The organism is Burkholderia sp. BCC1993, assembly GCF_905339865.1.
Taxonomy (GTDB): domain Bacteria; phylum Pseudomonadota; class Gammaproteobacteria; order Burkholderiales; family Burkholderiaceae; genus Burkholderia.
Genome location: NZ_CAJPGZ010000001.1, coordinates 113,140 through 565,360 on the forward strand (window position 1 = coordinate 113,140; position 452,221 = coordinate 565,360).

Below are 452,221 nucleotides of genomic sequence, written 5' to 3' on the forward strand. Positions count from 1 at the left end.
AGCAGCGCGGGCACGGCGGACAGCAGGCTGCGCTCTCGCGCGCCGAGCACGCGCTCCATGATCGCGTCGAGCGTCGCGAGCCGCGCCATCCCGGACGCGCGCGCGGCCAGCGCGACCCGCAGGCGGCCGCGCAACTGGCCGATCGCCGTTTCCATTTCCTGCTGCAGGGACAGACAGCTCTGGCGGAAGTCCGCGAAGTCGGCCGTGTCGGCGGGCGGCGGCGGCATCTCGCCGGGGCGCCGCCGCGTACGCGGACGGTGGGCGGCCGTGATCGCCTGCGCGAGGTCGTGACGCACGCGCGCGCAGTCGCGCTCGGCGTCGTAACCGCGCACGCCGGCCGCGACGCCGGGCGGGCTCGCATTCAGCGCGGACGACAGCGTGATCGCGTCGGTCCAGCCGATCCATTGGCTCAGGCGGTCCGACAGCGTCTGCCGGGATTCCGCGACGTCGGCATCGGTCAGGCGCGCGAGCAGCCGGACGAGCGTCGGGCCGCTCAGTGCCGGGCGCGAGGGTGCTTGCACCATGCTGCAAACCGTCAAAAAAGGCAGCAGTTTACACGTCGTCGGGAGGTCGGCCGCCAGAATCGGGGAAGCGGCCCGGCACGGCACGCCGCGCAACCGGCGCGAACGCCCGCCGCACAAGGCTCGCGGGGCGGTCGTCGGGGTTTTCGCCAGCGCCGGCGTGGGTCAGGCGACGAGTCGGGCCGCGTTCCAGAGCCGGCGCGGGCGGGCGCGGGCCGGTTCGGGGTTCGGCGTTCGGCGTTCGGCGTTCGGCGTTCGGCGTTCGGCGTTCGGTGCTCGGTGCTCGGTGCTCGGTGCTCGGTGCTCGGTGCTCGGTGCTCGGTGCTCGGTGCTCGGGGCTCGGGGCTCGGGGCTCGGGGCTCGGTGCTCGGGGCTCGGTGCTCGGGGCTCGGTGCTCGGGGCTCGTGCGCAGCTCGTGCGCGGGGCTCGGGGCTCGCGCCTGTGCATCAACAAACGTTCACCCACATGCGTTTCCGTCACGGACGTGCGGTACCATCGCGACACCCGCCACGCGAATCGCGTCCGACGCGGGCCCGCGCCGCCATGCACCCGGCGCGCGGGCCACCTCCGGACGCATTCCGGATATCCGGCCGATATCGGCGAGTCGCAGCGCGCGCCCCCGGGAGACGGGTGGCGCCGCCCATGACAACGAGAGATCAATAACAGACGGGCCTGCCCGACCGCACACGATGATTTCCGACTTCATCGCGCGCCTGCGCGAGCGCTTCAGCAAACCGCCCACCCGGCAGGACTTCGCCGATCGCCTGATCGCCGCGCTGCGCGCGACCGGCGACACGCGCGAGTGGCTTCACGAGGGCGACAAGGGCCGTCTAGTGCAAGCGGACGTCCCGTCGAACGTGATCAACCTGCACAACCTGTTCCGAGACTACGCGGAAGCGAAGCCGGCCGAGCGCGAGGCGACGCTCAAGCGCCAGGCGAACGCGATGATGCAGCACGAAATTCCGGCGAACTTCGCCGACGTGCGCGCGCGGCTGCGCCCGGTGATCCGCAGCGCGACCGAGCGCGGCACGGTCGCGCTGCAGCTCGCCGGACAGCCCGGCGCGTCGGAGGTGGCATTCCGGCCGCTGTGCGAGAACCTCGAGATCGGCATCGCGTACGACGGCGAATTCAGCGTCGCGCGGCTGACGACCGCGCGGCTCGCCGAATGGGGTGTCAGCTTCGACGCCGCCTGCGACATCGCGATCGACAACCTGCGCGGCGTGTCGTCGGCGCCGTGGGCCGCGATGGGCGACGGCGTGTTCCTGTCGCAGTTCGGCGACTACTACGACGCGGCGCGGCTGCTGCTGACCGACCTGCTGCATCGCCAGTCGATCTCCGGCGCGCCGGTGGTGATGGTGCCGAACCGGGCCGTGCTGCTGCTCACCGGCGACCGCAACGCGGCCGGGCTCGCGACGATGGTCGAACTTGCCGAACAGGCGCGCGCGCAGCCGCGCCCGCTGCCGCCGCTGATGCTGCGCTGGGACGGCGCCGCGTGGCGAAATTTCGTCCCGGCGGCGCTGGAAGCGAAGCTGCACGCGCTGCGCGTGGACGAACTCGCCGGCGACTACCAGGATCAGCGGACGCAGCTGGACGATCTGCACAAGCGGGACGGCACCGACATCTTCGTGGCGACCTACACCGTGTATCGGCGGCAGAACGGCGAGCTGTTCAGTGTCAGCGTGTGGAGCGACGGCGTGCCGACGCTGCTGCCCGAGACGGACATCGTCGTGCTCTACCGGGAAGCGACGCGGCAGTCGGCGCACGTGCCGATGGCCGCGCTGCGGGACGCGTGCGGCGACCTGATGACGGCCACCGCGCACCGGCCGGTGCGGTACGAAGTGAAGGCGTTTCCGGACGAGGCGCGGTTCGCGGCGCTGCTGGAGCGGTTTCCGGCGGTGTGATGCGCGCTCGCGCGGGCGGATTGGGCGGATTGGGCGGATTGGGCGGATTGGGCGGATTGGGCGGATTGGGCGGATTGGGCGGATTGGGCGGATTGGGCGGATGGGCGGACGGGCGGACGGGCGGACGGGCGGATCGGGCGGATGGGCCGAACGGGCCGAAAGGGATCTCCCAGCTCGGACCGTCCCGCCACCGCCCGGAATGACCGGCCGCGCCGGCATGCCCGTCGGGAATGAAACGGCGGTGCGCGCGAGCGGCACTGCCTGCCGTCAGATCCCCGCTTTCGGCGCGTTCAGGATCAGCCGCAGGCCGAGCAGCGTGATCGCGCCGGCCGCGACGCGGTCGACCCACTTCTTCGCGCGCAGGTACAGTTCGCGCGGCCGGCGGGTCGAGAAGCACAGCGCGACGATCGTGTACCAGCCGAATTCGACGCCGAACACGAGCGGCGGCAGCGCCAGGTAGCACCAGAGCGGCGGATGCTGCGGCAACAGCGCCGCGAAGATGCTGCCGTACCAGATCGCCGTCTTAGGGTTGCTGAGCTGAGTCGTGAGGCCGGTCCAGAACGACTTGCGCGCGCTGCCGGCGACGACGGCCTGCGGGTCGTCCATCGCGATCGGCCGGTCGGCGCCGCGCCAGATCTTCGACGCCATGTAGATCAGGTATGCGCCGCCGGCCACCTTGAGCCCGACGTACAGCCATTCGACCGCCTGCAGCAGCGTGTAGAGCCCGGCCAGCGCGACGCCGCCGAACGCGATCCCGCCGATGCCCATGCCGAGCGCGGTCGCGAGCCCGTCGCGGCGCGACAGCCCGATCGAATTGCGGGCGACCAGCACGAAACTCGGGCCCGGAATCATTGCGCCAAGCCACAGCGCGGCCAGAATGGCGAGTACGGCAGCCGATGCAGTCATCGAAGTCTCCTTGGTCGGCGCCGAAACGCCGGCGCCTGCGTGTCGCGTCGAGAATCGAGTCGCATTGCATCGATCGCCGACGCTGAAGCCGACGATTCTGGCACGCTTCGCCGCCCGCCGAAAGCGCCCGCGCGCTGCTATGCTGGCTGCCGTTCCCGCCCTCGCGCCCCGCCCCATGATCGAGATCCGCGCCGCCCGCTATCCCGACGATGCCGCCGTCGTCGAAGCGATCTTCCGCGAATACATCGCAAGCCCCACCGTCAGCCTCGCGTTCCAGGACTACGAGCCGGAGCTCGCCGCACTGCCGGGCAAATACGCGGCGCCGCGCGGGCAACTGCTGCTCGCGTGGCACGGCGAGCGCGCGGTCGGCTGCGCGGCGTTTCGCGAAATCGACGCGACGACGTGCGAGATGAAGCGCGTATACGTGCGTCCCGACGCGCGCGGGCTGAACGTCGGCCGCCAACTCGTCAAACGGCTGCTGCGCGACGCGAAGGCGGCCGGCTATGCGCGGATGTGCCTCGACGTGCTGCCCGAGTTCGTCGCCGCAAGGCAACTGTATGGTTCACTCGGCTTCACGCCCGCGCCGCCGGTCGCGTTTAATCCGGTGCCGGGCACCGAGTTCCTCGGGCGGGATCTGTGATGAGCGCCACCGCACGCTGCGCCCTGGTTGCGCTGCTGGCCGCGCTGTCGTCCGGCGCACGCGCCGGCGGCCTGCCGCCATCGGTCGCGACGCAACTGCCGTCCGGCTACCAGCCGTTCGTCGCGCAGGAAGGGCCGGACCTCGGCAGCGGACGGCGCAGCTTTCTCGTCGTCGTGCATCGCGAAGCCGATACGCGCACACAGCCGTCGCCGCGCCCGCTGCTGATCTTCGAGGAGCAGCCCGATCGCGCGTACCGGCTCGCCGCGCGCAACGACCACGTCGTCCTGCGCGCGAACGAAGGCGGCCAGTGCGATCCGTTCGATCCCGAAGACGCCGCCGACAGCGGCCTCGCGGTGACAGGCCGCTATTTCACCGTGCAGAACTTCGTCGCCTGCGGGCAACACTGGAGCGACTACGTGACGTTCCGCTACGACCCGCGCACCCGCGGCTGGCTGTTCTCCAGCGAGGTCTACACCGAATCGTTTCCGCTCGACGACAAGCCCGACGAAGTCACCGTCACGCGCGCCGATGCGCACCGGCCGGTGTCGTTCGGCCAATGGCGGCGCAAGGACTGAACCACCGTGCAGGGCAAGCCTGCACGGGCGCGGGGCCGCACCGCTGCCGGGCATGAGGCCGCTCCGCCCGCCATCCTGAACCAGGTTGCGCCGCGCGCGCATCCGTACGACTCGCCTCCCCCCGCCAACCGGTCTACCATAAACGCTCGTCGCCGTTCGGGCGCGCGCCGGCGCAGCATGCGGCTTGCGCGTGGTCCCTTCCCACGTTGAACCAGCGCAGGAGGACGTCATGACGCAACACTTCGATGCGATCGTCATCGGCACAGGCCAGGCCGGGCCGCCGCTCGCCGCGCGGCTCGCCGGCGCCGGCATGAAAGTCGCGATCGTCGAACGCGGCCGTTTCGGCGGCACCTGCGTGAACACCGGCTGCATCCCGACCAAAACGCTGATCGCGAGCGCGTATGCCGCGCAACTCGCGCGGCGCGCGCAAGAATACGGCGTGTCGGTCGGGCCCGTCAGCGTCGACATGAAGGCCGTGAAGGCGCGCAAGGACCGGATCTCCGGCCGCTCGAACCACGGCGTCGAGCAATGGGTGCGCGGGCTCGACCACACGACGGTGTTTCAGGGTCACGCCCGATTCGAGCAGCCCGATGCGGTGCGCGTGGGCGACGACGTGCTCGAGGCCGAACGCATCTTCATCAACGTCGGCGGACGCGCGCAGATCCCGCCGATGCCGGGCCTCGACTCGGTGCCGTACCTGACCAACTCGACGATGATGGACGTCGACTTCCTGCCCGGGCATCTCGTGATCATCGGCGGCAGCTACGTCGGGCTCGAATTCGGCCAGATGTACCGCCGCTTCGGCTCGAAGGTCACGATCGTCGAGAAAGGCGCGCGCCTGATCCATCGCGAGGACGAGGACGTGTCGCAGGCCGTGCGCGAGATTCTCGAGAACGAAGGCATCGACGTGCAGCTCGACGCGAACTGCCTGAGCGCACGGCGCGACGGCGACGGCGTCGTGGTCGGCCTCGACTGCACCGGCGGCCGCCGCGAGGTCGCGGGCTCGCACCTGCTGCTCGCGGTCGGCCGCGTGCCGAACACCGACGATCTCGGGCTCGAACGGGCCGGCGTCGCGACCGACGCGCGCGGCTACATCACGGTCGACGACCAGCTGCGCACCAGCGTGCCCGGCATCTGGGCGCTCGGCGACTGCAACGGGCGCGGCGCGTTCACGCACACCGCGTACAACGACTACGAGATCGTCGCGGCCAACCTGCTAGACAACGACCCGCGCAAGGTGTCCGACCGCATCACCGCGTACGCGATGTACGTCGATCCGCCGCTCGCCCGCATCGGCATGACGCTCGCGGAAGCGAAGCAGACCGGCCGCCGGCTGCTGGTCGGCACGCGGCCGATGACGCGCGTCGGCCGTGCGGTGGAAAAAGGCGAGAGCCAGGGCTTCATGAAGGTGATCGTCGACGCGGACAGCCATGCGATTCTCGGCGCGTCGATCCTCGGCGTGACCGGCGACGAGGTCGTGCACGGCATGCTCGACGTGATGGCCGCCGGCGCGCCGTACACGACGATCAGCCGCGCGATGCACATCCACCCGACCGTGTCGGAGCTCGTGCCGACCTTGCTGCAGGATCTGCATCCGGTCGAATGAAGGATCGCGGAAACGGGCGTGCATCCTGCGCGCCCGTTATGCACGCGCGCTGCACATTGCCCATCCGGCCCCGTCACGCGGCGCCGCGCCATCGCAAACCGCACTGATAGCCAGTCGAATATTTAATTTTCACCTGGGCAAGCGCGCCTTTACCCTTTCGGCATCGCATCACAGGGCCACCGGCCCCCTCTGGAGCATTCCGATGACCGACCCCGGCACCGCGCAAGCCGTTTCCCGCCCGCACGCGACTTCCGTGTCCTATGGCGCGCTCGCGCTGCTCGTGCTGGCCGGACTCAACCTGCGTCCGTTCCTGACCGCGTTCGGCCCCGTGCTCGACCTCGTGCGTGCCGACACGGGCCTCGGTTTCCGCGCGGCGGCGCTGCTGACCACGCTGCCCTTCGTGCTGATGGGTGTCGTCGCCGGCCTCGGCGTCGGGCTCGCGCGGCGCGTCGGCGAGCAGCGCGCGCTGCTCGCCGCGCTGGCGTTGATCGCCGCGGGTTGTACCGCGCGCTTGTGGAGCGACGGCAGCACTGGACTGGCCGTCACGGCAATCGTCGCGGGGGCGGGCGTCGCCGTGGTGCAGTCGCTCGCGCCGGGCCTCGCCAAGCGCTGGTTCGTCGACCGGCTGCCGCTCGCGATGGGCCTCTATTCGGCCGCGCTGGTCGGCGGCGGTGCGTTCGGCGCGGTCGCGAGTCCGTGGCTCGCCGCGCACGGCGGCTGGCACCTGTCGCTCGCCGTGTGGGCCGTGCCCGCGCTCGTCACGCTCGCGCTGTGGCGCGCGAAGGCGCCGCGCGACGCGCTGCATGCCGCGGCGGTATCCGCGCCCGTCACCGCGTTCGTACGCATTCCGCGCGCATGGCAACTCGCGCTGTTCTTCGGCCTCAGCAACAGCGGCTATGCGAGCCTCGTCGCGTGGCTGCCCGCGTTTTATCGCAGCGTCGGCATGAACCCGCAGGCGAGCGGCAACCTGCTCGCGTGGATGGCGCTGTTCCAGGCGGCCGGCGCGCTCGCGATGCCGATGCTCGCGAAACGTTCGCACGATCGCCGCCCGGTGCTGTGGCTCACGCTCGCGCTGCAGGCGGCCGGCTTCGCCGGCTTCGCGACGATGCCCGCGCTCGCGCCGTGGGTGTGGGTCGCGAGCGTCGGCATCGGGCTCGGCGGCTTCTTCTCGATGAGCCTGATCGTCACGCTCGATCACCTGCCCGATGCGCGGCTCGCGGGTGCGCTCGCCGCGTTCGTGCAAGGCGTCGGCTTCCTGACCGTCGCCGCGAGCCCGTGGTTGATCGGCTGGCTGCGCGACGCCGGCGGCGGCTTCGCGATCGCGTGGTGGATGCATCTCGGCGTGATCGCGTCGATGGCCGCGCTGAACGCCACGTTCTCGCCCGCCGGCTACCGGCGCAGCATGGCGCGCCTCACCGGCGCCGCGCGCTGACACCGCACCACCGGATTCCCTGATCCGGACGGCCGCCGGCATCTTCCGGCGCTCGTCCAGCCGCCCGCGCATGGCCGGGCGCGGGCCGTCACGCCCATCGGCCGCGTATCGCTTCACCTCGAACAACATCAATCGGTATTGGAGACAGTCATGAAAAAGCTCGTCATCGCCGTCGCGCTCGCGCTGACGGCCGGCGCCGCCGCCGCGAAAGACCCGGCCGTCCTGCGCCTCGGCGTCGATCCCAGCTACGCGCCGTTCGAATCGCTCGCACCCGACGGCACGCTCGTCGGCTTCGACATCGATCTCGGCAACGCGATCTGCGAACGCATGAAGGTGCGCTGCGTGTGGGTCGAAAACGCCTTCGACGGGATGATCCCGGCGCTGAAGGCGCGCAAGTTCGACGGCGTGCTGTCGTCGATGAGCGTGACCGAGAAGCGCCTCGCGCAGATCGCATTCACCGACAAGATCAACAACGTGCCGCCGCGCCTCGTCGCGCGACGCGGCGCGAACCTGCAGCCGACGGCCGAGTCGCTGGCCGGCAAGAGCGTCGGCGTCGAACAGGGGTCGACGCAGGAGACCTATGCGCGCACGTACTGGGAACCGAAGGGCGTGATCGTGCGCACGTACCAGACGCAGGACCTCGTCTATCAGGATTTGATTTCCGGTCGTCTCGACGCGTCGCTGCAGTCGTCGGTGCAGGCCGATCTCGGCTTCCTGAAGACCGCGAAGGGCGCGAACTTCGCGTTCGCGGGGCCGTCGCTGCATGATCCGAAGACGCTCGGCGTCGGCTCCGCGATCGGCGTGCGCAAGGACGACGACGCGCTGCGCATGCAGATCAACCAGGCGCTCGCAAGCCTGATTCAGGACGGCACGTATCAACGGATCGCGAAGAAGTATTTCTCGTTCGATATCTACAACTGACGGACACGGCCGGTTGCGGCCGGCGGCTGAAAGGGGCGTCGCATGCGAGTGCGACGCCCCTTTCTTCTTTTCCGGAACCGGTTCGTCGATCCCTTTTTGACCCACGCTCGGTGCAATGGCATCGACCCATCCATCGTCTGACGACGGCCTCGCTGTCCGGCCCCCCGCGGCGTGCCGCCCGTTCCGCGACAGGCACGAAGCTTGCGCCTTGCGCCCGCTCGCCTGTTCGAACGGCGAGCGCGCGTCGCTTCGCGGCTGCTGCGATGCGTGATCGGCTGGCCAGCGCCGCATCCAATAACGAAGGAGACGTTGTCATGGACGAGACGAATGCATATCGCCGCTACAATCGCCGCCGCTTTCTCGCCGGCGTTGCCGCGGTGGCCGGCAGTGTCGCACTGCCGGGTTGCGGCGGCGGAGGGGACAGCATATCGGCCGTGGACGGCAATGCGCCCGCCCCATCGATCGGCGACACGCCGTCGCCGAACGGCGGCAATCGTTACAGCCTGCCGCGGCCGGCGTTGCCCGACCCGGCGAGTTCCGGCATCGATCACATCGTGCTGGTCACGATGGAAAATCGATCGTTCGACCATTTCATGAGCTGGGTGCCGGGTGCCGAGGGGATGCCCGCCAATCGGCAGTTCAGGGACGCGTTCGGCGGGACCAATGCACCGTTTCCGCTGTCGGCCAATCCCGCCTACGGCTATCAGGCATGCGCGTACCACGACCCGAACCACACCTACCAGGGCGCGCGCACGCAACTGGCTTCGGGCGAGATGAACGGCTGGCTCCTGACGCCTGGAACGAGCCTGACCCAGGGCGACCTGCTGCCGATCGGCTATTACACGTCGGCCGACCTGCCGTTCTTCAGCGCGGCGGCAAGCAGCTACACCATCGGCGACTTCTACTTCACCGGCGTGCTGACCAATACGTTTCCGAATCGCCTCTACCTGCACAGCGGCGCCACCGACCGCCTCACCGACACCCCCGACAATTCGTCGCTGCGCACGATCTGGGACAACCTGAGCGACGCCAGCATCGGTTGCAGTTACTACTACCACGACGTGCCGTTCACCGCGCTGTATGGCACGCGCTATCTCGGCATCTCGCATGCGTTCGCGGAGTTCCTGTCGAATGCGGCGGCGGGAACGCTGCCGCCATTCTGCATGGTCGACCCGGTTTTCGCGGGCGAGCTGCAAGGTGCGTCCGCGGACGACCATCCGCATGCGGACATCCGCGACGGGCAGGCGTTTCTCAACCAGGTGTATGACGCGCTGCGCACGAGTCCCACCTGGAACCGCACGCTGATGATCGTCGTATATGACGAGTGGGGCGGTTTTCTCGAGCATGCGGTGCCGCCGATCCGGCCGATCAGCAACAACGAGCTCGCGCTCGGCAACGACGGCAAGCTCGGCTTTCGCGTGCCGCTCGCCATGCTCGGCCCGCGCGTTCGGGCAGGCTCGGTGACGCGCTACCCGTTCGACCCGAGCTCGATTCACGCGCTGCTGCAATGGCGTTTCGGGTTGAAGCCGCTCGGCGTGCGCGGCAGCGATCCGGCGACCTTCAATCTCGCATACGCGCTCGATTTCAACGACGCGCCGCGCACGGACGCGCCGGCGTTCACGGTCCCGCAAGGTCCGTTCGGCGGAACGTGTCCCGGGGCGGCCGCGCCCTCGTCGCCCGGTTCGGTTACCGGCGTGGATCCGTCGCAAATGGCGGCCAATCCGGCGGCCAATCCGGCGGTCGACCGCTTCGCCGAGTTGCGCGAGAAGGCCGCGGCACTGGGGTTCAGGACCGGAGGCTGACGGCCACGCGGAGGCGGCGGCCGACACACCATACGGCGACAGGCGAGCGATGGTCGGGGATCCGTGGGGCAACACCCGGCTGATCGCCACGCATCAGCGCGATCGGTCGATCGCCGAGATCCGGTCGCGACTGGCAGATGGCCGGGGCCACGGACGATTCGGGTGAATCCCGAGCGGCGCATGCGACGTGGCCTCGACGATCGGCACGGCTTGCTTCACGCGCGCGCATCCGCCCTCCGTCCTCCGCTGTCGCAATCATTCAGATTCGCGTCGCGTGCAGATAAAACCTCCGCCCCCGGCCCGCCGTTAACCCGTTCGCAGTCCCGGCGCCCCGCCTTGCAACGCGGCGCCCGTCGTCGTTCGTGATCCGGAATCCACATCCACCGTCGGCCGCCCGTCGGGCCGCCGGCAAGGGAACGTCATGCGAAAACTCACCATCCGCGGCGGCCTCGTCGCGACCGTCGCCGGCTATACGGCGCTGCTCGTACTGGTCGTCGGCGCGTGCATCGCCGCGCTCTACGCCGGCAACGGCTCGCTCGAAGCGATGTACCGCGACGACACCGCGTCGCTGCTGCACCTGAAAACCAGCTCGGAGCGCATGCTCGTGCTGCGCGAACGCGTCAGCGACGTCGCGCAGATCATCAGCGCCGGCCAGCCCGCGAAGGCGGAAATCGCGCAGCTCCACACGCTCCTGAAGCAGAGCGACGACGAACTGGACGCGTACTCGCGGCTGCATGCGCGCGACGCCGACGAGCAGGCATTGTTCGATACGCTGCAGCAGCGCCGTCGCATGTTGCTCGATCAGGTTTTCCTGAAAGCGATGTCGCAACTCGACCACGACAACGCCTTCGACTTCCTCGACACGCACCGCACCGCGCCGCCGGCCCTCTTCACCGCTTACCAGGAAGCGATCGATGCGCTCGAATCGTTCCAGGTCGCGCGCCAGAAGGCGCGCTACGACGCGGCAGGCGAACGCTTCCACCGGATCGTGTGGGCCATGGCGGCGGTCGCCGCCTTCGCGCTGGTCGTCGGCTTCCTGGCGCAGCGCGTGCTCGCGAAGGCGATCATCGCGCCGATCCATCTCGCCGTCGCGCATTTCGACAGGATCTCGAAAGGCGACCTGACCGGCACGGTCGTCATTCCGGGCGAAAACGAAATGGCGTATCTGTTGAATGCGTTGAAGCGCATGCAGGACGGCCTCGTCGAAACCGTGAGCCAGGTGCGCACGAGCACCGAGACGATCGTCGGCGACGTGCGCACGATCGCGAGCGGCAACGTCGACCTGTCCGCGCGCACCGAGCAGCAGTCCGTCTCGCTGCAGCAAGCCGCGGCGAGCGTGGAGCAACTGACGGCAACCGTGCGCCAGAACGCGGACAACGCACGCGATGCGCGCACTTACGCCGAGGGTGCGGCCGGCATCGCGACAAAAGGCGGAGACGCGATGCTGCGCGTCGTCGAGACGATGTCGGCGATCTCGCACAGCTCCGCGCGGATTTCCGGCATCGTCGGCGTGATCGAAAGCATCGCATTCCAGACCAACATCCTCGCGTTGAACGCCGCCGTCGAAGCGGCACGCGCGGGCGAACAGGGGCGCGGTTTCGCCGTCGTCGCGACCGAGGTGCGGGGGCTCGCGCAGCGCTGCGCATCGGCGGCGAAGGAGATTCGCGAACTCATCGGCAATTCCGCGCAGCGCGTCGAAGACGGCAGCGGTCTCGTCGCACTCGCCGGTTCGGCGATGACCGAGCTCGTCGTCGCGGTCGAGCGCGTGAACGCGATCATGGGCGAAACGAGCATCGCCTTCGACGAGCAGTCCGCCGGCATCGAGCAGGTGAATGCCGCGGTCATCCAGATGGAGCAGACGATGCAGCGCAATGCCGCGCTGGTCGAGGAAGCGGCCGCCGCGGCGCTGTCGCTCGAGGATCAGGGCGCGCGGCTCAGCGATGCCGTCGCGCAATTCCGTCTGCGAGAAGCGGCGGCGGCGTGATGTAACGGCCCGGCCCGTGGCGGGCTGGCCGGCACGTCACGACACCCGGGCCGCAGCCCGGTGTCGTGACGGGAAACAGGTGGATCGCCGGTGTACGGTGTGCCGTGTGTGACTAGACCGCCCGCTCCAGCAGGTCGGTTGCGAATGACTTCGCATGCTCGACGGCCTCCTGCGCATCGGGGAATACACCGAGCTGCTCCCAGTGCTCTTCGGCCGCGTAGGTTCCCCTCACCGCCAGCGCCCGCTGAACGCGCAACTGCGCCGCGTATTTGCCGTCGTCCAGTGGCCGGGCCGTCGCGACGACCTTGTGCGGCGGGCTCGCTCGCTCCGGCTGAACCAGTTCGACGGAGCCACCGGCCGTGCCGATCGCCATCAACTCGTTCCTGGTCTTGCAGTCCGGGCAGTAGAAGCACCATCCCGCATCATCCTGGCGAGACTTGACCTGCCCGCGCGCCAGCACGGCACGACATTCAACGTTTTCGCAGATGAACGGCATAGCTGTCTCCGAAGTTGTTTGAGAGAAATCCTAGCATGTCCGTCGGCGGCGAAACCAGAAAAAAAGCCGGCCCCGAAAGGACCGGCCTCGCCGACATCGCACCGCGCAAATGCCGGCCCGCGCGGCGTCGTTCAGTAGCGGCTGCGCCCCCACAGCGTCTTCGGTTCGTCGAGCAGGCGACGCAACCCGCTGCGCTCGATCATCGTCGCCGCGACCGCCATCACGCGCTCGAGAATCGCGTTCTCGTCGACCGACAGCACGCGACGATCCTCCATCAGCACACGGCCGCCGACCATCGTCATGCACACGTCGGCCGCGTTTGCGAAACACGTCACTCGATACACCGGCATGTTCATCGGCATCATGTGCGGGCGGAACAGGTCGACAAGAATGATGTCGGCGAGCTTGCCGGCTTCGAGCGAACCGATCTCGTGATCGAGCGACAGCGCCTTCGCCGCGTCGATCGTCACCATCTCCAGCACCTTGCCGTGCGGCAGCACGTCCGGATCGCGGAAGTGGCGACGATGGTAGTGCATGCACTGCCACATGTGGCGGAACATGTCGTAGCCGCGATCGGGCGCCGCGCCGTCCGACGCGATCGCGACCGTCACGCCCGCGTCGATCAGCTCGGGCACCGGGCAGCGGCCGATGATCGACATGATCGCGCTCGGGTTGTGGACGATCGCGGTGCCGGTTTCCACGCACGCGGCGATGTCGGCGTCGGTCAGGTCGATGCTGTGCGACATGAAAGACGTCGGGCCGAGCAGTCCGAGCTCGCGATGCGCGAACGCGAGCGTGCCGGCGCGGTGCCCGTCCTGCGTGAACGTCAGGCCGCGCTCGCGCGCAAGCGCGCCGTAGCGTGCCGCCTGGTCGCGGAAATCCCGCTCGTACTGCGCGAGTTCCGGGTCATGCTCGGGCCCGTACACCGGCAGCGTGATCGCAATCCGGATTCGACCGTCGGCGTCGCCGTGGCATTCGTCGACGATGCGTTCGCACACGTCGTACATCGTGTCGAAATCGATGTCGCGCGTGTCGTTGCCATCCGGCGTGTGGCGTGTGTACGCGCGCGGCGTGGGCGGGCGCGACGGGCCGACGGCGACGATCGAGCGCGTGCCGGTTCGCACCACGGCATCGCAATGACGCCGCGCGTAGACGGGATCGTCGACGCGCATGATCGAGTTGCCGCCGCCGAGCAGCGACACGCCCGTCGTCACGCCGGCCTTCAACCGTTCGAGCGCGGCGAGGTGCGATTCGGTTTCCCAGAACGCCTCGTCCGAGGCGCGCGTGTAGATCGTCTCGGCCGCGGCCGACCACGCATCGCCGTCCGCGCCGCCGATCGTGCGCAGCATCGCGTGGCCCGCGTGCGCATGCGCATCGATCAGGCCCGGCAGCACGGCCTTGCGGCGTGCGTCGATCGTGCGTGCGGCACGGAAGCGCGCCTGCAATTCGGCGGTGTCGCCGACGGCGACGATGCGATCGCCCCTCACGGCAACCGCGCCGTTCTCGATCACGCGCCGCTGCGGGTCCATCGTGATCACGCAGCCATTCGCGATCAGGGTGTCGATCGCTTCGCGCCGGTCGTCGGCCTTGTCCTCGGTCGTCATCGTTTCGGTGTCCTGTTGTAGTTCGAAGGGGCCGGGCGCCGCCGCACGGAAAAACCGCCGGGCAGTCGTCCGGCGGTTCGGCGGCGGCACGCCGATCGGGTCGTCACGCGGAGCGGGCCGGCGCGGCCACGCGCGCCTTCAGCTTGCGCTGCGCCGCGCTGATCGCGATGAACACCACCGCGTTCACGGCGAGCGCGACGAGCCCGGGGTTGATCGACGTCAGCGTGTTCGACGCGCCGGGGAACAGCGAGACGAGCGTCACGCCGTAGTAGTTCGTCAGCGCGATCACGATCGCACCGGCGACGATCCCCGCGAACGCGCCTTCCCGCGTGCCGAACGGCCGCTTCAGGAAGCTCGACGCGAGCATCGGCACGAGCTGCGTGAGCAGGCTCGACGAGAAGATCGCGAGCGTGACGAAGGTCGCGCCGCCGCGCAGCACGAAGTAGACGACCACCAGCGTGAAGATCGGCAGCGCGATCCGCGCGACGCGCGTCACCTCGCGGTCGGTCGCATTCGGCGCGAAGCCTTCGCGGTAGATGTTGCGCGCGATCGTCGTCGAGGCGTTCAGCATGATCAGCGAGCCCGGTACCAGCGCGGTCAGCAGGCCCGTGCCGCCGACGATGCCGACGAACCACGCGGGGAACGTCTGCTTCACGAGACGCAGCAGCGCGAGGTCGGTCTGCGCGCCTTCGAGCCCGTGCACCGTCATCACGGCCGCGAAGCCGACGAGGAACAGGAACGCGATCAGCACCTGGTACAGCGGCATCAGGATCACGTTGCGGCGCAGCGCGCGTTCGTCCTTCGCGACGTAGATCGCGGTGAAGCCGTGCGGATACAGGTAATAGCCGAGCGACGTGAGCAGGATCGTCGAGTTGTACCAGCTCAGGTTGAAGCCGTGCTCGGGCATGCGCAGCAGTTCGGGATGCGCGGCGTCGATCTTCGCGAACATCTCGCCGAGGCCGCCGTAGTAGTGGATCGGCAGGTACAGGCCGAGGAAGATCGCGATCGCGAGGATCAGCACATCCTTGAAGATCGCGATGCTCGCCGAACCGTGGATGCCCGACACGACCATGTACACGGCCATCAGCGTCGCGGCGATCCAGATCGCGGCCGCTTGCGGAATCAGCCCGTACGACATCTCGGACACGATCACGCCGAGGCCGCGCAGCTGGATCATCAGCAGCGACACCATCGCGAACACGGCCACCACCGACACCAGCACGCCGATCGCGCGGCTGTCGTACTTCGACGCGAAGTAGTCGGCGAACGACACGAGCCCGCGCGCCTTCGCGTAGCGCCACACCGCGGGCAGCATCCAGTAGCCGATCACGAACGCGAGGCAGCCGTACGACAGGATGTAGAACGCGGGCACGCCCTTGCTGTAGGTCCAGCCGCTCGCGCCGAGGAACGAGAACGTCGAGAACGCCTCGCCGGCCATCAGCAGGAACGTGAGCAGCGAGCCGAAGCCGCGCCCGCCGACCGCCCACTGCTCGAGCGTGAGCTTGCGGCCGCGCCGCGCCATCACGCCGATCGCGAGTGCGAACACGGCGAACGCCGCGATGATGATGATCGAGGCGTTCATCGCGCGTCCCCCGTGCGGCCGTCGCGGGCCGCGTCGCGCTCGTCGAGATGGAACAGGATCGCGAGGATCGCGGCGGTCGCCGCCATCCAGATCAGGTTCCACACGAGCAGGAACGGCAGGCCGAACAGCAGCGGCCGCACCTCGGCGATCGAGCCGCCGGTGTACATCCCGACGAACGGCAACGCCGCGAGCAACAGTCTGAATTTCATCTATGTCTCCTCCGGAAGACGCGCGAACGCGTCAGGACATCAGAACTTCTGGCGGATGCCGACCACCACCGCCACCTGCGACGTCGTCGACGACGGCCCGTCGGTCCCGTCGATCCACGCGTGGCCGACACCCGACGACGCCTTCTGGTAGAAGCCGTTCACGTACACGTCGGTGCGCTTCGACAGCAGGTACTGCAGGCCGGCCGACACCTGCTGGTAGTGACCGTCGTCGGCGCCGCGCGCGACCTTCGTATAGGTGTAGCCGGCCGCGGCCATCAGCGCGGGCGTGATCAGGTAGCGCACGCTGCCTTCGTAGTTGTTGAAGCGCAGCGCGCCGCCCGTCGCCTGGCTGAAGTTCGAGCCCGTGTACAGCAGCCCGAGCGTCGCCGCGCCGATCGTGTAATTGCCGCCCGCGCCCCAGATCTGCTGGCGCACCGCGTTCGACAGGCCGGCGCCGAACACCGACGCCGAGCCCGGGTAGTAGTTGTCCGTCGCGACGGCGCCCGTCGCGCTGGCCGCCGGATGGTTCACGCGCGCATAGGCGGCGCCTGCATTGAGCGGCCCGTGCGTATAGGTGACGCCGGCGCTCCACGTGTTGTCGTTCGAGAAGCCCGTCGAGTTCGAGAACCCATACATCAGGTTCGCCTGCAGGCCCGCGATCGTCGGCGACACGTACTTGACCGCGTTGTTGGTGCGGAACGTGTTGTTGATGTCGTCGTTGTCGAACGGATGCGTCGAGTACTGCGCGAGGAAGCTGCTCATCTGCAGCGAGCCGAGAATGTCCTGCGTCGAGTTGTACTGGCGGCCGAGCGTCACCGCACCCCAGTTCGCGCCGCTCAGGCCGACCCATGCGGAGCGGCCGAACATCCGGCCGCCCTGCCCGAGCGCGCCGTTCGCGACGTTGAAGCCGTTCTCGAGCCGGAAGTTCGCCTTCAGGCCGCCGCCGAGATCCTCGCTGCCGATCAAGCCCCAGCGCGGGCCCGATTCGTTGCCGCCCGTGAACTGCCACAGCGCATGGCCCTTCGCGTTGTTCGTGTAGGTCACGCCGGCGTCGACGATCCCGTACAGCGTCACTGTCGACTGCGCGTGCGCGGCGCCGGCGAACAGCATCGCCATGGCCGCGCTCATGCACGCGACGCCCGTCTTCCTGCCCATCGTTCGCACCATCTCCGTCATCTCCTCTCCAAACCGTCTTGTCGATGTTGTGTTGTGTTTTGTTGATGCTGGCCATACGCGCCGGTCGGCTTGTATAGACAGTGACTGGATGGTATCCAGCCGCAATCGCATCAAGAAATGAAATGTTCAACTGGCCGGCAGTTGAAAATCGAATGGAGACGAACGAAGGGGAAACGGGCGGCGAATGCGCGTGTCTGAAAGCCGATAGAAAGCGTGGAAGCCCGCCGGACGCGGCGCATTCTGCTCAGACATGAATGGCTCGCGTAAGCAAGCTGACGAAACGGTAACGCACGAGGCGCCTATGCGGTTTTCCCGGATAGACCGTGCATCGGCCGCCGCAGCGCGGCGTCGAACGGATTCGTGCGCGGGCCGATCGCGTCGGCCTGGCGCCGCAGCAGCTCGACGACCATCGGCATCCGGTCGTCGCCGAGCCGCGACGCCAGCGTGCCGACGCTCAGCGCGCCGACCGGATAACCGGTGCGATCGAGGATCGGCACCGCGACGCCGGCCATCCCGTCGAGCACGCCGCTGTTGCGGCCCGCGTAGCCGAGCTCGCGCACGCGCTCGATCTCGGTGCGCAGGTAGACCTCGTCCAGCACGCCGTAACCGCGAATGCGCGGCACGTTGAAGCGGATCACCTCCTCGCGCTCGGCTTCCGGCAGGAACGCGAGGATCGCGAGGCTGCCCTGCCCGACCCCAAGCGCGATGCGCCCGCCGATGTCGCCGGTGAACGAGCGGATCGGGAACGGGCCTTCGCACAGATCGAGACACACCGCGTCGAAGCCGCTCTTCACGAGCAGGAAGATCGTCTCGCCGAGGCTCGCGCACAGCCGCAGCAGCGCAGGCCGGCACAGCGTGCGCATGCTGCTCGGGTTGCCGGCCAGCGCGGCGAGCGCAAAGAAGTCGACGCTCAGCCGGTACAGCTTCGACTGTTCGTCCTGCTCGACCATCCCTTCGGCGATCAGCGATTGCAGAATCCGGTGCGCGGTGCCCTGCGTGAGGCCGACGGCCTTCGCGAGGTGCGTGACGCGCACGCCGTCCTGCTGCATGCCGGCCAGCGCGCGCAGGATCGCGAACGCACGCTGCAGCATGCCGGTGCCCGGCGCGCCGGCCGCATCGACGGCGGCGTCCTCGTCCGCGGCCGGCATGCGTACGGCACGCGACGTTCCGCGCGAATGCGGTTCCTGCATGCGAATTCTCCTCGATGATTTCATTGAACGGAATACATCAACCGCCATTGTCGTGCCGCCAAAATGCGCGGGGCATCCGGGTGTGCACGGGATTGACGCGCGTGTTTCACCACCTGGCCGCCCTTCACTCAACGGAACGATTTTCCGGCGACGCAGCAAAGCATTCCGTTCACTGGAATTTTTCCGAAATTCATCTCGTTGAGCAGAATTCCAAATTGACGCTCCGAAATATGGCTGGCTAGAGTCCGCGTCAATGACGCACCGGCCATGCGGTGTGCGAACCCGGAGTGCTCCATGTCGTTTCTCACGCTTACGGATCTGACGAAATCGTTCGGCGAGCTCACCGCCGTCGCCGACGTCAACCTGTCGGTCGAACAAGGCGAATTCGTGTCGCTGCTCGGGCCGTCGGGCTGCGGCAAGACCACGACGCTGCAGATGATCGCCGGCTTCGTCGACGTCACCCGCGGCCGCATCGCGCTCGACGGGCAGGACATCACGCACATGAAGCCGAACCGCCGCGGGCTCGGCATCGTGTTCCAGAGCTATGCGCTGTTTCCGCACATGAGCGTCGCGGAGAACGTCGGCTTCGGGCTCGACATGCGCGGCGTCGACAAGGCGGAGCGCGCCGAGCGCATCCGCGCGGCGCTCGCGCTCGTGCGCCTCGATGCGCTCGCGCACCGTTTTCCGCGTGAATTGTCCGGCGGGCAGCGGCAGCGCGTCGCGATCGCGCGCGCGGTCGTGATCGAGCCGCCGGTGCTGCTGCTCGACGAGCCGATGTCGAACCTCGACGCGAAGCTGCGCGAGGAGATGCAGTTCGAGCTGCGCGCAATCCAGCGCAAGATCGGCACGACGACGATCATGGTCACGCACGATCAATCGGAAGCGCTGTCGATCAGCGATCGCGTGGTCGTGATGGAAGCCGGCCGCATCACGCAGACGGACACGCCGTACCGCGCGTACGAACGCCCGGAGAACCATTTCGTGTCGCAGTTCATCGGCAAGGCGAACCTGCTGCCCGGCACGATCGTCGCGCACGACGGCGACGCGATCCGCATCGATCTCGGCCACGATCTCGCGGAGACCGGCCGCACCGCGCACCTGCCGGCGCGGGAGCGCGACGTGCGCATCGGCGACGCCGTGTCGGTGTGCATCCGTCCCGAGAAGCTGCGACTGTGCGCACCCGGCGCGGGCCGCTTCGCCGCGACCGTCACGAGCCGCTTCTTCCTCGGCAGCCAGTGGCTGTACCGCGTCGACAGCGCGCTCGGCGAAGTGCTCGTGTGCTGCCAGAACGAAGGCGCGGAGCCGCTCGCGGAAGGCGCGCCGGTCGGCGTCGACTGGCACAGCGACGCGGTGCGCGTGATGCGCCGGGAGGCCTGAATGGGACAGCCTACCCGTCCGCTTTCGACCGACGGCGCGCCGGCCGGGCTCGCGCAGTCGGCCATGGCTACCGCGGACGCCGTGTCGCCCCGCGCCGCCGGCAGCCGCACGTGGCGCGCGACGTGGCGCGCCCATGCGCCGCTGTGGCTGATGTGCGCGCCCGCGTTCGCGCTGTTCGCCGCGCTCGTGCTCGTGCCGCTCGCGATGACCTTCGCGCTCACGTTCTCCCGTTACGACCCGGCCACCGGCCCGATCGCCGCCTTCCAGCTCGGCAACTACGCGGAGGTGCTCGGCTCGTCGTACTTCCATACGATTTTCGCGCGCACGTTCGGCATCGCCGCGCTGACCACCGCGATCTGCGTCGCGATCGGCACGCCCGAAGCGTACGTGCTGTCGAAAATGCGCGATCCGTGGCGCTCGCTGTTCCTGCTCGTCATCCTTGCTCCGCTGCTCGTGTCGGTCGTCGTGCGCGCGTTCGGCTGGAGCATGCTGCTCAACACGAGCGGGCTCGTAAACCAGGCGCTCGGGCTCGTCGGCCTCGGGCCGTACAAGCTCGAATACACGACGTTCGCGATCGTGATCGCGCTCGTCCACGTGATGCTGCCGTTCATGGTGATTCCCGTCTGGACGGCGCTGCAGCGGCTCGATCCGCAGACCGAGCACGCGGCGCTGTCGCTCGGCGCGTCGCCGTTCACGACGCTGCGCCGCATCGTCGTGCCGCAGCTGATGGCGGACGTGCTGTCGGGCAGCCTGATGGTGTTCGGGCTGTCGGCGAGCGCGTTCGCGATTCCCGGCCTGCTCGGCGGACGCCGCCTGAAGGTCGCGGCAACCGCCGTCTACGACGAATTCCTCGGCTCGCTGAACTGGCCGCTCGGCGCGACGATCGCGGTGCTGCTGCTGGTCGCGAACCTCGTCGTGATGCTCACCTACTACCGCGTGCTCGAACGCCGCTATGCGCGCAGCCTCGGAGGCGCTTCCCGATGAGAAAGAACGGTCCCATTGCGCTCGCGTTCCATACGCTCGTGATCCTGTTCGTGCTCGCGCCGCTCGCGATCGTCGTGCTGGTCGCGTTCACGCCCGACGAAACGCTGACGCTGCCGACGCATGGCCTGTCGCTGCGCTGGTTCCGCGCGATCCTCGACTATCCGGACTTCGTCACCGCGTTCGTCAACAGCGTGAAGCTCGCGTTCGCGTCGGCGACGCTGTCGCTCGCGATCGCATTGCCCGCCGGGCTCGCGATCGGCCGCGCGACCTTTCCCGGCCGCGCGTTCCTGAACGGCCTGCTGCTGTCGCCGCTCGTGATTCCCGGCCTCGTGCTCGGCATCGCGCTGCTGCGCTTCTTCGCGCTGATCGGCGCGACCGGCTCGTTCGCATGGCTGGTGCTCGCGCACATGATCGTCATCACGCCGTTCGTGATGCGGCTCGTGCTGGCGTCCGTCGCCGGCCTCGACCGCAGCGTCGAACAGGCCGCATGCTCGCTCGGCGCCGATCCGTGGACGACGTTCCGCCGCATCACGCTGCCGATGATCCTGCCTGGCATCACCGGCGGCTGGCTGCTCGCGTTCATCAACAGCTTCGACGAGCTGACGATGTCGATCTTCGTCACGTCGCCGCAGACGGTCACGCTGCCGGTGCGCATGTACATGTATGCGACCGAATCGATCGATCCGATGATGGCGTCGGTATCGGCGCTGGTCATCTTCATCACCGCCGGCGCGATGCTGCTGCTCGATCGCGTGTACGGCCTGAACCGCATCCTGATCGGCCAACACTGATGACGACTTTCGTTTCCCGTTCCACCGACAGCGCGGACGACGGCGCGCAATTCGTGCGCGTCGCCGAACGCGAGCGCGCCGCCGTCGCGTTCACGCTCGACGGCCGGCCCGCGCACGCGCTCGCCGGCGACACCGTGCTCACCGCGATCCTCGTCGGGCAGCGCCGCGTGCGCGTGAGTGAATTCAGCGGCAAGCCGCGCGCGGGCTTCTGCCTGATCGGCGCGTGCCAGGACTGCTGGGTCCGCACCGAGGCCGGCGCCCGCGTGCGCGCATGCTCGACGCCGATCGCCGATGGCATGCGGATTCTCACCGGCGCGCAGCCCGCCACGGCCGGAGACGCATCATGAGCGACGCACTGCGACCGGTGATCGTCGGCGCGGGGCCGGCCGGCGTGCGCGCGGCCGAGGCGCTGGTCGACGCGGGGCTGCGCCCCGTCGTGATCGACGAGAACGCGCGCTGGGGCGGGCAGATCTATCGCCAGCCGCCGGCCGACGGCGCGTTCGCGCGCGGCAAGCGCGTGCTGTACGGCTTCGAGGCCGCGAAGGCCGATGCCGTGCACCGCACCATGGCCGCGTTGCTGCCGCACATCGACTATCGGCCGGACACGCTCGCCTGGGCGTGCGGCGCGGGCCGCGTCGACACGCTGCAGGACGGCCGCGAAACAACCGTGCCGTTCTCGCATCTGATCATCGCGAGCGGTGCGACCGATCGCATGCTGCCGGTACCGGGGTGGACGCTCGCGGGCGTCTATACGCTCGGCGGCGCGCAGGTCGCGCTGAAGGCGCAGGGCTGCGCGATCGGCAGCCGCATCGTGTTCGCGGGCACGGGGCCGCTGCTGTATCTCGTCGCCTATCAGTACGCGAAGGCCGGCGCGCAGGTCGCGGCCGTGCTCGACACGAGCCCGCTGCGCCGGCAGGCTGCCGCGACGCCCGCCCTGCTGCGCATGCCGTCCACATTCGCGAAGGGGCTGTACTACATCGGCTGGCTGCGCGCGCACGGCGTCGCGATCGAAACCGGCGTCACGCTCGAGCGCGTGCTCGGCAAGCGGCACGTAACGGGCCTCGCATGGCGCATGGCCGGCGGCGACGCGCCGCCGCGGATGCTCGACTGCGATGCGCTCGGCCTCGGCTTCGGGCTGCGTTCCGAAACCCAGCTCGCGGATCTCGCCGGCTGCCGCTTCCGTTTCGATCCGCTCGACCGCGCATGGCTGCCCGAACGCGATGCGGCCGGCCGCACGTCGGTGCGCGGCATCTACGTGGCGGGCGACGGTGCCGGCATCGCAGGCGCCGACGCGGCCGAGGCGTCCGGGCGACGCGCGGCGCTCGCGCTGCTCGAGGATGCGGGTATCGCGATGCCGTCGTCGTCGCCGTCGCTGGCCGGCAAGCCCGATGTGGCGACGCTCGATCGCACGCTCGCCCGGCTCGGCGCGTTCCGTGCCGGCCTCGAAGCGGCGTTCGCGCCGCCCGCCGCACTCGCCGCGCGCTGCCCGGACGACACGATCGTGTGCCGCTGCGAGGAAATCGACGCGGGTACGCTGCGACGCTGCATCCGCGGTGGCGAAGCGACCGAGCTGAACCGGCTGAAGGCGCTGACACGCGCCGGGATGGGCCGCTGCCAGGGTCGCATGTGCGGCGACGCGATCGCACTCGTGCTCGCCGAGGAAACCGGCCGCGCGCTCGCGGACGTCGGCCGGTTGCGCGCGCAACCGCCGGTGAAGCCGTTCCCGATCTCCGCCGCACTCGCGGGCGACGATGTCACGGCGATTCCCGACGAGGCACGCGATGAGTGAACGCCGTCACTACGACGTCGCGATCGTCGGCGGCGGGCTCGTCGGCGCTTCGGCTGCGCTGGCGCTCACGCGGCACGGCTTGCGCGTCGCGCTGTTCGAGCGCCGCGACTGCGGCGCGCAGGCAAGCGGCGTGAACTACGGCGGCGTGCGCTGCCAGGGCCGCCCCGCCGAACAACTGCCGCTCGCGCTGCGCGCGCGGCGCATCTGGGATCGCCTGCCCGAGCTGATCGGCATCGACGGCGAATTCGTCGTGTCGGGTCATTTGCGGCTCGCGCGCAGCGACGCCGATCTCGATGCGCTCGATGCCTACGCGACGCTTGCCGGCGAGCACGGCTTGCCGTTGCAGGTGATGTGCGGCGACGCGTTCCGCCGCCGCTACCCGTGGCTCGGCCGCGCGGCGGTCGGCGGCTCGCTGTGCGCGACCGACGGGCACGCGAACCCGCGCGTCGTGTCGCCCGCGTTCGCGCGCGCGGCCCGCGCGGCGGGCGCCGACGTGTTCGAGCACACGCCGGTCGACGACGTCCGGCACGACGGCACGCGTTTTCATGTCGCTGCGGGCGGCCGCGCGTGCACGGCGACGTGGCTGATCAATTCGGCCGGCGCATGGGCGAACACGATCGCCGAACGCTTCGGCGAAGCGGTGCCGATGGAGCCGATCTACCCGAACATGTGGGTAACCGAACCATTGCCGCCGTTCATCACGCACAACCTCGGCGTGTACGGCGGCGGCGTATATGCGCGGCAGGTCGCGCGCGGCAACTGCGTGATCGGCGGCGGGCGCGGCCGTGGCGACGGCGAGTTCGGCCAGCCGTCGGTCGACACGACGCGCGCCGTGATGCGCGACGCGTGCGCGCTGCTGCCCGCATTGCGCGACGCGCTGCTGATCCGCACGTGGAGCGGCGTCGAAGGCTGCACGCCCGACCACAACCCGATCATCGGCGCGAGCCGCACGACGCCGAACCTGCTGCATGCGTTCGGCTTTTCCGGCGGAGGCTTCCTGCTCGCGCCGGGCGTCGGCGAGGTACTCGCCGAGCTCGTCACGACCGGCGAAACCGCCACGCCACTCGATGCATTCTCGATCGGCCGCTTCTTCCCCCAAACCGCGCCGACCGCCCCTTTCCGTCAAGAGGAGACCCAACGATGAAACTGCTCGGAACGATCGCGGCGGCTGCCGCCCTCTGCCTCGCAGGCGCCGGCGCGCCGGCGTTCGCGCAAACCAAGACGATCTACGTCGGCATGAACGGCGGACCGATGGAGAAGGCCTATACGAGCCAGGTGCTGCCCGACTTCGAGAAGGCGAACAACGTGAAGATCGTCGTCGTGCCCGGCACGTCGTCCGACGTGCTCGCGAAGCTGCTCGCGAACCGCAACAAGCCGCAGATCCACGTCGCGTTCCTCGACGACGGCGTGATGGCACGCGCGGTCAGCCTCGGCGTATGCCAGAAGCTCGACGATGCGCCGGTGCTGAAGGAGCTGTATCCGTTCGCGCGGATGAAGGACGACGTCGGCGCGGGCGTGCAGCTCGGGATGACCGGCATTGCGTACAACAAGAAGCTGTTCGCCGAGAAAGGCTGGGCGCCGCCGACGTCGTGGATGGATTTCGCCGACCCGAAATACAAGGGCAAGGTCGTGTTCCAGTCCGCGTCGAGCAGCACGTTCGGGCTGCACGGATTTCTCGCGATCAACCGGCTGCTCGGCGGCAGCGAACAGAACGTCGAGCCCGGCTTCAGCAAGTGGGCGAGCACGGTCGGGCCGAACGTCGTCGAGTACATCCCGAACTCGGCGAAGATCTCCGAGATGGTGCAGACGGGCGAGGCCGGCCTGTTCCCGCTGACGCCGACCGGCGTCGGCGACCTGCAGGACAAGGGCATTCCGGTCGCGTATGCGAACCCGAAGGAAGGCCCGGTGCTGCTGCTCGTCGACCTGTGCGTGGTCGCGAACAACCCGGATCCGCAACTGGCCCAGAAGCTCGCGCAGTTCCTGCTGTCGGCACCCGCGCAGACGAAGGCGGCCGAGGCCGGCAAGCAGATCCCGACCAATCGCCTCGCGAAGATGCCCGCCGCGATGCAGCAAAGCCTCGGCAACGTCGACGATCTGGTGCGCAAGGTGACGGTGGTCGACTGGACGGCGATCAACGCGCGCCGCGCGCAATGGGACACGCGCTGGAACCGGCAGATCGAGCGGTAACGGGCACCGGCGCGCGCGGGCACGGCCGTGCGCGCCGCGACCATCATTTGCGGGAGTGATGACACTCCCCTTTTTCTGCGGATTTGACCGGGGCGGCGGTGCCGACAACACTAGCCCGCAGTGCCGCATGCGTTGCAGAGACGGCACGCGCCCGCCCCCTTCAGAGCCCGCCATGTACCCGACCGACACCGTGCAATCCCCGAGCGCCGCCCGGCCGCTCGCCGACCGGCAGCTTCGCCGGATCGTCATCGCCTCCGTCGCCGGCAACGCGATGGAGTGGTACGACTTCTTCGTCTACGGCACGGCCGCCGCGCTCGTGTTCGGCCACGTGTTCTTTCCGCCCGGCGCGTCGCCGCTCGCGGGCAGCCTCGCGGCGTTCGCCGCGTTCGCGCTCGGCTTCGTCGCGCGGCCGCTCGGCGGGATCGTGTTCGGGCATGTCGGCGACCGCTACGGCCGCAAGGCGTCGCTCGTGTGGACGCTGCTGATCATGGGTGCGTCGACGTTCGCGATCGGCTTGCTGCCGACCTACGCGCAGGTCGGCCTGTGGGCGCCGGCGGCGCTCGTCGTGCTGCGGCTGCTGCAGGGCATCGCGTCCGGCGGCGAATGGGGCGGCGGCGTGCTGATGATCAGCGAGAACGCGCCGCCCGAGCAGCGCGGCTACTACGCGGCGTGGAGCCAGCTCGGCGTCGGCGGCGGCTTCGTGCTGTCGTCGGCCGCGTTTCTCGCCGCCCAGGCGCTGCCCGACGACGCGTTCCGCACCTGGGGCTGGCGGCTGCCGTTCCTCGCGAGCATCGCGATCTTCGCGATCGGCATCTATATCCGCCGTCACCTGCCGGAAAGCCGCGACTACGAGCAGGCCGGCAAGCGCGGCGCGCACACGCATTTGCCGATCGTCGAGTGCATCCGCCGCCATCCGAAGGAAATCCTGCTCGCGATGGGGCTGCGCGTCGCCGAAAACGGCGGTGCGTACATCTTCCTCGCGTTCTCGCTCGTCTACGGCAAATACGTCGGCATCCCGAACGGCGTGATGCTGACCGGCGTGATGATCGCGATGATCGTCGAAATGGGCGCGATGCTCGCGTGGGGCCGGCTGTCCGACCGGATCGGCCGCAAGCCCGTGTACCTGATCGGCGCGCTGAGCCTCGTCGCGAGCGCGTTTCCGTTCTTCTGGCTGCTCGACACGCGCGCGACGCCGCTCGTGTGGCTCGCGCTGACGGTCGGCACCGCGGTGAGCCACGGCGCGATGATCGGCACGCTGCCCGCGCTGGTCGGCGAGCTGTTCAGCACCGAGGTGCGCTATTCGGGCGTCGCGCTCGGTCACGAAGTCGCGTCGATCTTCGCGGGCGGCATGTCGCCGCTGATCGCGACCGCGCTGCTCGCGCGCTATCACGCGTCGTGGCCCGTGTCGCTGTTCCTCGTGGCGCTCGGCCTCGTGACCGTCGCGACGCTGTGCGTGATGCGCGAGACGCGCGGCGCGCGATCCGCCGACACGCGCGGCGACACGGCATGAGCGCGCCCGCCGCGCACGCGACCCTGCCGGCAGGCGAACAACACAGCAGTTTGCGGTACCGCATGCACGCGTGCGCGACACGACGATCGCACCCGGCCGCGACGACCGTGCTATGCGTCCGTGCTGCGCCGCGCGCCGTCGAACTCGGGCGCCAGTCCCAGGTGGTCGAGCAGCCGCGCGAATTCGCCGAGCCGCTGCCGCATGTAGGCCGGCACGTCGACCTGCGCATAGTCATGGAACCCGGCGCCGCTACGCACGCCGTCGCGCCCGGCCGCCATGTTGCGCACGACGCTGTCGGCCGGCGCGAAGCGCGGGCCGATCTCGCCGGCGAGATACGTCGACGCGTAGTACAGGATGTCGCAGCCGCCCCAGTCGATGAACTCGAGCAGCCCGAGCACCGCGAAGCGCGGGCCGAAGCCGGTGCGGATCGCCATGTCGATGTCTTCGGCGCTCGCGACGCCCTCTTCCACCATGCGTGCCGCCTCGTTCATCGCGAGCGCCTGGATGCGCGGCACGATGTAGCCGGGCGCCGGCCCGCAGATCACCGGCTTCTTGCCGACGCGTTCGAGCAGCGCGGCCAGTGCGTCGACGACCCGCTGATCGGTCGCGTCGCTGCGGCTGATCTCGACGAGCGGCATCAGCAGCGCCGGGTTCAGCCAGTGCGCATTCAGCATCCGTTCCGGGTGCGCGACATGGCGCTGCAACTCGGTGACGACGAACGTCGACGTCGTCGACGCGATCGTTGCGCGCGCATCGACATGTGCGCCGAGCCAGCGCAGCGCGTCGGCCTTCGCGTCGAGCACCTCGGGCAGCGCTTCGAACACGATGCCGGCGTCGCGCAGCGCGGGCGCCGCACCGTCACGCGCGACCAGCGCGATGCGGGCGACGACGGCCGCCGCCTGGTCGGCATCGATCCTGCCGAGTGCCACCTGCGCATGCAGCGGCCGCGCGATCTCGCCGCGCGTGCGATCCTCGAATACGCGCCAGCCTTGCGCGTCGCGCGGCTTGAAGTCGATCAGCGTCACGTCGAGGCCCGCGAACGCAAAGACGAGCGCGATCCCCTGCCCCATGCGTCCCGCGCCGAGCACGTGCACGCGCGTCACGTCGGCGGCGGGCGTCATGCGGCGTACCCCGCATCGAGCAGCGCGCGCTTCGCGTCGCGCGACAGCGCGGCGAGGCCGAGCGCCTCCAGCGTGCGCCCTTGCGCATACAGGTCGCGGCCGGTCACCGCCGACGCGACGCTCAACAGTCCCTGCGCAACGGGCGTCGGCACGTCGGCCCGGCGCCCGCACGACACGATGAAGGACAGCCCGAGCCGGGTGTCCTCGAGCATGTAGCGATGCGTGCGCAAATCGATCTTCTCGCGCCAGTCGCCGCTGTCGGTCAGCTTGCCGTGCGCGCCGCGCCCGTACATCCATTCGTCGCCGTCGGTCGCGTAGTGGTCCGCCAGCGGGAAATGCGGCGCGCGGTAGCCGAGTGCCTCGCGCACGGCGATGCGTTCGGCGTCGAGCGCATTCGTCACGCGGCGGATCGACGGTTGCGTGCCTTCGTTGTGGATGTCCCACGCGTCGAAGTGTTCGAGCGGCCCGGCGTTCATCAGGATCAGCGGCGGATGAATCACCGGGCCCGCGTTCATCAGCGCGCCGGACAGCGCATCCTCGACCGGCTCGACCGACGGGTAGCCCGCGCGCAGCACGTCGAACGCCCAGCCGGACGTGTTCGCGGGAAACACGCCGGTCGGCAGGCGCGTCGCATACGCGCTGATCACGACCGCGTCGTCGCCATGCTTGCGTACCAGGTACGGCAGCGTGCCGGTCTCGGCAAAAGCGACGCGCGCGCGGTTGCCGGCATCGGCCGCCGCACGCGCGAACACGACGCTGCCGAACGTGCCGGGCGGCAGGAACACGACCTGATCGTCCTCGAGCAGGGGCGCGACCTGCGCGGCGAGCGCATCGTGCGAGACGGCCGGCAGCGGCACCACGACGAGCCGCGCGCCGTGCAGCGCGGCCGCGAGATCGTCGCTCAGGCGGATCGCGCCGGGCGCGTCGCCGAGCGGCACGGCACGCTTGCCGCGATAGTCGGTCACGTGCAACGCGCCGAGCTCGCGCAGCCGCGCATGCGGTTCGCGGTCGCGCCGCCACCACGTCACGTCATGACCCTTCTCGAACAGGTCGATCGCGGCCGCATGGCAGCCGTGGCCGCCGCCCAGTACACATACCTTCATCGTCGTCTCCCGGTGAGTGAGTGTTGCCGAGACTACGCGGCGGCGCACGTCGCGTCGCTTCAAAACGCGCAACGGCGCGCCCGTTCGCGCAACGCAATCGCGGCGACGCGCACGACGTCGTACCCATCCATCCGACACGAGGCCACCGCATGGATATCGCCCTTTCCCGACATGCGCCGAACCGGCTCGGCACGCTGCATGCGCCCGACGAAGTCGAACGCGCGGTCGCGCACCGGCTCGGGCCGCACCGGATGGCCGCGCACGGCCGCGATCCGTTTCATGCGGAGCTGTACGAGGTGCCGCTGCATCACGGCGCACTGCTCGAGCTCTGCTACGGCCGCGAGACGCGCATCGAGTTCGGCGACGATGCCGGGCATTTCCTGTTCCGGCTGACGCTGTCGGGCGCATGTGAGCTGCAGGCCGGCGACGTGGTCGCACGCGCCGGGCCGGGCCAGCTGACCGTGTCGTCGCCGGCGCTCGCGAGCCGCCTGAGCACGAGCCCCGATTGCCGCAACCTGGTGCTGCGGCTCGAACGCGGCGCACTCGAGCGCAAGCTGCAGGACATGCTGCACACGACGCTCACGCGGCCGCTGCAGTTCGATCTCGCGGCCGGCGGCAACGGCGCGGGCGCCGCGCTCGTGCTGCCGACCTTCGAATACCTGTGCCGGCTCGGCGCGCAGCCGGGGATCGGCACGTCGATCACGACGTTCGGCGCCGATCTCACTGCGTGGCTGATGGCGCTGCTGCTCACGCACCTGCCGCATTCGTACAGCGCCGCGCTCGCGCGCGGCACGCCGCCGCTGCCGGCGCACGTGCGCCGCGCGTGCGACCACGTCGACACGCACCTGGGCGACCCGCTCGCGCTCGCCGCGCTCGCGGCCGTCGCGGGCGTCGCGCCGCGCACGCTCCAGCATGCGTTCCGCGCGTTCCTGAACACCACGCCGGCCGCCTACGTGCGCGAGCGCCGGCTGGCCGCGGTGCACGCCGCGCTGCAGCGCGGCGACGCGCGCAGCGTGACCGACGTGCTGATCGCGCACGGCATTCACGGCTTCGGCCATTTCGCGAAGGCGTATGCGCGGCGTTACGGCCACCTGCCTTCCGTCACCGCGAGGCAAGCACCATGACGCACTCCGCCACCGGCCGGCCGCCGGCCCGCCCCGAACCCGCGGCGCACGACGCAGACGCGCCCGACGGCCTGCGCGTGCAGGACCTCGACCTGAATCTGCTGAAGACGTTTCGCGCGGTGTACGAAGAACGGCACGTCGGCCGCGCAGGGTTGCGGCTGGGCGTCACGCAGCCGTCGGTGAGCTACGCGCTCGGCCGGCTGCGCCTGATGTTTCGCGACGCGCTGTTCGTGCGCACCGGCACCGGCGTCGAGCCGACGCCGCGCGCGCAACGGCTCGCACTATCGGTCGACAAGGCGCTCGCGATCCTGCAGGACGTGCTCGACGAAGGCTCGCGCTTCGCGCCGGACAGCACCCAGCGCGTGTTCCGGCTGCACATGAGCGACTTCGCGGCAAGCGCGTTCCTGCCGACGCTGCTCGCGGCATTCGACCGGCGCGCGCCGGGCGCGGTGATCGAGACGCTGCATGTCGACGAATGCCAGCTCAACGTCGCGCTCGAATCGGGCCGCATCGACTTCGCGCTCGGGCATTTCGCGGATGCATCGAGCCATTTCCAGCGTACCGCGCTGCTGCACGAACGCTGCGTGCTGCTGATGCCGCGCCGCACCGCGCAGCGCCTCGCGCTACCCGGCGGCTTCGTGCTCGACGGCGACGCGCCGGACGCGCTGCGCTTCGTCGCGGTGACCGCGCATCCGCAATCGATGCAGCTGCTGGAGCGGCACGGCCTGATGCCGCGCGTGCGGGCGGCGCTGCCCGACTTCATGGTGGTGCCGACGCTGCTCGAACACGGCGATTACGCGCTGATCCTGCCGGAGACCGTCGCGCTCACGTTCGCGGCGCGCCAGCCGTGCACGCTCTACGAGATCGCGGGCGCCGGCGAATGGGCCGTCAACGCGTACTGGCACCGGCGCTTCGACGCGGACCCGGGCCATCGCTGGCTGCGCGCGCTGCTGCTGGAGCTGTTCGACATCGGCCGGCAGGCGCCGTTCGACGCATGGCTCGCGCCGCAGCCGCCCGCCTGCGCATAGCGGCGCGGGCGGGCGCAGGCCGACCTCGGCGGTCAGAACGCCGTGAGGATGCCCGCGACGATCGAGCTGGCGGTCGCGCCGGGTTTCGCGACCGCGACGCCGCCGCCCGCCGCGCCATTGACGACGAAGCGCGCGTGCGCGCCGTTGCGCACCATCGCAGCGCCCGTGTACAGCACCGTGCGCTTCGACAGCGGATAGTCGAAGCGGATGCCGTACGAATCGGCGTTGCCGTCGCTGTCGGCGACCTTCCGGTAGTGGCCGATGCTCAGCAGCAGCGACGCGCGCCCGATCGGCACCGTCGCGCTGAGTTCCATCGTGTCGCTGTGCGGATACGCGCTCTGGCTGTCGATCGCGGCCGCGACGTCGGGGCCGCCGCGATGCCGCATGTACAGCGCGGCGACCTTCACGACGTTGAAGTCGTACGAGATCGCGCCGACCGTGTAGCTGCCGTTCGCGGCCGAACTGGTGACGCCGAGCGCGGGTGCCGCCACCGGGCTGAACTTCTGCTGCATGTAGTCGACGTCGACCGACAACCCGCCGCGCACGTAGTTGAGGCCCGCGCCGTACGTGTCGCCGAGCGTCGCCGGCTGGCCGGCCGCGCCGTTGGTGCCGCGCGCGGCCATCGCGCGCAGCATGAAGCCCGCGTAACGCGGCGACGTGTAGCGCATCGAGTTGCGCACGCGCAGGAACGCGGGGCCGACGAAGTTGTTCGTCGCGTTGCCCCATGCGAGGCCCGCGCCGAGCCCGGGCAGGCTGTACGTGACGAGCGTCGTGTGCACGATCGTGTAGAGCTCGCCGAACTGCACGCCGCCGAACGGCCCGGTGATGCCGACCCACGCCTCGCGGCCGAACAGCGCGCTGCTGTTCGACAGTGCGCCGCTCGCCGCATTGAAGCCGTCCTCGAGCTTGAAGATCGTCGCGTAGCCGCCGCCGAGATCCTCGACACCCTTCAGCCCCCACTGCGACGCCCACAGATTGCCGCTGCCCATGCGCGTCACGTGGTTCGGCCCGGCGTTCGCATATTCGATCGCGGTGTCGATGCGACCGTAGAGCGTCACGCTCGATTGCGCGACAGCCGGCAGCGATGCGCACGCAAGGAGCGCGGCCGCCAGCGTGGCAAGCGGTACGGCAAGCCGGTCGGCCCGCCCGTTCGAATGGTTCATCTTCGTCGTCCCGTGGAAATGCCGGCGCTTGTCGGCAACGCGCCGTTTGACATGAAGCGCGTTCGCTTTCGGATGCGAACGCTGCCGATCAAAAACGGGCCGAGTCTAGGAACGACAATTTCGGACGTCGACGCAATGCGCTCTATAACGCTTATAGACGCACCGCATGATGCGCGCATGCACCGCCGCACGTGCGCCGCGCGGCGGCCCGCGCGCACGACCTCGGTGTTTTCTTTATCCGCGTCCGTAAATGTCCCTGTGGCGCGGCTGTCACTCCGGCTATGGCGGCCGAATTTGGCCGACTACGCTGCGTCTCTGATCGTGTCACCCGCACGCTTTCGCGCCGCGACGGCGCCCGGCCCGCGAGGCCCGCGCCGCGCTTTTCCACCGCCCGCTCCTGGAGAATCCGCATGTCCGCACCCACGGCCCGCGCTGCCGACGGCAAGCGCTATACGTACGAATGGTATGTCGTCGTCATCTGCATGCTCGCGTATGTCTTTTCGTTCGTCGATCGCCAGGTGCTCGTCCTGATGATCGAACCGATCAAGCGCGACCTGCACCTGACCGATACGCAGTTCAGCCTGCTCAACGGCTTCGCGTTCTCGCTGTTCTACGCGGTGATGGGCCTGCCCGTCGCGTATCTCGCCGACCGCTACGCGCGCCCGCGCATCATCGCGCTCGGCATCGCGCTGTGGAGCGTCGCGACCGCCGCGTGCGGGCTCAGCCAGCAGTTCGTGCAGATGTTCATCGCGCGGATGGGGGTCGGCGTCGGCGAGGCCGCGCTGTCGCCCGGCGCGTACTCGATGCTCGCCGACTACTTCCCGAAGGAGAAGCTCGGCCGCGCGATCGCCGTGTATTCGCTCGGCTCGTTCATCGGCGGCGGCGTCGCGTTCCTGATCGGCGGCTACGTGATCGCGCTGCTCAAGCATGCGAGCGCGTTCACGCTGCCGGTCGTCGGGCAGGTGCATGCGTGGCAGGTCACGTTCCTGATCGTCGGGCTGCCGGGGATTCTCGTCGCGCTGCTGTTCGCCGCGACCGTGCGCGACCCGCAGCGCAAGGGGCTCGCGCAGGACCGCTCGGGCGCCGTGCGGCGCGTGTCGATGCGCGATTCGCTGCGCTTCGTCGGCACGCATCGCGCGACCTTCGCGTGCCACTACCTCGGCTTCTCGTTCTATGCGATGACGCTGTACTGCCTGCTGAGCTGGACGCCCGCGTTCTATATCCGCCGCTTCGGGATGACCGCCGTCGAAGCCGGCTACACGCTCGGCGTCGTGCTGCTCGTCGCGAATACCGCCGGCGTGTTCTGCGGCGGCTGGCTCAACGACTGGCTGCTGCGCCGCGGCCGCACCGATGCGCCGATGCGCGCAGGCGCGATCGGCGCCGCATGCATGGTGATCCCCGCGACGCTGTTCACGCAGCTCGACAGCCTGCCGGCGTCGCTCGCGATGCTGGTCGTCGCGATGTTCTTCGCGTCGTTCCCGATGCCGACGTCGACCGCCGCGATGCAGACGCTCGCACCGAACCAGATGCGCGCGCAGATCTCCGCGCTGTTCCTGCTCGTGTCGAACCTGATCGCGCTCGGGATCGGCACGACCGTCGTCGCGCTGTTCACCGATCGCGTGTTCGGCGCGCCGGCGGCGGTCGGCCATTCGATGTCGATCGTGAACGTCGCGGCGGCCACGCTCGCCGCATTGCTGCTGGCCGTCGGCTGCCGGCAGTATCGACGCAGCCTTGAGCGCGAACGCGGCCATACGTCGGCGTCGGCTTCGGCTGATGCGGCCGTCGACGGCGGCAGCGCCGTCGCCGCACGCTGAAGTCGCGCTGGTCGGCGTCGGCTTCCGCTGATGCGGCCGTCGACGGCGGCAACGCCGTTGCCGCACGCTGAAGTCGCGCGGTTCAGCGATCGCGTGTTCGGCGCACCGCCTGCGCGATCGTCGACGCCGCGGCCGCCACGCTGACCGCCGACCATCATCCATGTCACTGATTCTGGAATCGCTTTTTTATCGATTTGATTTATGCGATGCCCGTCCTTATCCTCGGTTGCATGACGGCGCTGCACTAGCCGCGCCGGTTTCTCCCTCCCCCACGGAACACCCCATGCAAGCGAACCGCCACCAGGTCCGGATCGACGCGCTGATCGACGCGGCGCAGGACATCCGCTGTTTCCGGGTCTCGCGCGTCGACGGCCAGCCGTTCGACGCGTACGAGCCGGGCGCCCATATCGACGTCACCGCGCCGTCCGGCGTCACGCGGCAATACTCGCTGTGCGGCCGTCCCGACGAGCGCGGCAGCTATCTGTTCGCGGTGAAGAAGGAAGCGCAGTCGCGCGGCGGCTCGCGCTCGCTGCACGACGACGTGCGCGTCGGCGCAGAGCTGTCGATCGGCGCGCCGCGCAACCTGTTTCGTCTGGCGGACGACGCGAGCGAGCATGTGCTGGTCGCAGCCGGGATCGGCATCACGCCGCTGCTGTCGATGGCATACGCGCTCGAGCAGCGCGGCGCGCGTTACCGGTTGCACTACTTCGCGCGCAGCCGTGAACACGCGGCCTTCGTCGACGAACTGTCGGCCGAACCGTTCGCGTCTCGCGTGACCTTCCATTACGGGATCGGGCCCGATGCGCTCGCGGCCGAACTGGGCCGCTGCGTCGAGTCGATCGACGCGAAAGCGCACGTCTATACGTGCGGGCCCGGGCCATTCATGGATGCCGTCGTCGCGGCGGCGGCCACGCGGCTTCCGGAAGACGCGATTCATCTCGAACGCTTCGCGGCGGAACCCGTCGCGGCCGACGCCGCTGTCGATGCCGCCCAGGCGGAAGGCTTCGAAGTGCGGCTGCAGCGCAGCGGTCAAGCAGTGCGCGTCGCGCCCGGCACGTCGATCGTCGACGCGCTCGCGCGCATCGGCATCGAGGTCGATACGTCATGCGGCGAAGGCGTGTGCGGCACCTGCTTGGTGCCGGTGCTCGACGGCGAGCCCGATCATCGCGACCACTGCCTCAGCAAGGCCGAGCGCGCGAGCAACACGGTGATCTGCTGCTGCGTGTCGCGGGCGCGCTCGGCGGTGCTCGTCCTCGATCTGTGATGCGCGGCGGACGCTGACGTGCTGCGGCGCTGATCGACTGATCGACCGATGCGTCGATGCGCCGACGCGCCGGTGCGCCGTTGCGCCGTTGCGCTGGCGGCACGCAGAGCCGCCCCGGCGCGCCGCCCGATCGTCACGCGTCGAACCGCTCGACGATCTCAGCGAGCAGCGCGCGCATCCACGCGATCCCCTCGTCCTCGTGAAAATGCTCGTGCCAGTGCATCGTGACCGGCGCGGGCGGCAGCGTGACCGGCAGTTCGTACAACCGGAACGCGTTGTCGCGGTTCAGGATCCGCGCGAGCCGCTTCGGCAGCGTCGCATAGAGATCGGTGACCGACAGCACGCTCGGCAGCGCGACGAAGTGCGGCACTTCGAGCGCGATGTTGCGGCCCACGCCCTGCGCGCGCAACGCGTCGTCGAGCGCGTGGTGGCTGTGCTCGACCGATTTCACGTTGACGTGCGCGGCGCGCACGAACTGCTCGAGGCTCAGCGCCGCGCCGGCCGGCAGCCCGCGCCGGCGCCCCGTCATGCACACGTAGGTTTCCTCGAACAGCAGCTGGTGGCGCGTGCGCGGCATCAGCTCCGGCAGGTTGCCGATCGCGAAGTCCAGCCGGCTCGCGCGCAGCGCCTCCTCGATCTCCTCCACCGGCAGCGGCTGCACGCTCAGCGTCACGCGCGGCGCGCGTTCGCGCAGCGCCTGGCAGATCGCCGGCAGGTACGCCATCTCGCCCGCATCCGACAGCGACAGCCGGAACGTGCGCGTGCTCGACGCCGGATCGAAACGCTCCGCATAGCGCAGCGCGACGCGCACCATGTCGAGCGCCTTGCCGACGATCCCCGCGAGTTCGAGCGCGACCGGCGTCGGCTGCATCCCCGCGCGCGTGCGCACGAACAGCGGATCGTCGAACAGTGTGCGCAGCCGCCCGAGCGAATAGCTGACGGCCGGCTGCGACAGCGCGAGCCGCTCGCCGGCCTTGGTCAGGCTGCGCTCCTCGACGATCGCCTGGAACACCCGCAACAGGTTCAGATCGAGATGATCGACCGATGTCATCGTGACCTCCATCATTTGCCGCATTTATTTGATTGACAATTTTAGATCAATTTGACGGATATGTAGCGGAAGACGAGACTGGGTACCCGATGCCGCGCGCGACGCGGCCCGATTTCGCGACTCTTTCCCCACGACGACGATGAGCGACATTCCCACCCAGACGATCGACACCCGCGCGTTGCACGGCTTCGCGCAGCCCGACCGCATCGCGCCCGCGATGTATCACGACCCCGCGCTGTTCGAGGCCGAGCTCGACCGCATCTTCTACCGCACCTGGATCTGGGTCGCGCACGAGAGCGAGCTGCCGAACCCGGGCGACTTCGTCACGACGACGATCGGCCGCCAGCCGGTGATCGTCGTGCGCGACAGGACCGGCGAGATCAACGTGCTGCAGAACCGCTGCCGCCACCGCGGCGCGACCGTGTGCGAATCGCACAAGGGCAACGCGAAGGGCTTCACGTGCCCGTATCACAGCTGGTCGTACGCGCTCGACGGCACGCTGCGCGCGCTGCCGTACGGCGACGGCTACGAAGGCGTGTGCGAGAAAGGCGACCTGCCGCTCGTGAAGCTGCGCGTGGGCGTGTACCAGGGGCTGATCTTCGCGAGCTTCAACGACGCCATCGAACCGCTCGAGGATTTCCTCGGCGGCGCGAAGCCGTGGATCGACCTGTTCATGAAGCAGGGTGCCGGCTACCCGATCAAGGCGAACGGCGAGCACAAGTTCAAGTTCAAGGGCAACTGGAAGATCCAGCTCGAGAACACGACCGACCTCTATCACTTCCCCGTCGTGCACAAGTCGTGGATGAAGTCGATCGACGACGAAACGGCGGCCGCGATCACGAGCTTCATGACGAGCGAGGACGCCTTCTGCCGCGGGCTCGGCAACGGTCACAGCCTCGCGGTGCTGATGCCCGAGCTGATCGATCTCGACCAGGACGACGGCGCGCCGCTGCCCGAGCGCTTCGCGCCGCTCGCGGCGAAGCTCGCCGAGCGCCACACGCCGGACGAAGTGCGTCGCATCGTGCGCTCGCTGATGGGGGTCGGCTTCAACCTGAACCTGTTCCCGAACCTCGCGCTGTCGATGGCGTTCTTCCGCGTGCTGCGGCCGATCTCCGCGAACGAAACCGAGATCCGTCACGTCGCGCTCGCGATGGACGGCGGCCCGGACGAAGCGAATCGCGAGCGGCTGCGGATTCACGAGCATTTCCAGGGCCCGTTCGGCTTCGGCAGCCCCGACGACGCGGAAGCGTGGGAGCGCGTGCAGCGCGGCGCGCATGCGGGGCCGGACGTGCCGATCCTCGTGAACCGCGGGCTGAACCGCGAGACGACCGCCGCGAACGGCGAAAAGACCGCGCATGCGACCGACGAGACGGGCATGCGCGAGGCCTACCAGCAATGGCGCAAGATGATGGAGCAACAGTAATGGACGACCGCAACGCCCTCTTTTCCGAGCAGACCTTCGCCCGCGCGGTCGAATTCGTGTGGCGCGAAGCCGAGTTGCTCGACCGCCGCGACTATCGTGCGTGGCTCGACCTGTGGGACCCGGCCGGTCACTACGTGGTGCCGATCGATCCCGACGCGACCGACTTCGCGGCGACGCTCAACTACGTGTTCGACGACCAGGACATGCGCGAGAAGCGCGTGCAGCGGATGCTGTCCGGTTACTCGGCGTCGGCGACAGACGCGGCGCGCACGGTGCGCACCGTGTCGCGCTTCACGCTGGAGAGCAGCAGCGCCGGCATGGTCGAGCTGAAATCCGCGCAGGTCGTCGTCGCGTACAAGCGCGGCGTCGCGACGCTGTTCGCGGCCGACGTCACGCACAAGCTGCACATCGACGCCGGCGGCGAATTGCGGATCGCCGGGAAGATTGTGCGCCTGATCGACTCGACCGAAGCGCTCAGCGCGATCGGCTTCCTGCTGTAAGCGGCCGCCGCTTCGCTGTCGCCAGCGCAACGGTGAGGCGGCCACCTTCACCTTTCGGGACGCTCATGCTCACACTCGAATGCGGAAACGGTCGTCCGTCCGATCGGTTCGGCCGAATCACTCGGCGCGATCGGAACGGTGATGCGGCCACCTTCACCTTTCCGGACGACCATGCCCACACTCGAAGTTTTCCTGCCGGCCGGCCACGACGACGCGCGCAAGGCCGAGCTGATCGCGCGGCTCAGCGGCGCGACCGTCGACGCGATCGGCGCACCGCTCGAATCGGTGCGCGTACTGCTCACCGAATTGCCCGCCACGCACATCGGCCTTGGCGGCCGCACGGCCGCCGATGGCGCACCGCCGTCGCTGCCGGTGATCGTCGCGATCCTGATCGCCGGCCGCACCGACGCGCAGAAACGCGCGCTGATCGCCGCGCTGTCCGACGCCGGCGCGAACGTGCTCGATGCGCCATTGCAGGCGACGCGCGTGATCATCAAGGACATCCCGAGCACCGACTTCGGGATCGGCGGCCAGACCGCGCGGGCGCTGGGGCGCTGATCGTGTGCCGCGCGTCGCTGTCTGGCTGCGATGTGCGTGATGTGCGTGATGTGCGTGATGTGCGTGATGTGCGTGATGTGCGTGATGTGCGTGATGTGCGTGATGTGCGTGATGTGCGCGACGTGCGTGGCGCACGTCACGCTTGCGCCCCGACGCACCGGTTACGCCTGCGTACCGACAAGCGGCAGCGTCACGCGGCAGTCGAGCCCGCCGCCTTCGGCCGGGCTCGCGCCGATGCGCCCGCCATGGCGCGTGACGATGCTCTTGCACAGCGACAGCCCGATCCCGTTGCCGCCGGCCTTCGACGACGAGAAACCGTCGAACAGCCGGTCGTGCGCCCCTTCTGCGATACCGGGCCCGTTGTCGATCGCACGCAGCTCCGCCTGGCCGCCGACGTCAGCGGTACCGAGCGTCAGCGTGCACGGCGCGCGCGCGCAGCCGGCGAACGCCTCGATCGCGTTGAAGGCGAGATTCAGGATCACCTGCCCGATCAGCACACGCTCGCAGCGAATCGGCAGCGGCCTGTCGGCCTGCACGATCGCGACCGTCACGCCCGCTTCCTTCGCACGCAGCTCGATGAAATACGCGACGTCGGCGAGGATCTCGCGCAGATCGGCGAGCGCGACGACCGGCTCGCGCTTCACGATGAACTCGCGCACGCTCTTGATGATCAGCGCCGCATGCTCGGCCTGCCGGTCCGCGCTGCGCAGCCCCCAGATCGCATCGTCGACGGCGCCGCGCGTGTTCAGCCGCTGCACCGCACCCTCGATGAAGTTGCGCACGGCCGCGAGCGGCTGGCTCAGCTCGTGCGCGATCACGGTCGCCATTTCGCCCATCGCGTTGTAGCGGCCCGCGTATTCGAGCATGCGCGCTTCGGCGCGGCGCGCCTCCTCGATCGCGACTTCGTCGCTGACGTCGCGGAAATGCACGAGCAAACCGTCGAGGTCGCCTTCGATCTCGACTTGCCGGCACACGATGCGCAGCCAGCACGCCGAGCCGTCGCGCCGCACGAAGCGGTAGCGCTGCGGCTCGGACGGGCACGTCGACGGCGCATCGCGCAGCTGCGCGACGAGCCGGTCGCGATCGGCCGCGGTGCAGTAGTCGAGCACGCCGCCGAGCGCTTCGTCGGGCGCGAGCCCGAGCACGCGGCGCCCCGACTCGCTGATGAACTGCGCGCCGCCGTTCGGCGTCACGACCGCGATGCCTTCGTCGAGATCCTGCATGAATTCGCGCAGCCGCGCCTCGTAGCGGCGCAACTGCTGACGGATCGCCTCCTCCGCGCTGATGTCGCGGAACTGCACCATCACGACGTCGCGCCCGCGCAGCGGCACGTGCGTCGCGATCGCCTCCGACAGCATGTCGACGCCGGTGCGCGACCGATAGCACCACTCGTACACCTGCGGCCGCCCTTCGGCGATCGCGCGATCCATCGCGCCCACGCCGATCTCGCGCCGGTATTTCGGTTCGGGACGCGTCATGTCCGGTGCCTTCAGCGGCAGCAGCTCCTCGACGGAAAAGCCGAGCGCGATGCACGCGGCGCGGTTCGCCCACACGATCGCCTTGGTCTGCGCGTCGTGCAGCAGCACGCAGGTCGTCAATGCGTCGAGCAGCCGGTGGAAATCGTCTTCGTCGGGGAAGCTCATGATCGGATTCGGTGGAAGGCGCGCGGCGTCGCGCGGCCGGATGTCCAACATAGCACCGGCGTGCACGGCCCGCATCTGAAGATTTCTTTAGTCCGGCACGGAGCCACACCAGTCGCGCGGCCCTACGCACCAATTGCTGCGTGTTTTCGGCGTTTCTAGACTGATTGCATCGTCTTTCGAACCCCATCCCCAGGAGCCACTCATGCCCAACGCCGCCCTCGCCATCGACGCCGCGTCCCCTTCGCCGCATGCAGTCCGCGAAGCGGCCGCACGGGTGTCGCCGCTCGACGCGGTGATCGAGACCGTCGCCGCGCGCCGCGACGAATTCGATCGCCTGTCGCACGTGCCGCGCGACGTGATCGCGCTGTTCAAGGAGGCCGGCATCTATCGCGCGGGCACGCCGCGCCGCTTCGGCGGCGATGCGCTCGCGCCGACCGCGTTCCTCGACATGATCGAGCGGATCGCGACCGCCGACGGGTCGGCCGCGTGGGTCGCGAGCTTCGGCTCGGCCAACGTCTATCTCGCCGCGTTGCCGCTCGCCACGCAGGCCGAGCTGTACGCGAGCGGCCCCGACCAGGTATTCGCGGGCGGGCTGTTCCCGGTCCAGCCCGCGCAGGCGGCACCCGGCGGCTGGCGCGTGAACGGCACGTGGAAATTCGCGAGCGGCTGCAAGGGCGCCGACTGGCTCGGCGTCGGCATCGCGGTGCCCGGCGCGCAGGACGCCGCGCCGAACAAGCCGCGCACGGCCGTGTTCCGTGCCGCCGACGTCGAGATCGTCGAGAACTGGAGCGTGGTCGGCATGCAGGGCACCGGCAGCCACGACCTGCGCATCGACGACCGCTTCGTGCCCGACGCGTGGACCTTCGTGCGCGGCGGCGAGCCGACCGTCGACGAGCCGCTGTACCGCTATCCGACCGTCGCATATGCGGCGCAGGTGCTCGCCGTGGTCAACCTCGGGCTGGCCCGCGCGGCGCTCGACGTCGCGAACCGGATGTCGGGCGGCCGCCAGACGACCACCGGCGCCCCGCGCCTCGCCGATCGCGCGTATTTCCGCATCGAGCTCGCGAAGGCCGAAGCGCAGCTGCGCTCGGCGCGCGCGTTTTTCTACGACGCGACCGACTCGGTCTGGCAATCGATCCTGGCCGGCAACCCGGTCACGCCCGAGCAGGTCAGCCTGCTGCGGCTCGCGGCCACGCATATCGCCCGCGAAGGCGCGAGCGTCGTCGAGCGCGCGTACCGCCTCGGCGGCACGGCCGCGATCTATCGCACGCATCCGCTGCAGCGCCTGCTGCGCGACGCGATGGTCGTCACGCAGCATGCGTTTCTCGGCGAAGGCAACTTCGACGGCGCGGGCGCGGTGTTCACCGGCGTCACGCCGTTTCCCGGCTATCTGTAATCCGCGTCGATTCGCTTCGACGCCGCACAACGCATTCTTCAGGAGAACCTGTCATGTCCGATTCGAATCCGCTGCCGCTGCGCGTGCTGTTCTGCTGCGGCGTGTCGCAAAACTTCTTCGACCTGCCGCGCGAGAAGATCGGCGAAGTGTGGCAAGCGTACGGCGCGATGCTCGCCGCCGTCGAGGCGATGCCCGGCGTGCGCGTACTCGGCGTGATGGATGACGACCGTCTCGTCGTCGGCCAGGCCGACGGCGCGCCGTGGACGTTCTACATCATGGCCGACGTCGCCGACTTCGACACGACGGTCGCGGTATGCAACCTGTATCGCACGACGCCCGTCGGTGAATACAACCTGTGGCGCTACGGCAAGATCGAGGCGCGGGTCGGCCGTGCGCTGACCGTGCCGCCCGCCGCGAAATCCGCGGCGTGAGGCGCGCGATGACCGGCCCCGATTCGACGCGCACGCTCGAAGCGCGCGACGCGCCCGACGCACGCGAAGCCGTCAAAGCGCTCGACGCGCTCGCGCGGCGCGTGGCCACGCTCGACGCCGAACGCGCGGTGCGCGCGACGATCACGCGCTACATGGCGCTGTGCGACGTGCCGGAGGATGCCGGCGACGGGCCGGCGCTCGCCGCGCTGTTCACGGCCGACGCGGTGTGGGAAGGCATCGGCCCGCAGTACGCGCGCAAGTTCGGCCGCCTCGAAGGCACGGACGCGATCGTCGCGATGCTGCGCCGCTACCTGCCGCCCGAACCGCATTTCTCGGCGAACCTGCACTTCCTGACGTCGGAGTCGATCGACGTCGGCGCCGATCATGCGAGCGCGCGCGGCCGCTGGATCATGCTGCAGGCGTCGCGCTACGCGGACGGCACGGCCGAGCTGATCGCCGCGCGGCTGACCATCGATTTCGCGCCGGCCGCCGACGGCGCGACCTGGCTGATCCGCCATTTCCGCACCGAGCGCGTGCTCGACGGCCCGTGGCCGCTCGCCGCCGCGCCACATGCCTGAACCCTTTCACCGCACTCGCACGCCATCGACCATGACAGGCTTCATCGACACCTTCACGCTGGGCGGCCCGGGCCCGACGATCGCGATCAAGGACACGATCGACATCGCCGGCCATCCGACCCGCGCGGGCAGCCGCGCGCTCGCCGACGCAGCGCCCGCCGCGCAGCACGCGGACGTGGTCCGCCTGCTGCTCGACGCCGGCTGGCAGATCGCCGGCAAGGCGAACATGCACGAGCTCGCGTTCGGCATGACCGGCATCAACGACTACACGGGCACGCCGGTCAATCCGCAGGACCCGACGCGCATCCCGGGCGGCTCGTCGAGCGGGTCGGCATCGCTCGTCGGGCTCGGCGCCGTCGACGCCGCGCTCGGCACCGATACCGGCGGCTCGATCCGCGGGCCGGCCGCCTGCTGCGGCGTGGCCGGGTTCAAGCCGACGTTCGGCCGCGTGTCGCGGCGCGGCGTCGCACCGGCTGTCACCACGCTCGACTGCGCCGGGCCGTTCGCGCGCGACATCCGTACGCTCGCGGCCGTGATGGCCGCCATCGCGCCGGGCTTCGACCGGGCGCGCGCGGCGGCACCCGTTGCCGGCTGCACGATCGCACGCGTGATCGTCGAGGCCGAGCCGGCCATCGCGGCCGCGCTCGACGCGGCGATCCGCGGGTCGGGCCTGCGTACGCACGACGTCGTGCTCGATGCGATGCAGGATGCGTTCACCGCGGGGCTTGCCGTCATCAACGCGGAAACGTCGCGTGCATTCGGTCATCTCGTCGAAACCGGCAAGCTCGGCGCGGATCTCGATGCGCGGCTGCGCTCGGCCGCGACGACGCCCCCCGCCGCGCTCGCGCAAGCCGAAGCCGTGCGCGTGCGCTTCACGGCGCAGGTCGATGCCGCGCTCGAGCGCGCGGAGGTGCTGGTGCTGCCGACCTTGCCCGCGCTCCCGATCACGCTTCGGCAGGCACGCGACGGCGTATCGGTCATCGCGATGTCGTCGCTGATCCGGCCGTTCAACCTGAGCGGCCATCCGGCGCTCAGCCTGCCGCTGCCGCTCGCGGGAACGCCGCTGAAGGCCGGGCTGCAGATCGTCGGACGCAAGGGCGCGGACGAACAGGTGTGCGCGGTTGCCGCGCACTTCGAAGCGGCGCTCGCCGCATGAACCACGATGCGGGCGCGGCTGTGGCCACGATCCGCGAACCACGGAATCACGCACCATGTCAGACCGAGTCGTCCTCGTCACCGGCGCCGCGCGCGGGCTTGGCGCCGTCATCGCCGAACGCTTTCACGCGGCCGGCTATCGCGTCGCGCTGGCCGACATCGCCGTCGACGCCATTCACGCGCATGCGCGCGACCTCGACCCGAGCGGCGCGCGCGCGATCGCGCTGCCGCTCGACGTCACGTCGAAACGCGATTTCGAAGCCGCGCGCGATGCGCTCGTCACGCGCTGGGGCGCGATCGACGTGCTCGTCAACAATGCCGGCGCATCGAAGGTCGTGCCCGCGATGGAGATCACGGCCGAGCAGTTCGACCAGGTGATCGACGTGAACCTGCGCAGCGTGCTGTTCGGCTGCCAGGTGTTCGGCCAGTACTTCGCGACGCGCGGCGCGGGCCGCATCGTCAACATCGCGTCGCTCGCCGGGCAGAACGGCGGCTCGGCGACGGGCGCACACTACGCGGCCGCGAAAGGCGGCACGCTGACGCTGACCAAGGTGTTCGCGCGCGACCTCGCCGCGCAGGGCGTGACCGTCAACGCGATCTCGCCGGGGCCGCTCGATCTGCCGATCGTGTACGAGAGCGTCGCGCCGGACAAGCTGCGGCAGGTGCTCGCGAGCCTGCCGGGCGGCAAGCTCGGGTCGGCCGGCTTCGTCGCCGATGCGGCCGTGCTACTCGCGTCGGGCGACGCGCATTTCGCGAACGGTGCGTGCTGGGACATCAACGGCGGGTTGTACATGCGTTGAACGGCGGCATGCGTCGAGCGTGCGGTGCAGACTGATGCCGGCCGGTGCTGGCCTGTACCGCGCGCGGTGTGTGCAGTGTGTGCGGTGTATGCGGTGTGTGCGGTGTGTGCGGTGTGTGCAGTTCGTGCAGTTCGTGCAGTTCGTGCAGTTCGTGCGGTTCGTGCGGTTCGTGCAGTTCGTGCGGTTCGTGCGGTTCGTGCGGTTCGTGCGGTTCGTGCGGTTCGTGCGGTTCGTGCGGTTCGTGCGGTTCGTGCGATTCGTGCGGTTCGTGCAGTGTGCGCGGTTCGTGCGGTGCGTGGGTGCGTGCACTGCGCTTACGCGCACGGCCCGATTCGCGTGCGCCCCCCCTTGCGCTAGCGCGACGACTCCCCGTCGTCGCCCCACACGACCATCACGTCGCGCACCAGCGCGGCGATCGACGTCGCGCCGAGCTTCTCCTTGATGCTCGCGCGGTGCACGTCGACGGTCTTCACGCTGATCGACAGGTCCGACGCGATCTGCTTGCTGCCCTTGCCGTCGACGACACCGCGCAGCACCTCCTTCTCGCGCGCGGTCAGCGCATCGAGCCGCTGGCGCAGCCCGCGGTGACGCTGGTCGACCGCGTGCCGCTGCTGCGCGAGCCGCAGCGCGCGTTGCACGCGCTCGAGCATCTGCTGCGAGTTGTACGGCTTCTCGACGAAGTCGATCGCGCCGTTCTGCAGCGCGCGCACCGACATCGGAATGTCGCCGTGTCCGCTGACGAAGATCACCGGCAGCGTCGCGCCGCGCGCGTTCAGTTCCGCCTGCACGTCGAACCCGCTTTTCTCCGGCATGCGCACGTCGAGCACCAGGCACGCGGGCAGGTTCACGTCGAAGCGCGCGAGAAAATCGGCGGCATTCGCGAATCCCTCGGACGCGATGCCGACCGATTCGAGCAACCAGGCGAGCGACGTCCGCATGCCGCTGTCGTCGTCGACGATGTATACGATCGGAGCGGGTGACGTCATCGGGTGTCTCGCAAGATATCGGTATCGGTATCGCACGCGCCGCGGGTGAGGCAAGCGTCGTTCGTCGGGGGTGTGCGGCACATCATAACGAGCCGAAAATGCGCTGAATACCCCTTTACGTACCGCTCGAACGCCCGATCGCACTTTTTTTCGCGCATCGTGCCGCGCATCTAGGTAGAACCTTTAGATGCGTTGGCGGGAACGCCATCTTCATCGTCAATCGTGCGAATGTTCGCCGGCTTTTTCGCGACGTACGCTTGGTTCATCGTCGACGATCCGCTGCCGCATCGACAACGCGCGCGATCGCCGCCCTCATTCACCCAGGAGCGCCCATGTCCGCAACGACCGATACCCCGCAACCGGCGCGCGCCGCCCCCACCGACGCGCAACAGGCCTTCCGGCAAGCGATGGCCCACCTCGGCGCGGCCGTCAACGTGATCACCACCGCCGGGCCGCACGGCCGCTGCGGCATCACCGCAAGCGCCGTCTGCTCAGTCACCGACGCGCCGCCGACACTGCTCGTGTGCCTGAACCGGTCGAGCGCGATGCATGCGATCTTCGAGCGCAATCGTCAGGTGTGCATCAACGTGCTGCCAGCCGAGCACGAACTGCTCGCGCGCCATTTCGCGGGGATGACCGAGCTGCCGATGGAACGCCGCTTCGAATTGCCGGTGTGGGATCGCGGCGAGCAGGACGTCCCCGTGCTGCGCGATGCGCTCGCGAGCCTGCAGGGCAGGATCGCCGAGATGAAGGAAGTCGGCTCGCATTCGGTGATGTTCATCGAGGCGACGTCGATTCGCGTGCGCAACGACGGCGACAGCCTCATCTACTTCAGCCGCGCGTTTCATCGCGTGTCGCGCACGGCCTGCGTGCGGTAACGTAACGATCGCGGTCACGTTGTCGGGCTCGCCTGACGTTGCGGGGCCAGTCGGCTACGCCGACGCCCTCAATGCACGCTGTCCGGCCGCGAGGACCGCGCCCGCGAACAGCGTCAGCGCCGAATAGACGAGCCCGCGCGCCAGCCCCGCGCTGTCGGACACCCAGCCGATCGCGACCGGCCCGGCGATCTGCCCGAACGCGAAGATCGTCGTGAATGCGCTGATGCCCTTCGCCCAGCCTTCCGGTGGCAGGTTGTGGCGCACGAACGCGGTCGTCGACGCGACCGCCGACAGGAACGTCGCGCCGAACAGCACGCCCGACGCGAACGCGGCCGCCGGATGCACGAACAGCGCCGGCATCAGCGTCGCCACGCCGAGCAATGCGTTGAGCACGGCCAGCGCCTGGCCGCCGCGCATCCGGTCGAGCAGCCCCGACCACAGCCGCGCCGACACGACGGTCGCGACGCCGAGCATCACGTAGAACGCGGACACGACCGTTCCGCTCATCCCCGCGCCGCGCAGCAGCGCGACGATGAACGTCATGTAGCCGATGTAGCCGACGCCGAACAGGCCGTAGCCCGCGAGCGCGAGTGCGAAGCGCGCGGGGCTCGTGCTCGCCACCGGCGCGGCAGCGTCACGCCGCGCGGCCGGTGCCGCATGCGCATGCTCGATGCGACGCGCCGCCGACACGGCGATCGCCGAGCACAGCGCGCATGCGAACGCGAGCGCGAACCATGCCGGTTGCCAGCCGTGCGCGCGCTGCGCGAGCGTCGCGGGCACGAGCAGCGACGACGCGACGATGCCCCACCCGGTGCCGCCGTAATAGAGCCCGAGCAGCAGCCCCGCGTCGCGCGGCGCTGCGGACGCGAGCCGCGCGGCCAGCACGCCGCCGCTGATGAAGATCAGCGCGCTGCCGACGCCCGTCGCGAGCCGCTCGACGAGCAGCGCGTTCATGCCGGACGTGAGCCCGCATGCGGCCATCAGCACCGCGGTCAGTGCGCAGCCGGCCGCCAGCAGCGTGCCGGTGCGCCAGCGGCGGGACAGCAACGGGAAGACGAGCGCGCCGATCAGGTAGCCGGCCGCGTTGGCCGTGTTCAAGGCGCCGGCCTGCGCGAAGGTCCAGCCGAGATCGGCCTTCATCGGCGGCAGCAGCAGTGCATACGAGAAACGCGCGAGACCGAGCGCGATCGCGCTGCCGAGCGACAGGCAGATCGCGAGCCGCCACGCGGTCATGCGGTCGGGTTCGGTGGCGCCGGCGTCCTGTCGTGCCGGGCCGGCGTGCTCCGGTTGCGGCGCTGCGCGCATCGCGGTGTCTCCATCGTGGTTCGAGGCCGGTACGGGTACGGGGCCGGCCACGGGGCCCGCAACGTCAACGCGGCTTGACGGCCGCGGGCCGTGGCGTCGTCGACGCGGAACCCGTGTCGTGGCCGGGCGCCGATCCCGATGCCGAAACCGGTGCGCCGATCGGCCGATGATACTTGACCGGTCATGCGCCCGGCGTGCGCCGGTGGCGGGAATGCCGTGCGCACCGCCCGGAAACCGCGGCGCGCCGACACCCGGCCGCCGCTACGCCCCCAGTCCAGCGCTAAAGGCGGTGAAAAGCGCGCGCCCCTCGTCCCACTCCGCCAACCCGGAAGCCGCGTTCAAATGGCCGCGCGCACCGAGCACCAGCGGTTTCGCGCCGCGTTGCGCCGCCCATGCGACCGCTCGCCGGGACGGGTCGTACGGATCGTCCGAACTGGCGATCGCCACCGCCGGCCGGGCGCCGAAATCCGCGTCCGGCACATGCGCGAACGCCTGCGCGGCAACCGGAAAACGCGGACCGTCCGGATCCGGCACCGCCACGAGAAACGCCCCGTGCACCGGGCGCGTTGCAACGGCACGCCAATGCGCGAACAACAGGCACCCGAGGGAATGGCAAACCACGACCGGCGGCGTCCGGGCCTGCGCGACGGCCGCATCGAGCGCCTCGATCCAGTCGGCCAGGTCGGGCGTATCCCACGACGCCGGCGCAATGCGTGTGGCGCCCGCAAGCGCCGTCTCCCAGTGAGTCTGCCAGTGATCCGCGCCCGAGTTGCCGATCCCCGGCACGATGACGATGCTTCGCTCCATTCCCGTCTCCATGAACATGTGAGCGCCCAGTCTGCTCCGCGGGACTGCCGCACGGAATGGCAAGTCATCGGATATTGAGACAAAATCCCGATGAATTGACGGAACAGGAAAACGGAGATGCCCGACGGAGAACTGGATCGCCTGGATATTGCGATCATCGAAGCGCTGCAGGAGAATGCGCGCACGCCGTTGTCCGAAGTCGGCCGGCGCATTGGCCTGTCGCAGCCGGCGACGTCGGAGCGCGTCAAGCGCTTGGAGGAGCGCGGCATCATCGCCGGCTACACCGCGCGGATCGATCCGGCCGCGCTCGGCCTGGGGATGACGGCCATTATCCGGCTGAGAACGACGCACGAGCACATCAAGCCCGCGTTGAGTGCGTTTGCCGAGATGCCGCACGTCATCGAGGTTCACCGGATGACCGGGGAGGACTGTTTCCTGCTGAAGGTGCTCGTGCCGACGCCTGGCCAGCTCGAAACCCTCATCGACACGATTGCCCGCTTCGGCGCGGTCACGACTTCACTGGTACTCCGGTCCGAGCCGGTCAAGCCGCTCGGCAAGGCGCTGCTGGGCTGAAGCCGGCAATGGTGCGGCGTCGCGCCGGAATCGATCGCGAACGATGCAAATCGAAATGATCCGCGCAATTGGCTTAATGATTTAAAAAATCCATAATCCGACTAATCTGCCACGGCCCCGATATTCGATAAAAAATCCGGGCCTTCGCGATTCGATTCATTCGCCTGCATTGCGCGATGTGCCGCTGATTGGCGCGCATGTTTAGCACGCCGCGGCTAAAAATCTTGCGACGCATTGCATTCACCAAATCATCAGACTAATATCGACGCCACTCGTCCGGTATTCAAAAAACATCGGATGAGCCGCGGTAATCCCGTTACCGCGCTTTCATGTTGAATCGCTCATGTTCACCACAGGAGAATTGACATGCAGGAAACCCGGCAGATCGAATTGCTTGACTGGATGCAGGAAGACACGCACCCCGAGGCCGTCGACATGATGGTCGAGGATGCCGTGGTGCCGTTCGGCACCGCGCTCTGGCCGGTCTGAGCGGCCAGCCCGTTCCCGCGGAAGGGCCGCGGCCCTTCCGCCGCTTCCGGAGACACGCATGCTGAACCTGCACCGCGCGCTGGGGTATCACCCGGCGCTGCGCGACAAGCTCGCACGCGGCGAGACGGGCAAACTGCTGGTCGGCTACGACAGCCGCAACCGCGACACCGCGTTGCGCGCGTTTTCCGCCCTGCCCGACTCGTTCGACGCGACGATCCTCTGCCTCGACACCACCCCGCCCGCCGATATCGCCGCCGCGCTCACGCACGCGGACCTGTTCGTGCTGCTGTACGACTCGTCGTGCCTGCCGACGCCGTCGCCGAGCGGCCCGCCGTTCCTGGCCGCGATCCGTCCCGCGATCGTCAGGCACTGGAGCAAGTCGGTGCTGTTCAAGGATTACGGCCCGCATCTCGACGAGGCGTTCGCCGAATCGCTCGACGACATCGCCGCGCGCAACGGCCGGCTGATCGAAGCGGCCGCGCGCGCATCGCAGATCCATTTCATCGACGAAGCCGGCAACACGCTGACCGGCTCGCTTGCGCCGGACCAGAAATGGACGAGCGTGGACGGGATGGGCAATCTCGACGTCGTGCCCGGCGAGATCGCGACACACATCACCGACCTGCACGGCTCGATCGTGTTCAGCGGCACGTTTCTCGGCACCGTGCCGTTCGCGATCAAGTACCGCGTGACGGAGCGGCTCGCGACGCTGCATGTCGAAGACAGCCTGATCGTCGATTTCGACAGCGACGACGCGGGCTTCCGGCGCGACTTCGCGTCGTATCTCGACCGGCACGACAATCACCGGCGCATCGAGGAATTCGGCATCGGCACGAACCTGGGCATCCGCGGGCTATACGGCCGCAACGCCGGCTTCGAGGAACGCCATCCGGGCCTGCATCTCGGCCTCGGCGGCGGCGCGAACGGCAGCCACCACCTCGACCTGATCTTCGCGCGCGGCACGCTGGCGTTCGACGAGCAGATCGTGTTCGACGGCACGTTCGCCCTCTGACCGCGGCATCAGGCGTCGGCGGCCGCCGCGTCGCCAAGCCACTTGAACATCACGAAGCAGTCGACGAAGCCGAGCCGCGCGTGACGATACGCGCGCGGCAGGCGGCCGACGATCTCGAAGCCGAGCTTCTGCCACAGCGCGACCGCCACCTCGTTCGTCGCGACCACCGAATTGAACTGCATCGCGAGGAAGCCGCGTTCGCGCGCCACCTGCTGCGAGTGCTCGCACATCAGGCGCGCGACGCCCTTGCCGCGCGCGGCCTCGCTGACCATGTACCCGCAGTTGCACACGTGATTGCCGGGCCCGGCCGCGTTCGCCTTCAGGTAGTACGAGCCGAGCAGCACGCCATCCTCTTCGGCGACCCACGTGCAAAGCGGCGCAGCGAGCCACAGCGCGCGGGCGGCTTCACGTGTGGGCGCCGGATCGAATGCGTAGGTCTCCTGCGCGGCGACGATCGCGTGGTACGTGGGCCAGAAGCGGGGGAAGTCGTCTTCGGTCATCGGGCGAAGCGTGATCATGCGGATCCTTTCGTGAAGGAGTTGGGGAATGCGCGCGTGGCGCGACACTGCGTCAGGGCGAGCCGCCGTCGCGCAGCAGGCCGCTGCGATACGTGCCGGGCGGCACACCATACCAGCGCTTGAACGCCTGCGAGAAACTCGACAGGTCGCTGAAGCCGAGCCGCTCGGCCACTTCGGTCAGCGACAGGTGCGCATCGCCGAGCAGCGTCTCGGCCATCGCGCCGCGCGCCTGCGCGAGCAACACCCGGAACGTCGTGCCTTCTTCCTGCAGCCGGCGCTTCAGCGTGCGCGGGCTCGTGTTCATCAGCCGCGCCATGTCCTCGAGCGAGAACGGCACGTTGCCGGGCGTCGCCGTCAGATATTGCCGCACCATCTCCGACGTGCCGAGCCGCGCGCGCCGCGCTTCGACCAGCTGGCTGCACATCTGCTCGCACATCGAGACCGTCAGCGGGTTCGCATGCGGCAGCGGCCGGTCGAGAAACGCACGGTCGAATGCGAGGCTGTTCGCGCGCGCGCCGAACGCAGGTTCGACGCCCGCGATGCGCGCTGCGGGTGCGAACGCGGCTGCGCTCGCCGCGCTCGCGGCCTGCATCGTGAAGCGCGACAACGCGAAATCGCCGCCGCCGATTTCCTGCAGCAGCACGGCCGCAGCCGCCATGTCGCGTTCGACGAGGAACCGGCTCAGGTCGGCATCGAGCTCCGGCGCGCCGAAATTGAGCACGCCCGTCTGCGGTTCCTCGCGGTACGTGATCACCGTGAACGCATACGTGAGCGGCAGGATGCGCATCGCGAGCGCCAGCGCGTCGCGCGCGGTCGCGCTCGCGATCAGCCCGTAGCCCCACACGCCGTACGCGGAGAAGTGATAGCGCTGCCCGACTTCGAACCCGAGGCCCGGCGCGCGCCCGAGCGCGCGCAGCAGGTTGCCGGTCAGCCGCAGTTCCTGCGCGGCCGTCACCTCGACGTTCGGATCGTCGAGCTGCGCGTCCGCGAGCCCCGTACCGGCCAGCAACTTCGCGCGCGGCACGCCGCGTTCGTCGCCGAAATCGACCAGCAGCCGCGCGCTGGCCGGACTCCGGGTGAAGTCCCAGAAGCTCATGCGGAGAAACCCTCGAAGCGCCGATTTGGCCCAAATACTAAAACAATTGTCCCGAAGCAGCATTGGTGTTTTCCCATGCGGCCCGCACCATCGGCGTCATCAGTCGTCGCCCGAACGACGTCAACGCCCCCGGAGGAGACACCATGCGACCGAGTCGCCCACCCGACCTCACAGCCCGCTGCGCGCATCGCGGGCCACGTCCGCCCGCGCCGTGCGAGTTCGGCAACGACGTCGTGCGCCGTTCCGGCACCGCGCCGCGCCGCCCGCCGCTCGGCAAGCCCCTCGATCCGCCGGCGCGCATCGCTTGACCCATCGACCATCGGGAGACGATTTCATGAGCAAGACTTTCGACTACATCGTCGTCGGCGGCGGATCGGGCGGCTGCGTCGTCGCGGGGCGCCTCACCGAGGACCCGGCCGTCACCGTCTGCGTGCTCGAGGCCGGCGGCCGCGGCGACAACGCGCTCGTCAACGTGCCGACCGGCGCGGTCGCGATGCTGCCGACCCGCATGAACAACTGGGCATTCGACACGGTGCCGCAGCCGGGGCTCGGCGGGCGCATCGGCTATCAGCCTCGCGGCAAGGCGCTCGGTGGCTCGTCCGCGATCAACGCGATGGTCTACGTGCGCGGCCATCGCGTCGATTACGACGGCTGGGCCGCGCTCGGCAACGAAGGCTGGTCCTACGACGACGTGCTGCCGTACTTCCGCCTGAGCGAGCACAACGAGCGCTTCGACGACGCCTTTCACGGCCGCGACGGCCCGCTGTGGGTCAGCGACCTGCGCACCGGCAACCCGTTCCATGCGCGCTACCTGGAAGCGGCGCGACAGGCCGGCCTGCCGCTCACCGACGATTTCAACGGCGCGCGGCAGGAAGGCGTCGGCCTCTATCAGGTCACGCAGAAGCACGGCGAGCGGTGGAGCGCGGCGCGCGCGTACCTGCTGCCGCACGTCGGCCACCGCGACAACCTGACGGTCGAGACGCACGCGCAAGTGCTGCGCATCCTGTTCGACCGCACGCGCGCGACGGGGGTCGAGGTGCGGCAGCACGGCGAGGTTCGCACGCTGCGCGCACGGCGCGAAGTCGTGCTCGCGGCCGGCGCGTTGCAGACGCCTCAACTGCTGATGCTGTCCGGCATCGGCCCGGCCGCCGAACTCGGGCGGCTCGGCATCCCGGTTCGGGCCGACCTGCCCGGCGTCGGCCGCAACCTGCAGGATCATCCGGACTTCATCCTCGGCTACCGCGCGCGCAGCGTCGACACGATGGGCGTGTCCGCGCGCGGCGGGCTGCGCATGCTGCGCGAGTTCGCGCGCTTTCGCCGCGAGCGGCGCGGGATGCTGACGTCGAATTTCGCGGAAGGCGGCGGCTTCCTCAAGACGCGAGCCGACCTCGATGCACCCGACATCCAGCTGCACTTCGTCGTCGCGCTCGTCGACGATCATGCGCGCCGGCTGCACGCCGGCCACGGACTGTCGTGCCACGTGTGCCTGCTGCGGCCGCGCAGCCGCGGTTCGGTCACACTGCACAGCGCCGATCCGCTCGCCGCGCCGCGCATCGACCCCGCGTTCTTCGACGATCCGCGCGATCTCGACGACATGGTCGCCGGCTTCCGCATCACGCGCCGGCTGATGGAGGCGCCGGCACTCGCCGAATGGATCACGCGCGACCTGTTCACCGCGAACGTGACGACCGACGACGAGATCCGCGACGTGCTGCGCCGGCGCACCGACACCGTGTATCACCCGGTCGGCACGTGCCGGATGGGGCGCGACGCGCTCGCGGTCGTCGATCCGCAATTGCGCGTGCATGGCGTATCGGGGCTGCGCATCGTCGATGCGTCGATCATGCCGACGCTGATCGGCGGCAACACCAACGCGCCGACGATCATGATCGCAGAGAAGGCCGTCGACCTGATCCGCGGCGAGCGGCGTGTGCCGGTACACGCCGCTGCCGACACCGAACGCGAACCGGCCGCCGTGCCGGTACATCGCGACACCGTTCCCGCGTCGTGCGCGCCGCACGATGCGATCCTGCCCGAGGAAAACCGCCATGTCGTCGCCTGAAGCTTCCCGTCCCGCCGCACCGGCCGCGCCGCTGTCGGCGATCATCATCGGCGCCGGCTTCGCCGGCATCGGCATGGCCGTCGCGCTGCAGCGCGCCGGCATTCACGACTTCGTGATCGTCGAGCGCTCGCACGACGTCGGCGGCGTGTGGCGCGACAACCGCTACCCGGGCGCCGCGTGCGACGTGCCGTCGCATCTGTACTCGTTCTCGTTCGAGCCCAACCCGGACTGGTCGCGCGTGTTCGCGCCGCAGCCTGAAATCCATGCGTACCTGCAGCATTGCGCGCGCAAGTACGGCCTCGCACGCTACCTGCGCTTCGGCGCGAACGTCGAACGCGCGCAGTATGACGAGGCCCGTGCGCTGTGGCATGTCACGCTCGCCGACGGCACGACGCTCAGCGCTGCCGTGCTCGTCAGCGGCACCGGCCAGTTGAGCCGCCCCGCGATGCCGGACCTGCCCGGCATCGCCACGTTTCGCGGCCGCGCCTTCCACTCCGCGCACTGGGATCACGACTATCCGCTCGCGGGCAAGCGCGTGGCGGTGGTCGGCACCGGCGCGTCGGCGATCCAGTTCGTGCCCGCGATCGCCGGCGACGTCGGGCGCCTCGTCGTGTTCCAGCGCTCGCCGGCCTACGTGATGCCGCGTCCCGACCGCGCCTATCGCCCGTGGGAGCGGGCGCTGTTCCGCCGGCTGCCGTGGGCGATGAAGCTGCATCGCGCGTCGATCTACGTGCGCTACGAGTCGCGTGCGATCGCGTTCACGCGGCTGCACGGGCTGATGGACATCGCGGTCGGCCGGCCGTTCCGCAAGCTGCTCGCGCGCGACGTGCGCGACCCGGCGTTGCGCGAACGGCTCACGCCCGACTATCCGATCGGCTGCAAGCGGATCCTGCTGTCGAGCGACTACCTCGCCGCGATCGGCCGCGACAACGTCGCGCTCGTCACGCAGCGCATCCGGCGCGTGACCGAGACCGGCATCGAGACCGACGACGGCGTGCACCATCCGGTCGACGCGATCGTCTACGGCACCGGTTTCGCGGCGACCGCGTTCCTGTCGCCGATGCGCATCACCGGCCGCGACGGGCTCGACCTGAACGACGCCTGGCGGCGCGGCGCGCAGGCGTATCTCGGGCTCACCGTGCCGGGCTTCCCCAACTTCTTCATGCTGTATGGCCCGAACACCAACCTCGGCCACAACTCGATCGTCTACATGCTCGAAAGCCAGATCGCGCACGTGATGCGCTGCGTGCGCGCGATGCGGCGCGACGGCGCGTGCGCGATCGACGTCGATCCGCGCCGCTACCGGCGCTACAACACGCATGTGCAGCAGCGGCTCGAAGGCTCGGTGTGGAGCGGCTGCAAGAGCTGGTACGTCGACGCGTCGGGCCACAACAGTACGAACTGGCCCGGCTTCACGCTGACCTATCGATGGATCACGCGCTTCACGGGGCTGTCCGCGTATCGCTTCACGCAGCCGTTGCCCGGCACGGCGACACCCACATCACCCCCGACGACGACGCACGGTGCCGTCGTCGCGCCGCCCGCCGGCCGCGTGGAAGCACTCGCCGCGGCGTCGCTGCGCGGCTTTCTGCGCGTCGCGTTCCGGCCGCTGATCGGGCCGCCGTTCGGCGCGCGCATGCAGCGCCGCGTCGTCGCGCTGCTGTCGCCGCTGATGCCGGGCGCAGGCGGCACGCTGCGCTACCGGACGTCCGCCGCCGGCGTGCCGGTCGAAGTGATCGCGCCGAAGCGCGGCGACGCGGGCGGCGCGATCCTCTATCTGCACGGCGGCGCGTTCTGTCTCGGCGGCCCGCATACGCATCGCGGCGTGACGACGCGGCTCGCGACCGAAGCCGGCCTGCCGGTGTGGGTGCCCGACTACCGGCTCGCGCCCGAACACCCGAGCCCGGCGGCGCTCGACGACACGCTGGCCGCATACGATGCACTGCGCACGCAAGGCTACGCGCCGCACCGGATCGTGATTGCCGGCGATTCGGCCGGCGGCGCGCTCGCGCTGGCGCTCGCCATCGCGCTGCGCGAGCGCGGCGAACCCGCCGCGGCCGCGCTGCTGCTGATCTCGCCCGTGACCGACCCGACGCTCGGCGGCGACACGCTCGCATCGCGCCGCCGCGACGATCCGATGATCCGTCGCGGCTGGCTCCAACAGGGGCTGCGCTGGTATCACGGCGCGGGCTCGACGGCGGCGCCCAGCCCGCTCGACACCGACCTGCGTGGACTGCCGCCGATGCTGGTGCAGGCCGGCGACCAGGAAGTGCTGCTGTCGGACGCGCAGCGACTCGCGACGCATGCGCTCGCCTGTGGCGTGCCGTGCCGGCTGGAGATTCATGCCGCGCGCTGGCATGTGTTTCATCTGCAGGCGTTCTATCTGCGCTCGGCGCGGAACGCGTTGCGCACGCTGGCGGGATTTGCTGCGCGGCGGGTGGCGGCGACGGCGGTGGCGACGTGACGATCCGGTGATGCCGGCGATCGAGGCTGCGGAGCGCGGCTGCCTCGATCGGCCCGCTTGCAACAATGCGACACCCTCTTGCCAAAACCGGCCGTTTATTTTTTTCCGGCATGCGCGGCCGGCATGATCTCCGCAAGCCTCGGCGTCGTGCCGCGGCGACGACCACCCCACCTTGGCGGAGACACCAATGAAAAAAGACCACATCCTCAAGACGCTTGCGCTGCTCTGTTGCCTGGGCGTCCAGTGCGCGACGTCGGCATTCGCGGAGGAACCGAAGAAGGTCGCGTTCGTCGATACGGGCAATACCGGACGCAGCGTGATGGCCGAAGCGATCGCCGGACAACTGATCGCGCAACGGCACGCGCATATCGCCGTGATCTCGCGCGCGGTCGACGAGGATCCGTATGACGAGAAGCCCGAGGAAAACGGTGTGATCCTGATGAAGCGGCGCGGAATCGACACGTCCGCGCATCGTTCGGTGCAACTGAATGCGAACGACGTCAAGCACTCCGACGTGATCCTGACGATGACCGACAAGCACAAGGAGAAGGTGCTCACGCTCTATCCGTCGGCCGCCGGCAAGGTCTTCACGCTTGCCGAATACGCGACCGGCGTGCACAAGGACGTGCCCGACGCGTGGGGCAAGCCGATCGACTTCTACGAATCGGTAACCGCGCAGCTCGACACGTTCATCCCGGCCGCGCTCGACAAGGTCGCGACGGCCGCGCCGGCGAAGCAGTAACGCAGGCCGGACTCGCCGGGTCGACCGTCGCGTCACGCGGCGGCACCGGCGGTCCGATCGTTTGAGCAGTCCCTCCCCCGCACGGCGCGTTTCCCGTACGCGCCGACGAGATCGGCCGTTCTGCCGAATCGTCATCCCACGCCCCGAATGAAAGAATGATTTTCGTTCGGGTAACCGGTCTCACCGCCCGACACCCCGAGCCACGAAGGCACTGCAGGCATTCCCGCGCAGCGCCTTCGCGTCGTGCTTCGTCTCGATTCGGCAGTCGGCCCGCGTGCGTTTCACGTCATCCGCCGCACCGGGCCAACAACGCAATCACGTCGATATCCATACCCTTCATGTAACTTATAAGCTACAATTCTCTCCAAGTTCGAACGGCTTCGCTATCAGCGCGCCGACGGTCGCGAGCCTTTCACCGAATGGTTGAACGCCGTGCGCGACAAAGTCGCCCAGGCGCGGATTCGCGAGCGGCTGCGCCGCGTGCAGACCGGAAATTTCGGCGATTGCGAGCCCGTCGGTGCAGGTGTGATCGAACTGCGCATCCACGTCGGTGCCGGCTATCGCGTGTGCTTCGGCCGGTACGGCAGTGCGCTGGTGCTGCTGTTGTACGGCGGCGACAAGCACAGCCAGCCCGACGACATCAGGCATGCGAAGGAACACTGGTTGGACTGGAAACGGAGGCAAGCATGAACAAGCTCAAAGGCGCGGTATCGCACCACGACGCGGAAGTCGCCGAACTTGGTGCCGACCGCGAGCTCGCGGTGGCCTATCTGCGCGTCGCGATGGAATCGCTCGACGATCCCGACAACCGCGCGGCCGCGCTGCTCGCGCTGCGCACGGTCGCGGAAGCGTATGGCGGGCTCGGCGCGGTCGCGGCCGAAGCCGGCATCAGCCGCGAATCGCTGTATCGCACGCTGTCGCCCAACGGCAATCCGACGCTGAAAACCCTGCTCGCGGTGCTCAAGACGGTCGGCCTGCGCCTGTCCGTCGTCCCCGCGCAAGCGTCGCACGCATAACGCAGCGCACGCGCTTCAAGGCTGCACCATCCACACGAGCAGCACCGCGGCCGGCGCCCCGCTCATCCCCGCCGGCGGCCGCGCGAGCGTCGGCTCGACCTGCAGCGCCTGCGCGATCGTCGCCGCATCGTCAACCGTCGTCGTGCGCACGACCGTCATCAGCCGTGCAGGCCGATGCAGCGTCTCGCGATACAGCGCGCCGTACCACAGCGGCCGCGTGCCGAGCGCATCCTGCAGCGCATACGGATAACGCCACAGCCGCAGCACGAGGCGGCTGTCCGGACGGGCCGGATCGACGCGCACGAACACGCGGCGCGTACTTTCGCCGTGCGTGTAGCGCGGCAGCACGGGCAGCGCATCGGCCGGCGCCTGCGGCAGCAGCCACCGCAGCGCGGTGGCGGCCGACCACGGCGTCGCGCGCTGCCAGCCGGCCAGCGAAAGATGGCGGTCGAGCGTGTCCGACGTCGCGCACCATTGCAACGGCAGATATTCCTCGCGATCGCCGCCGATCTCGGTGCGCCGCGTCGGCACGCGCTGCCACCCGCTGCGCATCCATTGATCGACGGTCATCGCGACGACGTCGCCCACGTGCGGACGCGCCGCGCGATCGAGCTGCCATTGCGCGGGTACGGTCCAGACGCCGGCCGTCGCGAGCACGACGAGCACCGCGACGAGCGCGCCCCGCGGCTGCACATGCTCGCGCACCTGCCAGTACGCATAGGCGCCCGCCAGCACCGCGAACCACGCGAGCCCGAGGCTCCAGCCGCCGAGCAGACCCGACAGCCACGTATCGCCGACGTACAGCCGCGCGAAGCCGCCGAGCACGATCCACAACACGACCGCGGTCACGACCGGAATGCGCCACAGCGCCGGCCGGTCGCGCGTGATCACCCAGCCGATGCCGCTGCTCGCGAGCATCGCGAACGCTGCGTCGGCGTCGGGCAGCGGCACGTGCAGCGCGCCGGGCGGCAGGCTCGCGGGCGTCGTGCCGGGCACGCCGGTGCCGAACGCCGGCACGAGCACGACCGCGATGCCGACCGTCGCGAGCCACCACGCGGACGTCACCCAGCAGCGATGGATCATCAGCCAGACCAGGAACGCGGCCGCGACGATCAGCCCCGTATCGTGTCCGTGCAGCACCGCGAGCGCGCGCATCGCGGCATCCACGGGCGGCGTGCGCAGGTCCTGCAGGAACGCATACACCGTGATGTCGGCGTGCATCAGCGGATCGTTCGCGACGACGTCCTGCACGATGCCGGCAAACAGCCACACGCAGCCGACGAACAGCAGCGCGAACACGGGCACCGCGCCTGGCAGGCGGCGCCCCTTCTCGATCGCGTCGTGCAGCCAGCCGCCGACGCGCGGCCAGCGGCGCGCGCATGCATGCACGGCCGCGCCGGCCACGCGGCGCAGCAACGGCCAGCCGCGCCGCAGCGCGACGCGCACGCCGATCCACACGAGCGCGACCAGCGCGGCGATCACCAGCAGGATCGCGGCGACCCGCACGCTGATCGCGGCGGCCAGCACCGCCGACGCGCCGAACAGGATGCCCGGCACGACGTGCACGGGCGCCCAGATCAGCGCCGACACGACATTGACCGGGTAGAACGACCGACGCGGCAGCGTCGCGCAGCCGACCACCACCGGCACGACCGCGCGCACCGGCGCCAGGAAGCGCGCGAGCACGATGCTCTTCGTCCCGTGGCGCAGCACGAACTGCTCGCCGCGCGCATAGGCATCCGCGTAGCCCAACCGGACCCACCCGTTTCGAATCGCGCCGCGGTAGTGGCGTCCGAGCTCGTAGCTGATCCCGTCGCCGAGGATCGCGCCGGCGGCCGCGACGCCGATCGTCGTCCAGCCGTCGAGCGCGCCCGCGCCGATCAGCGTGCCGGCCGCGAACAGCACGGCACCGGCCGGCACGACTGTGCCGATCAGCGCGATCGCCTCGGCACAGGCGGCGGCGAACACGACCGCCAGCACGAGCGCCGGATGCGCGCCGATCGCGCCGAGCCATGCGTGGATCGTGTCGCTCATCGCAGGCCGCGCGGCGTGGCGGCGCGGCGTGCCTGCACCGGGCCGGCGGTGGCGTGGGGAAGGTTCATCGGCGTGTGTGCGCGGTCGCGCCGGCGGGCGGCGTCAGTCGAACTCGTGCTGGCGCGCGTCGGCCTCGAGCGGCGCGTCGTGGTAGCCGACGGTCGCGATCTCGTGCAGATAGCGCGCGAGAAACGCGCCGATCGACCCGGCTTCCTCGTACTGATGCACATGGCGGAATTCGTGCGTGAGCAGGCGTCGCGTGTCGTGGCCGCGCAGCACGAACACCGCATGGCCGAGCGTGAGGCCGATCGTCCCCGGCGACAACAGGCCGGTGTCGCGCGCGATCGCGCCCAGCGCCGGCGTGTCCGGGAACGGCAGCCGGTCGGCGACCACGACGCGGATCCGCTCCGGCCGGGCGACGCCGACGGTACGCGCGTCGTCGGCCTGCGCGGACGTCAGCGGCACGCCCTGCGCGAGCCCGTGGGCCGCCTGCGCGTCAGCCCACGCGACGGCGTCGGGCAACGCGGACGGCAGGATGTCGGCGAGATCGATCATCGTGGCGGCTCCTCGGGTCGGGACGGTGCAATCGGGCACCAGTTTATCTCTGAATCAGGGCGGTCCGCGACGCATGCCGCCCGCCCGACGGCGACCATTCTTCGGGAATACCCGCCCTATCTGGCCCTATCGCCTGTACCATTTCACGCCGATTATTTCGCTTCAAGACAGATTCGACACCCTCGTGTCTCAAAAATTTCGCGCAGGTGCACCATTTTTGGTTTCGGCGGAATATATTGGTCAGAAGAACGGCCGCGGCGTCTACCGGCGGAGCAGCCCGCGGCATCATCCCGAAGAGGACCGCTAGATGATCAGGGTAATGCTGGCTGACGATCACGCAGTCATGCGGGACGGACTGCGTCACATCCTGGAAACGGCCGGCGGTTTCGACATCGTCGGCGAGGCGAGCGACGGCGCGGCCACGCTCGCGCTGGCCGAGCGTCGCGCCGCCGACGTGCTGCTGCTCGACCTGTCGATGCCCGCGCCGACCGGTATCGAGCTGATCCGGCTGGTCAGGACGCATGCGCCGTCGCTGCGCATGCTGGTGCTGACGATGCATGCGGAGACGCAGTACGCGGCGCGCACGTTCAAGGCCGGCGCAACCGGCTACCTGACGAAGGACAGCGCGACCGCCGAACTCGTCGAGGCCGTCACCAAGGTCGCGGCGGGCGGCGTGTACGTGAGCCGGTCGGCGGCCGAAAGCCTCGCGCGCACGCTGCGCGCGCCGGCCGACATGCTGCCGCACGAGCGGCTGTCCGCGCGCGAACTCGACGTGATGCGCCGCATCATCGCAGGCCAGACGGTCACGCGGATCGCGGCGGAACTCACGCTGAGCGCGAAGACGGTCAGCACCTACAAGACCCGCATCCTCGAGAAGATGGAGCTGCCGCACGAAGCCGCGCTGGTGCGCTACGCGATGCGCCACGATCTCGACCTCGGCGTCGACGACGCATGATGCCCGCGTTCCGCGTCCGCTCCGCCGCCCCCGACGACGACGACGACGCGCCGGATCCGTCGCGCCTGTTCATGTCGTCGCTGCCGCCCGACCGGCGCGAGCGGCGGCTCGCGATCGCGACGGTGATCGTGTCGGCCGTGATCTTCGCCGCCCTCGCACCGTTCGCGGGCGTGCCGCTCGCGCGCGTGTGGGGCTTCATTCCCGTGTACCAGTCGGCGATCGTGATCAACGACATGGTGACGGCCGGCCTGCTGCTCGGCCAGTACGCGATCCTGCGCGAGAAATCGCTGCTCGCGCTCGCGGGCGGCTACCTGTTCACGGGCTTCATGGCCGGCACGCACATGCTGACCTTTCCGGGGCTGTTCTCGCCGACGGGCCTGCTCGGCGCGGGCGAACAGACCACGGCGTGGCTCTATCTGTTCTGGCACGGCGGCTTTCCGCTGACGGTCAGCGCGTACGTGCTGCTGCGCGCGGCGGCGCGCGCGCGTCCGCCGTCGCTCGAGCAGCGCCGCGCGGCGATCCCGATCCTGCTTTGCATCGCGTCGGCCGCGGGCGCGACCGTCGCGCTCGCGCTGCTCGCGACCGCCGGCCACGACCTGCTGCCGCGCATCATGCAGGGCAACCGGATGGCGTCGACGATGACGCACGCGATCACGACCGTCTGGGCACTGAACCTCGCGGCGCTCGTGTTGATGTGGCGGCTGCGGCGCCGTCATTCGGTGCTCGATCTGTGGGTGATGATCGTGCTCGTCGCCTGGCTGTTCGACATCGCGCTGTCGGCGATGCTGAACCACGGTCGCTTCGACCTGGGCTTCTACGCCGGGCGGACCTACGGCCTCGTCGCATCGTGCGTCGTGCTGTTCGCGCTGCTGTTCGAGAACGGCCGACTGCATGCGCAGACGGTGCGCGCGCTGGCCGGCGCGCGCTATCAGCACCTGCTCGTCGTACAGAAGAGCGCGCAGCTCAACGAGGCGAACGAACGGCTCGAGCAGCGCGTCGCGGCGCGCACCGCGCAGTTGAGCGCGTCGAACCGCGACCTGCGGCGCGAAGTCGAGGAGCGCGTGCGCGCGGAGCGGGCGCTGCAGGCGTCGCGCGAGGAGTTGCGCGAGATCGCGGCGATCAGCGCGACCGCACGCGAGGCCGAACAGCGCCGCATCGCGCGCGAACTGCACGACGAACTCGCGCAGACGCTCGCCGCGCTGAAGAACGATCTCGAATGGCTGCTCGACCGCGTGCCGCAGGACGATGCGCCGCTGGCGCGCAAGATCGCGGCGATGCATGCGCTCGCGCGCGGCGCGGTGACGGCCACGCGGCGCATCGCGTCCGACCTGCGTCCGCTGATGCTCGACGACCTCGGATTCGCAGCCGCGATGCAATGGCTCGTGGAGGACTTCCAGCGCCGTCACGGCATCGCGTGCGCGCTGCACGTCGAGCCAGGCGAATTGCTGCTCGACGAACCGTATGCGACGGCCGTGTTCCGTATCGCGCAGGAAGCGCTCGCGAACGTCGCGCGGCACGCGGCCGCGTCGAGCGCGACCGTGGCGCTCGTCTACCGTGACGAGACGATCGCGCTGACGATTCGCGACGACGGTGCGGGCTTCGATCCCGGTGCGCCGCGCAAGTCGGCATCGTTCGGGCTGGTCGGCCTGCGCGAGCGCGCGTATCTCGTCGGCGGCACGCTGCGGATCGATACGACGCTCGGCGAAGGAACGACGGTGGAGGTGGATATTCCGGTGGCGTCGGCGCATGTGGCGATTGCGCATGACGGACGGGGGACGTCGCGGGCGGAAGAGGTAAGGGCGAAGCAGTAGCGGCGGTGTGCCGCTGCGGGGGTCAGTGGTAGTCCTCTTCCCGCCGAAGCACGGACATCGCCGTCGTTTTCATTACGCTCTCCATGCATCCGGAACGCATGCACGGTAGCACATCGGCGCGATCGCCAGCAGGGACTGCGCGACACCGCAGCCCCCGGACGCCGCCGTCCATCACGCCCGCGCCGCCACCATCCCCCGCTCCGAGCGCGTCCACGCGACGAGCGCGCCGATCCCGAGCAGCGCGAGGCACACGATCGGCACGATCATCGGCCCGAACGCCGTGCCCGTCACCTTGCCCGCGAACGGCATCAGGTTCTGGCTGAAGAAGCCACCGAGGTTGCCGATCGAGTTGATCGCCGCGACGCTCGCCGCCGCCCGCGCGCCGGTGAAGTAACGCGGCGGCATCGACCAGAAGCACGGATACAGCAGCGGGATGCACGCCCCGCCCAGCACGAGCGCGACGAAGCGCAGCGGCGTCGACGGCAGCACGAGGCTCAGCAGGAAGCCGAGCGCGCCGAGCGCCGCGACGATCGCGATCGTGCGCAGGATGCTCTTCGCGCGGCGCAGCTTCGACGGCAGCCACACCAGCAGCACCACCGCGAGCGCCCACGGCAGCATGCTCAGCAATCCGTTCGTACTGCTCGACACACCGAACGATTTCACGAGCGTCGGCAGCCAGTACGTGACGCCGTACAGCGACGTCGACATCAGCATGTAGGTCGCCGCGAACAGCATCACGCGCGGATCGAGCAGCGCCTTCCACGGCTGCGCATGCTCGGCCTGCGCCGGCTTCTCGCGCTCCAGCGCGGCCGCGACGATCTGCTTCTCGCGTTCGTCGAGGAACGGCGCCTCGCGGAACGACGCCGGCAGCACGCGGAACACGACGATCGCGACGAGCACGGCCGGGATGCCCGTCGCCACGAACACCCACTGCCAGCCCGCGAGCCCCCACACGCCGTTCAGGCTCAGCAGCACGCCGCCGACCAGCGAGCCGAGCATGTTCGCGAGCGCGCTGCCGAGCGTGAAGATGCCGAGCACCTTCGCGCGATAGCTCTGCGGGAACCACAGCGTCAGGTAATAGATCACGCCCGGATAGAAGCCGGCCTCCGCGATCCCGAGCAGGAAGCGCAGCGAACAGAACGCGGGCATCGACGTCGTGAAGCCCATCAGCACGGTGATGAGGCCCCACGTCAGCATGATCCGCGCGAGCCACACGCGTGCGCCGTAGCGATGCAGCGCGAGCGTGCTCGGCACCTCGAACAGCAGGTAGCCAATGAAGAACAGCGACGACGCGAGACCGAACGCGGCCTCGGTCATCCCGAGGCTGTGCACCATCTGCAGTTTCGCGAAGCCGACGTTCTGCCGGTCGATGAACGCGATCAGGAACATCACGACGAGGATGGGCATCAGGCGCCGCGCCATCTTCGACATGATGCGCTGCTCTTCGGCGGACGCGGGGTCCAGGGTTTCGGTGGCATTCACTGCGGGCTCCTCCGTGAAGCGGTTGCTTGTCGGTTGAATCGGCGCCGCGCGCGATGAATGCGCGGGCGCGGTGGGGTTCGATGAAATCGGGATCCGGAAACGGATGGCCGCCGTCGTCAGCCTGTCCGGTAGTCGTCGAGCATCGGCGCGAACATCTCGTGCCACGCGCGCGGCTTCGCCTTGATCGTGCCGGCGAGATACAGGAATTCGACGTAGTCCATCAGCTGGTTCGGCCGCACCGAGAAACGCGTGTCCGGCGCGGCGAGCATCTGCATCACGTCGTCGTGCGACACGGCGACACCCGACGAGGCCGCATACAGCGCGGCCGCCGCGCGCGGGTCCTGCGCGATCAGGCGGTTCGCTTCGTCGAGCGCGCCGAGAAACGCTGCGGCCAGCGCGGGCTCCGTATCGACGAGCCGCTTCGGCGCGAACACGACGTCGAGCGTCAGCGGGCCGAGCACGTCGACCGAATTCACGACCCGATGAATGCCCGGCTGCCGCAATTCGAGGGTCGAGAACGGTGGCGACGTGAAGTGCGCGGTGACGCCGTTCTCGCGGTGGATCAGCGCCTGCATCGCCTGCGGATGCGGCAGGTTCACGGCGATCGAGTCGAGCTGCGCGAAATGCCGCGCGCCGAGCTGCCGGCTCGCGACCATCTGCAGCACGACCGCCGACAGCGACGTACGGATGCCCGGCACCGCGATCCGGTCGGACGGCATGAAGTCGCGCAGCGACGTCAGGCCCGGACGGTTCGCATTGAGCGACAGCGATGTCGTGGACAATCCGCTGATGCCGATCACCTCGACGTTCGGAATCCCGCGCGCCCGCGCCCACAGCTCGATGAAGCCCGGTGCGCCGGCACCCGCGAAATCGAGCGTGCCGGCCATCATCGCGTCGTTGACGGAATTGCCGCCGTCGAGCAGCACCCAGTCGACCGCGACATCGCGCAGGCCGTGCCGCGCCGCATGCCGCTCGAACAGGCGCTGCTTCTCCATCACGAGCAGCGGCAGGTACAACACGCCATAGCCTTTCGAGATCCGCACCGTGCGCGGCTTCGCACGCACCAGCGACGGCGCCCCGAGCGCGCCCAGCATGCCGAGGCCGGCGGCGAGCAACGCGCGGCGGCGGGGCGACGTCTTCATGCGCATGCCTCCGTGCGGCGCACGACCAGCGGCAACGCGGCAGCCGGCGTCAGGCTTCGCCGTGCATCCGGCCGCGCCTTCGTCGTGTCCGTGACATGCTGCATGTTGCCGTCTCCTCTGGTATTAATGCCGTCGTCGCTTGCTCCGGCTGAACACAGGTTATCGAGCGAGTCTGAGAAAATACTGACATCCCGCCCTCGGGAAAACCCCTAACCCCTCATCCTGCAAACGGCACCATGCGCATTCTCGTCGTGGAGGACGATGCCGAAATCGGCGCGGCGATCCGCAGCCGCCTCGCGCGGCTCGGCCATGCCGTCGATCTCGAAACCGACGGCTCGACCGCGAACGGCCTGCTGCGCGTCGAGCGCTTCGACCTCGTCGTGCTCGATGCGAACCTGCCCGGCCTCGACGGCTTCGCGGTGCTGCGCAACCTGCGCGCGTCGGGCAGCACGACGCCGGTGCTGCTCGTCACCGCGCGCTCGGCGATCGACGACCGCGTGAGCGGCCTCGGCCTCGGCGCCGACGACTATCTCGTGAAGCCGTTCGACTACCGCGAGCTCGATGCGCGTGTACAGGCGCTGCTGCGCCGCAACAGCGGTCATGCGAACGACGTGCTGACGCTCGGCGGCCTCGTGATCGACCGCAGCAGCCGGCTGGCCGAACTCGACGGCCGGCCGCTGTCGCTGTCGCGCCAGGAATTCGCGCTGCTCGAGATCCTCGCAAGCCGTCCGCAGCGGATCTTCTCGAAGGACGAACTGCTGAACCAGCTGTTCAGCTTCGGCAACGAGCCGACCGCGAACGCGGTCGAGCAATACGTGACGCGCGTGCGCAGGAAACTGCAGGGCAGCTCGGTCGAGATTCGCACCGCACGCGGGATGGGGTATCAGATTGCCGCGCACTGACTGGTTCCCGAAGACGCTGTTCGGGCGCACGCTGCTGTTCATCGCGCTCGTGGTCGCGACCGGCGCGCTCGCGCTGGCCGCGATCGCGCGCTATTACGCGGGCGTCGCGGCCGAGCGTGCGTACGACCAACTGCTCGCCGGCGCGTCGATCCAGGTCGCGGAGAACCTGTACGTGCAAGGTGGCGTGCTCGCGCTGAACCCGCCGGTCGCCGCGCTGTCGACGCTGTCGCGCTACGACCTCGTCTACTACAAGGTGGTCGATTCGCGCGGCGTCGTCGTGGCCGGCTACAACGATCTCGCGAGCACCGCGACGCTCGCCGCCGCGAAACAGGGCCCGTCGTTCGCGAACGCCGTCTATCAGGGGCACCGGATCCGCACCGCGACCATCGCGCGCTACATGCCGGAGGAAAGCACGCCGGGCTGGGCGCTCGTGACCGTTGCGCAGACAACCAATGCGCGACAGCAGCTGACGAACGACATGAGCATCAAGGTGTGGACGCTGATCCTGCTGATGAGCGTGCTCGCGATCGGCGCGAGCGGCCTCGCGATCCGGCGCGGGCTGCGCCCGCTCGCGCAGATCGGCACGATCATCGCCGCGCGCGATCCGGCCGACCTGCGGCCGGTGGCCGTCGACACGCCGAGCGAGATCGACGCGATCATCGGGTCGATCAACGGGCTGATGCGGCGGCTCGCCGAGCGGATCAACGCGATGCAGCGCTTCATCGCCGACGCCGCGCACCAGATGCGCACGCCGCTCGCGCGGCTCGACGCGCAGATCGAACTGCTCGACGGAGAAGCCGATCCCGCGCGTCATGCGGCGCGGCTCGATGCGTTGCGCGCGACCTGCTCGGATGTCGGGCGCCTCACCGGGCAGTTGCTCAATCATGCGATGGTGATTCATCGCACCGAGGCCGTGCCGCTGCAGCCCGTCGAACTCGTCGCGCTCGCGAAGGACGTGCTCGGCCGCACGATTCCGCTCGCGGACGCGCGCGACGTGGCCGTCGCGTTCGCGAGCGACGCGCCGCATGCGTGGATCGACGGCGATGCGATCAGTCTGCAGGAGGCATTGTCGAACGTGCTGCACAACGCGCTGCTGCACGGGCATGCGGACGATATCGTCGTGTCGGTCGCCAGCGCGGGCACCGCGGATCGGGCGGTGACGCTGACCGTCACCGACAACGGGCGCGGCATTCCGCGCGAGCATTGGGACGCGGCATTGCAGCCGTTCGTGCGGATCGCGCCGGACGGCAGCGAACGCCGCACCGGGTCGGGGCTCGGGCTCGCGATCGTGCAGGAAGTGATGAAGGCGCACGGCGGGCGCGTCGGGTTCGCGTTTCCCGATGCGGGCGGGTTCGCGGTGGTGCTGACGTTTCCAAGGCCGGCGACGGCGCATGCCGATCACGCATGAATCGGCGGGACGCGGCGCCCCTTCCGTCGACTACGCCGCCACCGCCTCCCCGCCGAGATACGCATCGCGCACGCGTTCGTCGTCGAGCAGCGTTTTCGCGGGCCCTTCGAGCACGACGCGCCCCGTCTGCAGCACGTATCCGTAATGCGCGATCTCCAGCGCGAGGCTCGCGTTCTGCTCGACCATGAACACCGTCACGCCCTGCCGGTTGATCGTGTCGATCAGCTCCAGCACCTTGTCGACGTAGAGCGGGGACAACCCCATCGTCGGCTCGTCCATGCAGATCAGCTTCGGCCGCGCGATCAGCGCGCGCGCCATCGCGAGCATCTGCTGCTCGCCGCCCGACAGCGTGCCCGCGCGCTGCGCGAGCCGCTCGCGCACGCGCGGAAACAGTTCGAGCACGCGCGCGTAGTCGTCGGCCACCGCCGTACGATCGCCGCGCGTATAGGCGCCCATCAGCAGGTTCTCGCGCACGCTCATGTCGCCGAACAGCCGCCGCGCCTCGGGCACGGCCGCGATCCCGCGCCGCACGCGCTGCGGCGTCGCGAGCGCGGTCACGTCGTCGCCGTCGAAACGCACGACGCCGCGACGCGGCCGCATCAGCCCGAGAATCAGCTTCATCGTCGTGGACTTGCCGCTCGCGTTGCCGCCGAGCAGGCTGACGATCTGCCCGCGGCCGACTTCGACATTCACGTCGAAATGCACCTGCACCGGGCCGTAGAACGTGTCGAGGTGTTCGAGTTTCAGCAGCGCGTCGGTCATGGTCGTGTCGGGTCCGGAAGAAGGTGCGCTCATGCGGCCGCCTGCACGGTGCGCTCGGCGGCCGTGCCGCCCGCATGGCGGCGGCCGAGATAGGCCTCGATCACGCGCGGGTCGTGCCGCACGTCGCGTGGCGCGCCTTCGGCGATCTTCACGCCGTTGTCGAGCACCATCACGCGGTCGGACACGCGCATCACGAGTTCGAGCTTGTGCTCGATCAGCAGGATCGTCAGGCCACGCGTCTTCAGCGACTGGATCAGTTGCAGCATCTCGGCGGTCTCGGTCTCGTTCATCCCGGCGGTCGGCTCGTCGAGCAGCAGCAGGCGCGGATGCAGCGCGAGCGCGCGGCCGATCTCCACGCGCCGCCGGTTCGCATACGACAGGCTGTGCGCCGGATGATCGATACGCGGCGCGAGCCGCTCGCCGAACCCGGCGATGATGTCGCGCGCCTCGTCGCGCAGCGCCGCTTCCTCGCGCCGCACCGACGCGGGCCGCACGAGCGCGCGCCACACCTCGGCCGCCGCGCCGAGCGCCGGCCAGCCCGGCCGCGCCGCGCGCAACCGCGCGTGCGCGCCGATCAGCACGTTGTCGAGCACGCTCAGGTTGCCGAACACGCGGCCGTGCTGGAACGTGCGCGCGATGCCGAGCGCCGCGAGCCGTTCCGGCGGCGTGCCGGTGATGTCGCGGCCGTCGAACGTCACGCGGCCGGCATCGGGGCGGTCCGCGCCCGCGATCAGGTTGAACAGCGTCGACTTGCCCGCGCCGTTCGGGCCGATCACGCTCAGCAGCTCGCCGTCGGCGAGCGTCAGGCTTGCCGCGTCGAGCGCGGTCACGCCGTCGAAGCGACGCGTCAGGCCGCGCACGTCGAGCAAGGGTCGAGTGGTGGTCATCGCATTCCTCCTCATACCGTGCCGAGCAGGCCCTGCGGCCGGAACCGGACGAGCAGCAGCAGCACGAGGCCGTAGATCAGCATCCGGTAGTCGGCCGCCCAGCGGAACAGCTCGGGCAGCCCGATCAGCGCGATCGCGCCGACGACGCCGCCGAGCACGTTGCCGAGCCCGCCGAGGATCACCATCGTCAGCGCGAGGATCGACACCTGCGAATCGAAGGTCTGGTGATTGATGTAGCTGTACAGGTGCGCGGCGATGCCGCCGCTCACGCCGGCCGCGACGCCGCCGACCGCGAACGCGATCGCCTTGTAGCGGTTCGGCGCGATGCCGTGCGCGCGCGCGGCGACGTCGTCCTCGCGCACCGCGCGCAGCGTGCGGCCGAGATGCGAGCGCAGCAGCCGCACCTGCACGAGCGCGAACGCGACGAGCACCGCGAGCGTGAACCAGTACGCGGCGCGCGCGGTCGTCGCCCACGGCAGCGGCGCGATGCCGGTGATGCCGAGCGGGCCGCGCGTGAGGCCGTCCCAGTTCAGGATCACGAGGCTCACCACTTCGCCGATCCCGAGTGTCGCGATCGATACATAGTGCCCGCGCAGCCGGAACGCCGGATAGACGAGCAGCGTGCCGAGCACTGCGGTGATCGCGCCCGCGCACGGAATCGTCACGGCCGGCGACCAGCCGAGATCCGACGACAGCAGCGCCGACGCATACGCACCGATCACGAGCAGCGCGGCGTGGCCGAGCGAGATCTGCCCGACCGTGCCCGCGACGAGCGTGAGGCTCAGCGCGAGCAGCCCGTACAGCCACGCGTTGGTCAGCGTCTGCAGCACATAAGGCGATGCACCGAGCCACGGCAGCACGGCCGCCGCCACGATCAGCACGACGAGCACCGGGCGCGGCACGCGCACGGCTTTCGCGGCCGCGAGGAAGGTGCCCGTCATCGGCTCCGGCGGCAGCGCGCGCTTCCCGCTGAACAGGCCGTTCGGCCGCCACACGAGGAACACGATCAGCAGTCCGAACGCGAACAGGTCGCGATAGCTGGTGCCGAACAGCGCGACGCCGTAGCTTTCGACGAGACCGAGCAGCAGGCTGCCCGCGATCGCGCCCGGCACGTTGCCGAGCCCGCCGATCAGCAGCGCGACCACGCCCTTCAGCGTCGCCTGGAAGCCCATCGCCGGATCGATACTGTTGTAGTACATGCCGACCAGCAGCCCGCTGACACCGCCGAGCGCGCACGCGATCGCGAACACCGTCTGGTTCACGCGATCGACGTCGACGCCCATCTGCAGCGCCGCGTCGCGGTCCTGCGCGGTCGCTCGCACGGCCCAGCCGAGCCGCGTGAAGCGCAGGAAGCCGTACAGCAGCGCGGCCGCCGCGAGGCCGATGCCGGCGATCAGCAGGTCGAGCGCGCCGAGCGTCGCGCCGGCGATCCGCAGGTGCCAGTCGGGCAGCGGCGTCGGCACCGCACGCGGGTCCGCGCCGAACGCGAGTTGCGCGAGCTGGTCGAGGATGAAGCTGATGCCGATCGTCGCGAGCAGCGGCGCGACGCGCGCGGCATGGCGCAACGGCCGCAGCCCGATCCGCTCGATCGCGATGCCGAGCGCGCCGCAGCCGACGACGACCGCCGCGAGCGCGGCCGGCAGCGGCAACCCGAAGCGCGTCAGGCACAGCCAGCCGATGAAGGCACCGACCATGTAGACCGAGCCGTGCGCGAAGTTGATCAGGTGCGACACGCCGAAGATCAGCGCGAGCCCCACCGCGAGCAGCGCGTAGATGTTGCCGACGATGAGGCCGTTGAGCGTGTAGTCGAGCCAGGAAGCCATCACGATGCGTCCGTCGTATGCATGCGGGTCAGAGTCGGGGCCGGATTCAGCGCGCCGCGAGCTGCGGCTTCGCGCCGTCCCACAGCGCCCACTGCCCCTGCTTCACGACGAGATACACGGTGCGTGCGCCCGCGACGCGGCGCGTCTGCGGATCGAAACGCACCTTGCCGAAGATCACGCTCGGCACGTCGCTCACTTTCTCGAAGCCGTCGTGCGCGGCCTGGCGCGTCACGCCGTAGCGGCGCAGCACCTCGGCCGACAGGATCAGCGCATCGTATGCGCGCGCCACGAACGAATCGGGATCGGCATGGAATTTCGCGCGATAGCGCTGCACGAACGCCTGCACCTCGGGGCGCGGCTCGGCCGGGAAGAAGTTCGATTCCGTATAGACGCCTTCGACGGCCGTGCCGCCGAGTTCGAGGAACTTCGGCGAATACACGGAGCCCACCGCCGCGATCGGCAGCGTGAGCCCCGACGTGCGCGCCTGCCGCACGATCTGCGCGCCGTCCGCGTAGTAGGAAATCAGCACGATCGAATCCGGCTTCGACGCGCCGATCCGCACGAGCGTCGAGCGGAAATCCTTCTCCGCCGGCTGGTAGCCTTCGGCCGCGACGACCTGCGCGCCAAGCCCCGTCACCGCCTTCGCGAAGATGTCCTTGCTGGTGCGGCCCCAGTCGGTGTTCAGGTACAGCACCGCGATCCGCTTGAAGCCGAGTTCCTTCACCGCGTAGCGCGCGAGCAGCGGCTGCTCCTCGGCCTGGCTCAGCGCGGTGCTCCACAGGTAGTCGCCGCCCTTCGTGAAATCCGGATGGGAGTTCGTGAAGCCGAACTGGATCAGCTGCCCGCGCTGGTAGATCGGCGAGGCGGCCATCGACGTCGCGCTGGAAAAGTCGCCGAGCTCGATCACGATGCGCGGGTCCGCGACGAATTTCTGCGCGATCGCCACTGCCTGACGCGGATCGCTGCGGCTGTCCTGGAAGTCGACCGCGAGCGGCCGGCCGTGGATGCCGCCGCCGCCGTTGATCTCGTCGAGCGCGAGATCGAAGCCGCGCTTCCATTGTTCGCCGTATTGCGCGTCCTGCCCGGTGAGCGGCCCGCTCACGCCGATCACCACCGGCTCGCCGGACACGCCCGCCGCGAGCGCGCCGCCCGTCGACAAGCCCCATGCGGCAGCCAGTGCCGCCACCGTGCCCAGCACGCGCCGCCATGCGCCGCGTGCGTCGTTCCCCGAAACGTTCATGCGTCCCCCCAGCTTCAGTCAGTCGAAAAGAGTGAGGGCATGTAACCATCCGGTTCAGGGCGTTCCAACGAAGTTTTGCGCATATCGATATCGTGCGCGGCGCGAAGCGCAACATCACTGCTACGGTCTCCCGCACAGCGCTTCTCGCGCGACGCATCGGCATGCGTTGCAGCGCATTGATTCGATTGACGTTTGCCGTCGAGCGTCGCTGCCGACGAGCCGCGCATGCATGCACGGCTCGTCGGCCCGGCGCGCGTGCGCTTCGCAGGTTTGGCGCTGTCGATAGCAAAAATCATTATATGAATCGCGCATGCTCGCACTCCTACAATGCGCAAATCGCATCATCGGAACGCGTCATGGAGTTGCATCAACTCGAAGCCTTTTCCGCGGTCATGTCGGCCGGCAGCGTGACCGGCGCGGGCGAGCTGCTCGGCCGCTCGCAGCCGGCCGTCACGCGGCAGATCCAGGAGCTCGAAGCCGATCTCGGCTATGCGCTGTTCGACCGGCACGGCCCGCGTGTCACGCCGACGCGCCGCGCATTCCTGCTCTACGAGGAAGTCGAACGCTCGCTCGTCGGCCTGCGCGCGATCGAAGCGCGTGCGCGCGCACTCGGCGACGAAACCGCCGAACCCGTGCGCATCGCGGCCACGCCCTCGCTCGCGGCCACGCTCGTGCCGGCCGCGCTCGCCGCACTGCCCGACGGCGCACATGCGCCGCACTACCAGTTGCGCAGCGAGTCGGCCGAACACGTCGTGCACGAAGTGCTCGCCGGCACGGCCGATATCGGCGTCGTCACGCTGCCGATGGCGCATGCGGGGCTCGACGTGCACTGGATCGCGCAAACGCCATGCGTCGCCGTGCTGCCGGCCGACGATCCGCTCGCGGGCAAGCCGCGCATCGCGCTGCGCGATCTCGCGGGCCGCCGCATCGTGACGGTCGCGAACCGGCACCGGCTGCGCCAGCGGATCGATGCGGCGTTCGCGGCCGCGCGCGTCGACGCGCACGTGTTCGTCGAGACCAATGCGTCGCTGAACGCGGTGATGGCCGCGCGCGCGGGCGTCGGGATCGGCATCGTCGACCCGGCGACCGGCGTGGCGCTACCGGTGGACGGCGTCGTCGCACGACCGCTCGATGTCGACATCCCGTTCGCGTTCGGCGTCGCGACGCCCGCCGGCAAGACGCGCACGGCCGCCGTCGAGGCACTGCTCGACGCACTGCAGCACACGACGCGCGCGCTGCTCGACGACGTGACCTTTCACGATGCATCCGTGCATGACGCGTTGTTGCGAGGCGACCGGTTGCGCATCGATCGCCCGCCTCGCGTGACACGCGCCACACGAACCGCACGCACACGCGGTACCCGCCCGGAGGCCGCATGACGGCGACGCCCGACACACCCGACGCACTCGACGCACTCGACGCACTCGAAGCCCGCCTCGCCCAGGACCTGCGCTGGCTCGACCTGCCCGCGCCGTCGTGGGTGCCGCCGCGCGACGTCGACGGCGCGCGCGTGCTCGACGTCGCGATCGTCGGCGGCGGGATGGCGGGGCTCGCGGCATCCGCCGAACTGCGCCTGCTCGGCATCGAAAACCAGTGCGTGATCGACCGCGCGCCGGCCGGCTACGAAGGCCCGTGGATCACGTTCGCGCGGATGGAGACGCTGCGCTCGCCGAAGCAGCTCACCGGCCCCGCGCTCGGCCTCCCCGCGCTGACGTTCCGCGCGTGGTTCGAAGCACGATACGGCCGCGACGCGTGGGACGCGCTCTACAAGATTCCGCGCACGCAATGGATGGAATACCTGCGCTGGTATCGCCGCGTGCTCGACCTGCCGGTGCGCAACGACACCGCACTCGTGGCACTGCGTCCGCGCGACGACGGCCTGCTCGCGCTCGACCTGCGCGCAACCGGCCAGGCGCAGACCGTGCTCGCGCGACACGTCGTGCTGGCGACCGGCCGTGACGGACTCGGCGGCCCGTACGTGCCGCCCGTCGCGCAACGCGCGCCGCGCACGCGTTGGGCCCATTCGTCCGAGCCGATCGATTTCGCTTCGCTCGCCGGCAAGCGCGTCGGCGTGGTCGGCGCGGGCGCGTCCGCGTTCGACAATGCGGGCACCGCGCTAGAAGCGGGCGCCGCGCGCGTCGACCTGTTCTTCCGTCGCGCGGACATTCCGCGCATCAACAAGCTGACGGGCATCGGCAGCCCGGGCCTCGTGCACGGTTATGCCGATCTCGACGATGCGACGAAGTGGCGCTTCATGCACTACGCGCTGACGTCGCAGACACCGCCGCCGCGCGACAGCGTGCTGCGCGTGTCGCGACATGCTCACGCACACTTCCATGCAGCCAGCCCGATCGAAACGCTGGTCGAACACGCGGACGGCCTCGACGTCGTCACGCCGCGCGGCCGCAACACGGTCGACTTCCTGATCTTCGCGACGGGCTTTCATTCCGACTGGACGACACGCGCGGAATTCGCGTCGTTCGGGCCGCATGTGCGGCGCTGGAAGGATCGCTATCAACCGGAACCGGGCGCATGGCTCGACGAGCTCGCCGAGTCGCCCGATCTCGGCCCCGCGTTCGCGTTCCAGGAGCGCGAGCGCGGCGCCTGCCCGGCCGTCACGCGCATCCATTGCTTCAACCATGCGGCGAGCCTGAGCCACGGCAAGCTGTCGGGCGACATCCCCGCGATCAGCGCGGGCGCCGAGCGGCTCGCCCGCGGCATCGCGAGCCGGCTGTTCGACGCCGATCGCGACCGCCACTACGATGCGCTCGTCGCATTCGCGACCGCGGAGCTGCAGGGCGACGAATGGCGCGACGCCGACGCATGAGCGCCGCCGCGATCCACGATACTCACGACGACTGGAATCCATCACGATGACCGAACCCATCCCGCCGGCCGCCGCGCCGGATACGATCGACGCCGTCGCCGGCCTGCGCGAAGGCGATGCCGTGGCCGCGCTGCGTCGCGCACGCGACAAGGTGCTGCTCCATACGCGGCTCAGCGAAGCCGCGCTGTTCGACAGCGCGCTGCCCGATCTTTCGTTAATCGAACGATTGCATGCGGCACGGTATGTCGCGCAGCGCTCGAATGCGCACGCACTGGCCGCGGTCTACCAAACACGACTGATCGATGCAGGCGGCACGCCCGACGACATCGCCCGCGCGGACGCCGATGCGTTCGACGCACTGCCCACGCGCCTCGGCGCGCTGCTTGCGCATGCGCGGCGCCTGACGCGCTCGCCCGCCGACGCACGCCCGTCCGATCTCGACGCACTGAAGTCGGCCGGGTTCACGACACCCGCGATCGTCGCGCTGTCGCAGCTCGTCGCCTTCGTCTCGTATCAGCTGCGTGTCGCGGCAGCGGCGCAAGCGTTGCAGGCGCGTGCCGCCCGGGAGGCCGCATGACCACGGCCACTCACGGTTTCACGTCCGCCACGCTCGGCTGGCGTGCATGGCTCGACACGATGCCGCTCGAGCGCGCCACGGCCGACCAGCTCGCGGTGCTCGAAGCGAGCCATCCGCAAGCGAAAACGTCGGACTACTACCTGCTGCTCGTCCACCTGCCCGACATCCTGCGGCAGCGTTCCGGCGTGTTCAACGCGATCATGTACGGTCCCGGCGGACTGTCGCGCGCGGAACGCGAGCTGGCAAGCACGGCCGTGTCGCGCGTGAACGGCTGCGTGTATTGCGCATCGGTGCATGCGCAGCGCTTCGCGCAGCTCGCGAAACGCACCGATGCGATCGACCAGGTGTTCGACGATCCGTCGACAGCCGGCACGACCGCGCGCGAACGCGCGATCATCCGCTATGCGGTCGCGCTGACCGAGCGACCCGACACGTTGGACGAACGCGACATCGCCGCGCTCGAAGCCGAAGGGCTCACCCACGAAGAAATTCTCGACCTGTCGCACGCCGTCGCGATCTTCGCGTGGGCGAACCGGCTGATGCTGACGATGGGCGAACCGGTGTTTCCCGAACCCGCAGCGGGCGACTGACACGCCGCCGCGCCGGCGCAGGCGAGCACATCGGCCGACGCGCGCTGCCGCGCGTCACGCCTTGTGCGTCGACAACAGAATGCTCGTCTCCGTATTCGCGATCCCGTCGATCAACCGGATCGCGCCGAGCACGCGATCGAAATGCTCGAGCGAATCGGCGTGCAGCTCGGCGACCAGATCCCAGCGCCCGTTGGTACTGTGGATCGACGCGACGTTCGGATGCCCGCGCAGCACCTTCACCACTTCCGCGCCGCGATTGCCCTGCACCGCGATCGACATCAGCGCGCGGATCCGGTGCCGCTCGGCGGCCGGCTTGAGCCGCACCGTATAGCCGACGATCACGCCGTTCTTCTCCAGCCGCGTCAGCCGGTTCTGCACGGTCGCGCGCGCGACGCGCAACGCCTTCGCCAGGGCGACGACGGGCATCCGCGCGTTGTCGCGCAGCAGCGCGATGAGCTGCCGGTCGACGTCGTCGAGCGTAATCATGAACGGACCTTCCTGTTGAACGTGACACGGCCGCCAGCGTGCCGGACGGCACGCAGTTCGACCAGCATGATTTGAACAAACTGCCATATCCGGCCAGCAATCTGCCAAGTCTATCGAGAAATCTGCCATTTTTGCCGTCTTTTTGTTGGCTCGACTCACGGAAATAATGACTCCATCGACCGGCCGCATAGGCCGCGACGCCGCTTTTGATGGAGCCGGGGCCCGGGCCGACGCGCCCGCCCCGGTCGACCAGAACGCCTGGACACTCGTCCGGGCAACAAAATGGAGACAGACCGATGACCCGCTTCCTCGACGTTCCCGCCACCGCCCGACTGATCGCCCAAACCGGCGTCACGCCGTTCCTGCGCGCGCTCGTCGACACGCTGCGCGCCGATTACCTGCACTGGGCCGACTTCGACAAGTCGCCGCGCGTCGCCTGCCACTCGCGCGACGGCGTGATCGAGCTGATGCCCGTCGCGAACGCATCGCTGTTCGCGTTCAAGTACGTGAACGGCCACCCTGTCAACGCCGCACGCGGGATGCACACCGTGATGGCGTTCGGCGCGCTCGCCGAAGTCGACACCGGCTACCCGCTGCTGCTCGCCGAACTCACGCTGACCACCGCGTTGCGCACCGCCGCGACGTCGGTGCTGGCCGCGCAGGCGCTCGCCCGCCCCGACGCGCGCACGATGGCGCTGATCGGCAACGGCGCGCAGAGCGAATTCCAGGCGATCGCGTTCCACACGCTGCTCAGCATCGAGGAAATCCGCGTGTTCGACGTCGATCCGCTCGCGACCGACAAGCTCGTGAAGAACCTCGCCGCTTACCCTGAATTGCGCGTCGTGCGCGCCGCGTCGACCGCCGACGCCGTGCGCGGCGCCGACATCGTGACGACCGTCACCGCCGACAAGGCATACGCGACCATCATCACGGCCGACATGATCGAGCCCGGCATGCACCTGAACGCGGTCGGCGGCGATTGCCCGGGCAAGACCGAGCTCGCGGCGGGCGTGCTGCAGGCGGGCCGCGTGTTCGTCGAATTCGAGCCGCAGTCGCGCATCGAGGGCGAGATCCAGCAGATGCCGGCCGACTTCCCGGTAACCGAACTGTGGCGCGTGCTGCAGGGCGAGACGACCGGCCGCGAACGCGCGGACGAAGTCACGGTGTTCGACTCGGTCGGCTTCGCGCTCGAAGACTACTCGGCGCTGCGCTACCTGTTTGCGCTCGCGCAGCAGCACAACGCGGGCGTCGAGATCGCACTGATTCCGCCGGCCGTCGATCCGAAGAACCTGTTCGCGCTGATCGACGATCCGGCCGCGATCGCGCAGGGTCACGCGGCGTTCGTGACCGAAGCCGTCGCCGCGTTCGCACGCTGATCGTCATCCCGGGCGGCGTGCGCGCCGCCCGGTTCCCCGCCTGTCTCTTCAAACGTTCATGAATCTCGTATCGATCCAGGCGCCGGCCGCCGTCGTGATGATCCGGCCGCACCGCTTCCTGCCGAATCCGCAGACCGCGGCCGACAACGCCTTCCAGCGCACGGCCGTCGGCGGCGCGAACGACACGCTGTCGGTGTCGGCCGCCGCGCGCGACGAAGTGACGGCAGCCGCGCGGACACTCGCCGATGCAGGCGTGCGCGTGCACGTGTTCGACGACCACGGCGAGCGCGACACGCCCGATTCCGTATTCCCGAACAACTGGTTCTCGACTCATCCGGGCGGGCATATCGCGCTGTTTCCGATGCATAGCCCGAACCGCCGCCGCGAGCGGCGCGCGGACATCGTGGAGATGCTGAAAGCGGAATACCGCGTGCAGGACGTGATCGACTACTCGGGGCTCGAATACGACGACGTGTTCCTGGAAGGCACCGGCGCGATGGTGCTCGATCATGTCGCGCGGGTCGCGTATGCCGCGCGTTCGCGCCGTGCCGATCCGGTCGCGCTCGAACGCTTCTGCACGCACTTCAACTTCGAGCCGATCTGCTTCGACACGGCCGATGCGAACGGGAACCCGATCTATCACACGAACGTGATGATGAGCGTCGCCACCGAGTTCGCGATGATCGGCCTCGACCTGATCGCGGACCGCCGGCGCCGCGACGAAATCGCGCAACGCCTGACCGAAACGGGCCGCACCGTGATCGCGCTCGATCATGCGCAGATCGCGAACTTCGCGGGCAATACGCTGGAGTTGTCGGGAAGAAACGGGCGTGTGCTTGCGCTGTCGCGGCGTGCGTTCGATTGCCTCACACCTGACCAGCGCGCGACGATCGAGCGCTCCGCGCGGCTGCTGCCGCTCGACGTGCCGACGATCGAACTGGCCGGCGGCTCGGTGCGCTGCATGCTCGCGGGGATTCATCTCGCGCGGCGCGCCGCAGCACATGACGTGAAGGAAATGGAATCGGCGGCACGGCAACGCGAACCGGTGCCGCACGCCTGAGCGGACATCCTGCGGCAGATAGCCCGATGGCGCCGCCGGACGACGCTTCGGCCTGAACGGACATCCTGCGCGGATTGCGCAATGGCGCCGCCGGACGATGCTTCGGCCTGAGCGGACATCCTGCGCGGATAGTCCGATAGCGCCGCCGGACGATACTTTGGCCTGAGCGGACATCCTGCGCGGATAGCCCAATGGCGCCGCCGGACGATGCTTCGATCTACGAACCAGATCGAAGCATCGTCCCGCCCGTTCATCAACCGCCCAGCAGCTTCAACCCGGCCGGCAGCGTTTCGCCGAACACACGTGCGGTGTCGGCTTCGTCGAACGCAAGCGCCTCGCGCACCATGTCGATCCACGCGGCCGACACATTCGCGGAAGACAGACGCTTGATCACCGCCTCGCGCGTTTCGTCCGGCAAATCGCGTTCGCGGTCGCCCGTCATCCGCGCGATTTGCGCGACCGCGAATGCCGCGGGTTCGACCTGCTTCCAGTCCAGCGCGAACAGCGCATCGAGCCAGCGGTTCGCAACGTCGGCCGGCACGACACTGTGCGCGCTGCCGTAGAACGGCCGGCGCGCACCGATCCGCCCGAGCGCCCACGCGCACAGCGTGCGCTCGGCCGGCTTCTGCAATTGCACGATCAACCGCTCGGCCAGTTCCACCTTGCGCTCGACCGGCAATCGTTCGAGCGACGCGGACAGGCGCGTCATGTCGGCCGGGCCGACCTTGGCCGGGTCGAACGGCAGCTTGCGGCGCTTGTCGTCGGACGGCTCGAGGAACGCGATCGCATCGCGTACCTGCGTCTGCGCATCGTCGTCGAGGCCGCCGGCCACGCGCCGCCACAACGTCCACCACTCGGACCACACCTGCGCGTCGTTCACGTACTGGATCCCGTCGTCGAACAGCGGCCACAGCTGCTCGATGCGCCACGCATCGAGCGGATGGCCGAAGCCCGGGCGCAGGCAATAGCCGGCGAGGTTCAGCCACGCGCGTTCGTGATCGGCCGAGCGCCGCCGGCGACGCGCGCGCGCAAGCAACGCGTCGAACAGCTCGCGCGCGAGCGCGACGTCCCACTCGTCGCGCGGGCCGAGCACCTGTTCAAGTTGCGCGCGCAACCGTCGCGTGTCCTTCGGCGTGACGTCCGCGGCCTTGCTGCCGAACGAGCGGTCGATCAGCTCGATCGCGTGATCGACGCGCGGATGGCGCGCGAACGCGGCATCGTCGCCCTGCACGGGCGCATCGCCGCGCAACTGGAATTCGAGCCGCCAGCGGCGCGCTGCATCGTCGGTCGCGATGCAGTGCATTTCGAGCGTGCCGACCTCGGTCAGCGACGCGGTGAGTTTCACCGGCGTTTCGCGCGCATCGCTACCCGCCTTCGCGTCGACGACCGTCGCGATCGGCGGCAGCCGCACGAAGTCGCCGCCGTCCAGCTCGACCAGATCGCCCGGCTGGTACGCGGTGTCGGCGACCGTCGACACGAGGTGGAAACGCACCGGCTGCCCGAGCTGCAGCGCGAACGTGCGTTCCTCGAGCCGGATCTCGCGGCCTTCCTCGGCCCCGCGCGGCAGCAGGCAGACACCGCGCGCCGCCGTGGCGCCCTCGCCATCGTCGAGCACGAGGAAATAACTGCGCGCGGAACCGCCGCCGATGCGCGGCGCATGCCCCGCCCGCGCCAGGCCATAGGCGACCGCGCCGCGCGCGACCGCCACGTCCGGATGCGCGTTGTGCAGCACGCCGAGCGGCGCGCCGCGCCACGCGCCGAGCGTCTGCGCGAGACGGCCGGCCAGCGCCCCCGCGCGGAACACGCCGCCGTTGAGCAGCAGCGTGTCGGGCAGCGGGCCTTCCGCATGACGATTCAGGAACGCGGCGACGTGGCGCGTGACGGCCGGGTCGCTCGCATACGGCAAGCCGAATTCGACGATCGCGGCCCGCGCGCGGCGCGGCAGCTCGCCGGCCTCGACCTGCGGAAAGAAGCCGTCGACGACGATCTGCTCGACTTCCTGCCGCGTCAGCTCGGCCGAGCGCGCGCCGCCGACGAGCTTGCTGCCCGCGCCGAGCAGCGTCACGGTGACGGAGGCCGGCGCGTCGTCGCCGAGCAGCCGCTCCTTCGCCGCGCGGCAGCGTTCGACGAGCTGCGACAGGCTCGCGGCCGACAGCCGCGTGCCGGGCTCGGTCAGCCGCGTCTCGACCAGGCGCGCGAGCGCGAGGTCCATGTTGTCGCCGCCGAGCATCAGGTGATTGCCGACGCCGACGCGCGTGAAGGCCGGTTCGCCGTCGTCGCCCGGCGCGACGTCGACCAGCGTGAGGTCGGTCGTGCCGCCGCCGACGTCGCAGATCAGCACGCGCCGTGCCGCGGCGAAGGTGTCGCGCAACGTCGCGCGCTGGCCGTACAACCAGTCGTAGAACGCGGCCTGCGGTTCTTCCAGCAAGCGCAGCGCCGGCAGTTTCGCGCGTTTCGCCGCCTCGACCGTCAACGCGCGGGCGCCGTCGTCGAACGACGCCGGCACCGTCAGAATGACGTCCTGCTTCGCGAGCGGCGCATCGGGAAAGCGCGCATCCCACGCGGCCCGCACGTGCGCGAGGTAGCTCGCGCTCGCGTCGACCGGCGACACCTTGTCGACGCCGTCGGCCGCGCCCCACGGCAGGATCGCCGCGAGCCGGTCGACCGATGCGTGCGACAGCCAGCTCTTCGCGCTGGTGACGAGCCGCCCCGGCACCTGCGCGCCGAGCGTGCGCGCGTAGCGGCCGATCACGGCCGGTAGTGCACCGGCCGCATTCGCGTTGGCCTTCGGATCAGCCTTCGCACCCGCCTTCGAATCGGCCGCCCACGGCAGGCGCAGCGCGTCCGGCGGCAGTTCGCCCGCCGCCGGGTGATAACGCACCGACGGCAGCAGCGGCTGGGCCGCCACCGCGCCAGGGCCGACCAGCTGCTCGACGTCGAACACGCGGATCGCGTCGGAGCCGGCCTCGACGAATGCGACGACCGTGTTGCTCGTGCCGAGGTCGATGCCGACCGTATAGCGCTTCATCGCGCTCAGGCGGCGCCGCGCACGTCGAACTCGACCTTCCAGCGCTCGTTCGTGCCGCTCGGGATCGCCTCGAGCTCGAGCGTGCCGGCTTCGGTCACGCGCGCATGCAGCTTCACCGGCACGACCTCGCCGACCGTGCGCCCTTCGGCGGGCAGCGTGGCCTGGATTTCCTCGAGTTCCTGCAGCTCTTCAGGCGACCAGTAGTCGAGCAGCGTGCCGACCTGGTCCTGGCGCCGCACCGACGACCCGAAGAAGCGGAACTGCACCGGTTCGCCGACGACGAGGCCGAACTCCTGCGGCGGCAACGCCGCATCCGAGCCTTCCTCCATCCCGAACGGCGCGACGCACAGCGCCTGCACCGGCGGCTCCAGCCCCGGCACCGCGGGCATTGCCGACTCGATCGCGACGTAGTACGCACGCGCCGTGCCGCCGCGAATGCGCACGCCGCGGCCGCGCTTCACGTAGCCGTAGTAAGCCGCGCCACGCGCGACCGCGAGGTCCAGATCCGCGCCTTCGAGCAAACGGGCCGGCGGCGCGCCTTCGGCGGCGAGCCAGCCGTTGAGCGTATCGAGCACGCGCTGCGTGAGCAGCGTCGACTTGAACACGCCGCCGTTGAACAGCACGGCGGTCGGATGCAGGAACGTCGCACCTTGCGGCAGCGTGCGCTGCACGCCTTCGAGCGCGTCGAGCGCCGCGACCTGGCGGCCGAGGAACGCCGCGAGGTGGCGCGTGATGCCCGCGTCCTGCGCATACGGCAGGCCGAGCTGCGTCAGGCCGACGCGCGCGCGGCTCACCGGACGCGCCGCCGCATCGACTTGCGGGAAGAAACCTTCGAGGATCGTCTGCGTGAGTTCCGCGCGCGTCAGCTCCGTGCGGATCGAGCCACCGATCAGCTTCGAGCCGCGGCTCGGCACGACGAGCGGCACCGCGTCGGTCGTCGGGTCGGACAGCAGCGTTTCCTTCGCCGAGCGGCACGCGTAGGTCAGCGCGCGCAATTGCCACGGATCGGCCTGCGTGCCCTGCTGCGCGAGCTTGCGCGCGACCACGTGCGCGAGCGCGAGGTCCATGTTGTCGCCGCCGAGCAGGATGTGCTCGCCGACCGCCACGCGATGCAGTTCGAGATTGCCGTCGCGCTCGACCACCGCGATCAGCGACAGGTCGGTGGTGCCGCCGCCGACGTCCACGCACAGGATCAGGTCGCCGACCTGCACCTGCTTGCGCCAGCCGCCTTCGCTCTTCTGGATCCAGCTGTAGAGCGCCGCTTGCGGCTCCTCGAGCAGCGTCATGCGCGAATAGCCGGCGGCACGCGCGGCTTCCGCCGTCAGCTCGCGCGCGGCCGGGTCGAACGACGCGGGGATCGTGACCGTCACGTCCTGGTCGGCGAACGGCGCGTCGGGATGCGCGTGGTCCCACGCTTCGCGCAGGTGCGTCAGGTAGCGGATCGAACTTTCCAGCGGCGACACGCGCGTCACTTCGGGCGGCGCATCGCTCGGCAGGATCGCCGCGCGGCGATCGACGCCCGGGTGGCACAGCCAGCTCTTCGCGCTCGACACGAGGCGGATCGGCGTGCCCGCGCCGCGGGTGCGCGCCATTTCGCCGACCGCGAAGCCGCGCGAGGCCGTCCACGGCAGCGTCAGGTCGCCCTGCGTCAGTTCGCTTTCATGCGGGAGATAGAGGAACGACGGCAGCAGGTCGCGCGACTCCAGCGCGCCGGGCGCGGTCAGCTGCGCGATCGGCAGCACCTGCTGCGTGATTTTTTCACCGTCGCTCGCGGCGCTGTCGACGTACGACAGCGCGCAGTGGGTCGTACCGAGGTCGATACCGATCGAATAGCGCGGATCGTTCACAGTTCCACCTCCGCCGGTGCGACCACCGAGGCGTCGTGGCTGCCGGTCAGCTTCGGCAGGCGCACGTCGGCCACGCGCCAGCCGCGATGGCTGACCGTGCCCGTGAACGGCGCGGCGCCGACCACGTTACCCGTCACGCGCACGGCCGTCGCGTCGAAGCCGGCCGGCAGCGTCACGCGGCTGCCTTCGGCTTCGTCGCGCACCGGCACGATCGTGAAATGCTCGCGCAGCGCGGCGCGGCAGCCGTCGTGCACGAGGCGTGCGGCGGCGCCGATGTCGGCGTCCGCGTAGCCGGCGATGTCTTCCTCGACGAAGTCGATGAAGCGCGCATCGCGCTGCAGCAGGCCGAGCAGTTGCAGCGCGGCTTGCGGGCTCGCTTCGCGCAGCTCGGGGGCCGGCGCCTTCACGGGCGCGGGCGCCGGGGCTGCCGCGGGGGCCGGTGCAACCGGCGCCGGCGCGACCGGTGCCGGGGCGCCATCGCGCACGCGCAGCACGCCGGCCGCGAACTCGCGGTTGCCGATCACGGAAAAGAACGTGCCGACGGCCAGCGACAGCCGGCCGAAGAAGGACAGGTTGGATTCGGGCATGGGGTCTGGACTCCTGTGGGCTCGCGACACGGCGAGCAGCTTGCCTGGGCGCCCGGCGACGGCGTGCGATGGCGCACTGCCGCCGCCCGGCGCGTGATTCGGGCGCGCCCTCTCGGGTGCGGAAAACCCGTATTTTGCCCTGTGGCGGGCAAACCGGGCAGAAGTTGGGGGACAGAACACAACGGCGCGCGGGTTTTGCACGGCGCCGGATTGCATCGGACTGCCGGCTATCGGGTGTCGGCCGCGATGTTGCGGCGCGTCAGCGCGGCTTGCGGCGGCGTGCCGCCTTCGCCCGAAATTGCGCGAATTCGGGCGCGCGGCGTGAAACGCATGAACCCGCATGGGGACCGCGGCGGCGTAACGCTACATGCTTCATGCAATGTGATGTTTAATGCCCGGCAACGCCAGCATTAAAGGACACGCAATGCTCGACCTCGACGACCTTCGACTCGTGCGCGCGATCGGCGCGTCGCGTTCATTGGCATCCGCCGCGCGCCTGCTCGACCTCACCCCGCCCGCGGTCACGATCCGCCTGCAGCGGATGGAGGCGCGGCTGGACGTCCGGCTCGCCGTGCGGCAGCCGAAAGGGATCGAGCTGACCGACGAAGGTCAGCGGCTTTATCAGGAAGCCGTGGAGATTCTCGAGCGCGTGGACGCGCTGCCGGGCAACATCGCGGGCGATCACGGCGACGTGCAGGGCACGCTGCGCGTCGTCGCGCCGTTCGGCTTCGGACGCAAGTACGTCGCGCGGATCGTGCGCGACGTGCAACGCGCGCATCCGAAGCTCGAAATCTCGCTGCACCTGTCGGAGAGTCCGCTGACCAGCGCGTCGGGGGCCGACGTGGTCATCCATGTCGGCAGCCTGAAGTCGTCGTCGTGGGTCGGCTATCCGCTCGCGCCCAACGAGCGCTTCCTGTGCGCGAGCCCCGGTTACGCGCGGCGCATCAAGCAACTGGACCATCCGTCCGACCTCGCCCGCTACGACTGCCTGTGCCTGCGCGAGAACGACGAGGACGTGCCGCGCTGGCGCTTCTCGCAAGCCGGCGACGGCAAGGGCGAATCCAGACGATCGGCGATGATTCGCGTCACGGGCGCGCTGTCGTCGAACGACGGCACCGTCATCACCGACTGGGCACTGGCCGGGCTCGGCATCGTCGAGCGCTCCGAGTGGGACGTCGCGCCGTTGCTCGCGAGCGGCAAACTGGTCAGGTTGCTGCCCGACTGGCATCTGCCGCCCGCGCCCGTGACCGCGCTGCTGCCGTCGCGCACGGGCCGCTCCGCACGGCAACGCGTTTTCCTCGAAGCCGCGGCGCAATTTCTCGATCCGCCGCCGTGGCGCGGCAAGGCATGAGCGCGGTCCCGGGATTAAATGCTGCTTAATGCTCGATTTGGCAAACGTTAAACACGCTGCGCGCCAAACGCTCTACTGTGTTCGCTGTCGGCAACCCACCGAGGCAACGCATCATGGGCATTCCCCTCCTTCTCAACACCCCCGCCGCATTGATCGACATCGGTCGCATGCGTGACAACATCGCGCGCATGCAGGCGCATCTGGACGCGCTCGGCGTCCGGTTCCGGCCGCACGTGAAGACTACCAAGTGCCAGCACGTCGTCGACGCGCAGGTTGCGGCCGGCGCGCAAGGCATCACGGTGTCGACGCTGAAGGAAGCCGAACGGTTCTTCGCGGGCGGCGTGCGCGACATCGTCTACGCGGTCGGCATGATTCCCGCGAAGCTCGGCCAGGCGCTCGCGCTGCGCCGGCAGGGCTGCGACCTGAAGATCGTCGCCGACAGCCTGCAGGCCGCGCACGCGATCGCCGAATTCGGGCGCGCGCACGGCGAGCGCTTCGACGTCTGGATCGAGGTCGATGTCGACGGCCATCGCTCGGGGATCGCCCCCGACGACGACCTGCTGATCGACGTCGGCCGCGCGCTGGTCGACGGCGGCATGACGCTCGGCGGCGTGCTCGCGCATGCCGGCTCCAGCTACGACTGCGACACCCGCGACGCGCTGGTCGCGATCGCCGAACAGGAGCGCAGCCGGACCGTGCACGCCGCGGAGCGCCTCAGGGCCGCCGGGCTGCCCTGCCCGGTCGTCAGCATCGGTTCGACGCCGACCGCGCTGTCCGCGGCGCGCCTCGACGGCGTGACCGAAGTCCGCGCGGGCGTGTACGTGCTGTTCGACCTCGTGATGCACAACGTCGGCGTGTGCGCGCTGTCCGACATCGCGCTGTCGGTGCTGACCACCGTCATCGGGCACCAGGAAGAAAAAGGCTGGGCCATCGTCGACGCGGGCTGGATGGCGATGAGCCGCGATCGCGGCACGCAGCGGCAGGCGCGGGATTTCGGCTACGGGCAGGTGTGTAGCGAAGACGGTGACGTGCTCGGCGAGTACCTGATGAGCGCGGCCAATCAGGAGCACGGCATCGTGTCCCGCATCGGGACGCCGGACACGGATATCGCGAAGCGGTTTCCGATCGGGACCCGTTTGCGGATCCTGCCGAACCACGCGTGCGCGACCGGCGCGCAACATCCGGAATACCACGCGCTGGGCGACGACGGCACCGTGCAGAACTGGCCGCGCTTCTACGGGTGGTAAGCACCTAGCATCGCGGCGCGGTGGCCGGTGCGGCGACGTGATACGCCGATATCCGGCGACGCAACCGGCCGCCGCCCGACCGCCCGACATTGACTATTTGTCCAAATCTATACAAACTATAAAACCGCGATTCACATTGCATCCGACAGGCTCGCCCACCATGCCGACAGACGCCCACCTCCTTCTTCTCGACCGGGATGTCGTCGAACCGGCCCTTCAAACCGATCACGTGATGGCGGCGGTCCGCGAAGCCTTCGTGCTGCACAGCCAACGCGCAGGACGCGTGTTCCCGGTCGTGCGCGAGAAGCTGCATACCGGCGGCGTGTTCGGCATCAAGTCGGGCGACGTCGCGAGCCAGGATCTGCTCGGCTTCAAGGCGGCCGGATTCTGGCCCGGCAATCGAAGCCGGGGCGGCGAGCCGCACCAGGCGACGATCGCGCTGTTCGATCCGGCCACCGGCCGGCCGATCTGCATCATGGACGGCAACGCGATCACCACCGCCCGGACCGGCGCGGCCGGCGGCCTGGGCCTGCAGGCGCTGGCCCGCCGCGACAGTACGCGCATCTGCGTGTTCGGCACCGGCGTGCAGGCGCGCGTCCAGCTCGACCATGCGCTCACGCTGCTGCCGCAACGGTGCACGGTGCAGTACGTGAACGCGCGCGGCGAAGCGGACGCGGTGTTCGAATCGGCATTCCGCGAACGCTGCGACATCCGCGTCGCACGAGACCGAAACGATGCGGTGGCCGACAGCGACGTGGTCATCACGGCAACGCCGGGCGGCGGCCCGCTGTTCGATGCGGACGCGGTTCAGCCCGGCACCCACCTGACCTGCGTCGGCGCGGACACCGCGGGCAAGCGCGAGCTTCCCGAAGGCGTGCTGCAGCGCGCGCGAATTTTCGTGGACGATCACGAGCAGGCGCGCGGCATCGGCGAGTGCCAATGGGCGCCCGATCTGCCGCGCACCGAAATCGGCGACGTGCTCGCCGGGACCGTGTCGGTCGATCGCTCGCCGGGCGAGATCACCGTATTCGACATGACGGGGCTCGCGCTGCAGGACCTGACCGTGGCGCGCTTCCTGTATCGGCAGGCCGTCGACAGCGGCACGGGACGCTCGATCCCGTGGCCGTGGTGAACGGCAACGGCGTGATATCTTCCATCGCCATGCGTCTATCCAAAGTTTCCGCCATCTCGTTCGATCTCGACGACACGCTATGGCCGTTCGGCCCTTCCGTCGCACGGGCCGAGGCGTCGCTGCATGCGTGGCTGATCGCGCACGCACCCAATACCGCGAGCGTGCTGCCTGCGTCGCAGACCCTGGCTCAACTGCGTGATGAATACGAACGCTCGCGGCCGGATCTCGTCAGCGACTATCGCGCGTTGCGCATCGGATCGATCCGGCTGGCGCTGGAGCGCGCGAACGAAGACGTCTCACTGACCGACCGCGCCTACGACGTGTTCTATTCGGCGCGAAACCAGGTCGAGTTCTTCGACGATGCATTGCCGGCGCTCGCGTGGTTGAGCGCGCGGTTTCCGCTGATCGCGGTGACGAACGGCAATGCGGATCTTCAACTGACCGGCGGCGGCGAGTTCTTCCGTGAAACGCTCAGCGCGCGTGCGTTCGGGTTCGCGAAGCCCGAGCCGGAAATCTTCCATGCGGCCGCCGCGACGCTCGGCGTGCCTGCGGCGGAACTGCTGCACGTCGGCGACGACTTTCACCTCGATATCGTCGGCGCGTTGAATGCGGGGCTTCAGGCAGCGTGGGTCGTACGTCACGCAGGGTCGCAAACGGAGCACGCTGCGCATCGTGCGCCGTCGCCGCATCTGACCGTTCGCGACTTGTCGGTGCTGTGTCGCGCGCTGGGTGCGCCTGACACGGTGTCGTAACCGCAAGCCCGCAAGCCCGCGAGATCGCGCGGCCGGGGTCGATCACGCCCGTCGACATGACCGACCGCCGCTTCACGCCGCCTTGCGTGCGTCCGCGATCCGTTGCGGCGCCTTCGGCCGCGCGTAAAGCCGCTCGAGATACGCACGCAATTGCGGGAACGGTTCGATCAGGTGGCATTCGCTCGCCCAGTCGATCAGGTAGACCGTCACGCAATCGGCCACCGTCAGCGTGTCGCCGACGATGAATTCGCGCCCTTCGAGATGCTTGTCGAGGATCGCGGCCATCGTCGCGAAATCCTCACGTGCCAGCTCGATATCGGCCGGCGAGCGCTTTTCCGGCGGATAGATGAACGAATGGCGCGTAATCCGCCACAGCGGCTGTTCAAGCTCCGTCACCGCGAACATGACCCATCGATAGGCCTGCGCGCGCAAATCGAGATCGACGGGCAGCAGCGCCTTCTCCGGGTACTTGTCCGCGAGATACAGCACGATCGCGGCCGACTCGGGAATCACGAGGTCGCCGTCCACCAGCACGGGCACCTTGCCGGCCGGATTGAGGCGCAGGAATTCGGGCCGCTTGTGCTCGCCTTTTAGCAGGTTGACCGACACGAACTCGAAATCCGCGTCCAGTTCCTTGAGCCCCCAGAGCGCGCGTTGCGTGCGCGTGCCGGCGAATCCGTAAAGCTTCATCGCAATGTCTCCATCGATAATGTCGGGAAAAATCGCCGCACGCAGGCGACGGCCAATCGGCCGCTTCGAATGCTTCGAACGCTTCGATCACTTCGGCCGCTTCGCCCACGCATGCAGCGCCTGTCGTCGTTCACATGCCGGGCACCGCGAGCACCGGCATCACGTCGATCGCATCGCCCGGGAACAGCGTGAAATGCGGATGGCCCTCGAACAGCGCGGCGGCCGCATCGTGCGATGCGGCGCGCACGACGGTGAAGCCGCTCATCGCATTGGCGGTGTCCGTCACGCCGCCCTTGCCGATCGTCTTGGTCTTGCCGAGCGGCCCGCCGAGCTCGACGATCGCGTCGCGATGCCGCTCGACCCACGCATGCCACGCGGCGATCCCTTCGCGCTCCCGCGTGCGCCGCTCGTCCTCCGGCAACACCATCCACGCCTTCATGCCCGGGCTATCCTTGCTGCCGAGGAATACCGCGAGATACAACTGCTGTTGAGCACTCATGCTTCCTCCGTCCGATGGCGGGCACGGCGGGCTGCCGCGCCTCGTCCTTGACACGATAGGTTGATATCAACACAATTGCAACATGGCACGCATAGAAAAGCTCCCTTTCGAAACGACGCTGATGGTGCGCGATTGCTGCCTGTGCCTGCACATGCAGCGCGCGGCGCGCAATCTCGCGCGCATCTTCGACGATGTGCTGCGTCCGCTGGATCTCACCAATGGCCAGTTCTCGCTGTTGATGTCGCTGAACCGGCCACAGCCGGCCGCGATGAAATCGGTCGCGTCATTGCTCGCGATGGATCGCACCACGCTGACCGCCGCACTCAAGCCGCTCGAGCGGCGCGGGCTGCTCACGATCACGCCGGATCCGGACGACAAGCGCAGCCGCCTGCTCGAACTCACGCCGGCCGGTCATCAATTGCTGGCCGAAGCGTTCCCGCTCTGGCAGCAGACCCATACCGAGATCGAACGGCCGTTCGCGCCGGAAGCGGTCGATGTGTTGCGCAGCCAGTTGCGCGCGCTATCGGAGGATCCGGCTACGCGCGGCTGAAGCGGCGCGTCACGTCATTCACTTCCGGCCCTTCTTCGGCATCAGCAGTTGCGCGAATTCCTGCAGGAAGCGCACGGGCCCGTGCGCACGCAGTGCCTGCCCGCTGCTGAGCGCGCCGTCGATGACGGTCGCGAGCCGCAGCGCGTAGGTTTCCGGTTCGTCGATCCGCATCGCGCCGGCCAGTTCCGCCAGCCGGCGCCGCAGTTCCTGCTTGTGCGCGACGGCGACCTTGCGGGCCGGATGATTGCCGTCCGCGTACTCGGCGGCGATGTTGATCTGCGGACAGCCGCGATAGCCGGGGCGCTCGATGCGCTCGCCGATCCATTGCAGTTGCGCATCGAGTTCCTCGCGCGGCGTGCGCCGGCACTGCGCGGCCACCGCGTCCCAGTGCGCCCAGAAATCCGCATCCTCGCGCAGCAGAAACGCCTCGATCAGGTCGTCCTTCGTCGCGAAGTGCCGGTACAGGCTCGTTTTGGCGACGCCCGCCTGTGCGACGATCAGGTCCACGCCGACCGCGCGCGTCCCTTCCCGATAGAACAGCGCGCTGGCCGTTTGCAGAATGCGCTCGCGTGTATCGGGCGCGCTCCCGTTCGTGTCTGTTCCCTTTTTCATCCAAGTCCGGCCGCCAAGGGCCGCCTGTCCCGCAAAAGTGCAGCCGATGATAGCACCCGAAGATTGACGGCGCTACAGGTCTGTACTATAAAACAAACCGGTCTGTATCGGAGTCGATCATGGACGGTCAAATGACGGTTGCGGTGTATGGCGCCACGGGTCACACCGGGCGGTTTGTCCTGGCCGAGCTGGAACGGCGCGGCTGCGATGCGATCCGTATCGGGCGCGATGCCGCGCGGCTCGCGCAGGGCGGCCACGACGCGGCGCCGTGGCGCGTCGCCCCGGTCGACGATCCGGCCGCGCTCGACATCGCGTTGCGCGGCGCGCACGCGGTGATCAACTGCGCGGGTCCGTACCTCGATACTGCGCTGCCGCTCGCCGATGCGGCGTTGCGAGCGCGCATCCCGTATCTCGACCTGACGGCCGAACAGCCGTCGGTCCAGGCGCTGACCGGCCAGCGCGATGCCCGGGCGCGCGCCGCCGGCGTGACGCTCGTGCCGGCCGCCGCGTTCTACGGCGGCCTGGCCGATCTGCTCGTCACCGCAGTCGTCGACCCGCGCGAGCCGATCGAACGCGTCGATGTCGCGACCGGCCTCGACAGCTGGCATCCGACGCGCGGCACGCGCGTGACCGGCGCGCGCAATCACGCGACCCGGCTGATTCAGCGGGACGGCAAGCCGACCGCGGTGCCGTCGACCGCGTGCGAACGCCGGTGGCCGTTTCCGTCGCCGTTCGGCGACGTCGACGTGACGCTGCTGCCGTTTTCGGAAGTGATGACACTCGCACGTCATCTGCGCATCGATACGATCGAGTCCTGGCTGGCGACGCTCGCGCTGCGCGACGTGCGCGATGCCGGCACGCCACCGCCGCAACCGGTCGACGCGTTCGGCCGCTCGGCGCAGCAATTCGCGATGGATGCCGTCGTCGTGCAGAACGGCACCACGCATCGCGCGACCGCGTCGGGACGCGACATCTATGCGGTCAGCGCACCGATCATCGTCGAGGCGACGGTTCGCTTGCTGGACGGCAGGACGCTGACGTCAGGCGGCGTACGCAGCCTCGGCGAACTGTTCGACGCGCGCGATTTTCTCGCGGCGCTCGACACGGTCGACGTCTCGTTCGACACCCTCACCGATTCGAATTTCACCAGAAGGAACGAGCATGAGCCGCAATAACAAGGAAAAAGCCGCGCATTTCCGATCGCTTCACCGCGCGGGCCAGCCGCTCGCGCTGTTCAACGTGTGGGACGCCGGCAGTGCACGCACGGTGGCCGACGCGGGCGGTGTCGCGCTGGCGACCGGCAGCTGGTCGGTCGCGGTCGCGAACGGTTTCGTCGACGGCGAGCAGATGCCGAAAGCACGCGTGATGGACGTGCTCGCGCGGATCGCGCAGGCGACCGACCTGCCCGTCACCGTCGATCTCGAAAGCGGGTATGGCGAGCGGCTGGAGGAACTCGCCGACACGATCGCGCGCAGCATCGAAGCCGGCGCGATCGGCTGCAATCTCGAGGACAGCTTTCCTGCGACGGGGGAACTGCGCACCGTCGACGATGCGGTCGCGCGTCTCGCGGCGGCCCGGCAGGCGGCCGACCGTGCGGATATCGGCTATTTCATCAACGCGCGCACCGACGTGTTCTTCAAGGCCGCGGCCGACACGCACGACGAACGGCTGCTCGACGACGTGCTGACCCGCGCACGCGCGTACGCGGCGGCCGGCGCCGACGGCCTGTTCGTGCCGGGCCTGAGGTCACCGGCGCTGATTCGCGCGCTGACGGCCGCGTCGCCGCTGCCCGTCAACATCATGCGCGTGTCGGAAACGCCGACGCTGGCCGAACTCGCCGACTACGGCGTCGCGCGCATCAGTCACGGGCCGTACCCTTACCTGCAGGCGATGAACGCGCTCGCGGCGGTGGTGAAGCAACGCGCGTAGCGGAGCCGGTTACATCCAATGTGATCGGCGCGCGGCGCGGCCCTCCGCGCGCTTCTTGTGTCGCGCCGCCATGCCGGCGGCGCACATCGCCCAGGCGGCGTCCTGTCCCGCTATCCGCTTGATGCGATCGACTCGGCCACGCCACGCCGCATGACCCGAGCCGGCTGTTGCGCGACTGGCACGACCTCGCCGCACAACTTGCCGATGCGCGATCGCGCGCATCGGCGTGCCGCAATCCGTCACTCGGCCAGCGCCGGCGCCACACCGACCCGCTTCGGCACGCCGGTCACGATCGTCGCGACCGCGACGGCCAGCACCGCGGCCGCACCCAGGAACACGCCGCCCGCGCCGTTCGCGTCGAACACGACGCCGCCGGCCGCCGCGCCCGTCGCGATCGCGAGCTGGATCGCCGCGACGATCAGTCCGCCCGCGCTCTCGGCTTCGTCGGGCACGGTGCGCGTGACCCACGTCGACCAGGCGACCGGCACGCCGCCGAACGCCATCCCCCACAACGCGACGAGCACCGCGTCGATCATCGGCGCGCGGCCGAGCGCGACGAGCGCGACGCCGAGCACGACCATCAGCGCGGGCATCCCGATCAGCATCGGCCGCAGCCGGTGCTCGAGCACGCGCCCGGCGAGCGACGTGCCGACGAAGTTCGCGATCCCGTAGCCGAGCAGGATCGCCGACAGCCCGTTCACGCCGACGCCCGCGACCTGTTCGAGGAACGGCCGCAGATACGTGAAGAACGCGAAATGCCCGGTGAACACGAGGATCGTCGCGAACATCCCGAGGCCGACGGTCGGCCGGCGCAGCACGTCGACGAGCGTGCGCAGCCGCGTGGTGCCGCTCGGCGGCATCGACGGCAGCGTCGTGACCTGCGACACGAACGCGAGCGCGCCGAGCCCGGCCGCGATCAGGAACACGTTGCGCCAGCCGATCAGGTGCCCGAAATAACTGCCCATCGGCGCGGACGCGATCGTCGCGACCGCCACGCCGCTGAAGATGATCGACAGCGCACGCGGCACCATCGCGGTCGGCACGAGCCGCATCGCGGTGGCCGTCGCCATCGTCCAGAAGCCGCCGAGCGCGACGCCGAGCACGACGCGGCCGATCAGCAGCGTCGTCAGGTCGGGCGCGAACGCGACCGCGAGATTGGACGCGACGAGCAGCACCGAGAACGCGAGCAGCACGCGCCGGCGGTCGATCGTGCGCGTCAGCGCCGAGATCAGCAGGCTCGTGACGAGCGCGACCGTCGCGGTGGCCGTGACGGCCTGGCCGGCCACGCCTTCGGTCACGCCGAGGCTGTCGGCCATCGGCGTGAGCAGGCTCGCGGGCAGGAATTCGGCGGTGACGAGGCCGAACACGCCGAGCGTCATCGCGAAGACGGCGCCCCAGGCCGGCTCGCGGGGGGCCGCCGTGGTGGCGGAGGAGGAGATACCGGGATTCATGCGTCGTTCCGAGTCGTCTAGGGAAAGTACTGATGACGGCGTATCGTAAGGAACGACAGCAGGACGGTCTATGACATACAATCCGTTCTTATTGATCGATCGTCCGAATCTCGCGATGTCCGAGCCCCTGCTTCCCCCCGTTCCCGACGTACACGACCTCGTCAGCGAGTTGCTGCTGGGAATGCGCCTGAGCGGCGTGCAGTACCGCCGGATCCAGGTGCCGCGGCCGTTCGGGCTGAGCTTCGGCCATGCGCCGGGCCGCGCGCAGTTCCATTTCGTCGGGCGCGGGCCCGTGCTGCTGCGCGACGCGGACGGCACGACGGTGCGGCTCGAGGCCGGCGACGCGATCCTGCTGCCGCACGGCCGCACGCATGCGCTGGTGTCCGATCCGGACGCGCCGTGCCGCGAGATCGGCGGGTTCGCGGCCGCGAAGATCTGCGACACGGTCGCGTCGGTGGGCGCGACGACGTGCGCCGCGACGGAGCCGGCCGCCGGCGATGCGCTGATCTTCAGCGCGTGCATGGAGCTCGATCTCGGCGGCATGCAGCCGCTCGTCGGGACGATGCCGGCATTCATGCACGTCGGCACGCTGCTCGCGCGCTACCCGGAAATCCGCCCGATGCTCGATGCGATGGAGCGCGAATCGTGCGCCGAGCGCGCGGGCTTCGCGGGCATCCTCGCGCGGCTCGCGGACGTGGTCGCCGCGTTCATCGTGCGCGGCTGGGTCGAATGCGGATGCGGCGACGCGACGGGCTGGGTGCAGGCGTTGCGCGAGCCGAAGCTCGGCCGCGCGATCGTCGCGCTGCATCGCGATCCGGGGCGCAACTGGAGCGTCGCGGAACTGGCCGCCGAAGCGGGCGTGTCGCGCTCGGTATTCGCCGAGCGCTTTCTCGCGGCCACCGGGATGACGCCGGTGCGTTACCTGACCGAGCTGCGGATGCGGCTCGCCGCGCAGTGGATCGCCCGCGAGGGCGAGACGATCGAAGCGGTGGCGTACCGGCTCGGCTACGGGTCGCTCGCCGCGTTCAGCCGCGCGTTCAAGCGCGTGGTCGGCAGGCCGCCGGGCGCGGTGCGTGCCGAAGGCGAGATAACCGGCCAGCATTGAAAGTTGTCGGCAACCGTCGCATGCATCATCAACGTCATTAATACAAAGAATCAAAAAACACACTTTTACTTATCGTTTTTGGCTTCCGATAAAGGCGCATCCGCCGCGCACGCCGCGCGGCCCGTCATCTCAACGCTGACCGCCCCACCTCGGAGAACGCCATGGCCACGGTTCGTCCCGCCGCCTCATCCCCCGCGCTTCAAGCAACCCCCAACGACCTGAAACGCATCGCCATCGCGAGCGTGATCGGCACGACGGTCGAATGGTATGACCTGTTCGTGTTCGCCACTGCGTCCGCGCTCGTCTTCAACAAAGTGTTCTTTCCGAGCTTCGTGCCGCTCGTCGGCACGCTGCTCGCGTTCGGCACCTTCGCATCCGCGTATCTCGCGCGCATCGTCGGTGCCGCGCTGTTCGGCCATTTCGGCGACCGGCTCGGACGCAAGTCGATGCTGCTGGTGTCACTGATCCTGATGGGCTGCGCGACGTTCGCGATCGGCCTGTTGCCGAGCTATGGCGCGATCGGCATCTGGGCGCCCGTGTCGCTGCTCGCGTTGCGCATCGTTCAGGGGCTCGCGCTCGGCGGCGAATGGGGCGGCGCGGTACTGATGGCCGTCGAGCACGCGCCTGCCGGCAAGCGCGGCCTGTTCGGATCGTGGGTGCAGACCGGCGTGCCCGCCGGCACGCTGATCGCGAATCTCGCGTTTCTCGTCAGCAGCGCGATGCTGTCACCCGAGTCGCTGCTTGCGTGGGGCTGGCGCATTCCGTTCCTCGCCAGCGCGCTGCTCGTCGGCGTCGGCCTGTATATCCGGTTGAACACGACCGAAACGCCGACCTTCGCGAAAGTCAAGGAAGCCGCGGCGCAAGTGAAGCTGCCGATCGCCGCAGTGCTCGGCCGCTACGGCAAGCAGGTCGTGCTCGGCGGCATCGCGACCATGTCGACCGGCACCGCATTCAACCTGATGGTCGCGTTCGGGCTCACCTACGGCACCCAGACGCTCGGCTATTCGCGCGGCGCGATGCTGTCGATCGCGTTGATCGCCTGCGCGCTCTGCATCGTGATGCTTCCGCTGTTCGGCCACCTGTCGGATCGTATCGGCCGCAAGCCCGTCATCATCGGCGGCATTCTCGCCGAGGCACTGTTCGCATTCCCGATGTTCTGGCTGCTCGACAGCCGAGAATTCTCGTTCGCGCTCGCGGGCTACTTGCTGATGATGACCGCGTTCGCGGCGAACTACGGGCCGATCGCAACCTTCCTCGCCGAGTTGTTCGGCACCGAAGTGCGCTATTCGGGGCTGTCGGTCAGCTACATGCTGTCGGGCCTGCTCGGCAGCGCGGCCACGCCGATCGTGACGACCGCGCTGCTCTCCGCGACCGGGCGCGGCTCGTCGGTCGCGTGGTACATGGTTGCTTCCGCGCTGGCCTCCGCGCTCGCGCTCCTGCTGCTCACCGAAACGCTGAAACGCGATTTGTCCGCGCCCGTGCACCGCGACGAACCAGTCGGCGGACGCGTATGAATCCGGCCAATCGAACGGTAAATCCCGTGACACGCTCCCTCGATCCCCTACTCGCCCGGCAACTGCGCGACGTGAGTCTCCCGACGCTCGGCCACTTTCTCGAAACAGGCTTCACCCACCCCGCGCTGCATGCGCTCGTCTCCAACGTGAAGCTGGTGGGCCGCGCCGTCACCCTGCAACTGCGCAGCCCCGACGCGATCGCGGTCAATCGCGCGCTGGCAACGCTCACGGCCGGCGACGTGCTCGTGATCGACATGAACGGCGACCACCTGCACGCGTGCGTCGGCGCGGTCACGGCGACGGCCGCGCAATGCGCGGGCGCGGCCGGCATCGTCGTCGACGGCGTCGTAACCGATCTGCGCGAACTTCGGCAGATCGGCCTGCCCGTCTTCGCGCGTGGCACGAGCGCACTGACGACCAAGCGCCTCGACGACGGCGCGAGCGCGTTCGGCGTGCCCGTACGATGCGGCGGCGTGACGGTCGCGTCGGACTCGATCGTGTTGGCCGACGACAACGGCGTGCTGTTCGCCGATGCGGCGACACTCGCCGCCGTCGTCGACACAGCGCTCGCATCGGACCGCGCGGAGCCGGCGCTGCTGGCCCGCCTGCGAGCCGGTGAACCGGTATCCGACGTGTTGTGCGTCGCCGAGCAACGCGAGCATTCGCCACGCTAATGATGCGCATTAGCACAATGAAATTGACGGGCCGCCCCACGCCGGCGAACACTACCCCGCCATCAACGCCTGAACATGGAGAGACACCGATGCGATCCTTCGAAGACGCACGCCTGCCCGCCGGCACGCACGACTGCCCGCCCGACGAATGGGCGATCCGCACCGACCTTGCGGCGCTGTACCGCCTCGTCGCACATTTCCGCATGACGGACATGATCGACACGCACATCTCGGCGCGCCTGCCCGGCGACACGCCGACTTTCCTGATCAATCGCTATGGCGTGCTGTTCCATGAAATGCGTGCGTCCGATCTCGTGAAGATCGATGCATACGGCAACGTGATCGACGCACGCGCGGCCGGCGATCCTACAAGGTTCCGCGTCAATGCGGCCGGCTTCACGATCCACTCGGCAATCCACGCCGCGCGGGACGACCTGCACTTCGTCGTGCATACGCACACGGCAGCGGGCATCGCCGTCTCCGCGCAAGAAAGCGGCCTGCTGCCGATCAGCCAGCATGCGCTGAAGTTCTACGAAAAGCTCGGTTACCACGACTATGAAGGCATTGCCCTCGACCTCGCCGAACGCGAACGGCTGGTGCACGACCTCGGTACCCACAAGGCGATGATCCTGCGCAATCACGGCCTGCTCGCGGGCGGATCGACGGCGGCCGAGGCATTCCACGAAATCTACTTTCTCGAACGCGCGTGCCAGGCGCAGGTGCAGGCGATGGCCGGCGGTACGAAGCTGATCGTGCCGCCGATCGACGTCTGCCGACGCACGGCCGCGCAATTCGCGCGCGACGATTCGGCCGACATCGCCGACACCGCATGGCGCGCGGCGCTGCGCCTGATCGACGATCCCGCGTCCGACTACCGCTGCTGAAACTGCCTCCGCATGTGCCGGCCATCAGGGCCGGTCTTCGATACAGATCCCGATGACTACAATCGCACTCCTTAGTAAAAGCTACGACATGTCGCATCTCGTCGCATCGATCCGGCGCGCCGCGCCGGCCTTCAACGTCGTGATGCACGGCGAGCCGGGCGCCGCCGACGCGGAAATCGCCGCGTGCTGGGATCCGCCGCACGGCGCGCTCGCCGCGATGCCGAACCTGCGCCTCGTCCACAGCATCGCGGCCGGTGTCGACAACATCCTCGCCGATCCCGCGCTGCCCGCACTGCCGCTGTGCCGCGTCGTCGATCCTCAGCATGCGCGCGGCATGAGCGAGTTCGTCACGTGGGGCGTGCTGCATTTCCACCGCCGGCTCGACCTTGCCATGCGCAACCAGCAGGCGACACGCTGGTTTCGCCCGGAACAGGCGCATCCATCGCAATGTACGGTCGGCATCATGGGACTCGGCGAGATCGGCAGCCGTGTCGCCGTCGATCTCCAGCAGCGCGGATACGCGGTGCGCGGCTGGGCACGCCAGCCGCGTGCGCTGCCCGGCGTCGAACTGTTCGAACACGACGACGGCCTGCACGCGTTTCTCGCCGGCACCGACATCCTCGTGTGCCTGTTGCCGCTGACCGACGAAACACGCGGCATCCTGAATGCGTCGACGTTCAACCGGCTGAAGCCGGGTGCGAAGCTGATCCACGTCGGTCGTGGCGAACATCTCGTCGTCGCCGATCTCGTCGCGGCACTCGAAGGCGGCCAACTCGGCGGCGCACTCGTCGACGTGTTCCCGGTCGAGCCGCTGCCCGCCGACGATCCGCTCTGGCATGCGCCGAACCTGATCGTCACGCCGCACATGGCGTCGGTCGCCAGCTCCGACACGATCGGTCAGCAGGTCGCGCAAAACGTGCAGCGGCTGCTGGACGGCGAGCCGCTGCGCAACGTGGTGGATGTCGCGCGCGGCTACTGAACGCCGGCCGCCGCCGGTCGCGCCCGCATCATGGCGCGGCCGGCGCATCGAGCGCTTCCTGCCGGTCGAGGAACGCATTCAGCGCGCCGACGAATGCGGACTCGGCAACATTGAGCTTGCGGTCCTGCGACGACAGGAAGTAGATGTCGACGTCGGCCACGCCTTCGTCGGGCGGCAGGCGCCAGAAGCGTCCGTGCTCGATGTCGCCGCGGACGATGTGCTCGGGCAGGCAGCCGATCCCGAGCCCCGCGAAGATGAAGCGCTTGACCTCGGCCATGCTCGACGACGACGCGAGCACTCGGCCGGTAAAGCCCATCTCGTCGCGAAAGATCGTCAGCGGAGACATGTGGTCACCGACCTTGTCGCCGGTAAACGACACGAACGGAAGGCCGGACAGGTCTGCCGTGCGTAAGTCGTCGCGCCCGAACAGCGGATGGTGACGCCCGCAGAACAGCGCGTAGTGCTGGCGCAGGAACACGCGCGCGTCGATGCGCTTCGGCAACGCGCGACGCGGCGACAGCCCGAGCGTCAGCGCCCGCTGCTGCAGGCTGTTGACGACGTCGGCGCTGCGCATCACCTGGCTTTCGAATTCGATGCGCGGATAGGTCCGATGAAACCCGGCGAGGAAATCGTCGTACGCGGGAAAGTCGATGCCGCTGACGATCCCGATGCGCACGGTGCCCGAGATGTCGTGATCGCGATCGACGTCGGCAAGCGACAGGCGCGAGATCGTGCCGTAGATGTCCTCGGCGATCTGCTGCACCTCGATGCCCGCCTGTGTGACCTCGATGCGCGGCCCGTGGCGATCGACGAGTCGCAGGCCGAGTTGCTCCTCGAGTCGCCGCAGCGCCTGGCTCACGGCCGGTTGCGTAAGGTGCAGGCGCATCGCCGCGCGACTCACGCTCTTTTCGCGAGCGATCGCGAGGAAGGTCCGCAGCAGGTTCCAGTCGAGGCGGTCGTTCAGGTAGGTATCGGGGCGGTCTTTGCTCATCGCAGGCCTCACAGCATCATCATTCGTGAAAATTATACTCAGGATAACGATTAAAAATTGGACTAATTGTTTTTGATTTTCGATAAAGACGACACGATGAACTCCGGCCACTCGGCGGCCGACCGATCAGGAACCTGGACGATGCTGAAAATCAATGCAGAGCGGCTCTGGCAAAGCCTCATGGACATGGCGCAAGTGGGCGCGACCGCGAAGGGCGGTGTACGGCGCCTCGCGCTGACCCGGGAAGACGCGGCCGGCCGGGCGCTGTTCGCGACGTGGTGCCGGGAAGCCGGGTTGTCGCTGTCTGTCGATCGCGTCGGCAACCTGTTCGCGCGACGGGCGGGCCGGCAAGCGGCTGCCGCGCCCGTCGCAAGCGGCAGCCACCTCGACACCCAGCCGGAGGGCGGGCGCTTCGACGGCGTCTATGGCGTGCTCGCCGCGCTCGAAGTCGTACGAACGCTGAACGACGCTGGCATCGACACTGAACGGCCGATCGAGATCGTCGTCTGGACCAACGAAGAAGGCGCGCGGTTCACGCCAGCGATGCTGGGCTCCGCCGCGTTCACCGGCGTGATGCCGGTCGACGCGGCACTCGCGTCGCGCGACGCCGCAGGCGAAAGTGTCGGCGATGCGCTCCGCGCGAGCGGCTATGCAGGCGAGCGCGCAGTGCCCGGCGACGTGTTCGACGCCTACTTCGAAGCGCATATCGAACAGGGGCCGGTGCTCGAGGAGGCTGGCGTGCCGATCGGCGTCGTCACGGGCGGCCAGGCAATCCGCTGGCTCGACGTGCGCGTCGCGGGGCAGGCCGCGCATGCCGGGACAACACCGATGCAGTACCGCAAAGACGCGCTGTTTGCCGCCGCCGACATGGCGGCCGAACTCGAGGCGATCGCTGCCGATTACTTTCCGCAGGGCCTGACGACGATCGGCGAATGGCAGATCCGGAACGCGTCGCGCAACACGATCGCGGGCGAGGTCGCGTTCACCGTCGACCTGCGTCATCCCGACGACGCGGCGATCGCCGGCATGGAGGCCACCGTGCGCGCGCGTTTCGGGACGATGGCCGCGCGCCGCGGCGTGACGGTCGAGATCGGGCAGCACTGGGTCAGCCCCGCGACGCCGTTCGATCCGGCCTGCGTCGACGCCGTTCAGAGCGCGGTCGACGCGCTCGATTATCCGAACCAGCGAATCATCAGCGGAGCGGGACACGACGCGATCCATCTCGCGAAATACTGTCCGACCGCGATGGTGTTCATTCCGTGCGTCGGCGGGTTGAGCCATAACGAGGCCGAGGATGCATTGCCGGCCGACGTCGCGCGCGGCACGGACGTGCTGTTGCACGCGATGCTCGCCCGCGCAGGGCACGCATGACCTGTGCCGCCCGCTTCCGTCCCCCGCAATCGCTCCCGACCATGACACGCAACCTTCATCGATCACTCGCCGCCCTGCGACGCGTCTGGCTTTTCGTGCCCGGTGCCGACACGGCCGCGCACGCCACCGCACTCGGTACGTCCGCCGACGCGATCGTCTTCGACCTGGAAGAAATGACTCTGCCGGCCGACCGGCCGGCCGCACGCCGGCATATCGTCACGCGGCTCGCCGACGCGGCCGCCTGCGGCGCGCTCGGCGCGGTGCGGATCAACAAGCTGGAGCACGACGGCCACGACGATCTCGCCGGCGTGATGCCGGGCCGCCCCACCGCGATCTTCCTGCCACATGCGGAAACCCCGCTGCAACTCGTCAGGCTGGCCGACGCGCTGACGACACTCGAAGCGCATCACGGTATTGCGGAAGGGTCGACGGAAATCGTGCCGACGATCGAATCGGCTTACGGGCTCGTGCACCTCGGCGCGATGCTCGCCGCGAGCCCGCGCATCCGTCATGCGATGCTGGCGGTCGAGGATCTCGCCACCAGCCTTGGCGCACGCCGCTCGCGCAACGGGCTCGAACTGCTGCATGCGCGCAGCCGGTTCCTGATCGAGTGTGTCGCGGCCGGCTGTACGCCGATCGACCTGCCATGCACCTACCGCGCGCCGGACACGCTCGCACACGACCTTGGTACGACGACGCAGCTCGGCTTCCGGTCGAAATGCGCGGTGTTCGCCGAACACGTCGACGCCATCAACCACGCATTGACGCCCACCGATGCGGAGGCGGATGCCGCGCGCGCGCTGCTCGACGCCCATCGCGCGCAAACGGCGCCCGGCCACCGCGCCGCGCCCGACGGAATCGACTGGATCGACGCGCCGGACGCGAACAACGCGCGTCGCCTGCTCGAACGCCATGCGCTATGCGGGCGTATCGAGCATAAGCGCCACTAATGCTCGCGATTAAAAAACAGAATTTTACGCACGCATATCGGCGACGGATAAACCACGCAGCAGCCTTGCGACACCGCCGGCAGTGCATCGCCGTGGCCGACCGCCCCCACGACAAACGACAGGACAGCCCATGTCTCAACCCGCCCCCACCACGAATCAACCCGTGCGCGCCGCCACCGCGGCGTTCATCGGCACTGCCGTCGAGTTCTACGACTACTACACGTATGCGACCGCCGCCGCGCTCGTGCTCGGCGACGTGTTCTTTCCGAGCAGCAACCATTTCCTGAGCACGATGGCGTCGTTCGGCACCTTTTTCGTCGGCTTCGTCGCACGGCCGCTGAGCGGTGCGGTGTTCGGCCATCTCGGCGACCGCATCGGCCGCAAGAAGATGCTCGTGCTGACGATGTTCCTGATGGGTATCGCGACGACCGGCATCGGCCTGCTGCCGGGCTACGCGACGATCGGTATCTGGGCGCCGATCCTGCTGGTATTGCTGCGGGTCCTGCAGGGCATCGCGGTCGGCGGCGAATGGGGCGGTGCCGTCTTGATGGCCAGCGAACATGCGCCGGCCGGTCGCAAGACGTTCTTCGCGTCGTTCGCCCAGATGGGCAGCCCGGCCGGGTTGATTCTGTCGTTGATCTCGTTCCGGCTCGTCACGACGCTCGACCACGAGAGCTTCGTCAGCTGGGGCTGGCGCCTGCCCTTTCTCGCGAGCTTCGTGCTGCTCCTCGTCGGAATGGCCATCCGCCTCGGCGTGAAGGAATCGCCCGAATTCGAACGCGTGCGCGATACCAACGCAGTGGCGAAATATCCGGTCGCCGAGGTGCTGCGCACTGCCTGGGTGCCGATCCTGCTGGCGGCCGCGGCCACCACGATCGGCTCGGCCGGCTTCTTCTTCACGAACACGTTCATGATTTCGTACGTGACGACCTACCTCGGCATGTCCAAGTCGTTCATCCTCGATTGCCTGTTCGTCGTCACCGTCATCCAGTTGCTGTCGCAGCCCGTCTCCGCATTACTCGCGCAACGGTTCGGCGAAACCCGCTTTCTGACCTGCGCGGCGCTCCTGTCGATGGTGACGCCCTATCCGATGTTCCTGCTCGTCCAGACGCAGAACCCCGTCGCGATCGTCGCCGGCATCTCGTTCGCGGTCGTCACCCTGTCGGCGATCTATGCGGTCATCGCCGGCTTCATGACACCGGCATTTCCGACACGTGTGCGCTACTCCGGCATTTCGATCGCCTACCAGCTGTGCGCGATGATCGCAGGCGGCACGACGCCGATGATCGGCACGCTACTCGCGCAGCAGTTCCGCGGGCAATGGCTGCCGCTGGCGGGCTTCTTCACGCTGCTGTCGTTCGTCTCCCTCGTCGGCATCGTCGGGCTCGGGCGGTACTGCCGACGCCAGCGCGCCACCCTCCGCGGATCGCTGGCGACCAGCCCGTAATACCGGACTGGCGAGCAATGTCCGCACGATACGCGCAGCGCATTGAACCAGGCCGTTCAGCCGCTGCGTGCGTCGAGCTTGTCGACCAGCGCCGTCGCGCACTGCACGGCGAGCGCCGCGCACTGCTCTGCATCCACGGGCACACCGCTTGCGACGGTGCCTTGCACGATCCGGCCCAGCAAATCTTTCGAGAGATCGGCGATCTCGTAGTCTCGTTCCGTCATGATGTCCCTCCTGTACATCGGCCGATAATGGCGAACGCGCTCACTGCGCCTGCCCGTTCAATGCCCTTTCGCCCGCACGACGATCTGCGCCTGCGTGTCGCGTTCGATGCGTTCGAGCGACGCGCGCAGCGCTGTGAACTCGTCGGGCGTGCAGACCTGGCGGCCGAACTCGGCCTTCATCCTCCGCGTGACCTGCACGACGTGCGCGGCCGCATCGAATACGTAATGCGACGTGAAGTCGACGAAACGGTCGTGCACGGCCGTATCGGCCGGCAGGTCGGTCACCGCGACGTCGGCCGGCAGCGCGATCTGGCCGGTCTCGTCGAACGTGCCGCCGATGCATGCCCACGGCTGCGTGCGCACGGGCTCGGCCAGCCAGCCCTCGACCTGCGTCGCGATGCCGCCCGTGAGGCTCGACAGCGCGGGCACGGCGGTCGTGCCGTCCGGCCACACGAAGTGATCGAGCGTGCCGGCATACGTGACGTCGAACGCCCCGTCCGTCGCACGGCGATCGCTCGTCGCGATCTGCGCGCGGCCGCGCAGCCCGCTTTGCCGCAGGCGTTCGGTCGCGATCTGCCGGATGCGGTCGGGCGCCGCCCGACGAAACAGCGTGCGTTCGAGTTCCGCGGTCCAGCCGTCGTCCTCGACACGCGCATGAAACCGCGCGGCGCCCGGTTGCGCGGCATCGATCTCCACGCGCGCGGCGCGGTGCTTCGGCTGCGTGGCCGGCGTGCGCGACAGCACGCCGGTATCGACGAGCAGCGCCGGCCGGTCCATCACGATCGGCGGCAGGTAGCCGAACGCGATGCCGGCCGTCGTGGTGTCCGCGTAGACGCCGAGATCGGGCAGCCACGTGATCGCGTGATTGATCGCGCCGCCGCCGTAACCGGGCACCGACGGCAGCGTGTACACGGAGCCGAGATTGATCAGCACTGCTTCGCTGCGGATGCCGGCCGCCGCGAGCAATGCGCCGAACAGTGCGACGTGGTCCTTGCAGTCGCCGTAGCGGTTGCGCAGGATGTCGGTCACGCGGTGCGGCGCGGCGGCCGTCTCACCGAGAAAGAGCGCGACGTAACGCACGTTCGCCTGCACCCAGTCGTACAGGATGCGCGCGCGGTCGAGCGGATCGGCGGCGCCGGCGGTGAGCGCGCGCGCCAGCTGCACGACGGCCGGATCGTTTGCGCTCGGGTCGACGGCCGCGTTGCGATAGCGCGCCGCGAACGCCGCATAATCGGGCAGCGTGGACACCACGAGCCGGTCGCCGTAGGTCGGATAGCCGACCGAGCCGCTCTCGATCCGGTCGTACGTGCCGTGCCGGTATTCGAATGCGTAGCGCGTGCGGCCGTTCGCGGTCACCGGCGGCAGCGCGACGTAACCGCGCGCGTCCGCATGCAGCGGCATGTCGGCCGGCACGTCGAAGATCAGCCGCTGGTTCTCCACCGGCTCGCGCGACGGTTCGACGTAGTAGCCGAAGTAACCTGCGTTGACCGGCTTCGTGCGCGACTTGCGAAACGCGATGCGCGTGCTCGATCCGGCTTCGACGCCCGGAAATACGACGGTGCGCAGCAGCCCGTCCTGGAACGTCGGCGCGCCGGCCGAGCGCGGCTCCTGCACATCGCGGATGCCTTCCGGACCGACCGGATGCGCGACGCCGTCGCGATCGATCGTCTCGGCCGCGACCAGGTCGACCTTCTCGAGGTTCTTGTCGAACCACACGTAGCGCTGCGCGATCGCATCGATCCCGTTCGCATCGTTCGCGCGCAGTGTCGAATCGTCGTCCTCGTCGAGCGAGCCGTCGTGCTGGATCACGAATACATGGACATCGCTGACGAGCGTGACGGGCGCTGTGTCGCCCGCGTCGGCGAACGCGGGACGCACGAACGCCAGCGCGCCTGCGGTCACGGCAACCGCGAGCGTTGCGGCGCGACCCGGCAGCCTGCCGGTCGATCGGAACGAAAAACGCACCACGTCGAAGCTCTCCGCGCGTTCGTGCTCAGGTCGGGACGCAACGGGCACGCATTGGCGCGCCGCGCCCCGTCGTTCAACCCAGTGTGGGTGACGTGCCCGCGAGCGTCAAGCCACGGGGCGGCGGCCCGCGCCGCCACGCACCGGGCGCACGAGGAAGCGCGCATGCGTCACGCCGGCAGACTGTCGCACTTTCGCGCCCTGCTGGCTGCGTGATCGCCATTTATGTCATGTCGTGACACATAATTTTGGCGCGTAACGCCGCGCGTGCGAGGTCGCCGAAACGCATGACGATCCGGTGAATGCGACACGCCGACATGGGGAAGGAGACATCGTGCCGATCGACCACGATTTCGAAGTCGTTATCTCGTGATCGCGTTCGCGCTGCCGGGCGCGATGCTGATCGGTGCGCTGCATCTCGAACGGTGGCATCCTGAATGGGTCGGCGCCGCGATCAGCGCGCGGCTCGGAATCGCGCTGATCGAAGCGATGTCGATGCTGACGTGAACGCGGCCTGGCCCTCGTTCTTGCCCCCCGTTTCCGCCGCGCCGTGCGCGTTCGCGGCCCGGGGTCGGAACGACCGGCACCGGCCCCTACCTGCCGGAGGCGACATGGAAAACGCTATCGTCGCGATTGTCCTGCTGCTCGCGGTCCTCGTGTTCGCGGTGCTGTTCTTCGCGGAACGGCGCAGCCGCGACCGCACGCGCGACCGGCTGCTGCACCGCTCGTCGCAGCGCTCGGCACGCTCGCATACGCATCACCATTCGTAAGCGGAAAGCGCGCCGCGCACACCGAGCCCCTTCAAGCGTACAGCCCCGGAATAGCGGCACATATTTCTCGAGGACATCAACGGGCGCCGAAGGGCGCCCGCGGTCCGACAGCTTGCGTGTCGAGCGTCGTTGCGTTCAATGGCAATCGCCGACGCGCTTGCCGCGCCACGTCCACGCGAGCGTGTACGCGCCGGCCTGCGCATGCTGCCCGTGCAATTGCCCCTTGAGGTCGTAGCGCGTCGGCGTCACATCGCCCGTCACGGTCGCGTTGCCGCGGCCCTGTTCGTTCGCTCAGGCCAGCGCGACTTTCAGCGTCGTACCGGCGTAGTTCCAGTTCGTGACCGTGCACTTGACGTCGTCGCGCTGCATGCGCGACTCCAGCGTCTTGCGCAGGTTCTTCGCGTCCGCGTCGGTCAGGCACTGGTCCGGCGTCCGGTCGGTGCCCTGCGGCAGCGGCTTGCCGTTCAGCGTGTATGCGGTTTCGTCGTGCCAGATGCCTGGCGACGCGGTCTGCGCGAATGTCGAGACGGCAAAGCCGGCCAGTCCGGCCGCGATCAGGATCTTCATGGTGCGGATCGATTGAAGGACGCAGGCGCAGCAGCGCGTGCGCCCGGTCCGGCGTGCGTTATTGCTGCACGAGTTCGACGCGGCGGTTCTGCGCGCGGCCTGCGTCGTCGCCGTTGGACGCAACCGGCGACAGCGACGCGACGCCCTTCGCGACGAGCCGCGCCGGCGCGATCTTGTAGGTCGTCGCCAGTGCCTGCGCGACGGCCTCCGCACGCTTTTGCGACAGGTCGGCGTTGCGCGCGAACTGCCCTTGATTGTCGGTATGGCCGACGATGTATACCTTCAGCGCCTGGTTCGCCGTCAGCAGCTTCGCCATCTCGTCGAGCTGCGGCTTCGACTCGGGCTTCACCTGCGCCTTGTCGGTATCGAAGTAGATGCCGTACAGCGCGATCTTCCCCGTCGCGGCGAGGCCTTTCTGCAGCGCACCGGAATCGAGCACCTTGACTTGCCCGGTCTGCATCGGCTTCACCTCGACGACTTCCTCGTAGACGAGCGTGCGCCTGTTCGATGCCGAATTGTCCATGATGTGCAGGAACACATACGCATCGCCGGACGCTCGCGGCAGCTTCGCGAGGATCGTGCGGTGCTTGTCGCCGAAGTTCGCGTCGCCGCCGCCCGCCTGCCGCAGCCGGCCGGAATTGATCACGACGCTCTGGAAGTCGCTGCCGCCGCTCTTTCCGCACTGCTCCGCCGTGCAGCGGAACAGAATCTGGAAGCCGCCCTTCTGCAGCGCGTCGAGATAGTTGCGCTCGACTTCCAGCGTCGACCGGCCGCCGTCGATCGCGTACGAGATCCGCGTGATCTTGCCTTCGAGATTCAGGCCCTTGGCGGTCTTCTCGTCGTCGATCGGCTGGTTCGGCAGGAACGCTTCGTCGAACGGCGTCTGCGAATACGCGGTGATGGTCGCGCCTGCGAAACGCGTGAGCAACGGATGATCTTTCGCACCCGGCTTGTCGCCGCCAGCGCTCGCCAGCGACGAAAGCGACAGCAGCGCGGCGGCGAACAGCGCGTTGCGGCCACGGCGCGCGATATGGAATACGGACGATGCTGCGTTCTTCATTGAGCCCCTCGGAAAGGATTTGTCGTTCTGTTGATGGCGTCGAAGCGCGCGCATCTTATCAAATCTTTCCGGGAAAACGGGCAATAGTTTGCGAATACTGAACAATCTGACGCGTCACGTCATGTTGAATCGATTCCAAGCGGGCGCGGGCGTCTTCCGTGTGCATCGCTACCCGACGTTCATCGGCAGCAGCACCATCTGCCGCCCCTCGACGTGCAGCCGCGCCTGCAGTTCGACCGGCGTCTGGTTGTGCAGCCACGCGGTCAGGAAATTCACGCGCCTGAAGATCAGCTTGCTCGCGAAGCACACCGCGTTCGGATAGGCATCGAGCGTCGACGACGCGAGGTTCATGAATTCGACGACCGGGTTCGTGCCGAACGCGATCCGGTAGTCGGCCGCGATGCCGTGGCGGCGGCAGTGCGCGACGTAGTAGTCGAGCGCTTCGGTGATCGTGTGACGCAGCCGCTCGAGATGCTCGTGCCCGTCGTACGCCTTCGCATCGACCTCGCCCACCGCGAGAAAGATCACGTTGCGAAAGTGCCCGGGAAACAGCCGGTTGACCCACAGCAGCGCGTGCATGCTCGCGCCGCGATGCTTGCCGACCAGCAGCACGGCCGTCGGCTGCGACGGATCGGGTCGGCCCGGCGCGGCAGCCTCGTCGACTTCCGGCGGCGGCCCCGAGAACAGCGCATCCTCCTTCGCGAGCTGCGCGCGCGTGTACGCGTAGTGGCGGTTGATCATGACGCACAGCGCGATCACCGCGCTCGTCACGAGCACCGTGAGCCAGCCGCCGGCCGTGAACTTCTCGATCAGCGTGATGACGAGCACCGTCGACGTCACGCTGAACCCGAGCGCCGACAGGAAGAAGTGCTTGAACCAGCCGCGCTCGCTGCGATGGTGCCACCAGTACGTGCACAGCCCCAGCAGCGACATGCTGAACGTGAGGAACACGTTGATGCTGTACAGCACGACGAGCACGTCGACGCTGCCGTGCGTCCACAGCAGGATCAGGAGGCCCGACAGGCCGACGACGATGATGCCGTTCTGCCGCACGAGGCGCGTCGACAGGTCGCGGAAATGGCGCGGCACCCACGAGTCCGACGCCATGTTCGACAGCACCGCCGGCCCGTCGAGAAAACCCGTCTGCGCGCCGACCAGCAGCAGCCCTGCCTCGAACGCGAGCACCGCCGCGAGCAGCGCGTGGCGCGCGAACGCGGAGCCGAGCCCGAGATGATCGATCACGCTGCCGAACACGACCGCGTTGAGCGTCTCGCCTTCGACGGGCCGTGCGTGCCACAGCATGTACAGCAGGATGATGCCGCCGGCCGTGAACGCGAGCGACGTCGACATGTACCACATCGTCGCCTTGCCGTTCGGCACGCGCGGATCGGCGAGCATGTTCACGTTGTTCGACACGGCCTCGAGGCCGGTATAGGTGCCGCCGCCGAGCGAGAACGCGCGCATCAGCAATGCGAGCATCACGAACACGCCGAGCGATTGCGACATCCCGTGCGCCTCGTGCACCGCGTCGGGCACGATCGTCGCCAGGGCGCTGCCGTGCACCGCGACGCCGTATAGGATCAGCCCGAAATGCAGCACGACGAAGCCGATGAAGATCGGCAGCAGCACCATGATCGATTCGCGCATCCCGCGGAAGTTGAGCCCCGTCATCAGCAGGATCAGCACGATCTCGGTCGTGAGCTTGAACGCCTGCGCACTGACCGGCAGCAGGCTGAAGAACGCGTCGACACCGCTCGCGAGCGACGTCGCGACGGTCAGCACGTAGTCGACCAGCAGCGCCGCGCCCGACACGAGCCCCGGCTTCGATCCGAGCAGCGAGGTCGCGACGCGATAGCCGCCGCCGCCGGTCGGGAACAGCTCGATCACCTGGTTGTAGCCGAGCGCGATGATGAACACGGTCGCCGCGGTGGCGCATGCAAGGAACAGCGCAAGCGGCGTGTGGTGCGCGAGCGCGAGGAACGCCTCCTCCGGGCCGTAGCACGACGACGACAGGCCGTCCGCGCCGAGCCCGACCCAGGCCAGCAACGGCGTCACCGCGATCGCATGGCGCGTGCGCGGATCGAGCGGGTCCAGCGGCTTTCCGACGAGCAGCTGCCACATCTTCTGGAATGCGGTCACGGTCCCCTCCCGGGACGCCGGGCGCGGCGGCGTCATCTTCTAAAACTAGCCGACGCCCGGCCGCTGCACCAGTCCGCACAATCCATGAGACGCGGTCGGCGGCACGGCGCCGCTTTCAACGCGTAAGCGGCCGGCACGCCGCGCGTTGGCCGAAGCGGCGTGCCCGTACCGCCCGCCGGCCGACCGCGCGGATCGGCACGGCATCGTCATCGCGGCCGCCCTTGCCGCGTTCGCTGCCTTCACCACCTTCACCGCCTTCGCCGCCTTCGCCGCCTTCGCTGCCTTCACCGCCCCGGACGACCACCGGCCCAATTTCGCCCACCTCTCATCACGGTTCTCCCGCCGGGCGATCACATCGACCACATCGTTCGCATCACCCGCATGACCCGCACGGTTCGCGCCGGACGCGATACCCGCACGCGTCTCGGTCATGCGTTGTTCCCCGCAATTCGGCATTTGTGCGCGCGCAACAATGGCGGTGCCCCGCGGCCGGCGCCGTGCGGGGGCAGGTTTCCACGTCGCCGGCCGCGTCGGTCTCTGAAAAACCACATCTCTCGAGGACATACCATGCAACTCCAATCCCATCCGGCGTGCCGTCCGTTTTACGAAGCAGGCGAACTCACGCAGCTGACCGCGTTCTACGAAGAAGGCCGCAACGTCATGTGGATGATGCTGCGATCGGAGCCGCGGCCGTGCTTCAACCAGCAACTCGTCACCGACATCATCCATCTCGCGCGCGTCGCACGCGACTCGGGCCTGCCGTTCGACTTCTGGGTGACGGGCTCGCTCGTCCCCGAGCTGTTCAACGTCGGCGGCGACCTGAGCTTCTTCGTCGACGCGATCCGCAGCGGCCGCCGCGACCAGCTGATGGCCTACGCGCGCTCGTGCATCGACGGCGTATACGAGATCTACACGGGCTTCGGCACCGGGGCGATCTCGATCGCGATGATCGAGGGCAGCGCGCTGGGCGGCGGCTTCGAGGCCGCCCTCGCGCACCACTACATGCTCGCGCAGAAGGGCGTGAAGCTCGGCTTCCCCGAGATCGCGTTCAACCTGTTCCCGGGCATGGGCGGCTATTCGCTGGTCGCGCGCAAGGCGGACCGCGGGATCGCGGAATCGCTGATCTCGTCCGGCGAGGCGCACGCGGCCGAGTGGTACGAGGATCGCGGGCTGATCGACCAGACGTTCGACGCGGGCGACGCGTATCTCGCGACACGCACCTTCATCGACGTGATGAAGCCGAAGCTGAACGGCATCCGCGCGATGCTGCGCGCCCGCGAACGCGTGTTCCATCTCACGCGTTCCGAGCTGATGGACATCACCGAGGAGTGGGTTCACGCGGCGTTCACGATCGAGCCGAAGGATCTCGCGTACATGGAGCGCCTGGTGATGCTGCAGAACCGGCGCGTGTCGAAGCTGCGCACGGTGTGACGTGAGCGGCGCGCCGCCGCGTAACCGGCGGCGCCCGTCAAGCGGGGAGGCTCAGGCGATCAGCCTGAGCTTTCTCGTTTCCGCGAGCCAGGCCTCGAAGGCCTGGGCCGGCATCGGCCGCGCGAAGTAGAAACCCTGCGCGTGGTCGACGTTGATCTGCTTCAGGAAGTCGGCTTCCGCGTGCGTCTCGACGCCCTCGGCGACCACCGAGAAACTCAGCGCCCTCGCGAGCGACACGACCGAGCGCACCAGCGCCTGCGAGCGCGGGTTGCGGTCGATGCCCGTGATGAAGCTGCGATCGAGCTTGATCGAATCGAGCGGCAGCCGCGACAGTTGCGACAGCGACGAATAGCCGGTGCCGAAATCGTCGAGGTGAATCTCCGCGCCGAGGTGGCGGAACTGCTTCATCAGCTCGTGCGCCGCTTCTTCATCCTCGATGAAGCTGCTTTCGGTGAGCTCGATGTCGACGAGGCTCGGCTTCAACCCGGCGCTGTCGAGGATCGACGCGAACTGATCGACGATGTTCATGTCCTGCAACTGCCGCGCGGATACGTTCACCGCGATCCGCACGTCGAGCCCCTTCGCCTTCCACGCGGCGGCCTGCGCGGCCGCGGTGCGCATCACCCAGCGCCCGAGCGGCGCGATCAGCCCCGATTCCTCGGCGAAGCGGATGAACTCGATCGGCGCGACGAGCCCGCGATCCGGCGACTGCCAGCGGATCAGCGCCTCGACGGCGTGCACGTCGCCGGTCGCGATGTCGACGACCGGCTGGTAGTGCAGCACGAACTGCTCTTCCTCGAGCGCCTTGCGCAGGTTCGTGTCGAGCCACATGTACTTCGCGACCTTCTGGTTCATCTCCAGCGAGAACACGCGGTACGTATGCTTGCCCTCTTCCTTCGCGACGTACATCGCGGTGTCGGCGCTGCGGATCAGCGTTTCGAGCGAATCGCCGTGCTGCGGATACATCGCGATGCCGATCGAGCAGCTCGTGTAGACCTCCACCAGCCCGAGGTGGATCGGCGTACGCAGCCGCTCGAGGATGATCTGCGCGGTCGCCTCGAGCAGCGGCCGCGTGCCGTGCTCGAACAGCACCAGGAATTCGTCGCCGCCGAGCCGCGCGAGCGTCGCGCCGGACGGCAGGCAGCCGCCGATGACCATGGACACGTCCTGCAGCAGGCGGTCGCCGGTGATGTGCCCGTAGTGGTCGTTGACGCGCTTGAAGTTGTCGAGATCGAGGAACAGGATGCCGACCTGGCCGCGCACGTCGGTGCGGTCCGCGGCCAGCGCGACGCGGATGCGCTCGCTGATTGCATGACGGTTCGGCAAGCCGGTCAGCACGTCGGAATTCGCGAGTTCGCTGAGCCGCTGCTGTGCGTTGCGCTCCTCGGTGACGTCGACGCCCGAGCAGATCAGGAACTGCTCGTCGGCGCCGCTGCCGCTCTGCACGAACTTGTTGCGGAACTGGAACAGGCGCGGGCCGTTGACCGTATTGATGTAGCGCTCGACCTCGAACGACCGGTTGCTCGCGAAAAAGCCGGTGATGTTGCTGCGCGACTGCGCACCCTGGTCGGGGCTCATGAATAGCTCGAACGCGCTGCGGCCGATCACGTCGACCTCGCGCTTGCCGGTCACTTCCTCGCACAGGCGGTTGAAGCGCTGCACCATGCCGTTGCGGTCGAGGATCACGACGAGCGAATTCACTTCGGACACGACCTGCTCGGCGAACGCGAGCCCGTGAGCGAGATCGCCCGCGACGGACGCCGTATCGGAATAGGCGGAGGCGGTGCCGGCCCAATTGGCGGTGTCGACCTTCCTGCCGACCAGATGGAGGCTGACCGGATCGCCGAACAGCGCGAGTTCGAGCACGAGGTGCGACGTAACGCCGGTGAGCGCGCGGATCCGCGCGGCCTGTTCACCGGTCAGTGCCACCGCGACATTGGTCAGGCCGCGAACGGCGGCCAGCTCGAGCGCATTGCTGTCGCTGCCGAGCCGCCAGCATGGGCTATGCGTACCGAGATGCGCTTCGAGCACGGCGCGATCGTTTTCGTCATCCATGGACACGCCCCGATCCAGAAAAAACGCACAGTGTAGACGGAGGCGAGCCGGCCGCACCCGATCCCCGGGCGCGCAGCGCGCGTACCCGGCGGGGCAGTCGTGATGACCGTGCCTGCGGCCCTCGTTCCGTACTTGTTTCCAACTAATGCGACCCGGCGTTCGCGCATCTCGCGCGCAGGTTTTCCAAACGAATGTTGGAACCCATCTTATCAAATGACGAAGAAGATTGGCACTCACATTTGGAACGGGGTGTCAAGGAATCGGAACTCGGTTGGCAGGAGGGATTTTTCGTGATTGGCGGGATGCGCGAAGCCGGTCGCGAACGCGTAGAACCAGGCCCGCGGAATCGCCGGAGCGCCCCGCCGGGCGGCGGTTTGTGGGAAATCGCGGCAGCCCGGCAGCGATTTGTCGGCACGACGCTGCGGCGGGGTCGGATCGCATTGCGCCGCGCGCGGATTCAGGGATTTTCGTTGCCGTTCATGCGTGAATGCGTCTTTATTCCCATCGCTGTTGCAACGTCGCGTCGAGCGGTGCGAGCGAATATATCGCCGGACCGCGCCGCCGATGCGGCGGCATGCATGGAACCGGTGCGATTGCCGCCCGGAATGCGCGGAAAGCGGGTGCGGCGGGCGCCCCGCCGCACCGCTTTGTGCGTGCGTCACACCCTGTTGCTCAGCCCGCCGCGCCGTACCCGCCGCCGCCCGGCGTTTCGACGACGAACACGTCGCCCGGCGCCATCTGCGCGCGGCCGATATGCTCGAGCGTCTCGACCGTGCCGTCCGCCCGCTCGATCGTGTTGCGGCCGAGCGCGCCGGCCTCGCCGCCCGCCGCGCCGAACGGCGCGTGGATCCGGTTGTTCGACAGGATCGACGCGGTCATCGGCTCGAGGAAGCGAATCCGCCGCACCGCGCCATCGCCGCCGCGCCAGCGCCCGGCGCCGCCGGAACCCGCGCGCAGCCGATGCGAGTCGAGCCGCACCGGATAGCGCCATTCGAGCACCTCCGGATCGGTCAGCCGCGAGTTCGTCATATGCGTCTGCACCGCGCCGACGCCCGCGAAGCCGTCGCCCGCGCCGCTGCCGCCGGCGATGGTCTCGTAGTACTGGTAGCGATCGTTGCCGAACGTGAAGTTATTCATCGTTCCCTGGCTCGATGCGACGCAGCCGAGCGCGCCGTACAGCGCGTTGGTGATCGCCGACGACGTCTCGACGTTGCCCGATACCACGGCCGCCGGATACTCGGGGTTCAGCATCGAGCGCGCCGGCACGATCACCGTCAGCGGCTTCAGGCAGCCGGCGTTCAGCGGGATGTCGTCGCCGACCAGCGTACGGAACACGTACAGCACCGCGGCCATGCAAACGGCCTTCGGCGCGTTGAAGTTGTTGTCGAGCTGCGCGGACGTGCCGGTGAAGTCGATCTCCGCGCGGCGCGCCGCGCGGTCGACGCGGATCGCGACGCGAATCTCGGCACCGTTGTCGAGCGGATAGCGATACGCGCCGTCCTGCAGCGCACCGATCACGCGCCGCACCGCCTCTTCCGCGTTGTCCTGCACGTGCCCCATGAACGCGAGCACGACGTCGCGGCCGAACTGCCCGACCATCCGCCGCAGCTCGTCGACGCCCTTCTGGTTCGCCGCGATCTGCGCGCGCAGGTCGGCCATGTTCTGCTCGATGTTGCGCGCCGGATAGCGGCCCGACGCGAGCAGCGCGCGCGTGTCGGCATCGCGCAGCACGCCCGCCGACACGAGCTGCCAGTTGTCGATCAGCACGCCCTCTTCGTCGATGTGCGTCGAATCGGGCGGCATCGAGCCCGGCGTCGTGCCGCCGATGTCCGCGTGGTGGCCGCGCGAGCCGACGTAGAACAGCGGCGTGTCCGAGCCGTCCGCGAACACCGGCGTGATGACGGTGACGTCGGGCAGGTGCGTGCCGCCGTGATACGGGTCGTTCAGCATGAACACGTCGCCGTCGTGCATGCGGCCGCGGTTGCGCTCGATCACCGTGCGGATGCTCTCGCCCATCGAGCCCAGGTGCACGGGCATGTGCGGCGCGTTCGCGATCAGGTTGCCGTCGCCGTCGAAGATCGCGCACGAGAAGTCGAGCCGCTCCTTGATGTTCACCGAATACGCGGTGTTCTGCAGCCGCAGCCCCATCTGCTCGGCGATCGACATGAACAGGTTGTTGAAGATCTCGAGCCGCACCGGATCGGCATCGGTGCCGAGCGAGCGGCGCGTCGGCAGCGGCGTCGTGCGGGTCAGCACGAGGTTGCCTTGCGCGGTCATCTGCGCGCGCCAGCCGGGTTCAACGACGGTCGTGCCGTTCTTCTCCGCGACGATCGCCGGGCCGTCGATCGCGTCGCCGGCCAGCAGCGAGTCGCGCACGTAGAGCGCCGCGTCGTGCCATTGGCCGCCGGAATGGAAGCGCACGGCGCTGTGCGCGCGCGGCGCCGCGCCCGCGTCGCGCGGCACGAGCGGCGCGATCTCGACCGGCGCATCCGAGCGGCCGATCGCCTCGACCGATGCCAGTTCGGCGACCAGCGGCGTGCCGGGCATCAGGAACGCATAGCGCTGCCGGTACGCGGCCTCGAACGCCTGCTGCATCGCGGCGACGCTGCCGGCCGGCACGTCGAGCGCGGAATCGGTGCCCTGGTAGCGCAGGTGCACGCGCCGCTCGGTCGCGATGCGCTCCGGCGGCACGCCCTGTTCGAGCAGCGCGCCGACCGCGTCGTCGGCCAGCCGGTCGAGCGCGGCGTTCAGCGCCGGCAACGATTCATCGGACAGCACGGCTTCCACCGCGCGCTCGCGCATCGCGGTCTGGTCGGCGAGCCCCATCCCGTAAGCGGACAGCACGCCCGCGAGCGGATGCGCGAACACCTGCGTCATCCCGAGCGCGTCGGCCACGCCGCAGGCGTGCTGGCCGCCCGCGCCGCCGAACGTCGTCAGCACGTAGCGCGACACGTCGTGGCCGCGCTGCACCGAGATCTTCTTGATCGCGTTCGCCATGCTGCCGATCGCGATTTCCAGGAACCCTTCGGCCAGCGCCTCGGGCGTGTCGCGCCGCCCGGTCGCCGCGTGAATCTCGTCGGCGAGCGCCGCGAATTTCGCGGCCACGCCGTCGCGGTCGAGCGGTTGGTCCGCGTGCGGGCCGAACACGCGCGGGAAGTGATCGGGCTGGATCTTGCCGAGCATCACGTTGCAGTCGGTCACCGTCAGCGGGCCGCCGCGCCGGTAAGCGGCCGGCCCCGGGTTCGCGCCGGCCGATTCGGGCCCGACGCGCAGCCGCGCGCCGTCGAAGCCGAGCACCGAACCGCCGCCGGCCGCGACCGTGTGGATGCTCATCATCGGCGCGCGCATCCGCACGCCGGCCACCTGCGTCTCGAACACGCGCTCGAATTCGCCGTTGTAGTGCGACACGTCGGTCGACGTGCCGCCCATGTCGAAGCCGATCACGCGCTCGAAGCCGGCCGCGCGCGCGGCGCGCACCATCCCGACGATGCCGCCGGCCGGGCCGGACAGGATCGCGTCCTTGCCCTGGAACGCGTCGGCGCGCGTGAGGCCGCCGCTGCTCTGCATGAACTGCAGGTTCACGCCGGGCATCTCGTGCGCGACCTGCTCGACGTAGCGGCGCAGGATCGGCGACAGGTACGCGTCGACCACGGTCGTATCGCCGCGCGACACCATCTTCATCAGCGGCGACACCTCGTGCGACACCGACACCTGCGTGAAGCCGATCCGGCGCGCGAGATCCGCCAGCGCGCGCTCGTGCGCGGTGTAGCGATAGCCGTGGATCAGCACGATGGCCAACGCCTGCACACCCGAGTCGAACACGCGGCGCAACGCCGCTTCCGCGCGTTGCACGTCGAGCGGCACGACGACGTCGCCGTGCGCGCCGATCCGCTCGTCGACCTCGACGACGGTCTCGTACAGCGCATCGGGCAGCACGATGTCGAGATCGAACAGGCGCGGCCGGTTCTGGTACGCGATGCGCAGCACGTCGCGAAAGCCGCGCGTCGTCGCGAGCGCGGTGCGTTCGCCCTTGCGTTCGAGCAGCGCGTTGGTCGCGACCGTCGTGCCCATCTTCACCATGTCGACGCGCTCGGGCGTGATCGGCTCGCCGTCGGCGAGGCCGAGCAGGTGGCGGATGCCGGCCACGGCCGCATCGCGATACTGCTCGGGGTTCTCCGACAGCAGCTTGTGCGTGACGAGCGAGCCGTCGGGCCGGCGCGCGACGATGTCGGTGAAGGTGCCGCCGCGGTCGATCCAGAATTGCCAGCGCGCGGCGTCGGAGGAAACGGGGAAAGTGTGTCGGTCAGTCATGGCGATGAACTCGATGCGTCGTTGATTCGAAGGACGAGCGCCGCCGCACGGCGCGCGTCGCGCGCCGCGTGAGGGCTTCGATGAAAAGGGAACGGTAAAACGGCGGCGGGCGGGCGCCCGCTTATGCGGCTTTAAGCAGCGTCAAGCCACGTCAAGCGGCGTCGAGTTCGCGGCCGCGGGTCTCGGGCAGCGTCAGCGCGGCGACGATCACCACGCCGTACGCTGCGACCGCGAAGATGCCGATGCTCATGCCGAGCCCGTACTGCTTCGACAGCGCGCCGATCAGGAACGGGAACAGTGCGCCGATCGCGCGGCCGACGTTGTAGCAGAAGCCTTGGCCCGAGCCGCGCACGCGGGTAGGGAACAGTTCGGTGAGGAACGCGCCCATCCCGGAGAAGATGCCCGACGCGAAGAAACCGAGCGGAAAACCGAGCCACAGCATCGACGCGTTGGTCAGGTTCAGCGACGTGTACGAGAACGCGATCACCATCGAGCCGAGCGCGAACAGGATGAAGTTCGGCTTGCGTCCGAGGCGGTCGGTCAGGTATGCGCTCGCCAGGTAGCCGACCCACGAGCCGAAGATGATCATCGCGAGATAGCCGCCGGTGCCCATCACGGTCAGGTGCCGCTCGGTCTTCAGGAACGTCGGCAGCCAGGTCGTGATCGCGTAGTAGCCGCCCTGCGCGCCGGTGGTCAGCAGCGCCGCGCGCAGCGTCGTCGACAGCAGCTTCGGCGCGAAGATTTCGGTGAAGCGCGGCGCGTCGGCGCCCTTCGCCTGCGTGGCCTTCTCCTTCTCGTAGACGTCCGGCTCCTTCACGTAGCGACGGATCACGACCACCAGCAGCGCGGGCGCGAGGCCGACGAGGAACAGCGCGCGCCAGGCCTGTTCGGCCGGCAGCACCGAGAACAGCAGCGCATACAGCAGCGCCGACAGCCCCCAGCCGATCGCCCAGCCCGACTGCACGAGGCCGACCGCCTTGCCGCGATCGCGCGCGCGGATCACTTCGCCGATCAGCACCGCGCCGGCCGTCCATTCGCCGCCGAAGCCGAAGCCCATCAGCGCGCGCGCCGCGAGCAACTGGTGGTAGCTCTGCGCGAGCCCGCACAGCGCGGTGAACACGGCGAACCACAGCACCGTCAGCTGCAGCGTGCGTACGCGGCCGATCCGGTCGGACAGGATGCCCGCGATCCAGCCGCCGAGCGCCGACGCGAGCAGCGTCATCGTGCCGATGAAGCCGGCATCCGCGAGCGAGATGCCCCAGGTCGCGACGAGCGTCGGGATCACGAACGACAGCATCTGTGTATCCATCCCGTCGAGCATGTAGCCGACCTTGCAGCTCCAGAACGCGCGGCGTTCGCGCGGCTGCGTGTCCGCATACCATCCGAACAGGCCGTTGCGTGCGGGGCCCGCGGGGTCGGCGGCGGGCGCCGCGAGGATCTTGCTTTCCATGGTGAAGCTCCTGTCGAAATATGCGGTCGAAACCGTGCGTGTGGGGCGTTGGTGCGTGTCGTGTTTGTCGTGCGCTTCTTGCGTCGTGTGTTGCTTGCGTCGTGCGTTGCTTGCGTCGTGCGTTGCTTGCGTCGTGCGTTGCTTGCGTCGTGCGTCGCTTGCGCGCGTCTCGCCGCGGCTGCGCGCCGCCCTCCAGCCGGGCGGATCGTCTGCGCTCGCGGCATGCCGCCGCGTCGGGGCCGGACCGGCGCCCGTGCGGGCCGCCGGCGTCGGTCAGGTCAGAACACGGCCAGCGACGCGTTCGTGATGTCGGTCATCAGCATGTAGCCGGGCGTATGCGCGATCGCGAGCGGCAGCTTCGCGTCCATCAGCGCGGTTTGCGGCGTCACGCCGCACGCCCAGAACACCGGCAGTTCGCCGTCGCGCACCGTCACCGCGTCGCCGAAATCGGGCGCGCCGAGATCGGCGATGCCCAGTTCCCGCGGATGGCCGATATGGACCGGCGCGCCGTGCACGCCCGGGAACCGGCTCGTGATCTGCACCGCGCGGATCGCGTCGGCGCCGCGCAGCGGCCGCATCGACACGACCAGCTGGCCGCCGAAGATTCCCGCGCGCCGGTTCGGAATCGTCGTACGGTACATCGGCACGTTGCGACCCTCCTCGATGTGGCGCAGCCCGATCCCTTCGCGCGCCAGCATGTCCTCGAACGAGAACGAGCAGCCGATCGCGAACACGACGAAATCGTCGCGCCACAGCGCTTCGAGCGATTCGACCCGCTCGGTCAGGCGCCCGTCGCGGTAGACGTTGTAGCTCGGCACGTCGGTGCGGATGTCGAGATCCTCGCCGAGCACGTCGAGCCGGAACGCGCCGGGTTCGCCGACGCCCAGCAACGGGCACGCTTTCGGGTTCGCCTGGCAGAAGCGCAGAAAATCGTGCGCGTACGCGTTCGGCAGGATCGCGAGATTCGCTTGCGCGAACGGGCCGCACTGGCCGGCCGTCGGGCTGCGGAACGTGCCGTTGCGCACGGACTGGCGGAATTCGGAAGGCGTCATGATGGTCGCGGGCAGATCGAGATGTCGTCGGGATGACGGTTGCGTCAGCGGATACGGCGAAGAATAGAAAAGAAAAAATTTTGTCGCCAACGAGTTTTTTTGCGCCGCGTGTATAGAATTTCTTTACACGAAGCCGGGTTTTCCCCAGTCCCGTTCATTTTTTCAGCGAGGCAAGCTGCGCGCCCAACGCCCTGCCGACCGCCATGAACACGCGTTTCCTCGAAACCTTCGTCACGCTCGCGAAGCTGCGCAACTTCCGCACGACGGCCGCCGCGCTGCACGCGACGCCGGCCGCGATCTCGCAGCGCCTGAAGGCGCTCGAGGACGAATTGCAGACCGTGCTCGTCGATCGCGACAGCCGCGAATTCCGGCTCACGCCGAACGGCGAGTACCTGCTCGGCTATGCGAAGGCCGTCGTCGAGGCGACGCACGAGCTGCAGGCCGCCGCGGCCGGCGAAAGCGCGCTGCGCGGCAAGCTGCGGCTCGGCGTGATCGAGACGGTCGTGCACAGCTGGCTGCCGCATTACCTGCGCCGCCTCGCCGCCGACTATCCGCAACTGGAGATCGACCTGACCGTCGACGTCAGCGTCGTGCTGCAGCGCCGGCTGATGGCCGGCGAACTGGACCTGATCATTCGCGTGGAGGGTAGCGACGAGGCGTCGGTCGTCTGTGACGCGCTCGCGAACTATCCGGTGCGCTGGATCGCGCGCGCGGGGCTGCTGCCGACCACGCGCACCGGCCTCGCGCGGCAGGTGCTGCGCCAGCCGATCCTGACCTACGGGCGCGGTACCGCGCCGCACCGCGCGCTCGAGGACATCGTGCGCACGCTCGCGCACGCGCATGGCGTGCCGCTGTCGGAGACGCGCATCACCGGCTCGCCGTCGATCTCGGTGATCGTGCAGCTCGTGCGCGACGGCTTCGGCGTCGCCGCGATTCCGGTGCTGTTCGTGGATGCGCTGATCGCGAGCGGCGAGGTCGTCGAGCTGCCGCTGCAGCCGTCGCCGCCATCGATCGTCGTGTCGATGTCGCGGCGGGCCGACGCGCCGAAGTTCGTGCATGGCGCATCGATCGCGGCGCGCGCCGCGTGTCACGAGTATTGCGAGAAGAGCAACCGGCTGCTGGTCGAGGCGCTTTGATGCGGCGTGGGGATGCCGAGCGGATCACGCATGGCGCCTGAAGCGCCCGTTCGGCAATCGGCTTACGCCAGCTGCCCCGCATGCGGCTGCGCGAGCTTGCCGTCGCCGTACTCGCGCAGCACCTGCGAGATCACCACGCGATAGCCGTCCAGCCAGCGCGCCTGCTTCGCCTTCGCTTCCAGATGCGCGGGATGCTGCATCAACTGCCGCAGCGCCGCCTCCGATTCCCAGTAGTAGACGTTCTGGATCAGCCCCGCCTCGGCGTTCTCCCACGTCTCCTCGCCGAGGTAGCCGGGCGTCGCGCGCGCCATGTCGGCGATCTGCCGGTCGAGGCGGTGGAATTCGTCGTCGTATTGCCCGGCGCGGAAAATGAAGGTCGATGCGTACATGCGCGCCCCATCGGAGACGGTTGAAAGAGCGCCAAGTGTAAGGCACGCGCGGCATACCGCCGGTGTCACGCGGTCGGCGGGATGAAAGCGTGCCGATCGTCGAGCCATGCATCGATGCGCGGGGCGTCGGTGCGCGTGCTCGCCGTGGCGTCCGGCATCGCGGCGAGTGCGTGCCCCGCACGTTCGAGTGCCTGCGCAAAGCCGCGCAATTCGGCCGTCGCCGGCCGGTCGTCGAGACGACGGCGTGCGAGTGCCGCCTCGATACGTGCGTCGATCAACGCGCGCTGCGCGCCGATAAAGTCGATGCACAACGCGCGGCAATGCGCGGACACCGATGCGACGGCCAGCAGCACCGGCACGATCGACATCGTCAGGTAGCCGCCGGGCGCAAGCCGCGACAACGCTGCGCGCACCTGCGGTCCGCCGTCGATCAACGCTGCGAACACCGCGTCGCGCCATACCGCACGCTCGAACGCGAGCGCATCGCGAAACGTGTCGAGCGCCGCGCGGTCCGCGACCTGCCCTGCCGTCACGAGCGGCAGCGCCGACGCCATATCGACGCAAGCCGTGCCGCCGTCCGCGCCGACGATGCAATTCGCACCGAGCCACGCCGTCTCGTCGCGCCGCCCGGCGAGCACGCGGGATTGCAGGCGGTCAGGCCGCATCGGATCGAGCGGCACGGCGCCGCAGATCGAAGGCTTGTCCGCATGCACGCTGCAGCGGCCGTCGTCGGCCAATGCAGGACAGCGCCCGAGCGACGGATAGTCGTAGCCCTGGAGCGTCAGCGCAATCCATTCGTCGCTCGCGCCGCGCGCGCGGTGGAACAACGCGTTCGCGAGCGCATCGCAGGCGGCGATGTCGTCCGCGTCGAGCGCATGCTCGCGTCCGCCCGCGCGCGTTCGTTCACCGATGCGCCGCTTCGGCACACGATGGATCGTCAGCGCGCCGACGAAGCGGTGCCGATGCCGGAACAGTTCGCGCAACGACAGCGTCGGCGCGCTGTTGCAGCAGCGGCCGCACGCATTGCACGCAAGGCGGTAGTCGTCTACCACGGCCGCCGCACCGAGTCCTGATAGCGCGTCAGGATGAAATGCGCGACGTCGTCCGAGTGATACGCGGCGACGAGCTGCGCGACCCACGGCTTCGTGCGGTCCGCCTCGCGCACGGTCAGCACGTTCGCATACGGCGAGCGTGCATCCTCGAGATTGATGCTGTCGCGCGCCGGCTGCAGCCCCGCGCGCGCGGCGTCCTCGCTGTCGATCGCGACGAACGCGGCCGAATCGAGCGCCGCGTGCAGCCGGTCGCGGCGCAGCGCGACGAATTTCAGCGCGAGCCGGTTGCCCGTCACGTCGCGCAGCGTCGCATGCAGGCCGGCCTTGTCGCGCAGCGTCACCAGCGTATCGTTCTGCAGCAGCACGAGCGCGCGAGCCATCCCGCGCGGATCGGCCGGGATCGCGACCGTCGCGCCGGGCTGCAGTTCGTTCAGACTCCTGATCTTGCGCGAATAGAGCGCCATCGGCAGCGTGACGGTCGGTGCGACGGCGGTCAGTGCATGACCTTTCGCTGTGCGCGTCGCGGCAAGGCGCTGCGCGTCCTCGAAGCTCGCCGCGTCGATCCTGCCGTCGGCGAGCGCGGCATCGATGCGCGACGCGTCGTCGAATTCGACGACGTCGACACGCAGCCCGCGCGTGGCGGCGACACGCTTCACCTCGTCCAGGATGTCCGCATGCACGCCGCGTGTCACGCCGACGCGGATCGTCGACGTGCCGGTTTCGGCCGCAACGATCCAGCCCGAATGGGCGACACCGCATGCAACGATCAGCGACGCGGCAACGCAATGCATCACCCGCTTCATGACGCATCCCTCAGAATCGTGCGGAACCCGATATGCGATGCACCGAGATCCGCTTCCTGCTGTTCGCGCGACGACGCGCGATAGCGCACGCAGTAATCGCGCGAGCACAGGAACGAGCCGCCCTTGATCACCATCGGCGTGTCGTGCCGGTGCGTCGGCGGTGCGACGACCGCCGTGTCGCCGTTCGTGTGCGACTGATGCGGGCCCGTGTACGCGTCCTTCGTCCATTCCCATGCGTTGCCGATCATGTCGTACAGGTGGAAACCGTTCGCCGCATAGCAGCCGACCGGTGCCAGGCCCGCGTGGCCGTCCTCGGCCGTATCGAGCACCGGGAACGCGCCCTGCCAGTAGTTCGCGGCCGGCTTGCCCTGCGCGTCGCGCGGCGCCGCATCGAGCGACGCGTCGTCGCGACCGGCCTTGCCCGCGTATTCCCATTCGGCTTCGGTCGGCAGATCGCGGCCGAGCCAGCGCGCATACGCGAGCGCGTCGCGCTGCGTGACGAGCGTGACGGGCAGGTTGCCGAGCCCGTCGACGTTGCTGCCGGGGCCGCGCGGCTGCCGCCACGACGCGCCCTTCACCCAGGTCCACCACGCGAGGTCGCGCGCGTTCAGCTCGTCGCGCGCCGGCACATGAAACACGGCCGCGCCGCCCTGCTGCTCGGCCTCGGTCACATAGCCGGTCGCCTGCACGAACGCGGCGAACTGCGCGATCGTCACGTCGGTCTGGTCGATCCAGAAGCCGCCGACGCGTGTCTTGCCGTCGCCTGCCGGACGCTCGTCCGCATAGCCGCGCGTGCTGCCGAACACGAACGCGCCGCCGCTCAGGTGCACCATCCCGGCCTTCGGGTCGTCGCGCCACTTCGCGGGCAGGCCCGAGTAGCGCTCGCACTGCCGCTCCGAGCCGAGCGGCACGAGCGGGCGGCCGCGATTCGCGTCGTCGAAGGCGCCGGCGGGCGACGCCGACGGGCTCGCATAGCCGACGGCGAACGCAGCCGCGAACAGCGTGGCCGCGAGCGCCGCGCCGAGTGTCCGGAAGCGGAACCGCATCGTGCCGTCCTCAGTAGTAGCCGCGCGGACGCAGCGGTTCCACCCCGCCGACGTTGCTCATGTACGTCTTCCACTGGTCGACGAGCGTGCTGATCACCGACGGGTTCTGCGCCGACACGTCGGTCGTCTCGCCGCGGTCCGCCGCGAGGTCGTACAGCTGCCAGTGGCCATCGAGCGGCCCGAGCGGCGGCTCGGTCCACAACGCCTTCCATCGGCCGTCGGCGCTGCGCAGGTACGCGCGGCCGTACGCTTCGTCGCCGAACGGCGTGGTATGCACCTCGCCCGTCGCCGAGCCGGTGAGCACGGGCAGCAGCGACTGGCCCGTCGGCGGATAGACGTAGCGGTTGTTGTAGACGACCTTGCCCTTGTTCTGGTCGACGCCCGTCAGCGTGTTCACGAGCGGTGGCGCCGGCTGCGACGGCGGCGTGACGCCCGCGACCGCGAGGAAGGTCGCCGTGTTGTCGGTCACGTGCGTGAACGCGCGCAGCGTCGGCAACTGGCGTGCCTGCCCCGGCAGCCGCACGATCGTCGGCGTCGACACGCCGCCTTCGGCCGAATAACCCTTCGTGAGCCGGAACGGCGTCGCGCTCACTTCGGCCCAGCGCAGCCCGTACTGCAGCCGTTGCGCGTTCTGCTTGCCGTTGTCGGTGCCGAGCGTCGAATAGACCGGCTCCTGCCCGTTCGCGGTGTCGGTCGCCGTCGGGTCCGCGCCGGAGTCGATCGGCCAGCCTTCCGCGCCGTTGTCCGACTGGAACATGATGAACGTGTTGTCGTATTCGCCGATGTCCTTCAGGTGCTGGATCAAGCGGCCGATGTTGTAGTCGAGGTTCTCGACCATCCCCGCGTAGATCTCCATGTAGCGCGCCTGCGCGCGGCGCTCGGCCGGGCTCAGGCTCGCCCACAGCTTGTCGACCTTGCCGGTGCCGTAGTCGCTGTAGCCGTCGGCGGCCGAATGCACGGCGCTGATGTACTTCGCGTTCGCGGTGCCGTTGTTCGCCGTTGCCGGCGATGCCGCCGTCGTTTCGGGCAGGCCGTCGAACGGCTTGAAGTCGGCGGGGATCAGGCCGAGCGCCTTCTGCCGCGCGATCCGCGCGTTGCGGATCGCATCGTAGCCGGCGTCGTATACGCCCGCGTACTTGTGCAGCCACGGGTCCGGCACCTGCAGCGGCCAGTGCGGCGACGTGTAGGCCGCATACGCGAAGAACGGCTTGCCGTCCTGCTTGTTCGCATCGATGTACGAGATCAGCTTCTGCGTATAGAAGTCCGTCGAGTAGAACACGGCCGGATTGCCGCCCGCGCCGCCCGGCTGTCCGGGCTGGCCCGGCTGCACGTAGCTGCCGTCTTCCGTGTAGCTCGACGAGCCGGCCGGCTCGTGCGCGAAATGGTTCGTCGCCGCGCCGCCGAGCAGCACGTAGCTGCGCTCGAAGCCCCACTGGTCCGGCGTCTGTCCGCTGCCCGTCGCACTGCCGACGATCCCCGAGCCGATGTGCCACTTGCCCGCGATGTACGTGTGATAGCCGGCGTCCTTCAGTAGTTGTGCGAACGACAGCGCGCGATCGTTCAGGTAGCCCTCGTAGCCGGGCAGCCCGCGCCGCTCGTCGGTCGGCACGCCCATCGTGCCTTCGCCGACGAGGTGGTGATCGGTGCCGGAAATCAGCATCGCGCGCGTGATCGCGCAGACGGTGCCCGTGTGGTGGTTCGACAGGATGCGGCCCGACGCGACGAGCGCGTCGAGGTTCGGCGTGTTGATCTCGCCGCCGAATGCATGGATGTCGGAATAGCCGAGATCGTCGGCCATGATGTACAGGATGTTCGGGCGTTTTGCGGCCTGCGGCGGTGTCGCGGCGGACTGCGACGGCGCATCGCTGTCGACGCCCCCGCACGATGCGAGCGACAACGCGCCGGCAATCGCGGCGCAGACGACACGGAAACGGAAAGCATGCAACGGCGACGCGGACTTTTTCATTTTGTCGAACGCTCGATCTACGGATCGGCGATCTTAGCGTCGCCCGCGCGGCGCCCAAAGTCGGATTCGTCACATGCTAACGGGAAGGGGGAATATGCACGCCGCCCGTTGATCGACGGCTCGCGCCGTCATGCGCGCGTTGCGTCAGTTGCGTCCGCCGAGGCTGCCGCCGCCGTCCACCGCGAGCACCTGCCCCGTGACGAACGCCGCATCGTCGGACAGCAGGAACGCGATAGCAGCGGCCACGTCGTGCGTCGTCGCTACGTAGCGTGAACGCTGCGCTGCGGCACGCGCTCGCCGTCTGCGTCGTCCGACTCCAGCATGCGTGGAATCTCGTCGACGAACGCATCGATGACGACGCGCACCTTCGACGGCACATTGCGCGACGCCGGCCGCACCGCGAACACTTCGGCACCCGACACGCTGTCGCTGTCCATCACGAGCGCGAGACGGCCGTCGCGCACGTACGGCGCCATCAGCCAGCACGGCAGCCACGCGAGGCCCGCGCCGGCTGCAGCCGCGTCGGCGATCGCCTGCAGGTCGTCGAACCGCAGGCGGCCGGCCGGGCGATGGTCGTGCACCGCGCCGTCCGAGCCGATGATCCGCCACGGCGTCGGCTGCCCGCCGCGCGAATACGCGATGCCGACGTGCGACGCGAGCTCGCCGAGCCCCGACGGCCGGCCATGACGATCGAGATACGCGGGCGATGCGCAAATGCCCATCCTCTGTACGCCAAGCCGCCGCCCGACGAGCGTGCTCGTATCCGCAAGCTCGCCGATGCGCACCGCGATGTCGAAGCCGTCGTTGACCAGGTCGGCCAGGCGATCACTGAACGACACGTCGATTTCAAGCCGCGGATAACGCTCGACGAGGCGCCGCACGACGGGCGCCACGCATTGCCGGCCGAACAGCACGGGCACGCTGATCCGCACGCGCCCGGTCGGCTCGCGCCGGCCCGCGTCGAGCGCGGCCTCCGTCTCGCCGAGTTCGGCCAGCAACCGCCGACACTGCTCGTAATAGGCGAGCCCTTCGTCGGTCAAGCCGAGCTGGCGCGTCGTGCGCTGCAAGAGCCGCGCGCCGAGCCGGTGTTCGAGACGCGCGACGATCTTCGCCACGGCCGAGCGCGTCATGCCGAGGCGCAGCGCCGCCGCGGCGAAGCTGCCCGACTCCACGACGTCGACAAATTCGGCGATGCCTCTCAGCCGCTCGTCCATGCAATTCCACTCCGGTGGGTTGACACGTTTGTATCCATGCCGGCGACAATCATCGGCCGAATAATCGCCAATGCGTCCCGCCGCGCAACACTATGATAGTCCGGTCTATCTCGAAAAAGGAGTCGACATGCACGCATGGCAAATCGGACCGGGGGACGGCATTGCCGCGCTCCGGCGCATCGACGCGACGCGTCGCCCCGTCGGGCCGACCGATGTCGTCGTGAAAATCCACTCGGCAGGACTGAACTACCGCGACCTGATGTTCGCGCGCGGCGACTATCTCGGCATCGGCAAGGACGCGCTGATTCCTGTCGCCGACGGCGCCGGCGAAGTCGTCGAAACCGGCCGCGACGTCACGCGCTTCAAGCCGGGCGATCGCGTGATCAACACGTACTTCCCGCGCTGGATCGACGGGCCGCCCACGCCGCAGAAAGTCTCGGGTTCGCCCGGCGCGCAATTCGACGGCGTGCTGGCCGAGCACTTCGTGTCCGACGAAGCGGCGCTGGTCGCGATTCCCGCGCATCTCGACTACGACGAAGCGGCGACGCTGTCGTGCGCGGGCATCACCGCGTGGAACGCGCTGTTCGCCGACGGCGGCGCGGGGCCGGGCTCGACCGTCGTGCTGCTCGGCACGGGCGGCGTCTCGATCGTCGCACTGCAGCTCGCGCACGCGGCGGGCGTGCGCACGATCGTCACGTCGTCGAGCGACGCGAAACTCGAACGCGCCCGCGCACTCGGTGCGGACGCAACGATCAACTATCGCGCGACGCCCGAGTGCCAGCACGAAGTGCTGCGGCTCACCGGCGGTGCGGGCGCGGATCTCGTCCTGGAAGTCGGCGGACACGACACGCTGCCGCGCTCGGTCGCCGCGACGAAGCTGGGCGGCATCGTGTCGGTGATCGGCGGCGTCAGCGGGTTCGGCGGCCCCGAACTCGGGCTGCTGTCGCTGATCGGCGGCATTCGGAAACTGCACGGGATCATGGTCGGCAGCCGCGCGATGCTCGACGACGTCGTGCGGCTCGTCGATGCGAAACGGATCAAGCCGGTGGTCGATCACGTGTTCGGCTTCGACGAAGCGCCACAAGCGTATGCGTACCTGCAGTCGGGCCAGCATTTCGGCAAGGTCGTGATTCGCGTCGCTTCGTAATGGATGAAGGCGGCGGCGGCCGCCTTCTTTTCGGCACACTCGGAACCTGTGCCGGATCCCCGCACGCACCCGGATCTTCGGCTGCGCGACGTCTGTCGTAGCGTCGTAGCGTCGTTGCGTCGTTGCGTCGTTGCGTCGTCGCGCACCGTCGTGTACACGTATCGCGCGCCGACGAACGACGCAGGCGTGAACCGGACCTTGCCGTTCGGCTCGAAGTTCCGATACCTGACCGACGTTACCGTTGCGCCGTTCGTCGAACGGACGCGGCATGCGCCGCGCGTCAGATCTTCGCGGTCAGCGTGATCCCGACCGTGCGCGGATCGCCGTACAGCACCGGATACGCGCCATACGACGGCAGCAGCTCGAGCTTCTTGTAAACCTTGTTCGTCAGGTTCGTCACGTAGCCCGTCACGATGTATTTCTGGTTCGGCGTCGTGTACGACACATGCGCGTTCAGCACCGTATAGCCGCCTTGCCAGAGCTGCGGCATCGTCTGCCGCGTCGCGCTGAAGTATTCGCGGCTGCGGTAGTTCACGTCGCCACCGGCCGTCAACGTGCCGAACGACACCGGCACGCGATAGTCGAAGCCCGCGTTCAGCGTCGTATGCGGCGAACGCGCGAACGAGTTGCCGACGGCCGTCGGCACGTAGCGGAACTCCGTGAAGCGCGTGTTCAGCATCCCGAGGTTCGCGAACAGGTACAGGCTGTTGACCGGCTGCGCCTTCAGCTCGAGCTCGAAGCCGTCCGCGCGCCCCTGCCCCGCATTCGACAACGTCGACACCGGCGGCCCGCCAAACGGGTTCGGCGCGAGCGCGAATACCTGGATGTCGCGATAGTCGTAGTGGAACACGCTCGCGTTGACGATCAGCCGCTTGTCGAACCACTCGCTCTTGATGCCGACCTCGTAGTCGGTCAGGTACTCCGGCGACACGGTCGACACCGTGCTCTGCGTATACGCGTTGCCGTTGTAGCCGCCCGAGCGGAAACCGCGCGCATAGCGGAAATACACGCGCACGTTGTTGCTGAGCGCATATTCGGGCGTGAGATCCCAGGTCGGCGCACGCCATGTGTTCGTCTGGTTCTGCTGCGCGCTGACCGCGAGCGGCGACGTCACCGACGACGGCGACCACCAGCTGTTCGGATCGCTGAACGTCACGTTGCCCGCGCCCTGCAGCCCCGTCAGGTCGATGGTCTTGCGCTCGATCGTGTAACGCAGCCCGCCCGTCACGTTGAAACGGTCGGTGAAGCGGTACTTGACGCTGCCGAAGATCGCCGCGCTCTGCGTGTGCTGCGTGAGGTCGGTCAGGTGGTAGAACGCGGGCGACGGCGCGCCCGGCAGGCCGCCGCCGGCGCCCTGCTCGGCCAGTTGCTCGGTGAACAGGTGCGTGCCGACCAGCCAGCTCAGCCGGTCGTTCTGCGGCGATTCGAGCCGGAACTCCTGCGAGAACTGGCGGCTCGACAGGCGGTCATGCGAGCGCGCCGCATCGAACGGCGAATAGTCCTCGTCGTCCTGATACCAGCGGTGCAGCCCTTCGAACGCCGTGATCGACGTCAGCGACACCGCCGGGTTGATGCGCCAGTGCGCGGTGAGCGACGTACCCCATGTCGAGATGTGATCGCTCGACGGCGCATTGAGCGACACCGTGTACGGATCGGTCGACCCGACGAAGCCGAACTGGTTCGCGCCGCCGCGCCCCGCGCCTTCCGCGTGCCATGCATTGCCGCCGCCCGTGTAGTTGCGGCCGTGGATGTTGAACAGGAAATCGGTGTCGGACGTCGGCACCGCCAGCACCTGGAAGCGCACCGCGTTGTCGTGGAAGCCGCCGAAGCGCCCCTGCTGCACGGTGTTCGTATAGAAACTGTCGGCATTCTCGTGATACACCGACACGCGCGCGGCCAGCACGTCGTTCTTGCCGATCGGACCGCCGATCGCGGCTTCCGCGAGCCGGCTGTTGTACTGGCCGAGGCCGAGCTTGCCGTAGCCGCTCACGTCGAAGGTCGGCTTCTGCGACGTAATGCTCAGCGCGCCGCCGACGGTATTCTTGCCCCACAGCGTGCCCTGCGGCCCGCGCAGCACCTCGATGCGATCGAGGTCGAACAGCGGAAAGCCCTGCCCGAACACGCTGTTGATGTATACGTCGTCGAAGTACACGCCGATCGGGCTCAGCGACAGGTCCGAAGGATCGTTGCTGCCGACGCCGCGCAGGAACCAGCGCGGCCGCTCGCGGCCCTCGGTCGATTGTCCGTTGAAGTTCGGCACGTACTTCGTCACGTCGTTGATCACGCGCAACTCGTTGTTCTTGATCGCGTCGCCGCTCAGCGCACTCACCGCGACCGGCACGTCCTGGATGCGCTCCTTGCGCCGGCGCGCGGTCACGGTCACCGTGCCGAGATTCGCTTCGCGTACGGTCGACCCGCGATTCGCGCGGGTGGCCTTCGGCGCTGCCGCGGTCGCGTCGTCCGACGCCTGTTGCGCCGGCTTCGCGTCCGGCGCCGCCGCTGTCGCCGCGCCATCCTCTGCCCATGCGGGCAACGATACGGTGCCGCCCGTCAGCAGTCCCCCCAGCGCGGTGACGATTAGTTTTTTCCTGAACATCGATGAGTCATCCTGTTTGATCGGTTGAACGCACGTGCGTGCGCGACGCACGGGTTCTGTATTGCAATTCGGATGCCAGCATCGAAAAGCCCGTCGCACGGGGCTACCGGCGCGCGCACGGTGCCGGTGTTGCTGCATACGCATCTGTGGAGGAAAACAAACTGCTGGTCACGCAACACCGGCACCGAAGATCGTCAGGACAGCTTTTCAGGCAGCGGCAGCGCCGCACCGCGACGGCCCCCGGCGAACCGCAGCGCGAACGCCACCAGCACGACCACCGGCAGCCAGCACAGAAACACGGCCGGCAACCCGACGACCGGCACGAGCGCACTGCCGGCCAGCGGGCCGCAGAACGCGCCGGCCATCGACGCGAGGTTGTACAGGCTCGACACCTGGCTCTTGTCGGCCGGGTGGCGGCCCAGATGCTGCATGTTGACGAGATGCAGCAGCGATGACCCGGCGCACAGCGCGGCGAGCCCTGCGCCGACGATCCACGCGTCGCGCGCGAGGCCGAGCGCGAGCAGCCCGGCGATGCCGCCTGCGAGACTGAGCGCATGGCAACGGCGCTCAGTCATCCGCTGCGCGACATTGCCGAGCCCGAACAACGCGATCACCGCAACGGCACCCTGCAAGGTCAGCAGCGCGACGGCGCGCGTCTGCGACAGTCCGAGCGACTGAATCGCGAGCACCACCGTATATGTGCCGACGAGCGAGCGTGTCGCGCTGTTCACGGCCTCCAGCACGAGCTGCTCGCGCACGTCGTGGCTCCACGCGAGCGCGAGCAGCGCGCGCAGCCAGCCCGTTTCATGCTGTGCGCGGCGCGGCGGCGGCTCCACGTCGCCAAGCAGCATCCGGCTGAACAACGCCATGCCCGCGAAGCTCGCCGACGCCGCGCAGAACGTCGCGACCGCGCCGTGCGCGCCGATCAGCCAGCTCGCGAGCCACGGCCCCGCCATGCCGGTTCCGACCGACATGGCCGCGCGATACCAGCCCGCGCGTGCGAGGCCGATCTGCGCGAGACGCGCAAGGAATACGCCGTTGATCGACACGATCCGGAACGGGATGCACAGCCCGATCAGCCCCTGCGTGAGCGCGATCAGCGGCCACGCGCCGGTGAACGGCACGACGAGATTGAGCAGCATCGGCCCCATGCTCGCGGCGAAGTACACGCGCCGCGCGCCGTAGCGCGCGACGAGCAGCCCGGCAGGCAGGGTCATCATTGCAATGCCGAGGGGCTCCATCGCGGCGATGACGCCGAGCCGCGCGCTGTCGACGCCGAGTGCCAGCGCATACAACGTCGTCGCGAGCTGCGCCATGCTGATCGTCGTGCCGCTCACGAGCGCGAGCAGCATGAAGCCGCCGGTGAAGCGCTCGCGCCGCCATGCGTCGGCGACGCGTGCCGGGACGCTCACCGCGCGGCGTCGCGAAACGGTGTCGCGATGCCGTCGAGCGCACGCCGGTCGATCCACGCGCGCACGTCGAAGTCGGCGGGCAGGAACCGCCAGTCGACCAGGAAACGCTTGAAATCGTCGAGCGCGGCGATCGACGCTTCGTCGAGATCCGTGCGCAGCCGCCGGTGGACGTCCGCGCCATAAGCCAGCCGCAGCCAGTCGTGGCCCGACCCCGTCTCGCGGCCGAGATAGCCGAGCACTTCCTCTTCGTGCTCGCGCGCCCAGCCTTCGACATCGGTCACGCGCGCGAGGAAACGGCTGACGATGTCGGGATGGCGCTCGAGCGTCGCTGCATTGACGGTCAGCGGCCGCGGCGAACCGTTGTTGATGCGGATCTGCGGATCGGGATGAAAGCCGATGTCGACGACCGGCTGCGCGCCGATCAGGTGCGCGGTTTCGAGCCCGAGCGAGCCCTTCACGTAGATTGCATCGACGTCGCCGCGCACCAGCGCGGCCGCTTCGGCCGCATAGAGCCGCCGGCTCGACAGGCTCGCCGGATGGCTGAATGCCGCGTCGCGGGTCACGGGGGTCGACACCGGCGCGCGCAGGTTCGACGCCGGTACGTCGACCCATTCGACGTCGCCGGGGCCGAGCCCGTCGAGCGACAGCGCACTGACGAAGCCGCGCAGCGCCGCCGCGCGAAAGATGTCGATGCGCTCGCCGTCGCGGCGCGGCAGGCCGATGCGGCGCCCGCGCAGGTCTTTCGGCCGCGTCAGGCCGGCTTCCGGCAGCGCGACGATCGCCTGGGCCTCGTCGACCCAGGTCAGCGCGATCACCCGCGTGTCGGCGCCGGACGCGCGCGCCCACAGCGCGGGAATGCTGCCGCCCTGCCGGAACGCGTTGTCGAGCGAATGATCGACGTGCGCGTGATGCAGCGCCGCGTGCTGGCTTTCCTGCAACGCGCGTACGGTGATGCCGTCGCCGGCGAATTCGCTGTCGAGCCAGCCGAGATGCGCGGCAATGCCGAGCGGCGTCGGTACCGGACAGCGCGTGTACCAGATCGACTGAACGTTGTGTGAAGCCGTGGTGCTCATGGATACGTTCGCAAAAGAAGTCTTGAAAGACGCGTCAGCCGCGCGGCGCGGTGAGCACCGACAGCCGCGTGATGCCCGCGTGCTCGATCGCGGCCATCAGCTTCGCCACCGTGCCGTACGGCACGTGCTCGTCGGCCTGCAGGTCGAGCGCGACGTCGGGGCGGCCCGCCTTCAGCGCGGCCAGCTCGGCCGGCACCGTGTCGAGCGCGACCGCGCGCTTGTCGAGATACACGATGCCCTTGGCGTCGACGCTCACGGTGACGTTCGGCTTGCGGTCGGCCGGCGCGGTAGCGACGGTATTCGGTAGATTCACGTGCACCGCGTTGTTGAGCAGCGGCGCGGTGACGATGAAGGCGACGAGCAGCACGAGCATCACGTCGACGAGCGGCGTGATGTTGATTTCGCTGAGCACGTCGTCGTTGTCGGAAGAGGACGAGAAGGCCATTATGCGAACGCCTCCTGGCGGGTGTCGTCGGAACGGCGTGCCGGCGCGGCAGCAGGCGCGGCGGCCGGCACGCGGAAGCCGGCCTTCTGCGCGAGCGTGACGAAGTCGGTCGCGAACGCATCGAGATCGGCCGACGCGGCCTTCACGCGACGCACGAAGAAGTTGTACGCGAGCACGGCCGGCACGGCGACCGCGATGCCGATCCCGGTCGCGACGAGCGCCTCGCCGATCGGCCCGGCGACGACGTCGATGCTCGCCGACGCACTGTGCGTGATCGCGGTCAGCGCATGGATGATGCCGAACACGGTGCCGAACAGGCCGACGAACGGCGCGGTGCTGCCGATCGACGCGAGCACCGCGAGCCCCGCTTCCTCGCGCCGGCGCGCATTGTGGATCTGCTGGCGCAGATGGCGTTCGAGCAGGTCGTGGCGGCTCCAGCTGTGTTCCAGATCGTGCGCGCTGCTCTCGTCGGCACGCCGCAGCGCGTCGAAGCCCGTCGCGGCGAGTTCGCCGACCGGGCTGTTCGCGCCGTCGAGCGCGGCCGCGTCATGGAAGCTGTTCGCGGCCCAGAATGCGCTGACGTAACGCCGGTTGCGCGCGCTCGACCGCAGGCTCTGGATCGCCTTCACGACGATCAGCGTCCACGTGACGACGGAGAAGACGACGAGCAGCCAGAGCGCGCCCTGGACGATGAAGGTGGTCGGGATACCGGTCATGATGTGAGTTCCTTGAAAAATGTGGCGAGCCGCCCGGCGGGTCAGCCCAGCTTGAAATCGATCGGCACGTTGACCCAGCCGTCGACCGCTTCGTCGCCGCGCTTCGCGGGCACGAACGTCCAGCGCTTCACGGCGGCCACCGCCGCGTTGTCGAGCACGCGGCGGCCGCTGCTCGTGCGGACGTCGACGGAATCGGGCGTGCCGTTCGCGAGCACGTGCACGCGCAGCACGACGCGCCCTTCCCAGCCCTGGTCCTGCGCGAACGCCGGATAGTCGGGTGCCGGGTTGCGCAGATACGCCACGTCGCCGATCGGCGCGGATTCGCGCACGGGTGCGGCCGGCGCGGCGGGGACGGGCGCCGGGTTCGGGATGGCAGGCGCTGCGGCGACCTGTGTCGGTGCAGCAGTCGATGCTTCGCGCGCCACCTGTGGCACGACAGCGGGAGCGGCCGCCTGATGCGCAACGGCCGCGCGCGGCTTCGGCGGAGTCGGCGCTTGCTTCAACGGCTTCGGCGGCACGACCGGCGGCGGCGGATGTGCGGCCTGCGGCAACGGTTCGGGCGGCCGCGTCAACTCGACCGTCATCGGCAGCGGCCTCGGCGGTTGCACGGGCGGTTCGGCGGGCGCACGCGCCGCCAATAGCGCGATGCCCGCATGCAGCGCCGCGACGGCGAGCGCAATCGCGCCCGCGCCGCGCCATCCGCCCGGCTGCGCGGGCCGCACGTCCTTGCGCGCAGGCGGCACCGCAGGCGGCAGCCGTGTTGCAGGCACCGCAACCGCGGCGGCCGTGCGCGCCGCGTGCCGGCGCGCCGGCGGCACGCCGTATTCGATCGCCAGTCCTGTCATGTTCGACTCCTTGCAATGACGCGCCGCGGCGCGCTACGCGACCCACGCATGGCGATGCCGGTCGATCTGCGTGAACGGCGCCGGATCGATCCATGCGCGCGCATCGAAATCGCGTTCGAGAAAGCCCCATTCGACGAGGAAATCCTTGAATGCGATCAGCCCGTCGATCGACGTCGGCGCGAGCCCCGTTTCCAGATGCCGGTGCACGTCCGCGCCGTACGCGTAGCGCACCCACTCGTCGGACGCGCGCGTTTCGCGGCCGATATAGGCGACCGTCTCCGCCGGATGGCGCGCGGCCCAGTCGCCCGCGCCGACCACGACCGACAGGAAGCGGCTCACGAGATCGGGGCGCGCATCGATCAATGCGCGATCGACGGTCAGCGTGCGCGGCGTTCCGTTGCCGATCCGCACCAGCGGATCGGGGTGCGCGCCGAGATCGATGACGACCTGCGCGTCGATCAGGTGCACGGTTTCGAGCCCTTCGACACCTTTCACGAACACCGCGTCGACCTCGCCGCGCACGAGTGCCGCGATCTCGAGCCCGTACTCGTGCGGGCCGCGCGTGAACGACGCGGGCCCGGTGCGGCGCTCGTGCGTGTCGGGCAGGTCGACCCATTCGGCGTCGCCGTGGCCGAGCCCTTCCAGTTCGAGCGCGCTCAGGAACCCCTTCAACGCGGCCGCGCGCCAGAAGTCGATGCTGATCGGATGACGCGGCAACCCGAGCCGCCGGCCGCGCAGATCGCGCGCGGTGCGGATGCCGCGCTCGGGCAGCGTGACGATCGCCTGGAATTCGTTGGTCCACGACAGGCCGATCACGCGCGTATCGGCGCCGCGAGCCCGTGCCCACAGCGCGGGAATGTTGCCGCCCTGCCGGAACGAGTGCGGCAGGCTGTGATCGAAATGCGATTCGCGCTTGCCGGCGTCGGCCGTCTCCTGCAGCGAGTGCAGCGCGATGCCGTCCGGCCCGAACTCCTCGTCGAACCAGCCGCGATGCACGGCGATGCCGAGCGCGGTCGGCACCGGGCAGCGCGTGTACCAGAGTGCGTCGCAGGCGGTAGCCTGCGCAGCGAGTGTCGTCATGGTGAGTGTCCTTGTCGATTGAATGCGCAGGCCTGCCGCCGCGCTCAGGCGCCGGCCACGCGCAGCGTCGCCTGCGTGCCGCGTGCGTTCAGCGCGCCGTCGACGAGCGGCAGCACTTCCTCGCCCACGCGGTACGCCTCTTCGAGATGCGGGTTGCTCGCGAGGATGAACGTCGAGACGCCGATGTCGACGTATTCCGCCAGCCGCTCGGCTACCTGCTCGTGGCTGCCGACGATCACGCAACCGGGGCCGCCGCGAATCTGCGACATCCCGGCCCACAGGTTCGGGCCGACGATCAGGTCGTCGAAGTGCTGCGTGTTGCCCTGGTGCAGCGCGAACTGACGTTTCGCGCCGACCGATTCCGACTCGCCGCGCCCGCCGAAACCGTTGTGCGTCGACGCACTCACGGTCGCGAACATCTGCCGCAGCTCGGCCCACGCCTGCTCCTCGGTCTCGCGGGCCAGAATGTCGATGCGCATGCCGAAGCGCAGGTCGCGCTCGGCGTTCTGGCGGTCGAGCGCGCGGCGCGCCGCATCGATCACCTCCTTCTGCTTCGCAAGCGGCTCGCCCCAGCTCAGATGCACGTCGCCGTGCTTCGCGGCGACCGCGAGCGCGGCATCGCTCGCGCCGGCCAGATAGATCCGCGGCGGCGTCTGGCCGCTCAGCGGCGGCAGCAGCCCGCCGGCTTCGACGCGATAGAAACGACCGTCGAACGTGAACGGCGCGCCGGCCGCGACGCCCTTCACGACGTCGAGGAATTCGTCGGTGCGCGCATAGCGGCTGTCGTGATCGATGAAGTCGCCGTACGCGCGCTGGTCGGGACCGCCGCCGCCCGTGACGACGTTCCACTCGACGCGGCCGCGGCTGATCCGCTGCAGGCTCGCGGCCATCTGCGCCGCATAGACGGGATGCACGAAATGCGGCTGCAGCGCGATCAGCAGCCGCAGCCGGCGCGTCTCGCGCGCCAGCGCGGCCGCGACGACCCACGGCTCCTCGGTAAAGCGGAAGATCGGAATCAGCGCGCCGTGGAAGCCGGCGATATCGGCCGCACGCGCGACTTGCGACAGGTATTCGATGTAGCCGAAATCGTCGTCGTCGACTTTCGGCGCAACACGCGATGCGCGCTGGCGGTTCCATTCGCCGCGCGTATGCAGGTCGTGTGCGCGCCTGCCGTCGCCGTGCATCGGCAGGCGCCACAGAAATTCAACAGCCATCGGGATTCTCCTTGTCGGCCCGTTCGGATTGCGTGCGGCACCGGCGTGCCGCGCGTATGCAGCGCTGTTAAGCACGCGGTGTGCCAACGCGCTCGCTCGCCGACCTGCGAAGCGACCGACGAGCGCGCGCGACGCCTTGCGGGCCGGGCGTCGGCGGCAAACGGCAGGAACCCGCCCGAGGTTCACGGCATCACGAACACGAGCCGGCGCCGTGCTGCTGCACCGGCCGCACCGGTGCTGCATGCGCAACAGCGCTCGATGCGACTGTTGCTCACGCAACAGGCGATGCGTCGGCCGACGCGCCATGCATCGCGCGCGACGCCCGCTGCACTTGCCGCTCGGCCGTTTCCGCTCACTGGCCCGGAACTTGCAACGTGGAACGGCCCGCGCGTGCGACACCGCGCCTCGACCACGCTTACCCAGACAGGGGAATCTCACACATGACAGACAGGCCCGATTCGTCATCGGACAAGCAGCAGACGTTCTGGTACGCCCGATCGCCGGTACCGACGCCGCTCGGCATCGCCGTGCATCTCGGCTGGCTCAACGGCGAGACGTCGGCCGACGGCGTCGCGATCCGCTCGCCGCGCGGCGCCACGCGACACGACGTGTCGTCGATCAGCGACCACACGCTTGCACAGTCGTTTCGCCAGGGCGGCAGCATCCCCGCGATGTGGGCGCGCTCGAACGACGCGAATACGCGCGTGATCGGGTTGTCGTGGGTCGACGAATCGCAGCTGATCCTCGCGCGCCCCGAGTCGGGCATCCGCTCCGTGAAGGCGTTGCGCGGGCGCCGGATCGCGATTCCGAGCCGCCCCGACGATCGCATCGACATCTTTCGCGCGTCGGCGCTGCGCGGCTTCGTCAATGCGCTGAGCCTCGACGGATTGACCACGCGCGACGTCGAACTCGTCGACGTGCGCGCCCGCACGCTGCAGGCCGTCGGGCCGGCGCGCGCGGCGAACCTGTTCGCGTCGCCGCAAGGCTTCTCGAGCCGCGCACTGTATGCAGCCGAAGCCGGCGCGCTGCTGCGCGGCGAAGTCGACGCGATCTACGTGAAAGGCTCGACGGGCCTCGAGATCGCGCAACTGATCGGCGCGCACGTCGTGATCGACATCGGCTTTCATCCGGAGCGCTCGATCCGCAACAACAACGGCACGCCGCGCCCGCTGACCGTCAACGCGGACGTGCTCGCGAACCATCCGGACATCGTCGCCGGCTTCCTGAAGCTCGTGGTCGCCGCCGGCGAATGGGCGAGCGCGCATCCCGACGAAACCGCACACTACGTGGCCGGCGAAACCGCGTCGTCGATCGACTGGGTGCGCGCCGCGTACGGCAACCAGCTGCACCGCCATCTCGGCGTCAATCTGGACGACGAATCGATCGCCGCGCTCGACGAGTTCAAGACGTTCCTGCATGCCCACGGCTTTCTGGAAGCGGACTTCGATGTCGCCGACTGGATCGACCCGCGCCCGCTCGCCGACGTGCTGCGGCCGTCGCTGCAGAAGCGCGCATGAGCCCCTTTACCGTTCACTGTCCGGGACCATCATGAAACACACGCTCTCCCTCGCTTCGCTGCACCGCCCGCTACGCGCGCTGCTCGCCGCGCTGCCGCTGGCCGCGGCAGCGCTCGTGGCACCGGCCGCGCATGCCGAAGACGCCCCCAAGGTCGTGCGCATCGCCGTCGTCGCGTATTCGAGCGGCGGCAAGACGCAATACGCGGGCGCCTCCGCACTGATCGACGCCGACAAGTCGCTTGAAAAAGCGCTGGCGGCACGGCACGTGAAGCTGCAATGGGTGCCCGTGTCGACTGCGGCGGTCGGCACGCTCGTCAACGAGGCATTCACGAACGGCAGCATCGATTTCGCCGGCTACGGCGATTTGCCGTCGGTCGTCGTCAACGCATCGGGCACGCACACGCGCCTGATCGTGCCCGGCGGCGTCGGCAGCAACACGTATCTCGTCGTACCGGCCGGCTCGACTGCGAAATCGATCGTCGACCTCAAGGGCAAGCGCATCGCGCTCAACCGCGGCCGGCCGTGGGAAGTCACGTTCGGCAAGCTGCTCGCCGAGAACGGGCTGAAGCTGTCCGACTTCCGCATCTACAACCTCGATCCGCAGGCCGGCGCGGCGGCCGTCGCGGCCGGCCGCGTCGACGGCTTGTTCACGCTGTCCGACGCGTATTCGCTCGTCGACAAGCAGGTCGGCAAGATCATCTGGTCGACCAAGACCGCGCCCGATGACTGGAAGATGCGCGCCGAACTGTGGGCGTCCGACGATTTCGTGCGGCGCTACCCCGACATCACGCAGCTCGTCGCGACGGCCTACGTACGTGCCGCGCACTGGATCTCGCAGCCGCAGAACCGCGACGCGTACGTGAAGATCCTGAGCGCGTCCGGCCAGCCGGAAAGCATCGTCCGCCGCGAATACGCGGACGAATCGACGCCGTGGAAGGAGCAATGGACGCCGCTCTTCACGCCGGCGCTGACCGGCCACTACCGCGACGTGATCGCATACAGCCGCCAGGCCGGCCTGACTTCCGTGCCGGTCGACGTGAACGCACTGCTCGCGCCGACCTTCGTGTCGACCGCGCTCAAGCAGCTCGGCCTCGACGGCTACTGGCGCGCCGACGCCGCGCGCGTCGCGAGCCGCTGATGCCGATGCGCGCCCTCGCGCCGAACGGCTTGCGCGCCATCCGCCTGCCCGGCATCGCGCGGCTCGGCGAACATGCGCTGTGGTGGATCACGCCCGTCGCGTTCGCCGCGCTGTGGTGGCTCGCGAGCGCGCAGCGCTGGTTTCCGCCGCAGCTCGTCGTGCCGCCCGAGCGCCTCGCGGCGACGCTGCGCACGCTGCTCGACACCGGCGAACTGCGCGACAACCTGCTGATCACGCTGCATCGCCTCGCGCTCGGCTTCGCGATCGGCGCGACGGGCGGCGCCGCGTTCGGCATCCTGCTCGCGCGCAGCCGGCTGTTCTCCGACTATCTGCGGCCGACGTTCGACCTGCTGCGGCAGGTGCCGACGCTCACGCTGATTCCGCTGCTGATCCTGCTGATCGGCGTCGACGAACCTCTGAAGCTCGTCGTGGTCGGCAAGGCCGTGTTCTTCCCGGTTGCGCTGGCCGCATACACGGGCGTGCACGACGCGCCGCGCGATCTCGTCGAGATGGCGCGCCACTACGGGATCGGCCGCTTCGCGCTGCTGCGCGACGTGCTGCTGCCGGCCGCGCTGCCGCCGCTGCTGACCGGCGTGCGAATCGCGCTGGCGCGCGCGTGGCTCGCGCTCGTTGCGGTCGAACTGCTCAGCGCCGACAGCGGGATCGGCCAGATGATGGAACTTGCCCGGCAGATGCTGCGGCTCGACGTGGTGCTCGTCGACGTCGCAGCGATCGGGCTGATCGGCTTCGCGCTCGACCGATCGATCGCGCTCGTGCAGCGCTACGCATTGCGCTGGCAGACGCCCGCACGCTGACCCTGACTGGATACGCTTCGGCATGACCTTCGCTACCCGCGCCTTCTCGTTCGCCCCGCTGCGCCGCCGCGCGCGCGGCTTCGTCGTACCGGCCCTGCTGGTTGCCGCATGGCAATACGCGTCGTCCGGCGACGCGGCTCATCAATACGCGTTCGTGCCGTTGCAGCAGGTCGGCGCCGCGCTGGTCGAACTCGCACGCAGCGGCGAACTCGTGACCGATCTCGGCGCGAGCCTGCGCCGCACGACGCTCGGGCTCGGGGTCGGCGTCGCGTTCGGGCTCGTGTTCGGCGCGGCGATGGCGCGTTCACCGCTCGCGCGCAAGCTCGCCGAGCCGGCCTTCCAGGCGCTGCGCTACGTGCCGCTGCTCGGACTGATTCCGCTGCTGAGCCTGTGGGCCGGCACCGGCGAATTCGCGAAGGTATTCATCATCGCGCTCGCTGCGTTCTACCCGATGACCACCGCCAGCTTCGACGGGCTGCGCCGCGTCGATCCGCGCTATGTCGAACTCGCGCAGTCGTATCGCCTGACCCGGATCGGCTTGTGGCGCGACGTGCTGATTCCGGGCGCATTGCCCGACCTGTTCGCGGGCGTGCTGCAGGCCGTGCCGTTCGCGTGGATCACCGCGACCAGCAGCGAGCTGCTGTTCAACACGGGGGCCGGGATCGGCAGCCTGATGCAGAACGCGCAGGCCGGCGCGCGCGCCGACGTGCTGCTCGTGTGCGTGCTGGGCGTGACGGCGCTGGCCGTCGGCATGAGTGCGCTATGCGAGCGGATCGCGCAGCGCGCGCTGCGCTGGCGCGATCACGCCTGACGGCGCAGCCGCGCGTCGGCGTCGCCCGCGTCGCCCGCTCCACCCGCCTCGCGCGGCTTCAGGATGCCGAGTTGCGCGAGCCGTGCGCGCACGATGTTGCGCGATTGATCGAGCAGGCGCGACATGCGCAGCTGGTTGTGCTCGCTGTAGTCGAACACGCTGCGGTAGACGGTGTCCTCGATGTGCTGCCACAGCGCCGGCGTGCCGAGATCCAGCAATTCGACCACCGCGTGGCGCAGCGCGTCGGTCGCTTCCGCCACATCGCGTGCGCGGCGCGGCGGCGCGGCAGTTGCGCCGTGCGCGTCGGCGGTATCGGGCGCAAGCGACAGTGCGGAGAACTGCAGGTCGCCGACGTCGATCGCGCCGCCCGCGCAGATCAGCACCGCATGGTGGATCACGTTCTCGAGTTCGCGGATGTTGCCGGGCCACGCGTGCGCGTGCAGCCGTGCGCGCGCGGCGTCCGTCAGCGTCGGCGCGGCCACGCGCAGCCGCTTCGCATAGGTGTCGATGAAGTGTTCGATCAGCGGCGCGATGTCGCCGGGCCGCTCGCGTAGCGGCAGCAGGCTCAGCTTCACGACGTTGAGCCGGTAGTACAGGTCCTCGCGGAAATTGCCCGCGCGCACCGCGGCTTCGAGATTGACGTTGGTCGCCGCAACGAGCCGCACGTCGATCTTCACGGTCTTGCGCGAGCCGACCGGCGTCACCTCGCGCTCCTGCAGCACGCGCAGCAGCTTGACCTGCGCGGACAGCGGCAAGTCGCCCACTTCATCGAGAAACAGCGTGCCGCGATTCGCGGATTCGAACCAGCCTGGCTGGCTGTTGATCGCGCCGGTAAACGCGCCGCGCTCGTGACCGAACAGCTCGCTCTCGATCAGCGTCTCCGAGAACGCGCCGCAGTTGATCGCGACGAACGGGCCGTCGCGGCGCTCGCTCAACGCGTGCACGAGGCGCGCGATCAGCTCCTTGCCGGTGCCGCTCTCGCCGGTGACGAGCACCGTCGCATCGCTCGGCGCGACGAGCTGGATGCGTTCGAGCAGCACCCGCGATTTGGGATCGTCGAACGTCAGTGCCTTCGCACGGATCGTGATCGCATGCGAAGTCGGGTCCGGCAAGCTGAAGATGGCCATGGCACGACCGGCGTGTTGAACGGGGGAGGTTCGACGATAGCAAGGTGCGCGCCGGCCACGAACCAATTCATCGAGCTATCGGTATGACGGCGGCCGGATTGCGCCGGCCGCCGCTTGAGTTCAAACGATGTCACGCGAGGCCGGTCATCTTCCATTGCTGCTCGAGCGCGCCCGGCCCGAATTCGAGCGAGCCGCCGAGCGGTTCCGCAAGCGCCTGGAAATACGCGGCTTCCTCGAGGATCAGGATGTACTTCGACACGTCGAGGATCGACTTGCCCCAGAAGGTCGCGCCGCCGTTCGCCTCGATGATCGCCGGTACTTCGGGGTCGCGGCGGATCGTGTCGACGATGAAGCGCGGTTCGCCGGGACGGCGATCGACATAGACCGGAATCTCGCGGGCCCTCGTGTAGCGCGCGGCCGGCGCATAGCGGATCGGCAGCGGACGATGCGCGCTCGCCCACGCGCCGAGGTACGGGCCGTGCACGTGAATCACGACGTCGACTTCCGGTACCTCGCGGAATACGCCCGCGTAGCGCGGCCCGTTGGCGCCCGCGCGCGCATCGCCGTGCAGCACGTCGCCGTCGAGCGTCACGACGACCGGCTGGATTTCCTGCGACGCGGCCCACGGGCTCGGCGCCGACAGCGCGACGACGAGTTCCGTGCCCGGCACGCGTTGAAACGCCTGGAACGTGTTGGTGGCGGACAGCGTGCGCGTTTCCTTCAGCACGCGCGCGGCCTGCGCGAATTCGCGCGCGGCGCGCTCGACGAATGCCACGAGTTCGCCGCTGTCGATGGCTTGGGTGACGGACATGAGTACGGTTTCCTTGATCGGGTGGACGGATGGGCTCGCGTCGCAACGCCGCGACGCACGGCAACCGGATCAGCAGCAATCGTGCCAGCCCGGCACGCGAGCGTCGCATGCGTGCGCCACCGCGTGTGCGTGCCGTGTGCGCGCCGCGTACGAACCGCGCGGCGCGATCCGTGCGTCGGCATCTGTTGCGGGAGCAACAACAGGCGAGCCCGGATTGCTGCGCGAGACGCAGCGGCGCCCGCGCGCGCTGCACGCCGCGCGCAGGCGTTTCCCCGTCGTGCCGCACGCCGCGCGTGCCGCGCCCGCGCTGCACTCGCGCTGCGCCCGCGCTGGTTCAAAACTTGCGTCGTGGTCGGCCCGCGCCGGGCACTGCCCGGCGCGTCCGATCCGATCTCACCGACCTCCATCCGACCATGACGCTCCTCACCCTGCGCGGCTTCGCCGCGCGCACGCTGCTGGTTTCGGCGCTCGCCGTGCCGTCCCTCGTTTCGCATGCGGCTTCGTCCGGCCGCGTTCCCGCGCCCGATCCGTTGCAGGGCGACGGTCGCGTATCCTCCTTCTACACGTGGGACCGCGACGTTCCGGCGACGCCCGGCGTGCTGCTGCGCACCGAAGCGCTGCCCGCGACGCTCGGGCTCGCGAGCGCCGGACGGCAACTGCGCATCCTGTATGCGTCGACCGACGGCGTCGGCGGCCGCGCGCCGATCGCCGTATCGGGCGCGCTGTTCGTGCCGCGCGGTACGCCACCGGCCGGCGGCTGGCCGATCGTCGCGTGGGCACACGGCACGTTCGGGATGGCCGACATCTGCGCGCCGTCGTGGTTCGGCCGCTCGTATCGCGACGTGCGCTACCTGAACGCATGGCTTCAACAAGGATTCGCGGTCGTCGCGACCGACTATCAGGGGCTCGGCACGCCTGGCCCGAATCCGCAGCTCAACAACCGCTCGAACGGCTACACGCTGCTCGACAGCGTGCGCGCGGTGCTGGGCGGTGTGCCGGGCCTCGCGAACGAAGTCGTGCTCGTCGGCCAGTCGCAGGGCGGCTCGGCCGTATTCGCGGCGGCCGGCTACGCACCCGTCTATGCACCGGAACTCGCGATCCGCGCGACCGTCGCGACCGGGACGATCTACAACGCGTCTCGCGCCACGCTCGCGTCGCTCCCGAAGTTCGAAACCGCGTACCGGCGCGATCCCGAGCGCGTCGATCCTACGCTCGCGTATCAGTTCTACTCGGTGCTGTCCGCGCAGCAGATCGACTCGTCGCTGCGCGCGGACGAAGTGCTGACCGACACCGCGCTGCCGATCCTCGAACAGGCGCGCATCGGTTGCCTGGCGTCGCTCGAGGACGATGCGGCGCTCGCGCACCTCACCCACGCGAACGCCGTGAAGCCGGGCGGCGATGCGCGTCTGAAGGCGTGGTGGGACGAATACCTGAAATATCCGACGCTGAAGATCGCCACGCCCGTCTTCATCGGCGCGGGCGCGGACGACGGGCTCGCACCGCTCGAACTCGCGCTCGCGAAGGATGCGTGCGCGGCGGGCACGACGGTCGAGGCGCACCTGTATGCGGGCCGCGAACACAACGGCACCGTCAACGCATCGCTTGCCGACTCGATTCCGTTCGTGAAGCGCGTGCTCGCCGGCGCGACGATCCGCCCGGTTTGCACGCCGGCCGCGCAGCAGGCCGACGCGCAATAGCCGGCTGCACGTGCTTTGCATGACGGCGCGAATGCTTTCCCGGAATCGATGCATTTGCTGCATCGTCGCGGCAAGCGCGTCCATAGCGCATCCACGCAAATGCATTTCCGAATCCGTTATTGGATCGCGCCGTCACGCGTTTTTATACTCGTCAGCACTCTCTGCTAAAGAGTGCCAGCCAATTTCGACACAACAGAACAGGACGGACAGATGAGCCTACGCCCCTTGCACGACCGGGTCATCGTGAAGCGACTCGACCAGGAAACCACCACCGCCTCGGGCATCGTGATCCCCGACAGCGCCGCGGAAAAGCCCGACCAGGGCGAAGTGATCGCCGTCGGCCCCGGCCGCAAGGACGCGGACGGCCAGCGCATCGTGCCCGACCTGCAGGTCGGCGAACGCGTGCTGTTCGGCAAGTACGCGGGCCAGGCGGTCAAGGTGGACGGCAATGAATTCCTCGTGCTGCGCGAGGAAGACATCGTCGCGGTCGTCAATCAATAACGGAGTGCAAATCATGGCAGCGAAGGAAATCATTTTCAGCGACGTCGCACGTGCGAAGCTGACCGAAGGCGTCAACATTCTCGCGAACGCGGTGAAGGTCACGCTCGGGCCGAAGGGCCGCAACGTCGTGCTCGAACGCAGCTTCGGCGCGCCCGTCGTCACGAAGGACGGCGTGTCGGTCGCGAAGGAAATCGAACTCGCGGACAAGCTGCAGAACATCGGCGCGCAGCTCGTGAAGGAAGTCGCGTCGCGCACCAGCGACGCCGCCGGCGACGGCACGACGACGGCCACCGTGCTCGCGCAGGCGATCGTGCGTGAAGGCCAGAAATACGTCGCGGCCGGGCTCAATCCGCTCGACCTGAAGCGCGGCATCGACAAGGCGGTGGTAGCGGCCGTCGACGAGCTGAAGAAGATCAGCAAGCCGACCACCACCAGCAAGGAAATCGCGCAGGTCGCGACGATCTCCGCGAACGGCGAGGAATCGATCGGCCAGCGCATCGCCGAGGCGATCGACCGCGTCGGCAAGGAAGGCGTGATCACCGTCGAGGACGGCAAGTCGCTCGCCGACGAACTCGACGTCGTCGAAGGGCTGCAGTTCGACCGCGGCTACCTGTCGCCGTACTTCATCAACAACGCCGACAAGCAGATCGCCGAGATCGAGAACCCGTACATCCTGCTGCACGACAAGAAGATCTCGAACATCCGCGACCTGCTGCCGGTGCTGGAGCAGGTCGCGAAGTCGGGCCGGCCGCTGCTGATCATCGCGGAAGACGTCGAAGGCGAAGCGCTCGCGACGCTGGTCGTGAACAACCTCCGCGGCATCCTGAAGACGGTCGCGGTCAAGGCGCCGGGCTTCGGTGATCGACGCAAGGCGCTGCTGGAAGACATCGCGATCCTGACCGGCGGCCAGGTCGTCGCCGAGGAAACGGGCCTCACGCTCGAGAAGGCGACGCTCGCCGAACTCGGCCAGGCCAAGCGCATCGAAGTCGGCAAGGAAAACACGACGGTGATCGACGGCGCGGGCGACGCGAAGAACATCGAGGCACGCGTGAAGCAGATCCGCGTGCAGATCGAGGAAGCGACCTCCGACTACGATCGTGAGAAGCTGCAGGAACGCGTGGCGAAGCTCGCGGGCGGCGTCGCGGTGATCAAGGTCGGCGGCGCGACCGAGATCGAAGTGAAGGAGAAGAAGGACCGCGTCGACGACGCGCTGCACGCGACGCGCGCGGCCGTCGAGGAAGGCATCGTGCCGGGCGGCGGCGTCGCGCTGATCCGCGTGCGGCAGGCGATCCGTGCAGTCAAGGGCACGAACGCCGACCAGGACGCGGGCATCAAGATCGTGCTGCGCGCGCTCGAGGAACCGCTGCGCCAGATCGTCACGAACGCGGGCGAGGAAGCGAGCGTGGTCGTCGCGAAGGTCGCGGAAGGCGCGGGCAACTTCGGCTACAACGCGCAGACCGGCGAATACGGCGACCTCGTCGAGTCGGGCGTGCTCGATCCGACCAAGGTCACGCGCACGGCGCTGCAGAACGCGGCATCGGTCGCGGGGCTGCTGCTGACGACCGACGCGACCGTGTTCGAAGCACCGAAGGATGCGGCGCCGGCCGCTGTGCCGGGCGGGCCGGGTGCCGGTGGGCCGGGGTTCGATTTCTGACGCCGCTATGCGCGGCCGCCCGAACCGGGCGACCGCGCTTCGATCCACGACGCGTGGCGGCACCGGTCGCCACGCGTTTTTTCATGCGCGAACGCCGCGTGCGCCGTCGTCAGAACATCTGGCGCAGGCCGATCGCGGCCCCGACGTTGTTGGTCCTGCCGATCTGGTCGACCTTGCCGGTGAGCCGGTTGGTGGCACCCGGATAGTCGGCCGCGAACGCGCCGTTGCCGCGCGCGAAATCGACCGTGCCGTATACCTCGGTGTGCTTCGACAGCGCATATTCGGCCAGCACCGTCGCCGAGTAGTTGATCCCGGAGCCGAGCGTGCCGTCGAGCCGCTCCGCATTGCGCGCGTGGCCGTAATAGCCGGCCACCGTGATCAGCAGCGGCGCGGTGGCCTGCCAGTTCGCGCCGACGTAGAACGTATCGTCGATACGATTCGGGCTGCCGCCACCGAGCGTGGGCGCGCCGGCCTGCTGCATGTTGAAGTCCGTCGTGCCGGTCTTGTCCTGCCCGTGCAGCCAGCCGGCCAGCAGACGCACGGACGGCGTGACCTGGTACGCACCGCTCACGTGCAGGAAGTTCACCTTCGCGCCGTTGACCGCGCTGCCGTTCACGGACGACACCGAGGTCTGCTGGAAGCCGGCGTCGATCGACGCGGGCCCTTGCGCGTAGGTCAGCTCGACACCGTACGTGCTGTCGAGACCCATCGCGCCGGCATGATTGCCGAACCCGTAGATCGCATCGACGCTGAAGCCGTTGGTCGAGAACTTGTACTTCACCGAGTTCGGCACCGTCAGGTAGTTGCCGATGCCGTTGTACGCCCAGCTGTCCTGCCAGTAATCGCCGACGGTCATCGGGTCGAACACGTCGCCCATCGTGTCGTACAGCGGCGCGTACTGATTGCCGAAGGTCAGCGAGCCGTACCGGTTGCTCGACAGGCCGACGTATGCCTGCCGGCTGAACAGCGTGTTCGCGACGTGCAGCCTGCCGTCGCCGAGCTCGAAGCCGTTCTCGAGACGGAAGATCGCCGCGAGGCCGCCGCCGAGATCCTCGCTGCCGCGCAAGCCCCAGCGGCTGTGCGTTTCCGGGCCGACCGTCATGCCGATCAGGTCCCGGCCGTCGGGGCCGGCGTTCGTCTGATAGCGGATCGCCGTATCGACGAGGCCATACAACGTGACGGAACTCTGCGCAAAGGCGGGTGATGCCGCTGCTACGGCGAACACCGCGCCGACACCACCGGATACGACGATGCGGTTCATGAAAGGCCTCCCTGAGCGATTGATTTTGTAAGCAGTCCGACAGCATTTGCGGCCGGCGGACGGTACTGCGCTCGGGAGAATAATCGGTCATATTCGCGGCACCTATTGCCGATTCCGGATTGCACCTTTCCAACGCGCTCAACAATGACGGCGGCGTGCGGCGCACGCTCGCCGGCCGGTGCCGAAACGACCGCGTGGCGCCGTCGACGGCACGCCGGGGTAAGATGAACGCTCCTTCCGCCGCTTCGCCGCCCGCGCCATGTCGACCACCATCAACACCCTGCTGCCGCTCGCCGGCGTCTTGCTGCTCAGCGTGGCCAGCCCGGGCCCGAACTTCGTGATCGTCACGTCCACCGCGGTCGCGCAACGCCGCGCCGGCGTGATGACCGGGCTCGGCCTCGCCGCCGCATCGGGCACCTGGGCCGCGATCGCGATTGCCGGCCTCGGCCTGCTCGTGACCCACGTTGCCTGGGTGCACACCGCGCTGCGACTGGCAGGCGCCACGTACCTGATCTGGCTCGGCCTGAAAATGGTGCTGAGCGCACGCAAGCCGCTCGCCGTGTCCGCGCCGGCCGCGTCCTCCGACTGGCAGGCCGCGAAGAAGGGCTACGTAGTCAGCATGACGAACCCGAAATCCGTCGCGTTCTACGGCAGTATCTTCGCGTTGATGGTGCCGGCGCATACGCCGGTGTGGCTCGATCTTACGGTCGTCGCGCTGTCGATCGGGATATCGGGCGCGTGGTACTGCGCGATGGCGCTGCTCGCATCGCATCCGTCGGTGCGCCGGCTGCTGATTCGACGCAAGGCCGTGCTCGACACGACAGCCGGGCTGCTGCTGATGGGGCTCGGCGGGCGCATGCTGGCCGGGCGCTGAGCGCCGTCGCGCTCCCGCAGCGCCACGAAAAAAGGCCGCTTGCGACACCCCGTTGCCGGGAGTCGCAAGCGGCCTTCTTGCATGCCGCGCGTCTCAGCGCCGCGCCGCCAGCCTTCTCACGACACTCACGAGCGCATCGACCTCATCGCACGTGTTGTAGAACGCCAGCGACGGCCGCACCGTCGCCTCGAGCCCGAAGCGCCGCAGGATCGGCTGCGCGCAGTGATGCCCGGAGCGCACCGCGATGCCCTCTTCGTTCAGCGCCTGCCCGACTTCCTCGGTCTCATAGCCCTTCAGCACGAACGACAGCACGCTCGCCTTGTCGCGCGCGGTGCCGACGAGCCGCACGCCCGGCACCGGCGCGAGCACGCTCGTCGCATACGCGAGCAGGTCGTGCTCGTAGCGCGCGATGTTCTCGATGCCGACGCGGCTCACGTAGTCGAGCGCCGCACCGAGCCCCACCGCATCCGCGATGTTGCCGGTGCCGGCTTCGAAGCGGTTCGGCGGCGGCTGGAACACCGTGCGCTCGAACGTCACGTCCGCGATCATGTTGCCGCCGCCCTGCCAGGGCGGCATGTCGTCGAGGATCGCGCGCTTGCCGTACACGACGCCGATGCCGGTCGGCCCGTAGATCTTGTGCCCGGAGAACACGAAGAAGTCCGCATCGAGCGCCTGCACGTCGACGCGCATGTGCGAGATCGACTGCGCTCCGTCGACCAGCGCCTTCGCGCCCGCGCGATGCGCGAGTTCGACGATCTCCTTCACCGGCACGACCGTGCCGAGCGCGTTCGACACCTGCGTGACGGACACGATCCTGGTGCGGTCGTTGAGCAGCTTCCGGTATTCGTCGAGCAGCACCTGCCCCGAATCGTCGACCGGAATCACGCGCAGCTTCGCGCCTTTGAGTGCGGCAAGCTGCTGCCACGGCACGATGTTCGCGTGATGCTCGAGGTTCGACACGATGATCTCGTCGCCTTCGCCGACGTTCTGCACGCCCCACGACTTCGCGATCAGGTTGATCGCCTCGGTGGTGCCGCGCACGAACACGATCTCGTCCGGCGACGACGCGCCGATGAAGCGTTGCACCGTTTCCCGCGCATGCTCGTACGCATCCGTCGCACGGCCGGCCAATGCATGCGCCGCGCGGTGGATGTTCGAGTTCTCGTGCGCATAGAAATACGCGAGTCGGTCGATCACGGCCTGCGGCTTGTGCGTCGTCGCCGCGTTGTCGAACCAGACGAGCTGCTTGCCGTTCACGCGCTCCTGCAGGATCGGGAAATCGCGGCGGATCGCGTTCACGTCGAACGGCGGGTGTGCGCCGCGATACAACTGACCTTGCGGCTCGGCCGCGCGCGTATCGTCGATGAAATAACGCGGCACCTCGCCGCCCGATGCGCGCGACACCGGCACGTCGCGCTGCACGGCGAGCAGTTCGCGCAGCGCATCGTCCCCCGGCAGCCCGAACGCTTCCGGCGACGCGAGGCCGTTCGACGGCACGACGATGTCCTGCGGCGTCGCCTGCCAGCCCTGCCGCGAGCCGTCGGTGAAGTAATACGGCGACGCGGCCGGCGCGGCCTGCGCCGCGCCCTCCGACACCGCCGCATTCGCCTGCGGCACGCCGAGCGCCGCGCCGCCGACGCGCGGCTCGAACGCGGGCGCGATCGACACTGCGTTGTCGGGCAGCCCGTTCTGCGCGGCCGCGTGCGGCGCGAGCGCGGGCACGCGATTGCCGAGCGACAGCACGTGCGTCGGCGCGGACGGCGCGAGGTTCGTGCCCGGCGCCTTGCCTTGCGGCAGCGCGAGGCCCGGCACGCCGGTGCCCGTGCCGCCCGGCCCCGCGAGCGGCGAGCCGCCCGGCGCCGGATTGCTCACCGACGCGAGGATCGGCGCGGCAGCCGGCAACGCCGACGGCACGCCGCCGACCGCCCCGCTGCCCGCCGACAGCCCGGGCGCGGTGGCCTGCCCGGGCGGCGTCGCGAAGAACTCGGACGCGAGCCGCGCGAGCGCCGCCGGGTCGGGCAGCCCGGCCGGCAGCGGCGCGTGCGGCAACGCGAGCGCGTCGCTGCCGGCCGAGCCGGGATTAACGGTAGGTGTCGGGATAGTCATGGTACTTGGCGATTTCGACGTCATCGAGGACAGCCAGCGCATCCGGCGAATGGACCGCGAGCGAGCAGTACAGCGAGATCAGGTACGACGCGATCGCCTGGTTGTTGATCCCCATGAAGCGCACCGACAGGCCCGGACCCTGCTCGCCCGCGACGCCCGGCTGATAGAGGCCGACCACACCCTGGCGCTTGTCGCCGACGCGCAGCAGCAGGATCTTGGTCTTGCCGTCCGCGACCGGCACCTTGTCCGACGGAATCAGCGGAATGCCGCGCCACGTGAGGAACTGCGAGCCGAACAGGCTGACCGTCGGCGGCGGCACGCCGCGCCGCGTGCATTCGCGGCCGAACGCAGCGATCGCGAGCGGGTGCGTGAGGAAGAACGCCGGTTCCTTCCACACCTTGGTCAGCAGCTCGTCGAGGTCGTCCGGCGTCGGCGCGCCGGTCAGCGGGAAGATCCGCTGTTCGTCGGTCACGTTCGCGAGCAGCCCGTAGTCCGGGTTGTTGATCAGCTGGCTTTCCTGCAGCTCCTTGATCGTCTCGATCGTCAGGCGCAGCTGTTCCTTGATCTGGTCATGAGGACTGCTGTAGAGATCGGAGATCCGCGTATGCACGTCGAGCACCGTGCTCACCGCGTTCAGGAAATACTCACGCGGCTGTTCCTCGTACGGCACGAAGGTCTGCGGCAGCACGCTTTCGTCCTCGAGCTGCGTGCACGCGGCGCGCACGGCTTCCGGATTCTTCACCTGGTTCAGGCGATAGATGCCGGCCTCGACCGGCACCCACTGCAGCAGATGGGTCAGCCAGCGCGGCGTAATCGTGGAAAGCTGCGGGACGGTCTTGGTAGCGTTCGCTAGTTGGCGGGCGGCGTGATCGCTCAGCGCGGCCGTGCCGCTTGCAACGGTCGACATGTGTGGCTCCGGGTTCTTAAGATGAAAAACGGGATTGCTTATGACGCTGGGTGATTATCGGAAGCACGCACCTGCCGGCTCAACATGCTATAGCCGTCACGCGGCACCACCGAACGGGAAAGGACGCGAAATGCGTCAGGTGACGTACACGCCGGGCAGCAGCGTCGAGATCGACACCTCGAACGCGCGCGCGATCTTGTCGGCGGTGACGATCGAGGCAATCGCCTCGCCGCGCTCGATCTCGCCGACGTACGAGCGGTTCAGCCCCGCGTGTTCGGCGAGCTGCTCCTGCGACCACGTGCGCGCCTCGCGCAGCTTGCGCACGTTGGCGCCGAAGTGCTGGATCAGGTCGCTCATGTCGTCACCTGTGCGTCGGGCACCGGCTCGGCCGGCTCGCTCCGCGCGCGCGGCGCGGCATTCGCCTCGCTGCGCAGCACGGCCTGCGTGATGTTCGCGCCCGCCGGCACGTCCTGCGTGAGCCACACGTTGCCGCCGATCACCGCGCCGCGGCCGATCGTCACGCGGCCGAGGATCGTTGCGCCCGCATAGATCACCACGTCGTCCTCGACGATCGGATGGCGCGCGAGCCCCTTCTCCAGATGACCGGCCGCATCGCGCGGGAAGCGCTTCGCGCCGAGCGTGACGGCCTGGTACACGCGCACGCGCTCGCCGATGATCGCGGTCTCGCCGATCACGACGCCCGTGCCGTGGTCGATGAAGAAGCCGCCGCCGATCCGCGCGCCCGGGTGAATGTCGATGCCGGTTTCCGCATGCGCCTGCTCGGCGATGATCCGCGCGAGCAGCGGCAGCCCGAGCCGGTACAGCTCGTGCGCGAGCCGGTGGTGGATCATCGCGAGAATGCCGGGATAGCACAGCAGTACTTCGTCGACGCTGCCCGCCGCCGGATCGCCATGGAATGCGGCCAGCACGTCGCTGTCGAGCAGCCGGCGGATATCGGGCAGGCGCACGGCGAAGGCCTGCACGGCGGTCGCGGCCGCTTCGTCGATCTGCGCGTCGGCGTTGCGTTGCCGCGCCGCGTAGCGCAGCTCGAGCGTCACCTGCGCAAGCAGCGCGTTCAGCGCCGCGTCGAGCGCGTGGGCCACATAGAAGTTCTCGCTCTCCTGCCGCAGGTCGGGCGGCCCGAGCCGCATCGGGAACAGCACGCCCTTGAGCGCGCCGATGATCTGTGCGAGCGCCTCGCGCGCCGGCAGGTCGCGCCCGCCCGGTTCGAGCGAGCGCCGCTGCTTCTCGCGCCACGCGCGGCGCACGGTCTGGAGCGACTGAACGATGTCGTCGATATCGAATGCGGCCATGCTGACTTCTCCCCGTAACGGCCGTGACTCAGTCCTGCGCCCACGGCAGGCCGCGATGGCGCCAGCCGTTCCGGCCGCCGCGATGCTGCTGTTCGTCGAGGTCGCCCTCGAACCCTTCGAGCACGTTGAATACCTGCGTGAAGCCGCCTTTGGTCGCGGCCTCGGCCGCCTGCGCGGAGCGGTTGCCGCTGCGGCAGAGCAACAGCACGACCGCGTCCTTGCCGGTCTTCGCTTCCAGTTCGCGCACGAAGCGCGGGTTGCGCGTCAGGCTCGTGCCGGTCGCCCACGGCACGTGCAGCGACTCCGGAACGTGGCCGACGAATTTCCGTTCCTCCGCGGTGCGCACGTCGACCAGCAATGCGTCGCCGGCGGAAAAGAGCGCCCACGCGGCTTCCGGCGCCACGCCGCCCGCGTACGGCGTGCCCGCCGCTGCGGCCGCCGCGCGGGCGTCTTCGAGCGCCTGCTGGGCGGCGGTTCGTTCTTCCAATGCAAACGTCATCACGCTTCCTTGTTCTCGCAGATTCGTATGATCAAACATGCCGGGAATGCGGCCGGTGCAGCTTGCGTGCTGTCTATAGCCGTCAGCCCCACTATGCGAGTGCGCTCGGGGAAGCAGAACCAATAAAAATTCATTTCCTAATCAGCGGCACGTGGAATGCAATAGCAGACGCGCGCGATTGGTGCGGATTCATGCGGAGGACGTGGAGCGAGGGCCGTTCGATGTCACGCATCGAAGGTTCTTGAAAGGAGCGGCGACAGCGAAGCCGGGAACGATGCCGCACGCGACGCGCGCCGCACGTCGTGATGGAATCAGGAATGGAATCGTGCGCCGGGTCGAAGGGCGCACGCTTCAATGAATCGGTGAACGGCAAGCGGCCGGCGCGGTGCATTGCCGACGCACCACGCCCGTCACCGCATCAGCGGCCTGGATCGACCGGCGCGACCGGCTCGCCGCGAGCCTCGATGTCGCGCCCCGCGAGCAGGCACAGATCCTCGCGATGATGTGCGGCGACAACCTGCACACCGACCGGCACGTTGTCGACGCATCCCGTCGTCACCGCGAGCCCCGGCAACCCCATCGCCGGCAGCGCACGCAGCGTGAGCTGCGCTTCCCATACGCGCTCGAACCCGTCCGGCCCTTGCCGATCGAGATCGTCGGGAAACGGCAGTTCCGACGATACCGGCAGCAGCACCACCGCGTATTCGTCGAGAAAGAGCCGCCACTGCCGCGTCAGCGTCGTACGCCGCACGAGCGCGCGGCTGATCACGTCGGCCGGCAGATCGCGCACCTTGCCGCGCACGGCGGCGATCACCGCGGCCGCGCCGGGATCGCCGTCGCTCGCGACCGCGTTCGCCAACGCATCGAATCCGTCGCCCAGCCAGAGCTGCTCCTGCAACAGCGCCGCCTCGCGCATCGGCGGCGTGTCGTCGATTTCGTCGACGGTCCAGCCCGCGTCGACGAGCCGGCGCGCCGCATCGCGCAGCGCGGCCTCCACTTCGGGCACGACCTGCAGGCCGCCCGGACGCACGCACAGCGCCGCGCGTTTCGGCACCGCGCGCCCGTCGATCGGCACCGGCACGTACCACGGGTCGCGCGGGTCCGGCGCGGCGAATGCGCGCAGCGCCAGCGCGAGATCGTCGATCGTGCGTGCGATCGGCCCCGTCGTCGACATCAGTTGCGCGCCGATCGCGCGCTCCGGCGACGACGCGTTGAACGCCGGCACGCGCCCGAGCGACGGCCGGATGCCATGCACGCCGCATGCATAGGCCGGGTAACGCACCGAGCCGCCGATGTCGGTGCCGACCGCGATCGGGCCGATGCCCGCGGCCACGGCAGCCGCCGCGCCGCCGCTCGATCCGCCCGGCGTCAGCGAACGGTTGCGCGGATTGTACGTATGGCCGTGCACGAGATTCGACGTGAACCAGCGCAATGCGAACGTCGGCGAATTGGTGCGGCCGAGCAGCACCGCGCCGGCCTTTCTCAGGTTCGAGACTGACGGGCTGTCGGCACTCGCGATCAGGTTTTCCTGCAGCCGCGTGCCGTTGGTCGTCGCGAACGCCGCGACGTCGACGTTGATCTTCACCGTCATGGGCACACCGGCGAGCGGGCCCGGATCGTCGCCGCGGGCAATCGCGCGATCCACCTCGTCGGCCTGCCGCCGCACGTCGTCGGGACGATGCTCGACCACCGCGTTGATCGCCGGGTTCACCGCTTCGACGCGGGCCAGCGCGGCATCGGCCACTTCACGCGCGGACACGTCGCGTTCCCGCACCCGCTTCGCGATTTCGGTCGCCGACAGTTGCCAGAGTTGCTGCGTCATGAATTCTCCTCGTCAAGGGACTTCACAATCACCGACGGCGCCGCGCGTCACGCACGCCGCGCCGCCGCCTTCACTCACTGTGCATCCTGCTTCGCGCGTTCCGCCGCCGCGATGATCGCGTCGGCAACGGCCTTCGGCTGGCTCAGCATCGCGACGTGGCTGCCGTTCACGTGCGTGACCGTCGCGCCGATCCGCTTCGCCATCGCGTCCTGCAGCTTCGGATCGATCATCCGGTCCTGCGTTGCAACGACGTACGTCGACGGCTTCGCATGCCACGCGGCCTGCGTGACCTTCTCCGAAATGCAGCCACCGTACCACGGCCCTTGCGTCGCCGCGACGATGCGCTGCTGCACCGGCGGCAGGTCCGGCGCGAAATCCTGCGCGATCGCCTTGTCCGACAGCGTCGCGAAACCGCCTGCATCCTTGCGCAACTCGCCGGCCCACGACGGTGCCGGCAGCCCCTGCGTGACGTCGGCGATCGACTGGCCGTTGTCCGGTGCGAACGCGGCAACGTAGACGAGCGACTTCACCTTGTCGTCGTTGCCCGCGTCGCTGATCACGACACCGGCCCACGAATGGCCGACCAGCACGACGGGCCCCTTCTGCTCGTCGATCGCGCGCTTCGTCGCGGCCGTGTCGTCGGCGAGCGAGCTCAGCGGGTTCTGCACCGATACGACATGCAGGCCGCGCGCTTCGAGCAGCGGAATCACGCGGTTCCAGCTCGACCCGTCTGCGAACGCGCCGTGCACCAGCACGACGTTCGTGCCCTTCAGGTCGTCCTTGGGCGCCGCCTGCGCCGCGACCGCACCGAACAGCCCGCCGAGCACCGCCGCGGACACCAGAACCCGTTTCGTCAAACCGACCATCGTCATGCTCCTTATCGTCGTGTTGTGCATCTGAAGTGTTGCTGATCGAGCCGCGCCTGCGTGCGGCAGGCGCGGCAGCGGATCACGAATGCGCGTACAGGTCGTCGGCATCCGTGCGTGCGGCGCGCGCGTTCCGTGCGGCGTGCGTGTCGGCGACGGCGTAGCGAGCGGCCGGCGCCGCCGCTGCGGCCACGTTGTCGCCCTGCGACTTCGACGGGCCGTTCTGGTCGGAGCGCGCAACCTGCTGCGCGGCGATGACGTTCTGCGCGGCCGCGATATCGTCCGGGTAATGCGCGTCGCTGCCGGCCGGGTTGTAGCCGGCCTTCTCGAGCCGGATGAGGTCGGCGCGCACGTCGGCACGCGTGAGGCCGTGGCCGGTATCGGCGAACGACAAGGCGGGGATCGAAGCGAGTACGGCAACTGCGAGGATTCGAGCGGCTTTCATGAGGTTTCTCCTTGGCGGAAGTCGGGGTATCGATCAGTCGGTATCCGGTGTCCGGCACCGAACGTTTGCTGCATGTCGACAGTAGAACCCGCTCTCGTATCCGGCATGTTTCCGAAACTCGCCTTCAGTGCAATCCGATGTTTCCAGAGCCTCGATAGATACAGTGCGATACAAATCCGTCAGCATCGCCACGCACATACGGACGATAGCGATTCGAGCGCTGCCAAGTACGGACGAGATGCCATGCGCAGTTGCGTCATGGGGCTGATTCGCCGGAGGGTCGCCTGTCGGACGACAGCGGATCGCAAGGCCACGCTCTACGTCAACAACGAAGCCATGCGACCGATTCTGGCCTGAAACACATTCTGACAATCCGTGTCGGTTATCACGGCCTCCGCGCGGAGTTTTCGGGCGCCCGCGTCTTTCTTGCGCGCCGATTCAGTATGCTCGCCGCCTGATCACGTTTCCCTCTTGCTTCGGACACTTATCTTTTCATTCCGTGTCGGTCCGATGACGGTGGAACGCATCACGCATGCTGGAGGAGTTTTGATGACCGATTCAATTTTCGATCCTCGATCGGAAGCGAAAACACGCAATGTCGAACCCGTCACGCACGCGGCTGCGCCGGACGCGCCTGCATCTCGGCCGGCTCCGCCGCCGATCGTCGTCGGCCGCGTCGAAGGCGTGACGATGTTCGCGAAGAATACGCCGCTCATCTGTCTCAAGCAGATGCCCTTGCCCGGTATCGTGATCTTCGTGCATGGGGTGAATTCCGAAGGCGAATGGTTCGAGGCGTCGGAGGAAGGACTATGCAAAGGCCTGAATCGCAGGCTCGGGCGTCTGGACGATCAGATGATGTATCACGGTATCGATGCGGGGCAATTGACGCCCGCGAAGTACACGGAGAGTGTGACGCCGGATGGTTTTCTGAACCCGAAGCTTTGGCCCGGCAGCTACGTTAAGCCCGAGCCGTCGTTTTCGCCCGTCATACATTTCCGATGGGGCTATCGCGCGACTGCTGCGGAACTGAAGGAGTACGGCGACAAGATCTTTCTCAACGAAAAAGACTATTGGGGCGGCGGCCCGTTCACCAACGGCTGTGCCAGCCTGCCCGATCTTTGGCACGGCGGTCTGGATGATCGAACGATGGGCTGGATGACCGTGCAAGGCATCAATCCGACCAACCGGCCGCTGTATCGCGCGCCACCGCGTGCGTATGGCGTCCTCGCGGCACTGCGCCTGGCGAAGCTGATCGAGTCGATCCGAAGCATGCAGGCCGATGTCCCGATTACCGTCGTATGTCACAGCCAAGGCAACATCGTGGGCCTGACGGCCGCGTTCTTCGGCGACGCATTCCCCGATGTAGAAGATCCGTGGGGACGCACGGGCCACTGCGTGGCAGACGCCTATGTGCTGGCGAACGCACCATATAGCTTGGCGAACGCAGACGGCCCATACAAATCCGACACGTTCATGGATACCTGGTCGCAACGCGCGACGAAAGACGGCAGCGGCCGGCGTGGACGACAGACTTACGCCGCGCGCACGAAGACATTCGGCACATTCATGTCGATCATCGGTGCTCGAAAAGAGCATGAACTGCCCGCCGACAAGATCGATGAAGACATGGCGAACGAGCGGGTATCGCCGACGAGCAATCGGTCTTATGCGGCGCAAGAGGATCGCGCGAGGCACGGGCTGAATGAATCGACATATGGCCGCGTCACTGCATATTGCTGTCCGCACGATCAGGTGATTTCTGCGGTGACGGTTCAAGGGATTGGCTGGCGCGGCATCAACAAGCACGAACTCGACGATATCGGGGCGGCAGGAGTCCTGACGCAGCGGGTCTTTGCTTCCGGTTTTCCGGTTGGCGTTCAGAAGCCGTACCGATACTGGGAAGACGATTGGCGGCATGGCAAACAAGGAACGAAGCCGGGGTTCTGGTATCCGCCGTCGCCGCCGGCCAAGTTCAATCTGGTGGGCGCGATCAGAGGGAATGAGTCTGTGTTGGGCATGGCGGCGACGCTCGTGACTGCGCCACTCATGTTCGTCGTGACCGGCATAAGTTCGGCATTGAACATGCTCCGCGTGAACGCCGATCCGCCGAAAGGCTGGACGGTAGTTGCGGATGCTCCGGCGCTTGACGAGCCATTCCCGCCGAAGGCCTTGCGATTCGGCAAGTCAGTCGAGACCAAGGACGGCGACGCGATCAGCGACTTCAACGAAGGCAACGATCCGCCGGCTGCTTGGCGCGACGCGAACAAGAGCGATGCAGACAAGCGGGCTGATGATCCGTACGACCAGTACAAGGCGAAGAACGAGGACAGCGTCGCCCAAGGTACGGCCGCAACCGAAGCCGGGCAGCGTTACGAGGACCGCGCATTGATGCGAATGGAGGCACGTAGGACATTGAACACGGAGTGGCTAGACCGAGACGGCCACGTGATAGGCGAGGACGGCAAAAGCGCGATGCCCGAAGGCTATAAGGATTGGCGCGACAAACAGATTGTCGATTGGCTCGATCGCGGCGCGACCAACAGCCCGACGAATCACTCAACGACGATGACCAACCCCGAGCATGCCGAAAAGGCGCTTGCGTATGACGTTGCGGTGGGCCTGTGCTACATCACGCCCGAACAACTCTACGACTTGCGCATCGAGGCGGATTGGAGGATGGGGGATGGGATTCCCCTGGAAAATCCAAATAAAAGGTACGCCGGCTATTTCGCGTCGGGAACGCTCGATAGAACGCCTCTCCCCGAATGGGCACATGCCGAAACAAGTGAAGGCAAGATTCCCGCCGCGATCATGGACGAACGTGAAGGCGAATTTTTTCTCAAGGTCGGGGGAGTCGTATGAACACGCTGATTGGTACACGGCCGAGACGTATCGCCATTTCTATTTTGGCATGGCTGATCACAACCGTTCTGATCGCATCCCTAATGGCACACGTAGAACAACCCGACCCGGCGCATTTGGAAATAGGAGATTGGATGAAACGATTCTTTGTTGTACCCGGACTAGCTGCGCTCACGGTGTTTCTCTTCACCACGGCCGCGATGCGTTCCGCACAAGCCGCGCCTGTTAGAGAGCCGGTGGCGGATGCAGCATCGACAGCAGAAGCACAGGCGAGGCCATTCTTTGCACAAGTCGTCGGCCTACTCTGGTTGAATCCACTACAACGGATGGACTATCCGACCGAATGGCAATTGTTGTGGACGCAAGGACTTGCTGCACCGAACAACAATGACGATATGATTCGGACCGATCCGAAGTCTTTTACTACACTGCAACCGGTAGCGGGTATCGCATACGGCAACCACGGAACGGAAAGCTTCAAGGGCTTCTACGCCAAGTACGTCGACAAATTCATCCTTCTCCTGCGCGCCCGCTACTTTAGCAACGCAAAGTACTTCTACACCGTGCAGTCCAATAGCCAGAAAGATTGGCGCGAACTCGCCGGCATACGCGTCGAAGCTGCTGTTCCGCCCCGACTCGATCCGGCCTTTGCCAAGTCGCGCATGGTCGATCGGATGATGAACTTCTTCGAGATTGGGCCGCCATCACCGAAGACGCTTTGGAGCCGCGATACGCCTCCCGACGTGCAAATCACTCAAGGCGGCGCAAACGCCGGCTTCACATCGCTGAACAACGCGCTGGACTACTTGCAGGCGAACCCAGACAAGACCGTATGGGCGATGAACTGGGACGCTCCGAACTTCCCGCCCACGGATGCGCAGATCAACGAGAATCTCGTCGTGCTGTTCCTCGCCGGCCCGAACTTCAACACCGAGCGCGAACCGCTCGCTTGGATCGGCAAGGCCGCATCCGGCGACACACAAGCGTTTTCGCCGAAGGTCGGCACGACACGCGCCGTGCAGGCATGGAAAGCCACGATCGACGAAGCAGCACGCAATGCCGGTGTCGCGGTCACGGACCTGAGTTACATCGTCCACGACGCAGGTGTACCCAGCGACGCAGCGTCGTCACGCGTTGTCTCGCTCGCGCAGACCTTGACCGAAACCCTCCCTGAATACGACCACACGAATCAGACGTTCAACACGGCCGCCCTACTCGGCGACATGGGAACCGGCAGCGCGTTGACCGACGTCGCACTCGCAATCGGCCGAATCAACCACTTCGGCGGCAACGCCTTGGTCGCCGGCACGACCGACCCTGAGCACCCCGTCGCCGTCGTCGTCAGACCACCATCGACGCTCACGCCAATCGATCCGGACCAAGACTGGTTCCGCGCACGCGGCGGCAACAACGCGTACCTCCCCTGGTGGGGACGTCGACACGACACCAACTACGGCATGCAAGGCTATTCGTGGTGACGCAATCTACGCGGCGGCGCAATCGTTGGCGACCGGGTTCGCTCCGCCGCGCCACCGCGCCGCCCGCAATTCGGCACCGGCGATCAGAACGATGGTGAACGGTGAACGGCGTACCCCACACGACACGCATTCGCCGGTTCCGCCGCGCTCGCCCCCTCAAGGCGCCAGCCGCGTGAACACATAGTCGTGATTCTTCACGCGCGCCTGATGACACGCGAAGCAGGTCTGGTGCTGACCGATATCGGCCGGCACGCCGTTGATGAAGCGCCCGAAGCCCCAGCCGCCCGTCGATGCGTAACGACGCGAATCCTTCACCATCACCTGCACGGTCGTCGCCTGGCCGGGCACCGTTGCCGGCGCGAACTCGTCGGACTGCTTGCGCTTGTATGCGAGCTTCACGAGGATCGTGCCGTCCGGAAACGGCAGCGTCGCCTGTTCGAGCGCGCGGATCGCGACGGGGTTGCCGAGCACCACGCGCAATTCGTCGAGCGGTGCCGCTTCCTCGGCCGGCGCGACCATTTCCCACTTCCGGTAGCCGGGCGGGATCGTCACGCCGTAGATCGGCGACGCAGCCGGCTTCGGCTGTTCGGCAAGCGCAGCCGGGCCGCTCACTGACAACGCGCCGGCCAGCAGCACGCCCGCGACGCATGCACGGCGCGCGCCGCGATACACGACACCAGCAGTACGTGTCTGCATCACAGATGCTCCACTTGCAGGATCGCATCGGCGAACGCCTGCGGCGCTTCCTGCGGCAGGTTGTGGCCGATGCCGCCGGTAATCGTCCGGTGCTGGTACTTGCCCGTGAACTTCTTCGCATACGCGGCCGGCTGCGGATGCGGCGCGCCGTTCGCGTCGCCTTCCATCGTGATCGTCGGCACGGTGATCGCCGGGCCGGCCGCGAGCCGCCGCTCGATGTCGTCGTATTGCGCTTCGCCCTGCGCGAGCCCGAGGCGCCAGCGATAGTTGTGGATCACGACGGCTACGTGGTCGGGGTTCTGGAACGACGCGGCGCTGCGCGCGAAGGTCTCGTCGGAGAACTGCCACTTCGGCGACGCGAGCTGCCAGATCAGCTTGTTGAACGCATCGCGGTTCTCCGCGTAGCCGAGCGCGCCGCGCTCGGTCGTGAAGTAGAACTGATACCACCACTGCAATTCGGCCTGCGGCGGCAGCGGCTTGCGGTTCGCCTCCTGGCTGCCGATCAGGTAGCCGCTCACCGACACCAGCGCCTTCACGCGCTGCGGCCACAGTGCCGCGATGATGTCGGCCGTGCGCGCGCCCCAGTCGTAGCCGCCGAACACCGCGCGGTCGATCTTCAGCGCATCCATCAGCGCGACGATGTCGACGGCCGTCACCGCCTGCTGGCCGTTGCGCACGGTGTCGGCCGAGCGGAACGTCGTCGATCCGTAGCCGCGCAGGTACGGCACGATCACGCGATAGCCGGCCGCCGTGAGCAGCGGCGCGACGTCCGCGTAGCTGTAGATGTCGTACGGCCAGCCGTGCAGCAGGAACACGACCGGGCCGTTCTTCGGCCCGAGATCCGCATACCCGACATTCAGCACGCCCGCGTCGATCTGGTGGATCTTGCCGAGCGATGCCGCGCCGGCCGATCGCTTCGCGCTCGATGCATCGGGCGCCGACTGCGCATGCGCGAGCGAGCCGAAGCCGAGGTCGGCGAGGGTCAGGCTGGCGAGTGTCGTACCGAGGATCAGGCGGCGGCGGGTGTTCACGGTATCAGGCATGACTCATTCTCCATTGTCGATCGCTGGGAAAGGGGCCCGCGGCATGTGCGGGCGCTCCGGTATCGCCGTTCACGGCGGCGGCGCAACGCACCGCGCCGCCGTGTGAATCACTTCACCGGTTTTATATCCGAACCGGCCGCACGCTTTGTATCTCAACGTATCTGTGTTCGGGTACGACACACAGCGATTCAAAATCGTGACGGAAACGGGTGTTCGCGGTCGGCCGCGCGCTACGCGTGACCCGGGCCGGCATTGCCGCCGGCCCGCGCGCGCCCGGCAAGCCACGCTTACGCGCGACGCAACGGCCGGAACCCGGCACGCACTTCGCGGGCAAACAGTTCCGGCTCCTCCCAAGCCGCGAAATGCCCGCCCTTGTCGACTTCGTTGAAGTAGATCAGGTTGTGATAGCTGCGCTCGGCCCAGCTGCGCGGCGCCTGGTAGATCTCGCCGGGGAACACCGTGATCGCCGCCGGCAGCGAGATGTCCACCGCGTTGAAGTTGTTCGAGTGATCCTCCCAGTAGATCTGCGCGGCCGACGTCGCCGTGTCGGTCAGCCAGTACAGCGAGATGTCGTCGAGAATCTCGTCGCGCGGAATCGAACGTTCGGGCACGCCGCCGCTGTAGGTCCACTGCGAGATCTTGTCGTACATCCACGCGGCCTGCCCCGACGGCGAATCGGCAAGCGCGTAGCCGACCGTCTGCGGCCGCGTGACCATCATCGCCGAGTAGCCGCAGTTGTCGCGATAGAACGTCGCGAGCTTCTCGTACGCGGCCTTCTCCTTCGGCGCCAGCGACGCCGGTGCCGGCGCGTCGGTCTGCAGCAGCGTCGCGATGTCCGGCGGCACCGTCGCCGGCATGTTCACGTGAATCCCGGCCAGGCCCTGCACGCGCTGCATCGCCATCCGATGCGAGATCACCGAGCCGCAGTCGCCGCCCTGCGACACGAAGCGCGTATAGCCGAGGCGCGCCATCAGCTCGCCCCAGGCACGCGCGATGTGGTCGGAGCCCCAGCCCGTTTTCGCCGGACGCCCCGAGAAACCGAAGCCCGGCAGCGACGGCACGACGACGTGGAACGCATCGTCGGCACTCGCACCGTGCGCGGTCGGGTCGGTCAGCGGGCCGATCGCTTTCAGCAGCTCGAAGATCGAACCGGGCCAGCCGTGCGTCATGATCATCGGCATCGCGTTCGCGTGCCGCGAGCGCACGTGGATGAAGTGAATGTCGAGCCCGTCGATCTCGGTGATGAACATCGGGAAACCGTTCAGGCGCGCCTCGCCCTTGCGCCAGTCGTAGTCGGTCCCCCAGTAGTTCAGCAGCGCCTGCATGCGCGCGAGCCGCACGCCCTGCGATTCGTCGGCGACCGTCTCGCGGCCCGGCCAGCGCGTCGCGGCGATGCGGCGGCGCAGGTCGACCAGTGCTTCGTCGGGAATGTGGGCGGTGAACGGGCGTATGCCGTTGCCGCCGGTGGCCGCGTGCAGCGCGGTGGGGAGCATCGCGGATACGCCGGCGGCCACGGAAGTGGCCAGCAGGTGGCGGCGCATCGGGGAAAACGGTGTGGAAGACATCGCTCGGCATCTCCTTTCGTGAAGTGGAAAGTGAACATGCCGCGCGCCCGGGCGCGCCTTCGCTTGCATTCGGGCGCGCGTCGGTCACGCGGTGTCGCCCATTTGAAAGGTCTGATGTATCCGGGATTTGTCTGATTTGTACGCGTTTGTAGCAGCGTGCTGTTGCCGCCCGCCGTTGCCGCCGTCAGGGCGCGACCCAGCGGCCTTCGTAGCCTTCGTCGTTCAAGTCGAATACCGCGCGGCGATGGCCGCTGCGCGCGAGTTCGAGCCAGTCGATGCGCGTCACTGTGACGTGGAGCAGGCAGAAGTTCCGGTAGCCGTCGTCGGTGGTCGCTGTCTCCGTGGTTGCGCCTGCCGTGACGTGCGCCTCGTCGGGCGACTCGATCGGCGTGCCCGGGCGCAGCGGTGCGCGATACAGCAACAGCGTATGAGGACGGCTCGATTGCCAGACCGCGCGACGTTGCGCTTCGTCGTCGCAGATCGATGCCACGCCTTCCGCGCGAATCTGCACGAGTGAGTCGAGATCGTTAGCGACGATGGCGATACGCGCGTCACGGCGCAATTCCGCGACCTTCTGCGAACGTGCATCGGTATTGAACGACAGCAGGCGATCGGCGCGGCTCACTTGCCGCAACACGATCGTGCGCACCTTCGGCGCACCATCGAGGCCGAGCGTCGCGGCCTGCAGCATCGTGAACGGCGAGCGCTGCGCGCTGACGCCGGACTCGAGGCAGGACCAAAGGCGGTCGTACGTTTCCGTCAGCGATTCGGAAGGGGTGTCGGTGTCGGACATGATGGCGCGGCGATCCTGCGCGATTCGATCGAGACAGCTTAACCGTTTCGGCGGCCGGCTTTCCTGGTGAGCCCGCCGCCGCCGCGCGGTTCAGTTGTAGCCGAGGACGGCCGGTGCGGCGTCGCGCGTGTCGGTCGACTCCGCGCCGAAGCGGCCGAGTACGTCGGCCACGTACTGCGGCCCCGCGCTGATCTGCGACGACTTGTGCGCGACGGGACGGATATCGGCCATGCCCGGCGCTTCGTCCATCCATGCGGTGTGGTTGATGACCATGTTCATGTGTGTCTCCTCACGCGGCCAGCGCCGCACCATACGCGCGCACGAGGCGCGCCACGCCTTCCCGGATCGCGTCGACATCGGGCGCGGCGAACGACAGCCGCAGCGATGCCGCGTCGACGTTGTCCGCGAAGAACGCCTTGCCCGGCACGAAGACGACCTTGTTCGCGATCGCCTGTTGCAGCAGCACGTCCGACGACACCGCGCCGATGCGCGCCCACACGAACATTCCGCCTTCGGGACGATGGAACGCGATCGCGTCGCCGAAGCCGTCGCGCAGCGCGTCGCACATCGCGTCGCACTTGCGCTGGTAGGCCGCGGTGATGCGCGGCAGATGGCGTTCGAGTGCGCCGTCGGCGAGATACTCGGCGGCGGTGGCTTGCGTCCACGGCGTGCTGCACAGGTCGACCGTCTGCTTCGCGATCACGCAGCGCCGCGCGATTTCGGCCGGCGCGATCGTCCAGCCCACGCGCAGCCCCGGCGCGACGATTTTCGACAGGCTCGCGAAATGCACGATCCAGTCGCGCGCGCCTTCGACGTCGTTCGCGAGTGCAAGCATCGACGGCACCGGTTCACCCGCGAAACGCAGGTCGCCGTAGGGATCGTCCTCGACGATCAGGAAACGGTATTGCACCGCGAGACGCAGCAGCTTCAGCCGGCGTTCGCGCGTGAGCGTCGCGCCGGTCGGGTTCGCGAAGGTCGGGACCGTGTAGAGCAGCTTCGGCTGCGCAATCGCGCCGGATGCGAGTTGCGATGCGAGGCGCTCGACGTCCAGGCCTTCGCCGTCGACGGGGATCGTCACGATGCGCGCCTGTTGCAGACGCATCGCCGACAGCGTCGCCGGGTACGCCGGCTGTTCGGTCAGCACGACGTCGCCGGGGCCGACCATCACGCGCAATAGCAGATCGAGGCCCTGTTGCGAGCCGGTCGTGACGAGCAGTTCGGCGGGCGTGCACGTCACGTTGCGGCGCGCCATCAACGCGATCAGTTGCTGCTTCAGTTCGGTGAGGCCGTCGGTCGGGCCGTATTGCAGGCAGCGGACCGGTTGAGCGTATGCGCGTTCGGCGGCAGCGTTCAGGCCGTCGACGTCGAACAGGTCGCTGGCCGGATAGCCGCCCGCGAAGGAAATCATCCCCGGCTCGGAGAGGTATTTGAACAGCTCGCGGATCGGCGAACCGGCAGGATTCTGGAATGAGGGCGTGAACGCGTACATGTCGTCGTGAGCTGGATGGCAGCGACGGCCGGGATAGCCGACAGGTGCCGCCCGCCAAGGCGCTTCTGACGCCAACGGCGGGAATTCGAGCCACGATTGTCGATAGTCATTAACGCTGCGGCAAACGATATCTATGCACTAGGTCTTGCGGTTTGGTCATCAAATGGGGAGGCTCGCCGTGTTGACGGCTCGGTGGCCCAACATCAACTCCCTTTCCCGCGCTCTCCAAGCAATTCCGAGCGCCCGATCACTTCTCTCCCATTGTCGGTCTTGTCCGCATCCGAGAGGCCAGCGGCTTCAATCACCGCCCTCCGAGGCACAAATTACCACCTGCGATTTTGTATCCCCAGGGATACAAAAATTGATGAAACAGGCACCGATGTAGCCCAAGGGATACATGATTGGCTCAAAGCGGTCGATATCGACAAACGATATCCATCCATCACGGTCTTGCGGTTTGATCATCGATTGAGGGAAGAGATGCGGCCGTGCCGCAGGGATGAATCGAGTACGTTCGACGGTTTTCGACAGGTACGTGTCGGCGCCCCACGACCGTTGCGGCCGTGGCAATCGTCAAAGGTGACTACAGGTGTATCGCGGCATCCGCTGCATGCGTCGATGGCCGCATGGAGGCGACGCCGCACCGAGCCTGCGATGCGCGCGACACCGAGGCGCTCTCCCTCATCGAGCCGTCGCCACCAAACTCCCGTCACCGGCACACAATGTCGACCGCCAGGATCTCGTACCCCGGATCGGCGTTCTCGCTCGCCACCTTTTTCGCTTCTTCATACGAAAGAAAGGACATCGCTTCTTCGATCTCCGGCGCCATGCCGATGTCGCCGTCCTCGCCGGTACAGAGGAACTGAAGCCCGGTCTTCACGACATAGATGGTCGTCATGTCTCCCTCCATGGTGTGCATGGGGAACTTCCAGTCTAGCCTCCGCGCTCCCTTATTCAACTCCGGCAACGCCGGCCGGACGGCCGCCGCCCCCACCCCGCCCCCGATTACCTAGGTAATTGACACGTATGGACCTAGGTAATTGGCGTCCCTACGATGTTTTCGACGCGAACCGAATCACACCTACGAAGAGGATACGACCATGACCACCCAGGACGTCGATACCAGCACGCTACGACGCGTGATCGCCGCAGCCTCGATCGGCAATTTCGTCGAGTGGTTCGATTTCGCCGCGTACGGCTTTCTCGCCACCATCCTGACGCGCGAATTCTTTCCGAGCGGCGACCCCACGGTCGGTCTCCTGAAGACCTTCGCCGTCTTCGCGGTGGCCTTCGCATTCCGCCCGCTGGGCGGCCTGGTCTTCGGCGTCATCGGCGACCGGATCGGCCGCAAGCGCACGCTTGCACTGACGATCCTGATGATGGCCGGCTCGACCACATTGATCGGCCTGCTCCCGACCTACGCGAGCATCGGCTACTGGGCCCCGTTGCTGCTCACGATCATCCGCTGCGTCCAGGGCTTTTCGGCAGGCGGCGAATACGCCGGCGCATGCGCGTACGTGATGGAACACGCACCGCGCCGCCGCCGCGCATTCTTCGGCAGCTTCGTGCCGGTGTCGACTTTCTCGTCGTTCGCCTGCGCGGCCGTGATCGCCTATCTGCTCGAATCGTCGCTGTCGTCGCAGGCGATGGTCGAATGGGGCTGGCGCGTGCCGTTCCTGATCGCGGCACCGGTCGGCCTCATCGGCGTGTACCTGCGCGTCAACCTGAATGAAACGCCCGCGTTCCAGGCGCTCGAAGGCAAGCACGACATCGCGCATGCCCCGCTGATGGAAACGCTGCGTTCGCAGTCGCTGAATATCCTGAAGCTCGGCGCGTTCGTGTCCGTGACGGCGCTGTCGTTCTACACGTTCACGACCTATTTCGCGACCTACCTCCAAGTGGCCGGGCACCTGTCTCGCGGCACGTCGCTCCTCGTGACGGTGCTCGCCCTCTTCTTCGCCGCGGCCCTGTGCCCGGTCGCCGGCTTCTTCTCCGACCTCGTCGGCCGCCGCGCGACGATCGCCACGACCGGGCTCTTCATCATCGTGTCGGTGTATCCGGCGTTCTCGCTGGGCGGTTCGGGCGTGTTGTCGCAATCGCTGGCCGGCGTCGCGCTGCTGGCCATCGGCGCGGTGTTCTCGGGCGTCGTGACGGCACCGCTGATGTCGGAAGTGTTCGCCACGAAAACGCGCTACACGGCATCCGCGATCACGTACAACCTCGCGTACACGATCTTCGGCGGCACCGCACCGCTCGTCGCCACGTGGCTGATCTCGGCGACGGGGACCAACCTGTCGCCCGCGTACTACCTGATCGCCGTGTCGATCCTGGCGATGATCGGCGGCCTGTCCCTGCCGGAAACGTCGAAGACGGCGCTCGAAGATGCAGGTCCGGCAACCGCGAGAACCGGCCAGTCCGCCAAGCGCGGCGTCGAAGGCGCGGTTTGAGTACACGCCCCGCTTGTGCAAACGGGGCCGACTAAACCAACGCATGGAGAAACACCATGACGAGCCTTCACGACGCCAGCATCATCATCGACGGCCTGAACATTTCCCGCTTCGAGCGATCGGTGTTCGAAGACATGCGCAAGGGCGGCGTCACGGCCGTCAACTGCACGGTCTCCGTGTGGGAAGACTTCCAGAAGACGATCGACAACATCGCGGAGATGAAGCAGCAGATCCGCGAATACAGTGAAATCCTCACGCTGGTGCGCACGACCGACGACATCCTGCGCGCGAAGAAGGAGAACAAGACCGGCATCATCCTCGGCTTCCAGAACGCGTATGCGTTCGAGGACAACCTCGGCTATATCGAGGTGTTCAAGGAGCTCGGCGTGAACGTCGTGCAGCTCTGCTACAACACGCAGAACCTCGTCGGCACGGGTTCCTACGAACCGGACGGCGGGTTGTCCGGCTACGGCCGCGAAGTGATTCAGGAGATGAACCGCGTCGGCATCATGGTGGACCTGTCGCACGTCGGCGCGAAAACCTCGTCCGACGCGATCGCCTGTTCGAAGAAACCGGTCACCTACTCGCACTGCTGCCCGTCCGCGCTGAAGGAACATCCGCGCAACAAGACGGACGAGCAGCTGCGCGAGATCGCGGAAGCGAACGGCTTCGTGGGCGTCACGATGTTCATGCCGTTCCTGCGACGCGGCGCCGACGCGACCATCGACGATTATCTCGAAGCGATCGAATACGTGATCGACGTGATCGGCGAGGACAAAGTCGGTATCGGCACGGACTTCACGCAGGGCTACAGCACCGAGTTCTTCGACTGGATCACGCACGACAAGGGCCGCTATCGCCGTCTGACGGACTTCGGCAAGGTCGTCAATCCGGAAGGCATCCGCACGATCGGCGAATTCCCGAACCTGACGGCCGCGATGCAACGCGCCGGCTGGAGCGAGTCGCGCATCAGGAAGGTGATGGGCGAGAACTGGCTGCGGGTATTCGGCGAAGTCTGGAACGGTTGAATCGCACGACACGAACGCACCACGCACCCGCCATGCAGCCACAATTGCCGATCGACGTCGATCCGGACACCGGTGTCTGGACCACCGACGCGCTGCCGATGCTGTACGTGCCGCGCCATTTCTTCACGAACAATCATGTCGCCGTGGAAGAGGCGCTCGGCCGCGAAGCCTACGCGTCGATTCTCTACACGGCCGGCTACAAGTCAGCCTATCACTGGTGCGACAAGGAGGCGAAGCAGCACGGCATCGCCGGCATGGCCGTGTTCGAACATTATCTGAAGCGGCTGTCGCAGCGCGGCTGGGGCGTGTTCAGCATTGCCGAAGCCGATCCGGCGACGTCGCACGCGCGCATCCATCTGCATCACTCGTCCTTCGTGCTGGCCCAGCCCGACAAGCATGGCAAGCTCTGCTACATGTTCGCGGGCTGGTTCGCCGGCGCAATGGACTGGGTCAACGACACCGCGCCCGACACGGCGAGCAAGGGCCCGCGTGCGCATTCGGCCGAAGTCCGGTGCGCGGGCGAAAGGCACGACTGCTGCGTCTTTCACGTCGGTTGAATGTCGTGCAAGCGCTACCGCTACAATTCGACAGGAGCGAACCTGCCCGATAGCCTGGGTCCGAACACGGTTCGGCCCCGTCGACCCGATGCCGAACATGACCGACACGATGCCAAGCCTCGACTACGAAGATCTCTTCAGGCATCTGCCCGTCGCAGCGATCGTGGCGAAAGAGCGCATCATGATCGACTGCAACGAGAAGGCGCTGCAACTGTTCAGGGCGACCCGCGACGACATCATCGACCAGTCGTTCGCGAAGCTGTATCCGCAGCAGAAGGACTTCGCGACGACCGGCCGTCGCCTCGCGCCGCTGCTCGCGAAGCATGCGGGGTTCAGCGACGATCGCATCATGCGCCGCGTCGACGGCAGCCATTTCTGGGTCACCGTGTGCGGCTTCGGCTACAACACGAAGCGGCCCTTCGAGCTGGCCATCTGGACCTTCACCGACCTGTCGGGCGACGCGAAGCATCCCGACGTCGCCAGCACGCTGACGGATCGTGAGCGCGACGTGGCGGCATTCCTAGTTCACGGTTTGACCAGCAAGGAAATCGGCAAGGAGTTGAACATCAGTCCGCGCACGGTCGATATTCATCGTGCGAGTTTGTTGAGGAAGTATGAGGTGCGCACGACGCACGATCTGATCGCTTGCTTGCTGGCGTGAAGCGCGCGTGCTCGACGGCGCCTGTAGTATCCACGCGCCGGCAAACATGACGCTTCGTAGATTTGCGTGGACGTCGCTTACGGACCCGAAGTCGCCAGTGGGAATGCTCAAAAGCGGACGCTGATCACCCGGACACGGCGTCTAACGCCGGGCTGAACCACGCAATCCTCAACGTCGGCTCAGATGAGATGTTGGGCTTGCAAGGCGGTCATTGCGGCAAATCCAAGCCGAACTGCTCGACTAGCTCAGGGAAGCCAAGCGACGTTGCCACCCGGGCAAAGGCATTGCGCTCTGCTGTCGATGCGACTGCAAGTGTAGATGCGATCTCCTCAAGTGCGTTTACGTCGTCGTCCTCTGTGTGCAAGTTGCTCCGCTGATCGATGTGCCTAACGGCGAGTACAAGTGCCTTGGCTAGTCCATCCATGCCTGCCTCCAAAAGACCAAATGCGACGTGAAACACACGCACAGAAGAACGCTATTTGCGACTGATTTCCAACGACCGCTCCTAGTCGATTGCCGACCGATGTAACCAGTTGCTGCAACCTCCGTCAGTTCTCCACGAAACCTCATCGAACACGCTCGGGGCCTGCGGGGAAATTTTTCGGCCACTGGTCGCTCGGCATGGCTCAAATCAATCTGAGCTAGCTCCGATGATGAAGATGGTGGCTTCCGAAGCGGCCCGGAACAAGAAGGCAAAGTCCCAGAAGACCGGATAGAAGGGGTGCCCCTCTTCTAGCGTGAACCGCTCTACCTTTATTGCGTGCGATATTGTGAGCCGTAAGTCGGATACAAGCTTCTCGAGCATCCCCGTCAAAACGTCCGATTCGAGCGTTTCTTTCGATGGTCCAGCAGCATCGTCCCCGGCGTAAAGGAGACAGCATTTCACCATCTCGATAACTGAGTCAGAACTTATCTCCGCAAAATCGATCGCAATCGCTCCGCCTCCAAGAGCCGTTGAGACTATCTCCGTAGATTGAAGCGGTTCGGCAAGCACAACGGTATAGGCCTTGAGAAACACGCCGTAATTCAAGCTACCACCGGCCAATTCATCGGAAATATCATCGAGCAGTAACTGATCAATAGTCATTCTGTCGTATCTCGGCCGGCTTCATGAAGAGGCAGTGGGCTACCGGAATAGCCCCGGACCCGATTGTCGACGATCCAGTCTGCGATGTCGAATGACGAAAAATGGCCGGGCAGCGCCCGAGCACCGTCCGACCCAGGGGGCATCAAACGTCGATCTGCTCTGCCATCTCGAGAGCATCGTCGACCTCGATGCCAAGATATCGAATGGTACTCTCCAGCTTCGTATGACCGAGCAGCAACTGTACCGCCCTGAGGTTCTTCGTGCGCCGGTAAATCAGCGACGCTTTGGCCCGACGCATTGTATGCGTTCCGCAAGCAACGTCGTCGAAACGGATCGAGCGGATCCAACCATGGACAAGACTGGCGTACTGTCGCGTCGAGATGTGCGGCGCCCCGTGAATGCGGCTCGGGAACAGAAAGTCGCCCGACGAAAGTCCCGCCGCCCCGATCCGCGCCTCGGCACTCTCACGGGTCTGCTCGGTGATCTCGAACTGCACCGGCCGTTGGGTCTTCTGCTGCATTACCGTTGCCCGTGGCACCACACGACAGCCAACGCAAATATCGCGCACGCGCAATCGGATCAGGTCGCACGCTCGCAACTTGCTGTCGATCGCCAGATTGAACATCGCGAGCTCACGTGTTCTTGCCGCTAGCTGCAGGCGGATACGGATCGCCCAGATTTCCTTGAGTTTCAGTGGCAACTTCTGGCCCGTCAACTTGACTTTGTTCCACGGTATGCCCCGCGCGCCGTAGTTGATAGTCGCTTCCATTACGACGCTCCTTTCAAAGGAAGGGAGAATCAGTCTGCGCCGTCCGTGGCGGGCGATACCCGACCCGAAGCGGACGGTCGACTTCGTCCATAGCAGTCATTGGCGCTCGGCCGTTGTGCGCAATAATGCATCCCAGCTAGCGTCTCGAGCCGAATGGTTCCAGCTTGAAGGGCATGCTTCAGGAGTAGCCTCGGCTCTTAGGATCTCCTGTCCACCATCCCAATTTTGGCTGGAGCCGGCTCGGCAAATCTGAGTATTTTCTGGTTATATCGGGCCGGCAAGGACGAACCATTAGGAATTGCTACGGCAATTACCAGGCAGACGGCAGCAAAAAAAGATACTCAGGAGAATCGGCTCCTCTCGTATGAAAATTTGCACCGCCAAGCAGGAGTATTGCTTTTAGCCAAAACGCAACCCCTGCAAGCAACGCCATAGTCCAGAATAGACGGTCGAGGATATTGAAACTCCTCCAATGCAAAATTTCATATTTCATTGTTGAGAGACCCTCGTTTATCCGCGACGCCGTTATTGGCAGTGCTTCAGCCGTAGGCAGACGGCACGCATAGTATGAGCTCTCGTTTATCGCTTCGTCTCGCTAGTTGTCGCCAGGAGCGGATAGTTTAGATGAAAGAGGCTGGCGCCTTCCAGCGGGCAGGTTAGCCCGGCCCGGCAGACGAACCCGCTTGGAGCACTCAGTCGCAATTGGGACGAGCGCTGGCGACTTAACTCTAGAAAGCGCGACTAAAGTTTTGCGCTCATAGGCTTCAGCGACCCCTGGCTCTGGCTCGATGAAAGGCGAAGTACAGATGAGCTCCAAAGCAAATCCATGACCGACCAAAGCTAAGACCCGATTCGGTGCTTTTGGGAGAGCACGCGCAACAGCATAGTCCAGCGACAGGGATGCGCCGGCATCTGCAAATGGTCGAAGAGCGATTGCAACTTTTAGCCACGATGCGTCGCCGGACTCAACACCAGAGAGTACATGGTCAAAGTCCTCTTCGTGTTCCCACAGATCCCAGAGCACCTTGTGTCCGCCCTCATTGGCAATGCGGGTCATCAGAATCGTTGCCGATGGTTCCGAGCCACTCGCACCGAAAGCCGTCATAGGAACCAGTGCAAGGACCAGGGCGATTGTGGCGAGCTTTCTCATAGAACGGGTTTTCCATGTCCCACACAGCAAACATGCAACGCCAAATGCCAAAGCTGGGGGACAAGTAGGTGTCTGAGCAATGGTCTTCATTGTCTTGCTGCTCCCTGGGTTTTGACGTCCACTCGGCTATTCGCTTTCGATATACCCCCGTGAGCGGATCGCCATTTGCTAACGTCGCCAATCATGGGGCGTTTTGCTGGCTTGCAGCCGCTCGTGCTTTGGCTGCACGAATGTATGCGTCTGTCTGCCACTCCTCGTAACCTAGAAGGAACCCCTCCATGCGTTCAAGTGACTCGTTCCAGCCGGTCACTTGCCCCGTATGCCAAATAAGGATATAGGCATCAATCCTCCACGCTTCATTAAGTCGCGCATACAAAACGCGCCTTGTACGGTAGCCGTTCAGAATTTCTGTATCGATGTACTCTCTCTTTAGAAATCGTCCATCCGCCACATAGCAGTCGAATAGTTTCTCTGGAATCACGCTGTCGTTTGTCAACGATGGATATTCTTCGCTGAAGGCGGCAAAGGGTTTCATGCCGTCAAGCATCAGCGCAAGCTCCCGATTTGTGTGGACCTGGTAAGGAAGGTCGTCAAGCCAATGTCGGGGTCTCAGAATCGCCGGGGCCGATTCTCCAACTGAGAAACCGAAATGCGATGAGAATCTAGCCGTCTCGTGTGCGTCCAACTCATAGTCACGGCCTGCATCAAATTCCTCGTCTTCCAACAAAGAGGAAATGACAGTCGAATCCGGCACTTCGATCGGAAAGCACTTTGCAGGACACGCCGTGTTCACATCAATGGTTTCGAGGATGAATTTCATGACCATATCGAAGCCCCGAAGTTTGGTGCTGAAGATTGTCGCGCAATCTAGCGTCGTCAGTCCAATGACCGCTCCTGGCCCGTCAGCTTGCCTTTGTTCCACGGCATGCCTCGCGCGCCGTAGTTGATAGTCGCCTCCATGACGACTCTCCTTTCAAAGGAAGGGAGAGTCAGTCTGCACCGTCCGTGGCGGGCGATACTCGACCCGGTTCGGACGCTCGATCAGGCGCGACCCAATTGGCAGCTTTCAGGGGTGCAGCGGTCAAGCATTCCTTCGAGTTGTTCGGCAGATCATCGACCCAACCCGCCGGTCGCGTTCAACCGATTGCGACCGCCGCGAGCGGCTCGCTTCCGGAATTCGTGAACAGACCATTTCGACCCGCTGCGCCTTGACGATATTCACAGCGAGCTTCGCGCGTGTTCGAACCTCGCCGGCTTGCCGGGCAGCCTGGCCACCGGCTTTTTCGCTCCGGCCCGCTTTCCCGTCATCTCGCACGGCTGTCGATACGCCGCGGGTCTTTACCCATGTCTTTCGCCGGACATTCCTCCTTTTCCTCACTTACCGCCGCGGCCAGAATGCGTTCACGAGTGCGGATACTCCAGCTTCAGCAGCAGGAAAGGCCGACGTTGCGGGCACGGTGTGTCGGCGCGGCAACGCCGGTGGCCAGCGACGACCGCATGCCAGTCGCGTTTTTAACGGGAGCGATCATGATCAATCGACGCCACGCTGTGTTCTTGAGTGCGGCTGTGCTCGGCCTTGCTTCGATGCAAGTCATTGCAAGTGAGACATTGCACGTCGAGCTGACATCGACCGCCATCCATCTCGATACCGGCACGGTCAAGGCGGGACCCGTCACGTTCGAGGTGACCAGTTCGGCGGACGGCAACACGACACATGAACTGGTGGTACTGAAGACAGACTTATCCCATGATCGCCTGCCGGTGCAGAAGGATACGGTCGCGGAACACAAGTTCAAGAAAATAGGAGAAGTTGAGGACGTCGCGCCCGGGACGAGCAAGCGTCTCACGCTGAAGCTGGCGCCCGGCCGATACGTACTGATCTGCAATCGACCCGGTCATTATTCGATGGGCATGCATGCTTCGTTGCTCGTCGAGCGCTAGGAAGGATCTGCCTGGCATCGGCGCCCCCGATCCATCCGATACCGATTCAATATCAAGCGACAGCGCCTGGCATGTCGATCGCGTCAATCCGCACCTGCGCTGTGCGTGCCTTCTGCGTGCCACGCGTCGACTTCGCCAGCGCACCGCGGATATGGCCGACGACGCGGCGGACGTGATCCGCAGGCGGAAGTCCGTTGTCGCGGCGGAGCCGGCATTCGAACGTCCGTGTGAAAGGGCCGACCAACTGCCGTCGTTGGCCGAATGCCACCCGCCCTCTCCGCGGCTTCCCCAACCACGATAAACAAAAAAAAGCCCGGCAAAGCCGGGCCAATCAGATTGAGACACAAGGAGAATCCCGCCCACCCCACACCGGGCGGTCACGCCGCGCTACACGACGTTCTTTTCGACGATCGGCCGGTTTTCGAGCACACGCTCCCAGCCAAGCGACGACAGGTCGAGCGATTCATATCGCCCGCCCAGGATCAGCTCACTCACCCCACGCCCGGTCGCGGGCCCTTGCTGCAGCCCGTGCCCGCTATACCCGTTCGCGAACACGACGTTGTCGAGCTCGGGGTGATACCCGATGATCGCGTTGTGATCGAACACGTTGTACTCGTAGTACCCGGACCAGCAGTTCTCCACGCGCAGCGCTTCGAACCCCGGCACGCGATTCGCGAGCGTCGGCCAGATCACCTCGTCGAACAGGTCGTGATCGACCTCGTCGAGCGGCAGGTCGTCGGGATCGCGATCGGGGCTCGGCGACGTCCCGCAGATATACGTGCGCCCTTCCGGCCGGAAATACACGCCCGTCGGATCGATCAGCAGCGGGCAATCGGTCAGCTTCGCCGGCGACGACACGTTGAAGATGCTGCGACGCCGCGCATACACGGGAATGTCGATGCCCATCATCGACGACAGCGTGCGCGTCCACGCACCGGCCGCGTTGACGAGCGTGTCGCATGCGTAGCGCTCGCCGTCGTTCGTCACCACGTGCGTCACCTTGCGACCGTCGCGCACGACACCGGTCACATCGGCCGGCACATACCGTGCGCCGAGCGCCTGCGCCTTCTTGCGCAGCGCCTGCACGAGCCCGTAACCGTCGAACCACCCTTCGCCGCTCGCGCCATAAGCGCCCGACACGAGATCGTCGACGTTCAGCCAGGGAAACTTCGCGCGCAGCGCGTCGCGATCCATCAACCGGATATCGGCGCCGAGCTTCGTCTGCAGCGCATGGTTCTCGCGCAGCGTCGCGTCACCAGCCGGCGTCGCGAGAAACAGGTAGCCGCCTTCATGCAGATCGATCGACGGCCGCGTGCCGTCGACCTCGAGCCGCTCGCCGATCGTGCGCAGGAAGTCGATCCCGAACAGCGACATCTCGATCGACAGCGGCGTCGAGAACTGCTGGCGAATCGACGCGGCCGACAGCGCCGACGACGATTTCGCATAGGTGGGATCGCGTTCGATGACGGTGACGGACACCGTCGGATCGGTAGCACGCAGGAAATAGGCGATCGAGCTGCCGATCACACCACCGCCGACGATGACGACTTGAGAACTCACGACTGACTCCAGTTGCACGTGAAAGGCGCGGCCAGCCGGCCGCGCCCGAAGGTTGTTCGTGCCGCGTCGCGCGCGGCGCCGTGCGCGGCAGACCGTGACCACCCGGCGAATCGCCCCGACATGCGCCGCAATCGCATCCGATCGCTCTGGCTATTTCAGCACGTCCGGGCTCGCCGCGAAAGTCCGCGCGCGTTCGGGTAATTCAGGTATTCAGTCCGCCGTTTGCGTGGTGACGGGCTGCCACGCGGCGTTCTTCACTTCGTATAGCGTCGAACTCGGGTTCTTCAGGTCGCCCGTGTTCGTGAACGCGATCGTGCCGGTGATGCCGTCGTAGCGCGTACCCTTCAGCGCGCCGTTGAAATCGGCCGGCTTCGTCGAGTTCGCCTTCTGCATCGCGTTGATCGCGATCCACGTCGCGTCGTACGCGAACGGCGCATACGCGAGCATGTCGACGCCGTACTTCTGCTTGAATTTCGTTTCGAACTGCTTGCCCTTCGCGAGACGCGACAGCGGCTGTCCGTACTCCCACACCGACGCGCCTTCGGCCGCATTGCCCGCGAGCCTGATGAAGTTCGCGTTCATCACGCCGCCGCCGGCCAGGAACTGCGCGCGGATGCCGAGCTGGCGCATGCGCTTGACCAGCATCGCGGACTGCGCGTCGAGGCCGCCGAAGAACACCAGGTCGGCATTCGTGCTCTTGATCTTCGTGAGCTGCGCGCTGAAGTCGACGGCCTTGTCGTTCGTGAATTCGCGCGCGACGATCGTGCCGCCGTTCGCCTTCGCGGCCTTCTCGAATTCGTCGGCTTCGCCCTGGCCGAACGCGGTGCGGTCGTCGATGATCGCGATGCGCTTCGCCTTGGTCACGCTCGCCGCATACGCACCGGCATTGCCGGCGTTCTGCGCGTCGGTCGCGATCACGCGGTACACGGTGCCGAGCCCGGCGCGCGTGATGTCGGGATTGGTCGCCGACGGCGTGATCATCGGAATGCCGGCCTTCGCGTAGATCTTCGACGCGGGCAGCGTCGTGCCCGAGTTGAAGTGGCCGACCACGACGGCCACCTGCGCGTCGGTCAGCTGCTGCGCGGCCTGCACGCCGATGCGCGGATCGCTCTGGTCGTCCTGCGACGCAACGACGAATTTCACCGGCTTGCCGCCGATCGTCGGGTGCGCGGCGTTCGCCTCGTCGACGGCCATGCGCACGCCGTTCTCGATATCCTTGCCATACGCGGCGCCGCCGCCGGTCAGCGGTACGGCGACGCCGACCTTGACGACGGTTTCCTGCGCATGGGCCGCGCCCGTCTGGAACGCGAGGATCGCGGCGGTCAATGCAATGCCGGAAAGCGAACGAATGCGGAACGTCATCGGCCAATCCTTCTTCTGTGGGTCGGGATGCGACGCGCGACCATCGCGCGCCGGCGACCTCCCGCGTGCCGGTGAATTTTTCGGTCGCCGGAAGCGTCGTCGCGCAAGGGCGCATCGCCTGCCGGTCGATCACCGCGGTTCCGTCTCCGGGGAACCTGTCAGCGCGAAAGAGGTGAACCGATTGTGGGTAGCCAATACGCGTGCAGCAAACGAAATATCGGAACTACGTTGTGAGGAATTGTCATCAAGTGCCCGTGCCACCACGGTCCGCGGTCCGCGCGACGGCGGCCTGGAAACGGAAGCATCGAGCGGGATGCGCGCACGTGCCGTTGCCCCAAGGCCGCGCCGGGTCATGCCGATGGAGAATCATCGCCGTGTCATGCAGCGGCAACGCAGGGCGCTTTGCGCGATTCGCTCGCTGGCGCCCGGTGCCGCTCAATGCCGGTCGGTGCCCGTCTGCTTGCGCACCGCATCGGCCGCCTCGCCGGCCTGCTCCTGACGCTTGCCGGCCTGCTGCTCCGCCACGCCTTCCGCTTCCGTCTCGCGGTCGCCCGTCACCTTGCCGAGCGCTTCCTTGACCGAACCCTTCACTTGTTTGAGCTTACCTTCGATGCGATTCCTGTCCATGGTCGTCTCCTGCGATGAGTTGGGGAGAGAGACGACGGCACGGCAGCCCGCGCCGCACCGCCGAGTGGACAGGATCGCAGCCGCGCGCCGCGCGCGGCAGATGCGGATGCACCAGCCTGCATGGTGCATTCGCACCGATGGCCCGACGGCCGGCGTCAGTTCTTGCCGTTCTTGTCGGCAGCTTTCTCGCCTCGCGCACCGTTCGCGTCGGACGTGCCGACAATCCCGCGCTCGCGCGCCCACACGATCGCCTCGCCGCGGCTATGCACGTCGAGCTTCGCGTAAATCGTCGCGACGTGATTGCGGACCGTGTTCGGCGCGAGCCCGAGACGGCCGGCGATCTCCTTGTCGGCGAGACCGTGACACAGCAGGTCGAACACGTCGCGCTCGCGCGCGGTGAGGTCCGACAGCTGCGCGCCCGCGTCCGGCGCATTCGCGCGCCGCACGTTCGCCAGTTTTTCGATCAGCGTGCGGCTGAACCATGACGCATCCTGCATCGCGGTTTCGATCGCATAGACGAGTTCCATCTCGGTGCGCTTGCGATCGCTGATGTCGAGCAGCGCGATCAGCAGGCAATCCTGCCCGTGAAGCGCGACCGGGTCGGCCGACACGACGCAATCGCGCACGTCGCCGTCGCGCGTACGGATCTGCACATCTGCATTGCGCACGTTGCCGTCGCGCGCGAGTTGCGTGTCGATGCGCTGCCGTGCGCCGCGTTCGGCCCACAACCCGATCTCGTCCGCGGACTTGCCGAGCAGGTCGTCGCGCGCATGGCCGGCCATCCCGACGAACGCATCGTTCACGTCGAACAGCTCGAAGCGGCCGGCCGTGACGATCGCGGTCGCGACCGGCGCCATCCGGAACGCCTTCGCGAAGCGCTCCTCGCTCTGCCGCAGCGCGAGCTCGGCCTGCTTGCGCGGCTCGAGATCCATGAACGTGAACAGCATGCATGGCTCGCCGTTCATGTCGATCGGCTGCCCGGCGACCACCACCGCCTTCGCGCCGCCGTCCGCGCGCTTGAGCACGGCCTCCATCTGCGGGATCGTCGCGCCCTCGCTCAGCCGCTCGATCGCGAGTTCGCGCCGCTCGGCCTGTTCGAGCACGTCGAGTTCGTAGACGGAGCGGCCGAGCACGTCGTCGCGCGCATGGCCCGTCATCTCGAGGAAGCCTTGATTGACCTTCACGTAGCGCAAGTCGTCGAGCCGGCAGATCACGGCCGGCGCCGGGTTCGCGTTGAACGTGCGCTCGAAGCGGTCCTCGGCGCTCGCCCATTCGGTCGCATCGTGCAGCACGAGCGCGAGACAGTCGGGCTCGCCGGCCGCGTTCGTCAGCACGAGGCTGCGGATCCGGTGGACCCAGCTCACGTTCTCGTCGGCGGCCGATTCGACTTCGACGGTCACGTCGCTGAACTCCTCGCCCGCGATCACGCGGTCCATCGGATAGTGGCCGTCGCGCACCGGATGGTTGTTCCGGTAGCGCAGCCGGAAGCGCTCGCGATACTCGGTGACGTCCGCGCCGAGCGCGTCGAGCTCGGTGACGCCGTGCATCGCGAGCGCAGCCTCGTTCGCCCAGACGATGCGCTGGTCGGGTTCGATGAGGATCACGCCTTCGGTGAGCCCCGCGATGATCTGGTGCAGCTGGCGCCGGTCGGTATGCGACTTGAGCGCCTGTTCGTTTACTCGTGCGTCCATTGATCGGTGGTCCACGTGGTCGATATCGTTGCCGGGCTGGTCGCCGCCGCGCCGCCGCGCCGATAAGCGCCGATAAGCGCCGACATGGGCGGGCCGGCGCGCGCCGCGATGATCGCGTGCAGTCGATGCAGTCGATGCAGTCGACAGGCGCGGATGCACATCCTGCGCAATAGTACATTCGCATGCCGCGCCGCCTGCGTGCGCCATCCCGCCGAGCGGCGCGCGGCGCGCCTCCCGCGCCTGTCGTCCCGCATCGCGCGTGTCCTGACGCACTTCCCGTTCCCGCTCCCACGTTCCGTCCCCGTGCAAACGCACTAGCCGATCCGGTGAATTTGCGCGATGTCCACGTGCGCTCGCGCCGGTACGCTGGTATTACACCGGCGTTCACGCGCTGCCCTTCCATACCGCAGAGGAGGACCAACTGATGAAGCTGCATCAGACACCCGATCCGACGCGGCCCGAGCCGGCCCCGGACAATCCGCCCGAACCGTCGCCCGGCACCGATCCCCCGGTGCCGCTGCCGCCCGACGTGCCGCGCCCGGACATGCCGCCGCGCGAGCCCGGCTACGACACGCCGATCGCGCGATAACGCGCGGCGCGCCTGCACCGACTCGCCCATCCATCACGTCAATCGAAGGAGCCCATCCCATGAACAAGACCTCGAACCTGTCGGCGTTACTCGCCGTCAGCGCGGCGTTCCTGCTTTGCGCCGCCCCGCTCACGAACGCACAGGCGTCGTCGTCCGACGACGGCGTGAAGACGGAATCGAACCAGCCCGTCACCGACACGTGGATCACGACCAAGGTGAAGAGCGAACTCGCGACCACCGATGGCGTGAAAAGCGTCCATGTCGCCGTGAAGACGGTCGACGGCGTCGTCACGCTGACGGGCGTGCTGCCGTCGAGGATCGCGGTGAAGAAGGCCGTCGCCGCGACGCGCTCGGTCAAGGGCGTGAAGCACGTCGACGCATCCGGCCTGAAGGCGAAGGCCTGAGCTATCACGCGGCCGCGTGCCGCACTTTTTTCTCCCCTTATGACAGGAGCGCACCATGAACGAGGACAAGATCAAGGGCCAATGGAAGCAGCTGACCGGCAAGATGAAGGCGAAGTGGGGCAAGCTGACCGACGATGACCTGAAGGTCGCCGAAGGCACCCGCGACTACCTCTCCGGCAGGATCCAGGAGCGTTACGGGATTGCGCGCGACGAAGCCGAGAAGCAGTTGAAGGAATTCGATCGCGAGCTGTAACGCGCCGGTCGTCCCACCCCGCCGCGACGCCTCCCGCGTCGCGGCCACGAAGAGGACAACGACATGGGCAAGTATCTGATCGCCTGGCTGCTCGGCGTACCGATCGGCGTGCTGGCGCTGTTCTATCTGGTCACGCACCTGTTCTGACGATCGCGGCGCCCATTGAACGCAAACGGGCCGGTGGCTATGCTCAGCCACCGGCCCGTTTTTTCTTCGTGCGGCGTCGCGCTTACTTCGCCGCGTTCGCCGTCATCTTGAAGATGCCCTGCGCGTTGCCCGCATCGAAACGCAGGTCCGTCACCCAGCGGCGCGCCGCCTGGTCGAACGTGCGACGGCGCGTGATGAATTCGTAGAACGAGCCCGGCACGTTGCGCTTCACCGTGCCGCCGTCGCGCGTGCGGAACTCGCGCTCGACGATGTCCGCGCGATACGCGGTCTGGAACACGCGGCCCGAACGCGAGCGCTCGACCTCCGGCTTCATCGGCCGCCCCTTCGCCTTCTCGTCGTCGGACAGCTTGAACACGTCGGCCACGCGATCGGTCGCATGGTTGAACGCGTTGCCTTCGGTCGCGATCCACGCCATCTCGGCCGATTCGAGCAGCAGCGTTTCGTAGTCGAGTTCGTTCGGCAGGTCGTGCTGGCGCGCGAACGCCCCGACGATCTCCGGCAGCAGCGCATGCGCGGCGTCGAGCGACAGCCAGCCTTCGCGCTCGATCTCCCACAGGAGCGCGACGGCCGCCGGCGACAGCGGATCGCGCGACGAGCTCACGACGTTCGTCACGGCCTGCTGGAATTCCTTCGAGAAGCGCTCCGGATGCAGTTCGCTGACGAAGAACTGCGCGATCTCGTCCGGCGCGTCTTCGTGCGCATACGCGCGGCCGGTCATGCCGAGCTTGTCGAGCGGATAGCGGCCGTTCAGGCGGAAGCCGAGCGGACGCAGGATGCGCGTGAACGCGGCTTCGCCCGGCGGCAGCGCGCCCGTGTGCGGCCAGCGCACCGTGCGCAGCGCGCCGTGGTCGAAGTAGACCGAGCCGCCGTTTTCGATGGCATCGGCCGTATACGCGCGGCCGTTCGCCGAACGTTCGAGCAGCCCTTCGAACAGTGCCATGTTCATCGCCTGCGCGATTTCCGCGCGCGTGACGACGTCGGTTTCCCATTCGTCGAGGATGGCCGGCATGTTCAGGGTCGCGAACAGGGCGTCGGTCTTTGCCTGTCCCAGCAGCTTCGTCAGCAAGCTCTCGATATTCGGATTGCGCATCAGGATTCTCGTGTTCGGGGGACCGCCGGCAAACGTGCCGGCAACTCGATTGGCCGGCCGCCCAGCGGGCGCCTGGCCTTGCGTGGGATGCATTATTCAAAGGGTTGCAGCGGGGCGTAAAGCGAGATTAAATTGACACGTGATGAGTTTTTGGAATTATTTGCAGTCCCCGCACTCGTCCGCCGGTCCGCCGCGGGCCGGTCCGTTCGTCAGACAAAACGAGCATCATGCGCAAATTCAAGATCCCCAACATGGGTGCGCTCGTGGCTTTCGAAGCCGCGGCGCGCCACGAGAGCTTCACGCACGCGGCCAAGGAGCTGTTCCTGACCGAAAGCGCGGTATCGCGGCAGATCGCGACGCTCGAGGCGAGCCTCGGCGTGCGGCTGTTCGCGCGCGTGAAGCAGCGCGTCGTGCTGACGCGCGCCGGCAAGCTGTACGGCACGCAGGTGCGGCGCGCGCTGGAGGCGCTCGACCGCGACACGCTGTCGATCATCGCGCACGGCAGCGGCGGCGGCTACCTGGAACTCGCGGTGCTGCCGACCTTTGCGTCGCACTGGCTGATTCCGCGCATCAAGAGCTTCTACGACCGCACGCCGGACGTGCGCGTGAACATGGGCAGCCGCACCGACCTGTTCTCGTTCGAGGACACCCACTTCGAAGCCGCGATCCACTACGGCAAGCCGACCTGGCCCGGCACGTCGTCCGACTACCTGTTCGGCGAGGAAGTCGTGCCGATCTGCTCGCCGACGCTGCTCGACGGGCCGGTCGAACGCGTGGAGGATCTGCTCGCGTATCCGCTGCTGCACTCCACCACGCGTCCCGGCGCATGGGCGCAGTGGTTCGAGACGCATGGCGTCGAGGACATCCGCACGATGCAGGGCGTGCGCTACGAGCTGCACACGATGCTGATCAGCGCGGCCGCGGCCGGGCTCGGCGTCGCGCTGGTGCCGAAGTTCTTCGTCGAGGAACAGTTGCAGCAGCTCGGCCTCGTCGTACCGTGCGACGCGGCGACGGTCGGCGATTCGGCGTACTACCTCGTGTATCCGACGGAGTTCAGCCACAGCAAGCCGCTGGAATCGTTTCGGGCGTGGTTGCTGGAACAGGCGAGCGCGTATGCGGCACCGGGGCGGGACAGGGATGACGATGACGATGACGATGACGTGGATGCGGAGGACGACGAAGACGTCGAGTGATCGCGTCGCGTCACCGGAAGTCCGGTGCGCGCCGAGCCGGGCAACCCCGACCCGGCGCTCCGGGCAGCCGACCTCGCTTCGGCAGCGCGGCGGACCTTCTCTCTTTTCTTCACTGCGTCTGTTTTCTCTCAGGTTCCGGGCAATTTTTTCTTCGCCGCGCCGGCTCATTATCCGCTCAATGCGGCCGAAGTGAAACGTTTGCGCATGCACCAAGCGGCTTATACCCGCCATTCAGACACAGTCCTTCAAATTGTTTACGCTTTGTGCGATGGCGTTCGGCAAATCTTGCAATCGGCTCGGCGTTCCTTTTTAATGGAACTGGTTCCATTCCGCGTTTCGGCCATGCCGACGCGTGACGTCCCGTCGTCCGCGCGTCATCATGCCGATTCAGGATCGAGGATCGTTCAGCTCAGGATTCCGCATCGCCCGTCCTTACCGGACACCCCCGTCAAACGAGACCGTCATGCCCGATTCCGCTTCCCTGCAGCAGCTGTTTCCCGCCTATCAGGACATCCCCGCCGAGTTCCGGCTCGCAGCCCCCATCCACCAGCGCGTGTCGCTGGTCGACGGCGAGTTGCGTCCGTGGGACGGCACGACCAAGACCGTGCTGTCGCCGGTGTGCGTGCGCCAGCCGGACGGCAGCGTCGCGCAGATGGAGATCGGCAGCTATCCGGTGATGGGCGAGACGGAAAGCGACGCGGCGCTCGACGCCGCGGTGCGCGCGTACGACTCGGGCCGCGGCGAGTGGCCCACGATGAAGGTCGAGCAGCGCATCGCCTGCATGCAGGACTTCATCAAGCGGATGGTCGCGCAGCGCGAGCTGGTCGTGAACCTGATCATGTGGGAGATCGGCAAGAGCCTCGCCGATTCGCAGAAGGAGTTCGACCGCACCGTCACGTACATGACGCAGACGATCGACGCGCTGAAGGAGCTCGACAACGCGAACTCGCGCTTCGTGATCGCGGAAGGCACGATCGGCCAGATCCGCCGCACGCCGCTCGGCGTCGTGCTGTGCATGGGCCCGTACAACTATCCGCTGAACGAGACCTTCGCGACGCTGATCCCCGCGCTGCTGATGGGCAACACGGTGGTGTTCAAGCCGCCTCAGTACGGCACGCTGCTGTTCGAGCCGCTGCTCGAGGCGTTCCGCGACGCGTTCCCGAAGGGCGTGATCAACACGATCTACGCGCCGGGCGCGGTGGTCGTGCCGCACATGCTCGCGTCGGGCAAGATCAACGTGCTCGCGCTGATCGGTTCGAGCAAGGTCGCCGATCACCTGAAGAAGCAGCATCCGAAGTCGCACCGGCTGCGCGCGATCCTCGGCCTCGATGCGAAGAACGCGGCGATCGTGCTGCCCGACGCCGATCTCGACCTCACAGTGAAGGAGTGCCTGCTCGGCGCGCTGTCGTTCAACGGCCAGCGCTGTACCGCGCTGAAGATGCTGCTCGTGCACCGCTCGATCGTCGACGAATTCCTGAAGCGCTTCACCGCCGCGCTCGAGCAGCTGAAGATCGGCATGCCGTGGGAGAAAGGCGTCAGCATCACGCCGCTGCCGGGCATGCATCGCACCGCGTACATGACCGACGCGATCGACGACGCGAAGGCCAAGGGCGCGCAGGTCGTCAACCAGTCGGGCGGCGAGTTCAGCAAGACGCTGTTCTACCCGGCCGTCGTGTATCCGGTGTCCGAAGGGATGAAGCTGTATCGCGAGGAGCAGTTCGGGCCGATCATTCCGGTTGCGCCGTTCGATGACGTGGAAACCGCGCTCGACTACGTGACGACGTCGGAGCACGGCCAGCAGGTCAGCATCTTCGGTTCCGATCCGGCGCAGATCGGCGCGCTCGTCGATCCGCTCGTGAACCAGGTGTGCCGCGTGAACATCAACTGCCAGTGCCAGCGCGGGCCGGACGTGTTCCCGTTCGCCGGGCGCAAGGATTCGGCGGAAGGCACGCTGTCGGTGACCGATGCGCTGCGCGCGTTCTCGATCCGCTCGATGGTCGCGGCGAAGCAGACCGACGACAGCAAGCAGTTGCTCGACTCGATCGTTTCCGACCACTACTCGAAGTTCATCAATACCGGCTTCATCTTCTGAAGCGCTGAAGCCGGGACCGTGCGATCGACGATCCGCCGCGTGTGTGCGCGGCGGGTCGTCTGTTTTCGGATTCGGGGATTCGGGGATTCGGGGATTCGGGGATTCGGGGATTCGGGGATTCGGGGATTCGGGGATTCGGGATTTAGGTTCTGGTGACCGCGGCGGGTTCGCTCACACGTTGGACGCGAGCAGCCGGATCCCGGCGAGCCCGAACACCACGGCGAGACACGCGTCCATCATGCGGCGGCCGCGCACGTACAGCCGGCGCGCGCCGTCCGTCGAGAACACCAGCGCATAGCAGCCGAACACCGCGCAGCCGATCGCGAGGCAGCCCGGCACGACGGCGCCGTGCGACGCGCCCGCGCCGTTCGACGACAGCGCGACGATCGACACCCACACCAGGATGGCTTTCGGATTCGTCAGGTGCAGCATCGCGCCGCGCGCATAGAAGCGCGACAGCGGCTGATCGGGTGTCGCCTTCAGCGTGGCCGCCGCGCTGGCCGACCACGCGGTGCGACCCGACTTGAACCCGAGCCACAGCAGATACACGCCGCCGAACAGCTTGATCGCGACCAGCAGCTTCGACCATGCGAGCAGCGCCGCCGAAACACCCAGCGCGGCCACCGTCGCCCAGCACATCGAGCCGGAGATCACGCCGAGCGCGAACGCGAGCGCCGCCTTGCGGCCGTGGTTCGCGGCGACCGACATGATCGCGAGGTTGCTCGGGCCGGGGCTGGCCGTGCCGACGAAGTAAGCCGTGTAGGCCAGCAGCAGGTTGGCCGAGAAGAAGGCGTGGACGCTCATGTCGAACCTCGCGGGGATGATGCGGTGATTGTTCGCAAACCCGGCGCCGCTGCCCATGGACAGTTGTCCGGTTATTCGCTGGGCCAGTTGGAGGGCGCGCGTGACGCCGGTTGCACGTGCATCCGGCGGGCCGCGAAAAAAACGTCTCGGATATGAAACATCCGGCGCATGCGTCGCGCGCCTTCAACGCGCGGCGGGTGGCGTCGCAGTTCACCGCGCGAGACCGCCCCGAGGCCGTGGGGACGCCGCCGACGCACATGCTCCGCGACCTTGCAGCGCTTCATCGACCGACACACTCAACCGTTTTCAACCCGGCGTTACGTTACATCGCTGAAGCATTTCGTCCGTCCGGCCCCTATCGCGCTACCGACCGCGATCGCGCGCGGCGGATAGGCGCCCTGCTCGACTTTCCGTACAAGCCAGTCCCGGCGGGACGCGATGACCGCTGCCGCGACCCGCGTCAACCGTGCTCAACAATCGGATCGAGGGCTGGTATGGAACCTGCATTCGCATTGCAGTGACAGCCGCGCCGACGATCGGCGCGAACATGAACCCGGATCGGGACCATCCCCGGATACGCCCGAACGATCCACGCAAGCTGCGAGACACATCATGGATGCGCTGCCCAACTCGTCCGATACGTCGTTCCAGATCTTCCTCGCGAAACTGCTCGAACAGCCGCAGCCCGAATGGACGGAAAAGCAGCAGATGGAACTCGAGATGGCGCGCACGCTGTCGACCCGGATGGTCTGCTACGCGGAAGCCATGCGCGGCGGCAACGCGGATCTCGCGCACTGCCTCGTGCTGTTGCGCTACGCGAAGGTCCTCGACTTCATGCTGACGTCGCTCGCCGCACACCGCGACATTCATCCGCAGACGCTGCGCACGCTGTTCCGGCTCGCGAACCTGAAGGTCGACGACGCGTATCCGGTGTGAGCGCGCATCGGGCAGCCCGACGCGCCGCCTGCGCGGCGTGCGCGGCTAGCGCGCCGCCCGCCCCGCCATCCACTTGCGGTACCGCCGCGTCTGGCACTGCGCGGCGAGTTGCTGCGACACCAGCGCGCGCAGCGGCGACACGCCCGGATGCGTACGCCGCCCGACGCTCAAGCGTGCGAGCTGGAACTTCACGACGGCCATGTTCGCCAGCGCGCCCAGCGCCTTGTTCTTCCACCGGATCGGCTGCAGCGCCGGCGCGCTGTCCTTGCCGGCCTGCCAGTCGCGCGGCAGGTTCGGCTCGATCGACAGCGCGGTCGCGATGCCGACCATCGCCACGCCGCTCGCGACCACCTGCTCGGCCACCGCGCGACGCCGGATCCCGCCCGTGACCATCAGCGGCATCGCCGCGACCGCCGTGATGTCCCGTGCGAATTCGAGGAAATACGCTTCGCGGGCCAGCGTGCGGCCGTCGCGCGCCTCGCCCTGCATCGCCGGCACTTCGTAGCTGCCGCCCGACAGTTCGACGAGATCGACGCCCAGCGGATTCAGCAGTTCGACGACGCGCTTCGCATCGTCCGCGCTGAAGCCGCCGCGCTGGAAATCGGCCGAATTCAGCTTGACCGACACGACGAACGCCGGCGATACCGTCGCACGCACCGCGCGCACGATGTCGAGCAGCAGCCGCGCGCGGTGCTCGATGCTGCCGCCCCACGCGTCCTGCCGGCGGTTCGTCAGCGGCGACAGGAACTGGCTCAGCAGGTAACCGTGCGCCGCGTGGATCTGCACGCCGGTGAAGCCGCTTTGCTCGGCAAGCTGCGCGGCGCGCACGAAGCGCTGCTGCACGTCGGCGATGTCGGCTTCCGTCATCTCCTTCGGCACCGGAAACTGCTTCGACAGCGCGCCGAGCGCGAGCGGCACGGCCGACGGCGCGAGCGTCGTCTGGCCGAGCGCCGCCTGCATCTGGCGCCCCGGATGGTTGATCTGCATCCATACGTGCGCGCCGCCGGAGCGCGCGACCTGCGCCCACCGCCGGAAGCGGTCGAGATGCGCGTCGCTGTCGAGCACGACGCCGCTCGGCCCCGTCATCGCGCGGCCGTCCACCATCACGTTGCCGGTCAGGATCAGGCCCGCCCGGCCGTCGGCCCACGCCTGGTACAGGCGCAGCAACGCGTCGGACGGCGCGTGATCCGCATCGGCCATGTTCTCTTCCATCGCGGCCTTGGCGAGCCGGTTCGGGATCACCGCGCCATTGGGCAGCGTGAGGGGCGCAAACAGGTTCATGGTGGACATCCTCGATTGACGATGCCCAACCATAACTTTAAAGTCAGCTTCAAGGTCAAGCCCCTCTGGAGCACAAGCATGAAAATCGGCGAACTGGCGCGCACCAGCGGCATCGCGGCGTCGCGCATCCGGTTCTACGAAGCGAGCGGCCTGCTCGAACCGGCGCGCCGGCAGGCGAACGGCTATCGGGAATACGGGCCGGAAGCGCTGACGCGGCTCGCGATCATCGACCGCGCGCAGCGCGCGGGCTTTGCGCTCGACGAGATCCGCGCGGTGCTGCCGCCCGATCTCGGCGCGTGGCCGCGCGACGAACTGCTGGAGGCGTTGCGGCACAAGGTCGACGAAATCGCGCTGCTCGAGCAGCGGCTCGCGCAGAACCGGCGCAACCTGCAGACGCTGATCGGCGAGATCGCGAACAAGCCCGCCGGCGAGGATTGCGCGGGCGCCGCGCAACGCATGCTCGACAAGCTGTGCAAGGAAGAAGCCGAGTCGGTGCCGACGCCTGCGCCGGTGGCGCACCCTCGGCCGATGCGCAAGCGCGCGTAGGCGCGGCGGGCGCACGCGTGCGCCGGGTCTTGCGGCGTGGCTCACGCGCGGCGGCCCGCGCGCACGGCTGCGCGGATTTGCTTACGTCGCAGGTAATCGACGCGCGCCGCGTGCGCATCGATCATGGCTTCACCGATCAACGACGAACGATCGCCGATCGACGCATCGCCTCGACACCCCGGAGCCCGCCATGACCGCCTACGCCATCGCCCACCTGCACGACGTTCGAATGTGCGACGACATCGTCGAATACCTCGAACGCATCGACGGCACGCTCGCGCCGTTCGACGGCCATTTCGTCATTCACGGCGCCCAGCCCGACGTGCGCGAAGGCGTGTGGCGCGGCGACCTGATCGCGATCGCGTTTCCCGATCCCGCTACGGCGCGTGCGTGGTACGAATCGGACGCGTACCGGCAGATCCAGCCGCTGCGCGCGCGGCACGCGAGCGGCCCGTTGATCCTGATCGACGGCGTGGATGAGCGGCACAAGGCGACGGACATCCTGCGCTGACCCGCGCCGCCCGCCTCGCTTACTTCGCGTTGCGCTCCATCGGCTCGCCGACGACGAACCCGCCGCCCTGGAAGCGTTGCGCGGGATCGTCGTACTCGGCGGTCGGCGCCGTCACCGGGAACAGCCCGGCGAACTGCGCGGAACTGTCCTGCGGCCGGAAGCCGAGGAAGCCGGCCTTCGTGTTGTCCCACCACTTCACCGGGTTGTCCGACACGCCGTAGACGATCGCGTGCCCGACGCGGTTCGTCAGCAGCGAGCAGCGCACGAGCTCGATGAAGTCGCGATAGCTGAGGAACGTCACGAGCATGCGCGGGTTCTTCGGCACTTCGAACGACGAGCCGATCCGCAGGCACACCGTCTCGATCCCGAAGCGGTCGAAGTAGTAGCGCGACAGCGACTCGCCGAAGCACTTCGTCACGCCATACAGGCTGTCCGGACGCTGCGGCGAATCGGCATCGAGCACTTCCGTGACCGGATGGAACCCGATCGCATGGTTCGAGCTCGCGAACACGACGCGCTTCACGCCGTGCTTGCGCGCGGCTTCGTACAGGTTGTACGTGCCGGTGATGTTCGCATCGACGAGATCGTCGAACGGCGCGTCGACCGAAATGCCGCCCAGGTGGACGATCGCGTCGACGCCGTCGACGAGTTCCATCACCGCCGGCCGGTCGGCCAGGTCGACGACCCGGGTTTCTTCGTGCGGGGCGGCGTCGCCCAGCGCGGTGATGTCGCTCACGCGCACGACGTCGGCCCAGTTCGCCAGCGCGCCGCGCACCTGACGGCCGAGATTGCCGGCCGCGCCGGTCAGCAGCAGGCGCCCGAACGGCTTGCGTGCGCCGGTGGATGTGGCGTTCATCGAATCTCCTTGAATCTGTTCTGAGGTGTCCTGGACGTTGCCCGAAACCGGCGGCGCCGGCAAAAATCGGAAAACGTTTTCCAACTATACGCGGGACAAAAGTCGAACGTCAATGGTTGGACCTGTTCGCAGCCATCCGCACTTTCCCGATATCGGCCGGCGGCCGGACGCCGGCTTTTTCTGCCACAATCCGGTGCAATCGAACGAAAACGTTACCCTTCCGATGAAAAAAGTTTCCCCGACGATCCGCGACGTGGCCGCGGAAGCCGGCGTGTCGGTCGCGACGGTCTCCAAGTACGTGAACGGCACGCAGCGCTTTTCGCCGACCGTCGAAGCGCGGCTCAAGGAAGCGATCGAGCGGCTCGGCTACCGTTCGAACCCGCTCGCGCGCTCGATGATCACCGGGCGCACGCGCACCATCGGCCTCGTGATCCTCGACATCAGCAATCCGTACTTCACGAACGTCGTCAAGGGCGCGAATCGCGTCGCGCTCCAGCACGACTACACGCTGCTGCTCGTCGATACCGAGGAGAACCAGGCGCGCGAACGCTCGCTGATCGAGGCGCTCGCGCAGCGCGTCGACGGGCTGATCGTCAGCACGCGGATGCCCGACGACCAGGCCGGCTGGATGCTCGACCTGCACAAGCCGCTCGTGCTGCTGCGGCGCAGCCCCGGCCTGCCGATTCCGAGCGTCGGCATCGACAACCGGCTCGCCACCTACATGCTCGCGCGTCACCTGCTCAATCTCGGCCATACGCGCATCGCGTACCTCGGCTTCGGGCCCGCGCGCGTGAACGACGAACGGATCCAGGGCGCGCGCGACTGTCTCGCGGAAGCGGGGCTCACGCTCGACGTGCACGACGCGCACGCGCCGACCGCCGAAGCCGGCGAGCGCGCATGCTCGCGCGTGATGCTCGGGCCGCAGCGTCCGCAGGCCGTGATCTGCTACAACGACCTGATCGCGCTCGGCTTCATGAAGGAAGCGGCGTCGCTCGGGTTCCGGCTGCCGCAGGACGTGTCGGTTGCCGGCGTCGACAACGTGCCGTACGGCGCATACGCGGCGCCCGCGCTGACCACCATCGACATCCAGAGCGAAAACATGGGCGAGCTCGCGATGCAGAAGCTGATCGACGCGCTCGCCGGGCGTACCGACGCGAGCTATTCGACGTTCGAGCCGCGACTGATCATGCGCGCGTCGACGGCCGCGGTGGGTTGAAGCGCGCATCGCGTCCGATTTCCGCCGTATCGCCGCCTCGCCGCCTCGCCGCCTCGCCGCCTCGCCGCCTCGCCGCCTCGCCGCCTCGTCGCTTCGTCGCTTCGTCGCTTCGCAAACAAAAACGCGCCGCCTCCGGGCGGCGCGTTCGTTTACCGGCACGCGATCACGCATCGAGCTTCGCAGGCTTCATCTTCGGCGTGAGCACGTGCATGATCGCCAGCGCGAGCAGGTAGGCCAGCGCGCCGATCGCGAACAGCACCCAGTAGTGGCCCGTGCGTTGCAGCACCTGGCCGATCACTTCCGAGAACAGCACGCCGCCGATCGAGCCGGCCATCCCGCCGATGCCGACCACCGACGCGACCGCGCGGCGCGGGAACAGGTCGGACACCGTCGTGAACAGGTTCGCCGACCAGCCCTGGTGCGCGGCGGCCGCGAGACCGACGATCAGCACCGCGATCCACAGGCTCTGCACCTGCGACACGAACGCGATCGGCAGCACGCAGCACGCGCAGATCAGCATCGCCGTCTTGCGCGCGCCGTTCACGCTCCAGCCCGCGCGCAACAGCACCGACGACAGCCAGCCGCCGCCGATGCTGCCGACCGTCGTCAGCGCATAAATGCACACGAGCGGCAGGCCGATATGCTGCATGTCCATCCCGCGCGACTCGTTGAGCCACTTCGGCAGCCAGAACAGGTAGAACCACCACACCGGGTCGGTCAGGAACTTGCCGATCAGGAACGCCCACGTCTCGCGCTTGCGGATCAGTTCGCCCCAGCGCGGCGCGCCGGCATCCGCGTTCGCCGCGTCGAGCGCTTCGGCTTCGTCGCGCGGCTCGTCGTATTCCGCGGCGAGTGCGCGCGTGTCGGCCGTGCGATACATCACCAGCCATACCGCGAGCCACACGAGGCCGATCGCGCCGATGATCACGAACGCCGCGCGCCACCCGTAGGCCACCGCGATCGCCGGGATGATCGCCGGCGCGAACACCGCGCCGATGTTCGCGCCCGAGTTGAAGATGCCGGTGGCGAGCGCGCGTTCGCGGCGCGGAAACCATTCGGCCGTCGTCTTGATCGCGGCCGGGAAGTTGCCGCCCTCGCCGATCCCGAGCAGCGCGCGCACGGCCGCGAAGCCCATCACGGAGCCGACCGCCGCGTGCAGCATCGCCGCGATGCTCCACACCAGCATCGCGACCGCATACGAGATGCGCGTGCCGAGCCAGTCGACGATGCGTCCGAAGCCGAGCAGGCCGATCGCATAGAACGCGGAAAACGCCATCACGATGCGGCCGTACTGCACCTGGCTCCAGCCGATGTCGTGCTGGAGCATCGGCGCGAGCAGGCCGAGGATCTGTCGATCCATGTAGTTGATGACGGTCGCGAAGAACAGCAGCGCACAAACGGTCCAGCGGTAGCGGCTGGCCGCGGTGCGCACGGCACCGACGACGGCGGATTGCATGAATGTCTCCGATACGCGGTCGCGCCCGTCGCGCCGCTGGATTGTGCTGTCCGTGACCGGCGACGGGCGCCGGGGCGGGCGGCGGCCCGCCCCTTGCGTGGCACGGCCGCTCGTCCGTCGAGTTCTGGAAAACGTTTTTCAAAGGATAGGGCGTGGCCCGGTGCCGTGTCAGTCGGGGATTTCGATGAGTCATCTCAAAATTGGCCGCGCAAAAAGAGATGACTGTTTCGCAGAGTGGCATTAACCGTTTTTCCGGGAATTTTCCGCGTGCGAAACGGGGCTACGACGCGGGACGGCGCGTCGATACACATGTCCGATTCCAGCCAGAATCGGCGGCGCGGATGGTTTACAGTCGTCGCATGCGCCTCGATCCTGGATGCGTGGTGGGGTGTCGCGTAACGAACATTGGCAACCGCACTGCCAAAGGACAGCGCGCCGAACTGCCGCTCACCGTCGCCACGCGTTGCGCTGAGAAGCGCGCGAGATATCAACAAGCCAGGTAGGGTGGCGTGTGGTCAGGATGGGTGGAAATAGTCGATATCTGGAACGCATCGAGCAGGAGCGATCTTCCGGCTCGAGGTGGTATTTCCAAGCGGCAATCCAAAGTGGGACGCGGCAGCTCAGAGAGTCGTCTGGAACTTGAGCCCTCTGCTATCAGATGGCTCGCACAGGGTTCCTGAGAGCCTAGCGATTGAGTTGGGGAACTGAGGGCGGAAATGAAAAAACCCGCCGGGGGCGGGTTTCTTCAGTACTATCGTATGTCCACGGGGGGAGGCTTTCGCCAACAAGTCCCGTAGCTAGTGAGGCCGATAGTAGCTAAATCCCAAAGTGAGGTCAAACAACCAGGTTGTGATCGAGGCCGTGACGTCGGCCTTGTCCCGCTCCCGAATGTCGACATTCGAGGCGGGTGCAAAGCCAAAGGACGCGCAGGACATGGCGATGTGGCTCAGCCAATAGCAGATCTTAAGCACCACGATCAAGGCAAAACCTTAGAGCGGTTTTACCCGGCGCGAGTGCTGGCTATCAATGCCGCTGTCGGCAAATATGCACATCGCATCATCCGCGCCGCATGCGGCACACTGGGCGCCGTGGCGCGCGTATGCCGCGCTGCATGTGTGGCGCCTTCATGGAGAAGCTTCGCGATGACTCCCGCTCATCTGATTCCGAGCCCGCTGGGCGACATCGCCATCCGCATCGAGGACGATGCGCTCACAGGCCTGTTCTTCGTCGGCCAGAAATACTATCCGTCGCTGGCGATCGCACCGGACGCGGACGTACGCAACGCGTCGCCGCTTGTGTGCAAGGTTGCCGAACAAGTCGCCGAATATTTCGCCGGCACGCGCGCAACCTTCTCGGTGCCGATTCATCTGCGCGGCACCGCGTTTCAACGCAGCGTGTGGAAGGAACTGCTCGCGATTCCGTTCGGCGAGCTCGTTTCGTACGGCGACATCACCGAACGCGTCGGGCTGCCGACGAGCGCGGCGCGTGCCGTCGGCGGCGCGGTTGGCCGCAATCCTGTGTCGATCATGGTGCCGTGCCATCGTGTGATCGGCGCGTCGGGCAGCCTGACCGGTTATGCAGGCGGCATCGAACGCAAACGCGCGTTGTTGTCGCTCGAAGGCGCCGGGTTCGCGCGCGGGGAGCGTCATCCGATGCAGCAGTCGCTGGCGTTCTGAATGAAGATCCGCGGCGCGCGTTGCCGCGTCATGGGCTGCGCTTACGCACGCTTGCGCATCGCATGCGCGACCCGCGCGTTCGCCTCGAACTTCGCACGATGCGTCGAGAAGAACGTCCGCACGTTGCGGACGTTCGATGCGCCGGTGAACAGCCGTCGCGCGAACGCGTCGTATTCGGCGACGTCGGCCAGGTCGGCCACCACCACGAAATCCGGCCCCGGCGACACGCGGTAGCACTGCGTGACCGCCGGCTCCGCGCACACGTAGGCTTCGAACGCGTCGTAGTCTTCGGCCGTCTGCCGGTCGAGGCTGATCTCGATCAGCGCCGTGACCGCCGTGCCGATCGCGACCGGATCGAGCACCGCGACCTGGCGGCGGATCACGCCCGCCTCCGTCAGCCGCCGCACGCGACGCATGCAGGTCGGCGGCGACGACAGCGCGCGCTCGGCGAGTTGCAGGTTCGACACCGATGCGTCGTCCTGCAGGATCGCGAGAATGCGCAGGTCGAGATCGTCGAGCGTGATGCCGGCCATGGGCGGCTCCTTCCGGTCAGGGTGTGAAATTTAATTTCAACATGATAGACGATCGCCCGTCCGTTTCATTCGTTGACGTATTTTGAAATTTAATTCCATCTATGCACCTCTACCATCGCTGTCACGGGTCCAGACAGGACATTTACGGAGCGCGCTATGTGTGGAATTGTCGGGGCGGTTGCCCAGCGGGACATCCTGCCGAACCTCGTCGACGGGCTGAAGCGGCTCGAATACCGCGGCTACGACTCGTGCGGCGTCGTGGTCTATCGCGATCGCGCGCTGGCCCGCGCGCGCAGCGTCGACCGCGTCGCCAACCTGCAGCGCGAGATCGCCGCGCATGCGCTGTCGGGCTACACCGGCATTGCGCATACGCGCTGGGCGACGCATGGCGCGCCCGTCACGCTCAACGCGCATCCGCACTTCTCGCCGAGCGACGACAACGCGCGCATCGCGCTGTCGCACAACGGGATCATCGAGAACTGCGATCAGCTGCGCGCGGAACTGCAGGCGCATGGTTATGTGTTCGCGAGCCAGACCGACAGCGAGGCAATCGCGCACCTGATCGATCACCTTTACGACGGCGACCTGTTCGACGCGGTGCGCCGCGCGGTCGCGCGACTGCGCGGCAGCTACGCGATCGCGGTGATGTGCCGCGACGAGCCGCACCGGATCGTCGGCGCGCGCGACGGGATGCCGCTCGTCGTCGGTGTCGGGGATGGCGAGAATTTCCTGGCGTCGGATGCGATCGCGTTGTCGGGCATCACCGATCGGATCGCTTACCTCGAGAACGGTGACGTTGCCGATATCCAGCTGCATCGCTACTGGATCGTCGATGCGGTCGGCCAGCGCGTCGAGCGTGCGGTGCAGCGGGTGGCCGCGCATAGCGGCGCGGCCGACCTCGGATCGTATCGCTATTACATGCAGAAGGAGATCTTCGAGCAGCCGCAGGCGGTGGCCGATACGCTGCTCGATGTCGGGTCGATCATGCCGGAACTGTTCGGCGACGGCGCGTGGCGCGTGTTCAACGACGTCGATTCGGTGTTGCTGCTCGCGTGCGGCGGCAGCTATCACGCAGCGCTGACCGCGAAGTACTGGATCGAGAGCATCGCGAAGCTGCCGGCGAGTGTCGAGATCGCGAGCGAGTTCCGGTATCGCGACAGCGTGCCGAATCCACGCACGCTGGTCGTCGCGGTGTCGCAGAGCGGCGAGACGGCTGATGTGCTCGGCGCTGTGCACGTCGCGAAGCAGCGCGGGATGCTGCACACGCTCGCGATCTGCAACGTCGCGACGAGTGCGCTGATGCGCGAATGCGCGCTGCAGTTCGTCACGCGTGCGGGGATCGAGATCGGGGTGGCGTCGACGAAGGCTTTTACGACGCAGCTCGTTGCGTTGTTCTTGCTGACGTTGTCACTGGCGCAGGTGCGCGGGCGGTTGAGCGATGACGAAGAGAAAGAGCATCTGCGTGCGCTGCGGCATCTGCCCGATGCGATGTCGAAGGTGCTCGCGCTGGAGCCGCAGATCATGGGTTGGTCGGAACTGCTCGCGCGACGCGACAACATGCTGTTTCTCGGACGCGGGATGCATTATCCGATCGCGCTCGAAGGCGCGCTGAAGATGAAGGAGATTTCGTATATCCATGCGGAGGCTTATCCCGCCGGGGAGTTGAAGCATGGGCCGCTGGCGTTGGTCAGTAATGAAATGCCCGTGATTGCGGTAGCGCCGAATGACGTGCTGCTCGAAAAGCTCAGGTCGAACATGCATGAGGTCAGTGCGCGGAACGGCAGGCTTTTCGTGTTCGCGGATGTGGACTGCGGGTTGATGCCGAGTGAGGGGATCGAGGTGATTCGGCTCAACGAGTACTACGGGCCGTTGTCGCCGATCCTGCATACGGTGCCGATGCAGTTGCTCGCCTATCACGCCGCGCTCGCGCGGGGGACGGATATTGATAAGCCGAGGAATCTGGCCAAGTCGGTGACGGTGGAGTGAGGGTATATCGCGGAGGGCCGGGCTGTGGCAACTTCGAATAGTTTCACTAAACGCGACACACGAAATTTCACTTAACGCCCCTTGAAACTCCCGCAAACGACCGCCGGGCGGGGCTTAAGTGAAACTGTTCCAACGGTATTTCGGCACGGCCAAAGCGCGGGATGCCTCGGAAAAACTGTGTCCCGCCGCGCGCTACATTCAGCCCCCTTTCCATTCTTGACCAAGGAATAGCGCGTCAGCTCGAGACACGTCGGACTGATGGGGTCAGCACTTCGACCACCGACCATTCGACTGCATCAGCCGATGCAACTCTTTTGGCCATACCTTGCATGTAATTGCATTGCCCCTAGTGCGCAACGGCAGTATGGTTTCGGCCGAAGGGAAAAAGCGCAGTCGACTCATACCCTACCTTGCATCGCATGATGCGGGTTTCGCTATAGTGAGCTAAGAAACCCCTGTATTCCGGCAGGCATAGGTCTCGCACGGCCCCAGAGGGCACGAGCGCATATACTTTGACTGCCTCAGGATATACGCAACCTCTTGACGATGAACACCCCGCAGGGGGAGCACATGAAGCTTGAAGACCGAATCGCTCGTTCTATCAAACGACGGAAGAGTGTCGTCGTCCTGCGCGCGGAGGTCGCACCACTCGGCAGTGCCTCGCATGTAGGCCGAGTGCTCGCGAAAATGGTCCGTGACGGACGGCTGATACGTGTCAGCCAAGGTGTTTACTGCAAGACTCGTATCAACAAATTCACGAACGCATTGGCACCAGCAGCGCCATTCGAGATGGTTGCTGCTGAGGTCTTCAGAAAGCTGAACATTCAAGTGAGACCCGGCCAGCTCGCCCGTGAATACAATTCCGGGGCAACGACCCAAATCCCGATGGACCGCGTAGTCGGTACAGGGAGACGCCGGATATGTCGAAAAATACGGGTTGGAAGCAAAACGGTGAAATACGAAAAAAGTCTCGCCCGAGTGGATGTCTAACAGACAGTGTCGCAGGAGTCACAAGCCGACATTTGGGGAGACGCCCACTGCGACATTTATTTGCATGATGCGCTCTGATAGCTCATGCGCCGGCCTAAGCGTCACAGCGGCCAGATGGAGCAGCCCCCTCGCATGTGATGTGACTGGCGAGTCCTTCCAGTCCTTGCCATGCATGGACCGGAAAGAGCGCAAGTCAGCCCGCGCTCAAAGCATAGAGTTCGGCCCAAGAAGCGGGCCCAGAATACCAGCGCCTGAGGTTTGAACAAGCTCGGAACGCCTCCGCAGCCATGCGAGAAAGCCCTCCCGCAGAAAAGAGGAGCGAAAGATTCTTCGTTGCCTCCTCTATCACTGTAGCGCGCTTCTCGGCGTCCCGGAACGCGCCTGCTGCTATAAATAGGGCATGCATAAGCGCCATCAACCTGATGTCGCTGGTCGCAGCGCCCGCGACGCGAAAGAGAAAGTCGCGTACCACCTCCGCCAACTCTACATCCGCCTCTATGAGCGCAAGCAGAGCCACATCGGCGACACATCGAAGCTTGTTGTCCCAATCGACATCGTCCGCCGCCAACGTGAGCTCCCTAAGCCCATTCATTCCCGCTTCGTATATTTCAGACTCAACATGTATGACTTGTGAGGTTGCAACGAGTGCGCTCCATACTGGCGAGAACGGAGACTCAGCCAATCGCTCCCGGGCGTTCGATGTCTCTGCTGGGGTCAGCTTCGCCTCCTGACGATTGCGCATGTTCCCGCAAGGGCCAGCGGTGTGAAACGATGCGAAGTTCTGACTTAGACGCCTATTCACGAGCTCTTTTATTCGATTCTCCAGCTTATCGCTCAACACACCATCTGCAGCATTTCCGCCCACGGTAACGAGCAATTTGAATACGTTGTCCCATATGGCCTCTGCGGTGTTCAACGACGCCGCGTAGTAGGGGTCTACGTGGAGGTCCATAACCTCTGCGGCAACTCGCGTGGGCTGCAAATGTTCCGCGACCCATGACTCCAACGCCGGCATGATGAAATTTTGATTGCCATAGCCCTGCAAAATCACGCCAGCCTGCATCCGGGCGGCCATGCGCTTCCAATGGGGCTGTACTAGAGCTGCATCATCCAGTGTCTGTATCTCGGAAAGTGCCAACCTATTGAACAAAGCCGCTGCGGCGAATAAGTGAGCGCCGGCCATGTCTTCTTTACAGAGGCGTTCGATGCAATCCCGCGCCAACTGTACGAACCTAGGGTCGCTTGCACGGACAATCCCTATTTCCGCTAATCCAAGCAGTGTGTATGGGTCTCCAAGTTCCTTCAAGCTCTGAACGGCGAACCAGAGCTCGTCGTTCTCAACATGCTGAACTAGCCGCGACGGAGCCAAAATGATGTCGAAGAACCCCAAGCATGCGATACGCAAACCTTCAATGAGGTCACGCTCAATTAGCCGAGTTCGGTACGGAAGCAGGGTTTCGGCCGCATACTCCGGGAAGCCGAGACTCCTTTCTACGGGACCTAAAAGCGCAGCGTAGTACCTGGTGCTATCAGGCACGAGAGTGCTCAGCTCCGGGGGCCGCTCTCGCTCACCCCGTATCCTCAGCCATCTGGCTTTCACGCCGTTAATGCGCTCCTCGAGCAGTAGGTCGAAGTCCCTCTCCGCTAAGATATCGTTGCTTACGGAGGCAATGATGCGCTCGCCATCAGTAAATGTTGGACCAAGCTCGCTTACCGCTTGGCGTACTGCGGCCAGACGGGCAGCTTCATCCTTCATCAACCCAGCGAGCTCTGGGAACGGAAGTCCCATCCAAGTACCATCTTCGAGGAGCTCAGCCAGAATCGTTTCGCTTTCCAAACGCATGCGACAACCGTCGAATTCATTCAGCCCGTCCTCAGCCGTACGCCTTGCTGCTTGATATAGAGCACTGACCGTGAATGAATGCGTACCGAACTGCACCGCATGTTCGACGGTCTCGCTGACGAGGTCGCTCATCGAGGGTTCGTTCTGCAAGTAGTCGCGAATTCGGCTGGGAAGCAGCGCGACGAAGATGTGAAGTTGCTGCTTCGAGTCTGCGTCCAGTTCATCCTTCAGTGCCTTGAATGCATCCAACTGCACTTGGATAAGGGCGGTAATCCTTCCCAGAAGGTCACGATTTGCGTACACCGCAGGCTGCAGCAGCTCATCGTCTAGCAGTTCCTGGAACTTCATCCGGCGGTCACGTTGCCAAAACGTCGCCTTGAGTAACAAACCGGATATGGTTACAGCGGCCATCTCGAGGGCAGCGGCCCGAGGATTATTTTGACCGTTACCGACGGCTGTCCAGAGGGGCCTGCCAAGCCCGTCCAATGCCCACCTCGTGAGCGCAACGGCTCTGTCCGGAGCGACATCAGCTGTTTCCCACGAGCGAGCGATTGTGTCGACAAGAGCCGTGGAAATCGACTGAAGGAACTGACGGTCCTGAACGCTCCCAGTGTCAAGCGCACAGGCATGCGTTAGAGATTGACGAAGGGTCCGTACTTCATAACTCTCTCGAAGAAGACTGGAGCTGCCCACTCCACAGGCGTCAAGCATGCCAGCAAGCTCTCCGCCATCGACGTTGATATACGTCGCGCCTCTCAGGCGCAGGCGATGCCTCGCATGCGCGCCTTCCGCCGGGCTTAAAAAACCCTCCGAAATCATGGAGTCAATGACGTCAAGCGTCGAGTAAGTATGAATGAGCTTTCCGAGTTCATCCTCGAAACCGGGTATTCGGGTGAAATACCGGTCATCGATAACAAGATTCTCAACGGGATGTCCTGCCTGCAGAAAAGCTAGCAGCGTAGGCAGCGTTTCGGCCTCTCCGTCCCGAAGCGCTCTAAGCTTCTCGCTTCGTGGACGTTCCGCTATCAAACTGACTTTACCTGCCTCCAGCGCACGTCTAAGCGCCGAGCGCGCAGAATCAATTATCTCCACGAGACTTTCTCGCTCATCCGCCTCAGCCTCCAACTGCTCGTGGTCGTCTTTCAAACCAGGAGAACACCTGAGCGTAAGACCAGCCTGCGCTACCGCCTCTAAAGTGCCAGACCGATGCAAATAGCGAATGGCTACGTCGTCGACGTAGAACAGTGTGTCGTGCGATGCAGTTGGGAGTTGGGTTTTTGGCCCCGAATCCATCAAGGTAATCTTCGAGGCGGCATTCTCCGCAATCGCCTGAGCAATCTTTCCAGTTCGCAACAGCAAATCGATGTACGTCTGGCAGGAGACCACATAACCCTGATATTCCCTCAAGTTGGCCGGAGCCTCATTGAGCGAACCGACACGAAATACCGGAAACGCAGTAATGACGAAACCTTGGGTGGTTTTCGCGGACTCCAATAGCTGCGCCAATCTCGGTCCGACCTCCTGAATGAGCCAGTCTGGCGGTTGATAACCATCCTCGACGGTGCGGAGAGTCAAGCGTCGCAGCGCCGCAAGTATGCTGTGAGCAAGCTGCAACTCCGACGGCTGCCGAAATCGCATGTGGCGGCTCTCGACGAGAAGTAACTCCAGGGTGTCAGGCGCGATATGGACACGCTGAAAGAACTCCAACGCCCTATCGAACAGACCTAGTGTTGTGAGCGTCAGAATACTCGTGATATCGAAACCAATTGGGTCACAGTTAGCGAGCGTCGATTTCTCCAGTCTGGCGCCGAAGAAAGGAAGAACGACACGTTTACGTGCGTCGGTTTGCCTCTCGTTTGCTGAAGGAATAGCGCAATAGAGCCTGGCAATCGGCATTTTGAGCACCGATGCAATCAACTGTATTGGGGCCGTGCTCTTTTGCAGATGGTCCAACAAGCTTTCATTCCTCTTCTGTAGAGAGGGCAAAATCTCCTCGGTCAGTTCCCGAACTGGGATTCGCTTGATAACACCGGATGTGTCTGTCGCCGCTGCGTGATGCAGCCAAGCTGCACTGAGCTCATCCTCACGGCCCAAGGTCACCGCAGCGTTATAAGCCGCGACGAGTGCTGGCGCACTATCGGATGCCTTTTCCGCTGCAAGTCGAACAAGTTCAAATGCCTTCTCGGTGGGCACGTGCCCATCGTTGGCTAATTGGGCTAACAAGAGCAGCGTACGTGGAGAATGGTTATTCTTCCGCGGCCATTCTCGGTCGAATATTGTGGCGAAGTGCTCCCAGTCACCCGATTTGATTGCGATGTTGATATCGAGACCGACGTGACTTTCGGCATTTGGCTGCGCTACCAAAAGCTCGTCGTTCAGTGCACGCGCTTTTTTCCACTCACCGCACTGCAGGAGACTCCAGGCAAGCTGCGATTTCAACTCCAGGTCATTTCCGACCACGTCGTGCTCTGCTTCAAGGAACTCAACCATTTCTCTGGGGTCCAGATTCGTTCGGTGAGAAAGACATGCAACGACGATTCTAGCGTTTGGTAACGCACGCTCCAGTTGGTAAAGCTCCCGGGCCTTTGGCTCCAACGCGACGAAGTCTTGAACCTTCAGCAAGTGCTCAACGAGCAAATGGAGATTCACAATCGTTGGAGATTCTGTATAGATGCGCTCCAACCTGGGTCGAATATCCTCGCCCTCCGTCGCCGCGATTTCGGCCTCTAACTGAGCAGCATGGTCGGCAGAAAACACGCTTCGATTGGACTCTAATTCCTCGCGCGCACGAATCGCTTGACCATCGGATGCCAGCAACGCTTTTATTCTGACACTCGTCAGAGCACGAGGTTGTATCACACGGCTCAAGCCGCTGCGATGGCGTTCAAGGAAATCCAATAGCTTTGGGGCATCTTCTGGTCGACCTAAGATATCGAGCGCCAGAAAGAATCGAGCAACCCATTCGTCCTCAGAGAGCCCTCCGAGCGTCTCCCTGACATCAAGATAAGACATGAGAGATTCCTTGTCGGCTTGCCTGTCATATTGCCGTAGAACAGGGTACAGCTTAACCGCTTGCGACTTATCAACGGCCAGACGCGACAGTTCTTCCTCTGCTTGTAAACGCACCGCATCGTTTTTGCTTCTCAGAGCCAGCGACATTCTCGTGAAGAACGCAAATTCCGCCCTACGTTCGTTAATGGGGGCAATTTCAATCTCTGCCTTGCGGAGCAGCTCGATGCTGCCAGACCGCCAAACTTCACTGGCATCGTCTTCGTGCTGCGGCACGCTGCCAAGCATTAGACTGCCTTCGAGAGCCTGCTGACGGAGTTCAGCTGGCACGGTCATCGCTGCACGGTACATGCCCTCGATAAACAGCAAATCCGCGTACTGTCCGGCAAGAGGACGCGCCTTTTCGAGTACTTCAATTGCGGATTCCCATCTCCCAAGCTCACTGTAGGCGGTCGCAAGACTGCACCATCCGACCGGAGTAATGTCGCGAAACGTCGGTGCTGGTTCAAGGTTTTCATACCACGAGACTGCGGACTCGAACCCTTGACTCTTGGACAGCACGAAAATCATTGCGGCACGAGCATCGGGTGACAAGACATCCCGCAAAACCTGTAGCGCAGCGTCTCCTCGGCCATCGTTCGCCAGCAATATTGCCGAGACCACCGAAACGTCGCTTTTACAGTGGGTCTTGTCGACTAGGTCGAAGTAGGCAGTTGCCTCGCCGCGAGTTCCGTCTTCGCTAGACAAAATCTTCGTGGCCCAGAGGTAAACTTGTTGCTTCGCGCCATGGGATGCACCCGCCAAATCCCCACCGCGTACCCGTTCGGCCAGCGCGCGGATTCGCTGATTGGTCGCTGGTTCATACAATCGCACCTGAAGTATTTTGTCCAACTCCTGCTCGACCGCAGCGGTCGCGAGTGGCTCAACGGCCTGTCCTAGGTTACCCGCCACGTCCTGAGACAACGCGTTCAAGTGCTCGTGAACGCCGGCAATTCCCTGACTCAGCCCCTGCTGTACGCTCTCGACCTTCGCGCTGACGGTTTCGACCACGAGTTTGCTCTGGTCTTCAAACCGCGCCCGATATCCCGCAACCAGCCCATCGACCACGACATTTATCGCGCCGCCGGCCATTTCTCGCCGCTCCCCGGTCCGTGCCGAATACGACTGAGCGAGATTTTCGTGCAGCGACGCATCCTCTTGTCTTTGGAGACACTTCCCTTTCGCTACTTCGAAGAACGCCGCACGTACGTCACTTCCCGATAGCCATTCTCTTATGGCTGGCGTTTTGAGGTGGGGCGGAACGAAAAACGCTCGCTCCACAATCGCGACACGCTTGTTCAGTTCGGAGTCTTCAGTGGCCCCACCAAGCAACCGCCCGTACGTCTCAGAAAAAGACTTTTGCATCTCCGGGGTGAGGTCCGCCCCGCTCTCGTAGGCATCTCGCTCTGCCTTTAACACCGTGTAGCGCGCTAGGGCTTTAGGCTTGACGGCTTCCCACACCTTCCCGATTACCATCAACACTTTTGTGAAAAGGACTGAATGTGGCATTTTTTTGCTTCGATTATTGGGGGAGGGGGCAAAGGAGAAGTCTACGCCAGTTCGCTGCGACGCAAGTCGCCACGAAACGCAGTGTAAACCCAACCCACAACCAGTCGAACATACCGCGAGCCTAACCTAACTATACCTTACCAACTTATCAAGTCATCCTTTCCATCCAATGCCTTCGTCTTTTTGGCCGACCTGATGGCACCCGTCATTTCCAGATGCGACGAAATTGATTCAACAATATCAATCGTATAAAAAATAGGCACATCGAAAGGCGCACCTCGCATTAAGGTCCGACTTGAACGTCTTTCCAGATAAAAATCAAATGAGCCAATGTTAAAAAATGGAACTCCTTTCCGAAAATTTGGCAGAACAAAACCCCACTTGTAGTGAAATATCGACGGAATGACTCTGACGATGTACCCAGAGACATAGCCCCCCCCCAAGAGGAACCGCCCCATCGCGTCCAGAAGGCCATCCTCATACTCAACTTTCTGATGGAACCGCCAACCATCAAGGCCGCCTCTCCAGAACAAGCTGATTGCGAAATAGTATATTGACCTTGAATCAATACCCTTGCCACCCTCACCGTCGAACAATCCACTACCGAAACTAAATCGGCGATATGGTATCCTGTGTCGGAATGGATTGAGATTTACCGAGAGAACTCGAAGCAGCACTGGCGGAATCTGTCCTGGCCTTTGCATTGCGACGTCGGCAAAATAATCCTCACCATTTTTTGAGAATCGCGTCTCGCAACATGCGCAGAGCAAATATTGAGTGATTTGGCGTCCCAACTTGAAGGCGGCGCCCCCCGAATTCATCATTAGTCCGGCCGACTCTCGAGATGCCATAGCAGCAAGCCGCCGATAGACATGTTTGGGGATAAAATGACTATCTCGTAGAGGTTTCTCACGCCCACAAAGTGCGCATAGCTTAACTGTTGTCATCGATAAAAATAGCGGCCGAGGTTTCGAGCATAAGGGAGCTGACAGCGCTGCGTTCCCGTAATAGGGGTTGTCTCCTGTTACGGGAACGGTCATAGTTCCTTATGCTGCTGCAACATGCGTTGGTCTGCAAGCTATACTTCGGTAGCGCCTTGCCGCCTTGACACTCTAGCGGTTGGCCGTCATTTGCAATTGGGGCGGAGTGCTTTCCTTTGACGCGACCTGCTCCGCCAGCGAGGCGACGTCCGCCACGCTTGCTCGAGTCGAGTAGTCCGACCGACGCGGGAGTGACCTGCCCCCTGCAAACAGGGCCAGCCGGAGTCTAGTAAAGTTCGTTTTTGAACGGTCCCGGTTTTCAGTGCCAAAGGCAATGTTAGTCTTCGGCGTTCTGTTGGTCCGTCAGTTGGGCCTGCAGGCCCAACTGACGGACGTATTCGGCAGGCGGCACTTCACCGAGAGCCCTGTGAGGCCGACTCTCGTTGTATTCGACCCGCCATCGCTCAATCTGCTCCCTGGCGTCGGCCAGCGATGTGAACCAGTGCACGTTCAGGCATTCATCGCGTAGCGTGCCGTTGAATGACTCCACGAATGCGTTATCCGTTGGCTTGCCGGGCCGGCTGAAGGCAATCTCGACCTTGTGATGGTAAGCCCACAGGTCCATCACCTGACTCGTAAATTCCGAGCCGTTGTCACAAAACAGCGTGCGCGGCGCTCCGCGTTTGCTCCTCAATTCATCCAGTGCACGCACGACATCTGAAGCGCTCAGTCGCTGGCCAACATCGATGGCTAGTGCTTCGCGCGTAAAGACGTCGATGATGGTCAGCGCGCGGAACCTCTGGCCGTTCGAAAGCTGGTCGGCGACGAAGTCCAAACTCCACGCCTGATTTGCCGCCGTCGACTTTGCACGTGCCGGGCGGCTCATCTGTGCACGTCGCTTGCGATTTGGTCTGTAGCGCAGCGACAGCCCTTCCTCACGATACAAACGGTACAGCCGATTCTTGCTGATGAACGGTCCCGGAGCGATGCACCGTCTCGGGCGCATGTCGGCTCCACGGCCGCGCTACATATGAAGAATTCGGCGCGTGATTCGTTGAGCCACGTCAAGCCATCGAAGGAGCGTCAGCATAGAGTGGTTTCAGGGTTCGACCGGCTCTGAAGAACCATGCTCATGGAGAACAAGATGGCATCCCCGCACAAACTCGCAATCGCGATTGCGACGCTCGGCATGGTCAGTGCCGTTGCAATCGCCGGCACGCCGGCGGCCGCCGACAATGCAGCTCACGATGCCCATCATCCGAATAAGGCAGCCGCAAAAGCGCCGAACAAGTCAATCCGCGAGGCGGACGACCAGATGCAGGCCATGCGCGCCATGCATGAAAAGATGATGAACGCGAAGACGCCTCAAGAACGCGCCGCCCTGATGGACGAGCAAATGAAAGTCATGCAAAACGGCATGAGCATGATGGAGATGATGGGCGCTCGCTCGTCCGGTATGCCGATGTCGTCGCGGCACGAGAGTATGGAAATGCGCATGGATATGATGCAAATGATGATGCAGGCAATGATGGACCGTCAGGCTGCGCAAGAGCATCCGGCCGAGAAGTGAGACGATACGAAACGGGAGACAACCATGGATGACAGCTCGCATGGTGCCCGGCCGTTCTGGAAATCACGGTCAGCCATTGCACTCGTAGCATTCACTGCAATAGCGCTATTCCTCCTGCTTTCCGAACACCGCGCCCACTTCCTTGGCGTCTTGCCATATCTGCTGTTGCTCTCGTGCCCGCTGATGCATCTGTTCATGCACCACGGACACAGGAACGACGGGACGAAATCGACCGGCAGGCGCCCTCATTCGGGAGACGGTCATGACCAGCATCGGTGACGGTTACGGCCTGTGGAGCCTCGTAGCTATCAATTCTCTCGTCTTCATCATCTTCGCGTTCAGCTTCTTCAAGCCAGCGACAAAGCGGGACTGGCGAACGTTCGGTGGATTCTCCGCCTTCATCGTCGCGCTATTCGCAGAAATGTACGGGTTTCCGCTCACCGTCTACTTGCTATCGGGCTGGTTGCAGACGCGATTTCCGCACACGAATTTGCTATCCCACGATGCAGGGCACCTCTGGTGGACCTTGACCGGCAGGCACGGCGACCCGCATGGCGGACTTCCGCATCTTCTCAGCTTCTTCTTCATACTGGGCGGCTTCTACTTGCTGTCCACAGCGTGGCACGTACTGTATGAAGCTCAGCGTGGCAAGGAGCTGGCGACCACCGGACCCTACGCGAAAATCAGGCATCCTCAGTACGTCGGGTTCGTCGTAATCATGCTGGGTTTCCTGCTCCAATGGCCCACGCTCGTGACTTTGGCCATGTTCCCCATTCTCGTTTTCATGTACGTTCGACTAGCCATACAAGAGGAGCATGATTCGGAGGCGCGGTTCGGCACTGCGTGGCGTGAATACGCGGCACACACGCCGCGCTTCGTACCCAGCTTGTTTGGAAAACGCCCGGCTCAAGTGCATTGATTTCAGGCAGCTCACCCGTAGCTGGCACTGCCAAACTCGATCGCAATCTTCCGGGATGAGGAGGCTGCCATGAAACCCCTTCAAGACTGGCGCGACGCTTTCAGCCACGGTTGTGCTGTTCTATGTCCTATGCACACGGCCGTCACGTCAATATCGAACGCGCAGGGCGACGAGCCTCGATGGAAACGGAGCGGGTGAGCAAAGGAGCGTCAAATGAGCGGCCAACCCGGCGAAGACGAACTTCATCACCAAAGGATGTCCGGGCACTTGTCATCGGACGAACATCACGGTCGTGAGACGGACGAGCACGCCCCTTCCGCCGGGCATGGACACGACATGCATGCTCATCACCATGATGACCAGGACAAACACGTACGCTCCACGGATCCGCTTCGCGACCCCGTCTGCGGAATGACAGCGACCGATGAGTCACGCTTGCGCCGCGAACACAATGGCAAGTGGTACACGTTCTGCAGCCAGGCTTGCTTGACGAAATTCGAGGCTGCGCCGTCCAGGTACGTTGGGCCTTCGACCATCGAGCAGCCGCAAGCACTGCCCGAGGGCACCATTTACACGTGCCCGATGCACCCGGAAATTCGACAGGACCATCCCGGGCAATGCCCGAAGTGCGGCATGACGCTGGAACCGATTCTGCCCAGCGTCGACGAAGGCGAGAATCCGGAACTGGTCGATTTCCGACGCCGATTCTGGTGGACGTTGCCACTGACCGCGATCGTTTTCGTGCTGGCAATGTTTGGCCATCGCCTACGATTGATGGACGCCGGCACCGAAAGCTGGGGTGAGTTCATCCTCTCTACGCCGGTCGTCCTGTGGGCAGGCCTGCCGTTTTTCGAGCGGTGCGTGCGCTCATTCATGAACCGCAGCCCCAACATGTGGACGCTCATCGGGCTCGGGACAGGCGCGGCCTATATCTACAGTGTCATCGCCACCCTCTTCCCCGGCGTGTTTCCCGAAACGTACAGCGCGCACGGCCGGGTCGGCGTGTATTTCGAGGCGGCGGCAGTCATCATTTCGCTGACGCTTCTCGGGCAGTTGCTCGAACTGAAGGCCCGCTCGCAAACGTCCGCCGCCATCAAGGCACTCCTCGGGCTCGCACCCAAGACCGCGCGGCGCATCAACCCGGACGGTTCCGAAGCAGACATTCCGTTGTCCCATGTTCATGTGGGAGACCTGCTTCGCGTACGGCCGGGCGAGAAAGTCCCCGCGGACGGCGTGGTGACGGACGGCACGAGTTCGCTCGACGAGTCCATGATTACCGGCGAGCCCATTCCCGTCACGAAGCGCGTTGGCGACCACGTCATCGGCGCAACGATGAACGCGACAGGCAGTCTCGTCATCCGCTCGGAAAAGGTCGGCGCCCAGACCGTCCTGTCGCAAATCGTGCAGATGGTCGCGCAGGCGCAGCGCTCCCGTGCGCCCATGCAGCGCATGGCCGACAAGGTGGCCGGCGTGTTTGTCGTCGGGGTCGTCAGCGTCGCTCTCCTGACCTTCCTCGTGTGGGGCATCTTTGGGCCTGAGCCCAGTTGGGTGTTCGGTCTCATCAATGCGGTGGCGGTGCTCATCATTGCGTGCCCCTGCGCGCTGGGCCTTGCGACGCCCATGTCCATCATGGTCGCAAGCGGCAAAGGAGCCACGACCGGGATTCTCTTTCGCGATGCCGCCGCGATTGAAAATTTGCGCAAGGTCGACGTGCTCATTGTCGACAAGACGGGGACGCTGACCGAGGGGCGTCCTGCGTTCGAGCAGGCCGTAGGCACAAACGGATACACGACCGACGACGTGCTTCGCCTGGCGGCGAGTCTCGACCAAGGCAGCGAGCATCCGCTTGCCGCAGCCATCGTTGCGGCAGCCCGCGAGAAGAAGCTGACTTTGGACCGCACGGAAAATTTCGAATCCGCTACGGGTATCGGCGTGAGAGGAGTCGTCGCTGGCAGGCGACTTGCACTTGGCAACACCGCGCTGATGCAGACCGACGCCGTATCCGTCGAATCGCTGTCCAGGGAGGCGGACAGCCTGCGTGCGCAAGGCGCGAGCGTCATGTACTTGGCAGTCGATGGCAGTTTGGCCGGACTGCTGGCGGTCGCTGACCCGATAAAGGCGACCACGCCAGAGGCACTTTCGACATTGAAGGAGAACGGTATCCGAGTCGTGATGGCGACCGGTGACGGAGTGGTCACTGCCAAGGCCGTGGCCGGGAAACTCGGCGTCGACGAATTCCATGGCGAGGTGAAGCCTGCCGACAAGCTCGATCTGGTGACGCGGCTTCAGCAAGCTCGGCATGTCGTCGCGATGGCTGGCGACGGCATAAACGACGCCCCCGCGCTCGCCAAGGCCGATGTCGGCGTGGCCATGGGAACAGGCACGGATGTGGCAATGAGCAGCGCTCAGGTGACGCTCGTCAAGGGCGACTTGCGCGGTATCGCGCGTGCTCGAGCGCTGTCCGAGGCAACCGTCGCGAACATGAAACAGAATCTTGGCTTCGCGTTCGTTTACAACGCGCTCGGGGTCCCGTTGGCGGCCGGGGCACTTTACCCGTTCACGGGGCTGCTGCTGTCGCCGATGATCGCGGCATTGGCGATGAGCCTGAGCTCAGCCTCGGTCATCTCGAACGCGCTGAGATTGCGCAACGCCAAAATTTGAGCATGCGTGCGCCCCGCAAGCCGGTCACCATCCCCGCCCCGCCCACGCCCCCCCTACTTCGACAACTTCAGCTTCTTCGCCAACACAACCCCGCTCGACGGACTCACCAGCGAGATCGCATTGATATCCATATGCACCCTGGAGATCCGGGTCGTAATGTCCGTCGGCTCGTCGATACTCGGATCGGCATGCTCGACTTGCTCGGTCAGATAAGGCCGAACCAGCCGCCCGGAAAAGACGAGCGCGAAGTCGCCATGCGCTTGAGCGTACACGGCGGGCGAAATCCGCATCCGGCTGCGAACCGTGGTCTTTTTCCCATGCCCGGAATCGAGTTCGATGATGTCGATCTGCTGGATGTACCCTTTCGCCTTCGCTTCGGGGGCGATCACGAGCCCTCGCCCTCGCGGCCCCTTCGTGACCTTCCGGAGCAGGATGCCCGTCCGGTCGCCGTGCTCCGCGTCGAACAGGTCGACGTCCAGCGTCAACAGGTGCCGCTGCGACCGGTACCTCAGCCCGTACTGCACCGGCACCACGAACGTCACGTCGCGATCCAGGCCGACGGCCGCCAGGTCGGGATTCGGGGCATACCGGTCGGTTGCGTCGGAGACCAGGCCGCGAACCCGGTCGCTCAAGGAAGGCGGCGCGGGGCTGATGTGCAGCTTCTTCAGGGCATCCCGAATGGCAACCGCGTCGTCGCCGACGATCGGTCGTGCGGGCGACGCGTCGTGATCGGCAGCAGGCGCGACGTGCGTCGTGCCGTCGACGGCCTCCGCCTCTGCATGCGCCGCGACGGGCGCCAGGATCATCGTCAAAGCGACGACGCACGCGAAGCTCGAACGCCCCAACTTGGATTTCCGATGAAACACGAAGGCTCCTGATTTTCTTGCGGATCGGTCAACGACGAGCACTATAGGGTGGAATGATAGGCAACGCATCCATTGTTTGAAATTCACCGATGCCCTGAGCGCCCCTTCGCCGGTTCATTGTCAGCCCGAAAGCAGGCCAACGCCCGCTCATCCGCAACCTCACCCCTGCCGATCCTCCCGCCGATACTCCGCCGGCGCCTTCCCCACCAGCTTGCGAAAATCGCGCGTGAAATGCGCCTGGTCGAAATACCCCAACGCATGCGCCAGTTCCGCGAGATCGACCGCCTCGCCGCCGGCGAGCTTGTCCGCAGCCTCATGCAGACGATAACGACAGATCACCCACTTCGGTGTCACGCCCACATAGTCGGAAAAGAGCTGTTGCAGCGTGCGCTCGCTCACCCCCGCACGCTCGGCCAGATCGCGCACCTGCGTGAGCCCGATATCCTGCTGCAGCATCTGCAAAATGCCATGAATACGTTCGACCTGCGGGTCGGCCGGCGGCAGCACCCGCAACAGCAGCGCCTCCGCAGCCGCCACCATCCCGGCATCATCCTCGGCACCGAGCACGGCGTCCTCGGCTTGCGCGTCGCCGCAATCGAGCAGCGTCGACACCGGCAGCACCTTGTCGGTCGACAAATGCACCGGCTTGCCAAAGAACGCCCGAAACGCCCCCGGCCGGAACCGCAAGCCGATCACCCGCCCGGCCCCGGCCAACGTCGTCTCGAACGCCCCCGACACCACACCGAAAATCCCCGTCTGCCGCCGGTCGAACACCAGATTCACGCACGGATACGGCAGCGTGCGCTGCACATACGGCGGCTGGTCGCGCAGATCCCATTCGACGATCCAGTGGTGATCCAGCACCCCGGCCAGATCGGCACACGGGTAATAGCGATTCAGGCGGAAGCGCTGATTGAAGGCTTTCGGGCCGACGACGCCTTTGGGCGTCTCGGTCACGTTACGCAAGTCGGCCATGGTGACGAACCGTTGAGGTGACTGCGTGATGATGCACCGCCGCAGCGGATTTTTCCAAGACGAAGCCGCGCGGCCGTCCTATATTGGGCGGCCTGTCCCGAATGCACACCGGAGCCCACGATGCCGCAAGACCGCCACTTGACCCTGTTCCACTCCCCGCGCAGCCGCTCGGCCGGCGCGCGGATGCTGCTCGAGGAACTGGGCGCCGACTACGAACTGCACGCGTTCGATCTCTCCACCGGCAAACATCACGAAGCCGAATACCTCGCCATCAACCCGCTGGGCAAGGTGCCCGCGCTGCGCCACGGCGACGCGATCGTGACCGAGCAGGCCGCCGTCTACCTGTACGCGGCGGAACTGTATCCGGAAGCCGGCCTGTCGCCGGCACCGGGCGACGCGCTGCGCGGCCCGTATCTGCGCTGGATGACCTTCTATGGTTCGTGCTTCGAGCCGGCCATCGTCGACCGCTCGATGAATCGTCCGCCCGCGGCCTACTCCACGTCGCCCTACGGCGACTTCGATACCGTCATCAACGCGATCGACGCGCAACTGGCAAAGGGGCCCTACCTGCTGGGCGAGCGCTTCACGGCGGTCGACGTGCTGTGGGGCTCGGCACTGAACTGGACGACGATGTTCAAGCTCGTACCCGAAACGCCGCTCATTCGCGCGTACATCGATCGCGTGCTGGCGCGCCCGGCGATTCAGCGTGCGCAGGCGGCGGATGCGGCGCTGGCAGCGGAGCAGGACAAAGCCAAGGCGGCAGCCGCATCAATGAAGTAATCACGTGCAGGGCGGACCCTGGCACAGGTTCCGCCCGCCGCTTCCGGACGCTGACAAACCAGCGCACCGCACCGCTCAGAACATCGTATGCAGCCCGACCCGCGCCACGGCCTGACTCGCTGAACTCGACGCCCCGTTCGGATCGAGCACGCCGTTGATCTGCGCGTTCGCGCCGCTGTTCGCGCGTTGATAATCGGCGGACACATAGACCATCGTCCGCTTCGTGAACAGGTATTGAAGCGCGACGCTGACCTGATGCGCATGGTTGTCGTTCACGGCTTCGTTGCCCTTCATGTACATGTACTTCGCGCCGAGAAAGACGTCCGGCCTGATCCGCCACACGCCGCCGGCCTCGGCCATCCACACGCCGGCATCGTTGAACGAATTGTGCACGGTGGTCAGCAGCGCCTTCGCGCTCACCGCACCGAAGTCGTAGTGCATCCCGACGCCCCAGTTGCGTACGCTGGTCGACGGCGCGCCGGGCGCCGGGCCGTACTTCTCGTTCGTATATGCGGCACCGATGCCGAACGCGCCGACTTCGTAGTTCAAGCCCGCGCTCACGGCATTGTCCGCGCCGATGGAACCGGCCACGCCGCCGAACGCATACATCACACCGCCCGACAACCCCGCGACCGTCGGCGAACTGTATTTGACCGAATTCGCGACCGGCTTGCTGCCTGCCGTGCGGTCCCAGTCGAACGCACCGGTCGGATTACCGGGCAGCGCGAGACGCTGGAACGGGCCGTTCCGGAATCCGTACAGCCCCGTGATGTCCATCGAAATCGCGTTCCCCTTCGCAAACAGGGAATCCACCATGAAGTCGTACTGATTCCCGAGCCTGACGCTGCCGAACCGGTCGCTCTCGATGCCCACGTATGCATTACGTCCGAAGATCCCGGTCCCGATGATGCTGCCGTTCGCCATCGAGAACTGGTTCACGAGCGCGAACGTCGCGTGGTATCCGCCGCCGAGATCTTCCGTGCCGCGAAAGCCGAACAGGTTCGGCGTGAAGATGCCGTCGTCGAACTTGACGTTCTTCCCGCCGCCCTCGTTGCTGACATACGAGATGCCGCTGTCGATCAGACCGAACATGGTCACGCTGCTCTGTGCATACGCACCCTGCGCGATGGCCAGCATCGCGAATACTCCAAACCTGAGCTTCATTGCGTCTCCGTCTTTTTTGAAATTCGAGCCGGTCGCCCGCTACGTCGCGAACAATCCGCCCATGCTTCGTGAAACAACACCTTCCCCCATCCGGATCAGGCTTTCATCCGGGCCGGCATAATGAAATTCATTTAGTTTTACTTATTGGCCAGAACGAATGAAATCCCGCGCACTTCCGATTTCATCCAGCCTGATGCGATCGGCCCGTCCGCCGATTCAGGCGCTCCGGCAAATCACCCACGCCGCCGCATCCACCTCGACGGCCACGGCTTCCAGCCCGGCACCCGAACACGGCCCGTCGATACACACACCGTCGTCGAACCGGAACAGCGCACTGTGATGCGCGCACATCAGCACCTGAGATCGATAACAGGAAACGCTACCCGGCACGAAATCGAGCGGAACCGAGAAATGCGGGCAACGATTCACGTAAGCCCACACCTGCGCCCCACGCCGCACGACGATGACGGGACGTCCGATGCACGCCTCATCGACGACCCGCGCGCCACCATCCGGCACATCGGCGAAGCGACAGAGTTGCGTGGCACCCATGATTCACGCTCTCCGCTCGGGATTGCCGAGGCTCCAGTCCCACGGACGCACCTCGACCCGCGAGAACAGCCCTTCCTTCACATACGGATCGTTGCCGACGAACTGCATCACCGCATCGATGTCGTCCGCCTCGACGACGAGCAGCGTGCCGTTCATCGCGTCGCCCTGCGGATCGAGCGTCGGCCCGCCGAGCCGCACATACACGCCGTGCTGCGCGGCGGAACGCAGGTAAGTCCGATGCGTAGCCCGCACGCGGTCGCGCACCTCGCGCATGCCGGGCTGGTCCGTCGCGAACACCGCAAAGAATCGCGCCATGTCGGTCAGCTCCGGTCGAGCACGAAGTCATACGTCGCCTCGCGATACGGGCCGCTCAACCCGACCCGACGCGCGAGCTCATCACCCGCCGCACGCGGGCGATAGGCGACCATCAGCGACGGCTTCACGCCGAAGACGGCATCCGACTGCAGATACGCGTCATCCTCGTCGAACAGATGCGTGACGAGCTTGCGATAGCCCGGCGCATCGATCATGAAATGCAGATGCGCAGGCCGCCACGGATGGCGCCCGGTGGCGTCGAGCATCTTCCCGACCGGGCCGTCGGTCGGAATCGGATAGCTGACCGGCAGGATCGTCGTGATCGCGTAGCGGCCTTCGGCATCGGTCCGGTAGCGGCCGCGCAGGTTGCCGTGCGGCTGCGCCTTGTCCTGCCCGGAATACATGCCGTTTTCGGCGGTCTGCCACACGTCGAGCACGGCGTCCCGCACCGGCGCGCCGTCGGTAGTGAGCACGCGGCCATGCACGACGACCGGCGTGCCGGGCGTGAACGCCATGTTCTCGCCATACGCGCGCTCGGGCATGCCCTCGATGTAGAACGGGCCGAACACGGTCGTTTCCGTCGCACCGGTGGCGAAGCGATGGTTGATCGCATCGACCAGCATCGACACGCCGAGCGTGTCCGACAGCAGGATGAATTCCTGGCGCACGACGTCGTCGCACATCTGCCCGGTTTCGGTCAGGAAGCGAATCGCGGCCATCCACTCGGCCTCGGTCAGCTCCGTTTCGCGGACGAACGCATGCAGGTGCCGCACGAGGCTCTGCATCAGCACGCGCAAGCGCGGGTTCGGCGTACCGTCGAAGCTGGCGACGACCTGCTCGGTCAGCCGAGTGTCGCCGTCATCATGATGATCATTCGTCACGTTCGTCTCCTTTGTATGCAGCCGGCCGCTCAATGCGGCTCGCGCCCTTCCCACGCATGCTGAAGCAATTCGCGGATCGGCGCGCGTTCGATCGGCCGCGGATTCGCGTACGGATTCCGGCAGGCGAGGTCGGCGGCTTCGTCGAGGCCCGCTTCCGGCATTCCGATGTCGGCCAGCGCCGCCGACAAGCCCAGTTGCCGATTCAACCCGAACAGCAGCGGGCCGGCGTCGGCCGCGTCGGTGCCGCCCAGCGCCCGCGCGACACGGCGCAGCGCGTCGGGTGCCGCCGCATGGTTGTAGTGCGCGGTATGCGGCAGCATCGCGGCGTGCGTCTGTGCGTGCGGCAGGTTGAAGGTGCCGCCGAGCGTATGACAGAGCTTGTGATGCAGCGCCATGCCGACCGCACCCAGGCACGTGCCGGCGAGCCATGCGCCATATAACGCGCGGCTGCGCATCTCGCGGTCGTCGGGCGCGCGCACGATCGCGGGCAGCGCTTCGCCGAGCGCACGAATCGACTCCTCGGCCATCAGGCTGATCACCGGGTTCGCATCTTCCGCGTAGAGCGCCTCGACCGCATGCGCCATCGCATTGACGCCCGACGCCGCGGAAATCCCCGGCGGCAGCGACAGCGTCAGGGACGGGTCATACAGCACCGTACGCGGCAGCACGCGCGCATCGCGTCCGGTGCGCTTGAGCCGGCCTTCCGTGAGGCCGAAGATCGGCGTCATCTCCGAGCCCGCGTAAGTCGTCGGCACGGCGAGGATCGGCAGCGACGACTCGAGCGCAATCGCCTTGCCGAGCCCGATCGTCGAGCCGCCGCCGATCGCGATGCAGCAGTCCGCGCCCAGCTCGGCGGCCCTCTCGCGCGCGGCCCGCGCCACCTCGACCGGCACGTGCATCACGGCCTGCGCGCACACGCCGGCCGCACGCGCGCCGAGCACGTCCCGGACGCGTTCGGCGAGCGGCTGCTGCTCAGGCGTCGACAGAATCAGCGCCCGCTGCGCGCCGAGCGCGGACAACTCGTCCGGCAGCCGTTCGAGCGCGCCCCATTCGAACACGACGCGGGACGGCGTTCCCTGATAGACGAAGCGCTCCATCTCGGCCTCAGCGCTTGAAGTGCGGCGGCACCTTGCCGTCGACGTTGACCCACACCGAGCGCGCTTCCGTATAGTCGTGCATCGCCTCGAAACCCATCTCGCGGCCGTAGCCCGACTTGCCGATACCGCCGAACGGGCTGCCCGGATTGACGCGCTTGTAGCAGTTGATCCAGCACATGCCCGCGTCGATCCGCGACGCCATCCTGTGCGCGCGGGAGAGATCGTTGGTCCAGAGTCCGCTGCCGAGCCCGTATTCGGTCGCGTTGGCGATCGCCAGCGCTTCCTCGTCGCTGCCGAAGCGCAGCACGGTGACGAACGGGCCGAACACTTCCTCCTGCGCGACGCGATCGGCGGCGCTCTTCGCCTCGATGACGGTCGGGCGCACGTAGTAGCCGTTCGCGAGTGCCGCGTCCTGCGGCGCGCCGCCGCCGGCGAGCACGCGGCCGCCCTGCTCGCGCGCGACGTCGACGAACGACAGCACGCGGTCGAGGTGCTGCTTCGACGTCAGCGGGCCCATCTCGGTGTCCGGGTCCAGCGGGTTGCCGACGCGGATCGACGACGCCAGCGACACGAAGCGCTCGAGGAATTCGTCGGCGATGCGTTCATGCAGGACGAGACGCGAACCCGCGATGCACGCCTGCCCCTGGTTGTGGAAGATCGCCCACGCGGCGCCGTTGATGGCGGCGTCGAGGTTCGCGTCGTCGAACACGATGTTCGCGCCCTTGCCGCCGAGTTCCAGCTGCACGCGCTTCAGGTTGCCCTGCGAGGCCTCGACGATCCGGCGGCCCGTCGCCGTCGAACCGGTGAACGCGATCTTCCCGACACCGGGGTGTTCGGCGAGACGCTGACCAGCCGTATGACCGTAGCCGGGAACGATATTGACGACGCCTTCGGGAAACCCGACTTCCGCCATCAGTTCGACGATCCGCAGCGTCGACAGCGGCGTGATTTCCGACGGCTTGAGCACCACCGTATTGCCTGCCGCCAGCGCCGGACCCATCTTCCAGCTCGTGAACATCAGCGGGAAATTCCACGGCACGATCTGGCCGACGACGCCGATCGGCGCGCGCTGCACGTAGTTCAGGAAGCCGGTTTCGACCGGAATCACCGAGCCCTGCAGCTTGTCGGCCATGCCGCCGAAGTAGCGGAAGCAGCCGGCCGTGCGCGGCACGTCGAGCGCGCGCGAATCGCGGATCGGGTGGCCGGTGTCCAGCGATTCGAGCTGCGCGAGTTCCTCCGCGTTGGCTTCGATCGCGTCGGCGAGGCGCAGCAGCAGCCGGCCGCGCTCGGCCGCCGGCATCGCCGACCACTTCGGGAATGCGCGGGTGGCGGCTTCGACCGCCAGGTCCACGTCCGCCGCGGTGGCGGCGGCGATCTTCGCGATCAGCGAGCCGTCGTGCGGATTGAGCACGTCGATCGTGCCGCGCTCGACGGCGTCGACGAAACGGCCGTCGATGAAGAGTTGGGTTTGCATGAATCGTCCTCGATGGTGTGCTTGTGCGAGCCGACGCGGCTCAGAACTCGATCGGATACGGCGCCAGCTCGCCGCTCTCGTATCGCTGCGGAAGGTCCGGCGTCGCGTTTTCCCAGACCAGCAGCATCGAACGCTTCGTCGAGTAGCCCTGATGCCGGATGTCGGCGGGCATCGCGCAGATGTCGCCGGCCCGCATCGTGACGCGCGCGCGCGGTGCGCCGGTGTTCTTGTCGCCGATGTCCCACACGATTTCGTCGGACAGTTGCAGGAACCATTCGACGCGGTCGTTGCCGTGGAATACCGGCAGGATGAATTCCTCGGTGGTCGGGCAGAACAGGCTGCGCCCGCACACGGACGTGACCGACGGATTCCACGTCACGTCCGAACGCGACAGGTACTTGAACAGGTTGAACGCGTGCAGCTCGCCTTCGAAGCCCGGCTTCACGTGCACTTCCGGCTCGTCCTGGCCGACGTCGCGGAACGCGCGGTTCACCGGCAGATCGTCGCGCAGCGGCGAGTCGCCTTCGAGGCCCGGCATGCGGCGCGTCGCGATGCGCGTGCGTTCGATCGCCGAGCCGTTCTCGCCGTGCTTGCGCCCGAACGCCGTGCCGGTTTCCTCCGGCGCCGCGAACGGATCGAAGCCTTCGTTGGTCCAGTCGTGCAGCATCGCCTTGAAGGTCGCCATGATCGTCGGCGTTTCGAACGTCTCGGTGTAGTCGACGCCGGCTTCCTTCAGGATCCCGTTGAACGTGCCCGCATAGACGTCGACCTTGCCGTAGTGATTGCGCGTGCCGAACACGTGATCGAAATTCACCCAGCCGTAGAAGAAGCCCCACGCGACGTCGCGCATCATCGCGCGCAGGAATGCGTCCGCGGGGATCGCGTGCGTGCGGGTCTGGCCTTTCGCCGGCCAGCTGATTTTCACGAAATACTCGTCGCGCTGGAACGCGAATTCACCGAGGTGGAAGCGGCGGTAACCGGTGACGGCATCAGCTTGCGTGGCCTGTACCAGATCGGCGGCGAAGCCTGCGGAAAGATCGAGGGTCTCGAGGGTGGCCATAACGTGTCTCCTGGAATATTTGATCGGGGCGCCCGGATGGATCAGTGCAGGCAGATGTCGGCCCACTTCTCGACGGACAGCTCGCCGAGCACGGTCTGCACGAGCGCGACGCCCGGCTTGCTGGCGGCGAAGCGATACGCGCAGCCGGCGGGCAGCAGTGCCTGATGCCCCTTGCGCAGGACGACGTAGCCCATCTCGCGGCCCGCCGGCTGCGTGCCGGCGCTCACGGTGCCGCGGCCGGTGGCCGGCGGGTTGTCGAGCTTGATGAATTCGATGCGGACTTCGCCATCCATCTGGATCGCGAACTCGTCGTGCGCGCACGCGAACCACGGCGACTGGCCGTCGGTGCGCAGCACTTCGATCACGTATTCGAGGTTCTTGCCGGCGACGACCTTCTCGTAGGGCGCCGACTTCGATGCGATCTCGAAGACGTTCGAGAACGCGTAGTGTTTTGCGCTGCCGCTGGTGATTTCGATCTCGCCCTTGGTATGGCTGTCGAGCGCGCCAAAGACGGTGTGGAATGCCGTGTCGGTCATTGCTGTCTCCTGAGTTGAACCGCTTGTTGGATTCAACTTTAGGGGCGACGCCGCCCGTCAACAAGGCAACGGAGCGCGACTACGGCATTTGCGTTTCGCGAATAATCGCTGCGCTCAACGAACCCAGCCGCGCTCCAGCAGCGGACGATCCCACGGCGACTCGTCGCCGATGTATTCGACGAGGAATTCGACCAGCGCCTTCACCTTCAACGCCTGTCGCTGCGTTGCGGGATAAACGGCGGCGAAGCTCAGCGGCGCGATCTGGAAGTCGGTGAGGATGGGCACCAGCCGGCCCGCGACGAGCGCGTCGCTCGCGACCAGCGTGGGCAGGCACACGACGCCGCCGCCCGTCAGCGCGTACTCGCGCAGCAAGTGCACGGAGTTCGAGCGGATCATGCCCGGCAGTTCCATTTCGACGACCTCGTCGCCGCGCGTCAGCGTCCAGCGGTTACGTGATGGATAACCCGAATACAGCGCCGTGGTGTGCTGCAGCAATTCGCGCGGATGTTGTGGCGCACCATGCGCATCGAGGTAGGCCGGCGACGCGCAGAACAGGCGTCGGACCACGAACAGGCGCCGCTCGATCAGCGACTCGGATATCGGCGGAAAGATCTGGAACGCGATGTCGAACCCTTCTTCGACAGGGTCCACGACACGGTCATTGACGATGATGTCGAGCTGGATGCCCGGATAGCGGCGATTGAATTCGGCGAGCGGCACGCCGAAGTGATCGAGCGCGAAGCCGGGCAGCATCTGGATGCGCAGCCGCCCGGTCGGCGTCGCGCGCAGCTCGCGCATCTGGTCGGTCAGCTCGTTGACGCGCCCCACGACCTCCGCGCATTCGCGATAGAAGGTCTCGCCCACTTCGGACAGCCGCACGTGGCGCGTGCTGCGATGGAACAGCGGCGCGTTGACGAACTTCTCCAGCTGCTGGATGCGGTTCGTCACGACCGAACTGGTGACCCCAAGCTGCCGCGCCGCTTCCGCGAAGCTGCTCGCCTCCGCGACCCTGACGAATGCCTCGATGCTCAGAAACCGGTCCATGCCGCACCTTTCCCGAAAGCCAAACCGGCAGTCTAACCGCACCTGCCGGCCGGGTGGATCATGCGGAACGCGTCACACTGTCACCTGACGGGTGTCAATCCCGCCGGCCGCCGACCACCGGGAATAGGTACGGCCGTGCGGCACGTTACGGCTGCTTGCCCGCCGACAGCTCCGGCTGCACGCCCACGCGGCGCTGCAGCACGGCCGGGGCCGTCTCCCGCAGCAGCAGGCTGACCACGATGCCGAGCAGCACCGCCCCCATCGGCAGCCACAGAATGTTCTGGATCCCGAAGTGCGCGGCAACGTAGCCGCCCATCGCCGGCGCGATGCCGCCGCCGAAGATCTCGCCGCAACCGACCACCACGCCGATCGACGTCGACACGAGGCCGACGGGCGCGGCTTCGGTCGCGACGGGGCCCGACAGCAGCGACACCAGCCCGAGCGTGAAGAACGACGCGACGAACAGGACAACGAACAGTATGACCGGTTGCGGGCCGAGGCCACGGAAGATGTAGAGCATCACCGCCGTGCCGGCGAAGCCCGCGATGCTCGCGAGGCGGCGGCCCACCACGTCGGACAGGCCCGGCAGCCCGAACTGCCCGAGAAAGCCGCCGAAGCCGATCGCCGACACCACGAGGCCCATCTTCTGCGTGCCGAGCGCAAGGTAATCCGTCAGGTACAGCGGCAGCAGCGCGCCGAGCACGAACACGCCGGTCATCGCGCAACACAGCGCGGCCATCGCGACGAGGATGTTGCGGCTCTTGAGCACATGGCCGAGCGATGCCGGCGCGTGCTCCGACACGACCTCCTTCGTGCGCTTCGGTTCGCGGATCACGAAGAACATGATCGCGCCGAGGATCAGCCCGGGAATCGCCACGAGCGCGAACACCCAGCGCCACGACACGACGTTGAGCAGTTGGGTCGCGATGATCGGCGACAGCGCCAGCCCGAACAGCGCGAAGCCGCTTTGCTGCAGCCCGAGGTTCAGGCCGCGCCGCCGCGGGTGCGACGCGTCGGCGGTGGCCGCGAAGCTGGTCGGGCAGAACGAACCTTCGGCGACGCCCATCAGCCCGCGGATCGCGATCAGGCCGAGCAAGCCGCCCGCGAGGCCCGAGAAGCCGGACAGCAGCGAGAACACGATGATGGCGGGGATCAGGACCTTGCGGCGGCCGATCTTGTCGGAGATGCCGCCCATCAGCGCCGCGAAGATACCCCACGACAGGCCGAGCACGCCGATGCAGTTGCCGACGTCCTGCGCGCTCAGGTGCAGGTCCTTCATGATCGAAGGGAACAGCGGCGCGATCAGCCAGCGGTCGAGGCCGACCAGGCCGAAGCCGAGCGCCAGCAGCGTCACCGCCTTCCACTCATAGGAGGTATCCCACTCGTTTGCTTTCATGTCTGTCTCCGTGGATCGGTCCGCTTGCGCGCGCCGGGGCGTCCGCGCATCAGCCAGGTCCGTTGTCTTGGGTGTGCGACGCGACGTGAGTCGCGAGGAAGTGGCGGCCGCCTGTCCGGCTTCTTTCCGGTTGCAGGCGTCGAATTCAATCAGCCGACGCCCGAACGATAGGTGCGCGGATGCAGATCGGGTATGGAACAACCGGCGAACGCGCCATTCGCGAAACGCAAATAATCGGGCGCGGCAGGCGGGGAAGGTCGAAGGAGAAGCGCCGCGGAAGGGGGCGCGGCGCCGAAGCGGCGCTTGGTTGAGGGTTACGGGGGAATCCCTCATAGACATCAGCGATGCCCGCACGCGACGCCGCTTGCGCGACCGATGAACGCGGTTCGGCGCACCGCCCGGCCGCGCGCTGATCAGGAGGCGGCGAATGACAAGACCGGCAACCGGCCGATGTGCTCCGAGCGGGCACGAAGCAATCCATCCATACGTTTTTCGTCAACGCAATACGCCGCCATTTTCTTCGATATCAGACGGATCTGATCCCCAAAGACCGTTAATCGATTTTATTTAAATAAAACAGCCCACACGACAACCACACAATCTGACAGAACACCTTGCACCCGCCCTTTTCGCCGATCAATACAAGACTTTTAAAAACCATCCAAATCGCCGAAAAAGAAAAATACCGTTTCGAACCAACCATCTAGACACACAAAAACAAAAATACATTTATCAATACCGGCAAGCTTGATATTCTCGACGCGAATTTTCGAGCCGATTTCCTTAATTCAAACAGGACCACATTTCAAACAAATCCCAATCAATAACAAAGCAATGAGATTATGGCGATGTCGATAGCAAGAACATTTCGGGAATTTGCGACCAGTCTGACCGACGGGAGCACGCGCCCCGTCGATCTCCATTTCGGCCGGGCGCAGCGCGCGGTCGGCCACTTGCTTGCGCTCCATCACGCCGATATCCGCGAAGGCCTGATGTCCGGCATCGACGGCGAACTGACCTGCGTGTCGAGCCACGATCATCTGTCACCGACGCTGTTTCTCGGCCTGCCCGTATCGGTCCGGCTGACGACCGACCGCGGCAGTACGCGTGCGATCAATGCGATCGTGCGCGAAGTGCGAACCGGTCAATCCGACGGCGAACTGACCGTCTATCAATTGCACGTGTGTGACGCGCTGTCGTTGATGGACCGTCGCACCAACGCCCGCGTATTCCGATCGCGCCACGTGACGGAGATTCTCGCGACGCTGATGAACGAGTGGAAACTGCGCAGCCACGCACTCGCGCGCGCATTCGATTTCGACCTGTCCGGATTGCAGGCCGATCGCTATCCGGTGCGCGAACTCACGCGGCAGGTCAACGAGTCGGACGCTCGTTTCATCCGGCGTCTGCTGCGTCGGGAAGGCATCACGGTCTTCGCAAAGGCCGAGCCGGCCGGAAGCACGCGCGGCATGAACGACGCGTGGCCGGTTCATACGCTCGTGTTTTGCGACGACCCGCATCGCCTGAAGGAAGCGCCGGCCGGTACGCTGCGGCTTCACCCGCGCGACGCCGGAACCGAACAACGCGACACGGTGACGCTTTTTGCGCACTGCCAGAGCGTGTCTCCCGGCCAGGTCCGCCGCGCGTCCTGGGACTACAAGCCAGCTCGTGCGGACGACTCCAGCGCTGTCACGGACCTTGACCAGGGCGAGGCCGGGAACGACCTTGCGCGCCTGCTGACCGACGTCGCGATCGACATCCCGCACGTCGGCGACTCATGGCGCGATCACGATCGCATCACGCGCGACCGGATACTGGCGCATCAGTTCGAAGCCGAGCGTTACGACGGAATCAGCAGCGTACGCGACCTGCCCGTCGGCCACTGGTTCACGCTGACGGGCGACCCGGAGCTGGACATGCGGCCGGCCGACCGTCGCCAGTTTGTCGTCACGTCGGTTCGGCACGATATCTGGAACAACCTGCCGAAGCCGCTCGCGGGCCGTGCGCACACGTTGTTCGCGGCGAGCCGGAACCTCGCGCAAACGGCTGCGCCGGCACCTGTCGATCTGCCGGAGCAAACCGACACGCGCTATGAAAACCGTTTCACGTGCGTGCGACGCGGCGTGCCGCTCAAGCCCGCCTATGATCCGAAGATCGATGTACCGCCGGTTCACCTGCTGACCGGCACGATCGTCGGCGCCCAGGGCGAGGAAGTGTTTTGCGACGAGGCCGGCCGCGTGCGCGTGCTGATCCACGGGCACGATCCGGCCGATCATGCACACGCGCAAGGCGCCGGAACGAACGGCCGGGCCGGCGACAGTGCGCCGATTCGCGTCGGAACAAGCCTCGCGGGCGGCAACTTCGGCGCGCTCTTCCTGCCGCGCGTCGGTATGGAAGTGCTGCTGGGATGTCTGTCCGGTGACCCGGACCGGCTGGTCATCATCGGAGTACTGAGCAACGGCGCGAACCCGCCCGTGACGTTCACCCATACGGGCGCGCTCCCCGGCAACCGCTTCCTGTCGGGCATCAAGACCAAGGAAATCAACGGCCGGCGCTACAACCAGCTTCGTCTCGACGATACGCCGTCGCAAATCTCGGCGCAGCTGGCGAGCGAACACGCGCATACCCAACTGAATCTCGGCTATCTGACGCAGCCGCGCGAAAACGGACACGGGAAGGATCGCGGCGAAGGTGCCGAGCTGCGCACCGACGCCGCCGCGGCACTGCGCGCGGCGCAGGGCATCCTGTTGTCGACCTATGCGCGCGCACGGGCCACGGGCGGTCAGCTCGATCGAGACGAACTGATTCGGCTGCTCGACGAATGCACGGCGCTGTTCAAATCGCTCGGCGACTATGCCGGCGAGCATGGCGGACAGTCGGCCGATACCGCCGGTCAGGACAACGTCGCTGATGCGTTCCGCAACTGGACGCCTGACGGTGCACGGCCCGGTGCGACCGGCGATGCGCCCGCGTTGATCGCGTTCGGCGCGCAGTCGGGGTCGCTCAACGTCACGCCCAGGACGCACGTCATGTATGCGGGCGAGAACATCGATCAGATCGCGCAGCAACACGTTCAGGTCAGCAGCGGCGAGCGCATCAAGCTGCATGCCGGTCGTGGCGTTGCGATGTTCGCGCACGGCGACGGCGTGTCGGCGATCGCGAATCACGGGAAGGTCACGATTCAATCGCAGCACGACGATACGCAGGTCGATTCGGCGAAGAACCTTCAGTTGACGGCCAGTGGCGGAAACCTCGTCGGCACGGCGAGCGATGAAGTCGTGTTCGTCACGTCCGGTGGCGCGTATCTCAAGCTGCGCGGCGGGGATATCGAGCTGGGATGTCCGGGGACATTCACGGTGAAGTCAGCGGGGCATGTGTGGGACGGGCCTGCGAGCATGAGTGCGGACATGCCGAAGTTTGGTCAGGACACGCTTGGCCGCGTACCTAGGTTGGTCCGATCCACCGACGGCAACGCGGCTGCGGGATTCGAGGGCGAGGTCAAAAGGCCGTCCGGACCGCTATCCAACTTGTCGAGCGATGCGGCCGGCCAACTTCCGGCCGTCGATGCTGACCAGTTCGAGAGACTGGCGGTGCAGTTCATCAAAAACAATACATAGGATCGCGAAGGAATCTGCATGACTGATTCATTTCTTGACCCGCCGCTGATGGCGACTGCTCATCGCGACCAACCTGCGGTGAAAGTCGATGCTGACGACGTAGCTATGTCGCGGCCGGCACCGCCGCCGATCGTCGTCGGCCGGGGCGAAGGCGTGACGATGTTCGCGAAGAACACGCCACTCATCTGCATCAAGCAATTGCCCTTGCCCGGTATCGTGATCTTCGTGCATGGGGTGAATTCCGAAGGCGAATGGTTCGAGGCGTCGGAGGATGGGCTGTGCAAAGGCCTGAATCGCAGGCTCGGGCGTCTGGACGATCAGATGATGTATCACGGTATCGACGCCGGACAGTTGACGCCCGCGAAATACACGGAGAGTGTGACGCCGGATGGGTTCTTGAACCCTGATTTGCTGGCAGACAACTACATCAAGCCCGATCCGTCGTTCTCGCCCGTCATTCATTTCCGCTGGGGCTATCGCGCGACTGCTGCGGAACTGAAGGAGTACGGCGACAAGATCTTCCTGAACGAGAAGGACTATTGGGGCGGCGGCCCGTTCACGAATGGCTGCGCCAGTCTGCCCGATCTTTGGCACGGCGGGCTGGATGATCGAACGATGGGGTGGATGACCGTGCAAGGCATCAATCCGACCAATCGTCCGCTGTATCGCGCGCCGCCTCGTGCGTATGGCGTACTCGCCGCGTTGCGCTTGGCCAGACTGATCGAGTCGATCCGAAGCATGCAGGCCGATGTCCCGATTACCGTCGTATGCCATAGCCAGGGCAACATCGTGGGCCTCACGGCGGCGTTCTTCGGCGACGCATTCCCCGATGTCGAAGATCCGTGGGGGCGCTCGGGCCGCTGCGTGGCAGACGCCTACGTGCTGGCGAACGCACCATATAGCTTGGCGAACGCAGACGGCCCATACAAATCCGATACGTTCATGGATACCTGGTCGCAACGCGCGACGAAGGACGGCAGCGGCCGGCGTGGACGACAAACCTACGTGGCGCGCACGAAGACATTCGGCACATTCCTGTCGATCATCGGTGCTCGAAAAGCATACGAACAACCTGCCGACAAAATCGATGAGGACATGGAAAACGAGCGGGTATCGCCGACGAGCAATCGGTCTTATGCGGCGCAAGAGGATCGCGCGAGGCACGGGCTGAATGAATCGACATATGGCCGCGTCACCGCATATTGCTGCCCGCACGATCAGGTGATTTCGGCGGTGACGGTTCAAGGGATCGGCTGGCGCGGCATCAGCAAGCACGAACTCGACGATATCGGGGCAGCCGGCATCCTGACGCAACGGGTCTTTGCTTCCGGTTTTCCGGTTGGCGTGAAGAAACCGTACCGATACTGGGAAGACGATTGGCGACATGGAAAGCAAGGAACGAAGCCGGGGTTCTGGTATCCGCCGTCGCCGCCGGCCAAATTCAATCTCGTCGGCGCGATCAAGGGAAATGAATCGGTTCTGGGCATGGCGGCGACGCTCGTGACCGCGCCACTCATGTTCGTCGTGACCGGCATCAGTTCGGCATTGAACATGCTCCGCGTGAACGCCGATCCGCCGAAGGGCTGGACAGTGGTGGCGGATGCCCCGGCGCTTGACGAACCTTTCCCGCCGAAGGCCTTGCGATTCGGCAAGCCAGTCGAAACCACGGACGGCGACGCGATCAGTGATTTCAACGAAGGCAACGATCCGCCGGCCGCGTGGCGCGATGCGAACAAGACCGATGCAGAAAAGCGAGCCGACGACCCCTACGACCAGTACAAGGCGAAGAACCACGACAGTGTCGCCCGAGGTACGGCCTCAACGGAAGCCGGACAGCGTTACGAGGACCGCGCGCTGATGCGAATGGAAGCGCGCCGGACGTTGAACACCGAATGGCTCGACGGCGACGGCCACGTGATCGGCGAGGACGGCAAAAGCGCGATGCCCGAAGGCTACAAGGATTGGCGCGACAAGCAGATCGTCGATTGGCTCGATCGCGGTGCGACCAATAGCCCGACGAATCACTCCACGACGATGACCAATCCCGAGCATGCCGAAAAAGCGCTTGCTTACGACGTTGCGGTGGGCCTGTGCTACATCACGCCCGAACAACTCTACGACTTGCGCATCGAGGCGGACTGGCGGATGGGTGAAGGTATTCCGGATGACAATCCAAACAAGAAGTATTACGAATATTTTTCACGCGGAAAATTCGACGACTTGCCGCTGCATGAATGGGTACAGACCGATGGCAGCGAAGGAAATATTCCCGGCGCGATCGTGGATCAACGTGAAGGAGAACTTTATTTGAAGGTCGGGGGTGTGATTTGAAGGTGCTAATCGCTACATGGCCACGACGTGTCGCTATTGCCGTTTCGGTATGGCTGATTACCGTCGTGCTCATGGCCATGCTGATGGCTTACGTAGAGCACCCCGATCCGGCACATGTGGAAATAGGAGATTGGATGAAACGCTTCATTGTTGTACCTGGCCTGGCTGCGCTCATGGTGTTTCTGTTCACCACAGCACTAATGCGTCCCGCGCAAGCCGCGCCTGAGCCAGAAACTACAGAGAGTGCAGTGTCATTGACTGAAGAGCCCGCTAGGCCGTTCGTCGCGCAGGTCGTCGGCATGATTTGGTTGAACCCGTTGCAACGTATGGACTACCCGACCGAATGGCAATTATTGTGGACGCAAGGGCTTGTTACGCCGAACAAAAATGATGACATGGTGCGCACGAAACCCGAAAAGTTTTCGTCCCTTCGCTCGATCGGGGCACTCGTTTACGGCAACCGCGGAACAGAGACTTTCAAGGGTTTTTACCACAAGTACATGTACAAGTTTCCGCTCTTACTTAGCTCCCGCTATGCATCCAATCCAAAATATTTCTACACGGTGAGCCCGGCCAATAAAAATGACTGGCGCGAACTGGCGGGCATTCGTGTCGAACTTGCCATTCCGAATCGACTCGAAATCGACGACTCGCAAACCTACTTGCAAGACTCGATCCGAAAGACGTTCTCGATCGGCAATCGGCATTTCCCGACGATGTGGAGCCGCGACACGCCTCCCGACGTGCAAATCACTCAGGGCGGCACAAACGCCGGCTTCACATCACTGAACAACGCGTTGGACTACTTGCAGGCGAACCCCGACAAGACCGTATGGGCGATGAACTGGGACGCCCCGAACTTCCCGCCCACGGATGCGCAGATCAACGAGAACCTCGTCGTATTGTTCCTCGCCGGTCCGAACTTCAACACCGAGCGCGAACCGCTCGCTTGGATCGGCAAGGCCGCAACCGGCAACACGCAAGCGTTTTCACCGAAGGTCGGCACGACGCGCGCCGTGCAGGCATGGAAGGCGACCATCGACGAGGCGGCACGCAATGCCGGCGTCGCGGTCACGGACCTGAGTTACATCGTCCACGACGCAGGTGTACCCAGCGACGCAGCGTCGTCACGCGTTGTCTCGCTCGCGCAGACCTTGACCGAAACCCTTCCGGAATACGACCACAGGAATCAGACCTTCAACACGGCCGCCCTACTCGGCGACATGGGAACCGGCAGCGCATTGACCGACGTCGCACTCGCAATCGGCCGAATCAACCACTTTGGCGGCAACGCCCTGGTCGCCGGCACGACCGACCCCGAGCACCCCGTCGCGGTCGTCGTCAGACCACCGTCGAAGCTCACCCCGATCGATCCCGCCAAAGACTGGTTCCGCGCACGCGGCGGCAACAACGCGTACCTCCCCTGGTGGGGACGTCGACACGACACCGACTACGGAATGCAAGGCTATTCGTGGTGATGCAAACCAGCGCGGCGGCACGCGGTGCATGTCAACGTGATCGCCGCGTCGCAACAGGAGATTGAATGAAACGATTCCGTGTATTACCCGGCTTGGCCACGCTTATGGTGTTTCTGTTCACAACGGCCATGATGCGTCCAGCACATGCCACATCTACCCGGGAGCCTGTAGGAAATGCAGCGTTAGCAATTGAAGAGACGGCCAAGCCATTCGTCGCGCAGGTGGTCGGCCTGATTTGGTTGAATCCATTGCAACGTATGGACTACCCGACCGAATGGCAATTGTTGTGGACGCAAGGGCTTGCCGCACCGAACAAGAACGACGACATGGTGCGCACCGACCCGAAGTCATTTTCCACGCTTCAGTCGATTGGGGCGTTGGTTTACGGCAATCGTGGAAAGGAAACATTCAAGGGTTTCTACCACAAGTACATGTACGAATTTCCACTGCTGCTTAGCTCCCGCTATGCATCCAATCCAAAATATTTCTACACGGTGAGCCCGGCCAATAAAAATGACTGGCGCGAACTGGCGGGCATTCGTGTCGAACTTGCCATTCCGAATCGACTCGAAATCGACGACTCGCAAACCTACTTGCAAGACTCGATCCGAAAGACGTTCTCGATCGGCAACCGGCATTTCCCGACGATGTGGAGCCGCGGCACGCCTCCCGACGTGCAAATCACTCAGGGCGGCGCAAACGCCGGCTTCACGTCGCTGAACAACGCGCTGGACTACTTGCAGAAAAACCCCGACAAGACCGTATGGGCGATGAACTGGGACGCCCCGAACTTCCCGCCCACGGACGCGCAGATCAACGAGAACCTCGTCGTGCTTTTTCTCGCCGGTCCGAACTTCAACACCGAGCGCGAACCGCTCGCATGGATCGGCAAGGCCGCAACCGGCAACACGCAAGCGTTTTCACCGAAGGTCGGCACGACGCGCGCCGTGCAGGCATGGAAAGCCACGATCGACGAAGCAGCACGCAATGCCGGTGTCGCGGTCACGGACCTGAATTACATCGTCCACGACGCAGGTGTACCCAGCGACGCAGCGTCGTCACGCGTTGTCTCGCTCGCGCAGACCTTGACGGAAACCCTTCCGGAATACGACCACAGGAATCAGACGTTCAACACAGCCGCCCTACTCGGCGACATGGGAACCGGCAGCGCGTTGACCGACGTCGCACTCGCAATCGGCCGAATCAACCACTTCGGCGGCAACGCCTTGGTCGCCGGCACGACCGACCCCGAGCACCCTGTCGCGGTCGTCGTCAGACCACCATCGAAGCTCACGCCGATCGATCCCGCCAAGGACTGGTTCCGCGCACGCGGCGGCAACAACGCTTACCTCCCGTGGTGGGGACGTCGACACGACACCGACTACGGCATGCAAGGCTATTCGTGGTGATGCAAACCGGCACCGCGGCATGTGGCGAGCAAAACGCCGATGCCGAGCGAATCATCGAGAGGACGAGTCATATGCGAGGAATCATCCGGGTAGGCGACAGCCATACCCACGGCGGCCGGGTCGAGTCCGGCGCCGACATCAGCAAGGTCATGGGGCGCGCGGTCGCGCGCTTCGGCGACACGTGTTCGTGTCCGATCCACGGCGCCTGCACGATTGCCGCTGGCGACACTGCCTTCAACGTCGAAGGTCGGGCCGCCGCATTCGACGGTCACAAGACCTCATGCGGCGCGACGCTGATTTCTTCCATTCCGAGCTCCGGGCGAACCTGAATGCTGAAGACACGACGCATGAGCGCCGAACAGTTCCGACTGCTGCGGCTTCAAGATACCCGGATCAAGCCGTTGAACCAGTGGGCCCTGCACGAGATTTTCGTGAAGGGCCGCTCACAGCGCGAGCTGGCCGCGGAACTGAGCATCAACCGCTCGGCGATGTCGCAGCTCGTTCGCAAGGCGTGGCAGCGGTATCTGGAACTACCGGGCAGCGTCACGCGCCTCACCACGCTCACGATTACGATCCCGACAAAATATGAGCAAGCGCTGCATGCCTGGGTGCAGGACGCGCATCGTTTATCGAATCAGCCCGATCAAGACGAGTTGACGTGATCGACGCGCCCCCTCAGGGCGCTCAGGGACATCCGATTCGTCACGGGCAAGCCGGGCAACGCCCATCAGCGGCGCCTGGCCGCGCAGGCATCCGTATGACAAATTCCTGATCTCCCACCCAGCCCGGACGAAAACAAATTCCCTAATATCAAGACAAAATAAAACGTCATTCCACATCACGCTGAATTCCCAGCCAACTTTGGATCCTTTTTCCCCGTCCTCCCTCGTATCATTTCTCCCATTCCGACGAGAAAGAACCAGAGAAGGACATGAGCGATACCACTCCGCTGCACTACCTCGACTACGCAGCCACCACCCCCGCGGATCCCCGCGTGATCGAAGCGATGACGGCCTGCCTCGGTGCCGACGGCATCTTCGGCAATCCCGCGTCGAGCTCGCACGCCGCCGGCCGGCTCGCGAAGGAAAAGGTCGAGCACGCACGCGCGCAGGTCGCCGCGCTGATCGGCGCGGAGGCCGACGAGATCGTCTGGACGTCGGGCGCCACCGAATCGAACAACCTCGCGCTGAAGGGCTACGCGGAAGCCGCGACCGGCAAGCGCCACCTCGTCACGAGCCGCCTCGAACACAAGGCGATCCTCGACACGATGGCGAACCTGTCGAAGCGCGGCATGACCGCGACCTACCTGACATCCACCGCCGACGGCGAAATCACCGTCGACGCCGTGGCCGCGGCGATCGGCCCCGATACGGGCCTCGTGTCGCTGATGCTCGTCAACAACGAACTCGGCACGCTGACCGACATCGGCGCGATCTCGCGCATCGTGCATGCGGCCGGCGCGCTGCTGCACGTCGACGCCGCGCAGGCGCTCGGCAAGACGCCGATCGACGTGCGCGCGCTCGGCATCGACCTGCTGTCGATGTCCGCGCACAAGGTGTACGGCCCCAAGGGTATCGGCGCGCTGTTCGTCCGCCGCGAGATCGCCGAGCGCATCGCGCCGCAGATCCACGGCGGCGGGCACGAGCGCGGCCTGCGCTCGGGCACGCTCGCGACGCACCAGATCGTCGGGATGGGCGTGGCGTGCGAACTGGCCGCCGAAAAACTCGAGCGCGAAGCCGCGCGGATCGCGGCACTCAGCGCACGCCTGAAGGACGCGCTGCTCACGCTCGGCGACATCACGCACAACGCGGCAGCGGCACGCCGCATCCCGCACACGCTGAGCCTCACGGTGAACGTGCCGGGCTTCTTCCCGTTCATGCTCGGCGATGCGCTCGCGGTGTCGTCGACCTCCGCATGCAACTCGACCAGCGGCGCGCCGTCCCACGTGCTGACCGCGATCGGCCTCGACGAGCAAGCCGCGGGCCGCACGGTGCGGATCAGCTTCGGCCGCTTCACGACGGAACAGGACGTCGATTTCGCGATCGCGTGTTTCGCGCGCGCGCTCGAGCAATGCCGGGCCGCGGCAGCGACCGGGTTCACCGCGTCGCGACAGATCACGCCGGCGGACCTGAAAGCGATCCGCAGCGCCGGCTTTCGCGCGGTGATCTGCAACCGGCCGGACGGCGAAAGCGCCGATCAACCGGCATTCGAGGCAATCGCCGCCGCTGCGCGCGAACTGGGCCTCGACGCGCGCTATCTGCCGGTCGAACGCGACCGGATCGGCGATGCGGAAGTCGACGCGTTCGGCGCGCTGATCGACGCGCTGCCGAAGCCGGTGCTCGCCTATTGTCGAAGCGGAAGCCGCGCCGGGATGCTGTGGAACCGGCTGACGGCGCGGCGGACGGCGACGGTCTGAGCGCAACCCGCATGTAACGAAGCATCGCGCGCGTCCACGTTCACGCTCGAAACCGACGTTTCGACGCGTGGCCGCCCGGGCGTCGCGATCAAACGCCGAATGCAAGTCGGCGGAAAGTGCGCGCGATGTGCTGCGCGAAGGTCCGCTGGCACAGGCCGGCCTCGTCGATCGGGACATCATTCCGCTCGGGCCGTTTCCGGCGTCGGAGGCACGGTTTGCGTCGGGTAACGCGCAAGCCCGGCAGCCGCTACTTCGCATACTCCAGTTGCAGCGCCACCCAGTCCGACGTCGCGTCGCCGTAGCGCGCCGCGACGTCGCCGAGCACACCGGGCAGCACCGCTTCGCCACGCCGCCCGTCCGGAATCGTCACGCGCGCGTGGCCGGCATCGGCCGGTTGCGTCAGCAAGCGCAGCCCGTGCTTCGACTCGATCACGCGCGCGTCCGCCGTTGCGACAATGTCGCTGCGCCACGTCCGCGCCCACGCATCCGCGGTGAGCGCAACCGGGAGTTCGTCGAATCCGCTCGCGACAGGCAGATCGAAGGTCCGATGCCGCCAGAACGCGACGCGATTCGTCAGTGCGGTCGCCACGGCACGCGCGGTCAACCCGAAGCGGCTGCCGTCGTGAACGTCGCTCCATCCGTGCGCGCCGATGTTGCGTGCCGTTTCGCGCGCGGCCACCGGCCCCGCCAGCGCATTCACCAACGCAAGCGACGCGGGAATCGACGCCGACACGCCGCTCGTCGTCATCACGTTGCCGTCCATCACGTAGCGGCGATCGTCGACCCACGCCGTATCGGCAAAACGGCGACGCAGCCCGTCGCGCGAATACCAGTGCGCGGTCGCGATGCGATCGCGCAGCAGTCCGGCGTTCGCGAGCACCGCCGCGCCATCGCAGATCGCCACCATCGTGGCGCCGGCAGCGGCCTGTTTGCGCAGCCACGCGAGCACGGCCGGCCGGTCGGCACGATGCAAGGCCGGCACGATCACGACGTCCGCGCCCGAGGGCACGTCCGCGTCGAACCGGTCGAACGTCGTATCGGCCAGGATCCGCAGCGCGGGCATCAGTTCGACCGCGCCGGCGTCGGCCGACACGGCCACGACATCGGCCGCGCCCGACGTCTTCAGAATCGCGTACGGGACGATGAAATCGGTCGTCTCAGTTCCGGCATTGTCCGCGACGATCGCAACGAGCGGCCGCGTACGGCCCGCCTTCGGTGCGTTCACGCTCAGCGTTTGCGTGACCGTTCGTGCGCCGTGCGCGGCCGACGGCCCCGACTGCCCCGACATGCACGCGCCCAGCACCGCGCATACGAGCAGCGCCACCGCCACGCGCATCGCCCCGTTTCTGTTCCGTTCCCGCATCGCCCACCCGCGTCAATCGATTGCATGTGCGGAAAATTACAAGGATCATGCACGCGGTCACAAGGACAACTCCACCGCACTTTCCGCCATGCCCCAGTCAACCGGTCCGGCACGCGACATCGTCGTCGTCGGCTTCGAAGGCGTCCAGTCACTCGACATCACCGGCCCGATGGAAGTGTTCGCGGTCGCGAACCGCCATCTTCCCGGGCATGTCCCGCGCTATCGGCTCACGCTCGCGTCGCAACACGGCAACGACATCGTCACGCACGCGGGCCTGCGTCTTGCCGGCCCGACCGCGCTTGCGGCCTTGCCCGAGCACATCGACACGATCATCGTCGCAGGCGGCAGCGAAGCGGCGCTGCGGCACGCCGCGTCGAACGCCGGCGTGCTGCCCTGGCTGCGCACGCGGATCGCGGGCACGCGGCGGATCGCAAGCATCTGCACGGGCGCGTTCGTGCTCGCCGCGGGCGGATGGCTGGATGGCAAGCGCGCCACCACGCACTGGAATCAGTGTGCGACGCTGCAGGCGCTTTGCCCCGACGTGCGGGTCGAGCCGGATGCGATCTACGTGAGCGATCCGCCGTTTCATACGTCGGCCGGCGTGACGGCCGGCATCGACCTGTGTCTCGCACTCGTCGAGGCCGACTGCGGCGCGCCGACCGCGCTCGCGGTCGCGCGCGAGCTCGTGCTTTTCATGCACCGTCCCGGCGGACAGACGCAGTTCAGCGTCGGTCTCGACATCCACGCAAACGCGACGCCACCGATGCGCGCGCTGCTCACGTCGATCGCCGACGACCCGACCGGCGATCTCGGCGTCGCCGCGCTGGCCGCGCGCCTGCACATGAGCGAGCGCACGTTTGCGCGCAATTTCCTCAAGGAGACGGGGCTCCCGCCTGCGCAATTCGTGCTGGCCGCACGCGTCGAGCGTGCAAAGGCGCTGCTGGAGCGGGCAGCCTGGCCGCTCGAACGGGTCGCGGAACGCTCGGGGTTCGGCAGCGTGGATGCGCTGCAACGTGCATTCGCGAAGCGGGTCGGGATATCGCCGCGCGACTACCGTGCGCGGTTCGGACAGAAACCCGGCAAGCAGCAAGCCGAGTAGGCCGCTCCAGGTTCCCTGCCGGGCCGACTCACGGAATTGCGACACGGGGCGCGGTCGACTTCAGAAGGTGATTGCGGGCCATGTCGGACGTCAAGGGAGCGCACTTTTCCCCGGCTGTCGCCTGTCGGCAAGTACCGATCATCCCGATCCGCATGGATTCCTTACAACTATTCAGCCCGCCACGCGATGCCCCCGAACGGTGCACCCGTCCGGAGTTTCGCCGGATTGCCGAAATCCGATATCGCCGCGAGATTTGGCTTCATACCGTTCCCGTATCGGACCGGATACGCGACCGCCATCGATGCATGACAGCGCGTGCCCGCCGACGAATTCCAGGAGCGGGCCGCAGCACCGGGCCCGGGCAGCGATGACGGTCCTGCCTCGCAGGACATACGTGACGGAGCGAATATGGATGCGAAAATCCAGCCTGATGCAGGTACCGACAGCGACGTAAACCTCCTCCACAAGATGGGATATGCGCAGGAGCTGTCGAGACGCATGAACGGCTTCTCGAACTTCGCCGTGTCGTTTTCGGTGATCTGCATTCTGTCGGGCGGCATCACCGCGTTTCAACTGGCGTTTTCCGCGGCCGGCGGCGCATCGGTCGGCCTCGGCTGGCCGCTCGGCTCGCTGTTCGCGCTGATCGTCGCCGTGTCGATGTCGCAGATCGCGTCCGCGTTTCCGACCGCCGGCGGCCTTTATCACTGGGGCGCGATCCTCGGCGGGAAGAAATGGGGGTGGATGACGGCGTGGCTCAACCTGATCGGCCTGATCTTCGTGATCGCGGCGATCAACTTCGGCACCTACGATCCGTTCTTCAAGACGCTGATCGCTCCGATGTTCGGCGTCGGTCCGGACAGCCTGACGTGGTGGCATCAGACCGCGTTCATCGCGGTCATCACGATTTCGCAGGCGATCCTGAACGCACGCGGCATCCGGATCGCGAGCAAGATCACCGACCTGTCCGGCTACCTGATCTTCGTCGTGACGATCGCGCTGGTCGTGTCGCTGCTGGTCTACTCGCCGGTCGCGTTCGACCTGCATCGGCTCGTCACCTTCACCAATTACACGGGCGTCGACGGCGGCGCCTGGCCGAAACAGACCACGCCGCTCGCGTTCCTGTCCGGCCTGCTGCTGGTGACCTACACGATCACGGGCTTCGACGCGTCCGCGCATACGTCGGAAGAAACGCACGACGCGGCGAAGAACGTGCCGCGCGGCATCATCGGCTCGGTGTTCTGGTCCGCGGTGTTCGGCTACGTGATGGTGTGCACGTTCGTGCTGGTCATGCCCGACCTGACCGCCGCGATGAAACAGGGCACCGGCTTCTTCGAAGCGATCCTCGCGCCGATCCCGAAGACCTTGCGCGTCTGCCTCGAGCTCGCGATGTTCTTCATCAACTATGTGTGCGGGCTCGCCGCGATCATGTCGACGTCGCGGATGATGTACGCGTTCGCGCGCGACGGCGGGCTGCCGGCGTCGAAGCTGCTGCGCAGCGTGAATCACAATCACCGGACGCCCGGCCCGGCAATCTGGACGTGCGCGGTGCTCGCGATCGTCGTCACGCTGTACGGCGACGCGTTCTCGGTATTGAGCGCCGGCAGCGCCGTGTTCCTGTTCATCTCGTATGCGATGCCGATCGGTTCCGGGATGCTCGCCGAAGGGCGCACGTGGACCGAAAAGGGCCCGTTCCAGCTGGGCATCTGGTCGAAGCCGTGCGCGTTGCTCGCGCTGGTGGGCGCGTGCGTGCTCGCGTACGTCGGCATCCAGCCGCCGAACGAGAAGGTGCTCTACGTGCTCGTCGCGTTCGTGGGCGTGCTGATGGTCATCTGGTACGGGTTCGGCGTGCGCAAGTCCTTCGCCGGGCCGCCGGTGCTGAAGGACACGCGCAATGACGAGCGTATTCGCGAACTCGAGGCGAACGTCGATCCGACCGTGTGACGCGACACCCATTCCCACACAGCGCAAAAAATCCGGCTCGCGGTGTGCGAGCCGGATTTTTTTACATCGCTTCGGAACGAGCGAGGTTCAACCGCGTAGGCAGTCGAACCCGATTGCCGCGTCTCAGCCGTAGACCGGGAAACGCTGCGTCAACTCCGCGACCAGACCGCGTACGCGTTCGATCGTCGCGGCATCTTCCGGTGCTTCCAGCACGTCGGCGATCAGGTTGCCGACCTTCTCCGCTTCCGCCGGGCCGAAGCCGCGCGTCGTCATCGCCGGCGAACCCAGGCGGATGCCGCTCGTCACGAACGGCTTTTCCGGATCGTTCGGGATCGCGTTCTTGTTCACCGTGATGTGCGCCGCGCCGAGCGCCGCTTCCGCTGCCTTGCCCGTGATGTTCTTCGCGCGCAGGTCCACCAGCATCACGTGGCTTTCCGTACGCCCCGACACGATCCGCAGGCCGCGCTTGACCAGCGTTTCAGCCAGCACGCGTGCGTTCTCGACCACCTTCTGCTGATATTCCTTGAACTCCGGCGACAGTGCTTCCTTGAACGCCACGGCCTTCGCCGCGATCACGTGCATCAGCGGGCCGCCCTGGATGCCCGGGAAGATTGCCGAGTTGATCGGCTTCTCGTATTCCGACTTCATCAGGATCACGCCGCCGCGCGGGCCGCGCAGGCTCTTGTGCGTCGTCGTCGTCACGAAGTCCGCGTGCGGCACCGGGTTCGGATACACGCCCGCTGCGATCAGGCCCGCGTAGTGCGCCATGTCGACCATCAGGTACGCGCCGACCGACTTCGCGATCTTCGCGAGACGCTCGAAGTCGATCTTCAGCGCGAATGCCGATGCGCCCGCGACGATCAGCTTCGGCTTGTGCTCGTTAGCCAGCTTCTCGGCCGCTTCGTAGTCGATGTCTTCCTGTTCGTTCAGGCCGTAGCTGACGACATTGAACCACTTGCCCGACATGTTCACCGGCGAGCCGTGCGTCAGGTGGCCGCCGTGCGCGAGGCTCAGCCCCATGATCGTGTCGCCCGGCTTGAGCATCGCGAAGAACACGCCCTGGTTCGCCTGCGAACCCGAGTTCGGCTGCACGTTCGCGGCTTCCGCGCCGAACAGCTGCTTCACGCGGTCGATCGCCAGCTGCTCGACCACGTCGACGTACTCACAGCCGCCGTAGTAGCGCTTGCCCGGATAACCTTCCGCGTACTTGTTCGTGAGCTGCGAACCCTGTGCGGCCATCACGGCCGGGCTCGTGTAGTTTTCCGACGCGATCAGCTCGATGTGATCTTCCTGGCGGCGGTTCTCGTCCTGAATGGCAGTCCAGAGTTCCGGATCGACGTTGGCGACGGTGCTGGTAGTGCGATTGAACATGATGATTGATCAAAAGAGAGTGATGGATTGACCCTGGTAGGCCGGACTTGCCCGGACCCGCGAAGTCGAGCGCCGGACCGGCGCTCGATGACGTCGACAACCATGCCGCCCCGCGACGCCGGCTGAACGGTGATTCGGCATTGCCATTCCAACAGACGCAAATTCGTTCAGATAGAAGGATTACGACAATCCGCTAGGACACATCACGCGGCGAACCGGCAAAAAAAATCGAAGGTCCGCATCGCTGCGGAACCTTCGACAGAACCTGCCGTTCCTGGGGAGCTCGCGCCTGCCCGTCGGCTTCTTGCGAATATCGGGGCCTAAACCGCGGAGAAACAGTTGTCGACGAACAGGTGGGTGCCGTTGACGAAGCTCGATTCGTCGGACGCCAGGAACAGTGCGGCCGCCGCCACTTCCGACGGCTCGCACAGCCGGCCTTGCTGCGCTGCGATAGCCGCTTCGGTCGCGTCGACGCCCATCGCCTGCAGATCCCTCAGTTCGCGCATCCCGTGCGGCGTGCGGATGAACCCGGGCGCGAGCGCATTGCAGCGGATGCCGCGATCGCGGTATTCGACGGCGATCGCCCGCGCGAACATGTGGCATGCGCCTTTGGTCGCGTCATACAGCACTTCGCCGGGCGTCGCGCAGACGGCCGAGATCGACGACGTGCAGACGATGCTGCCGCGCCCTTTTTCCAGCATCTGCGGCAGCACGGCCTGCGTCATCAGGAACATGCTCTTCACGTTCACGCCCATCAGCCAGTCCCATTCCGACTCCTCGATGTCGAGGAACGGTTTGACGATCAGCGTGCCCGCGTGATTGAACAGGATGTCCGTGTTGCCGTACTGCTGGCGGGCCGCGTCGACCGCGTTCCGCACGTCCGACTGCTTCGACACGTCGGCGCCGAGGCCGATCGCCTGCAAGCCGGCCTCGCGCAGCCGCGCCGCGAGCGCGTCGGCCGCGGCGCCGTCGCGGTCGATGATCGCCACCTTCGCCCCCTGCGCGGCGAACAGTTCCGATGCGGCGGCGCCGCATCCGCCCGCGCCGCCGCTCACGATGGCGACCTTGCCGGCCAGGCGCCCGTCGATCTTGACATTCATGAGTCGTTCTCCAGTCTGGTTCGTTCGGACCGCTCAGCTGAACAGCGTCCGAAGATGATCGTTGAGGAAATAGCCTTCAGGGTCCACGCTGCGGCGCAGTTCGCGGAACGCCTCGGCCTTCGGGAACCAGCGGTCCACGTCGTCGCGGTTCGTGAAGTGCAGCTTGCCCCAGTGCGGACGCGAGCCGTAGTCGCGCAGGATGTCGTCGACGTCCTTCAGGAACGGCCAGTAGTCGACGCCGTTCGGACCGCCCGAGCACGAAATCGTCACGCTGTCCTGATGATTGAACGGGCTGATCCACGCCGGATCGCCCTTCGTGAAGCGGTACTCGACCGGGAAGATGCAGTCGCGATGCTTCGTGAGGATCAGCTCGCGCACGCGACGCAGCGCTTCCTTGCCGTGTTCGGCGGGCACGGCGTATTCGAGCTCGTGGAAGTTCGCGACGTAATGAATCGCGTAGACCTCGGCGCTGTACGCGATCTTCTCGTGCTCGCCTTCGTAGAACGTGCGCTCGTCGGTGATGTCCATCACCTTGATCTCGCACACGTCGTAGTCCTTCTTCGAATTCGACACCTTCGCGGTATCGGGCAGGCAGTACAGGTGACGGCTTTCGGACGTCGGGCACCAGAAGAACCCGAAATGGCGATGCTTCGCCGCGAGGTCGTCGTACTGTTCCATCAGCGCCTCGAAGTCCTCGCGCCACACGCGGTCGTGCAGCCAGAACGCGTCGGTCACCTGCAGCGTCAGCTCCGACACCACGCCGAACAGGCCGAGGTTCACCTGGGTCGCGTGCAGCAGGTCGAGGTCCTGCTGGTCGCTCACTTCCATGATCGAGCCGTCGGGGCGAACGATCCGCATCCCGACGACCTGCGACGACAGGTTGCTCAGCGTCGTCCCCGTGCCGTGCGTGCCGGTCGCGAGTGCACCGGCAATCGCCTGCGAATCGATGTCGCCCTGGTTGACGAGCGAGAAGCCGATGTCCTTCAGATGACGCGTGACCGCATTGATCCGCGTGCCGGCCTTCACCGTGACGCGCTTGCGTCGCTCGTCGACCGCGACGATGCCCTGGTAGTCCTTCAGCGACAGCAGCAGGCCGCTCGTCGCGACGACCGGCGTGAACGAATGTCCGGATCCCGAGCATCGGACGTTCTTGCCCTGGCGCGTCGCGGCCTGCACCAGTTCGGCGATTTCCGCCTCGCTGGTCGGCGACGCCATGTGCGCGGCGACGCACGACTGATTGCCGACCCAGTTCCGCCAGAACCCGCCACGTGGAAGCTCCATCGACGTCTCTCCAGAAGAGTGCCGCCGGACCCGCGCCGGCAGCCGTGTTCGGTTCGTCCGGCAACGAAGCGGGATGCTCCCGGCGCCGGCGCGATGCGTTGTGTTCCGTTCGTACCAAAGGTATTGCGCCGGCCGGCTTTTCACTATCGGATTTCGGCAAGCGAGGGTTTTCTCCGGGAATCGGGCCGCCGGGGTTTTTGACCGGCGCGCGCAGCGGCTACAATGCGTCGATCCGGCCCGCCCCTTCCCGACTCCGATGACGCCGTCCGCCGATCCGAGCGATTTTTCCGGCGCCCCGCCGTTCGCACGCGCGGTGGCGTTCTGCGCGTTCACCGACGTGGAGGAACAGGCGCGGATCTTCGACGGCTGGCATCTCAACTACACGCAGATCTCGGGCGGCCGGTTTCATGGTTCGTCGTCCATCGTGTCGCTCGGCGGCATCCGGCTCCTGGTCGAAGACCTCGACAAGGTGATCCTGCAGCAGGGCGCGGTGCCGTCGGACCGCATCGCGGTGGCCGTCCCGCTGGAACTCGAAGGCCATGCGCGCATGTGCGGCGAGAAGAGCGGGCGCGACAGCCTCCACGTGTTCTCCAGCCAGCCGGTGTTCGAGTTCTATTCGCCCGACCGGCACGTGCTCGTGAACGTCGAGATCGAACCCGACAAGCTATCGACGGAGGCGATGCGCACGCTCGCCGCGTCGCTGCGCGCGCGCACCTTCGCGCCGCTGATCCCGATGACGCCCCAGGTCGCGGACCGCCTGCGCGACCTGCTGCGCCACACGATGGCCGCGGCCGCGAAGAGCACGCCGATCGAGGACGTGACGACGCAGGCGCGGATCGAACTGCTCGAACGGACCGTGCTGTATGCGATTTCAGAAGCGATGACGATGCCCGCGCCGGACGCGAACGCCCTCGCGCCGCGGCCGACCAAGTACTGGTCGCTCGTCAACGCGGTGCAGGCGCGGCTGCAGGATGCGTCGACGTGCCCGCTGTCGATCGCCGAACTGTGCGTGCAGCTCGGCATCAGCCGGCGTACCGCGCAGTACGCGTTCAACGACACGCTCAACCTGAATCCGATCGCGTACCTGCGCGCGGTCCGGCTGAATCACGTTCGCCGCGAGCTGCGGCTCGGCGGGTCCGTGACGTCGGCCGCGACGAAGTGGGGCTTCTGGCACCTGAGCAGTTTTGCGCAGGACTACCGTGCGATGTTCGGCGAGTTGCCATCGGCGACGGCGAGGCGCTACGCGCATCGGGAAGGCTGAGCGTCGATCGTGTGAAGCATGACGCGGCTTCGCATTGCCCGCGCATGAACCGAACTTCGATGAAGAAAGCCGCGGCCGAACGTGCGCCGCGGCAGGTTGAAAGCAGGCCGCCGCCGCAGTCGAGCGGCCGGCCCCCACGGCACCGGCCGACACCGGCCGCCCTCCTGCGCGCGACCTCGCTACACCGTCACTCCTGCTGTTCCTGCTGCGCCTGCACCTGCCGCTGCTGGATGAACTGCCGCACGTCGCTCATCGTCACGCGACCGGTGTGTTTCGCATCGATCTCGTCGAAGTGCTTCGCGACGAACCCGAGCCCGCCGCTCTGCGCCTGCGCTTTCGTCACCGCCGCGCCGTTGCTCAGCACCGTGTTGCCGCCGAGCCGGGCGTCGACGCGCTTCTGCGCCTGCTGCTGCAGCGTCGCGCCGGTCGACGGCAATACCGGCGCCACGCGGGTCGAAGGAAAGAACGGACCGTCGACGCCGTGCCCGCCGCGCGGCAGCTTCACCGGTGCCACCGCCTGCGGCGGCAATGCGTGGGCGCTGCTCATCACCGCACCGAGGACGATCAACGGGGACATACGCCGCATCAAGTTGATTAGGGACATGATCACTCGCATTCAATGGATGAATAGAGGGTTCCTTTTCGCAAGGAGTCCGTCGTTTACGGTGCGGCTGCCAGCGTCGTCGCGGTGGTCACGCCCGGCGAGGCGCCGGTCGGCGTGCCGGCCGGGTTCTCGTCCGGCCACGGCGGCGGCAGCGTGTGCAGCGTCAGCGCGGTCGGAATCCGCCGGCCCTGATAGAAGAGCTTCAGGTCGCGCTTCATCTGGGGACGGGCCACGTCATCCAGATACGTCATGTGCCCGCCCTGGAAGAAGTTCACCTGCAGCTTCGGGTTCAGCCCCTTCACCGTCTGCAGCCGCGCGAGTTGCTTCTCGGTGTTGAAGAACGGCGTCGCCAGATCGTGGAGGCCGTTCTCCGCGAGCACCCGGAGCTTCGGATTGAGCTGCAGCGCGCCGAGCAGATCGGGGATCGTGTCGGGCATCGGCTGGCCGTCATGCGAGAAGTCCCACACCTGGATGATGTTGTCGTTCAGCGGCAGGTAGGTCGCGTTCGGCGCGGAGTAGCCGAGGTAGTCGGGCATCTGCGTCGCGAGCGCGTTGGTGAACGGCTGCGAGATCAGGATGTCCGACGGATCGCCGTCCGTTTGCAGCCGCGGGTCGGCGTTCGGCAACGACACGCGTCCGTCGTAGCGGCCGATCGTCGTGCCGGGCACCAGGTTCGTGCCGAACGGATTCGCGTTGAAGTAGTCGCGCAGCGCCTGCTGCGTGAGGCTCGACGGCAACGACCACAGCTTCAGCGTCGCATCGCTCGGGAACACCGGCGTGCCGAGCGCGTCCGGAATGCCGAGCTGGCTCAGCACCCACGACTGCGAGTACTGCTGCAGCTGGTTGTAGATCAGCGTCGTGAACAACTCGGTCTGCAGTGCGTACAGATAGGGATTGACCGGCGCCGGCGACACCTGGTTGAAGTACGCCGCGACCGCCGCATAGCCGGGCAGGTAGCCGGCCACGGTATCGGTCTCGAGCAGCAGCCCCTCGGTCGACTGCGTGATCGCGACCGCTTCCACCGCATCGGCGAAGTAGTTCAGGATCGCCGACTGCAGCACGATCCCCGTCAGGTGCACGCCGGCCGATTCGAGCGCCAGCGCGAGCATGTCGGTACGCGGCGTGCCGTACGATTCGCCGTACAGGTAGATCGGCGACGTGCCGCGGTTGTTGACGTTCAGGTAGCGCTGGATGAAGTCGCGCATGATGTTGACGTCCGCATCCGAACCCCAGTACTTCTGGTTGGTGTTCGGCAGCACGGCTTCCGACAGCCCGGTACCCGGCGGGTCGATGAACACGAGGTCGGTCGTGTCGATCAGGCTTTCCGCGTTGTCGACGAGCGGATAGTTCGGCCAGTTGCTGCCGAACAGCGGGTCGGGCGTCGCGACGCGCGTCGGCGCGAACGAGCCGAGCCGCAGCCAGATCGACGACGAGCCCGGGCCGCCGTTGTAGACGAACGTGACGGGGCGCGGCTTGCCGTTCGTGCTCGGCACCGTGTACGCGACGTACGACATCGACGCTTCCGCGTTGCCGTTCGCGTCTTGCGCGGTCAGGTGGCCGGTGGTCGTCGTGTAGCTGACCGTCGTGCCGCCGGATTGCCACTGGTAATGCATCACCGCCGCCTTCTCCGAGACCTGCGCGGCCGCGAGGCCGTCGGTCGCGTTCATCGAATAGGCGACGGGGTCGACGTAAGGCTGGTTCGCCGCCGGCGTCTGGCTGCCGGCCGCCTGTTGCGCGCCGGCCTGCTGGCTGGCGGTGGCCTGCGCGAGGCTCGATGCGCCGACCGACGACGAATCGTCGCCGCCGCAGCCCGCAAGCACCATGGTCACGACGGTCAATGCGCCTAGCCCGGCCAGCCGGCCGCGACGTGCGCGGCGGCTGCCGGTACTGCTCCTGTCTGGTTTCATGCCTCGATCCTTGTGTTGGGTCGGATACCGCTTCACACAGGCCGCCATCGCCGGCGAAAAACGCGCAGGCATACCCGCCACTCGCGTTGCACGGTCGGCAGACGGCGGTTGGGGAATCGACTTCTTCGAGAGACTGAACTTGATACAGACACAGCGAACTGCTGGCGGAGAATGATGCGGGAACGCCGCCCCCTGGCAGTTTCGACGACTTTCGTATTACCAAAATTTACGACATGACAAAAATAGGCGGTGCTGCGCCGCGTTGTCAAAGATCATTCCGATATTAAAAAATCTCTTATGATGCGAACGGCAGTCAGTGTCTGGAATTTGAAAGAAAACACGATTACCCGTATCCGGCTTCATTTTGGCCGAAATATCGCAGCTTTCTCGTATGCTGCACAACCCTTTGCAGACATTGGCATTTCAAGTGACCACCCTTCAAATCGACAGGATTTTTCTTTCATTTTAATTATCAAAATTCGATTAGAGCAAATCGTTGAATAAAGCCCAACAGCATCCACAAAATACCGATTCCGACTATTTACATGATTCACGGAGGAATTATTTACCCGATATCGGAATGAAACCATCGGATGCGCTGAACGGCATTGATGCGTAATACGCGGGTATTCGCAACGAAGAAGCGATCATTCGCGCCGTGCATTCCGGATCGCCTTGCAGCGATCGCGAATCGGGCACGTGATGCATGGGGAAACGGAGACTTCGCGTGAGCGGGCGGCTGCGCATGATTTGCGCGCCGCCGCCCCGACTCACGCGACGACGTGCGGCAGCGCCGCGCGCCGTACTTCAGATACTCGATTCAGCGATCAGCGCCCGCCGCCCGGCAGCGCGATATCGATCAGCACCGGATCGTGGTCCGACGAACGATACGCATCCGGCGCGTAGAAGGTCTTCTGCTGCTCGGCCGACTTGTACGCGAGCGTGTACTGCAGCGCGAGCGGCTCGTCCGCGTTGATGTGCCATTCGTGCACGGCCTTCACGTGCGACGCGAGCGGCAGCGACGCGAGCGCGTGATCGAGGTAGCCGGCTTCGCCGTTGTACACGTAGCTGTATGCGTTCGCGCCGATCCAGCGCGACACGAGGTTGCGATAGCCGCGCGATTCGAGCAGGCGGATCGGGTCTTCGTACGTGTAGCTGTTGAAGTCGCCGATCAGCAGCGTGCCCTGCCCCGCAACGCCCGTGGGCGTGCCGGCCAGCCAGTCGGCCAGCTTCGCAGCCGCGCGCGTGCGCGTCGGGTTCCAGCAGCCCTGGCCGTCGCCCTGGTCGAGATCGTCGTTCGCCGCGTCCGGGCAGTTCTTCGACTTCAGGTGGTTGACCGCGATCGTCAGCGCCTGCTTGCCGCCGATCCGGCGGAACGACTGCGCGAGCGGCTGGCGGTTCTTGTCGTCGATCGCGAGCGTCGACGCGCGGCCGACGGGTTCGACCGCGCGGCTGTCGTAGAGCATCGCGACCGTGATCGCGTCGCCGCCGAGGCGCGACGTGCCCGGGTCGACCACGCGCCAGTGGCTGCCGAGCTTCGCCGCGAGCTGGCGCACCGCGCTCAGTTCGCCGTAGCCGTTGTTCTGGATTTCCATCAGGCCGATCACGTCGGCGTCGAGCGCCTTCAGCGCGCTGACGATCTTCGCTTCCTGGCGCTGGAATTCCGGGTAGCTCTTCGCGCCGCGGTTGTTCGGATCGTCGAAGCCGCCGCCGAGACCGTTGCCGTTGAAGTAGTTGAGGACGTTGAACGACGCGACGCGCAGGTTCGATTTCGGATCGCGCGCCGGCGCGTTGGCGCGCGGGTTCGAACGCGTGTCGAACGTCGGCGCGGCCGCGCCGGGCAGCGGCTGCACGCGCCATGCGCCGTAACGCACCTCGAGCACGCCTTCGACATCGCGCACGGTGTAGCCCGAGCGCAGCGTGTTGGCGGCCGACAGTTCGGGCGCCGGATACGGCACGGTCGCCGGGTTCTGCTTGTTCGAGCCGTCGTCGAGGATCAGCCGGTTGCGTGCGTTCGCATCGATCTGCGTCTGTGCCTGCGACGGCGGCACCACGCTCGTCGGCGTGCGCAGGCGGCCGTTGCTCAGCATCACGCTGCCGTAGCGGCCGAGTTCGTAGTTGTCGGTGACGGTGAGCGCCTGCGGCAGGCGCACGCGCATCCCTTCGTACGCGGCGAACGCGTTCGGGTTGTCGACCGGCAGCGTGAGCGTCGCGGGCGTGACCGTCTGGCTGTTCGCGCACACCGCGATCGCGCCCGACAGCGTCAGCTGCGTCTGCCCGTATTTTTCCTCGACCTTGCCGCTCACGTGCACGAGATCGCCGGCCTTCGCGCGCGCTTTCGGCGCATAGACGAACAGGCCTTCGGACACGCCCGGCTGGTTGCGGCGCTGCGCGTCGGCCTGCTGGACGAAGAAGCCGCCGAAGCCGTCCGTGCCGCCGAAATCGGCGGTGACGACCGCTTCGATCGACACGTTCTGCCCGGCGAGCGGCGACGGCGCGCCCGGCCCCTGGATGTCGGCGATCGGCGTCGTGCTGCCGCCGCAGTTCGGGCTGACGGGGGCGGCAGTGGCGGCGAAGACCGGTGCGGCAAGCGTGGGAAGCAGCAATAGCGGGGCAAACAGGCGGATTGGCGAGCGCATGAAGGGGAATCCCGGTTGTGAGGGTGGCGAAAGCTTAGCGGCGCTCGGTGACAGTTTTTAGTAACCTGAAGACAGACGAACGTAATTTTCCGCACCGCTCCGCGATGGCGATCGACCGCGCGCCCGCGGTCGCAAAGCGGGAAATCGCCCGACGAATCCCGTCCCCTGTTCCGACGATTTCCCGATGCCGGCCTCGCCCGCCGGCCGCGCTGCTAAACCGTCCCCGGCAACGCACTCGACACGAGCACGGCAGCCACCATCAGCACGCCGGCCAGCACGACCGCCTCGATCCGCAGCACCGCGCCGAACCGGCGCAACAGGCCGGCCGGCGTCGCGGCGTCCGGGTCCTTCAGCGCGGCCAGCAGCTTCGGCATCTCGAAGAACCGGTTGTGTCCGCCGAGCGCCGCCGCGATCAGCACGAGCGCGAGCTTCAACAGCAGGATCTGTCCGTACGTCGACGCGAGCAGATTCGCGGGCGTATCGACACCGCGCCAGCCGTTGTAAGCGCCGGTCGCGAACAGCACGATCAACGCATACGTCGACGCATCGGACAGCGACTGCACGAACGATGCGCCGGTCGTGCGTTCGCTCGCCGGCATGCCGGCAAGACGCGGCATCACGGCGAACGCCGTCACGAACACGAGCCCGACCCACGCGCTGATCGCCAGCAGATGCAGCCAGTCGACCCACACCGGCACGCTGAACAGCCCCGCGTCGACCGGATGCCCGCCGTTGCTGCGCGCGAGTGCGACGCCCGCGAGCGCGGCCCACATCGCGAACGGAAAGCGCATGTCGTTCGCATGCCGAAGCAATGACAGCAGCACGACGACCGCCGTGAACACCGCACCGGCCAGCCACGCGTGGCCGAAGCCGGTGCCGGTGAGCATCGAGCGGACGGCCGGCCCGGCGTCCAGCATCGACACGTCGCTCATCAGCGCGCAGTGCGCCCAGAACGCGGTGATGCTCGCGAGCAGCGACACGACGGACGCGATGCGCAGCGTCGCGACGAGACGCCGCGCGATACCGTGCTGCCACGCCGACTCGCCGCGCGCGAGCCAGTGGCTGCCGAGCAGCGCGCCGACGACGACGGCGAATCCGGTGTTCTGGATCGCCACCGACACGAGCCTCAGGAGGCCGACGAAGCCCTCGTTCACCCCTTCACCCTGAACGTATAGGTGCCCTTGGTGCGATGCGCGTCGGCCGTCATCGCCACCCACTGCACCGTGTACGCGCCGGGTGCGAGCTTCGGTATCGCGACGGTCATCACGCGCGGGTTCGACGCGTCGACTTTCGCCTTTTCGTGCGCGACGGCGCTGCCGTTCGCGTCCGACACCTTCACCGAGCTGAACGCCGGTTCGAGATCTTCGTTGAACGTCAGCCGCAACGTGTCGGGCGCGGTGTCGACCGTGCTGCCCGTCGCGGGTGCGGCACTTTCCAGCTTGCCGTGCGCGAATGCCGCGGCCGGCACGGCGGCGGCGATCGCGCCGGCCGCGGCGAGGGCGGCCAGCCGCCCGAGCGTGGTGATCTTCATGGTCATGCCCATCATCACGGTTTCTTCAGCTCGACGACGGTCAGCGCGCCGCTCACGTCCTCGGCGACGAAGTCGACCTTGTCGCCCACCTTCACCTGCGACAGCATCGCCGTGTCCTTCACCTTGAACGCCATCGTCATCGCGTCCATCCCGAGGTTGTCCAGCGGACCGTGCTTGATCGTCAGCTTGCCCGTGCCCGTATCGATCTTGCGGATCTCGCCGTGCGACATCTCGTGCTTCGCGGCGCCCTGCATCGCGCCGCCGCTCATGTCCATGCCGGCCATGTCGCCGGCCGCGTACGACGCGGCGGAAAACGCCAGCATGCAACCCGTTGCAATCGAAACCAGTTCCTTCTTCATCGTGCGTGCTCCTGAGTGAGTGAAACGAAAACCGGCGGCCGCATCGTCACGGCCGCCGCATGCCGCATGCCGCTCAACCGTCCGGCAATTCGCCGGTGTATTCGTAAGCGACGGTGCCCTTCGGATGCCGGAACCAGCCCGGATCGCGATAGTCGTTGCGGCCGAGCCCCTGCCGCACCTTGCAGACCGTGAACATGCCGCCCATCTCCAGCGGCCCGAACGGGCCGGTGCCCGTCATCATCGGCAGCGTGTTGTCGGGCAGCGGCATTTCCATGCCGCCCATCGCGCCGCCGGTGCTGCCCATCGCCATGTAGTCGGGCACGAGCTTGCCGATCTTCTGCGCGAGATCCTTCTGCGGCACGCCGATCAGGTTCGGCACCTGGTGGCCCATCGCATTCATCGTGTGGTGCGACTTGTGGCAATGGAACGCCCAGTCGCCGGGGCGATCGGCGGTGAACTCGATCGCGCGCATCTGGCCGACCGCGACGTCGGCCGTCACCTCCGGCCAGCGCGCCGCCGGCGGAATCCAGCCGCCGTCGGTGCCGGCCACCTCGAAGCTGTAGCCGTGCAGGTGGATCGGATGGTTCGTCATCGTCAGGTTGCCGAAACGAATCCGCACGCGATCGCCCGCCCGCACCGGCAGCGGGTCGATGCCCGGGAACACGCGCGAGTTGAACGTCCACATGTTGAAGTCCGTCATCTCGTTCACGCGCGGCGTATAGCTGCCCGGATCGATGTCGTACGCGGCGAGCAGAAAGACGAAGTCGCGATCGACCGGCATCGTCGCGCGATCCTTCGGATGCACGATGAACATGCCCATCATCCCCATCGCCATCTGCACCATCTCGTCGGCGTGCGGGTGATACATGAACGTGCCGTGCGCCTCCAGCTGGAACTCGTAGACGAAAGTCTTGCCGGGCGGAATATGCGGCTGCGTAAGGCCGCCGACGCCGTCCATCCCGTTGGGCAGCCGCAGCCCGTGCCAGTGGATCGTGGTGTGCTCGGGCAAGCGGTTCGTCACGAAGATGCGGACCTTGTCGCCTTCGACGGCCTCGATCGTCGGGCCCGGCGACTGGCCGTTGTAGCCCCACAGGTTCGCGTTCATCCCGGGCGCCATCTCGCGCACGACGGGCTCGGCCGTCAGGTGGAACTCCTTCCAGCCGTTCTTCATCCGCCACGGCAGCGTCCAGCCGTTCAGCGTCGCGACGGGCGTGTACGGGCGGCCGTTGGGCGGCACGAGCGGCGGCTGCGTGCCGGCCTTCGCCATCGTGGGCGCTTCGGGCAGCGACGCCGCGCCGGCCTTGCTGACCATCGCCGCACCGAGCAGCGCGGCGCCCGAGCCGCTGAGAAATTGTCGACGGGACACCATGTCAATGACCTTCCGGATGCGTTGCGGGCGCCGGTTGCGCCACGGGTGAAGAAGCCGGCTGCGGCGCAGCGTCGGGCGAGGATGCGGCGGGCGTGGATGCGGCGGGAGCGTCCGCGCGCGGCGTTGGCTGTGTTGGCTGTGTTGGCTGTGTTGGCTGTGTTGGCTGTGTTGGCTGTGTTGGCTGTGTTGGCTGTGTTGGCTGTGTTGGCTGTGTTGGCTGTGTTGGCTGTGCCCGCGTTGTCTGCGCAGTCGGCAGCCGGCCGCCGACGGCCGCCTGCAGATCGGTTTCGGCGAGCCAGTAGTCCTTCAGTGCATCGATGTAGCCGTTCACCGCGCCGACCTGCTCGCGCGCGTCGGCCAGCAGCTCGAACACGCTCGAGAGCATCCCGTTGTAACGCAGCAGCAGCTCGTCCGAGATCGTCCGGCGCAGCGGCACGACTTCGTCGCGATAATGTTTCGCGACGTCGTAGCGCGTCGTGTAGGCCGCGTACGATTCGCGCACTTCCGAGCGCGCGTCGATGGCCGTCTGCGCGAGCCGGTTCGCCGATTGCATGTAGACGGCCTCGGCCCGCGCGACCTTCGCACCGCCCCAGTCGAACAGCGGAATCTCCACGCTGATCTCGTAGCCGTGCTCGTGCCCCTTGTCGGTCTCGTAGTTGTTCACGTAGCCGAGATCGACCGCGTTGACGAAGCGTGTCGCCTTGCTGAGCCCGAGCGACGACGCGACGCCCTGCGTCTGCAGCTTCGCGGCCTGGATGTCGAGGCGGTTGCTCATCGCATAGCGTTCGAGATCGGGCAGATCGGGGCGCGCCTTCGGCAGGTCGGGCAAGCGCTCGGGCAGCGTGTACCGCGTGCGCTCGCCCCACAACCCCATCGCGCGCGTGAGCTTCTCGCGCGCGGCCACGGCCTGCTGTTGCGCCTTCGCCTGCTGTGCGACCGCGTCCGCATGGAACGCCTGTTCGCGTGCGTAGTCGAGCCGGCTGGAATTGCCGGCCTGCCGCATGCGCTGCGCGAGTTCGGCGGCCGCGCTCGCGGCATCGCGCACCTGTTGCGCATAGTTCGCGGCCTGTTCGGCCGCGACGGCTTCGACATACGCACGGCGCGCGTCGGCCGCGACCTTCAGCATCGCGTCGGCCGTCTCGAGCTTGGTCTGCTCGAAACGGCGGCGTTCGATGTTCGTCGCAAGCGGCAGCGTCAGCAGCGCGAACACGTTGGCCGAGAACGTGCGGCCGAGACTCAGCTCGCCGTCGCCGGCCCGCGTGCGGCTGAACGAGAAGCGCGGGTTCGGCAGCCGGCCGGCCTGCACGAGATCGGCCTCCGACAGCCCGAGTTCCGCGTACGACGCCTGCAGGCCCCGATTGTTCAGCAGCGCAAGCTGCACCGCGTCGTCCATCGACAGCGGTTTCGCGAGCAATTCCTTCGTCCGCTTGTCGACGGCTTCGCGGTCGGCATCGGTCCTGACGATGACGGCGTCTTTCCCGATGCGCTCCGATGCGACGGACGACACGGCGTCGAAGCCGCCGTCCTTCGAAAACGTCGTGCAGCCGGCGAGGAAGGCCAGCGCGAGCATGGTCGCGCCGAATCGCGGTGAAATCGCAAATCGCGTCATTGTCCGGCCCCTCCGTGCATCGAATGACCCACGCCGCCCGCCGGGTTTCCGGGCTTCGCGTGTCCGGTCGCGTGTCCGGTCGCGGGTCCCTTCGTGGCCCCCTTCGCGGGCCGCTCCATCACGTCCCGGTTCAGTTGCTTCCAGCCCGGGCCGGCGTCGTCGCGATACGGCACGTAGCCGTCGAACGCGGACGTCGTCGTGACGTCCGGCACCGACGCGGCCGCATCGGCCGGATCGGGAAAGGCGGTTTGCGCGGGCGCGAGCGACGGCACGAGGCTCGCCGCGCCAAGCAGCGCCGCAATGATCAATCGCATGGATGTTTCTCGTCGTGAGTCGTGCGGCGGACGTCGGGCGTTCGCCGGCACCGTTTGTGGATCGCGGCCGGTGGCCGCGGGCAGGGACTAGACGGAAATCCGGCGCGGCGGCCTGTCGATGCCGCCGGTCAGGAACGACACGACGACGGTCGAAGGCGCGAAAGAGACGATCGCGATACCGATGTCCGACGTAACGGACACCGCAGGCACCTCCGCCATGCCCGTGCCGAAACAGCAGGATCCGCAGGCGGAACAAGGCGTCGCATGCCGTGCGTGACCGTCGTGCTGATGCGGTTCGCCGTGCGTGCGCTGCATCGCATGCGACGCAGCTGGCGCAGCGGCACTCACCCGATCCTCCGCATGCGGCACCGCAGCGACCGTGCCCGCGCACTGCATCGACCCGGTCGCGAACGACTGGATCGGCACGCACAGCGCCAGCAGCACGACGAGGATGAATTTGCGCCAGTACGACATGGATGCGGAATCAGGCAGACAATGACCGGATGAACGGGAGCGGCGCCGCGACGGCGCGCTCCGGACACAAGACGGCCGCAGCTTATCGCCGCCGGCGTGACGACGACATGGCCGAAACATGACCGGATTTTCATGAAGGGTGGGCACGGTATCGCACGCGCGCCGGATGACAATTCCGTCATCCGCCGGTCATCTTTCGCGCACGCGCGGCCCCGTAAGCTCACGCGTTACACTAACCGGCCGGAATCACCAACGGCCTGCACCACCATGCGGATACTGATAGTCGAAGACGAACCCAAGATGGCGTCGTACCTCCGCAAGGGGCTGACGGAGGCGAGCTACACGGTCGACGTGGCCGAGAACGGCCAGGACGGGCTATTCCTCGCGCTGCACGAGGATTTCGATCTCGTCGTGCTCGACGTGATGCTGCCGGAACTGGACGGTTTCGAGGTGCTCCGGCGCCTGCGCGCGCAAAAGCAGACGCCGGTGCTGCTGCTGACGGCCCGGGAGGCGATCGAGGACAAGGTCACGGGGCTCGAACTGGGCGCCGACGACTACCTGCTCAAGCCGTTCGCGTATGCGGAATTCCTCGCCCGCATCCGCTCGCTGCTGCGGCGCGTGCCGCGCAATTCCCGCGAGGTCCTGCAAATCGCCGATCTCGAAGTCGACCTGATCAAGCGCCGCGTGCGGCGCGCCGACACCCGCATCGACCTGACCGCGCAGGAATTCGCGCTGCTGCAGCTGCTCGCGGAACGCGAGGGCGAGGTGCTGACCCGCACCTTCATCACGTCGCAGATCTGGGACATGAATTTCGACAGCGACACGAACGTCGTCGATGCGGCGATCAAGCGCCTGCGCGCGAAAATCGACAACGCGTACGAGAAGAAGCTGATCCACACGATCCGCGGCATGGGCTACGTGCTCGAGGAGCGCGCGTGACCGGCGGCCCCGCCCCGTATTCGCTGCTCCGGCGCCTGACGCTCGCGTTCGCGGCCGTGGCCGCGCTCGTGTTCGCGCTGACCGGCGCGTACCTGTATCGCTCGCTGTCCGCCGAATTGACCCGGCGCGACGACATCGAAATCGCCGGCAAGCTCGACCAGTTCCTGCAGCTCGCGCGGGCGAGCGGCTCGACCGCCGCCCTGCGCGCCGACCCGGCCGTCTTCCATGAAGTGCTGCTGTCGCATCCGGGCGTCTATCTCGGCATCTACGACGGCGCGAACCGCCCGCTCGTCGAACACAGCGACGCAGCCGGCCACACGCTCGCATCGGTGATCGCGCGGCCGCAGCCGGCCGGTGCCTCGGGCACGGCCGCCAGCCCGTTCACCTGCGCGCCGCCCGGCATCGGCCCGTCGCGCTGCGTGCGTGCACGCGCCACGTTGCCGTCGGGCGAAACCGTCCAGGTCGCGCTGGCGCGCACGGCGACCGATCGCCAGTCGCTGCTCGAAAGCTATCGCGTCGACATCTGGCTCGCGGCCGCGCTCGGCGCGCTGCTGGTCGGCGCGCTCGGCTACGCGGTCGCGTCCCGCGGCCTGCGTCCGGTCGAGAGCCTCGGCCGGCAGACGTCGCGCATCGAGGCGCACAACCTCAACGCGCGTCTCGACGCGCGCGGCGGCCCGGTCGAGTTGCGCGAGCTCGCCACCTCGGTCAACCGGATGCTCGACCGGCTCGAGCGCGCGTTCGTGCGGCTGTCGCAGTTCTCGTCTGACCTCGCGCACGACATGCGCACGCCGCTCGCGAACGTGATCAGTTCGTCGCAGGTCACGCTGTCGCGCGCCCGCACCACCGAGGAATACGAAGCGCTGATCGATTCGAACATCGAGGAATGCGAACGGTTGCAGCGGATGATCGAGAACATGCTGTTTCTCGCGCGCACGGACAACGCACGGCAGCACCTGAAGACCGCCGAACTCGACGCCGGCAACGAACTGCGCCGGCTCGCGTCGTATTTCCAGGCGCTGGCCGACGAGGCCGGCGTGCGGCTCGACGTGCGCGGCGAAGCGCTGGTCGTCGCGGACGCGACGCTGTTCCGCCGCGCCGTCAGCAACCTCGCGTCGAACGCGCTCGAACACGCGGAAGCCGGGTCGACGATCGAGCTGGCCGTCTCGACCCGGCCCGGTTTCGCGGTCGTCGAAGTCACGAACCGCGGCGTGGCGATTCCGCCCGAACAGATCGAGCGGATCTTCGAGCGCTTCTACCGGATCGATTCGTCGCGGCACGGCGCGGCGCGCAACGCGGGGCTCGGGCTCGCGATCGTCAAGTCGATCGTCGAACTGCACCGCGGCAAGGTCGAGGTCGTGAGTCGGGACGGACGCACGACGTTCGCGCTGTATTTCCCGGCCGGCGCTTCGTGACACGCGCATGACGGCGCCGCGCGAGCACACCGATTACTTCCTGGAATTGCATGTGCATCCGTCAGAAGGCAGCTTACCGTCCCGAATGAACCGGCATGACCGCACACGCTTGCCGAAAGCGGCCGGCTCGGCTAGACTGCCCTTCGTCTTTGGGGAGTAGCCTGCTTTCCATCCCCGGAAAGCGAATGCGTCAACACACTCGGCCTGCGGCCGTGGCGCATTCGGCCGTATCGGTCTGGCGAGACCATCGACGCATCGCGTCGTTCCTGGTCGGACGTCGGCAGATGCGTCATGGTTCGTCCACGTCCGACCACGGAGTCCCCATGTTCCTCCTGGCTTCCCTCTCGCATTTCGCCACTGCCCGCTTGCCTGCCTGCGGAGGTGCCGCATGACCTTGATGCTCGTCGAACTGGCGTTCATGCTGATCGTCATCCTGGTCGCGGCCGAACTCTTCACGAATGCGCTCGAACATCTCGGCGAACGGCTGAAGATTTCCGAAGGCGTGACCGGTTCGCTGTTCGCCGCCGTCGGCACCGCGCTGCCCGAAACGATGGTGCCGCTGCTCGCGCTCGCGGGCGGCACGTCGAACGCGGCGGTCAACGAGGAAATCGGCGTCGGCGCGATTCTGGGTGCGCCGCTGATGCTCGCGACGCTGACGACCTTCCTGATGACGCTCGCCGTGATCCGCTCGCGCGGACTGACCGGCACGATCGCGCCCGAGCGGACCGGCTTCGTGCGCGACCTGAACTACTTCATCGCCGCATTCACGCTCGCCACCGTCGCGATGTTCGTCCCGCATCACGTGTGGGCGGTCCGCGCGCTGCTCGCCGCGATGCTGGTCGGCGTCTACGTGATGTACGTCGTGATGACGTTCCGCGCGTCGACCCGGCTCGTCGATGCCGGGCACGGCACCGAGGCGCCGCACGCGATGTTCCTGTCGCGCGTCGGGCTGCCGACCAACCTCGCGACCATCGCGCTGCAGCTCGCGCTCGGCGTCGCGCTGCTCGTCGGCGGGGCGAAGGGCTTCATCCACGGCGTCGAAGGCGTGTCGCACCTGCTCGGTATTTCCGCGCTGCTGCTGTCGCTGATCATCGTGCCGATCGCGACCGAGTTGCCGGAAAAGGTCAACAGCGTGCTGTGGATCCGCCGCAAGAAGGACACGCTCGCGTTCGGCAACATCACCGGCGCGATGGTGTTCCAGGGCACGCTGCTGCCGGCGATCGGCATCATGCTGACGCCGTGGGAGCCGCGCCCCGAAGTGCTGACCGGCGTGGTCATCACGCTCGCGGCGGCGGTGTGGCTGCGTGTCAATGCGCGTGCGCGCGGGCTCGCGATCTGGGCACTGCTGGCGAACGGGGCCGGGTATGTCGGCTATCTGTTCGTGACGCTGACGCGCTGAATGCGCTGAATGCGCTGAATGCGTTGAAGGTGCTGAAGGTGCTGAAGGTGCTGAATGCGCTGAAGACGCGGATCGGGCGCGTCGCCTGACAGGCGCACGCCCCCGAACGCTGCCGTCGTCACCGCACTGCGCTTGACGACGCTCGATGCGGGCGGCCATGCCGCCCGCATCCCCGCGCTTACGACGCCTTCACGAGCTTGACGATCGTCAGCGTGCCGTCGACGTTCTCGACGCGGACCTTCACCTTGTCACCCGCATGGACCTCGGCGAGCATGGCCGCGTCCTTCGCCTTGAACGCCATCGTCATCGGCGGCATCCCGACGTTCTCCAGCGCGCCATGCTTCAGCGTGATCTTGCCGCTCGCGGCATCGACCTTCTTCACTTCGGCATCGGTCAGCGCGGCATGCGACTCGGCCGCGCCGCCCGACGACATCTTCATGCCGGGCATGTCCATGCCCGACATGTCGCCCGCGGCAAGCGCGGGCATGGCGAACACGCCGGTCGCGAGCACGGCGGCGGCAGCGGCAATCAATTGACTCATCTTCATCGAGACTCTCCAGTGGGGGTGGACGGCACGTTCATGCCGTGAGGAACTGCATCGGAATGCCGCTGACGGCTCGCGCCTCGCGCACGACGGCGCTGCAGCAGAAGCCACGCGGCGGGAATGACGAACATCGACAGCAGCGGCGCGGTGATCATGCCGCCGACCATCGGCGCGGCGATGCGCTGCATCACTTCGGAGCCGGCGCCGTGTCCGACCATGATCGGCACGAGGCCGGCCAGCACGACGGCGACCGTCATCGCTTTCGGCCGCACGCGCAGCACCGCGCCTTCGCGAATCGCGTCGAGCAGCACGGCATCGGTCAGCGGCGCGCCGGCATCGAGGCGGCGCTGCAGCGCGCCCTTCAGGTACAGCAGCATCACGACGCCGAACTCGGCGGCCACGCCCGCCAGCGCGATGAAGCCCACCGACGTCGCGACCGACACCGCGTGGCCCAACGCCCAGACGAGCCAGAAGCCGCCGATCAGCGCGAACGGCACCGTGGACATCAGCAGCAGCGCATCGGCCGCGGAGCCGAACGTGACGAACAGCAGCACGAAGATCACGACGAGCGTCACCGGCACCACGGTGCGCAGCGTCGCCGCCGCGCGTTCGAGATACTCGAACTGTCCCGACCACGCGATCGAATAGCCGGGCGGCAATGCGACCTGTTGCGCAACGACCTGCCGCATCGCACGGACTGCCGTACTCAGGTCGGTGCCGCGGATATCGACGTACACATAGCCGGACAGCCGCGCGTTCTCGCTGCGGATCATCGGCGGCCCGTCGGCGATCGCGATGCGCGCGACGTCGCCGAGGCGGATCTGCGCGCCGCGCGCGGTGACGACCGGCAGTTGCCGCAGGTTCTCGAGCGAATCGCGGAGCTCGCGCGGATAGCGGAGGTTGATCGGGAACCGCTCGCGCCCCGCGATCACTTCGCCGACATCCTCGCCGCCGATCGCCGACGACACCACCGACTGGATGTCGGCCACCGACAGCCCGTAGCGCGCGGCCGCGAGCCGGTCGACGTCGACGTCGAGGTAGCGGCCGCCGTTCAGCCGTTCCGCGAGCGCGGACGTGACGCCCGGCACGTGTTTCACCGCCGCCTCGACCTGCGTCGCGATCGCGTCGATCCCCGCCAGGTCCGGCCCGGAAATCTTCACGCCGACCGGCGTCTTGATGCCGGTGGACAGCATGTCGAGCCGGTTGCGGATCGGCGGCACCCACACGTTCGACAGGCCCGGCACCTTCACCGTGCGATCGAGTTCGTCGACGAGCTTCTCCGGCGTCATCCCCGGCCGCCATGCGCTGCGCGGCTTGAAGCGGATCGTCGTTTCGAACATCTCGAGCGGCGCGGGATCGGTCGCCGTATCCGCGCGCCCCGACTTGCCGAACACCGTGTCGACCTCGGGCACGGTCTTGATCAGCCGGTCGGTCTGCTGCAGCAGTTCGCTCGCCTTGTCGGCCGAGATGCCCGGCAGCGCGGTCGGCATGTACAGCAGATCGCCTTCGTCGAGCGGCGGCATGAACTCGCCGCCGAGACGCGACAACGGCACGACGGTCAGCAACAGCGCGGCGAGCGCGACGCCGATCGCGCGCCACGGGCGCCGCAGCGTCGCTTCGAGCAGCGGCCGGTACACGCGGGTCAGCACGCGGTTGATCGGGTTCGCGTGCTCGGGTGGAATGCGGCCGCGCACGAGATACCCCATCAGCACGGGCACCAGCGTCACCGACAGCGCGGCCGCGGCGGCGATCGTGTAGGTCTTCGTGAACGCGAGCGGCGCGAACAGCTTGCCTTCCTGCCCTTCGAGCGAAAACACCGGAACGAACGACAGCGTGATGATCAGCAGCGAGAAAAACAGCGCCGGCCCGACCTCCGCGGCCGACGTCGCGACCAGCTCCCAGCGCTGCGCAGTCGTGATCGGCTCGCCGGGATGCGCGTGGCCGTATGCCTCCAGATGCTTGTGCGCGTTCTCGATCATCACGATCGCCGCATCGATCATCGCGCCGATCGCGATCGCGATGCCGCCCAGCGACATCAGGTTCGCGTTCACGCCCTGGTAGCGCATCACGATGAACGCGGCCAGCACGCCGAGCGGCAGCGACAGGATCGCGACGAACGCGCTGCGCAGGTGGAACAGGAACACCGCGCAGACGATCCCGACGATCACGAACTCCTCGATCAGCTTGTCCCGGAGGTTGTCCACCGCGCGCTCGATCAATTGCGAGCGGTCGTAGGTCGTGACGATATCCACGCCGGGCGGCAGCGAACGCTTCAGGTCGGCGAGCTTCGCCTTCACCGCGTCGATCGTCGTCAGCGCGTTCTTGCCCGATCGCATCACGACGACGCCGCCCGCCACCTCGCCCTGCCCGTCCAGCTCCGCGATCCCGCGCCGCATCGCCGGGCCGACCTGGATGCGCGCGACGTCGCCGAGCAACACTGGCGTACCCGCGTCGTCGGAGCGCAGCACCACGTGCCGGAAGTCGTCGAGCGTGCGCAGGTAGCCGGACGAACGCACCATGTACTCCGACTCGGCCAGCTCGACGACCGAGCCGCCCGATGCCTGGTTCGCCTTGCCGAGCGCGTCCGCGACCGCCGCCTGCGTGATGCCATACGCGCGCAGCTTGTCCGGATCGAGCACGACCTGGTACTGGCGCACCATCCCGCCGACGCTCGCCACTTCCGACACGTCCGGCACGGCCTTCAGCTCGAACTTCAGGAACCAGTCGTTGAGCGCACGCAGTTGCCCGAGGTCGTGACGGCCGGTGCGATCGACGAGTGCGTACTCGTACACCCAGCCGACCCCGGTCGCATCCGGCCCGAGCGACACGGTCGCGCCCGCGGGCAGGCGGCTCTGCACCTGGCTCAGGTATTCGAGTACGCGCGAACGTGCCCAGTACGGGTCGGTGTGGTCGTCGAACAGCACGTAGACGAACGCGTCGCCGAACGACGAGTACGCGCGCACGGTTTTCGCGCCCGGCACGCCGAGCAGCGTCGTCGTCAGCGGATAGGTGACCTGGTCCTCGACGACCTGCGGCGCCTTGCCCGGATACGACGCCTTGACGATCACCTGCGTGTCCGACAGGTCGGGCAGCGCATCGAGCGGCGTCTGCCGCAGCGCATGCACGCCCCACGCCGCGATCAGCACGGTGGCGAGCAGCACCAGGAAGCGGTTGCGGACGGACCAGCGAATCACGTGCGCGATCATCGCGTGCCTCCCTGCGGCTCGACCTTCGTCAGCCGGTAGCCGTCGTCGCGCTGCATGAACGCGAAACGCACCGTCTGGCCAGCCTTCACGTCCGGGAACGCGTGTGCCGACGGCTTGCCGAACGCCATCGTCATCGCGCCCCAGCCGAGTGCCGGCACCGGCTGATGCGAGAACGTGATGTCGTCGTCGGTGACGTGCTCGACCTTGCCGGTGGTTTCGTACACCGGCGCGGCCGCGGCGGCCGGCGCTTGCGCCGCGCTCGCGCCCGCCGCGCCCGCCGCGCCTTCCAGCCGCGGCAGCACGCTTTTCAGGCTCGCTTCCGAATCGATCAGGAACTGCCCCGATGCGACGACCGTATCGCCTTCGCTCAACCCGTCGAGCACTTCCGTGTCGCCGCCGACGTCGTTGCCCACCGTCACCGGCACCGGCCGGAGCCGGCCGTCGCCCGCCTTCACGATGACGATCGTGCGCTTGCCGGTCGCGATCACCGCTTCGGACGGCACCAGCAGGCGCGACACCGCCTTCTGCGCCGCGACATGCACGCGCATCAGCATGCCGGGCGTGAGCCTGAGCGCCGCATTGTCGATCTCCACGCGCGCCTGCAGCGTGCGGCTACCCGTGCTGATGCCGGGCAGCACTTCGCGGATGCGGCCGGTGAAGTGCCGCGCCGGATCGCCCGCGAACGTCGCGTCGACCGCCATCCCCGGCTGCACGTTCAGCGCGAGCGCTTCCGGCACCTCGACGATGAGCCAGAGCGTCGACAGCCCGGCGATCTTCGCGAGCGTCTGTCCCGGCGCGACCATCGCGCCGTCCCGCACGTTCAGTTCGCTGACGACGCCGGTTTGCGGCGCGCTCAGCACGACGTGCGTCTGCGCGCGGCCGGTGCGATCGAGCGCGGCGATCATCGCGTCGGGCATCGACAGCGCACGCATCCGCGCGCGCGATGCATCGAGCAGGCTGCCGTCCATCCCGCCCCGCTTGAGCGCGAGATATTCCTCCTGCGGCGCGAGCCATTCCGGCACGAACAGCGACGCGATCGGCGCGCCCTTTTCGATGCGCTGCATCGGCGCCCGTGCGTAAAGCCGGTCGATGTAGCCGGTGACGCGCGACTGCACGACGTCCGCGCGCGATTCGTCGAATTGCGTGGTGCCCACCGCGTCGAAGCCGTCCGCCGTCTGCTGCCGGCGCACGGTCGCATAGCGGATGCCGAGATTCTGCTGCAGGCCCGGATCGATCCGGATGCCCCGTGCATCGCCGCCCTCGTCCGCATAGACGGGCTGCAATTGCATGTCCATGAACGGCGACTTCCCCGGTTTGTCGAAGTGCTGGTTCGGCACCATCGGGTCGTGCCAGTACAGCACCTTGCGTCCTGCCTGCGAATCGGGCGTGCCTGCCGCCGCGACGGCAGCCGTTGCCGCGCCGCCCGATGCATGGCGCATGCCCGCGACGTAACCCGCGCCGAGCAGCGCCGCGCCCGCGCATGCCAGCAGCACCGCACGCGCCAGTGATTGCTTCGTCATGAGGTTCTCCTTCACTGCGCGGCGGCCATCGTCGACGGCACGACCTGATATTCGAGTTGCGCCCAGGTCCGCGACACGTCGCGTCCGAGCTCGAGCACCTGCACCTGCGCGTCCAGTTGCGCGCGCCGGGCGGCGAACGTGTCGGCGAGCGAACCGGTGCCGGCCCGGTAGGCGGCCGTGGCGAGCTGCACGCGCTGCCCGGCGGCGGGCAACAGCGATTCGCGCAGGGTCGCGAGGCGTTCGCGGCCGCTTGCCAGCGTCTCGGACTGCGTGCGGATATCGGCTTGCACCTGACGCAGCGTGTCCTCGTACATCAGGCGCGCCTTCGTCGCGAGCGCGGCCTTTTCGGCGACGTCGCGGTTCTGCCGGTTCTTGCGATTGAGCGGCAACGGGATCGTGACGCCGACGGACACCATGTTCGAATACGCGCCGCCGCGCTGCTGGTACGCGATCTCCCACGTCCAGTTCGGGCTGCGCTCGCTGTCGGCCACCGCGGCGTCGGCCTCGGCGACCGCGATGTCGTCCGCGGCGGCGACGAGCGCCGGTTGCGACACGCGCAGTTCGTCCGGCGGCAACGACGATACGAAGGATTCGGGTGCGGGCGGCGTACCCGACACGTCCGTGACGGGCGCAGCCGTCCAGCGGCCGAGCGCGATGAGTGCGGTGCGATAGGCCTGCCGCGCGTCGAGCACCTGATCCTGCGTTTGCGCCAGCATCGCGCGTGCCTGGACGACCTCGCCCGCGCTCGCCTTCGCGCCGCGATACGACGCCTGCGTCGCATCGAGCTCATGCTGCATGTGATCGAGCAGCGCCTGGCGAAGCGCGAGCGCCTGCTTCGCGTAGAGGGCGTCGAGCCAGGCCGCCGCGGTCCGCTGGCGCACCGTGGCCAGCTGCACGAGATAGTCCGCGCGTTCGCGGCCGACTCGCTCGTCGGCAAGCGCCGCGCGCAGCCGCCGCTTGTCGCCGGACACCCATTCCTGCTCGATGCCGATGCGGCGCATCGTCATGAAGTCCTGGCCGACGGTGAAGCGCTGCCCGCCGTTGACCGGCAGGTTGTCGATGCCGGCCTTGAGCATCGGGTCCGGCAGCTGGCCGGCCTTGACTGCCGCTTCCGAACTCGCGCGCACCGAAGCCTGCGCGGCCTGCATCGACGCGGAACGTTCGGTGGCGGCCTGCAGCGCGGCGTCCAGCGTGACGGGCGACTGCTGCGCATGGGCGCCCGCCGCCAGCAGCGCCGCCCAAAGCACGGGCGCGCGCCGGCACGCACGCCGCATGCGCGGCGTGCAGAAATCGAATGACATGGTGTAACCCCAAGTCGGAACCCGAATGGATTCCACGTCCCGAACACGGGACGAACCTCACCGCCTCGGCGGTGAACCGGTCAAATCGGGATCAGCTGATGCGGGGCGGGCGCCACAACCCGTTCGGGTCGCGGATCGGGACAGACTGCGCGTAGTGGAAGACGATCGTGCTGGCGAATGCAGCGGGACGGCTCACATCGGCGCGGGCGGCCGGGTGATAGAGACTGCCGAACTGGCATTGGGCCGTCACCTTGCAGGCCATGCCCTTCGCTTTGGCCTTCGTGGTGTCGGTGGGCGACGCTTTCATCGAATCGCAGCCGCTCATGTCGGCGGACATGCTCATGCCCGCGTTCGCTTCCATCGACATCGTGTGCTGCATCGGACATTCACCGGTCAAGCCGCTGGCTGCCAGCCCGCTGATGGGCAGCACCGCGCAAAGCAGCAGCAGGATGAAGGTCCGAAGCAGTTTCATGGCGGCGATTATAGCGCGGCGGTTTGCGGTATGGCGCGGCGACGTGTGCGGCTTCTCACGGTCTCCGGCGCCGCCCCCACGCGCTAGCGTGCCAGCCCGTCCGCGGCGAGCACCTGCTGCACGGCCGGCCGCGCCCGCACCCGCTCGTACCACGCGCGCAGGTTCGCATGGCGGCTCAGGTCGATGTCCGCGTTGTACACCGAGCGCATCCAGTCGGCCTTGCCCCAGCCCGTCAGCGCGAACAGATACGCATCGGCGATCGTGAACGTGTCGCCCGTCACATACGGGTTGCCGTCGAGCTGCCGGTCGATCCATGCAAAGCGGCTGTCGAGCTTCTGCCGCACCGGGTCGACGTATTGCCCCGCCTGCACCGCGTACAGCAGCGGGATGAAGCCCTTGTGGATCTCGGTGCCGAGGAAGTTCAGCCATTCCATCAGCCGGTAGCGGGCGAGCGTGCCGTACGCGGGCGCGAGCCGCGCTTCGGGGCGCCGGTCCGCGAGATACTGCGCGATCACCGGTCCTTCGCGCAGCATCGTGCCGTCGTCGAGTTCGAGCAGCGGCACGTAGCCGAGTTCGGTCACGTCGTAGTAATTGCGCCCGTCTTCAATGACGTGTTTGCGCGCGTCGACCTTGATGACCTCCGCGTCGATACCGCTTTCGCGCAGCACGATGCAGATGGCCTGCGAACAACTGCCGGGAGCGTGGTAAAGCTTCATGCGTTTCCTTGGTTGGATGGTTCGACTATCGATTCGCCGCGACGCGGGCGCTAATATCTCGCATCGGCGCCACGCCGGGAAGACGGCAGTCGTTTGTGCCGTAGTCACAAAAAAGTTACCGACCAGGGTCAGTGGCATGAAAACGAGTGCGACAGGATGTTCCGTGGAAGAAGCGATGCGCATGCTCGGCGGCCGCTGGCGGCTGCTGCTCGTGTCGTATCTGCTCGACGGGTCGAAGCGCTTCAGCGACCTGCGCCGCGACATGCCGGGCATCTCGCAGCGGATGCTCACGCTCGATCTGCGCGCGCTCGAGGACGCCGGCTTCGTGCGGCGCACCGTGTATCCGGACGTGCCGGTGCGCGTCGAGTACGATCTGACCGCGGACGGCGACCGGCTGCGGCCCGTCGTCGAGGTCATGCGCGAATTCGGGCTGTGGCTGAAGGCGCGCGATGCGCATGGCGAGGTCGAAGCGCAAGCCGCGCTGCCCCGATAACCCCTTACCGAGAGAAACATCATGGAACTACACGCTACCGTCGGCGCGGCCACGTCCGATGTCGACGACGACGAAAGCTTCGCGAACATCTATTGCCACGACGCGGCGCAGAACTATTGCTTCTCGCTGCTGCGCTTTCCGGAGGAAACGTCGATCGAGGTGATGGTGCTCGACCAGTTCACCGCGCACGTGAATGATCTGTCGGTGCGGCTCACAGGCGACACGCTCGACGTCGAACTCGATGAGCGCACCGCCGCGAGGCTCGACGGCAACACGCATTACGTGATCCATCTTGCGCCCGGCGAACACGATCCCGTCGCGCTGCGCGCCGCGCTGAAGGAAATCTTCGACGGCAAGAGCGGATATCGCGACGACAGCGCAAGCGCGTAACGCGGCCCGCCCGATACTCGTCCATATCCCACGCGTTCGCGCTCCGCCCGTGACACGCGTTTCGCGATTCCAGCCGCTGCGCCTCGCGCCCGCGGGGCTGCCCGGCCTCACGGGCGGCACGCGCTACGCAGCCAGCGCAACTGCCTTGATGTTGAACGCGCGCAGCAAGTCCTCGCGGAACGCATCGACGATCGGCTTGCCGCTCGCGTTGCGCTTCATCGCGAGATGCAGCGGCACATCGAAGCCGAACGTCTCACGGCCGACCGCTTTCACGAGCCCGCGCTGCTCGAAGGGCTCCGCGTAATGCGCGGGCAGGTAGCCGAGATGGCCGCCCGACAGGATCAGGATCGTCGCGGCCTCGATGCTGTCCGCGCTCGCGGTCACGCGCCGCTCCGGCAGCGGACACTGTTCCTCCGGCACCGGATACGTACGCCACACCCAGTCGTGCGCCTGCAGGTCGTCCATCGACACCGGCCGCGACACATGGAACAGCGGATGACCGCGACCGCAGTAGATCACCTGTTCCTCGGTAAACAACGGCGTGTAGTCGAGCCCCGGCACGCGATGCCAGAAATACCCGATCGCGAAATCGAGCTGGTTGTTGACGAGGCCTTCCTCGAGTTCCTGCGGCGATGCGACCTTCATCGAGAACGTGACGGCCTGGTCGCGCTTGCGGAACGTGCCGATCGCGTCGGCGACGCGCGCGTTCTCGACGAGCGGCGCCTGCCCGATCAGCCCGATCGACAACGTGCCGACCAGCTTGCGGTCGATGTCGCGCACGCGCGCGACGAACTCCGACGTCGCCGCGACCAGCGTGCGCGCCGTGGCCGCGAAGCGTTCGCCCTTCGATGTCAGCCGAAAGCCGCCGCGACCGCGGTCGCACAGCTTGAAGCCGACACGCGCTTCCAGCGCGGAGAGCTGCGTGCTGATCGTCGACTGCCGCACGCCGAGCGATGCCTCGGCGGCCGTGATGCCGCGTGCATCGACGACGGCCAGGAAGACCCGGATGAGCCGGAGATCGAGATCGGTGGTATTCGAAAACATGCTTCAAGCCGCTGCGCTTCTCGCGCGTTGCCGGGGCGGCACGACACCGGCCGTCCTCGCCGATGAACCTGACCGGACGCGCGCCGTCATCGGCAACGGCACGCGCCCTACCCGTCGTTCCTGAACGACCGTCGCTTACATCGGGAAGCCCATCGCCTTGAGCCCGTTGATCCACGCGCGCTTCCAGCCGCCGTCGGCATCCGCGCCGTCGAACGCGTGGAACGTGATCTTCGCGGCGACCCAGCGCATCGGCTCGGGCGGGATGTAGCTCGGGCTCTGGTTCGCGATGTCGAGCTTGCGCTCCGGGCTGTCGCGGTCGAACAGGATGTTCAGCCCCATGAACGCGCCGAACCGGCTCGCCGCGACGCCGAAGCCCGTGTAGCCGGCGACGAACACGGCCTTGCCGCCGAGATAGCGCTTCGCGAACACCGAGCCGCGCGAGCAGTAGTCGATCGGGCCGCCCCACGCGTGCGAGAAGCGCACGTCGGCGAGTTGCGGGAACGTCCGGTAGAACGCTTCCGCGAGCCGGTAGTAGGTTTCGCGCCGGCCGTCCTGATGCGGTTCCGGGTCGCCGTCGAAGTGATAGCTGACCAGCCCGCCGAAGATGATGGTGTTGTTCTTCGTCAGCCGGAAATAGTTGAGCTGCGTGCGCGTGTCGTACACGCCCTGGCGATTCTTCCAGCCGATCCGCGCGAGCTGTTCGTCGGTGAGCGGCTCGGTCGCGAGCACGTGATCGCGCACCTGCATCACGCGGCGATTGATATCAGGAATGCCAACCTTTGCGGTGCCGCTGCCGAACACCACACGCGGCGCGCGCACGCTGCCCTTCGGCGTCGTCACGAACACCGTGCCGCCTTCGTCGGTCACCGTCGTGAGCGGCGTGTGCTCGTACAGCTTCACGCCGAGCTGCAGCGCCGCGCGCTTGAGCCCCCACGCGAGCTTCGCCGGATGCACGATGCCGCTGCGGTTACGCGACCACAGCGCGCCCGCGAACAGCGGCGAGTTCAGTTGCTCGAGCGTTTCCTCGCGGTTCAGCAGCACGACGTCGTGCCCGTATTCGCGATGCAGGTCGTAGTCGCCCTTCAGGTGCGCGATGTGCTCAGGGTCCACCGCGACCGTCATCTCGCCGTTCCACTCGATGTCGGCGTCGATGGCGTAGCGCTTCAGCGTGTCCTCGAAGCCGTCGAGGTTGTGGTGGCCGAATGCCTCGAGCTGTGCGATGTCGTTCGGGAACACGCGCACCGCGTTCGGCAGCCCGTGCATCACCGACGTCGAGATGATCCCGCCCGCGCGGCCCGACGCGCCGTGCGCGACCTTGCCGGCCTCGATCAGCACCACGTTCAGGTGCGGCATCTGTTCCTTCGCCTGCACGGCCGTCCACAGCCCGGTGAAGCCGCCGCCGACGACCAGCAGGTCGGCCGTCACGTCGCCGACGAGTTCCGGCTCGGCGGCCGGCGCGGCCGGGTTGTCGAGCCAGTACGGGAACAGTTTCGTATTCGCGAGCGCCTCGGCGGCGCTCAGTGCGACCGGTGCGTGACGCGCGGCGTGCGCGTGAGCCGGTGCGGCTTGTGTTGCTTCGTTGACTTCCATTTCCATGATCCCAGCCATCCCACGTGATCGCGGCCCGCGCATGCGATGCGTGCACGGCGTGCTGAATTCGCCGAACTTGCCGAACTTGCCGAACTTGCCGAACTTGCCGAATTTGCCGAATTTGCCGAATTTGCCGATTTCAGCGATTTCAGCGATTCCGCCGATTCCGCCGATTACTTCGGTTGCCTCGATTGCTTCGGCTGCGCCGACGGTGACGATCGGCGCCATGCACCGCAAGCCGCGACGCGCGCCTTCGACACCCGCGCGCCGGACGTCGCTTGCGGTCGATCAAAGACGCCGCCGGGCCTCGCGCCAACCTGACGACGACGCCACGGCGGCCGCTCACATCACGACTTCTCGAGCAGCACGTAGAACTTCTTCGCGTCCTCGATCGTTTCCCAGCGGCCCGCGAAACCGGCCGGCAGCAGATAGCCCTGGCCCGGCGTGAATTCCTTGCGGTTGCCCTCCACGTCGGTCAGCGCGATCCGGCCCTCGACGAGCCACACCGCTTCGTCCGCCGCGGTTTCCGGGAACTCCACGGAGCCGACCTTGCCCTCCCACCAGCCGATGAGGTAGCTGCCGCTCTTGCCTTCGGCCGCGCGCCAGTCGCTTTCGTCCATCCCGAAGTCGAGCTTCGTGAATTCGCCAATGCCTGCGCCCAGCGGCAGGATGTCCTTGATCAGTTTGGTCATCTGAATCGTTCGTCTCTCGATTGAAAAAAGCAGAGACAAAGTTACTCATTTACACTGCCCCGGTATGCCCCCCTGCGGGGGGGACAAGCTGCGTTTTCCGGGGCAAGCCGGTCGGCACGGCAGCTGCCGGTATTTCCCCCTACTGACGTTTCAGGCCGCAACCGCTAGAATCGCGCCGCTTTTCACCCGGGGGAACCGCATGCTGCTCAACGTGAACCCCTTCCACCGCGACACCGACCGCTTCAACGTGTCGTTCAAGGCGCTGGGCGAGCTGATCGAAACGGTCGGCACGCCGCACTTCGTGCCGCGTCTCACGCAACTGCTGAACGACGTCGTGCCGCTCGACGTCGCGCACGTCGAGCGCTCGCGCGTCGACGGCACGATGCCCACCGGCTACCGCTGCGAATGGATCGGCAGCAGCGGCATCGGCACCGCGACCGCCGAGATCTCCGACGTGATGACGCTCTACTACGAGCGCTTTCTCGACAGCGACCCGCTGTTCGCGGGGCTGCGCGGCAAGACGGGCACGATGCTGGTCGTGCGCGACATCGCGGCGATCCCGCCCGGCGAATTCCGCCAGCGGCTGTTCGACGACGTGCATATCGGCCATGAATGCGTGCTCGCGCGCGGCACCCGCTATGCGCAGCATTCGATCGCGCTGGAACGCGGCCGCGACCGCCCGCCGTTCACGCTCGCCGAAATGAACCGCTTTCGCAGCGTCAGCGACGTGCTGTTCCCGCTGCTCGAGCTGCACGCATCGACCACCGCCGCGCGGCGCATCGCGCACCCGACGCCCGACGTGCATCCGCTCGCGCAGTTCGACGCGCGGATCGCGGCCGACGGCGTGAAGCTGTCGAAGCGCGAATACGAGACCTGCAAGCACCTGATCTCCGGCAAGACCGTGCCGGAAACCGCCGACATCCTCGGCGTGCGCGTCGCGTCGGCCGAGTCGTACGTGAAGCGTGCGTTCGCGAAGCTCGGGGTGCGCACGAAGCGCGAGCTCGCTGCGTGGGGCGCGGCCGTGCCGGCGTTTCCTGCCGCGGCAATGCGTGACCACGTAGGCGACGGAGGCAACGACGCCGGCACGCCGCCCGCGATCGCCGGCTGATCCGGTCGCGCGTCGACGGTCGCCCGCCGCCGGTCGCGCCGCGTCGATGCGGCGGCGCCGTTCGCATCGAGACCCGTCGATGTAAACGTTGCGACTTCAAGATCTTCGCGCCCGCGTTCTCCTCTACCATCGGCCGATCGCTTTTCACCAGAAAGAGGAGACGGCCCCATGCACCGCGAACTGAACCAGCCGATGGGCGGCAACGAGATGCCGCGCTTCGGCGGCATCGCCACGATGATGCGCCTGCCGCAGGCCGACACGACCGACGGCCTCGACGTGTGCTTCGTCGGCGTGCCGCTCGACCTCGGCACGTCGAACCGCTCCGGTTCGCGCTTCGGCCCGCGCCAGATCCGCACCGAATCCGTGCTGCTGCGCCCGTACAACATGGCCACGCGCGCGGCACCGTTCGATTCGCTGCAGGTCGCCGACATCGGCGACGTCGCGACCAACCCGTATGACCTGAAGGATTCGGTGCGCCGCATCGAGGACGCGTATGACGAGATCGTCGCGAACGGCTGCCGGCCGATCACGCTCGGCGGCGACCACACGATCGCCTGGCCGATCCTGCGCGCGCTGCACAGGAAATACGGCAAGGTCGCCGTGGTGCACGTCGACGCGCACGCGGACGTGAACGACACGATGTTCGGCGAGAAGATCGCGCACGGCACGCCGTTCCGCCGCGCGGTGGAAGACGGCCTGCTGCAATGCGACAAGGTCACGCAGATCGGCCTGCGCGGCACCGGCTATCACGCGGACGATTTCGACTGGTGCCGCCAGCAGGGCTTCACCGTCGTGCAGGCGGAGGAATGCTGGAACCGGTCGCTCGCGCCGCTGATGGCGCAGGTGCGCGAACGCGTCGGCGACACGCCGGTGTATCTCAGCTTCGACATCGACGGTCTCGATCCGTCGTTCGCGCCCGGCACCGGCACGCCGGAAATCGGCGGCCTGTCGGTGCAGCAGGGTCTCGAGATCATTCGCGGGATGAAGGGGCTGAACCTCGTCGGCGCGGATCTCGTCGAAGTGTCGCCGCCGTACGATCCGACCGGCACCACCGCGCTCGTCGGCGCGAACCTCGCATTCGAGATGCTCTGCGTGATGCCGGGCGTCGCCTACCGCTAACCCGATCGACAGGAACACGTTCATGTCCACCGCCGAGCTTTCCCCTTCCGCCGCGGCCATCGTGCTGCCCGCCGCGCGCATCGCCGGCCAGCCCGTGCGCACGCATTCCGATGAAGCCGGCGCGCCGATCTTCAATGCGTCGACCGGCGAGACGATCGGCTGGCAGGAATTCGCGACGGCCGCGCACGTCGACGCCGCGGTCCACGCCGCGCGCGACGCGTTCGCCGGCTGGCGCGACACGCCGCCCGCCGAGCGCGGCCGCCTGCTCGCGACGATCGCCGAGCGCGTCGAAGCCGACCGCGAGCGGCTCGCGGCGCTGCAGATGCAGGTGAGCGGCAAGCCGCCTTTCGAGGCCGACGCCGACGTCGGCGACGTCGCCGCGACGTTCGCGTATTACGCGACGCTGTGCGGGAACCCGGCGCTGTTCGAGGCCGAGCCCGTCGCGTTGCCGAGCGACACCGTCGCGGCCGAGCGCTTCTACGACGCGGTCGGCGTCGCCGCGCTGATCATGCCGTGGAACTTCCCGATGGTCACGACCGCGTGGAAGCTCGCGCCCGCGCTCGCGGCCGGCTGCACGGTCGTGCTGAAGCCGTCCGAGCTGACGTCGCCGGCCGAGCACGCGCTGCTCGACCTGATCGCCGAAGCCGGCGTGCCGGACGGCGTCGTCAACGTCGTGAACGGCGGCGCCGAGGTCGGCGCGGCGCTGACCGCGCATCCGCTGATCGACAAGATCTCGTTTACCGGCAGCACGGCCGCCGGCCGCAAGGTCATGCAGGCCGCGGCCGAGGACATGAAGCGCGTGACGCTCGAACTCGGCGGCAAGTCGTCGCTGATCGTGCGCGACGACGCCGATCTCGACACCGCGGTGTCGCTCGCGGTCGCCGGCGCCTTCACGAACGCGGGCCAGATGTGCTCGGCCACCGCGCGCATCCTCGTGCACGACAGCCTCTATCGCAGCTTCATGGCCGCGTTCGAGACGGCCGTGCGCGCGCTCGTCGTCGCGCCGCCTGCCACCGCAGAGGTCGCGATGGGGCCGATGATCTCGGCCGCGCAGCGCACGCGCGTCGAGGCGATGCTCGCGCAAGGCATCGCGGCGGGCGCGCGCGTCGCGTTCAGCGGGCGCGTCGCCGAGGCCGGCGGCAATGGCTTCTTCATGGCGCCGGTCGTGGTCGCGGAGCCGGCCGCCGACAACCTGCTGTGGACCGACGAGGTGTTCGGCCCGGTCGCGTGCGTGAAGTCGTTCCGCACCGACGACGAGGCGATCGCGCTCGCGAACGACACGCGCTACGGGCTCGTCGCGACCGTCGTGACGCGCGACGCGGAAGTCGCGAAGCAGTTCCAGGCACGCGTGCGCGCCGGGCTCGTGTGGATCAACGCGCCGCAACTCATCTACCCGCATGTGTGCTGGGGCGGCTTCGGGCTCAGCGGGATCGGCCGCGAACTCGGCGTGACAGGCCTGCGCAGCTACCAGGAACTGCGCCACGCGATGCGCGCGATCGATTGACCTGGGCGGCCGTTCAGGCCGCCGGCAGCACCGTGCCCGGCGGGCCGGCGCGGCACCGCGGGCCATGCCGGCCGCGCCGGATGCCGAAGCCGCCGGGCACCGCAGCCCGGCACGTCTTCGGCACCGTCACCGTCGATGCGCGGCCGCTTCGGCCTCGGTATCGTGATACTCGACGAACGCCGCGATCTTCCCGCTTTCGATCGTGAGCAGGTGCACCCAGTCGTCTTCGTAAGTGCGCCCGGTCGAGTGGACACGCCAGCGTTGCGTGCCGAGCACGACGACCCGGTTGCCGCTCGCGATGAACTCGAGCGGCTCGAAGCGTTCTGCGGTCTGCGTTGACGCAAGCGCCGCGAAGAACGCCGCGACATCCTGCGGCCCGTGTCGTCTGCCGACGAACGGAACGACGTCGGCCGGCCCGGGGATGAACCAGTCGACGCTGTCGGACAGCGTCTGCAGAATGCCCTCGATATCGGCGCGGCCGAACGCCGCGTATGCCTGCTGCACGAGTTGCACGTTGTCTTGCTCGCTCATCGCCCCCTCCCGTCATTGCCGGTTCGCCGCGTCGCGGCGCGGAATTCCGGCCGCGGACAATTCAGCATAGTCGAACCGCGAGGCGGCCCCCATGAGGGTCTCCGGCAATCGGGCCGTGTGGATTCCGTATGAGCATTCCGTGGCGCCGTTGCGTGATTGCATCGCCCTGCCAAATGAAGCAACGCGCCAGCGATTACGCGGCATGGCCGGGATCGGCGATCCGCCGCGAGACCAGATGCGGATGAGTCCGCGCCGATATCCCGCATAATCGGGCGTTGAGCGCCGCCGCGGGAAGAGACATCGTGCGAGCGCATCAATTCAAAACAGGAACGGGTGCGATCCGGCTCGCCGCAAGGCGGCGCCGCCCGCCCCGGGGGAAGACCAGGCAATCCCGCTGAAGACAGGACACCGACACATGGACCGAGCCGAGCACATCAGCATCGAACAGGCGGTCGATCTGCCCGCCGACGAACTGAACGGATGCGACTTTTCGTTCGAGATCGCGTGGGAGCTGAATGCGCCGTACCAGGATCTGCTCGATTTGCGCGCGCTGCCCGTGCGGCGCAAGGACTACGGCTTCGACCCGGCCGGCTGGGCGCGCGAGGCGTCCGGCGGCACCGCGCTGTTCCGCGCGAGCGCGGGCGGGCGCCTCGCGGGATTCGTCGCGATCACCGAAAGCTGGAACGGGATGGCCGAGATCGCGGAACTCGCGGTCGACCGCAGCTGCCGGCGGCAAGGAATCGGCCAGTTCCTGCTCGCGGCCGCGGAAGCGTGGGCGCGCAGCCGCGGGTTCGGCTTCATGCGGCTGGAAACGCAGGCGAACAACGTTGCGGCCTGCTGCACGTACGCGCGGGCGGGCTTCGTCGTGGGCGGCCACGACCGCTTCCTGTACGCCGACGGCGCGAACGACGGGGAGGTCGCCCTCTTCTGGTACAAGGATCTGCGCGACGGGCAAAGCGCGAAGAGCCGGACGGTCGATCCGGAATCGATGCGGCCGCTGTCCTGACCGCTGTCCTGACCGACGCCCCGCCGCCCGCTCCGGTCCTGCTTTCGCCTTACTTCCGCGTCGCGACGATGAACAGGCGCGGGAACGGCAGCAGCACGGTGCCGTCGTCGAGCAACGGGTAGCCGTCCGGGCCGGCGAGCGCATCGCGATAGCGCGCGACGAACGCGTCGCGTTCGCCTTCATCGAGTGCCGCGAGGAACGGCCGCAGCGCGCTGCCCTTGAACCATTCGACGACCGCATCGGCGCCGCCGCGCAACGGATGGTAGTAAGTCGTGCGCCAGACATCCACCCGCGAACACGACGGCGACAGCAGCGCGTAGTAATGCCGCGCGTCGAACCGCTCGGTGCGCGCGGCGTCTTTGAGCTTGTCCGCCCATGGCCCGCCCGCGGCGACCGCGCGCATCAGCCGGTGCGCGGGTTCGTCGAGGTTGTCGGGCATCTGCACCGCGAGATGGCCGCCCGGCGCGAGCCGGCCGACGAGCGACGGAAACAGCGTGTCGTGCGCCGGCACCCATTGCAGCACCGCATTCGACAGGATCAGGTCGTAGCCGCCCGGATCGTCCCACGTGGAGACATCCGCGAGATCGAAACGCAGCGCGGGCAGGCGCTTGCGCGCGGCCGCGATCATGTCCGGCGACGCGTCGATCCCGCGCACCGTCGCGTCGGGTGCGCGCGCGATCAGCGCTTCGGTCGAATTGCCGGGCCCGCAGCCGATGTCGAGCGCGGTATGGATCGGCGTGTCCGGCACGGCGGCCAGCAGGTCGCGGACAGGCCGCGTGCGTTCGTCTTCGAATCGCACGTACTGTTTGGCGTATTGATCGAGTGGCGTTGTCAAGATATGCCTCCGGGTCGGCGTGGACGGCGTCGCGCTACCCGTCGCCGTCGCTGCAGCGCACGCTGCGATCCCGCCGGTCTTCGGTAGCGACGCCGGCGCGGTGACGTCAGGCTACATCGCTCAAAGCGTCTTGACCATGAACACGCGCGCCGTCCCTTCCGGCTCGCACGGCACCTCGCCGAATGCCTCGTAACCGTGCTTCCGGTAGAAGTCCGGCGCCTGGAACGTAATCGTGTACAGCACCGCGCGGGCACACCCGCGCCGCTTCGCTTCCGCTTCGGCCTCGCGCAGCAGCCGGCTACCGAAACCGCCGCCACGCAGCGATTCCGGCAGATAAAAGAGGTCGATGAAGAAGAGGCCCAGCGACGTCCGGCCGGTGAGGCCGCCCAGGACCTCGCCGGTCGCGGGATCGGTCACGTAGACGTCGAGCGCCGCCGTGTCGGATCGGCCCGTCATCGCGTGGTTGAACTCGCCGAGCCTGCGGCTGATGAGGTCGCGTGCGGCCGGCTGCTCGATGTCGGTCAGTTGAAGCGAAACGGCGGGATGCGCGTTCATGGCGTGAAGGTGTACGTGAAGGGGCCGCCGGACCTGCAGCGTCCGCAGCGGGCGTCGTGAATCGACGCGGAACGACCGCGCGTCAGTTGTACCCGAGAATCGCCACCGCCGCGACATCCGGCCGATCGATCGTGCTGCCGACGAGCGACGTCATCGGCTCCTGCAGCACGGCCTGATACGACGTCACGCGCACCGCTTCCGGCGCACCGGCGTCATCCCGAACGGGTTCGTCGAATGCGTCGTAGCCAGTGAAAAACCCCGGTTGCGTTTGCGTAAAAGTCATCTCCACTCCTTTCGATATGTCGTCGATGTTCTAATTCAATTTGCCTGTTTCAACGCCGCCGCTTGCACGGCTGCGCCGCCATGCGCGGCCTCCGACCGCGCGAGCTGCGCGCGCGTGCGCCGCGTGATGTGAATCACCGCGAACACGACCGGCGCGATCAGCAGGCCTTCCGCCAGTTCGGGATCGACCGGCAGGTTCATCACGTGCAGCGCCTTGAACGCCGCGGTCGCGAGCGACAGCACGTAGTACGAAATGGCCGCCACCGACAGCCCTTCGACGGCGTGCTGCAGATGCAGCTGGTTGCGCGCGGTGCGCTCCATGCCCGCCAGCAGGCGCGTGACGTCCTTTTCCTGCGCGAGATTCACACGCGTGCGCAGCAGGTCGACCGCGCGCGCGATCCGCGCGGCGATCTGCTCGTGACGCGCCCACACGCTGCGGCACGTTTCCATCGCCGGCGCGAAGCGCCGCTCCATGAACTCCGCGATCGTCGGCATCCCTTCGATGCGCTCCTCGCGCAGCTCGTGGATGCGCGCCAGCACGAGCTTTTCGTAAGCACGCGACGCGCTGAAGCGGCCGCCGGACCCCGACAGCGCTTCGACCCGCACCGCGAGATGCGTGAGCTTCACGAGCAAGGCCGTGTCGTCGCCATCGGCGCCGCCCGCATCCATCCGCTGCATCAGCGCATGCAGCGCCGCGTGGATCTCGTCGAGCTCGCGGCTCATCCGCCGTGCGACCGGCAACGCGAGCAGCGCCATCATCCGGTACGTCTCGATTTCATGGAGGCGCTGCAGCAGGCGGCCGCCCTGCTCCTCGCGGAAATCCTCGTCGACGACGAGAAAGCGCATGAAGCCGTCGTCGCGCACATGCCAGTCGCAGAACACCTTGCCGCCGCCGAGCACGTTGCTGCCGACGAGCGCGGGCCCGTCGATCCAGCGGCGCAGGTCGCCGCACACGAGCCGCGCGGCATCGCCCGACAGCAACTCCATGCGCACCGCGACGAAGCGGATGCCCGCGAGCCGTGCGAACCACGCGGCCGGGATCCCTTCGATCGCGAGATCGTCGAAATAGCCGGTGTCGCGGCGCGGCGCGACGAACGTGAAGGTCGAGAATTCGGTGTGGCGCTCCCACTTCAGGTACCAGCCGCCCGGCGATTGCACCGCGTAGTGGGTCGCGCCGTCCTGCGGCGCGGCAATGCCGGTGTCGCGGCACAGCGCGTGCAGCAGCGTTTCGTGGATGTCGGGCTGGCCGTCGGCGTAGATCGCGTAGTGCGTGAGCGACACGGCTTCGGCGAGCCGCAGGAACGGCCGGGCATGCAATTCCGCGGCCAGTGCGGCACGCAATGGATGATCCATCATCGGTACACCACTCTTCCCTGTTCGGCGCTGCGTGCCGGGCACGCCGGCGTGATGGCCGCACCGCATCGAACGATGCGGCCGGCTCGATGCCACTATGGCAGACACACAGCGACAATAAAAACGCATAATGCTGATCGTTACGTTCAGTTTTCCTGATACCGATGAAGATGCTCGATCACGACGTGCTGGCCACCGTCGTCGCCGTCGCGGAAACCGGCAACATGACCCGCGCCGCCGAAGCGGTGAACCGCTCGCAATCGGCCGTGAGCATGCAGATCAAGAGCCTGGAAGACGCGATCGGGCGGCCGCTGTTCGTGCGCAAGCCGCGCAGCATCGTGCTGACGCGCGAAGGCGAGGTGCTGCTGGGATTCGCCAGGCGAATGCTGGCGCTGCGCGACGAGGCGTGGGCGGCCGTGGTGCGGCCGGAAGTGACGGGTAAGGTGGTCATCGGCGTGCCGGACGACTATGCGTCGTCGCTGCTGCCGTCGGTGCTGAAGAAATTTTCGGCGACCTATCCGAAGGTCGAGATCCAGGTGATCGGGCTGCCGAGCAGCGCGCTCGCGCCGCTCCTGAAGGACGGCACGGTCGATCTGGTGTGCGGCACGCGCATCAAGGGGCTGTCCGGCGACTTCATCCGCCACGAGCCGATGGCGTGGGCCGCGATGACGAACGGGCCGCGCGTATGGGAAGAACGGCCGCTGCCGATCGCGGTGTTCATGCCGGGCAGCGTCGCGCGCGAGAACGCGATCCGCAGCCTCGAACGCGCGAAGCTGCCGTTCCGCACTTCGTATGAAAGCCCGAGCCTGCTCGGTCTGCTCAGCATGGTCGAGGCCGGCCTCGCGGTCGCGCCGCTCGCGCGCTGCGCGATTCCCGCGCAACTGTCGATGCTCGGCCGCTCGCACGGGTTGCCCGATCTGCCGCCGCTCGAACTGATCCTCGCGCGCAGCACGAAATCGAAGCGCCCGCCGTGCGACTTTCTCGCGGAACAGCTGATGGAAGACCTGCAGCGGCAAACCGGGCAGACCGGCGACGCCTGAACCGCGGTCACGCGCGCGCCGCCTGCGTCGTCACGACGCGCCCGGGTGCAGACGGCCGGCCGCGAGCAAGGCCGCATTGACGATGCCCGCCACCGTGTCGACGAGCGCTTCCAGCGTGTCGCCGTGCACGTGTCGACCGATCGGCGGAATGCATTCGTTGCGCCGGCCGCCCCACCGCGACCCGGCCGTCACGGACAGCGTCGCGCCGAACCGGTTGCCATGCCGGCGGCCGAAGATGCCGACGCGCTGCTCGCCCAGATACGCCTGCTCCGGAAGCAGCAGCAGGATGTCGACCGCGACCTGGTCGGGATCGCCGGCGCGCGTGTTCGCATCGGCAGACGACGCGAACGCCTTCGCGATACGCAGCGTCACGTGCGAATCCCAGGCGGTCAACGGGCCGCCGGCCGCGTCGACGCGTTCGAGGTCGACCGACCAGTGATGGCGCTCCGGCAACCGGATCGCCTGGCGCAGCAGCACGTCTGCCGCGCGAACCGTCACCCGCAACTGCTGGGCCAGCTGCGTGCCCGACGGCAGCGTCACCACGCGCGCGCGGCCGTCTGCCGGACGCGCGGTGGGTACTTCTTCCGCGAGGTCCATGAATCCTCCCTGTCAAGGGCCGGCGCCGCGTACGACGCGGCGCACGAACGTCCGCCGCAGTCGACCCGCGTGCAGCATGGGCACGGCGGCCGGCGAACGGCGGTAAACCGGACGAGCAATCAGCGTTCCCGGGCCGGACGAACCGGTACGCCGCCACGCAACCGGCGGGCAACGGGACCAATCACCGCATCGGCCTGCTGCGCGATCAGCAGGTGCAGCGTGAAGTCGAGATCCTCCGGCGCGATGTCGAATTGCACGTGAATCACGTCGCGCACGGTGCGCGCGCTAACCACGTACACGCCGAGCGGGGAATGCAGCAGCGCCGCGAGCCGGGCGTGCGCGAGCGCGCCGGTGTCGGCCGTCAAGGTAACGGGCAACTGCAGGCGCGGGCGCGGCGGAGGGAACGGAATGACGTTGTTGTGCATGCCGGCGCGCAACTGGCGGCCGGCGACATCGTAGGCGGGAACGGGATGAATGAAGGTCATGGAGCGGACGGAGGCCGTCTCGGCTGTTCGACACGTCCCCAGCTTAGAAGAGACCGCATAAACGTCGTGCAAAAAAACGGGCCGCCCGTGCAAAAAACGGCACGAGGGACATAACACGACGCCGAGTTGCGGCTGGCCGCGCAGTCGTCATGCGCGCGTTGCGGCCGCGCGCCACGGTTCGCGTCGATCTCACCCGCGTTTGCGCCGCCCCACCCCGCTAAGCGAACGCTTCGAGCGACGCGCGCCGCCGCTCGTCGACCATCGATTCGATCAGCGACACCAGATCGTCGGTCAGCGGATCGCAGATGCCCGGCGAGCGATGCAGTTCGAGATCGGCCACCGGCAGCGGCGGCAGCCCGTCCGTCTCGTCGAGCACGCGCCAGTTCTCGGGCAGCGTGCAGCGGTCGATCATCGTCACGGCCGCGCCGTGGTTCACCGCGATCTTGATGCCGGTCGGGCTCTGGCTCGTATAGACGACGTGATACGGCCGCTCGGCCGTCGCGAGCGCCTGCAGCCCGCGCTGCCGGTAGCAGCACGTCTCCGGAAACAGCGCGAGCGGCACCGACGCCTGCGGGCCGAGCGCGAAATCGCGGTGCGCGGCCCACACGACCTCGTGCCTGCCGAGCAGCCGCCCGCCCGCGTTCGGCCCGTGCCGCACGACGAGCGCGACGTCGAGCTCGCCGGCCTGCAGCCGTTCGAGCAGTTCGAGCGACGTGCGGCAATGCACGTGAAAGCGCGCGCCCGGCCGCATCGCATAGAACGACTTCAACAGGTCCGGCAGCCACAGCTCCGCGTAGTCCTCCGGCAGCCCGAAGCGCACGACGCCGCGGTCGCTGCTCGCCTGCTTCAGCGCGAGGATCGCGTCGTTCTGCACCTGGATGATGCGGCGCGCATGGATCAGGAAATTCTCGCCGTCGCGCGACAGTTCGAGCCGCCGACTGTTGCGCATGAACAGGTGCGTGTCGAGCCGTTCCTCGAGCGTGCGGATGCGCAGGCTGATCGTCGATTGCGTGCGATGCAGTTGCCGGGCCGCCGCGGTGAAGCCGCCGCTCTCGACAACGGCGACGAATGCGCGGATCAGCTCCGGATCGAGCGAACTGAGCTTCGACCAATCGGGCCTTTGAATGGCAGCCATCGGAATTACTCGCTTTCGAAAAAAGAAGGGAAGACGAAAGATAGGGCTCGGAGCACGCCGATTGTTGTCCGGAAGCGCCCGGCCCTCCAACCCCTGCCCGGGTATGACAAACCCGGAGCCGGTTCGCGAATGCCCACCCGCCGATTCAGCCCCGCCCGCCGTCACGACACCGGCCGAGGCCCGCCCGGCGGGCGTCCGCGTGCCGGACTCAGGGCATTCCCGGAGACGACGAAAACTCATAGCCCGATCAGAAAACATCGATTCAACGGCCGCGCCGCGGCCCACCACAATCGCCGCACTCCCAACCTCATCGACGAGACACCGCAATGACCGCATCCCAACCCAGGCAGCTTTACATCGGCGAAGGCTTCGAAGGCCCCGGCGTCAACCTCGCGCACATCAACGTGCTGGTCGGCCCGCGCAACGGCCCGGCGGGCCAGGCGTTCGCCACTGCCCTTGCGACGCCGTCGGCCGGCCATGCGCCGTTCGTCGTGATCGCGCAGCCGGGCGTGCCGACCAAGCCGCTCACGCTGTACGTCAACAAGGCGCAGATCGCCAGCGATTTCCACGGCAACGCCACGTGGGGCGCATCGCAGGCCGGCATCGCGAAGGCCGTGGCCGAAGCGCTCGAGAACGGCACGCTGCCGCCCGAAGCGGAGAACGACTGGGTCGTCGTGTCGGCGAACTGGGTGAACCCGCAGACCGACGATCTCGATGCCGTGTTCGAGAACAACTATCGCGCGTGCCGCAACGCGATCGTCGCCGCGATGGAAGGGCTGCCGCATCGCGACGCGGTATTCGCCGCGGCGCGCGACGTGTCGAACCCGTTCTACACCCCGAAGAAAAACTGACGACGACAAGCGGCCGACACAAGGCCGCACCTGGAGGAAACATGGAATACGTCCGCCTCGGCCAGTCCGGCCTGAAGGTGTCCCGCCTGTGTCTCGGCACGATGAACATGGGCACCCCCGAATGGAAGCCCTGGATCTTCGACGAAGCGCAGAGCGAGCCGATCGTGCGCCGCGCCCTCGATGCCGGCGTCAACTTCATCGATCTCGCGGATTTCTATTCGACGGGCGTCGGCGAGGAAGTAGTCGGCCGCATCCTGAAGCGCAACGCGCGCCGCGAGGAGCTCGTCGTGACGACCAAGGTCGGCTACGACATGGGCAGCTATCCGAACGCGGGCGGCCATTCGCGCAAGCACGTGCTCGACGGCATCGACGCTTCGCTGAAGCGGCTCGGGATGGATTACGTCGACATCTTCATGCTGCACTTCTTCGACGTGAACACGCCCGTCGAGGAAACGATGAGTGCGCTGCACGACATCGTGCGCGCGGGCAAGGCGCGCTATATCGGCGTATCGACGATGTACACGTGGCAGTTCGCGAAGATCATGCAGGCCTGCGAACGAAACGGCTGGGACAAGCCGATCAACATGCAGCTGCAGCTGAACCTCGCGTATCGCGAGGAAGAGCGCGAGATGGTGCCGTACTGCATCGACCAGGGCGTCGGCGTGTCGGTGTTCAGCCCGCTCGCGCGCGGCCTGCTGACCTGCGAGCCGCAATCGACGCGCAACCAGACCGACTTCTTCACCGCGCAGATGTACGGCGATGCTTCGTCGCTCGCGATCGCGGAATCGGTCGCGAAAGTCGCGAAGCGCCGCGGCGTACCGCCCGCGCAGATCGCGCAGGCGTGGGTGCTGGGCCGCCCCGGCGTCGCGAGCATGCTGGTCGGCGCGGATTCCGTCGCGCAGTTCGACAGCGCGCTCGGCGCGCTCGAAACGCAGCTCACCGAAGAAGAACTGCACGAACTGGAGCGCAACTACACGCCGTGCGACCTGATCAACGACTACACGGCCGGCAAGCGCATCGCGCGCGCGTCGCGTCCGGCGCAGGGCAGTTTCGCGACGAACTGAAGGATCGAGGCTCCGAGGCACTGAAGGAACGACACACAATGAACGAATTTCTGAGGACCGGCCATTACATCGGCGGTGAATGGCACGAATCGCATGGCGCGAGCGACGCAACCTATCCGGTGCTCAACCCCGCGACCGGCGAGACGATCGCGAAAGTCGCGAAAGGCGGCGCCGACGACACGCAGCGCGCCATCGACGCGGCCGCGCACGCGTTTCCAGCGTGGCGCGCACTGACCGCGAAGGAACGCGGCGCACGCGTGAAGCGCTGGGGCGAGCTGATGCTCGAGAATCGCGACGCGCTCGCCGAGCTGCTGACGCGCGAGCAAGGCAAGCCGCTCGCGGAAGCGCGCGGCGAAGTCGCGTACGCGGCGAGCTTTCTCGAATGGTTCGCGGAAGAAGCGAAGCGCATGTACGGCGACGTGATCCCGAGCCCTAAGCCGGATTCGCAGATCGTCGTCACGCGCGAGCCGGTCGGCGTCGTCGCGGCGATCACGCCGTGGAATTTCCCGCTCGCGATGATCACGCGCAAGGCCGGCCCCGCGCTCGCGGCCGGCTGCACGATGGTACTGAAGCCGTCCGAGGAAACGCCGCTGTCGGCGTTCGCGCTCGCAGTGCTCGCCGAGCGCGCGGGCGTGCCGGCCGGCGTGCTCAACGTCGTGTCGGGCGACGCGGTCGCGATCGGCGAGACGCTGACGAGTTCGTCCGTCGTGCGCAAGCTGTCGTTCACGGGCTCGACGCGGGTCGGCAAGCTGCTCGCGAAGCAGTCGGCCGACACGCTGAAGAAGCTGTCGCTCGAACTCGGCGGCAACGCGCCGTTCATCGTGTTCGACGATGCCGATCTCGATGCAGCGGTCACAGGCGCGATCGCGTCGAAGTTCCGCAACACGGGCCAGACCTGCGTATGCGTGAACCGCTTCCTCGTGCAGGACGGCGTGTACGACGCGTTCACGCGCAAGCTCGCGGACGCCGTGCGCGCGCTGCGCGTCGGCAACGCACTAGCGGGTGAAGTCGACCAGGGGCCGCTGATCAACGAGGCGGCGCTCGGCAAGGTCGAGCGGCACGTGGCCGATGCGACCGCGAAGGGCGCGCACGCGCTCACCGGCGGCAGGCGCCACGCGCTCGGCGGCACGTTCTACGAGCCGACCGTGCTGACCGGCATGACGGCCGACATGCTGATCGCCGAAGAGGAAACCTTCGGCCCCGTCGCCGGCTGCTTCCGCTTTACGACCGAGGAAGAGGCCGTCGCCGCGGCCAACGACACGCCGTTCGGGCTGTCCGCGTACTTCTATACGCGCGACCTCGGCCGCGCGTGGCGCGTGTCGGGTGCGCTGGAGAGCGGGATGGTCGGCGTCAACGACGGGATCATCTCGACCGAAGTCGCGCCGTTCGGCGGCGTCAAGCAATCGGGGCTCGGCCGTGAAGGCTCGAAGTACGGTCTCGACGAATACGTGGAACTCAAGTACACGCTGATGGCCGGCCTCGGCCGCTGACCGCTCCCCGCGGTCGATCCGCGCCGCGCGCCGCCCGGGCGCGCGGCGCCTCGCACGGCGTTCGCGGCGGCGTGCCGCCTGCGCGCGCCGCTGCGCGCCAGATAACAATTCATGAGGCAGCGTGACCCAAGCCAACGTTCAATCCGGCACCGCGCGCGCGTTGCCGCTGTCGCGTGGCGCCGAGGCGCCGCACCGCCCCGTCGCGCTCGACGACGTACCGCTCAACCGTTTCCACGTGAAGATCGCCGGCCTCACGTTCGGCGCGCATTTCACCGAAGGCTACACGCTCGGCACGATCGGCTACGCACTCGCCGCACTCGGCAAGCAGATGCCGATCGACGCGTTCTGGATGGGGATGATCGGCAGCTCGGCGCTGATCGGCATTTTCTTCGGCAACCTCGTGTCGATCACGTGGGCGCCGGAGACGAACCATCTGACGCTGGAGGAGGCGTCGGGGCATTGACGAGGGTGGCGGGCTGCGTGCCCGCCTGCGTCGTCGTGCTCGGTGCTTTCGCAGCGACATACGGCTCATGCGCGGTGGCGATGCGGAATACGATCTGAACGAACCCGGCCGAGGCCGGGTTCGTGCATTGCGGCCGGCGGTTTTATCGGTCGGCTGGGGCAACTGCTCGGGCACCTCGGACTTTCCGGTCGACGATAGCGACCCCGACGACATCCGGCCGATCGGCCCCGACGGTGCGCGCTTTCGCTTCGTCGCCGGCGTGCGCGGCTGGGAGTACCGCGCGATGGGCGCGGACTGGATTCTGTTGTTCTACGAACCGATCAGCCGCGTGGCGCTGCTGACGTTCGACTGGTCGTAAGGCGGGCGGGACGGCGGGCGTTCCGTCTCGCGGTTGGCCGTTCGGCGGACTCGGCGCGGCGGATTCGCGGCGATATGCTGGGGTTTTCCATTCGTCGCCCGCAACCATGCCCGCCCAGCATGTCGATCTCTGCCATGTTCTGCCGTACGAGGCGATGTACTTCGACGATCGTCTCGCGATCGATCGGAACGACCTCGACATTTCCGCGTTGCTCGGCGTGAGCGGCGACGTCTCCGACGAACTGCTCGGTTCGTTGTGCGGCGCGCCTACGGGATCGGAGATTCAAGCCTATCTCGACAGCAGAGGCTCGTTGACCTTCTCGGTCACGAACACCACCTGGATCCGATCCGAAAACCGCGTATCGGTGCGTCGAGAATCGGACACATCCCTACTCGAACTCAAGACAATCGATCTCGTCGACAACGCAATCGCGGGACTCGGCGCGGCGATGCTGTGGCGCATCGTCAGGGCGTCTGATACGTTGGGCATCACCCGAATCATTGCATTCGCAGCGGGGGGCCGGAAAGCAGCGCCCAAACCGGGCGGGCGCCGGCTATGCGGGTACTACGCATGGCCACGGTTCGGTTTCGACGCGCCCATTCCCGACAAGGGCAGCGATGAAGCGGCGTTGTTCCAGTATTTCCAGGGGCACCCGGTCGGTCTTGCCGACGGATCGCTCCGATCGCTGCGTGCGCTCTATGCCACGCGATTCGGGCGAGATTTCTGGCGTGTGGCGGGATCGCATCGCTGGATGACATTCGACGTCGCACCGCGTGGCACATCCGTGCGGGCGTTGCAAAGATACCTGATCGAAAAGGGGATTTACGAATGAACGCAAAGCACACGCCGATTGCCGGATTCCGGATCGCGCGCAACACGGTGAAGCGGGGCCGGCCGGCGAACCGGCATCGCCTCGCGCTCGTCTCCGAAGCCAGGCAGCTCCTCGACGCGCTCGTCGCAAACGAACTCCATCAAAGCCTGGCGCGCGTCATGCGCAAGTCCGCCGTCGGGCACGACGCACGCCCGGCCCACATGCCGACATCCCCGCCGCGACGCACCGTCTTCAACGTCGGGCGTATCGATCTCTCGAAGTGCCAGTTGCCCGTGGTATCGATCGCCGAAATCGAAGCCAGCGGCCGCCGGGAGACACTCATGCACTTCGGACACGACCCCGACGCGTAGCCGGCAACGACGGGAAAAAGCCGTCCGGTTCGGCTCGACAACGACTATTTACGTCTCCCGTCGGTAACGATCTTTAACGGACACCAAGCCGGAAGCACTGTCCGACAGGCGCGGCCTGATCCGATTTTTCCCGCATTCCGATCAGTCGCGTCCCACAGTCGCCGCCTGACCCTTCCGCCCCGCCTGCCCCCGCAACCACGCTGCAAACGCAACCACGTGCTCGACCGCGACACTGTCCGGCTCGATATCGAGCCAATAGCCGAACGGTCCGATCGGCTGCACCGGCGACAGCCGCACGAGGCTGCCCTCGGCGATCTCCTCGTCGATCATGTTCAGGTCGACCACCGCGAGCCCCACGCCCTTGCGCGCCGCGCGGATCGCCTGTTCGAGCGTGGAAAACTCGATGCCGTCGGCGATCCGCGCCACCGGCACGCCGGCCTGCTCGCACCAGTCGGCCCATAGCGTCAGGCGCTTGCCTTCGTGCAGCACATGCAGCGACGGCAGCCGGCCGAGCAGCACGTCGAGCGCATCGCCGCGATAACGCGGCGCGCCGACGAGCGCATGCCGTTCCATCATCAGCAGCTCCGACTGCATTCCCGCGCGCGCCGCGCGCCCGAAGCGAATGTGGCAATGACAGTCGTCGGCCGGCTCGGTGCGGATCGACAGCTCGACGTCGGGCAGCGCTTCCGCGAGCGTGCCGAGCCGCGGCGAAAACCACTGCGTCGCGAACGTCGGCGGCAGCGACACCGTCAGGCGCCGCTTCGCACCCGGCCGCGTGGCGGCGACTTCGTCGACGCCGCGTTCGATCGTGTCGAACGCCTGCCCGATGAACGGCAGCAACCGCTCGCCGGCATCGGTCAGGCGCACGCCCTTGTGATCGCGCTCGAACAGCCGCGCGCCGAGCGCTTCCTCGAGCAGCCGGATCTGCCGGCTCACCGCCCCCTGCGTCACGCACAGCGAAACCGCCGCACGGTTGAAGCTCAGGTGACGCGCGGTCTCCTCGAAAAATCGCAGCGCGATCAACGATGGCAGGCGTCGCATGATGTATGTCCCCTTCGTTCGTATCGTTCGTGCAGTTGCGGGCCGGCGCCGCCGACCATCCTGCGGGCAGCCTCGTCGCAACAAGGCGCGCCAACCGCCGCGCCGTAAAAAGCCCCGGAGGCTCGCGCCCTCCGTCGCATCCATTCATCGTCCCCGCACCCGCGCCGCCCGCCTACAATAAGCATCCCGCACCAAACACGACACCGCCCCGTGAGACGCAAGATGCCGGCGCTGAACGCGCTGAAAGCCTTCGAGATGGCCGGCCGCACCGGCAGCTTCACACGCGCGGCCGAACTGCTCAACGTGACGCAGAGCGCGGTGAGCCGCCAGGTTCGCCAGCTCGAGGGCCAGCTCGGCGAAACCCTGCTCGAGCGGCGCCATCACCAGCTCGAACTGACGGCGGCCGGCCGCGTGCTGCTGCGCGCGCTGCAGCAATCGTTCGACAAGATCGAGCTGACCGTACGCAGCCTGCAGGAAAAAACCCACCTGAACCGCCTGCGCGCGAACGTGCCGCCCACCTTCGCCGCGCGCTGGCTGATGCCGCGGCTCGGCCGGCTGCGCGACGCGCATCCCGAATTCGAGCTGAGCCTCACGACCCGCATACACGACAGTCTCGGCGAATCGCGCGTGCTCGACTGCGCGATCCGGTTCGGCGACGGCGAATGGGACGGCTTCGACAACGCATTGCTGATGCAGGAGCAGCATATCGCCGTCTGCGCGCCCGCGCTGTATGCGCGGCTGCGGCAAGACGGCGCGCCGATCGACCTGAACCGCTTCACGCTGCTGCACGTGCTCGCCACCGACGACCAGCGCTACCTGACCTGGCAGCACTGGCTGAAGGCCGCCGGCATCGCCGATGTCGACACGCGCGGCGGCTACGAATTCGACCTGCTCGACCATGCGATCCGCGCGGCGATCGACGGCCTCGGGATCACGATCGCCGATCGCCACATGGTCGCGCGCGAACTCGCGACCGGGCAACTGATGCAGGTGCTCAACGTGCACGTCGACGGCCACCAGTCGTACTGGTTCGTCACGCGGCCCGAGCAGACGAACCTGCCGCACATCGTCCAGTTCCGCGATTGGCTGCAGCAGGAAGTGTGGCTCGCGAAGCGCCATCTCGAACCGTCGTCGCCGCTGCCGCAAGTGCCGCTCGCCTAGCGCGCGATCCGTGCCCCAAGCGTGGCCGACCGCCTCGCCCGCGCCGAAGCGTCAACCGCGGCCGACACCTTACCGGCTCCCGCTCCCGAGCGCATTCGGATCAGTCGAAAAATGCGGCCCCGCCGCCGCCCGTCCCGCTCCCGGCCCGCGCTACGGCAGCCTTGCCGGACGCGCGATTCCGGCCGATCGGTCGAGTAACGTGCGTTTTTCTCATGCTCGACGCGAAAATAAGTCGTTTGTCGTGCACTAAACGCATGAAGAGAATGGCCTCTGTCCCGTACCGCGCGTGTCGCCACCCGAAGCGATCCGCCCGCATTCATCGGAGGAGTCACTTCATGCGCACCGAACGCAACTACGTGAACGGCCGTTTCGTCGCCCCGGAAAGCGACGCGTTCATCGTCGTCCACAATCCCGCCACCGAAGCGCCGTTCGCGCGCGTGCCGGCCGCGACGCCGGCCGACGCACGCGCCGCCGTCGACGCTGCGGCCGTCGCGCAGAAGGCGTGGCGCAAGCTGCCGAGCGCCGAGCGCGCCGCGTACCTGCACCGTTTCGCCGAAGCGCTGACCGCGCGTGCCCCCGAGATCGGCGCGGCGCTCGCGCAGGAATCCGGCAAGAGCGTCGAGGACGCGTCGAACGAAGCCGTCTACGCGGGCCAGATCACGCGCTATCACGCGGAGTGGGCGCGCCGGATCGAGGGCGAGATCATCCCGAGCGACACGCCTGACGAGAACCTGTTCCTGCAGCGCGAGCCGATCGGTGTCGTCGCGTGCCTGATCCCGTTCAACTATCCCGTCTACACGCTGCTGCGCAAGGTCGCGCCCGCGCTGATCGCCGGCAACACCGTCGTCGTGCGGCCGAGCAACCACACGCCGGTATCCGCATTCGAGATCGCGAAGGCGGCCGACGATGCGGGCTTCCCGCCGGGCGTCGTCAACATCCTGACGATGGACCACGCGACGGCCGAAGCGCTGTGCACGCACCCGGCCGTCGGGATGATCACGCTGACCGGCAGCGTGAACGCGGGCCGCAAGGTGCTCGATTACTGCAAGGCGAACATCGCGAAGCCGTCGCTCGAACTCGGCGGCAAGACGCCCGCGATCATCGAGCCCGACGCCGATCTCGAACGCGCGGCCACTGCGCTCGTCGCGTCGAAGACGACCCATTGCGGCCAGCTCTGCACGGCGATCGAGCGCGTGTACGTGCACGACAGCGTGCACGACCGTTTCGTCGCATTGCTGAAGGAGAAGATGGCGGCCGTGCGCATCGGCAACCGTGCGGAAGACGCCACACGGATGGGCCCGCTCGTCAGCGCATCGGCGCGCGCGCACATCCACGGGATGGTCGAACGCGCGATCGCGGCAGGCGCGACGCTCGAAACCGGCGGCGCGATCCCCGACGGCCCCGGCTTCTTCTACCCGGCCACGCTGCTCACCGGCGTGCGGCAGGACATGGAGATCGTGCAGGAGGAAACCTTCGGCCCGATCATGCCCGTGCTGCGCTACACGACGATCGACGAAGCGATCGCGCAGGCGAACGACCACCAGTTCGGCCTGTCGTCGGTGCTCTACACCGAGCATTACCGCACCGCGATGACCGTCGCGAACGCGATCGAGGCCGGCGAGCTGTACGTGAACCGCACGCCGGCCGATCCGTACCAGGGCTTCCACGCCGGCTGGAAGCGCTCGGGCCTCGGCGGCGACGACGGCAAGCACGGGATGCTCGAATTCACGCAGACGCGCCTCGTCGTCATGAAGTACTGACACCGGCGCGTCAACGCACCGTTTCCGGCGCGCGCACCACGACACCACGCCGCGCGCGCCGCCCCTGACCCGATCCAATACATAACAAATCTGCAGACCTCCGCATGACGGAAGTCTGATGGAGGAAGACATCATGCCGACCCAACCGTCGACGCCCGCGGCGTCGCTCGCGTTGCACGACGACGCTCACGCGTCGCAGCATTCCCGTGCGCAACGCTACCTGCAACTGCTGCTGCTCGTGATTGCCGCGGGCGCGATCTACCCGATGCTGTATCTGCGGCAGGTGTACCAGCCGACGATGCTGCAGTTCTTCCATATCGACGACGTGCAGCTCGGCTACCTGTATTCGTCGCTCGGCACGATCTTCCTCGTCAGCTACCTGCCGAGCGGCTGGCTTGCCGACCGGCTGTCGCCGCGCTGGCTGATCTGCTTCTCGCTGCTCGCGACGGGCGCGCTCGGGCTCGTCTACGCGACCGGGCCGGCGTTCGACACGCTCGTGCTGATCTTCGGCGGCTGGGGGCTGACCACCGGCCTCACGTTCTGGGCCGCCGTGATCAAGCGCGTGAACATGATCGCGGGCCCGGACGAACAGGGCCGTTTCTTCGGGCTGCTCGACGGCGGCCGCGGGCTCGTCGAGGCGCTGCTCGCGACGATCGCGATCACGCTGTTCGCCTACGTGACGCAGGCGCGCGGCACCACCGATGCGGCCGGCTTCAAGCTCGTCGTGCACCTGTACGCGTTCTTCTGCATCGCGCTCGGCGTGCTGCTCGCGCTGGTGAAGGATCCGTCGAGCGCGGGCGAACGCAAGGCCGTGACGGAACGCCGAACAGGCAGCGTGCTCATCGACCTGAAGACGCTCGCGGCGATCCCCGAGCTGTGGCTCGTCGCCGCGATCGTGTTCTGCGGCTATCAGGTGTTCTGGGCGACCTACAGCTTCTCGGCCTACCTGCATGAAGGCAATTTCGGGCTCAGCGCGACGGCGGCCGGCTTCATCACGACGCTCAAGCTGTGGATGCGCCCCGTCGGCGGCATCGGCGGCGGCTTCCTCGGCGACCGCGTCTCGAAGGTGTCGGTGCTGTTCTGGGCACTGGTGCTCGCCGCGCTGTCGCTCGTCGGGCTGATCGCCGCGCCCGCGCACAGCCCGCAGGCGATGCTCGTCGTGCTCGTGCTGTTCATCGGCATCCTCACCTATGCGATCCGCGGCCTGTACTGGTCGCTGCTCGACGACTGCAAGGTGCCGACGCATTGCGCGGGCCTCGCGATCGGCCTGATCTCGGTGCTCGGCTATTCGCCCGACGTGTTCGTGCCGCTGATCAACGGCTACGTGACGCAGACCTGGCCGGGCGCGCACGGCTACCAGCTCTATTTCGGCTACATCGCTGCGATCGCGCTCTGCGGTGCTGGCGCGGCCGCCTTCCTCAAATACCGCCTCACCCGCATTCATCGTATCCAGGAGTCCGTATGAAGATCGTTTCTCTCGAAACCCATATCGTCGCCGTGCCGCCGCCGCATATCGGCGGGATGTACTGGATCTTCGTGAAGCTGAAGACCGACGACGGCATCGAAGGCGTCGGCGAGATCTATTCGGCGACGTTCGGCCCGAAGGCGATGGCGCCGATCATCGACGACGTGTTCGAACGCCACCTGCTGAACCGCGACCCGCATCACGTCGAACGGCTGTTCCGCCAGGCCTATTCGAGCGGCTTCACGCAGCGACCGGATCTCACGATGATGGGCGTGGTCAGCGGCCTCGAAATGGCGTGCTGGGACATCATCGGCAAGGCCGCCGCCAAGCCCGTGTACGAACTGCTCGGCGGGAAGATCCACGAGCGGCTGCGCTCGTACACGTACCTGTACCCGAAGAACGCGAAAGGCGAATACGACTACGACGATCCCGACCTCGCGGCCGAATGTGCGGCCGAGAACGTGAAGCTCGGCTTCACGGCCGTCAAGTTCGACCCGGCCGGCCCGTACACGGCCTACTCGGGCCACCAGTTGTCGCTGGAAGTGCTCGACCGCTGCGAGACGTTCTGCCGCAAGGTGCGTGAAGCCGTCGGCAGCAAGGCCGACCTGCTGTTCGGCACGCACGGGCAGATGGTGCCGTCGTCGGCGATCCGGCTCGCGAAGCGGCTCGAGAAATACGACCCGTTGTGGTTCGAGGAGCCGGTTCCCCCCGGCCAGGAAGAGGCGATCGCGCAAGTCGCGAAGCACACGTCGATTCCGATCGCGACCGGCGAGCGCCTGACCACCAAGTACGAATTCCACAAGCTGCTGCAGGCGGGCGGCGCATCGATCCTGCAGCTGAACGTCGCGCGCGTGGGCGGCCTGCTCGAAGCGAAGAAGATCGCGACGCTCGCCGAAGTGCACTACGCGCAGATCGCTCCGCACCTGTACAACGGGCCAGTCGGTGCGGCCGCGAGCATCCAGCTCGCGACCTGCACGCCGAACTTCCTGATCCAGGAAAGCATCATGACGTGGGGCGGTTTCCATGCCGAAGTCGTGAAGACGCCGATCCGCTGGGAAGACGGCTACATCGTCCCGTCGAACGAGCCGGGCCTCGGCATCGAACTCGACATGGACGTCGTGAGGCGCCACACGCCGTACACCGGCGAACGGCTGCACCTGCAGATGGGCGAACACCCGGTCGACGTGAAGGATCTCGCCCCCGCGAAGGGCTGAGCGCAAAGGACAGACATGAGCTACGACTACATCATCGTCGGCGCGGGCTCGGCCGGCTGCATCCTCGCGAATCGCCTGAGCGAATCGGGCCGGCACTCGGTGCTGCTGCTCGAAGCGGGCGAACGCGACGCGTCGTTCTGGTTCAAGGTGCCGGTCGGCTTCACGAAGACCTACTACAACCGCCGCTACAACTGGATGTACTACAGCGAGCCCGAGGCGCAACTCGCCGATCGCAAGCTGTACTGCCCGCGCGGCAAGGTGGTCGGCGGGTCGGGCTCGATCAACGCGATGGTCTACGTGCGCGGCCAGCGCGGCGACTACGACGACTGGGCGGCCGCCGGCAATCCGGGCTGGGCGTACGACGACGTGCTGCCGTACTTCCGCAAGCTCGAAACCCACGCGGCCGGCGCGACCGATCCGCAGCATCACGGCGCGACGGGGCCGATCCACATCACGTCGATGAAGGTCGACGTGCATCCGATCGTCCACGAGTTCCTGAAGGGCTGCAGCGAACTGAACCTGCCGCGCACCGACGATTTCAACGGCGCGCAGTTCGAAGGCGCGGGCATCTACGACCTGAACACGAAGCACGGCGAGCGCTGCTCCAGCAGCTTCGCGTACCTGCGTCCCGCGCTGGGCCGCGCGAACCTCACGCTGCGCTCGGGCGTGCTCGTGCGGCGCGTGACGTTCGACGGCACGCGCGCGACCGGCGTGGTCGTCGCGGGCGAGCACGGCGACGAAACGCTCATCGCCACACGCGAGGTGATCCTCGCGGCCGGCGCGGTCGATACGCCGAAGCTGCTGCAACTGTCGGGCGTCGGCGATCCGGCGCTGCTCGCACGCCAGCGCGTGCCGCTCGTGCATGCGCTGCCGGCCGTCGGCCGCAACCTGCAGGACCACCTGTGCGTGAGCTTCTACTTCAAGGCGAACCGGCCGACGCTGAACGACGAGATGGGCACCCTGCTCGGCAAGATGAAGATCGGGCTGCGCTACCTGCTGACGAAACGCGGCCCGCTCGCGATGAGCGTGAACCAGGCGGGCGGCTTCTTCCGCGGCACGGCCGATGCGCAGGAGCCGAACATTCAGCTTTACTTCAACCCGCTGTCGTACCGGATCCCGAAGAGCGACCGCGCGAGCATCAAGCCCGAGCCTTACTCCGGATTCCTGATCGCATTCAACCCGTGCCGGCCGACGAGCCGCGGCACGATCGAGATCGCATCGAACCGCGCGGAAGACGCCGCGAAGATCCACATCAACGCGCTCACCACGCAGAAGGATCTCGACGAGGCCGTGCAGGGCAGCAAGGTGATTCGTGCACTGATGCGCGCGCCGGCGCTGAAGTCGATGACCGTCGAGGAAATCTCGCCGGGGCCGCAAGTCGATTCCGACGAGGCGATGCTGCAATATTTCCGCGAGCAGTCGGGTTCGATCTACCACCTGTGCGGCTCGTGCGCGATGGGGCCGGACGCGGCGACGTCGGTGGTCGATGCGTCGCTGCGCGTGCACGGGCTGCAGGCGCTGCGGATCGTCGATGCGTCGGTGTTCCCGAACATCACGTCGGGCAACATCAACGCGCCGACGATGATGGTCGCGGAGAAAGGTGCGGATCTGGTTCTGGCCGATGCGGGGCACGGCGACGCGGCTGCTGTGAGAGCAAGCGAACGGGAAACGGTCACGCATTAAGGCGGCTGCGTTCTCGACGATGCGGGCCGGCGCGCGCGATGTGGTTGCGTGCCGGCCCGGCGATCGGCTTCACGATGCGACTCAACTCAACGTAACTCAACTCAACGCAACGTCAACGCCGCGACTACGCCCAATAGGACAACACGATCAACGGGTCGCCCCCTTCCTTCGTTGCTCGCCAGTTGATGAACGCGCTGCACTCGACGAGCGCGGCGAATATCTCCGGATTGCGATCCTTCAACGCTCCCGCATCGTCGATCCGCAGCGACACGATGCCGTGCTCGTAGCAATAGTCGCTCATGCAATCGTTCCATGCATCCATGTTCCGGCCGTAGTAACCCGGAAATCCGAATTCGCTCGCGAAGTAGTCGTGAAACTTCGCCCAATCGCCAAGCGTTTTTCCGTCCACGCTGAATCGGTTCATCGAGCCCTCTCGTTCATCGGAAAATCACTACCGCCGTTCGTTTTTCACGCCCCGAAGGCCGGTTCGCCAGCATCGAACAGGTCACGCCCGCCCGGGCCGATCCCGCAGATCGTCGACACACTGCAGTGAACCGCATCTCGTCCTTCAATTCACCTCCAATCCCGCGCCCCGCTCCGCACCTCCACCTCGTCGAACACCCGCACGATGTGATCGATCATCGCGCTCATCCGCGCGGTATGCCGCAAATCCTTGTGCGTCACCATCCAGACTTCGTAAGGACGCGCTGACGTACGCGCCGGCCACACGCGCACCAGCGCATCGCGTTCCGCGATCGGCACCGGGAGTTCGGCGAGCCCGAGCCCGGCGCGCGCCGCCGCACGCAACATCAGGTTCGAATTCAGCCCCGACACGATCCGCCCCGCGCGCACCGGTTCGCCGACGACCATAAGCGGGCCGCGCGCACTCAGGTGCGGCAGGAAGCACACGAGGTCATGCCCTTCGAAGCCGGTGCCGGGCACTGGTTCGCCATGCCGCTCCAGGTATTCCTCCGACGCGTACAACCCCGTCGGCCACGCGGCGAGCCGGCGCGTGAACAGATCGGGATTGTCGGGCTTGATCGTACGGATCGCGATGTCCGCCTCGCGCTTGGCGAGGTTCTCCACCTGCGTCGACGTGTTGAGCAGCACACGCACGTCCGGATGCTCGTCGTGGAGGTTGCGCATCGCGCGCATCACGAATTCGAGCCCGATCGTATCGGTCGTCGTCACGCGCACGTCGCCCGCGAGGCGCCGGTCGACGCCCTGGGTCTGCCGCACCAGGTCGATCGCCGACTGCTCCATCTTCTCCACGTTGCGCAGCGCGACCTCGCCCACCGCGGTCGGCACGTACCCGGCCGACGTGCGCAGGAACAGCGTCGCGCCGAGCGCGCGCTCGAGTGCCGCGAGCCGCCTGCCGACCGTCGCCTGGTCGAGCCCGACCGCCCGCGCGGCGCCGCGCAGGCTGCGCTCCCGTTGGATCGCGAGAAAAATCCGTGCGTCGTCCCAGTTCAAGCGGCTTCTCCGGTGTGATGCAAATTTGCATCTGTGGTCGTGAAAATCGCTGCGCGAATTCATCAAGGCCAAAGCCTATACTTTTTTCACCGACCACTCATTTGTCTTTTAGAGGTAAACATGTCCGATACGCTCTCTCCCGTTCCCGCCGACATGGCGGCAGTCGAAATCACGCGCCCCGGCGGCCCCGAAGTCCTCGCGACCGCACGCCGCCCCGTGCCGCGGCCGAAGGCCGACGAAGTGCTGATCCGGGTTCACGCCGCCGGCGTGAACGGCCCGGACGTGCTGCAACGCAAGGGGCGCTACAACCCGCCGCCCGGCGCATCCGACATCCCGGGCCTGGAAATCGCGGGCGAAGTCGTCGCGACCGGCGAAGCCGTGCACGACTTCGTGCCGGGCGACCGGGTCGGCGCGCTGGTAACGGGCGGCGGCTATGCGGAATACGCGGTCGCCCATCGCCTCACGACGATGAAACTGCCGCCCGGCCTCGACATGATCGAAGCCGCGGCGCTGCCGGAAACGTTCCTGACGGTCTGGCTGAACCTGATCCAGCGCGGGCGGCTGCAGGCGGGCGAATCGGTGCTGATCCACGGCGGCGCGTCGGGCATCGGCACCACCGCGACGATGATCGCGAAAGCGATGGGCGCGTCGACCGTCATCACGACGGTCGGCTCGGAAGCGCATCGCGCCGCGAGCCTGCGGCTCGGCGCGGATCACGCGGTGCATTACCGGGAAGAAGATTTCGTCGCCGAAGTCGACAGGATCACCGCCGGCAAGGGCGTGGACGTGATCCTCGACATCGTCGCGGGCGACTACGTCGCGCGCAATTACCGGGCCGCGGCGATGAACGGGCGGATCCTGCAGGTCAGCGCGCTGAACGGGCCGGCGAAGGAACTCGACGTGTGGCCGATGATGACCAAGCGCCTCACGCACATCGGTTCGACGCTGCGCTCGCGCACGCCGGAGGAGAAGGGCGCGCTCATCGCCGAACTCGAACGGCACCTGTGGCCGCACGTCGCCGCGGGCACGGTCAAGCCGCAGGTGTTCCGCACCTTCCCGCTCGACGACGCACGCGGCGCGCACGTACTGATCGATTCGGGCGTGCACGTCGGCAAGATCGTGCTGACGACGGCCGCGCACCGCGCGCAGTGAGCGCAGTACGCGGCTGGGGCGGCGTGGCGCGCGTCAGTTCACGCTCGTGCGCTTCTCGACGAACCGCCGCACATAATCGTCCGCCGGACGCGACAGGATGTCGTCCGGCGTGCCGACCTGCACGAGCGCGCCGTCGCGCAGGATCGCGATCCGGTCGCCGATGCGCAGCGCCTCGTCGAGATCGTGCGTGATGAACACGATCGTCTTCGACAGCGTCGCCTGCAGTTCGAGCAGCTGATCCTGCATCTCGGTGCGGATCAGCGGATCGAGCGCGGAGAACGCCTCGTCCATCAGCAGCACGTCGGTATCGGCCGCCAGCGCGCGCGCCAGCCCGACACGCTGCCGCATCCCGCCCGACAGCTCGTCCGGATAATGGTCGCCGTAGCCGTCGAGCCCGACCTTCGTCAGCCAGTTGCGCGCGGCCTCGGCCGCGTCGTGGCGCTTTTCGCCGCGCGTGCGCAGCGCATACGCGGCGTTGTCGAGCACGGTCTGGTGCGGCAGCAGCCCGAAGTTCTGGAACACCATGCTGACCTTGAAGCGGCGCAGCTCGCGCAGCCCGTACGCATCGAGCTTGATCACGTCGCTGCCGTCGATCACGATCTCGCCGGCCGTCGGCTCGATCAGCCGGTTGAAGTGCCGCACGAGCGTCGATTTCCCGGAGCCCGACAGCCCCATGATCACGAAGATCTCGCCCGACTCGATGCCGAGGCTCACGTCGTTGAGCCCGACGTTGCAGCCCGTTTCGGCCAGCACGTCGGCCTTGCGCTTACCCGAGCGCAGCAGGTCGAGCACGCGCGCATGCGCGGCCTGCGGCCCGAACAGCTTGTACACGTGTTTGACGTCGATGGTCGCCATGTCTGCCTCCGTTCCTATGCGCGCGACGATTGCGTCGCCTGATTCGAATCGACGCCCGCCGACTGCGCCTTGCGCGGCAGCCGGTACGGCACGCGCGATGCGCCCTTCTGCCGGCGCTGCTGCGCGAGCCGGCGGCGCGCACGCCGCTCCTGGCCGAAGCCCTGGCTGATCCGGTCGATCACGATCGCGAGGATCACGATCGCGAGGCCGGCCTGCGTGCCCTTGCCGACGTCGAGCGTCTGGATGCCCGCGAGCACGTCCTCGCCGAGCCCGCGCGAGCCGATCATCGACGCAATCACGACCATCGACAGCGCCATCATCGTCGTCTGGTTGATGCCGGCCATGATGCTCGGCCGAGCGAGCGGCAGCTGCACGTTGACGAGCAATTGCCAGCGCGTCGTGCCGAACGCGCGCGCGGCTTCCGTCACGTCCGGATCGACCTGGCGGATGCCGAGATCGGTCAGGCGGATCAGCGGCGGCAGCGCGTAGATGATCGTCGCGAGAATCGCAGGCACCTTGCCGAGCCCGAACAGCATCAGCACCGGGATCAGGTACACGAAGCTCGGCAGCGTCTGCATCACGTCGAGCACGGGCAGCAGCATCCGGCGCAGCCATGCGCTGCGCGAGGCGAGGATGCCGGCCGGCACGCCGATCGCGACGGACAGCACCGTCGCGACGAGCATCAGTGCGAGCGTCTGCATCAGCTTGTCCCACAGGCCGAAGCAGCCGATCGCGTAGAGCAGCAGCATGAAGAGCGCGCCGAGGCCGATACGGCGCGTCGCGTTCCACGCGATTGCGCCGACGACCAGCAGCACGAGCCACGGCGGCGCGACGCGCAGCGCGCCTTCGAGCGGCACGAGCAGGTAGCGCAACACGAGCGCGCTGAAGTGATGGAAGCTGTCGCCGTATTGCGCGACGAACGTCTCGAGCGCGCTGTTCACCCAGTCGGCGATCGACAGGTGCAGAAAGAAGCCGTTCATGTAGATTCTCCGTCGCGCCGCGAAGGCGCGTGACGGCGGCGGCGGGCGCGGGCCTGCCGCCGCGCGCAGGTTACGCGCCCTTCAGGCTGCCGGCGATCTTCTGCGCGACGTCGGCCGGCACCCACTGCTTCCACATGTCCTGGCGGGTCTTCAGGAACTGCGTGGCCATCGCCGCGCCGTCGATCTTCTTCGTCGTCATCTCGAGGATCGTCTGGTTCAGGAAGTCCATCGGGAAACGCACCTTGCCGAATACGCCGACGAGATCGGGATTCGCATCGGCGAACGGTTTCGACACGCCGACCGTCAGCCGCGACACCATGTACGACGACGCGCACTGGTGCGTGCTGCTCTCGTCGCGCAGCGTCTTCCAGCATGCTTCGTTATAGGTCGGCATCTTCAGCGCCGTGAACTTGTATTTCGCCATCAGCGCGGCCGGGCCCCAGTAATAGAACACGATCGGCGCGCCGCGCTGGTACGCGGACGCGATCGCCGCATCGAGCGCCGCGCCGGTGCCCGGATGGAAGTTCGTGTACGACTGGTCGAGCTTCAGCACCTTCAGCAGGCGCGTGTTCACGCGCTCGCAGTCCCAGCCCGTCGGGCAGTTCAGGAAGCGGCCCTTGTCCGGTTCCTCCTCGTCGGCGAACACCTGCTTGAACTTCGGCAGATCGTCGACCGACACGAGTCCGGGCGCGACCGGCTTGATGTTGCGGGCCGGATCGCCCTTCACCACGTAGTCGGGCACGAACCAGCCTTCGGTCGTGCCGCCCGGCAGCGTGTCGCCGATCAGCTTCACGGCGCCCGACGAAACGGCCTTCGCGGTGATCTCGCTGCGGCCCGTCCACTGCTCGGCCCAGATCTGCAGGTCGTTGCGCGCGAGCGCCGTTTCGGTGGCGGCCGTGCTGCCCGGCACGACGTCCGTCTTGCAGCCGTAGCCCTTCTCCATGATCTGCCGCAGCACTTCGGTCGCAAACGACCCGCTCTCCCACGTGATGCCCGCGAAATGGACCGTCTTGCCGTCCGCGCACGCGCCGCCGGCCGCATGGGCCGCGGGCGCGGACAGGATCGCCGCGGCGGCGAGAAGGACCGTTTTCAGTCGTCGAATCTGCATGGTGGGTCGTCTCCAAATCGAATCTGTTGTTTGTGCGTCGCGGCATGCGCGGCGACCGGCGAATCGTGCATCCCGCCACGTCCGGTCAGCCTGCATGTTTCAGCGGCCAATATGTTTAGGGAAACGAGTAATTCCGATCATTGCAATCGGCAGCGTCAATCGATCGCCGGGTGCCCCGCGAGGCCCGCCGGACGGGCCCCTCAGCCGATTCATCGTGCCCGCGCACGGCCCGGGACGGGCTGCATCGAGCCTTGTTCGGGTACAGCGCGACCCGCGTTGAAGCGCGGCACCGCGCACACCGTCCCGACTGTCGAAACGGCCCGCCGCGCCCCCATTGGCGAACCCGATCCCATCCATCGAAATTACTCGCTTTCGAATCCGTTTCGGCTTGGGAAGAATGCGCGGTGTCATCGGAGGAGACACGACCCGACCCAGCCGGTCGCCGCGCCGCCGCGCAATGCGCGTTTCCGGCGCCGCGCGCGCTGCGCCGGGTCGCCCCGGATGACGGGGCGCGCCTCGCCGGACGCGCTCACGACAACCGATACAAGAAGCTGGATATCCCGGAGATCTCTCAATGAAAAAGACCCTGACGGCGCTCGCCGTAACGGCAACCTTCGCAGCCCCCGCGTTCGCGCAAAGCAGCGTCACGCTGTACGGCGTGATCGACGAAGGCCTGAACTACACGAACAACGTCGGCACCGGCCACGTCTACGAGATGGCGAGCGGCTACGCGCAAGGCAGCCGCTGGGGCCTGAAGGGCAGCGAAGATCTGGGCGGCGGCATGAAGGCGATCTTCCAGCTCGAGAACGGCTTCGACGTGAACACCGGCCGGCTCAACCAGGGCGGCCGCATGTTCGGCCGCCAGGCGTACGTCGGCCTGAGCCAGACGCAGTACGGCACGCTTACGTTCGGCCGCCAGTACGACTCCGTGGTCGACTATCTCGCGCCGACCACGGCCAACGGCAACTGGGGCGGCTACCTGCTCGCGCATCCGTTCGACAACGACAACACCGACAACTCGTTCCGCCTCGACAACACGGTGAAGTACGCGAGCCCGAACTTCGGCGGCTTCCAGTTCGGCGGCGCATACAGCTTCAGCAACAGCACGAACTTCTCGGACAACCGCGCGTACAGCTTCGGCGCGCAATACCAGAACAACGGGCTGCTGATCGGCGCCGCCTACCTGCAGGCGAACCATCCGGGCGATGGCTCGGCCGGCGCGATCACTGCGAATGACGCGAGCTACATCGCCGAGCGCATGCGCGTGTTCGGCGCGGGCATCAACTACACGTTCGGGCCCGCGACGGTCGGCTTCGCGTACACGAACTCGAACTACAAGAACCCGACCGGCAACGGCTACCTCGGCACGCCGGGCGCGATCATCGCACCGGGGGCGACGGTCAGCGCGATCAAGTACCAGAACTTCGAGGTGAACGGTGCGTACCAGATCACGCCGGCGTTCATGGTCGGCGCGCAGTACGTGCTGTCGCTCGAGAAGTACGACGCATCGACCGGCGACGCGAAGCCGAAGATCCACTCGGTCGGGCTGATGGCCGACTACAACCTGTCGAAGCGCACCGACGTGTACGTGCAGGCCGCGTACCAGCACATCGCCGGCGACAAGACGAACTCGATCCTCGACAACGCGTTCATCCCCGGCACCGACGCGCCGTCGTCGACGTCGAACCAGGTGGCCGTGCGTCTCGCGCTGCGCCACAAGTTCTGACGCAACCCGGTTCTCCGTTCTTCACGCGACACCCGCGCCGCTCGGCCCGTGGTGTCTTCGCCCGCCCGCAAGCGCCAGCCTGCCGGCGGTTTTTTTCATGCGCGGCGCAACGCGTGACCGACCGGTGCCGCCGGAACGGGTATGCGACACCGCTCGATCGTTTCATCAAGCGGGTCGCGTCACGGCCTTCAGCGCGCGTGCCGGACGGCGCGCGGTTCTAGCGCGTGGTCGGCCGCGGCAGGACAAGAACCATAATAAATCGGCCAGAGCCCGGCCGTATCGCTCGACGACACCGGCCGGCCTGACCGCAAGCCCCGCGTACGACTCGTCGATCGGATCAGTCGAGATAATCGGCGTATTCCTTGCGCCTATAGCCGGCAAGCGTCTGCCACGGCAAGGCATCGCGCGCGGCCGGTGCCGGCGTCAACGTCAGCTTGCGCACGACGCGGCCGTCGGCACTCCGGTATTCGACCGACAGCGGCGCCTGCAGCTTCTCGCTCCACAGGATCCGGTTCACCCCGCGCGCGCCGGGCGTATCGACCGCCTGCTCGTACCAGAGCGTACCGGGCGCGTCGCCGCGCTTGGCGACCGCGAGCCGCTTCAGCTGCGACGGCGGCGTCACGTAATACGCGTTGTCCCACGAGCCGTCGAAACCGGTGGTTTCGTACTCGGCCGGCGGCACGCCGACGACCGTCCGGTTCGCCGCATCGACGTACTCGATGCGCGCCGTCTTGCCGTCGTAAGTCACGTGCCGCGCGGCCGCCTGGAAGTTGAAGTGCTTGTGGCCTGCATGGGCGGCGGCCGGCTGCACGCCGGCGCGGCGGCCCGCGTCGTGGTCATGATCGTGATCGTCGCCATGACCGCCGCCGCCGGCCGCTGCAGCGGGCAGCACGCGCTCGACCCACACGTGCCCGTCGCGCCGCACCATCCGTTCGCGATACAGCGTCGTGCGCGTCACGCCGTCGGCCGTCACCGTGCGGCTCTCGTGCAGCAGCACGGCGTCGAGATCGGCCGCTGCGAAAGCCGGCAGTGCAGCCACCCCGCAAGCGAGCACACAGAGGATCTGGCGTTTCATCGAGCGTTCCCGTTCATCGTGCAATCACCGGCGTCAGAAACCGAACGCCGAGCGCACGAGACCAAACACCTTCGTGTTGTCGATCGTGCCCTTGAACGCCTTCGCATCCGCGCCGTCGGCGAACAGCATCACGTCGCCGCCGCCGTGCGTCTCCGAACCCGCGCTGCCCATCCGCACGCCGACTTCCTGCAGATACGCGTCGTTCGTCGCGGTGGCCGAATCGACCGACGCGCGCACGTTCGGCCGGTTCGCGCCGTTACCGAACACCAGCGTCGTGTAGGTATTGCCGTCGGCGTCCTTGCTCGGCTGGCCGTCGCGATAGTTGCGGCTGATGTCGAGAATCGGGTTGCCGCGCTTCGAGTAGCCGTTGATCGTCATCGTGTGGTCGTGGTCGGCCGTCACGACGATCAGCGTGTTCGACAGGTCGACCTTCGACAGCGCGACGCGGATCGCTTCGTCGAATGCCGCCGTGTCCTCGAGCGCGCGCTTCGCGTTGGTGCCGTGCAGCGCGTGATCGATCCGACCGCCTTCGACCATCAGGAAATAGCCGTTCGAATTCTTCGACAGCACGTCGATCGCCTTCGACGTCATCTCGGCGAGGCTCGGCTGCGACGGGCCTTCACCCTTGCCCGCGACGCGGTCCAGTTCGTACTCGAGATGGCTCGTCGAGCTGAACAAACCGACCAGCTTGCCGTTGCCGGCCTGCGCGAGCTGATCCTTCGTGGCGACGACCGTGTAGCCCTTCGCCTTCATCTCGTTGAGCAGGTTGCGGCCGTCCGCGCGGCCGCGCTTGTTGGCCACCGGGTCGAACGGCGTCCAGTGGTTGCGGCCGCCGCCCATCAGCACGTCGACGCCGTCGCCGAGCGCCGTGTTGTAGCCCGCGCCGCCCGGCGCCGCCTGCGCGGCGATGTCGTACTGCGCGTCGCGATGGCAGATGTGCGAATAGGTCGCGGCCGGCGTCGCGTGCGTGAGCTCGGTCGTCGTGACCGCGCCGACCGCCTTGCCGCGCGCCTTCGCCAGCTCCAGCAGCGTCGCGACCGGCTGGCCGTTGCCCGGCGCGCAGTTGTTGACCGTCTTGTTGCCGTTCACGTCGGTGCCCGGCGCGACCGCGCGCGTGTCGGACGACATCGACAGCACTTCGTTGTTCATCTTCACGCCGGTCATGTAGGCGGCCATCGACGGCGCGCTGTCGGTGGTCTGCGCGTCGTTCGAGAAGGTCTTGATGCGCGCGGTGCGCGCCAGCTTCTCCATCGTCAGTTGTCCTGACTCACCGACCTTGTAGATCCGGCTCGCCGTCACGGTCGTCGGCCCCATGCCGTCGCCGAGAAAGAAAATCACGTTCTTCGCCTGGCCGGCGGCCTGCGCCGCGCCGCACGCGAAACCCGCGACGGCCAGCGCCGCCGCGATGCACTTGATGGTCGACATCCTGTATTCCCCTGTACCCGTATGGTCGGCGCTCACAGCTGCACCGCGTTGCGCACCAGCTCGAAGACCTTGTTGTTCTCGATCACGCCGTGGAACGCATCCGCGCCGCGGCCGATCGCACCGAGGAACACATCGGTGCCGCCGTGCGTCTCGTTGCCCTTGTCCATCCGCACGACCGCCTCCTGGCGATAGTCGTCGGCACCCGTCACCGCATCGGTGAGCGCGGTGCCCGCGCGGCTGCCCTGCACGCGGTTCTCGCCGTTGCCGAAGCCGATGATCGTGTACGGCGCGCCGTCCGCGTCCTTCGCGACCGCACCCGTCTGGTAGCTGCGCAGCACGCCCAGCACGCCGGGCTTGCCCGCCTCGGTCTTGCCGGTGCGCGCCGCATAACCGTTCAGCACCAGCGTGTGGTCATGATCGGCCGTGACGACAATCAGCGTGTTCTTCAGGTCGGGATCGGTCTTGCGCACCTTGTCGATCGTCGCCTTGATCGCGTTGTCGAACGCGACCGTGTCCTGCAGCGCGCGCTTCGCATTGGTGTCGTGCAGCGCGTGGTCGATCCGGCCGCCTTCGACCATCAGGAAATAGCCGTTCGAATTCTTCTGCAGCACGTCGAGCGCGCGCGTCGCCATGTCGGTGAGGCTCGGCTCCTTGGTCGCGCCGCGATCGAGGTCGTAGCTCATGTGGCTCGACGAGAACAGGCCGACCAGCTTGCCGCTCTTCGTCGCATCGGCCGCCAGCAGGTCGTCGCGGTTCTGCGCGAACGCATAGCCCTTCGCCTTCAGCTCGTTGACCAGGTTGCGCCCGTCGGTGCGCTTGCCGCCGCCGTCCTTCGACACGAAGAATTGCGTGCCGCCGCCGAGCACGACGTCGACGCCGTCGCCCAGCGCGCCGTTGTAACCCGCGCCGCCCGGCACGAGCTGCGCCGCGATGTCGTTCTCTGCGTCGCGGTGGCACACGTGTGCGTAGGTTGCAGCAGGCGTCGCGTGCGTGACGCGCGTGGTCGTCACGACGCCGGTGGCCAGCCCCTGCGCCTTCGCGATCTCCAGCAGCGTCGTCGCCGATTTGCCATTGTTCGCGCCGCAGTTGCCGGTCAGGCTCGCGCTCGGCTCGATCGCCTTCGTGTCGGGCGACATCGAGATCACTTCGTTGTTGGTCTTCACGCCGGTCATGTACGCCGACATCGACGGTGCGCTGTCCGTCACCTGCGCATCGTTCGAATAGGTCTTCACGAACGCGGTTTCCGGCAGCGTATCGATCGTGAGCGCGCCGTCTTCACCGACGCCGTAGATGCGTGCGGCCGTCAGCGTCGTCATCCCCATCCCGTCGCCGAGGAAGAAGATCACGTTGCGCGCCAGCGGCTTCATCGGGCCGGGTGCCGTACTGGTCGGGCCGTCGTCGCTGCCGCATCCGGCCAGCGCAAAGGCGCCGGCACACAGCAGCGCCGCCATTTTGATTCGATTCATGTACCGGTTCTCCCCGCCGTTGATGCTTTCGAAATGAAAGGCGATGGTAGGAACCCGATGTGACGTCAATATGAATGGTAATTGGAAGACGTCGAATGAATTATGAAAGGAGACGGCGAGGCGCCACGGTCGGGCGCCGCGCCCGCGGCGGCGTCATTCCGCGTGTTCGGCGACGATACTGCGCACGGTCACGATGCGTGCAGGCGGAATGTTTGCCCAGACGATCCGGCTGCCGCAGGCAACAAATGCCGAATCGCCGAGCGGATGACGGCCGGGCGGCCGCAGGTCGTACGTGAACTGGATCATCACGCCGTCGGTCGACAGCACGCGATGACATTGATCGACGATCGCCGCCACATCCTGGCGCGGCAGCGTGCGCAGCGGCAGGCAGGACACGATCGCGTCGACCGGCACGTCGGGCGGCAGCAGCCGCTCGAGCTGCCGCGCGTCGCCCGATACGATCGAGATACCGGGAAAGCGGCGGCGCAGGTGCTGCACGAACGCCGGCGCCCGCTCGACCACGACGAGGCGCTCCGGCGCGACGCCGCGTTCGAGCAACGCCGCGGTGATCGCACCGGTGCCGCCGCCGAGTTCGACGACGAGCCCGTCGCCGTCCGGCACAGCGTCGGCCATCTCGCGCGCCAGATGCCGCGAACTCGGGCACAACGCGCCTACCGCGGCCGGACGGCCGACCCACTCTCGCACGAACAGTGCCGAGACACGCAACGCGTTCGGCCAGATCATCGGCCCACCTTGCGCGGTTGCGCCGTCAGCTTCGGCGTGCCAATGACTGCCTGTAACAGGGCTACGACGCCACGGGGCTCTTTCACGTGCATCCTCCTGAACAATCGGTCCGCCGCGCACGCGCGGCGCTCAATCGATTCTAGGAAATGCTAACTTAAGGCGACGTGAAGATTGTCCCTTATTGCGCCGCCGATGCCGGCCGTGCAACCGGCGGCTGCCCGCTCAGCGGCCGACCCGCCGCCGAAGCTGCGCAGGATACCGCGCGCCGACGATCGTGACCTGCCGCAGGGCTGTCTCGATCGCCGACGGTTCGCCGCTCGACGGTTCGCGCCGCCTTACCGCCTCACCACCTCACCGCCTCACCGCCCCGCCGCCTTACCGTCTCACCGCAGGTTGGTCCGCGCCAGCTCGACGATCTCGTCGCCGCGCCCGCTGAGGATCGCGCGCAGCATGAACAGGCTGAAGCCCTTCGCATGCGCGAACTCGATCTTCGGCGGCATCGCCAGTTCGTACTTCGACGTCACGACGTCGACGACCGCCGGCCCGTCGTGCGCGAACGCGGTGCGCAGCGCGTGCTCGACGTTCTCCGAATGCTCGACGCGCACGCTGAAGATCCCCGCGCCCTTCGCGATCGCCGCGAAGTCGGTCGGGCTCAGGTCGACGTTTGTGTCGAGATAGCCGGCCGCCTTCAGCTCCATCGACACGAAGCCGAGCAGGCTGTTGTTGTAGACGACGATCTTGATCGGCAGCTTGAGCTGGCGTGCGGTGAGCAGATCGCCGAGCAGCATCGACAGCCCGCCGTCGCCCGACAGCGACACGACCTGCCGCCCCGGATGCGCGCCCTGCGCGCCGAGCGCCTGCGGCATCGCGTTCGCCATCGAGCCGTGATTGAACGAACCGTGCAGCTGGCGCTTGCCGTTCATCGTCAGGTAGCGCGCGGCCCACAGCGTCGGCGTGCCGACGTCGGCCGTGAAGATCGCGTCGTCGGCCGCGACTTCGTCGACGATCTTCGTCAGGTATTGCGGATGGATCGCGCGGCCCGGCGGCTCGGCCACCGCGAGATCGTCGAGGCCCTTGCGCGCGGCCGCGTAGTGCTTCAATGCGTTCTCGAGGAAGCGCCGCTGCGTCTTGCGCGTGAGGCGCGGCAGCAGCGCGGCGACCGTTTCCTTCACGGTGCCGACGAGCCCGAGCGCGAGCGGCGCGCGATGGCCGAGCTGCGAGCCCTTCCAGTCGATCTGCGCGACCTTCGCATTCGTCGGATAGAACGGCCGGTACGGGAAGTCCGTGCCGAGCATCAGCAGCGTGTCGCACGATTCCATCGCGTGATAGCCGGAGCTGAAGCCGATCAGCCCCGTCATCCCGACGTCGAACGGGTTGTCCCATTCGACGAACGGCTTGCCGCGCAGCGCATGCACGACCGGCGCGCCGAGCGTGTCGGCCAGCGCGACCACTTCGTCGTGCGCGCCCTGCGTGCCGCTGCCGCACAGCAGCGTGACCGCGTCCGACGCATTGAGTAGCGCCGCGAGCCGGTCGAGATCGGCGTCCGCCGGCAGGATCGACGGCGGCGCCGATTCGCTCCACGCGGGCGCTTCTTCCGGGCCGTCGCCGAGCGCGATGTCGCCCGGCAGCACGATCACCGCGACGCCGCGTTCCTCGATCGCGGTGCGCATCGCGCGCGCGAGCACGCGCGGGAACTGCGATGCGTTCGTCACGAGTTCCGCGAAATGGCTGCATTCACGGAACAGGTCCTGCGGATGGGTTTCCTGGAAGTAGCCGAGGCCGATCTCGGTCGACGGAATGTGCGCGGCGATCGCGAGCACCGGCTGGTGATTGCGGTGGCAGTCGTACAGCCCGTTGATCAGGTGCAGGTTGCCGGGGCCGCAGCTGCCCGCGCACACCGCGAGCCGTCCGGTCGACGCGGCATCCGCGCCCGCGGCGAACGCCGCGCTTTCCTCGTGCCGCGTATGCATCCAGCGGATCGAGCCGATCTGGCCCAGGCTGAACGACAAGCCGTTCAGGCTGTCTCCCGTCACGCCCCAGATGCGCTCGACGCCCGCTGCTGCCAGCGTCTTCGCCAGGTATTCCGCCATCGTCTGTCTAGCCATCATGCCCTCGCTCGTTGATCGGTCGTCACACGATTGAATCGGCTCAGGCAGCCGCCTTCGCCGCTGACCGAACGAGCATACGCGATCGTGCCGCGCGGCGTCGTGAAGACGCGGGCGCCCCGCGCGGCAACGCGCAGCGACCGGACCCGCGGCAGTCGGTCCTTTTCGACGGCGTCGGGCAATCGTCGGCACGTTGTCACCGTTTCGTCTGAAGCCTGAAACCGGACGGGGCACCGGCGGCCCCGCGCTCAGCCCCAGTCGGACGCCGACTCGTCCGGATCGACGAGCGTCAGCCCGGCCGCCGGCAGCGGCAGCGCGGTCTTGTAGCGCACCTGCTTCAGCGCGAAGCTCGACCGGATGTTCGACACGCCGGGAATCGTCGTCAGCCGCTCGATGATGAAGCGCTCGAGCGTACGCATGTCGGGCATCACGACGCGCAGCAAATAGTCGGCATCGCCCGACATCAGGTAACACTCCATCACCTCGGGCCGCTGCGAGATCGCCTCCTCGAAACGCTGCAGCGCATCCTCGACCTGCTTCTCGAGGCTGACCTGGATGAACACGTTGATCCGCAGCCCGAGCGGCTCGGGATCGAGCAGCGTGACCTGCTGGCGGAACAACCCGAGCTTCTCCAGCGCGCGCACGCGATTGAAGCACGGCGTGGCGGACAGGTTCACCGCGCGCGCGAGCTCCGCGTTCGTGATGCGCGCGTTCTGCTGCAGCTGGTTCAGGATGCCGATGTCGATGCGGTCGAGCCGACGCGGGTTTGCGCTCATGGTCGAAATATTCCGGAAGAGTGGCCACAACCGGAATATTTACACTATCCGCGCGCGAAATCCCAATGAAATCAGACGCATATTTTGTGGATCGGCGGGTAGCATGATCCGACCGATTGCCACTGATTGCGCGCCACTCCGAACCGGCGCGCGGGAGACCTGCGATGACGGACCTGTCGAACGGAATCGACGCCACACGGCGCGCGGGCGCGGCTCACGCCGACGCCGACCCGGAAGAAACCGCCGAATGGCTGGAAGCGCTCGACGCCGTCGTCGCGCACGTCGGCAAGGAACGCGCGCAGTACCTGCTCGGCCGGCTCGCCGCGCATGCGCACACCCGCGGGCTCGCGGCGCCGCGCGGCCCCGTCACGCCGTACCTGAACACGATCGCCGCGCACGAACAGCCGCCGTATCCGGGCGACGCCGAGCTCGAGGAACGGCTGTCCGCCGCGCTGCGCTGGAACGCGCTCGCGATGGTCGTGCGCGCGAACCGCGCATACGGCGAACTCGGCGGCCACATCGCGAGCTACGCGTCGGCGTCGGACCTGTTCGAGGTCGGCTTCAACCATTTCTTCCGAGCGGCGCCGGCCGACGCAGGCAATGAAAGCGGCCCGGGCGGCGACCTCGTGTACTTCCAGCCGCATTCGTCGCCGGGCGTCTACGCGCGCGCCTATCTCGAAGGCTTCCTCACCGAAGATCACCTGAAGCACTACCGCCGTGAAATCGCCGGGCCCGGGCTGTGTTCGTATCCGCATCCGTGGCTGATGCCGGATTTCTGGCAGTTCCCGACCGGCTCGATGGGCATCGGCCCGATCAACGCGATCTACCAGGCGCGCTTCATGCGCTACCTGCAGCATCGCGGGCTCGCGAACACCGCCGGCCGCACCGTGTGGGGCTTCTTCGGCGACGGCGAGATGGACGAGCCCGAATCGCTCGGCGCGCTGTCGCTCGCCGCGCGCGAAGGGCTCGACAACCTCGTGTTCGTGATCAACTGCAACCTGCAGCGGCTCGACGGCCCGGTGCGCGGCAACGGCCGCGTGATCGACGAGCTCGAAGCGCTGTTCGCCGGCGCCGGCTGGAACACGATCAAGGTGCTGTGGGGCTCCGACTGGGATCCGCTGTTCGCGCGCGATCACGCCGGCGCACTCGCGCGCGCGTTCGCCGACACCGTCGACGGCCAGTTCCAGACCTTCTCCGCGAACGACGGCGCGTACAACCGCGCGCGCTTCTTCAGCCGCGACCCGGCGCTCGAAGCGCTGGCCGCCCAGCTCACCGATGCGGAAATCGACCGCCTGCGCCGCGGCGGCCACGATGCGCGCAAGCTGCACGCCGCGTATGCGCGCGCGCTCGCCCATCGCGGCCAGCCGACCGTGATCCTCGCGAAGACGATGAAGGGTTATGGAATGGGCACGGCCGGCCAGGGGCGAATGACCACTCACCAGCAGAAGAAGCTCGACATCGACGACCTGAAGGCATTCCGCGACCGCTTCCGGCTGCCGCTGTCAGACCACGACGTCGAGCAGCTCACGTTCTACAAACCGGCCGAAGACAGCCCCGAGATGCGCTACCTGCATGCTCGCCGGGCTGCCCTGGGCGGCTATCTGCCCAGAAGGCGGATGGCGGCGTCGCGCGGATTGACCGTCCCGCCGACGCCAGCCTGGGGTGCGTTCGCGCTGGATGCGGCCGGCCGCGAGATGTCGACGACGATGGCGCTCGTGCGCATGCTCGCCGCGTTGATCAAGGATCGCGACATCGGTCCGCGCGTCGTGCCGATCGTCGCCGACGAGGCGCGCACGTTCGGCATGGCGAGCCTGTTCCGGCAGGTCGGCATCTACTCGCCGCTCGGCCAGCGCTACGAACCCGAGGATCTCGGCTCGATGCTCTACTACCGCGAGGACACGCGCGGCCAGATTCTCGAGGAAGGGATTTCGGAAGCCGGCGCGGTGTCGTCGTGGATCGCCGCCGCGACCGCGTACAGCGTGCACGACCTGCCGATGCTGCCGTTCTACATCTACTACTCGATGTTCGGCTTCCAGCGGATCGGCGACCTGATCTGGGCCGCCGCCGACCAGCGCTCGCGCGGTTTCCTCGTCGGCGCGACGTCGGGCCGCACGACGCTCGGCGGCGAAGGGTTGCAGCACCAGGACGGCAGCAGCCATCTGGCGGCGTCGACGATTCCGAACTGCCGCGCGTACGATCCGGCGTTCGCATACGAAGTCGCGACGATCGTCGACGCCGGCATGCGCGAGATGGTCGAACAGCAGCGCGACGTGTTCTATTACGTGACCGTCACGAACGAGAACTATGCGCAGCCGTCGATGCCCGACGACGATCCGGCCGCACGACGCGAAGGCATCCTGAAGGGCATGCATCGGCTGCCGTCCGCAGCGAACGCGACCGCGCGTGTGCAGTTGTTCGGCGCCGGCGCGATTCTCGGCGAGGTGCTCGCCGCGCAGCGGATGCTGCAGGACGACTGGGGGATCGATGCAGCCGTGTGGAGCGTCACGAGTTTCAGCGAATTGCAGCGCGACGGGATGGAAGCCGAACGGCTGTCTCGGCTCGGCGACGGATCGGCATCGTCGTATGTCACGCGGATGCTTGAAGGAACGCATGGCCCGGTAATCGCCGCGACCGATTACGTGCGTGCGGTGCCCGAACTGATCCGCGCGTACGTGCCGCGCCGCTACGTGACGCTCGGCACCGACGGGTTCGGCCGCAGCGACACGCGCGACGCGCTGCGCGCGTTCTTCGAAGTCGATCGCGCGAGCATCGTGCTCGCCGCGCTGAAGGCGCTGGCTGATGACGGGGAACTCGATGCGACTATCGTGCGCGACGCGCGGGAGCGTCTCGGCAAGACCTCGTATCCGGGCGTCGCGCCATGGCAGCGCTGATCGAGCGGCAGCCGATGACAATTCGTCAACCGAAACAATACGGCCGACTAGCCGAACAGGCGAGGATCCAGCGCGAACGCTTCTTTGCTGATCACTTTCACACTTGAAGCAAAATCCGCATGCAGCGGGTTCAGCAGCAAGTTGAAGTCGGTCGGGCAGACGACGGACGGTACGCGCATCGCCAACTGCTCGCCCGCTTCAAGCCAGACCTGCCCGATTCGGGCGGTCGACTCCGGGTCCTGCGACAGTACTGCCCAATCGTCCGGCAGGTCCGGCTGGTACGCGTGGTCATGCACGGTGTCGGGCACGTCCAGCGTCACCAAATAAAATCCGCCTGCAGGAAGCAAGCCGGACATATGGACGAGCGCCTCGAGCAACGACGTCGACGCATGGCAGCAGGTGTACAGCACCCGCATGCCGCGCGGATTCCAGCGGCCGCCTGCGATCGCCGCGCCGTTCCCGCTCAGGTCGTCGGCCAGGTAGTGCCCCTTTCGTTCTTTCGCGAGACGATACACCCTCACGCGCCGACCCCGAACTGGGCGCGGTTCAGAATGTCGCGCACCCGGTCGTAGCCGGGCTGTACGTCGAGCACTTCGAGCGGCTTCAAACCGTCGAGCTCCGCGTTCGCCCGGTTCATCCACGCCGCCGCGCGTTCGCCGTCCTCAAACAGTTCGGTGGCGAGACCTCGTACATAGAGCACGCGCGCAACGCGATCGGACTCGCCTTGCGACAACCGGTCGTGTTTGGCAATTTTCCGCAGAATGGTCGAGCTGGGCAGGCTCAGTGCGCTCAAGAGGGTCTGAACCGGCACGCCGAGCAACTCGCGCGCGACGCGCTCGATGATGACCGCGTCGAAACCCTCCGCAATCGCGCGCCGCTGCGACATCGGCGCCATCCGGGCAAAGGTGTCGAAATCGCCCTTGGCGGCGCCCAGGCCGTTCGAGCTACTCGCCTGAGGCGCGGCGCGGGGCGCGGCAGCCCGCTTGGCCGGCTGACGAGCCGCCGGTGTGGTTGCTGCCATGGAGACTCCCAAATGGGTTAATTGGAATTCTCATTGTATACGCTCAATCGGGAATTTTCAATCGACCAAACGGCATATCCGTAACCAAGGGCAATCGACGGCGCTCCGCACTAAACCGGCAACGCATGCGTCGACAGAATCTCCTTGAGCACCATGAACGAGCGCACCTGCCGCACGCCGGGCAGGTACAGCAACTGTTCGGCATGCAAGCGATTGAAGCTCTCGTTGTCGCGCGTGCGGACCAGCATGAAGTAGTCGAATTCGCCGGTCACCACGTGGCACTCGACGCACCCTGACACCTTCTGCGCGGCCTTCTCGAATTCGGCGAACGCCTCCGGCGTCGAGCGATCGAGTACGAAGCCGATCACGACCAGCATCCCGGCACCCAGCGGCTTCGGGTCGAGCAACGCGACGATGCCGCGAATCAACCCCATCTCTTTCAACCGCTCGACGCGCCGCAGGCACGCCGGCGCGCTCAGCTTCACCTTCGCGGCGAGGCTCACGTTAGAGATCGACGCGTCCTGCTGCAACTGCCGCAGGATCGCGCGGTCGATGCGATCGAGCGCCGGCGCCGCATCGGCGGAGCCGGCGCTGCTGCGATCTAATTTCATTGCGTCTCCGATAGATTTTGCGAACCAAAATTATCTGCTTCTACTTTTCGACATCGATAACGTAGGCGTTCGCCATTTATTTCGCAAGCTCATTTCCCGGCGTCCTGCCTATCATCTTTGCATCGGGACACGGCGCACCGGCCGCACGCGACCGATCCGATTTCCTGCCCACCGTCTTTCGGAGACTGTCGATGAACCTGCAACGTTTCCCCCGTTATCCACTCACGTTCGGCCCGACGCCGATCCAGCCGCTCAAGCGCCTGAGCGCGCATCTCGGCGGCAAGGTCGAGCTGTACGCGAAGCGCGAGGACTGCAACAGCGGCCTCGCGTTCGGCGGCAACAAGACGCGCAAGCTCGAATACCTCGTGCCCGACGCGCTCGCGCAAGGTGCCGACACGCTCGTGTCGATCGGCGGCGTGCAGTCGAACCAGACGCGCCAGGTCGCGGCCGTCGCCGCGCATCTCGGGATGAAATGCGTGCTCGTGCAGGAGCACTGGGTGAACTACGAGGATCCCGTGTACGACCGCGTCGGCAACATCCAGCTGTCCCGAATGATGGGCGCCGACGTGCGGCTCGTCGCCGACGGTTTCGACATCGGCATTCGCCGCAGCTGGGAAGAAGCGATGGAGAGCGTACGGCAGGCTGGCGGCAAGCCGTATCCGATTCCGGCCGGCTGCTCCGAACATCCGCTCGGCGGGCTCGGCTTCGTCGGCTTCGCGGAGGAAGTGCGCGAGCAGGAAGCGCAGCTCGGATTCAAGTTCGATTACGTCGTGGTCTGCTCGGTCACGGGCAGCACGCAGGCGGGGATGGTCGTCGGCTTCGCGGCCGACGGGCGCGCGGATCGAGTGATCGGCATCGATGCGTCGGCAAAGCCGGAGCAGACGCGCGAACAGATCACGCGCATCGCGCGGCATACGGCCGAACTGGTCGGCCTGGGGCGCGACATCGGCGAACGGGACGTCGTGCTCGACACGCGTTACGGCGGGCCCGAATACGGTTTGCCGAGCGACGGCACGCTCGAGGCGATTCGTCTGTGCGCGCGACTGGAAGGCATGCTGACCGATCCCGTCTACGAAGGGAAATCGATGCACGGGATGATCGACAAGGTGCGCCTCGGCGAATTCGAGCCGGGGTCGAAGGTGCTGTATGCGCATCTCGGCGGCGTGCCGGCGTTGAGTGCGTATTCGGAGATCTTTCGCAACGGGTGACGAACCGGCGCGCGCGGCGGGCGCGTCGCGTGCGTGCCGCCGCGGCGCGCCGAAACCCTAGGCGCTCCGCTCCCCGCTATCGAGCAACAAGCGCGCGAGCGCGGCGTCGATCTCTTGCCGGAACCCGGACCAGAAGCGCTCGACCGCACCGATATCGCCTTCGTTCGCCGCGCGCTCCATCCGCGCACATGCGGCGCTGGCGGCCATGTCGCCTACCAGTGCGAAACCGCCGCGCATCGAATGCAGTTCGACCTTGACCCGCGCGAGATCGCCGGTCGCGAGCGCATCGCCGATCGCCGCCAGCGACTTCAGGGTTGCGTCGTTCAGGGTGTTGCGAATCTCGATCGACACGCGGGTCGGACCGTCTCCCTCGTCGGGAACCGTGACGGCCGCAAGATCGCGCGCCGCCTGCCGGCGCAGCACCGCATCAAGCGCCTGAATCGACAGCGGCTTGAGCACGACCTCGGCCACGCCGGCCGCGACGCACCGACGGTAATCGTCGTCGGTCGCATGCGCGGTCATCGCGATCACCGGCACCGTCGAACCCTGCTCGCGAAGCAGCCTCGCCAGCGCGAAACCGTCGAGTTCGGGCATGCCCAGATCGGTCAGCACGATGTCGAACGGATGGGTGAAGTACGCACGCATCGCTTCGGCACCGTTCGCCACGATCGTCGCATCGTGACCGAGCACGTCGAACTGGTCGTGCAACAGCGCACGACTCGCCGGATGATCCTCGGCGACCAGCACGCGCAGCGGCTCGACGTCTTCGTGCGGCGGCGCGTCGCCACCGTCGTCGTGACCCACGACCGGCGCCGGCCGCGCCGCGCACCAGCCGGCCGGCGCCGCGGGCAACGGCAGCGCGGCGACGAAGGTCGTGCCTTCGTCGAGCCGGCTGGCGACGCTCAGCTCACCGCCCATCAGCTTCGCGATGCGCTGGCACAGCGGCAATCCGAGCCCCGTGCCGCCGAAGCGCCGATAGATCGACGCGTCGGCCTGGATATATACGTCGAACAGCGTCGCCATGCTGCCCTCGGGAATGCCGACGCCCGTATCGCTCACGGCGATCTCGACCCCGCGCGCGCGCGCGCCGGCCGGCGCGATGCGCGCCTCGATCGTCACGTCGCCGTGCGTCGTGAACTTGATCGCGTTGCTGACGAGGTTCGCCACGAGCTGCTGCAGCCGCGCCGGATCACCGACGTAGCCGTCGGCGAGTTCGGGCGCCAGCCGGCACGCGAGCGTCAGGCGCTTCGCTTCGGCAAGCGGCCTGAAAATCGCGGCGACGTCGCGCAGCACGCCGCGCAGATCGAACGGAATATGCTCGAGCGCCATCTGGTTCGACTCGGCCTTCGACAGGTCGAGCACGTCGTTGATCACGCGCAGCAGCGCATCGGACGACGACATGATCGTCGCCAGCCGGCGCCGCAGCGGCGTCGGCATCGCCCCGCGCTCCATCAGCTCCAGATTGCCGATGATCGCGTTGAGCGGCGTGCGGATCTCGTGGCTCATCGTCGCGAGAAACGTCGATTTCGCCCGGTTCGCCTGCTCGGCGGCTTCACGCGCTTCGCTCAGCGACGCCTCCGCCTGCTTGCGGGCCGTGATGTCGAGCAGCGTGCACAGCAGCACGTCGATCCCGCGATACTTGGTGCGCACGATGTGCGCGTCCAGGTACACGGTATCGCGCCCGCGGCGCTCGACGGGCAGCTCGTGCGTGACGAGCGCGCGGGTGCCGCCGTCGCGTGCGCCGTCGCGGTACGCGCGCCACAGGCGCTTGCCGAGCGGCTCGCCCGCCCCTTCCCGGTCGTACGCGAGCATCGCGTCGTTGCGCACGATCGCTTCGCCGTCGGCCAGCGACAGCAGCACGAGCCCGGCCGGCGCCGTGCGGATCAGCGTCCGGTTGAGCGCCTCGCTCTCGATCAGACGGATCGCGCGCCGGTTCGCGACGCGCAGCGCGCGCCGGTCGAACGTGACGATCGCGAACCACAGCACGGTAATCGCGAGCAACGCGCCGCCGGCCGTCAGGCTCGCAGACGCGGCGATTGCCGCCAGCACGCTGCGCCATGAGAACGTCGTCATCAGCACCAGCTCGGTGTCGGGCAGCGCGTCGCCGATCACGAAGCGGCCGCCGATGCGGCGCGCGGCCGCGCGCTCGCCGTGCGGATGGTTTGCCTCTTCGAGCGCGTACGCGATCATCTTGCGATCGGACGACTGGCCGCCGAGGACGTCGCCGTCCCCATCGACGAGCGCGTAGCTGCGGTCGATCTCGTGCGACGCGAGCAAATCCTCCGTCTGTGGACGGGCGTTGAACATGAACCAGCCGACCGGCCGGCCAGCCGCGTCGCGAACCGGCTGCGCCACGCGCAGCACCGTACGCCCGAGCAGCGGATCGAAGCGCGCGTCCACGAGCGTGCCGCTGTCGCCCGTGCGCGCCTGCGGCAGCGCGCTGTCCTCGCGCGGCATCAACTCATGCCGCAACGTCGCGACATCGAAGCCGGGCGGCAGCACGAACGCCCGCTGGGCGAGCTCGCGACCCACCACGCCGAGAAACTCGCCATTCAGCCCGATCACGTAGCCGCTCAAGCCCGAATGCACGGTTTGCGCAGTCGGCAGGATCGTCACTTCGGCCTGCCGCAGTATGATCGCCAGATACGCGGCATAACTCTCGGCCGGATGGGCCGGCGTCACGGTCGCGAGCGCGACGAACGTCGGCTGCCCGTCGCGCCCGCGGTACACCAGCTTGCCGCCGTCGGCCGCGAAGCGCGCGAGCACGTCGGGCGACGCGTAATCGCCGCGCCGCCACAGCAGCTCCATGTTGTCGACGTAGCGGTTCAGCAGGACCTTCGTCACCTGCAGCTCGGCCTGGAGTTCCGCCTTGCGCCCGAGGAAGGCCGAACGCGACCGCGCCAGATAATCGTGGACGTCGAGCCGCATCACGAGCAGTGCGCACAACAGGATGAATGCGGTGATCGCGGCGCCGCCGCCGTACAGCAGCGCCTGCTGCTGGCGCCGGACGCGGCCGGGATCGAAGGGTTTGCCGCCCATCGCGGCGTGCCGTTTGAGTTTGTCTGGCATGCGTTCCGGTGATGAGGATGACGGGCGTGCCGCGCGTGGCCGGCGCGACCGGCCGACGACGCTATTCGGGCGCGCCCGGTGTGCCCGGCGCGGGCGACGCCGACGCGTCGGGGAGCTTCCCCTCGTCGGCATAGCGAATCAGGTCGGCATCGCGGACGATGCCGAGCTTCTTCATCGCACTCGACTTCTGCGAGCTGATGGTCTGCTTGCTGCGATGGAGTTGCGCGGCGATCTCGCCGACCGTATAGCCGGCGCAGAACAACCGCACGACCTCGATCTCGCGCGTCGTCAGCGCACGGGCGATCGGCGTCGTATCGATGTCCTGCAGCAGCTGCTTGACGTACGGCGACATGTAGTTCGCGCCGACATAGGCCGCATGCACGGCGCCGATCAGGTGCGAGATCGCGTCGGACTTGCTGAGGATGCAGCTCACGCCCTGCCGGTGAATCGCATACAGCACGCTCGGATTGTCGATCATCGTGATCGTCACGATATGCAGCGCGGGAAAGCGGCGCTGCAGGAACGACAGCAGCCCGAGGCCGTCGCCGTACTTGCCGCCCGGCATCACGTAATCCAGCACCAGCACGTCGCTCTGCTGCGCGTCGAGCGCGGCGACCAGATCCGTCGAATTCGATACGGTGCCGACGAGCCGGATCGTGCTGTTGCCCTGAAGCGCCTGCGACATGCCGAGCGCGGACGCCGGATGATCGTCGGCCACCATCACGCGCACAAAGAATTCGTCCATGTTCTTGTATCCCGAGGCTTGCAGTCATGCATCCGGTTCCCGCCCGCGACGGCGAGCATGCTCGCACTATCGCGTCGACGACTGGCCGTGATCGGCTCGCCGGACAAAAAGTGACTCGATTTTAAGATAATTCCCGAAGCGCTTCCCGTCTGGGTCGAACGCACGTCGGTCCGTTGCGCGCGACGCGGCGGCAAGGTCACGGCGCGCAGCCCGCAGGAGGACGCGCTACGGCCGGCCCGAATCGCCCGGCAGATCGGGCGAGTTGTCATCCGTCCTGCTCTTCCATTCGTGGATCGCGCGTCGTTTCTGGGCCGGCGACATCAGCAGAAACTCGTTCATCAGCGTCAGGAATTCCCGGCGGGCCTTCTCGGAAAGCGCGGCGAACTCGAGCAGCAGTGCGAATATCTTCCATGCGTGACGCACGGCGTTCCCCTCCTAGGTTGATGTGAAATGTGCCGTGCGGCGTCCGCCGGCATCCTGCCTGTTCCATTTCGGACCGCGACAAAGCGCTTCCCGCATTTGCCGCATTTGCCGCATTTGCCGCATTTGCCGCATTTGCTGCGTTTGCTGCGTTTGCCACATTTGCCGCATTTGCCGCATTTGCCGCATTTGCCGCGTTTGCGGCGGTCGCGGCGGTCGCGGCGGTCGCGGCGGTCGCGGCGGTCGCGGCGGTCGCGGCGGTCGCGGCGGTCGCGGCATTCGCCGCGTTCACGGCGGTCGATTGCTCGACGACCGCTTACTCGTCGCGCAGCGCCGTCGCGCGCTCGGCAGGCCGCCGAAGCCACGGCATCGCGCTGTCGTGCTGCGCGAGCGCGGCGCGCAGATGCGCGAGCGTCACGGGCTTCGTCAGGACGCGCCGCACGCCGGCCGCCGCGCAGCGGCGCATGCCGTCCGGCGTCAGGTGCGACGTCACGACCAGCACGTCGCAACCGGCCGCGCTGCGCGCAGCCTCGGCCAGCACGTGGGCGCACATGTCGGGCAGGTCGGCGCCGATCAGCAGCACGTCCCAGCCGCCGCCGGCCAGCGATTCGAGCGCGGCACGCCCCGACCCGACCTCGGCCGCCGCGCAGCCGAGCGCCTGCAACTGTTCGCGGAAGATCGAACCGTTGACGACGACGTCGTCGGCGACCAGCACGCGCAATGCACGGCCGCCGCCGCGCGGCATCGCGTGGTCGTTCGGCGGCGAAGCGTCGCCCGACGAAGCGTCACCCGACGATTCGTCATCGGCCAGCGCCGCATGCAGCCCGCCGAGCGAATAGCTCGACACGCGCACCGTGCCGCCCGTCCGGTACGGTTCGAGCGGGCCGTCGCGCGTCGCAAGAATCAGCGGCGCGCAGTCGCGCAAGCGGTCGAGTTCCGCATGCGACCAGGCATCGGGATCGCCGAACAGCACGACCGGCCCGGCCACGCCGGCCGGCAGCCTCGACGGACTCTCGTACACGTCGACGTCGAATCCCCACGCACGCAGATGCGGCAACGCGAACGCACGCCACTCGGGATCGGCGGCGACGAATGTCAGCGCACGCGCGCGAGCCGGCCTGGCGGACGCGGCGACATCCACGCCGAGCGGCAGAAGAACCGTGAAGCAACTGCCGACGCCCGGCTCGCTCGCCACCTCGATGCGACCGCCCATCGCCGCGACGAGCCGTTGGCACAGCGCGAGCCCGAGCCCCGTGCCGCCATAGCGCCGCGTGATCGACGAATCGACCTGCGAAAACGCGCTGAACAGCTTGTGCCGATGCTCGGCCGCGATGCCGATTCCCGTGTCCTCGATCGCGACCGACAACGCCGGCGCGCCTTTGCCATCCTCGACGACCGCCACGCGCACGCTCACGCGGCCCGCGCTCGTGAACTTGATCGCATTGTTCAGCAGGTTGCCGAGTACCTGCGCGAACCGCGTCGGATCGCCGCGCATCGGTTGCGTGTCGGCTGCGTCGACTTCGCAGAACAGTTGCAGCCCCTTCGCCTTCGCGATCGGCGCGAACGCGCTCAACTCGCGCGTGACCGCCGCGATCGCGTCGAATTCGATCGACTCGACCTGCATCGCGCCGGCCTCGATCTTCGAAAAATCGAGAATGTCGTTGACGAGCGCGAGCAGGCTCGTCGCCGACGTGCGCAGCGTGCCGACCCGGCCATGTTGTACCGCGTCGAGCGCCGAGCGCTCGAGCAGTTCGAGGTTGCCGAGGATCACGTTCAGCGGCGTGCGGATTTCATGACTCGTCGCCGCGAGAAACGACGATTTCGCGGCGTTCGCCGAGTCGGCCGCGCGCACGGCCTCCTCGAGCTTCTGCATCAGTTGATGCTTCGCGGTCGTGTCCGCGACCGCGGCAATCAGCACGTCCGTCCCCTGATAGCGCGCGCCGCATGCGATGAATTCGAAGTGCAGATGCGCGTCCTCGCCGCTGCCCAGCACGAGATCGTCGTGCAGCACGCCATCGCCGCCGCTCGCGACATGCGCCTGCCACGCGGCGGCTACCTGGTTCGACAGCGCGTGAAAGTCGCCGCCGAACCGCGCGACCATGTCCGTCAGAGCGGGGCTCGCGAGCAAGAAATGTCCGTCGTCGCGCGCGATCAGCCCGAGCCCGATCGGCGCCATCTCGATCACGCTGCGGCACAGCGCCTCGCTGTCGAACACGCGCTGCGAACGCGCATAGAGCGGCGCGAACTCGCGGCGGTGAAAACGCAGCAGCAATCCCCACATGACGGCGAGCGTCAGCAGCGTTGCCGCCAGCAACGTGCCGGCCGAACGCGCGACGCCGGCCGCGACGTCGGCCCACGACAACGCGTATGCGAACGTCCAGCCGGTCGATTCGAGCCGGCCGTGAAACAGCAGGAAGCCGTCGCGGAACACGGGCGCCCCCGACGACGCGCGACTGCGCCACGGCGCCAGTTCCAGCAGGCGCGCGGTGCTGCTCGCATCGCCCGCGGCGGGATCCATCGCGACGAGCCGGCCATCGGCGGTCGTGATGTAGAACGCGCCGCCGGGGCGGTAATCGGCCAGCCACGACAGCAGGTAATCGGGGGAATATTGGGTCACGAGCACGGCAAACGTCCTGCCGTTGTCGCGCGCTTCGGCCGCGATCCGGATGCGCGGCTGCCCGGACACGGGATCGGTGAACGGCGGCAGCCAGCGCACGTGCGGCCGGGCATCGACGATCGGCGGATACGCGCGCTCGAAATCAATGTGCAGCGCATCGAGTACGCGGGCGCGCGCGTCGGGCGATGCCAGCGCCGGATCGTCGGGATTCCGGTTCGGCACCAGCCCGAACATGCCGGTGCGCGTGCTGTAGTGGTAACCCTCCAGCGTGCGCCCGCGATTGATCGAACTCGCCGCGCAGATACGCGACAGCAGCACCGACAGCGACAGGTAGCGCGCCACCTCGGCGCGATCGCCGGTTCGCCCGGGCACGCCGAGCACGAGCGACGGATGCGGCCGGATCGCGACGCGCTGGCCGTCGCGGAAGAACGCGTCGACGTCCGACGCGGGCGCGCTATCGGCTTCGCGCCAGATCAGCTGCGCGTTCGCGACGCCGTTGCGGAACGACGTCTCGCTCACCTGGATCTCGTTGAGTGTCTGCTCCAGCCCGTTCAGGTAGTTGCGCCGTTCGCCCTCGACATGGCCCGAGATGATCGCCACCATCCCCAGACCGCATGCAATCAGGACCAGGATCGTAACGACGATGCCGCCACCGAACACCGAAATGCTCAGATAGCGGCGCAGGGATTGAAGCGGACTCTGCGGCATGACGAGCGACGAGAACCGCGTATCCGAACGATGCCGATCCGGATCGCACGACATTGCGGGAACTCACCAGTGGAAACGTGAAATGAGTTCCGACAATGCCAAACGCGTGCGGGAGCGTCCACCCCGGTCGAACCGTTTCGTACTTGTCAATTACGATCGATGCGTCATTTAGAACTTGACCTAGATTCGAAGCCGCGAAAGGCCGCGGCAGGACACGCCCTGGCCGCGTGCCGAAACACCCGACGCGCGGCGGGGCGGGAGAAAAACGCGCGGAAACGGATGGAGGCGATCCGGGAGTGCCTCGCGCGGACGTGCCGCGCAAACGGCGCGGCACGCGCTCAACCGGCAAACGGCGGCCCGCTCGGTTCTGCGTGAGCGGATCAGCACCGTGCACGGGAAGCCGGTGCAGTGCGCCGGCTTGAAATAGAACGACGCCGTCACGATCGGCGGCGTGGTGCATCCGCTTGAGTGTCTGGTAGCTGTCCTGGCGCACACCGTCGCCGCGGAAATAACGCAGGCCGAGGTCGTAGGCGGCCTTCGGCTGGGTCTTCGCAGCCTGCTTCAGCGACACGATGCGCGGATCCTCGCGGTCATCCGGATCGACCTTCTTTTGATAGGAGACCTGATCTTCATGGCGATCGTAACACCCTGCGTCATCGCAGATCCGCACGGTATTCCCGGTGACGGACGGACCCTTCGCACCGCGGCCAACAGCAACAGCAGCTCCGGTGCGAGTAACCGGTGAGCCATTTCGCGCTTTCCCCACGTCTTATTCGCGCCGTATTGCTTCGCGCTATCCCGCCCCCGCGAGCGCGTACCCGGCTTGCGCGCGGCGAGGCGAATACAATTCACCCACGCCGACACGCAGTCCAAGGCTCTCTCAGGCTCTCTCTGGCGCTCTTCGAATCGTTCAGTCACGCGCTGGCTGCCGCTTTTCGCTGGGCCGAATGTGTCGACACCGGCCTCCAAACATGACGCGACAAACAATAGTGACGCGATAAGCAATAATAATGGAGAAAAATGGCATGTCAAGGTGATTCGCGTTTTCAAAGTTTGCGTATCGCGTCACTTTTGAATATGCTCTTCGTCGCTCAAACCCAGGAGACCCCATCGAGATGCCCAATAGCGAGCAGGCCAACGTCGATCTCATCACCGCCACCAAGGTGCACGATCTGCTGACGCGCAACGGCATTCCGCCGCGCAGTCACAACACCACGATCGCGAACGTGCTGGGCCTCAGTTTCTCGGTCGTCACACGCAAGATGAAAGGCCTGATCCCGTGGAACCTGTCGCAGTTGCAGGACATCGCGACGCACTTCGGCGTGCCGCCCGCGATCCTGCTCGACGACAAGGGCACGCAGCCGGCCGCCGCCGAGATGATCGACGCGACGCTCGTGATCGAGTCGCGCCGCTTGCGCTGCCGTGCGGCGATCTCGGCGAAGGCCAGCAGCCAGATCGAAACGGATTTCGTCGCGCTGCAGTGGCAGGGCGAATGGATCGTCACCGAACGCCAGCACGCGCGCGAAGGCCGCCTCTATCCGGTCGACGTGATCGAACTGCGCTCGAGCCAGCCGACCGTCTACGCGGCGCGGATCGCGGTGGTCGACGATTCGCAGGACGTCGCCGAAACCGTGTGCGAATACTTCATTGAAAAAGGCGTGAACGCGATCCCTTACTATGACGGCGCATCGTTCCGCAAGGCGCTGGAAGTCGAGGATTTCGACGGCTACATCCTCGACTGGATGCTGGGCGACCAGACGGCCGCCGAGCTCGTGCGCGGCATCCGCTCGAGCGAGAACGGCGGCGCGCCGATCTTCCTGCTGACCGGCAAGATCTCCACCGGCGAGGCGAGCGAGGACGAAATCGCGCACATCGTGTCGCATTACAACGCGCGCTGCGAGGAAAAGCCGGTGCGCCTGCCGATCCTGTTCGCCGAAGTCGCGCGCGAACTGAAGATCACGCTGCCGTCCGCCACCACCGCCACGGCGAGCTGAGACCACGGCGAAAACCCACCTCCACACGAACACGACCAAGGGAAAGACATGCGCGTTTCGACCATCTGGATCAAAAGCCTGGTCACGGCCGGCCTGCTCGGCATCGCTGCCGCGAGCTGGGCCGCGTCGTTCACGTTCACCGTCGACGGCAAGATCGGCCGCAGCAACCAGCCCGGCAAGACCATGTTCGTCTTTACCGAGCAGGCGCTGATGGCGCTGCCGCAGTACACGATCGTCACGTCGACGAGCTGGACGCCGAAGGCGACCTTCACCGGCCCGCGCCTGTCCGACGTGCTGAAGACCGTCGACGCGCACGGCACGCAGATCGAGTTCCGCTGCATCGACGAATACACGTTCACGATCCCCGTGTCGGATGCCGACAAGTACGGCGTGATCCTCGCGCGCACGATGAACGGCAAGGTGCTCGGCAACGACAACTACGGCCCGCTGTGGATCATGTATCCGCGCGACCAGTATCCCGACGAGCTCAAGACGCCGCTCGGCGAAGCCAAGTTCGCGTGGCAGATCATCGGCCTGACCGTGAAGTAAGCGCGCGACATGAAGCGCGGGCGGTGGAAGAACAGAAAAATCATCCTGGTCCTGGGATCGCTGTGGATCCTGGGATTCGCCGCATGGGCGTTCCTGCTGTGGGACCTGCTCGCGACGTCGGTCAACGAGGGCGTGCTCGAAGGACCGCGTGAAGGCGTGTTCTGGACCGCCGCGCAATACCGCAACGTCTACACGCGCTTCGACCGCCAGCTGATCCTCTACGCGACGCACGTGGACGACGACTTCGACCACGTGCAGATGCAGCTCGACAGCCTGTCGGTGTCGTTCGGGTTCCTGCAGCGGCCGTCCGAGGTGTCCGAATACTGGCTGCGCATCCCGCGTGCCCGCGCCCAGATCGCGGCGCTCGGCGAATTCATGACGCGCCTGAGGCAGGAGGTGCCGTTGCTGCGCACCGCACCGGGCGGCGCACAGCGCGTGATCGACGAGGTCAGTACGTACTGGCCGAAGGTCAACGGCCTCGCGAACGACTTCCGTGCGATCGAGATGGCGCAGCGCGACTTCACGTTCCATCAGCTGCGAGAAAAGCAGCAGGCGATCGTGTCGCTCGGCATCATCCTCGGCGTGATCCTGTGCGCGCTGTTCCTGCTGCTGTTCTATACGATGCGCACGCGCGACGACCTGCTCGAACGACAGAACGCGGCGCTCGATGCGGAGCGCAAGGCATCCGATCGCGCGTTCGAGATGATCGAGGCGAAGAACGCGTTCCTCGGGATGGTCAGCCATGAACTGCGCACGCCGCTGCAGGCGATCTGCGGATCGATCGAGATCCTGCTCGCGCGGCCGCAATCCGACGCGAACCTGAAGACGATCCGGCGACTGCAGAATTCCGCATCGTCGCTCGAAGCGCTGGTCAAGGACCTGACCGACTACATCAAGCTGCGCTCGACCAAGCGCCTCGCCGAAACCGAAACGGTCGGCATCGCATCGCTGCTCGCCGAAGTGCTCGATCCGCTGCGCGCGAAGATCGCGGCCAAACGGATCGCGGTCGCGCAGCAGGTCGAGCCTGGCGATCTCGCGATCCGCTCCGATCGCAAGCTGTTGCGTCAGGTGCTGTCGAACCTGATCGAGAATTCGGTCAAGTACACGGTCGGCGGATCGATCGACGTGTCGATCACGCTCGCCGACGCGCCGGCCGGCCGGCAATTGAAAATCGCCGTGCGCGACACGGGCGCCGGCATCGCGAAACAACACCTGTCGAAGATCTTCGAGCCGTTCTATCGCGCGAACGACGCGGTCGGGCTGCACGTGGACGGCATCGGGATGGGGCTCGCCGTCGTGCGCGAAATCGTGACGACGCTGCGCGGGCATGTGGACGTGCGCAGCACGGTGGGCGAAGGCAGCGAGTTCGTCGTGACGCTGCCGGCCGAAGTGCCGGGCATCGACACGGCCGGCCACGCGGCCGGGGATGCACCCGCACTGCCGCCCGCGACCGAACACCGGGACCGGCGCGCGCTGGTGGTCGACGACAACGACAACGCACGCGAAACGCTCGGCGCGATGCTGTCGGCGCTCGGCATCGAGGCCGACCTGTGCGGCACCGGACAGGAAGGCGTCGCGCGCTTCGGCACCGGCCGCTACGACATTGTCGTGCTCGATCTCGAACTGCCGGACCTGAGCGGCTTCGAAGTCGCGCGGCGCATTCGGGCGGTGGCGGAACCCGACGACGACGGCCGCCATCCGGCGATCCTCGGCGTCAGTGCATATGAGTCGGCTGCGCTGCGCGAAAACAAGCAGATATTCGACGAATTCCTGCCGAAGCCTGTCCACCTGCGCGAACTCGGCGCGCTCGTCGAGAAGCTGCTCGCGTAAGCCCGCGATACCGTGTGCGCCTGCGCACGGCATCGCATCGCGCGCCTGCGCCGCGTCACCCGTCGATACTCATTCGCCGATCAGATGCAGCACGATGTCGCGCCGGTGCGCGGCACGGCGATGCTCGAACAGGTAGATGCCCTGCCAGGTGCCGAGCACCATGCGTCCGTGCTCGACCGGGATCGACAGCTGCACCTGCGTCAGCGCCGTACGCAGATGCGCGGGCATGTCGTCGGGCCCTTCGGTGTCGTGCTCGTAGCGCGTGTCGTCCTCGGGCGCGAGCGTCGCGAAATAGCGTTCGAGATCGCGCTGCACCGATGGATCCGCATTCTCCTGGATCAGCAGCGACGCCGACGTATGGCGGCAGAACACCGTGAGCAGGCCGGTGCGGATCGTCTGCTGGTCGACGAACGCCCGCACCTGCAACGTGAATTCGACGAGGCCGCTGCCGCGCGTGTCGACGCCGATGTGCGTGATCGCCTGTTGCATGATGTCGACCTCAGGCGAATGCGGCGAAGCCGTCGGCTTCGATCTGCTTCGCGTCGGCCGGGCGCACGACGCGCGCGACCTCGACACCGTCGCGCAGGAACACCAGCGTCGGCCACAGCTTCACGCCGAACGAGCGGCCGAGCGGGCGGCCCGGGCCATCCTCGATCTTCAGGTGACGCACGGCGGGATGCGCGGAAAACGACGTGACGATCGCGGGCTGCGCACTCGCGCAGATCCCGCACCAGTTCGCACCGAATTCGATGACGGTTGCGCCGCCCAGTGCGTCGACTTCCGCGCGCGTCGGCGCATTGGCGGTGTAGCGTTGCTCAGTCTCCATCGGGGCCCTCGTGTGCAATGGCGAAACGTGGCCGCTGCGTGCCGGCGTGGGCGGCAGATGCGGCCGGTGATCTCCTACTGTAGCGGAAAAGCGCGCGCGATGCCGACAGCACTCCGAGCGTGCGGCCGGCCGGGTGACGATCGGATAAGATACGGGCCGATTGGCCCATGACCGAACCGACGGAGTGTTTCAGTGATTCAACCGACCCCAGTATTCAAGGACAACCTCGCGCAACTGCCGGCAGTCGACGGCATCGCGCGCATCGATCTCGTCGGCGCGAACGGCGACGTGGTCGCCAGCATCGAGAACCAGCCGGGCAAGCAAGGTTCGCTCGCGGTGTACAACTACCTGAAGCAGGCGTTCGGTGCGCTTGACGCGAAGGCTGCCGAGCATGGCCTCGCCGTGTTCGCGGAGCACACCGCCGACGCGCGCAACCGCCCGGGCGCGCATCCGAACGTCGATCGTCTGCTCGCGATCGTCGACGGCGGCGAAGCGCTGCGGATCGACGTGGTCGCGAAGGCCTGAGTGCCTGGCAACGGGCGGGTACGCTGCGGGCCGATGCGCCGCAGCAACTCGCGCCCGTCGCGCGCTTCACCACGCGTCCGTCACCGCCACACCTCACGGTTCCGACGAGGTCACGCATGGCCACATTCCGGTTTCAATGCGCGCAATGCGACGAATGGCACGAAGGCGAGCCGAGCGTCTTCCACAACGGGATGTCCGCCGAACGCGCGCAGGCGCTGTTCGAGAAGGTGCTGCATCAGGACCAAGCGGCGCACTGACGCCGTCGTCTCGTACACCGCTTGCCGCCGTGACACCTGCGCGGAAAACCGCGATCATCGCGGCTGCCCGTTCTTTCCCGGAGACCATCGACGTGCGTCGCATGACTGTCCCGCTGTTTGCCCGCCGCATCGCATCGATCGCGGTACTCGCGTGCGTCGCGCCCGGCGGCGCGGTGTCGGCCGAAACGCTGCGTGCGGCCTCCGATATCGCCGGCGCGTCCCTGGTTCCGCTCGGCGCGCTGCCGCGCTCGCCGGAACACGGCACACTCGACGCGTTCTGTGCGCAATATCGCGCGAAGACCGCCACCGCGGCTGGCCGCGACGTCGCGAAGCTCGGCTGGATCGTGACCTCGGAAGCACCGCTCGGCCGCTACACGGTCGTCACGTTCGCGAGCGGGTTCAAGCCGGGGACGAGCGCGATCTGTTTTGCGCGCAACGCGAACATCGGTGTCTTCGACGGCACGACGCTCGTCGCGCTCGGCTATACGGCACGCTCGGCCGGCTGGCAGCTCGGCTCGGTCGAGCAGCTGGAAAGCGGCGCGCTGCTGGTCTGGGGCGGCGACGGCCCGTCGGCGCCCGTCGCCGAGCTGCGCGAAGAAAATGGCGGCTTGCGGCTGACCACGGTCGCGGCGGAACGCACGTACTGTCGCGGCCGTGCGGTCGTGCCCAACGTGTACGGCAAGCCGCTCGACGTGGCGCGCAAGATTCTGATCTCGCATGGCTGGCAGCCGCTGCGTCCGCACGAGAAGCCGGACCCGATGGACGGCGCGGCGAGGCTCGCGAAGCACGGGATCATCGAAGCCGAAGCGTGCTCGGGCACCGGCATGGGGTATTGCGCGCTGCGGTATCGGAGCGCGGCCGGCGTGCTCGGCGTGACGACGGCCGGCGGCGAGCCGGACACGCCGTCGGCGAATACCGTGATCGATTATCAGGTGGCTTGCCGGAAGCAGTGATCGGCGCGGTGGCGTGCGCTTGATTCGCGCGTGATCGCATGGCATGCGTTCGTCGTCGCACCGAAAAGTTGCGAATCCATTGGCGATCGACCGTACCGGCGCATCGAATCATCGGCCGTCCGGTCAATTGACCCGCTCCACGCTCGCTCCCAAACTGACCTCCCTTGCACGCCTGTCCGGCATAAAGGGACTTCCATGATCGACCTCTCCACGCCGAAGCTTCCAACGTGCGCCACCCGCGCCGATACCGAATCGCACGCCTTGCCCGATTCAGGCCATCCGAATCTCGTCGAACGCCTCCTTCCTGATCGAAATCCCCGAGCGACGTAACGACGCTTCGAACGCACCGAACGCCCGCCCGCGTCCACAGTCGCGGGCGAACTCCGCACTTGCAAGGACATAACATATTTGTTATCATGCCAGCTAACGCGTACGAAATTCAATTCTTCAATGCGCGCGTAGAGACGGGGGTCGTCACGTTACCGACGACGCTGCTTGCCCGTTTTTTTGCGCTCGCCGATCGCATGGAGCAGTACGGCCCGAATCTTGGCGAGCCGCACACCCAGTCAATGGGAAACGGGCTGTACGAAATGCGACTGAAAGGTGCCGAAGGTATCGCCAGAGTGTTCTATTGCGCGATCGTCGGTCGGCGTATCGTCATGCTTCATTGTTTCGTGAAGAAGACGCAAAAGACGCCCCGGAAAGAACTGGAGATCGCGCGCTACCGACTCAAGGAGGTTCAAGATGGCAACGTATAAGGAACTGCGCGCGCGTGCATTGTCCGACCCCGAGGTGCGCGCCGAATACGAACGACTGAACCGCGAAGAACTCGCACTGCTCGACGTGATGCTGGCTGCTCGGCGAGACGCCGGCCTGTCGCAAGCCGATGTAGCCCAGCGCATGGGCACCAAAGCACCGGCAGTGACGCGACTCGAGCGCGCACTCGCAACGGGCCAGCATTCACCGTCCATCGATACGCTGCGCAAGTACGCGGCAGCTTGTGGCAAGAAACTCGTGATCTCGTTCGCGTGATTCCTCGTTCCGACCACCGGCCGGTTGAGCGGCCGGCGCGTCGCCACGGTTGTTCAAAACCCGGACGATGCCGCATCAGCAATTAGATGCGCCACCGGTTTCCGCCTCTTCCGAGCCACGCAGTTCCCGCGCCCCGGGATCACGTCCACGCGTATCCACCACCACACGCAACTCACGGCTCTCGAACACACTCGCCGGCGTCACCGTGCGGCGCTGCCACGGAATCCGGCCGAAATACCAGATCTTCCAGAACCCGAGCGGATGATCGGGATTGCGGCGCAGCAACGTATCGAACGTCTCGACGTCGCCGAGCATGATCCGCGTCGCATCGTGCACCACTTCGCGCACGAACCGCGAACAGAACTGCCGGCGCGACGCGAGATTGAAACCCGTGTCGTAGACCACGCCGATGCGCCGCATGGCCGCGTCGACGAGCCGGTGCTGCTGCGCCGCGTCGAGCGGCTGCTTCAGCCGCTCGATCACACACGCGCTGCGATCGGAGCGCGCGAGAAACCGCGACATCGTCGTCACGCGCGACAGCGGAAACGTGCTTTCCGCGACGAGCGGCTCGCCGTCGCGTTCGCCGATCACGATCCCAACGTGATTCGTCCAGGCGCGCGTCGCACTCGCCACTTCGAGGAACGGCCGGACCGTCACGCGGATGAAAACGATGTCGCCGATCTCGGCTTCGGCCGGCAACGGCATCGTGTCCCGATCGGCCGTACCGACAGCGAACAGGCGCCGCCGGTGCACACCCGGCCGACGGACCATGAGCGGCTGGGAACCCGTGTCGATATGCATGCGAACCTCGCGCGCGTGGACATGATGCGAGCATGTCAGCCGCGGCCGCGTCGCGCATCCGCGCCATGCGTGAGGGAATCAATCCGCGCCGCCGGGTAGCGAATTCCGGTACCGGCGTGCAGCACGCGTGCGCAATCGTCAGCGATTCGCGCCCAGCGCCACGCGCAGCCGCTCCATCAGCCGCGTGTAGAACTGCACCACGTCGGCCTTGCCCGTCACGTTCGAGGTCGAGAACCGCTCGGACCACGCCGCCTTCCATTCATACGTGCCGTGCACGCTGCGGTCGCCGTCCGGCGACTGGATCAGCGAACGGATCCGCGCATCGCGACCCGGCCCCGTGTGCATCTCGAACAACGCGTGAATGAACGTGTGATACGCGTCGTACACGTCGTCGTCGAACAGGTAGCGGTAGATGTGAAACGTGCGGTCGAGTTCGCGCTTCGCGCGGATCACGTCGTCCGGCGAGATGTCCTTCCAGTAGCCGATCCACGTGTAGAAGCACAGCAGCGCATTGAGCTGCGGCGCGACCGTGTCGTACAGCGTGAGCCGCTTCTCGATCAGCCGCTGGTTGGTCCACTGCACGAGCTCGAGCCGCTTCAGCCGGCGCGCGACGAGCCAGCCCAGGCACGCGACCGACAACGGCGTCAGCACACCGAGCACGAGCTTGACGATTTCCAGCGAATTCCACGGATTGTTGAATGGCTGCATGAATGGCTCGACAAGAAAAACGCATCGATCGGCGGGTCATGTCGCGCGCGGCGCGCGTGTTCGTCGATCGCCTCGCGATTGACCGTTAGTTGCTTGCGCATCGAAGTCGCACCGCGATGCAGCCAGTGCGCGGCGAAGCGGCTTGTCCCGACAGTGTATCGGCCGATCGTCACCGGCCGGTGACGATTCGCCGAATCGCCGTCGCGCGCCCGCACCGCGTCAGGTCGGCAGCGCCGACGTGAGCTTGACCTTCTGCATCGGAATGTCGGTCTTCACGCTGAGCACGCCGGGAATGCGCGTGAGGTATTCCATCTGGAAACGCCGATAGTCGTCGATATCGGCCGCGACGACGCGCAGCAGGAAATCGCAGTCGCCCGCCATCAGGTGGCATTCGACGACTTCCGGCATCTGCTGGACGGCCTCGGCGAAGCGGTTCACCGATTCCGCATCCTGCCCCTTCAGCCACACGCGCGTGAAGATCGTCAGCCCCTTGCCGACCTTCGCCGGATTCAGCACGGCCACGTATTTCTCGATCACACCCGCTTCCTCGAGCAGCCGCACGCGCCGCAGGCACGGCGACGGCGACAGCCCGACCTGGTGCGCGAGTTCCACGTTCTGCATGCGGCCGTCGCGCTGCAGCGCGCTCAGGATCCGGCGGTCGATAGCGTCAAGCTTCATTGGCATCAAATTCCAAAAAAATCGCAAATCATTCGTTAGATGCCAAATTCTCAGGAAAATTGGTCCGCAACGCAACCCGATTCGAGTCAAAAAAGCAGACAATCCTCCTCCCCCGAAGGAGGAGTAATGAGCAGTAGCGTTTCAACGTCGTCCGGGCTTCGCGACAGGCCCGCCTATGTCGCCGAGATGGGCCGCGGCTTGCGCGCGGCGCTGCCCGTCATGCTGGGTTTCGTGCCGTTCGCGCTGGTGCTCGGCGCGCAGGCCGCGCAAAAAGGGCTAAGCCTGTTCGAGGTGCCGATGATGACGGGCCTGAACTTCGGCGGCGGCTCGGAATTCGCGGCGATCCATCTGTGGACGTCGCCGCCGCACATCGCACTGATCGTCGCGATGTCGTTCCTCGTGAATTCGCGCCACATCCTGATGGGGGCGGCGTTTGCGCCGTACATCCGGCGGCTGCCGCGCCGCCGCGCGTTCGCCGCGCTGTTCTTCATGTGCGACGAAAGCTGGGCGATGTCGCTCGCCGATGCGCGCTCGCGCTCGGCCACGCACATCAGCGTCCCCTATTACGCGGGCGTGTGTTCCGGGCTCTACCTGACGTGGATCTCGATGACGACGCTCGGCGCGGCACTCGGCCCGACGATCGGCGACGTCGAGCAATACGGCTTCGACATGGCGTTCACCGCCGTGTTTCTGGTGCTGCTGCGCGGGATGTGGAAAGGCATGCGCGCGAGCCGTCCGTGGTTCGTGAGCCTCGTCGTCGCGGCCGGCACGCACCTCGCCGTGCCCGGCGCGTGGTACGTCGCGGCCGGCGCATGCTCGGGGCTGATCGCCGCGCTGCTGTGGGAGCCGCGCGATGCTGCCTGATTTCGCGACGGTGGCGACCATCGTGCTGATGGCGTCGACGACCTACCTGTCGCGCGTGCTCGGCTACGTGCTGCTGCGCAACCGCACGCTGAGCCCGCGGATGGCGTCGGTGATGGAAAACGTGCCCGGCTGCGTGCTGATCTCGGTGATCGCGCCGGCCTTCGTGTCGACGCGCCCGGCCGACCTGCTCGCGCTCGCCGTCACGCTGATTGCTGCGACGCGCCTGTCGATCCTGCCGACCGTGATCGTCGGCGTCGTGTCGGCCGGCCTGCTGCGGCATCTGCTCGGGTAATCGGATCACGCGGGTCCCACCCGCCGCCCGGGCGGCACATCGAACCGGAAAAACGGGCGCGCCATGCGCCCGTTTTCGTATCCGCGCATCCGCGCGCCGGGCGCAGCGTGGCGTGGCGTGGCGTGGCGCGGTGCGGTGCGGTGCGGTGCGACGCGGCATGACACGACATGCGCCGCGACGGGATGCTAGCCTTGCGGGTGTACCTGTGATGCCTTTCCCCTCTCATTGCCTACCTGCGAGGATCGTCCCGATGCAAGAAACCCGCCCGCTGTTCGACCGCGTCCTGCTCACCAACGACGACGGATTCGACGCCCCCGGCCTTGAAGTGCTCGAACAGGTCGCCACGCAACTGGCGCGCGAAGTCTGGATCGTCGCGCCGGCGGAGGACCAGAGCGGCACGTCGCATTCGCTGAGCCTGCACGAACCGCTGCGCGTGCATCGCAAGGGCGAGCGCCGTTTTGCCGTGCGCGGCACGCCGGGCGATTGCGTCGCGATCGCAGTCAGCCACCTGATGAAGGACGCGCGGCCCGACTTCGTGCTGTCCGGCGTCAATCGCGGCGCGAACCTCGGCACCGAAACGGTGTTCTCCGGCACGGTCGGCGCCGCGATGACGAGCATGCTGGTCGGCGTGCCGGCGATCGCGCTGAGCCAGGCGTTCGTCGACCGCAACGCGGTGCCGTGGCATACGGCGCTCACGCACGCGCCGGACGTGATTCGCCGGCTCGTCGCGGCCGGCTGGGACAGCGACGCGTGCCTCAACGTGAATTTCCCGGCGCGGCCGGCCGACGACGTGCGCGGCCTGAAGGTGACGAACCAGGGCGCCGGCACGCTGCAAGGCGTCGACATCGTGTCGGGGCGCGATCCGCGCGACATCGAATACCACTGGCTGAAACTGGCGCGCGCACCGCGCGACGACGATGCGGGTTCGGAAACGGTCGCGCTCGGCGAAGGCTATATCGCGGTCACGCCGCTGAAGTTCGAACGCACGCACGACCAGGCGCTCGCGCGGCTGCGGTCGAACCTCGGCTGACCTCGAGAACGGTTACCGGTCACGTCAGGTTCATTCCCCCGTCGAGCATCACGATCTCGCCCGTCACATAATCGGACGCGACGAGCATCGCAACCGTCTGCGCGACGTCGTCCGGCGTCGCCGCGCGGCGCATCGGCGCGCGCTCGCGCCAGAGCTGCTGCGCGTCGGTCCAGTCCGCGGTCAGCGGCGTATCGACGAGCCCCGGCGCCACCGCATTGACGCGAATCGCCGGCGCGAGCGTACGCGCCAGCAAGCGCGTCGTGTGATTGAGCGCGGCCTTCGCCGCCGCATAGGGAATCGACGCCCCTTTCGGCCGCACGCCCGCGTGCGAGCTGACGTTGACGACGCACCCGGCACGCCCGCCCGACGCCGCTTCGAGCAGCGCGGGCTGCGCTTCGGCGACGAGCCGGAACGGCGCGATCACGTTGATCTCGTGCATCTCGCGCCACACGTCTGGCGTCGCGGCGGCAAGATCGTCGTGCGGAATCACGCGGCTGACGCCCGCATTGTTGACCAGCACGTCGAGGCGGCCGTGCACCGCCAGCGCGTCGCGAATCAACCGCACGCGTTCCGCATCGTCGGCGAGATCGGCCTGCACGTAGGTCGCGCCGAGTTCGCGCGCCATCGCGCGACCGGTGTCGGCGGAACTGCGCGAATGCAGGATCACCGCGTAGCCGTCCGCCGCCAGGCGTCGCGCGACGGCCGCGCCGATTCCCGACGTCGATCCGGTGACGAGCGCGACGGGCCGATGCACGCGCGACGCGCGCGGCTCGACGACGGTTTCGGTTTCAGGTTCCGTTTCGGAAATCGGGGCATTCATCGGCGGATGCGGCGCGTCCATGGCGTGGAATCCTGTCAGTGGCGTTCCCGCATCACAAGCATGACGACGGCCGATGCGGATGCGTGCCGTCTACGGCCGTTTCGGCAGGTCGACGAAATCCTCGAGGTCGCCGGCAACGTAAAGCCGCTTGCCGATTCTCGGGTATTCGCAGACGTCGTGTTCGAGGCGCTGGCCGAGGATGAACAGTTCCAGCGGCACATCGCCGGTGTTCTGCAACGTGTGTGCCTCGCCGCCGCGCGGAAAACCGAGGAAATCGCCCGGCCCGATTTCGCACGTGCGTTCGCCGATCGTGACCGAGCCGGTGCCGGACAGCACGTACACGCACTCTTCCTCGTACAGGTGGCGGTGATACTCGGCCGATTCGTGCCCGGGCATCAGCGTGAGCAGGTGCGCGCCGATCTGCGTGAGGCCGGTCAGGTCGCTGAGCTGTCGTTTGAGGCGAACCGCATTGGGGTTGAGCGAATGCACCGCGCGCGTCGGTTCCATCTTCGCGATGTCGGCGGCTTTCAGCAGCTCCCGGGGAGGTGTCGTGGACATGGGGATCTCGTCGGCGTGAATGCAGCGGTTGAACGCGCCGCCCGGGCGGGCACGGCGTGCATGCCGCGTTATTGTCCGACATTTTCACGCAGACGAACTGCACATCTCCAGATACGGATAGCCGGCGGCGGCGGCGGCGGCACGCGCGCGACGCATTCGCCGCCGCCGCTCAACCCACGTGCACGCCGCGCAGCGTCGTCAGCAACGCGACGAGGCGGTCGATGTGCTCGTCCTCCGTGCGCCACGACGACACGCTGATCCGGAACGCCGGCCGCCCCTGCCATACGGTCTGCCCGAACCATACGTCGCCCGAGTCCTGCGCGGCCTGAAGGATCGCGATCGTTTCGTCGTCGGTGCCGGCGCGCGCGAGCACCTGGTTCAGCACGACACGGTTCAGCACGTCGTAGCCGGCCGCACGCAGGCCGTCCGCGACGCGCTGTGCCTGTGCGCAATGCCGCTCGACCATCGTCGCCACGCCGGCGCGGCCGAGCGCACGCAGCGCGGCCCACACCGGAATGCCGCGCGCACGCCGCGAGAATTCGAGGTTCAGGTTTTTCTGCGCATCCTGCGCGCCGCTCAGGTAGACGGCATCGCTGTTCATCGCGGTCGCGAGCGCGGCCGCGTCGCGGCAGATCACCATCGCGCCGTCGTACGGCGTGTTGAGCCACTTGTGGCCGTCGGTGGTCCAGCTGTCCGCGCCGTCGATGCCATCGGTCAGCGTACGCTTCGACGACGCGCGCGCCCACAGCCCGAACGCGCCGTCCACGTGCACCCAGGCACCGGCGGCCTTCGCGGGCGGAATCAGCGCCGCGAACGGATCGAATTCGCCGGTGTTCACTTCGCCGGCCTGCACGCAGAGGATCGTCATGTCGTCGAGCGGCGGCAATTGCGCGGGGTCGATGCGGCCGTGCGTATCGACCGGCGCGACGATCAGGCGCTTCATCCCGAAGCCGAGCACGCGCAGCGCCTTCTTCACCGTGATGTGCGCGAGCTCGGAGAGCACGACCTTCACCTCGGGTGCGCCGATCAGGCCGTCCGCGTCGACGTCCCAGCCCTTGCGCGCGAGCAGCGCACGCCGCGCGGCAACCAGCGCGACCAGCGTGCAGGCCGTCGCGCTCGTGCCGAAGCCGACCGCGCTGCCTTCCGGCAGCCCGAGCACGTCGACGACCCAGCGCGCGGCCTGCCGCTCGATCGTCGCGGCCACCGGCGAATTCGCGAACGACGACGCGCACTGGTCCCACGCGAGCATCAGCCGCTCGGCCGCCGCGGCGGCCGGCAGCGTCGCGCCGATCACGAAGCCGAAGTAGTTCGGGCCGTTCGATGCGACGGTCGCGGGCGTGCCCTTGTCGTCGAGCAGGCGCAGCACGTCGTCGGCCGGGCGGCCCGCATCGGGCAGCGGCTCGTCGAAGGCCGCAAGACCCACGAGCGCCGCCGCGTCGGGATAGGCGCGCCGTTCGTCGGTCGCTGCGAGATACGCTTGCGCGCGCCGGTCGGCATCGGCCAGCAGGGCGAGTTCATCCATGTCGATTGCCTCTGTGAAGATCAGAGTTGCAGGAGGTCGCGGCCCAACCGATGCAGCGCATCGTCGATCCGCTTGTAGTACGTGAACTTGCCGACGCGCGTCGCCCGCACGAGCCCGGCATCCGCGAGGATCCGCATGTGGCGCGTGGTCGTCGCCGGCGCGATGCCGAGCTTCTCGGTGATGTACGTGCAGCACACGCCGAGCTCGTCGAAGTCGCCGTGCGGCTGCGGCGGGAAATGCTTGCGCGGCTGCTTGAGCCAGCGCATCACGGCCAGACGGCTTTCGTTGGCCAGTGCGCTGATGCGGGTGACGTCGTCCATGGGTCCGGTCTCGTTTGACGTTTTGAATATTAGCTAAATGACGAAACGTGGACAACCCGCTTCGCGGGCGATTTTGCCTTCGCTGTCGTGCGGGAAGCGGTCCCGTCCGCTACTGCGCCGCATTTGGCGTCATCGCGTCGGACGCCGACGCGCAAACGCATCGGCCGCGGCGCGATCCGGTTGCGCTCATCCCGCCGCCAACGCCTCCGTCAGCCGTTCGATCAGCGCACGCACGCGCCGCGGCTGCACCGCACCGCCCGGATAGACGATCTGCAGGTCGACTTCGCCCGGCGAGAACTCGCGGAGGATCTCGACCAGCGCGCCGCACGCCAGATCCTGCTCGACGTCGAGCAGCGACTTCAGCGCAATCCCGTGCCCCGCGCCGCACCACGCGCGCACGAGCGCGCCGTCGTTGGCGACGCGCCGGCCGCGCACCGTCACGCGCTTCGGTTCGTCGTCGATACGGAACGGCCACTCGGCATACAGCTCCTGGCCGAAGCGCATCACGATGCAGTCGTGCGCGGCAAGTTCGTCCGGATGCCGCGGCGTGCCGTGCGCGGCGAGATACGCAGGCGCGGCGCACACCACGCGGCGCGAGCGGCCGAGCGAGCGGCTGCGCAGCGCGCTGTCCGCGAGCGTGCCGCGACGGATCGCGAAGTCGAGCCCCTGCCCGACGAGATCGACGTAGCCGTCGCCGAGATGCAGGTCGACCGTGACGCCCGGGTGCTCGGCCAGAAACGCGTCGACCACCGGCACGACGCGCGCCTGCCCGAGATCGGCCGGCGCACTCAGCCGCACGGGCCCCGACAGCGTCTGCGCACCGAGCCGCACGCGGCTTTCGAGTTCGTCGGCCTCGGCGAGCAGGCGCCGCGCGCCCGCGACCAGCGTGCGGCCCTCGTCGGTCAGGCTGATCGCGCGGGTCGTGCGCGTGAGCAGCGCCGCGCCGTAGTGGCGCTCGAGCGCCGTCAGACGCTCGGAAACCGTGGCCGGCGACAGGCCGACCTCGCGGCCGGCCGCGGCCAGCCCGCCCTTCTCCACGATGCGCAGGAACAGCGCCAGGTTGTCGAGCAGCATTCTTCGCTTCCTCCGAAGGATATTTTCGAAGTCTGCCCAATTATCCGGATGAACCGCAAGCGCTAGAGTGAACACTCACCTTGCCGACGCCCGTTCACGCCGGCCTCGACGACGATAGGACACCCGACATGGAATACCGCACGCTCGGCCGCTCCGGCCTCAAGGTTCCCGCGCTGAGCTTCGGCGCAGGCACGTTCGGCGGCACCGGCCCGTTGTTCGGCGCCTGGGGCAACACGGACGTCGACGAAGCGCGCCGCCTGGTCGACATCTGCCTCGAAGCCGGCGTCAACCTGTTCGACACCGCCGACGTGTACTCGGACGGCGCATCCGAGCGCGTGCTCGGCGCCGCGATCCACGGCCGGCGCGACCAGGTGCTGATCTCGACCAAGACGGGCCTGCCGACCGGCGATGGCCCGAACGACGCCGGCACGTCGCGCACACGGTTGATCCGCGCGGTCGACGACGCGCTGCGCCGCCTCGATACCGACTACATCGATCTGCTGCAGCTCCATGCGTTCGACGCGGCCACGCCGGTAGAGGAAGTGATGTCGACGCTCGACGACCTGGTGCGCGCGGGCAAGCTGCGCTACATCGGCGTGTCGAATTTCGCGGGCTGGCAGATCATGAAATCGCTCGCGCTAGCCGACCGGCACGGCTGGTCGCGCTACGTCGCGAACCAGGTCTACTACTCGCTCGTCGGCCGCGACTACGAGTGGGACCTGATGCCGCTGGGCGCGGACCAGGGCCTCGGCGCGCTGGTGTGGAGCCCGCTCGGCTGGGGCCGGCTCACCGGCAAGATCCGCCGCCACGCGCCGCTGCCCGAACGCAGCCGCCTGCACGATACGGCCGGCTTCGGGCCGCCGGTCGACGACGAACGGCTGTACGACGTGGTCGACGCACTCGACGCGATCGCCGAGGAAACCGGCAGGACCGTGCCGCAGATCGCGCTGAACTGGCTGCTGCAGCGCCCGACCGTGTCGTCGGTGATCATCGGCGCGCGCAACGAGGAACAGTTGCGCCAGAACCTCGGGGCGGTCGGCTGGTCGCTGACCGATGCGCAGGTCGCGAAGCTCGATGCGGCGAGTGCGATCGAAGCGCCGTATCCGCACTTCCCGTATCGCCGGCAGGACGCGTTCGCGCGGCTCAATCCGCCGATGCGCGGGTAAGCGGAGCAGCGGACCGTCGCGCTCCGATGCAATGACGCAACGACGTGGCGACGTGGCGACGTGGCGACGTGGCGGCGTAGCGGCGTAACGGCGTAACGGTGTAACGGCGTAGCAACATAGCGGCGTAACGGCGTAGCGACGTAACGACGTAGCGGCCTAGCGACGACACGGCGCGACAGCCGTTACCGCGCGGCCAGCACGCGGTCGATCATCTCGCCGATCCGCCGCGCGAGCCCGTCCATCCGCTCGGCCGGCACGCCGCCGTAGCCGAGCACGAGCCCGTTGTAACCTGCCGCGGTGCCAGGCAGGCAGAACGACGACAGCGGCCGCAGGATCAACCCGTGCGCCTGCGCGACGCGACTCAGTTCCGTGTCGGCCACCGGCACGTCGAGCCGCGCGGACAGATGCATGCCGCCCGCGCCGCCCGACACCGTCAGCCGCGTATGCAGCCGCCGCGCCAGTGCGTCGTGCAGCGCGTCGCGCCGCTCGGCATACACGCGGCGCATGCGCCGCAGATGCCGCGTGAAATGCCCGGCGTCGATGAAATCCGCGAGCGCGCGCTGCTCGACGGCGCGACCCTGCAGCATCAGCGCGCCCGCCGCGTCGCGCAGCGGCTGCGCAAGCGCGGGCGGCACGACCATGAAGCCGAGCCGCAACGCCGGGAACATCACCTTGCTGAAGGTACCGAGGTAGATCACCGGCGCGTCGTCGGCGAGCCCCTGCACGGCCGCGTGCGGCGTGCCGTGGTGGCGGAACTCGCTGTCGTAGTCGTCCTCGACGATCCATGCGCCGGCCGCGCGCGCCTGCGCGACGAGCGCGAGCCGCCGTTCGAGGCTCATCACCGCGCCGAGCGGATATTGGTGCGACGGCGTGATGTAGACGAGCTTCGGCGGACGATCGCGCCAGTCGTCCGGATGCGGCGCCAGCCCCTGCGCGTCGACGCCGATCGGCTCGACGCGCAGGTCGGCCGCGAGAAACGCGTTGCGCGCGCCGTGGTAGCCGGGGTTCTCGATCCATGCGACATCGCCCGCGTCGGCCAGCGCGCGGGCGCACAGGTCGAGCGCGCCCTGCGTGCCGTCGGTGACGATCACCTGCGCGGCGTCGCAGCGCACACCGCGCGACGCGCGTAGATAGCCGGCGATCGCGTCGCGCAGCACCGCGTCGCCTTCCGCGGACTGATAGCCGAGCTGCGCCGGCCCCGCCGTGCGCCATGCGCGCTCGACGCAGCGCCGCCACTGCGCGAGCGGGAATGCGTCGACGGCCGGCACGCCCGGCATGAACGGCAGCGATTCGTCGAGGCCGCTCGTCGCGCGCTCGGCCTGCGCGACGCGCCGCGACAGCACCGCCGTAGCGCCGGCGGGCGCCGCGGCGGCGACCTGCGACCCGCGCAAACCCATTCGGGCGACCACCGTGCCCTGCCGCGTGCCGGTCACGAACCCTTCCGATGCGAGCCGCTCGTACGCGTACAGCACCGAGTTGCGCGCGATGCCGAGCTCGTCGGCCAGCGTGCGCGATGCGGCAAGCCGCGTGCCCTCGGCGATCCGGCCGCTCAGGATCGCGTCGCGCAGGCACGCGTACAGCCGCTGCTGCTGCGATATCCGCGTGGCCGCGTGCGGCCCCGCTTCGCGCTCGAAGGTCGACAGCAGCAACGCGTAATCCATCGTGGCTCCAGAATATGTGGGTCTCATGGGTCTACACATGGTGCCACGAACTTTCTATCGTAGCTGTCTGCGCTCGTTTCCGGCCGTGCCGGCAACGCTTCATTCCATCCATCCTCGAAAGGTTCGCGACCATGAACGCTACCGACACCGGCCTGACCGTGCGCTCCGTGCGCGAAGACGATTTCGACAACTGGCTGCCGCTGTGGGACGGCTACAACCGCTTCTACGGCCGCTTCGGCGATACCGCGCTGCCGCGCGAGATCACGCGGCTCACGTGGTCGCGCTTCTTCGACGGCTACGAGCCCGTGCACGCGCGTGTCGCGGAACGCGACGGCCGGCTCGTCGGGCTCGTGCACTTCCTGTATCACCGCAGCACGACGCTGGCCGGGCCGACCTGCTATCTGCAGGATCTCTTCACGCTCGAGCGCGAACGCGGCAAGGGCGTGGGCCGCGCGTTGATCGAAGCCGTGTACGACGCCGCGCAGGCGCAGCGCGCCGAACGCGTGTACTGGCAGACGCACGAGACGAATCACACGGCGATGCGGCTCTACGACACCGTCGCGGAGAAAACCGGATTCGTGATCTACCGGAAGGTCTTGCCGCGCTGATCATGCGGCGTGCCGCAGGCCGCGCGGCCGCGGCGGTTTCAATCCAGCGGCCGCGCCTTGATCCACAGGAACAGCGGCACGCGCGACCACTGCTTCAGCGTGTCCGTGTCGGCGCGATCGGGCGGCGGCTCGCGCAGCGACACGATCGCGAAGCCGGCCGCCTCCAGCGCATCCATGTAGGCCTGGAGCGGCAGCGACCAGCCCGCGAAGTGCATCGACAGCCCGTCGCGCGTTTCCACGCCCTCGAAATGCTCGCTGCCGAAATACGTGCCTTCGAGCACGAACGGCGCGTCGGGCTGCGGCCCCGCGAAACGGCCGCGATCGCGGAACGGATGCACGAGCGACACGAACAGCAGCCCGCCCGGCTTCAGCACGCGACGTGCCTCGCGCAACGCGGCCGCCATGTCGTCGAGGTCCATCAGCACGTTGTATGCCATCACGATGTCGAAGCTGGCCGGATCGAACGGCAGCGAGGCGGCGTCGGCGAGCGCGTAGCGGTGCGCCGATGCCGCGCGACGCGCGGCGTCGAGCATCGCGGGCACCGCGTCGCTCGCGGTCACGTCGTAGCCGAGCGCCTTCAGCTCGCGGCTCACGCGGCCCTCGCCGCAGCCGATCTCCAGTGCGCGGCCGGTGCCGCGGCCGAGGTAGGCCGCCAACCCCTCGCGATACTTCCAGAACGCATCGTGGCCAGGCCGGCCGGCCCAGTCGATCCATTGGTCGGCGACGTGCGTCCAGTGTTCCGTGATGGCTTTGCTGTCGGTCATGTTTGCTCCCGATCGGTGTTCGTCGTGCTGGCCCAGGATGCGCATGGTAAGCCGAAGCGGCGGTGCGCGTGAGCGCGTGAGCGCATTGCGCGGCTCGCGGCCGCCGCAGCCGGTTTCCGTTTCCGGCGGCGGCGTTCTACAGTTGTTACGACAGACGGCATGCGCCGCTGCACATCGTTCGCGTTCGGCGCGCGTGCCGATACCCCCCCGATTCCGAGGAACGTCCATGCCGAGTATCGTCGCCGGCCCCGCCGATCTGCCGCCGAGCCCCGTCGCTGCCGAAACGCGCATGGTGCACGACGTCGCCACCCTGCAGCCGTCGGACTATCGTTCGGCCGACGGGACATCGTGGGTCATCGCCACCCTCACGCCGGCCCCGGACAGCGGCGAAAACGTGACCGGCAATACCTACTTCGATACCGCGAAACGGCAAACCGTCACAGTGCCCGACGCGCGTCGACGTTACGCGAACCGCGGCACCTGGCAGGTCGTCGCGAGTTCCGGCCCGTCGGTGCCCGCCACCGGCCGCTACGACTGGCTCACGCTCGCATGGCTGCCGATCAACGGGCGGCCGCTGCCGCAAACGCCCGAACATCTGTATTCGCCGTTCATTCACGGCGGCACGATCGTCTATCGGTGGAATCCGGCCGCGCAAGGCGGCGAGCAGTTCGGCAACGTGCGGATGATCTTTCCGGCGTGGCAGCAGCAGGTCGCGGACGTGCTGCACGCCGCGCCCGGCGACGTCGCGCAAGCGGTGGCGGCGCCCGCATCGGCGCTCGATCGTGTGCAGCAGGACGGCAATCCGATGGCCGCCGTGCTCGACTTCGCCGCCGCGCTGCATGAGGAACCGGCCGAGCGGATCGCTGCGCGCCTGCCGGCATTGCTGCGCGCGAGCGACCTGCACGAAGTGTCGGCGATCGTGTTTCAGTGCATCGCCGCATCGCGAGAAGCGGACCGGCCGCGCTTCGTCGAGGCGATCAACGGGTCCGTCTCCTCGATCGACGACGACGCGCGCCTGCTCGCGATCGCCTACGGCGCATTCGCGGCCGGCAGGGCGAAGCCGCGTCCGTTCAGTGATGCCGCACAGGCCGCGCGCATCAACGACGTGTTCACGGCTTTGAAGCAGCGGACGTCGGCACTCGGCGTGCCGGCCGGACAGGGTTCGCCGTGGTACGAATTCTTTACCGCGTACCGGCTTGGCGGTGCGCGTTCCGGCTCGAGCGGAAACAGGCAGTAATTACCGGGCCTGCGCGATCGTCGGTCGGCCTGATGCGTCGCACTGCCTCGACGAAAACGACGTCGTCCTGAATGCCGGCGCCCGGCATGCGATGCGCACGCGTCGGGCGGCGCATAGCGCGTGGTCACAAAGGGAACCCGCGTGCGTCCCGGAGGGTCGAAACGTCACATGACCGTCGACGGCATCGCCTTCGCCGGTCGATCCACGATCCCCGCACCCTTTTCTCCCCATGTTGAGCATCGGTCCCTTCTCGATCCGCGTCGTCGCGGTAGCCGCCGCCGCGCTGCTGGCGTGGCTCGTTGCCCGCTTCATCCAGCGCCGCCCGCCCGATGGACATCACAAGACCGCGTCGAGCCTGATCCTCGACGTGCTGCTGCTCGGGCTGGTCGCCGCGCGTATCGGCTATGTCGCGCAATGGTGGCGCGACTACGCGACGACGCCGCGATCCATCTTTGCGCTCGGTGACGGCGGCTTCGACTGGCGCATCGGCGTCGCCGCCGCGCTCGCGTTCGCCGTCTGGCGGCTGCGTCGCCTGCCCGCGCTGCGCAAACCCGTGGCGGCCGGCATCGTCGCGGGCCTCGCCGCGTGGGGTATCGCGCAAGGCACGCTGGCGACACTGCAGCACACCGCGCCGCCGTTCGCCGCGCTGCAGCTCGAAGCGCTCGATGCGACGCCCGTCCTGCCGCAACGCTTTGCAGGCAAGCCGGTCGTGGTGAACCTGTGGGCGACGTGGTGCGCGCCGTGCCGGCGCGAGATGCCGCTCCTCGAACAGGCGCAACGCGATCATCCGGGCCTCACGGTGCTGATGCTCAACCAGGGGGAAAACGCGCAGGCCGTGCGCGCGTTCCTCGAACAGCAGGGGCTGCGCTTCGACAACGTGCTGCTCGATCCGTCGTTGCATGCGATGCATGCGTACGGATCGCGCGGGCTGCCCACGACGCTGTTCTTCAATGCGAAAGGCGAGCTCGTCGAATCGCACATGGGCGAGCTCACCGCCGCGCGATTGAAGGATGCGGTGGCGCAGCGTTTCGGTCAGTGATGCCGTCGGCAGCCTGCTCGAGGCCACGATCGATCGTCGATGGCAGCGCGCGTTCCCGCAGCCGCGGCTGACTCGACCGCCGACACGCCGGCACTTCGCCCCCCATCGGCGACGCTCACGGCCTCGACAGCACCATCACCCGCCCCGACACGCGCTGAAGCTTCAGCCACCCCGTGTCGGCGGTAAACCTGAGCTGCTGCAACGGGAAATCGAATCCCGCCTTCTGCGCGGCGCTGACCACCGCATCGGCGATCCAGCGAATCAGCTCCTTTCCTTCGTCGGTCGTCTGGTGACCGTTCTGGATACCATAGAAATAGCGGTTCCCTGCGTTGACTTCGTTCTGCAACTGCATCCAGTGCCCCGGGAGGCCGGGCAGGGTCCTGAACAGGTCGGCCACGCGCTGCGTCGTCAGGCCGCGCGCCCACAACGCGCCGTTCACGGCGGGCCGCGCCAGGTTGTGACGGTCTGCGTCCTGTGCCTGTCCCTTGATCTCGCCTTTCAGACTATCGGGTTTCGTCATCGCACTGTCCTCGTGAGAGCCCGGTAAAGGGCCGATTGAATAAAAGCGGCCGAATACCGCCGAGCACGCGCGCTCCGTGCACGATACCGCTAATCTCGGAATTAATCGCCTGTCAGGTGTATCAGGCAAGCGCAGCGCAACATCGCAGGAATAAATCAGCCAACTTCGACAGGCGCCGAAGCCGGATCTGCCCGCCATTCCCGCCTGCGCACCCATTCATTATTCAAAAACGCGCGACACGCATCGATATCGTTTCGCAGAAACATGGAACGACACTCCATTAAATACTCACCATTAAATCGAACTGTTTCAATCTCCGGTTTTCTGGGAAATTTCCATTCCAGATCGAATATTTTTTTATTTATTTTTCGCCATGCTGCGCGCATCGCGCTTGAAACGGCAAACGTTTGCGCGATGCAGCAAAGTGCCTTATCCACCGACCTTCAGGAGGAAAGCATGGCCGACTCTCAAACGTCCTCGAATCGCGCCGGCGAATTTTCGATTCCGCCGAACACCGACTTCCGCGCGATTTTCTTCGCGAATGCCGCCGAGCAGCAGCACATCAAGCTGTTCATCGGAGACAGCAAGGAACCCGCCGCCTATCACAAGCTGACCACGCGCGACGGCCCGCGCGAAGCCACGCTGAATTCCGGCAACGGCAAGCTCCGCTTCGAAGTGACGGTGAACGGCAAGACGTCGGCCACCGATGCGCGCCTCGCGCCGATCAACGGCAAGAAATCGGACGGCTCGCCGTTCACGGTCAACTTCGGGATCGTCGTATCGGAAGACGGTCACGACAGCGACTACAACGACGGCATCGTCGTGCTGCAGTGGCCGATCGGCTGACGGACGCACGCTGACGAAGATTCGCGGCGCGGCAGGTCCGGCGCGCCGCCATCCGGATCGCAATGGCGACGGGGCCAACCGCGCATTGCGAACCGTGCGGGCGACCATCGGCCGTCCCGCGCGCTGCTCCACGCGCGACACGGCGAAATCCATTCGCCGGCCGCGTCACGCAAGACAATCCATCAAGACGAGGACGACATGACACAACCCTTTACCCACGACGACCTGTATGCGCTGCTGCAGCTCGCCGGCAACGACGCAACCGCCGTGCAATCGAACGGCGACCAGGCCGTGCTCGACCGGATGCGTCAGTTCATGACCGCGCAGCTCGTGGAAAAGCTGCCGCAATACGATGTGTTCGTCGACATCGCGACCATCCCGTACAGCTTCGATGTCGGCAGCTGGCAGAACAAGGTGAAGGCCGATGCGGCCGGGCAGGTGATCGCCTGCACGGTGACGTGGGCCGGCGCACCCGGCGTGCTGCCCGGCGCGGCGGCGAAGTTCGGCGTCGGTGCGGTGGTCAATTACTTCTCGAAGGCGACGCTGCAGCCGCAACCCACGCAGCCGGACACCACGACGACCGGCGGCGGCGAACGCGACGGCATCTTCAACCTGCCGCCGAACATTGCATTCGGCGTGACGGCGCTCGTCAATTCGTCCGCACAGCAGACGATCGAAATCTTCGTCGACGACAACCCGAAACCGGCCGCAACGTTCCAGGGCGCCGGCACGCAGGACGCGAACCTGAATACGCAGATCGTGAACTCGGGCAAGGGGAAGGTGCGCGTGGTCGTGACGGCGAACGGCAAGCCGTCGAAGATCGGTTCGCGCCAGGTCGACATCTTCAAGAAGACCTATTTCGGACTGGTCGGCTCTGAAGACGGTACGGACGGCGACTACAACGACGGCATCGCGATCCTGAACTGGCCGCTGGGTTGACGGGCTGACCGTTAAACGGAAGGCAAGCGCCGGGCGCTGATTCGCCCGGCGCTTGCCTATATTGCTCCCGATGCCCGCCGGGAACGTCGCGCATGCGCACGCGCACGACAAGCACCCGATCGATAGCCTGAAACTTGACGTCGTCGCGCCTGCACCCGGCACGCCGGGCGAGCACGGGCGACGTCGCGACATCAGCCGTCGCGCCGGCCGCCACGCTGTGACATCGCGAGCGGCGCCGTCAAGTTGGCCGCGGCCAACTGCGTGCGCGCGGCGTAGGCCACGCGGTTGAACGCGACACGCTGCTCCCCCTTCAGTTTCGCTGCCTTTGCCGCCTGCACGAGGCCGATCGGATCGACAAGACGGCCATGTTGCCGGACCTCGAAGTGCAGATGCGGGCCGGTCGCGGTCCCGGTACTGCCGACCGCGCCCACCCGTTGACCGCGGGCGACCCGCGCACCGGTTCGCAGCGTGGGCTCGAACGCCGACAAGTGCGCGTAGTACGACGCATAGCCACCGTCGTGACGGATCACCACATACTTGCCGTAGCCGCGCGGCTCGGTGCCGATGAACGTCACGACGCCGCGCTCGGAGGCATGGACGGCGCGCCCTGTCGGTGCGGCGAGATCGACGCCCGAATGCACGTGGCGCGCGCCGGTCACCGGATGCACGCGCGCGCCGAAGCGCGAACTGGTGCGTGTCGACCGGACCGGCATCGCGAACCGGGTGCCTTCGAACGGCATGCCGTCGAGATCGTAATAGGCGCCCGGCCCCCCCGCTCCGGGGGCGAACCACACGGCCGCGACACGCTGGCCGCGAAAGCGGATGTCGAGCGCCGTCACGCGGACGCCGCCCGGCAGTGACGCATCGTCATCGGATTCGAATGCGACACGGAAGGTGTCGCCGGTCGCGCCGTGCAGCTTCGGGTCGATACGACCGGCCAACATGCGGGTCAGCTGCGCCACGACACCGTCGGGCAATTCTGCACGCGCCAGCGACGCACGCAGGCTGCCGGTGATCGCCCCGGCCCGCGTGCCGCTCTCCTGCTCCGCGAGCACGAACGGTTCCGCGGAGGCCAGATCGACACGACGCAATGCGAATGCCGAAGGCGCGCCAATCGCGGGCAGATGCGATGCAAAACCATAATCGAAACGCCCCGCGTAACCCCGCTCGATCGCACCTCGTGCAGCATCGCAAAGGACAACGTACGGCGCACAGGCGCCGGCACGCACGACGAACTTGCTGGGATAGGCCTCCACACGCACACGCACCGCCTGCGAATCCGCCACGATGCCCGGCACCACCGTCGACGCAAGCAAGCCGCCCCAGAGGGTGCGGGCGGAATTGAAGAAAGGCACGTCGACAAGGTCGGCCGCTTGCGCCGCCACGGCCGCGGTCGGCTCGGCATCGGAAGATGCCAGCGCCATCGCGCCCTGCGTGCCGGCAAGCCACGCCGCCGCAACGACACCGCGCACCAGCGCGCGGCGAATCGGAAAGCGGATGGCGCCGCATTGCGCGGCTCGACCTCGTTCGCGTGCGAGACGTAAACACAGGTCGAACCGCATCGCGTCGTCACTCGCTATCTATGAAAACTTGAAATGAACCGGATATCGCGGAGGAAAGAGCGCGCGATCCGATAACCTGGAGGCGAGTATATCGACACGACCCACATCGTTTAATAAGACGTGTCTCATTTCTTCTGGCATCTACTTAGTACTCGAACGAAAGCCAATTTCACCGCGAAATCGCGCGACATTCGACCTCATGCGTTCGCGCGCCCCGCCACGCGCCGTGTACAGTCGAGGGTTGCCCGCGAACGCGCGCATGCGCGCCCGGCCACGGCGGGTGCGCCGCCCGTCGCGCCTTCTGTCCTCAACCCGGAATCCCTTCATGTTTCTCGATCATCTTCATCCGGAACGCTGGACGTTCCTGTGGAACGCGTTGTCCACGCTGTCGCTCAGGCTCTGCGCCGCCCTCGCGCTGCTCGTCGCGGGCTGGTGGCTGTCGAAGCGCATCGGCAACTGGCTGAGCCGGCTGCTCGCGAACAAGGAGCGCGTCGACGACACGCTGCGGCCGATCCTCTGCGACGTCGCCGTGTGGGGCATCCGCATCGTCGCGATCGTCGGCGCGCTGTCGCAGCTGGGCATCGAAACCGCGAGCATCGTCGCGGTGCTCGGCGCGGCCGGCCTCGCGATCGGGCTCGCACTGCAGGGCACGATGCAGAACATCGCGGCCGGCATCATGCTGTTGCTGCTGCGGCCGTTCAAGGTGGGCGACTTCATCGACGGCGGCTCGAGCGTCGCGGGGACGGTGGACGAAGTCGGCCTCTTCATGACGCGGCTGACGAAGCCGGACGGCATCTGCGAATACGTGCCGAACAGCGCGCTGTGGGGCAGCGCGATCCGCAATTACACGCGCAATCCGACGCGCCGGCTCGATCTCGAGGTGGAAGTGTCGGTGCACGACGACATCGATCGTGCGCTCGACGCGCTGCGCGCGCTGGCCGAAGCCGATCCCGACGTGCTGACGGAACCGGCACCGGACGTGATGGTGATGCGCTTCGACGACAGCACGGCGATCGCGAACATGCGCGTGTGGACGCACACCGACAAGTTCTGGGCGATGCGCTGGCGCCTCGCGCGCCAGGTGCGCAAGACGCTCGCCGATGCGGACTGCGCGTTGCCGATCCGCACGCGCGAACTGCACATCGTGCACGACGCCGAACAGCAGCGCCGAGCCGACCCGCGCCGCGTGCAGGCGTCGTAAGACGTCGGGGCGCACGACCGCGCATGGCGCGCTGCGCCGTGCGCCCCGCTCGCGTCACATCCTGACGATATCGAGCAGCGCCTTCCTGCCACTCTTGTACGTGAATACCGAGATCGCACCTTGCTTCAGGTCGCCCTGCGGCGTGAAGCTCGTTTCGCCGATCACGCCGCGATAGTCGGTCGCCGGCATCGCGGCGAGCACCTTCGCCGGGTCCGTCGCGTTCGCGCGCTTCATCGCGTCGACGATGATGTACACCGCGTCGTACGAGAACGGCGCATACACCTGCATCGGCTGGTGAAAGCGCGCCTCGTAACGCTTCACGAACGCCGCGCCGCCCGGCATCTTCTCGAGCGCGATGCCGGCTTCCGAGCACACGACGTTGTTCGATGCCGGGCCCGCGAGCTTCGGCAGGTCGGTCGAGCACACGCCGTCGCCGGCGAGGATCTTCGCGCGCATGCCGAGCTGGCGCGCCTGCTTCGCGAGCGGACCGCCCGTCGCGTCCATCCCGCCGTACATGATCGCGTCGGGGTTCTCGCCCTTGATCTTCGTGAGGATCGCGCGGAAGTCGATCGCCTTGTCGTTGGTCGCATCGCGCGAGACGATCTTCATCCCGGCCGCTTTCGCCGCCTTTTCGAACTCGGTCGCGAGACCCTGCCCGTACGCAGTCGAATCGTCGACCACGGCGACCGTCCTGATGCCCAGGTTCTTCGCCGCGTACATCGCGAGCGCGGGCCCTTGCTGCGCATCGGTCGCGACGACGCGATAGGTCGTCTTGAAGCCCTGCTGCGTGTATGTGGGGTTGGTCGCGGCCTGCGAGATCTGCACGACGCCGCCGTCGCGATAGACGCGCGACGCCGGAATCGACGTGCCCGAGTTGTGATGGCCGACGACGCCGACCACCTTGTCGTCGACGAGCCGCTGCGCGACCTGCGTCGCGGTGCGCGGGTCGCCCGCGTCGTCCTGCGCGTCGAGCTGCAGCGTGACCTTCCTGCCGCCGATCACGAGCCCCTTCGCGTTGATTTCCTCGACCGCGAGCCGCGCGCCGTTCTCGCTGTCCTTGCCGAGGTGCGCGATCGCGCCGGTCAGCGGCGCGACGTGCCCGATGCGCACGATCTCGTCCGCGTGCGCGGCCAGCGCGAATAGTGCACACGCCAGCGCGACCGCGCATGCCGTCTTGTTCCGATGCCGATTCATGTTCGTCTCCTTCCTTGTCGCTGTTGTTTCGTGATCCGTACCATCGTTGATTGCAGGCAAAGCGATGCGGTCACGCGCGCCCTTCGAAGCCGAGCAGCACGTTCACCGCGTTGATACCGATTTCCTCGACCATGTAGCCGCCTTCCATCACGAACAGCGTCGGCAGGTTCAGGCGTGCGAGCGCGGCGCCGATCCGCAGGTAGTCGGGCGAGCGCAGCTTGAAATGGCTGATCGGATCGTGCTCGAACGTGTCGACGCCGAGCGACACGACGAGCAGGTCGGGCGCGTGCTTCGCGATCGCGGCGGTGGCCTGGCCAAGCGCCGCCGAGTAGGTATCCCACTGCGTGCCCTTCGGCAGCGGCAGGTTCAGGTTGAAACCTTCGCCCGTGCCCGCGCCTCGCTCGTCCGCGTAGCCGGAGAAGTACGGATACGACACCGCCGGCTCGCCGTGCAGCGACGCGAACAGCACGTCCGAGCGGTCGTAGAAGATGTCCTGCGTGCCGTTGCCATGATGGAAGTCGACGTCCAGCACCGCGACGCGCGCCGCACCGCTCGCGATGCCGTGCTGCGCGGCGATCGCCGCGTTGTTCAGATAGCAGTAGCCGCCCATGTACTCGCGGCCCGCGTGGTGGCCGGGCGGGCGGCACAGCGCGAACGCCGCGCGCGCGCCGCCGTTCGACAGCAGGTCGGCGCCGGTGAGCGCCGAGTTCGCGCTCGCGCTCACCGCGTCCCACGTGCCGGCGTTGATCGGCGCACCGGCATCCATCGCGAAGAAGCCGAGCTTGCCGTCGATGAAGTCGGGCTGAGTCGCCGCCGACGGCATCGCGCGCACCGGCCACACGAGCGGCAGCGCCTGGCAGGTGCGGCCGGTCGCGGCCCATTCGTCCCATGCGCCGGCGAGGAAGTCGACATAGCGCGCGCTGTGCGCGCCGGCATAGCTCTCGCGGTCGAACGCGCGCGGCGCGATCACGTCGCCGAGGCCGGCCGCGCGGACCTGCGCGAGCACCGTTTCGGCGCGAAGGGGGTTCTCGAACGAATCGGTGATCGCGCCGTCCTTCAGTTCGACGCCGCGATGCAGATGGTGATCGCTGCTGTAGACCGTGAGCATGGTTGACCGTTGCAGTGAAGGCAGTGAGGGGTGGCAACAGTCTATTGAGGCCAGCCGGCAATAGCTTTGCTTTTCACCTCTTCGTTTCGTACAATTTTGAGAAAACCGTCTACGGAGACCCGGAAATGAGCAAAAATCGCGCTTCGGTGGAGCTGGACGGCGTCGATCGCGCGATGCTCCGCCTGCTGCAGGAAGACGGCGCGCTGTCCAACGCGACGCTCGGCGAACGGTTGTCGCTGAGCGTCACGCCGTGCTGGCGGCGGCGCAAGCGGCTCGAGGACGAAGGCGTGATCACCGGCTACCAGGCGAACCTCGACCGCCGCGCGCTCGGCATGAACGTATTCGCGTTCGTGCAGGTCACGTTCAACATGCATTCGGACCAGGATTCGGATCACTTCGAGGACGTGATGCGGCGTCACGACGAAGTGACGTCGTGCCACAAGATCACCGGCGCGGCCGACTACATCCTCCAGGTCGTCGCCGCCGATCTCGACACGTATGCGGAATTCGTCGAACGCGTGCTGAGAAAGCAGGCCGGCGTGTCGTCGATCCAGTCGAGCCTCGCGCTGCGCGAGGTCAAGTTCTCGTCGCGCGTGCCGGTGCCGGATGCGTGATCGATCAAGCGCCCGCGCGCGGGCATCCGCTGTCGACCTTCATCCCATGGAGCGCTACCGTATGAAACATTTCATTCCTTCCGCGCCGCTTGCCGCCGCGATCGCTCTCGCGTTTGCATTGGGCGCGTGCGCGACGCAACCGCCTACCCCGCTTCCGCCCAATGTCGCCGGACAGGACACGCAGGATGCGCAGGGCGCGCAGACCGCCCAGGCTGCCGAGATCGCCCCGCCGATGGTCGGCGGCGATCGCGACGCGCACGGCTGCATCGGCTCGGCCGGCTATTCCTGGTGCGAAACGACCCGACAATGCGAGCGCCCGTGGGAACTCGCGAAGGCGCATGGCTTCGCGAACTCGGCGCAGGGGTACGAGCAGTTCTGCCGGAACGGCGCAGCGAAGTAAAGTAATTCGATGTGACCGGGTCGCGATGCAACGTCGCGACCCGATGAAGTGCGAGCGCGATGCGTGCGATGTGCGCCATGCCCGCCGCGCGCGTGTCGCCCCGCTGATCCCGCCGTTTTTCCCGTTCCGCGCACTGTCATTCCGGAAACCCGGACACACAAAAAACCCCACGAAAACAGGGATATTCCGCGCGAGCGACACGGCAATCGAGTTCGGTTATATTACGCGCCCCTTGCCATCCCGCCCCGCGGAACGCATTGCGCGCGGCCGCTTTCGACGCGGCCTGAAACGCCTTCCGGCGAGGCCCGCAGCAAGGGCCTGCGCGCCCGTCGCACGACCGTGAAGCAGGCGATTGCACGAGCGCACGACGCCGATCCGAAGGTGTCCTTCGCAACGGCTTCGCGTGCGCAAATGCAACGGCGAACGCGGTCGATCCGGAATTCCGGATTCGCGGTCCGGATCTCCGGATGCGCGATCCGGTTGCGAATCCGCATCGGCCGGGCGGCATGGCAAACCGATGCATCCAAGTTGAAAAAGGGATCTGCTGTGATCAAAACGTTACGGGTAATACTGTCGGCGCTCGCGCTGTGCGTCGCGACGTCGTCCGCGCATGCCGCCGATACGAAGAAGGTCGACGTCCTGCTGGTGGGCGGCGGCATCATGAGCTCGACGCTCGGCGTGTGGCTGCATGAGCTTCAACCTGACTGGTCGATGACGATGGTCGAGCGCCTCGACGGCGTCGCGCTCGAAAGCTCGAACGGCTGGAACAACGCGGGCACCGGCCACTCGGCGCTTGCGGAGCTGAACTACACGCCGGAGAAGGCGGACGGCAAGATCGACATCTCGAAGGCGATCGAGATCAACGAGTCGTTCCAGATCTCGCGCCAGTTCTGGGCATGGCAGGTCAAGCAGGGCGTGCTGAAGAACCCGCATTCGTTCATCAACTCGACGCCACACATGAGCTTCGTGTGGGGCGACGACAACGTCCGCTTCCTGAAGAAGCGCTACGACGCGCTACAGGCGAGCCCGCTGTTCCGCGGCATGCAGTATTCGGAAGACTACGACCAGATCAAGCAGTGGGTGCCGCTGATGATGGAAGGCCGCGACCGCAACCAGAAGGTCGCGGCGACGTGGACGCCGATCGGCACCGACGTGAACTTCGGCGAGATCACGCGCCAGTTCGTCGGCTACCTGAAGACGCAGCCGAACTTCACGCTGTCGCTGTCGAGCGAAGTGCGCGAGATCTCGCGCAACGCGGACGGCACGTGGCACGTGTCGTGGGTCAAGCTGCATTCGGATGAACCGCCGCAGGCCGTCGACGCGAAGTTCGTGTTCATCGGCGCGGGCGGCGGTGCGCTGCACCTGCTGCAGGCGTCGGGCATCCCCGAGGCGAAGGATTACGGCGCGTTCCCGGTCGGCGGCTCGTTCCTCGTGACCGACAACCCCGAGGTCGTGAAGCGCCACCTCGCGAAGGCGTACGGCAAGGCGTCGGTCGGCTCGCCGCCGATGTCGGTGCCGCACCTCGACACGCGGATCATCGACGGCAAGAAGATCATCCTGTTCGGACCGTTCGCGACGTTCTCGACCAAGTTCCTGAAGAACGGCTCGTACTTCGACCTCGCGAAGAGCACCAACCTGCACAACGTCGCGCCGATGATGCGCGTGGGCGTCGACGAATTCCCGCTCGTCGAGTATCTCGCCGGCCAGCTGATGCTGTCCGACGACGACCGCTTCAACGCGCTGAAGGCATATTTCCCGGACGCGAAGAAGGAAGACTGGCGCCTGTGGCAAGCTGGCCAGCGCGTGCAGATCATCAAGCGCGACCCGAAGAAGGGCGGCGTGCTGAAGCTCGGCACCGAGATCGTCAGCTCGCAGGACGGCAGCATCGCGGGCCTGCTCGGCGCATCGCCGGGCGCGTCGACGGCCGCGCCGATCATGCTGAGCCTGATGCAGAAGGTGTTCAAGGACAAGGTCGCGACGCCCGAATGGCAGCAGAAACTCCGCCAGATCGTGCCGAGCTACGGCACGAAGCTGAACGACAGCCCGGCGAAGGTCGTCGAGGAATGGACCTACACGAGCGGCGTGCTGCAGCTGTCGCCGCCGCCGAAGATCGACGTCAGCGTGCCGTCGCAGCCTACCGGCAACGCACCGGCCCGCCCGGCGAAGGCGTCGGCCGACATGGCGCTGTAACGCAGCGAACGCCGTTTCGCCGCACGATACGGCCGCCCTCCGGGGCGGCCGTTTTTCATGGCGAATGCGGACGGAGCAGCGTGCTTCGTCCTGCGCAGGCGTCACCGGCTGCCATACCGCCCGCCGCACCACGGCCGATCGTCCGCAGCCGGGGCCGTCCGCCACCGGCCCTCCGCCGCCAGCCGAACCGCTGCCGATCGCCCGCTGCGGGCCGCTCGCGGCCGGTCGCCCCAGCCACCCTCCCGCATCCGCTAGAATTGCGGGCACGCGCGACACCGTCGCCACCGATCCACCATCCGCATCGACGCGGTCCACGCGACCGCCGGTGCGGCCCGCGCCCGAACCGCGCGAGCGCCGCACTTCGTTGCCGCGCCCGCCCGGGTGCGCCACCAACCGAATTCAGCTGGAGAAAGACCGTGTTTACTTGCCGAAACCAGAGCTGCGGCACGCAGTGGGAAACGTCCGACGTCGTCATCAAGGACGAAGGCCAGGGGCTGCTGTTCCGCTGCCCGCTGTGCGGCGCGCGCAACTATCTCGAGCGCTTCGAGGACAATGAAGGCAACGTCGCCTACGAACAGATGGAAGGCAAGCCTTACCTCGGAGACCTCGAATGACCCAGCCGACCGCCACGCCCTTCAGCGCGCTGCCGCTGACGCCCGCCACGCTCGCGAACCTCGCGCAGCTCGGCTATGTCGACATGACGCCGATCCAGGCCGCGAGCCTGCCGATCGCGCTGGCCGGCCAGGACCTGATCGCGCAGGCGAAGACGGGCAGCGGCAAGACCGCCGCGTTCTCGCTCGCGCTGCTGGCGCGCCTCGACACGCGCCGCTTCGACGTGCAGGCGATGATCCTGTGCCCGACCCGCGAGCTCGCCGACCAGGTCGCGCAGGAAGTGCGCCGCCTCGCGCGCGCCGAGGAAAACGTGAAGGTGCTGACGCTGTGCGGCGGCACGCCGATGCGCCCGCAGGCGCAGAGCCTCGAGCACGGCGCGCACATCGTCGTCGGCACGCCGGGCCGCATCATGGATCACCTCGACCGCGGCAACCTGAAGCTCGACGCGCTGAACACGCTCGTGCTCGACGAAGCCGACCGGATGCTCGACATGGGCTTCTTTGACGACATCGCGAAGGTCGCGCGCATGTGCCCGACGACGCGCCAGACGCTGCTGTTCTCGGCGACCTACCCGGACGGCATCGCGAAGCTGAGCCAGCAGTTCCTGCGCAATCCGAAGGAAATCAAGCTCCAGGAACGCCACGACGACAGCAAGATCCGTCAGCGCTTCTACGAAGTGACCGAGAACGAGCGGCTGCATGCGGTCGGCCAGTTGCTGAACCACTTCCGGCCGGTGAGCACGATCGCGTTCTGCAACACGAAGCAGCAGTGCCGCGACCTGCTCGACGTGCTGCACGCGCAGGGCTTCCACGCGCTCGCGCTGCACGGCGAGCTCGACCAGCGCGAGCGCGACCAGGTGCTGATCCAGTTCGCGAACCGCAGCTGCTCGGTGCTGGTCGCGACCGACGTCGCCGCGCGCGGGCTCGACATCGCGCAGCTCGAGGCCGTGATCAACGTCGACGTGACGCCCGACCCTGAAGTGCACGTGCACCGCATCGGCCGCACCGGCCGCGCGGACCAGGAAGGCTGGGCGCTGAGCCTCGCCAGCATGGACGAGATGGGCCGCGTCGGCGGGATCGAACAGGCGCAGAAGCGCGAAGTCGAATGGCATCCGCTCGCCGAGCTGACGCCGGCCGGCAACGACACGCTGCTGCCGCCGATGGAAACGCTGCAGATCCTCGGCGGGCGCAAGGACAAGATCCGCCCGGGCGACGTGCTCGGCGCGCTGACCGGCGATGCGGGGTTCGACGGCAAGCAGATCGGCAAGATCAACGTGACCGAGTTCTCGACCTATGTCGCGATCGAGCGCGGCGTCGCACACGACGCGCTGCGCAAGCTCAATGCGGGGAAGATCAAGGGCAAGCGGGTCAAGGTCCGCTTGATGGACGAGGAATGACGCGGTGATGCCGGCACGCGCCGCGACGCTTATGCGGCGCGCCCGCCAAGCATCGCCAGATACTGCTGTACCGCGCCCCATTCCCCGCCGCTGCGGCTGAGCGCGACGAGTTCGGACCCCGGCACGCTGCCGGCGAGTTTCCGGTACACGACGTTCGGCGCCGCGATCCGGCTGAGCGGCGCCGGCACCAGCGCTACACCCAGACCGGCGCCCGTCAGCGCCAGCACCGACAGCGTGCTGCTCACCTTGTGCGCGATGTGCGGCGTCTTGCCGAGCACCCGCCGCAGGATCGCCAGCTGCCCTTCGTCGTCGCCGTCGGCGGCATAGAAAATGAACGGTTCGTCCGCGAGCGCCGCGACGCTCACCGAGCGCCGCTTCGCGAGCGCATGCCGGTCGCTCATCATTACATCCCACGCCCAGCTGCCGACCGTGCGCACGGCCAGCTTCGGATCGAACGCCGTGCCGAAGGCCGGGCAATAGCCGATGTCGAGCCGGCCCGCGAGGATCGCGTCCTGCTGCGCGGCCGGCGCCATTTCGTGCAGGTCGAGCGCCACTTCCGGCCACGCCGCGTGAAACGCGATCAGGTCGTCGGACAGCCGCCCCGTCGCGACCGCATTGCCGACGAAGCCAATCCGCACCACGCCCGTCTCGCCGCGCGCCGCGCGCTGCACGACCGCCTTCGCGCGCGCGGCCTGCTCGAGCGTGTGCCGCGCTTCGGCCACGAGCAAGCGGCCCGCGTCGGTCAGCAGCACCTTGCGGGTGCTGCGTTCGAACAGCGTCGCGCCCAATTCCTCTTCGAGCGCGCGGATCTGCGCGCTCAACGCGGGCTGCACGATATGCAGCCGCTCCGCCGCGCGGCCGAAATGCCCTTCTTCGGCAACCGCGAGAAAGTAGCGCAAATGGCGAAGGTCCATACGGTCGATTGATCACCCGAAACGATTAATCCAGAAATTTAATCTATTGGAATGAAAAATCAAGCGCGCACATCCTGATGGTCATCCGCTGCGTCGCAGCGCACCCCATGGAGCCCCGTCATGTCCGACCGCAACCGCATCGATGTTCACCAGCATGTCGTCCCGCCGTTCTGGGCCGCAGCCCTTCCGTCGCACGGCGGCGATCCGTCCGGCTGGGGCAGCCCCACCTGGAGCCCGGAAGCCGCGCTTGCGTTCATGGACTCGCTGGAGATCCAGGCCGGCGTGCTGTCGCTGACGGCGCCCGGCGTGCAGGGCTGGAACGGCCAGGCCAGGCGCGACATGGCCCGCCAGGTCAACGAATACGTGGCCGGCCTCGTCGCGCAATGGCCGACCCGCTTCGGCAACTTCGCGACGCTGCCGCTGCCCGACGTCGACGGCACGCTCGCCGAGATCGATCACGCGTTCGACACGCTGAAAGCCGACGGCGTCGTGCTGCTCAGCAACTACGGCGGCACCTATCTCGGCGATGCGGCATTCGACGCCGTGTGGGCCGCGCTGGATCGCCGCCACGCGGTGGTGTTCATTCATCCGGCCAAGCCCGCGATCGACGTGCTGCCCGGCATGCCCGGCCCGCTGCTCGATTACCCGTTCGATACGACGCGCACCGCGCTGCAGCTCGTGCTCAACGGCGTGATCGCGCGCTACCCGAACGTGCGCATCATCCTGTCGCACGCCGGCGGCTTCCTGCCGTACACCGCGTACCGCTTTGCCGAACTCGCGCCGGGCGTGCGCAACGACGTGCCGGATCGCGACGGGCTGCTCGACCTGCTGCGCACGTTCTACTTCGACACCGCGCTGTCGTCGCCGTCCGCGCTGCCGAGCCTCACCGCGTTCGCGCAACCCGATCGCGTGCTGTACGGCAGCGACTTCCCGTATGCGCCGCCGGACGTCAGCACGTCGTTCACCGCGGCGCAGGACGCGTATACCGCGCTGGGCGCCAACCAGCACGCCGCGCTCAACCGCACAAACGCGCTGCCGCTGTTCCCGCGTCTCGCCGCACTCGCGCGATGACGCGCGCCGCAGTACCGTGTGACGCCCCGTCACAGCGGCGTCGCGCGTGCAACCGCCCGCGGCCGTCCGCGCCGCGCGGCACCGTCAGAACGGAATGACGGCCTTCGCCCACACGGCCTCGCCGGCCGGCCGGTTGCGCACGAAGAATTCCTTCACGACGCGCGCTTCCAGACTGACCTTGCCGAACTGGTAACGGACACCGGGGCCGATCGCGAACGTCTGTCCGCGAAAGCCGTCGCCCGCGGCCGGCTGGCCGTTCTGCATGTCGTCGGTGGTCTGCTTGACGAAGTAGCCCGACAGCCCGACGCGCGCCTTCGGCGTGACCGCATAGCTCGCCGAGTAATCGATGTGGAACAGGTTACCCGAGTGGTAATGGGTGTCGTTGTTCGGCGAGTTGAAGCTGTACGTGATCTTCGCGGACACCTCCACCTTGTCGTTCGGCAGCCACGTCACGCCGAACACCGGCCGCGCGGTGTAATAGTTCTTGCCGGTGTTCAGCGCCGCATGCATGTCGTACTGGCCAGTCGGGAACACGAATTCGATCGCCGCGACGGTGCGCAGCGCGCCCGATCCCCACGCGATCAGCGCGGGACTGACGATCAGGTCGCCGAGATTGGTGCGGTCGAACGACGCGCCGCCCGCATCCAGCGCAAGATGCTCCATCGGCAGCACCGCATACGCACCGTAGCGCCCGCCGAGCACCGACAGGTTCGACATCCACACGACGCGCGGAATCAGCACGTCGGCATCGAGCTTGAAACCGGGCACCGAACCGTTGCCGTGCGAATCGTTGAAGCGCGACGCATGGTAATGCGTGTAGTACAGCAGCGCGTACAGCCCGGCCGGCGGCAGCGCGCCGGCGAAGAACGCTTCCGCGCCCTCGCCGATCGTGTCGCCGCCGCCCTCCGTTGCAAACGCGCCGGTGCTCAGCGCCATGCCCGCGCACGCGGCGAGCGAAACCAGTCCGAATGCAGCCTTTCGTTTCATCGATGTCTCCAATATTCGTTCTACTGAATTGATTTTTTATGGTCGTCCTGCGCGCCGTCCCCCGCCGGCTATTCGTTGAAGTGCTCGATCACGAGCCGGTTGAAGCGCGCCGCGTGCTCGATCTGCGTCCAGTGTCCGCAGCGGCCGAACACGTGCAGCTGCGCATTCGGCAGCAGTTCCAGCAGCCGCGTCGAGCTGTCGAGCGGAATCACGCGATCCTCGCGGCCGTGCACGATCAGCGTCTCGTGCGGCAGCGCGCGCAGTTTCGCCTCGTCGCTCGCGAGCGCATCGACCCAGCGCTGACGCGGCGCGGGAAACATGTTCGCGAACGCCTCCTGGTAGCCGGGCCGCACGCTCGCGTCGTAGCGCAGCTTCGCGAGCTCGTCGTTCACCAGCGTGCGATCGAACGCGAAGATGTCCAGCAGGCCGCGCATGTTCCCGATCGACGGCGTATAGCCCCACACGGCATCGAGCCCTTCGGTCAGCGTGAAGCGCGTGCCCGCCGCGCCCATCAGTACGAGCCGGCCGACCCGTTCGGGCGCGCGGATCGCCAGCGCAAGCGCGAGCGCACCGCCAAACGAGTTGCCGATCACGTGCGCGCGCTCGACGCCGAGCGCATCGAGCAGGCCGAGTGCGTGGTCGACCCAGTGGTCCATCGAATACACGTAATCGCGCGGCCGCTCGGTCTCGCCGAAGCCGGCCATGTCGGGCGCGATCACGCGAAACCGCGCGGCGAGCGCGGGCATCGTGAGCCGCCAGTTCGCATAGGCCGTGACGCCCGGCCCCGAGCCGTGGATCAGCAGCACCGGCGGCCCGTCGCCGAGGTCGTGATAGTTGGTGTCGAGACCGCCCGCGACGATCCGGCGGCCCAGTTCGGGATTGTTCGACATGATGCTTCTCCAGTCGGTTTCGATGGCGCGCGGCGCGTCAGCGCCCGCGCTTCTTCGCGCTCTGCCCGCCGATCCCGAAATGCGCTTTCGGCATCTCGGTGATGATCACGCGCACCGATTCGAGCGGTGCGTCGAGCGAGCGATGGATGGCTTCAGTGACTTCGGCGATCAGGCGTTCCTTCTTGTCGTCGTCGCGGCCTTCCAGGATGTACAGATGAGCTACCGGCACGATGGCCTCCCGTTGGGTTCGGAACGTTCAGATGAAGCGCAGGCCGACCGAGCCGATGTCCTGCACGCGCAGCGTCACGTTGTCGCCGGCCGCGACGGCCACCGCCTCCGTGATGCCGCCCGACAGGATCAGGCTGCCGGCCGGAATCGATTCGCCGCGCGCGCCGAGGTGGTTCGCGAGCATCGCGATCGCCGCGGCCGGATGCCCGAGCACGGCCGCGCCGGCGCCGAATGCGACCGGCAGCCCGTTCTTCTCGAGCACGATGCCGAGCGTGCGCAGGTCGACGCCGTCCACCGGCAGCGGGCGGCCGCCCGCGACGAAGCGCGCGGCCGACGTGTTGTCGGCCACCACGCTCTTCAGGTCGAACTTGAAATCGCGGTAGCGGCTGTCGATCACCTCGATCCCGGCGACGACGAAATCGGTCGCGGCGAGCACCGCGCCGACGTGGCAGCCGGGCCCCTTCAGTTCGGCCTTCGTCACGAACGCGATTTCCGGCTCGACCTTCGGATGGATCAGCGCGGACGTGTCGCACTCGCCGCCGTCGGGCAGGTCGTGGACGTCGGTGAGGAAGCCGAACACGGGCGTGTCGACGCCCATCTGCCGCATCTTCGCGTGCGACGTGAGGCCGGCCTTGTAGCCGACGATCCGCGCGCCGCGCGCGAGCTGCCTGCGGCGGATCGCATCCTGCACCGCGTACGCGTCGTCCCAGTCCATCTCCGGATGACGGTCGGTGATCTTCGGCGTGTCGCGCGCGTCACGCATGCAGTCGTCGAGATGCGCGGCGAGCGCCTCGATCGTGTCGGTCGACAGGTTCATGCGGCCTCCCGCTTCGCTTGCGCCGCGCGCGCCTTCGCGAGCGTCAGCGCGGTGTCCTCGATCATGTCCTCCTGCCCGCCGACCATCCCGCGCCGGCCGAGTTCGACGAGGATGTCGCGCGCCGGAATCCCGTATTTGTCGCCCGCCCGCTTCGCGAACAGCAGGAACGACCCGTACACGCCCGCATAGCCGAGCGTCAGCGCGTCGCGGTCGATCCGGATCGGGAAATCCATCATCGGCACGACGAGTTCCTCGGCGACGTCCTGGATCTTCCACACGTCGACGCCGGTTTCGATGCCCATCCGCTCGCACACGGCGACGAACACTTCGAGCGGCGTGTTGCCGGCGCCGGCGCCGAGCCCGGCCGCCGCGCCGTCGATCCGGTTCGCGCCGGCCTCGATCGCGGCGATCGAGTTCGCAACGCCCATCGCGAGGTTGTGGTGACCGTGGAAGCCCAGCTCCGTGTCGGGCTGCAGCGCGTCGCGCACCGCGCCGAGGCGCGCCTTCACGTCGTCGGGCAGCATGTAGCCGGCCGAGTCGGTGATGTAGATGCAGTTCGCGCCGTACGACTCCATCAGCTTCGCCTGCTTCACCAGCCCGTCCGGGCTGTTCATGTGGCTCATCATCAGGAAGCCGACGGTATCCACGTCGAGCTTGCGCGCCATCGCGATGTGCTGCTCGGAGACGTCCGCCTCGGTGCAGTGCGTCGCGACGCGGATCGTGTGCACGCCGAGCGCGTGCGCTTCCTTCAGGTGATCGACGGTGCCGATGCCCGGCAGCAGCAGCGCCGACACCTTCGCGCGCTTCAGCAGCGGGATCACCGCGCCGAGGTATTCCGCGTCGGTATGCGCGGGAAAGCCGTAGTTCACCGACGAGCCGCCGAGGCCGTCGCCGTGCGTGACTTCGATCAGCGGCACGCCGGCCGCGTCGAGCCCGCTCGCGATCGAGCGCATCTGGTCGAGCGTCATCTGGTGACGCTTCGGGTGCATGCCGTCACGCAGCGTCATGTCGTGGACGGTGATTCGCTTGCCTTTGAGATTCATTTCCGTTCCTTTTCGTCCGGTCGTGGAAGTCGCTTCCGCGGGCGTCAGGCCGCCTGCGCGGCCGATGCCAGTGTGAGGCGGCCGGCCAGTAGTTCCTCGGCGAACATTTCGGCGGTGCGCGCGGCGGCGGCCGTCATGATGTCGAGGTTGCCCGCGTACTTCGGCAGGTAGTCGCCGAGGCCTTCGACCTCGAGATAGACCGACACGCGATTGCCGTCGAACACCGGCCCGTTGACGAGCCGGTAGCCGGGCACGTAGCGCTGCACGTCGGCGACCATCGCGTGCACCGATTCGACGATGCGCGCTTCGTCGGGTGCGCTCTCCGTCAGGCAATGCACGGTGTCGCGCATGATCAGCGGCGGCTCGGCCGGGTTGATCACGATGATCGCCTTGCCCGCCTTCGCGCCGCCCACCTGCGCGACGGCCGCGGCCGTCGTGCGCGTGAATTCGTCGATGTTCTTGCGGGTACCGGGGCCGACCGAGCGCGACGACACGGTCGCGACGATCTCGCCGTACGCGACCGGCTGCACGCGCGAGATCGCGCGCACCATCGGGATCGTCGCCTGGCCGCCGCAGGTGACCATGTTGACGTTCATCTCGCCGGAGCCGATGTGGTCCTTCAGGTTGACCGGCGGCACGCAGTACGGACCGATCGCGGCCGGCGTCAGGTCGATCATCAGCACGCCGAGCGCATTGAGCTTGCGGCTGTTCTCCGCGTGGACGTATGCGCTCGTCGCGTCGAACGCGATCTGCACGCCGTCCGCCTGCACGTGCGGCAGCAGGCCGTCGACGCCGTCCGCGGTGGTCTTGAGGCCGAGTTCGCGCGCGCGTTTCAGGCCGTCTGAATCGGGATCGATGCCGACCATCCACACGGGTTCGAGCACGGGGCTGCGCATCAGCTTGGCGAGCAGGTCGGTGCCGATGTTGCCGGGACCGATCAGCGCGCAACGGATCTTTCGGGTCATGGGGAATTCCTCGTTTGCGTGGAAAGGAGAACGGGCGGCGCTCACGCGAACCGCACCGAACACGCGCCGATCCCGCCGATCGACACGCGGAAGTTGTCGCCGCGCGCGGCCGGCGCCATCGCGGCGAGCGCGCCGGACAGGATCACTTCGCCGGCCTTCAGCGGAATGCCGAGGCGGCCGAGCGTGTTCGCGAGCCACGCGACCGCGTTCACCGGCGAGTCGAGCGCGGCCGCGCCGGCGCCGGTGCCGAGCACGTCACCGTTCTTCTCGAGCACCATCCCGCAGGTCGACAGGTCGACGCTGCGCGTGCTCACGGCCTTGTCGCCGAGCACGAACACGCCGCACGACGCGTTGTCGGCGACCGTATCGCCGATCCGGATCTTCCAGTCGCGAATGCGCGAATCGACGATCTCGAAACACGGCATCACGCATTCGGTCGCCGCCAGCACCATCGCGTTCGTCACGCCCGGGCCGAGCAGGTCACGCTTCAGCACGAACGCGATCTCGCCTTCGGCCTTCGGCTGGATCAGCGTGTCGAGCGCGATGCACTCGCCTTCGCCGACCACCATGCCCGACAGCAGGTAGCCGAAATCGGGCTGGTACACGCCGAGCATGTCCATCACCGCCTTCGACGTGACGCCGATCTTCTTGCCGATCACGGTCTCGCCCGCGTCGAGGCGGCGCTGCACGAAGCGCTGCTGAATGCGGTATGCGTCGTCGACCGACAGGTCCTCGTGCTGCGACGTCAGCGGCGCGATCGGTTCGCGCGACGTCATCGCGTCGTACAGCCGGTCGCCCAGCGTGGTAATCAACGTGGAGTCCATAAGAGTGTTCCGGTCAGTAACGGTTGGGTCAGAGCTTCACGCAGACGTTGCGCAGCTCCGTGTAGAACTCGAGCGAATGCACGCCGCCCTCGCGGCCGATGCCCGATTGCTTCGCGCCGCCGAACGCGGTGCGCAGGTCGCGCAGGAACCACGAATTGACCCACGCGATGCCGACGTCGATCGACGCCGCGACGCGATGCGCGCGCGACAGGTTGGTCGTCCAGATCGCGGTCGACAGCCCGTACGCATTCGCGTTCGCGCGGCCGATCACTTCGGCTTCCGAATCGAACGGCATCACGAGCGTGCACGGCCCGAAGATCTCGTCGCGCGCGATCGGCGAATCGTCGCCGAGGCCGGTCCAGATCGTCGGCTGCACCCACGCGCCGCCGCGCAGGTCGTCGGGCATGTCGGGCACGCCGCCGCCCGTCACGACCGTCGCGCCGAGTTCGGCCGCCTTGCGGTAGTACGACAGCACCTTGTCGCGATGCTCCTGGCTGATCAGCGGGCCGAGGCCGGTCGACGCCGCTTCCGGGCGGCCGGGTTGCAACTGCTCGGCGCCGGCCTTCAGCGCGGCGACGAAGCGCTCGAACAACGGACGCTCGACGTACACGCGTTCGGTGCCGAGGCAAACCTGCCCCGCGTTCGCGAAGCACGAGCGCAACGTGCCTTCGACGGCCGCGTCGAAGTCGCAGTCGGCGAACACGATCGCCGCGTTCTTGCCGCCCATCTCGAGACTGACGGGCCGCGCGCCGTCGGCCGCCGCCTTCATGATGGCCGCGCCGGTGCGCGTCTCGCCGGTGAACGTGATCGCGTTCACGCCCGGATGGGTCGTCAGGAATTCGCCGGCCGATCCCGGCCCGAAGCCGTGCACGACGTTGTAGACGCCGCGCGGCACGCCCGCCGCGTTCATCACTTCGCCGAGCAGCGCGGCCGTCTGCGGCGTCTCCTCCGACGGCTTCACGACCACCGTGTTGCCGCATGCGAGCGCGGGGCCGACCTTCCACGTCATCAGCAGCAGCGGCAGGTTCCACGGGCAGATCACGCCGACCACGCCGACCGGCCGGCGGATCGCGTAGTTGAGCGCGCCCGCGCCGTCCGGCGTCGCCATCTCGAAGGTTTCGCCGGGCACGTTCTTCACGACGTCGGCGAATACCTTGAAGTTCGCGGCGCCGCGCGGAATGTCGATGTGGCTCGCGAGGCTCACCGGCTTGCCGGTGTCGGCCACTTCCGCTTCGAGGAAATCGTCGAAGCGGCGCGTGATGCCGTCGGCCACCGCATACAGCAGCTCGACGCGCTGCGCAACCGTCAGGCCGCCCCACGGGCCGGCCAGCGCCGCGCGGGCGGCCTGCACCGCCGCGTCGACGTCCGCGCGGCTCGCTTCGGCCACGCGCGCGATCACCGCGTTGTCGAGCGGCGAGCGCTTGTCGAACCAGCACTCGCCCGCGCGATAGTCGCCGTCGATGAAGTTGCGGACGCGCCGCGGTTCCGGCTGCCCGCCGGCGGGGCCGCGTATCGCGGCGTTGGGTTCCGTGTCGTACATGATGGAGTTACCGATAGTCGTGAATCCGTGATCCGTGGGTTCGTGAAGCGTGTTCGCGTGCGGTGTCGTGCCGTGTCTCGCCGTGTTTTGCCGTGTCGTGTCCCGCGCGTCACGACCCGCCAAGGCCGGCCGCATCGAGCCCCGCCTGCGCGCATTGCGCGTCCTGTGCCTCGCTGCCGCCCGACACGCCGATGCCGCCGATCAACGCGCCGTCGTCGACGATCGGCAGCCCGCCGCCGAAGGTGACGAAGCGCGGTCGCAGCACGAGGCCCTGCCGCACGGCGTCCGAGTGCGACGCCAGTGCGTCGTGCCACGCGCCGGTCGGCAGACCGAAGCTCGCGGCCGTGTACGCCTTGTCGATCGCGATGTCGACCGAATGCAGCGGCGCGCCGGGCATGCGCACGAACGCCGCGAGCAGCCCGGCCGCATCGACGACCGCGACGTTCACGCGCACGCCGAGCCGCCCGGCGGCCTCGGCCGCCGCCTGCGCGGCGCGCGCGGCGGCAGGCCAGTCGATCGTACGCAGCTCGACGCTGCGGGTCGTATCGTTTCGGTTCATGGCGCTGGGCTCCTTCGCGGTCAGGTATAGACGGTCGTGAACGCTTCGTTCAGCTCGCCGGAGTGGAAGAAGATCCCGCGCCCGAGCTCCTCCTCGGTCCACGTGGTGACCGGGCGATCGGGCTGCGCGAGATAGCCGAGCCCCGCGAACGTCTCGTTGCGGTTGCCGCTCGGATCGAAGAAGTAGATCGTGGTGCCGCGCGTGATCCCGTGCCGCGTCGGCGCGACGTCGATCGTCACCTTGTTCTTCGCCATCACGTCGGCCGACTTCAGCACGTCGGCCCAGTCGTCGAGGAAGAACGCGATGTGATGCAGCCCGTTGCGCGGGCCGCCGACGAACGCGATGTCGTGCGGCGTCGTGCTGCGGAACATCCAGGTCGCGGCCTGGATCGTGTTGCCCGGGCCGACCATCACCTGTTCCGCCAGATGGAAGTCGAGACACTCGGCCATGAAGCGCGTGTTCTCCTCGACGCGGTTCACGCCGGCCTCCGGATTCAGCTCGCACATCAGCAGGCAGTGGTCGAGCCAGTGCACGGCCGAGCCCGGAATGTCGTCGGGCCACGGATCGGGGTTCAGCGAACCGACCGCGGTGCCCACCAGCTCCTTCTTCGCGAACAGCCGCAGCTCGTGCCCGCTCGGCAGCAGGAACCGCAATTGACGCCCGACCGCCGGCAGCGCGCCTTCGGGCAGCATCTCGGTCGCGATTCCGTACGCTTCGATGCGCTGCTGCAGCGCATCCAGGTCGGCGTCGTGCTCGACCTTGTACGCGGCATGCTTGAGCCCCGCCTGATCGGACGGCGACAGGATCAGCGAATACTTGTCCCATTCGTCCCAGCATTTCAGGTAGACGTTGCCCGCCGCGTCGCGCATCGTCTCCTGCATGCCGAGCACGCGCACGTAATGACGCAGCGCCGCTTCCATGTCCATCACCTTCAGACTGACATGACCAATACGCATCACACCCATGATGTGTCTCCTCCTGGTTTCCTGATTACTTGTCGATTGCCGGCGCGCCCGCACAGGCCGCGCCGCAGAAGAACGGCTTTTTCAGCCGGCCGGCCACTTCGAGTTCGACGTCGCCGTCCGGCACGACGCGGCACGCAAGCGCGTAGCCGTCGCTTTCCTCCTCCGCGCTCACGTGCGCACGGCTGATCGGCCCGAGCTTGCGCACCGCGCCATGCAGCACACGCACCTTGCACACGCCGCAGCCGCCGTTCAGGCAGCCGACCGGAATGCCGCGCCGGCCGAGCTTCGCCATGCCGGCCAGCAACGACTCGCCGGACACGCACGCATAGCGCTCGTCGGTCTGCGCGATCCTGACCGTCCCGCATACGCGGCCCGCGTCCATGTCACACCCGCCGGAACAGCGGGCTGCGCGTCTGTTGCGCGTCCGCCGCCGAGATGAACTTCTCGTGATAGATGTCGCGCTCGAACAGGCGGCCTTGCATCAGCGTCGTGATGCACGCGTCGATCATCGCGGGCGGCCCGCACAGGTACGCCTGGTGCCCCGAGAAGTCGCCGTCGAAATGCGCCTTTGCGACGTCGTGCACGAACCCTTGCGCGACGTCGCCGCCCACATCCGGCGCGCCTTCGGACAGCGCCGGCACGTACTTGAAGTTCGGATGGCGTTCGGCGAGCGCGCGGAATTCGTCGTGGTAGTACAGCTCCTTCGCGTTGCGCTGGCCGTAGACCAGCGTGATCGGCGCGGTGACGCCGCTCGCGAGCAGATCGGCGATCATCGAGCGCGGGCTCGACAGCCCCGATCCGCCGGCCATGAAGATCATCGGCCGCGCGGCCGAGCGGCGCACGAAGAAGCGGCCGTACGGACCCGACAGCCGCACGCGGTCACCCGTCGCGAGCTGCTCGTGCAGATAGCCGGTGCCGAGCCCGCCCGGCACCTGCCGCACGTTCAGCTCGATCTCGCCGGTGGCCGCGACGTCGGCCGGCGCGTTCGCGATCGAGAACGCGCGGCTCTGCCCGAGGCCGGGAATCTCGAGCTGCACGTACTGGCCCGCCTGGAAATGGATCGGCTGCGACAGCTTCAGGCGGATCGACTTGATGGTCGGCGTGAGCTGCTCGATGCGCGTGACGTCGGCTGCGAAGTCCTTGACCGGGATGATCTCCGCGTCGGGCTCCTCGTCGACATCGGCCTCGATCACGGTGTCGGCCTGCAGCGTCGCGCAGCACGCGAGCGCCTTGCCTTCCTCGCGCTCGAAATCCATCAGCGCGAACGGGTTCGCGTCGCCGAGATCGGTTTCGCCGTCGAGCACGGCGACCTTGCAGGTGCCGCACAGGCCGTGACAGCACGCGTGCGGAATGTAGATGCCCTGGCGCAGCGCGGCATCGAGCATCGTCTGTCCTTCCTCGACCTCGATCGTCACGCCCAGCGGCTCGATGGTAAGTTGATGGCTCATGATGGTTCGCTCGTCCGCGTGGCGGTCAGAAGCTCGCGCCGCCGAGGCCGTCGAGGCCCGGCGTGCGGAAGCTGATCAGGTCCTTGTGCCCGAGGCCGTTGTCGGCCAGGCTCTTCGCTGCATCGGGCGTCCACGGCTCGCCGGAGCGAAACCACTCGACGCGATCCCAGTCGATCTTCGCGAAGTCGGGGTGATAGCCATAGATGGGCGGCAGCACGTTGTCGGCCAACGCGCCGAACGGCATGTCGGGCGGCAGCGGCAGGCAGAACGGCGCCGGGAACATCAGGTGGTCTTCCCAGCACACGTAGAGCAGCGGCGCCGGAAACTTCCCGACGGCATCCTTCATCGGGAAGTCGTAGGGTTTGAGCGCGATGACGGCCATGTTTGTCTCCTGTCGGCCCGCGTTCGCGCCGTTGCGCGCGCGGGTCCTGTTCAAGGTTGCGTATCGATTGCGGGTCAGTTGCTTGTGGCCTGGCCGCGCCAGGCCGCGAAGTTCTTCTGGTCTTCCGAGCCGTCGAAATCGAGGTTGTCGCGGCCCATCTGCACTTCGTAGTAGTCGAGCACCGCGGCGAGCGGATCGAAGCCTTCCGCGCTCGGGTCCGCATCGGGCGGGAAGCAGTTGCCCTGATAGATCTGATGCACCGGCAGCCACGCCTGCACGTATTTCTGCGGCTCGTGGTCGAAGATTTCCTTGCAGTGATCGCTGCAGAAATAGAACTTGTTGCCGAGGTAGTTCGACTCGCGCGCGCCGATCTTCTTCGGGTTGCCGGGCTCGGTGAACAGCATCGGGATCTGGCAGGTCTGGCACAGCATCGGCAGCGTCTTCATGTAGAAGCGGTTGCCGGCTTTCGCCTGCTCGCCCCAGTAATCGAAACGCGGCCGGTAGTAGCGGTCGAACGAATCGGGATACTTCGCGGACAGCCACGCCATCTCGTCTTCGGTCGGCACCCAGGTGTGGAACGCCGACGCCGCGTTGAAGCCGTAAAACGTCGACCACGCCTGGTGGCTGATGTGGTCCTTGCCTTCGCATGCATCTTGCCAGCCCTTCGGCTCGCGAATCCCGTAGCGCGCGAGATCCTTGAACAGCGCGCCGCCGTTCTGCTCTGCGTACATCTCCCACGATTCGCGCCAGCTCATCACGCGCTTCGGCTGCATGTAGTCCATCATCATCGCGACCAGCGTGAGCAGCCGGTAGCCGCGCCAGAACCACTTGTCGATCCAGCGCTGCACGATCGGCACGTTGTCCGGGTCCTGTTCGAGCAGGAACTTGATGCACTCGATGCCGAGCGTCATGTGACGCGATTCGTCCGACTGCGCGGAGAAACCGAACGTGACGGTCGACATGTCGCCGTTGTACGCGGCGCCCGACATGAACGGCACGAACAGCAGGTTCGTCAGCACGTATTCGAACGAGAAGCTGACCGCGGTCAGGAACTCGAACGGGCCCGACGAGTACGCATCCTCGAAGAACGACTTCGGCACCGACAGATACCAGACGCGATCGAACCAGTGGTTCGAGTGATGGAACCCGTTGAAGAACTTGTTGTACGTCGACATCGCGTGCGTTTCGGTCTGGTAGTGCCGCAGCTCGTCGATCGACTGCATCTGGCACGCGATGCGCGCGCCCTCGCCGGTGAAGTGCCGGCCGACGTGCGCGAAGCCGCGATGCGCGAGATATTCGAGCGGCGTCACGCCCTGGATGAACAGCTTCAGCGCGTTGATGTAGCGGGCGTCGGTCACGCCGAGGAACGCGTTGTTCTGCGTGAACGCGTCGATCACCGCGTACAGCTTCTTTTCCTTCTCACCCTGGTATTTCCAGTACGCGTCCATCGTCAGGCGGAACGGGTCGACCCACTTGTCCCAGTCGTGGATCTTGATGCCTTCATAGCGGTCGTACGGGAAGACCTTGTCCATCGGCTGGTAGGTCGTCTCCCAGCCGAGGCCGCGCGTCATTGCCGCGTAGCGGTCCTTCAGGCCGAGCTTTTTCTTGAGCGTTGGCGTGTCCATGCGTGTCTCCGTGTTGTCGGTGCGCGTAGCGCGGCGTTCAGTGCGACCAGCTCAGCGTGAACTGGTCGTCGTCCTCGTCGATGTGGCCGGACAGCGTGATCAGGTTCACCTGCAGCTGCTGCAGGTCGAAGCGCGTGCCGGTCAGCTCCTCGATCGTGTCGCGGCGGATCGTCAGCCGGTCCGGCGCGTCGATCTTGACCATCCCGGGCGACTCGACCACCACCGCGCGCGGGTTGTCGGCGACGATCGCGTCGACGATCGGTCTGGAGTCCTCATTTGCCTGAAAGGCGATGAATACGTTGGACATGCTGGTTATCCTTGGGATGTGAGGTGAATGCCCGTCGTCAGAGCGCGATGCCGAGCTTCGCAACGCGCGCCTGGAACTGCTCGCGCACTTCGTCGAGCGCGGCCTGGCCGGCGTCCTGCAGCGCGCGTGCGGCCACCGGCGCGAGCGCTGCGTCGGCGCGGGCCGACCAGTCGCGGGTCCAGCGGGCGAGCAGCGCGCGATTGTCGTCGGATTCGGCGGCCATCGTCTTCACGACCGCGTCGATCCAGCGGTTCGATTCGGCGTGCCATTCGGGCATGAACGCGGTCAGCATCGCAACCGCCGAGCCGCCCGCAAGCGCGATCCGTTCGTCGACGAAACGGTCGTAGACGAGCGGATACAGCAGGCCGTCGAGCGCGAGGTTCTGCGCGACGAACAGCTCGACCGGGTCGGCCACGACCAGCGTGTCCTCGACGTAGCGGCGCAGCGGCTGCCAGGCGGCGTCGTTCGTCCAGGCCGCCTTGGCCGCGTCGAGCACGTCGGGCTCGGCCATCGCGAGCGCGAGGCGCGTCAGATATTGCGCGACGCCGAGGTTGTCCATCGCATGGAACATCGCGGGCGCGGTGAACGCGGTGCCGTAGCCGAGCGCGCAGATCTGCGCGTTGTTCATGTTCGCGCCCCACGCGGCGTGGCGCAGCGGCACCAGCACGTCGAGCGCGTGCGCGGCGACGTCGTCGCGCATCAGGCCGATCATCCGGCGCGACTCGACGAACTCGAAGTTCGACTCCATCGCGTCCTGCTGGCGCGCCCGCGTGGTCGCCCACGACGCGTAGTAGAACTGGCGCGGATCCTTCAGCGCGTACCAGCTCGCCATCCGGATCGCCGAACGCGACGGATCGAAGATCTCGTGGTCCGGGTCCCACGTCGGCCGGTAATGGAAGTTCGCCTGGGGCTGCGCGCCCATCATGCCTTCCTGGTAGCGCGTCGCCGTCTTGTCGCCGCCGATGTGCTGCGCGACGTGCGCGAAGGTGTGCCGGAGCGGCTTGATGTCGACTGTCTTCAGCTCGATGGTCACTTCTTGCTCCTCAAGGTCATGGGTTCGCTTCGACGTCGAGCCGCGTGACCTGCTGTTCGCGGCAGAACGCGTCGAAGGCGGCAGGAGGCAACGTCAGCTCGACGCACAGCTCCGGCGCACCGCCGATCGACAGTTCGAATTCGACGAAGCCGCGCGAGTTCGTGCCGGTCACGCGGACGCACTTGCGGCCGGGGTCGAGCAGGGAAAGATCGGTCGGGTTCTGATTCATGATCGGTGTCGCCTCCATGCCGGACTTCAATGCAGCATCCGTGCCACGTTCGGCCCGACCTCCAAAAAATCTCGATAATTCAGGGAAAGCCCTGACGCAAAGTTCTAATTCGCGATCCACAATGGCGGTTAACCAGAACGGCAAACGCACGCCGGCGACCATGCCTGAACCTATATCCGGCGGCCTTTTTCATCATTTGAGCAACTCGGTCGAGCGCATTTGATGAAATGATCAAATCGATCCGCTCACCGCGGCGCTGCTGGCGAAAATCTTGAAAATCACGAGAAATCTCGACGGAGGAGACATGACGCGGCCCAGCCTGCCCCCTTTGCCGCCGGACACCGACCTGCGCAAGCTGATCCATTTTTCGGCGAGCGACGGTCGCATCTGGCTGGCCGGACAGCGGATGGTGCTGCTGCATGCCGGCGCGCTGGCGACGCTGCGCCAGGAACTGATGGAAAGCATCGGCCCCGCGCAGACGCGGCGTTTCTTCACGCGGGTCGGCTTCGCGGCCGGCGAACGGGACGCCGCGCTCGCGCGCGAGATCCGCAGCGGCGCGTCGCTGTTCGACATGTTTCATGTCGGCCCGCAACTGCACATGCTCGAAGGCGCGGTGCAGGTCACGCCGTTGCGTTTCGAGGCCGATCCCGCGACCGGCGCGTTCTACTGCGAATACCGCTGGGAACATTCATGGGAAGCCGACGTGCATCGCCGTACGTTCGGGCCGCAGCCCGAACCGGTGTGCTGGATGCTGATCGGTTATGCAACCGGCTATACCAGCGCGTTCATCGGCCGCACGATCCTGTTCAAGGAAACGACCTGCGTCGGCATGAACGATCCGCACTGCACGATCGTCGGCAAGCCGGCCGACGAATGGCCCGACGCGGAAGAAATCTCGTCGTGGTTCAAGGCCGACTCGCTGATCAACACGATCCGCGACCTGCAGACCGAAGTCGAATCGCTGCGCCTCGAGATGACGCCCGACGACGGCCGCACGCGGCTCGTCGGGCGCTCCGACGCGTTTCGCGCGGCCTATGCGCTGCTGGAGACGGCCGCGCCGACCAAGGTCGCCGTGCTGCTCACCGGCGAGACGGGCGTCGGCAAGGAACGCTTCGCGCGTGCGCTGCACGGCCTCAGCCCGCGCGCGGCGAAGCCGTTCGTCGCGATCAACTGCGCGGCGATTCCGCATGCGCTGATCGAGTCGGAACTGTTCGGTGCGGAGAAAGGCGCATTCACGGGCTCGCAAACCGCGCGCGCCGGGCGCTTCGAGCGCGCGGACGGCGGCACGCTGTTTCTCGACGAGATCGGCGAGCTGCCGCTCGACGTGCAGGCGAAGCTGCTGCGCGTGCTCCAGGAGGGCGAGGTCGAGCGGCTCGGCGCGACCGACGGCCGGAAGGTGGACGTGCGCGTCGTCGCAGCGACCAACCGCGATCTCGAACAGGCCGTGCGCGACGGCACCTTTCGCGCGGATCTCTACTACCGGATCAACGTTTATCCGGTGCTGATCCCGCCGCTGCGCGACCGGCAGGACGACATCGCACCGCTCGCCGACGCGATGCTCGACCGCTTCGCGGCGCTGCACGGCAAGCCGACGCCCACGCTGACCGATTACGCGTACGACGCGCTGCGCGGCTACCGCTGGCCCGGCAACGTGCGCGAGCTCGAGAACCTGATCGAGCGCGCGGTGATCCTGTCGCGGCCGAACCGGCCGGTCGACGCGAAGGACCTGTTCCCCGGCGTCGGCTCGCCCGGCGGCGCGACGGTCGACCGGGCCGGGCAGATCCGGCCGGCGGCCGCGCTGTCGATCGACTGCGGGTCGATCCTCGACCAGCTGCAAGGCGGCGGCGGGCTCGACGGGCTCGAACGGGCGCTGCTGCACGAGGCCGTCGACCGCGCGAACGGCAACCTGTCGGCCGCCGCCCGCCTGCTCGGGCTGACCCGCGCGCAGCTCAGCTATCGGCTCAACCGCAAACAGGATCAGGAGGACGCGTGACATGAACACCATCCTGCCCGCCCATCCGTTCGACGATCCGCTGCCGGCGCTCGAACCGGCCGCCGACGACGCCGCCGAACCGCACGCCCGCACGCTCAGCGAGCACGCGTATCACCAGCTCCGGCAGCACATCATCGAAGGGCATTACCCGCCCGGCACGAAGCTGCGCGTCGAGCACCTGAAAGACGTGTACGGCGTCGGCGCGGGCACGCTGCGCGAGGCGCTCACGCGGCTCGTCAGCGATGCGCTGGTCGTCGCCGAAGGGCAGCGCGGGTTTCGCGTGACGCCGATGTCGGTCGACGATCTGGAAGCGATCACGCGCCTGCGCATTCATATCGAGGTCGATGCGCTGCGCGACTCCGTGCGGCGCGGCGACGACGCATGGGCGCAGCGTGTGCGGCAGAGCTTCGAGCAGTTGTCGGCCTGGGAGCAGCCGGTGTCGATCGAGCACCGCGCCGCATGGGAAGCGTGCAACCGGCGCTTTCACGAAGCGCTGATCTCGGCGGCCGCGACGCCATGGACTTATCTGATCCTGCGCATGCTGTCGCAGCAAAGCGAGCGCTACCGGCGCGTGTGCATCGGGCTCGGCGACTCGAAGCGCGACGTGCATGCGGAACACATGTGCCTGTTCGAGGCCGCGATGCGCCGCGCCGATGCGCGCGCCGCGCTCGCGCTCGAAGACCATATCGGCACGACACTCGCGGTGGTGCGCAACGCGCCGCCCGGTACGTTGCCGTTCTAGCGCACCGCCGCGCGGACGACGCGATCACGCCAGCTCGGGATACCCGTGCGCGGCCGCGTCCCGCGCGAACCCGGCAATCGTGTCGTACGCGCCCGGCGGCAGGCGCTCGAATCCCTTCAGCCGCAGTGCGTTCGCCCGCTCGGGATCAGCCGCAGCCGCGTGATCGAGCGCATCCTGCAACGCCTCCACGAGCCGCCCTTCCAGCGCCTTCGACGCGATCAACGGCAACCCCGGCGCCGACGCCGTCATGCCGATGATCCGGATCTCTTTCAACAACTCGGGCAGCGCGTCACGCACGTACGCGAAGGTCACGCAATCGATCGCCGCGCAATCGGCAACGCCTGCCGCCAGCGCGCGCAGCACGTTCAGGTGCGAGCCGAACGACACGACCGAACCGAAGAAACGTCCGTCGTGCGCGTGCGGCGCGACCGCGTGCCGGAACGCGTTCATCCCGCTGTGCGAATCCGCGCCGTTGAAGGCGGCTCGCAATCCGCGACACGCAGCCAGCGTCGTCGCGCCGCCCGCATGCACGCGCGCCGACGCGACCAGCACGCTGCTGTAGCGCGCGCCGTCGCAGCCGGGGGCATCGAACGCCGGCGTCGCAATCAGGTGCGCGGTATCGCGCAATCCGAGCATCCGGTACGGATAACCGCACGTCTGCGACAACAGCAGGTCGTTGCGGCGCCACAGCGCGTGCAGATCCCCGAACGGCTCGTCGAGCAACGCGACGCCGGCCGGCCCACCGGTGCGCGCGAACGCATCGAGCGCGTCACGCAGCAGCGCGCGCCACAATGCGGCGTGGCGCGGCGTCACGTTGTACATCGGCAGTCCGGCGATCCATGGGCTCATGCGGGCATTCTACGCATTGGCGGTGCCTTGGAGAAAGCCCGTTCGCCCGGGCGTCGCCGGGGTCCGGCACGCGGCCGGGGCGGGCAATGCTTATCGGCCGCGCAGCGATAAGCAAATCCGAATTGCTTGGTTGGCCTGACTACGCGGCCCGGTTAGCGTTCCAGTGTCGCGACGCCGTCGCATGCCGCTGTAGCGGCTGACCGCGAGCCGCGACGCCGGTCGACCAACCGCATCGGCGCGGTCGTCCGCTACCGGTTATCCGTATATCGCCCGCTTCATCCGCGTATATCGCCCGCTTCATACGCCTCATACGCCTCATACGCTTTATCCGCTTCATCCGCCCCAGCACCATGGCCGAATACTTCGACGTCGACCACGCGCGCGCGATCGCCGCGCTCGACGCCCGCTTCACTGCCCGTACCGAGTGGCCGACCTGGCTGCTGGTCGTCGCGATCTACGGCGGCTGGCTCGCCGTGCTGCTGCTCGTGCGTGCCGAGCGCCTGTCGCTCGCGGCCGCGACGCCGCCGCTGATCCTGCTCGGCGCGTGGCACCTGTCGCTGCAGCACGAGCTGCTGCACGGCCATCCGACGCATTCCGCGTTCGTGAACCGGCTGCTCGGCTATCCGCCGCTGACGATCTGGTACCCGTACACGCTCTATCGCGACACGCACCTCGACCATCACCGCGACGAGGACCTGACCGTGCCGGGCGTCGACCCGGAAACGAACTACGTGTCGCGCGAGCAGTGGGCGCGGCTGCCGCGCTGGCGTCGCGCGCTGACGGTTGCGCGCACCACCTTCGTCGGACGTCTCGTGTTCGGGCCGCCGACGAGCATCGCCGCGATGTTCGCCGACGCGTTCGCCGCGTTCCGGCGCGGCGACTTCCGCTATCTGCGGATGTGGGCGACGCACGCCGCCTGCGTGGTCGCGCTGCTCGTATGGCTGCAGTGGGCAATCGGCGTGCCGTGGTGGTACTACCTGCTGGCGGTGACGTGGCCCGCGCTGTCGCTCGCGATGATCCGTTCGCTGTTCGAGCACCGCGCCGCGCGGCATCCGAAGGCGCGCATCGCGATCAACGAGGCCGGTTTTGCGATGCGGCTGCTGTACCTGAACAACAACTACCACCTCGTGCATCACGACCTGCCGAGGCTGCCGTGGTACGACCTGCCGCGCGCGTACCGGATGCGGCGCGACGCCTATGCGGAGAAATGCGGCGGCTTCGTGATCCGCGGCGGGTATCGCGAACTGCTGGCGCGCCATGCATGGACCCCGACCGACACGCCCGTGCACCCGTTCGACCAGGGCACGGCATCGCTGTCGACGGGCGGCGGTGCGAAGGTCGCCGCGCTCGACGGGTATCTTCAGATCAGTACGTAACGCTCGAGCGGGGTCGCGCTTCGCCGTGAAGCCGCCCGATACGACGACGCGACGACGCGCGCAAGGCCGCCCCGGCGCGCATTCATTACAAAATACCGACAACGCCGAGCTTCATCGGCGAATTGCCAATTCCACCGGCAATGTCCAGAATGACGGCTCGTCCGGGGCTTCCAACAATCATTCGCCCCGGCTCAGCCTCCCGGCCGCGCGCCGCACTCCCCTACGACGATGCAACCGAACACCTCGCCGGGCGCAATCCGCTCGATCGGCAACGACTGGTCCGTCTCCGCGGTCACCGCGGGCTTTCTCGCGGTGCTGATTTCGTACGCGGGCCCGCTCGCGATCTTCTTCCAGGCGTCGCAGGCCGCGCATGCATCCAACGAGATGGTGGCTTCGTGGGTCTGGGCGATCTCGATCGGCGCGGGCGTGTCGGGGCTGTTCGCGAGCTGGAAACTGAAGGTGCCGGTCGTGACCGCATGGTCGGCGCCCGGCACCGCGCTGCTCGTCGGCCTCTTTCCGCAGCTGACGCTGAACCAGGCCGTCGGCGCGTACATCACGGCCGCGCTGATCATCCTCGTGATCGGCATCACCGGCTATTTCGACCGTCTCGTGCGCCATATTCCGCGCGGCATCGCGTGCGGGATGATGGCCGGCATCCTGCTGCCGTTCGGCATGCACGCGTTCTCCGCCGCGACCGCGCAGCCGGTGCTCGGGTTCGGGATGATCGCCGCGTACGTGATCTTCAAGCGCCTGCTGCCGCGCTACAGCATCGTGCTCGTGCTGCTGACGGGCGCCGCGCTCGCGACACTGCTCGGGATGACGCATCTCGGCAACGTGTCGCCGAGCATCGCGCGGCCGGTCTTCATCGCCCCCGAATGGACGCTCGGCACGACGCTCAGCCTCGCGCTGCCGCTCGTCGTCGTCAGTCTCACCGGCCAGTTCCTGCCGGGGATGACGATCCTGCGCGTGTCGGGCTACCACACGAGCGCGCGGCCGATCATCACGGCAACCGGCGTGATGTCGCTCGCGGTCGCGTGCTTCGGCGGGATCACGATCGTGGTCGCGGCGATCACCGCGGCGCTGTGCACCGGCAAGGACGCGCACGAGGACCCGGACCGGCGTTATATCGCGGGCATCGCGAACGGCGTGATCTACCTGATCGGCGGGCTCTTCGCGGGGACGATCGTCACGCTGTTCTTCGCACTGCCGAAGGCGTTCGTCGCGATCCTCGCGGGGCTCGCGCTGATCGGTGCGATCGGCGCGAACGTGCACGGGATCTTCGAGGACGACGCGCATCGCGAAGCCTCGGTGATCACGTTCCTTGCGACCGCATCGGGGATGACCTGGCTCGGGCTCGGGTCCGCGTTCTGGGGGATCGTGATCGGGTCGGTTGCGTATGCGGTGTCCGGCAGGGCGCGGCGGCAGGCATAACGCGCATCCTTTCAGCCGCCACCCCGCTCACCGCGCGTGCGCGCGCACCAGCGTCGCGAGCGCGTCCGCCAGTGTCGTCGTGCCGTACCCCCGCTCCGACACGCCGGCCTCGACATCGATCTGCCCCGCGTTGTGCACGTCGTACAGATCGACGATCAATTGCGCATGCCGTTCGCTGAGCCCCGCGCGCAACAGCGTCGCGGTCCATGCGTCGCGCGGCAGTTCGCGCGCGACGATCTCGCGGTCGGCCGCCGCGCCGAGCGTATCCGCAATGTCCCGCACGCTCGCCCGCTGCGGCCCTTCGATGCTGACGATACGCGGCCCGTTGCCGGTTTCGGCGGCATCGAGCAGCAGCCGCGCCGCCGCGACACCCACGTCGGGCGCCCAGACCGTCGGAAACACCTTGTCGACCGGATGGTGAAAGCTCGGCAGCACACCGGTTGCGAGCGCGACGGGCAACACGCGTGTCCAGTTCTGCAGGTGCTCGGCCGAACGCAGCAGCGTGAGCCGCGTCGGAACCGTCGTCACCGCTTCTTCCAGACGATGAAAGAGCCGCGTGATGCCTGTGTTGCCTTCACGCTCCGCGCCGTAGTCCGACAGCGCGAGCAGCGCCGGCGGCGGATTCGCGGCAAGTGCGCCGGTCACGATGTCGATCGTCCGCTCCATCGTTGCCGCGGGGTCGCTGTCGGCGACCGGCACCGGACACAGCATCTGCACGGCTTGCGCGCCGTCGATCGCCGCCGCAACCGCGCGTGCGTCGGTCAGATCGGCAATCGCGACGTCGCAGCCGAGTTGCGCGAAACGATCGCGCCGGCGTGCGTCGCGCAGCACCGCGCGCACGGGATGGCCTGCCTGACGCAGGGTCGTTGCAGTCGACAGTCCGACATTGCCTGATGCGCCGAAAATCACGAACACGATCCGCTCCCGGGGGATGAAGGTGATGTGATTGTCGGTGCGCATCGCCGACGTGACGCGCACGGACGGATGACGCGAGCAGGAAAGGATGACGGATCAGGCGCGTGCCGGGTTTGTCCGCTGCATGGCAGGAACCGGACGTTGTTCGGCACAGTGCTGAACGCTTGCGGTCGAGGCTCGCATGGTGCTGCCAGCCACGCTCATGCAGTCGAAACGAAGCAGCGTCTGCGCGTGACGAACCGGGCACTCGCTGATCGTCGTCGCGCACGCGCGGACCATTCAGCCACCGCGCTCGATCAACGATCGTCGCCGTCATAAGCGAGCCTCAGCCCACCCCGCGCCCCTGACCGCGCAATCTCCGTCGGCGTCGCGCCCAGCACGCGATTCATCCAGTTCGCCATGTGGCTCTGATGCGCAAACCCGGCTTCGAGCGCGATCTGGCTGACGCTGAGCCGGCCTTCGAGCAGCAACGCCTTCGCACGCTCGACCCGCCGCCGCACCACGTACTGATGCACCGGCATCCCGAGCGTCTCGCGAAACAGCACCTTGAAATGCGGCACGCTGATCGACACGAGCGCCGCGAGCTCGGCAAGCGTCATGCGCCGCTCGAGATTGGCCTCGACATAGTCGATCACGCGCGCCGCCGCCTTCGGCGCAAGCGTACGCCGGCGCTCGCGGAACGCCGGCTGGCTGTCGACCAGCCGCGCGACGAGCGCCGTGCACAGGCTCTCCGCATAGAGCGGGTCCGACGCGTCTTCCGCCTCGAGTTCGGCGGCCATCGCCCATGCGATGTGCTGCAGGCGCGGATCGCGCACCTGCAGCCGCCGGCGGATCTGCGCCTGCGACGGCTTCAGTTCGAGTTGCTCGAACGTGCGCCGCACGAACGTGTCGCTGAGCGCGATGTGCAGGATCCGGCAGTCGGCGCTGTCGGTCCACCGGCCCGGCAGGCCGGCGGGAATCACGTCGACGTCGCCGTGCGCCTGGATGCGCGACACGCGTTCGCCGTCGCACACGCAATCCGCGCGCACGGGCGAACCGATATGCACGCCGATGCGGTGATGCTCGGCGGCCGGAATCCGGTACGTGCCCGCGCGAATCTCCAGCAGCGACGCGCCGAAGCCGCGCCAGCCAAGCCCGCGGCTGGAGCGCAGGCTGACCGGCACGCCGTTGTCGGTCGGCGCGGCGAGAATCGGATCGCTCATGGTTCCCCTCCACCAGATCGGGTGTCGAACGCGCATTGTGACGCTTTTCCGCGGTGCTTGCCGGGCGTGAACGCCCGTTCCCGCACCGCGCGGAAAAAGATCATCCGTTTCTGCTCAAGCCGATCCGTGCGTGCGCGCCAGCGAGCGCCGACACGCCTACGATCGCCTCATCCGACACCTACGGAGCCCGTCATGCCCGATTGCCGCCCGTTTCGCGCGACGTTAGCCGCGCCGACGTCCGGGGCCTCCCGCGCTACTTCCCGCCCCGCTTCCCACCCTGTTTCCCGTCCTCGTTCCGGCAGTATCCGCGCGACACTCGCCGCACGCTGCCTGCGCATGATCGGCTGGTACCGGCTCGAGCGGCTGCTCGCGTCGATTCCCGACAGCAACGACGACTTCGGGATCGTATAACCGCCGCGACACAGGGCACACGCGCCGCCCGCGTCGGCCTACTTGCGCCGCCGCTCGTGCGGCGCGACCGTCGCGCCGTCGATCACCGGCGCGCCCTGCTTGATCAGGAAGTCGCGAAACAGCCCCGTCACCTGCGAGATCCGCCGGTCGGCGAGCGTGACCACATACCATTCGCGCTCGATCGGGTTGCCCGGAAACGGCAACTGCCCGAGCAGCCCCGTGCGCAACTCGAGTGCACACGCGTGCAACGACAGGAACGCGACGCCGAGCCCCGCTTCGGCCATCTGCTTGATCGCCTCGTTGCTCGACAGTTCGGAGCCCACGTGGAAGCGATGGCCGGCCGTCTTGAACAGGCTCTCGACCGTGGAACGCGTGCCCGCGCCGCGTTCGCGCACGAGCAGGTGCGCGGATTCGAGATCCTTCAGCGCGACGCGCTTGCGCTGCATCAGCGGATGGCCGGGCGCCGCGACGAACACCATCGGATGCTTCGCGAACTCGACCGCGTGCGTGCGCAGCTCCTTCGGCGCGCTGCCCATCACCGCGAGATCGATTTCATGCGTCGCGAGCATGCGAATGATGTCGTCGCGATTGCCGACCTTGAAATAGGTCTTCACGTGCGGACGCGTCGCGGTGAATTTCACCAGCAGCGGCGGGATCAGGTATTCGGCCGTCGTGATCGCGCCGATCCGCAGCGTGCCGCCGAGATCGCCCGTCAGCGCGGCCACTTCGTCGCCGGCCTCGCTCCACAGATGCAGGATCTCGCGCGCATAGCGCGCGACGATTTCACCGGCGGCGGTCAGCTGCACACCGCGCCCCACTCGCTGCAGCAGCGCGGCGCCCACCGCCTCCTCGAGCAGGCGCACCTGCAGCGACACGGCCGGCTGCGTCAGGTTCAGCTCCTCGGCCGCGCGCGACACGCTGCCGAGCCGCGCAATCATGTCCAGCGCCTTCAGCTGCCGGAACGTCGCGGTCTTTCCTATAAGTGAATACATATGAGTCGCTTATAAACATTAAATTGTTCGCGTAGGTTCAAAACTATATCGTCGGTTCTTGAGCAATGTCATCCAAATCGTCATCAGCGGGAGCCACAACATGGACACCATCACGCCTACCCTTGCAACGGATCGCGCACCGCGCGTGCCGCGCATCGTGATCGTCGGCGGCGGCGCCGGCGGCCTGCAGCTCGCCACGCGCCTCGGCGACACGGTCGGCCGCCGCGGGCAAGCCGACGTCGTGCTCGTCGACCGCTACCCGACGCACTTCTGGAAGCCGCTGCTGCACGAAGCCGCGTCCGGCCATCGCGATCCGGCCTCGCACACGATCGAATACGCGGCGCAGGCGAAGCGCCACGGCTTCCGCTTCGTGCAGGGCGCGCTGCAGCGGGTCGACCGCGCGGCACGCACGGCGACGATCGCGGCCGTGCAGGACGCGGACGGCACGGAGATCCTGCCGCGGCGCGAGCTCGGCTACGACGACCTGGTGCTGGCCGTCGGCAGCGTGACGAATTTCTTCAACGTGCCGGGCGCCGCGCGCCACGCGTTGCCGCTCGAAAACCTCGACCAGGCCGAGGACTTCCGCCGCAAGTTCCTCGCCGCGTGCACGAAGGCGAACCACCTGGCCGAGCAGCAGCCGGCGCGCCGCGCCGCGCCGATCTGCATCAACGTGATCGGCGCGGGCGCGACGGGCGTCGAACTGGCCGCGGCGCTGCGCCATGCGATCCAGCAGCTGACCACGTATCGCTTCAAGGCGCTGGTGTCCGCACGCGACGTGCACATCCGGCTGATCGAAGGCGGCCCGCGCATCCTGCCGGCGCTCGACGCAAGGCTGTCGGCCAAGATGCACGCGCAACTGCGCACGCTGAACGTCGACGTGCTGACGGACACGCGCGTCGCGGAAGTCGGCGCGGACGCGGTCACGACCGCGTCCGGCGAGCGGCTCGCGAGCGACATCACGATCTGGGCGGCCGGCGTCGCGGGCCCCGCGATCCTGCGGGAACTCGGCGACATCGCGCTCAACCGGTCGAACCAGGTGATCGTGACCGACACGCTGCAGACGCCCGACGATCCGCACGTGTACGCGTTCGGCGACTGCGCCGCGTGCCCGTCGGCCGTCGCGGGCGGCTTCCTGCCGCCGCGCGCGCAGGTCGCGCACCAGCAGGCCGTGTACCTGGGCGAAGCGCTCGCGCGGCGCCTCGCCGGCAAGCCGGTGGCGGGCTTCACGTTCCGCGACGCGGGCACCGTCGTGTCGCTCGGCCAGGCCGGTGCCGTCTATCAGGCCGACCTCGGCGTGCGTTCGCGCTCGCTGATCGTCGACGGCCTCGCCGCGATCGGGCTGTACAAGTTCCTGTACCGCAAGCACCTGTTCAGCGTGTACGGACTGAAGCGCGCGCTGTTCCAGTCGCTGAGCCACTGGCTGCAAAGCCGCAACCAGCCGTCGATCAAGCTGCACTGAGCGACGACGGCCACGCGGCATCGCAAGACGGCGTATCGGGCGAAGCATCGCCCGATACGCCGTTTTTTCATGTGCACACATCCGGTGCATTCACATCGTGCACGCGTCTGGGGCATCACATTGAACGTCGTCGATACGACGCCGATCATCCGGAACACAGGGATCGCGTGCATCCCGCGCCGGTACTGGCTCGCCGCCCGATTCATTAGTCAAACCGTATGAGTCGGCTATAAATATTAATTGGTTGCAATTTCCGGATCGACGCTAAGGTGTCGGGCATTCCCGTCCGCGAACGGACCGTCACGTCTCAGGAGAGGAATCACCGTGGTCATCGAAGCCATCGTCACCCGTCTCGACGCCGCATTCGCGCAGATCGAAGCGACACCGGATTCGCACGAATCGCGCAACCAGCGCGATGCGATCATCCAGTGGCTCGACAGCGCGTCGGAGCAAGGATATCGACTCGGTCTCGTCACGACGCTGCCGGCCGCCCGGCTCAGCGACATGTTCGAAGGCCAGTTCGGCCGCGCGAACCTCGACCGCTTCTCGGTCGTCGTGACCGACGCCAATCAGAAGGACTCCGTAGTAAATCAGCATCCGTTTGACGTCGCGCTGCAAGCGCTGGGCGTGCCGCCCGAGCGCGCGGTGGCCGTCGCGAGCAGCGAACCGGAACGCCGCGAAGCCGAGACGTTCGGCCTGTCGCGTTGCGTGCGTATCACCGACACGATGCGCTCGATCGCATCGGCAGGCGTGCACTGAGCTGAGCGCCTGCATACGGGCCGGCTCGCGCCGGCCGGTCGCGATCCGGCGCGATGCCGACGATTGCCCGACCGAATCCCGACATTCTGCCGTCAAGGCGGCCTGCAACACTTCCGGGCTCGACCGATCCTGCCCGGCGACCAGGTGTCGCCGATGGCCGCGAACATGCAATGGGACGTGTATCGCAACGGCTCGCGGCTGATCATGAAGGTGCTGTACAACGAGCGCGAGATGGATTTCCAGGCGGCAAGCGACGTCGCGAAGATCGCCGCGGGGAGTCACTTCTACGACTACGCGGGATTGAAGCGCTGTTACGGGTATCCGTGACGCGCCGTCAGTCCACCGGGTAATCGAGATCGTGCCAGCGCTTCGCCGATTTCCCGCCGGAGCCGAGGTGACCGCCGGGGAAGCGCATCACCGCGATCGCGTGCAGCGCTTTCGTGTCGAGCGCGGCGTCGCCGCAGCTGCGCCTGACCTTGAGATCGCGGACGCGCCCCTGCTCGTCGAGCCAGACCCGCACGATCACGCGCCTTCTCGACGCGGAAGTCTGCACGCCGCGTGACAACAGGCGATCCATCAACGACATGAAGTTCTCCCCGATCGTCGAATGCTTCGGTTATCGCCGCGTGCATCGAAGAATCGACGCGCGCCGGTGTGCGCGCCGCGTCAATGCCGGGCGGCTGCGCTCGTGTGTGCCGGCCCCGCGGCCTTCGGCTTCGCGGCGACGTGCGCCTTCGGCTCGGCGCCGGCCGCATGTTGAACCTTGCCGGTCTTCGCGGGGGCGCGTATGCCTTCGGCGCAGGTTTCGCGCCGGCATGCGCCGCGACCGGCGCCTTCGACTGCGAACGAACGGTTTGCCGCCCCGGCTTCACGGCCGCCGCACTGCTCGCCGCCACGGGCGGATGCTTGACCTGCTGCGCGTACGCGTTGACGTCGTGATCGCTCATCCACGATTCCGTGTAGGCCGCCGACGCGGGATGAGCCAGGTTGAGATACGCGACCGATGCGACGAGAAAGGCACGAACATGCGTGCGACGATTGAATGCGGTAATGACGAATGCTCCTTGCGATCCGGCTTGACGCCGTGTATCGGCGCCGTCGTGGCGGCACGATAAATGAGCGCCTTCGGCATCGCAAGCCTCTGCCGGCGATTCAAACGATTCTTGACGTTTGAACGATCGATCCGGTGCGGGCGAGGTCGAACCAGCGCGGCAGCCGCGCGGTCGCTTCGGCATGTACATGTCGTCGCGCACGCTGCACCGGCGGCTTGCCGGACTCGGGCTCGACTTCCGGACGCCGCGCGAGGACACGCCGCGGCGGCTCGCGACCGACTACCTGAACGATCCGCGTGTCACGCTCGCGGAAGTTGCCAGGCTGCCCGGCTATTCGGAGCACAGCGCGTTGACACGTGCATTTCGCCGCTGGACGGGCGGATCGCCGCAGCAGTGACGCGGCCGGCAATCGGCACGGGCCGCGGAACGTCGCGCGCGGCTGAAACGGCCGCGTCGACGGTATGGCCGTGCGGCCTGCGGGGCCGGACCGCTGAAAGCCAATCGCCCCCGACGACGCCGAACTCGGATTCGCCGACGGTGTCGAACGTGCATCGCCGGAGATTCACATGAAACGCGCCGCCCCGTTCGCCCTCCTGATCCTGCTTGCCGCCGCCAGCTTGCCTGCACTCGCCGGCAGTGCCGCGTCGCCGGTCCCGCAGCAAGCGAAAAACTGCGTACCGTCCTCCACGTCCGCCGGCACGGCGTCCGGCTCCCGCGCTGCAACAAAAGCGCCACCGATTCGCGTGTGCGTCGGCGATTCCGACACGCAACTGAACCTGCCGTGGTTCCTGACCGACGTCCTCACCGCCGTGGACACGCATCAGTCTCCCCGCGACCTGCTCCACAAGATGCGCAACGACTTCTGAAGCGCGGCTGTCCCCGCTGCACGCGCTGGAACAACCCGCGGCACGCGGGCTGGACCTCGTTCAAGGCGATCCGGGGCCTGGATCGCCTGAGGTGACGCGCGACGCAAATATTTCCCCACAAGCATCAATCTAGAAATTGCGCGATTTTTGAATAGCAATATTTCGCAATCGAGCGTGGCACGCCTTATACTTGCCGCGCACCATCCTCGTGCCAAGAGACGGTGTCTTTTGTCCCGGCTGCACACCGATGCGGCCGGGTTTTTTTCGTGTGCGATACCGACATACATGCGTTGACGATGTATGTTACGGAGAAGCGCCTCGAATCCAGCGCCCCCGCCGCGATGCCGCTTCGTGCGTTTCGCGAGCGTAGAATCGCTTTGCGTCCCGATATCGGCGCGAGCCGCGGTGCCCCGGCCAGGCACGGCGAATGCATCGCGCCAATCCATCGACCGGTTCGATCTGCATTCTCATGCGCACAACAACAAGTACGACCCGAGGACCTTCCGCGCCCGCACTGCGCCCGAAGCCCGCATTCCAGCGCAGCGGCGCGTGGCCGCACGTCGTCTTCCCGGTTGCCCTGATCGTCTGCATCCTCGTGTTCGTGGTTGCGCTCGTCGTTGCCGGGCGCCTGGCGCGCGACGCGATCGCGCAGCACGAACGCGTCGTCGCGAACGACATCGTGATATCGGTCGACCGCATTCTCGACGGGATTCGCTCGCGGCACCCGGCTGAGCTGGACGCGCTGGTCGGGCGACCCTGCATGACGATCTTCAGGACGCTCGCCGAAATAGGCACTCACCTGCGCTATCTTCGGGCCGTCGGGCTGGCGAACGACGGTCGCGTCACATGCTCGTCGGCACTGGGCGCAATCGACGTCCCGCTCGCCGCATACATTCACGCGCCCGAGCCGGGGATGACGGCCATCACGCTGCTTCGGCAAACGCCGTTTCAGCATCGCGTTCCGGTGCTGGCGGCGTTTCGCGCGACCGCGCCCGAATCCGGCGTCCTCTATCTGGTCGAAGGCGACTATGTGGCGGACATGCTCGCGCACAGCACCCGCTTCGGGGCGGAAACGGCCACGCTGTCGATCGAGGGTGCCGGAAGCATCGATCAGCATGGCGCGTTCGTGCCGCCATTCGGCGCGGCGCCGCCCACCGGCAGCACGATCGCGTCGAGCGCCTGGCCGTTCACGGTCTCCGTCACCTCGTCGGAACCCTACGTTTCGCAGGTGCAGCGGCGCTACAGACTGATCTGCGTGACGATCGCGCTGCTGGTCAACGGCCTCGTCGCGGCCGCGTACCTGCTCGCGATGGCGCCGCGCCGGCTGTTGCTGAAGGCCGTTCGCAATGCGCTGAAGCGCAACGAGTTTCATGTCGTCTATCAGACGATCGTCGATGTCGAAACGCGCAGGACCGTCGGCGTCGAGGCGCTGCTGCGCTGGCAGCATCCGAAATGGGGGCCCATCAGTCCGGCCGTGTTCGTCCCGCAGGTGGAATCGAGCACGATCCTGCCGAAGGTGACCGAATTCGTGCTGCGCACGGCCGTGTCGGAACTGTCCGCGCTCGCGCCGTCGATGCCGCTGCATGTCGCGATCAACGTCGCGCCGAAGGATCTCGAACGCGCGCGCTTCGTGTCCGTCGTCGAAGACACGATCCGCCGGCTTCCGCCGGGCTGCACGCTGGTGCTCGAAGTCACCGAGCGCATCCTGCTCGAGAAGAATCCGCGCACCACCGAGATGTTCGCCACACTGCGCGCGAAAGGCGCGAAGTTCGCGATCGACGACTTCGGCACGCATCACAGCAACCTGGACATGCTGTCGCGCTTTCCGTTCGACTACGTGAAGATCGATCGACAGTTCATCTCCCAGCTGACGACGGGCAACGCGAAACTGATCGAAGGGATCGCGGCCGTCGCGCACCACTACGGCCTGAAGATCATTGCCGAGGGCGTGGAGACGGAAGAGCAGCATCGCGCGCTGCATGCGGTCGGGATTCAGTATGCGCAGGGCTATCTGTACCAGCGACCGCAGCGACCGGAAGACCTGAAACGGGAATTCGCGCCGATGCCGGCCTAAGGCCGGCGCTGCGGCAATGCTGCCGCAGCTGGCGGACGACGCGCTCGCGCGCTCGACAGACGAATGCGTACCGCCCGAACGTCATCCGGTCTGCGCGCGACGCCGATTGCTTCACGCGGTCGATGCAACGCGCACCACGTGGCGGATCCGGCGCCGCGTCCTGCCACCCGATGCCAGCCGCGCCGCTTCGGCGGGAACCGCGCGAGAAGCGCTAAAATCCGCCGCCTGGGCATCCACGGCGAGCAAGTGTTTTGACGGCGTTCGAGCAGGGTTTCATCCTCACCCGCCACTGGCGGGACACCGCGTCCGGCATCGAGATCGAGTTCTGGCTGGCAACCGAACGCGGTCCGCGCCGCGTGCGGCTGCGCCCGCAGGAAGCCGTCGCGTTCGTGCCGGCCGAGCAGCGTGCGCTCGCCGAACGCACGCTCGCCGGCGAGCGCGATGCCGAACTGCGGCCGCTCGCGCTGCGCGACTTCCGCCAGCGCGCGGTGGCCGGCCTCTACTGCCGCCGCTACCGCCATTTGTCCGGACTCCAGAAACGCCTCGCCGCGGCCGGCGTCGACGTCTACGAAGCCGACGTGCAGCCGCCCGACCGCTATACGATGGAGCGCTTCATCACGGCCCCCGTGCAGTTTCGCGGCACGGCCGGCCGAGACGGCACGCTGACCGACGGCGAACTGAAGCCCGCGACCGGCTATCGTCCCGCGCTGCGCTGCGTATCGCTCGACATCGAGACGAGCATCCACGGCGAGCTGTATTCGATCGCGCTCGAAGGCTGCGGCCAGCGGCAGGTCTACATGCTCGGCCCGCCGAACGGCGACGCGCGCGCCGCGGACTTCACGCTCGACTACTGCGACAGCCGGCCCGAGATGCTCACCCGGCTCAACGCGTGGTTCGACGAACACGATCCCGATGCGGTGATCGGCTGGAACCTCGTGCAGTTCGACCTGCGCATCCTGCATGCGCATGCGGAGCAATACGGCGTGCCGCTGAAGCTCGGGCGCGGCGGCAGCGTGCTCGAGTGGCGCGCGCACGGGCAGCAGCCCGACCATTTCTTCGCGGGCGCGGCCGGCCGCCTGATCCTCGACGGCATCGACATGCTGAAATCGGCGACGTGGACGTTCCCGTCGTTCAGCCTCGAATACGTATCGCAGTCGCTGCTCGGCGAAGGCAAGTCGATCGACAATCCGTATCAGCGGATGGACGAGATCCAGCGCCGCTTCGATCATGACAAGCCCGCGCTCGCGCACTACAACCTGAAGGACTGCGAACTCGTCACGCGCATCTTCGACAAGGCCGACCTGCTGTCCTTCGCGCTCGAACGCGCGACCGTCACGGGCCTCGCGGCCGATCGCACCGGCGGCTCGGTCGCCGCGTTCACGCACCTGTACCTGCCGCGCATGCACCGGCTCGGCTACGTCGCGCCGAACCTCGGCGACGTGACCGGCCAGAACAGCCCCGGCGGCTTCGTGATGGATTCGCGACCCGGCCTGTACGACTCGGTGCTCGTGTTCGACTACAAGAGCCTTTATCCGTCGATCATCCGCACGTTCCTGATCGATCCGGCCGGGCTGATCGAAGGGCTCGCGCACCCGGGCGACGACACGTCGGTGCCCGGCTTTCTCGGCGCGCGCTTCTCGCGCACCGCGCATTGCCTGCCCGACATCGTGCGGCGCGTGTCGGAAGGCCGCGACGAAGCGAAGCGCCAGCGCAACGCGCCGTTGTCGCAGGCGCTGAAGATCATCATGAATTCGTTCTACGGCGTGCTCGGCTCGACGGGCTGCCGGTTCTTCGATCCGCGCCTCGCATCGTCGATCACGATGCGCGGCCACGAGATCATGCACCGCACGCGCGAGCTGATCGAGGCGCAGGGTTACGAAGTCATCTACGGCGATACCGATTCGACCTTCGTGTGGCTCGGGCGCGAGCACGACGACGACGCGGCCGCCGCGAAGGGCCGCGCGCTCGTCGAGCACGTGAACCGCTGGTGGCAGGCGCACCTGCGCGATCGCTTCGGGCTCGAAAGCGCGCTCGAACTGCAGTACGAGCGGCATTACCGGCGCTTCCTGATGCCGACCGTGCGCGGCGCGGAAGAAGGCAGCAAGAAGCGCTATGCGGGCCTCGCGCGCGCGGCGGACGGCGGCGAGGACCTCGTGTTCAAGGGGCTCGAAACGGTGCGCACCGACTGGACGCCACTCGCGCAGGCATTCCAGCGCGAACTCTACCGGCGGGTGTTCAAGCGCGAGCCGTACCAGGATTTCATTCGCGACTACGTGCGGCGCACGCTCGCCGGCGAATACGACGCGCAACTGATCTATCGCAAGCGCGTGCGCCGGCCGTTGAGCGAATATCAGCGCAACGTGCCGCCGCACGTGCGCGCCGCGCGGATCGCCGACGAATTCAACCAGGCGCGCGGCCGGCCGCTGCAGTACCAGCGCGGCGGCTGGATCAGCTACGTGATGACGACGGCCGGCCCGGAACCGCTCGAAACGATGCGCTCGCCGATCGACTACGCGTTCTATGTGAGCCGCCAGCTGCAGCCGGTCGCCGATGCGATCCTGCCGTTCCTGCGCGACGATTTCGAACGGGTGATTTCGGGGCAGGGGCAATTGTTCTGAGCGCGATGCGCGGCGAGCACGGCTGCCCGAGCCGACCGTCTCGCCACCGGGCCCGGCGATGCCGGCTAAAATACCGCCCTGCCGCGCCTCCCGCCGCGGCCGGAGGACCTTAATCATGACCGCACGTCGCGGTGCCGCGGTCGCCATCGCGCCCGGTCACGAGACAGCCAGCCTGTCCAAAGCCCAGCAAACCTTCAATACGCTCGTCAAGCACATCGAAAAGCGGCGCGAGCGTCTGGGCGCATGGGACGCCGTCACGCCGGCCTTCCAGAAGAAATTCGTCGACGGGCTGTTGCCGCTCGAACAGGAAGCGACCGTGCTGCGGATCAGGCTGCTCCATCTGCTCGACGACGCGTTCCTGCAGAAAGGGCTGAGCAAGGCCGAGCAGCGCATGCTGTCCGACCTGATCGCCGACATGGCGCGCGACTTGCTGCACGTCAGCGACGACGCGGCGCTGAAGGTCATTTACAACCGCCATCGCGCATCCGACGACGCCGGCAACGCCGCGGCCGACCCCGAGCCGATGAAGCGGGAGCCGAATCCGATGCCCGCCACGGAACCGGCCGACGATCTCGACACGCTGTCCCCCGACGAACTCGCCGCGCGGATGCAGGCCGAACTCGACGCCCAGTTCGAGCGAGACATGGCCGCTCACGCGGCCCGAGAGGCCCAGCGCGCGAAGCGCAAGAAAGCGCCGAAGCAGTCGGCCGCGCAGGCGAAGCGCGAGGCCGAGCAGGCCGAATCGAGCAAGTCGATCCGCGAGATCTATCGCAAGCTGGCCAGCGCCCTGCATCCCGATCGCGAAACCGATCCGCAGGAACAGCAGCGCAAGACCGTGCTGATGCAGCGGGTCAACCACGCCTATGCGAAGGGCAATCTGCTGCAATTGCTCGAACTGCAGCTGGAGATCGAACAGATCGACCGGCGCGCGATCGACGGCCTGAGCGAAGCACGGCTCACGCGCTACAACGGCATCCTGGAGGAACAGCTGCGCGAGCTCGATCAGGAGATCCGGCACGTCGAGAACGATTTCCGGCGCACTTACGGCATCGCGTCGTCCGTCAAGATCGCACCCGATACCGTGATCCGCATGCTCGCACGCGACATCGCCGGCATGCAGCGCGGCAACCAGGACCTGACCGTCGCGCTGCGCGAGTTCGAGGATCCGGACTACGTCAGGGATTGGTTGAAGGACATGAAACGCCGGCCGGTCTCGTCGCGCTTCGACGACGATTCGTATTGAACGAAGCAGGCGCAGGCCGACGCGCGGCGCGCACGCGTCGTCACATCACGGCGACTCGCCGATCCCGCCCATCAGCATCATCAGCTGCTCTCGCAGCCACTGGCTGCCCTGATCCTGATCGGCGCTGCGATGCCAGTAGCAGAAATATTCGAGCCCCGGCATCTCGAACGGCAGTTCGAGAATCCGTGCGGGGTAGCGCTGCAGCAGCCTCAGCGGCGCCGTCAGCGCGAGGTCGCCGCGCATCGCGATCAGCGGCGCGACCATGTAGTGCTGCACGCGCATCTGGATGTTGCGGCGCAGCCCGAGCCGCGTCAGTTCGGCATCGACGTGCCCGCTGCCCTTGCGGCGGCTCGACACGTGGATGTGCCCCATCGACAGGTAGTCGTCCAGGGTCAGCGTGTCGCCCTTGAACGGGTGATCGTCGCGGATCATGCACGCGTAGCGGTCGCGCACGAGCAGCGCCTGGTGCAGGTGCGGGTCGCCGATCAGCGGCGCGTCGATCGCGATGTCGACGGAGCCGTTCGCGAGCGCGGTCGCCACTTCGCGGCGGTCCATCGTGTAGCTGCGCACGTGCATGCCGGGCGCATGCGTCTGCAGCAGTTCGCCGAGCGCGGGCAGCAGCAGCGCCTCGGTCAGGTCGCTCATGCTCAACCGGAACACGCGCTCGGACGAAGCGGGATCGAACACGTCGCCTTCGTGCGCGCTCGAATCGAGCAGCTGCAGCGCCTCGCGCACGCGGCCGACGATGTTCTCGGCCATCGGCGTCGGCATCATCCCGGCCGGCGTGCTGACGAACAGCGGATCGTTCAGCGTCTTGCGCAGCCGCGCCAGCGCGTTGCTGACGGCCGGCTGCGTGAGGTTCAGCACCTCGGCCGCGCGCGTCAGGTTGCGCTTGTTGTAGATCGCCTCGAATACGACGAACAGGTTCAGATCAATCTTCGAAAGGCGCATCGCCGGATCTCCTTGCCGGCATCTTACGGCGCGCGCCGCCCGTTCGTCCATGACGCTCCCGGGTCCGGCCCGCCGCTCAACCGCGCGGCGGCCGCGTCAGGTACGGTTCGGTCGAGCCGCGCACGGCGTCCTTGATCTCCATGCGCGCGATCGCCTGCAGGTGCACCTCGTCCGGACCGTCGGCGAAGCGCAGCGCGCGGCCCCAGCTCCACAGGTCGGCGAGCGGCGTGTCGGGGCTCAGGCCCGCCGCGCCGAACACCTGCATCGCGCGGTCGCACACGTTCGTGTACACGGTCGGCACGAGCGCCTTGATCATCGAGATTTCCTTGCGCGCCGCCTTCGCGCCGACCTTGTCGATCATCCACGCGGCCTTCAGCACCAGGAGGCGCGCCTGGTCGATCTCGATGCGCGAACGCGCGATCCATTCGCCGATCGTGCCGTGCCGGTTCAGCGGCTTGCCGAACGCTTCGCGCGACTGCGCGCGGTCGATCATCAGTTCCAGCGCGAGCTCGGCCGCGCCGATCGAACGCATGCAGTGGTGAATACGGCCCGGCCCGAGGCGCGCCTGCGCGAGCGTGAAGCCGCTGCCTTCCTCGCCGAGCAGGTTGTGCGCCGGCACGCGCACGTTGTCGAACGTGATCTCGCAGTGCCCTTCGGGCGCGTAGTGGTTGACCACGGTGATGTTGCGCAGGATCGTCACGCCCGGCGTGTCGCGCGGCACCAGGATCATGCTCTGCTGCTGGTGCGACTCCGCTTCGGGATCGGTCTTGCCCATCACGATGAAGATCTTGCAGTTCGGGTGCGCGGCGTTCGTGATGAACCACTTGCGGCCGTTGATCACGTACTCGTCGCCCACGCGCTCGATGCGCGTCGTGATGTTGGTCGCGTCCGACGATGCGACGTCGGGCTCCGTCATCGCGAACGCCGAACGGATCTCGCCGCGCAAGAGCGGCAGCAGCCACTGTTCGCGCTGCTCGGGCGTCGCGAACATGTGCAGCAGTTCCATGTTGCCGGTGTCCGGCGCGTTGCAGTTGAACACCTCCGACGCCCAGCTCACGCGCCCCATGATCTCGGCGAGCGGCGCGTATTCGAGGTTCGTCAGGGCCGTGCCCGGCTCGTCGGCCTTCAGGTGCGGCAGGAACAGGTTCCACAGGCCTTCGGCCTTCGCGCGCTCCTTCAGCGCCTCCATGAACGACACGGGATACTGCCCCGCATGCACTTCTTCGTTCCACTGACGAATGCGCGGCACGATGTGCGCGTCCATGAACGCGCGCACGCGTTCGCGCAGTTCTTCCACTTTCGGGGTGTAGCCAAAGTCCATGATCGACTCCTCGAGATTCCGGTTTCCGTTCGTTCGGTTCAGAAGGCCGAGACACCGCCGTCGACGGCGACGGCCTGCCCGGTCAGATAGGTGTTTTCCTTCGCGCACAGCGTGAGCATCGTCGCGACGATTTCCTCGGGGCGGCCGAGCCGCTTCATCGGCGAGCCCTGCGCGAGAAAGTCCTGGCGCTCGCCGAGGTCGCTGTCGGTGACCATCGGCGTCGCGCTGTAGAACGGGCACACCGCGTTCACGCGAATGCCGTGGCGCGCGTATTCGAGCGCGGCCGTCTTCGTGAGCCCGACCACCGCGTGTTTCGACGCCGCATAGGCGGCCAGCTTCGGCGCACCGCCGAGCCCGGCCATCGACGCGACGTTCAGGATCACGCCTTCGCGCTGCGCGAGCATCTGGCGAATCTGGTGCTTCATCGCGAAGAACACGCCCTTCGCGTTCACCGCGAAGCTCAGGTCGAGATCGGCTTCGTCGGTATCGATCAGCGCCTTCATCGGCGGGGCGATGCCGGCATTGTTGATGCCGACGTCGAGCCGTTCGAAGCCCGCAACCGCCGCCTGGACCAGCAACGCGACGTCGGCTTCGGCGCGCACGTCGCAGCGCTGCGCGATCACGTCGGCGCCGGCTGCACGCAGCCGCGCCGCCACGCGTTCGAGCGCTGCTTCGTTCAGGTCGCCGAGCGCGAGCCGCGCGCCCATCGCGGCCAGCTCGCTCGCGAGCAGCGCACCGAAGCCGCTCGCGGCGCCGGTGATCATCACGGCCTGCCCGGCATAGCTGTCGATTTTCATCGCGCGCTCAGATCGTCAGGCCGCCGTCGACGACGATGCATTCGCCGTTCGTGTAGCTCGCCGCATCCGACACGAGATACAGCACGGTGCCGGCCATCTCGCGCGGCTCCGCGTGGCGGCGCAGCGGGATCTTCGTCATCCAGGTTTCGTAGATGTCCTTGTCGGCGAACAGCGCGCCCGCGAACTTCGTCTTCGTCAGGCCCGGCAGCAGCGCGTTCACGCGGATGCCGAACGGCCCGCATTCCTTCGCGAACGCCTTCGTCATGTTGACGACCGCGGCCTTCGTGATCGAGTAGATGCCCTGCCGGTCGCCCGGCTGCAGCGCATTCACCGATGCGGTGTTGACGATCGCGCCGCCGCCCTGCGCCTTCATCAGCTTGCCGGCCTCGACCGACATGAAGAAGTAGCCGCGGATGTTCACGTCGACAGTCTTTTCGTACGCGGCGAGATCGGTGTCGAGGATGTGCCCGAAATACGGATTCGCGGCCGCGTTGTTCACGAGGATGTCGAGCCGGCCGTGCTTGCCGCGGATCGTCTCGAACGTCGCGGCGATGTCCTCCAGCCGCCCGACGTGGCACGCCAGCGCTTCCGCGCGGCCGCCCGCCGCGACGATTTCGTCCGCCACCGCCTGGCAGTCGTCGAGCTTGCGGCTCGACACGATCACGTGCGCGCCCTGCTGCGCGAGCAGCTTCGCGATTTCCTCGCCGATGCCGCGGCTCGCGCCCGTCACCAGCGCGATCTTGCCCGTCAGGTCGAACAGATTCGTTGCCATGTTGCTGTGCTCCTCCATTGATGTGTTGTCGTGTCGCCGCGCGGCGATGTCCGTGATTTCAGCGCTGCGCGTCGATCACGTCGACGGCCATCTCGGCCAGCCGGCCGGCCATCGCGCCGACGCGCAGCGCCTGCTCGCTCGACGCGTTGCCCTGCAGCGCGCGCGCCTTCACGCCCTGCGCGATCGCCGCGAGCCGGAAGAAACTGAACGCGAGATAGAAATGCCAGTCGCGGATCGGCTCGATCCCGCGCAGCTCGCAATAGCGCGCGACGATCGCCGCTTCGTCGGGAATGCCGAGTTCCGCACGATCCTGGCCCGCGAGCCCGCGCACCTGGCCGCCCGACGGCAGGCGCAGGCACATGCAGAAATACGCGAGATCGGCGAGCGGGTTGCCGAGCGTCGACAGCTCCCAGTCGAGCACGGCCTGCACGCGATAGCCGTCGCGCGCGAACATCAGGTTGTCGATCCGGAAATCGCCGTGCACCAGCGCGGGCCGGCCGGTGTCCGCCGGGCACGCCTTCGGCAGCCAGTCGATCAGCGTCTCCATCGCGTCGAGGCGCTCGGTTTCCGCCGCGCGATACTGCTTCGTCCAGACGCCGATCTGGCGCTCGAAGTAGTTGCCGGGGCGGCCGTAGTCGGCGAGGCCCACCGCGTCGACGTCCACGTCGTGCAGCGCGGCCATCGTGCGCAGCAGCGCGTCGTAGCAGGTCGCGCGCTCGGCCTTCGGCAGCTCCGGCAGCGCCGGATCCCAGAAGATCCGGCCGTCCTCGAAGCTCATCACGTAGAACAGGCTGCCGATCACGTCGCGGTCTTCGCAGAGGTGATACGGACGCGCGACCGGCACCGCGGTGCCCGACAGCGCACTCAGCACGCGGAATTCGCGATCGACCGCATGCGCGGATTTCAGCAGCTCGCCGGGCGGCTGGCGGCGCAGCACGTAGCGGCCGCTCTTCGCGTGCAGCAGGAAGGTCGGGTTCGACTGGCCGCCGGCAAACTTCTCCATGTCGAGCGGGCCTTCGAAACCCGGCACGTGCGCTTCCAGATAGCGCGTGAGGCGGGCTACGTCGAGGGGCTGGGAAGGATTCGTCATCGTCGCGATCGTTCGTGGGGTCAACCGTAGGTGCGCCACGCATGCCGTTCGGGATCCTCGAGATGCGGGATGCCGTTGAACGACGCCAGGTGGAACGCTTCGGCGTTGAAGAAAAACTGCGAAAGACTGCTGTTGCGGATCTGCAGGTTCAGCGCGATCGCGCTCGACGGCGGTGCGGCGAGCACCTGCTGCACGGTCACCGCGATCGGGCCGCCGGAGCTCACCGCGAGCACGCGCTGGCTGCCGCCGCCGCGGATCGCGGCGCGCGCGTCGGCGACGCGCTGCTGGAAATGCGCCCAGGTTTCTGGTGCCGTGTCGCCGAGCCTGTCGTCAGCCCACAGGTGCAGCACCTGCCGCAGCGCGCGAAAGTGCTCCTTCATCGAGCCGGCCGCAAGCCGCGCGATCTCCGGATAGTCGCCGGCCGCCGCCGCGAACAGCCCGTGGAAGTCGTATTCGTTCAGGCCGGGATGGCGGTCGACCGGCGCACCGTCGCGGCCCATCCCGCGCAGGATCGCGTCGACCGTCTGCGCATGCCGGTTCATCGTGCCGCAGATCACGCGGTCGAACGTCAGGCCCTGCCGCGCGAAGTATTCGCCGAGCCAGACGCCCTGCTGTTCGCCGGCCGCGGATAGCCGGTCATAGTCGTCCGTGCCGAACGACGCCTGCCCGTGCCGTACCAGAAAGAGTTCAGCCATTGCCTGCCCGCCTGAGGGGAACCGAAGGATCAGCATAGCGACCGGGTCTGCATTTTTGAAATTTATTTTCTGAATCGAACGCTATTCATTCCATGAATTTCCGGTATTCAAACAGTGCGCTTTTGCCGGCTTGCGCCAATGCCCGTGCATCACGGCACGGGAATTGCGCCAGCCGACACCGTCATGTCGAACAAATTCAGGAGGGGTGCGATGCTCGGGACAATCCTCATCATCATTCTGATTCTGCTGCTCATCGGCGCATTTCCAGCGTGGCCGCACAGCCGAAGCTGGGGCTACTGGCCATCGGGCTCCCTCGGGCTGATCGTCCTCATCGTCGTGATACTCGTGCTGCTGGGCCACATTTGAGTGTGACGACGCGTGCCGGTTGAACAGGCACGCGTCGTTCGGTCCCGGCGCCGTGGCTTCTTTACAAACGCAAGCAAGGGCGGGAAGCCCCGGCAACAGCACGCGATCGCGGCCCGCGCCGCCGCCGCGCGCACTTACTCCCGCGTCCACCCGTTCTGGTAAAGCTCCCCGGCCAGCACGCCGAGACGCGACGCGAGGATATAGTTCTCGCCATCCTCGATCAGCGCCGAACGCACGTCGCGGAACAGCTTCTCGATCGGAAACTCGCGCGTGGTGCCGTTGCCGCCGAACAGCTGAAACGCCTCGTGCGTCACCTTCATCGCTTCCTCGGTCACGCTCACCTTGGCCTGCGCGGTCGCGTACGGATGGCTCTGCGGCGACATGCGCGAGAACGCGAGGCTGCGCCGCGCGATCGCGCGCGCCATCTCCAGCCGGCGCAGCATCTCGCCGATGCGCAGGTGCGTCATCTGGTGATCCATCAGCAGCGCGCCGCCCTGCTTGCGCTCGTGGCAATACGCGAGCGCAAGCTCGAACGCCGCGCGCGCGACGCCGACGAACACCTGGCACATGTGCGTGCCCGCATACGACCACGTTGACGCGAGATTGCCGAGATAGTCGTCCTTCAGCGCGATCGCGAAGCGCTTCGGCACCTTCACGTTGTCGAAATAGATCTCGCCCTGCGGCAGCGAGCGCTGGCCGATCTTGTCGAGCGGCTTGCCGCGCGACACGCCCGGCAGATCGAGCGGCAGGATCATCGCGATGCCGTTGGTGAACATGCTGCGCTCGCCTTCGCCGTAGAACCCGTCGCCGTAGTCGGCCGCCATGTACGCGAGCGCGACCTGCGCGACCGACCCGTTCGAGATCCACGCGGAGCTCTGCCCGTTGATCACGATCTCGTCGGCGCCGACCTTCGCGGTCACGTTGCCGACCGGCTGACGGCCGTTCCCGGCGAGCTCCTGCCGATACAGGATCGCCGCGTCGGAGCCGCGATCGGGCTGCGTGTTCATCCAGCAGCCGACCTTGCCCGCGCACATCTCGACCAGCTCCGGGTTGCCGACCGAATGCGCCATCATCAGCGGCATCGTCGCGGCGCCGATCGACACGGCCAGGCCCGAATCGCCCCAGCCGAGCTCCTCGCCGATCAGCGACTCGATGCGCACCGCGGTCTCGGGCGGAAACTGCGCGATCAGCTGCGGATCGAGCCCGAGCTTCGCGCTCTCGACGATCGCGGCCCAGTACGGCGAGCCGGGTGCGATCACCTCCTCCGGCGTCATCCGGTCGAGCTCGCGCCCGATCGGCCGCAGCACGTCGCGCGCGAAGCGGTGAACCGTGTGCTGGATCGCGTTTTCCTCTTCGCCCAGCGGCGTCTCGAAGCCGGTCAGGCCGACCAGCGGCAGCGCCGCGGACTTGTTCAGACGAATCATTTCCGTTCTCCTCCTGGACTCCAGTCATGTCGACCCGGCAGCGCATGCGCCCGGCCGCCTCAAATCTAGAAATACATACCAAACATAGGTCATCATGACAAACACAGGAAGCAAAAAAAAGACAGGGTATTCCCCTGTCTCGTTCACCGCGTCGACTGTGCGCGTCGCGTCGTTATTTGCCGGCGGGCGCCGTCAGCGTGCCGTACGCGATCGCGCGCGACGTCGCAATGAAATACGTGTCGAGCGCCTGCGTATGGCGCCCGGTGCCGTACTGCATCGCGAGGCCGTCGGCGAGCGCGATCAGCATCGTCGCCGCATGCCGGCTGTCGGCCGCACCGAATTCCGGATTGACGGCGCGCAGCAATTGCGCGAGGTCGCGCGTCAGCGTCGCATACCACTCGTCGTAGAGCTTGAAGCATTCGGGATCGGTGGCCGCGAACGACAGGAAATGCCGGAACAGTGCGTTGTACTTGGCATCCTTCGCATCGGCGATCGAGCGCAATATGATTTCGTCGAACACGTCGCGCGGCGACGCGTCGCTGCTGATCGCGCGCTTCATGTCGTCGAGATACGTGTCGATGACCGGCTCGATGACGGCCCGCAACACGGCGATCCGCGTCGGGAAGTAGTACTGCAGATTGCTGACGCTGATCCCGGCGGCCGCGGCGACCGCGCGCTGCGAGAATTCCAGCGCGCCGCCTTCCAGCAGCAGCTTGCGCGCGACGCGAATGATCGTGTTGCGCGTACGCAGGCCTTGCGCCCGCAGACCGTCGGTGTTGGCCGTGGCTGCGGTGGCAGTGGAAGTGCGCCGCTTTCGGGGGCTGCGCTGCTCGTTGGACACTGTCATCGTGTTCGTCGTGAAGATGGCGTTTCGGCTTCGTCGAATGGACGCTCCGTACCTTACGGAGCGCAAACGACTATACCCGATGCGAGCCTCATTTTCCATCGAGCCGCCCCACTGCCGGGCGGTCCGGCCGGATCCGCGCCGGCGCGCCGCGACGAGCGTGCGCGCCGCTACGTCGCGCGCACCTTGCGGTTCACGCGCTCGTCGAGCAGGTTCGCGACGCCGAGCATCGCGGTGACCGCGCACCAGCGCAGCGGCTCCCACGGCACCGACGGCGTCTTGTGCGTCAGCGTGTCGAGCAGCGGCGATTGTCCGTCGTGAATCCGCTCGGCCAGCACGCGCCCGATCAGCGATTGCGTGCCGACGCCATGCCCCGAGCAGCCGGCCGTGTAGAACACGTTACGGTGCGCGCCGGCCGCGCCGACCACCGGCAACGCGTCGCCGGCGAACGAGATGTAGCCGCTCCAGCAGGCGCGCACCGGCACGGTGCCCAGTTGCGGAAAGCGCGCATGCAGCGTCTTCGCGAGTGCGCGATACGCGTCGTCGTCCGGCACGTTCGGCGTTTGCGAGCCGTACACGTAGTGCAGCCGCTTGGTCGTCAGCAGCAGCGTGTTGCGCGCGGTGAGGCGATGGCTTTCCATCGTCAGGTGCGGCGTCACGATGCCCTCGCGGTTCGGCCAGCCAAGTGCGTCGAGCTGCGCGTCGGACAGCGGCTCGGTTTCGAGCGCCGACACGCGCAACGGCATCACCTTGTCGCCGAGCAGGCCGAGTTGCGGCGTGTACGCGTTGGTCGCGAGCACCAGCACCGGCGCGCTCGCGCTGCCGCGCGCCGTGCGCACGCGCACATTCTCGCCTTCGTCGAAACCGAGCAGCGCGGTGTTCTCGTACAGCTTCACGCCGGCCGCGAGCGCCGCGCGCCGCAGCCCCGTCACGTACTTGCCAGGATCGAGCGTGCCGCCGCCCGGCACGTAGGCGCCGAACAGGAAGGCCGGCGGGATGCCGCGCGCGCGCATCGCCGCGCCGTCGAGAAACTGCGCGGGCGAGCCGAGCGCGATGCCGGTTTCCATGCTCTCGCGCAAGCGCTTCTCCTGCGACGGATGCACGCCCGCGCGGATGATGCCCGACGCGCGGTAGTCGCAATCGATCGCGTAATCGGCGAGCTTGCGTTCGACGTAGGCGACGCCTTCGTCGTAGAAACCGACGATTCGCTTCGCCTGGTCGTGCCCGACGCGCTTGACGAACAATTCGTACTCGAGCCCCTGGCCGCCCGCGAGATAGCCGGCGTTGCGCCCGCTCGCGCCGAACCCCGCGAACTCGCGCTCGAGCACGACGACGCTCGCGCCGCGCGCGGCCAGCTCGAGCGCCGTCGACAGGCCGGCGAAGCCGGCACCGACCACGATCACGTCCGCGCGCACGTCGCCCTCGAGCGGCGGCTGCAGGTCGGCCGGCGCGTCGATCCAGCCGCCGACCGGCCGGTATTTCTGCAACGCGGCGTCCGCGCGGACCGCCTCGCCCCAGCGCGCGAGCGGGCTCGCCGCATCCGCGCCGGCGGCCTGCATCGCCGCTGCCGCACCCACGCCGCCCACGCCACCCACGCCGCCCGCCGCGCGCGCGCCGGGCTGCCGCGCGGTCGGGTCCGTCTGTCCGGCCGTCGTCGCACCGTATGCGTCGCTCATGTCCGCCTCCGTCAATCCTTGCTGAGAATGTGAATCGCCAGCGCCGCTTCCTCGATGCCCTGCAGGCCGCCGCCGTTTTCCTGGATCGCATGGCGCGCGCCCTGCACCTGGCGCGCACCGGCCTCGCCGCGCAATTGCGTAACCAGTTCGTAAAGCTGCCCGATGCCGGTCGCGCCGAGCGGATGGCCCTTCGATTCGAGGCCGCCCGACGTGTTGATCGGGATTCGCCCGCCGAGCGTGAACTCGCCGCGCTCCGCGGCCGGCCCGCCTTCGCCGGGCGGCACGAAGCCGAGGTTCTCGGCCTGGATGATCTCGCCCATCGCCGACGCGTCGTGCACTTCGGCGACGTTCATGTCCTCCGGCCCGACGCCGGCCTGCTCGTACGCCTGCAATGCGGCGAGCCGGCCGATGTGCTTGTGCGGCTCGTCGATCCGGCGCCGCGAGAAGCTGCGGATCACGCTCGCGGCGACGCGGATGCAGCGACTGCGATCGGCACCGATGCGCGCGAGCCCTTCCTCGGTGCAGAGGATTGCCGCGGCCGCGCCGTCCGACAGCGGCGCGCACATCGGCAGCGTGATCGGGTACGTGATCGGCGGCGCCGCCAGCACCTCGTCGATCGTGAACGGCTGGCGGAACTGCGAGTACGGGTTGTGCACCGAATGCGCGTGGTTCTTCGCGGACACGGCCGCGATCTGCCGCTGCGTCGTGCCGTACGTGCGCATGTGATGCCGGCACAGCGCCGCGTAGATCTTCATGAAGCGGCTGTACGGCCGCCCGGATTCCGAGCCGGGCGGCGGCTCGATCCCTTCGCCGAGCCGCGCGAGCGTCGCGAAGTTCTCGTCGACGCGCGCGACGTCCCAGCCGGCCTCGAACAGCGCGAACGACTTCGCCTTGTCCGCGACGTTCATCTTCTCCGCGCCGAGCGCGAGCGCGACGTCGCACGCGCCCGACTGCAGCTCGCGCACCGCGAGGTGCACGGCCGTGCTGCCGGACGCGCATGCATTCTCGACGTTGAACATCGGAATGCCGTCGAGGCCGATCTTGCTGAACACGACCTGGCCGGGGATCGACAGCTGCCCCTGCAACGCGCCGTTGGTGATGCCGGAGTAGAACGCCGCGCGGATCGCGTCGGCATGGCAGCCGGCATCGCGCAACGCGCGCTGCAGCGCCTCGCGTGCGAGGTCGTCGACGCTGCGGTCGGGGTGCCGGCCAAACACGGTCATTGCAATGCCGGCGATGTAGATGTTGCTCATCGTCTGGAGTCCCTATCGATTCCGGTCAGATCCGGCGTTGCCGGCGCTGCCAGTACTGTTCGCGCAGGTCCTTCTTCAGCACCTTGCCGGCCGTGCTGCGCGGCAGCGCCGCGATGAAGTCCACGCTCTTCGGCGCCTTCACCGAGCCGAGCTGCGCCTTGCACAGCGCGATCAGTTCCTCGGCGCTCACCTGCTGGCCCGCATTGAGCTCGACGACGGCCTTCACGGCCTCGCCCCACGTGTCGTCGGGCACGCCGATCACCGCGCAGTCCTGCACGGCCGGGTGCGCCCAGATCACCTGCTCGACTTCGCTCGGGTAGACGTTGAAGCCGCCGCTGATGATCATGTCCTTCTTGCGGTCGGTGATGTGCAGGTAGCCGTCCCGATCGAGATGGCCGATGTCGCCGGTGTGCAGCCAGCCGTCGACGATCGTTTCGGCCGTCTTGTCCGGCGCGCGGTAATAGCCCTTCATCACGAGGTCGCCGCACACGCAGATCTCGCCGGTCTCGCCCTGCTTCAGCACCTCGCCGCGCTCGCCGACGATCTCGACGCGCACCAGCGGGTTCGGGCGGCCGACCGACGCCAGCCGTTCGTCCGGCGCCAGCGCGCCGTCGACGAAATGCTCGGCCGGCGTCAGGTACGAGATCGACGCGGGCGCTTCCGTCTGCCCGTAGCCGCCCGTCATCACCGGGCCGAACACGTCGATCGCGCGCTTGAGCTTCTCGACCGACATCGGCGCAGCGCCGTACAGGAAATAGCGCAGCGACGAGAAGTCGACCTTGTCGATGCCGGGAATGTCGAGCAGCCGGTAGATCACGGTCGGCGGCAGGAAGAACTCGGTCACGCGGTGCTTCACGATCGCGCCGAGCAGCAGCGCGGGGTCGGGCTTCGGCAGCACGACCACCGTGCCGCCGCGCGCGGTGCACGGCAGCGACATCATCCCGGCGGTGTGCGTCATCGGCGCCGCCGCGAGATTCATCGGCCGCTCGGCGCCGTACGACGTCGCGATCATGAAGTTCGCGAAGTACGTCTGGAACGAGCGGTGCGTGTTCATCACGCCCTTCGGCAGGCCGGTCGTGCCGCCGGTAGCCGACAGCGTGACGACGTCGTCCATCCCGTAGTCGACGACCGGCGGCGTCGCCGGCCGTCCTTCGCTCCACGTCGCGAGCGACGGCGCCCACGGCAGGTCGGCGTCGATGCACACCCACAGCCGCACCTTCGGCAGGCTCGGCCGCAGCGCGTCGATCGCGTCCGCGAACGCGTGGTGGAAGAACAGCACCTCGCAGTCGAACGCGTCGAGCACGTACTGGTTCTCGGCCGGCGTGTTGCGGCCGTTGACCGGGATATACGCGAGCCCCGCGCGCCACGTCCCGAGCGCGCAGCTCCAGCCGGTTACGTCGTTGTCCGCCCACACCGCCGCCTTCGCCTCCTTCGCGAAGCCGGCGGCGAGCAGCCCGTTCGCGATGCGGCACGACAGCTCGCCGATCTCCTGGAACGAGTAGCTGCGCTCGTCCTGGATATACGCGATGCCGTCGGGATTGATGCGCCACCCGCGGTCGTAGAAATCGATAATGGCCATGTCACGTGTTCCGTTGAATGAAGATCGGGGTGGCGTCGGCCGTCACAGCTGCGTGACCGTCGCGCGCGCGAGCCCGCGCTGTTCGAGGAAGCCGAGCAGGTAGCGGTGGCCGAACGCCTTCGAGCCCGACGCGAAGCCCGTGCGCGCGACGTCGCCGTCGAGCAGCTTGAGCACGCCCGCCGCGTGGATCGCGCCGGTCGAGATGTACGGCGTGATGCCGTGCACGGTCGCGCGCACCGACGCGAGCTGGCCGCGGCCGATCGCGAAGTCGACGCTGCGCTGGATGGTCGTGCGCTCGCGCGGCGGCATCGTCGGCGTGGTCGAATCGACGACCTGCTTGAGGATCGCGTCCTGCTGCTCGCGCGGCAGGTGCTTGTATTCGGCTTCCCATTTCTGCCCGAACTGGTGCACGAGCTTCATCACGTTGTTGTCGTAGAAGCCCACGCACGAGATGCAGCTGCGCACGCGCGGGTCGCGCTCGAAATAGACCGGCAGCGACGTGCCGCCCCACGGCAGGCAGAACACCGGCTGCATGAGTTCCGGCGTCGCGACGGTGAACGACGCATCGGCCGCGTGCGGCACGAGCGCCTTCTCCCACAGGTAGCAGGACTCGTGGCGCGCACCGTCGAAGATCGTCGCGGTCGAGCCGATGCTCACGCCGGCCGCGCCGCGCGGGCCGCGCGTCAGCGTGGCCGTCTCCAGCGCGTCGATGCCCGGCGTTTCGAGCGCGAGCTCGGCGGCGATTTCGGCGAACGTGTACATGTATGCGTTCGACGACGACACCAGCAGCCCGGCCTGGCGGTACAGCTCGCCGAACTGGTCGCGCACCGCGCGGATGTACGACTGCTCGCCGGTCGTATCGAGGTGGTGACAGCCGGCCTTCACCGCGGCCTCGACGCCGACGAGCCCGAAGCTCGAGAACGGCCCGACGGTATTGCAGACCACCTTCGCGCCGCGAAACGCGTTCACGAGCGAATCCACGTTGTGCTCCGCCTCGATGATTTCGTATTGCGCCGATTCGAGGCGCACGACGCGCTGCGCCATCATTTCCTTCGCGCGGCCCGCGTTGCGCGCGACCGCGGTGAACGGGATGTTCTGGTCGATCAGCCAGTCCATGATCAACATGCCGGTGTAACCGCTTGCGCCGTAAACGACGACGGGGTGCTTAGCCATGGTTGTCTCCTGAAACGTGAGTTGTTGAAAATCGGTTCGGTCAAACGACCGCTACTGCCGCTTCACATTCGGGCGTTTATTCATAGAACAAATTACCAATCTTAGGTCACTATGACAAAGTAAACGGCGAAGAAAAAGGCAGGGTATTCCCGGCCCTGACGCGCCGCGCGCATCATCGAGCCGTTCCGCCTGCGCCACCCGCACCGTCCGGCGACAGCCCGGCCAGGTAGTGCGCAACGGCCCGCGTGTCGTCGCCGGACAGCGTCGCGGCCACGCCGTTCATCGCACCGGTCGGATCGTGGCGCTGGCCCGACCGGAATGCCGCGAGCTGCGCTTCCAGGTAAAGCTGGCCCTGGCCCGCGAGGCGCGGCACGTGGTTCTTGCCCGTCAGCGCCGCGCCGTGGCACGCCTGGCAGCTGCGGGCCGTGACCAGCGCCATCCCGCGCTGCGCGAGCGCCGTGTCGGCCGGCACCACCTCGTTGCGCTCGGGCGCCTGCCGCGCGAAATAGGTCGCCAGCGCGTCGATCTTCGCGTCGTCGAGCTCGCGCGACAGCGGCCCCATGTACGCGTTGCGGCGCTGGTCGCTCGCGAATGCGCGCAGCTGCGCGGCGATGTAGCTCGCCGGCTGGCCCGACAGCGACGGATACCACGTGTTGCGCGACTGCCCGTGCGTGCCGTGGCAGAAGAAGCAGGTCTCCTGCTGCTGCGGCCACGCGCCGCCGTTCGCCTGGTCCGCGCTGCCGATCGCGGTCATCGACTTCTCGTAACGCATGCCGTCGATCAGGTCGGGGCCGTACAGCGTGCCGGCTGCCGCCACGCCCGCGATCGCGAGGGCGGCGCCGATCATCCAGGTTCGTTTCATTTACGCCTCCCTGCCGCGGCCGGCCAGCTTGCCGAGCGCCTGCAATGCCGCTCGGTGCCCGGATCGCACCGCGCCGTCCATCGCGCCGGGCCACAGGTCGGCCGTCTCGGTACCCGACCAGATCAGACGGCCTGCCTCCGGGCGCAGGTACTTGCCCCATTTCGTCCAGAAGCCGGGCGGCAGCGGATGGATGCACTGCAGCGTCCACGGATCGACGCGCCCCCAGTCGTAGTCGTGAAACTGCGTCGGATGCAGCGCCTTGTCGCCGAGCGCGCGCGCGAACACGGCCGACAGCGTCCGCTCGGCGGCCTTCGGCTCTGCCGGCAGCGCGCCCGGCGCGACGAACGCGGCGAGCACGCCGACCGAGCCGTCCGGCGGCGAGTTGTCGTACGCCATGAAGACCGGGCCGCCGACCTCGAAGATCTGCCCGTTGTAACCGTCGTCGCGCCAGAACGGCCGCTCGTACACATGCACCGTCTTGCGCATCGGCGCATTGGCGGGCCAGTTGCGCTGCAGTTGCGCGCGGCCGGCCGGCAGCGGCGGATCGAACACGATCTGCTCGCAGAGCGCCGGATTCAGCGCGACGATCACGCGCCGCGCGCGGAGCACGCCGCGATCGGTCTGCACGTCGACGACGTCGCGATCCCAGCCGGAAATCCTGCGCACCGGGCAGGACAGCTGCACCTTCGTGCCGAGCTCACTCGCCATCCGCAGGCTCAACACCTGGGAGCCGCCGACGAAGCGCGTTTCCTGCGCGCCGCCCTTGATCGACTCGAGCTTCGCGTAGTCGCAATCCGCGCTGTTGATCATCGACAGGTAGTGCAGCAGCCCGAGCTGCGCCGGTGCGCCGCCGAGCGACAGCTTCGCCGCGACGGCAAGAAAGTAACCGTCCTCGTAGGTCACGCCCTGTCGGCGCAGCCAGTCGCCGTAGGTCAGCTTGTCGAGCTCCGCCGCGTGCTGCGCGGTCCACGGCTCGCGCGACGGCACGCCGCGTGCGAGCGCGCCGAGCTTTGCGCCGATCGCATCGTCGCCGCCCGTGCCGCCGTGCAGATCCTGCGCGACGCGCGTGTCGCCGGCGAGCACGACCGTCTTGCCCGCGTAGAAGGTCGGGAACGTGTCGACGCCGAGTTCGCGCGCCAGGTCGGCGATCGCCGTCTGGCCGGGGCCGATCCACTGGCCGCCGGCTTCGGACACGACGCCGTGCCCGAGGTCGTGGTTGTAGGTCCGCCCGCCCACGCGGTCGCGCGCCTCGACGACGACGAACGCGTCGCAGCCGGCGCGCTTCAGGTCGCGCGCGGCGGTGAGCCCCGCGAGCCCGGCGCCGATGATCACGACATCGAGGACGCCGTTCGCGGCCGCGGCGGGCATTGCACTGTCAGCGAACGACACCTCACCGGCGGCGAGCGACGCGGCGCCCGCCGCCGCGAGACGCAAAATCTGTCGCCGGGTGTGCGCGTCCGGCTTGTGCTTGCGATTCATGATTGATACTCCATCCTTCCTTGCCCTTCTGTCAGCGGATTCGATTCATGGCGCAGCCAGCACGCCGTCTTGCGAAAACAGGACCGGCCTGCCGCGCGCATCGATCAGCGCGGCGGTGAGCGTCGCGCGATCCGCGCGCTGCGCGACGTCGAACGGGCCATCCGCGACGCGCTGCGCGAGCGTGAGCCCGTCGAGCCCCACGCCGATGAGCCCACCTCCGGTCGCGACGAGATCGGTGATCGAGCTGCGCGTGCCCGTCTTCAATGCCGTCCATGTCGCGCCGCCGTCGCGGCTCTCGAACAGGCTGCCGAGCAGCCCGCCGACCACGAGCCGGCCGTCGGGCATCGCGACGCCGGACCACAACGTGCCTTTGCCGCCGGTCGGCAGATAGGCCCAGTTCGCGCCGGCGTCGGTCGACTTGAGCACCATCCCCTGCTCCGACACGATGTAGAGCGCATGCGCGGCGTCGGCGAACGCGTGGTACAGGTTGCGGTCGGCCTTGCCGCCGCCCGGCGGCTTCGGCAGCGTCGTGCGCGTCCAGGTCCTGCCGCCGTCATGCGTCTGCAGCATCAGCGACCACAGGCCCACGGCAATGCCGTCCTGCGCGCTCGTGAACAGCACGGAGAACAGCGGCTGGTCGACCGACGTATCGAGCCGTTGCGTGACCCATGTGTCGCCGCCGTCGTCGGTCGCGAGAATCGCGCCCCACTGGCCGACCGCCCAGCCGTGCTTCGCATCCGCGAACGACACGGCCGACAGCGTCGCCGACACGGGCACTCGGCGCGCCTGCCGCCACGTCTTGCCGTCGTCGTCCGACAGCAGCACGATCCCGTGCTCGCCGACCGCGACGATGCGCGAGCCGGCGCGTGTCGCATCCGTCAGCATCATGTGGGTCGGCGCGGCCCACGCGTGCGCGGGCTTCGCGGCCCAGGCCGCGACCGTGCCTCCGTCCTGCGGCTGCGCAAAGGCCGTCACGGCGGCGCAGAGCGCGGTGCAGGCAATAAGCGTCTTGATCATCGTGAGTCCCTGAAGTGGTGGGCGCGGGTATCAGTGGTTGAACAGATTCGACCAGCCGGCATTCGCTACGCCAAGCGCAACGACCGGTGGCTGGTCGGCGCCCCGCGCGGCCGCCGCCTGCCGCCCGGTGTTGCCGTCGGTCGACGACGAAGCGACGCCCGGTTCGCCGGCCGCGGCGTTGCGCACGCTGACGCGTGTTGCGTCGGCAGCGAACGCATGCGCCGATGCGGTTCGGTCCGCGGTCGCTTCATGAAATCGCGGGAACGCAACCGCCGCGATGCAAAGTGCGGCGCAGGCCGCCAGCGTCTTGACCATGATCGAATCTCCGTCAGGATGTTCGTGAGCTTCAGTGACTGAACAAGCCCGGCGCGCGCGCGGGCTTGCGGCGCGGGAACCAGCGCTCGAGCAGCGACGCGAGCGCGGGCAACGCGGTCATCGCCATCACGAGGTTCACGATGAACATGAACGCGAGCAGCTTGCCCATGTCGGCCTGGAACTTGAGCGCGGAGAAGCTCCACGTCGCGACGCCGATCGCCAGCGTGATCGCCGTGAAGATCGTCGCGACGCCCACTTCGAGCATCGCGTGCTGCACGGCCTTCACGATGTCCTGCCCGCCCGCCAGATGCACCTGCAGCCGGTTGTAAATGTAGAACGCGTAGTCGACGCCGATCCCGACCGCCAGCACCATCACCGGCAGCGTTGCGACGGTCAGCCCGATCTGCAGTTCCTTCATGAACCAGTAGCCGATGAAGGTCGCGACCGACAGCGGCACGCAGCATGCGAGCATCGCGCGCCAGTCGCGGTACGCGAGGAATACGAGGATCAGGATCGCCGCGTACACGTAGAGCATCATCGGCAGCTCGCTCTTCGCGACTTCGTCGTTGGTCGCGGCGAGCACGCCTGCATTGCCGGCCGCGAGCCGGACCGTGATGCCCGGGAACGGATGGGCCGCGCGGTACTGCTTCACGTCGTCGAGGATCCGGTTGATCGTCGTCGCCTTGTGATCGGTCAGGAACAGGTGCACGGCCGTCATCCCGCAGTCGCGGCTCATGAAGCCCTTCACGCGCGACACGTCGACCGACACCGCGCCGTAGTTCTCGGCATCGATCGGCACGACGTTCATCTTCGGGAAATCCTCGTTGTAGCCCTGGTTGTAGGTGCGCAGCATCGCCGAGTACGACTGCACCGACACCACGCCCGGTTCGGTGCGCATCGCGGCCGAGAAGTCGTCCTCGTACAGGCCGGCCGCCGGGTTGTCGCAGGCCTTGCCGGTGGATTCGAGCGCGACCGTCAGCCAGTCGAGGCCCATGTCGTAGTTGCCGGCGATCGACGTCGCGTCGCGGTTGAAGCGCGCGTCGGCACGCAGTTCCGGCGCACCCGGCTGCAGCGTGCCGATCACGCGGTCGCGGCTTTGCCACGCGGCGAGCGCGAAGAGCGCGACCGTCAGCGCGACGGTGAGGCCCGCGTACTTGGGCTCGGCCACCCGCGCGAGCACGCGCAGCGGCCTGGCGCGCTGCTGCGCGCGCTTGAGCGAATCGTCCGCATAGGTCTTCATGAAGTGGAAGCAGGACGCGGCCACCGGCAGCAGGATCAGGTTGGTGACGATCTTGTACGCCACGCCGAGCGATGCGGTGATCGCCAGCTCGCGCACCATCGGGATCGGAATCAGCAACAGCGTGACGAACGACACGAACGCGGTAATCAGCGCCAACACGCCGGGGATCAGCAGCCCGTTGAAGCTGTGGCGCGCCGCGTCGAACGAACTCTGCCCGTGCGCGATCTCGCGGACGATGAAGTTCACCTGCTGCACGCCGTGCGACACGCCGATCGCGAACACGAGGAACGGCACCAGCACCGCGAGCGGATCGAGGCCGAAGCCGAGCAGCTTCAGCGTGCCGAACTGCCAGACGAGCGACGTCAGCGAGCATGCGACCAGCAGCACCGTGAAGCGCACCGAATGGCAATACCAGTACACCGCGAGCGTGGTCAGCAGCAGCGCGACCGCGCAGAAGCCGAGCACGGCCGTCGCGCCGTCGGCGATGTCGCCGATCTGCTTCGCGAAGCCGATGATCTGGATTTCGTAGCCGGCGTCCTCGAACGGCTTGCGCACCTTCTGTTCGAGCAGGTGGTTGAACGCGACGTAGTCGAGCACCTTGCCGGCGCTGTCGCGCTCGTTCAGCTCGGCGGTGATCATCGCGCTGTCCTCGCCGTGCGACACCAGCGTGCCGACGTAGCCGCCGAGCGTCGTCGCGCGGCGCACGCGGGCGACGACGTCCGGCGTCAGCTGATCGGGCGTGATCGTGCCGGGAATGATCGGTTCCGCGCGAAAACCCTCGTCGGTCACTTCGTTGACGAACGCGTTCGGCGTCCACAGCGAGCGCACGCCGATGCGGTCGACGTTCGGCAGATACGTGACGGCCTGCGTGACGTCGTACAGCCGCGTGAGCCCTTCCTTCGACCAGATCGACCCGTGCTTCGCGCGCACGACCACCGTGATCCGGTTCGCGCCGAGCAGGTCGTTGCGGTATTGCTGGAACGTGCGGATGTACTCGTGCCCGATCGGCATCTGCTTTTCGAAGCCGGCATCCATGCGCAGCTGCACGGCGAACACGGCCATCACGACGGTAAACAACGCGATCGCCGCGAGCACGATCGCGCGATGACCGAAGAAGAGCCGCTCGAGGCGGCTGACCAGACGATTGAGCACGACATTACCCCTTCATGATTGGCGGCGGCGCACGCCGCCCTTAAGCACATCGGCGTCAGAAATTCCGCGTGACGAACAACCCGACGAAATTGCGGTCCGCGTACGGCTGGCCGACCGTGTTGTGGCCGCCGAAGAACGCGGTGAAGTTGATGCCGGCCTGCCAGTTCGGCGGGTTCTGGTTGAACAGCACGTAGACGTTCACCGACTTCGCGCCCTGCATGTAGTTCGCGGTGAAGGTCGGCGTATAGCCGTACAGGCCGTCCGAGAACGTGACGCCCGGCGTGACCTGCCAGCCCGGAATCAGCGTGCCGTCATAGGTCCAGTTGAAGTCGATCGTCGCGCCGACCGAGCTCGCGGTGCCCTGGCCCATCCCGATCGGATAGCCGAGCGCCGAGCCGTTGTTCAGCCAGGGCAGGTAGCCGGCCTGGGGCACCTGCGTGACGGTCTGCCCGTCGATCGTGCGCGTGACGCCGCTCGATTTCAGCCCCGGGTAGTAGATCCACGTGAGTTCCCAGGTGAGCGCGGCCGAATCGGCGCCGAGCCATTTCAGGAACGGATACTCGCTGCGCGTGAGCGCGAGCAGCCCGTTGATGTCGTACTGGAACTTCTTCTTGTCGACCCACTGCGAGCAATTGATGCCGGCCACGCCGTTCGTGTTCAGGTCGAGCGGGCCGCCCGCGCCGTAGCAGCTCGACAGCGCGACCGCGTCGCGCGGCCGGTACGACAGTTCGGTGCCGATCGCCCAGGGCCCGAGCCCGAAGTTCGCGCTGACGCCGAACAGCTGGCGCCGGCCGAGATACGACCATTGCTCGGTGCCGTTCGCGAGCGACGCGAGCACCGGCGACTTGTCCGTGTAGTTCAGGTAGTAGAACGCGAAGTTCGCATCGAACGAGCGCGGCGAGTAGTTGAATTTCACGCCGAACTGCGGCCGGTATTTCGCCGGCAGGTTCGTGACCGACGGCAGGCCGATGCTGTTGAACGGCGGCCCCGCGAAGTCGCCGTTCACGAGCCCGTTCCTGATCGTATCCAGCGTGCCCTGGTTGCCGGCGGCCGCCCCGCCGCCGATCGCGTTCGCGATCGTGCCCGCGCTCGGGCCGGCCACGTTCAGGTTGTTGGTGTTCAGCGTGAACGGCTCGGCGCCGCGACCGAAGCCGTTCGTCACCGACCAGTACGAGCCGACCGGCGGATAGCGGTTGCCGTTCCACTGGAACTGGTAATAGCCCTCGGTGCTGAACCCGTGCGACAGGTCGGCGGCAAAGCTCGCCATCGGCGCGGGCAGCAGCGCCTGCTTGAGCTGCGAGCCGGGGATCAGCAGCTTCTGCACGTCGAGCGAGTTGGTCGCGTTGATACCGCTCTGCGCGAACATGCTCTCGCCCCAGTTGATCACCTGGTTGCCGAGCCGCACGTGCGCGTTGCGCCCGCCGATCGTGAAATCCTTCTGCGCCCACAGGTCGAGCAGCTGCGCGTTGTAGACCACCTGCGCGGACGCGGTGCTCGACAGCGGCGTTCTCGCCGTGTTCCCGGCGAGGAAGTCGTACATGCCGGTGCCGCGCACCATGAACTTCAGCCCTTCGCTCGGCATCTTCAGCAGCAGTTCGCTGGTCGCGCTGAGGTAGGTGCTGAACGGCTGGCCCTTGCGGTAGTTCAGGTCGCCGCTGTCCGCGTAGCCCCATTGATTGGTGTTCGCGGCCGCGCCGCAGCCGTATGCGTTCGGGTCGCCGGTGAGCGAGCAGCTCGGGCTCTTGGTCCGGATCCCCGCGCCCGCCGTCAGGTTCGTCACCCACGAGCCCTGCAGGCCGTTAATACTCGTCGTGAAGTCGTAAGCGTATGCATTCGACGCCGCGGCACCCGCGAGCGCAATCGATACTGTAGCATTCCTTACCAATCGTGCCGATTCCATGATCCTTCTCCGCCCCTGTCCGACGCCGGCGCGCGGTCGTTGCGCGCGCCGGTCCCTTGTGGTCCGTCAGTCGACGGCAATCACCGTTCGCTGACCGAGCGCAGCGATTCGGCCGTGTAGAAATCCTGCTTGAAGCGCGGATCGTCGGCGTGCTCGAGCCAGCGGACGTCCCTGCCCTGCCCGATCGACGTCGCATCAAGCACGTAGCGGCCGTTGTTCATGTCGTACTGCGCGAGCGGTTCGTTGTCGCAGGTTCCGCCCAGCTCCCAGACCGGAATCGGATAGCTCTCCCGCACCTTCCACAGCTTGCCCTGCGCGTCGTAGTCCTCGCCGACCAGCGCGAGCCAGCTGTCCTCGTCGAGATAGAAGGTCTTCTTCGATGCGACGTGCCGCGCGCTCGGCTTGAGCGTCGCCTCGACCACCCACACGCGGTGCGTCTCGTAGCGCCGGCTCGCGGCCGCGATGCCGTCCGGCGTCGCGACGTCGTGCAGCTTGCTCTTGAACTTGTACAGGCCGAACGCGTTGTACGGGACGATCATTTCCTTCTTGCCGACCAGCTTCCAGTTGAAGCGGTCGAGCGCGCCGTTGATCATGTTGCCTTCGTCGATCAGGTACTGGTTCTCGAAGCCGATCAGCGGCGCATCGTGCGTATAGGCCGGCATGCGCCGCACGCGGCGCTGGCCGGGGAAGTAGTAGTACGTCTCCGATGCCTTGTCGAAGTACTGGCGCTGCACGAATGCCTGGCCGGCCAGCGCGGCCGGCGAATTCATCTGGAAGTACACGGCCGCGCTCAACTGGTCGACGTCCTGCGGCGACAGCTTGCCGAGCTTTCCCGACGGGAAGTAGTACGTCTGCGGGCCGACCGCGTCGATCCATTCGCTGCTGCCCGGACGCGGCGACACGGTCGTCGCCATCTGCGCCCAGTCGACGCCTTCGCCGCGATAGCGCATCTCGTAGTTGAGGATCGCCTCGATCCCGCTCTTCGGTTGCGGGAACGGCACGCCCGGCAGCACCGCCGATGCGAGCGTCTCGCCGGCCGGGCCGAGCTTCGCGGCCGCGAGGTTCGCCTTCGAATTCTGCTCGACGGCGTCCGGCAGCTGGCATTCGCGATGGGACGGATAGACGTCCATCCGGTAGCCCTTCTTCTGCTTGATCAGCGCGACCTGCCCGGGCGACAGCCTGTCCGCGTACTTGTCGACGTTCGCCGCGTCGATCGAATACAGCGGCTTCTCGTTGCGGTGTTTCCAGAAATCGGCGCGTACCTTGCCCCACTCCCAGCCCGCGTCGGGCGACTGCTTGCCGGCGTAGGCCGGCACCGTGCCGTCCTTGCTCGCCGATCGATCGGCGCCCGCCGGCGTCAGGTCGTCCGCCGCGACGGCCGTGCCGATCGCGAGACATGCAGCGGCCGCGAGTGCGGACACGGCCCAGAATCGATGCTTGATCATCATGGTTCTCCTTCCCACCGCGCGTTCGTTTGCCCGTCACGGGCCCCGCGCATTCACTCCGCCCGCGCTCGTCACCCGACGATCGCGTCGCTCCCTGATGGCGGCCGGCCGCGATGACGGCCGGCCGCCTGCCTGTTTCGATACAATTTCGTCATTCCTCAGGACTGCGATTCATGATGCACACTCGCCGAGAAGGAATGACGTGCTGCCGCCGGGTTCAGTCCTTGCCCGACCCGGCCACCGCGACCGCACGCACTTCGACGCACAGCCCCGGCAACGCCAGTTGCGACACGCCGACCGCCGTCCATGACGGATAGCGGTTCGGGAAATACACGTCCTTGACCGCCGCGAAACCCTGCGTGTCCTGCTGAAGATCGGTGTGGAAGGTCGTCAGTTCGACGACGTCGGCGAGGCTCGCGCCGGCCGCTTCGAGGATCATCTTCAGGCTCTCGAACGCGATCCGCGCCTGCGCGTCGACGCCGTCGGCCGGCTGCATCTGCGCGTCGAGACCGACCTGGCCCGACACCCAGATCGTGTCGCCGACGCGCGTGGCCGGCGAGAAGTGGTACGCGTCGTACCACGGCTGGAACGGAGGCGGAACGATCGATTGCCGCTTCGGGGTAGCTGACATGATGAAAAACTCCTTGCTCAGACAAGTTGACGGAAACACGGTGCGCGGAACGGGTCGCCGGCCTTCAGCGCGGCGAGTTCCTCGACGAACAGCACGCCGGCCGGCGTGAAGCCCGAGCGGCTTTCATCGGGCAGCGGGCTGAACACGGCGTCGTCGCCGAAGAAGCGCAGCACGAGCGTGTGGCGATCGGGGAACGCGGCATCGACCGCGCCGCCGCCGTGCAGCACGCCCGGGTGCAGCAGCAGCACGTCGCCCGGCTTCGTTTCCCACGACACGATGTCGTACGCATCGGGCGCAGCGCGCCGCTCCGCCTCGATGTTCGGCAGGCGCGGCCACACATCGCCGCCATGCAGCGGGTCGGTCGGGTCCTCTGCGTTCTGGAACGTGGTGCCGTCATGGCGCACGCCGTGATGCGAGCCGCGCACGATCTCCAGCGCGTTGCGCTTCGGCACGTGCTCGAAGCTGATCCACGCATTGCCGAAGTGCATGCCTTGCCACGGCAGGTACGACGTGTCCTGGTGCCACGGCGAGCGTGCGCTCTTGCCACCGGCCTTCATGAACAGCTCCTCGGCGAAGTACCACACGTGCTTCGAGCCCCACAGGTCGGCGAACAGCTTCCCGAACGGCAGCGTGGCGACCAGTTCGTCGAGCCGGGCCTTCGCATACGGGTTCGCGTTGTCGTTGTGCGACCGGTATTCGGTGCCGTCGAGCAACGCCGACGCCATCGGGCCCGGGTTCTCCATCCCCCAGTCGAACACCGCGCGGCATTGCGCGAGCTGCGCTGCGTCGAGTGCGCCTTCGACGAGAACCGCGCCATCCTCGAAAAAGGCCTTGCGCATGAGTGCATCCATCGTAGATCTCCTGATTCGTCCAACCACTGCCGGCCAGCGATCGCTCACTGCCGACGCCTTCAGTAGAACATGGTGACAATGTTAGGTCATCATGACAAAAATAAGGAAAAGAAAAAGACGGGGTATTCCCTGTTTCGTCTGCATGTTCGTGTGTCCGTCGTGACGGCTGGCCGCTCCGCCATGACAAGCCGCTTTCAGCCGTCATACAACCCGGCGACAAAAGCGCGCCCGGCGCTTCGTCGTTACGTCATTCGCACACGCGGCCGAACACCGCATGCGTGAGGAAACCGACCAGCACCGCATCGGCCAGCGTGTCGGCGTTGCATCGCCCGTCGGCCGCACAGCATGACTGCACGCCGTCGCCCAGCGCGGTCAGGCCGAGCGCCAGCACCTGCGCAGGCAGCGGCAGCGACACGCCGGCGCGCGCCGCGAACGCGTCGATGCATGCGGTCGCGAGCGCCTGCCGCTCGCGCAGTAACGCGCCGAACTGCGCGCGGAATGCCGGATCGCGCGCCGCCTGCAACTGCGCCTCCAGCCACATCAGCCGCGACGCATGCCGCGCGGCCCCCGGCCGCCAATACGCGAGCATCGCGCGTTGCGCGTCCTCGGCCGAACCCGCCGGCATGTCGGCGAACCGTCGCAGCGCGGTCGCCGCGGCGTCGTGATCGCGCCGCAGCAATTCGAACAGCATCTCCGTCTTGCTGCCAAAGTGTGCATAGAACGCACCGCGCGTATGCCCGGCGGCCGCCGCGATGTCCTCGACGCTCGCGGCCGCATAGCCCTTCTCCGCGAAAATCACACGGGCGGCGCCGAGCAGGCGTTCGCGCGTCGCATCGCGCCGCTGCGCGCGGGTCAGGCGAACCGGGGCCATTCGTACGCTCCATGAGCGTCGCGGCCGGCCCGGCGCATATCGCGAACCGTCATCGCTTCCTCTGTACAACTACTCATTTCGGATACGACAATACGCTCGCGTTCGCCGTGCCGCGTCCGGTGTCGCGCTCCAGTGCGCAGTACGCGTAATAAAGCCCGGCGGTCAGGTACGACCAGGTGAGCAATGCCAGCACGTAGAAATTGAACACGACGTTGGTTTCCTCGCCAGGGATCTTGTAGAAGTCGTAGATGCACGCGATCGCCAGTGAAGCGACGAGCGCGATCGTCGTCGTCAGCGCATGGAACACGTGGCCGGCACGCACGAGCCGCAACACGAAACCCGCGAGATAGATCGACATCAGCGTCCACATCGTCACGTAGAAGTACGGCAGCGCGTGCTGCAACGCGCCGGCCACGAGCGCGATCGTCCCGAGCGTCGCGAGCACGAACAGCGTCACGTCCTGCCGCACCGATGGCCGGTAGCCGTGCGTGACGGCCATCAGGCCCGCGACCGCGATCACCGGCATCCCGAACCCGCGCGAGAACGCGTCGAGGAAGTGCGAAACGAAGTACGACACCGGCGATTCGGTCGCGAAGAAGATCACGGCATTGGATGCCGAGATCGTCACGATCCACCACTCGAAGCCGAGCAGGAAGTTGCGCTTGCGGACGAACTTGAAGCCGTACACGCCGGTCGTCGCCGCAAGCGTCGCGCTGGCAAGACAAAGGACAAGTGATCTGTGATCCATGGTTCGAACTCCCGAGGTCGATTGCTGCCGTTGATTCACCGTGTGCCAGGACCGAGGCTCGCGAGATAGGTCGCGACCGCCGCCCGATCGTCCGCCGACATCGCCTGCGCGACGCGCTGCATCGTGCCGGTGGCCTCGATACGGACACCGTTCGCGAATGCGTCGAGCTGCGCGCGCAGGTAGTCGGCGCCTTGCCCCGCGAGCCGCGGAAACTGCGCCTGGCCGGTCAGCCGCGCGCCGTGGCAGGCGACGCACGCGCCGCCCGTCACGAGTTGCTCGCCCTTCGCGCGCAGCCGCGCGTCCCGCTTGAAATAGCGGTTGTCCTGCGGCACCTGCTTCGCGTAGTAGTCGGCCAGTCGCGCGATCTCGGCGTCGCTCATCGTCATCGCGAGCGGCCCCATCGTCGGGTTCGCGCGTCGTCCGCTCGCGAATGCGTGAAGCTGGGCGGCCACGTAGGGCGCGGGCTGGCCGGCGAGGCTCGGATACGCGTCGCTCAGCGACGTGCCCTTCACGCCGTGACAACCCATGCAGACGTCGGTCGTGCGCGGCCACGGGCCGCCGTCGGCGTCGTCGGCCTGCGTCGTCGTATCGACATGGCGCTGCAGGCGATAGAAGCCGAGCAGCGTGGGCCCGTAGACGGCCAGGAGCACGCCGGCGATCACGAGCGCGGCGAGCAGCAGCATGCGTTTCTTCATCTTCGGTCTCCTACGCGCGACGCAGTGCATTGAGCGCCTGAAGCGCGGCCTGGTGGCCCGAGCGCACCGCGCCGTCCATGTAGCCGGCCCAGATGTTCGCGGTCTCGGTGCCCGACCAGATCAGGTTGCCGCACGGCGCGCGCAGCGCGTCGCCGTGCGCGGTCCAGAAGCCGGGCGGAATCGCCGAAACGCAGGTGATCGTCCACGGGTCGGCGAGCCCCCAGTCGCGATCGTGGTACGACACCGGCGCACGCGCGTCGTCGCCCCACGCCTGCGCATAGAGATCCATGTGCATCTGCTTCGCGGCCTGCTGATCCGACGGCATCAGTGCATTGCGCACGAACGCGTTGATCACGCCGATCTCGCCGCCCGGCGGCGAGTTGTCGTAGGCCCAGAAGATCGGCCCGTCGGTCTGGAAGACATGGCCGTTCAGGCCCTTGTCGCGCCAGAACGGGCGGCGATAGACCATCGCCGTCTTGCGCGCCGGCGAATGCGCGGGCCAGGCGCGCTGCAGTGTGCCGCGCTTGTCAGGCAGCGGCGGATCGAACTGCACCTGCTGGCACAGCGCCGGGTGCAGCGCCATCACGACCTTGCGCGCGCGCACCGTGCCGCGATCCGTCTGCAACGTGACGACGGCGCGATCCCAGCCGACGATCCGGCGCACCGGCGACGAGAGCCGCACCTTGTCGCCGAGCTGTTGCGCCATCCGGATGCTGAGAATCTGCGAGCCGCCGACGAAGCGGGTTTCCTGCGCGCTGTGCCGGATCGAGTCGAGCTGCGCGTAATCGCAATCGGCGGAGTTGATCATCGACAGGAAATGCAGCAGCCCCATCTTCGCCGGCGCGGTGCCGCCCGACAGCGAGATCGACGCGTTCCAGCCCATCCGGTCCTCGGGCTTGATGCCCTGCTGCGCGAGCCAGTCGCCGACCGACAGCCGGTCGAGTTCGGCCGCCTTCGGCGACGTCCACGGCGCGCCCGGCGGCACGTCGCGCGACAGCCGGCTCAGCTTCGCGGCGACGGCCTCGTCGGTACCGAACGTGCCGTCCAGGTCGATCTCGGCGCGGCCGTCGCCACCGAGGATGACCGTCTTGCCCGCGTAGTAGCTCGGAAACGTGCCGACTTCCAGTTCGCGGGCGAGATCCGAGACGGCCGTCTGACCCGGGCCGATCCACTGGCCGCCGACTTCCGACACATGGCCGCCGCCGATGTCGTAGTTGAGCGTGCGGCCGCCGACCCGATCGCGCGCCTCGAGCACGACGAAGGATTCGCAGCCCGCGTAGCGCAGGTCGCGCGCGGCGGTCAGCCCGGCGAGCCCGGCGCCGACGATCGCGACGTCGAGCACGTCGCCGTCGGTGCCGGCGACCGGTGCGGTATCGGCACCGGCGCGCGCCGCGCCGAGCGCCAGGCCGCCGGCCGCGACGGACGCGCCGGCGACCTTCAGCCACTGCCTGCGCTGCGGGTCGGCCGACCCGCGGGAGGATGACTTGCTGGACATGATGGTTGGGTTCCTGCCTGCAAAGGGCGCGAACGACCGCGTGCCCGGCGGCACGCGACTTTCGTCCGCGCGAAATCCGACGACCGAATGCGCCGAGGCCGGTGCGTACGCCGGCCTCGCCGCGTACCGAAGGTCCCCGTCACGATAAGGATTCGTCGGCTCGCTTAATTAGTACATGTTGCAAAAGATAGGTCATGATACATAAAACAGGATCGAAAAAAAAAGACAGGGTATTCCCCTGTCGTGCGATCGATGGCGGCCGTCCTGAGAGCACCGGAAAGCCGGCATGGCCGGCCCGGGGTGGCCCGCTTCCCGTCTCCGGTCGACGGCATGGGCGGTACGGTAGTATTGCGGTTCGATGCAACCCCGATGCACCTGAACAAGCGGCCATGCCCGATATTTCCTCATCTCCCGGCGCCGGCCAGGCGCTCGTCCTGATCGCCGAGGACGAACCCGAGATCGCCGAGATCCTCACCGCGTATTTCGCGCGCAGCGGCCTGCGCACCGTGCACGCGGCCGACGGCCGCCGCGCGCTCGAGCTGCACCTGTCGCTGAAGCCCGACCTCGTGCTGCTCGACGTGCAGATGCCGCACGTCGACGGCTGGAAAGTCCTCGCCGAGATTCGCCATCGCGGCGATACGCCGGTCATCATGCTGACCGCGCTCGACCAGGACATCGACAAGCTGACCGGCCTGCGCATCGGCGCGGACGACTACGTGGTCAAGCCGTTCAATCCCGCCGAAGTCGTCGCGCGCGCGCAGGCCGTGCTGCGCCGCTCGATGGCCGGCTCGCGCCAGGAAGAACAGCGCGTGCTGCGCGCGGCCCCGTTCGAGATCGATCTCGAGCATCACGAAGCGACGGTCGAGGTCGACGGCACGCGGCACACGCTCGTGCTGACGCTCACCGAGTTCAAGCTGCTTGCGCAGCTCGCCCGCGCGCCGCGGCGCGTGTTCAGCCGTGCCGAGCTGATGGCCACCTGCCTGCCGGAAGGCGACACGCTCGAACGCACGGTGGACAGTCACGTCAGCAAGCTGCGCAAGAAGCTCGACGATCTCGGTATCAACGGCGTGCCCATCAGCGTGCGCGGGGTCGGCTACAAGCTGTGGAGCGGCGAGTGAAGCTCGACGGATTGAGCCGGCAGATCGCGCTGACGATGGGCGCGATGGCGTTCGCGGTGACGCTGCTGGTCGTGCTGACGGCGTACGGGTTCTACTACCTGCTGTACCTGTACCAGCCCGCGTCGTTCGACCAGGCGGACTGGTTCCCGACCGGCCCGGAATGGGTGTGGCTGATCGCCACCACGGCGGTCGGGCTCGTGCTGTCGGTCGTCGTCGCGATCCACCTGGCGCGCCGCATCCTCGTGCCGCTGAACTCGGTGACCGACAGCATCCGCCGCGTCGCGCGCGGCGATCTCGGCGCGCGTGCCGTCGCCGGCGATCGTTCGCTGCACGAAGCGGCGCTGCTCGCCGACAATTTCAACGCGCTCGCGAGCGAGCTGCAGCGCGTGACCGACGAACAGACGTTCTGGAACGCCGCGATCGCGCACGAACTGCGCACGCCGGTCACGGTGCTGCGCGGCCGCCTGCAGGGGCTCGCCGAAGGCGTGTTCACGCCGAGCGAAGCGCAGTTCCGCAGCCTGCTCACGCAAGTGGAAGGGCTCACGCGGCTGATCGAGGATCTGCGCGTGGTCAGTCTCGCCGACAGCGGCCACCTGAGCATCGAGATCCGCGAAGCCGATCTCGCGGCGGACATCCGCGCGGTCGTCGACGTGTTCGCGCACGCGCTGCAGGCCGCCGGCCAGCATCCGGTGCTCGATCTCGACGCGCGGCCGATGTGCTGCGACCCGGTGCGGATCCGTCAGGCGCTGCTCGCGCTGCTGGAGAACGCGCGCCGCCATGCGGTGCCCGGTGGGATCCGGATCGAGACGCGCATCGAGGGCGGAATGTGCCGGCTGCGTGTCGAGGACGACGGCCCCGGCATTCCGGCCGACTTCGCGCCGCACGTGTTCAAGGCGTTCCGGCGCGTCGACGATGCGCAGCCCGGCGGCAGCGGCCTCGGGCTCGCGGTCGTCGCGGCGATCGCACATGCGCATCGCGGCGAGGCCGTCTGCACGCCGGCGGCCGGCGGCGGCACGCGGTTCGAGGTGTATTGGCCCGACCATCTCGAGCCGACACCCGATGAACGGCGCTTTCCGGCACAGTCGGCCGCGCCGTCGGCCGCGCAGTCGAACCCGCTTCCGGGCGCAAGCGACTGATCCGGCCCGAAGCCCGCCGGCCGGGCCATTGCATCGAACGGCTGCACGCGCGCGCAGCCTGGTTCGTCACGCGTTCGGGTCGCGCCCCACGCGTTCGAGCGGCGGCTCGAATTCCAGCAGCGTGTACGCCGCGACCGACACCGTCGATTGCCCCGCCGGCCCCTTCACGACGACCGCACGCACCGCGCCGGCCCGGTCGAACTTCAGCCGCGTGCCGGCGCTCACCTGACGCAGCGCTTCCAGCTCCTCGACCCGCGCGATCGCGAGCTTGCGCACCGCGCCGGACACGTACACCGGCAGGAACACGAGCGCGATGAAGATCGACACCGTGTCCTTCGACGCGCTGTCCAGCACCGGCTGGCCCGACAGCACGCGCGACAGCGAGGTCGCGCTGACGAAGATCGCGAGTACCGTCGCGCCCGCGCCGAGCGACGAGAAGCGCTCGGCTGCCTGCTTGGTACGCGCCTTCACGAGCGCGCGCGCCGGCGCGGACGGCACCAGCCATTCGCGCTTCGCGCCGTAATACCCGGCGATCCCGAGGAACAGCGTCATCGCGCCGCTCACGATGAGCGCGCTGAACAGCGCATCGAGCATCACGCACACGAACTCGAGCACGAACACGGCAACCAGCGGAATCAGCAGCAGCCGGAACGAATAGCCGTCGCGGCCGTGCCCCTGGATCCACCATTTCACCGGCTGGAGTTGCCAGAAGCGGTTGTCCCGGTGGCGTGAAAGTCGTTGTTCCATGTCCGTCCATTCCCGACTGTGCGATTGCGCTGCGTCACTGCATCATGACGGCACCGGCGTCGAAACACGTTCGACCCATGCCGTGCGTCGTGTCCGTGCGCGGCCATCCCGCATCATGCCGCAACCGTTCGTGGAAAACCCGCACGGCGCCCGAGCCGGCCCCCGAACGCGGCGAAACCGAACACCGCAGGTTATCAACTGATCCAAAAGATTCAATAGACGATGCCTCCTCCGGCGCGCGATGCTGGCCCGGCCAGTGAACGCGGCGTCATTGCAACGCCGCGCACGAGAATGGAGTGAGACACATGCCGACCGATCACCGTCAACGGCGCCATACGCTGTGGCTGCTGTGCGCGCTTTCGTTCATCCTCTACGTCGACCGCGTGAACCTCGCGACCGCGGCCGGTGCGATCAAGGCCGAACTCGGGCTGTCGAACACCGAGCTCGGCATCGCGTTCTCCGCGTTCGCGTATTCGTACGCGATCTGCCAGATCTTCGGCGGCTGGATCGCCGACCGCTTCGGCGCCCGCATCACGCTGATCGGCTGCGGGCTGATCTGGGTCGCGTCGACGTTCATGACCGGGTTCGTGCACAGCCTCGCGCTGCTGTTCGCCGCGCGCCTGCTGCTCGGGATCGGCGAAGGCGCGACGCTGCCCGCGCAGGCCCGCGCGATCACGCACTGGTTCTCGCGCGAACGGCGCGGCGTCGTGCAGGGCTTCACACATTCGTTCTCGCGGCTCGGCAACGCGGTCACGCCGCCGATCGTCGCCGCGCTGATGACGTGGCTGTCGTGGCGCGCGGCGTTCTTCGTGATCGGCGCGGTGACGCTGGTGTGGCTCGTCTGGTGGGTCGCCGGCTTTCGCGAGTACCCGCTCGGCGACGGCGGCGACGGCGACAGCCGTACGCGCACCGCTGCCGCCGCCCGGCCGGCACCGGCGCCGGGCCCGACGCCGTGGGGGCCGCTGTTCCGCCGGATGGCGCCGACGATCTTCGTGTACTTCTGCTACGGCTGGACCGCCTGGCTGTTCTTCACGTGGCTGCCGACGTTCTTCCTGAACGGCAAGGGCCTCGACCTGAAGTCCACCGCGCTGTTCGCGTCCGGCGTGTTCTTCGCGGGCGTCGTCGGCGACACGCTCGGCGGCTGGCTGTGCGACCGCATCTATCGCAAGACCGGCAACCTCGCGCTGTCGCGCCAGAGCGTGATCGTCGCGAGCTTCACCGGCGCGCTCGCCTGCATGCTGCCGCTCGCGTTCGTGCATTCGACGGCCGGCATCGCGCTGTGCCTGTCCGGGTCGTTCCTGTGCCTCGAACTGACGATCGGGCCGATCTGGGCCGTGCCGAGCGATATCGCACCGACGCACGCGGGCATCGCGAGCGGGATGATGAATGCGGGTTCCGCGATCTCCGGGATCCTGTCGCCGATCCTGTTCGGCTATCTCGTCGACCACACCGGTAGCTGGACGGTGCCGTTCGTCGGGTCGGTCGCGATGCTCGTGATCGGCATCGTCGCCGCGCTGCGGATTCGGCCGGATCGCGCGTTGTCGGCATCGACGCCGTCGCTCGCCGAAGCGCCGGCCGCGCCGTCGGCGCGCTGAAGCGGGTGGCGGCGGTTCGCCGGGCGGTATCTGGCTTGGTCCGGCTTGGTCCGGCTCGGCGTGGATTGGCCCGACCTGCCCTGATCGCCCTCATCACGCACCGCGAGCGAAGCTCGCCGATGCGTGACGCCGCAACGTAGCCACCCCGTCATCCATCAATCGCCCGCGCCCTGCCCATCTTCCCGATGGAACAGCGCCAGAAACTGCTGCGCGGGAATGCTCAGCGGCCGATCACGCCGCACGAGGCTGCCATACGACGGCAGCTTCTGGTCGAGTTCGTAATCGAGGATCGCGACCAGCCCGTGCGCTGCGTTGCGCTGCGCAACGGTCAACGGAATCACGCCGAGCATCCGCGAACGGTCGACGAGGTTCATCGTCGTCAGGATCGACCCCGTTTCGACGAGCCCGCGCGGCATCGGCTGGTGACGCGCGCGGAACTCGCGCTCGACCACCTCGCGCGCCGGGCTGCCGGCCGGCTGCAGGATCCACGTGTAATCGAGCAGCGCGTCGAATTCGACCGGCCCCGCGCCCGCGAGCGGATGGTCGCGGCCCGCGATGATCGCGAGCGCCTCGTCGTCCACCACGCGGAAGTCGCAATCGGTGCCGACGTTGCGGCCGATCACCACCTCGAGCACGCCTTCGCGCAACTGCGGCATCAGCCGGTCGCTGGTATCGACCGCGATGTCGATCGCCAGCAGCGGATAGCGCGCCTTCAACTGCACCAGCGCCTCGGTGAGCCGCCCCGGCGACGCCGCCATGATGCTGCCGATCGCAAGCCGCCCCGCGCTGCCGAGCTGCAGCTCGCCGAGCTCGCGATTGAGCGCCTCCATGCTGCCGCGAATCCCGCGGAAATAGCCGAGCACGCGCTCGCCAGCCGGGTTCAGCACGAGCCCGCGCCCGACGCGATCGAAGAGGCGCTGGCCGAGCGCGCTTTCCAGTTCGGCCAGCATCTTCGTCGCGGCCGGCTGCGTGAGGCCGAGCTGCCCGGCGGCCGCGCGCAGCGTCGAGCATTCATCCACCGCGAGCAGCAACGCGATCTGCCGCATCCGCAGCCGGTTCAGCAATTGGGGAGTCGAGTCTCGTCGATCGATCGAGCCCATTTCGATTACTCCAGGTTATCGATTCATCAAGAGTTTTCAATTTACCGACTCATTCCGTCTACCTAGCATGAACCCCATACACCAACGGCCACACGCCGCCACCGGAGACACCGCATGAACCCGCAACCGCCCGCCGCCCGCCACGGAGACGCCGCATGACGACCGCCGCCGCCGTGCCCGCCGCTTCACTGCCCGTCGTCGCGCTGACCCTCGGCGACCCCGCCGGCATCGGCGCCGAACTGATCGCGAAACTGCTCGCGCGGCCCGACGCGACGTCCCGCGCGAACCTCGTGCTGATCGGCGACCGCTGGCTGTGGGAAGCCGGCCAGCGCGTCGCCGGCGTGACGGTCGACGTCGAACCCGTCGCGTCGCTCACCGCCGTGCGCGGCCGGCCGTCCACCGCGCGCGCCGCGTTCGTCGCGCTCGACACGATCGATCGCGCGCAGGTCACCGTCGGCCAGCCCGGCGCGGCCGGCGGCCGCTCGACGCTGACCGTGCTCGACCGGTGCCTCGACGCCGCGCTCGCCGGCGACATCGACGCGATCTGCTTCGCGCCGCTGAACAAGTACGCGATGAAGCTCGGCGGGCTCCGGCACGACGACGAGCTGCACCACTTCGCCGCCGCGCTCGGCGTGACCGGCTACTTCTGCGAATTCAACACGCTCGGCGAGCTGTGGACCGCGCGCATCTCGTCGCATATTCCGCTGAAGGATGCGGCGGCCCAGCTGAGCGTCGCGCGGATCGAACAGGCATCCGAACTGATCTACCGGTCGCTGCTCGCGAACGGCGTCGCGGCGCCGAAGGTCGCGATCGCCGCGTTCAACCCGCACGGCGGCGACGGCGGCAGCTGCGGCCGCGAGGAAGTCGACATCATCGAGCCGGCCGTGCGCAAGCTGCAGGCGCGCGACTGGCCGACCGACGCGCCGTTCCACGGCCCGTTCCCCGCCGACACGATCTTCCTCAAGGCGCAGGCCGGCGACTATCAGGCGATCGTCACGATGTACCACGACCAGGGGCAGATCGCGATCAAGCTGCTCGGCTTCTCGCGCGGCGTGACCGTGCAGGGCGGGCTGCCCGTGCCGATCACGACGCCCGCGCACGGCACCGCGTACGACATCGCGGGCCGCGGCACGGCCGACGTGGGCGCGACCTGGCAGGCGCTGCAGATCGCTTGCCGGATGGGCGCCGCGCGCCGCACCCCCACCGTTTCGGCGTGACGCTCGCGCGCCAGCCATACACGACACACACACGACAACATCGATTCCAGGAGACACCAACATGAAGATCCGCTCCGTGCGCGCCCGCGTATTCCAGTGGAAAGGCAAGACCGTCCCGCCGCAGGGCAACTTCTGCTCGAACGCGATGGACCTGCTGTACGCGCCGCAGGAAACCATGAGCACGTTCCGCTTCCATGCGTGGACGGTCGTCGAAGTCGAGACCGACGACGGCATCGTCGGCCTCGGCAACGTCGCGCTCGCGCCGCACGTCGCGAAGGTGATCATCGACCAGTACCTCGCGCCGCTCGTGATCGGCCAGGACCCGTGGGACTACGAGTACCTGAACCAGCGGATGTACCGCGCGACCCACGCATGGGGCCGCAAGGGCATCGGCATGGCGGCGATCTCGGCGGTCGATATCGCGATCTGGGACATCCTCGGCAAGAGCGTCGGCAAGCCGGTGTTCAAGCTGCTCGGCGGCCGCACCAAGGAGAAGATCCCCTGCTACTACTCGAAGCTCTACCGCACCGACCTGAAGGCGATGCAGGAGGAAGCGCAGCAATACCTGAAGGAAGGCTTCCGCGCGTTCAAGATGCGCTTCGGCTACGGGCCCGCGCACGGCCAGCAGGGCGTGGTGGAGAACCTGAAGTCGGTCGCGGCGATCCGCGAGGTGATCGGCTACGACAACGACCTGATGCTCGAGTGCTACATGGGCTGGAACCTCGAGTACGCGAAGCGCATCCTGCCGAAGCTCGAGAAGTACCAGCCGCGCTGGCTCGAGGAGCCGGTGATCGCCGACGACATCGACGGCTACGCGGAGCTGAACCGGCTGACGAGCATTCCAATCTCCGGCGGCGAGCACGAGTTCTCGCTGTACGGCTTCAAGCAGCTGCTCGACCGCAAGGCCGTGTCGGTCGTGCAGTACGACACGAACCGCGTCGGCGGGATCACGATGGCGCACAAGATCAACGCGCTGTGCGAGGCGTACAGCGTGCCGGTGATTCCGCATGCGGGCCAGATGCACAACTATCACCTGACGATGAGCACGCTCGCATCGCCGATGAGCGAGTACTTCCCGATGTTCGACGTGGAAGTCGGCAACGAGCTGTTCTATTACATCTTCGACGGCGAGCCGGTGGCCGAGAACGGCTTCCTGCAGCTGCGCGACGACGTGCCGGGCCTCGGTCTCACGCTGAAGACCGAGTTCCTCGACCAGTTCGACATCGTCGAGTGAGGGCGCCCATGAACGCACGCTACCAGGGCGTCTTTCCGGTTGCACCGACGATCTTCGACGCGCATGGCGCGCTCGACCTCGACGGCCAGCGCCGCTGCCTCGACTTCATGATCGATGCCGGCTCGCAAGGCATCTGCATCCACGCGAACTACTCGGAGCAATTCGCGCTCGGCGACGACGAACGCGACCTCATCACGCGCACGACGCTCGAGCACGTCGCCGGCCGCGTGCCGGTGATCGTCACGACGTCGCACTTCAGCACGCGGATCTGCGCGGAACGCAACCGCCGCGCACAGGCACTCGGTGCCGCGATGGTGATGGTGATGCCGCCGTACCACGGCGCGACGTTCCGCGTGCCCGACGCATCGATCCGCGCGTTCTTCCGCGAAGTCGCCGACGGCCTCGACATTCCGCTGATGATCCAGGACGCGCCCGCGAGCGGCGTCGCGCTGCCGGCGTCGCTGCTCGCGACGCTCGCGCGCGAGATCGACGCCGTGTCGTACTTCAAGATCGAGACGCCCGGCGCGGCGTCGAAGCTGCGCGAGCTGATCGCGCTCGGCGGCGACGCGATCGAAGGGCCGTGGGACGGCGAGGAAGGCATCACGCTGCTCGCCGATCTCGATGCCGGCGCGACCGGCGCGATGACGGGCGGCGGTTATCCCGACGGCATCCGCCGGATCACCGACGCGTATTTCGCCGGACGCCGCGACGAAGCGTGCGAGCAATACGCGCGCTGGCTGCCGCTGATCAACTACGAGAACCGCCAGTCGGGCTTCCTGACCGCGAAGGCGCTGCTGAAGGAAGGCGGCGTGATCGCGTGCGACCGGCCGCGCGCCCCCTGGCCCGAACTGCATCCGCAGGTGCGTGCAGGCCTGCTCGACGCGGCACGGCGGCTCGATCCGCTCGTGCTGCGCTGGGGACGCTAGCCATCGTTTCGTACCCGCAACGCGCGTTGCGTTGCGCATCGGCGTGACGGCGGCCCGACAGAAGGCCGCCGCCGCTCATCACATGGATCGGAGACACCATGACTCTGCTGAACCCCGCCACCCCGGCCTATGAAGCCGGCGATGCCATCCCGCGTCGCCGCTGGCTGCGCGTGATTCCGCCGCTGCTGCTCGCCTGCATCGTTTCGTACATGGACCGCGTGAACATCGCGTTCGCGATGCCGGGCGGGATGAACGCCGAACTCGGCATGGACGCGACGATGGCCGGCCTCGCCGGCGGCATCTTCTTCTTCGGCTACCTGTTCCTGCAGATTCCCGGCGGCCGGCGCGCCGCGCTCGGCAGCGGCAAGACCTTCATCGCCTGGTCGCTCGTGAGCTGGGCCGTGCTGTCGGTGCTGACCGGGCTCGTCACCCATACGTGGCAACTTTTGACGCTGCGCTTCCTGCTCGGCGTGGCGGAAGGCGGGATGCTGCCGGTCGTGCTGACGATGGTCAGCCACTGGTTTCCCGACCGCGAACGCGGCCGCGCGAACGCGATGGTCATCATGTTCGTGCCGCTCGCCGGCATGATCACCGCGCCGCTGTCCGGCTTCATCCTCGCTGCTTACGACTGGCGTCACCTGTTCTACAGCGCCGGCGCGCTGTCGCTGCTGTGCCTGTTCGCGTGGCTGATGTTCGCCGACGACAGCCCGGAAACCGCGCGCTGGGTGTCGCCGCGCGAGAAGGCGTACATCCTCGACGCGCTGCGCGACGAACAGGCGCGCAAGCAGGCCGCCGGCACGCCGGCCGCCGCGTCGTTCGGCGCGATACTGCGCAACCCGACCATCTGGCTGCTGATCGCGATCAACTTCTGCTATCAGGTCGGCATCTACGGCTATACGATGTGGTTGCCGACGCTGCTGAAAAACCTCACGCACGGCGGGATGGGCAAGGTCGGCCTGCTCGCGATGCTGCCGTATGTCGCGATGATGATCGGGATGTTCGCCACGTCGTATTTGTCGGACCGGACCGGCAAGCGCCGCCTGTTCGTGCTGCTGCCGCTCGTCGGCTTTGCCGCGTGCCTCGCGCTGTCGGTGCTCACGCATGCATCGATGATCGTGTCGTTCGCGTTCCTGATCGGCTGCGGCTTCTTCCTGCAGGCGGCGGCCGGCGTGTTCTGGGCGATTCCGCCGAAGCTGTGCAGCGTCGAGACGGCCGGCAGCGCGCGCGGCCTGATCAACGCGCTCGGCAACCTCGGCGGCTTCTGCGGCCCGTATGCGGTCGGCGTGCTGACCCAGCACGTGAGCGCGGCCGCCGGCGTGTACAGCCTCGCCGTCACGCTCGCGGTGGCCGGCCTGCTCGCGCTGACGCTGCCCAGGCGCTGCGAAGACTGACCGGATACGCACCGACACCGACACCGATGCGCGCACGCGCGAACGAATCAACGGAGACACACCATGAACGACATCCTGTTGCTGGTGCAGAAATGCGCCCACACCTTCAGCTTCTACGACCTCGAAACGAAAGCCGCGCTCAAGCACATCGTGCTGCCTAACTTCCCGCACGAGTTCACCGTCGACGCGAACGACCGCTTCGCGTACGTCGGCATCTTCGGGATCGAGACCGCGTGGTCGCGCGGCCATGAAGGCGATCACCGGATCGCCGAGATCGATCTCGTCGAACGCACGCACACGCGCATGCTCGACCTGTGGCCGTACTACCGGCCGCACGGGATGGCGGCCGATCGCGACGGCCGGCTGTACGCGATGAGCGAGGCACACGACATGCTGCTCGTGTTCGACGCGCCGACCCGGCAGGCCGTGCCGAACATGGCCGTGCCGTCCGGCGGCGTGAAGACGCACCTCGTGACGCTCACGCGCGATGCGAGCCGCGCCTACGGCGTGCACCTGCTGTCGAACACGGTCACGCAATTCCATCCGCGCGACGCCACCGTCGCGCCGCGTGCGGTGATGCCCGGCCCGCGTCCCGAAGGCAATGCGCTGTCGAGCGACGAGCGCACGCTGTTCGTCGCGAATCGCGGCGACGACACGCTCGTCGAGATCGACACCGACACGATGACCTGCGGCCGCCGCGTGAAGACCCGCAGCGATCCCAACCGCATCTACCGCACCACCGCGCCGGACGGCCGCGACCTGCTGCTGCTGACCAATTCGGGCGAGCGGTCGATCTCGGTGTTCGATGCGCGGCAGCTCGAAGAGATCGAACGCGTCGCGCTGCCCGCGAACCCGACCGCGCTGTCGTTCCATCCGTCGCGGCGCGTTGCCTACGTGTCGTTCCAGGACGACTACGTGCGCGAGCTCGATCTCGATGCGTGGCGGTTCGTCGGTGCATTGCCGACGCTGCGCGAACCGGATGCGTCGTATGTGCTCGCCGGCACGCGCTGAGCGGCGCGACGACGCACCGCCGCCCGACGCGATGCCGGCGGCGCTCGTCGACGCGCATCACCACCTTTGGCAACTCGGCGCGGGCGCGCACTACCCGTGGCTGCAGGACCGTTACGATCCGGCGCACTTCATGTTCGGCGACTACGCGGCGCTGTGCCGCGATTTCGGCGTGGACGACTACCGGCACGCCGCGCAACGCGCGCCGCTCGTCGCGAGCGTGCACGTCGAGGCCGAACGGGCGCGCGACGAAGCGCTCGCGGAGACGCGCTGGCTGCACGAGGTCGCGGCCGCGCACGGGCTGCCGTCGGCCGTCGTCGCGTGGGTCGACCTGCTGGCCGACGACGCGCACGAGCGGCTCGCCGAACAGGCCGCGTGGCCGCGCGTGCGCGGTGTGCGGTTCAAGCCGCGCACCGCTGCGTCGCCGGACGCGGCCGTCGACGGGCCCGGCACGCTGCGCGACCCGCGCTGGCCGCCCGCGCTGGAACGCCTGGCCGCGCATGGTCTGAGCTGGGATCTGCGCGTGCCGTTCTGGCATCTCGGCGACGCGGCCGCGCTGCTGGCCGATGCGCCCGGCGTCGACGTCGTGCTCGAACATGCCGGGCTGCCGTGGGACCGCTCGGACGCGGGGCTCGCGCGCTGGCGCAGCGGCATGGAAGCGCTCGCCGCCTCGCCGCGCGTGACCGTCAAGATCTCCGAACTCGGCTTGCGCGATGCGGTGTGGAACGACGCGGACAACGCGCGGATCATCCGCGACACGATCGCGATATTCGGCTGGCAGCGCTGCCTGTTCGCGAGCAATTTTCCGGTGGCGGGGTTGCGGGTGTCATATCCGGCGCTGCTGCGCACGTTCGCCCGCGCGATGGCGGACCTCGACGATGCGGCGCGCCGCGCGATCTGGCATGACAACGCGATGCGTGTGTACCGGATCGCGTGAGCGGGCTCGATGCATCGGCCGGCCGCCCCCGTGGCGCACCGGATGCCGCCGACGCGGCCCCTCGCCACACACCTCGCAAAAAAACACGGGCCCTCCCGCCGGGAGGGCCCGCTTGCAGACGGTCCAGCCGGACGATCAGTCGTCGTCGCGGCTCGCCACCTTCTGCGTCACGCCCCTGAGCTTCGGATACGGCTGCGATCCCATCATGCCCTTCCACAACACGCGGTTGAACTGATCCGCCGGCACCTCGTCGGCATCGTCGAAGTCGAACTTCGCCGTCACCTTCGCCCAGTACGCCGCGTCATGCTTCGGCGTGACGTCCGGCCCGGCCGCGTAGTGCAGCAGGTTCTCGCCCGCCCCTTCGGCCAGGCGCAGCCCGGTGCCCTTCAGCGCCGTCGACGCGACGGCCGTGTAGGTCCACGACGCCGGGCCGTGCACGTCGAACACGTCGGTCATCGGCCGCTGGTATGCGGTATTCAGGTTCATGTGCTGCGTGCCGAGCACGTCCTCGATGGTGCGCAGCGCATTGACCTGGCTGTAGCGCGTCCGGATCACCGCGCCCTGCTTAACGTACGGCCCGACGATGTACGCGGGCCCGCGATGCGAATCCACGTGGTCGGGGCCGTCCTGCACGTCGTCCTCGGTCACGACGATCAGCGTGTCGTTCGCATACGGGCTCTTCGCGACGGCTTCGACCAGCCGGCCGACCGCCAGGTCGTTGTCCGCCTGCTGCGTCTCCGGCGTGTTCACGCCGGCGAACGCCGTGCCGAACGCCCCCATGTGATCGTGCGACAGGCGCACCAGCGACAGCGTCGGCAGGTTGCCGCCCGCGACGTACTGATCGAACTCGCGTTTCCACTCGTCGAGGCGCCACTGGTCCGGATAGTTCTGGTCGAAACCGCGGAAATACACGTCCGTCATCGACGCGAGCCGCGGGTCGAGCGCCGCGGCCTGGACAACGCCGGCCGCGTGCGGATCGACGATCGGGTTCGCGGCCGTGCCGATGCTGCCGATGTTGTTCACGAGGAAACCGTAGTTGCGGACCGTGCCGCCGCCGGCCAGCACCGCGTCGAAGATGTAGCCGCGCTGGCGGCCGAACGGCGCGTCGGACGACGCATGGTTGCCGGTGCCGGGCAGCAGGTTCGCCGCGCCGCCCGGCAGGGCGGCGGCCGCGTTGCTGTAGTTCGTGGTGCCGGCCGGGCCGGCGGCCGCATCGCGCTGCTGCACCGTCTCCCAGTTCACCGGCACGTTGCGGTTCGTGCCCTCGCTCTCGTATGACAGGCCGCGATTGACCGCCGCGTAGTTGATCTGCTGGGTGATCGTCTCGGTGTTGGTGACGCGCCCCTGCAGCGCCCACGACCAGCCGTCCATGCTGCCGTCGCCCGGGTTCATGAAGTTGTCGAGCGTCACGAACTGGCTCGCCAGGCGATGGAAGTTCGGCGTGATGTTCCGGCCGAACTGGGCGAGCTTCGGATCGCCGTTGGCGCCGTTGCCGATGTCGCCGAGCACCTGGTCGAACGTGCGGTTTTCCTTCACGACGTAGATCACGTGCTTGATGTGACGGCGCAGGAAGCCCATCACTTCGTTGTCCCTGTCGTTGTCTTCCGGGCGATAGAAGTTGTTGCGCGCGGCCTGCTGCGTCAGCGTCGGCAGCTCGTGGGCCGCCGGCACCGGCGCGCTCACGAGCGACGCGCGCTCGAGCTGGAACTGGTATTCGTTCGACGCGTGCGACGCGGCGGACTGCGCCGGCGTCGCGCCGAACAGGTGGTCCGGGTTCGGGCCGGTGGTGCTCTTGCCGTTCACCACGTACATCCACGTGCCGTCGGCGCTGAACGTCACGTCATGCGGCTCGAACGCGGTCGGAATCAGGCCGGTGACGCGATACGCGCGCTCGCCGACGAGCGGGATCACGGCAATTTCGTTCGCGCCGGCATTGGTCGCATACAGCGTGCGGCCATCGCGCGACAGCGTGACCGCGTACGTCGCCGCGCCCGTGTGCGCCTGGCCGTGCGCCAGCACGCCGGCCGGCGCGCGCGCGTCGATCCGGGTCACGACCGCGTTGGTGTTCGTGTCGATCACCGCGACCTGGTCGGCGTTGTCCTGCGCGACGAACAGCCTCGACTGCGACGCGTCGAGCGTCATGCCGAGCGCATTGCCGTCCAGCTTGATGCGCTTGAGCAGGCGGCCCCGGGACGGCGACGACACGTCGATCGCGACGATCTCGCGATCGCGATCCGACGACACGTACGCGACGCCGCTGCCCTTCATCACGACCGCGAACGGGAACGTGCCGCCGGCGTCGCCGCTGCGGCCTTCGTTGCCGGAGAAGAACGGCCGCAGGTCGTGCTCGTAGCGCACGTTGCGGGTCGCGGTATCGATCACGCTGATCGAATCGTTGTAGTTGTTCGCGACGACGAGCGTCTTGCCGTCGGCCGACAGCGCGAGCCCGGCCGCATTCGGCTGCACGCGGATGCCGACGCCCTTGCCGGCGTGGCCGAGCGCGATCGTCGTCGACAGCGCCCATGCGCCGCCCTGCTGCGCGTAGACGTAGACCGCATCGTCGCTGCCGCCGGTCGCATAGAGCGTGCTCCCGTCATGCGAAAACGCGAGGCCGACGAACGCATTGGTCTGCTGAAGCACCTGCCTGAGCACCGGGCGCGTCTTGTTCGCGCCCGCGACGTCGTACAGGAAGATGAACTGCGTCGAGGCCGCGGTGTCGACCGAACCGTCCGGCTTGTACAGCGAGTTCTGGCCGGCGGTGATGATCGCCAGCGTCTTGCCGTCCGGGCTCAGTTGCGAGCGCACGGCTTCTCCCGCGACGAAATGCGGATAGGCCGGCAGCCCGGGATTCAGGAACTGCTGGACTGCGCCGCGCACGGCGAGCGGCGTGACGAACTGACCGCTCGGCACGCGGGTGGCATCGGCGGCATCGAAACCGTCCGCATGCGCGTGCGACGCAAGCAACACGGCCGACATGAAGGCTCCGAGTCGGAGCGCGCGCTTGACCTGGCTATTTTTCATAGGAATCCTCTGTACTGATGGGGCGATTACCGTCTGACGTGTCCGGCATGATCCTGGCCTTGTCTGCCCGTGTCGCGCGGTGGCGAGGGCCCTTGCCAATCGATCGAGTGCGTTGCGTCGGCGATCGCCGACGTGCCGGCATTACATCGCCGCCCAATGTCAAGCGGATGACCGGCTCCGTTGCGGGCCGGCTTCTTACACATCGTTACAGCGAAGGCACTTCGATGACAGCCATCGCGGTGTCATCGTGGCCGTGAGGCCTCGCCCTCAAGGCGTCCACCGGTAAACGGTGATGCTGTTCCCTTTCACGTTGTTCTTCGTCACCACGTACTCGCCGTTCGCGCGACGGTATGCACGCACGCTGTACATCGCATCGATCGCGCTGCTGGTATCCACGGTCGCCGGGCTCGCGTTGACGAGCGTCGTGTCGAGATTGCCGGTGTCGAGATTGAATGCGTCGATGTTCGGCCACAGCGGCCCGCTGCTGCTGAACCAGTAGCCGACGAACAGGTGGTTGCCGGCCGCATCGATCGACTTCGCGCCGCTGTGCGGCAGCGTGATCACCGGGTTCGGCTTCGTCGTGTTGCCCGCGCGCCAGCCGTGATACACCTCGATGCGCGTGCCGATCGACGTCCAGTCGGTACTGCCGACGACGCCCTGCGCGAGCACCATCGTGTCGCTGTCGGCGAGATAGACGATGCGCGTGAGCGGCTGGATGCTGGCCGGCACCGGCGTCGGCACGCCCGGCCCCCACGACGGTTTGCCGCTCGCATCGAAACCGGTCAGCGGATAGTGATAAATGGCGCCGGTCTTGTCGAGGCCGGCCCATACGCCGCCGTTGCTGTCGAGGCTGAAGCCGGCCGACACGCGCCGGGTCGTGTTGAACGCGGGCCCGGGGATCGATCCGTCCGGAATCGCGACGTAGCCGCTGGCCGCGTTGAAGTGGAAGAAATAGTAGACCGGCGGATTCTGCCCCGCCGCGACGAGGATCCGGTTCGCGCCGACCGACGTCAGCAGCCCGAAGTGCTCGTCGCGCTGCGTGTCGCCCAGATTGATGCGCGGGTCCGACGGATACGTGAACGGATCGACGGTGTTCGCGACGAAGGTGCCGCCCGCGGTGCCGCTGTACACGTGCGTGCCGCTGTAGAACAGCGCGCCGTCGGTGACCGGATCCGGTGCGGCGATGCCTTCGAAGTTCAGCGACTGCAGCGTCCACCGCAGGCTGCCGGTGCTGCCATACGCGTGAATGTCGGTCGCGCCGTTGCGGCCGAGATCCCAACTGCCGCCCCACGGGTTGTTGAGCACGTACAGGTTGCCGGCCGTGTCCTTGCCGATGCCGGCCACGCGGGTGAAGCGCTTCGCGCCGACTTGCCCCTTGGTGCCCGTCGTCGTGTCGAGATAACCGCCGCGCACGCCGAACGTGCCGGCCAGCGCGGGCCGGCCCGCGACGGTATAGCGCTTGATGTTCATGTCGGGGCCTTCGTCGCCGACCATCAGCTGCCCCGCCGCCGCATCGAAACAGAGCGCCGACGGTTGCGACCCGGCGGCCAGCCGGATCGTGTTCAGCAGCGCACCGGCCGGGCTGAACTCGACGACCGCGCCCGCACTCTTCTGCGCGACCCAGACGTTGCCCGCACCGTCGACGGCGAGCGCGCCGGGCGCCGATACGCCGATATCGCGCTGCCACACGCCGTCGGTCGTGAAGACCCGCACGCGGTTGCCGTAGAAGTCGCTCGCATAGAGCAGCGAGCCGGCCGTGGCGAGCCCGGTGACGACGTCGATGCGCGGCTGGTTGGTCGCCGCCGTGACCTGAATCAGCTTGTCGCGGAACCGCGTCGCGCGGTTGTAGCGCCCGACCGCGCCGCTGCCGTATCCGTTGCCGGGCTGCAGCGCGACGAACAGCGACGTCGCGTTGCCCGTGATCGCGCTGCCCTGGAATTCCGAGTGCGTGCCGATCGAGCCGGCGCTCTTGCCGTTCTGGTAGATCGCGACGCCGCCCTCGTCCTCGTCCCACATCGACGCGGTGTAGATCACGCCTTCGGGCGCGACCCACATCGAACGCGCGACGTTGCCGACGTGCGCGGCGAGCGTGCCGTAGGTGTTCGCCAGCCAGTCGGTGGTGTTGCCCGCGTATCCGGCCGGCGCAATCGTGGCGATCGCGGCGGCGAGCAGCACGGCCTGAATCGGTTTTCCGGCGACCATGGCTGATGCTCTCCTGAATGGTGGAATCATTCACATGAGGGGGCGACCGGATGGTTTGAAATCGGCAGTGCGTAAATACTGCCGCTTAAATCATCCGGTGCAGTCGGTATTACATCGCGCGCGCATTCGATAATCGGCTGCAGCGAGAATAGCGTTATATAAATCGAAAAAAATTGCAGACCGCCCGCGCAGACGGCGCGCGCGATTGCGCGAGAGTGAATGACCACTTACGCGTGTACCTTGATATCGAGGAAATCCAGCGTTCGTCGACGGGAATATCACCGCGGGTCCGAATGCGGCGTATCGGGAATGGGGAGGTTTTTCGGCGGATCGGGAAAATCGCCGGAGGCCGGTAAAGGAACGACTGCTGGCGGGTATTGCCGGCAGGTATTGTTAGCAGATATTGCACCGGCCTGTATCCAGGCCGGCGCACATCATTTCATTTGAAACAGGGAAATCACGCGGACGTCGCCGTCTCCCGCGCCTCCACCTGCTTGATCTCGCCGCCGCCGTCCGGATCCGCGTCGTCGCGCGAATCGCCGAGCTGGCCTTCCCACTTCGCGACCACCGCAGCCGCGATCGAGTTGCCGACCGCGTTGGTGGCCGAGCGCCCCATGTCGAGGAACATGTCGACGCCCATGATCAGCAGCAGCCCGGCTTCCGGCAGATGGAACTGGCCGAGCGTCGCCGCGATCACGACCAGCGATGCGCGCGGCACGCCCGCCATCCCCTTCGACGTCACCATCAGCATCAACAGCATCGTGATCTGCGTGCCAAGCGGCAGGTCGATCCCGTACACCTGCGAGATGAACAGCACTGCGAACGTGCAGTACATCATCGAGCCGTCGAGGTTGAACGAGTACCCGATCGGCAGCACGAAGCTCGAGATCCTGCGATTCACGCCGAACCGGTCGAGCGCGTCGAGCAGCTTCGGATATGCGGCTTCGGAGCTCGCCGTCGCGAACGACAGCAGGAACGGCTCGCGAATCAGGCGGATCAGCGTGAACGCGCGCTTGCCGAGGAACGCGACGCCGGCGAGCGTCAGCACGCCCCACAGCAGCGCCAGCGCCAGGTAGAAGCTCGCCATGAACTTCGCGAACGTGAGCAGGATGCCGAGCCCTTCCGTCGTGATCGTCGACGCCAGCGCCGCGAACACCGCGACCGGCGCGAACCACATCACCGCGCCCGTCACCTTGAGCATGACCTGCGCGAGATCGTCGATCACGCCGGTCAGGCGCTTGCCGGCGTCGCCGAGCGCGGACAGCGCGGTGCCGAAGAAGATCGAGAACACGACGATCTGCAGGATCTCGTTGTTCGCCATCGCCTCGGCGATCGATTTCGGCACCAGGTGGACGACGAAATCCTTCAGCGTGAATGCGCCCGTCTTCAGGTTGAGCGCCGCATCGGCGGCCGGCAGCGGCAGGCTCAGGTGGCTGCCCGGCTTCAGGATCGTCGCGGTGATCAGGCCGAGCAGCAGCGACGTGAACGACGCGATGAAGAACCAGCCGAACGCCTTCACGCCGACGCGGCCGACCGACCCGCTGTCGCCCATCTGCGCGATGCCGACCGTCAGCGTCGCGAACACCAGCGGCGCGATGATCATCTTGATCAGGCGCAGGAATACGTCGGACAGCAGCGACACGTAGCCGGCGACTTCCCTGGCCATTTTCGGGTCGGGAAACGCGCTATGACAGGCGTAGCCCACGGCAATGCCAAGCACCATCGCGATGACGATGTACTTGGTGATGTTGTGCTTCTTCTTCATTAGCAATCCAAATTACAGAACGGGTGTTTCCAACGGCAGGTCGATCGCCGGCATTGAAACGGGAACGGAATTCCGCGAGCGCGGCGCGCCGTTTCAAGTGCCGGAGCCCGTCCGTGGGCATGGCCACGGCGAACGGGGGAGGCATTCTATCGCAAACGCCGGACAATCTTTCAAATATGAAAGCTTCGGGCTTCGGGCTTCGGGCTTCGGGCTTCGGGCTTCGGGCTTCAGGCTTCAGGCTTCAGGCTTCGGTCTTCAGGCTTCGGTCTTCAGGCTTCGGTCTTCAGGCTTCGGTCTTCAGGCTTCAGGCTTCAGGCTTCAGGCTTCGGCTTCGGTCTTCAGGCTTCGGTCTTCATGCACCGTCGCGCCGGCCCGTCAGCTCGGCCTTGCGCGTGGCGTCGACGACCCCGCGGCGTGACGCATCACGCAGGCGACGTGCCGGGTCGCGGCATGAACCGGCACAGGCACAGCGGCACCACGACCAGCGCCGCGCCGGCGAGAAACGTGGCCGACGCGCCGAACCGCGCCCACAGCGCGCCGGCGATGCTGCTCGCGAGCAGCATGCAGATGCCGCTCACCAGGTTGAATACGCCGAACGCGGTCCCGCGCAGCGTGGCCGGCGAGGTTTCCGACACCATCGCGGCGAGGATGCCCTGCGTGAAGCCCATGTGCAGCCCCCACACGGCCACGCCGGCGAACATCGAGAGCGTCGACGTGCCAATGCCGAGCAGCAGGTCGGCCGCGATCAGCAGCGCCATGCCGGCCGCGAGCAGCACGCGGCGATCGAGCCGGTCCGACAGGACGCCGACCGGCCAGGCGGACAGCGAATAGGCGACGCTCATCGCGACCATCACGCCCGGGATCCACGCCGCATCGAGCCCCGTCTGCTGCGCACGCAGCACCAGGAACGCCTCGCTGAAGCGCGCGAGCGTAAACGTCGCGCCGGCCGCGACGACGAACCAGTAGCCGCGGGGAAACTCGCGCAGCGCGTTCCAGCGCAGCGGCGAGCGAAAGTGCCGGTCCGGTTTCGACTGCTCGGGCTCCCGTACGCCGAAGACGATCAATGCGATCGCGACGAAGGCCGGCACCACGGCGAACCACAGCACGGTCCGGATGCGGTCCTCGAACCAGAGCATCAGCACGATCGCGAGCATCGGCCCGAGAAACGCGCCCACGGTATCCATCGACTGACGCAGGCCGAAGCAGGCGCCGCGGATTTCGGGCGGTGCGACGTCGGCCACCAGCGCGTCCCGCGGCGCGCCGCGTATTCCCTTGCCGACGCGGTCGAGCAGACGGGCCGTCACGACCACGGCCGGCGTGGACGCCAGCGGAAACAGCGGCTTGGTCAACGCCGCGAGGCCATAGCCGATCAACAGCAGCCCCTTGCGACGCCCGATCCAGTCGCTGATCGCGCCGGAGAACACCTTGACGATCATCGCCGTCGCTTCGGCCGCCCCTTCGAGCACGCCGAGCGCGGCGACGCTCATGCCCATCGTCGACACCAGATAGATCGGCAACAGCGCATGGATCAGTTCGGACGACAGGTCCATGAAGAGGCTCACGAGGCCCAGGGCCCACACGGTCCGTGGAATCGCGGGCTTGCCGGCAATCGGGGTTGGAGCGCTCATGATCGATCTGCATCAAGGTTGCGGGCGGTGCGACGTGCCGCGGGGTTCCATGTCCCGACAGGCGCGCCGCGTCGCGGGAACACGTCAGCGGCCGGTAATCGGCACACCGCGCGGCAGGACTCGCGTGACGATGCCGTTTGCCCGGCCGTCCGCCACCTCGACACGCGGCGCGGCCGCAGCCAGTTCCGCAGGCCGCGCACGCCGGCGGTATCCGACCGGTTCGTGACACCGATCGTGAC

At 67.3% G+C, this 452,221-nt stretch carries 411 protein-coding genes, 6 pseudogenes and 1 riboswitch (1 of these 418 cut by a window edge); of the genes and pseudogenes, 184 read left to right on the forward strand and 233 right to left on the reverse strand.

The genetic code is table 11. The features are described from left to right. On the reverse strand, positions 1-524 hold the 5' portion of the coding sequence (locus U4Y91_RS00520) for a DUF3348 domain-containing protein (RefSeq protein ID WP_321802503.1). 232 nt of this gene lie to the left of the window's left edge; 524 of the gene's 756 nt are visible here — the first part of the coding sequence; its start codon is at positions 522-524; its stop codon lies beyond the left edge, outside the window. Positions 525-1,210: 686 nt separating this feature from the next. On the opposite strand from U4Y91_RS00520, the gene U4Y91_RS00525 reads away from it, so the two are divergent. After that, entirely contained in the window at positions 1,211-2,422 is a 1,212-nt protein-coding gene (locus U4Y91_RS00525; RefSeq protein WP_321802504.1) for a hypothetical protein, read from the forward strand. Positions 2,423-2,689: 267 nt separating this feature from the next. Here the strand turns inward: U4Y91_RS00525 and U4Y91_RS00530 are convergent, their stop codons facing one another. Next, positions 2,690-3,328: a LysE family translocator gene (locus U4Y91_RS00530; RefSeq protein WP_321802506.1), complete on the reverse strand. Its 639-nt coding sequence runs from the start codon at positions 3,326-3,328 to the stop codon at positions 2,690-2,692. A gap of 175 nt (positions 3,329-3,503) precedes the next feature. On the opposite strand from U4Y91_RS00530, the gene U4Y91_RS00535 reads away from it, so the two are divergent. From U4Y91_RS00535 to U4Y91_RS00565, 7 genes are all read left to right on the forward strand, one after another. Next, entirely contained in the window at positions 3,504-3,968 is a 465-nt protein-coding gene (locus tag U4Y91_RS00535) for a GNAT family N-acetyltransferase (protein ID WP_321802507.1), read from the forward strand. After that, positions 3,968-4,543 (forward strand): hypothetical protein, encoded by a 576-nt coding sequence (locus tag U4Y91_RS00540; RefSeq protein ID WP_321802509.1) that lies wholly within the window; start codon positions 3,968-3,970, stop codon positions 4,541-4,543. Before U4Y91_RS00535 ends, U4Y91_RS00540 begins: the two co-directional genes overlap by 1 nt. Positions 4,544-4,772: 229 nt before the next feature. Continuing rightward, positions 4,773-6,149 carry an FAD-containing oxidoreductase gene (locus U4Y91_RS00545; RefSeq protein ID WP_321802510.1) on the forward strand — a complete coding sequence of 459 codons (1,377 nt, stop codon included), beginning with the start codon at positions 4,773-4,775 and terminating at the stop codon, positions 6,147-6,149. A gap of 202 nt (positions 6,150-6,351) precedes the next feature. Then, positions 6,352-7,581, forward strand: a complete 1,230-nt coding sequence (locus tag U4Y91_RS00550; protein ID WP_321802511.1) for a cyanate transporter — start codon at positions 6,352-6,354, stop codon at positions 7,579-7,581. A gap of 150 nt (positions 7,582-7,731) precedes the next feature. Further along, positions 7,732-8,502 (forward strand): ABC transporter substrate-binding protein, encoded by a 771-nt coding sequence (locus U4Y91_RS00555; RefSeq protein ID WP_321802513.1) that lies wholly within the window; start codon positions 7,732-7,734, stop codon positions 8,500-8,502. Between the two features lie 314 nt (positions 8,503-8,816). After that, positions 8,817-10,304, forward strand: a complete 1,488-nt coding sequence (locus U4Y91_RS00560) for an alkaline phosphatase family protein (RefSeq protein ID WP_321802514.1) — start codon at positions 8,817-8,819, stop codon at positions 10,302-10,304. A 421-nt stretch (positions 10,305-10,725) separates the two neighbouring features. Continuing rightward, a complete protein-coding gene (locus U4Y91_RS00565; RefSeq protein ID WP_321802515.1) occupies positions 10,726-12,288 on the forward strand; it encodes a methyl-accepting chemotaxis protein in 1,563 nt (520 codons plus the stop codon). Between the two features lie 112 nt (positions 12,289-12,400). Here the strand turns inward: U4Y91_RS00565 and U4Y91_RS00570 are convergent, their stop codons facing one another. The 6 genes from U4Y91_RS00570 to U4Y91_RS00595 all read right to left on the reverse strand — a co-directional run bounded on the left by U4Y91_RS00570 (position 12,401) and on the right by U4Y91_RS00595 (position 18,545). Further along, a complete protein-coding gene (locus tag U4Y91_RS00570; protein ID WP_321802517.1) occupies positions 12,401-12,784 on the reverse strand; it encodes a hypothetical protein in 384 nt (127 codons plus the stop codon). Between the two features lie 131 nt (positions 12,785-12,915). Next, complete coding sequence (locus U4Y91_RS00575; protein WP_321802519.1) at positions 12,916-14,388, reverse strand: amidohydrolase family protein; 1,473 nt, start codon at positions 14,386-14,388, stop codon at positions 12,916-12,918. 103 nt (positions 14,389-14,491) lie between these two features. Beyond that, positions 14,492-15,970: a sodium:solute symporter gene (locus U4Y91_RS00580; protein WP_321802520.1), complete on the reverse strand. Its 1,479-nt coding sequence runs from the start codon at positions 15,968-15,970 to the stop codon at positions 14,492-14,494. After that, a complete protein-coding gene (locus tag U4Y91_RS00585) occupies positions 15,967-16,179 on the reverse strand; it encodes a DUF3311 domain-containing protein (RefSeq protein ID WP_124528938.1) in 213 nt (70 codons plus the stop codon). The genes U4Y91_RS00580 and U4Y91_RS00585 overlap by 4 nt, the downstream gene beginning before the upstream one ends. A gap of 39 nt (positions 16,180-16,218) precedes the next feature. Next, entirely contained in the window at positions 16,219-17,307 is a 1,089-nt protein-coding gene (locus U4Y91_RS00590; protein ID WP_415750440.1) for a porin, read from the reverse strand. A 347-nt stretch (positions 17,308-17,654) separates the two neighbouring features. Beyond that, positions 17,655-18,545: an IclR family transcriptional regulator gene (locus U4Y91_RS00595; RefSeq protein WP_257770894.1), complete on the reverse strand. Its 891-nt coding sequence runs from the start codon at positions 18,543-18,545 to the stop codon at positions 17,655-17,657. Positions 18,546-18,839: 294 nt separating this feature from the next. On the opposite strand from U4Y91_RS00595, the gene U4Y91_RS00600 reads away from it, so the two are divergent. The 8 genes from U4Y91_RS00600 to U4Y91_RS00635 all read left to right on the forward strand — a co-directional run bounded on the left by U4Y91_RS00600 (position 18,840) and on the right by U4Y91_RS00635 (position 27,183). Further along, a complete protein-coding gene (locus tag U4Y91_RS00600) occupies positions 18,840-19,922 on the forward strand; it encodes an ABC transporter ATP-binding protein (protein ID WP_059532006.1) in 1,083 nt (360 codons plus the stop codon). Then, a complete protein-coding gene (locus U4Y91_RS00605; RefSeq protein ID WP_321802524.1) occupies positions 19,923-20,906 on the forward strand; it encodes an ABC transporter permease in 984 nt (327 codons plus the stop codon). Further along, complete coding sequence (locus U4Y91_RS00610) at positions 20,903-21,697, forward strand: ABC transporter permease (protein WP_321802526.1); 795 nt, start codon at positions 20,903-20,905, stop codon at positions 21,695-21,697. Before U4Y91_RS00605 ends, U4Y91_RS00610 begins: the two co-directional genes overlap by 4 nt. After that, entirely contained in the window at positions 21,697-22,044 is a 348-nt protein-coding gene (locus U4Y91_RS00615; RefSeq protein WP_321802527.1) for a (2Fe-2S)-binding protein, read from the forward strand. Before U4Y91_RS00610 ends, U4Y91_RS00615 begins: the two co-directional genes overlap by 1 nt. After that, positions 22,041-23,486 carry an NAD(P)/FAD-dependent oxidoreductase gene (locus U4Y91_RS00620; RefSeq protein WP_321802529.1) on the forward strand — a complete coding sequence of 482 codons (1,446 nt, stop codon included), beginning with the start codon at positions 22,041-22,043 and terminating at the stop codon, positions 23,484-23,486. The genes U4Y91_RS00615 and U4Y91_RS00620 overlap by 4 nt, the downstream gene beginning before the upstream one ends. Further along, complete coding sequence (locus U4Y91_RS00625; RefSeq protein WP_321802531.1) at positions 23,479-24,630, forward strand: FAD-dependent oxidoreductase; 1,152 nt, start codon at positions 23,479-23,481, stop codon at positions 24,628-24,630. The genes U4Y91_RS00620 and U4Y91_RS00625 overlap by 8 nt, the downstream gene beginning before the upstream one ends. Beyond that, positions 24,627-25,673 carry an ABC transporter substrate-binding protein gene (locus U4Y91_RS00630; RefSeq protein ID WP_321802533.1) on the forward strand — a complete coding sequence of 349 codons (1,047 nt, stop codon included), beginning with the start codon at positions 24,627-24,629 and terminating at the stop codon, positions 25,671-25,673. Before U4Y91_RS00625 ends, U4Y91_RS00630 begins: the two co-directional genes overlap by 4 nt. Before the next feature lie 172 nt (positions 25,674-25,845). Then, entirely contained in the window at positions 25,846-27,183 is a 1,338-nt protein-coding gene (locus U4Y91_RS00635) for an MFS transporter (RefSeq protein ID WP_321802535.1), read from the forward strand. A 110-nt stretch (positions 27,184-27,293) separates the two neighbouring features. Here the strand turns inward: U4Y91_RS00635 and U4Y91_RS00640 are convergent, their stop codons facing one another. Beyond that, positions 27,294-28,304, reverse strand: a complete 1,011-nt coding sequence (locus tag U4Y91_RS00640) for a 3-hydroxybutyryl-CoA dehydrogenase (RefSeq protein ID WP_321802537.1) — start codon at positions 28,302-28,304, stop codon at positions 27,294-27,296. Next, positions 28,301-29,407 carry an NAD/NADP-dependent octopine/nopaline dehydrogenase family protein gene (locus U4Y91_RS00645; protein ID WP_321802539.1) on the reverse strand — a complete coding sequence of 369 codons (1,107 nt, stop codon included), beginning with the start codon at positions 29,405-29,407 and terminating at the stop codon, positions 28,301-28,303. Before U4Y91_RS00645 ends, U4Y91_RS00640 begins: the two co-directional genes overlap by 4 nt. Positions 29,408-29,556: 149 nt before the next feature. Between U4Y91_RS00645 and U4Y91_RS00650 the strand changes: the two genes are divergently transcribed. Both U4Y91_RS00650 and U4Y91_RS00655 read left to right on the forward strand, forming a co-directional pair. Next, positions 29,557-30,531, forward strand: coding sequence for an AraC family transcriptional regulator (locus tag U4Y91_RS00650; protein WP_321802540.1), 975 nt, complete (start codon positions 29,557-29,559; stop codon positions 30,529-30,531). Further along, positions 30,528-31,559: a LysR substrate-binding domain-containing protein gene (locus U4Y91_RS00655; protein ID WP_321802541.1), complete on the forward strand. Its 1,032-nt coding sequence runs from the start codon at positions 30,528-30,530 to the stop codon at positions 31,557-31,559. Before U4Y91_RS00650 ends, U4Y91_RS00655 begins: the two co-directional genes overlap by 4 nt. A gap of 32 nt (positions 31,560-31,591) precedes the next feature. Here U4Y91_RS00655 and U4Y91_RS00660 read toward each other — a convergent pair whose 3' ends face one another. Beyond that, positions 31,592-32,722: a porin gene (locus tag U4Y91_RS00660; protein ID WP_321802543.1), complete on the reverse strand. Its 1,131-nt coding sequence runs from the start codon at positions 32,720-32,722 to the stop codon at positions 31,592-31,594. Positions 32,723-33,132: 410 nt separating this feature from the next. Here U4Y91_RS00660 and U4Y91_RS00665 point away from each other — a divergent pair, with 410 nt between their 5' ends. Then, positions 33,133-34,536, forward strand: coding sequence for an MFS transporter (locus tag U4Y91_RS00665; protein WP_321802544.1), 1,404 nt, complete (start codon positions 33,133-33,135; stop codon positions 34,534-34,536). Between the two features lie 283 nt (positions 34,537-34,819). Next, complete coding sequence (locus U4Y91_RS00670; RefSeq protein WP_321802546.1) at positions 34,820-35,800, forward strand: PDR/VanB family oxidoreductase; 981 nt, start codon at positions 34,820-34,822, stop codon at positions 35,798-35,800. A gap of 133 nt (positions 35,801-35,933) precedes the next feature. On the opposite strand, the gene U4Y91_RS00675 is transcribed toward U4Y91_RS00670, so the two are convergent. After that, positions 35,934-36,851 carry a LysR family transcriptional regulator gene (locus U4Y91_RS00675; RefSeq protein WP_321796525.1) on the reverse strand — a complete coding sequence of 306 codons (918 nt, stop codon included), beginning with the start codon at positions 36,849-36,851 and terminating at the stop codon, positions 35,934-35,936. Positions 36,852-36,990: 139 nt separating this feature from the next. Here U4Y91_RS00675 and U4Y91_RS00680 point away from each other — a divergent pair, with 139 nt between their 5' ends. The 3 genes from U4Y91_RS00680 to U4Y91_RS00690 all read left to right on the forward strand — a co-directional run bounded on the left by U4Y91_RS00680 (position 36,991) and on the right by U4Y91_RS00690 (position 39,332). Continuing rightward, entirely contained in the window at positions 36,991-38,274 is a 1,284-nt protein-coding gene (locus U4Y91_RS00680; RefSeq protein WP_044845359.1) for an aromatic ring-hydroxylating oxygenase subunit alpha, read from the forward strand. Further along, positions 38,274-38,774, forward strand: a complete 501-nt coding sequence (locus U4Y91_RS00685; protein ID WP_321802548.1) for an aromatic-ring-hydroxylating dioxygenase subunit beta — start codon at positions 38,274-38,276, stop codon at positions 38,772-38,774. Before U4Y91_RS00680 ends, U4Y91_RS00685 begins: the two co-directional genes overlap by 1 nt. 171 nt (positions 38,775-38,945) lie before the next feature. Beyond that, positions 38,946-39,332, forward strand: coding sequence for a tautomerase family protein (locus tag U4Y91_RS00690; protein WP_321802550.1), 387 nt, complete (start codon positions 38,946-38,948; stop codon positions 39,330-39,332). A gap of 161 nt (positions 39,333-39,493) precedes the next feature. Here the strand turns inward: U4Y91_RS00690 and U4Y91_RS00695 are convergent, their stop codons facing one another. Next, entirely contained in the window at positions 39,494-41,050 is a 1,557-nt protein-coding gene (locus U4Y91_RS00695; RefSeq protein ID WP_321802552.1) for an ATP-binding protein, read from the reverse strand. A 127-nt stretch (positions 41,051-41,177) separates the two neighbouring features. Between U4Y91_RS00695 and U4Y91_RS00700 the strand changes: the two genes are divergently transcribed. The 5 genes from U4Y91_RS00700 to U4Y91_RS00720 are packed head-to-tail and all read left to right on the forward strand — an operon-like array spanning position 41,178 to position 45,335. Further along, on the forward strand, positions 41,178-42,371 hold the full coding sequence (locus tag U4Y91_RS00700) for an acyl-CoA dehydrogenase family protein (RefSeq protein ID WP_321802553.1): 1,194 nt from the start codon (positions 41,178-41,180) through the stop codon (positions 42,369-42,371). A 53-nt stretch (positions 42,372-42,424) separates the two neighbouring features. Continuing rightward, the gene (locus U4Y91_RS00705) at positions 42,425-42,802 is read left to right on the forward strand and encodes a hypothetical protein (RefSeq protein WP_131931645.1); all 378 of its coding nucleotides are present in this window, start codon (positions 42,425-42,427) and stop codon (positions 42,800-42,802) included. Between the two features lie 8 nt (positions 42,803-42,810). Continuing rightward, entirely contained in the window at positions 42,811-43,380 is a 570-nt protein-coding gene (locus tag U4Y91_RS00710; protein WP_321802556.1) for a nuclear transport factor 2 family protein, read from the forward strand. A gap of 31 nt (positions 43,381-43,411) precedes the next feature. Then, positions 43,412-44,536 carry an amidase gene (locus tag U4Y91_RS00715; protein WP_321802558.1) on the forward strand — a complete coding sequence of 375 codons (1,125 nt, stop codon included), beginning with the start codon at positions 43,412-43,414 and terminating at the stop codon, positions 44,534-44,536. A gap of 55 nt (positions 44,537-44,591) precedes the next feature. Then, the gene (locus U4Y91_RS00720) at positions 44,592-45,335 is read left to right on the forward strand and encodes an SDR family NAD(P)-dependent oxidoreductase (RefSeq protein ID WP_321802560.1); all 744 of its coding nucleotides are present in this window, start codon (positions 44,592-44,594) and stop codon (positions 45,333-45,335) included. Between the two features lie 353 nt (positions 45,336-45,688). Here the strand turns inward: U4Y91_RS00720 and U4Y91_RS00725 are convergent, their stop codons facing one another. Further along, positions 45,689-46,321 carry a response regulator transcription factor gene (locus tag U4Y91_RS00725; RefSeq protein WP_321802562.1) on the reverse strand — a complete coding sequence of 211 codons (633 nt, stop codon included), beginning with the start codon at positions 46,319-46,321 and terminating at the stop codon, positions 45,689-45,691. A gap of 332 nt (positions 46,322-46,653) precedes the next feature. On the opposite strand from U4Y91_RS00725, the gene hpaC reads away from it, so the two are divergent. After that, positions 46,654-47,199, forward strand: a complete 546-nt coding sequence (hpaC, locus tag U4Y91_RS00730; RefSeq protein WP_124520373.1) for a 4-hydroxyphenylacetate 3-monooxygenase, reductase component — start codon at positions 46,654-46,656, stop codon at positions 47,197-47,199. Positions 47,200-47,253: 54 nt separating this feature from the next. On the opposite strand, the gene U4Y91_RS00735 is transcribed toward hpaC, so the two are convergent. Beyond that, complete coding sequence (locus U4Y91_RS00735) at positions 47,254-48,504, reverse strand: YbfB/YjiJ family MFS transporter (RefSeq protein WP_321802564.1); 1,251 nt, start codon at positions 48,502-48,504, stop codon at positions 47,254-47,256. A 261-nt stretch (positions 48,505-48,765) separates the two neighbouring features. After that, positions 48,766-49,311 carry an RBBP9/YdeN family alpha/beta hydrolase gene (locus U4Y91_RS00740; protein ID WP_321802566.1) on the reverse strand — a complete coding sequence of 182 codons (546 nt, stop codon included), beginning with the start codon at positions 49,309-49,311 and terminating at the stop codon, positions 48,766-48,768. A gap of 117 nt (positions 49,312-49,428) precedes the next feature. Between U4Y91_RS00740 and U4Y91_RS00745 the strand changes: the two genes are divergently transcribed. The 3 genes from U4Y91_RS00745 to U4Y91_RS00755 all read left to right on the forward strand — a co-directional run bounded on the left by U4Y91_RS00745 (position 49,429) and on the right by U4Y91_RS00755 (position 51,385). After that, positions 49,429-49,884: an Lrp/AsnC family transcriptional regulator gene (locus U4Y91_RS00745; RefSeq protein ID WP_321802568.1), complete on the forward strand. Its 456-nt coding sequence runs from the start codon at positions 49,429-49,431 to the stop codon at positions 49,882-49,884. A gap of 366 nt (positions 49,885-50,250) precedes the next feature. Continuing rightward, positions 50,251-50,373: a hypothetical protein gene (locus U4Y91_RS00750; protein WP_006752127.1), complete on the forward strand. Its 123-nt coding sequence runs from the start codon at positions 50,251-50,253 to the stop codon at positions 50,371-50,373. Positions 50,374-50,431: 58 nt separating this feature from the next. Then, positions 50,432-51,385, forward strand: a complete 954-nt coding sequence (locus U4Y91_RS00755) for a leucyl aminopeptidase (protein ID WP_321802570.1) — start codon at positions 50,432-50,434, stop codon at positions 51,383-51,385. Between the two features lie 8 nt (positions 51,386-51,393). Here U4Y91_RS00755 and U4Y91_RS00760 read toward each other — a convergent pair whose 3' ends face one another. Beyond that, entirely contained in the window at positions 51,394-51,903 is a 510-nt protein-coding gene (locus U4Y91_RS00760) for an N-acetyltransferase (RefSeq protein WP_321802572.1), read from the reverse strand. Between the two features lie 52 nt (positions 51,904-51,955). Then, the gene (locus tag U4Y91_RS00765; protein WP_321802574.1) at positions 51,956-52,999 is read right to left on the reverse strand and encodes an AraC family transcriptional regulator; all 1,044 of its coding nucleotides are present in this window, start codon (positions 52,997-52,999) and stop codon (positions 51,956-51,958) included. Between the two features lie 334 nt (positions 53,000-53,333). Between U4Y91_RS00765 and U4Y91_RS00770 the strand changes: the two genes are divergently transcribed. The 5 genes from U4Y91_RS00770 to U4Y91_RS00790 all read left to right on the forward strand — a co-directional run bounded on the left by U4Y91_RS00770 (position 53,334) and on the right by U4Y91_RS00790 (position 59,283). Next, positions 53,334-55,061, forward strand: coding sequence for a choline dehydrogenase (locus U4Y91_RS00770; protein WP_321802576.1), 1,728 nt, complete (start codon positions 53,334-53,336; stop codon positions 55,059-55,061). After that, complete coding sequence (locus tag U4Y91_RS00775; protein ID WP_321802578.1) at positions 55,048-57,525, forward strand: flavin-containing monooxygenase; 2,478 nt, start codon at positions 55,048-55,050, stop codon at positions 57,523-57,525. The genes U4Y91_RS00770 and U4Y91_RS00775 overlap by 14 nt, the downstream gene beginning before the upstream one ends. 187 nt (positions 57,526-57,712) lie before the next feature. Next, positions 57,713-58,267, forward strand: a complete 555-nt coding sequence (locus U4Y91_RS00780) for a protein tyrosine phosphatase (protein WP_321802580.1) — start codon at positions 57,713-57,715, stop codon at positions 58,265-58,267. A gap of 357 nt (positions 58,268-58,624) precedes the next feature. Further along, positions 58,625-58,957 carry a type II toxin-antitoxin system RelE/ParE family toxin gene (locus U4Y91_RS00785; protein WP_321803139.1) on the forward strand — a complete coding sequence of 111 codons (333 nt, stop codon included), beginning with the start codon at positions 58,625-58,627 and terminating at the stop codon, positions 58,955-58,957. Then, the gene (locus tag U4Y91_RS00790) at positions 58,954-59,283 is read left to right on the forward strand and encodes an addiction module antidote protein (protein WP_321802581.1); all 330 of its coding nucleotides are present in this window, start codon (positions 58,954-58,956) and stop codon (positions 59,281-59,283) included. The genes U4Y91_RS00785 and U4Y91_RS00790 overlap by 4 nt, the downstream gene beginning before the upstream one ends. A 15-nt stretch (positions 59,284-59,298) precedes the next feature. Here U4Y91_RS00790 and U4Y91_RS00795 read toward each other — a convergent pair whose 3' ends face one another. Continuing rightward, on the reverse strand, positions 59,299-61,317 hold the full coding sequence (locus U4Y91_RS00795; protein WP_321802582.1) for a VTT domain-containing protein: 2,019 nt from the start codon (positions 61,315-61,317) through the stop codon (positions 59,299-59,301). A 102-nt stretch (positions 61,318-61,419) separates the two neighbouring features. Continuing rightward, a complete protein-coding gene (locus tag U4Y91_RS00800) occupies positions 61,420-61,872 on the reverse strand; it encodes a hypothetical protein (protein ID WP_321802584.1) in 453 nt (150 codons plus the stop codon). A 307-nt stretch (positions 61,873-62,179) separates the two neighbouring features. Between U4Y91_RS00800 and U4Y91_RS00805 the strand changes: the two genes are divergently transcribed. Beyond that, a complete protein-coding gene (locus U4Y91_RS00805; RefSeq protein WP_321802586.1) occupies positions 62,180-62,827 on the forward strand; it encodes a response regulator transcription factor in 648 nt (215 codons plus the stop codon). Further along, a complete protein-coding gene (locus U4Y91_RS00810; RefSeq protein WP_321802588.1) occupies positions 62,824-64,638 on the forward strand; it encodes a sensor histidine kinase in 1,815 nt (604 codons plus the stop codon). Before U4Y91_RS00805 ends, U4Y91_RS00810 begins: the two co-directional genes overlap by 4 nt. A gap of 171 nt (positions 64,639-64,809) precedes the next feature. Here U4Y91_RS00810 and U4Y91_RS00815 read toward each other — a convergent pair whose 3' ends face one another. Together U4Y91_RS00815 and U4Y91_RS00820 are read right to left on the reverse strand one after the other, a co-directional pair. Continuing rightward, positions 64,810-66,120, reverse strand: coding sequence for an MFS transporter (locus U4Y91_RS00815; protein ID WP_321802590.1), 1,311 nt, complete (start codon positions 66,118-66,120; stop codon positions 64,810-64,812). 116 nt (positions 66,121-66,236) lie between these two features. Further along, complete coding sequence (locus tag U4Y91_RS00820; protein ID WP_321802592.1) at positions 66,237-67,262, reverse strand: ABC transporter substrate-binding protein; 1,026 nt, start codon at positions 67,260-67,262, stop codon at positions 66,237-66,239. A 236-nt stretch (positions 67,263-67,498) separates the two neighbouring features. On the opposite strand from U4Y91_RS00820, the gene U4Y91_RS00825 reads away from it, so the two are divergent. Both U4Y91_RS00825 and U4Y91_RS00830 read left to right on the forward strand, forming a co-directional pair. Then, the gene (locus U4Y91_RS00825; protein ID WP_044845377.1) at positions 67,499-68,164 is read left to right on the forward strand and encodes a response regulator transcription factor; all 666 of its coding nucleotides are present in this window, start codon (positions 67,499-67,501) and stop codon (positions 68,162-68,164) included. After that, positions 68,151-69,572, forward strand: a complete 1,422-nt coding sequence (locus tag U4Y91_RS00830) for a sensor histidine kinase (RefSeq protein WP_321802593.1) — start codon at positions 68,151-68,153, stop codon at positions 69,570-69,572. Before U4Y91_RS00825 ends, U4Y91_RS00830 begins: the two co-directional genes overlap by 14 nt. A gap of 30 nt (positions 69,573-69,602) precedes the next feature. Here U4Y91_RS00830 and U4Y91_RS00835 read toward each other — a convergent pair whose 3' ends face one another. From U4Y91_RS00835 to U4Y91_RS00855, 5 genes are read right to left on the reverse strand one after another with little or no spacing between them, the layout of a single operon-like run. After that, positions 69,603-70,367 (reverse strand): ABC transporter ATP-binding protein, encoded by a 765-nt coding sequence (locus U4Y91_RS00835; RefSeq protein ID WP_321802595.1) that lies wholly within the window; start codon positions 70,365-70,367, stop codon positions 69,603-69,605. Then, positions 70,364-71,221 carry an ABC transporter ATP-binding protein gene (locus U4Y91_RS00840; RefSeq protein ID WP_124893128.1) on the reverse strand — a complete coding sequence of 286 codons (858 nt, stop codon included), beginning with the start codon at positions 71,219-71,221 and terminating at the stop codon, positions 70,364-70,366. Before U4Y91_RS00840 ends, U4Y91_RS00835 begins: the two co-directional genes overlap by 4 nt. A gap of 11 nt (positions 71,222-71,232) precedes the next feature. Continuing rightward, a complete protein-coding gene (locus U4Y91_RS00845) occupies positions 71,233-73,044 on the reverse strand; it encodes an ABC transporter permease (RefSeq protein WP_321803141.1) in 1,812 nt (603 codons plus the stop codon). A 46-nt stretch (positions 73,045-73,090) separates the two neighbouring features. After that, positions 73,091-74,284: an ABC transporter substrate-binding protein gene (locus U4Y91_RS00850; RefSeq protein ID WP_044845382.1), complete on the reverse strand. Its 1,194-nt coding sequence runs from the start codon at positions 74,282-74,284 to the stop codon at positions 73,091-73,093. A gap of 14 nt (positions 74,285-74,298) precedes the next feature. After that, positions 74,299-74,580, reverse strand: a complete 282-nt coding sequence (locus U4Y91_RS00855; RefSeq protein WP_321802598.1) for a hypothetical protein — start codon at positions 74,578-74,580, stop codon at positions 74,299-74,301. 60 nt (positions 74,581-74,640) lie between these two features. Here U4Y91_RS00855 and U4Y91_RS00860 point away from each other — a divergent pair, with 60 nt between their 5' ends. Genes U4Y91_RS00860 through U4Y91_RS00875 form a run of 4 tightly spaced genes read left to right on the forward strand, consistent with a single transcriptional unit; the run spans position 74,641 to position 78,278 of the window. Further along, the gene (locus U4Y91_RS00860; RefSeq protein WP_321802599.1) at positions 74,641-75,663 is read left to right on the forward strand and encodes a LysR family transcriptional regulator; all 1,023 of its coding nucleotides are present in this window, start codon (positions 74,641-74,643) and stop codon (positions 75,661-75,663) included. Next, positions 75,660-77,111, forward strand: coding sequence for an NAD(P)/FAD-dependent oxidoreductase (locus tag U4Y91_RS00865; protein ID WP_321802600.1), 1,452 nt, complete (start codon positions 75,660-75,662; stop codon positions 77,109-77,111). The genes U4Y91_RS00860 and U4Y91_RS00865 overlap by 4 nt, the downstream gene beginning before the upstream one ends. A gap of 46 nt (positions 77,112-77,157) precedes the next feature. Then, complete coding sequence (locus tag U4Y91_RS00870) at positions 77,158-77,688, forward strand: hypothetical protein (protein ID WP_321802602.1); 531 nt, start codon at positions 77,158-77,160, stop codon at positions 77,686-77,688. Then, positions 77,685-78,278, forward strand: coding sequence for a peroxidase-related enzyme (locus U4Y91_RS00875; RefSeq protein WP_321802604.1), 594 nt, complete (start codon positions 77,685-77,687; stop codon positions 78,276-78,278). The genes U4Y91_RS00870 and U4Y91_RS00875 overlap by 4 nt, the downstream gene beginning before the upstream one ends. Positions 78,279-78,332: 54 nt before the next feature. Here the strand turns inward: U4Y91_RS00875 and U4Y91_RS00880 are convergent, their stop codons facing one another. Beyond that, entirely contained in the window at positions 78,333-78,764 is a 432-nt protein-coding gene (locus U4Y91_RS00880) for an Lrp/AsnC family transcriptional regulator (RefSeq protein ID WP_044845386.1), read from the reverse strand. A 296-nt stretch (positions 78,765-79,060) separates the two neighbouring features. Between U4Y91_RS00880 and U4Y91_RS00885 the strand changes: the two genes are divergently transcribed. Both U4Y91_RS00885 and ctlX read left to right on the forward strand, forming a co-directional pair. Beyond that, positions 79,061-80,140 carry an ornithine cyclodeaminase gene (locus U4Y91_RS00885; protein WP_321802606.1) on the forward strand — a complete coding sequence of 360 codons (1,080 nt, stop codon included), beginning with the start codon at positions 79,061-79,063 and terminating at the stop codon, positions 80,138-80,140. A gap of 58 nt (positions 80,141-80,198) precedes the next feature. Beyond that, positions 80,199-81,200 carry a citrulline utilization hydrolase CtlX gene (gene ctlX / locus U4Y91_RS00890; RefSeq protein WP_321802608.1) on the forward strand — a complete coding sequence of 334 codons (1,002 nt, stop codon included), beginning with the start codon at positions 80,199-80,201 and terminating at the stop codon, positions 81,198-81,200. A 253-nt stretch (positions 81,201-81,453) separates the two neighbouring features. On the opposite strand, the gene U4Y91_RS00895 is transcribed toward ctlX, so the two are convergent. Genes U4Y91_RS00895 through U4Y91_RS00905 form a run of 3 tightly spaced genes read right to left on the reverse strand, consistent with a single transcriptional unit; the run spans position 81,454 to position 86,662 of the window. Beyond that, entirely contained in the window at positions 81,454-84,228 is a 2,775-nt protein-coding gene (locus tag U4Y91_RS00895) for an Hsp70 family protein (RefSeq protein ID WP_321802610.1), read from the reverse strand. 5 nt (positions 84,229-84,233) lie between these two features. Next, positions 84,234-86,075, reverse strand: coding sequence for an Hsp70 family protein (locus U4Y91_RS00900; protein WP_321802611.1), 1,842 nt, complete (start codon positions 86,073-86,075; stop codon positions 84,234-84,236). After that, on the reverse strand, positions 86,072-86,662 hold the full coding sequence (locus U4Y91_RS00905) for a DUF2760 domain-containing protein (protein ID WP_124521975.1): 591 nt from the start codon (positions 86,660-86,662) through the stop codon (positions 86,072-86,074). Before U4Y91_RS00905 ends, U4Y91_RS00900 begins: the two co-directional genes overlap by 4 nt. Before the next feature lie 424 nt (positions 86,663-87,086). On the opposite strand from U4Y91_RS00905, the gene U4Y91_RS00910 reads away from it, so the two are divergent. From U4Y91_RS00910 to U4Y91_RS00925, 4 genes are all read left to right on the forward strand, one after another. Beyond that, on the forward strand, positions 87,087-88,013 hold the full coding sequence (locus U4Y91_RS00910) for a LysR family transcriptional regulator (RefSeq protein ID WP_321802612.1): 927 nt from the start codon (positions 87,087-87,089) through the stop codon (positions 88,011-88,013). A 113-nt stretch (positions 88,014-88,126) separates the two neighbouring features. After that, positions 88,127-89,260: a DSD1 family PLP-dependent enzyme gene (locus U4Y91_RS00915; RefSeq protein WP_321802613.1), complete on the forward strand. Its 1,134-nt coding sequence runs from the start codon at positions 88,127-88,129 to the stop codon at positions 89,258-89,260. A gap of 160 nt (positions 89,261-89,420) precedes the next feature. Next, a complete protein-coding gene (locus U4Y91_RS00920; protein WP_321803142.1) occupies positions 89,421-90,392 on the forward strand; it encodes an ornithine cyclodeaminase family protein in 972 nt (323 codons plus the stop codon). Between the two features lie 29 nt (positions 90,393-90,421). Beyond that, entirely contained in the window at positions 90,422-91,144 is a 723-nt protein-coding gene (locus tag U4Y91_RS00925; protein WP_321802615.1) for an HAD-IA family hydrolase, read from the forward strand. Between the two features lie 72 nt (positions 91,145-91,216). Here U4Y91_RS00925 and U4Y91_RS00930 read toward each other — a convergent pair whose 3' ends face one another. Together U4Y91_RS00930 and U4Y91_RS00935 are read right to left on the reverse strand one after the other, a co-directional pair. Next, positions 91,217-91,834 (reverse strand): glutathione S-transferase family protein, encoded by a 618-nt coding sequence (locus U4Y91_RS00930; protein WP_321802617.1) that lies wholly within the window; start codon positions 91,832-91,834, stop codon positions 91,217-91,219. 130 nt (positions 91,835-91,964) lie between these two features. After that, positions 91,965-92,333, reverse strand: coding sequence for a hypothetical protein (locus U4Y91_RS00935; RefSeq protein ID WP_321802619.1), 369 nt, complete (start codon positions 92,331-92,333; stop codon positions 91,965-91,967). 82 nt (positions 92,334-92,415) lie between these two features. Here U4Y91_RS00935 and U4Y91_RS00940 point away from each other — a divergent pair, with 82 nt between their 5' ends. Continuing rightward, entirely contained in the window at positions 92,416-92,883 is a 468-nt protein-coding gene (locus tag U4Y91_RS00940; protein ID WP_321802621.1) for a MarR family transcriptional regulator, read from the forward strand. Positions 92,884-92,901: 18 nt separating this feature from the next. Here U4Y91_RS00940 and U4Y91_RS00945 read toward each other — a convergent pair whose 3' ends face one another. Next, positions 92,902-93,495, reverse strand: a complete 594-nt coding sequence (locus tag U4Y91_RS00945) for a TetR/AcrR family transcriptional regulator (protein ID WP_321802622.1) — start codon at positions 93,493-93,495, stop codon at positions 92,902-92,904. A 119-nt stretch (positions 93,496-93,614) separates the two neighbouring features. Here U4Y91_RS00945 and U4Y91_RS00950 point away from each other — a divergent pair, with 119 nt between their 5' ends. Both U4Y91_RS00950 and U4Y91_RS00955 read left to right on the forward strand, forming a co-directional pair. Beyond that, entirely contained in the window at positions 93,615-94,670 is a 1,056-nt protein-coding gene (locus U4Y91_RS00950; RefSeq protein ID WP_321802624.1) for a saccharopine dehydrogenase family protein, read from the forward strand. Then, positions 94,657-95,424 carry an isocitrate lyase/phosphoenolpyruvate mutase family protein gene (locus U4Y91_RS00955; protein WP_321802626.1) on the forward strand — a complete coding sequence of 256 codons (768 nt, stop codon included), beginning with the start codon at positions 94,657-94,659 and terminating at the stop codon, positions 95,422-95,424. Before U4Y91_RS00950 ends, U4Y91_RS00955 begins: the two co-directional genes overlap by 14 nt. A gap of 239 nt (positions 95,425-95,663) precedes the next feature. On the opposite strand, the gene U4Y91_RS00960 is transcribed toward U4Y91_RS00955, so the two are convergent. Next, the gene (locus U4Y91_RS00960) at positions 95,664-96,875 is read right to left on the reverse strand and encodes an MFS transporter (protein WP_321802628.1); all 1,212 of its coding nucleotides are present in this window, start codon (positions 96,873-96,875) and stop codon (positions 95,664-95,666) included. A 70-nt stretch (positions 96,876-96,945) separates the two neighbouring features. On the opposite strand from U4Y91_RS00960, the gene U4Y91_RS00965 reads away from it, so the two are divergent. The 5 genes from U4Y91_RS00965 to U4Y91_RS00985 all read left to right on the forward strand — a co-directional run bounded on the left by U4Y91_RS00965 (position 96,946) and on the right by U4Y91_RS00985 (position 102,031). Beyond that, on the forward strand, positions 96,946-97,980 hold the full coding sequence (locus U4Y91_RS00965; RefSeq protein WP_321802630.1) for an AraC family transcriptional regulator: 1,035 nt from the start codon (positions 96,946-96,948) through the stop codon (positions 97,978-97,980). Positions 97,981-98,141: 161 nt separating this feature from the next. Then, a complete protein-coding gene (locus U4Y91_RS00970) occupies positions 98,142-99,494 on the forward strand; it encodes an MFS transporter (RefSeq protein ID WP_321802631.1) in 1,353 nt (450 codons plus the stop codon). A 26-nt stretch (positions 99,495-99,520) separates the two neighbouring features. Then, the gene (locus tag U4Y91_RS00975) at positions 99,521-100,168 is read left to right on the forward strand and encodes an RraA family protein (protein ID WP_321802633.1); all 648 of its coding nucleotides are present in this window, start codon (positions 99,521-99,523) and stop codon (positions 100,166-100,168) included. 89 nt (positions 100,169-100,257) lie between these two features. Then, the gene (locus tag U4Y91_RS00980) at positions 100,258-101,052 is read left to right on the forward strand and encodes a class II aldolase/adducin family protein (protein WP_321802634.1); all 795 of its coding nucleotides are present in this window, start codon (positions 100,258-100,260) and stop codon (positions 101,050-101,052) included. A gap of 52 nt (positions 101,053-101,104) precedes the next feature. Then, positions 101,105-102,031, forward strand: a complete 927-nt coding sequence (locus U4Y91_RS00985) for a glyoxylate/hydroxypyruvate reductase A (protein ID WP_321802636.1) — start codon at positions 101,105-101,107, stop codon at positions 102,029-102,031. 28 nt (positions 102,032-102,059) lie between these two features. Here U4Y91_RS00985 and U4Y91_RS00990 read toward each other — a convergent pair whose 3' ends face one another. Further along, entirely contained in the window at positions 102,060-103,022 is a 963-nt protein-coding gene (locus U4Y91_RS00990; RefSeq protein ID WP_321802638.1) for a LysR family transcriptional regulator, read from the reverse strand. 141 nt (positions 103,023-103,163) lie between these two features. On the opposite strand from U4Y91_RS00990, the gene U4Y91_RS00995 reads away from it, so the two are divergent. From U4Y91_RS00995 to U4Y91_RS01005, 3 genes are all read left to right on the forward strand, one after another. Further along, complete coding sequence (locus U4Y91_RS00995; protein WP_321802639.1) at positions 103,164-104,393, forward strand: Zn-dependent hydrolase; 1,230 nt, start codon at positions 103,164-103,166, stop codon at positions 104,391-104,393. Between the two features lie 41 nt (positions 104,394-104,434). Continuing rightward, the gene (locus U4Y91_RS01000) at positions 104,435-105,343 is read left to right on the forward strand and encodes an HpcH/HpaI aldolase/citrate lyase family protein (protein WP_321802641.1); all 909 of its coding nucleotides are present in this window, start codon (positions 104,435-104,437) and stop codon (positions 105,341-105,343) included. Between the two features lie 130 nt (positions 105,344-105,473). Next, entirely contained in the window at positions 105,474-106,790 is a 1,317-nt protein-coding gene (locus U4Y91_RS01005) for an MFS transporter (RefSeq protein ID WP_321802643.1), read from the forward strand. A 56-nt stretch (positions 106,791-106,846) separates the two neighbouring features. On the opposite strand, the gene U4Y91_RS01010 is transcribed toward U4Y91_RS01005, so the two are convergent. Then, on the reverse strand, positions 106,847-107,014 hold the full coding sequence (locus U4Y91_RS01010; RefSeq protein WP_321802644.1) for a hypothetical protein: 168 nt from the start codon (positions 107,012-107,014) through the stop codon (positions 106,847-106,849). A 57-nt stretch (positions 107,015-107,071) separates the two neighbouring features. Then, entirely contained in the window at positions 107,072-108,982 is a 1,911-nt protein-coding gene (locus U4Y91_RS01015) for a DUF3857 and transglutaminase domain-containing protein (RefSeq protein ID WP_321802645.1), read from the reverse strand. Between the two features lie 366 nt (positions 108,983-109,348). Here U4Y91_RS01015 and U4Y91_RS01020 point away from each other — a divergent pair, with 366 nt between their 5' ends. Next, on the forward strand, positions 109,349-109,486 hold the full coding sequence (locus tag U4Y91_RS01020; RefSeq protein ID WP_321803170.1) for a hypothetical protein: 138 nt from the start codon (positions 109,349-109,351) through the stop codon (positions 109,484-109,486). A 104-nt stretch (positions 109,487-109,590) separates the two neighbouring features. Then, positions 109,591-109,749 (forward strand): hypothetical protein, encoded by a 159-nt coding sequence (locus tag U4Y91_RS01025; protein ID WP_321802647.1) that lies wholly within the window; start codon positions 109,591-109,593, stop codon positions 109,747-109,749. A 135-nt stretch (positions 109,750-109,884) separates the two neighbouring features. Here U4Y91_RS01025 and U4Y91_RS01030 read toward each other — a convergent pair whose 3' ends face one another. The 5 genes from U4Y91_RS01030 to U4Y91_RS01050 all read right to left on the reverse strand — a co-directional run bounded on the left by U4Y91_RS01030 (position 109,885) and on the right by U4Y91_RS01050 (position 113,947). Beyond that, complete coding sequence (locus U4Y91_RS01030) at positions 109,885-110,010, reverse strand: hypothetical protein (protein ID WP_260439219.1); 126 nt, start codon at positions 110,008-110,010, stop codon at positions 109,885-109,887. 30 nt (positions 110,011-110,040) lie between these two features. Then, the gene (locus tag U4Y91_RS01035; RefSeq protein WP_321802649.1) at positions 110,041-110,316 is read right to left on the reverse strand and encodes a hypothetical protein; all 276 of its coding nucleotides are present in this window, start codon (positions 110,314-110,316) and stop codon (positions 110,041-110,043) included. 58 nt (positions 110,317-110,374) lie between these two features. Further along, on the reverse strand, positions 110,375-111,376 hold the full coding sequence (locus U4Y91_RS01040) for an OmpA family protein (RefSeq protein ID WP_321802651.1): 1,002 nt from the start codon (positions 111,374-111,376) through the stop codon (positions 110,375-110,377). A 168-nt stretch (positions 111,377-111,544) separates the two neighbouring features. Next, positions 111,545-113,515 (reverse strand): APC family permease, encoded by a 1,971-nt coding sequence (locus U4Y91_RS01045; RefSeq protein WP_321802652.1) that lies wholly within the window; start codon positions 113,513-113,515, stop codon positions 111,545-111,547. Positions 113,516-113,560: 45 nt separating this feature from the next. Beyond that, positions 113,561-113,947 (reverse strand): hypothetical protein, encoded by a 387-nt coding sequence (locus tag U4Y91_RS01050; protein ID WP_321802654.1) that lies wholly within the window; start codon positions 113,945-113,947, stop codon positions 113,561-113,563. Between the two features lie 135 nt (positions 113,948-114,082). Between U4Y91_RS01050 and U4Y91_RS01055 the strand changes: the two genes are divergently transcribed. Further along, complete coding sequence (locus U4Y91_RS01055) at positions 114,083-114,946, forward strand: crotonase/enoyl-CoA hydratase family protein (protein WP_321802655.1); 864 nt, start codon at positions 114,083-114,085, stop codon at positions 114,944-114,946. A 51-nt stretch (positions 114,947-114,997) separates the two neighbouring features. Here the strand turns inward: U4Y91_RS01055 and pdeR are convergent, their stop codons facing one another. The 5 genes from pdeR to U4Y91_RS01080 form a co-directional block, all read right to left on the reverse strand. Continuing rightward, the gene (gene pdeR / locus U4Y91_RS01060) at positions 114,998-117,001 is read right to left on the reverse strand and encodes a cyclic di-GMP phosphodiesterase (protein WP_321802656.1); all 2,004 of its coding nucleotides are present in this window, start codon (positions 116,999-117,001) and stop codon (positions 114,998-115,000) included. Positions 117,002-117,234: 233 nt separating this feature from the next. Next, positions 117,235-117,663 carry a hypothetical protein gene (locus U4Y91_RS01065; protein WP_321802657.1) on the reverse strand — a complete coding sequence of 143 codons (429 nt, stop codon included), beginning with the start codon at positions 117,661-117,663 and terminating at the stop codon, positions 117,235-117,237. A gap of 10 nt (positions 117,664-117,673) precedes the next feature. Continuing rightward, positions 117,674-121,312 (reverse strand): hydantoinase B/oxoprolinase family protein, encoded by a 3,639-nt coding sequence (locus tag U4Y91_RS01070; protein WP_321802659.1) that lies wholly within the window; start codon positions 121,310-121,312, stop codon positions 117,674-117,676. 151 nt (positions 121,313-121,463) lie between these two features. Then, positions 121,464-122,762 carry an MFS transporter gene (locus U4Y91_RS01075; protein ID WP_321802660.1) on the reverse strand — a complete coding sequence of 433 codons (1,299 nt, stop codon included), beginning with the start codon at positions 122,760-122,762 and terminating at the stop codon, positions 121,464-121,466. A 278-nt stretch (positions 122,763-123,040) separates the two neighbouring features. Then, the gene (locus U4Y91_RS01080; RefSeq protein WP_321802661.1) at positions 123,041-123,814 is read right to left on the reverse strand and encodes a putative hydro-lyase; all 774 of its coding nucleotides are present in this window, start codon (positions 123,812-123,814) and stop codon (positions 123,041-123,043) included. Positions 123,815-124,017: 203 nt separating this feature from the next. Here U4Y91_RS01080 and U4Y91_RS01085 point away from each other — a divergent pair, with 203 nt between their 5' ends. After that, on the forward strand, positions 124,018-124,950 hold the full coding sequence (locus U4Y91_RS01085; protein ID WP_124499407.1) for a LysR family transcriptional regulator: 933 nt from the start codon (positions 124,018-124,020) through the stop codon (positions 124,948-124,950). A 62-nt stretch (positions 124,951-125,012) separates the two neighbouring features. Here U4Y91_RS01085 and U4Y91_RS01090 read toward each other — a convergent pair whose 3' ends face one another. From U4Y91_RS01090 to U4Y91_RS01120, 7 genes and pseudogenes are all read right to left on the reverse strand, one after another. Then, on the reverse strand, positions 125,013-125,339 hold the full coding sequence (locus tag U4Y91_RS01090) for an antibiotic biosynthesis monooxygenase (RefSeq protein ID WP_321802663.1): 327 nt from the start codon (positions 125,337-125,339) through the stop codon (positions 125,013-125,015). 65 nt (positions 125,340-125,404) lie between these two features. Further along, positions 125,405-126,391 (reverse strand): YkgJ family cysteine cluster protein, encoded by a 987-nt coding sequence (locus U4Y91_RS01095; RefSeq protein ID WP_321802665.1) that lies wholly within the window; start codon positions 126,389-126,391, stop codon positions 125,405-125,407. Continuing rightward, positions 126,385-127,194, reverse strand: coding sequence for a MetQ/NlpA family lipoprotein (locus tag U4Y91_RS01100; protein ID WP_321802667.1), 810 nt, complete (start codon positions 127,192-127,194; stop codon positions 126,385-126,387). Before U4Y91_RS01100 ends, U4Y91_RS01095 begins: the two co-directional genes overlap by 7 nt. Next, positions 127,191-128,240, reverse strand: a complete 1,050-nt coding sequence (locus tag U4Y91_RS01105) for a formylglycine-generating enzyme family protein (RefSeq protein ID WP_321802668.1) — start codon at positions 128,238-128,240, stop codon at positions 127,191-127,193. The genes U4Y91_RS01100 and U4Y91_RS01105 overlap by 4 nt, the downstream gene beginning before the upstream one ends. A 10-nt stretch (positions 128,241-128,250) precedes the next feature. Next, positions 128,251-130,206 carry an arylsulfatase gene (locus U4Y91_RS01110; protein WP_321802670.1) on the reverse strand — a complete coding sequence of 652 codons (1,956 nt, stop codon included), beginning with the start codon at positions 130,204-130,206 and terminating at the stop codon, positions 128,251-128,253. Between the two features lie 144 nt (positions 130,207-130,350). Next, positions 130,351-130,458 (reverse strand): annotated as a pseudogene (locus U4Y91_RS01115) (SDR family oxidoreductase); the annotation flags it as partial. An 8-nt stretch (positions 130,459-130,466) separates the two neighbouring features. Then, positions 130,467-131,420: a LysR family transcriptional regulator gene (locus U4Y91_RS01120; protein ID WP_321802672.1), complete on the reverse strand. Its 954-nt coding sequence runs from the start codon at positions 131,418-131,420 to the stop codon at positions 130,467-130,469. A gap of 127 nt (positions 131,421-131,547) precedes the next feature. On the opposite strand from U4Y91_RS01120, the gene U4Y91_RS01125 reads away from it, so the two are divergent. Next, complete coding sequence (locus U4Y91_RS01125; RefSeq protein ID WP_321802673.1) at positions 131,548-132,567, forward strand: NAD(P)-dependent alcohol dehydrogenase; 1,020 nt, start codon at positions 131,548-131,550, stop codon at positions 132,565-132,567. 280 nt (positions 132,568-132,847) lie between these two features. Here the strand turns inward: U4Y91_RS01125 and U4Y91_RS01135 are convergent, their stop codons facing one another. The 8 genes from U4Y91_RS01135 to U4Y91_RS01170 form a co-directional block, all read right to left on the reverse strand. Beyond that, entirely contained in the window at positions 132,848-135,163 is a 2,316-nt protein-coding gene (locus tag U4Y91_RS01135; RefSeq protein WP_321802675.1) for a TonB-dependent receptor, read from the reverse strand. 194 nt (positions 135,164-135,357) lie between these two features. Beyond that, positions 135,358-136,575, reverse strand: a complete 1,218-nt coding sequence (locus tag U4Y91_RS01140) for an MFS transporter (RefSeq protein WP_321802677.1) — start codon at positions 136,573-136,575, stop codon at positions 135,358-135,360. Then, the gene (locus tag U4Y91_RS01145) at positions 136,572-137,648 is read right to left on the reverse strand and encodes an ABC transporter substrate-binding protein (protein ID WP_321802679.1); all 1,077 of its coding nucleotides are present in this window, start codon (positions 137,646-137,648) and stop codon (positions 136,572-136,574) included. The genes U4Y91_RS01140 and U4Y91_RS01145 overlap by 4 nt, the downstream gene beginning before the upstream one ends. A 34-nt stretch (positions 137,649-137,682) precedes the next feature. Beyond that, the gene (locus U4Y91_RS01150; RefSeq protein ID WP_124521955.1) at positions 137,683-138,093 is read right to left on the reverse strand and encodes an ExbD/TolR family protein; all 411 of its coding nucleotides are present in this window, start codon (positions 138,091-138,093) and stop codon (positions 137,683-137,685) included. After that, positions 138,093-138,809: a MotA/TolQ/ExbB proton channel family protein gene (locus U4Y91_RS01155; RefSeq protein ID WP_044847302.1), complete on the reverse strand. Its 717-nt coding sequence runs from the start codon at positions 138,807-138,809 to the stop codon at positions 138,093-138,095. Before U4Y91_RS01155 ends, U4Y91_RS01150 begins: the two co-directional genes overlap by 1 nt. Before the next feature lie 41 nt (positions 138,810-138,850). After that, on the reverse strand, positions 138,851-139,654 hold the full coding sequence (locus tag U4Y91_RS01160) for an energy transducer TonB (protein WP_321802681.1): 804 nt from the start codon (positions 139,652-139,654) through the stop codon (positions 138,851-138,853). 33 nt (positions 139,655-139,687) lie between these two features. Further along, the gene (locus U4Y91_RS01165; protein ID WP_321802684.1) at positions 139,688-140,734 is read right to left on the reverse strand and encodes an ABC transporter substrate-binding protein; all 1,047 of its coding nucleotides are present in this window, start codon (positions 140,732-140,734) and stop codon (positions 139,688-139,690) included. Between the two features lie 44 nt (positions 140,735-140,778). Beyond that, positions 140,779-141,948 carry an LLM class flavin-dependent oxidoreductase gene (locus tag U4Y91_RS01170; RefSeq protein WP_321802686.1) on the reverse strand — a complete coding sequence of 390 codons (1,170 nt, stop codon included), beginning with the start codon at positions 141,946-141,948 and terminating at the stop codon, positions 140,779-140,781. Positions 141,949-142,388: 440 nt separating this feature from the next. Between U4Y91_RS01170 and U4Y91_RS01175 the strand changes: the two genes are divergently transcribed. The 4 genes from U4Y91_RS01175 to U4Y91_RS01190 are packed head-to-tail and all read left to right on the forward strand — an operon-like array spanning position 142,389 to position 146,229. Continuing rightward, a complete protein-coding gene (locus U4Y91_RS01175; protein ID WP_044847306.1) occupies positions 142,389-143,465 on the forward strand; it encodes an ABC transporter substrate-binding protein in 1,077 nt (358 codons plus the stop codon). A 31-nt stretch (positions 143,466-143,496) separates the two neighbouring features. Then, a complete protein-coding gene (locus U4Y91_RS01180; protein ID WP_321802688.1) occupies positions 143,497-144,603 on the forward strand; it encodes a PhnD/SsuA/transferrin family substrate-binding protein in 1,107 nt (368 codons plus the stop codon). Next, positions 144,603-145,418 (forward strand): ABC transporter permease, encoded by an 816-nt coding sequence (locus U4Y91_RS01185; RefSeq protein WP_321802689.1) that lies wholly within the window; start codon positions 144,603-144,605, stop codon positions 145,416-145,418. Before U4Y91_RS01180 ends, U4Y91_RS01185 begins: the two co-directional genes overlap by 1 nt. 22 nt (positions 145,419-145,440) lie before the next feature. After that, complete coding sequence (locus tag U4Y91_RS01190; RefSeq protein ID WP_321802690.1) at positions 145,441-146,229, forward strand: ABC transporter permease; 789 nt, start codon at positions 145,441-145,443, stop codon at positions 146,227-146,229. Here the strand turns inward: U4Y91_RS01190 and U4Y91_RS01195 are convergent. Both U4Y91_RS01195 and U4Y91_RS01200 read right to left on the reverse strand, forming a co-directional pair. Then, positions 146,220-147,356: a sigma-54 interaction domain-containing protein gene (locus U4Y91_RS01195; RefSeq protein WP_321802691.1), complete on the reverse strand. Its 1,137-nt coding sequence runs from the start codon at positions 147,354-147,356 to the stop codon at positions 146,220-146,222. The genes U4Y91_RS01190 and U4Y91_RS01195 overlap by 10 nt on opposite strands. Before the next feature lie 130 nt (positions 147,357-147,486). Further along, positions 147,487-148,167 (reverse strand): class II aldolase/adducin family protein, encoded by a 681-nt coding sequence (locus U4Y91_RS01200; RefSeq protein WP_044847311.1) that lies wholly within the window; start codon positions 148,165-148,167, stop codon positions 147,487-147,489. A 413-nt stretch (positions 148,168-148,580) separates the two neighbouring features. On the opposite strand from U4Y91_RS01200, the gene U4Y91_RS01205 reads away from it, so the two are divergent. The 3 genes from U4Y91_RS01205 (at position 148,581) to groL (ending at position 152,019) form a co-directional block, all read left to right on the forward strand. Continuing rightward, positions 148,581-149,864, forward strand: coding sequence for a lipase family protein (locus U4Y91_RS01205; protein WP_321802693.1), 1,284 nt, complete (start codon positions 148,581-148,583; stop codon positions 149,862-149,864). A 210-nt stretch (positions 149,865-150,074) separates the two neighbouring features. Next, positions 150,075-150,365, forward strand: a complete 291-nt coding sequence (locus U4Y91_RS01210) for a co-chaperone GroES (RefSeq protein WP_011356207.1) — start codon at positions 150,075-150,077, stop codon at positions 150,363-150,365. A 13-nt stretch (positions 150,366-150,378) separates the two neighbouring features. Continuing rightward, positions 150,379-152,019, forward strand: a complete 1,641-nt coding sequence (groL, locus tag U4Y91_RS01215) for a chaperonin GroEL (RefSeq protein WP_321802695.1) — start codon at positions 150,379-150,381, stop codon at positions 152,017-152,019. Between the two features lie 109 nt (positions 152,020-152,128). Here the strand turns inward: groL and U4Y91_RS01220 are convergent, their stop codons facing one another. Then, positions 152,129-153,280 carry a porin gene (locus U4Y91_RS01220; RefSeq protein ID WP_321802697.1) on the reverse strand — a complete coding sequence of 384 codons (1,152 nt, stop codon included), beginning with the start codon at positions 153,278-153,280 and terminating at the stop codon, positions 152,129-152,131. A gap of 259 nt (positions 153,281-153,539) precedes the next feature. Here U4Y91_RS01220 and U4Y91_RS01225 point away from each other — a divergent pair, with 259 nt between their 5' ends. Continuing rightward, positions 153,540-154,154, forward strand: coding sequence for a LysE family translocator (locus U4Y91_RS01225; RefSeq protein WP_321802698.1), 615 nt, complete (start codon positions 153,540-153,542; stop codon positions 154,152-154,154). Positions 154,155-154,247: 93 nt separating this feature from the next. Here the strand turns inward: U4Y91_RS01225 and U4Y91_RS01230 are convergent, their stop codons facing one another. The 8 genes from U4Y91_RS01230 to U4Y91_RS01265 all read right to left on the reverse strand — a co-directional run bounded on the left by U4Y91_RS01230 (position 154,248) and on the right by U4Y91_RS01265 (position 162,112). Beyond that, on the reverse strand, positions 154,248-156,260 hold the full coding sequence (locus tag U4Y91_RS01230) for a family 2A encapsulin nanocompartment cargo protein cysteine desulfurase (RefSeq protein ID WP_321802699.1): 2,013 nt from the start codon (positions 156,258-156,260) through the stop codon (positions 154,248-154,250). Further along, the gene (locus U4Y91_RS01235) at positions 156,235-157,167 is read right to left on the reverse strand and encodes a family 2A encapsulin nanocompartment shell protein (protein ID WP_034205507.1); all 933 of its coding nucleotides are present in this window, start codon (positions 157,165-157,167) and stop codon (positions 156,235-156,237) included. Before U4Y91_RS01235 ends, U4Y91_RS01230 begins: the two co-directional genes overlap by 26 nt. Before the next feature lie 135 nt (positions 157,168-157,302). Further along, complete coding sequence (locus U4Y91_RS01240; protein ID WP_006761984.1) at positions 157,303-157,524, reverse strand: helix-turn-helix domain-containing protein; 222 nt, start codon at positions 157,522-157,524, stop codon at positions 157,303-157,305. Continuing rightward, positions 157,521-158,480, reverse strand: a complete 960-nt coding sequence (gene epsC / locus U4Y91_RS01245) for a serine O-acetyltransferase EpsC (RefSeq protein ID WP_321802700.1) — start codon at positions 158,478-158,480, stop codon at positions 157,521-157,523. Before epsC ends, U4Y91_RS01240 begins: the two co-directional genes overlap by 4 nt. Before the next feature lie 28 nt (positions 158,481-158,508). After that, positions 158,509-158,979: a rhodanese-like domain-containing protein gene (locus tag U4Y91_RS01250; protein ID WP_321802702.1), complete on the reverse strand. Its 471-nt coding sequence runs from the start codon at positions 158,977-158,979 to the stop codon at positions 158,509-158,511. A gap of 418 nt (positions 158,980-159,397) precedes the next feature. Then, complete coding sequence (locus U4Y91_RS01255) at positions 159,398-160,801, reverse strand: amidase family protein (protein WP_321802703.1); 1,404 nt, start codon at positions 160,799-160,801, stop codon at positions 159,398-159,400. A gap of 74 nt (positions 160,802-160,875) precedes the next feature. Beyond that, positions 160,876-161,667, reverse strand: coding sequence for an alpha/beta hydrolase (locus U4Y91_RS01260; RefSeq protein WP_321803143.1), 792 nt, complete (start codon positions 161,665-161,667; stop codon positions 160,876-160,878). Between the two features lie 82 nt (positions 161,668-161,749). Next, entirely contained in the window at positions 161,750-162,112 is a 363-nt protein-coding gene (locus U4Y91_RS01265) for a DUF4148 domain-containing protein (RefSeq protein WP_321802704.1), read from the reverse strand. Between the two features lie 549 nt (positions 162,113-162,661). Between U4Y91_RS01265 and U4Y91_RS01270 the strand changes: the two genes are divergently transcribed. After that, complete coding sequence (locus U4Y91_RS01270; RefSeq protein WP_321802706.1) at positions 162,662-164,974, forward strand: hypothetical protein; 2,313 nt, start codon at positions 162,662-162,664, stop codon at positions 164,972-164,974. Then, on the forward strand, positions 164,971-166,452 hold the full coding sequence (locus U4Y91_RS01275; protein WP_415750435.1) for a virulence factor: 1,482 nt from the start codon (positions 164,971-164,973) through the stop codon (positions 166,450-166,452). Before U4Y91_RS01270 ends, U4Y91_RS01275 begins: the two co-directional genes overlap by 4 nt. A 156-nt stretch (positions 166,453-166,608) precedes the next feature. Here the strand turns inward: U4Y91_RS01275 and U4Y91_RS01280 are convergent, their stop codons facing one another. From U4Y91_RS01280 to U4Y91_RS01310, 7 genes are all read right to left on the reverse strand, one after another. Beyond that, on the reverse strand, positions 166,609-167,148 hold the full coding sequence (locus U4Y91_RS01280) for a cytochrome P460 family protein (RefSeq protein ID WP_321802707.1): 540 nt from the start codon (positions 167,146-167,148) through the stop codon (positions 166,609-166,611). After that, positions 167,148-168,191: an alpha/beta hydrolase gene (locus U4Y91_RS01285; RefSeq protein ID WP_321802708.1), complete on the reverse strand. Its 1,044-nt coding sequence runs from the start codon at positions 168,189-168,191 to the stop codon at positions 167,148-167,150. Before U4Y91_RS01285 ends, U4Y91_RS01280 begins: the two co-directional genes overlap by 1 nt. 287 nt (positions 168,192-168,478) lie before the next feature. Continuing rightward, positions 168,479-169,756: an epoxide hydrolase gene (locus U4Y91_RS01290; RefSeq protein ID WP_321802709.1), complete on the reverse strand. Its 1,278-nt coding sequence runs from the start codon at positions 169,754-169,756 to the stop codon at positions 168,479-168,481. A 184-nt stretch (positions 169,757-169,940) separates the two neighbouring features. Further along, positions 169,941-170,549, reverse strand: coding sequence for a pyridoxamine 5'-phosphate oxidase family protein (locus tag U4Y91_RS01295; protein WP_321802711.1), 609 nt, complete (start codon positions 170,547-170,549; stop codon positions 169,941-169,943). Between the two features lie 90 nt (positions 170,550-170,639). Next, positions 170,640-170,828: a hypothetical protein gene (locus U4Y91_RS01300; protein ID WP_321802713.1), complete on the reverse strand. Its 189-nt coding sequence runs from the start codon at positions 170,826-170,828 to the stop codon at positions 170,640-170,642. Positions 170,829-170,838: 10 nt separating this feature from the next. Continuing rightward, complete coding sequence (locus tag U4Y91_RS01305) at positions 170,839-172,038, reverse strand: PLP-dependent aminotransferase family protein (RefSeq protein ID WP_321802714.1); 1,200 nt, start codon at positions 172,036-172,038, stop codon at positions 170,839-170,841. Between the two features lie 709 nt (positions 172,039-172,747). Beyond that, a complete protein-coding gene (locus tag U4Y91_RS01310; RefSeq protein WP_059819600.1) occupies positions 172,748-172,936 on the reverse strand; it encodes a hypothetical protein in 189 nt (62 codons plus the stop codon). A 202-nt stretch (positions 172,937-173,138) separates the two neighbouring features. On the opposite strand from U4Y91_RS01310, the gene U4Y91_RS01315 reads away from it, so the two are divergent. The 4 genes and pseudogenes from U4Y91_RS01315 (at position 173,139) to U4Y91_RS01330 (ending at position 176,731) form a co-directional block, all read left to right on the forward strand. Next, positions 173,139-174,485 carry an MFS transporter gene (locus U4Y91_RS01315; RefSeq protein ID WP_321802716.1) on the forward strand — a complete coding sequence of 449 codons (1,347 nt, stop codon included), beginning with the start codon at positions 173,139-173,141 and terminating at the stop codon, positions 174,483-174,485. A 56-nt stretch (positions 174,486-174,541) separates the two neighbouring features. Then, entirely contained in the window at positions 174,542-175,513 is a 972-nt protein-coding gene (locus tag U4Y91_RS01320) for a dipeptidase (RefSeq protein ID WP_321802717.1), read from the forward strand. A gap of 32 nt (positions 175,514-175,545) precedes the next feature. Next, positions 175,546-175,770, forward strand: a pseudogene (locus U4Y91_RS36725) (DUF5943 domain-containing protein); the annotation flags it as partial. Between the two features lie 388 nt (positions 175,771-176,158). Beyond that, positions 176,159-176,731, forward strand: a complete 573-nt coding sequence (locus U4Y91_RS01330) for a PAS and helix-turn-helix domain-containing protein (RefSeq protein WP_321803146.1) — start codon at positions 176,159-176,161, stop codon at positions 176,729-176,731. 208 nt (positions 176,732-176,939) lie between these two features. On the opposite strand, the gene U4Y91_RS01335 is transcribed toward U4Y91_RS01330, so the two are convergent. The 5 genes from U4Y91_RS01335 to U4Y91_RS01355 form a co-directional block, all read right to left on the reverse strand. After that, complete coding sequence (locus U4Y91_RS01335) at positions 176,940-177,155, reverse strand: hypothetical protein (protein WP_321802720.1); 216 nt, start codon at positions 177,153-177,155, stop codon at positions 176,940-176,942. A 207-nt stretch (positions 177,156-177,362) separates the two neighbouring features. Continuing rightward, on the reverse strand, positions 177,363-177,818 hold the full coding sequence (locus U4Y91_RS01340; protein ID WP_321802722.1) for a hypothetical protein: 456 nt from the start codon (positions 177,816-177,818) through the stop codon (positions 177,363-177,365). 142 nt (positions 177,819-177,960) lie between these two features. Beyond that, entirely contained in the window at positions 177,961-178,587 is a 627-nt protein-coding gene (locus U4Y91_RS01345) for a tyrosine-type recombinase/integrase (protein WP_321802724.1), read from the reverse strand. 595 nt (positions 178,588-179,182) lie between these two features. Next, positions 179,183-179,737 (reverse strand): hypothetical protein, encoded by a 555-nt coding sequence (locus U4Y91_RS01350; RefSeq protein WP_321802726.1) that lies wholly within the window; start codon positions 179,735-179,737, stop codon positions 179,183-179,185. Between the two features lie 181 nt (positions 179,738-179,918). Then, positions 179,919-180,557: a hypothetical protein gene (locus tag U4Y91_RS01355; RefSeq protein ID WP_321802728.1), complete on the reverse strand. Its 639-nt coding sequence runs from the start codon at positions 180,555-180,557 to the stop codon at positions 179,919-179,921. A 707-nt stretch (positions 180,558-181,264) separates the two neighbouring features. On the opposite strand from U4Y91_RS01355, the gene U4Y91_RS01360 reads away from it, so the two are divergent. Next, positions 181,265-181,678, forward strand: coding sequence for a plastocyanin/azurin family copper-binding protein (locus U4Y91_RS01360; RefSeq protein WP_321803148.1), 414 nt, complete (start codon positions 181,265-181,267; stop codon positions 181,676-181,678). Positions 181,679-182,065: 387 nt separating this feature from the next. Here U4Y91_RS01360 and U4Y91_RS01365 read toward each other — a convergent pair whose 3' ends face one another. From U4Y91_RS01365 to U4Y91_RS01380, 4 genes are all read right to left on the reverse strand, one after another. Continuing rightward, positions 182,066-183,238: an FAD-binding oxidoreductase gene (locus tag U4Y91_RS01365; RefSeq protein WP_321802730.1), complete on the reverse strand. Its 1,173-nt coding sequence runs from the start codon at positions 183,236-183,238 to the stop codon at positions 182,066-182,068. Between the two features lie 210 nt (positions 183,239-183,448). Then, positions 183,449-184,600 (reverse strand): branched-chain amino acid ABC transporter substrate-binding protein, encoded by a 1,152-nt coding sequence (locus U4Y91_RS01370; protein ID WP_124524186.1) that lies wholly within the window; start codon positions 184,598-184,600, stop codon positions 183,449-183,451. A gap of 435 nt (positions 184,601-185,035) precedes the next feature. Then, entirely contained in the window at positions 185,036-185,227 is a 192-nt protein-coding gene (locus U4Y91_RS01375; protein WP_124530190.1) for a CsbD family protein, read from the reverse strand. A gap of 155 nt (positions 185,228-185,382) precedes the next feature. After that, positions 185,383-186,918 (reverse strand): helix-turn-helix transcriptional regulator, encoded by a 1,536-nt coding sequence (locus U4Y91_RS01380; protein ID WP_321802731.1) that lies wholly within the window; start codon positions 186,916-186,918, stop codon positions 185,383-185,385. 424 nt (positions 186,919-187,342) lie between these two features. Between U4Y91_RS01380 and U4Y91_RS01385 the strand changes: the two genes are divergently transcribed. From U4Y91_RS01385 to U4Y91_RS01395, 3 genes are read left to right on the forward strand one after another with little or no spacing between them, the layout of a single operon-like run. Then, positions 187,343-187,507, forward strand: a complete 165-nt coding sequence (locus tag U4Y91_RS01385; RefSeq protein ID WP_167357956.1) for a hypothetical protein — start codon at positions 187,343-187,345, stop codon at positions 187,505-187,507. 59 nt (positions 187,508-187,566) lie between these two features. Then, positions 187,567-187,911, forward strand: coding sequence for a BON domain-containing protein (locus U4Y91_RS01390; RefSeq protein ID WP_321802733.1), 345 nt, complete (start codon positions 187,567-187,569; stop codon positions 187,909-187,911). A gap of 55 nt (positions 187,912-187,966) precedes the next feature. After that, complete coding sequence (locus U4Y91_RS01395) at positions 187,967-188,164, forward strand: CsbD family protein (protein ID WP_321802734.1); 198 nt, start codon at positions 187,967-187,969, stop codon at positions 188,162-188,164. A gap of 229 nt (positions 188,165-188,393) precedes the next feature. Here U4Y91_RS01395 and U4Y91_RS01400 read toward each other — a convergent pair whose 3' ends face one another. Further along, positions 188,394-189,422 (reverse strand): DUF1338 domain-containing protein, encoded by a 1,029-nt coding sequence (locus U4Y91_RS01400; RefSeq protein ID WP_124489273.1) that lies wholly within the window; start codon positions 189,420-189,422, stop codon positions 188,394-188,396. A 227-nt stretch (positions 189,423-189,649) separates the two neighbouring features. Here U4Y91_RS01400 and U4Y91_RS01405 point away from each other — a divergent pair, with 227 nt between their 5' ends. Both U4Y91_RS01405 and U4Y91_RS01410 read left to right on the forward strand, forming a co-directional pair. Further along, positions 189,650-190,615: a LysR family transcriptional regulator gene (locus U4Y91_RS01405; protein ID WP_321802736.1), complete on the forward strand. Its 966-nt coding sequence runs from the start codon at positions 189,650-189,652 to the stop codon at positions 190,613-190,615. A 463-nt stretch (positions 190,616-191,078) separates the two neighbouring features. Then, complete coding sequence (locus tag U4Y91_RS01410; RefSeq protein WP_321802738.1) at positions 191,079-192,707, forward strand: NADP-dependent glyceraldehyde-3-phosphate dehydrogenase; 1,629 nt, start codon at positions 191,079-191,081, stop codon at positions 192,705-192,707. A 171-nt stretch (positions 192,708-192,878) separates the two neighbouring features. Here U4Y91_RS01410 and U4Y91_RS01415 read toward each other — a convergent pair whose 3' ends face one another. Further along, on the reverse strand, positions 192,879-193,511 hold the full coding sequence (locus U4Y91_RS01415) for a LysE family translocator (RefSeq protein WP_321802740.1): 633 nt from the start codon (positions 193,509-193,511) through the stop codon (positions 192,879-192,881). A gap of 612 nt (positions 193,512-194,123) precedes the next feature. Between U4Y91_RS01415 and U4Y91_RS01420 the strand changes: the two genes are divergently transcribed. After that, complete coding sequence (locus tag U4Y91_RS01420; protein WP_321802741.1) at positions 194,124-194,447, forward strand: DNA-binding protein; 324 nt, start codon at positions 194,124-194,126, stop codon at positions 194,445-194,447. A gap of 45 nt (positions 194,448-194,492) precedes the next feature. Here the strand turns inward: U4Y91_RS01420 and U4Y91_RS01425 are convergent, their stop codons facing one another. Beyond that, complete coding sequence (locus U4Y91_RS01425) at positions 194,493-195,728, reverse strand: NADH:flavin oxidoreductase/NADH oxidase family protein (RefSeq protein WP_321802743.1); 1,236 nt, start codon at positions 195,726-195,728, stop codon at positions 194,493-194,495. A gap of 78 nt (positions 195,729-195,806) precedes the next feature. Here U4Y91_RS01425 and U4Y91_RS01430 point away from each other — a divergent pair, with 78 nt between their 5' ends. Then, entirely contained in the window at positions 195,807-196,274 is a 468-nt protein-coding gene (locus U4Y91_RS01430; protein ID WP_321802745.1) for a MerR family transcriptional regulator, read from the forward strand. 190 nt (positions 196,275-196,464) lie between these two features. Then, entirely contained in the window at positions 196,465-196,785 is a 321-nt protein-coding gene (locus U4Y91_RS01435) for a DUF1330 domain-containing protein (protein WP_321802747.1), read from the forward strand. 19 nt (positions 196,786-196,804) lie between these two features. Here the strand turns inward: U4Y91_RS01435 and U4Y91_RS01440 are convergent, their stop codons facing one another. After that, positions 196,805-197,641, reverse strand: coding sequence for an NAD(P)-dependent oxidoreductase (locus tag U4Y91_RS01440; protein WP_321802749.1), 837 nt, complete (start codon positions 197,639-197,641; stop codon positions 196,805-196,807). 112 nt (positions 197,642-197,753) lie between these two features. Here U4Y91_RS01440 and U4Y91_RS01445 point away from each other — a divergent pair, with 112 nt between their 5' ends. Further along, positions 197,754-198,857, forward strand: coding sequence for a LacI family DNA-binding transcriptional regulator (locus tag U4Y91_RS01445; RefSeq protein ID WP_321802751.1), 1,104 nt, complete (start codon positions 197,754-197,756; stop codon positions 198,855-198,857). A gap of 163 nt (positions 198,858-199,020) precedes the next feature. Here U4Y91_RS01445 and U4Y91_RS01450 read toward each other — a convergent pair whose 3' ends face one another. Then, positions 199,021-200,313: an MFS transporter gene (locus U4Y91_RS01450; protein ID WP_321802753.1), complete on the reverse strand. Its 1,293-nt coding sequence runs from the start codon at positions 200,311-200,313 to the stop codon at positions 199,021-199,023. Between the two features lie 1,142 nt (positions 200,314-201,455). On the opposite strand from U4Y91_RS01450, the gene U4Y91_RS01455 reads away from it, so the two are divergent. Continuing rightward, positions 201,456-201,989, forward strand: a complete 534-nt coding sequence (locus U4Y91_RS01455) for a methylated-DNA--[protein]-cysteine S-methyltransferase (protein WP_321802754.1) — start codon at positions 201,456-201,458, stop codon at positions 201,987-201,989. A 41-nt stretch (positions 201,990-202,030) separates the two neighbouring features. On the opposite strand, the gene U4Y91_RS01460 is transcribed toward U4Y91_RS01455, so the two are convergent. Beyond that, a complete protein-coding gene (locus tag U4Y91_RS01460) occupies positions 202,031-202,522 on the reverse strand; it encodes an Lrp/AsnC family transcriptional regulator (RefSeq protein WP_006761025.1) in 492 nt (163 codons plus the stop codon). Between the two features lie 156 nt (positions 202,523-202,678). Between U4Y91_RS01460 and glmS the strand changes: the two genes are divergently transcribed. Beyond that, positions 202,679-204,508, forward strand: a complete 1,830-nt coding sequence (gene glmS / locus U4Y91_RS01465; RefSeq protein ID WP_321802756.1) for a glutamine--fructose-6-phosphate transaminase (isomerizing) — start codon at positions 202,679-202,681, stop codon at positions 204,506-204,508. Positions 204,509-205,054: 546 nt separating this feature from the next. Next, positions 205,055-205,498, forward strand: coding sequence for a DUF6088 family protein (locus tag U4Y91_RS01470; RefSeq protein ID WP_321803150.1), 444 nt, complete (start codon positions 205,055-205,057; stop codon positions 205,496-205,498). Between the two features lie 193 nt (positions 205,499-205,691). On the opposite strand, the gene U4Y91_RS01475 is transcribed toward U4Y91_RS01470, so the two are convergent. The 3 genes and pseudogenes from U4Y91_RS01475 to U4Y91_RS01485 form a co-directional block, all read right to left on the reverse strand. Beyond that, entirely contained in the window at positions 205,692-211,898 is a 6,207-nt protein-coding gene (locus U4Y91_RS01475) for a hypothetical protein (protein WP_321802758.1), read from the reverse strand. Positions 211,899-212,035: 137 nt separating this feature from the next. Further along, on the reverse strand, positions 212,036-212,938 hold the full coding sequence (locus U4Y91_RS01480) for a hypothetical protein (RefSeq protein WP_321802759.1): 903 nt from the start codon (positions 212,936-212,938) through the stop codon (positions 212,036-212,038). A gap of 277 nt (positions 212,939-213,215) precedes the next feature. Beyond that, positions 213,216-213,848: pseudogene (locus U4Y91_RS01485) on the reverse strand (IS3-like element ISBvi7 family transposase); the annotation flags it as partial. A 162-nt stretch (positions 213,849-214,010) separates the two neighbouring features. On the opposite strand from U4Y91_RS01485, the gene U4Y91_RS01490 reads away from it, so the two are divergent. From U4Y91_RS01490 to U4Y91_RS01505, 4 genes are all read left to right on the forward strand, one after another. Then, on the forward strand, positions 214,011-214,448 hold the full coding sequence (locus U4Y91_RS01490) for a hypothetical protein (protein WP_321802760.1): 438 nt from the start codon (positions 214,011-214,013) through the stop codon (positions 214,446-214,448). Between the two features lie 24 nt (positions 214,449-214,472). Further along, positions 214,473-214,727 carry a DUF2933 domain-containing protein gene (locus tag U4Y91_RS01495; protein WP_321802761.1) on the forward strand — a complete coding sequence of 85 codons (255 nt, stop codon included), beginning with the start codon at positions 214,473-214,475 and terminating at the stop codon, positions 214,725-214,727. Beyond that, the gene (locus U4Y91_RS01500; protein ID WP_321802762.1) at positions 214,711-215,367 is read left to right on the forward strand and encodes an isoprenylcysteine carboxylmethyltransferase family protein; all 657 of its coding nucleotides are present in this window, start codon (positions 214,711-214,713) and stop codon (positions 215,365-215,367) included. Before U4Y91_RS01495 ends, U4Y91_RS01500 begins: the two co-directional genes overlap by 17 nt. Before the next feature lie 213 nt (positions 215,368-215,580). Then, positions 215,581-218,028 carry a heavy metal translocating P-type ATPase gene (locus U4Y91_RS01505; RefSeq protein ID WP_415750436.1) on the forward strand — a complete coding sequence of 816 codons (2,448 nt, stop codon included), beginning with the start codon at positions 215,581-215,583 and terminating at the stop codon, positions 218,026-218,028. Positions 218,029-218,081: 53 nt separating this feature from the next. On the opposite strand, the gene U4Y91_RS01510 is transcribed toward U4Y91_RS01505, so the two are convergent. After that, the gene (locus U4Y91_RS01510; protein ID WP_321802764.1) at positions 218,082-218,894 is read right to left on the reverse strand and encodes a hypothetical protein; all 813 of its coding nucleotides are present in this window, start codon (positions 218,892-218,894) and stop codon (positions 218,082-218,084) included. A 159-nt stretch (positions 218,895-219,053) separates the two neighbouring features. Beyond that, a complete protein-coding gene (locus U4Y91_RS01515; protein ID WP_321802765.1) occupies positions 219,054-219,869 on the reverse strand; it encodes a DUF6597 domain-containing transcriptional factor in 816 nt (271 codons plus the stop codon). A gap of 120 nt (positions 219,870-219,989) precedes the next feature. On the opposite strand from U4Y91_RS01515, the gene U4Y91_RS01520 reads away from it, so the two are divergent. Continuing rightward, the gene (locus U4Y91_RS01520) at positions 219,990-220,649 is read left to right on the forward strand and encodes a glutathione S-transferase family protein (protein ID WP_321802767.1); all 660 of its coding nucleotides are present in this window, start codon (positions 219,990-219,992) and stop codon (positions 220,647-220,649) included. 75 nt (positions 220,650-220,724) lie between these two features. On the opposite strand, the gene U4Y91_RS01525 is transcribed toward U4Y91_RS01520, so the two are convergent. The 11 genes from U4Y91_RS01525 to U4Y91_RS01575 form a co-directional block, all read right to left on the reverse strand. Continuing rightward, a complete protein-coding gene (locus U4Y91_RS01525) occupies positions 220,725-221,813 on the reverse strand; it encodes a porin (protein WP_321802769.1) in 1,089 nt (362 codons plus the stop codon). A 216-nt stretch (positions 221,814-222,029) separates the two neighbouring features. Continuing rightward, the gene (locus U4Y91_RS01530) at positions 222,030-222,365 is read right to left on the reverse strand and encodes a Rieske (2Fe-2S) protein (protein ID WP_321802770.1); all 336 of its coding nucleotides are present in this window, start codon (positions 222,363-222,365) and stop codon (positions 222,030-222,032) included. 3 nt (positions 222,366-222,368) lie between these two features. Further along, positions 222,369-222,680 (reverse strand): YciI family protein, encoded by a 312-nt coding sequence (locus U4Y91_RS01535; protein WP_044848341.1) that lies wholly within the window; start codon positions 222,678-222,680, stop codon positions 222,369-222,371. 5 nt (positions 222,681-222,685) lie between these two features. Next, on the reverse strand, positions 222,686-223,561 hold the full coding sequence (locus U4Y91_RS01540; protein WP_321802771.1) for an intradiol ring-cleavage dioxygenase: 876 nt from the start codon (positions 223,559-223,561) through the stop codon (positions 222,686-222,688). A 29-nt stretch (positions 223,562-223,590) separates the two neighbouring features. Next, complete coding sequence (locus U4Y91_RS01545; RefSeq protein ID WP_321802773.1) at positions 223,591-224,658, reverse strand: maleylacetate reductase; 1,068 nt, start codon at positions 224,656-224,658, stop codon at positions 223,591-223,593. A gap of 7 nt (positions 224,659-224,665) precedes the next feature. Next, positions 224,666-226,132: an aldehyde dehydrogenase family protein gene (locus U4Y91_RS01550; RefSeq protein WP_321802774.1), complete on the reverse strand. Its 1,467-nt coding sequence runs from the start codon at positions 226,130-226,132 to the stop codon at positions 224,666-224,668. Between the two features lie 40 nt (positions 226,133-226,172). Next, positions 226,173-227,192, reverse strand: coding sequence for a hydroxyquinol 1,2-dioxygenase (locus U4Y91_RS01555; RefSeq protein WP_321802776.1), 1,020 nt, complete (start codon positions 227,190-227,192; stop codon positions 226,173-226,175). A 41-nt stretch (positions 227,193-227,233) separates the two neighbouring features. Beyond that, entirely contained in the window at positions 227,234-227,728 is a 495-nt protein-coding gene (locus U4Y91_RS01560; RefSeq protein WP_321802777.1) for a hydroxyquinol 1,2-dioxygenase, read from the reverse strand. A 114-nt stretch (positions 227,729-227,842) separates the two neighbouring features. Then, the gene (locus U4Y91_RS01565; RefSeq protein ID WP_044848336.1) at positions 227,843-228,772 is read right to left on the reverse strand and encodes a LysR family transcriptional regulator; all 930 of its coding nucleotides are present in this window, start codon (positions 228,770-228,772) and stop codon (positions 227,843-227,845) included. A 145-nt stretch (positions 228,773-228,917) separates the two neighbouring features. Beyond that, the gene (locus U4Y91_RS01570) at positions 228,918-230,168 is read right to left on the reverse strand and encodes an MFS transporter (RefSeq protein ID WP_321802778.1); all 1,251 of its coding nucleotides are present in this window, start codon (positions 230,166-230,168) and stop codon (positions 228,918-228,920) included. Positions 230,169-230,956: 788 nt separating this feature from the next. Continuing rightward, complete coding sequence (locus U4Y91_RS01575) at positions 230,957-231,208, reverse strand: hypothetical protein (protein WP_321803172.1); 252 nt, start codon at positions 231,206-231,208, stop codon at positions 230,957-230,959. Between U4Y91_RS01575 and U4Y91_RS01580 the strand changes: the two genes are divergently transcribed. From U4Y91_RS01580 to U4Y91_RS01610, 7 genes are all read left to right on the forward strand, one after another. After that, the gene (locus tag U4Y91_RS01580; RefSeq protein ID WP_321803154.1) at positions 231,122-233,785 is read left to right on the forward strand and encodes a type VI secretion system Vgr family protein; all 2,664 of its coding nucleotides are present in this window, start codon (positions 231,122-231,124) and stop codon (positions 233,783-233,785) included. The two genes, U4Y91_RS01575 and U4Y91_RS01580, sit on opposite strands and share 87 nt — an antisense overlap. Before the next feature lie 18 nt (positions 233,786-233,803). Then, positions 233,804-236,116: a hypothetical protein gene (locus U4Y91_RS01585; RefSeq protein ID WP_321802780.1), complete on the forward strand. Its 2,313-nt coding sequence runs from the start codon at positions 233,804-233,806 to the stop codon at positions 236,114-236,116. A 134-nt stretch (positions 236,117-236,250) separates the two neighbouring features. Continuing rightward, on the forward strand, positions 236,251-237,594 hold the full coding sequence (locus tag U4Y91_RS01590) for a virulence factor (protein WP_321802781.1): 1,344 nt from the start codon (positions 236,251-236,253) through the stop codon (positions 237,592-237,594). 65 nt (positions 237,595-237,659) lie between these two features. Next, entirely contained in the window at positions 237,660-239,003 is a 1,344-nt protein-coding gene (locus U4Y91_RS01595) for a virulence factor (RefSeq protein WP_321802782.1), read from the forward strand. 71 nt (positions 239,004-239,074) lie between these two features. Then, on the forward strand, positions 239,075-239,332 hold the full coding sequence (locus tag U4Y91_RS01600) for a PAAR domain-containing protein (protein ID WP_321803156.1): 258 nt from the start codon (positions 239,075-239,077) through the stop codon (positions 239,330-239,332). An 18-nt stretch (positions 239,333-239,350) separates the two neighbouring features. Further along, on the forward strand, positions 239,351-239,665 hold the full coding sequence (locus tag U4Y91_RS01605) for a TrfB-related DNA-binding protein (protein WP_321802784.1): 315 nt from the start codon (positions 239,351-239,353) through the stop codon (positions 239,663-239,665). Positions 239,666-239,934: 269 nt separating this feature from the next. Beyond that, a complete protein-coding gene (locus tag U4Y91_RS01610; RefSeq protein ID WP_321802786.1) occupies positions 239,935-241,419 on the forward strand; it encodes an aminotransferase class V-fold PLP-dependent enzyme in 1,485 nt (494 codons plus the stop codon). A 247-nt stretch (positions 241,420-241,666) separates the two neighbouring features. Here the strand turns inward: U4Y91_RS01610 and U4Y91_RS01615 are convergent, their stop codons facing one another. Next, positions 241,667-242,782, reverse strand: a complete 1,116-nt coding sequence (locus U4Y91_RS01615; protein ID WP_321802787.1) for a DJ-1/PfpI family protein — start codon at positions 242,780-242,782, stop codon at positions 241,667-241,669. A gap of 88 nt (positions 242,783-242,870) precedes the next feature. Here U4Y91_RS01615 and U4Y91_RS01620 point away from each other — a divergent pair, with 88 nt between their 5' ends. Together U4Y91_RS01620 and U4Y91_RS01625 are read left to right on the forward strand one after the other, a co-directional pair. Continuing rightward, on the forward strand, positions 242,871-243,881 hold the full coding sequence (locus tag U4Y91_RS01620) for a GlxA family transcriptional regulator (protein WP_321802788.1): 1,011 nt from the start codon (positions 242,871-242,873) through the stop codon (positions 243,879-243,881). 408 nt (positions 243,882-244,289) lie between these two features. Beyond that, positions 244,290-245,822, forward strand: coding sequence for an amino acid permease (locus U4Y91_RS01625; RefSeq protein WP_321802789.1), 1,533 nt, complete (start codon positions 244,290-244,292; stop codon positions 245,820-245,822). Positions 245,823-245,945: 123 nt separating this feature from the next. Here U4Y91_RS01625 and glyA read toward each other — a convergent pair whose 3' ends face one another. The 3 genes from glyA to U4Y91_RS01640 all read right to left on the reverse strand — a co-directional run bounded on the left by glyA (position 245,946) and on the right by U4Y91_RS01640 (position 249,574). Next, complete coding sequence (glyA, locus tag U4Y91_RS01630) at positions 245,946-247,193, reverse strand: serine hydroxymethyltransferase (protein ID WP_321802791.1); 1,248 nt, start codon at positions 247,191-247,193, stop codon at positions 245,946-245,948. A gap of 320 nt (positions 247,194-247,513) precedes the next feature. Beyond that, a complete protein-coding gene (locus U4Y91_RS01635) occupies positions 247,514-248,293 on the reverse strand; it encodes an SDR family oxidoreductase (RefSeq protein WP_321802793.1) in 780 nt (259 codons plus the stop codon). A 33-nt stretch (positions 248,294-248,326) separates the two neighbouring features. Continuing rightward, positions 248,327-249,574, reverse strand: a complete 1,248-nt coding sequence (locus tag U4Y91_RS01640; RefSeq protein ID WP_321802795.1) for a D-arabinono-1,4-lactone oxidase — start codon at positions 249,572-249,574, stop codon at positions 248,327-248,329. Between the two features lie 256 nt (positions 249,575-249,830). Here U4Y91_RS01640 and U4Y91_RS01645 point away from each other — a divergent pair, with 256 nt between their 5' ends. Then, entirely contained in the window at positions 249,831-250,835 is a 1,005-nt protein-coding gene (locus U4Y91_RS01645; protein ID WP_321802797.1) for a helix-turn-helix domain-containing protein, read from the forward strand. 187 nt (positions 250,836-251,022) lie between these two features. On the opposite strand, the gene U4Y91_RS01650 is transcribed toward U4Y91_RS01645, so the two are convergent. From U4Y91_RS01650 to U4Y91_RS01695, 10 genes are all read right to left on the reverse strand, one after another. Beyond that, positions 251,023-251,451: a hypothetical protein gene (locus U4Y91_RS01650; RefSeq protein WP_044848324.1), complete on the reverse strand. Its 429-nt coding sequence runs from the start codon at positions 251,449-251,451 to the stop codon at positions 251,023-251,025. A gap of 44 nt (positions 251,452-251,495) precedes the next feature. Continuing rightward, positions 251,496-253,346: a S10 family serine carboxypeptidase-like protein gene (locus tag U4Y91_RS01655; RefSeq protein WP_321802799.1), complete on the reverse strand. Its 1,851-nt coding sequence runs from the start codon at positions 253,344-253,346 to the stop codon at positions 251,496-251,498. An 827-nt stretch (positions 253,347-254,173) separates the two neighbouring features. Next, positions 254,174-255,985, reverse strand: a complete 1,812-nt coding sequence (locus U4Y91_RS01660; RefSeq protein ID WP_321802800.1) for an ExeM/NucH family extracellular endonuclease — start codon at positions 255,983-255,985, stop codon at positions 254,174-254,176. A gap of 212 nt (positions 255,986-256,197) precedes the next feature. Then, positions 256,198-257,139, reverse strand: coding sequence for a copper resistance D family protein (locus tag U4Y91_RS01665; protein ID WP_321802802.1), 942 nt, complete (start codon positions 257,137-257,139; stop codon positions 256,198-256,200). Beyond that, positions 257,136-257,516: a copper homeostasis periplasmic binding protein CopC gene (copC, locus tag U4Y91_RS01670; RefSeq protein WP_321803158.1), complete on the reverse strand. Its 381-nt coding sequence runs from the start codon at positions 257,514-257,516 to the stop codon at positions 257,136-257,138. Before copC ends, U4Y91_RS01665 begins: the two co-directional genes overlap by 4 nt. 14 nt (positions 257,517-257,530) lie before the next feature. Next, the gene (locus U4Y91_RS01675) at positions 257,531-257,875 is read right to left on the reverse strand and encodes a copper-binding protein (protein ID WP_321802804.1); all 345 of its coding nucleotides are present in this window, start codon (positions 257,873-257,875) and stop codon (positions 257,531-257,533) included. Between the two features lie 73 nt (positions 257,876-257,948). After that, on the reverse strand, positions 257,949-259,244 hold the full coding sequence (locus tag U4Y91_RS01680) for a multicopper oxidase family protein (RefSeq protein WP_124487013.1): 1,296 nt from the start codon (positions 259,242-259,244) through the stop codon (positions 257,949-257,951). 1 nt (position 259,245) lies between these two features. After that, positions 259,246-260,853, reverse strand: coding sequence for a TolC family protein (locus U4Y91_RS01685; protein ID WP_321802807.1), 1,608 nt, complete (start codon positions 260,851-260,853; stop codon positions 259,246-259,248). Beyond that, complete coding sequence (locus U4Y91_RS01690) at positions 260,850-261,167, reverse strand: hypothetical protein (protein ID WP_321802808.1); 318 nt, start codon at positions 261,165-261,167, stop codon at positions 260,850-260,852. Before U4Y91_RS01690 ends, U4Y91_RS01685 begins: the two co-directional genes overlap by 4 nt. 87 nt (positions 261,168-261,254) lie before the next feature. Then, entirely contained in the window at positions 261,255-261,788 is a 534-nt protein-coding gene (locus tag U4Y91_RS01695) for a hypothetical protein (RefSeq protein ID WP_321802810.1), read from the reverse strand. Between the two features lie 120 nt (positions 261,789-261,908). On the opposite strand from U4Y91_RS01695, the gene U4Y91_RS01700 reads away from it, so the two are divergent. The 3 genes from U4Y91_RS01700 to U4Y91_RS01710 all read left to right on the forward strand — a co-directional run bounded on the left by U4Y91_RS01700 (position 261,909) and on the right by U4Y91_RS01710 (position 265,391). Continuing rightward, positions 261,909-262,580 (forward strand): heavy metal response regulator transcription factor, encoded by a 672-nt coding sequence (locus U4Y91_RS01700; protein WP_321802812.1) that lies wholly within the window; start codon positions 261,909-261,911, stop codon positions 262,578-262,580. Continuing rightward, on the forward strand, positions 262,577-263,992 hold the full coding sequence (locus U4Y91_RS01705; RefSeq protein ID WP_321802814.1) for a heavy metal sensor histidine kinase: 1,416 nt from the start codon (positions 262,577-262,579) through the stop codon (positions 263,990-263,992). Before U4Y91_RS01700 ends, U4Y91_RS01705 begins: the two co-directional genes overlap by 4 nt. Before the next feature lie 139 nt (positions 263,993-264,131). Beyond that, a riboswitch (yybP-ykoY riboswitch) is annotated at positions 264,132-264,307 on the forward strand. Positions 264,308-264,380: 73 nt separating this feature from the next. Continuing rightward, positions 264,381-265,391 (forward strand): sodium:calcium antiporter, encoded by a 1,011-nt coding sequence (locus U4Y91_RS01710; RefSeq protein ID WP_321802816.1) that lies wholly within the window; start codon positions 264,381-264,383, stop codon positions 265,389-265,391. Positions 265,392-265,569: 178 nt separating this feature from the next. Here the strand turns inward: U4Y91_RS01710 and U4Y91_RS01715 are convergent, their stop codons facing one another. The 6 genes from U4Y91_RS01715 to gstA all read right to left on the reverse strand — a co-directional run bounded on the left by U4Y91_RS01715 (position 265,570) and on the right by gstA (position 273,150). Continuing rightward, positions 265,570-265,938, reverse strand: coding sequence for a copper-binding protein (locus U4Y91_RS01715; protein WP_321802818.1), 369 nt, complete (start codon positions 265,936-265,938; stop codon positions 265,570-265,572). Further along, positions 265,935-269,141 carry an efflux RND transporter permease subunit gene (locus U4Y91_RS01720; RefSeq protein WP_321802819.1) on the reverse strand — a complete coding sequence of 1,069 codons (3,207 nt, stop codon included), beginning with the start codon at positions 269,139-269,141 and terminating at the stop codon, positions 265,935-265,937. Before U4Y91_RS01720 ends, U4Y91_RS01715 begins: the two co-directional genes overlap by 4 nt. Then, positions 269,138-270,661 (reverse strand): efflux RND transporter periplasmic adaptor subunit, encoded by a 1,524-nt coding sequence (locus U4Y91_RS01725; protein ID WP_321802821.1) that lies wholly within the window; start codon positions 270,659-270,661, stop codon positions 269,138-269,140. Before U4Y91_RS01725 ends, U4Y91_RS01720 begins: the two co-directional genes overlap by 4 nt. 11 nt (positions 270,662-270,672) lie before the next feature. Next, the gene (locus U4Y91_RS01730; protein ID WP_321802822.1) at positions 270,673-271,962 is read right to left on the reverse strand and encodes a TolC family protein; all 1,290 of its coding nucleotides are present in this window, start codon (positions 271,960-271,962) and stop codon (positions 270,673-270,675) included. 91 nt (positions 271,963-272,053) lie between these two features. Further along, the gene (locus U4Y91_RS01735; protein WP_124487142.1) at positions 272,054-272,434 is read right to left on the reverse strand and encodes a hypothetical protein; all 381 of its coding nucleotides are present in this window, start codon (positions 272,432-272,434) and stop codon (positions 272,054-272,056) included. An 83-nt stretch (positions 272,435-272,517) separates the two neighbouring features. Then, entirely contained in the window at positions 272,518-273,150 is a 633-nt protein-coding gene (gstA, locus tag U4Y91_RS01740; protein WP_321802824.1) for a glutathione transferase GstA, read from the reverse strand. Positions 273,151-273,286: 136 nt separating this feature from the next. Between gstA and U4Y91_RS01745 the strand changes: the two genes are divergently transcribed. Further along, the gene (locus U4Y91_RS01745) at positions 273,287-273,643 is read left to right on the forward strand and encodes a helix-turn-helix domain-containing protein (protein WP_321802826.1); all 357 of its coding nucleotides are present in this window, start codon (positions 273,287-273,289) and stop codon (positions 273,641-273,643) included. Between the two features lie 21 nt (positions 273,644-273,664). Beyond that, positions 273,665-274,033: a hypothetical protein gene (locus U4Y91_RS01750; RefSeq protein ID WP_321802828.1), complete on the forward strand. Its 369-nt coding sequence runs from the start codon at positions 273,665-273,667 to the stop codon at positions 274,031-274,033. A gap of 123 nt (positions 274,034-274,156) precedes the next feature. On the opposite strand, the gene U4Y91_RS01755 is transcribed toward U4Y91_RS01750, so the two are convergent. Both U4Y91_RS01755 and U4Y91_RS01760 read right to left on the reverse strand, forming a co-directional pair. Next, the gene (locus tag U4Y91_RS01755; protein WP_321802829.1) at positions 274,157-275,077 is read right to left on the reverse strand and encodes a LysR family transcriptional regulator; all 921 of its coding nucleotides are present in this window, start codon (positions 275,075-275,077) and stop codon (positions 274,157-274,159) included. A 135-nt stretch (positions 275,078-275,212) separates the two neighbouring features. Beyond that, entirely contained in the window at positions 275,213-276,673 is a 1,461-nt protein-coding gene (locus U4Y91_RS01760; protein WP_321802831.1) for an FAD-dependent oxidoreductase, read from the reverse strand. A 39-nt stretch (positions 276,674-276,712) separates the two neighbouring features. Between U4Y91_RS01760 and U4Y91_RS01765 the strand changes: the two genes are divergently transcribed. Continuing rightward, a complete protein-coding gene (locus tag U4Y91_RS01765; protein ID WP_321802832.1) occupies positions 276,713-276,988 on the forward strand; it encodes a hypothetical protein in 276 nt (91 codons plus the stop codon). A 26-nt stretch (positions 276,989-277,014) separates the two neighbouring features. Here the strand turns inward: U4Y91_RS01765 and U4Y91_RS01770 are convergent, their stop codons facing one another. After that, positions 277,015-277,359, reverse strand: coding sequence for a cupin domain-containing protein (locus tag U4Y91_RS01770; RefSeq protein ID WP_059447616.1), 345 nt, complete (start codon positions 277,357-277,359; stop codon positions 277,015-277,017). Between the two features lie 199 nt (positions 277,360-277,558). Here U4Y91_RS01770 and U4Y91_RS01775 point away from each other — a divergent pair, with 199 nt between their 5' ends. From U4Y91_RS01775 to U4Y91_RS01785, 3 genes are all read left to right on the forward strand, one after another. Further along, positions 277,559-278,467: a helix-turn-helix transcriptional regulator gene (locus U4Y91_RS01775; protein ID WP_321802835.1), complete on the forward strand. Its 909-nt coding sequence runs from the start codon at positions 277,559-277,561 to the stop codon at positions 278,465-278,467. A gap of 168 nt (positions 278,468-278,635) precedes the next feature. After that, entirely contained in the window at positions 278,636-279,586 is a 951-nt protein-coding gene (speB, locus tag U4Y91_RS01780; protein WP_321802836.1) for an agmatinase, read from the forward strand. A 22-nt stretch (positions 279,587-279,608) separates the two neighbouring features. Continuing rightward, positions 279,609-281,090: an aldehyde dehydrogenase family protein gene (locus tag U4Y91_RS01785; RefSeq protein WP_321802838.1), complete on the forward strand. Its 1,482-nt coding sequence runs from the start codon at positions 279,609-279,611 to the stop codon at positions 281,088-281,090. A 126-nt stretch (positions 281,091-281,216) separates the two neighbouring features. On the opposite strand, the gene U4Y91_RS01790 is transcribed toward U4Y91_RS01785, so the two are convergent. Continuing rightward, positions 281,217-281,621, reverse strand: a complete 405-nt coding sequence (locus U4Y91_RS01790; RefSeq protein ID WP_321802839.1) for a nuclear transport factor 2 family protein — start codon at positions 281,619-281,621, stop codon at positions 281,217-281,219. Between the two features lie 415 nt (positions 281,622-282,036). On the opposite strand from U4Y91_RS01790, the gene U4Y91_RS01795 reads away from it, so the two are divergent. After that, positions 282,037-282,627 carry a GNAT family N-acetyltransferase gene (locus U4Y91_RS01795; protein ID WP_321802841.1) on the forward strand — a complete coding sequence of 197 codons (591 nt, stop codon included), beginning with the start codon at positions 282,037-282,039 and terminating at the stop codon, positions 282,625-282,627. Positions 282,628-282,676: 49 nt separating this feature from the next. Here the strand turns inward: U4Y91_RS01795 and tam are convergent, their stop codons facing one another. The 4 genes from tam to U4Y91_RS01815 form a co-directional block, all read right to left on the reverse strand. Further along, complete coding sequence (tam, locus tag U4Y91_RS01800) at positions 282,677-283,462, reverse strand: trans-aconitate 2-methyltransferase (RefSeq protein ID WP_321802843.1); 786 nt, start codon at positions 283,460-283,462, stop codon at positions 282,677-282,679. 120 nt (positions 283,463-283,582) lie between these two features. Continuing rightward, a complete protein-coding gene (locus tag U4Y91_RS01805; RefSeq protein WP_321802844.1) occupies positions 283,583-284,017 on the reverse strand; it encodes a GNAT family N-acetyltransferase in 435 nt (144 codons plus the stop codon). 82 nt (positions 284,018-284,099) lie between these two features. Beyond that, positions 284,100-284,300: a hypothetical protein gene (locus U4Y91_RS01810; protein ID WP_321802846.1), complete on the reverse strand. Its 201-nt coding sequence runs from the start codon at positions 284,298-284,300 to the stop codon at positions 284,100-284,102. 35 nt (positions 284,301-284,335) lie between these two features. Further along, positions 284,336-285,655 (reverse strand): DUF3422 domain-containing protein, encoded by a 1,320-nt coding sequence (locus U4Y91_RS01815; RefSeq protein WP_321802848.1) that lies wholly within the window; start codon positions 285,653-285,655, stop codon positions 284,336-284,338. A 161-nt stretch (positions 285,656-285,816) separates the two neighbouring features. Between U4Y91_RS01815 and U4Y91_RS01820 the strand changes: the two genes are divergently transcribed. Beyond that, on the forward strand, positions 285,817-286,692 hold the full coding sequence (locus tag U4Y91_RS01820; protein WP_044848057.1) for a LysR family transcriptional regulator: 876 nt from the start codon (positions 285,817-285,819) through the stop codon (positions 286,690-286,692). Positions 286,693-286,722: 30 nt separating this feature from the next. On the opposite strand, the gene U4Y91_RS01825 is transcribed toward U4Y91_RS01820, so the two are convergent. From U4Y91_RS01825 to U4Y91_RS01835, 3 genes are all read right to left on the reverse strand, one after another. Continuing rightward, complete coding sequence (locus U4Y91_RS01825; RefSeq protein ID WP_321802850.1) at positions 286,723-287,289, reverse strand: hypothetical protein; 567 nt, start codon at positions 287,287-287,289, stop codon at positions 286,723-286,725. A 119-nt stretch (positions 287,290-287,408) separates the two neighbouring features. Further along, positions 287,409-287,774 (reverse strand): hypothetical protein, encoded by a 366-nt coding sequence (locus U4Y91_RS01830; RefSeq protein ID WP_321802851.1) that lies wholly within the window; start codon positions 287,772-287,774, stop codon positions 287,409-287,411. 217 nt (positions 287,775-287,991) lie between these two features. After that, positions 287,992-288,909, reverse strand: coding sequence for a LysR family transcriptional regulator (locus tag U4Y91_RS01835; RefSeq protein ID WP_321802853.1), 918 nt, complete (start codon positions 288,907-288,909; stop codon positions 287,992-287,994). 326 nt (positions 288,910-289,235) lie between these two features. Between U4Y91_RS01835 and fae the strand changes: the two genes are divergently transcribed. The 7 genes and pseudogenes from fae to U4Y91_RS01870 all read left to right on the forward strand — a co-directional run bounded on the left by fae (position 289,236) and on the right by U4Y91_RS01870 (position 294,317). After that, entirely contained in the window at positions 289,236-289,760 is a 525-nt protein-coding gene (fae, locus tag U4Y91_RS01840) for a formaldehyde-activating enzyme (protein ID WP_011356415.1), read from the forward strand. Positions 289,761-289,801: 41 nt separating this feature from the next. Beyond that, the gene (locus tag U4Y91_RS01845) at positions 289,802-290,824 is read left to right on the forward strand and encodes an aldo/keto reductase (protein ID WP_321802855.1); all 1,023 of its coding nucleotides are present in this window, start codon (positions 289,802-289,804) and stop codon (positions 290,822-290,824) included. A gap of 38 nt (positions 290,825-290,862) precedes the next feature. Then, complete coding sequence (locus tag U4Y91_RS01850) at positions 290,863-292,314, forward strand: NAD-dependent succinate-semialdehyde dehydrogenase (RefSeq protein ID WP_321802857.1); 1,452 nt, start codon at positions 290,863-290,865, stop codon at positions 292,312-292,314. Between the two features lie 160 nt (positions 292,315-292,474). Continuing rightward, positions 292,475-292,717, forward strand: a pseudogene (locus tag U4Y91_RS01855) (MFS transporter); the annotation flags it as partial. A 127-nt stretch (positions 292,718-292,844) separates the two neighbouring features. Beyond that, entirely contained in the window at positions 292,845-293,135 is a 291-nt protein-coding gene (locus U4Y91_RS01860; RefSeq protein WP_321802859.1) for a hypothetical protein, read from the forward strand. A gap of 106 nt (positions 293,136-293,241) precedes the next feature. Further along, on the forward strand, positions 293,242-293,967 hold the full coding sequence (locus tag U4Y91_RS01865; protein WP_321802860.1) for a hypothetical protein: 726 nt from the start codon (positions 293,242-293,244) through the stop codon (positions 293,965-293,967). After that, positions 293,964-294,317 (forward strand): hypothetical protein, encoded by a 354-nt coding sequence (locus U4Y91_RS01870; protein WP_321802861.1) that lies wholly within the window; start codon positions 293,964-293,966, stop codon positions 294,315-294,317. The genes U4Y91_RS01865 and U4Y91_RS01870 overlap by 4 nt, the downstream gene beginning before the upstream one ends. 141 nt (positions 294,318-294,458) lie before the next feature. On the opposite strand, the gene U4Y91_RS01875 is transcribed toward U4Y91_RS01870, so the two are convergent. After that, positions 294,459-295,358: a LysR family transcriptional regulator gene (locus tag U4Y91_RS01875; protein WP_321802862.1), complete on the reverse strand. Its 900-nt coding sequence runs from the start codon at positions 295,356-295,358 to the stop codon at positions 294,459-294,461. 222 nt (positions 295,359-295,580) lie between these two features. Here U4Y91_RS01875 and U4Y91_RS01880 point away from each other — a divergent pair, with 222 nt between their 5' ends. The 5 genes from U4Y91_RS01880 to U4Y91_RS01900 all read left to right on the forward strand — a co-directional run bounded on the left by U4Y91_RS01880 (position 295,581) and on the right by U4Y91_RS01900 (position 302,641). After that, positions 295,581-296,519, forward strand: coding sequence for a LysR substrate-binding domain-containing protein (locus tag U4Y91_RS01880; RefSeq protein WP_011356424.1), 939 nt, complete (start codon positions 295,581-295,583; stop codon positions 296,517-296,519). Positions 296,520-296,854: 335 nt separating this feature from the next. Then, positions 296,855-298,279 carry an aldehyde dehydrogenase gene (gene aldA, locus U4Y91_RS01885; RefSeq protein ID WP_321802863.1) on the forward strand — a complete coding sequence of 475 codons (1,425 nt, stop codon included), beginning with the start codon at positions 296,855-296,857 and terminating at the stop codon, positions 298,277-298,279. A gap of 133 nt (positions 298,280-298,412) precedes the next feature. Then, positions 298,413-299,744 (forward strand): MFS transporter, encoded by a 1,332-nt coding sequence (locus tag U4Y91_RS01890; RefSeq protein ID WP_321802864.1) that lies wholly within the window; start codon positions 298,413-298,415, stop codon positions 299,742-299,744. Beyond that, entirely contained in the window at positions 299,741-300,958 is a 1,218-nt protein-coding gene (locus U4Y91_RS01895) for a mandelate racemase/muconate lactonizing enzyme family protein (RefSeq protein WP_321802866.1), read from the forward strand. Before U4Y91_RS01890 ends, U4Y91_RS01895 begins: the two co-directional genes overlap by 4 nt. 15 nt (positions 300,959-300,973) lie before the next feature. Beyond that, positions 300,974-302,641 carry a GMC family oxidoreductase gene (locus U4Y91_RS01900; protein ID WP_321802868.1) on the forward strand — a complete coding sequence of 556 codons (1,668 nt, stop codon included), beginning with the start codon at positions 300,974-300,976 and terminating at the stop codon, positions 302,639-302,641. Between the two features lie 124 nt (positions 302,642-302,765). Here U4Y91_RS01900 and U4Y91_RS01905 read toward each other — a convergent pair whose 3' ends face one another. Both U4Y91_RS01905 and U4Y91_RS01910 read right to left on the reverse strand, forming a co-directional pair. Beyond that, on the reverse strand, positions 302,766-303,065 hold the full coding sequence (locus U4Y91_RS01905; protein ID WP_321802869.1) for a barstar family protein: 300 nt from the start codon (positions 303,063-303,065) through the stop codon (positions 302,766-302,768). A gap of 149 nt (positions 303,066-303,214) precedes the next feature. Further along, positions 303,215-304,114: a LysR family transcriptional regulator gene (locus U4Y91_RS01910; protein WP_321802871.1), complete on the reverse strand. Its 900-nt coding sequence runs from the start codon at positions 304,112-304,114 to the stop codon at positions 303,215-303,217. Positions 304,115-304,234: 120 nt separating this feature from the next. Here U4Y91_RS01910 and U4Y91_RS01915 point away from each other — a divergent pair, with 120 nt between their 5' ends. Further along, a complete protein-coding gene (locus U4Y91_RS01915; RefSeq protein WP_321802872.1) occupies positions 304,235-305,266 on the forward strand; it encodes an NAD(P)H-quinone oxidoreductase in 1,032 nt (343 codons plus the stop codon). Between the two features lie 33 nt (positions 305,267-305,299). Here the strand turns inward: U4Y91_RS01915 and U4Y91_RS01920 are convergent, their stop codons facing one another. The 3 genes from U4Y91_RS01920 to U4Y91_RS01930 all read right to left on the reverse strand — a co-directional run bounded on the left by U4Y91_RS01920 (position 305,300) and on the right by U4Y91_RS01930 (position 308,209). Next, complete coding sequence (locus U4Y91_RS01920) at positions 305,300-306,121, reverse strand: betaine/proline/choline family ABC transporter ATP-binding protein (RefSeq protein WP_321802874.1); 822 nt, start codon at positions 306,119-306,121, stop codon at positions 305,300-305,302. A gap of 14 nt (positions 306,122-306,135) precedes the next feature. Next, complete coding sequence (locus U4Y91_RS01925; protein ID WP_321802876.1) at positions 306,136-307,101, reverse strand: proline/glycine betaine ABC transporter permease; 966 nt, start codon at positions 307,099-307,101, stop codon at positions 306,136-306,138. Between the two features lie 70 nt (positions 307,102-307,171). Next, on the reverse strand, positions 307,172-308,209 hold the full coding sequence (locus U4Y91_RS01930) for an ABC transporter substrate-binding protein (RefSeq protein ID WP_321802877.1): 1,038 nt from the start codon (positions 308,207-308,209) through the stop codon (positions 307,172-307,174). Positions 308,210-308,783: 574 nt separating this feature from the next. Here U4Y91_RS01930 and U4Y91_RS01935 point away from each other — a divergent pair. After that, positions 308,784-309,935 carry a porin gene (locus tag U4Y91_RS01935; protein WP_321802879.1) on the forward strand — a complete coding sequence of 384 codons (1,152 nt, stop codon included), beginning with the start codon at positions 308,784-308,786 and terminating at the stop codon, positions 309,933-309,935. A gap of 337 nt (positions 309,936-310,272) precedes the next feature. Here U4Y91_RS01935 and U4Y91_RS01940 read toward each other — a convergent pair whose 3' ends face one another. The 6 genes from U4Y91_RS01940 to U4Y91_RS01965 form a co-directional block, all read right to left on the reverse strand. Next, a complete protein-coding gene (locus tag U4Y91_RS01940; protein ID WP_321802880.1) occupies positions 310,273-311,010 on the reverse strand; it encodes a hypothetical protein in 738 nt (245 codons plus the stop codon). Positions 311,011-311,043: 33 nt separating this feature from the next. After that, a complete protein-coding gene (locus tag U4Y91_RS01945; protein WP_321802882.1) occupies positions 311,044-312,435 on the reverse strand; it encodes an alkaline phosphatase in 1,392 nt (463 codons plus the stop codon). 32 nt (positions 312,436-312,467) lie between these two features. Then, positions 312,468-313,901, reverse strand: coding sequence for an alkaline phosphatase (locus tag U4Y91_RS01950; RefSeq protein WP_321802884.1), 1,434 nt, complete (start codon positions 313,899-313,901; stop codon positions 312,468-312,470). 153 nt (positions 313,902-314,054) lie between these two features. Continuing rightward, entirely contained in the window at positions 314,055-314,645 is a 591-nt protein-coding gene (locus U4Y91_RS01955; protein WP_321802885.1) for a class I SAM-dependent methyltransferase, read from the reverse strand. Positions 314,646-315,028: 383 nt separating this feature from the next. Further along, on the reverse strand, positions 315,029-316,750 hold the full coding sequence (gene poxB, locus U4Y91_RS01960; protein ID WP_321803161.1) for a ubiquinone-dependent pyruvate dehydrogenase: 1,722 nt from the start codon (positions 316,748-316,750) through the stop codon (positions 315,029-315,031). Positions 316,751-316,998: 248 nt separating this feature from the next. Continuing rightward, positions 316,999-317,526 carry an Lrp/AsnC family transcriptional regulator gene (locus U4Y91_RS01965; protein WP_124487053.1) on the reverse strand — a complete coding sequence of 176 codons (528 nt, stop codon included), beginning with the start codon at positions 317,524-317,526 and terminating at the stop codon, positions 316,999-317,001. Positions 317,527-317,690: 164 nt separating this feature from the next. On the opposite strand from U4Y91_RS01965, the gene mdeB reads away from it, so the two are divergent. Then, on the forward strand, positions 317,691-320,417 hold the full coding sequence (gene mdeB / locus U4Y91_RS01970; RefSeq protein ID WP_321802887.1) for an alpha-ketoglutarate dehydrogenase: 2,727 nt from the start codon (positions 317,691-317,693) through the stop codon (positions 320,415-320,417). 47 nt (positions 320,418-320,464) lie between these two features. Here mdeB and U4Y91_RS01975 read toward each other — a convergent pair whose 3' ends face one another. The 3 genes from U4Y91_RS01975 to U4Y91_RS01985 all read right to left on the reverse strand — a co-directional run bounded on the left by U4Y91_RS01975 (position 320,465) and on the right by U4Y91_RS01985 (position 322,049). Then, positions 320,465-320,938 carry an RES family NAD+ phosphorylase gene (locus U4Y91_RS01975; RefSeq protein ID WP_321802889.1) on the reverse strand — a complete coding sequence of 158 codons (474 nt, stop codon included), beginning with the start codon at positions 320,936-320,938 and terminating at the stop codon, positions 320,465-320,467. Further along, on the reverse strand, positions 320,935-321,438 hold the full coding sequence (locus U4Y91_RS01980) for an antitoxin Xre/MbcA/ParS toxin-binding domain-containing protein (protein ID WP_044845409.1): 504 nt from the start codon (positions 321,436-321,438) through the stop codon (positions 320,935-320,937). Before U4Y91_RS01980 ends, U4Y91_RS01975 begins: the two co-directional genes overlap by 4 nt. A 110-nt stretch (positions 321,439-321,548) precedes the next feature. Next, complete coding sequence (locus tag U4Y91_RS01985; protein WP_321802891.1) at positions 321,549-322,049, reverse strand: Lrp/AsnC family transcriptional regulator; 501 nt, start codon at positions 322,047-322,049, stop codon at positions 321,549-321,551. A 191-nt stretch (positions 322,050-322,240) separates the two neighbouring features. Between U4Y91_RS01985 and U4Y91_RS01990 the strand changes: the two genes are divergently transcribed. Beyond that, on the forward strand, positions 322,241-323,257 hold the full coding sequence (locus tag U4Y91_RS01990) for a 1-aminocyclopropane-1-carboxylate deaminase (protein ID WP_321802892.1): 1,017 nt from the start codon (positions 322,241-322,243) through the stop codon (positions 323,255-323,257). Positions 323,258-323,314: 57 nt separating this feature from the next. On the opposite strand, the gene U4Y91_RS01995 is transcribed toward U4Y91_RS01990, so the two are convergent. The 5 genes and pseudogenes from U4Y91_RS01995 to U4Y91_RS02015 form a co-directional block, all read right to left on the reverse strand. After that, positions 323,315-326,326, reverse strand: a complete 3,012-nt coding sequence (locus U4Y91_RS01995) for an ATP-binding protein (RefSeq protein WP_321802894.1) — start codon at positions 326,324-326,326, stop codon at positions 323,315-323,317. Positions 326,327-326,387: 61 nt separating this feature from the next. Further along, positions 326,388-327,071 carry a response regulator gene (locus U4Y91_RS02000; RefSeq protein ID WP_321802895.1) on the reverse strand — a complete coding sequence of 228 codons (684 nt, stop codon included), beginning with the start codon at positions 327,069-327,071 and terminating at the stop codon, positions 326,388-326,390. 225 nt (positions 327,072-327,296) lie between these two features. Beyond that, positions 327,297-327,494: a hypothetical protein gene (locus U4Y91_RS02005; protein ID WP_321802897.1), complete on the reverse strand. Its 198-nt coding sequence runs from the start codon at positions 327,492-327,494 to the stop codon at positions 327,297-327,299. Positions 327,495-327,807: 313 nt separating this feature from the next. Further along, positions 327,808-330,816 (reverse strand): ATP-binding protein, encoded by a 3,009-nt coding sequence (locus tag U4Y91_RS02010; protein WP_321802899.1) that lies wholly within the window; start codon positions 330,814-330,816, stop codon positions 327,808-327,810. Between the two features lie 439 nt (positions 330,817-331,255). Next, positions 331,256-331,566: pseudogene (locus U4Y91_RS02015) on the reverse strand (sel1 repeat family protein); the annotation flags it as partial. A 365-nt stretch (positions 331,567-331,931) separates the two neighbouring features. Here U4Y91_RS02015 and U4Y91_RS02020 point away from each other — a divergent pair. Genes U4Y91_RS02020 through atsR form a run of 3 tightly spaced genes read left to right on the forward strand, consistent with a single transcriptional unit; the run spans position 331,932 to position 335,189 of the window. Beyond that, entirely contained in the window at positions 331,932-332,810 is an 879-nt protein-coding gene (locus U4Y91_RS02020; protein WP_321802900.1) for a response regulator, read from the forward strand. A gap of 48 nt (positions 332,811-332,858) precedes the next feature. Continuing rightward, a complete protein-coding gene (locus U4Y91_RS02025) occupies positions 332,859-333,359 on the forward strand; it encodes a molybdopterin-dependent oxidoreductase (protein WP_257774377.1) in 501 nt (166 codons plus the stop codon). A 9-nt stretch (positions 333,360-333,368) separates the two neighbouring features. Further along, positions 333,369-335,189, forward strand: a complete 1,821-nt coding sequence (atsR, locus tag U4Y91_RS02030; protein WP_321802902.1) for a hybrid sensor histidine kinase/response regulator AtsR — start codon at positions 333,369-333,371, stop codon at positions 335,187-335,189. Between the two features lie 69 nt (positions 335,190-335,258). Here the strand turns inward: atsR and U4Y91_RS02035 are convergent, their stop codons facing one another. After that, positions 335,259-335,678, reverse strand: coding sequence for a secondary thiamine-phosphate synthase enzyme YjbQ (locus tag U4Y91_RS02035; RefSeq protein ID WP_321802904.1), 420 nt, complete (start codon positions 335,676-335,678; stop codon positions 335,259-335,261). Positions 335,679-335,688: 10 nt separating this feature from the next. Then, positions 335,689-336,015, reverse strand: coding sequence for a thioredoxin family protein (locus U4Y91_RS02040; RefSeq protein ID WP_321802905.1), 327 nt, complete (start codon positions 336,013-336,015; stop codon positions 335,689-335,691). Positions 336,016-336,207: 192 nt separating this feature from the next. On the opposite strand from U4Y91_RS02040, the gene U4Y91_RS02045 reads away from it, so the two are divergent. The 5 genes from U4Y91_RS02045 to U4Y91_RS02065 all read left to right on the forward strand — a co-directional run bounded on the left by U4Y91_RS02045 (position 336,208) and on the right by U4Y91_RS02065 (position 338,782). Beyond that, positions 336,208-336,540 carry a DUF2322 family protein gene (locus U4Y91_RS02045; RefSeq protein WP_321802906.1) on the forward strand — a complete coding sequence of 111 codons (333 nt, stop codon included), beginning with the start codon at positions 336,208-336,210 and terminating at the stop codon, positions 336,538-336,540. Positions 336,541-336,656: 116 nt separating this feature from the next. Continuing rightward, positions 336,657-336,797: a hypothetical protein gene (locus tag U4Y91_RS02050; protein ID WP_321802907.1), complete on the forward strand. Its 141-nt coding sequence runs from the start codon at positions 336,657-336,659 to the stop codon at positions 336,795-336,797. Positions 336,798-336,898: 101 nt separating this feature from the next. Next, positions 336,899-337,750: a hypothetical protein gene (locus U4Y91_RS02055; RefSeq protein ID WP_321802909.1), complete on the forward strand. Its 852-nt coding sequence runs from the start codon at positions 336,899-336,901 to the stop codon at positions 337,748-337,750. A 416-nt stretch (positions 337,751-338,166) separates the two neighbouring features. Next, positions 338,167-338,508 (forward strand): type II toxin-antitoxin system RelE/ParE family toxin, encoded by a 342-nt coding sequence (locus U4Y91_RS02060; RefSeq protein WP_321802910.1) that lies wholly within the window; start codon positions 338,167-338,169, stop codon positions 338,506-338,508. Continuing rightward, on the forward strand, positions 338,495-338,782 hold the full coding sequence (locus U4Y91_RS02065; protein ID WP_044845424.1) for a helix-turn-helix domain-containing protein: 288 nt from the start codon (positions 338,495-338,497) through the stop codon (positions 338,780-338,782). Before U4Y91_RS02060 ends, U4Y91_RS02065 begins: the two co-directional genes overlap by 14 nt. A 75-nt stretch (positions 338,783-338,857) precedes the next feature. Here U4Y91_RS02065 and U4Y91_RS02070 read toward each other — a convergent pair whose 3' ends face one another. From U4Y91_RS02070 to U4Y91_RS02080, 3 genes are all read right to left on the reverse strand, one after another. Beyond that, positions 338,858-339,583, reverse strand: coding sequence for a YebB family permuted papain-like enzyme (locus U4Y91_RS02070; protein WP_321802911.1), 726 nt, complete (start codon positions 339,581-339,583; stop codon positions 338,858-338,860). Between the two features lie 138 nt (positions 339,584-339,721). Then, positions 339,722-340,291 (reverse strand): hypothetical protein, encoded by a 570-nt coding sequence (locus tag U4Y91_RS02075; protein WP_321802913.1) that lies wholly within the window; start codon positions 340,289-340,291, stop codon positions 339,722-339,724. A 219-nt stretch (positions 340,292-340,510) separates the two neighbouring features. After that, entirely contained in the window at positions 340,511-340,969 is a 459-nt protein-coding gene (locus U4Y91_RS02080; RefSeq protein ID WP_321802914.1) for an Lrp/AsnC family transcriptional regulator, read from the reverse strand. A 126-nt stretch (positions 340,970-341,095) separates the two neighbouring features. Here U4Y91_RS02080 and U4Y91_RS02085 point away from each other — a divergent pair, with 126 nt between their 5' ends. From U4Y91_RS02085 to surE, 3 genes are all read left to right on the forward strand, one after another. Next, the gene (locus U4Y91_RS02085) at positions 341,096-341,833 is read left to right on the forward strand and encodes an AzlC family ABC transporter permease (protein WP_321802916.1); all 738 of its coding nucleotides are present in this window, start codon (positions 341,096-341,098) and stop codon (positions 341,831-341,833) included. Beyond that, positions 341,823-342,125: an AzlD family protein gene (locus tag U4Y91_RS02090; RefSeq protein WP_162999222.1), complete on the forward strand. Its 303-nt coding sequence runs from the start codon at positions 341,823-341,825 to the stop codon at positions 342,123-342,125. Before U4Y91_RS02085 ends, U4Y91_RS02090 begins: the two co-directional genes overlap by 11 nt. Positions 342,126-342,375: 250 nt before the next feature. Next, positions 342,376-343,155, forward strand: a complete 780-nt coding sequence (surE, locus tag U4Y91_RS02095) for a 5'/3'-nucleotidase SurE (RefSeq protein ID WP_257774368.1) — start codon at positions 342,376-342,378, stop codon at positions 343,153-343,155. Between the two features lie 19 nt (positions 343,156-343,174). On the opposite strand, the gene U4Y91_RS02100 is transcribed toward surE, so the two are convergent. From U4Y91_RS02100 to U4Y91_RS02120, 5 genes are all read right to left on the reverse strand, one after another. Further along, positions 343,175-343,996 carry an SDR family oxidoreductase gene (locus tag U4Y91_RS02100; RefSeq protein WP_321802917.1) on the reverse strand — a complete coding sequence of 274 codons (822 nt, stop codon included), beginning with the start codon at positions 343,994-343,996 and terminating at the stop codon, positions 343,175-343,177. Positions 343,997-344,065: 69 nt separating this feature from the next. Beyond that, positions 344,066-344,533 carry a cupin domain-containing protein gene (locus tag U4Y91_RS02105; RefSeq protein ID WP_321802919.1) on the reverse strand — a complete coding sequence of 156 codons (468 nt, stop codon included), beginning with the start codon at positions 344,531-344,533 and terminating at the stop codon, positions 344,066-344,068. A 169-nt stretch (positions 344,534-344,702) separates the two neighbouring features. Further along, a complete protein-coding gene (locus U4Y91_RS02110; protein ID WP_321802921.1) occupies positions 344,703-346,055 on the reverse strand; it encodes a pyridoxal phosphate-dependent decarboxylase family protein in 1,353 nt (450 codons plus the stop codon). Positions 346,056-346,075: 20 nt separating this feature from the next. Further along, positions 346,076-346,375 carry an ArsR/SmtB family transcription factor gene (locus tag U4Y91_RS02115; protein WP_040139054.1) on the reverse strand — a complete coding sequence of 100 codons (300 nt, stop codon included), beginning with the start codon at positions 346,373-346,375 and terminating at the stop codon, positions 346,076-346,078. 186 nt (positions 346,376-346,561) lie between these two features. Then, a complete protein-coding gene (locus tag U4Y91_RS02120; RefSeq protein ID WP_321802923.1) occupies positions 346,562-347,449 on the reverse strand; it encodes a LysR family transcriptional regulator in 888 nt (295 codons plus the stop codon). 128 nt (positions 347,450-347,577) lie between these two features. Between U4Y91_RS02120 and U4Y91_RS02125 the strand changes: the two genes are divergently transcribed. Then, positions 347,578-348,615, forward strand: coding sequence for an aldo/keto reductase (locus U4Y91_RS02125; RefSeq protein ID WP_321802925.1), 1,038 nt, complete (start codon positions 347,578-347,580; stop codon positions 348,613-348,615). Between the two features lie 182 nt (positions 348,616-348,797). Here the strand turns inward: U4Y91_RS02125 and U4Y91_RS02130 are convergent, their stop codons facing one another. Next, a complete protein-coding gene (locus U4Y91_RS02130) occupies positions 348,798-350,276 on the reverse strand; it encodes a PLP-dependent aminotransferase family protein (RefSeq protein WP_321802927.1) in 1,479 nt (492 codons plus the stop codon). A gap of 131 nt (positions 350,277-350,407) precedes the next feature. On the opposite strand from U4Y91_RS02130, the gene U4Y91_RS02135 reads away from it, so the two are divergent. After that, complete coding sequence (locus tag U4Y91_RS02135) at positions 350,408-350,884, forward strand: GNAT family N-acetyltransferase (RefSeq protein WP_321802929.1); 477 nt, start codon at positions 350,408-350,410, stop codon at positions 350,882-350,884. A 38-nt stretch (positions 350,885-350,922) separates the two neighbouring features. Here U4Y91_RS02135 and U4Y91_RS02140 read toward each other — a convergent pair whose 3' ends face one another. Continuing rightward, a complete protein-coding gene (locus tag U4Y91_RS02140) occupies positions 350,923-351,648 on the reverse strand; it encodes a class I SAM-dependent methyltransferase (protein WP_321802931.1) in 726 nt (241 codons plus the stop codon). A gap of 226 nt (positions 351,649-351,874) precedes the next feature. Here U4Y91_RS02140 and U4Y91_RS02145 point away from each other — a divergent pair, with 226 nt between their 5' ends. Both U4Y91_RS02145 and U4Y91_RS02150 read left to right on the forward strand, forming a co-directional pair. After that, the gene (locus tag U4Y91_RS02145) at positions 351,875-352,885 is read left to right on the forward strand and encodes a hypothetical protein (RefSeq protein WP_321802933.1); all 1,011 of its coding nucleotides are present in this window, start codon (positions 351,875-351,877) and stop codon (positions 352,883-352,885) included. Between the two features lie 229 nt (positions 352,886-353,114). Next, positions 353,115-353,924 carry a TlpA disulfide reductase family protein gene (locus U4Y91_RS02150; protein WP_321802935.1) on the forward strand — a complete coding sequence of 270 codons (810 nt, stop codon included), beginning with the start codon at positions 353,115-353,117 and terminating at the stop codon, positions 353,922-353,924. Between the two features lie 115 nt (positions 353,925-354,039). On the opposite strand, the gene U4Y91_RS02155 is transcribed toward U4Y91_RS02150, so the two are convergent. Then, entirely contained in the window at positions 354,040-354,444 is a 405-nt protein-coding gene (locus U4Y91_RS02155) for a peptide ABC transporter ATPase (RefSeq protein ID WP_321802937.1), read from the reverse strand. A gap of 456 nt (positions 354,445-354,900) precedes the next feature. Between U4Y91_RS02155 and U4Y91_RS02160 the strand changes: the two genes are divergently transcribed. Further along, positions 354,901-355,290 (forward strand): fucose-binding lectin II, encoded by a 390-nt coding sequence (locus tag U4Y91_RS02160; RefSeq protein WP_057926312.1) that lies wholly within the window; start codon positions 354,901-354,903, stop codon positions 355,288-355,290. Between the two features lie 198 nt (positions 355,291-355,488). Next, positions 355,489-356,229 carry a fucose-binding lectin II gene (locus U4Y91_RS02165; RefSeq protein WP_321802938.1) on the forward strand — a complete coding sequence of 247 codons (741 nt, stop codon included), beginning with the start codon at positions 355,489-355,491 and terminating at the stop codon, positions 356,227-356,229. Positions 356,230-356,420: 191 nt separating this feature from the next. Here U4Y91_RS02165 and U4Y91_RS02170 read toward each other — a convergent pair whose 3' ends face one another. Next, positions 356,421-357,791: a M23 family metallopeptidase gene (locus tag U4Y91_RS02170; RefSeq protein WP_321802940.1), complete on the reverse strand. Its 1,371-nt coding sequence runs from the start codon at positions 357,789-357,791 to the stop codon at positions 356,421-356,423. A gap of 325 nt (positions 357,792-358,116) precedes the next feature. Between U4Y91_RS02170 and U4Y91_RS02175 the strand changes: the two genes are divergently transcribed. Further along, positions 358,117-358,992 carry a mechanosensitive ion channel family protein gene (locus U4Y91_RS02175; RefSeq protein WP_321802942.1) on the forward strand — a complete coding sequence of 292 codons (876 nt, stop codon included), beginning with the start codon at positions 358,117-358,119 and terminating at the stop codon, positions 358,990-358,992. A gap of 54 nt (positions 358,993-359,046) precedes the next feature. Here the strand turns inward: U4Y91_RS02175 and U4Y91_RS02180 are convergent, their stop codons facing one another. Then, positions 359,047-360,186, reverse strand: a complete 1,140-nt coding sequence (locus U4Y91_RS02180; RefSeq protein WP_321802943.1) for a branched-chain amino acid ABC transporter substrate-binding protein — start codon at positions 360,184-360,186, stop codon at positions 359,047-359,049. Between the two features lie 70 nt (positions 360,187-360,256). Then, positions 360,257-361,294, reverse strand: a complete 1,038-nt coding sequence (locus U4Y91_RS02185) for a histone deacetylase family protein (RefSeq protein ID WP_321802945.1) — start codon at positions 361,292-361,294, stop codon at positions 360,257-360,259. 125 nt (positions 361,295-361,419) lie between these two features. Between U4Y91_RS02185 and U4Y91_RS02190 the strand changes: the two genes are divergently transcribed. The 5 genes from U4Y91_RS02190 to dbpA all read left to right on the forward strand — a co-directional run bounded on the left by U4Y91_RS02190 (position 361,420) and on the right by dbpA (position 366,506). After that, complete coding sequence (locus U4Y91_RS02190) at positions 361,420-361,908, forward strand: Lrp/AsnC family transcriptional regulator (protein WP_044845446.1); 489 nt, start codon at positions 361,420-361,422, stop codon at positions 361,906-361,908. Between the two features lie 61 nt (positions 361,909-361,969). Continuing rightward, the gene (locus U4Y91_RS02195; RefSeq protein WP_321802946.1) at positions 361,970-362,308 is read left to right on the forward strand and encodes a hypothetical protein; all 339 of its coding nucleotides are present in this window, start codon (positions 361,970-361,972) and stop codon (positions 362,306-362,308) included. A gap of 546 nt (positions 362,309-362,854) precedes the next feature. Beyond that, the gene (gene mqo, locus U4Y91_RS02200; RefSeq protein WP_415750437.1) at positions 362,855-364,498 is read left to right on the forward strand and encodes a malate dehydrogenase (quinone); all 1,644 of its coding nucleotides are present in this window, start codon (positions 362,855-362,857) and stop codon (positions 364,496-364,498) included. 416 nt (positions 364,499-364,914) lie between these two features. Further along, entirely contained in the window at positions 364,915-365,112 is a 198-nt protein-coding gene (locus U4Y91_RS02205; RefSeq protein ID WP_321802950.1) for a hypothetical protein, read from the forward strand. Beyond that, a complete protein-coding gene (gene dbpA, locus U4Y91_RS02210) occupies positions 365,109-366,506 on the forward strand; it encodes an ATP-dependent RNA helicase DbpA (RefSeq protein ID WP_321802952.1) in 1,398 nt (465 codons plus the stop codon). Before U4Y91_RS02205 ends, dbpA begins: the two co-directional genes overlap by 4 nt. Positions 366,507-366,535: 29 nt before the next feature. On the opposite strand, the gene U4Y91_RS02215 is transcribed toward dbpA, so the two are convergent. Beyond that, positions 366,536-367,420, reverse strand: a complete 885-nt coding sequence (locus U4Y91_RS02215) for a LysR substrate-binding domain-containing protein (protein ID WP_321802954.1) — start codon at positions 367,418-367,420, stop codon at positions 366,536-366,538. Between the two features lie 120 nt (positions 367,421-367,540). On the opposite strand from U4Y91_RS02215, the gene hndA reads away from it, so the two are divergent. After that, positions 367,541-368,491, forward strand: coding sequence for a 2-hydroxy-1-naphthoic acid nonoxidative decarboxylase (hndA, locus tag U4Y91_RS02220; protein ID WP_321802956.1), 951 nt, complete (start codon positions 367,541-367,543; stop codon positions 368,489-368,491). 84 nt (positions 368,492-368,575) lie between these two features. Here hndA and U4Y91_RS02225 read toward each other — a convergent pair whose 3' ends face one another. The 17 genes from U4Y91_RS02225 to U4Y91_RS02305 all read right to left on the reverse strand — a co-directional run bounded on the left by U4Y91_RS02225 (position 368,576) and on the right by U4Y91_RS02305 (position 382,495). After that, positions 368,576-369,478, reverse strand: a complete 903-nt coding sequence (locus U4Y91_RS02225; RefSeq protein WP_321802958.1) for a transporter — start codon at positions 369,476-369,478, stop codon at positions 368,576-368,578. A gap of 68 nt (positions 369,479-369,546) precedes the next feature. Further along, on the reverse strand, positions 369,547-370,368 hold the full coding sequence (locus tag U4Y91_RS02230; protein ID WP_321802960.1) for an alpha/beta fold hydrolase: 822 nt from the start codon (positions 370,366-370,368) through the stop codon (positions 369,547-369,549). 37 nt (positions 370,369-370,405) lie between these two features. After that, positions 370,406-370,600, reverse strand: a complete 195-nt coding sequence (locus tag U4Y91_RS02235) for a 2-hydroxymuconate tautomerase (protein WP_257129466.1) — start codon at positions 370,598-370,600, stop codon at positions 370,406-370,408. A gap of 24 nt (positions 370,601-370,624) precedes the next feature. After that, positions 370,625-371,413, reverse strand: coding sequence for a 2-oxo-3-hexenedioate decarboxylase (gene dmpH / locus U4Y91_RS02240; RefSeq protein WP_321802962.1), 789 nt, complete (start codon positions 371,411-371,413; stop codon positions 370,625-370,627). Beyond that, positions 371,410-372,456, reverse strand: a complete 1,047-nt coding sequence (dmpG, locus tag U4Y91_RS02245; protein ID WP_321802964.1) for a 4-hydroxy-2-oxovalerate aldolase — start codon at positions 372,454-372,456, stop codon at positions 371,410-371,412. The genes dmpH and dmpG overlap by 4 nt, the downstream gene beginning before the upstream one ends. A 44-nt stretch (positions 372,457-372,500) precedes the next feature. Then, entirely contained in the window at positions 372,501-373,421 is a 921-nt protein-coding gene (locus U4Y91_RS02250) for an acetaldehyde dehydrogenase (acetylating) (RefSeq protein WP_321802965.1), read from the reverse strand. A 41-nt stretch (positions 373,422-373,462) separates the two neighbouring features. After that, positions 373,463-374,245, reverse strand: coding sequence for a 2-oxopent-4-enoate hydratase (dmpE, locus tag U4Y91_RS02255; RefSeq protein ID WP_321802967.1), 783 nt, complete (start codon positions 374,243-374,245; stop codon positions 373,463-373,465). 28 nt (positions 374,246-374,273) lie between these two features. After that, positions 374,274-375,785 (reverse strand): 2-hydroxymuconic semialdehyde dehydrogenase, encoded by a 1,512-nt coding sequence (locus tag U4Y91_RS02260; RefSeq protein ID WP_321802968.1) that lies wholly within the window; start codon positions 375,783-375,785, stop codon positions 374,274-374,276. A gap of 109 nt (positions 375,786-375,894) precedes the next feature. After that, complete coding sequence (locus U4Y91_RS02265) at positions 375,895-376,344, reverse strand: GlcG/HbpS family heme-binding protein (protein ID WP_321802970.1); 450 nt, start codon at positions 376,342-376,344, stop codon at positions 375,895-375,897. A 20-nt stretch (positions 376,345-376,364) separates the two neighbouring features. Further along, positions 376,365-377,309 (reverse strand): catechol 2,3-dioxygenase, encoded by a 945-nt coding sequence (locus U4Y91_RS02270; protein ID WP_321802972.1) that lies wholly within the window; start codon positions 377,307-377,309, stop codon positions 376,365-376,367. A 25-nt stretch (positions 377,310-377,334) separates the two neighbouring features. Then, complete coding sequence (locus U4Y91_RS02275) at positions 377,335-377,691, reverse strand: 2Fe-2S iron-sulfur cluster-binding protein (protein WP_321802973.1); 357 nt, start codon at positions 377,689-377,691, stop codon at positions 377,335-377,337. A gap of 1 nt (position 377,692) precedes the next feature. Continuing rightward, a complete protein-coding gene (locus U4Y91_RS02280; protein ID WP_321802975.1) occupies positions 377,693-378,757 on the reverse strand; it encodes a phenol 2-monooxygenase domain-containing protein in 1,065 nt (354 codons plus the stop codon). A 25-nt stretch (positions 378,758-378,782) separates the two neighbouring features. After that, positions 378,783-379,139 carry a phenol hydroxylase subunit P4 gene (locus U4Y91_RS02285; protein WP_321802977.1) on the reverse strand — a complete coding sequence of 119 codons (357 nt, stop codon included), beginning with the start codon at positions 379,137-379,139 and terminating at the stop codon, positions 378,783-378,785. 74 nt (positions 379,140-379,213) lie between these two features. Beyond that, entirely contained in the window at positions 379,214-380,764 is a 1,551-nt protein-coding gene (locus U4Y91_RS02290; RefSeq protein WP_321802978.1) for an aromatic/alkene/methane monooxygenase hydroxylase/oxygenase subunit alpha, read from the reverse strand. A gap of 37 nt (positions 380,765-380,801) precedes the next feature. Further along, positions 380,802-381,071, reverse strand: a complete 270-nt coding sequence (locus U4Y91_RS02295) for an MmoB/DmpM family protein (RefSeq protein WP_044845465.1) — start codon at positions 381,069-381,071, stop codon at positions 380,802-380,804. A gap of 37 nt (positions 381,072-381,108) precedes the next feature. Further along, a complete protein-coding gene (locus U4Y91_RS02300; protein WP_321802980.1) occupies positions 381,109-382,104 on the reverse strand; it encodes a phenol hydroxylase in 996 nt (331 codons plus the stop codon). Between the two features lie 16 nt (positions 382,105-382,120). After that, the gene (locus U4Y91_RS02305; protein ID WP_321802981.1) at positions 382,121-382,495 is read right to left on the reverse strand and encodes a phenol hydroxylase subunit; all 375 of its coding nucleotides are present in this window, start codon (positions 382,493-382,495) and stop codon (positions 382,121-382,123) included. Positions 382,496-382,637: 142 nt separating this feature from the next. On the opposite strand from U4Y91_RS02305, the gene U4Y91_RS02310 reads away from it, so the two are divergent. Together U4Y91_RS02310 and U4Y91_RS02315 are read left to right on the forward strand one after the other, a co-directional pair. Further along, complete coding sequence (locus U4Y91_RS02310) at positions 382,638-384,326, forward strand: sigma 54-interacting transcriptional regulator (RefSeq protein WP_321802983.1); 1,689 nt, start codon at positions 382,638-382,640, stop codon at positions 384,324-384,326. Position 384,327: 1 nt separating this feature from the next. Further along, positions 384,328-385,068: a GntR family transcriptional regulator gene (locus U4Y91_RS02315; protein WP_321802985.1), complete on the forward strand. Its 741-nt coding sequence runs from the start codon at positions 384,328-384,330 to the stop codon at positions 385,066-385,068. A 24-nt stretch (positions 385,069-385,092) separates the two neighbouring features. Here U4Y91_RS02315 and U4Y91_RS02320 read toward each other — a convergent pair whose 3' ends face one another. Further along, on the reverse strand, positions 385,093-385,917 hold the full coding sequence (locus U4Y91_RS02320; RefSeq protein ID WP_321802986.1) for a phosphate/phosphite/phosphonate ABC transporter substrate-binding protein: 825 nt from the start codon (positions 385,915-385,917) through the stop codon (positions 385,093-385,095). Between the two features lie 350 nt (positions 385,918-386,267). Between U4Y91_RS02320 and U4Y91_RS02325 the strand changes: the two genes are divergently transcribed. Beyond that, the gene (locus U4Y91_RS02325) at positions 386,268-387,293 is read left to right on the forward strand and encodes a fatty acid desaturase (RefSeq protein WP_321802987.1); all 1,026 of its coding nucleotides are present in this window, start codon (positions 386,268-386,270) and stop codon (positions 387,291-387,293) included. Between the two features lie 228 nt (positions 387,294-387,521). Then, positions 387,522-388,724 carry a benzoate/H(+) symporter BenE family transporter gene (locus tag U4Y91_RS02330; RefSeq protein ID WP_321802988.1) on the forward strand — a complete coding sequence of 401 codons (1,203 nt, stop codon included), beginning with the start codon at positions 387,522-387,524 and terminating at the stop codon, positions 388,722-388,724. Positions 388,725-388,751: 27 nt separating this feature from the next. On the opposite strand, the gene U4Y91_RS02335 is transcribed toward U4Y91_RS02330, so the two are convergent. Both U4Y91_RS02335 and U4Y91_RS02340 read right to left on the reverse strand, forming a co-directional pair. Further along, positions 388,752-389,639, reverse strand: coding sequence for an NAD(P)H-binding protein (locus U4Y91_RS02335; protein WP_321803164.1), 888 nt, complete (start codon positions 389,637-389,639; stop codon positions 388,752-388,754). 296 nt (positions 389,640-389,935) lie between these two features. Next, complete coding sequence (locus U4Y91_RS02340) at positions 389,936-390,841, reverse strand: AraC family transcriptional regulator (protein WP_321802990.1); 906 nt, start codon at positions 390,839-390,841, stop codon at positions 389,936-389,938. Between the two features lie 192 nt (positions 390,842-391,033). On the opposite strand from U4Y91_RS02340, the gene U4Y91_RS02345 reads away from it, so the two are divergent. Then, a complete protein-coding gene (locus U4Y91_RS02345) occupies positions 391,034-391,252 on the forward strand; it encodes a hypothetical protein (RefSeq protein ID WP_321802992.1) in 219 nt (72 codons plus the stop codon). A gap of 38 nt (positions 391,253-391,290) precedes the next feature. Here the strand turns inward: U4Y91_RS02345 and U4Y91_RS02350 are convergent, their stop codons facing one another. After that, positions 391,291-392,244 carry a LysR family transcriptional regulator gene (locus U4Y91_RS02350; protein WP_321802994.1) on the reverse strand — a complete coding sequence of 318 codons (954 nt, stop codon included), beginning with the start codon at positions 392,242-392,244 and terminating at the stop codon, positions 391,291-391,293. Between the two features lie 100 nt (positions 392,245-392,344). Between U4Y91_RS02350 and U4Y91_RS02355 the strand changes: the two genes are divergently transcribed. The 3 genes and pseudogenes from U4Y91_RS02355 to U4Y91_RS02365 all read left to right on the forward strand — a co-directional run. Next, a complete protein-coding gene (locus tag U4Y91_RS02355; protein WP_321802996.1) occupies positions 392,345-393,703 on the forward strand; it encodes an NAD(P)/FAD-dependent oxidoreductase in 1,359 nt (452 codons plus the stop codon). A gap of 324 nt (positions 393,704-394,027) precedes the next feature. Further along, on the forward strand, positions 394,028-394,462 hold the full coding sequence (locus U4Y91_RS02360) for a phosphatase (protein ID WP_321802997.1): 435 nt from the start codon (positions 394,028-394,030) through the stop codon (positions 394,460-394,462). 135 nt (positions 394,463-394,597) lie between these two features. Further along, a pseudogene (locus U4Y91_RS02365) lies at positions 394,598-394,789 on the forward strand (histidine-type phosphatase); the annotation flags it as partial. A 7-nt stretch (positions 394,790-394,796) separates the two neighbouring features. On the opposite strand, the gene U4Y91_RS02370 reads toward U4Y91_RS02365, so the two are convergent. Beyond that, positions 394,797-395,048 carry an energy transducer TonB gene (locus U4Y91_RS02370; protein ID WP_321802999.1) on the reverse strand — a complete coding sequence of 84 codons (252 nt, stop codon included), beginning with the start codon at positions 395,046-395,048 and terminating at the stop codon, positions 394,797-394,799. Positions 395,049-395,632: 584 nt separating this feature from the next. Between U4Y91_RS02370 and U4Y91_RS02375 the strand changes: the two genes are divergently transcribed. The 5 genes from U4Y91_RS02375 to U4Y91_RS02395 all read left to right on the forward strand — a co-directional run bounded on the left by U4Y91_RS02375 (position 395,633) and on the right by U4Y91_RS02395 (position 402,315). Beyond that, the gene (locus U4Y91_RS02375) at positions 395,633-395,911 is read left to right on the forward strand and encodes a helix-turn-helix domain-containing protein (protein ID WP_321803001.1); all 279 of its coding nucleotides are present in this window, start codon (positions 395,633-395,635) and stop codon (positions 395,909-395,911) included. A 169-nt stretch (positions 395,912-396,080) separates the two neighbouring features. Beyond that, a complete protein-coding gene (locus U4Y91_RS02380) occupies positions 396,081-396,380 on the forward strand; it encodes a hypothetical protein (RefSeq protein ID WP_321803003.1) in 300 nt (99 codons plus the stop codon). A 427-nt stretch (positions 396,381-396,807) separates the two neighbouring features. Continuing rightward, positions 396,808-398,454 carry an EAL domain-containing protein gene (locus U4Y91_RS02385; RefSeq protein ID WP_321803005.1) on the forward strand — a complete coding sequence of 549 codons (1,647 nt, stop codon included), beginning with the start codon at positions 396,808-396,810 and terminating at the stop codon, positions 398,452-398,454. Between the two features lie 251 nt (positions 398,455-398,705). Then, positions 398,706-401,072 carry a DNA polymerase II gene (locus U4Y91_RS02390; RefSeq protein ID WP_321803007.1) on the forward strand — a complete coding sequence of 789 codons (2,367 nt, stop codon included), beginning with the start codon at positions 398,706-398,708 and terminating at the stop codon, positions 401,070-401,072. A gap of 115 nt (positions 401,073-401,187) precedes the next feature. Next, entirely contained in the window at positions 401,188-402,315 is a 1,128-nt protein-coding gene (locus U4Y91_RS02395; RefSeq protein ID WP_321803009.1) for a molecular chaperone DnaJ, read from the forward strand. Between the two features lie 45 nt (positions 402,316-402,360). On the opposite strand, the gene U4Y91_RS02400 is transcribed toward U4Y91_RS02395, so the two are convergent. From U4Y91_RS02400 to U4Y91_RS02425, 6 genes are all read right to left on the reverse strand, one after another. Beyond that, positions 402,361-403,266, reverse strand: coding sequence for a LysR family transcriptional regulator (locus tag U4Y91_RS02400; protein ID WP_321803011.1), 906 nt, complete (start codon positions 403,264-403,266; stop codon positions 402,361-402,363). 76 nt (positions 403,267-403,342) lie between these two features. After that, positions 403,343-404,587 (reverse strand): acyl-CoA dehydrogenase family protein, encoded by a 1,245-nt coding sequence (locus U4Y91_RS02405; RefSeq protein WP_321803013.1) that lies wholly within the window; start codon positions 404,585-404,587, stop codon positions 403,343-403,345. A gap of 38 nt (positions 404,588-404,625) precedes the next feature. Continuing rightward, on the reverse strand, positions 404,626-405,384 hold the full coding sequence (locus U4Y91_RS02410) for a glucose 1-dehydrogenase (protein WP_321803015.1): 759 nt from the start codon (positions 405,382-405,384) through the stop codon (positions 404,626-404,628). 7 nt (positions 405,385-405,391) lie between these two features. Then, positions 405,392-406,156, reverse strand: a complete 765-nt coding sequence (locus tag U4Y91_RS02415) for an SDR family oxidoreductase (protein ID WP_044848813.1) — start codon at positions 406,154-406,156, stop codon at positions 405,392-405,394. A 58-nt stretch (positions 406,157-406,214) separates the two neighbouring features. Then, positions 406,215-407,246: a phosphotransferase gene (locus U4Y91_RS02420; protein ID WP_321803016.1), complete on the reverse strand. Its 1,032-nt coding sequence runs from the start codon at positions 407,244-407,246 to the stop codon at positions 406,215-406,217. 20 nt (positions 407,247-407,266) lie between these two features. Beyond that, entirely contained in the window at positions 407,267-407,941 is a 675-nt protein-coding gene (locus U4Y91_RS02425; protein WP_321803018.1) for a histidine phosphatase family protein, read from the reverse strand. A gap of 210 nt (positions 407,942-408,151) precedes the next feature. Here U4Y91_RS02425 and U4Y91_RS02430 point away from each other — a divergent pair, with 210 nt between their 5' ends. Beyond that, positions 408,152-408,307, forward strand: coding sequence for a DUF3309 family protein (locus tag U4Y91_RS02430; protein WP_321803165.1), 156 nt, complete (start codon positions 408,152-408,154; stop codon positions 408,305-408,307). Positions 408,308-408,441: 134 nt separating this feature from the next. On the opposite strand, the gene U4Y91_RS02435 is transcribed toward U4Y91_RS02430, so the two are convergent. The 19 genes from U4Y91_RS02435 to U4Y91_RS02525 all read right to left on the reverse strand — a co-directional run bounded on the left by U4Y91_RS02435 (position 408,442) and on the right by U4Y91_RS02525 (position 430,957). Further along, positions 408,442-409,731: an acyl-CoA dehydrogenase family protein gene (locus U4Y91_RS02435; RefSeq protein WP_321803020.1), complete on the reverse strand. Its 1,290-nt coding sequence runs from the start codon at positions 409,729-409,731 to the stop codon at positions 408,442-408,444. A gap of 172 nt (positions 409,732-409,903) precedes the next feature. Then, entirely contained in the window at positions 409,904-410,578 is a 675-nt protein-coding gene (locus tag U4Y91_RS02440) for a TetR/AcrR family transcriptional regulator (protein ID WP_321803021.1), read from the reverse strand. A gap of 167 nt (positions 410,579-410,745) precedes the next feature. Then, positions 410,746-412,251 (reverse strand): FAD-dependent oxidoreductase, encoded by a 1,506-nt coding sequence (locus U4Y91_RS02445; RefSeq protein WP_321803023.1) that lies wholly within the window; start codon positions 412,249-412,251, stop codon positions 410,746-410,748. Positions 412,252-412,262: 11 nt separating this feature from the next. Next, entirely contained in the window at positions 412,263-413,504 is a 1,242-nt protein-coding gene (locus tag U4Y91_RS02450) for a thiolase family protein (protein ID WP_321803025.1), read from the reverse strand. A gap of 25 nt (positions 413,505-413,529) precedes the next feature. Further along, complete coding sequence (locus tag U4Y91_RS02455) at positions 413,530-415,083, reverse strand: AMP-binding protein (RefSeq protein WP_321803027.1); 1,554 nt, start codon at positions 415,081-415,083, stop codon at positions 413,530-413,532. 42 nt (positions 415,084-415,125) lie between these two features. Beyond that, positions 415,126-416,256: a saccharopine dehydrogenase family protein gene (locus U4Y91_RS02460; protein WP_321803029.1), complete on the reverse strand. Its 1,131-nt coding sequence runs from the start codon at positions 416,254-416,256 to the stop codon at positions 415,126-415,128. Between the two features lie 172 nt (positions 416,257-416,428). Next, positions 416,429-417,118 carry a c-type cytochrome gene (locus tag U4Y91_RS02465; RefSeq protein ID WP_321803031.1) on the reverse strand — a complete coding sequence of 230 codons (690 nt, stop codon included), beginning with the start codon at positions 417,116-417,118 and terminating at the stop codon, positions 416,429-416,431. Next, on the reverse strand, positions 417,119-418,597 hold the full coding sequence (locus U4Y91_RS02470; protein WP_321803033.1) for a flavin monoamine oxidase family protein: 1,479 nt from the start codon (positions 418,595-418,597) through the stop codon (positions 417,119-417,121). Between the two features lie 45 nt (positions 418,598-418,642). Continuing rightward, positions 418,643-419,614 carry a WD40/YVTN/BNR-like repeat-containing protein gene (locus U4Y91_RS02475; RefSeq protein WP_321803035.1) on the reverse strand — a complete coding sequence of 324 codons (972 nt, stop codon included), beginning with the start codon at positions 419,612-419,614 and terminating at the stop codon, positions 418,643-418,645. A gap of 30 nt (positions 419,615-419,644) precedes the next feature. After that, entirely contained in the window at positions 419,645-419,929 is a 285-nt protein-coding gene (locus U4Y91_RS02480) for a hypothetical protein (RefSeq protein WP_321803037.1), read from the reverse strand. 31 nt (positions 419,930-419,960) lie between these two features. After that, positions 419,961-422,321 carry an efflux RND transporter permease subunit gene (locus U4Y91_RS02485; protein ID WP_321803039.1) on the reverse strand — a complete coding sequence of 787 codons (2,361 nt, stop codon included), beginning with the start codon at positions 422,319-422,321 and terminating at the stop codon, positions 419,961-419,963. A gap of 55 nt (positions 422,322-422,376) precedes the next feature. Next, entirely contained in the window at positions 422,377-424,221 is a 1,845-nt protein-coding gene (locus U4Y91_RS02490) for a DUF1302 domain-containing protein (RefSeq protein ID WP_321803041.1), read from the reverse strand. 80 nt (positions 424,222-424,301) lie between these two features. Beyond that, the gene (locus tag U4Y91_RS02495; protein ID WP_321803043.1) at positions 424,302-425,669 is read right to left on the reverse strand and encodes a DUF1329 domain-containing protein; all 1,368 of its coding nucleotides are present in this window, start codon (positions 425,667-425,669) and stop codon (positions 424,302-424,304) included. Between the two features lie 214 nt (positions 425,670-425,883). Beyond that, on the reverse strand, positions 425,884-426,297 hold the full coding sequence (locus U4Y91_RS02500; RefSeq protein ID WP_321803045.1) for a RidA family protein: 414 nt from the start codon (positions 426,295-426,297) through the stop codon (positions 425,884-425,886). A gap of 17 nt (positions 426,298-426,314) precedes the next feature. Then, positions 426,315-427,148 (reverse strand): phytanoyl-CoA dioxygenase family protein, encoded by an 834-nt coding sequence (locus tag U4Y91_RS02505; RefSeq protein ID WP_321803046.1) that lies wholly within the window; start codon positions 427,146-427,148, stop codon positions 426,315-426,317. A gap of 247 nt (positions 427,149-427,395) precedes the next feature. After that, positions 427,396-428,019: a helix-turn-helix domain-containing protein gene (locus U4Y91_RS02510; protein WP_321803048.1), complete on the reverse strand. Its 624-nt coding sequence runs from the start codon at positions 428,017-428,019 to the stop codon at positions 427,396-427,398. 73 nt (positions 428,020-428,092) lie between these two features. After that, positions 428,093-428,767: a hypothetical protein gene (locus U4Y91_RS02515; RefSeq protein WP_321803050.1), complete on the reverse strand. Its 675-nt coding sequence runs from the start codon at positions 428,765-428,767 to the stop codon at positions 428,093-428,095. A gap of 35 nt (positions 428,768-428,802) precedes the next feature. Further along, the gene (locus U4Y91_RS02520; protein ID WP_321803051.1) at positions 428,803-429,462 is read right to left on the reverse strand and encodes a c-type cytochrome; all 660 of its coding nucleotides are present in this window, start codon (positions 429,460-429,462) and stop codon (positions 428,803-428,805) included. Between the two features lie 10 nt (positions 429,463-429,472). After that, entirely contained in the window at positions 429,473-430,957 is a 1,485-nt protein-coding gene (locus U4Y91_RS02525; RefSeq protein WP_321803053.1) for a flavin monoamine oxidase family protein, read from the reverse strand. A gap of 389 nt (positions 430,958-431,346) precedes the next feature. On the opposite strand from U4Y91_RS02525, the gene U4Y91_RS02530 reads away from it, so the two are divergent. Beyond that, complete coding sequence (locus U4Y91_RS02530; protein WP_321803054.1) at positions 431,347-432,075, forward strand: response regulator; 729 nt, start codon at positions 431,347-431,349, stop codon at positions 432,073-432,075. Next, entirely contained in the window at positions 432,072-433,211 is a 1,140-nt protein-coding gene (locus U4Y91_RS02535) for an ATP-binding protein (protein WP_321803056.1), read from the forward strand. Before U4Y91_RS02530 ends, U4Y91_RS02535 begins: the two co-directional genes overlap by 4 nt. A gap of 66 nt (positions 433,212-433,277) precedes the next feature. Here U4Y91_RS02535 and U4Y91_RS02540 read toward each other — a convergent pair whose 3' ends face one another. Continuing rightward, on the reverse strand, positions 433,278-433,958 hold the full coding sequence (locus tag U4Y91_RS02540) for a hypothetical protein (protein ID WP_321803058.1): 681 nt from the start codon (positions 433,956-433,958) through the stop codon (positions 433,278-433,280). A 305-nt stretch (positions 433,959-434,263) separates the two neighbouring features. Between U4Y91_RS02540 and U4Y91_RS02545 the strand changes: the two genes are divergently transcribed. Next, positions 434,264-435,553: an MFS transporter gene (locus U4Y91_RS02545; RefSeq protein WP_321803060.1), complete on the forward strand. Its 1,290-nt coding sequence runs from the start codon at positions 434,264-434,266 to the stop codon at positions 435,551-435,553. Positions 435,554-435,708: 155 nt separating this feature from the next. On the opposite strand, the gene U4Y91_RS02550 is transcribed toward U4Y91_RS02545, so the two are convergent. Continuing rightward, the gene (locus U4Y91_RS02550) at positions 435,709-436,653 is read right to left on the reverse strand and encodes a LysR family transcriptional regulator (protein WP_321803061.1); all 945 of its coding nucleotides are present in this window, start codon (positions 436,651-436,653) and stop codon (positions 435,709-435,711) included. Positions 436,654-436,808: 155 nt separating this feature from the next. On the opposite strand from U4Y91_RS02550, the gene U4Y91_RS02555 reads away from it, so the two are divergent. The 6 genes from U4Y91_RS02555 (at position 436,809) to U4Y91_RS02580 (ending at position 443,366) form a co-directional block, all read left to right on the forward strand. Further along, positions 436,809-437,870 (forward strand): 4-hydroxythreonine-4-phosphate dehydrogenase PdxA, encoded by a 1,062-nt coding sequence (locus U4Y91_RS02555; protein ID WP_321803062.1) that lies wholly within the window; start codon positions 436,809-436,811, stop codon positions 437,868-437,870. A gap of 61 nt (positions 437,871-437,931) precedes the next feature. After that, positions 437,932-439,104, forward strand: a complete 1,173-nt coding sequence (locus U4Y91_RS02560) for an L-rhamnonate dehydratase (protein ID WP_321803064.1) — start codon at positions 437,932-437,934, stop codon at positions 439,102-439,104. A gap of 8 nt (positions 439,105-439,112) precedes the next feature. Next, on the forward strand, positions 439,113-440,030 hold the full coding sequence (locus U4Y91_RS02565) for a dihydrodipicolinate synthase family protein (protein ID WP_321803066.1): 918 nt from the start codon (positions 439,113-439,115) through the stop codon (positions 440,028-440,030). Between the two features lie 98 nt (positions 440,031-440,128). Further along, positions 440,129-441,421, forward strand: a complete 1,293-nt coding sequence (locus U4Y91_RS02570; protein ID WP_321803067.1) for an MFS transporter — start codon at positions 440,129-440,131, stop codon at positions 441,419-441,421. 63 nt (positions 441,422-441,484) lie between these two features. Continuing rightward, complete coding sequence (locus tag U4Y91_RS02575) at positions 441,485-442,432, forward strand: YncE family protein (protein ID WP_321803069.1); 948 nt, start codon at positions 441,485-441,487, stop codon at positions 442,430-442,432. Beyond that, positions 442,410-443,366 (forward strand): amidohydrolase family protein, encoded by a 957-nt coding sequence (locus U4Y91_RS02580; protein WP_321803071.1) that lies wholly within the window; start codon positions 442,410-442,412, stop codon positions 443,364-443,366. The genes U4Y91_RS02575 and U4Y91_RS02580 overlap by 23 nt, the downstream gene beginning before the upstream one ends. 135 nt (positions 443,367-443,501) lie before the next feature. Here the strand turns inward: U4Y91_RS02580 and U4Y91_RS02585 are convergent, their stop codons facing one another. The 3 genes from U4Y91_RS02585 to U4Y91_RS02595 all read right to left on the reverse strand — a co-directional run bounded on the left by U4Y91_RS02585 (position 443,502) and on the right by U4Y91_RS02595 (position 450,354). Then, complete coding sequence (locus U4Y91_RS02585; protein ID WP_415750438.1) at positions 443,502-446,387, reverse strand: beta-propeller fold lactonase family protein; 2,886 nt, start codon at positions 446,385-446,387, stop codon at positions 443,502-443,504. Positions 446,388-446,654: 267 nt separating this feature from the next. Then, positions 446,655-448,589, reverse strand: coding sequence for an SMP-30/gluconolactonase/LRE family protein (locus U4Y91_RS02590; protein WP_321803073.1), 1,935 nt, complete (start codon positions 448,587-448,589; stop codon positions 446,655-446,657). A 457-nt stretch (positions 448,590-449,046) separates the two neighbouring features. Then, positions 449,047-450,354, reverse strand: coding sequence for a dicarboxylate/amino acid:cation symporter (locus U4Y91_RS02595; RefSeq protein ID WP_321803074.1), 1,308 nt, complete (start codon positions 450,352-450,354; stop codon positions 449,047-449,049). On the opposite strand from U4Y91_RS02595, the gene U4Y91_RS02600 reads away from it, so the two are divergent. Next, positions 450,317-450,772: a hypothetical protein gene (locus U4Y91_RS02600; protein WP_321803076.1), complete on the forward strand. Its 456-nt coding sequence runs from the start codon at positions 450,317-450,319 to the stop codon at positions 450,770-450,772. The two genes, U4Y91_RS02595 and U4Y91_RS02600, sit on opposite strands and share 38 nt — an antisense overlap. 4 nt (positions 450,773-450,776) lie before the next feature. Here U4Y91_RS02600 and U4Y91_RS02605 read toward each other — a convergent pair whose 3' ends face one another. After that, positions 450,777-451,982, reverse strand: a complete 1,206-nt coding sequence (locus U4Y91_RS02605; RefSeq protein ID WP_321803078.1) for an MFS transporter — start codon at positions 451,980-451,982, stop codon at positions 450,777-450,779. Positions 451,983-452,221: the final 239 nt, after the last annotated feature.

Excerpts from the sequence above, each read along its gene's own strand:
- U4Y91_RS00525 (WP_321802504.1), top strand. The coding sequence starts at position 1,211 with ATGATTTCCGACTTCATCGCGCGCCTGCGCGAGCGCTTCAGCAAACCG.
- U4Y91_RS00530 (WP_321802506.1), bottom strand. The coding sequence starts at position 3,328 with ATGACTGCATCGGCTGCCGTACTCGCCATTCTGGCCGCGCTGTGGCTT.
- U4Y91_RS00535 (WP_321802507.1), top strand. The coding sequence starts at position 3,504 with ATGATCGAGATCCGCGCCGCCCGCTATCCCGACGATGCCGCCGTCGTC.
- U4Y91_RS00540 (WP_321802509.1), top strand. The coding sequence starts at position 3,968 with ATGAGCGCCACCGCACGCTGCGCCCTGGTTGCGCTGCTGGCCGCGCTG.
- U4Y91_RS00545 (WP_321802510.1), top strand. The coding sequence starts at position 4,773 with ATGACGCAACACTTCGATGCGATCGTCATCGGCACAGGCCAGGCCGGG.
- U4Y91_RS00550 (WP_321802511.1), top strand. The coding sequence starts at position 6,352 with ATGACCGACCCCGGCACCGCGCAAGCCGTTTCCCGCCCGCACGCGACT.
- U4Y91_RS00555 (WP_321802513.1), top strand. The coding sequence starts at position 7,732 with ATGAAAAAGCTCGTCATCGCCGTCGCGCTCGCGCTGACGGCCGGCGCC.
- U4Y91_RS00560 (WP_321802514.1), top strand. The coding sequence starts at position 8,817 with ATGGACGAGACGAATGCATATCGCCGCTACAATCGCCGCCGCTTTCTC.
- U4Y91_RS00565 (WP_321802515.1), top strand. The coding sequence starts at position 10,726 with ATGCGAAAACTCACCATCCGCGGCGGCCTCGTCGCGACCGTCGCCGGC.
- U4Y91_RS00570 (WP_321802517.1), bottom strand. The coding sequence starts at position 12,784 with ATGCCGTTCATCTGCGAAAACGTTGAATGTCGTGCCGTGCTGGCGCGC.
- U4Y91_RS00575 (WP_321802519.1), bottom strand. The coding sequence starts at position 14,388 with ATGACGACCGAGGACAAGGCCGACGACCGGCGCGAAGCGATCGACACC.
- U4Y91_RS00580 (WP_321802520.1), bottom strand. The coding sequence starts at position 15,970 with ATGAACGCCTCGATCATCATCATCGCGGCGTTCGCCGTGTTCGCACTC.
- U4Y91_RS00585 (WP_124528938.1), bottom strand. The coding sequence starts at position 16,179 with ATGAAATTCAGACTGTTGCTCGCGGCGTTGCCGTTCGTCGGGATGTAC.
- U4Y91_RS00590 (WP_415750440.1), bottom strand. The coding sequence starts at position 17,307 with ATGAGCGCGGCCATGGCGATGCTGTTCGCCGGCGCCGCGCACGCGCAG.
- U4Y91_RS00595 (WP_257770894.1), bottom strand. The coding sequence starts at position 18,545 with ATGCAGGAACCGCATTCGCGCGGAACGTCGCGTGCCGTACGCATGCCG.
- U4Y91_RS00600 (WP_059532006.1), top strand. The coding sequence starts at position 18,840 with ATGTCGTTTCTCACGCTTACGGATCTGACGAAATCGTTCGGCGAGCTC.
- U4Y91_RS00605 (WP_321802524.1), top strand. The coding sequence starts at position 19,923 with ATGGGACAGCCTACCCGTCCGCTTTCGACCGACGGCGCGCCGGCCGGG.
- U4Y91_RS00610 (WP_321802526.1), top strand. The coding sequence starts at position 20,903 with ATGAGAAAGAACGGTCCCATTGCGCTCGCGTTCCATACGCTCGTGATC.
- U4Y91_RS00615 (WP_321802527.1), top strand. The coding sequence starts at position 21,697 with ATGACGACTTTCGTTTCCCGTTCCACCGACAGCGCGGACGACGGCGCG.
- U4Y91_RS00620 (WP_321802529.1), top strand. The coding sequence starts at position 22,041 with ATGAGCGACGCACTGCGACCGGTGATCGTCGGCGCGGGGCCGGCCGGC.
- U4Y91_RS00625 (WP_321802531.1), top strand. The coding sequence starts at position 23,479 with ATGAGTGAACGCCGTCACTACGACGTCGCGATCGTCGGCGGCGGGCTC.
- U4Y91_RS00630 (WP_321802533.1), top strand. The coding sequence starts at position 24,627 with ATGAAACTGCTCGGAACGATCGCGGCGGCTGCCGCCCTCTGCCTCGCA.
- U4Y91_RS00635 (WP_321802535.1), top strand. The coding sequence starts at position 25,846 with ATGTACCCGACCGACACCGTGCAATCCCCGAGCGCCGCCCGGCCGCTC.
- U4Y91_RS00640 (WP_321802537.1), bottom strand. The coding sequence starts at position 28,304 with ATGACGCCCGCCGCCGACGTGACGCGCGTGCACGTGCTCGGCGCGGGA.
- U4Y91_RS00645 (WP_321802539.1), bottom strand. The coding sequence starts at position 29,407 with ATGAAGGTATGTGTACTGGGCGGCGGCCACGGCTGCCATGCGGCCGCG.
- U4Y91_RS00650 (WP_321802540.1), top strand. The coding sequence starts at position 29,557 with ATGGATATCGCCCTTTCCCGACATGCGCCGAACCGGCTCGGCACGCTG.
- U4Y91_RS00655 (WP_321802541.1), top strand. The coding sequence starts at position 30,528 with ATGACGCACTCCGCCACCGGCCGGCCGCCGGCCCGCCCCGAACCCGCG.
- U4Y91_RS00660 (WP_321802543.1), bottom strand. The coding sequence starts at position 32,722 with ATGAACCATTCGAACGGGCGGGCCGACCGGCTTGCCGTACCGCTTGCC.
- U4Y91_RS00665 (WP_321802544.1), top strand. The coding sequence starts at position 33,133 with ATGTCCGCACCCACGGCCCGCGCTGCCGACGGCAAGCGCTATACGTAC.
- U4Y91_RS00670 (WP_321802546.1), top strand. The coding sequence starts at position 34,820 with ATGCAAGCGAACCGCCACCAGGTCCGGATCGACGCGCTGATCGACGCG.
- U4Y91_RS00675 (WP_321796525.1), bottom strand. The coding sequence starts at position 36,851 with ATGACATCGGTCGATCATCTCGATCTGAACCTGTTGCGGGTGTTCCAG.
- U4Y91_RS00680 (WP_044845359.1), top strand. The coding sequence starts at position 36,991 with ATGAGCGACATTCCCACCCAGACGATCGACACCCGCGCGTTGCACGGC.
- U4Y91_RS00685 (WP_321802548.1), top strand. The coding sequence starts at position 38,274 with ATGGACGACCGCAACGCCCTCTTTTCCGAGCAGACCTTCGCCCGCGCG.
- U4Y91_RS00690 (WP_321802550.1), top strand. The coding sequence starts at position 38,946 with ATGCCCACACTCGAAGTTTTCCTGCCGGCCGGCCACGACGACGCGCGC.
- U4Y91_RS00695 (WP_321802552.1), bottom strand. The coding sequence starts at position 41,050 with ATGCGGGCCGTGCACGCCGGTGCTATGTTGGACATCCGGCCGCGCGAC.
- U4Y91_RS00700 (WP_321802553.1), top strand. The coding sequence starts at position 41,178 with ATGCCCAACGCCGCCCTCGCCATCGACGCCGCGTCCCCTTCGCCGCAT.
- U4Y91_RS00705 (WP_131931645.1), top strand. The coding sequence starts at position 42,425 with ATGTCCGATTCGAATCCGCTGCCGCTGCGCGTGCTGTTCTGCTGCGGC.
- U4Y91_RS00710 (WP_321802556.1), top strand. The coding sequence starts at position 42,811 with ATGACCGGCCCCGATTCGACGCGCACGCTCGAAGCGCGCGACGCGCCC.
- U4Y91_RS00715 (WP_321802558.1), top strand. The coding sequence starts at position 43,412 with ATGACAGGCTTCATCGACACCTTCACGCTGGGCGGCCCGGGCCCGACG.
- U4Y91_RS00720 (WP_321802560.1), top strand. The coding sequence starts at position 44,592 with ATGTCAGACCGAGTCGTCCTCGTCACCGGCGCCGCGCGCGGGCTTGGC.
- U4Y91_RS00725 (WP_321802562.1), bottom strand. The coding sequence starts at position 46,321 with ATGACGTCACCCGCTCCGATCGTATACATCGTCGACGACGACAGCGGC.
- hpaC (WP_124520373.1), top strand. The coding sequence starts at position 46,654 with ATGTCCGCAACGACCGATACCCCGCAACCGGCGCGCGCCGCCCCCACC.
- U4Y91_RS00735 (WP_321802564.1), bottom strand. The coding sequence starts at position 48,504 with ATGCGCGCAGCGCCGCAACCGGAGCACGCCGGCCCGGCACGACAGGAC.
- U4Y91_RS00740 (WP_321802566.1), bottom strand. The coding sequence starts at position 49,311 with ATGGAGCGAAGCATCGTCATCGTGCCGGGGATCGGCAACTCGGGCGCG.
- U4Y91_RS00745 (WP_321802568.1), top strand. The coding sequence starts at position 49,429 with ATGCCCGACGGAGAACTGGATCGCCTGGATATTGCGATCATCGAAGCG.
- U4Y91_RS00750 (WP_006752127.1), top strand. The coding sequence starts at position 50,251 with ATGCAGGAAACCCGGCAGATCGAATTGCTTGACTGGATGCAGGAAGAC.
- U4Y91_RS00755 (WP_321802570.1), top strand. The coding sequence starts at position 50,432 with ATGCTGAACCTGCACCGCGCGCTGGGGTATCACCCGGCGCTGCGCGAC.
- U4Y91_RS00760 (WP_321802572.1), bottom strand. The coding sequence starts at position 51,903 with ATGATCACGCTTCGCCCGATGACCGAAGACGACTTCCCCCGCTTCTGG.
- U4Y91_RS00765 (WP_321802574.1), bottom strand. The coding sequence starts at position 52,999 with ATGAGCTTCTGGGACTTCACCCGGAGTCCGGCCAGCGCGCGGCTGCTG.
- U4Y91_RS00770 (WP_321802576.1), top strand. The coding sequence starts at position 53,334 with ATGAGCAAGACTTTCGACTACATCGTCGTCGGCGGCGGATCGGGCGGC.
- U4Y91_RS00775 (WP_321802578.1), top strand. The coding sequence starts at position 55,048 with ATGTCGTCGCCTGAAGCTTCCCGTCCCGCCGCACCGGCCGCGCCGCTG.
- U4Y91_RS00780 (WP_321802580.1), top strand. The coding sequence starts at position 57,713 with ATGAAAAAAGACCACATCCTCAAGACGCTTGCGCTGCTCTGTTGCCTG.
- U4Y91_RS00790 (WP_321802581.1), top strand. The coding sequence starts at position 58,954 with ATGAACAAGCTCAAAGGCGCGGTATCGCACCACGACGCGGAAGTCGCC.
- U4Y91_RS00795 (WP_321802582.1), bottom strand. The coding sequence starts at position 61,317 with ATGAGCGACACGATCCACGCATGGCTCGGCGCGATCGGCGCGCATCCG.
- U4Y91_RS00800 (WP_321802584.1), bottom strand. The coding sequence starts at position 61,872 with ATGATCGATCTCGCCGACATCCTGCCGTCCGCGTTGCCCGACGCCGTC.
- U4Y91_RS00805 (WP_321802586.1), top strand. The coding sequence starts at position 62,180 with ATGATCAGGGTAATGCTGGCTGACGATCACGCAGTCATGCGGGACGGA.
- U4Y91_RS00810 (WP_321802588.1), top strand. The coding sequence starts at position 62,824 with ATGATGCCCGCGTTCCGCGTCCGCTCCGCCGCCCCCGACGACGACGAC.
- U4Y91_RS00820 (WP_321802592.1), bottom strand. The coding sequence starts at position 67,262 with ATGAAGACGTCGCCCCGCCGCCGCGCGTTGCTCGCCGCCGGCCTCGGC.
- U4Y91_RS00825 (WP_044845377.1), top strand. The coding sequence starts at position 67,499 with ATGCGCATTCTCGTCGTGGAGGACGATGCCGAAATCGGCGCGGCGATC.
- U4Y91_RS00835 (WP_321802595.1), bottom strand. The coding sequence starts at position 70,367 with ATGAGCGCACCTTCTTCCGGACCCGACACGACCATGACCGACGCGCTG.
- U4Y91_RS00840 (WP_124893128.1), bottom strand. The coding sequence starts at position 71,221 with ATGACCACCACTCGACCCTTGCTCGACGTGCGCGGCCTGACGCGTCGC.
- U4Y91_RS00845 (WP_321803141.1), bottom strand. The coding sequence starts at position 73,044 with ATGGCTTCCTGGCTCGACTACACGCTCAACGGCCTCATCGTCGGCAAC.
- U4Y91_RS00850 (WP_044845382.1), bottom strand. The coding sequence starts at position 74,284 with ATGAACGTTTCGGGGAACGACGCACGCGGCGCATGGCGGCGCGTGCTG.
- U4Y91_RS00855 (WP_321802598.1), bottom strand. The coding sequence starts at position 74,580 with ATGATTTTTGCTATCGACAGCGCCAAACCTGCGAAGCGCACGCGCGCC.
- U4Y91_RS00860 (WP_321802599.1), top strand. The coding sequence starts at position 74,641 with ATGGAGTTGCATCAACTCGAAGCCTTTTCCGCGGTCATGTCGGCCGGC.
- U4Y91_RS00865 (WP_321802600.1), top strand. The coding sequence starts at position 75,660 with ATGACGGCGACGCCCGACACACCCGACGCACTCGACGCACTCGACGCA.
- U4Y91_RS00870 (WP_321802602.1), top strand. The coding sequence starts at position 77,158 with ATGACCGAACCCATCCCGCCGGCCGCCGCGCCGGATACGATCGACGCC.
- U4Y91_RS00875 (WP_321802604.1), top strand. The coding sequence starts at position 77,685 with ATGACCACGGCCACTCACGGTTTCACGTCCGCCACGCTCGGCTGGCGT.
- U4Y91_RS00880 (WP_044845386.1), bottom strand. The coding sequence starts at position 78,764 with ATGATTACGCTCGACGACGTCGACCGGCAGCTCATCGCGCTGCTGCGC.
- U4Y91_RS00885 (WP_321802606.1), top strand. The coding sequence starts at position 79,061 with ATGACCCGCTTCCTCGACGTTCCCGCCACCGCCCGACTGATCGCCCAA.
- ctlX (WP_321802608.1), top strand. The coding sequence starts at position 80,199 with ATGAATCTCGTATCGATCCAGGCGCCGGCCGCCGTCGTGATGATCCGG.
- U4Y91_RS00895 (WP_321802610.1), bottom strand. The coding sequence starts at position 84,228 with ATGAAGCGCTATACGGTCGGCATCGACCTCGGCACGAGCAACACGGTC.
- U4Y91_RS00905 (WP_124521975.1), bottom strand. The coding sequence starts at position 86,662 with ATGCCCGAATCCAACCTGTCCTTCTTCGGCCGGCTGTCGCTGGCCGTC.
- U4Y91_RS00910 (WP_321802612.1), top strand. The coding sequence starts at position 87,087 with ATGCTCGACCTCGACGACCTTCGACTCGTGCGCGCGATCGGCGCGTCG.
- U4Y91_RS00915 (WP_321802613.1), top strand. The coding sequence starts at position 88,127 with ATGGGCATTCCCCTCCTTCTCAACACCCCCGCCGCATTGATCGACATC.
- U4Y91_RS00920 (WP_321803142.1), top strand. The coding sequence starts at position 89,421 with ATGCCGACAGACGCCCACCTCCTTCTTCTCGACCGGGATGTCGTCGAA.
- U4Y91_RS00925 (WP_321802615.1), top strand. The coding sequence starts at position 90,422 with ATGCGTCTATCCAAAGTTTCCGCCATCTCGTTCGATCTCGACGACACG.
- U4Y91_RS00930 (WP_321802617.1), bottom strand. The coding sequence starts at position 91,834 with ATGAAGCTTTACGGATTCGCCGGCACGCGCACGCAACGCGCGCTCTGG.
- U4Y91_RS00935 (WP_321802619.1), bottom strand. The coding sequence starts at position 92,333 with ATGAGTGCTCAACAGCAGTTGTATCTCGCGGTATTCCTCGGCAGCAAG.
- U4Y91_RS00940 (WP_321802621.1), top strand. The coding sequence starts at position 92,416 with ATGGCACGCATAGAAAAGCTCCCTTTCGAAACGACGCTGATGGTGCGC.
- U4Y91_RS00945 (WP_321802622.1), bottom strand. The coding sequence starts at position 93,495 with ATGAAAAAGGGAACAGACACGAACGGGAGCGCGCCCGATACACGCGAG.
- U4Y91_RS00950 (WP_321802624.1), top strand. The coding sequence starts at position 93,615 with ATGGACGGTCAAATGACGGTTGCGGTGTATGGCGCCACGGGTCACACC.
- U4Y91_RS00955 (WP_321802626.1), top strand. The coding sequence starts at position 94,657 with ATGAGCCGCAATAACAAGGAAAAAGCCGCGCATTTCCGATCGCTTCAC.
- U4Y91_RS00960 (WP_321802628.1), bottom strand. The coding sequence starts at position 96,875 with ATGAATCCCGGTATCTCCTCCTCCGCCACCACGGCGGCCCCCCGCGAG.
- U4Y91_RS00965 (WP_321802630.1), top strand. The coding sequence starts at position 96,946 with ATGACATACAATCCGTTCTTATTGATCGATCGTCCGAATCTCGCGATG.
- U4Y91_RS00970 (WP_321802631.1), top strand. The coding sequence starts at position 98,142 with ATGGCCACGGTTCGTCCCGCCGCCTCATCCCCCGCGCTTCAAGCAACC.
- U4Y91_RS00980 (WP_321802634.1), top strand. The coding sequence starts at position 100,258 with ATGCGATCCTTCGAAGACGCACGCCTGCCCGCCGGCACGCACGACTGC.
- U4Y91_RS00985 (WP_321802636.1), top strand. The coding sequence starts at position 101,105 with ATGACTACAATCGCACTCCTTAGTAAAAGCTACGACATGTCGCATCTC.
- U4Y91_RS00990 (WP_321802638.1), bottom strand. The coding sequence starts at position 103,022 with ATGAGCAAAGACCGCCCCGATACCTACCTGAACGACCGCCTCGACTGG.
- U4Y91_RS00995 (WP_321802639.1), top strand. The coding sequence starts at position 103,164 with ATGCTGAAAATCAATGCAGAGCGGCTCTGGCAAAGCCTCATGGACATG.
- U4Y91_RS01000 (WP_321802641.1), top strand. The coding sequence starts at position 104,435 with ATGACACGCAACCTTCATCGATCACTCGCCGCCCTGCGACGCGTCTGG.
- U4Y91_RS01005 (WP_321802643.1), top strand. The coding sequence starts at position 105,474 with ATGTCTCAACCCGCCCCCACCACGAATCAACCCGTGCGCGCCGCCACC.
- U4Y91_RS01010 (WP_321802644.1), bottom strand. The coding sequence starts at position 107,014 with ATGACGGAACGAGACTACGAGATCGCCGATCTCTCGAAAGATTTGCTG.
- U4Y91_RS01025 (WP_321802647.1), top strand. The coding sequence starts at position 109,591 with ATGGAAAACGCTATCGTCGCGATTGTCCTGCTGCTCGCGGTCCTCGTG.
- U4Y91_RS01035 (WP_321802649.1), bottom strand. The coding sequence starts at position 110,316 with ATGAAGATCCTGATCGCGGCCGGACTGGCCGGCTTTGCCGTCTCGACA.
- U4Y91_RS01040 (WP_321802651.1), bottom strand. The coding sequence starts at position 111,376 with ATGAAGAACGCAGCATCGTCCGTATTCCATATCGCGCGCCGTGGCCGC.
- U4Y91_RS01050 (WP_321802654.1), bottom strand. The coding sequence starts at position 113,947 with ATGACCGAGACGCGTGCGGGTATCGCGTCCGGCGCGAACCGTGCGGGT.
- U4Y91_RS01055 (WP_321802655.1), top strand. The coding sequence starts at position 114,083 with ATGCAACTCCAATCCCATCCGGCGTGCCGTCCGTTTTACGAAGCAGGC.
- pdeR (WP_321802656.1), bottom strand. The coding sequence starts at position 117,001 with ATGGATGACGAAAACGATCGCGCCGTGCTCGAAGCGCATCTCGGTACG.
- U4Y91_RS01070 (WP_321802659.1), bottom strand. The coding sequence starts at position 121,312 with ATGACTGACCGACACACTTTCCCCGTTTCCTCCGACGCCGCGCGCTGG.
- U4Y91_RS01075 (WP_321802660.1), bottom strand. The coding sequence starts at position 122,762 with ATGGAAAGCAAGATCCTCGCGGCGCCCGCCGCCGACCCCGCGGGCCCC.
- U4Y91_RS01080 (WP_321802661.1), bottom strand. The coding sequence starts at position 123,814 with ATGACGCCTTCCGAATTCCGCCAGTCCGTGCGCAACGGCACGTTCCGC.
- U4Y91_RS01085 (WP_124499407.1), top strand. The coding sequence starts at position 124,018 with ATGAACACGCGTTTCCTCGAAACCTTCGTCACGCTCGCGAAGCTGCGC.
- U4Y91_RS01090 (WP_321802663.1), bottom strand. The coding sequence starts at position 125,339 with ATGTACGCATCGACCTTCATTTTCCGCGCCGGGCAATACGACGACGAA.
- U4Y91_RS01100 (WP_321802667.1), bottom strand. The coding sequence starts at position 127,194 with ATGAAGCGGGTGATGCATTGCGTTGCCGCGTCGCTGATCGTTGCATGC.
- U4Y91_RS01105 (WP_321802668.1), bottom strand. The coding sequence starts at position 128,240 with ATGCGGTTCCGCTTCCGGACACTCGGCGCGGCGCTCGCGGCCACGCTG.
- U4Y91_RS01110 (WP_321802670.1), bottom strand. The coding sequence starts at position 130,206 with ATGAAAAAGTCCGCGTCGCCGTTGCATGCTTTCCGTTTCCGTGTCGTC.
- U4Y91_RS01120 (WP_321802672.1), bottom strand. The coding sequence starts at position 131,420 with ATGGACGAGCGGCTGAGAGGCATCGCCGAATTTGTCGACGTCGTGGAG.
- U4Y91_RS01125 (WP_321802673.1), top strand. The coding sequence starts at position 131,548 with ATGCACGCATGGCAAATCGGACCGGGGGACGGCATTGCCGCGCTCCGG.
- U4Y91_RS01135 (WP_321802675.1), bottom strand. The coding sequence starts at position 135,163 with ATGTTCAGGAAAAAACTAATCGTCACCGCGCTGGGGGGACTGCTGACG.
- U4Y91_RS01145 (WP_321802679.1), bottom strand. The coding sequence starts at position 137,648 with ATGAGCACCACGGCTTCACACAACGTTCAGTCGATCTGGTACACGCGC.
- U4Y91_RS01150 (WP_124521955.1), bottom strand. The coding sequence starts at position 138,093 with ATGGCCTTCTCGTCCTCTTCCGACAACGACGACGTGCTCAGCGAAATC.
- U4Y91_RS01155 (WP_044847302.1), bottom strand. The coding sequence starts at position 138,809 with ATGACCGGTATCCCGACCACCTTCATCGTCCAGGGCGCGCTCTGGCTG.
- U4Y91_RS01160 (WP_321802681.1), bottom strand. The coding sequence starts at position 139,654 with ATGACAGGACTGGCGATCGAATACGGCGTGCCGCCGGCGCGCCGGCAC.
- U4Y91_RS01165 (WP_321802684.1), bottom strand. The coding sequence starts at position 140,734 with ATGACGACACTCGCTGCGCAGGCTACCGCCTGCGACGCACTCTGGTAC.
- U4Y91_RS01170 (WP_321802686.1), bottom strand. The coding sequence starts at position 141,948 with ATGGCTGTTGAATTTCTGTGGCGCCTGCCGATGCACGGCGACGGCAGG.
- U4Y91_RS01175 (WP_044847306.1), top strand. The coding sequence starts at position 142,389 with ATGACAGACAGGCCCGATTCGTCATCGGACAAGCAGCAGACGTTCTGG.
- U4Y91_RS01180 (WP_321802688.1), top strand. The coding sequence starts at position 143,497 with ATGAAACACACGCTCTCCCTCGCTTCGCTGCACCGCCCGCTACGCGCG.
- U4Y91_RS01185 (WP_321802689.1), top strand. The coding sequence starts at position 144,603 with ATGCCGATGCGCGCCCTCGCGCCGAACGGCTTGCGCGCCATCCGCCTG.
- U4Y91_RS01190 (WP_321802690.1), top strand. The coding sequence starts at position 145,441 with ATGACCTTCGCTACCCGCGCCTTCTCGTTCGCCCCGCTGCGCCGCCGC.
- U4Y91_RS01195 (WP_321802691.1), bottom strand. The coding sequence starts at position 147,356 with ATGGCCATCTTCAGCTTGCCGGACCCGACTTCGCATGCGATCACGATC.
- U4Y91_RS01200 (WP_044847311.1), bottom strand. The coding sequence starts at position 148,167 with ATGTCCGTCACCCAAGCCATCGACAGCGGCGAACTCGTGGCATTCGTC.
- U4Y91_RS01205 (WP_321802693.1), top strand. The coding sequence starts at position 148,581 with ATGACGCTCCTCACCCTGCGCGGCTTCGCCGCGCGCACGCTGCTGGTT.
- U4Y91_RS01210 (WP_011356207.1), top strand. The coding sequence starts at position 150,075 with ATGAGCCTACGCCCCTTGCACGACCGGGTCATCGTGAAGCGACTCGAC.
- groL (WP_321802695.1), top strand. The coding sequence starts at position 150,379 with ATGGCAGCGAAGGAAATCATTTTCAGCGACGTCGCACGTGCGAAGCTG.
- U4Y91_RS01220 (WP_321802697.1), bottom strand. The coding sequence starts at position 153,280 with ATGAACCGCATCGTCGTATCCGGTGGTGTCGGCGCGGTGTTCGCCGTA.
- U4Y91_RS01225 (WP_321802698.1), top strand. The coding sequence starts at position 153,540 with ATGTCGACCACCATCAACACCCTGCTGCCGCTCGCCGGCGTCTTGCTG.
- U4Y91_RS01230 (WP_321802699.1), bottom strand. The coding sequence starts at position 156,260 with ATGACTATCCCGACACCTACCGTTAATCCCGGCTCGGCCGGCAGCGAC.
- U4Y91_RS01235 (WP_034205507.1), bottom strand. The coding sequence starts at position 157,167 with ATGTCGACCGTTGCAAGCGGCACGGCCGCGCTGAGCGATCACGCCGCC.
- U4Y91_RS01240 (WP_006761984.1), bottom strand. The coding sequence starts at position 157,524 with ATGAGCGACCTGATCCAGCACTTCGGCGCCAACGTGCGCAAGCTGCGC.
- epsC (WP_321802700.1), bottom strand. The coding sequence starts at position 158,480 with ATGGCCGCATTCGATATCGACGACATCGTTCAGTCGCTCCAGACCGTG.
- U4Y91_RS01250 (WP_321802702.1), bottom strand. The coding sequence starts at position 158,979 with ATGACGTTTGCATTGGAAGAACGAACCGCCGCCCAGCAGGCGCTCGAA.
- U4Y91_RS01255 (WP_321802703.1), bottom strand. The coding sequence starts at position 160,801 with ATGACGCAGCAACTCTGGCAACTGTCGGCGACCGAAATCGCGAAGCGG.
- U4Y91_RS01260 (WP_321803143.1), bottom strand. The coding sequence starts at position 161,667 with ATGGTCGGTTTGACGAAACGGGTTCTGGTGTCCGCGGCGGTGCTCGGC.
- U4Y91_RS01265 (WP_321802704.1), bottom strand. The coding sequence starts at position 162,112 with ATGAAAGCCGCTCGAATCCTCGCAGTTGCCGTACTCGCTTCGATCCCC.
- U4Y91_RS01270 (WP_321802706.1), top strand. The coding sequence starts at position 162,662 with ATGACCGATTCAATTTTCGATCCTCGATCGGAAGCGAAAACACGCAAT.
- U4Y91_RS01275 (WP_415750435.1), top strand. The coding sequence starts at position 164,971 with ATGAACACGCTGATTGGTACACGGCCGAGACGTATCGCCATTTCTATT.
- U4Y91_RS01280 (WP_321802707.1), bottom strand. The coding sequence starts at position 167,148 with ATGCAGACACGTACTGCTGGTGTCGTGTATCGCGGCGCGCGCCGTGCA.
- U4Y91_RS01285 (WP_321802708.1), bottom strand. The coding sequence starts at position 168,191 with ATGCCTGATACCGTGAACACCCGCCGCCGCCTGATCCTCGGTACGACA.
- U4Y91_RS01290 (WP_321802709.1), bottom strand. The coding sequence starts at position 169,756 with ATGTCTTCCACACCGTTTTCCCCGATGCGCCGCCACCTGCTGGCCACT.
- U4Y91_RS01295 (WP_321802711.1), bottom strand. The coding sequence starts at position 170,549 with ATGTCCGACACCGACACCCCTTCCGAATCGCTGACGGAAACGTACGAC.
- U4Y91_RS01300 (WP_321802713.1), bottom strand. The coding sequence starts at position 170,828 with ATGAACATGGTCATCAACCACACCGCATGGATGGACGAAGCGCCGGGC.
- U4Y91_RS01305 (WP_321802714.1), bottom strand. The coding sequence starts at position 172,038 with ATGTACGCGTTCACGCCCTCATTCCAGAATCCTGCCGGTTCGCCGATC.
- U4Y91_RS01310 (WP_059819600.1), bottom strand. The coding sequence starts at position 172,936 with ATGACGACCATCTATGTCGTGAAGACCGGGCTTCAGTTCCTCTGTACC.
- U4Y91_RS01315 (WP_321802716.1), top strand. The coding sequence starts at position 173,139 with ATGACCACCCAGGACGTCGATACCAGCACGCTACGACGCGTGATCGCC.
- U4Y91_RS01320 (WP_321802717.1), top strand. The coding sequence starts at position 174,542 with ATGACGAGCCTTCACGACGCCAGCATCATCATCGACGGCCTGAACATT.
- U4Y91_RS01330 (WP_321803146.1), top strand. The coding sequence starts at position 176,159 with ATGCCGAACATGACCGACACGATGCCAAGCCTCGACTACGAAGATCTC.
- U4Y91_RS01335 (WP_321802720.1), bottom strand. The coding sequence starts at position 177,155 with ATGGATGGACTAGCCAAGGCACTTGTACTCGCCGTTAGGCACATCGAT.
- U4Y91_RS01340 (WP_321802722.1), bottom strand. The coding sequence starts at position 177,818 with ATGACTATTGATCAGTTACTGCTCGATGATATTTCCGATGAATTGGCC.
- U4Y91_RS01345 (WP_321802724.1), bottom strand. The coding sequence starts at position 178,587 with ATGGAAGCGACTATCAACTACGGCGCGCGGGGCATACCGTGGAACAAA.
- U4Y91_RS01350 (WP_321802726.1), bottom strand. The coding sequence starts at position 179,737 with ATGAGAAAGCTCGCCACAATCGCCCTGGTCCTTGCACTGGTTCCTATG.
- U4Y91_RS01355 (WP_321802728.1), bottom strand. The coding sequence starts at position 180,557 with ATGAAATTCATCCTCGAAACCATTGATGTGAACACGGCGTGTCCTGCA.
- U4Y91_RS01360 (WP_321803148.1), top strand. The coding sequence starts at position 181,265 with ATGATCAATCGACGCCACGCTGTGTTCTTGAGTGCGGCTGTGCTCGGC.
- U4Y91_RS01370 (WP_124524186.1), bottom strand. The coding sequence starts at position 184,600 with ATGACGTTCCGCATTCGTTCGCTTTCCGGCATTGCATTGACCGCCGCG.
- U4Y91_RS01375 (WP_124530190.1), bottom strand. The coding sequence starts at position 185,227 with ATGGACAGGAATCGCATCGAAGGTAAGCTCAAACAAGTGAAGGGTTCG.
- U4Y91_RS01380 (WP_321802731.1), bottom strand. The coding sequence starts at position 186,918 with ATGGACGCACGAGTAAACGAACAGGCGCTCAAGTCGCATACCGACCGG.
- U4Y91_RS01385 (WP_167357956.1), top strand. The coding sequence starts at position 187,343 with ATGAAGCTGCATCAGACACCCGATCCGACGCGGCCCGAGCCGGCCCCG.
- U4Y91_RS01390 (WP_321802733.1), top strand. The coding sequence starts at position 187,567 with ATGAACAAGACCTCGAACCTGTCGGCGTTACTCGCCGTCAGCGCGGCG.
- U4Y91_RS01395 (WP_321802734.1), top strand. The coding sequence starts at position 187,967 with ATGAACGAGGACAAGATCAAGGGCCAATGGAAGCAGCTGACCGGCAAG.
- U4Y91_RS01400 (WP_124489273.1), bottom strand. The coding sequence starts at position 189,422 with ATGCGCAATCCGAATATCGAGAGCTTGCTGACGAAGCTGCTGGGACAG.
- U4Y91_RS01405 (WP_321802736.1), top strand. The coding sequence starts at position 189,650 with ATGCGCAAATTCAAGATCCCCAACATGGGTGCGCTCGTGGCTTTCGAA.
- U4Y91_RS01410 (WP_321802738.1), top strand. The coding sequence starts at position 191,079 with ATGCCCGATTCCGCTTCCCTGCAGCAGCTGTTTCCCGCCTATCAGGAC.
- U4Y91_RS01415 (WP_321802740.1), bottom strand. The coding sequence starts at position 193,511 with ATGAGCGTCCACGCCTTCTTCTCGGCCAACCTGCTGCTGGCCTACACG.
- U4Y91_RS01420 (WP_321802741.1), top strand. The coding sequence starts at position 194,124 with ATGGATGCGCTGCCCAACTCGTCCGATACGTCGTTCCAGATCTTCCTC.
- U4Y91_RS01425 (WP_321802743.1), bottom strand. The coding sequence starts at position 195,728 with ATGAACCTGTTTGCGCCCCTCACGCTGCCCAATGGCGCGGTGATCCCG.
- U4Y91_RS01430 (WP_321802745.1), top strand. The coding sequence starts at position 195,807 with ATGAAAATCGGCGAACTGGCGCGCACCAGCGGCATCGCGGCGTCGCGC.
- U4Y91_RS01435 (WP_321802747.1), top strand. The coding sequence starts at position 196,465 with ATGACCGCCTACGCCATCGCCCACCTGCACGACGTTCGAATGTGCGAC.
- U4Y91_RS01440 (WP_321802749.1), bottom strand. The coding sequence starts at position 197,641 with ATGAACGCCACATCCACCGGCGCACGCAAGCCGTTCGGGCGCCTGCTG.
- U4Y91_RS01445 (WP_321802751.1), top strand. The coding sequence starts at position 197,754 with ATGGTTGGACCTGTTCGCAGCCATCCGCACTTTCCCGATATCGGCCGG.
- U4Y91_RS01450 (WP_321802753.1), bottom strand. The coding sequence starts at position 200,313 with ATGCAATCCGCCGTCGTCGGTGCCGTGCGCACCGCGGCCAGCCGCTAC.
- U4Y91_RS01455 (WP_321802754.1), top strand. The coding sequence starts at position 201,456 with ATGACTCCCGCTCATCTGATTCCGAGCCCGCTGGGCGACATCGCCATC.
- U4Y91_RS01460 (WP_006761025.1), bottom strand. The coding sequence starts at position 202,522 with ATGGCCGGCATCACGCTCGACGATCTCGACCTGCGCATTCTCGCGATC.
- glmS (WP_321802756.1), top strand. The coding sequence starts at position 202,679 with ATGTGTGGAATTGTCGGGGCGGTTGCCCAGCGGGACATCCTGCCGAAC.
- U4Y91_RS01470 (WP_321803150.1), top strand. The coding sequence starts at position 205,055 with ATGAACACCCCGCAGGGGGAGCACATGAAGCTTGAAGACCGAATCGCT.
- U4Y91_RS01475 (WP_321802758.1), bottom strand. The coding sequence starts at position 211,898 with ATGCCACATTCAGTCCTTTTCACAAAAGTGTTGATGGTAATCGGGAAG.
- U4Y91_RS01480 (WP_321802759.1), bottom strand. The coding sequence starts at position 212,938 with ATGACCGTTCCCGTAACAGGAGACAACCCCTATTACGGGAACGCAGCG.
- U4Y91_RS01490 (WP_321802760.1), top strand. The coding sequence starts at position 214,011 with ATGGAGAACAAGATGGCATCCCCGCACAAACTCGCAATCGCGATTGCG.
- U4Y91_RS01495 (WP_321802761.1), top strand. The coding sequence starts at position 214,473 with ATGGATGACAGCTCGCATGGTGCCCGGCCGTTCTGGAAATCACGGTCA.
- U4Y91_RS01500 (WP_321802762.1), top strand. The coding sequence starts at position 214,711 with ATGACCAGCATCGGTGACGGTTACGGCCTGTGGAGCCTCGTAGCTATC.
- U4Y91_RS01505 (WP_415750436.1), top strand. The coding sequence starts at position 215,581 with ATGAGCGGCCAACCCGGCGAAGACGAACTTCATCACCAAAGGATGTCC.
- U4Y91_RS01515 (WP_321802765.1), bottom strand. The coding sequence starts at position 219,869 with ATGGCCGACTTGCGTAACGTGACCGAGACGCCCAAAGGCGTCGTCGGC.
- U4Y91_RS01520 (WP_321802767.1), top strand. The coding sequence starts at position 219,990 with ATGCCGCAAGACCGCCACTTGACCCTGTTCCACTCCCCGCGCAGCCGC.
- U4Y91_RS01525 (WP_321802769.1), bottom strand. The coding sequence starts at position 221,813 with ATGAAGCTCAGGTTTGGAGTATTCGCGATGCTGGCCATCGCGCAGGGT.
- U4Y91_RS01530 (WP_321802770.1), bottom strand. The coding sequence starts at position 222,365 with ATGGGTGCCACGCAACTCTGTCGCTTCGCCGATGTGCCGGATGGTGGC.
- U4Y91_RS01535 (WP_044848341.1), bottom strand. The coding sequence starts at position 222,680 with ATGGCGCGATTCTTTGCGGTGTTCGCGACGGACCAGCCCGGCATGCGC.
- U4Y91_RS01545 (WP_321802773.1), bottom strand. The coding sequence starts at position 224,658 with ATGGAGCGCTTCGTCTATCAGGGAACGCCGTCCCGCGTCGTGTTCGAA.
- U4Y91_RS01550 (WP_321802774.1), bottom strand. The coding sequence starts at position 226,132 with ATGCAAACCCAACTCTTCATCGACGGCCGTTTCGTCGACGCCGTCGAG.
- U4Y91_RS01555 (WP_321802776.1), bottom strand. The coding sequence starts at position 227,192 with ATGGCCACCCTCGAGACCCTCGATCTTTCCGCAGGCTTCGCCGCCGAT.
- U4Y91_RS01560 (WP_321802777.1), bottom strand. The coding sequence starts at position 227,728 with ATGACCGACACGGCATTCCACACCGTCTTTGGCGCGCTCGACAGCCAT.
- U4Y91_RS01565 (WP_044848336.1), bottom strand. The coding sequence starts at position 228,772 with ATGGACCGGTTTCTGAGCATCGAGGCATTCGTCAGGGTCGCGGAGGCG.
- U4Y91_RS01570 (WP_321802778.1), bottom strand. The coding sequence starts at position 230,168 with ATGAAAGCAAACGAGTGGGATACCTCCTATGAGTGGAAGGCGGTGACG.
- U4Y91_RS01575 (WP_321803172.1), bottom strand. The coding sequence starts at position 231,208 with ATGATCGTGGCTCGACACGCAGGTCAGTTCGCCGTCGATGCCGGACAT.
- U4Y91_RS01585 (WP_321802780.1), top strand. The coding sequence starts at position 233,804 with ATGACTGATTCATTTCTTGACCCGCCGCTGATGGCGACTGCTCATCGC.
- U4Y91_RS01590 (WP_321802781.1), top strand. The coding sequence starts at position 236,251 with ATGAAACGCTTCATTGTTGTACCTGGCCTGGCTGCGCTCATGGTGTTT.
- U4Y91_RS01595 (WP_321802782.1), top strand. The coding sequence starts at position 237,660 with ATGAAACGATTCCGTGTATTACCCGGCTTGGCCACGCTTATGGTGTTT.
- U4Y91_RS01600 (WP_321803156.1), top strand. The coding sequence starts at position 239,075 with ATGCGAGGAATCATCCGGGTAGGCGACAGCCATACCCACGGCGGCCGG.
- U4Y91_RS01605 (WP_321802784.1), top strand. The coding sequence starts at position 239,351 with ATGAGCGCCGAACAGTTCCGACTGCTGCGGCTTCAAGATACCCGGATC.
- U4Y91_RS01610 (WP_321802786.1), top strand. The coding sequence starts at position 239,935 with ATGAGCGATACCACTCCGCTGCACTACCTCGACTACGCAGCCACCACC.
- U4Y91_RS01615 (WP_321802787.1), bottom strand. The coding sequence starts at position 242,782 with ATGCGGGAACGGAACAGAAACGGGGCGATGCGCGTGGCGGTGGCGCTG.
- U4Y91_RS01620 (WP_321802788.1), top strand. The coding sequence starts at position 242,871 with ATGCCCCAGTCAACCGGTCCGGCACGCGACATCGTCGTCGTCGGCTTC.
- U4Y91_RS01625 (WP_321802789.1), top strand. The coding sequence starts at position 244,290 with ATGGATGCGAAAATCCAGCCTGATGCAGGTACCGACAGCGACGTAAAC.
- glyA (WP_321802791.1), bottom strand. The coding sequence starts at position 247,193 with ATGTTCAATCGCACTACCAGCACCGTCGCCAACGTCGATCCGGAACTC.
- U4Y91_RS01635 (WP_321802793.1), bottom strand. The coding sequence starts at position 248,293 with ATGAATGTCAAGATCGACGGGCGCCTGGCCGGCAAGGTCGCCATCGTG.
- U4Y91_RS01640 (WP_321802795.1), bottom strand. The coding sequence starts at position 249,574 with ATGGAGCTTCCACGTGGCGGGTTCTGGCGGAACTGGGTCGGCAATCAG.
- U4Y91_RS01645 (WP_321802797.1), top strand. The coding sequence starts at position 249,831 with ATGACGCCGTCCGCCGATCCGAGCGATTTTTCCGGCGCCCCGCCGTTC.
- U4Y91_RS01650 (WP_044848324.1), bottom strand. The coding sequence starts at position 251,451 with ATGCGAGTGATCATGTCCCTAATCAACTTGATGCGGCGTATGTCCCCG.
- U4Y91_RS01655 (WP_321802799.1), bottom strand. The coding sequence starts at position 253,346 with ATGAAACCAGACAGGAGCAGTACCGGCAGCCGCCGCGCACGTCGCGGC.
- U4Y91_RS01660 (WP_321802800.1), bottom strand. The coding sequence starts at position 255,985 with ATGCGCTCGCCAATCCGCCTGTTTGCCCCGCTATTGCTGCTTCCCACG.
- copC (WP_321803158.1), bottom strand. The coding sequence starts at position 257,516 with ATGAAGATCACCACGCTCGGGCGGCTGGCCGCCCTCGCCGCGGCCGGC.
- U4Y91_RS01675 (WP_321802804.1), bottom strand. The coding sequence starts at position 257,875 with ATGAAGAAGGAACTGGTTTCGATTGCAACGGGTTGCATGCTGGCGTTT.
- U4Y91_RS01680 (WP_124487013.1), bottom strand. The coding sequence starts at position 259,244 with ATGGTGTCCCGTCGACAATTTCTCAGCGGCTCGGGCGCCGCGCTGCTC.
- U4Y91_RS01685 (WP_321802807.1), bottom strand. The coding sequence starts at position 260,853 with ATGACGCGATTTGCGATTTCACCGCGATTCGGCGCGACCATGCTCGCG.
- U4Y91_RS01690 (WP_321802808.1), bottom strand. The coding sequence starts at position 261,167 with ATGCGATTGATCATTGCGGCGCTGCTTGGCGCGGCGAGCCTCGTGCCG.
- U4Y91_RS01700 (WP_321802812.1), top strand. The coding sequence starts at position 261,909 with ATGCGGATACTGATAGTCGAAGACGAACCCAAGATGGCGTCGTACCTC.
- U4Y91_RS01710 (WP_321802816.1), top strand. The coding sequence starts at position 264,381 with ATGACCTTGATGCTCGTCGAACTGGCGTTCATGCTGATCGTCATCCTG.
- U4Y91_RS01715 (WP_321802818.1), bottom strand. The coding sequence starts at position 265,938 with ATGAAGATGAGTCAATTGATTGCCGCTGCCGCCGCCGTGCTCGCGACC.
- U4Y91_RS01720 (WP_321802819.1), bottom strand. The coding sequence starts at position 269,141 with ATGATCGCGCACGTGATTCGCTGGTCCGTCCGCAACCGCTTCCTGGTG.
- U4Y91_RS01725 (WP_321802821.1), bottom strand. The coding sequence starts at position 270,661 with ATGACGAAGCAATCACTGGCGCGTGCGGTGCTGCTGGCATGCGCGGGC.
- U4Y91_RS01730 (WP_321802822.1), bottom strand. The coding sequence starts at position 271,962 with ATGTCATTCGATTTCTGCACGCCGCGCATGCGGCGTGCGTGCCGGCGC.
- U4Y91_RS01735 (WP_124487142.1), bottom strand. The coding sequence starts at position 272,434 with ATGAAACTGCTTCGGACCTTCATCCTGCTGCTGCTTTGCGCGGTGCTG.
- gstA (WP_321802824.1), bottom strand. The coding sequence starts at position 273,150 with ATGAAGCTTTACCACGCTCCCGGCAGTTGTTCGCAGGCCATCTGCATC.
- U4Y91_RS01745 (WP_321802826.1), top strand. The coding sequence starts at position 273,287 with ATGAAAACGAGTGCGACAGGATGTTCCGTGGAAGAAGCGATGCGCATG.
- U4Y91_RS01750 (WP_321802828.1), top strand. The coding sequence starts at position 273,665 with ATGGAACTACACGCTACCGTCGGCGCGGCCACGTCCGATGTCGACGAC.
- U4Y91_RS01755 (WP_321802829.1), bottom strand. The coding sequence starts at position 275,077 with ATGTTTTCGAATACCACCGATCTCGATCTCCGGCTCATCCGGGTCTTC.
- U4Y91_RS01760 (WP_321802831.1), bottom strand. The coding sequence starts at position 276,673 with ATGGAAATGGAAGTCAACGAAGCAACACAAGCCGCACCGGCTCACGCG.
- U4Y91_RS01765 (WP_321802832.1), top strand. The coding sequence starts at position 276,713 with ATGCGTGCACGGCGTGCTGAATTCGCCGAACTTGCCGAACTTGCCGAA.
- U4Y91_RS01770 (WP_059447616.1), bottom strand. The coding sequence starts at position 277,359 with ATGACCAAACTGATCAAGGACATCCTGCCGCTGGGCGCAGGCATTGGC.
- U4Y91_RS01775 (WP_321802835.1), top strand. The coding sequence starts at position 277,559 with ATGCTGCTCAACGTGAACCCCTTCCACCGCGACACCGACCGCTTCAAC.
- speB (WP_321802836.1), top strand. The coding sequence starts at position 278,636 with ATGCACCGCGAACTGAACCAGCCGATGGGCGGCAACGAGATGCCGCGC.
- U4Y91_RS01785 (WP_321802838.1), top strand. The coding sequence starts at position 279,609 with ATGTCCACCGCCGAGCTTTCCCCTTCCGCCGCGGCCATCGTGCTGCCC.
- U4Y91_RS01790 (WP_321802839.1), bottom strand. The coding sequence starts at position 281,621 with ATGAGCGAGCAAGACAACGTGCAACTCGTGCAGCAGGCATACGCGGCG.
- U4Y91_RS01795 (WP_321802841.1), top strand. The coding sequence starts at position 282,037 with ATGGACCGAGCCGAGCACATCAGCATCGAACAGGCGGTCGATCTGCCC.
- U4Y91_RS01805 (WP_321802844.1), bottom strand. The coding sequence starts at position 284,017 with ATGAACGCGCATCCCGCCGTTTCGCTTCAACTGACCGACATCGAGCAG.
- U4Y91_RS01810 (WP_321802846.1), bottom strand. The coding sequence starts at position 284,300 with ATGACTTTTACGCAAACGCAACCGGGGTTTTTCACTGGCTACGACGCA.
- U4Y91_RS01815 (WP_321802848.1), bottom strand. The coding sequence starts at position 285,655 with ATGATGGATCATCCATTGCGTGCCGCACTGGCCGCGGAATTGCATGCC.
- U4Y91_RS01820 (WP_044848057.1), top strand. The coding sequence starts at position 285,817 with ATGAAGATGCTCGATCACGACGTGCTGGCCACCGTCGTCGCCGTCGCG.
- U4Y91_RS01825 (WP_321802850.1), bottom strand. The coding sequence starts at position 287,289 with ATGGACCTCGCGGAAGAAGTACCCACCGCGCGTCCGGCAGACGGCCGC.
- U4Y91_RS01830 (WP_321802851.1), bottom strand. The coding sequence starts at position 287,774 with ATGACCTTCATTCATCCCGTTCCCGCCTACGATGTCGCCGGCCGCCAG.
- U4Y91_RS01835 (WP_321802853.1), bottom strand. The coding sequence starts at position 288,909 with ATGGCTGCCATTCAAAGGCCCGATTGGTCGAAGCTCAGTTCGCTCGAT.
- fae (WP_011356415.1), top strand. The coding sequence starts at position 289,236 with ATGACCGCATCCCAACCCAGGCAGCTTTACATCGGCGAAGGCTTCGAA.
- U4Y91_RS01845 (WP_321802855.1), top strand. The coding sequence starts at position 289,802 with ATGGAATACGTCCGCCTCGGCCAGTCCGGCCTGAAGGTGTCCCGCCTG.
- U4Y91_RS01850 (WP_321802857.1), top strand. The coding sequence starts at position 290,863 with ATGAACGAATTTCTGAGGACCGGCCATTACATCGGCGGTGAATGGCAC.
- U4Y91_RS01860 (WP_321802859.1), top strand. The coding sequence starts at position 292,845 with ATGCGCGGTGGCGATGCGGAATACGATCTGAACGAACCCGGCCGAGGC.
- U4Y91_RS01865 (WP_321802860.1), top strand. The coding sequence starts at position 293,242 with ATGCCCGCCCAGCATGTCGATCTCTGCCATGTTCTGCCGTACGAGGCG.
- U4Y91_RS01870 (WP_321802861.1), top strand. The coding sequence starts at position 293,964 with ATGAACGCAAAGCACACGCCGATTGCCGGATTCCGGATCGCGCGCAAC.
- U4Y91_RS01875 (WP_321802862.1), bottom strand. The coding sequence starts at position 295,358 with ATGCGACGCCTGCCATCGTTGATCGCGCTGCGATTTTTCGAGGAGACC.
- U4Y91_RS01880 (WP_011356424.1), top strand. The coding sequence starts at position 295,581 with ATGCCGGCGCTGAACGCGCTGAAAGCCTTCGAGATGGCCGGCCGCACC.
- aldA (WP_321802863.1), top strand. The coding sequence starts at position 296,855 with ATGCGCACCGAACGCAACTACGTGAACGGCCGTTTCGTCGCCCCGGAA.
- U4Y91_RS01890 (WP_321802864.1), top strand. The coding sequence starts at position 298,413 with ATGCCGACCCAACCGTCGACGCCCGCGGCGTCGCTCGCGTTGCACGAC.
- U4Y91_RS01895 (WP_321802866.1), top strand. The coding sequence starts at position 299,741 with ATGAAGATCGTTTCTCTCGAAACCCATATCGTCGCCGTGCCGCCGCCG.
- U4Y91_RS01900 (WP_321802868.1), top strand. The coding sequence starts at position 300,974 with ATGAGCTACGACTACATCATCGTCGGCGCGGGCTCGGCCGGCTGCATC.
- U4Y91_RS01905 (WP_321802869.1), bottom strand. The coding sequence starts at position 303,065 with ATGAACCGATTCAGCGTGGACGGAAAAACGCTTGGCGATTGGGCGAAG.
- U4Y91_RS01915 (WP_321802872.1), top strand. The coding sequence starts at position 304,235 with ATGTCCGATACGCTCTCTCCCGTTCCCGCCGACATGGCGGCAGTCGAA.
- U4Y91_RS01920 (WP_321802874.1), bottom strand. The coding sequence starts at position 306,121 with ATGGCGACCATCGACGTCAAACACGTGTACAAGCTGTTCGGGCCGCAG.
- U4Y91_RS01925 (WP_321802876.1), bottom strand. The coding sequence starts at position 307,101 with ATGAACGGCTTCTTTCTGCACCTGTCGATCGCCGACTGGGTGAACAGC.
- U4Y91_RS01930 (WP_321802877.1), bottom strand. The coding sequence starts at position 308,209 with ATGCAGATTCGACGACTGAAAACGGTCCTTCTCGCCGCCGCGGCGATC.
- U4Y91_RS01935 (WP_321802879.1), top strand. The coding sequence starts at position 308,784 with ATGAAAAAGACCCTGACGGCGCTCGCCGTAACGGCAACCTTCGCAGCC.
- U4Y91_RS01940 (WP_321802880.1), bottom strand. The coding sequence starts at position 311,010 with ATGAAACGCCAGATCCTCTGTGTGCTCGCTTGCGGGGTGGCTGCACTG.
- U4Y91_RS01945 (WP_321802882.1), bottom strand. The coding sequence starts at position 312,435 with ATGTCGACCATCAAGTGCATCGCGGCGGCGCTGGCCGTCGCGGGTTTC.
- U4Y91_RS01950 (WP_321802884.1), bottom strand. The coding sequence starts at position 313,901 with ATGAATCGAATCAAAATGGCGGCGCTGCTGTGTGCCGGCGCCTTTGCG.
- U4Y91_RS01955 (WP_321802885.1), bottom strand. The coding sequence starts at position 314,645 with ATGATCTGGCCGAACGCGTTGCGTGTCTCGGCACTGTTCGTGCGAGAG.
- poxB (WP_321803161.1), bottom strand. The coding sequence starts at position 316,750 with ATGGCTAGACAGACGATGGCGGAATACCTGGCGAAGACGCTGGCAGCA.
- U4Y91_RS01965 (WP_124487053.1), bottom strand. The coding sequence starts at position 317,526 with ATGAGCGCAAACCCGCGTCGGCTCGACCGCATCGACATCGGCATCCTG.
- mdeB (WP_321802887.1), top strand. The coding sequence starts at position 317,691 with ATGACGGACCTGTCGAACGGAATCGACGCCACACGGCGCGCGGGCGCG.
- U4Y91_RS01980 (WP_044845409.1), bottom strand. The coding sequence starts at position 321,438 with ATGGCAGCAACCACACCGGCGGCTCGTCAGCCGGCCAAGCGGGCTGCC.
- U4Y91_RS01985 (WP_321802891.1), bottom strand. The coding sequence starts at position 322,049 with ATGAAATTAGATCGCAGCAGCGCCGGCTCCGCCGATGCGGCGCCGGCG.
- U4Y91_RS01990 (WP_321802892.1), top strand. The coding sequence starts at position 322,241 with ATGAACCTGCAACGTTTCCCCCGTTATCCACTCACGTTCGGCCCGACG.
- U4Y91_RS01995 (WP_321802894.1), bottom strand. The coding sequence starts at position 326,326 with ATGCCAGACAAACTCAAACGGCACGCCGCGATGGGCGGCAAACCCTTC.
- U4Y91_RS02000 (WP_321802895.1), bottom strand. The coding sequence starts at position 327,071 with ATGGACGAATTCTTTGTGCGCGTGATGGTGGCCGACGATCATCCGGCG.
- U4Y91_RS02010 (WP_321802899.1), bottom strand. The coding sequence starts at position 330,816 with ATGCCGCAGAGTCCGCTTCAATCCCTGCGCCGCTATCTGAGCATTTCG.
- U4Y91_RS02020 (WP_321802900.1), top strand. The coding sequence starts at position 331,932 with ATGCCCAATAGCGAGCAGGCCAACGTCGATCTCATCACCGCCACCAAG.
- U4Y91_RS02025 (WP_257774377.1), top strand. The coding sequence starts at position 332,859 with ATGCGCGTTTCGACCATCTGGATCAAAAGCCTGGTCACGGCCGGCCTG.
- atsR (WP_321802902.1), top strand. The coding sequence starts at position 333,369 with ATGAAGCGCGGGCGGTGGAAGAACAGAAAAATCATCCTGGTCCTGGGA.
- U4Y91_RS02035 (WP_321802904.1), bottom strand. The coding sequence starts at position 335,678 with ATGCAACAGGCGATCACGCACATCGGCGTCGACACGCGCGGCAGCGGC.
- U4Y91_RS02040 (WP_321802905.1), bottom strand. The coding sequence starts at position 336,015 with ATGGAGACTGAGCAACGCTACACCGCCAATGCGCCGACGCGCGCGGAA.
- U4Y91_RS02050 (WP_321802907.1), top strand. The coding sequence starts at position 336,657 with ATGGCCACATTCCGGTTTCAATGCGCGCAATGCGACGAATGGCACGAA.
- U4Y91_RS02055 (WP_321802909.1), top strand. The coding sequence starts at position 336,899 with ATGACTGTCCCGCTGTTTGCCCGCCGCATCGCATCGATCGCGGTACTC.
- U4Y91_RS02060 (WP_321802910.1), top strand. The coding sequence starts at position 338,167 with ATGCCAGCTAACGCGTACGAAATTCAATTCTTCAATGCGCGCGTAGAG.
- U4Y91_RS02065 (WP_044845424.1), top strand. The coding sequence starts at position 338,495 with ATGGCAACGTATAAGGAACTGCGCGCGCGTGCATTGTCCGACCCCGAG.
- U4Y91_RS02070 (WP_321802911.1), bottom strand. The coding sequence starts at position 339,583 with ATGCATATCGACACGGGTTCCCAGCCGCTCATGGTCCGTCGGCCGGGT.
- U4Y91_RS02075 (WP_321802913.1), bottom strand. The coding sequence starts at position 340,291 with ATGCAGCCATTCAACAATCCGTGGAATTCGCTGGAAATCGTCAAGCTC.
- U4Y91_RS02080 (WP_321802914.1), bottom strand. The coding sequence starts at position 340,969 with ATGAAGCTTGACGCTATCGACCGCCGGATCCTGAGCGCGCTGCAGCGC.
- U4Y91_RS02085 (WP_321802916.1), top strand. The coding sequence starts at position 341,096 with ATGAGCAGTAGCGTTTCAACGTCGTCCGGGCTTCGCGACAGGCCCGCC.
- U4Y91_RS02090 (WP_162999222.1), top strand. The coding sequence starts at position 341,823 with ATGCTGCCTGATTTCGCGACGGTGGCGACCATCGTGCTGATGGCGTCG.
- surE (WP_257774368.1), top strand. The coding sequence starts at position 342,376 with ATGCAAGAAACCCGCCCGCTGTTCGACCGCGTCCTGCTCACCAACGAC.
- U4Y91_RS02100 (WP_321802917.1), bottom strand. The coding sequence starts at position 343,996 with ATGGACGCGCCGCATCCGCCGATGAATGCCCCGATTTCCGAAACGGAA.
- U4Y91_RS02105 (WP_321802919.1), bottom strand. The coding sequence starts at position 344,533 with ATGTCCACGACACCTCCCCGGGAGCTGCTGAAAGCCGCCGACATCGCG.
- U4Y91_RS02110 (WP_321802921.1), bottom strand. The coding sequence starts at position 346,055 with ATGGATGAACTCGCCCTGCTGGCCGATGCCGACCGGCGCGCGCAAGCG.
- U4Y91_RS02115 (WP_040139054.1), bottom strand. The coding sequence starts at position 346,375 with ATGGACGACGTCACCCGCATCAGCGCACTGGCCAACGAAAGCCGTCTG.
- U4Y91_RS02120 (WP_321802923.1), bottom strand. The coding sequence starts at position 347,449 with ATGCTGCTCGACAACCTGGCGCTGTTCCTGCGCATCGTGGAGAAGGGC.
- U4Y91_RS02125 (WP_321802925.1), top strand. The coding sequence starts at position 347,578 with ATGGAATACCGCACGCTCGGCCGCTCCGGCCTCAAGGTTCCCGCGCTG.
- U4Y91_RS02130 (WP_321802927.1), bottom strand. The coding sequence starts at position 350,276 with ATGGATTACGCGTTGCTGCTGTCGACCTTCGAGCGCGAAGCGGGGCCG.
- U4Y91_RS02135 (WP_321802929.1), top strand. The coding sequence starts at position 350,408 with ATGAACGCTACCGACACCGGCCTGACCGTGCGCTCCGTGCGCGAAGAC.
- U4Y91_RS02140 (WP_321802931.1), bottom strand. The coding sequence starts at position 351,648 with ATGACCGACAGCAAAGCCATCACGGAACACTGGACGCACGTCGCCGAC.
- U4Y91_RS02145 (WP_321802933.1), top strand. The coding sequence starts at position 351,875 with ATGCCGAGTATCGTCGCCGGCCCCGCCGATCTGCCGCCGAGCCCCGTC.
- U4Y91_RS02150 (WP_321802935.1), top strand. The coding sequence starts at position 353,115 with ATGTTGAGCATCGGTCCCTTCTCGATCCGCGTCGTCGCGGTAGCCGCC.
- U4Y91_RS02155 (WP_321802937.1), bottom strand. The coding sequence starts at position 354,444 with ATGACGAAACCCGATAGTCTGAAAGGCGAGATCAAGGGACAGGCACAG.
- U4Y91_RS02160 (WP_057926312.1), top strand. The coding sequence starts at position 354,901 with ATGGCCGACTCTCAAACGTCCTCGAATCGCGCCGGCGAATTTTCGATT.
- U4Y91_RS02165 (WP_321802938.1), top strand. The coding sequence starts at position 355,489 with ATGACACAACCCTTTACCCACGACGACCTGTATGCGCTGCTGCAGCTC.
- U4Y91_RS02170 (WP_321802940.1), bottom strand. The coding sequence starts at position 357,791 with ATGCGGTTCGACCTGTGTTTACGTCTCGCACGCGAACGAGGTCGAGCC.
- U4Y91_RS02175 (WP_321802942.1), top strand. The coding sequence starts at position 358,117 with ATGTTTCTCGATCATCTTCATCCGGAACGCTGGACGTTCCTGTGGAAC.
- U4Y91_RS02180 (WP_321802943.1), bottom strand. The coding sequence starts at position 360,186 with ATGAATCGGCATCGGAACAAGACGGCATGCGCGGTCGCGCTGGCGTGT.
- U4Y91_RS02185 (WP_321802945.1), bottom strand. The coding sequence starts at position 361,294 with ATGCTCACGGTCTACAGCAGCGATCACCATCTGCATCGCGGCGTCGAA.
- U4Y91_RS02190 (WP_044845446.1), top strand. The coding sequence starts at position 361,420 with ATGAGCAAAAATCGCGCTTCGGTGGAGCTGGACGGCGTCGATCGCGCG.
- U4Y91_RS02195 (WP_321802946.1), top strand. The coding sequence starts at position 361,970 with ATGAAACATTTCATTCCTTCCGCGCCGCTTGCCGCCGCGATCGCTCTC.
- dbpA (WP_321802952.1), top strand. The coding sequence starts at position 365,109 with ATGACCCAGCCGACCGCCACGCCCTTCAGCGCGCTGCCGCTGACGCCC.
- U4Y91_RS02215 (WP_321802954.1), bottom strand. The coding sequence starts at position 367,420 with ATGGACCTTCGCCATTTGCGCTACTTTCTCGCGGTTGCCGAAGAAGGG.
- hndA (WP_321802956.1), top strand. The coding sequence starts at position 367,541 with ATGTCCGACCGCAACCGCATCGATGTTCACCAGCATGTCGTCCCGCCG.
- U4Y91_RS02225 (WP_321802958.1), bottom strand. The coding sequence starts at position 369,478 with ATGAAACGAAAGGCTGCATTCGGACTGGTTTCGCTCGCCGCGTGCGCG.
- U4Y91_RS02230 (WP_321802960.1), bottom strand. The coding sequence starts at position 370,368 with ATGTCGAACAATCCCGAACTGGGCCGCCGGATCGTCGCGGGCGGTCTC.
- dmpH (WP_321802962.1), bottom strand. The coding sequence starts at position 371,413 with ATGAACCTGTCGACCGACACGATCGAGGCGCTCGCCGCGCATCTCGAC.
- dmpG (WP_321802964.1), bottom strand. The coding sequence starts at position 372,456 with ATGAATCTCAAAGGCAAGCGAATCACCGTCCACGACATGACGCTGCGT.
- U4Y91_RS02250 (WP_321802965.1), bottom strand. The coding sequence starts at position 373,421 with ATGACCCGAAAGATCCGTTGCGCGCTGATCGGTCCCGGCAACATCGGC.
- dmpE (WP_321802967.1), bottom strand. The coding sequence starts at position 374,245 with ATGGACTCCACGTTGATTACCACGCTGGGCGACCGGCTGTACGACGCG.
- U4Y91_RS02260 (WP_321802968.1), bottom strand. The coding sequence starts at position 375,785 with ATGTACGACACGGAACCCAACGCCGCGATACGCGGCCCCGCCGGCGGG.
- U4Y91_RS02265 (WP_321802970.1), bottom strand. The coding sequence starts at position 376,344 with ATGAACCGAAACGATACGACCCGCAGCGTCGAGCTGCGTACGATCGAC.
- U4Y91_RS02270 (WP_321802972.1), bottom strand. The coding sequence starts at position 377,309 with ATGGGTGTGATGCGTATTGGTCATGTCAGTCTGAAGGTGATGGACATG.
- U4Y91_RS02275 (WP_321802973.1), bottom strand. The coding sequence starts at position 377,691 with ATGGACGCGGGCCGCGTATGCGGGACGGTCAGGATCGCGCAGACCGAC.
- U4Y91_RS02280 (WP_321802975.1), bottom strand. The coding sequence starts at position 378,757 with ATGAGCCATCAACTTACCATCGAGCCGCTGGGCGTGACGATCGAGGTC.
- U4Y91_RS02285 (WP_321802977.1), bottom strand. The coding sequence starts at position 379,139 with ATGGCCGTCATCGCGCTCAAACCCTACGACTTCCCGATGAAGGATGCC.
- U4Y91_RS02290 (WP_321802978.1), bottom strand. The coding sequence starts at position 380,764 with ATGGACACGCCAACGCTCAAGAAAAAGCTCGGCCTGAAGGACCGCTAC.
- U4Y91_RS02295 (WP_044845465.1), bottom strand. The coding sequence starts at position 381,071 with ATGTCCAACGTATTCATCGCCTTTCAGGCAAATGAGGACTCCAGACCG.
- U4Y91_RS02305 (WP_321802981.1), bottom strand. The coding sequence starts at position 382,495 with ATGGTCGCCGGCGTGCGTTTGCCGTTCTGGTTAACCGCCATTGTGGAT.
- U4Y91_RS02310 (WP_321802983.1), top strand. The coding sequence starts at position 382,638 with ATGACGCGGCCCAGCCTGCCCCCTTTGCCGCCGGACACCGACCTGCGC.
- U4Y91_RS02315 (WP_321802985.1), top strand. The coding sequence starts at position 384,328 with ATGAACACCATCCTGCCCGCCCATCCGTTCGACGATCCGCTGCCGGCG.
- U4Y91_RS02320 (WP_321802986.1), bottom strand. The coding sequence starts at position 385,917 with ATGAGCCCATGGATCGCCGGACTGCCGATGTACAACGTGACGCCGCGC.
- U4Y91_RS02325 (WP_321802987.1), top strand. The coding sequence starts at position 386,268 with ATGGCCGAATACTTCGACGTCGACCACGCGCGCGCGATCGCCGCGCTC.
- U4Y91_RS02330 (WP_321802988.1), top strand. The coding sequence starts at position 387,522 with ATGCAACCGAACACCTCGCCGGGCGCAATCCGCTCGATCGGCAACGAC.
- U4Y91_RS02340 (WP_321802990.1), bottom strand. The coding sequence starts at position 390,841 with ATGAGCGATCCGATTCTCGCCGCGCCGACCGACAACGGCGTGCCGGTC.
- U4Y91_RS02345 (WP_321802992.1), top strand. The coding sequence starts at position 391,034 with ATGCCCGATTGCCGCCCGTTTCGCGCGACGTTAGCCGCGCCGACGTCC.
- U4Y91_RS02350 (WP_321802994.1), bottom strand. The coding sequence starts at position 392,244 with ATGTATTCACTTATAGGAAAGACCGCGACGTTCCGGCAGCTGAAGGCG.
- U4Y91_RS02355 (WP_321802996.1), top strand. The coding sequence starts at position 392,345 with ATGGACACCATCACGCCTACCCTTGCAACGGATCGCGCACCGCGCGTG.
- U4Y91_RS02370 (WP_321802999.1), bottom strand. The coding sequence starts at position 395,048 with ATGTCGTTGATGGATCGCCTGTTGTCACGCGGCGTGCAGACTTCCGCG.
- U4Y91_RS02380 (WP_321803003.1), top strand. The coding sequence starts at position 396,081 with ATGAAACGCGCCGCCCCGTTCGCCCTCCTGATCCTGCTTGCCGCCGCC.
- U4Y91_RS02385 (WP_321803005.1), top strand. The coding sequence starts at position 396,808 with ATGCATCGCGCCAATCCATCGACCGGTTCGATCTGCATTCTCATGCGC.
- U4Y91_RS02395 (WP_321803009.1), top strand. The coding sequence starts at position 401,188 with ATGACCGCACGTCGCGGTGCCGCGGTCGCCATCGCGCCCGGTCACGAG.
- U4Y91_RS02400 (WP_321803011.1), bottom strand. The coding sequence starts at position 403,266 with ATGCGCCTTTCGAAGATTGATCTGAACCTGTTCGTCGTATTCGAGGCG.
- U4Y91_RS02405 (WP_321803013.1), bottom strand. The coding sequence starts at position 404,587 with ATGGACTTTGGCTACACCCCGAAAGTGGAAGAACTGCGCGAACGCGTG.
- U4Y91_RS02410 (WP_321803015.1), bottom strand. The coding sequence starts at position 405,384 with ATGAAAATCGACAGCTATGCCGGGCAGGCCGTGATGATCACCGGCGCC.
- U4Y91_RS02415 (WP_044848813.1), bottom strand. The coding sequence starts at position 406,156 with ATGGCAACGAATCTGTTCGACCTGACGGGCAAGATCGCGCTGGTGACG.
- U4Y91_RS02420 (WP_321803016.1), bottom strand. The coding sequence starts at position 407,246 with ATGACGAATCCTTCCCAGCCCCTCGACGTAGCCCGCCTCACGCGCTAT.
- U4Y91_RS02425 (WP_321803018.1), bottom strand. The coding sequence starts at position 407,941 with ATGGCTGAACTCTTTCTGGTACGGCACGGGCAGGCGTCGTTCGGCACG.
- U4Y91_RS02430 (WP_321803165.1), top strand. The coding sequence starts at position 408,152 with ATGCTCGGGACAATCCTCATCATCATTCTGATTCTGCTGCTCATCGGC.
- U4Y91_RS02435 (WP_321803020.1), bottom strand. The coding sequence starts at position 409,731 with ATGATTCGTCTGAACAAGTCCGCGGCGCTGCCGCTGGTCGGCCTGACC.
- U4Y91_RS02440 (WP_321803021.1), bottom strand. The coding sequence starts at position 410,578 with ATGACAGTGTCCAACGAGCAGCGCAGCCCCCGAAAGCGGCGCACTTCC.
- U4Y91_RS02445 (WP_321803023.1), bottom strand. The coding sequence starts at position 412,251 with ATGAGCGACGCATACGGTGCGACGACGGCCGGACAGACGGACCCGACC.
- U4Y91_RS02450 (WP_321803025.1), bottom strand. The coding sequence starts at position 413,504 with ATGAGCAACATCTACATCGCCGGCATTGCAATGACCGTGTTTGGCCGG.
- U4Y91_RS02455 (WP_321803027.1), bottom strand. The coding sequence starts at position 415,083 with ATGGCCATTATCGATTTCTACGACCGCGGGTGGCGCATCAATCCCGAC.
- U4Y91_RS02460 (WP_321803029.1), bottom strand. The coding sequence starts at position 416,256 with ATGGCTAAGCACCCCGTCGTCGTTTACGGCGCAAGCGGTTACACCGGC.
- U4Y91_RS02465 (WP_321803031.1), bottom strand. The coding sequence starts at position 417,118 with ATGAAACGAACCTGGATGATCGGCGCCGCCCTCGCGATCGCGGGCGTG.
- U4Y91_RS02470 (WP_321803033.1), bottom strand. The coding sequence starts at position 418,597 with ATGAATCGCAAGCACAAGCCGGACGCGCACACCCGGCGACAGATTTTG.
- U4Y91_RS02475 (WP_321803035.1), bottom strand. The coding sequence starts at position 419,614 with ATGATCAAGACGCTTATTGCCTGCACCGCGCTCTGCGCCGCCGTGACG.
- U4Y91_RS02480 (WP_321803037.1), bottom strand. The coding sequence starts at position 419,929 with ATGGTCAAGACGCTGGCGGCCTGCGCCGCACTTTGCATCGCGGCGGTT.
- U4Y91_RS02490 (WP_321803041.1), bottom strand. The coding sequence starts at position 424,221 with ATGGAATCGGCACGATTGGTAAGGAATGCTACAGTATCGATTGCGCTC.
- U4Y91_RS02495 (WP_321803043.1), bottom strand. The coding sequence starts at position 425,669 with ATGATGATCAAGCATCGATTCTGGGCCGTGTCCGCACTCGCGGCCGCT.
- U4Y91_RS02500 (WP_321803045.1), bottom strand. The coding sequence starts at position 426,297 with ATGTCAGCTACCCCGAAGCGGCAATCGATCGTTCCGCCTCCGTTCCAG.
- U4Y91_RS02505 (WP_321803046.1), bottom strand. The coding sequence starts at position 427,148 with ATGGATGCACTCATGCGCAAGGCCTTTTTCGAGGATGGCGCGGTTCTC.
- U4Y91_RS02510 (WP_321803048.1), bottom strand. The coding sequence starts at position 428,019 with ATGGCCCCGGTTCGCCTGACCCGCGCGCAGCGGCGCGATGCGACGCGC.
- U4Y91_RS02515 (WP_321803050.1), bottom strand. The coding sequence starts at position 428,767 with ATGGATCACAGATCACTTGTCCTTTGTCTTGCCAGCGCGACGCTTGCG.
- U4Y91_RS02520 (WP_321803051.1), bottom strand. The coding sequence starts at position 429,462 with ATGAAGAAACGCATGCTGCTGCTCGCCGCGCTCGTGATCGCCGGCGTG.
- U4Y91_RS02525 (WP_321803053.1), bottom strand. The coding sequence starts at position 430,957 with ATGTCCAGCAAGTCATCCTCCCGCGGGTCGGCCGACCCGCAGCGCAGG.
- U4Y91_RS02530 (WP_321803054.1), top strand. The coding sequence starts at position 431,347 with ATGCCCGATATTTCCTCATCTCCCGGCGCCGGCCAGGCGCTCGTCCTG.
- U4Y91_RS02540 (WP_321803058.1), bottom strand. The coding sequence starts at position 433,958 with ATGGAACAACGACTTTCACGCCACCGGGACAACCGCTTCTGGCAACTC.
- U4Y91_RS02545 (WP_321803060.1), top strand. The coding sequence starts at position 434,264 with ATGCCGACCGATCACCGTCAACGGCGCCATACGCTGTGGCTGCTGTGC.
- U4Y91_RS02550 (WP_321803061.1), bottom strand. The coding sequence starts at position 436,653 with ATGGGCTCGATCGATCGACGAGACTCGACTCCCCAATTGCTGAACCGG.
- U4Y91_RS02555 (WP_321803062.1), top strand. The coding sequence starts at position 436,809 with ATGACGACCGCCGCCGCCGTGCCCGCCGCTTCACTGCCCGTCGTCGCG.
- U4Y91_RS02560 (WP_321803064.1), top strand. The coding sequence starts at position 437,932 with ATGAAGATCCGCTCCGTGCGCGCCCGCGTATTCCAGTGGAAAGGCAAG.
- U4Y91_RS02565 (WP_321803066.1), top strand. The coding sequence starts at position 439,113 with ATGAACGCACGCTACCAGGGCGTCTTTCCGGTTGCACCGACGATCTTC.
- U4Y91_RS02570 (WP_321803067.1), top strand. The coding sequence starts at position 440,129 with ATGACTCTGCTGAACCCCGCCACCCCGGCCTATGAAGCCGGCGATGCC.
- U4Y91_RS02575 (WP_321803069.1), top strand. The coding sequence starts at position 441,485 with ATGAACGACATCCTGTTGCTGGTGCAGAAATGCGCCCACACCTTCAGC.
- U4Y91_RS02580 (WP_321803071.1), top strand. The coding sequence starts at position 442,410 with ATGTGCTCGCCGGCACGCGCTGAGCGGCGCGACGACGCACCGCCGCCC.
- U4Y91_RS02585 (WP_415750438.1), bottom strand. The coding sequence starts at position 446,387 with ATGAAAAATAGCCAGGTCAAGCGCGCGCTCCGACTCGGAGCCTTCATG.
- U4Y91_RS02590 (WP_321803073.1), bottom strand. The coding sequence starts at position 448,589 with ATGGTCGCCGGAAAACCGATTCAGGCCGTGCTGCTCGCCGCCGCGATC.
- U4Y91_RS02600 (WP_321803076.1), top strand. The coding sequence starts at position 450,317 with ATGACGATGTACTTGGTGATGTTGTGCTTCTTCTTCATTAGCAATCCA.
- U4Y91_RS02595 (WP_321803074.1), bottom strand. The coding sequence starts at position 450,354 with ATGAAGAAGAAGCACAACATCACCAAGTACATCGTCATCGCGATGGTG.
- U4Y91_RS02605 (WP_321803078.1), bottom strand. The coding sequence starts at position 451,982 with ATGAGCGCTCCAACCCCGATTGCCGGCAAGCCCGCGATTCCACGGACC.